Below are 431,082 nucleotides of genomic sequence, written 5' to 3'. Positions count from 1 at the left end.
TCCTTGCCGAATGGTATGAGATCATCTGCGATAGGGAAGCTGATGAGCACGGACATTTCACCCGACACGATCCGAATTGGGAAATCGGGACAACAATGGGTTTTCGTTCGATTGCCTACGATATGTTCTGTCTATTGCAGGCGATGAATCTTTCACCGAAGCTTATCGCACGATTGCGTCATCCTGAACAATTTGAAGGCGCGCGATATGAGCTCTGGGTAGCGGCAACGCTCGCCCGAGCCGGGTTCAGCATCGAATTTTTTGATGAGGATGATCGCACGTCCAAACATGGGGAGGGCATCGCAACGCACGCCGCTTCTGGTAAGAAATTCTGGATTGAGGCAAAGCGTCGACACAGGATCGGCTTCGATTATCTGCAAGCGTTTCTCGACCGTTTGCCGATTAAGACCGACGCAAAACTCGTCGCGGCGGCCATGAAAAAACCTGCGGACGACGATCGGCTGATCTTCATTGATGTCAACAGGCCGCCGTGGGAGGGTGCCCCCGGGGCTGCGCCGTGGATCAATGCCTTTCGAAAATCGCTCAACTTACTGGAACGCCAGCCAGCTTATCGGGACGATACGAACCAACAGGCATTCGTAATGGTAACAAACCATCCGTATCACTATCTCAGCAATACTCGCCCCGATCCACAGCAGCAGTTCTTCGGCACAATGTTCAACATGCCGGAACTAAATCCAGCAACGCTCGATGTGGACCATCCGGCGATTTTTGAGCTTATGCAGTCCATAAATGAGCATTTCGCAATTCCTGAAACCTTCCTAGAAGGACCATAATCAGGGGGCACATTCAAGCATCAGCGACCATCGTACGAAGTCGATCGAGATAAAGTCCATCTGCAATGCTCTTAGCACGCCTGAATTCTCGCACCTTGGCATATCGCTTGCGGCCTCGGGGACGAGCATACCGGGTATCGCCCTTTACCTGTCTGTGTAGCTTCCGCACCTTGCGGTGGGCGCGCGATAGATCGTCCTCGCTTTGACTGGCGTAGGTGAGTCCGTGCGCTTTGCGCGAAGCAAATGTGCCATCAGCGAGGAAAAGCTGCTCGCAGTGCTTGCCGGTCAGCGGGCACAGAAAGTAGCAGCGATAGCCGCCGAAAGGGCCGGACACGCACTCGACCGCTGCGCGCTGGTCGGGTACATCACCGGCAATTCGAATTGATGCGTCATCATCGTCGCTCAAATCGACGAAAATTCGAACCTCAAGCGCCTCTAGGTCCTGATTTCGCCATCGCAACGTGTCATATGTGCATTCACCGGGCTTTAGCAGCCCAGCGCGCTTCAGAACGCGCAGATCGATGACGGGAAACTGCTCGACTGCTCCGTGATGGACGCTGCGCCGCCGCCCGGAATTGATACCGCCCATGATGGCCTCTCTGTGCCGCTGATACTAGGTGATTATACGAAATTCTCTGGCGAAGATCAGGCGAAACCCCGCCCGTACAGCTCTCCATTGCTTGCGAGCCATGCCTGTCCCATACAGCTCGGCGATGCCGCCACGCACGGCATTGGGGATTAGTAACCCCGAAGTGACTGGTTGGCGCTGACCGTAATAGCGCCACATACCTTGACCCTATCCGTCGAAGCTTTCGCGTTCCGCCATCTTCTGATCAAGATACGGCCGGAGTAACTCGATCATGCGATCAACCATGTCAGGTCCTACCCGGCGCTGTGGCGGCCCATCTACATACAGCGCGTGCGGCATGACCCCGCTGTAGTTTAGCGCGCCGGCTCCGGACCTAACCAGATCGACAATGAACGGATCGTGCGAACCGCCGACGAGACCGGGTCCTGCTTTCGCGAGCAGCCCCGCGAGAATGTCGCAAAGTTGGACCGAATGAGAGTCATGCGAGCATACTGCTGTTGACGACCTTACACGCAGTGGCAGCTCTACCTCGGTTCCGTTCGCGATAGGAAAGGGCGGAGCAATAAAGTCGTCCCGAAGCATCGTATCCCAAACATCGCGCTGCTTCAGGAATGAGCTGGATTCGTCGTGAACGAGCGCGAAATCCTCGCTCCTTTGTTGGCGCCACCAAGTGATCGACGAAAACACAGATGTCACCTGAATCTCGCTCGTATCCATGAAGTGTGCGAGGTTGGTGTTGCGCTTCCGGAAATGTTCCATTCCGCGCAAGAGTAAATCGAAGAGGCTCGGCAACGGGGCTTCGGTCGTTGCCTTGCCGCGTTCAAAAAGCTCCTTGAGGGAGTCCAGCCGCTCATTGGTTGGATCGCGTGCAAACGCATCCCAAGCGCGGATCATGCCATCGTAGAGTTCGTCGGCTCTATGCGTGACCAAGTCCCGATGGATGGTGTTCAGATATCGTAGACCCCAGCCATCGGCATACCAGTCGTAACCGGCCTCGTACGCACCGGGCTCGACGAGATAGTCGACCAACTTGGTGAGTAGGCAAAATCGCTTGTCAATAATCCAGACAAATGCGTGATCGGCAAACCGAGGGATCTCTGCCGCCAGGGCACGAAGTCCTTCCCGCGACCTCTCGCGCTTCCAGATATTTGTGAATTTATATTCGTTGCCCTGATACCTGGGGAAGCAACGAGCGAGTATCTTCCTCGCCTCCTCTTCTTCGAGAATTGTGGAAGCAATCGTGAAGAACCGTTGTTCGGGATTGTAGAGATCGTCGCCCGTAAATCCGGACTCGTCGAGATAAATGGTCGTGGCCATTGTAGTAAGATGGATTGGGTAACGTCAGTTGCCAAGTATCCGCGAACGGGATGCAGACTGATGCTCCGATTTCGCGCAAAACGAGACAAAGCCGGAAAGGACTTAGGTGAGCAAGCTCAGCTATTGGGAAACATCAGGCCCATCGGTTTCGGGTGGGGCCGGCCTGCACATCGGTGTTTCTACAGCGTCGTCGATGAACTTCTGATGCGCAGAGTGTTTCGATGCAAGACGGCGGCCATCCCCCGAAAGGTCTATGGTCATCGATCCCGCGCAGCTTGCTCCATGCTCTTGGCCTTGAGCCCGATGCGGTTCAAGGTGCTCACGCTTGAAGATTACCGATTGGTTGCACGCGTGCGCCATTTGCGTGCATGCAATTCCGCATCCTGTTCGCGCGACCGGGCCCACGATTTCGGGGCGGGGGTTGTCGTGTTTGCCCCGGCCATTTGAAAAAATGACTAGCGACGGGGTCACCGCCCGCATGATTGTTTCGACGAAGGATGTCGCATCGGATGAGGCAGGCAGCCCGCCATGGTGCGGGAATACCAGGGTCCGAGCTGTTAAATCCCGGCCATTCTCGAGTGCATCATCGAGGCCGACTTCGTCGATATCACCCGCAAGTAAGAGGCCTGGGTGCTCGCCGGTAGTGACCCGGAGCACGGCCGAAATCGAATTGGACGTTATCCTGCGCCCCCTCTCGTCGGTGGATCCCGATCCGCCCGCTGCGAAGGAGTTCGAGGGGGCTTCTACGCGTACGTCAACTTCGCCCACGCTCACGATGCCGGGCATCACAGTCGTAAGAGAGAGGATTACCTCGCATTTCCCCTGGCGCTCGGCCACCTTCAATGCGGCACGTAGTTGACGCCAGATTCTGGTGTCCTTCTGAGAATCGGGGTTGAGATAAAGCTTCTTGAGTTCGATGGATTCGCTCGTAAGCAGTCCGATCACACCAGCGATGTGGTCCTTGTCGGCATGCGAAATGAACGCCACGTCAACACAGGTGATCCTCATGTCCTCGAGCGTATTTAGGAGGAGTGCCTTGCACGGCGCGTCAATAACTGCATGGGCGTTCTGCGACCGGATAAGGCAGCAATTGCCGTGCGCTACGTCGAATACGATGACTTCGCTCATAGATCGGAGATCTCGCAGGCTTTGATGACCTCGTTGACGTTTCGAAAGAATAAATCGTCCTCGTCTTCAGCTCCGACATTCACATCGCCAAGCAGGTAATCGCCAACCTCAAGCCCAGTGGTTACCCCAGGCGCCAAGCATAGTTCCGGAAGAATAATAGATTCGTCGGGTCGCCAGTTAGGAATGACGACATCAAGTTCGGTGGGGCCGTGATTGTTTCTGATGTCCCTGATCGCGATGAGCGAGCGATGTGGGCGTCGCTGGTCGATCGGATTGTCAGAGAATTCCCTTCTGCAAATCTCGGCATAGTCGCCAAGCCTCTCGACCTCGAAATCACGCCTGCTGACGACAACCGGCATGTCCGCCCGTTCCTGGCGGAGTTCAAGGCGGTTGTTGGATTGGTACATCGTCAACAGCATTGCCGGCTGTTTCGACATGCCAAGCCGCCTTACGACCTTAGAGCCGCTAAATGAGGCGAAGTTCTTCGGCTGGAGACGGTAATCACAAATAACGAACGAGCTACCGATTGCGAGGATATCGGCGACTAGCCGGTCGATGTCTTGGCCGTAGCGATCATTCACCGGCCTTGGCTCGATGCCGTGGTCGCGGAGCAAGTCCATAAGGTCTTCGCGGTCCTCGGGATCGTCGTCGATGATTGTAACCGAAGGTGGAGGTTCGACGCCCGCTAGTTCCATGGCTTCCAGCATCCTACTTCGCAAACAGCTCTCTCATAGGTCGGAGGGAGATTGTGAACCGCGCGCCGCCGAAATCGCTCAGCGCATCGGCATGAATAGTGCCGTTAAGGTCTTTGATCGAGTCCCTGACGATCGTCAGCCCGAACCCTGTGCCGTCGGCGACTGTGGTAACGCCAGGGAGCCAGATGTCCTCGATGCCGACACCATCGATACCCCCGGCATTGTCCTCGACCCTGATGACAATACTGGTGGTATCGCTCCAGGTCTCTATCTTAATCCGGCGCTTCTCTTGTTCGAAACTCTCGCGCTGGAAGGCATTGAAGGAATTAAGCACTAGGTTGAGCAAGATCCCGTCGAGAAGAGCTTCGGTGCCATTAAAGAACAGCCCGTCTTCGCTCGGTACGAACTCGATCACCGTTTCATAATAAGCCGACACCGGCTCGAGCATCGTAACCAAGCTGCCAATTGCCGCATTAATATCGACCTTGCCCGTGCGTCGTTTGCTCTTGCTCAAGAGGCGAAGCGGAATGCTCACGAAGGAACTAAGCCGGTCCCTCGAAGTCTGGATCCTTTCCACGCGCTTGCCTGCTGCGTCCTGCTGTTCGGCCGGTATGAGCCTCATCAACCCTTTGATACCGCTGTCTATCAATTTGAGTGGTCGGCCGATCTCGTGGGCAAACACTGCTGAGGTCATGCCTGCAGTTGCAAGTGACCGGTAGAGTTCGAGCTCCTCACGCAGCGAATCCGCTTCCTTTTCGGTCTGCTCAACGTAGCTGCGGATCGCGCTGTCCACCCTCCTACGCTCTGTCGGCTTGACAGTCCTATTCAGCACACGCTCGAGGTTTTTCGTCGCCTTCTCGGCCTTTTCCTTCTTGCTTTGCTTCTCTGCCTCTCGCTTTCGGTCGCGCTCCTTAAGCAAGATGCGGGCGGCCCAATTCAGAGCCTCCACGCAGGCACGCTTGAGCTCGGTAAACGCGAAATTCTCGACGTAGCCGATACGGTCGGTCTTCTGGACAAGCGAACCGCCGATGTTAGTTACCTTGACTCGCCCAACCGAGGTGTTCGTCGAAGGGCGTCCTTCCGGACTGCGTGCGCGGCGCAAATTGAGTTCTAGCCAATCGTTGTCTGCCCCGCCGTATGGGGGCACTCGGATGCCATCCTCATAGACATGTACGCCGCCCAGTTCGCTGAGCCAGTTTCTGACCTCGGACACGGTTGATGTCCGGGTCGAGAAGCTTTCGCTATTCAATATATACGCCCACAGGTCGAAGGTGAACGGTGGCGCATCGAAGGCCTCGTCGGCAGGGGCTTGGTGCAGGACATCGCCTTTCCAGTCGAGAATGCGGAAGACTGCGCTACCCTTATCGTCGACCTCGGCTTGGATGCGGTATTCAGCATCGTTGAAGTACGACTGACTGACCTTTGCCTGCAGGTCGTTGAATTCCTCAGTGAGCAGGCTAGCCGAGAAACCGGGATCGCTATCGGACTCGCTGCTATTCCGCTTTGGCTTGTTTTCTTCCAGCTGTTCCCCAAACCTTGCGAACGGGTCGGACAACAACAAGAGGCTGCGGGCGAGCTTGGACACTGTGCCGCGGGAGACCCGGTCACCGATGTTCTCGATGCGAATCTCGGTTCCTTGCGGACGGTCAGTATCGGCCTCCTTGATGGCCAGCTCCACATCCTCGACCAGTTCTGCATTTTCGTATTGTAGCCAGTCGAGTACGAGCGAATACTGCTTGCCCGGTTCCGCAGCGGGCCTGGTCGTGAGAGTCACCCGGTCTCCGAGGCGCAAGGCAGCGAGCCGCCCCAGCCCTTTGTCGCCAACAGGCACGCGATTGTACTTTGGAGTTAGTGAATTCTTATTCTTTTCGGACCGGCCTATAACCAGCCAACCCCTGCGGATTTGTTTCCCGGTCATCCCGGTGCCGTTGTCCAGTATCGAGATGCTGCCTTTGCCCGATGCCAGGCCCACGAGTGCGATCTCGCAGGTCGTCGCATCGGCATCATAGGCATTCTTGACCAGTTCGACGATGCCTTGGTCAATGGCGGGTACGAGCTCTTCACCGAGCCTGCGCAAGATATCCGGCGAGAACTTGAGATGGTCAGTCATCGGTCTCAGTCCAGGGTATACGGGCCACAATGCCTGTTGTGAGATGGCGGCACCTTATGCTTGCATTAAGATAGTCGTCGGTTGCCTTTTTACCGAGGACGCGGACTAGGTCCCTGCATCGATCGAGCGAACCGTCTTCGGGAATGAGAACAAGCAGGTGGTTTTCGACTGCTACATCGCGCGCTCCGAGGATCACGGTAGCGACAGCACGGTTCGTATCGCTGGGACTGGACGTGCGGCGTACGACTACGAATGGCGGCTTAAAAGAGGTGCCTGCAAAGCGGCGGCTGGCTTTCGGCTCGTATCCTTCGGACCACCGCGGCGTGGTCTTGGCGCAGATGTAGCGGCGCCAAGGCCCCTTACATTCATGGCGATGCGGAACCACAGCGCCGACGTGGACCCGGAAGAAATGACCGACACACTTCCCGTCGTACGGTTGCGATCCCATGTCCCAGATGCGTCGTTTCTGGGCTCGCTCGACCAACGTCGCGAATACATCGACGTCGGTCCAAACATCGAACCGGCCGAGCAAATGATAGCCACCCCCAAGACCCCAGCCTTCAAGATGGGCGCGAAAGGCCTCGTATCTTGAGCCGCTTCTCAGGACTTCCGGAAGGATCGCGGATACTGGTGCGCTCGGCTTCTTTTTCGCTACAAGCTCCGCAAGGAAAAGTGCCGCTGCATTAACCGATCCAGTAGACCAGACGCAGTCGTGCACCTCCTTCACCACCCCGAATGGTGGGTTAAACAGGAATCCGTCAGGTTCGCCGAGCGCATTACCAGATGCCATCATGTCGCCAGTGCGGATGCCTGGAAGGATGCCATCGATATCTTTGAGTTCGTCGGTGAAACCACCTCTGAGTCGCGCCTGGAGAACTAGTCGCGCTTTGGTAAGGCGCACGAGGTCAGTATCGAGGTCGAGACCTGCCAACTGCTTCGCCCATGCTTCAAGTGTGGCATTGAGGGTGTTCTCGATGGGGATTGCCTCCGCATAAGCAAGGAGCAGGTCACCCATACCGCAGGTCGGGTCCATCACGAGGCTGTTTGCGGGCAGCACAGCATGCAGCTGCCGGGCTAGAAAGCGGGCATTTGCGCTGCCGGTGAAAAAGGTTCCCAATGCCCGCCGGCGTTCGATGTCGAAACTCTGCCGGTGGACCTTGTAAGGCACTCCGTTCAAGAGTGGCTCGGTATCCAAACTGCGGCCCACGAGATCACACTCGCCGAAAATCGAACGTTCCGCCCTACCAACGAATTCCTCAAATGTCGGAGCTATTCCAACCATCGATCCCCGTTTCTGTCATCCGCAGGCAACCGGTTGTTGCATTCGGCTATCCACTCCCACTCTAAGTTGGATAGGGTCGCTCGTATATCAATCGAAACCGGACTGGCGCAATGGCCGGGGTCAGCAACTCAGGTCGTAATAAGCGCCAGCCTTTGGCGCAACGTAGCGTTTGCCCGATTGGCCGGGATTAAGGCGCAAAGCTGTCATGCATATGGTCGCGCCAATCTGTGACCCCAATGAGACCCACGCAGGACAGCGCACTCCTCGATCATCTGTAAGTCATTGAAGGAATGGTGGACGCCTAGGGCTCGAACCTAGGACCCGCTGATTAAGAGTATTCGCTGAGATTTGCTTATCAAAAAATATAGGAAGCGCACCGGCCTTCGTAACAGGAAACTGGTCGGTCGGACCTAATACTGATCCGACCGACCCCACATTGCTATGAATCTTGGTCGAATAGAGGGCTGAGGCAGTAAGGGGGTTTTATAACTGCTTTGGGCGGCGTTTGCTCAAAAAACACAGAGCCCCACTTGCTAATCCGCCAACCATCGTAACTACCATGTGGAACGTGGTCCTCGGTGGCTGCGAACATAGTCCATTCGACTTCTGTCCCTTCGTAGCGAGCGCGCAGCGAGATAAATCCATCATCTTCAACCAAGATAGTTCCAAGGTTATAGACGTTATTGGGTGCCTCGTTGAGAAATTCGATCTCACCAGATCCTAAGCCATTTCCGCTCGCAAGCTTATCGGGACCCAGCCGAAGGATCGTTAAGCTGTGCAGCCTTTGGTGACTTAGCACGATCGCTAGTCTGCCATTACACGCATGGACCACAACATAGCGATCACCTTCAAAGCTTTCAAATAACCCTGGCGGTGTCCCAGCATTAAGCGTGCCTTGGTACGAGAAGGAAAATTTCCCGACTTCAGGAGTATCTACCAAATCCATAATATTTCTCCGATTCATAGAGCCAACCTTGGCCCACAACTCGGTTTACGGAATTGGATTTCGGGATAGCCCAGAGATGCGGCGCCGATACCCTACGCGCTTTGAATAGGCATCCGAACCAACTGGATGTTGAGTCTAGTTCGATAGCGACAAGCCCGGTATCCCGTGACACTCTTGTTATTGGGCAACCGATGACCTTCGTTCGCATGAATTCACGGCAGACCGCTTTAACGTTTACGGCAGAAGCTATGGCAATTTGTAAAATTGCAAATTAAATGCCATATTTACAGTATGAATTGGCGTCCACCCGCTCCGCCAGACGATCCATTGTGATCGTCGAGCTTTATCACTGCGGCCAGACTTGTGCGCGCTTCGAATAAGGCCTTCGACTTTAGCTTGGATCGAGCGCCATTGTTGCGTGAGCCGGGTGCCTTTTGCGCATTGCGGCTCCGATGGCGCCGAAGCCGATAATCATCAGCGCCCATGTCGCCGGTTCGGGAACGGCCGGAGGCGACAGCGCGATCTGGAAGCTGTCACCGGCAAAAATTGCCGATACGTCGATGTTGATGGCTTTCGCGTCACCCGTGACTGCGATCTTAGAGCGACCGCAACCATAGACCGGAACGCAGCTGATTTGCGTGATTGCGCCGATTCCGCCGAAATACCCGCTGGCTGAACCGAAGTTCAGGGTAAAAGGCGAGGTTCCGCTTACATTGGCAAACGCCTTGGGCGAACTGAAGGCAATGATCAGCGCGTCCTCGGTGAAGTTCGCCGTGATGTCGAAAGAATTGCTGAAAGGTGTGTCGCTGATGCCGCCGGTGAACTCGGTGCCGGGGCCGACCGTGGCCGACGCGGGGAACTGCGCGGTGACGACATAGTCAGTGCTGCCTGTGATAGAGCCGGTAACGGTCGAGCCTAACAGGGCGGAAGCGTGGGCGCTTCCTCCGCTGGCAAGCGCAGCCGTGGCAGCGATTGCGACATACGTGTGGCGCGCCATAAAACCCCCTATCGATTTTGTCGGGCGCACATAAGGACGGCGCTCGACTCGCTTCGGCAATACCAGAAACCGGCATGTGCGAACAGAATTCTTAATGATTGGCGGCATAATGTATCAAAATGAGACAGTGTTGGATGGCGCTTGATTGAGCCGAAAGTGGGGTTTTGCTGGGGAAAGGATCGCTCGATCCGGCGCAGAATATTAATATCTCACTGTAAGTATTGATGCGGAACCGTGCTCGGCCTATCCCGTCCTGCCATGGGGGGTAACCGAGATTCGAGTGGCCCGCGAGGGGATCTCCGGCCTGAACTCAGGCTCAGGATCGGTGTGACGGGTCATCGGCCACCGCGGCTGAAGGTCGATCAATTTCCGCGGATCGAGCGCGAACTGGCGGCCGTCTTTGGCCAGTTGAATATATTGCTCGGCGATCTCCATCGGACGCACGGCGCGTTATATGCTTCCCAAGATCCCCGCATCGAATTGGTTTCGCCGCTCGCTTCGGGATCGGATTCGATCACGGCCCGGGTGGCGCTCCAGGTGGGTGCGCAACTGGACGCCAGCCTGCCGTTCTCGCCATCTACTTACCAGGCGGACTTCGACCCCGAGGAAAACGAACAGTTCGAATCCTTGGTCGCCCAAGCGACGCGGGTGTTGGCTTTACCCGGAGAGGATTACGAACGCAGCGAAGCCTACCGAGCTGTCGGTTTGCTCAACATGGCGCAATGCGATCTGTTGCTGGCGATATGGGACGGCAAGCCTGCCCAGGGTATCGGCGGTACGCCGGAAATTATCGCCGATGCCGTGGCCAGCGGTGTGCCGGTTCTGGTGATCGACGCCAATGGTGAGAGCGAGCCGTCACTGCTGTGGAATTCATCGGATTCCGAATCCCATGACGCGCCTACGCTTGACACTGTAGCGCGCAGCGATGCGGCAAATTCGCTGGCTGATATGGTCGCGACCTTGCTGGCCCCGCCGCCGGGCGCGCGCGAATTGATCGCGGATCTGGAAAAAGCGGTCGATGGCAAATGGGGCCGATCAATGGCCTATCCGCTATTGCTGTGGCTCACGGGAGCGCGGGGCTGGAAAGCGGCATTTCGTCGTGATGGCCTGAAGCAATCGGCCGACCAGCTGGAACCGATGCTGTCCTGCTTCGATGGGCATTCGAAAAGCGCCGAGGCGGCAAGCTCACGACTGCTGCCGCGGTTTGCTGCTGCAGATCTTGCCGCCAATCGCTTTGCGGGGCTCTATCGCGGCGGTTACGTCGCCAATTTTACGCTCGCCGCGCTCGCCGTGGCTTTCGCGCTGGCCGGAGTCTTGGCGCCGCCGTTCAAAGTGCTGTTTATCCTTGCCGAACTCATGACGATTTCACTGATCATCATGCGCACCCGCAAAGCCACGCAGTCGGCGTGGCACCGTCGCTGGATCGATTGTCGCCATCTTACCGAACTGCTCCGGGTCCAGCCATTGTCGGCAGCTCTCGGAGACCTCACGTTGCTGCGCACCCACGAGCCGCAATCGGGCGGGGTGGCAGGATGGTATGCAAGGGCGACAGCGCGCGAACTGGGGATGTTCGACGGCAAGATCGACCGCAGTCATGCCGCCAGGGTACGCGGGCACACATTGGCGTTGATTGGCGACCAGATTGGCTATCATCGCAGCAACGCCGCGCGGATGGATAAGATGGATCACCGCATCCGGCATCTCGGCGAATGGCTGTTCATCGGGACAATCGGGGCCTGTCTGGCGTGGCTGCTCGCCAAGTTCACGGTCGGCCCGCATGTCGGGATTTTTGGCGTCGATGTGACCGAATTGGTGACGTTCCTCACCGCGTTGCTGCCGGCGATTGGCGGCGCGTTGTACGGCATCAGGATGCAAGGCGATTTCGCGGGGTCGGCGGAAAGATCACGCGCCATTCACTGGCGTCTTGAGCGGCTGGCCAATGCGATCGAGCGCGACCCGCGTGACTATCGCGGACTCTCCAGGCGGCTCAAGCGACTGACCGAAATCATGCTGGCGGAAGTCGACCAGTGGCGGCAATTGTCGGAAGTGCGCCCGCTGGAATTACCCGGTTAGGCGATGGCCGAGCGCTATTCCGCCTTCATCAGCTACAGTCATGCAGATCAGAGCGTGGCGAGCTGGCTGCATCGGCGGATCGAGGGCTATCGTTTCCCACGCGTACTGCGTGGGCATGACAGCCCTTTCGGCCCAGTTCCCAAACGACTGCCGCATGTATTTCGCGACCGCGACGAGTTGCCCGCCAGCGGCGATCTGGGCGGTGAGTTGCGCGCGGCGCTGGCGGATTCGCGATTCCAGATCGTGCTGTGCAGCCCGCGTGCGGCGCAGTCGAAATGGGTGAATGAGGAAATTCTCTCCTTCAAGCGCCTGCATGGCGAAGACCGCACGCTTGCGCTCATCCTCGATGGCGAGCCTTATTCCGGTGGGGCGGAGGAATGCTTCCCCGAGGCACTGCGCTTCAGGCTCGGGCCGGACGGTGCGCTGTCTGACATTGCCGCGGAGCCGATCGCGGCGGACATCCGCAAGGGTAAGGATGGCCGTCGGCTGGCGCTGCTCAAACTGTTGGCAGGTATTGCGGGCGTCCCGCTCGATGCGCTCGCTCGCCGGGATGCCTCGCGCAGGCAGAGGCGGCTCGCAGCGGTGGCCACGGCCACCAGCATGATCGCTGTGCTGACGATGGGGTTGGCGATCTATGCCGAGAGGCAGCGGCGGATCGCGGTGCAGCAGCGCGAACTGGCCGAACGCAGCCTCGATTTCCTGACCGGCACGTTCGAAATTGCCAACCCGGCGACGGAAAATCCGCGCACGATCACCGCGCTAACGATCCTCGACCGCGCCAGTACACGCGCAGGCCAGCAGTTCAGGAATGATCCCCTGGTTGCGGCAAGCCTGCTGCGGACCACCGGCAACATCTACTTGAACCTCGGCCTGCCACAGGAATCGGAGCGCGACTTACGCAAGGCATTGGCGTTTCAGCCGGAACCCGGGCCAGGACGGACACGCACCTTGCTGAAACTCGGAGAACTGGCAGTTCAGCGAGGCGACGCTGATGGTGCAACACGGCTGGTCGACGAGGCGCAGAACGCGATCGAGGACATTGCGAGCGACCATGACGAACTTGACGCGCGGATCATGAAGCTGAGGGGCAATATTGCCTATCTTCGCGGCGACTATAGGCGCGCCGCCGATATCCTTAGCGCCGCCGCCCAGCGTTTTCGTGAAAGTGACGGCGACCATCGCGATGAGCTGATCGGGGTGATTTCGAACGAGGCTCAGGCGTGGGGGCAGACATCGCAAGTAGAGCGATCGCGGCGACTGTATCAATCTGCAACCAAGCTCACGCTGGAGAAATACGGTCTCAGCGATATTCACTCGGCCAAAGCTTTGCAGAACCAGGCGTTGGCGTTGTTCATGACCAACAATGTCGACGAAGCCGCCAAATTGATGGAGCAGGCGGTGGCGGTTTATCATCGCGTCCTTGAACCCGATCACCCGGTATTGGCGGCGGCAGACCTGCTGCTTGGCCGGATCGAGGCAGCCAAGGGTGATTTCACGGCAGCGCGGCAGTCGTTTGCTCAAGCACGCTCGATTTTCGTGAAATTGTACGGGCCAACCAACGCAGCAGTCGGCGATACTGATTTCTACACCGCTGAAGCGGAAGGGCAGGCGGGTCAAACGGCAACCGCGCTGCAGCTTACCCAGAAGGTGAAAGCCATCTACGATCGCAACTATGGGCCTGACGACCCCGACCAGGCGGAATTGTTGCTGCTGAGGGCAAGGATTCTCGAACGCGCGGGACGCAAGGGGGATGCATCAAAGCAGTGTGGCATGGCGCTGGCACTGCAACGCAAGCTTAGGCTTGATAGGGCGTCCCAAAACAGGACAAAATCCTACTGTGAAAGCCTCTCACATACTTCGCCATTGCGTGATGGTTAATAATGTGTGACATATTTCTTGCGGAATAACAGGGTTCGCGAAGGCCGCTCCATCAAAACTTGGAGGTATTATGCTTCGCCAACCCACTGCGTTCGCGCGCCATTCTTTCATTCGGCTTCTTACAGTTCCGATGCTGGGGTTTGGATTTCTTGCGGCACCTGCGAATGCTGCTGTGGTCGAATCCGCCATGATGACCAACAGTTATTCCTACGCGATTGGCGGCCAGTCGGGCAGTTCCAGCGACGCGGGCGGCGATACCGCCTTGCTTCTGGATGACAATTCTGGTGGGCAGTTGTCGGAGATGAAGCTCGATCTCACCGCTTCGCTAAACTCGGGCAGTTTCTATTTTCTGCATGATGCCTACTGCGTTGGCACATGCAGCGTCAGCATGACGACCCAGATCGTGTTTACGCTGGCCAACAATGGAACGACGGCGGAAAACCTCCGGTTCGATTCCCTTATTACACCGGGCCATCTCGCCAACGCCTATACTTTTGGCGGTGTGGGCAATGCCAACGCCAACTTTGATTTCAACGTCGCACAGACAACCGGGCAGGCTACGAGTTTGCTGTATGGCGCAGTCGGCTCGGCGATCGACCCCGCCCAGGGCGTGCTCACGACTGGCAGCGATTTCAACGGTGTCCAGATGGACGACAACCCACCCTTGTGGTCAGCCACCGACTGGAGCGCGACCGTCCTCAGCATCGATCTCAACACGATCGCACCGGGCGAAACTTCTTCCTTGGTCTACACCTCGACCTTGCAGATATCTAACTTTGCGCAATGTACCGATCTGACCAGTTGTACCGGCTTCCAGGTTGCTTTCGGAGATCCACGCAACAATGGCGGTGTCAGCCTGTTTTCGGCGTTCAGCCTTTTCAGCGCGCCGAGCTTGTTCTCGGTCGATCCGCTCCAGCCTGCGGTCGGTGCAGAGTTCGACCCGTTCCTCGTCCCCTACAGGTTCGTTCCGCAGGGATCGCCGCCGCCGCCAACTCCGCCGGTAATCTACCCCGGCGGCTATGATGTCGGATTCCTCGGTAACAATACCGCTGTCCCTGAGCCCTCGGCATGGGCGCTGATGATCGTCGGATTCCTGACGATCGGGGCCGCCATGAGGCGAACTCAGCGAAGAGCTTTGTTGCCCGCCTGAAGTGTGCCTTGATGGTGCCGCGAGTATCTCCGGATCCTGTTCCCGGGAACTGAGACCGCAATTCTGAATTCTTTCACTCGACACCGGTGGTGTCGGAGGTCGCTCCATCACTTGCGAGGGGATTTCACGTGGAAGAAGCGCGCAGGCCGCTGGTGCTCGTTTTGGACGACGAAGCGTTGATTGCCTTCGATATCGCGGCGACAGTGGAAGACCTTGGAGCGCAGGTTCTGGGGCCAGCCACCTCGCTGAAGGAAGGTTTCGCGCTGTGTGAGGAATCTTCCCCGCATTATGCGTTGCTCGATATCGACGTATCGGGCCAACTCGTATGGCCGCTGGCTCGCCATCTGGCCGAGCACGGGAGCCGCGTGATTTTTGTCAGCGCCAACGCCAACCATAACGAGCTTAAGGACGAGTTCGACAGTTCGCCCGTCGTTGATAAGCCTGCCGGGCAGGCGGACATCGCCTCAGCGTTGCAACGTGCTGGATTTAATAGTCCGCGGGCGCTGGCCTAAAGCTGAGTTCGCGCCAGTACCCACCTTCTGTCGGCCTTGCCTGCGCTTCACCCTGTAACTGACGCGCGGTTAATTCGACCAGCCTTGTCCCAAAGCCTGCGCTGCTGCTGTCCACGTCCCCACGGCCGGTTTCGACCCAGTCAACGACGATCAGGTTACCGTCTTTTTTCCAGGTGACATTGAGAGTGCCATCACGCTGGGAGAATGCGCCGTATTTGGATGAGTTCGTCGCCCATTCGTGAAAAATCAGGGCAAGCGAAGTCGTCTGTGCCTTACTGACTTCCACCTCTGGGCCGTTGAGGGTGATTGTCTGGGAGCTGTGCTGGCCCTTCAGAACAGTTTCTATAAGGGTTTCGAGCGTTGCGGGGCGATCATCCGGGCTGGCGTTGGTCAACGCATGAGAACGCCCCAGCGCGTGGATCCGATCGCGCAAGTCCTTTGCAAACTCACGCACATCGTCGGCTTCCTGGGAGCTGATGTTGATCATCGCCGAAATCACCGCAAACAGGTTTTTCACGCGATGGTTCATTTCGCGGATCATCAGCTCGCGTTGGGCCATATGCTGATGTTCGGCAGTAACGTCGTAAGTCACACCGATAAATTTCCGGGTATCACCTGATTCGACCCGGCGACCAAGCCCATGCAGCCAGCGGAAATTGTTGTTGCCGAGCGAGATACGAAAGACCTGGTCGAAATCCACGTCGCCATCCATCGCCTGACGCAACGATTGATTGACCTTGTCGCGATCTTCGGCAGGTAAGGTACTGAGAATGTCTGCGAGTGGCGGATCTTCTCCCGATTCATCTATGCCCAGCAATGCTCTTTCGGTGGGGTCGAGCGTGGTCTTGTCGGTCGCTGGCTCATATTCCCAGACGCCGATCTGGGCGACTTCGAGCGCCAACCTCAGCCGTTCGCGTTCCTGGTTGAGACTGCTTTCCAGACGCAGCAGCCTGGTGACTTCCGTGAACACCAGCGTCGCGCCGTCAACATCGCCGCTCAAGGTCCGATAGGGGATCGCCTTGACGATATATTCGGCCGTCCCGTCGGCAGACGTGCTTCGCTGCTCGAAGGGGCGACCTTGGCGCGCTGCCTTTGACGCCATGTCGATATAGTCGCGGCTATCGAGGCTGCTTCCTATATCGCCAAGGTTTCGGCCGATATCGGATTCGCCGATCTTGAAAAGTTCTTCCGCCGCGTCGGTATAGCTGCGGATCTGCAAATACGAATCGACCACGATCACCACGAGTTCGGTCGAATCGAAGAAGTTGCGCAGATCGGCATTGGCGACGGTTATCTGATCGACCTTGGTCTTGAGTTCGTCGTTTACCGTGGTCAGCTCTTCATTTGTCGATTGAAGCTCCTCGTTCATCGACATCATCTCTTCGTTGGAGCTTTTCAGCTCCTCGTTCGTCGTCTCGAGCTCCTCTACCGTGGACCGCAGGCGATAGCGGGTCGATTGCAATTCCTGCTCGAGGAATTCGATCTGGCCGTCCCCGCTTTCGAACTCATTGAAGTTGCCATCGTCATAGACTTTGAGCGCTTCGGTATCGCGGATGACCAGAAGGTAGGATTCCTCGCCCACCGGCTCGCAGACCACGGCGACGGTGAGTGTGCCGAAATCCGTCTGGACGTCGATGTCGCGCGCGATGGTGCGGCGATTGTTTTGATGCACCTCGCGCAGCATAGGGCCGATAACTTCCCTCAGGCCAGGTCTGGCAAGCGAGGGAATATGGACATTGACGTCGAGACGCTCGGGAAATTTCAGGAATTTGCTCGCATTGCCCCATCGTTCGAGCAGGATGCCGTCCTGATCGGTCAATAGCGTTACCGGAGCGTAGCTTTCCGCTATGCGCCTCAACGCCGCCAGCTCGGCTGAGTTTGTTCCGGGTTTATGACGTTCATCGTCGGCGATCGCCCGGCGCCGCATGGACGCCGATGTCGAAGATGGGATTTGCAGTGAGTAGCGACTCTTCACGTTCTTCCGTTTGAACAGGCGGGCTGATTGATCGATATAGTCGAATAAATCGTCGAACCGGCCGATCGCTTCGGAAGAACCCAGGAACAGATAACCGGTGTTGCTCCGCAGGGCGAAGTGGAACAGAGGGATTACCTGCTTTTGCAGGGTTTCACCGAAATAGATCAGCACGTTGCGGCATGACACCAGATCGATATTCGAAAACGGGGGGTCGCGCACCAGATTGTGCTGGCTGAACCGAACCATGTCGCGCAGGCGCGGCGCGATCGTAAACGTGTCGGTCCCGGCGATCAGATAATCTGCCTGGAATTGCGGCGGGATATCCGCAATGGCCGAGATGGGATAAGTGCCCGACCGCGCAATCTGCAACATCTTGTCGTCGATATCGGTCGCGAAAACCTGAGCGTAAAGCTGTGCGTTGTGACGACGCATCGCATCTGCCAGCAGCATTGCGATGGAATAGGCCTCCTCGCCGCTCGAACATCCAGAAACCCAGATCCGAACTTCCTGTCCGTCGCGCGCGTTGCGCACGAGCGGGTCGATGACCAGATCGCGCAGGCGGTCAAATTCGTCGCTGTCACGAAAGAAGCGTGTGACATTGATGAGGAGGTCGCGGAACAGCGCATCGCATTCGTCCCCGTCCTTGCGGATGCGCGCGAGGTAATGTCCGGCATCGGTCAACCCCAGAACCTGCATACGTCGGGCAATCCTGCGCGTCAGTGTCGAGCGCTTGTAGCCAGAAAAGTCGTGGCCAATGGTTTCGCGCAGGACTTCACACAGATCGTCGACATGATCGACAACTTCCGCCGCTTCGTCCTCGGGGGTGTGGTGAGGGCGCTCGGGATCGAAGAAATCGCGCAGTTTGTCGATGATCGTTTCCGGGTTGCACACCAGGTCGACCAAGCCGGTCCCGATGGCCGATACGGGCATTCCGTCATATCGTGCCGTGGACGGTTCCTGAGCGATCGCGAGACCGCCCTGTTCCTTGACCGCACGCAGGCCGCGGCTACCGTCGGCGCCTGTGCCCGACAGGATCACGCAGGCGCTCAAATGCTCACGATCCTTGGACAGACTTTCGAAGAAATCGTCGATCGGACGGCGCAAACCGCGGGGGTCGGTAAATTCAGTAAGGCGTAAAACGCCATTCTCAACCGCCAGCCCGTGGCCGGGCGGAATGACATAGATGTGGTCGCGGGTAAGCTTTTCGCCGCCTTCCGCCTGGGTGACCTCCATGCTGGTGTAGCGCTCGATCAACTGCGCCATGAGCGATTCGTGATTGGGATCGAGATGCTGGACGACGACGAAAGCCATGCCCGGCAAACCGTCGTAACCGCGGAACATTTCGCGCAGCGCTTCCAGCCCGCCCGCTGATGCGCCGACCCCTACAACCGGGACGCCCTGATCCATCGACAATGCCATTTCAGCTCGACGCCTCCGGCTCGGCCCGGTCGAGCTTGGAGGAAGCGATCAACGCGTGGCTGTTGGCAAGGGCATCAAAGCTCCCCAGCATGACCCAGCCGGTGTCGTCGGCAAGCAGATTGTAGCGGCGGATGTCCTCTTTCAGAGCGTCTTCATAAAGCGATAGTGCCGGTGTCTTCCCGCGCGTTGCATCAAACTGCGAACCGAGAATGTAGCATAGCTGATTATCGCGGAACAGCTTGGCCATATAGACAAGATTCAGAAAGCGACGCCCGTCAGCGGTCTCGTTCGGAATAACGAATTTTTCCTGTTCCTGCTTGGGATCCTTTAAAAACTGGCGCATCCGTTCACGTACCGGACCAGCTCCGCCTTCGGGCTGTAGAAAGCGGCAGTTACGATTAAGAACCGTTTCGGGGCGATATCCGGTCAGCGTGCAGAATGCTTCGTTCACTCCGACAAGGGGGAAGTCGTCTTGCTGTCCATCGGCAATTGAGAGCGCAATTCTGCTGTTTTGCAGCATGGCCTGAAGGCCGTCGGTCAGGGACGGATCACAATACGTCGGGTCCATCGTTTCGCGATACGGCTAAGCAGCCATTCTGCAAGCAAAACCTGTTTAACATTTGGTATGCCACCGGGCGTGACGGTGATGCATTTCGTCGATCAGACATGTCGTTCGCCGCGAAGATCGCTTGCAACCGATGGCCAATCTGTCATTTGCGCATCCGTGAACGACCCCCATCACTTATTGCCGCATCGAGAATCCCTCGAAAGCAGCCGTAATCCTTTGCTGATATGCCTTGTCGGATTGGCTCTGCTTACTCTGGCGGCCTGTTCTGGCGGAGACTCAAAGGGTAGGGGTGGGCCTCGTGAGGCGAACGTCGGTTACGTCGTAGTTCAGCCGCAGACCGTGCCGATTCCGGTCACGCTCGGCGGTCGCGTGGTTGCGTATCAAACCAGCGAGGTGCGTCCGCAAGTCAATGGATTGATCAAGCGCATTTATTTCGACGAAGGTGGCTATGTCCGGGCGGGTCAACCGCTGTTCCAGATCGATCCCAGCCTCTACCGCGCGTCTGTCGCGCAGGCCCAGGCCAATCTTGCCAGCGCCAGAGCCAGTTCGGCGGCTGCGAAAGCCAAGGCGGACCGTTACAAGCCGCTTGCCGCAATGGGTGCGGTCGCGCAGCAAGATTACACCGATGCCCAAGCAGCCGCCAACGAAGCCGCTGCCGCGGTGCAGCAGGCCCGGGCGGCGCTCTCGACTGCGCAGATCAACTTGCGCTTTACTACCGTCCCTGCACCTATCAGCGGCAGGATCGGGCGCTCGCTGTTTACCGTAGGGGCCTTGGTCAGCAACAGTCAGACCGACCCGCTGGCGGTTATCCAGCGCACCGACCCGACCTATGTCGATATGCAGCAGTCTGCCTCCGACCTTACCAAGCTCAGGCAGCGTCTGGCGTCTGGCGGCGTGGCTCCCGGCAGTACCACAGTTCATCTGAATCTCGACGACGGCACCCAGTATCCGCAAGCCGGTACGGTGCAGTTCTCCGAAGTCACGGTTAATCAGGATAGCGGCACGGTTACTTTGCGGGCGAAGTTCCCCAATCCGCGCAACATTCTGCTGCCGGGAATGTTCGTGACCGCCGTGTTCGATCAGGCGACCGACAAGAATGCCTTTCTGGTGCCGCAGCAGGCGGTGAAGCGCGACTTCAACGGTGCAGCATACGTGTATCTAGTGGGGCCGGGCAACAAGGTCGTACAGCGCACCGTGGTGACGGATCGCACTTCCGGTTCGAACTGGGTTGTTACCTCCGGCCTGAAGGCTGGCGACAAGGTCATTACGCAGGCGCTCGATACGTTGAAGGCGGGTGCGTCCGTCAATCCGGCTCCAGCTTCGCAGCCGCAACGGATCGGTGCACCGCGGTCAGGGGCCGCAGGTTCGAAAAAGCAGGGCGGCTAGGCCCGGCATGTCACGAATATTTATCGACCGACCGATCTTCGCCTGGGTCCTGGCGATCATCGTCATGCTCGCCGGCGTCGGCGCGGTGCTTACACTGCCGATCGAGCAATATCCCGATGTCGCCCCGACTGACGTCAACATTCGCGCAAGCTATCCCGGCGCGTCAGCCGAGACGGTCGAGAACAGCGTCACGCAGGTGATCGAGCAGCAACTGACCGGGCTCGACGGGCTGCTCTACTTCAGTTCGCAATCGACCTCGCAGGGCAATGCGACGATCACCGCGACCTTTGCCAAGGGCACCAATCCCGACATCGCGCAGGTGCAGGTCCAGAACAAGGTCCAGTCTGCGATCGCACGGCTGCCGCAGGAGGTGCAGAATCAGGGTATCCGCGTCACCAAGTCGAACCCCGACCGCCTGCTGACGATTGCGATATACGACAGCACCAACACACGCAGCAGCAATGATGTGGCGGACTATCTGACGTCCAACATCGAAGACCCGCTGTCGCGCGTTCAGGGCGTGGGCGACGTCAATGTTTACGGCGCGCCACACGCGATGCGCATCTGGCTTGATCCCAACAAGCTGGCGGCGGTCAAGCTCATGCCGAGCGACGTCATCGATGCGATCCAGTCCCAGAACACGGAAATCGCGGCAGGCGAGGTCGGAGGTTTGCCAGCGCCCAAGGACCAGATGCTGAATGCGACGGTCACTGCGCTGTCGAAGCTACAAACACCCGAGCAGTTCCGTGAGATCGTGCTGAAGACACTCCCAGATGGATCGAGCGTCAAGCTGGGCGATGTCGCACGGGTCGAGATGGGTTCGGAAAGCTACAATTCTGTCCGCCGCGTCAATGGGCATCCCGGTGCGGGCATCGCGATATCCCTGTCACCCGGCGCCGATGCTTTGCAAACGGCGGAACTGGTCAAAGCCAAGATTGCGCAGCTCAAGCCCTCCATGCCGCAAGGACTTGTCTTCAGCTACGCCAGCGATGCGACTGAATTCATCAAGCTGTCGGTCAGCGAGGTCGAGAAGACTCTGCTTGAGGCGATCATATTGGTCGTCATCGTGATGTTCGTCTTCCTGCAGAGCTGGCGCGCAACACTGATCCCCGCGATTGCCGTGCCGGTGGTCCTGCTCGGCACGTTCGCAGTGTTCTCGCTGGTCGGCTTCTCGATCAACACGCTGACTTTGTTCGGGCTGGTGCTCGCGATCGGCCTGCTGGTCGACGATGCCATCGTGGTGGTCGAGAATGTCGAGCGCCTGATGGAAGAAAATCCGGAGATGACGCCGCGCGAGGCGACTATCGAGTCGATGAAGGAAATCCAGATTGCCCTGGTTGCGATTGCGCTGGTGCTGTCCTCGGTGTTCCTTCCGATGGCGTTCTTCGGCGGGTCGACCGGCGTCATCTACAAGCAGTTTTCGCTCACCATCATCGCGGCCATGACGCTCTCGGTGCTGGTTGCGCTGATTCTCAGCCCGGCGCTGACCTCGCACCTGCTCAAACAAAAGCAGGCCGCGCGCGAGGAAGGGGAGCATCATCACGGTACTTGGCTCGAACGGCACCAGCCACGTCTCGCCCATGCTGTCACCGGCGCGCAGGATCGCTTCAACAACGGCTTCCAACGTCTTTCCGAGAAATACCGCGACGCGATCCACAAGGTGGTGGAACGCAAATGGATATTCCTTGGCATCTATGTGGTGCTGGTCGCGCTGCTGGTGTTCCTGTTCCTGCGCTTGCCTGGCGGATTCCTGCCGAACGAGGATCAGGGCGATGTGTTCATGCAGTACCAGCTGCCGCCCGGATCGACGATTGCCCAGACGACCGAGGTGGCGGACAAGGTCGAGCACTATCTCAAGACCAAGGAGGGGAAGAACATCTCCGTGCTGTTCATCCTCGCTGGGGTCGGGCCGGGCGCGACGGGACAGAATAGCGGCCTTGCCTTCATGAAACTCAAGTCGTGGGACGAGCGTCCGGGCAAGGAAAATTCTGCCCAGGCGATTGCCGATCGTGCCAATGCTGCATTCAGCGGCCTGCGCGAAGCACGCGTTTACACGCTGGTGCCGGGTGCCATTCGCGGGCTCGGTTCCTCTTCCGGTTTCACCATGGAGTTCCAGAACTCCAGCGGGCTCAGCCGCAAGCAGTTCAATGCATACCGCGATGAGCTGCTGGCTGCGGCCAATGCCGACCCCAAGCTGCAAGCTGTCCGGCTGAGCGACCTGGCCGACGTCGCAACGCTCAAGGTCGATCTGGAAAACCAGCGGCTTAGCACTTATGGCCTGACGCAAAACAATGTGAATTCGACGCTGGCAACGGCATGGGGCGGTCGCTACGTCAACGACTTCATCGACAAGGGGCGGGTGAAGCGTGTCTACGTTCAGGGTGATGCGCAGTTCCGCGCGGATCCATCGGATCTGTCCCAATGGTATGTGCGAGGATCGTCGGGCCAGATGGTCCCGTTCAGCGCCTTCGCGAAAACCGCATGGGAAACGACACCGCCCAGCAGCTCGCGCTTCAACGGCGTATCGTCCTACGAGTTCTCCGGCCAAGCCGCTCCCGGGGTAAGTTCCGGCGAGGCGATGCAGGCGATGGCCCAGCTGGCCGCGAAATATCCCGGAACCAGCGTATCGTGGTCTGGCGCATCCTATGAGGAACAGAACGCATCGAGCCAGGCACCGCTGCTTTACGGACTTTCCATATTGGTCGTGTTCCTGTGCCTCGCGGCGCTTTACGAGAGCTGGTCGATCCCGCTGGCCGCCCTGCTGGTGGTGCCGCTCGGCTTGCTGGGTGCGGTGATCGCCACCACGTTGCGGGGGCTGGAAAACGACGTCTATCTCCAGATCGGCCTGCTTACGACCATGGGCCTGACCGCCAAGAACGCAATCCTGATGATCGAATTCGCGGAGCAGGAAGAGCGCAAGGGCGCGCGGGTTATCGACGCTGCGCTGGAAGCTGCCCGCATCCGTCTGCGACCGATCCTGATGACCAGCTTCGCCTTCATCTTCGGCGTGATGCCGCTGGCGCTTGCGACTGGTGCTGGAGCGAACAGCCAGATCGCGATCGGCACATCGGTGATCGGCGGGATGATCGCGGCAACCCTGTTGGCAATTTTCTATATTCCGCTGTTCTTTGTGATCGTGCGGCGCGGCGCACGCGATTCAATGAAAGCGCTGCACGACCGGTTCGCGCACGACGAGGACACGCCGCCCGAGCCGGAGGCGAGCGCATGATGTTCCGTCGTGCAGCCGCCCTGCTTGCCAGTGTATCGCTGACGGCGTGCTCGCTCGCGCCCAAGACGGTTCTCCCGCCGCCGCCAGTACCTGCGTCCTGGCCGGTGGGGGACGCCTATCTCGCGCGAAGCGAAGCGAAATTGCCGGTCGTGTCCTATACCGAGGTATTCCGTGACCGGCGCCTGCAACAGTTGATCGGGCAAGCGCTCATCAACAATCGCGACCTGAGGGTGGCCGCCGCCAATATCGTTGCCGCAAGGGCGCAGGTACGCGCGACGCGGGCACAGCAATTTCCCCAGATCGGCGTGACCGGCTCCGTCACACGTACCGAGAATGGTTCGGGCACCACCGCACCCACAACAGGCACCGGATCGACGGCTGGCCGCTCGGGTTCTTACACGCTCTATTCCGTGCAAGGCGGGGTATCGAGCTACGCGCTCGATTTCTTCGGCCAATATGCGAACGCCACCAAGGCCCAGCGCGATCAGGCTATCGCCACAGAGGCGGCGGCGCGCACCGTTCGCCTGACGCTGGTTGCCGATATCGCCACAGCCTGGGCGACCTATGCGGCGGACAAGGATTTGCTGGCGTTGGCACAGGCGACGGCTGACAACGCGCAGCAGGCCGTCAAGCTGACCCGCGCGCGGTTCGAAGGTGGGATCGCACCGCGCACCGACCTGTCGCAGGCGGAGCAGATTCTCGCGAGCGCGCAGGACAACATCGCGCTCCAGACCACGGCGCTTGCCAAGGATGTCAACTTGCTGCGCCTGCTGGTGGGTGGCCCGGTGGAAGAAACGCTGTTGCCGGACAGCCTCTCCGGCATCGCCGACAGCTTCGTCCCGCTACCCGCCGGGCTGAGTTCCGATGTGCTGTTGCGGCGTCCCGATGTGATCGAGGCGGAATATCAGTTGCGCGCCGCGAATGCGAATATCGGTGTTGCACGCGCCAAGCTGTTTCCCTCGATCTCGCTGACTGGGCTGCTGGGCTTCGCCAGCACGGCGCTGGCCGATTTGTTTACCGGCGATGCCTTCAAGCTCACCGCTGGTGCCGATGCAAGCTATTCGATCTTCGATGCGGGCGGCAAGCGCGCCGATGTCGTCGTCAGCGAGGCACAGCGTGACGCTGCACTGGCAACTTACGAAAAGGCTATCCAGACCGCTTTCCGCGAAGTGTCCGATTCCCTCGCTACGCAAGGCACGATCGGCGAACGGCTGCGCGCCAATACGGCTAATGCCAATGCCGCGGCAACCACGGCCAAGCTCACCGATGCCCGATACAAGAACGGGATCGACAGCTTTCTCGACAGTCTTGTGGCGCAGCGCAGCCTCTATTCCGCGCGCCAGTCGCAGGTGAGTGTGGAGCTTGCCTCGATCCTTAACCGGGTCACGCTCTATCAGGTGCTGGGCGGCGACCAGCTGGCCCGGGTCAGTCAGACGACGGCACCGTCACCAGGCGAATAGTCGCGCGTCCTCGAAACTCGCTTTTACGGATTCCAAACGCAATATCGCCCGGGTCCACAGGGTGGGACCCGGGCGATACGGTGTTTGAGTCTGAACTTAGCGCAGCAGCGAGAGAACGTTCTGCTGGCTCTGGTTCGCCTGCGACAGCATCGCGGTCGAAGCTTGGCTGAGGATCTGTGCCTTGGCCATCGCGGTGGTTTCAGCCGAATAGTCGGCGTCTTCGATCCGCGAACGTGCGTCCGACAGGTTGGTGACGTTGCTGGTCAGGTTGTTGACTGCCGATTCGAGGCGGCTCTGGCCGGCACCGAAGGAAGCGCGGGTGCCAGCAACGCTGGCGAGAGCGTTGTCGACATTGCCGATCGTGGTGTCGGCGAGCGCTGCAGTCGAAACGTCGAGTGCGGTGGCCGAGATATCGGTGCCGTCGATCGCCTTGCTGGTCAGCGTCACGGTTTCGCCGCTGTTGGCACCAACCTGGATGTCGAAGGTCAGGTCCGTACCGGCAGTGGTCGAGAACATCGCGTTGCCGTTGAACTTGGTGTTGGCAAGCACGTCGCCGATCTGCGACTGGAGCTCGGCAACTTCGGAGTTCATGTAACCGCGGTCGGTGTCCTGATAGGTGGCGGAAGCCGACTGAACCGACAGCTCACGAACGCGCTGCAGCATGTTGGTAACTTCCGACAGTGCACCTTCGGCGGTCTGCGCCATGCTGATGCCGTCGTTGGCGTTACGAATGCCCTGGCTCATGCCACGGACCTGTGCGGTCATCGTGGTCGAGATGGCGAGGCCTGCGGCGTCGTCTTTGGCGCTGTTGATACGCTTGCCGGTGGAAAGGCGTTCCATTGCGGTGCCCAGCATCTTGCTGGCAACGTTCGAAGCATTCGACGCCTTGATGGCGCTGATGTTGGTGTTGATGACGGCCATTTCGGTACTCCCTTGGTAGGCTGAGAAGATCAGCATCGCCGCCGATCTGGCCGCGTTTGCTGACCCAACAGACCGGCAGGGCAGCGCAACGTTTAAGTCTGGCCCATCAGGTTTTTCGCCTTGGGATATAGGTAATACTACCAGACCTGAAATTTATACGGATTTGCACGTCCCCGGGGCATTTGCCTGCTATCGAAGTGGTTAACCGGGGGGCCCGATGGCGAAGCTATCGACCAGCAGAGAATTTGATCGGCGGCATGTATCTTTGTCTGCAAGACTGGCAGGTGTGGCAGGGTCGCTGCATATCGCCGAAGATATTTTGCTGTGTGACGCGTCCGAAATCGGAGCAGTCGCCAAAGACGTCCGTGGACCGCGGACGCTGTTCATCCGTCATGATGGGGACGCGCCGACCGTGGGGGCGCTCGGTGCGGCCTCGGCAACGCAGCGTAGCGTCATTGCCTATGATGCGGGGCAGCCCGACATGGCGCTTGCTTGCGTGCTCGCGCGGATTGGCGCGATCGATACCGGCTCCGCACCCGTCGGAGCTGATCCCGAAAGCCTGACCGTATATGCGCTGGCCGAGCGCCTTGCCTCGACCGAGGTTCCTGTGCTGATCACCGGCCCGACCGGCGCGGGCAAGGAAGTGCTCGCGCGATTCATCCATCGCAGCAGTACGCGTGCCAACGCGCCGTTTATCGGTATCAATTGCGCCGCGATTCCCGAAACAATGCTCGAAGCAATGCTGTTCGGCCACCAGAAGGGTGCGTTCACCGGTGCCAATGCGGCGAGCCAGGGCTTCTTTCGCGAAGCCGATGGCGGCACCTTGCTGCTCGACGAAATCGCCGAGATGCCGCTGGCCCTGCAAGCCAAGCTGCTGCGGGCGTTGCAGGAAGGCGAAGTAACCCCGGTCGGCTCGACCAGGCCGGTCAAGGTCGATGTGCGCATCGTCGCCTGCGCCAACCGCTGCCTCCCCGACGAGGTCGCGGCAGGGCGTTTCCGCGAAGACCTGTTTTATCGCCTCAACGTGTTCCCGATCCATCTGCCGGCACTGTGCGAGCGGCCCGGCGACATTGCGCCGCTGGCGGTATCCATGCTGCTGCGCCATCGCGGCGAGGGGCAGGCACCGGGCTGGATCGGTACGGCGGCGCTGGCAATGCTGGAACAACACAACTGGCCAGGTAATGTGCGTGAGCTGGAAAACGTCATCCGCCGCGCGCTGGTACTCGCTGGCGATGCGCGTCAGATTGAACATGCGCATATCGTGATCGACAAGCCGGTCCAAACTGCCGCGTCCGCAGCTCGCGAAGTGCTCGACAACGTCTATCCGATCGAACAGGCGGGCAACGGCAAGCTGGAAAACGCCGTGCGCGATACCGAGGCTCGCACGATCCTGACAATGCTGCGAAAGTGCAACGGCAAGCGGATCGAGGCTGCGCGCAGGCTCGGAATTAGTGAGCGGACGCTGCGCTATCGTCTAGCATCCTATCGCGAAGCCGGTGTACCGATGGAGGTCGCGCTGTGAGCCCCGTCGGCAAAGCAGGCGGCGGGATCAGCGTCCAGGACATCATGGCGATGCGCGAGCAGATTCGCGATCGCTCGCAGCATATCCGTGCGTTGCAGGAGCAACCTGCGCCCGCAGCCACCGGCACTACGGAAACCGGCGGTCCTTCGGATTTCGCCGGGGTGCTGCGCCAGTCGCTCGAAAGCGTCAACGCCAGCCAGAACGAAGCCTCACGCCTCAGCGAAGCCTATGAGCGGGGCGAGGTCACCGACGTCGCCAAGGTCATGCTAGCACGGCAGGAGGCGGGCGTAGCGTTCGAAACGACGCTTCAGGTGCGCAACAAGCTCCTCAATGCCTATCAAGAAATCATGCGGATGGGGGTCTGAGTAAATGACCGCAATCATTCCTTCGCAAGACTTTGCCGCGGCCAGCGGGCAAGGTGGCTTTGCCGACCGGCTGACCCGGATCGGCGCGCAACTGCGCGAACCGGCGATGAAGCGGCTGTTGCCGTGGTTCGTCAGTATCGGCGGGTTGGGCCTTGCTGCGCTCACCTGGGCCTTGCTCGCCCCCGCGCCACAGCGCGTGCTCTATACCTCGCTCGACGACAGCGAGCGTGCGAGTGTGGTCTCCGCACTCGATCAGGCGGGTATCGGATATAATATCAACAACGACAGCGGTGCGCTCAGCGTCGGCGAGGACGATCTCTATCGCGCGCGCATGGTGGTCGCTAGCAATGGCGCGCTCGCCGCGCCCGCCGATGGTTCGGCGCTGCTCAATTCGTTGCCGATGGGCGCGAGCCGCAATCTGGAAGGCGACCGCTTGCGTGCCGCACGCGAGCGCGATCTCGAATTGACAATCGCACAGATCGACGGCGTGCGCGCTGTGCGCGTGCATCTTGCGCAGGCCGAAAGATCGGTGTTCGTGCGCGAGGATTTGCCGCCAAGCGCGTCGGTCATGGTCACGCTCGCGCGGGGGCGGCAGCTATCCGAAAGCCAGGTTTCCGCGATTGCCAACCTCGTGGCCGCTTCGGTGCCGGGGCTTTCGCTCGATGCGGTGCGGATCGTCGATCAACATGGCAGCTTGCTGACGCAACCTTCGAGCGAGGGCGCGGACCGGCTGGCCTATCAGGCGGAAATGGAAGCCAAGCTGCGCAGCCAGCTTTCGCAGGTGCTGACGCCGATGTTCGGCGAGGGCAATTTCTCCAGCGAGGTCCAGGTCAATCTGGACATGGACGAGCTGACCTCTGCACGAGAAAGCTATGACAAGGACGGCTCGCTGCGCAGTGAGATCGCCAGTCAGTCCACTGCAGCGCAGCGTCAGCCCGCAGGAGGAATACCAGGTGCCACCACCAATCTTGCACCTGCCGCCGCGCAGGCGCAGGAGCGCGCTCCACAAGGCGGGCCGCAGGCGGGGCAAGCCGCAAACCAGCCTTCGGGCCAGTCGCAGACCAGCCGTAAATGGGATTTCGGACGCGAGGTTGCCGTTACAAACAAGCAGCCGGGCGACGTACGCCAGCTCTCGGTGGCGGTGGCGATCGATCAGGCCGCGTTGAAGGGCGCCAAGCCTGCGGATATTGCGAAGATCGAAGCGCTCGTCGGTGCGACGGTAGGTGCCAATCCGGCCCGCGGAGACAAGGTTACGGTGCTGGTGCGCCCGTTCGAGAAAGCGGACGTCGTCGCCCCCAATTTCTGGGAGGAAAGCTGGTTCGCTACGGTCCTGCGCAACGTGGTCGCCTTGCTGGGCGTGATCCTGGTGTTGTTGTTCGGCGTTCGTCCGATGGTCAAGGCGGTGCGTGATCGCAAACTCGCTAATGCCGATGGCAGCGACGGAGAAGGCGACGACAGCGAGGCCGGTGTCGGCTCCGACGCTGCCCGGACCACTGACCGGCCAAGTATCCCGCAAGGAGAGGATCTTACCGAACAGGTCGAGCTGGCGCGGCGGATCTCGCGCGAGCAGCCCGGCGACGCGTTGAACGCGCTGCGGGCATTGCTCGAAAACAACTCCGCCAAGGAGGCTGCGGAATGAGCGCCGAGGTCTTGAACCCCAGCGGCGTATCGCAAGCCGCCCTGATGGTGCTGCTGCTGGAAGAGGACGTGGCGAGCCGGCTGTTGGCCGACCTTTCTGCGCCCGAACTGCGCAAACTCGCCGCCGAAATGGCGCAGCTCGAAAACGTCGATCCAAGCCAGATCGCTTCCGCGATTGCCGCTTTTGCCGACCGCGCGGAGCCGCGCTCGGTCGAAAATCCCGGCGGTTCGGGCAAGATGCGCCAGCTCCTCGAAAGTGCGGTCGGCCCGATCAAGGCCGATGGCGTGATGCGTTCGGTCGGTGCGCGCGAGGAACCGTCGAATGAAGGCCCGCTGGCGCTGATGCGCTGGCTGTCGGCGGATGCGGTGCTGACCATCCTGGCTGATGAACATCCGCAGGTCGTAGCCGTGCTCCTGCTGCAACTTGAACCCGAGGTGGCCGCCAAGGTGCTGGCCGGTATCGAGGACGGGCTTCAGGCCGACATCGTTCATCGTATTGCCACGCTCGGCCCGCTTGCGCCCGAAGCGATGGTGATGCTGGGTGAGTTGGTCGAACACCGCATCGGATCGATATATGGCACCTTGCCACTGGCTTTGGGCGGGGTCGCCGATGCGGCCACGATCATCAATCAGGCCGCCCGCCCGGTCGAGAAGCGCGTGATGCCTGCGCTCAACAAGCGCGACAAGGTTCTGGCGCGCCAGATGGAAGAAGCGATGTTCCGCTTCGACCTGCTGTTTGCGCTCGATCCGCAGGCGATGGGCAAGCTGCTGCGCGAAGTCGAATCCGACACGCTGATCGATGCGCTCAAGGGACTGGAAGAAGGCCAGCGCGAGCTGTTCTTCGCCGCCATGTCCAGCCGTGCCGCCGACGGCGTGAAGGACGAAATCGAGCAGCGTGGCCGGATGAAGTTGGCCGATGTCGAAAAGGCCCAGCGCGACATGGTGACCGTCGCGCGCAAGCTGGCCGCCGATGGAGAAATCATCTTCGGGTCCGGAGACGACGATTATGTCTAGCTGGTCGCTGCTGGCAGAGAGCCCGCGCGGTTTCCAGCCAGATCGCCGGTTCTTCGATGTTCCGGTCGAGGTGGTCGAAGCCGCTCCGGAGCCGGACATTGCCGAACCCGATCCGCTGGAAGACGCGTTCGAGCGCGGGCTGGCCGAAGGTGAAGCGCGCGCGCAGGGGCGCTGCACAGAAGAGATTGCCCAGGTCGAGGCACGCTGCGCCAAGCTGCTTGCCGGTCTGGAATCCATGCAGAAGGTCGAGGCGGATGCGCTCGCCGAACGGCTGCGGCAGACCGTTCTCGCACTTTGCGAAGAAGCGGTCTTGCCATTGGCACTCGATCCCGTGCGGCTGGCGGACCGTGCCCGTAAGGCCGCTGCCATGCTGACCCGCGCACAGGACGAACGGCTGCTGCGCCTCAATCCTGAGGACGCGGTGCTGGTGTCGTCGCATCTGTCGTCAGATTTCACGATCCTGCCCGATCCATCGCTCGAGCGCGGCGGGCTGCGTATCGATACGCCCGATGGCGGGGTGGAGGATGGGCCTGCACTGTGGCTGCAGTCGTTACACGAGGCTTTCGGCGACGAGGGCCTCTGACGATGCTTCGAAGTTTCGATGACATGGCGGCGGGGCTGACCCAGGCCCCGATAGACTTTCAGCCCGCAAGATTCGGACTGGTGACGTCCTGCGACGGGCCGCTGATCGAGGTGTCCGGTCTCTCGATCCCGATAGGTTCGTTGTGCCGCATAGCACAGGGCCGTGCGACCTCGCATCTCGCCGAAGTGATTGGCTTTCGTAACGGGCGCACACTGATGAGCCTGCTGGGCGATGCCGTGCTGCTTCGCCCCGGCGCCCGCGTGCGCCCATCCGGTCTTGCCGGGACGGTGCCGGTCGGAGAAGGCTTTCTTGGCCGCGCGGTCGATGGGCTGGGCAAGCCGATTGATGGGGGCTGCCCGGTGCGCGCCACCTCGCGCGGGCTGGCAGGCGGCGAACGAGTTGGCGCGCTGGAACGCGGGCGCGTGCGGGAACGCTTTGCCACGGGCATTCGCGCAATCGATTCACTGACCACGCTCGGCGTTGGTCAGCGCGTCGGTATCGTTGCCGGGTCGGGCGTGGGCAAGTCCGTGATGATCGACATGATCGCTCATGGCGCGGAGGCTGACATCGTCGTGGTCGGGCTGATTGGTGAGCGTGCGCGCGAAGTATCGGATTTCGTCGGAAGGCATATGCATTCCGACGCTGCCGCGCGGACTGCGGTTGTTGCCGTTCCTGCAGACCACGCGCCCAACTTGCGGCTGCGCGGCGCAATGCTGGCGACTTCGCTGGCGGAATATTTCCGGGCACAGGGCCATAAGGTTCTGCTGATCCTCGACAGCCTGACCCGCGTTGCCCACGCCGCGCGCGAAATCGCGCTGATGCTGGGTGAACACGGCGGGGCGCGAGGCTATCCGCCATCTGCGCTGGCAACGATCACCCGACTGGTCGAGCGCGCGGGCAATTCGGTCACCCACGGCGGCTCGGTCACCGGGCTCTACACCGTGCTAGCCGATGGCGATGATCACAACGATCCGGTGGTCGACACCGCGCGTGCGATCCTCGACGGGCATATCGTGCTCTCACGCCAGATCGCCCAGCGCGGGCGCTATCCGGCGATCGACGTGCCCGCTTCGCTCAGCCGGGTCATGGCCGATATCGCCAGCCCCGATCATCTCGCCGCCGCGCGCGAAATGCGGTCGTTGATCTCCGCCTATGAGAGCAATCGCGACCTGCTGATGATGGGCGCCTATCGGCCCGGCACCGATGCGGTCCTCGACCGGGCAATTGCTGCGCATGATTCGATCGAGGCCTTCCTTGGCCAGGATATTGGGAAGCATGTCTCAGCCGACGATGCCATTGGCGCGCTGAACGCCGTAATCGCCCGTGGATGAGCGGACACGCCTGCGCCGACTTCAGCTCGTCAGCTGCCTGCGCGAAGTCGAGCACCGCGAGGCGGCGGGGCGGCTGCACGCCGAAATGGGGCGGGAAAGCCATGCCCGGCTGGTGGCCGACCGCACGACCGGGCTGCTCGAACATTACCAGGCCCGCCGCGATGCCCGCGATGCGCTGGAGCTTGGTCTCCAGCAGGTCATGGCGCAGGGCACCCGGCAGATGCACCGTAGCGCCCGCGATCACTTGAGCGAACTCTCGCGCCAGACCGAAGTCGTGATGCAGCAGGAGCAGGCCGCACGCCGCCGTCGCGACCGCACGCAGGAGATGGCGGACAAGGCCGCTCGGCAATTGGCAGACGCCGAACACACCGCGGATTCCGTGCAACAACGGACTGGCACGATTCTTGATCATGAGCGGTCATGAAAATGACACTCTCTCTCGAGACCATCTCCGGCGGTACGTCGTCGCAGACGAACGCGCCTGTCGTCGATCCGGCGCTTGCGCAACTGTTTGCAGCGCTTTTGGCCGGTGCACCCGCCTTGGACACTCCTGAGATCACGCCGGACAATGCCGACAGCGTTGAAGGTGAGGCAGACGCCCCGAAAACCGGTGAGCAAGACGTTGCCGCGCTAACCGGCAATTTCTTGCCGCTTGTCGGCAACACGATGCCGCAAGAGGCTCCCAAGCCGGTTGAGCAGACCGTATCGGTGGCCTCGAAAGCCCCGGATGTGGTTCTCACCAGAGGTACGCAGGCCCCCCCTGTTCAACCAGCCCAGGCAAGTGAGACCGATGGCCGCGCAGCGCCCCTCGCTCCCTTGCCATCCGGCTTTGCCGGGTTCGAATGGGCGAAGATGGTGGTTTCGCAGACTGCTTCAGCGGGTGAGGGTGGCGGCGCGAATGTGTCCAAGACAAATGCTCCCGGCCTCACCAACGAACTGTCGAAGGCAGATCGTTCAGCCGCTCCCGATATCGCCAGTGGCGACATCAACCGGCTGGCGCAGCTTCGCGGCGAAACGCAGCCAGCGGTGGTCCGGCATGTTGTTGGACAAACTACAGTGGCGCAGCAGGCGGTTGCCACTGCTTCTGGACCAATCGCGCCGGTTGATCCGGAACTGGGCGAGAACAGTAAGGGGGAAGCCCGCACCCATATTCGCACCGAACAACTCGCCGCGGCCGAACCGGCGCTGCGCACATTTGCGCAGGCCTCCGTCGTGCCGGTCGATCATGGTGCAAGGCCCGTTGTCGAGGCTGCTCCATCCACCCATTCGCATTTCGATCTCACCAAGCAGATCGACAAGGCGGTCGCGGCGCTCGATGCCATGCCGGGCGACACCGTCGAGCGTTCGGCAAAGCTCACCATTCCGCACGATCGCCTCGGCACCATGGCGCTGCATCTTTCGCGCGATGACGATGGCGGGATCGGACTGCGGGCCGATACCATGCCGCAGGACATCCGTATGCATCTGGCCGAGGGCGCCGCGCAGGCCGAACGCCGCTTCGCAACAGCCCCGCAGCCATCCCATCAGGGCTCGCTTGGCGGTGGCCAACTAGGTGAAAATACCCAGGGCCGTGGAAGTAATGGTGAACCACGTTCTTCGCTAGAAGACCGCTCGGGATCACAGCGGGAAAACACATCAGCACGGCGGGACGGCCAGTCCGATGCTCAGCCGCGAGGTCGCCGACAGGCACCGCGTGACGGCAGCATCTTCGCCTGAACACATGAAATTTGACGAACGAGGGATCGGACGATGAGCAAAGACAAGGACAAAGAGGATACCGGCAAGAAGAAAAAGGGCGGGTTGATGAAAATCCTCCTGCTGCTGGTGCTGGTGCTCGCCGGGGCGGGCGGCGGTGCCTTTGCGCTGGTCACTTTCGGTCTGGTCGGCGGTCATGCCGAAGCTCATGACAACACGCCCAAGCTCATCCTCAAGGGCGAGGAAGACCCCTACGCTCCGGTCAGCAAGGGCAAGGAAGAAGGCGGCGCGGAAACCGTCTATGGCGAAGGCGGCGATGAATATCGCGTTGCCTATTTCAGTTTTGGCGACGATTTTACCTCGAACCTGAAGAACTCCAGCGCGCTGGTACAGACCACGCTCGCCGCATCGACCCGGCGCGACGGGCGCGTGCTGATGTGGATGAAGCAGCACGAACTGGCGCTACGCAGCGCAATCCTGGTTGACCTGTCCGACACGCCGGAAGAAGAATTCATGTCGCCCGAAGGCAAGGACCGGATCCAGAAGCGCCTTACCGCGTCGATCAACCGCATCCTCAAGCAGAACGAGGGCTTTGGCGGCGTCGACAAAGTCTATTTCCGCTCGCTGATCATTCAGTGACGCCGGTCGCGACGCAGTGAAAGCGGATTTTCCTCTCGAGGCCGAACGTGCGGCAGCGATGCATTGCGAGGCACTCCTCGCGCATCGCCTGACCGACGAGGATCGGCTGGCCAAGCTGGGTACGGTGGTGGGCGAACTCGCACGCGCCATGGGCGAGCGCATTGCGCGCACGACCGGGCTCGAATGCAGCGCCAGCGCCGAAGCCGCGACGCTGACGGCCAGCAATGCCTTCCAGCAAGCCGTCAATCGGCCCGGCACGGCATTGCAGTTGATCGGTTTGGGTGACACCGGCGAGAAACTGACCCTCGCGGTGTTCCCGCAAGGTCTCGGCACGGCGGTCGAGCGGTTGTTCGGCGGGCGCAACGCAGAGAGCAAGGACAACGAGTCTACCGGCGGTGAAGTGGTGGTCTTGCGCCATTCCGCGGTGCTGCTGCGCCAGCGGATCGAGCAAGCGTTTCACGAAGCCTTGGCCGAACTGCTTGCGGATACGTCGCTCGCACCCAAGGCGCCGCGGCGGCAGTCTGCCAGCAACCTTGTTCTCGCAGTACGTCAGAAGGTCGCCACTTGCGTGGTGACGATCGACAATCTTGGCGGCGAGCCGGTTAAATTGCAGATCGCGCTGCGTGAAGAGGCTGTGGGTCCGATCCTTTCGGCCTGGCGCGCCAAGACGCGTGGTTCGCAAGGTGCGGGCGATTGCACTGCCGATCCGTGGGGCACGATCGCCCTGCCGGTGCATGCCGTGCTGGCCGATACGAGCATACCGCTCTCGCGTATCGGCAATCTGCGCGCGGGCGACGTGCTCGCGCTGCCGCTGCGCCGGCAGGTGCCGCTGATGTGTCAGGGCCGCGCGCTCGCCTGGGGCAGTGTCGGCGAAGTCGACGATTGCGTGGCGCTACGCATTACAAGCTTGGATAAGAAGGGGAATTTATCATGATCGCCGGGGGCAATCCGTTTGCGCGGATCAACGATATCGCAGTTCAGCTGACAGTCGAGCTCGGCTCGGCCCGGATGAGCCTGCGTGAAGTGATGGCGCTGGCTGAAGATGAAGTGGTGGTGCTCGACCGGCTGGTCGATGAGCCCGTGGATCTGCTGGTCAACGGGACGTTGGTCGCGCGCGGCGAGGTCGTGTCCGACAAGAACCGCTTCGGCATTCGGATCCTCGACCTCGTCGGTCAGGACCACGGCCAGCCAAGCGCGCCGCAAGCGGCGCTGGCGCAAGAAGGCGTGGAGTAAAATCCGATGGGGTGGTATCTCCTCAAACTGCTGATCCTGTTGCCGCTGCTCGCCGGGATGATCTGGGGATCGCTGAAGCTGACCCGCAAGATGCAGGACCGCATTCCCGGCGGTCAGGCGCGGATGCGGCGTGCGAAAGTGGTCGAGACCAGCTTCCTGTCGCCCGGCATCCGGCTGGCGGTGATCGAATTTCACGGCCGCGAGATCCTCGTATCCGCATCGCGCAACGGTCTCACCCGGCTGGCCGAGGCCGATGTGGCGACCGGCGCGGTTGCCGGAGAGATCGAGCCATGAAACGTCTCGCGCTGGCAATTGCGGCGACTGTCTTGACCTTGCCCGGCGCGGCACAGGCGCAATCGGCGGTGCCCGGCGCGCTCGACCGGGCGTTCGGCGCGATGTCGAACGACGGCGGCGGCCTGACCCTGTCGCTCCAGCTGTTGCTGGTGATGGGTCTGCTCACGATCCTGCCGGCGCTGGTGCTGATGATGACCAGTTTCACCCGCATCATCGTGGTGCTGGCGATCCTGCGGCAGGCGCTCGGCCTGCAACAATCGCCGCCCAACCAGGTGTTGATCGGTCTGTCGCTGTTCCTCTCGCTGTTCGTCATGGCACCGACCATCGACCGCGTGAACACGCGCGCTATCGCCCCCTACGCCGCCGGGCAGATGAACGCAGAAACCGCGATCTCTGCCGCGGGCGAGGAATTCCATGCCTTCATGATCCGCCAGACGCGCGAGCGCGATCTCGCCATGTTTGCCGAAATCGCCAAGGCGCCCAAATTCGCCGACGCCAAATCGGTTCCGTTTTCGATCCTGCTGCCCGCTTTCGTCACCAGCGAACTCAAGACCGCATTCCAGATCGGCTTCATGCTGTTCCTGCCCTTCCTGGTAATCGATCTCGTCGTCTCCAGCACGCTGATGAGCCTGGGTATGATGATGATGAGCCCGATGCTCGTCTCGCTGCCGTTCAAGCTGCTGCTGTTCGTACTGGTCGATGGGTGGTCGCTGCTGATGGGATCGCTCGCGGCGAGTTTCAACTGATGGATCAGGCACCCGAACTGCTGTCGCTGGCCGACCAGATGCTGTGGATCGCGGCGCTGATCGCTGCGCCGATCCTGCTCGCGAGCCTTGCGGTGGGTCTTGTCATCGGCTTGATACAGGCTGCGACCTCGGTCAGCGAACAGACGCTGACCTTCGTCCCCAAGCTGGCCGCCATCGCGCTGGTGCTGGTGCTGCTGGGCGGGGCGATGGTCGGGCTGTTGGGCGATTTCACCAAGGACATCTTCGACCAGATCGCGGCGATCGGGCGATGAATGCCATTGCGCTGGGATTGGGGCCGCTCGAGGCCCAGTTCTGGCATGTCGCCTTCCTGATGACTCGGGTTGGTGCGGCGCTGGTCGCGGCACCAATCTTCGGCGCGACCGGAGTTCCGGCGCTGGTCCGCGTGGCTGCTGCCGGTGCACTTGCGATCTTCACCGCGCTTTGGCTTCCGGTTCCCGATGTCACGCTCAGCTTTACGTTGGCGGGTTTCGTCGCAATCCTGGGTGAGGTGCTGATCGGGCTGGCGCTTGGCTTCGTGCTCCAGCTCGCCTTTGCCGCGCCTTTGGTCGCCGCCGAGCTGATCGGTGGCGGAATGGGCCTGTCGATGGCCCAATCGGCAAGCCCCGACGGGCAAGGCCAGCGCTCGGTCTTCGGCAATTTCCTGACCATCGCCCTTACGCTGATCTTCTTCGGGACCGGTGGCCATCTGGTGTGGCTGCGGCTGGTGCTGGAAAGTTATTCGAGCTTTCCGCCCGGTGCCGCGTGGCTGGGCGCGGATCGCTATCTCGCCATTGCGCAGTTCGGCGCGACGACGTTTGGCGCCGGGCTTGCGATTGCGCTGCCAATTACGGTGATCTTGCTGCTGGTGCAGCTTGCCACCGGCATCCTCAGCCGGTCCGCGCCTGCGCTCAACCTGTTCGCGCTGGGTCTGCCGCTGGGAGTGCTTGCCGGGATCGGCGGCATGATCGTCGCCGCGCCGCTGATGTTCGCCGATCTGGGCGATTTGTCGCGCCTCGCGCTGGAGACTGCCGGGGGGCTGATCGTGCGATGAGCGAGAGCGGCGAGAAGCAATTTGCACCGACCGAGAAGCGCAAGAAGGATGCCGCGCTCAAGGGCGATGTGCTGCGCAGCAAGGATTTGGCCACTGCCGCTAGCGTGCTGGTCGGTTTCGGCCTGCTTGCTATTGCAGGGCCATGGCTGGGCGGCGAGCTTATGGAGCTCGTGCGTGCTTCGCTGAGCTTCGATCATGGCGCGGTGGAGCAGGGGATCGACCCGCGCGGTACAGCGCTGCGTATTGCCGGGGTGATGGCTCCCGTGGCGGCGCTCGGGCTGGTGCTGGCACTCGTTTCGGTGGTCAGCCAGTTGGGCTTTGGCAGCGGGCGCTGGGTGCCGGAAAATCTTGCGTTCAAGGGTTCGCGGATCAACCCGCTGTCCGGATTGAAACGCGTGTTCGGCCCAACCGGCTGGATCGAGATGGGCAAGGGGCTGGCCAAGGTCGGCCTGCTCGGTACGATTGCTTACGCTTGGGCACGCAGTTGGCTGGGCGATTTGGGGCGGCTCGCCAATGCGGGGCTCGCCGATCAGCTGGGACTGGCGTGGCACGCGTTGCTCTCGCTCGCCTTTGCGTTAGGCGGGGGCCTGCTCATTATCGCGATGATCGACGTGCCGGTGCAGATTTGGCGGCGCCAGTCGCGCCTCAAGATGAGCCAGCAGGAAATGAAGGACGAAAACAAGGAAACCGACGGTTCGCCCGAGGCGCGCGCCCACCGTCGCCAGCGCCAGCGCGATATCGCCGCGGGCAGCGTGGCGCCCGCCATGCGCGAGGCGCAGTTCGTCATCACCAACCCGACCCATTTCGCAGTTGCCCTGACCTACGATCCAACCCGCGCGGCGGCTCCGATCCTGCTGGCGAAGGGACGCGGAGAGAAGGCGCTGGCGATCCGCGAACTGGCGGGTGAGCGCAATCTGCCGGTGCTCGAATTCCCGGCGCTCGCGCGTTCGATCTATTACACGACGCGTGAAAAGCAGGTTATTCGCGAGGAACTCTACGCTGCCGTTGCCGCGATCGTCGCCTATGTCATGGCGCTGGGCCGGGGCGAGACGCCGCCTTTCCCGCAGCTGAGCGTGCCGGTGCGTTTGCGTTACGATGCGGACGGCAAGGTAGAGGCTTAAGCGCGGGTCTATGCGGTCGTTCTATCCGTCATGACTGAAATGGGTTCCATCGTATCGACGCTCGGCGGCGGCAGCGGCATTGACATGAGCAAGCTCGCGACCGACCTGTCGACCGCGCAGTTCGCGTTGCGGCAGGACCGGTTGACCGCCAAGTCGGACCAGCTCGAGCGTCAGATTTCGGCTGCCAGCTCGATCCGCAATTCCATCACTACCCTTGCTAGCTCGATCGGCGACCGAGTGCGCAGCGGAGACCTGGCGGTCACCGCATCGGTAGCGAGTTCCTCGGTCGCGCAAGCCAGCCTCACCAGCGGGACGGTCGCCAGTGGCAGCTATACGCTGGAAGTCACTTCGCTCGCGAAGAGCCAGACACTGGCCAGCACCGCCTATTCTTCGGCCGACAGCCCGGTGGGCGAGGGGACGCTGACGATCCGCTTTGGCGCGGCCGATGCTGCCAGCTTCACCGAAGACACTGGCCACGCGGCGGTCGACATCGACATTCCTGCTGGTTCGACACTGGCCGATGTCGCTCGTGCGATCAACGCTTCAGGATCCGGCGTCAGCGCCTATGTCGCCAACACCTCAAGCGGTGCGCAGCTCGTGTTCAAGGGAGCAGAAGGCGCGCAGAACGGCTTTGTTATCGACGCAACCGAGGCGACCGCGGGCAATGGCCTTGCCGATCTTGCCTGGCAGCCGGGCAGCGCCACCGGACAATTGCTGTCGACCTCGGCCGACGCGCAGTTCAAGCTCGATGGCCTGGCCATGACCAGCGCATCGAACAAGACGGGAGAGGTTGCTCCCGGCCTTTCGCTCACTCTGACAGGAACCAACACGGGCAATCCCACGACGATCGGCTTCAGCGATCCGTCCGGTTCGATTCCGTCCTTCATGGCGGACCTCGTATCGGCGCTGAACACGGTCGCGGGCGACCTCAAGGATGCAATGAATCCAACCGCCGGCGATCTGTCCGGCGATCCGGGAGCACGCGCGCTGCGCAACGCCCTGTCGCATATCGCCAGCGATGTCGTGATGCCCAATGCCGCTGATGGCGCGCCGCGCACTCTGTCCGATCTTGGACTGGTGACGCAGCGCGACGGCACGTTCAGTTTCGATGCCACGCGCCTTCAAGAAACCCTGAAGCGCGATCCGGCTAGCGCGGCGGCGATGTTCACCACCGGGCTTTATGGCATTTATGCAAGCATCGACAAGATCGGTCGCGCTGCATCCAAGACCAGCGATCCCGGCTCGCTTGCCGGATCGATCGCGCGGTATCAGTCGCTGTCCAAGACAACGAGCGAACAACAATCCGAGCTCACCGAGAAGCAGGAAACGCTGCGCCAGCAGCTCGTCTCGCGCTTCGCCAAGGCCGATGCCCGCGTTGCTGCGTCGCAATCGACCCTGACTTTCCTCAAGGCGCAGATCGACGCCTGGAATTCGAGTAACAACTGATGCTGGCGCTGCATAGGGATGCTGCGTCTGCCTATCGCAACTCGGCTTTCGACGCGCGCGTGCGCGGTTCCAGCAGCGCCGAACTGGTGCTGTTGTGTATCGATCAGCTTATCGACGGGCTGGGCAATGCCCTTCGCGCGAATGAGCTGGGCGACAATGGACGGCGGGCCGATGGTATCACCCGGTCGCTCTCGGCTCTTACCGCATTGGACATGGGGGTTGATCGCAGCGCTCCGCTCGGACCCGCGCTGGCGCAGCTTTATACTGCGGCGCGGAAAGAGGTGCTGGCCTGTGTCACCGATTTCGTACCGGATCGGTTGGGTCGTGTAAGGGACGATTTTGTCGATCTCGCACGCGCTTTCCGGCAAGGGTAACCGGTTCAGTTCTATCGGGCGCCGATAGACGATCTTGCGGCTGAACCTGGTTTACAAAGCAAGGGCCTGGTTGCTTCATCGGCGACTAGGCCCTTGCTATCCGGGTAAGACTGATGTTGTCCCGCTTGCGGATCAGCTCGCCTTGCGCATTGCTGCTGCGGCTGGATTGGGCAGTCGCAGTCGTTCCTGAAGCGCCTCCAGCGAAAGCGATTCGACGGCCTCATGGCGACAGTACTCTTCCAGGAACTGCGCGATGCCGTTTTGACGCTGCGCGATCACATCGATCGACTGCAGCGCGGTGCAATGGCGCAGCATGAGCATCTCGTCGGTGCACAATGCAGCACCCAGCGCTTCGATATCGCTAGCCGTCTCGCGCAGGATCTCCGTGAGGATTTTGAGGGTCTGAGGACAGGGCATCACGATCAGGCTGCAAGCTCGAGCCGGTCGTCGAACGAGAGGCTGCGCAAATCAAGCACCATCACCATCCGCTCACTGTTCGCGACGAGCCCTTCGAGGAACGGTAGCACTTCGCTGTCGGCGCTCGGCACATGTCCACTGACCGGAGGACCGCGACGGAGCGCGATCTTGAGGTCAGGCGTGCTGGCGAGGCCGAGGTGACGGTCGTCGCCGGGGGCGAGATAGATTTCGCCGGGCTTGAGCATCACGCCCGGTTCGGCGAGCATCACGCGTGCGGGCGAAGTGCTGTCCAACGAGCGCGCGATCGCCGGGGCTAATTGGGCGTTGAAGTGCTGCACGATCAGCGTCGACGGACAATCCGTTGTGAACCTCGGCAAGAGCTTCTGCAGCGCTTCGACCCCGCCGGTAGAAGATGCGATGGCAATAAGGTCGCTCGATACGCCGCCGATGGCCGGAAACCTCGAAGGGGTAGGCGCAACAGCTTCGAAGCGGACATGCGAAGCTTCACGGATGAGCTGTGCAAGACGGCCGTAGTCGTCGAGTGGCAGGTTGCCGGAACGGTCGCATTTGGCGTAGCAATGAATCGCTCCCAATGCGAGCGCGCGTGCCGTTGCCGCCGTTCCCGCCTGGGTCGCACCAGAAATGACGATGACCGGCTTCGGCCTGAGCGCCATTATCTTTTCGAGGAAGTCGAGGCCGTTCATCCCAGGCATCTCGACATCAAGTGTAATCACGTCCGGATCGAGCGCACGGATCATCTCGCGCCCCTCGCGCGCGTCTGCGGCCATCCCGACGATGCGGACATCCGATTCGCCGGAGAGACGCGCCGCGAGAATGGCGCGTATGGTGGGGCTGTCATCGACAATGACGAGACGGATCATGCTCAGCGCTCCTCTTTGCTATAGATGGTCGGACCGATTTCCATCAGCTCCGGTAGCGCGTCCTTGGTGATCCTTTCGCTTTGACCGATATAGAGGATTCCCCCAGGTAGGAGCATTTCGGCAAGTCGTTCGACTAGGCGTTGCTTGGTCGGGCCGTCGAAATAGATCATGACGTTGCGACAGAATATCGCGTCGAAACGTTGGCGCAGCGGCCATTCGCCGATCAGGTTGAGCATCTGGAAGCAGGCGAAATTGCGCAGCCGCGGCGAGATGGAAAAGCCATCACCTTCACGCACTACCCATAATTTGGCCAATTCAGCGGGAATGCCAGCCAGCGTATCAATCGGATAATGTCCCGCACTAGCGACACGCAGAACATTGCGATCGATATCGGACGCAAGCAGTCGCAGATTTCCACGCTCGGCGCGTTCGCAATTGGCCTGCTTGGTGCCCATGATGGACTGCAGGATCGACCAGGCTTCCTCACCGCTGGAGCAGCCTGCCGACCACACCCGTACCTGCTCGCCGGCATCCAGACGATCGAGCCATGGTTGCTGCAGATGCATGCGCAGGTGATCGAGGTGATGGGACTCGCGAAAGAAATGGGTGTGATTTGTCGTAAGCGCGCACAGCGCGCTGGTCAGGCCCGCGTTGGAACGCAATGCAGCCTCATCAATGTGCAAGATCGTCGAAGCCAGCGACCGGGCGGAACTGGTTCCGGGAACGCTCCATGTCGCCTTTGACCCATCGACCCATGCGGTGATCGAGCCGGGCCACCGCCGCGCCTGCGCTTGCTCGACAAGGATCCGGTGGGTGGCTGCCGCCCCAGTGCGGACCTGTTGCTCGGTTCTGCCGCGCTTAGCGGAGCGCCGCTGGCGGGGGGCAATGCTCACCGGGATGGGTGCCGACGATGCGCAAGGACTCAAGGTTTTGCGCGCAAGCGGTTCTGCCTGCTTTGTCGAAAAGCCTACATCTGCGCGCGTCAAGGAAGCGCCCGAGACGGCGCTGGCGGTTGATCCGGGGCACAAGGTGTGCGAATTGGACGAGCTTCTCGCCTAGACACTGGACGCGTGCCGTAACTGATCGCCACGCAAACACTCCAACAGGAAAGCGGCGGCGAACCGAATGCAGGCTCGCCGCCGCTTTTCGTGTTGCTGTCGAACAGGTCGATCAGGCGTAGGTTAGTTTCACCTTCTGGCGCGTCTTGCGCTGGATACCACCGATAAACCCAAAACCGAGGATCATCAGGGCCCATGTTGCCGGCTCCGGCACCGCGCCCATCGCCCCGTCTCCGAGCTTGGCGAAAACGCTGAGCGTACGGCTGGTGTCGCTGCCGAGACCATTGATGGTCAGGTCGACGCGATAGGTATCGTCGACGCCCGGATCGAACCCGATTCCGCCCCAATTGAGACGGAAGCTGTTCTGCGTGCTGCTATCCATCAATTCGTTGTCATTGCCGGTGAAGAAGGGATCGTAACTTAAACTCGAACCCGTTCCGATATTGGTCATCGTTATGAGACCGGTGATATTCGACTGGCTATCGTTGTCGACACCCCAATCGAAGCTCATCGGATCCGTTCCAAGAGCGAAGGAATAAACCCCGCTGCCATCCGATGCGGGTGCTGGCTGATAGGTTTGATGCATCCGCAGATACATCTGGTCGCCTGCGTCGGTGGTGAGGACGAGCGTATTCGCCGGAGTATAATCGTTACCACCGCCAAAATACCAAGTGTCGTTCGGCCCTGAATTGTAAGCCACGGTATCGGCGGCGAAGGCCGGCGTCGCCACTACAGCGGCAGCCAGTGCGAGAGGTAGGTATTTCATATCAGCCCCCTGTGAGCTTGCCGAGCCAATCTCTCCCGACAGCTCCACAATAATGGAGCAAACACACCCAGCTCGGCCATAAAGGTGCGACCACGGCGCAAGGGGCGATTTCTCATTTGTTGGGATTGCGACCCCCGCTGGCATGCGGCCTAAGCTCGCTCCCGAAATGGGGCAAGTGCTTGCAGCAATTTAAGAAGAATGAATCTGGCCTGTCCCGAGCTGGGACGATTTTTATTCCAGACCCTGCTCCAGCCGATCGCGCAACTGGCGGAGTGCAGATGCCTTGAGCTGGTGGATGCGCGGTACCGACACGTCGAGCACCGCTGCGATTTCGGCAAGGTTCAGCTCTTCGAGGAAGTAGAGCTGGATCACCATTTGTAGCCGTTGCGGCAGTGCGGCGATTGCCAACGCCAGTTGCTCACGATCCTGATTGGCGATCACACTTTGCAGGGCATCGGGCCGATCACTATCGTCCGCCAGATCGAGCACTTCCTCCGCGCCGTCGATGGATTCGAGCCGCGGCTCGGGCTGGACCTCGATCGTCGCCAATTCTTCTGCGGTAATTCCGGCCAGCTGCATCACCGCCTCACGCGTGGCGGGCTTGCCCGTTTCCTGCTCGATCAGGCGGCGTGCATCCTCGACCTTCCTTGAAAGTGCGCGGCGGCGGCGTGAACCGGGGCGGGCGGCGCGGATCGCATCGACCATCGCCCCGCGTACGCGCATCTTGGCATAGGCGGCAAACCCGTCTTCGCCTGGGCGGTCGTGGCGACCTGCGCATTCGACCAGCGCGATCATGCCGATCTGGATCAGGTCTTCGACCTCCATCAGATCGGCGACCGAGCCGGAGAAATGCCATGCGAGCTTGCGCACCAACGGCGTGAACCGCTCGACGCGCCCTGCCTGGTCGGACCCATAGGCCTGCGCGGCGGCGATGGCGGAATGGTCATGAATCATCGGGAAGCGATCCTTTCGGGTTCGGCCTGTGCCGAGTGGGCTTGCGGTTCAGCAGCCGCCCCGATGACATCGATCACTTCGATCGGCTGTTCGGGCGGCAATTCGGATATCGACAGCACCGCACATTCAGGTGCGCGGGCGGCGAGGAGCGCGGCCAAAGGTCGGCGTGCGGCAGGTTGGACGATCAGGGCAAGCGGGGTCATTCCCGGCTCGCGTTCCGCGGTCAGCATGGCAATGCGCTCACCGATGGAACGGGCAAGATCGGGTTCGATCACCGCCTGCCCGCTGACCGGGTCGCGCATACCGGTGACGACCATTTCCTCCAGCTCGGCTGCGAGGGTCAGCACCGGCAGTTTCTCGTCCGGGCGGCACAATTGCCCGACCAATTGCGCACCCATGTCGGCGCGCACGAGATCGGTCATGGCGACAGGATCGGTGCTGTCGCCGAGCGCCTGCGCGATACTGGAGAGCAGCGCGACCGGATGGGCGAGATAGATACCGTCCGACACCAGCGAGCGCAGTAGGCGGGTCAATGCGGCCAGCGACAAAGGTTGCGGCGTGATCGCCTCGACCAGAGCCTCGTGCCGCTGGCGCACCGCGCCGAGCCATTCGCGCACTTCGTCGGGGCCGAGCAGGCGGGCTGCGCGGGCCATCAGCAGGCGGTTAACCTGCGTTGCGACGACGCTTTCGCAATCGACCACCAGATAGCCTTCCGCGACGGCATTCTCGCGCTGGCCCGGATCGATCCATACCGCCGGGCAGCCGAAACTTGGGTCGACCGTAAGCGTGCCCGGAATGGCGGCCGAACTGGCGACATCGCCGGTGTCGATGGCCAGCAGGCGCCCCGCCATCAGCTGCGCTCCGCCCAGTGGCGCGCCGCCGAGCATTAGGCGATATTCGTCTGGCCTGAGCGTCAGCGAATCGCGCACCCTGAACTGTTGCAGCACGAAGCCGAGCTGTTCGCACATCTGGCGGCGCAGGCCGGTGAGGCGGTTGACCAGCGGCGCGCCCTTGCGCGGATCGGCAAGGTGCACGAGGCCGTAGCCCAGTTCGATCGTGACCAGGGCGTTGTCGGCGATATCCTCGATCGCGATCTCGGCGGGGTTGGCGGGCGGTGCCTGTGCTTCGCTGACCTTGGCGGCCTCGGCAGCTTCCTCGGCCTTCTTCAGCTTGCGCCACAAGGCAAAGGCGCCACCGGCGAACGGCAGGAACACCGTCTGCGGCATCGCCGGAATGCAGCCGATCACCGCGAGAATGCAGGCGACCGGCAGCCAGTTGCGAGAATGGGCGAACTGCCCGCCGATCTGGCCCGACAGGTCGCGTGCGTCGGACACGCGGGTGACGATGCTGGCCGCTGCGATCGACAGCAGCAGCGCGGGAACCGAAGCGACCAGCGCATCGCCCACCGCCAGCGTGACATAGCGGGCTCCTGCTTCCTGCAGGCTCAGCCCGTGGCTCACCATGCCGAGCACCAGCCCGGCGATCACATTGACCGCCAAGATCAGCAGCGCGGCGATGGCATCGCCCTTCACGAACTTGCTCGCGCCGTCCATCGAACCGTAGAAGTCGGCCTCGGTGGCGATCTCACGGCGGCGGGCCTTCGCTTCATCGGCGGTGACGAGCCCTGCGGCGAGATCGGCATCGATCGCCATCTGCTTGCCGGGCAATGCGTCGAGAGTGAAACGCGCCGACACTTCCGACACGCGGCCCGCGCCTTTGGTGACGACCACCAGGTTGATGATCATCAGGATCAGAAAGACGAAGATGCCGACGGCGAAATTGCCGCCGATCAGGAAGGCCCCGAAAGCCTCGATCACCTTGCCCGCCGCGGCGTCGCCCTGGTGCCCGTTCATCAGCACCACGCGGGTCGAGGCGACGTTGAGCGCAAGGCGCAGCAGCGTCGCGAACAGCAGGACCGATGGAAAGGAGGAGAAGTCGAGCGGCTTGGCCGCGTTCATCGCCGTCATCAGCACTGCGACCGACAGCGCGATGTTGAGCACGAAGAAGACGTCGAGCAACAGCGAAGGGATCGGTACGATCATCAGCAGGATGATCACGAGGATTGCGGCAGGCAGCGCCAGCGCGCGCGAAGCGGGAAGCACGGCGTTCACAGTCCGAACTCCGCCAGTTTGCTATAGGCGGCTGCAACGTGGCGCGCGGCGCGGCTGTTACCGGTCTCGGCATGGCCAAAAGTGCTGGCGAGGATTTCGGACATGGGCTGGAGCGCCGACGCCGCCGGACGATTGGCCGAAGCGAATGATTGCGGCGATTCAAACGCGGGTTGGTCGCTTGCGGCAGCTACGGCAAACCCTTGCCGTTGCGGCAGGTCCATGCCGCCATCGGCAAGCTTGGCCTCCAGCAGCGAACGCACGCTCGAAAGCGAGCGCGCGCCATTGCCATCGTAGAAGATCGAACGGTTGGCCGCAGCAGCTTCGGGAAACAGCGCAGCGGCCGACTGGTTGGGGTCGCCCGCCAGCGCGTTGATGAACCGGCCTGCGCCCGGTGCGCCGAGGAAATGCGCGAGGTAAAGCTCGGTATTGTCAGGTGCGCGTCCGGTCGCGGATTGCAGATAGGCCGCGTTGTCGTTTGAGAGTGCGCCTGCCATGACCGCGGCGGCTTGCGGGTCGAACCGTAAGTCCATCACCTGCTGGCGAAGCGTCGGATCCGAGATATGCGCCTTGCCGCCCTTGGTCCCGATGGCCTCGCTCGCCCAGCCGAGCCCATGCTCGGCACCATGGCGACGCACGGTTTCCAGCCAGGTCTGATTGGTGAACTGGTACAGGCCGGCAGCGCTTGAGGTGCCAGCCTTCGCCTTTGGGTCAAGCGCGGATTCCACCCGCGCCTGCGCCACCATGAAGTCGAAATTTGTCCCTGTGCGACCCGAAGCGCGCGCTATCGTGGACAGGACGTTGTCGGCAGAAGAAACTGCGGCGACATTCGGCATTGGAAACTTCCTCTCGATGTTCGAGGAAAGTTACCTTCAAATATCGTGCCAAGCCGAACGTGCGGGTGAAGTGGCCATGCGAACGGGCGCTTCGTGCGTGGCATAAATGCGTGTCGTTCCCGCCAGCGCATCGAGCCGCGACTGGACGTTGGCGGCGATCAGGTTGCGCATCTTGCGGTTGACCGCGTTCATCCGTTGTGCCGCGTCGAGTAGGCCACGGCATTCGTCGTCGATCGCGTCCGGCCCGTAATCGTCGGACAGCTGGTCGCCGATTGCGCTCTTGCCTTCGGCGCATACCAGGATGCGTTCGAGGTCGAGCTTGGCCAGCGCATCGCGCTCGCCTTCGAGCAGGGCGATCATCTGCCTGAGTTTCTGGGACAGGGCCATCGCGTCAGTCCTTCGCGGCGTTGAGGAGATAAGGGGCGGCGATCATCGCATCGGCAATGCGCGCCGGAATGATGGGGTAACGCTTCTGCTGCACCGCCTGGCGGATCTCGTTGACGCGATCGGTGTCGATCGGCGGAGAGGCATCCTGCGTAACCCTTGCAGTGTCCGCACGAGCGGCAGGACGCGCCTGGGCTTCCTGAGCCGCGCCTTGCGCAACGTTCTTCGCCTTGCCCACGGCGGCGAGCCGGGAAGCGGCGGTTGGTGAGATGGCATCGATGGGCTTCATAGCCTGGGCTCCATAAGTATTACCCAGCAGAACGACCCGATGATTGCCAGTTTAAGGGCAGGCGGTCGGTTTTTGCCGGTTTACGGCAGCGCAATGCCGATCCGCCCCGGTCCGAGCACGCGCCCACTGATCGTCCGGCCCTTGCGAGTTCCGTCCTCGGTGCGCACCGAAACGACATCGCCCGGTGCACCCGCAGCCAGTGCTTCGCCGCGGCCTGCGATCATGAAACCTTGCCCGCTGACCTCGACGCTCACCAGATCTCCGCGCGAGACGACCGGCTGTGCCTGCTCGACCTGCATCAGCGGCACATAGACCGTCCATCCGCCCGGCGTCGGGCAATCGATACGGACGCTGCGACGCGTGGAACCATACCAGCTCGCAACGGGGGTCTGGACGCAGCGCGCAAGTTTCAGCCGGGCGTCGATGGCGCGTGCGGCGCCGCCCGGCTGGCCTATCAGTGCGCCGGTGAATTGCGCGACCAGCTGGTCGAGATCTGCCGGGCTCTCGGTTCCTCCGGCAAGCGCCGGGGAGGCTGCAAATGCCATTGCGGCAGCGGCAAGGGCGGACAAGCGGATGGTCATGGCGATATTCCTCGTAGCGATTGCTCGCCCCGTTTTTAGCAAAGATCGTGCCATTATGGCTGCGCACTCGCCGGTTCGTAGCTCAGCACCGCGCGGGTACGATCGGTCGAGCCTTCGCGCAGCGATACGCGGACAGTCCGCCCGCTCGCTTGCGCGATCCGTTCGAGCTGCGCTGCTTCTTTCCACGCCGCTGCGCGCGACTGCGCGGCGTATTCGACTTCCAGCACCAGTGTGGTGCGTGGATCGACATCCTGCCGCGCCAGCCACGCGCCAAGCTGGCTGCTTGCCGTATCGCCCTGCCAGATGGCGAGGGTGACTTGAGGGTTGGAAGCGGGAGCCGTGGCGGCCGAGCTTGAAGGCGGGGACGCAGGCGGAACGGGCTTTGGTACACGCGACAACGGAAGCGACAGGCTGGCCGTGGTGATGAACAGGATCAACGCCAGATCAGCGAGGATCGTGTGCACCGCATTGATCCGGCGCAGCGTCATGCTGCGAATTTTCCGACTGAAGCCTCGCTATCGCGGGGGCGCAAGGTCGGTTCGGCGCGCGCGACTTCGGTTTCGAGCCACGTAAACAGTTCCTCGCGCTTGGCGTCCTCGGCCTGCGCACGGCGTTCGACGATCTCGGCCAGCGGCGCAGCGACGAAATGCGCGGTGATGAGACCGTAGAACGTCGTCAGCACCGCCATACCCAGCGTGCTGGCCAGATCGGCGGGCGGTCCAGGCGGCCGACCGGCCAACAACCCGAGTGAGATCAGCGTTCCGGCGAGGCCAAGGACGGGGGCGAGTTCGGCCGCCCGTTCGAGGACCAGCCGCGCCTCGCCCGCTCGGGCAAGTCGCCTGCGGCGATGGTCGCGGTGGCGCTCTACCAGCTGCTGGAGCGAGCGGGTCGCAATCAGCGCGTCGGTCGCTTCGTCGAATTCGGCATCGCCGATCGGGCGAGGCTGACTGCGGATCAGTCCGTCGCGCGCGATATCCGCGATCTGGCGGGCAAGGTCCGAACGCGCACGCACCGGGTCGAAGCCCGGACGCAGCGCCTCGACCACGGCATGGATCGCCTTGCGGCACTCCTTCGGGCCGCAATGCAGCACGGTCGCAAAGATGGTGCCGCCGACGACGATGGCGAATGAGGCGGGGTCGATCAGGCTGGTGACGGACACGCTGGCAATTCTCCCATGGGTACGCGCTCAAGGACGGTCGGCGGGCGGCAGAAGTTTAGCCGGGGGCGCATATTTGCCGGTTGCGGCAACGGCTTGCCGGTTTGGGACGGCCGCCACCGCGTGAAACGCATTTGGCACGCTGCTTGCTGATGGAATGGGCGAGGGCGCGCACTGGCGTCCATTGGCAAGGAACTGGATCACATGGCCAACAGCCTTTTCGGCATACACGGCGATGCGCTCGAACTGCGCGGACGGCGGATGACGCTGATCGCCTCCAATATCGCCAATGCCGCGACACCGGGATACAAGGCCCGCGACATCGACTTCGCTGCAGCACTTGCCGCTCGCGAAGCGGGGCAGGGCGCCGATGCGAGCGAGGATGGCGCGCTGCGCTATCGCGTGCCGACCATGGATAGCCTCGACGGCAACACGGTCGAGATGTCGACCGAGCAGGCGGCGTTTTCCGAAAACGCGGTCGCCTATGCGACCACGCTCGAATTCCTCAAGGGCCGGATCGAAACCGTGACCCGCGCGATCCGGGGTGAATGAAGATGGCCGATCGCATGAGCATGTTCGACATCGCCAGCCGCGCCATGTCCGCACAGATGGTGCGTATGAACGCTTCGGCGTCCAACCTTGCCAATGCCGGCAGCGTGGCGGGCAGCGAGGCAGAAGCCTATCGCCCGCTGCGCCCGGTATTCGCCGAAGCTCTCGACGCGGCAGGCGAGGCGAGCACGGTCAGTGTCACCTCGGTCGAACGCGAGGACAAAGCACCCGTGCGACGGCACGACCCATCGCATCCGCTGGCCGATGCCAACGGCGACGTGTGGGAGGCGCCGGTCGATGAAAACGCCGAAATGATCGAGATGCTCGATGCCAGCCGACAATACCGCAACATGGTCGAAGCGCTCAGCACGGCCAAGCAACTTATGCTCGAAACCGTGAGGATGAAATGAGTTCAATCACTTCGCTTTCGCCGCTCGCCACATCCACCGCCGCACCCGTAGCCGGGCGCGACTGGACGGATCTGGGGCAGGCCGACTTTATCAAGCTGCTGACCGTGCAGATGCAGCAGCAGGATCCCTTCGATCCGGTCGATAACAAGGAGATGCTGGCGCAAATGGCGCAATTCTCCTCGCTCGCCGGGACCACTGAAATGGGTGACACGCTGAAAGCGATCGAGGCCAAGCTCGACACGCTCAGCCAGGCCCTGACCGCTTCTTCGCAGGAGAATTGACATGTCTTTCTACACTTCACTCACCGGGCTTAAGAACGCCCAGACCGACCTAGGCGTGATTTCGCACAACATTGCCAACGCCGAGACCGGCGGATTCAAGAAAAGCGACACCAGCTTTGCCGATATCGTCGCGGTTTCGGTACTGACCGATCCGTCGCTCACGATGGGGATCGGCTCGCGCGTGTCGTCGATCAAGCAGAGCTTCTCGCTCGGTCCGATCGAGCAGACCGGTTCTGCACTCGACGTCGCTATCAATGGAGAGGGCTTCTTCACTATGGCCGCGCCCGGTTCGGGCAAGGTTTCGGTGACCCGCGCGGGCAATTTCGACATGGACGAGAACGGCTATGTCGTGAACAATCAGGGCGATCGCCTGCAGGTGTTCCCGGTCGATGCCAATGGCGTGCCGACCTCCACCACCACGACCATTGACGCGCTTGCCCCGCCGACCAACACCGCCGGCGCTGCGTTTTCCGGCATTGCGGTCAAGAACACCGGCGAAGTCGCCGCTTCCTATGACGATGGCACGATCGTTCCGATCGGCGTGGTCGCGGTCGCCGGCTTCATGTCGCCGACCGGTTTGCGCCAGATCGGCTCGGCCAGCTGGGAACCCAGCGGCCAGTCGGGTGCGATTCAGTACGGCATTCCCGGCAACGGTCGGTCCGGCTTGCTTCTGTCGGGCGCGCTCGAACGCTCCAACGTCGACATCGCCGAGGAACTGGTCGGGCTGATTACCGCCCAGCGCAACTTCCAGGCGAACGCCAAGGCGATCGACACTGCGACGCAGATTTCGCAGTCGATCATCAACATCCGGACCTGATCTTAAATGGACCGGCTGATCTACACCGCCCTTTCGGGGATGCAGGCTTCGATGAACCGCCAGCGGGTCATCGCCAGCAACATGGCCAACGCCCGCACGATCGGTTTTCGGGCGGAGCTGGCCGACCAGCGTCCCGTGACAGTCGCGGGCGAGGAGCCGGAGGTGCGTGCGCAGCAGCAAGCGCTGGTGCGCGCCGCCGACATGTCTCAGGGCGAACTCATGCGCACCGACCGCCCGCTCGATATTGCGATCGAGGGGGAAGCATTGCTGGGCGTGCAGGCCGAGGATGGCAGCGAAGCCTATACGCGGCGCGGCGATCTGCAGGTCACGGGGACGGGTCTGCTCGTCAATGGCGAGGGGCTTCCCGTGCTGGGCGAGGGCGGTCCGATCACCGTGCCCCTGACCGGCAAGATCACCATCGCCGAAGACGGCTCGGTAACTGTCGCCGATCCGGCAACGCCCGAAGCCCAGCCGGTCGAGATCGCCCGACTGAAGCTTGGCAACCCGGTGGGGAGCCCTGTTTCGAAGGGTCTCGACGGGCTGTTCCGCGTCGAAGGTGGCGGAATTCTGCCATCGGACGAGGCGGCTAAGGTAAAACCCGGATATCTCGAACAATCCAACGTGAAACCGACCGAAGTACTGGTTGAAATGATCGATCAGCAGAGACTTTTCGCCATGCGCGGAAAGCTTGTGAGCACCGCACGCGAGCTCGACGAGAGCGGCGCGCAGCTCATGCGGCTCAGCTGACCGGTCCATTAGGGGGAACAGACAATGCCAACATCGGCTCTTCAGGTGGCCCGCACCGGGCTCGAGGCACAGGACGCGCGGATGCGCGTGATCTCGAACAACCTCGCCAACGTCAACACCACCGCATTCAAGCGCGACCGGGCAAATTTCGCGACGCTCGCCTATCAGGATGCACGGGTTGCGGGCGAACGCTCAAGCGCGGAAACCGCTTACGCGACCGGGCTCAACCTCGGCACAGGTGTGGCGGTCCAGTCGACCAGCCAGATCATGACGCAAGGTGCGCTCAACAACACCGGCAACGCGCTCGACCTCGCGCTTGAAGGCGACGGATATTTTCAGGTGCAGATGCCCGGCGGTCAGCTCGGCTACACCCGTGCGGGCAATTTCACTCGTTCGGCGGAAGGTCAGTTGGTGACGCAGCAAGGCTATCCGGTGCAACCGGCGATCACCGTCCCAGAGGGCGCGAGCGCGATTACCGTTGCGCCCGACGGCACCGTGTCGGCACAGCTTGCGGGTCAGTCCGATCCGGCGGAGCTGGGCCAGCTTCAAGTCGCCAGCTTCGCCAATCCATCGGGCCTGCGAGCGCTGGGAGATAACTTCCTGTCCGAAACGGCTGCATCCGGCGCGGCTCAGCTCGGGCCGGGTGGGCAGAACGGGGCGGGAAATATCCGTCAGGGAATGCTCGAAGCCTCGAACGTCAATGTCGTCGAAGAACTGGTCGACATGATCGAATGCCAGCGCGCCTATGAGGTGAACTCGAAGATGGTCTCCGCCGTCGACGAGATGCTGCGCAACGCCAACCAGACGCTGTGAGCATCGCCATGAACCAGACTTTCCGCTTTGCCGCAGTTGCGGCCTGCTCCGCCATGCTGTGCGCCTGTGGTGCGGCCCGCCCCACCGGTTTTACCGCGGCATTGCCCCCGCCGCCCGTTGCAAGCGCAGCGGTGCAACCGGCGAACGGTGCTATCTTCCAGTCGGCGAACGGCTATGCGCCGCTTCACTATGGCCAGCGCGCGCGTAGCGTGGGCGACCCGGTCACGGTGGTACTCGCCGAACGCACCACGACCGCCAAGTCGGCCAGCGGCAAGACCAGCCGCGATGGCTCGCTATCTTTGACGCCGCCCAGCGTCGGTCCGTTCTCTTTTAATCCCAATATCCTTAATTCCGGGGCGAGCGGGTCGTTCAATGGAAAGGGCGATGCTGCGCAAGCCTCTTCTCTTTCGGGTGCGATTACCGTGACGATTGCAGAGGTTCTTCCTGGCGGCATCGCGCGTATCCGAGGGGAAAAAATCATGGATCTGAGTCAGGGACAGGAATGGATACAGCTGACCGGCATCATCCGGCTGGCCGATATCTCGTCCGACAACCAGATTCTGAGCACCCGCATTGCCGACGCGCAGATTGCCTATTCGGGCAAGGGTTCGGTCCAGCGCAGTGCGCGCGAGGGCTGGCTCTCCAAGTTCTTTTCGATGGTGAGCCCGTTCTGATGTCCCGCTTCGCCATCCTCATCACGCCGTTTCTCTGGCTCGCCATGCTGGTGATGCCGGTGGCCGCCCACGCTGAGCGCGTGCGCGATCTCGGCAGCTTCCAGTCGGTTCGGTCCAACCAGTTGACCGGCTATGGCATCGTTGTGGGCCTCGATGGGACGGGAGACGACAATCTCGCCTATCTGACGCAGGCCATGCGCGGCGTTTCGGGCCGCTTCGGGCTGCAATTGCCGGCCGGAGTCAATCCGGCGCTCAAGAATGCGGCGGCGGTGATGATTACCGCCGAACTGCCCGCCTTCGCCAAGCCCGGCCAGCGGATCGACATCACCGTGTCCACCATCGGCAAGGCCAAGTCGCTGCGCGGCGGCGCGCTAATCCTCACCCCGCTCTATGGTGCGGATGGCGAGATCTACGCGATGGCCCAGGGCAACCTCGCGGTTGCTGGTCTGGGCGTGTCGGGCAAGGACGGTTCCAAGCTGACCGTCAACGTACCCACGGTCGGGCGGATTCCCGAAGGTGCCAGCGTGGAACGCGCGGTCGCGACCGGTTTCGACAGCGCCCCGGTACTGCGCTGGAACCTCTCGCAGGCCGATTTTCTCACCGCCTCGCGCGTTCGCGATGCGATCAACTCTGCCTATCCCGGCATTGCCACGATCGAGGACGGGGTCACTTTGGCCCTGACACTGCCTATGGGTGCGAACGAGCGTGCCGGGATGATGGCGCGGATCGAAATGCTCGACGTGACTCCGGCGGAAACCGCCGCCAAGGTGATCGTCAATTCGCGCTCGGGCACGGTGGTGATCTCCAAGATGGTAAGGCTGTCGCCCGCTGCGATCAGCCATGGCAGCCTGATCCTGCGCGTGGAAGAAAATCCGCAAGTCAGCCAGCCCGCGCCGTTTTCCAAGGGCAAGACGGCCGTCGTTCCCGATAGTACTATCACCGCCGAACAGCAGGGCAACCATGTCGCCCTGTTTGAACCTGGCGCATCGCTGTCCGACGTGGTTGCCGCGCTCAATGCGCTGGGGGCCAGCCCTTCCGACCTCGTCGCCATTCTTGAAGCGCTCAAACAGGCCGGTTCGCTGCGCGCCGAAATGGTGGTGATATGATTTCCGCAGGTTCCCTGGGCCTCGGCCCCGTCGCGTCTCCCGGTGTCAAGGCACCGGGGGACGGGGCGAAAGGTATGCGCGAGGCGGCGCAAGGCGTCGAGGCGATGTTCCTGCGCCAGCTGCTCTCTGCGGCGCGCGCCGGATCGCTGGCGGGCGAAGACGACATCTTCGGCAGCTCCTCGCAGGACACGTTCACCGAAATGCGCGATGCCCGCTTCGCCGAGATTGCCGCGCAAAGCGGCGCCATCGGCCTGTCGCAGATGCTCGCGAAGTCGCTGGCCAAGGAAGGATCATAAATCATGGCGAGCGACCTCCTCACTATCGGTGCCAGCGGTGCACGCGCAGCGCGCAGCGCGCTCGATGTCACCGCGCAGAATATCGCCAACGCGAATACCGAGGGCTATGTTCGCCGGTCGGTATCGCTCGAGGAAGTCGCCGGTGCCGGCTCGGCATGGCGCCAGCAGGATCTGACGCTGGCCGGGGTGCGCGTCGCCGGGGTTGATCGCAACGTCGACCTGTTCCGCCAGAGCGAGGTTCGCCGCACGTCGGGCGATGCCTCGCGCGCGAGCGCGGAATTGCAGGGGCTCGAAAACATCGAATCGGCAGTCGAGCAGGCGCGGCCCTATGAGGCGGTCGTCGGCTTCGAAGCAGCCTTGCGCCAGCTCGCCTCCGATCCATTGTCTTCCGATCTTCGGGCGGCGGCTATCGGCGCGGCGCAATCGATGGCGGGCGCGTTCAATCTTGCCTCCTCCAGCCTCGGCGCCGTAGGCGCAGGCGCGACCTTCTCGGCTAACGCTGGCGTCGAGGATATCAACAGCTTTGCGACCCAGATCGCACGCATCAACCGCAACATCGCCCGCACCGGCGCGGGCAGCAGCGAGCGGGCCACGCTGCTCGACCAGCGTGACAATTTGCTGGGCCAGATGGCCGATACGGCGGATGTCTCGATAAGTTTCAAAGGCGATGGCCAGGTCGCGGTGCGCATGGGCGGTGCAAGCGGCCCGGCACTGGTCGACGGCATCAATACCGGCACGCTGAACATGAGCGTACAGGCCGATGGTACGCTGGCCTTCGATGTCGACGGCACGGCCGTCACCATCGCTTCGGGTGAGTTGGCGGGTCACGCCTCGACGCTGACTGCGGTGAACGATGCGCGGACACAGCTGGATGCTTCGGCCAATGGCATCGCCGCGATCGTCAACAGCTCGCAGGCAGCGGGCGTGGATCGCGCGGGCAATTCCGGCCAACCGCTGTTCTCCGGCACTGGCGCAGCGGGCTTGACCGTCGCGACCACCGATGGCGCTGCTTTGGCCACCGCACCCGCGGGATCCGGGGCGCAAAGCCTCGACGGTGGCAATCTGTCGGCGCTGATCGGCGCACTCGACAGCGGCGGCGTGGCGAGCGGCCTCAGCAATTCGATCTACCAGCTGTCGCAGCGCGCTTCCGACCAGCAGATGACCTCCGATGCGCTGGGCGCGATAGCCTCGGGCGCGAAGATCGCGCTCGATCAGCAGAGCGGGGTCGACCTCGATCAGGAGGCAGCCAATCTGGTGCGCTTCCAGCAGGCGTTCCAGGCTTCGGCACGCTCCATGCAAGCCGCCAGCGACATTTTCGATACGCTTCTGGGAGTGGGCCGATGACCTCCGTTAGCACGTCTGCCTTCTATGAGCGCGCCAATCTCCAGCTCTCCACCTTGCGCCGCAAGGCCGAGAGCGCGCAGGGCCAGATCTCGTCCGGATCGCGGCTGGTGCGGTCTTCCGACGATCCGGTCGCCGCCGCTCGGTTGCGCGATCTGGCGCGGCAGGAAGCACTTTCCGGGGTGGACCAGCGCAATTCCGATACCGCTTCGAGCAAGCTCGAACAGGCCTCCAGCGCGCTCACGGAAATGAGCGACATCGCCATCCGCGCGCGCGAACTCGCGCTGCAGGCGGGAAGCGACACGCTTTCCGTGCAAGATCGCCGCTCAATCGGCGACGAACTGGCGAGTCTGCGCAACGCGCTGGTCGATCTGGCCGGAAGCAGGGACGGGTTTGGCAACGCGCTGTTCGGGGGCCAGTTGTCAGGCAAGGCCTACCAACCATCGGGCAATGGCGCGACTTACGTCGGCACGGCGCAACCCGCCTCGATCGACCTTGGCGACGGGCAGATGGTCGATGTCAGCATGACCGGCCCGGACGTGTTCAACTTCACCAGCAATGGCACACCGACCGATCTGTTTTCGACCATCGGCGATCTGGCCGCTGCCTTGCAAGGCGGTGCCAGCAATGGCGCTAGCCTTGCCAGCGGTTCGCTCGATGCGCTCGACACCGGGCTGGGCAAGCTGACCACCGCGCAAACCGTGGTGGGCACGCGCCTCACATGGATCGACACGCTCGATCAACGCCGCACGGAACATTCCGAGTCGATCGCTCAGGAAAAATCCGATGTCGGCGGTGTCGATCTCGCCAGCGCGATCACCGGCTTGCAGCAAACAATGACCGTACTCGAAGCCAGCCAGGCCAGCTTCGTCAAACTCGCCAATCTCTCGCTGTTCAGCCTGTTGCGCTGAGCTTTCGCGTCTGCTTTCGATAGGGATCAACCCACCATGTTCGCTGCAATCGGTATTGTCATCCTGCTGGTCATGGTGTTCGGTGGCTTCGCTATCACTGGAGGCGCGCTCGGTCCGGTGATGCACGCCATCCCGCACGAAATGCTGATCATCGGCGGCGCGGCCATCGGTGCGGTCGTCGCGGGTAATTCGATGCATGAATTGAAGGCGATCGGCGGATCGTTCGCCAAAATCTTCAAGGGGCCACGCCATTCCAAGCAGGACCATATCGACGCTATCGCGCTGACGACGCAGCTGATGAAGATGATGCGTACCGAAGGGCCGGTGGCGCTTGAAAGCCATCTCGAAGCACCTGAAAATTCGGCGATCTTTGCGCAATATCCGGCGTTGCTGGCGAACAAGCCGCTGATTTCGCTGATTAGCGATGCGCTCACGTTGATCGTGGTGTCTTCCGGCACGCTCGATACCCATGCGGTGGAAGAGGTGATGGACAATGCGCTCAAGACCCATTTCCACGAGATGCAGGAGCCACAGCACGCGCTCCAGAGCCTCGCCGATGCCTTGCCCGCTCTGGGCATCGTCGCCGCCGTGCTCGGCGTGGTGAAGACCATGGGCTCAATCGACGAGCCGCCCAGCGTCCTTGGCGGGATGATCGGTTCGGCGCTGGTCGGCACTTTCATGGGCGTGTTGCTGGCCTATGGCATCGTCGCCCCGCTCGCCGGACGGTTGAAGCAGGTGCTCGATGCGGACGAACAAATTTTCCATGCGGTCAAGCAGGTCATCATCGCCAGCCTTCATGGCCATCCGCAACCGCTGGTGGTGGAAAGCGCGCGTTCGGGCCTTGGCCATGCCTTCCGTCCCGGCCTGTCCGAGCTGCTCGACAGCCTGAGGAAGCGCTGAAATGGCGAGCGCAGCCAAACGCGGCAAGAACGAGCCGCCCGCCCCGATCATCGTCAAGAAAGTGACCGTCGTCGAAGGCGGCCACCACGGCGGCGCGTGGAAAGTCGCCTATGCCGACTTCGTGACCGCGATGATGGCGTTTTTCCTGCTGCTATGGCTGCTGGGCGCGACGACCGAGGACCAGCGCAAGGGTCTGGCGGATTACTTCACGCCGACGCTCGTGAAAACCAAGGAACAAAGCGCCGGTTCGTTCGGCCCCCTGGGCGGAAGTTCGCTGACCGACGTCGACAATTACCCGCACGCAATGGGGCAGACGGGCACGCGTTCCATTACAGTCCCGCGCGATACCACCGGCGGGCCGAAGGAAGGCGGCAGCGCGGCGAAGCGCGTGCGCTCTTCGCTTGAGGAGAAGGTCGCGACCAACGCCAGATTGCGTCGTCTTTTGCGGCAGGTGCGGATGGTCGATACGACCGAAGGCACGCGGATCGATCTGGTCGACGATGCCGATTTCTCGATGTTCACTTTGGGCACCACGATGATGAGCAAGGACGCGCGCGACCTGGTCAAAGCCTTGTCTGAAGTTGTCGGGGCCGAAGGCGGAGAGCTGACGATCCGTGGTCATACCGATGCCCTGCCGTGGAAGGACCGCCATAATGGCAACAATTGGTCGCTGTCCGCCGGGCGAGCAGAGGCGACGCGGCAGGAGATGGTCCGCGACGGTATAGCCCTGAGCCGGTTTCGCCGGATCGAGGGTGTCGCCGATCGTGAACCACTGATCTCTGATAATCCCGAAGACCCGCGCAATCGAAGGATCTCGATCCTGCTGTCGAACTGATCGCTCTTCACGCTCTTTTGCTTCGCGCTCCTTGCCGCTAGGACGTCATGAGTTCGACATACAGACTCGACAAGGGCGGTCGCGTGGCAAAGCAAACATTCGCGCAGCAGGCGTTGGCGGCACTGTCGTCGGGCGCCGTGATTTTCTCGGCGTTTCCGGCGGCCCCGCTTCTGGCGCAAGAGCGCACGCCGCCGATGGTTACTTCCCAGCCGCCCACGCATGACCCTGCAGTGGCGCCGATGTTTCGCGACCCGGCCAAGGGACCGAAGCTGTCGCGTGAGCAGCTCGTCAAGCTGCTGCGCAAGAAGGTCAAATATGTCTTCGTGATCTTCAACGAGAACGAATCCTTCGATCACGAATATGGCACTTTCCCCGGTGCCAACGGCCTCTACGCCAATCCCAAAGGCCCGCGCGATCCGGCGCATACCCCCGGTTTTTTTCAGTTCTACACCGACACTTCGACCGGGAAAAAGGTGATGGTCCATCCCTTCCGCCTCGGCCCGCAGCAGAACGCCAGCGTGATGGACAGCGTCGATCACAGCCACACAGCTCTGGCGAAAAAGCTCGACGTGGTGGACGGCATCCCGCGCATGGACGGTTTTGCGCAGGCCGAATTCAGCGGCAAGTCCGGCCCGGCCAAGAGTGCCAGCCAGATTGCGCGCGGGCGGCAATATGCCCATCTCGTGATGAGCTATATCGATTGCGACACGATCCCGTTCTTCTGGCGCTATGCCAACCGGTTCACCCTGTTCGACAACATCTTTGCCACTGAGGACACGCCATCCACCCCTAACGCCATCGCCATGCTCGCGGGGCAGGCGGGTGAGACGCAATGGGTGAAGCATGGCGCCGCCGGTCACTCTGGCGAAATGGCCGGTACCATCGAGGGCAAGGACTTCACCGGCACCGGCACCACGCAGGGCGTGCCGGTGGTCAACGATCCCAATCCTTATTGGGGATCGCAATTCGATCACAGCGCCGCGCCGCGCGAACCGACGTCACCAAAGGAATATTACGGCAAGAACCACGGAGGCGACACGCACAATGTTTCCACCAATCTGACCTTTGCGACCGTGCCGCTGTCTGCGATGGGGAGCGACATCAAGGAAAAGCTGGCGGGAGACCGCGATCCGGCGATGAATCAGGCGGATATCCAGCAGGACATCCCCGCCATTGCCGGAAGCGGCCACCGCGCGGTCGAATGGCGCTGGTATCAGAACGGCTACGGCCACGAACCGACCGATCCGCCGGGTGAGACGACCCACGCAAATTTCGTCGCCCACCACGAGGGACCGCAGTATTTCGGCTATCTAGCGGACAACGACACCCAGCGAACCTCGCTGCGGGGCGAGGGCGATTTCTTCGCCGATCTTGCGGCAGGCAAGCTGCCCAAGCAGGGCGGGATCATCTATATCCGCGGCGGATTCGGCAATCTCCAGCACATGGACGTGCCAATCCATAACGGCGACTTTCCCGCCCATCTGACCGAGTCCGATATCAAGGCGATCAACGACGCCAAGAGCGGGGATGACGATCACCCCGGCTATTCTGACCACCAGATTACCGAAGCGATGAACGCGCGGGTGATCAACGCCATCGCCTCGCATCCCGACATCTGGAAGCATTCCGCGATCATCATCACCTATGACGAATCCGATGGCTTCTACGATCACGTGCCGCCGCGTATTTTGTCCTACGGTCCGGATGGCCTGCCCCTGTCGCGCGGCGTGCGGGTGCCGCTGCTGGTGATCTCACCCTATTCGCGTGTTCACACCGTCAGCCATGCCGAGGGCGATCACAATGCGGTGATCGAGACGATCGAGGATGTCTTCGGCCTCCAGCCGCTGACCAGCCTGCCGGATGAGAAAGCCTCGCTGGAGAAGGGCGACAGCCCGGAATTCAATCGCTTTGGCCCGCCCGGTTTCCACCAGAAGCATCTGGGGCCGCGCGATATCAATTCGCCGATCACCGACAGCCTGCTCTCGGCCTTCGATCCGGCGCGACTGAACGGTACGGCGCCGATCCTGCCGGGCTCCTATGCGATGATCCCGGAACAGGTGGTCGACCATCTGCCGCATTACGGGGGGCAGGGCTGCAAGGCGATCGGCATGACGCCTGAAGACCTGATGCAGGGCATCGTAACCCACGTTCCAGCAGGGTTCAACACGCTGCCATCCACGCTCCCGCAATATAACCAAGGATTGAAATGATTGCAGCAGCACTGCTGTTCGCCACGGCACTGGCCCAGACACCTCCTACCGATGTTTCGCCTCCACAAGCCGTTCCACCGATTACCCTCGCGCCCAGCCTGACCTGCGGTGCGGTGAGCGCGCCGGGGCTGGCGCAATTGGGTGCAGATGGGGTGTGGCGCGGCTATCTGGTCAGCCTGTGCCGCCGCATCGCAAGTGTCACCGGACGCGATCCGAAGAACATTGCGTTTCATTCCTACGACGGGCCGGACGGGTTGGCCCACGCTGCCGATGACGATGTCGCGTTTCTCTCTCCGATGGAGATGGCGTCGGGCACGCTGAGCGACGATCTGCTGGACGGCCCGGTGGTCAGTCATGACCGGCAATTGCTGGTGCAGCGTGCCGATGTGCCCGCGCAGAGCCTGCCCAGCCTTGCAGGCAAGCTGATCTGCTTCATCGCCGGGACACGAGCGGAGGACGCGCTGGACCGCTGGGCCGAGCATTCGAAAATTGCGGTTGAATATCTGCCGTTTCAGGAACCGGTCGAGATGGCCGATGCCTTCGCGGTCGGCAAATGCGCAGCTGAGGCGATCGACATCGCCAACATTTCCTCGCCCAGGGACGTGCGCGTTCTGGCGACGCTCGAATCGCTGCCGATCCTTGTCGCGACGCCTGCAGAGCGCGGTCAGGACTGGCGTCAGCAGGTGGCCGACGCGATTGCCGGGAACGCCAACCCGCCGGACGATCCCGACCAGCCCGATTAGCGGTTCTTGCGCGTCTCGATCAGCGTTTCGACGATCGCGGGATCGGCCAGTGTCGAGGTGTCGCCCAGCGATCCGGTTTCGTTCTCCGCGATCTTGCGCAGGATCCGCCGCATGATCTTGCCCGAGCGGGTCTTGGGCAGGGCCGGGGTGAAGTGGATGTGGTCGGGCGTTGCGATCGGCCCGATTTCCTTGCGCACCCATTGCCGCAATTCCGCCTCCAACCCCTCCGAAGGCTCGTCCCCGGCGTTGAGCGTGACATAGCAATAGATGCCCTGTCCCTTGATTTCGTGGGGATAGCCGACCACCGCCGCTTCGGCGACCTTGGGATGCAGCACCAGCGCGCTCTCGACCTCGGCGGTGCCCATGCGGTGGCCCGAGACATTAATCACATCGTCTACCCGGCCGGTGATCCAGTAATAGCCGTCGTCGTCGCGGCGGCAGCCATCACCGGTGAAATATTTGCCCTTGTAAGTGCTGAAATAGGTTTGCACGAAGCGATCGTGGTCGCCGTAAACCGTGCGCGCCTGTCCTGGCCAACTGCGGGTGATACACAGATTGCCCTCGGCGCTTCCTCCGGTGGCCTCGTCCGCCAGAACCTTGCCATCCCCATCGACCAGCTGCGGCGCGATGCCGAAAAACGCACGACCCGCGCTGCCGGGTTTCATGTCATGCGCGCCGGGCAGGGTGGTGATCATGATCCCGCCGGTCTCGGTTTGCCACCAGGTATCGACTACCGGGATCTTAGCCTTGCCAACGGTTTCGTAATACCAGCGCCAGGCTTCGGGGTTGATAGGTTCGCCTACGCTACCGAGCAAGCGCAGTGTAGAAAGATCATGCCGCGTTACATAATCCTTGCCCTCACGCATGAGCGAACGGATCGCGGTGGGGGCGGTGTAGAAGATGTTGACCTTGTGCTTGTCGACCACCTGCCAGAAGCGGTCATGATCGGGATAATTGGGCACGCCTTCGAACATCAGCGCCGTCGCGCCGTTGAGCAACGGGCCATAGACGATGTAACTGTGCCCCGTGACCCAGCCGATATCGGCGGTGCACCAGAACACTTCGTCCTCGCGGTAATCGAAGACATAGCGGAAGGTGGTTTCGGTCCACACGGCATAGCCGCCGGTGGTGTGGAGCACGCCCTTGGGCTTGCCGGTCGAACCTGACGTATAGAGGATAAACAGCGGGTCTTCGGCCTGCATCGGTTCGCATGGACAGTCCCTGGATACATCGGCGCTGAGCTCGTGATACCAGTGATCGCGGCCCTCTTGCATGGCGACATCGCCGCCGGTGTGGCGATAGACCAGCACGCCCTTTACCGGCACTTTGTCGCAGGCAGTATCGACATTGGCCTTGAGCGGGATTCGCTTGGACCCGCGCAGGCCTTCGTCGGCGGTCACGATCCAGTCGCTCCGGCAATCCTCGACCCGGCCCGCGATGGCATCGGGGCTGAAGCCGCCGAAAATCACCGAATGGATCGCGCCGATTCGTGCGCAGGCGAGCATGGCGAATGCGCCTTCGGGCACCATCGGCATATAGATCGTCACCCGATCGCCCTTGGCGACGCCGAGTTTCTTCAGCGTATTGGCGAAAATGGCGACTTCGCGTTGAAGTTGTGCGTAGCTGATCTTGCGCACTTCCCCCGAAGGATCGTCCGGCTCGAAGATCAGCGCAGTGCGGTCTCCTCGACCGGCTTCAACATGGCGGTCGACGGCGTTGTGGCAGATGTTGAGCACGCCGTCTTCGAACCACCGGATATCAACCGGGTCGAAACTCCAATTGGCAATCCGCGTGGGGGCAGTGATCCAGTCGATCCGCTTGGCCTGCTCAGCCCAGAAGCCGTCGCTATCATCCAGGCTCCGGCGATAGAGCGCTGCATATTGTTCCGCATCGCACCCCGTCCCAGCCATCGCAATGGCTGGCCGGGTAACGATATCGTGATCGTGCGGATGCTGGTCGGCCATGCTCTATCCTCTGCTGTTTTCAGCGGCGATAGAGCGTGACCGAACCGATTCCTAGGGGCGACCTACGCTCACATAGGTGAAGCCGCGATTGCGCACGTCCTCGGGGCGATAGATGTTCCTGAGGTCCACCAGCACCGGCGCCTTGGCAATTTGCTTCACCCGCTCGAGATCGAGCGCACGGAAGGCGTCCCATTCGGTGACAATGGCGACAGCATCGGCACCTTCGATTGCTTCATAACTGCCTTCGCACATGGTCACATTCGGCATCAGCGGCTTGGCCAGTTCCATGCCTTCAGGATCGTAGGCGGCCACTTCCACGCCCGCATCGGTGAGCGTCTGGGCAACGGCAATGGCAGGCGAATCGCGCATGTCATCGGTGTTGGGCTTGAAGGTCAGGCCGAGCAGCGCGACCTTCTTGCCGCGCGCGCCTTCGGCACCGCCGATGGCATCGAGCACCTTGCGCCCCATCGACCGCTTGCGCGTGTCATTGGCCTTGACCACCGCTTCTACGATCCGCGTCGGGCTGTCATAGTCTTCCGATGTCTTGAGCAGCGCCAAAGTGTCCTTGGGGAAGCACGAGCCGCCATAGCCGGGGCCGGCATGGAGGAACTTCTTGCCGATCCGGCCATCCAGCCCGATTCCGCGGCTGACGTCCTGCACATCGGCTCCGACCTTTTCGCACAGGTCGGCCATCTCGTTGATGAAGGTGATCTTGGTCGCGAGGAAGGCGTTGGCGGCGTATTTGATCAGCTCGCTCGAGCGGCGGTTGACGAAGAGGATCGGCGATTCGTTGAGGAACAGTGGGCGGTAGACTTCGCGCATGGTTTCCTGGCCGAACTCGTCCTCGGCCCCGATCACGATCCGGTCGGGACGCTTGAAGTCACCAATCGCCGCGCCTTCACGCAAAAACTCGGGGTTCGAGACGACTGAGACCTTGTGGCTGCTGCCGCTTTCGCCGATAATCCGCTCGACCTCGTCGCCGGTGCCGACCGGCACGGTGGATTTGGTGACCACCACGACATCATTGGCAAGGTTTTCGCCGATCTCGCGTGCGACCGCATGGACGAAAGACAGATCTGCATGGCCATCGCCCCGGCGGCTGGGCGTGCCGACCGCGATGAAGATGGCGTTGGCGTCCTTGATCCCTTCGGCGAGGCTGGTGGTGAAGCTCAGCCGTCCCGCCTTCACATTGCTTTCGACCAGTTCTGCCAGCCCCGGTTCGTAGATCGGCATGATGCCGTCATGCAGGCGGTCGATCTTCGACTGGTCCTTGTCAATGCAGACCACGGTGTGGCCGAAATCGGCAAAGCATGCACCCGAGACGAGGCCGACATAGCCCGAGCCGACCATTGCGATCTTCATTTACTTACCCCTTGATTCAGCGATAGAAATAACGCCGTCTTCATCGACGGCCTGAATGATTCGTCGCTCGGTGCCCTCAAGTACCAACGCCGTCAACCGCCCTGTGCGATAGGCTCCCGTATCGATACCGACGCGGAAACCGGCAAAGGTAACCTCTTCGCTGATGGTGTGGCCGTGAACGATGACATGGCTGAGTGGATCGCCATGACGCAGGAAGCGATCACGTATCCAGCGCAAGTCGCTGGTGTGCTGCTCGTCCAGCGGTTGCTCGGGATTCACGCCCGCATGGACGAAAGCGTAATCGCCAACCACGATTAGGTCTTCGAGGTCTGCGAGATAGTCGCGCACGTCACCGGGGACCAGTCGCTGCATTTCTTCCTGGAGGTCCTCCAGCGTGAGCATGTTGTATTGCGCACGATCGAGTCCGAAACTGGTGATCGTCTCCCGCCCGCCGTGACGCAGGAAATGGCGCAGGACATCGACCTCGGAAAAACTCTTGAGAAACATTTCTTCGTGATTGCCGAGGATGCAGCGCACGGGTCGATCCTTTTGCCACGCGCGCACGGCTTCGATCACGCCCGCGCTGTCCGGCCCGCGATCGACCAGATCGCCCAAAAGGATGATGCTCGTCTTCGCATCAGGTGCGGCTGCGTCGTCCGCATCGATCGCATCGCGCAACGCCTCGAACAGGTCCAACCGTCCGTGGATATCGCCAACCGCATAAATTCGTTCGCCCTCCGGCACGCTCGGTTTGCGCGTTGAAGGGCGTTCTGCACGCAGGAATTGCCGAAGGGATTGCAGCATGATTGTCAGAATTCGGTTCGAAAAGAGGACGCGGCGGAGGGCAGATAGGCTTTGCGGCCTTTAGCGGCAACCGATGAAACCGGGCTTAACGACGTTCGCAGTTGCACAATAGCCACGCTTTGTCGGTGCGACATACGGACGTAGAGATTCTTTCTTGCCAAACCAGCGCATTTTACGAAAGATAGTGTCGGACTTGCAGCGAGGACCCGATTAATCCGGGCCCGGCAAGCCCGCAGGTGGGACGAAGCGACAGACATCAAGGAGATTGTCATGCTTTTGTCCTCGCGTGGCCCACTGGCCGCAACTCTCGCCTTGGCGAGCATTTTTTCTGCCGCGCCTGTCTTTGCGCAGGATGCAGCCCCTGCTGCAGATCCGCCGGTCACGATTTCCGGTAGTGCTACGTTTGTGACCGATTATCGTTTCCGCGGTATCTCCCAGACCGGAGGCGATCCTGCCATTCAGGGTGGCATCACGCTTACGCACGAAAGCGGTTTCTACGTCGGCACCTGGGGATCTTCGATCAAGGGCGGGGACGCTCTCGGTGAAATGGAGCTCGACTTGTTCGGCGGCTGGAGCGGCAAGCTCACCGAAGGTCTCAGCTTCGACGGGGGCCTGCTCTACTATGCCTATCCAACCAATGTGACGGGTTTTAACGCCGAATTCTTCGAGCCTTATGCGACCCTTTCGACCACGGTGGGGCCAGTCGAGGCCAAGCTGGGGGTCAATTATGCGTGGAAGCAGGATGCGCTCGCCAACGACGACAACCTCTACCTGCATGGTGAGCTGAGTGCGGGAATTCCGCAGACCCCGATCTCGCTGTCCGCGCATTTGGGATATACCGATGGTCCGCTGGCACCTGCCTTTCTTGCCGGGACCAGCGACATGAACGGCTGGGACTGGTCGATTGGGGCAAGTGCCACGGTTCTCGGCAAGCTCAACCTCGGCGTATCTTACATCGGTACCGACGGTCCGTCTGTCGACGGTTTGACCGACGATGCGATTGTCGGGACGCTCGGCGTCAGCTTCTAACGCATTGTTTGCTTTGGCGGGGCCGGGCATTGATCCGGCTCCGCCACTCTTCTAACGATTCGCATTGCGGTGCTCAGCGAGTGAAAAGGCTGCAGCGACTACGCGCGCACCCTTCTGAGCGGCGCATCTTTGGTACCCAACCGTCTGCATCGCCGGATCGCGCCCCAATCGAAAAGGGCTTTCGTAGCCGAGCGGGAGGCCGACGACCAATGAATCCATAGAAGCGATTGCTGCGCCATCCATAATGGGGTGGAACGGGCGGCGGTTTCATATGTATGATCGGGTATAAGCGTTCTGCCCGGCAGCATTGTTGTTGCGACAGCTGCTGTGTGGGTCGCTACGAACAGTACTTTAGCATCGATGGATGGAGCCAATAGTGGTCAAATATCTTCACAGCATGATCAGGGTGTCAGACCCCGACGCTGCGATCGATTTTTTCAAACTGATCGGCCTTGAAGAGGTACGCCGGTTCGACGTCGAAGCGGCGCGTTTCACGTTGATCTTTCTGGCCGCACCCGGGCAAGAAAATGTCGCCGAGGTCGAACTGACGTATAACTGGCCGCCCGAAGACGGCGGTGCGGCGGAAGAATATGATGGTGGACGTAATTTCGGTCACCTCGCCTATCGTGTGGACGATGTTTACGAGACGTGCCAGCGGCTGATGGACGCCGGGCACACGATCCACCGTCCGCCGCGCGACGGGCACATGGCCTTCGTCAAATCGCCCGATGGGATTTCGGTCGAGTTACTGCAGGACGGATATCTCGAACCCAAGGAACCCTGGGCAAGCATGGAAAACACCGGTAGCTGGTAAGCCAGGTCAGGCGCTGGCGGTACTGTCGCCTTCGTCCTGTTCGTCTTCTTCGGAATGCTGGGTGGTCAGCCTCAGGACGATATAACCCAGCGTCGCCGACAGGATTGAACCGCCGAGGATGCCGATCTTGGCTTCCTCGCGGTGTTCCATGGCGAGCTTGCCCGCGCCGGGGAAGGCGAGTTCGCCGATAAACAGCGACATGGTGAAACCGATCCCGCAGAGGATTGAGACCCCCCAGATTTCCGGCCAGCTGGCGTTTTTGGGGCGGGGTGCGAAGCCGATCCTGTCCGCCACTGCGATGCAACTGAAGATACCCAGTTGCTTGCCAAAGAACAGTCCTGCGCCAATCGCCAATGGGAGCGGCGCAAAGACACCTTCCCAGCCAAGACCGCCCATATGCACACCCGCATTGGCGAAACCGAATACGGGAACGATGAGATAGGCGCTCCAGGGAGCAAGCGCGTGCTCCATACGTCCCAGTATGCTCTTGCCGTCCTTGCTGTACATCGGAATCGTCAGCGCCGCGGCAACTCCAGCGATCGTGGCATGAACCCCGGAATGCAGCACGCAATACCACAGCACCAAAGACAGTGCGATATAGGCGGGCATGGATGACACCTTCATCCGGTTAAGCGCGATCATCACGCCCACCACCAGCGCGGCGAACACGAGCCACAGTCCTTGCAAATTGGCGGTATAGAACACCGCGATGATCAGCACCGCTCCGATATCGTCGACGATCGCGACTGTCAGCAGGAACAGCCTGAGCGAAGCCGGCACGCGGTTGCCCAGCAGGCCCATGACGCCCATGGCGAAAGCAATGTCGGTTGCAGCCGGGATCGCCCAGCCGTGGAGAACCTGCGATTTTCCGCCGACGATCAAGACGAAAATCACCGCAGGCATAGCCATGCCCGCAACTGCTGCCAGTCCGGGAAGACGGCGCTGTTCCGCCGTCGATAATTGTCCCTCGATCATCTCGCGCTTCACTTCCAGCCCGACGACGAAGAAGAATATCGCCATCAAACCGTCATTGATCCACAGATGCCAGGTGTTCAGCTTGAAGCTCGCCGCGGGATAAAGCGCGTCATGAAACAGCTCATAATACTGTTCGGCGAGCGGCGAATTTGCGACGATCAGCGCTGCGGCCGCCACAAGGATCAGTAACACCCCGGCCGAGGCATCGCCAACGAACAGAGCCCGTACGGGCGCAACCAGCGTCTTGATCACTTTGGCTGGTGCAGCTGGAAGGACGTTATCTGAATCTTGTGAGTTGCTCATTCACGTTTCATTTCGCAATTGCGCTGGCGTTGCAAGTTCTGTGGTCACCGTTTAGGTTTCGCTCGGGGAAAATACAGGGGGTCGCAAGACATTGCGTTGGTAGGATTTGTCGGCAGCCGATTGGTTTGCGCTGCTAAATCATGAATTGTTGCTGTTTGAGGCGGTCTTCTTTTTGATCGGGGCACTCGATGAATTGCTCGTCGATCTTGCCTATTGCTGGTTCAGGCTGACCGGACGCGCGAAAGGCAAACGGGTCGCCGAGCGCGAGCTTGCGAGTGAACCGCTGCGCGGGCTCTGTGCCGTGTTCATTCCAGCATGGCGCGAGGATCGGGTGATCGGCGATACGATTCGACAAGCACTTGATATCTGGCGCGATGAAAAATTGCGGCTCTATGTGGGATGCTATCGGTGCAACAAAGCGACCATTTCGGTGACAATGAACGCCGCGGCAGGGGATTCGCGTTTGCGGATCGTGGTTCACGATCTCCAAGGGCCGACCTGCAAGGCTGATTGCCTGAACCGGCTCTATCGCGCGCTTTGGCTCGACGAGCAGCGCTATGGCCGTCGGGTTCGCATGGTGGTGTTGCAGGACGCGGAAGACATGGTGGACCCGGCTGCCCTGCACCTGCTCGACCGCGGCATGGAGGAGGCCGAGTTCATCCAATTGCCGGTGCTTGCCTTGCCGCATCCGGAGTCGCCCTGGATATCGGGCCATTACAGCGATGAGTTCGCCGAATCCCATGGCAAGACGATGGTCGTGCGCCAGGCTATGGGTGCGGCCATACCCGGTGCAGGTGTCGGCTGTGCGATCGACCGGGTAATGATCGAGCGACTCGACCGCGTCCGAGGAGGGGACGGGCCGTTTGCTGCTGGAGCGCTGACCGAAGACTATGAACTCGGCCAATTGGTGCCCGCTCTTGGCGGAGAGACGAGGTGTCTGCGTGCGAGGACTGAACAAGGTCGCGTGATTGCCAGGCGGGCCTCTTTTCCCGCTCAGCTCAGTGCTGCAGTTCGTCAGATGACCCGCTGGGTTCACGGAATAGCGTTGCAGGGCTGGGACCGACTTGGCTGGAGCGGCGGAATCGCCGATCTGTGGAAGCAGTTGCGCGACCGCCCGTGGACCGTTCGCCGCGCTTTTGCTGGCCGTTGCCTCTGTGTTGATCGTCGTCAATTCGGTGCGGTTGCTATTGGAATCACTTGGAACTGTTACTCCGATGACAATTTCTCCTGCTCTCGCGATCCTGCTTTGGGCGAACTCCGTCTCGCTTTTATGGCGCGTGGTGTTGCGCGCCGTGTTCACCGCGCGTGAGCATGGATTGAGGCAGGGAGCACTGGCCATCCCACGTGTCGTCGTCTCGAACACGATTGCGATCATTGCCGGACGCCGAGCTTTGGTTGCCTATGCTCGCAGCCTGAATGGTGCGCCCGTAAAATGGGACAAGACCGAGCATTCCAGTCATCCGGTCCGCTCAGTGGCGCAGGGATTGTCAGCATGAAGCGCGGTTGGGGGCCGTCACCTGCCAAGATCAAGGGGCGGCCGCTGGCTGTTATCGCGATCATCCTGATCGGCTGGATCGTTTTTCGCGCTAGCGTGATCCAACTACCGGTATCCGAACGATTGCGTTACCTGCCGATTCCAAGGCCTGCTTTGGCGAGTCAGGCCGGTCGCGATGCGCCGGATGCCGCGACGATGAAGCAGGCGCAAGGAGATGGTAGCGACACTTCCAGCGATGTCGATTCACATTTCCTGCCAGAACCTGCACCTTTGCTCCAGCGTCCGATCGTTTAGGGCGAAATGTGCAAGGATAAAATGGCTGCGGGTCAAACCCTGTTGTGGATGGCTGCCATGTGCGATTTGCCAATTCCGGCTGCAGTGGCACGAGTTCTGTCGACGCAGCAAACAGGCGACGAACGATCCGTCGTCACGCAGCCCCAGGCGCGAGCGGAAGTGTCGGATTTTGCGCGCGGGCAAACCCCTTCCAAGACCGGAGGAAGCGACCGGTGGTCGGCGGATGGCTGGCTATTTCTGCGGCAAGGATCGAACGCAAATGCAGCGATCGGGGGCGTTCGGCCACCCGTCTACGGACTTAGTCAGATAGGTGCCGTCCTGCGCTATCGGCTCGCGCCAGCATCGGGTGGCCACCGCGCCGCCGCGTAACTTCGTGCGAGCCAAGGTCTCGTGCGACAGAGCGAGAGCGAACTGGCTGCTGGCTTCTCCGCGCGCCCTTTTTCAGCCTAGCCAATTTCCGCCCATATGGAAGCACGCGCAACGCGGCGAGCAGGGGGCACCGAAATCAGGCCTGCGATTTTCGTTACGACCGGGATTGATAATGCGGGCTTGCCATTGGATTTTGCCGCGCGCGGCTATGTTCAGGCGGGCTATGTCGGCGGCTCTTACGCAACCGCTTTCGCTGATGGGAGCTTGGTCGCAGAGCGTACCTTGGCGCAACGTGGCGATACGCGTCTGAATGCGGGTGCAGGAACGAGGGCTGGCATTCAGAAGGGCGCGAAGCGGCTGGATGTCGGCCCAAGTGCCAGCCTCTCCCTCTCTATCGGGCCGGTACCGGCGCGTGTGGCACTCGATTACAGACTACGGGTGTTGGGCGACGCCGAACCTGCAAGTGGTGCAGCTTTGACCCTGTCGACTGGCTTTTAAGCCGGAACGATCACCACCGCCTTCCCACTGGCCCACGCCTGCGATACGGCGTGCCATATGGACGTTTACCTCCCGATTGCGAATCTTTCGGTCAATGGGCTGGTGATCGTCGCCCTTGGCCTGGTTACGGGAATGCTGTCCGGACTATTCGGGATCGGCGGGGGATTCCTGACCACGCCACTGCTGATCTTCTACGGTGTTCCGCCGACGGTCGCTGCGGCATCTGCTACGACCCAGGTAACCGGCGCCAGCGTGTCGGGCCTGTTCGCGCATTCCAAGCGCAATGGCGTCGATTACCGGATGGGTTCGGTAATGGTCGTTGGCGGAGGCATTGGCGCTGGCATCGGTTCGTTGCTGTTCCGCTTTTTCCGCTCCATCGGCCAGATCGACGTGGTCATCAGCGCGCTCTACGTTGTGCTGCTCGGTTCGATCGGAGCGATGATGGCGCGCGAGGCGTGGCAGGCGCTCCGCAATTCGGGCAAGGGCACTGCGGCCCCACGCCGCCGACGCCACCATCCACTGGTCAGCGCCTTGCCGTGGCGTTGGCGGTTCTATCGATCAGGGCTGTATATTTCTCCGCTCGCACCGCTGATACTGGGCATGGTGGTGGGCATATTGTCGATGTTGATGGGCATCGGTGGCGGCTTCCTGCTGATTCCTGCCATGCTCTACGTGCTGGGGATGAGCGCCAATGTCGTGGTCGGGACCAGTCTGTATAATGTGGTCTTTACCACCATTCTCGCCACGATGATGCATTCGCTGACCACGCATGCGGTCGACATGGTGCTGGTTGCGCTGTTGTTGATTGGATCGGTCACCGGCGCACAGATGGGGACGCAGTTCGCCGGACGTGCCAAGCCCGAGGTACTGCGGCTGGTGCTGGCGGCAGTGGTTCTGCTGATCGCGTTCAAGATGCTCTTCGGCCTGGGTGTCAGGCCGGACGAGCTGTTTACGGTATCGGCACTGTGAGAGCGGCGCTTCTGGCCTTGTTCGCTGTGTTTGCGATAGGAGCGCGCGATCCGGTGCTGGTGCCTGAGGTTTCGCAGCACGAGGTGCAGGTGCGGCAGGGGTTCAAAGGTACCGAACTGCTACTGTTCGGAGCGATCCTCGATCCGGCAGGCCGCGTGGGCGGCCAGGACTATGACATCGTTGTGGTCTTGCAAGGGCCATCAGAGCCGATCCGTCTGCGCGAAAAGGAGCGTTTCGGCGGCATCTGGATCAACTCCGACAGCACCGATTTCCGCTCGGCGCCTTCTTTTTTTGCGGTCGCCAGCACTCGTCCGATCAAGGACATCGTCGACGAGAAAACCGCTGCGATCTACGAATTCGGGACGAAATACATTCAGCTTTCTCCTAGTGGGGTCATTGATCCCGTCCGCCAGCGGCGTTTTGCCGAGGGTTTGGTCGACCTGCGCAGCCGCGAGGGATTGTATAAGGAGAACATTGGCGGAGTTACCGTCAGCGGAAAGGTTTTGTACCAAGCTCGCATTGATTTGCCGTCGAATGTCGTGACCGGCACTTACACCGCCGAAACTTTCGCCATTGCGAACGGCAGGGTCATCGCTTCCGCTCAGACCGATGTCGATGTGAAAAAGGTCGGGTTCGAACGCTTTATCGCCAGCACTGCTCAGCACGATTCCCTCGCTTACGGCCTGATTGCAGTGGTGTTGTCGGTGGGCATGGGATGGGGTGCAGGGCGATTCTACTCGATGATCTGAGTGCGGATCGGACCGTCGCCAAAATGCCCGATTGACCGCTTTTTAACCCATCCGATCTAATGCCCGATGGCAGGGACAGCCAGGGGATCGGCTCATCGAAATGTCTGATATGAACTACGATCAATTCCGCACCTTCGATCCTGCGAAGGAGCAGGGTGCACAGCCACCACGGCGCAGTATTTTGCGTGAAAGCCCGACATCGGCGGAGGAGATCCAGTCAGGCATCGAAGAGGCGCTGAATGGTGCTCAGCAAGCTGCGCAACAGCCTGCGATCGGTGCTGCTGATCCGGCAACCGTCCCGGCCAGCGACAATGCGCTGCAGCCGATCGGCGTAGTGCTGGAAATTGCCGGGTCCAGTTCGCAGATCGCAATCGACCTGCAACGCCTCAACGAATGCATGGAAGATGCCGATCCATCGGTTGCGCTTGCCGGGCAGGTCGGCAGCCAGATCAAGATCCGCGTCGGCCAGACATGGCTGCTCGCCAGCGTGCGCAATCAGAAACAGGGCCGCAGCGAAAACTCGATCATTGCCAATATCGATTTCCTCGGCGAAGGGCAGGAAGAAAAGCTGACCGGCAAGCTGCACAGCTTCAAGCGCGGTGTGACCCGCTATCCCGTGCCCGGCGCGTTGATCTATCCGGCAACCACGCAGGATCTGCGACAGGTCTATGCCAGCGACGGGCGCAATGCGATCACTATCGGGCGTGTCTATCCGACCAAGGACATTCGTGCAGGGCTTTATATCGATGCGCTGCTCGGCCGCCACTTCGCGCTTCTGGGGTCCACCGGCACGGGAAAATCGACAAGTACCGCGTTGATTCTTCACCGCATCTGCGAAGCCGCACCCGAAGGCCATGTGATAATGATCGACCCGCACGGCGAATATTCCGCCGCGTTCCGCAACACCGGCGTGATTCTCGACGTTTCGAACCTGCAGATGCCTTATTGGCTGATGAATTTCGAGGAACATTGTGAGGTGCTGCTGACTGGATTGGGCAACGAGCGGCAGGTCGACGCCGACATCCTTGCCAAGTGCCTGCTCGCCGCGCGTTCCAAGAGCCGTCTGGCAGGAACTCTGGGCAAGATCACCGTCGATTCGCCAATCCCCTATCTGCTCTCGGACCTTTCCAACGAGATCCAGACGCAGATGGGCAAGCTCGACAAGTCGACCAATTCCGCGCCCTACATGCGCATCAAGACCAAGCTCGACGAGATCAAGAGCGATCCGCGCTACCAGTTCATGTTCTCCGGAATGCTGGTCGGCGACACGATGACTGATTTCCTGTGCCGCATTTTCCGTATGCCGGCCTCGGGCAAGCCGATCTCGATCATCGATGTGTCCGGCGTTCCATCGGACATCACCTCGACGGTTGTGGCCGTGCTCAGCCGTCTGGTGTTCGACTTCGCCATCTGGGGCCGCGAGGAAAAGACCAGCCCGATCCTGCTGGTGTGCGAAGAAGCGCATAGATACGTCCCGTCAGAGAAATATGCTGACGATAGTTCGGTTGGCCGGGTGCTTTCGCGCATCGCCAAGGAGGGCCGTAAATACGGGATCAGCCTAGGCCTTATCACGCAGCGCCCGTCCGACCTTGCCGAGGGAGTGCTGTCGCAGTGCGGCACGATCATCTCGATGCGCCTGAACAACGATCGCGACCAGGCTTTCGTGAAGGCCGCCATGCCCGAAGGCGCGCGCGGCTTCCTCGATTCGATCCCCGCCCTGCGCAACCGCGAGTGCATCATCTGCGGCGAGGGTGTGGCGATCCCCATCCGCGTCAGCTTCGACACGCTCGATGAATCCAAGCGTCCGGCGTCGGAAGACCCGAGCTTCGTCGAATTGTGGAGCAAGTCCGGCGGCGAGGAAGATGCAGTCGAGCGTATCGTCCAGCGCTGGCGGAGCCAGGGCTGATTTCCGCCAGGGCGGGCTGCGAATGGCAATCCGCTGCGCTTCCGGTGCTCACGACCTGAAAGGTCGCTGTGCGCCGGTTCTCGCGGCTCGCCATTCTCGCTACACCCTGCCGAAAATCGATCGGCAGATGGCGCAAACAAATTACGTCCCCCGCGTATCGCCGAACAGGTGGATATGCAGCCGGTCCGACAGGCGCAGGCCGTGTTCGAGGCATAGCGGCACCAGCCATTGCTCGCGCGCGTGCAGCGTGGCGCTGTCGGTCCCCTCGGCCATAAGGAAGATACGCTGGGCCGGGATGGCGTAGCTGCGCTTGAGCGCCAGCACCTCTTCGACATCCTCAGGCGAGGCCACCACGAATTTGAAGAATGCGCGCGGGTCGGCGGACCATGCGGCGAGCCGTTCGGGCAGCAGCGCCAGTTCGGCCGGATTGCCGCTGTGCGCCAGCTTGGGGCTGACGTTGAACTGGTCGATGCGAATGTCGAGCCGGGCAGGTGGCTTGACCGTGCCATTGGTTTCGACCTCAACGCTCATATCGTCGACCGCTTCGAGCAATTCGGCCAGCGGGCCTGCCTGCAACAGCGGTTCGCCCCCGGTCACGACGAGGCGCTTTTGCCCCAGCACGCGAATGCGCTCTGCCACATCGCCCACCTCCAGCGTGACCTGATTGGCCTTGCGATCATAGGTTCGGCCCGATCTGTGGGGGCGGTTATCGCCCTCGAAATGCCATGTATAGGCGGTGTCGCACCAGTGGCAGGCGAGGTTGCACCGGCTCAGCCGCAGGAACGCGACGGGCATTCCCGCGCTCGCCCCTTCGCCCTGAACCGATGCGAAAATCTCCGGCCCGCCGCTCTCGTCGGTCGCCAGCACTAACGCCATGATCGCTCTCCTGCCGGTCCTACAATCTGGAACACATGGAACACGGTCCAAGGGGTAAAAACCGCTGGCCGCATGGATGCGTCAAAACCCGCAAGAATGCTGGCGTTCAGGGCGGATGCGGGCATGGTCATTGACGTACCATCGCACAACGCCCGCGCGTAGGAAACGCCCGCGAAGCCGAGGGTGGTCAGCCCAGCCGTGCCAGCGCCGCCTCCAGCCGTGCGATCTCGGCGGTGTGATGGGCATGATCGGTGCGCGCCTTTTCGACCGCTTCGGGCTTGGCCCGCTCGACGAAATTGGCGTTATTGAGCCGCCCTTCGAGCGATTTGGCTTCCTTGCGACTGGCCTCCAAAGCCTTGGCAAGACGGGCCTTTTCGGCATCGATATCGATCACGCCTTCGAGCGGGATGACGAACAGATCGCCGCCTGCGGTGACCTGCATTGCCGCCCCTGCCGGTGCCTCGCCAAAAGTCACCGGGGTCAGCCGCGCAAGCCTCTCGATTGCGGCGCTCGACCGCTCGACCACGCGGCGGGCAAGCTCCGAGGGATTGGCGCAGAAGGCGGCCAGCTTGGCTCCCGGCGCGATCCCGACTTCGTTCTTCGCGCTGCGGACGACCGTGGTCAGCTCGATCATCCAGTCGATGGCGTCGGTCGCGTCCTTGGACACCTGCGCCTCATGCGCGGGCCATTTGGCGAGGATCAGTTCATAAGGCCGCTCGCCCTGCGCGTGCCACAGCTCTTCTGTGATGAAGGGCATGAACGGGTGCAGCATGACGAGGATCTGGTCGAGCGCCCAACCGGCCACCGCGCGGGTCTCGACCGCCGCCAGGCTGTCGGCATCGCCAGAGAACACCGGCTTGATCAGTTCCAGATACCAGTCGCAGAAGCGGTCCCACACGAAATGATAGATCGCATTGGCCGCCGCATCGAAGCGCAGCTCGGCCATCGCCTTGTCGAGTTCTGCTAGCGTTTCCACCACCTCGCCGATGATCCATTGGTTGGCGGCGAGCCTTGCTGTCGGGGCGGCGATGGTGTCGCTCGCGCCGATGCTGTTCGACTGGCAGAAGCGCGCCGCGTTCCACAGTTTGGTGGCGAAGTTGCGGTATCCCTCGACCCGCTTGTCATCCATTTTGATGTCGCGGCCTTGGCTTTCCATCGCCGCCATGAAGAAGCGCAGCGCGTCCGCGCCGTACTGGTCGATCAGGCCCAGCGGATCGACGACATTGCCCTTGGACTTGGACATCTTCGCGCCGTCCGCCGCGCGGACCAGCCCATGGAGGTAGAGCCGCGGCCAGGGGGCCTCACCCATGAACTGATACCCCTGCATCAGCATCCGTGCGTCCCAGAAGAACAGGATGTCGAAGCCTGAGATCAGTAAGTCGTTGGGGAAATGCTTGTCGAGCAGCGCGGTCTTGTCCGGCCAGCCGAGCGTGGCGAAGGGCCACAGGGCGGAGGAGAACCATGTGTCGAGGACGTCTTCGTCCTGCGTCAGCGAAACACCGGGTCCGGCGAGGCTCTGCGCGGCCTCGGCATTCTCGGCCACGATTACGCGGCCATCCTCGGCATACCAAGCCGGAATCCGGTGCCCCCACCACAGCTGGCGGCTGACGCACCATGGCTGGATGTTTTCCATCCAGTTGAAGAAGGTCTTCTCCCAGCTTTTGGGGACGATCTCGACCGCGCCCGATTTTACCGCCTCGATCGGCTTTTGGGCGAGCTTTTCGGCATCGACATACCACTGGTCGGTCAGCCACGGCTCGATCGGCACCCCGCCCCGGTCGCCGAAGGGTTGCTGGATCGTGCGCGGTTCGGCGTCATGCTCGGTGCGCTCGCCGTCCTTTTCGGTGACATGCGGGATCAGGCAGCCGCAATTCTTCATCCGCTCGACCACCAGCTTGCGTGCGTCGAACCGGTCGAGGCCGAGGAATTCATCCGGTACCAGACCGTCGGCGGTCTGCACCACGCGGGCCTCGCCATCGAGCATGTTGAGCATCTCGCCCGCCTTCATGCCCGCGCGCCTGCCCACCTCAAAGTCGTTGAAATCGTGGCCCGGCGTGATCTTGACCACACCGCTGCCCAGTTCAGGGTCGGCGTGTTCGTCCGCCACCACCTTGAAGCGCCGCCCGGTGATCGGCTGGAGGATCTCCTTACCCACCACGCTGGCATAGCGTTCATCACTCGGATGCACCGCCACTGCCATGTCGGCGAGCATGGTTTCGGGGCGGGTGGTGGCGACGACCAGATAATCCTTGCCATCTGCCGTCTTAACGCCATCGGCCAGCGGATATTTGAAATGCCAGAAATGCCCCGGCACCTCGCGCGTTTCCACTTCAAGATCGCTGATCGCGGTTTTCAGCTTGGGGTCCCAGTTGACCAGCCGCTTGTCGCGATAGATCAGCCCGTCGTTGTAAAGATCGACGAACACCTTGATCACGGCGGAGGAAAAATGCGGGTCCATCGTGAACTGTTCGCGTGACCAGTCCATCGAACAGCCCAGGCGGCGCAGCTGCCGCGTGATCGCACCGCCGCTTTCCGCTTTCCATTCCCGCACCTTGTCGACGAATTGCTCGCGGCTATAGTTGGTGCGCTTATCCTGGTGCTGCTCCAGCTGGCGTTCGACCACCATCTGCGTTGCGATGCCCGCATGGTCGGTGCCGACCACCCACAGCGCATCCTTGCCGCGCAGCCGTTCGTAGCGGATTACGATATCCTGCAACGTGTTGTCGAGCGCGTGGCCGATATGCAGGCTGCCGGTGATGTTTGGAGGTGGATTGACGATCGTGAAGGGCTCGGCGTCCGGCCGTTCGGGGCGGAACAGCCCGTTTTCTTCCCAATGCGCGTACCAGCGCTGTTCGATTTCGGCGGGATCGAAGGTCTTGGTGAGTTCGGTGGTCATGGGCGGTGCCTTTGCCAGCCGCTTTTCTTCTGCGCAACACGAAGAACAGCGTTGATGGCCTTGTGAAGCCCGGGATTTGCCCGCATAGGCTGTGCCCGATGGAACGCGCCGATTTCGCGATCGAAGAGCAAGAAGGGGGCGGCGCCGCGTTGGCGCTGACCGGCCCGTGGTTGATCGCGACGATCAGCGATGTCGAGCCACGTCTGGCAAGCGTCGAGCAGGCCATCGCTCGATTCGACCTTACCGATGTCGCGGAAATCGATACGGTGGGTGCCTGGATTGTTGCTCGTGCGGCGCGGCGGCTCGATGCCGAGATTACCGGATGCAACGATCGCGCGGAACGCCTGATCTCCGAAATGGGCGAGTTTACCACTGACGAGGCAATCCGGCCCGAGCGGGCAAGCGTGTTTGTCCGGGTGACCGAAAAGATGGGCGATATCGTCTATAGTGGTCGCTCCGGCGCCTATGGCATTCTCGGCTTTTTCGGTGCGCTGATTATGTCGAGCTTCAGTGTGATCCGCCATCCGCATCGCTTCGCCTACAAGGCGCTGGTGCGCCAGCTTGAGCTGGTCGGGGTGTCGGCGCTGCCAATTATCGGATTGATGAGCTTTCTGATCGGCATCGTGATTGCTCAGCAAGGCGCGGTGCAATTGTCGCAGTTCGGGGCGGAGACGCTCACGGTTAATTTGGTCGGACGGATCACCTTGCGCGAACTGGGCGTGCTGATGACCGCGATCATGGTCGCGGGCCGCTCGGGGTCCGCCTTTGCCGCACAGATCGGCACGATGAAGCTGACCGAGGAAATCGACGCGATGCGTACGATCGGCATTTCCCCGATGGAAGCGCTGGTGATTCCGCGAATCATGGCGGCAGTGTTCATGATGCCGTTACTGGGCTTTTACGCATCCGTCGTCGCGATCATCGGCGGCGCGACCATCTCCAATTTCGCCATCGGGATCCCGTTCCTGAACTTCCTCCAGCGTATCCAGGAAGTCGTGCCCATCACTGATGTATGGGTGGGGCTGATCAAGGCGCCGGTGTTCGGGCTGATCGTGGCGCTGGCGGGCTGCTATAACGGGATGCAGGTGGCGGGCAATTCGGAAGAAGTCGGCATGCGCACGACGATGTCGGTGGTTTCGGCGATTTTCGCCGTCATCGTGATCGATGCCTTTTTCGCCGTGTTCTTCACCAACATCGGATGGAATTGATGGGCGCGAAGGATCCCGAACAGGATGCCGTGCTGAGGCCGGATGAGCGATTCCGGGGCGACTATCCGATCGTGGTCGAGGGGTTGAAAACCAGTTTTGGCGAGCAGGTGATCCACGACGACCTCGATCTCGAGGTGCGGCGCGGCGAAATTCTGGGCGTCGTCGGTGGGTCGGGTACGGGAAAATCGGTGCTGATGCGCGCGATCATCGGCTTGCAGCCGGTGGACGCGGGCGAGGTCAGGGTGTTCGGGCGCTCGATCACCGGTGCCGAGCCCGATCAGGTGCTCGGCGTGCGGGATCGCTGGGGTGTGTTGTTCCAGGGCGGGGCGCTGTTCTCCACACTCACCGTGGGCGAGAACGTCGAAGTTCCGATCAAGCAATTCTATCCCGAATTGTCCGCCGATCTGACCCATGAGATCGCGCGCTACAAGGTGCGCCTGTCTGGCTTGCCGGAGGACGCAGTGAGCAAGTATCCTTCCGAACTCTCGGGAGGAATGCGTAAGCGCGCGGGGCTGGCGCGTGCGCTGGCGCTCGACCCGGAACTGCTGTTCCTCGACGAGCCGACCGCGGGCCTTGATCCGATTGGTGCGGCGGCCTTCGACAATCTGACCCGCGATCTGAAGGAAACGCTCGGCCTGACGGTGTTCCTGATCACCCACGATCTCGATACGCTGCACGAGATCTGCGACCGCGTCGCGGTGCTCGCCGACAAGAAGGTGATTGCGGTCGATACGGTGCCAAACCTGATGAAGCTCGACCATCCGTGGATCCAGGAATATTTCAACGGTCCGCGTGGGCGCGCGGCGCTGACCGCGCAGGCGCTCGACGAGTTGCGCAAGCATATGGATATGCCGGTTGCGGCCAATGCCGTCAAAGCGTTGGACAAGCCCCCGGCAGGCAAGGCATAGGAAAAAATGTACCGCAACATGGCCACGAACAGGGGACGATAAGCGCAAGCGATGGAAACACGGGCCAATCACGTCTGGGTCGGAGCGGTTACGCTGGTGCTGCTGGCTGCGCTGGCGATATTCATCGTCTGGATCGCGCGCCTCAACCACGGCGAGCAGAAGCAATACGATATCTTCTTCAAGCAATCGGTCTCAGGCCTCGGGAAAGGCTCGGAAGTTTCCTTTGCCGGCGTTCCGGTGGGACAGGTCGATACCATCAATCTGTGGGACAAGGATCCCGAATTCGTCTGGGTGCGGATCAAGGTAAAAGAGGACGTGCCGATCCTTGTCGGTACCACGGCCACTATCCAGAGCTCGTTCACCGGGGTGTCGACCATCCTGCTCGATGGCGCGCGCCGTGGCCGACCGCCGATCACTTGCGAGACGACTGCCTGCACCGAAGGCAAGCCGATCATTCCCCCCAAGGCCGGCGGCTTCGGTGAAATCCTTGCTAATGCTCCGCTGCTGTTGCAACGGCTGGCCACGCTGACCGAGCGTTTGACCGAATTGCTGTCGGACAAGAATCAGGCGTCGATTGCCGGCATTCTGGCCAACACCAACAAAATGACGGCGAACCTCGCCAGCGCTACACCCGAAGTCAAACGCACACTGGCCGAGCTGCAGGTGACCCTGCGCGAAGCGAGTGGAACGCTCGAGCAGTTCCAGAAGGTTGCGGATTCGACCAACAAGCTGCTGGACCAGAACGGCAACAAGCTCGCCGCGCAATTGCAGGATACACTCAAATCTGCGAGCGGGGCAGCCGATGCCTTGAAGGCGACTCTTAACGACGCGCAGCCCGCGACCAAGGAGCTGACCCAGAGCACGCTGCCCGCTGCCGAAGCGACGATGCGTGATCTGCGCGCCACCAGCAAGGCGCTGCGTCAGGTCACTGAGAAGCTCAACAATCAGGGGGCAGGATCGCTGATTGGCGGGTCCAAGCTGCCCGACTACAAGCCATGAGGAACACAGTTGTGCGATTGATCCGACTCGCCGGTCTGACGGCACCGCTCATGCTGCTCGCAGGCTGTGTCAGCTTCGGCTCAAAGCCGCCGCCAAGCCTGCTGGTGCTCACGCCTACCGCCGCAGCCCCTGCCGGGACGATGGAGCATGGCGACTCCCGTCAGGCGGTGGAGATGGGTGATTTCGACGCGCCGCAAAAGCTCGACGTGCTGCGCGTGCCAGTGCAGGTTACCGGCAGTTCGATCGCTTATCTCAAGGATGCGCAATGGGTCGACAAGCCCGCGCGGCTTATGCGCGCGCTGATCGGCGAAACGATCCGCGCAAAGAACGGTCAGCTGGTGATCGATGGCGAAAGTCCGGGCACCCCCTACTCTGTGCAGCTGACCGGAGTGTTGCGTGATTTTGGCTACGACGCGGGTAGTTCAACCGTCGTAGCGGTCCTGGATGTCACCAAATCGGGCGCGACGGCATCCGATCCGGTTACGACGCGCCGGTTCGAAGCGCGTATTCCGGGTGTCGAGGCGAAGGCGGGGCCGGTCGGCCGCGCGCTCGATGAGGCAGCAAACCAGATCGCCGGTGAAGTCGCCGACTGGGTAAAACCGGGCTGATGCTTACTACGTGTCAGGCGGCCCTGACGCTATCGGGTTCAACTTCGTCCTGCACATTCGCGCGGCCACGACGGTTCAGCATGGCAGTTGCCTGATCGGTCGATCGCCGCGTGGCATCGGCCAGTGTCTTGACCTCATTGGCGACCACTGCGAACCCGCGACCATGTTCGCCCGCCCGTGCAGCCTCGATCGCAGCATTGATGGCCAGCATCTTGGTCTGTGCCGTGATATTGGCGATGATCTTCACCACATGATCGATTTCGGCCATGGATTGTTCGAGTTCGTTGCGACGCGCGGACATTTCGTCGCGCAGAGCCTCGCTGTCCCTTAAGCGGATTTGCGCCTGACGCTCGAGATCGATCTCGCGGCTGATATCATTGGCGAACTTGATAACCCGTGTCGGTCGGCCATCGAGGTCCAGAATCGGGCTGTAGGTTGCCTGGATCCACACATCGCGGCCCTTGCTGTCAACCCGGCAATAGCGCCTCTGATCGCATTCCCCGCGGCCCAGCCGGTCCCAAAACTGCTGGTATTCGATCGAGGCGGCATAGGAGGGCTTGGCCAGAATACGGTGATGACGACCGATCAATTCCGACCGACGATACCCGAAAAGGCTTATAAACGCGTCGTTCACTTCGAGGATATGGCCCTCCAGACTGAACTGGATGATTGCGTGCGACCGGTTCATCTCTTGCGAAATGGCTTCGAAATTGGCTTCTCGCAATCTTTCGGCGGTGATGTCCGTGGCAACTTTCAGGACGCTGGTCGGGTGACCGTGTTCATCGAGAATGGGATTGTAAGTTGCGCGCAGCACTGCCGGATTGCCGTTCTTGCCGTATCGCTGATAAGTGCCATCATGCGATCGGCCGAGCGCGAGCTTGTCCCAGAACTCGCGATATTGCGGCGTCTTGCTATAGGCGATGTCGCAAAACATCCGGTGGCCGCGGCCTTCGATTTCCGCCAATTGATAGCCGGTGGCTTCGAGAAACAGCTCGTTGGCCCACGGCACGTTTCCTGCAAGATCGAATTCAGCCAGCAAATGCGTACGATTCAGTGCGTTGAGCGCCGCCTGGTATTTGCTCGAGCCGTCCATCGTAACCCCTTCCATCCGTATGGCTATCGGGGATTAATGGCTAATTATACGCAAATACCCCTAGGTGCCTGCGCGTTTTGGGGTTCTGTCTTCCAGCCACAGCGGGCAATTATCGGTCGCTCCATGATCCATCCGCAGCATCCACCAGCCTGCGAAATAGGTCGGATCATAGACGCTTTCGCAAACCGCTCCGCAGCGCGAGGTGGATTCGAACACGCGCATGGCACGTGACCTCCCAGGGGCATCTGCCACGGTGGTGAAGCCGTTGAAGATCACCACGTGTCCGTTGCGCAACAGGATGTCGCCGGGTTTCAGATCGGCGAAGTTCTGGACTGGCTCCGGGCAGCCCTGATCCGGGCCGAGCGGAACGGCATAGGCATGGCCATCCTTTCCGCGCAGCACGTTGGCGCGCACCATCCGCCCGGTCGAACGGATTTTCACGTCATAGACCATCGCGATCAGCGCCGAACAATCGATCCCCAGCGGATAATGGGTGTCCTCACCATGCCACTCCATCCCTTCGCCGATATGTCCGATCGGATCGGGCGTGGCGGTTTTCCGGTCGCTTCCATAATTGGCGGCCAGTCGCTTTGCGAAAGTATCGGCGAGGTCCACACCGCCGATTGAGTAGGGCACGGACTGGATCCATGTGCCCGGGCGAACCCCGACAAGGTCGCGCGGTTGCACCCATAGCGCGCCGCCGTGGGGATGAGCGTCGTCGCCGACCGGATAGGTGAATTGCGGTCCGGTGCCGAGCGCACCGTCTTCGTTCGCAGCGACCGTGCATTTGTCCCGCCCATCACACGGGTGCGCCTGCCCGTCCTCTGGAAATTGCCAGCGGAACGCGATCTGCTGCTGCAGCGTCTTGCGCACCTGCCCGAAAGAGGCAGGTCGGTTGTCGCGCGCGGCGAGGTTTGCATCCTCATTGGCATCGTGGCCCGGTGCAGGATCGTTGCGGTCGGCAAGCGGCTCGGGCCGGTTGGCGCTTGGGACCAGTTCGATCTCGGCGCCAGAAGATGACGCGAATTTGGCGAGGTCATAACGTCGCAACTCAAACTGGCCGCGCCCCTCGTCGGGCATGTTCGCGGCGGCGATCCAGATCGCATCGCCATGGGGACCGGTGCCACCCGAAATGAATTCGAGCCCCGGCTTTTCGAGCTTTGTCGGCTTGGGAATTACGTGGTCGGGCAGCAGGGGCGGGACATGGGCGGTAATGATTTGCACCACCGATTGCGGAGGGCCCCCGGCAGCATCGAAAACGCCGACATATTGCCGCACCATCAGGCGTCCGGCTTCGGGTGGCAACCCGTTCGCCGAGGCGGCAGGCGGCTCACCGCCCACTTCGCTCCACCATAGCAGGCTGCGGCCATGCGACAGCGAACCGGCATAGCGGACGGCATAAACCTGCGAACCTGCTTTGCCCTGCGGCGCTATCCACGCCCGCGTGCCGCTGGGGAGCGGGTAGGACGCGCTGTCCGACCTGTCATCGCTTGCGCGAATACGCGGTGGTGTGTCCGTCCGACGAACCGCGCCGATGTCGAACCGGCATGGTCCGACGATGGGCATATCCCGAACTTGGGCCGGGGTAATTGTCATCGCGCTACGTTCGCGCAAATTATATCCGCCCTTGCCATCGGGGCCGTAGGGTTCGGCAATCAGCCGCACTCCCGCCTTCGTGCGGACCACGCGACCCGGCGCGAATGTGCGCGGGAACAGGCAGATCGCGGGCCGACTGTGGATGTCGTCGGCGAGATAGCGACGGATTTGCAGGTTCCATGGATCGACCACCAGAACGTATTTGCCCATTGTGATGACCTGGCTCGGCCCTGCGCCATCGGCGACATCGCGGATGATGGCCGAGTCGGCGGGCGTGAGTGCGGAGACCGGCTCCGCATGGGACGCTGCGGCACAGCCCAGGATGGCGGCAAGGGTCAGCAGAAGGCGTGGCAGGTGAGAAAGCATCGGCGGCAACCTAGATCGTCGCGCGATCGGTTCAACCCTGAGCGGCGCGTGCGAAGGCAAGCGCTGCGGCGAAGCTGTGGCGGCGAAATTCGCAGCGATCTTCGGCTTCTGCGTCGCTGCCCCATTGTTCGGCCTGCCAGTCTTCCTCAAGATTGGCGGCATCCCATAACGTCTGGCTATCGGCATCCGGTTCCAGCGCCGACAGCCCGATGGTCAGCGATGCGGCGAGGCTGGTAAGAGTGTTCAGCGCAGCGAGAGTAAACGCGTCGAGCTGTTCGAGCCGGGCGCGCAACCTGTCCAACACATCTGCGCCTTGCGGTTTGTGCATCACTCCGCTGACCCTCTGGAAGCGCACGCCTTCGCGCGTTTCTATGGCCTCCAGCAACGGGTCCCAAACGGCGCATTGCCTGTGCCACAGCGCATCCTCCGGATCGGCGCGATAGCATAGCGTATCCGTTTCAGCGTAGCGCAGGAGCGTGGTAATGGCGGCGTCGCGGTCCGGTTCCACTACATCAAGCGCATAGTCGGCTATGTCGCGGTAGATGAAGCTTGCCGGGACGAGGTCTTCGCCCTGCGCCGCCCATTCGGCGCGCAGCAGCTCGGCCAGCGCGGTGTTGGGCACAATCTGCCGCTTCCCGCCTTGCGTCTTGACTCCGCGCCCGTCGAGGTGGACCTGCCATTCGCCCTCGACCGGCTGCACGGTGGCGTCCTTGTAAAAGCGCTTCATTCCTTCGGGCTGCGCCAGCGCCGCGCCAGCATTAGCGGCAGGAAGAAGAATTCCACCGCGCCGCAGATGAACAATGCTATTGCCAGCTCGTGCGGGCCTGGAATGGCCCCCCCCAACATGGCTGCGCCAATCACCACCATCGCCATCCCGCCGAGGCGAGCGAGCTGCATGATAGCATAGCGCCCGGCGGCGGGATCGCGCTCAGCCATGGATCAGCGCTTCCAGTTCTTCCGGTGTCTGGGCCACGGCTTCGGCTCCGGCCTCGATCAGCTCGTCCGGGTCATGATAGCCCCAGGCGACTCCGATGGCGCGGACATCGGCGGCGCGCGCCATGTCGATGTCGAAGATCGTGTCGCCAATCATCACCGCCTCGCTGGCTTGAGCCGCGCCTTCGAACAACGCGGCATTCAGCATGGCAGGATGCGGTTTCGACGGATGGCGGTCGGCGGTCTGGAGCGTCACGAATTTGTCGATAATACCATGCGCGGTCAGGCAGGCGATCAGCCCGCGATCGCTCTTGCCCGTCGCGACGCCGAGAGCGGTGCCGCGCAGTGCCAACCGGTCGAGCAACGCGCTGATCCCGTGATAAAGCGGTTCATGCAGGCGATCCTCATAGCGCGCGCTGCGATAGTGTTCCTTGTACGCCTCGACCGCGTGGTTGCGCTGTATATCGCTGGCTTGAGGTGCAAGCTGGCGTAATGCTTGCGGGAGGCTCAGCCCGACGATCCGGCGGATCTGATTGCGGTCGGGGCAGGGCAGGTCGGCGGCGGTGAACGCCAGCTCCATGCAATCGCAGATCGCCGCCTGTCCATCGACCAGCGTGCCGTCGCAATCGAACACCGCGAGCCGTACGGCGCTCATGTTACGAGGCTCCGCATCAGCGCGGCAAGCGCTGGCGAGCCCGCGCTCTCAAGGCCGGTCATGATCGTCTCGCGCTCTTCGGGACTGCGCTTTTGCGATAGCTTGACCGTCGGACGCCATGCCAGCACTTCCAGCTCGAAGCCGACGATCCCGGCGAGCTGGCTGCGCCAGAGCTTTTCGCTCGCGTCCTCGGCTTGCCATGGTTCGCCCGCGATCCGCCCCTCGTGGCGCAGGATCAAGGCGTGGAGCAGCGCTTCCAGCCCATCGGTGTCCATCCGCCGCACCCGGCCTTCCAGTTCCAGCGTGACGTAATCCCAGGTCGGGACCGTGTCGCGATTGGCGTACCAGCGCGGACTCACATAGCCGTCGGGCCCGTTGATCGTGACCAGCGTATTCGCCCCGTCGAGGTGCTTTGTCAGCGCATTCCCTCGAGCGAGATGGAATTGCACTGCACCATCTTCGGTCGAGAGCAGCGGCGTGTGTGCGACACGCGGGCCGTCCGGGGTAGTCAGGAACACCATGCCGAAACCGATCTCGTCGATCAGCGTCTCGAACAGTGCGCGATCTTCGGAACGGAACAGCGGATTGGGGTGCATCAGCGCTTGCCCCGTGGCTTGTTGGGGGCCGGTTTGCCTTTGGGAGCGGGCTTCTTGCCCTTGGTGGTGCTGGCCGAAGTCGCCCGCGTGCGCCGCTCGCCCCGGCGCGCCTTGCGATATTGTTTGGCGTGCTGGCGTGCGGCCTGCTTTTTCTCCGCGCGGCTGCGCTCGGGCGGCGAATCGCGCAGTGGCTCGGCTTCGGACTGTCCGGTGTCGAAACCCAATTGCTCCATGCTGGCGGCGAAATGCTCAGGGAGGGGTGCCGTCGCATCGATGGTGTCGCCGCCCGGCGCATCGATGATGAGACGGCGCGCGTGAAGGTGCATCTTGCGGCTGATCGTGCCGGTGAGAAACGCGTCCTGACCGCCATATTTGCCATCGCCGACGATCGGATTTCCCATCGCCGCGCAGTGGACGCGCAACTGGTGGGTGCGGCCGGTCAGAGGTTCGAGTTCCAGCCAGGCGGCTTTCTTGCCGACCTTGTCGACCACGCGATAGCGCGTCTTGGCAGGCTGTCCGCCTTCATGATCGACGTGCATCTTCTCGCCGCCCGTGCCCGGCTGCTTGGCGAGCGGCGCATCGATGGTGCCTTCGGAAACTTCGGGCACGCCAACGACCAGCGCCCAATAGATTTTCTTCGCGCTCCGTCCCGAGAAACGCTTGGAGAAGAACGCTGCACTACCGGGCGTGCGCGCGATCAGCAGTACGCCGGAGGTATCCTTGTCGAGCCGGTGGACGAGGCGTGGGCGCGGCTGGTCATCGCCTTCGACGAAGGCGTCGAGCAGCCCGTCGACGTGGCGGGTGGTCTTGGTGCCGCCCTGCGTCGCGAGGCCGGGGGGCTTGTTGAGCACCAGTGCAGATTTGCTGCTGGCGATCACTATCGCCTCGGCCAGTTCGCGTTCCTCGGCGGTCAGTTCGCGGCGCTGTTGAGCTGGTTTTCCGGTCTGCTCGCCGCCAGGCGGAACACGGATGTGCTGGCCGGTGGCCAGGCGATCTTCGGGCCGCGCGCGCTTACCATCGACCCGCACCTCCCCGGTGCGCGCCCAGCGGCTGATCGTGCCGAAGCCGATTTGCGGCAAGTGGCGCTTGAACCATCGGTCCAGCCGCACCCCGTCATCGTCGGCCTGGACGGTGAACTGGCGGACGTCGCGGGCGGCGTTATCGCTCATGCAGTAAGGCGCATTGCGATCAGGCCGATGTAAAGGCCGCTAAGGCCTGCCAGCACCGACACCGCGCCATAGGTCAGCGCGGTCGAAGCCTGTCCGCGTTCGATCAACAGCATCAGCTCGAGGCTGAAGCTGGAGAAGGTGGTGAAGCCGCCCAGCATTCCGACGCCGATCAACAGCCGCCACGGCTCCTGATGGGTGCCATGGCGTGCCAGCCATCCCGCCAGCAAACCCATGGCGAAACTGCCGAGCACATTGGCCGCCAGCGTCGCCCAGGGAAAGGCGGTGATCATATTGGGGCCAAGCCAGTGCGTCATCAGTCGGCCAAGCTGGTAACGCAAAACGGCGCCGGTTCCGCCGCCGGCGAAAACCAGCGCGGAGGCGTTGAGGGGTGAGGGCATAGGCATAGTGTCAGCGCCCTTAGCGCGCAGGCGAGGAACTGGAAACCCGCCAAACGGCTTGCAAATTGCCCTGCTCATGGCTATGCGCGCCGGGTTCGTGACCGTTTGTGGAACGCAAGCGGCTCGTTTTTCGTTGAATTATAAAGGCATCGACTCGCAAGCCCGCGGGTTGCCAACCGATTTAAGCGAGGTTTTGGAAAGTTTATGCAGATCATCGTTCGCGATAACAACGTCGACCAGGCACTCCGCGCACTCAAGAAGAAGCTGCAGCGCGAAGGTGTGTATCGCGAAATGAAGCTGCGCCGCCATTATGAAAAGCCGAGCGAGAAGCGCGCCCGTGAAAAGGCTGCTGCCGTTCGTCGCGCTCGCAAGCTCGAGCGTAAGCGGATGGAGCGTGACGGGACCAAGTGATCCCGCCCGCAAGCTGTAAAACGCGGCTTGCCTCTCAATCCAAGCTAAGCCATCAGGGCGCGGAATCATTTCCGCGCCCTTTTGCTTGGGCGCTTGCCCCGCGAATCATTCCAGTCAGGACAATTCGATGACCGAAGTCACCCGCGTACCGCTCCAGCCCATTGCCAAGGGATCGCTAACCAAGCTGTGGCTTGGCGTGATCATTGCGATCCTGATCGGTGCGGGAGTCGCATGGGCGGCGGCGCCGCATGTGCAGACCCTCGATGGCGGGACCACGGTGGAAACACTCAAGCAAGGTGAAGGGCCAAGCCCCACCAAGGCCGATATCGCGCTGGTCAATTACAAGGGCACGCTGACCGACGGCAAGGTGTTCGACCAGTCGCAGAACGCGCCCTTGCAGGTCGATGGCGTCGTTCCCGGATTCTCCGAGGCGCTTCAGGTGATGCAGAAGGGCGGCAAGTATCGCGTCCGCATTCCTGCCGCGCAGGCTTACGGTGCGGATGAGAAGACCAATCCGCAGACCGGCGAAGTGGTGATTCCCGCCAACAGCGATCTCGTGTTCGAGGTCGAACTGGTCGACTTCCGCAGCCAGCAGGAAATCATGCGCATGATGCAGCAGCAGCAGATGATGCAGCAGATGCAGCAGGGCGGTGCCGGCGGGCCGGGCGGTCCGAACCCTTCCGCACCGCAATAAATCGCTATCTGCGTTTGGCGCTTCTGCAAAAGCAGGAGCCCAGCGCTGTTCGCACGGTGCCTGATACATTGCGCTCCTGCTTCGGCAGGAGCGCGTTGATAATGGTCGGTTTATCGCTCGCTTGCCCGAATTCGCGCTGCTAATACGCGAGCGGGGAGGGCGACAATGACCGGGGCTACAATCGACAATCGTTCACAGTGGCCGCTGCGGCCATGGCTTCTTGGCATAGCGCTGGGGCTCACGGGACTGCTGATCTGGCTGGTCGGGAATGGGCAGGGCATGGAGCGGCTCGACCCATGGCGGGCGGCTGTGATCGGCTTTCTGTTCTTCGGTTCGATTGCCGCCGTGCTTTCGGTCGAGCGGATCAACTGGCCGGAACCGCTGGTATTTGCAGGAATTGCCGGACTGGTGATGGCCGGGCTGGCATGGCGCGCGGCAATGGGCGGTGACGCTTACGCCGATCCGCAATATGGCTTTTTCGCAGGCGTTGTCGCCACACTGTTGGCCCTGCCGCTCTTCCAGGCGGGCTTCCATCGGACGCGCTTTGGTGCGCCTTATCCCGCCATTCACGAAGCGGCCTGGACCGACGCACTGGCGCTGGCAGGGGCACTGGCCTTCACCGGTGCAGCGTGGCTGGTCATCGCGCTGCTTGCCGCGCTGTTCCACCTGCTCAAGCTGGACTTCCTGCGCGACCTGATGAAGCAGGACTGGTTCGGCTGGACTTGGTCGGGCGCCGCTTTCGGCGCGGCGCTGGGCGTGTTGCGAAACGAGACCGCAATCCTGGCGACACTCCAGCGGGTGGCCATGGTGGTTCTCTCGATCCTCGCCGTGCCGCTCGCAGCCGGGCTCGCACTGTTCCTCGTCGCGATGGTCGTGTCCGGGCCGGCGGTCTTGTGGCAGGCGACGCGCAGCGCCACGCCGGTGCTGCTGCTGTGCGCGGCGGGTGCGTGGCTGCTCGCCAACGCCATCATCCGCGATTCGGACGAGGCCGCCAGTGCCAGCCCGATTCTGCGGGTCGCTGCGATGGTATTGGCGTTGACCGTCCTGCCGTTGACCGTTTTCGCGGCGGTTTCCATGGGCACGCGGGTCGCTCAGCATGGCCTCAGCCCCGAGCGGATATGGGGCCTCGTCGCGATTGCGGCGGCCTGTGCCTATGGATTCGCATGGCTGGTGGCGATCTTGCGCGGGTGGAAGGGCGGTGCGTGGCACGCGAGATTGCGGCAGGCGAATCTCCATCTCACCTTGCTGGTCTGCGCCCTCGCACTGATCCTCGCGCTGCCCATTTTCGACTTCGGTGCGGTCAGCACTCGCAACCAGCTCGCGCGGCTGGAAAGCGGTAGGGTGACGCCAGCTCAATTCGACTATGCCGCGCTGCGCTGGGACTTCGGCCCAGCAGGCAAGCGCGCGCTGGCTGATCTAGCGAAATCGAAGAATGTGCTGATCGCCGGAGAGGCGAAGCGCACGCTGGCGATGAAGAGCCGGTATCCCTTTGACGATCAGAAATTTGCTGGCAGGACACAGGTCTGGCCGCAAGGTGCCACCGCGCCCGCCACCCTGCTCGCGGCGATCAGGGACGCGAGCCTGTGCACGGGCGATTCGCTATGCCGGATTTATTTGCAGCCCGATCGGGCGGCAGCGGTGGTCTTCAACGATTCCTGCGCGCGGCCCGGATGGACTGCGCAGGATGCCGCCGATCCGGCGGTCAAATGCTCGATCGCGCCTAATGTGTTGCGCCTTGCGGACGGGAAATGGGGCGCTACGGGTGAAACTGTCGAACCTTCGATGACACAGGACGAGGAACGCCGGTCGCTGGCCCGCGAGCGCGCCGCGCTCGATGCCGGCAGCGTCCGGATCGCGCCCGCGTCGCTGATGCAGGTTTACATCGGCGACGAGCCCGTGGGCCAACCGTTCGACCCGGCAAAAACCGTGAAGCCGCCGCTTGAAGGGCGGGCGACACGCCGCTAACGCGCATGTCATGTCCGTTACACGTGAAGAAGTGGCCAAGATTGCCTCGCTTGCGCGCATCGCCATGGACGATGCCGCGCTCGAGCGCATGGTGCCCGAACTCAATGGGATCCTGAACTGGGTCGAACAGCTTGGCGAGGTCGACGTGACCGGGGTCGAGCCGATGACCGCGGTGATCCCCAACCAGCTGCGCCTGCGTGACGACGTGGTCGATGCCATCCCCGAAACCGCGGGCGGTCGGCGCGACGACGTGCTCGCCAATGCGCCTGCTGCCGAGCATGGCTTTTTCGGCGTGCCCAAGGTGATCGAATAATGAGTGAGTTCACACAACTCGGCGTGAAGGCGATCCGCGACGGTGTCGCCGCTGGTGATTTTACTGCCCGCGAAGTGGCCGAGGCATTCAACGCAGCCGTGGCGGACGCCGCCGCGCTCAACGCCTTTATCGTCACGACCCCCGACCACGCACTCGCGTCCGCCGATGCGGTCGATGCGAAGCGCGCGAAGGGCGAGAATCTGGGTATCATGGGCGGCGTGCCCATCGGCATGAAGGATCTGTTCGCCACCAAGGGCGTGCAGACCACCGCCGCGAGCCACATTCTCGAAGGGTTCAAGCCCGAGTACGAAAGCACCGTTTCGCAGAATTTGTGGAATGCCGGTGCCGGGATGCTGGGCAAGCTCAACCTCGACCAGTTCGCGATGGGTTCGTCGAACGAGACCAGCTACTTCGGCAACGTCAATTCGCCCTGGCGCAAGGCGGGCAGCAATGCCGCGATGAGCCCGGGTGGCTCCTCCGGCGGCTCATCCTCCGCGGTCGCTGCAAGGATCGCGCCTGCCGCCACCGGCACCGACACTGGCGGTTCGATCCGCCAGCCTGCCGCCTTTGCCGGGATCACCGGGATCAAACCGACCTATGGCCGCTGTTCCCGCTGGGGTGTGGTCGCCTTCGCCTCCAGCCTTGACCAGGCAGGGCCGATGGCGCGCAGCGTCGAAGATTGCGCGATCATGCTCGAAGCGATGGCCGGCTTCGATCCCAAGGACGCGACCAGCCTGAAGATGGACGTCCCCGCGTGGGAGAAGGGCCTCAACGCAGACCTCAAGGGCGAGAAAATCGGCATCCCGCGCGAATATCGCATGGACGGGACCGATGCCGAGATTCTCGACTGCTGGGAGCGCGGCAAGCAATGGCTGCGCGATGCCGGTGCCGAGATCGTCGACATCAGCCTGCCGCATACCAAATACGCGCTGCCCGCCTATTACATCATTGCGCCCGCCGAAGCCTCGAGCAATCTCGCGCGCTATGACGGGGTGCGTTACGGCCTGCGCGACCTGCCCGAGGGCGCTGGTTTGCAGGACATGTATGCCGCCACCCGCGCCGCCGGTTTCGGCGACGAGGTGAAGCGCCGCGTGCTGATCGGCACCTATGTGCTCTCGGCGGGCTTTTACGACGCCTATTACACGCAGGCCCAGAAGGTGCGTGCGCTGGTGGCGCGTGATTTCGAGCAGGCTTGGACTCAGTGCGACGCGATCCTAGCGCCGACTACGCCCACCGCTAGCTTCCCGCTCGGCAGTCTGAGCGACGATCCGTTGACGATGTATCTGAACGATGTCTTCGCCGTGCCCGCAAGCCTTGCCGGGCTCCCGGCGATGAGTGTGCCCGCGATGCTTAATTCTGATGGGTTGCCGCTGGGCCTTCAACTAATCGGCAAGCCTTTCGACGAGCAAGGCGTCCTAAATGCAGGACTGGCGATCCAGCAGCGTGCCGAGTTTGAGGCGCAGCCGGAGAGATGGTGGTAATGGATTTGATCGCATCCCTTGCGGGAGTGATAATGTCGTCCTCGGCACTCCTGATGATTTACCTTGGTATGCGGTGGCAACGTAAGGCTCGTCAGCGCAGTGAGGATAAAAAGGCGCTGAAACAGTTGATGGGTACCTTCGAATGAGCATGGCGGCTCTCAACCTGATGGCAGCGGTCGGTGTACTGGCCGTTTTTCTGCTGGTGCGTTTCCTCGCCAAGCGTATCGACCATGGCGAAGCGCGCTTTGACTCCGAGACCGGAAAGCGAATTGACGATGAGTAACTACCGCATTCAGGGCGCAACGGGCGAATGGGAGGTCGTAATCGGCCTTGAGGTCCATGCGCAGGTGACCTCCAACGCGAAGCTGTTTTCAGGCGCTTCGACAGCGTTCGGGGCTGAGCCCAACAGCCAAGTATCACTGGTCGATGCGGCGATGCCCGGAATGCTGCCGGTGCCAAATCGCGAGTGCATCCGTCAGGCGGTGCGTACCGGCATGGCGATCGAGGCGCAGATCAATGCGTGGAGCCGGTTCGACCGCAAGAATTACTTCTACGCCGATCTGCCGCAGGGCTATCAGATCAGCCAGCTCTATCACCCGCTGGTGGGTGAGGGTTCTTTGACTATCGGAGCCGATGAGAAGGCTGGTCTTCCGAACGACAAGGTGATCGGCATCGAGCGAATCCATGTCGAGCAGGACGCGGGCAAGCTGATGCACGATCAGCATCCGACGATGAGCTATGTCGATCTCAATCGCTGCGGCGTTGCACTGATGGAGATCGTCTCCATGCCCGATATGCGCTCGCCAGCCGAAGCTGGGGCCTATGTCCGCAAGCTGCGCTCGATCCTGCGCTATGTCGGCTCGTGCGACGGGAATATGGAAGAAGGCTCGATGCGCGCCGACGTCAACGTCTCGGTGCGAAAGCCGGGCGATGAATTCGGCACGCGAACGGAAACTAAGAACGTCAACTCGGTACGCTTCGTGATGCAGGTCATCGAATACGAGGCCAACCGCCAGGTCGATCTGATCGAGAGCGGGGGAGCGGTAGTGCAGGAAACCCGCCTGTTCGATCCCAATACCGGCACCACGCGGACCATGCGCAGCAAGGAAGACGCGCATGATTACCGCTATTTTCCCGATCCCGACCTGCTGCCGCTGGAGCTGGACGAGGCGTTCCTGAACGAATGCCGGGCCTCGCTGCCCGAACTGCCCGACGCCAAGCGCGCGCGCTACACCGGCGAACTGGGTCTCAGCGAATATAATGCGCGCGAGCTGACCGCCGAGGTTGAGACCTTCGCGCGCTTTGAAACGCTGCTGGCGACCACCGCAAAGGCGCTGGGCAAGCCGGCAAGCGATGTGGCAACGCAGGTCGCGAACTGGTCGCTCTCGGTCGCGCCGGGCGTGATGAACGCGGTAGATGACGAGGGTAATCCCGCGCACGCCACCGCCGAAGCGCAGGCAGCCATCCTGAAAATGCAGGCCGCGGGTGAGATCAGCGGCGGGCAGGCCAAGGAAATCTACGAAATCGTGCTCAAGACCGGGCGCAACCCGGAAGAGATCGCCGAAGCCGAAGGGCTGAAGCAAGTCAGCGACACCGGCGCGATCGAAGCCGCGATCGACCAGATCATCGCCGCCAACAGCGACAAGGTCGCCGAATATCGCGGCGGCAAGGACAAGCTGTTCGGCTTCTTTGTCGGCCAGACGATGAAGGCGATGCAGGGCAAGGCCAATCCGGCGGTAGTCAACCAGCTGCTGAAGAACAAGCTCGGCTGATGACGCTCCAATGCCTCTGCGGTGCGGTCGAGGTCACAATTGCCCAAAAGCCCGAGTTTGTGAATGCATGCAATTGCGACATGTGCCGCAAGTCGGGCGCGCGCTGGGGTTATTTCGATCCGTCACAGGTCACAATCACCGGGCCGGGCAAGAGCTATCGCCGCGGTGACAAGCCCGTGCCGAGTTCCGAAATCCATTTCTGCACGACTTGCGGCGCAACAACCCACTTCCTCCTGACCGAAGCAAGCGTTGCTAAGTTCGGCGACACAATGATGGGCGTCAACATGGCGCTGGCCAGCGAAAACGAGCTCGCCGGGATCGAATTGCGCTATCCCGATGGCAAGAGCTGGTCCGGCGAAGGGACTTTCGGATACTACCGGGAAAATCGGGTTCTCGGCACCGAAGGCTGAGACTAATCATGACCTCCATCGTCCTCGTCAATCCGGAAATTCCCGGCAACACCGGTGCTGTGGGGCGCACCTGTGTCGCGCTCGACATGGAGCTGCTGCTGATCCACCCGCTCGGCTTCGATATTTCGGACAAGCGGGTGAAACGCTCGGGTCTCGATTACTGGCAGCACATCCGCCTGGCCGAATTTGCGAGCTGGGATGCATTTATCGAAGAGCGAGCACCGCGCGAAAACCAGCTTTATTTGTTCGAGGAGTTCGCAAACCGCAGCTTTTACGAGCCCGATTACCCGTGCGATGCCTATCTAGTCTTCGGACAGGAAACCAAGGGGTTGCCCAAAGCCGTGCTGGCGACACACGAACGGCATCTCGTCTGCCTGCCGATGCTGTCGGACAAGGTGCGCTCGCTCAATCTGGCCAACACCGTGGCGGCAGCGGCGTATCAGGCGATGCGCGACCATTTACCGCGCTAGGTATTCAGCTCGCTAGCCGCCTTCGACCAGCGCGTCGGGCACCACATAAGTTTCAGGACCGAAGTGGATTGTGACCTCGTCTCCCTTGCGGATGCCGGTAAATGTCCAGCCCGCAGAACTGTCCGCCTGTGAACTGTCCGCATTGAGTGGTTTGCCGTCGCGGAAGAACAGTGCGCGCTTTCGTCCATCGGGCTTGGTCACCACCACCATGGCAGTGCCGTCGATACCCCAATTGCGTTTTACGCCCGCTGGGCAGGATTCTGTCGGCTTGGCCCGGTCCATTCCGCATTTCAGTGTCGTGGTGGCATTGAAATCGGTACCCGGCACCAGCACGTCATGCGAATTGTGAGGTATGTCCGCCTCCGCCATGGGGATCGACAGGATCGTGACGCCTTGCACGGTATCGACGATTTTGCCGCCAAGCGGCTTGGCATCTTCCGCCTTGGCACAGCCTACCAGCACCGCGTCATCGTCAAGCCAATTTGATGTTGCGCTCGACTCTCCCAGCCTCCGACAAGGATCGCCGGATTCGGGATATCCCTCACCGAAAGGTGCCAGTGTGCCGGGAATACCGCCGTTACGTGCCAATGTCTGCGCAGCGTGGGCGGAATGGTCCATTTGGGCCATCGAATCCGGTGCTGCCTGGCTATGCGCAGCAGGGTCCGAAGAGTTCGAACACGCCACCAGGCACAGGCCCGGCACAATCATGGCAAGTAGCTTTACGGTTGCGGTTGAGTTCATGAACGGCACCTTGGATGTCGGGATATATCACGCAGGTCGTAGAACCTGCCATCCGCGATCGTCACCTGCAAGCATTGGCGCGACTGAGGGCGGTACTGGATCGAATAGCGGGTGTTGCCAGAGGTAAAATTATCCACCTGACGGAAGCCGCGTCGACCCAGCTCGTCCATTCCGCCCGCCGCCCGTGCGCCGCGCAGGTCGTTGAATTGCGCGGTCCGGACATAGCCGCCGTATTGCTGGTGATGGCTGAGATTGGCGCGCCTCTGGTCGACTCCGGCGGTGTAGCCCGAGGAATAGGCGTCATGGCGGTCGTAATTGTGATAGGGCGCATTGTGCAGCCCGTCGGTATAGCCGCGCTCATACTGGTTTTCGGCTTCGCGGTCGGTCAGGTGCCGGTTGTTATCGTGATGATTGGATTTGTGCGCTAGCAGCGCCCCCAGGATAGCGGCGCCCGCCACTACACCGACGACAGCCGCGGTATTGTCCTTCTTGTGTCCACAATCCTGCGCGCTGGCATCGTTTATGGTTTGGACGCGACCATCATAGACTTCGACCTGTACGCAATCCTTGTCGCGGTCGTTCCACCAGTAGCTGTAGACATATCCCATCGAATTCTTGTTGGTCGAGACATGGGCAAAGCCGCGTGATTGCAAGCTGCTCTCGGCATCGCGACCGTGCAGGCCGTTGATGTCGGTCAACTGCGACGCCTTCATTGCAGCGAGCGGTGATGCAGCCATGGAAACGCTGGCGAGCATTGCGGCGAACGATACGAATGATCTGTGCATGACGGGTCCCCCAATCGAGTGAGTTCTCGGTAGCGTCTGGTTCTGTCAACGCGAGTCGACCCGTTGAGTACATGTGAGCACCAATCGGCGGTGCAAGCAAGCGCCCGGATGATAAACAGAATTTTGTGCAGGCGCGAAAATAGGGCGCCGGAATTGCCTCCGACGCCCCTTGTTCGTTGCTGAAAAGATGGTCTGGTTCAGCTGGCCCGTTCGCCGGTCAGCGGCATGTCGCCGAATGCGCCCGCGTTGACCTTGCCGGTCAGCTGGTCGCCGTTGACGGTGGCCTCGCAATTGAGCGTCATGGGCATCGGCACGGTCATGTCCATCGCCCAGGTCAGCTTGTCGCCGTCGATCTTGCCGTCCTTGACGTCCATCGAGCCCATTCCGCCGGCCATCGAGCCGGTGAAGCTGTCGCCATCGCCGGGAACGACGGTGAAAGTGCCCTTCTGGTCACCCATCGGGCTCTTGACGACGGTGTTATAGGTTCCGGCTACGGACATAATCAGCTCTCCTCTTAGATGTGAACGATCCAGTTCAATCGCTCTGTGGCTCGCGAACTTCTACGGGTAAACCCACTGCGTCAAGCTGCGGTTCCACGGTCTTGGCATCGCCGACCACCACGAACACCAGATCATCGCCTCTCAGCGCGGCTTTGGCAGCTTCGTCCAGTTCGGTTGCGCCCAGCGTGCCGTAACGTTTGGCCAGCGTCTGATAGAAATCGTCGGGCCGGTTGTGCTCGACGATGTTGACGATCCCGCCGAGCACCGCGCGGCTGGTTTCAAACCGGCCAGGCAGTTCGCGGACATTGCCGTTGACGATGCGGGTCAGCTCTTCCGACGTCACGCCTTCACCGCCCTGGGTATAGGCGTCGAGATCCTGACGCAGTGCCTGGATCGATGCACCGGTCTTGTCCGCCTGTACGGGCGCGTAGATCATGAAGCTGGCGCGATCGAGCGGATCGGCCACGATACTGCGCACGCCATAGGACCAGCCCTTGGTTTCGCGCAGATCCATGTTGATGCGGCTGAGGAAGTCCCCGCCGAACACCTGGTTGGCACTGTCGAGCACCACCAGATCGTCTGTGCCCTTCTGATTGAGCACACGGCCCGCGAGGATCACCGACTGCGGCTTGCCCGGGCTGTCGATCAGGATGATGCGGCTTTTCTGCGGCTCGATCTTGGCGGAGAAGTTCTTCACCGGCTTGGGTGTTGCGGGGGCCTGCCAGTCGCCGAAGCTCTTGGCCAGCATCGCCTTGACCTGCTCCAGCGTGGTGTCGCCGACGACATAAACGCTGGCGTTGTCGGGGCGCAGCCACTCATCATGAAATACCTTGAGATCGGCCGGGGTCGCGGCCTTGACGACAGACGCGTTGCCGGTCCCGCTTGGCGGGATGCCATAGGGGTGGTCGCCGTAGATTGCCGGAAACAGCGTGCGTTGTGCCATGGCGCCGGGCGAATTCATCTCGTTCTTGATCCGCGTGAGCTGTTGCACACGCACCCGATCGAGGTCTTTCTCGCGGAAAGCGGGATGGCGGATGTAATCGGCAAGCAGCGCCAGCGACGGCGCGAGATTGGGCGCCATCGTGCTCATGCCGAAGCTGGTGGTGTCGACATTGGCAGTGCCGCCAATGTTCGCGCCCAGCCGTTCCTGCGCAATCGCGAGTTGCTGCGCGTCGAGGTCGCTGGTGCCCTGGTCCATCGTGCTCAGCATCAGCGACTGGATGCCCAGCTTGTCGCGCGGATCGGCGGCATAGCCCGCATCGAAGCTGACGCGGACGTTGACTGTGGGCACGGCGTCGCGCCGCGCGAAATAGATCTTCATCCCGTTCGGCAGGGTGGCGCGTTCTATCTTGGGAAAGTCGAGCGGTTTGAGCGTGCCGAGATCGGGCATTTTCGAACGGTCGGGCGTGGTTGCCGCGGTTGCCGCTGCCGCCGCACCCATCGCCGCCACCGGATCGGCGGGGTTGAGATAATAGGCCGGATGCGCGCCCTCGATACCCGGTGCGGTGTAATAGCCGCCGCGCTGCTCGCCGCCTTCCTTGCGATCGCCCGGTGCTACGATCAGCGAGAATGCTGGGCGTGTCAGCCATTTATCGGCCGCCGCCTTGACCTGGGCAGGTGTCAGCTTGGCCGCCTTCTCCAGCTCGCTCTTGTAGCCATCGGGTGAACCCATGAACAGCAGGCTTTGCGCAAGCTGCGGGGCCTTGCCGCCGAAGCCGCCAACCTGCTCCAGCCCGCCGATGCGTCCGGCAGCATAGCGCGTGACGGCGCGTTGCAGTTCGTCCTCAGTCGGACCTTGGGCCAGGAATTGCGCGATCTGGGCGTCGAGCGCCTTGCCCAGTTCTTCCGTGCTGACGCCGGGCTTGGCATCGGCATAGATCACGAACTGGCCTGCCTGCCCGAAAGTGTCCTGGCTGGTCGACACGCGCACCGCGATCTGCTGTCCGCGCACCAACTCGTTGTCGAGCCGCGAGCTGGCCAGTCCGCCGAGCACCGATCCGGCCAGTTGCAGCGGGAGATAATCGGGTTTGTCGTAACCCGGCGTTGCCCACATGCGATAGACGCGTTCGGTCGCGACCTTGTCATAAATGGTCTTGGTCTTTGGCGCGTCGAGTGTCGGGACCGGCGCTGCCACCGGCTGCACCTTGGGCCCGGCGGGAATATCGCCGAACCATTTGGTCACCTTCTGCCTGGCGGTGGCAAGGTCGATGTCGCCCGCCAGCACCAGGATCGCGTTGTTGGGGCCATAGTGATCCTTGAACCACCCGCGCACATCGTCGAGGCTGGCGCTGTCGAGATCGGCCATCGAGCCGATCGTCGAGTGGTGATAGGGATGCCCTGACGGATAGAGGTTTTCGAGCTGCTCGTATTCCACGAGGCCATAAGGCTGGTTGTCGCCCTGACGCTTCTCGTTCTGGACGACGCTGCGTTGGTTATCGAGCTTCTCTTGCGTCACCGCGCCAAGCAGATGACCCATGCGGTCGCTTTCGAGGAACAGCGCGCGGTCGAGCGCGGCGGTGGGCACGGTTTCGAAATAGTTGGTGCGGTCGAACCATGTGGTACCGTTGAAATCGGTCGCGCCGACCTGTTGCAGTGGTTCGAAGAAATCGCCCGGCGAGTTCTCCGACCCGTTGAACATCAGGTGTTCGAACAGATGCGCAAAGCCGGTCTTGCCCTTGGGTTCGTTCTTGGAGCCGACCTTGTACCACACCGATACCGCGACCACGGGCGCCTTGCGATCCTCGTTCACCAATACGGTGAGGCCGTTGGGCAGAGTGAATTGCTGGTATGGAATGTTGACCGCGTTCACCAGCTCGGCAGGTGTGGCGACCGGTGCGTAGTCCTTGTCGGCGGCAATAGCAGATGTGGCAGTGGCACAGGCGATCGCCAGAAGGCTGCCCGCAAGCATATGTCGAACCATGAAAATCCCCCTCGGATTTATTAATGATTGCTCATTTAGATGTCGCACGGTGCCATGTCGACCATGGCACCGCGATGAACAATGTTAATTTGCGTGGCGCACCACCTTCCGGCTTTGCGCATTGGCCATCACATCTTCGCGCCAGAAGCGATCCGGCTTCAAGCGGTGTTGGATGAACAGCGTAGACTGGTCTGCGAAATGCGGGCTGTCGGGACGCATATAGGCCGCGCCATAGGGCACGATCGAGGTTGAGGTGACTCGCTTGCCCGGAACCCACTGGGTCCACTGGATGAAGCTGTCGCCGTGCTTGACCGCGAGGCGGCCATCCTTGTCGACATCCCAGGTGGTCGAAGCGCGCAATGTGTCCGAACCGCCGTCGAGCGGCAGGTCGACCTTGCCCTGGCGCAGCCGGAGCATCTCGCTCATCGGCGGGTCGAGCCTCCCGAAATAACGCTGTAGATGGTCCACCGCATCGCCTAGCACCTTGCCTGCGTCGGGCCATTCGTCATGCTGGTAGGCGGCCGCCATATAGGGCTTGATCACCAGCAGCGAGAGCGCATCGCCGCGCCCGTCATTGTCTTCCTGCATGTCCCAGCCGAGCAGTAGTTGCCGGGCCTTTGCCAGTTCCGGCTTGCCGATGAGGTCGAGCGCCTTGAGCGCCTTGAACATATGCGCGATGTATCCCGCATCGACATAGCCGGTGTCCCACTTCACGCGGGCGAGGCCGGCATTGTCGAGCAGCTTGGCCTTGCTCATCAGCGTCCATGCGCGCCGCGCACGATTGGTCATGTCGAGTTCGATACCCAGCTCCGGAGCGAAGTCGGCAGGGTTCAGATCGCTGCCAGGGCCAGCCGCGATGAACGGGGTGTTGTTCGAATTGAACAGCCAGCCGCTCGCCGGATTGATGTACTTCGGCAGCTTGTCGTAGGCGACCGGCCCGGTCCAGATCAGCAACGGATCATCGCCCGGCAGCACGCCGCGCCAGTTCGGCCCAGGCTTGCGGTCGGGAATCGCGGCATTGTAGACATAGGCGATATTGCCCTTCTCATCGCCGTAGATGAAATTGGTGCTGGGAATTTCCATCCGCGCCAGCACAGCTTGCCATTGGGCCAGATTGGTCGCCTTGTTGAGCCGGTAATAGGCATCGAGCTGTCCCAGCCGGTCGATCCCGGCATAGCGGAAGGCAAACGCGCCGTTCTTGTTGATGATCACCGGCCCTTGGGCGCTGCGATAAACTGTCTTGAACACCGGCAGCACGATCGGCCCGAACCGCACCGGCAGCAGCACGCGCCGTTTTTCCAGCGGCAGCCAGCGATTGCCGAGCTTGTAATGCGTGCCATCCTTGTCGAGCACCAGCTTGTAAACATCGACCAGATCGGGGCGATTGACGGTATTGGTCCAGCCCAGATGCTCGTTATGGCCAAGGAAGGGATAGGGGCTGCCGGGGAAGGTCGCACCGGTGAAATGCCAGCCCTGATCGCTCTGGACCGTCAGTTCGTACCACGCCACCCCACCGCGCCACGGCTGGTGGCTGTTCGAAACCAGGATCGTCTCACCGCCCGATTTCTTTGGTGCGACGGCAAAGGCGTTGGAGCCGTCGAGTGCGCCTGCTTCGCCCCATGGCAGCGGCATCGGGCGGGTGCTGGCCTGCGGGCTGGTCGAGGGCGATGATATGGGGGCAGGGGTGGTCACCGTCATCGGTTGCACCACGCCTTGCGTCGGCTTGGCCGAGGGGATCGCCGGGCCGCCCTCGGGCCGCAGCGGCTTGCCCTCTACCAGCGGCTGGATGACGTTGTTGAGGCCGAAGAAGAACGGCTGGCGCAGCGCAAAGCCTGCGGCAACGTCCATCCCGTTGACCGGGAACAGCCGCACCAGCTTCACCTCGCCGGGATGCGCCTTGGCGTAATCGTTGAGCCCGGTAGCATAGGCTTCGAACAGCGCGCGCGTATCCGCCGGGAGTTTGGGATAATCGCGCTCCGCCGTGCCGCGCGCATCGAGCAGGTAGTAAACGTAATCGACTGCCGCGCCATCCTTGCCCGCAATCGCGCCATAACGCCCGCGCGCCATCGCGATCACGTCCTGCAAGGTGGTGAAATCGTCTTCCGCATGGGCGCGCGCGACACCATAGGCGACATCGGCATCGGTATGGCCATAGATATGCGGCGTACCGAATTCATCGCGCACGATTTCGGCTTTGTAGGCATGCGCCGGAGGCGGCGCACTGGTTGTTGCGGCGAACGGTTCCCACACCATCAGCGCGATGAGAATCACCACCGCAAGCACGACCAGCGCCAATGCGGCGCGACCCCATTTTGTCATTACATCCAGTCTCCCTGCCAAAGATGGTACACGGCTCGGGAGGCAAGGAAAACAGTGTCGTGCTTGCCCGTTTCGACGACCAGTCTATATCTGTCGATGAGACGCTGAAATTTTGCTCTCACACCCCTTGTGTTGCATATAGGCAACACCATATTAGCCCGGCAATCTCACGGGGACATATATGAATCTCGAAAAATTCACCGACCGGGCCAAGGGCTTCCTGCAAAGCGCGCAGACCGTTGCGATTCGCATGAATCATCAGCGGATCACGCCGGCGCACATCCTCAAGGCGCTGCTTGAGGATAGTGAAGGCATGGCCGCCGGGCTGATCCAGCGCGCTGGCGGGGATGCCCGCTTTGCGGTCGATGCGGTCGATGCCGAGCTGGCCAAGAAGCCCGCCGTGACCGGCGGCGGGGCGCAGCAGACGCCCGGGCTCGACAACGATGCGGTGCGCGTGCTCGACCAGGCGGAACAGATCGCCGAGAAGTCCGGCGACAGCTATGTCACCGTCGAACGCCTGTTACTCGCACTGGTGCTCGCCAAGACCACGGCGGCAGGCAAGGCGCTGGACGCGGCCAATGTCACCGCGCCTGCGCTTGAGGACGCGATCGTCAAGCTACGCGGCGGGCGCACCGCCGACAGTGCCGGGGCCGAAAACGCCTATGATGCGATGAAGAAATACGCCCGCGACCTGACCGAAGCGGCGCGCGCGGGCAAACTCGATCCTGTGATCGGGCGTGACGAGGAAATCCGTCGCACGGTGCAGATCCTTGCCCGGCGGACCAAGAACAACCCGGCGTTGATCGGCGAACCGGGTACCGGCAAGACCGCCATTGCAGAAGGGTTGGCGCTGCGGATCGCCAATGGCGATGTGCCCGACAGCCTCAAGGGACGCACGCTCATGTCGCTCGACATGGGCGCGCTCATCGCGGGCGCGAAATATCGCGGCGAGTTCGAGGAACGGCTCAAAGCTGTGTTGGACGAGGTGAAGGGCGCCGAAGGGCAGATCATCCTGTTCATCGACGAGATGCACACGCTGATCGGCGCGGGCGCCAGCGAAGGCAGCATGGATGCGGGCAATCTGCTGAAACCCGCGCTCAGCCGCGGCGAGCTGCACTGCATTGGCGCGACTACGCTCGACGAATATCAGAAATATGTCGAGAAGGACCCTGCGCTTCAGCGGCGTTTCCAGCCGGTCTATATCGACGAGCCCACGGTCGAGGACACGATTTCGATCCTGCGCGGGATCAAGGAAAAGTACGAGCTGCACCACGGCGTTCGGATCACCGACGGCGCGATCGTCGCCGCCGCGCAGCTGTCCAACCGCTATATCCAGAACCGTTTCCTGCCCGACAAGGCGATCGACCTGATGGATGAGGCGGCGAGCCGCATCCGTATGGAGGTGGAGTCGAAGCCCGAGGAGATCGAAGGGCTCGACCGGCGGATCATCCAGCTCAAGATCGAGGAGCAGGCGCTTCAGAAGGAAAGCGACCAGGCATCGAAAGATCGGCTTGAATCGCTGCGCAAGGAGCTGGCCGAGCTGGAGCAGCGATCGAGCGAACTGACCACCCGCTGGCAGAATGAGCGCGATAAGATCCACGCCGAAAGCCGCCTCAAGGAACAGCTCGACGCCGCGCGCATCGAGCTTGAACAGGCGCAGCGCGAGGGCAATCTCGCGCGTGCTGGCGAGCTGTCATACGGCACCATTCCCGGTCTCGAAAAACAACTGGAGGAGGCCGCCGGGCAGACCGAGAACGCGTTGCTCAAGGAAGAGGTGACCGAAGACGATATCGCCGGTGTCGTCAGCCGCTGGACTGGGATTCCGGTCGATCGCATGATGGCGGGCGAGCGCGAGAAGCTGCTCGATATGGAAAATATCATCGGCAAGCGGGTGATCGGGCAAAGCCAGGCGGTCGATGCGGTGTCCAAGGCAGTGCGGCGTGCGCGTGCAGGCCTGCAGGACCCCGACCGTCCCCTGGGCAGCTTCCTGTTCCTCGGCCCCACGGGCGTCGGCAAGACCGAGCTGACCAAGGCGCTCGCCAGCTTCCTGTTCGACGACGACAACGCGATGGTCCGCATCGACATGAGCGAGTTCATGGAGAAGCACGCGGTCGCCCGGCTGATTGGCGCGCCTCCGGGCTATGTCGGCTATGACGAGGGCGGGGTGCTGACCGAAGCGGTGCGCCGACGCCCCTATCAGGTGGTGCTGTTTGACGAGGTCGAAAAAGCGCACCCCGATGTGTTCAACGTGCTGCTGCAGGTGCTCGACGACGGGCGGCTGACCGATGGGCAGGGCAGGGTGGTGGACTTCACCAACACGCTGATCATCCTGACCAGCAATCTGGGCAGCCAGTACCTAACCCAGATCGAGGACGGCGCCGATGTCGACAGCGTCGAACCGCAGGTGATGGATGTGGTGCGCGGGCATTTCCGGCCCGAATTCCTCAACCGCCTGGACGAGATCATCCTGTTCCACCGACTGGCGGCTGAACACATGGCCCCGATCGTCGATATCCAGGTGGCGCGCGTGCAGAAGCTGCTGAAGGATCGCAAGATCACGCTCGACCTGAGCGATGCGGCGAAACGCTGGCTCGGTCGGGTGGGTTATGACCCCGTCTATGGCGCAAGGCCACTAAAGCGCTCGGTCCAGCGCTATCTGCAGGACCCGCTGGCCGACATGATCCTGAAGGGCGAAGTACCCGATGGTTCGACGGTGAAGATCGACGAGGGCGATGGAGCCTTGGAGATGGTGGTGGGGTGATTTTTGTAAGTTGCAAAAAGAAAAGGGCCCCGGTTTTCCGGGGCCCTTTTTGTATTTGCAAACGTGTTGTCCTGTCGGATTAGAACGTCACCTTGGCGTTTATGCGGAAGTAACGACCCATCAGAGCATCGAAGTACTTGTTGGAGCTATATGACGTGTAGGGGGCGGGAATGCCCTTGTCGAATATGTTGTTGACCATGAGGCGAAGTGTGAAATGCTCGTTCGCCTTGATCCCCACGGAAGTGTTGAACATCCAATACGGGCTGATCCGCGGATATTCATAGGTGCCCGCACCGGCATCCGGGTCGACCTGCGTCGGACCGTAGTAAGTGCCTTGCCACAACCAATCGAAATGCTTGGTCGCCCAATCGATATTGCCTTGGACAGCATCCTTCGGATCGGCAAGATTATTGAGCACATGCGTGACGTCGTCCGAACCGACCTTGTAGTAGTGGCGGTATGTATGCAGCCAATTGGCCGACAATTTGAGCGCACCGGCGGATTCTGGCAGGCCAAGACGCTCGAGCGGGAGAGTGTAATCGAGCGATGATTGCAGCGCCCTGAAATTCTCCAGAGCGATGTTGGCATAGGAATCTTCGAAATTGGTGATCTGGCCCGTGCTGTCACGCGTGAAGGTGCTGCACGCCGGGGCATTGGGATAATTGGTCGAATCGTAGCACGCGTTGAGCAATGAGGTCACGCCGGGCGACGCGATCTCGTTGGTGATGTTGATGCTGACATAGTCGCTGCTGATCTGTAGACCCGGGAGGAAACGCGGTGCAATAACCGCACCGGCTGTCCAGCTCTTTGCCAGTTCGTTCTGCAGCCCCGGATTGCCGCCGGATGTTCCCTTGGCTGTGTAATCGACGATGTTCGATTGGAAATCTGCCGGCAATCCTGCTGCGGCACAGTTAGCTGCACGCTGGGTGGGATTGGGGCCGCTATCGATATAGCGGGCATCGCACGGGTCATTCGCTGTTTCGAATACGCCAGAGGTCGGTGCAAAAAGCTCAGTGATCGATGGCGAACGGAACGACTGCGTGTAGTTGCCTCGGAAGGTAATGTCCCGGATCGGCGAAAAGGTCGCTCCGCCGGTGTAGGACCATGAGCCACCGGCGACGCTGTTATCCGTATAACGCGCTGCGCCATGCAGTTGCAGGCTATGAATGAAACTCACGTTCATGTCAGGCGAAACCAGCGGAATCGTTAACTCGCCGAATCCCTCGTTTGTGGTGTATGAGCCGGAAACTGGGGCGATATGAGTAGAATTGCCATACTGCTGGTATGAACCATCGGATTGAAGTTCGCCCAGGTAGAAAGCGCCCGGATCGAAGCTCTGGCTTTCCCGACGATGCTCATAGCCCAGAACGAACTGCACGTCTCCGCCAGGCAGGTGAACCACATCGCCCTTCACGTCGGCGATGATGTCCAATTGGGTGTCGACCTGCTTGGTTCGCGCCGGTGCCGTGATATAGTCGATCGCGGCCTGACTCTCGTTTTTGTATCCAAAGATATCAAGCGGCGCGCAGTTGCTGCTGAATGTCGCAATGGCGGCGTTCGTGTAGCCCGGGCGGCAGACGATGTTCCCGCTCGCATCAGTCACCGCGTCGAGCGCGTTGTAATAATTCTGGTTCACCACCTCACGAGAATCGGTGGTGGAGTCTGTGCGACCGTAGTTGACGCTCGCTTCCCACGTGAAATTATGGCTACCGACTGAGAAGTCACCATCAAGACCGGCAACACCTCGATACAGATCGGTCGTAGTGGTGAAAGCCCCGGTCGCGAGATCGGTATTCGCCCTCGCAAGGTAGAACGTATCGGTCGGCTGTCCGGCGGCTGCAAGGCTAGACTTGATCGCCTGCTGGTCCGCGGCACTGAGGAAGGGGTTGTCGGAAGAAAGGATCAAGTTCCCGTTGACATCGCCGGCGCCGGCGAAAAGCCATGTGTTGTAGAACGGCTGATCGGAAATGTTGCTTGCCTTGCTGCGACCAATCCAGAACTCACCATGAAAGCGCAGGTGATCGCTGAACTCGTAGTTGGTCAGCAGCGTCCCCTGAATGCGCTGGTTGTTGGCAAGCAAATTGCCGTAGTCGCCTATAGCAAATCCGTCGCCCCCAGCCTCGGTTATACCATTGGCGAGCGCGGTTCCGCTGTTGTATGGAATCAGATGACCGTCCTGGCTGAAGTACAGCGCCTGCCCACTGGCGTTCGTAATAGCCGACGCAGCGCTGCCGCCGGTTACCGGCAGATAATCTTCCACCATCGGCATGCCTGTATTGGTAAACACAGAGTAATGCAGCCCACCATTGAAGCGGGCATAAGTGTATGTGCCGCTTGGATCTGTTCCGTTGAATATCTTCGATCCGTCGGTAGTGGCACGAGCCGAGGTGGCGAGACCCGTTTGATGATCGTAGAACACGTTTACGGTGACGTTTCCGCGGCCACCGTCAAAATTGGTGCCAGCTAGTAGTGAGACATTGTAGTCAGGTGCGTCGCCCGCCTCCGCTAAGCCATACGAGCCGCTAACGGATAATCCCTGGTAGTCTTTTTTCAGAATAACGTTAACGGTGCCCGCAATCGCATCCGAGCCATAGATCGGCGCGCCACCGACCGAGACAACATCAATGTGATCGACAAGGTCAGGGGCGATTTGGCCGAGATCGACAGGTGAACCTTGCACCGAACCGAAGATCGAGGAACTGCCCGAGCTTACGAACCGGTTCCCGTTAACGAGCGCAAGCGTGCGCTGCGCGCCGAGATCGTACATGTTGACGAAAGTCTGGCCGGCACCGAAGCTGCCTTGAGGACCAGCGGCACTGTTGCCAGGTGCACCAAAGGTGGGGAGGTCAGTCAGCGCCTGGCCAATGTTGGTGTAGCCGCGATTGCTGAGCGTCGTGCCGGTCACCGTCTGCGTAGGCTGCGTCGTGATGTCGGCCTGCTTGAGGCGCGAGCCGGTCACGATAATCGCTTCGCCTTGCGCAGCAGTCGGAGCGGAGTTTGCCACTGTGGTGTCAGCGCAAGTACCATCGGCATTCACAGTCTGGCATTGCGTCTGATCCGGAGCCGACGAGGCAGTCTGTGCCTGACCGGGCGTGGCGCAAGCCATCGCTAGCAACCCAGTTCCCGCAAACAGCGATGCGCGGACGAAGTGATTAGATTTCCATGAATTTTGCATTGCGTTGTCCCCGAAGTGAGTGACGCTCTGTTGGCGCTTTCGGGGAGCTTTGATGCGTAGACGGAAGCAAATGCAAGCGTAGACCTCGAAACTTACGTAACTGTAATATTTTTCCTCCTTTGAGCAGGATCTTAGGCAGTTGGGCTATCAAAAGCCAACTTCAGCTACGCGAAAGACTTGGATTGCCATTCGAGCCATTCGCGCAATTTCATTTCTCTCTGTAAGGGCATTTGGTCGCGCCGCCCGAAGCATTTGGATTTGAATGCCTCCAGCCGCCAAAATAAAATATTACCGATCTGTAATGTTCAGCTTGGCATTTTCACATGGATTGCCGAGAAGACGATGTCGGTCAAAATGCTATGCAAATGGTTGGTTATTCAGCGGTTGCACAAACGACAGGCTATCAAACAAAAAAGGCGGCCCCGCCTTAAGCGGAGCCGCCGATATTTACAATCCAGCGAATGTCTTAGAAGATTTTCGCTGTGAAGTTCATGTAATAGGTCCGGCCAACAAAATCGAACCCACTATACAGAGGCGCATTGCCCAACCTGTTATAGACAAAAGCCGAGATGCTGGGCGGTGTCGAATCGGTAAAATTCTTCACGCCAGCTGTTATGGCAAAGTTGTCAAGATTCAGGCGTACTGAAGCAGTGTGTGTGAAATAATTCGGCGTACGGAACTGATAATCACTTGTCGCCGGATCTTCGTCATTCGCTTCATAACTATCCATCACGCCTACCCAGTTGAGACCGTAATAGAAACTTACCTTTCCAATCCTATATGTGGCGTCGAAGTTACCGGTCCACTTAGGATAGTAAATATCGCCATTGTTATCGACCAATGGATCTGTCGGGAAGGTACGATCAGCCTGTTCGAGATAGCGGGTTGCCGATGCGTTCAAGCGGAGAGAGCCGTTACCGATTGGAAGGACGTAGCGAGCATTGAAGTCGAGGCCACGAACCTTGTCGGTAGCGATGTTGACGTTTCCGTTTGTCACAGTTGCGCGGTACGGCGTTGTCGAGCTGGCTCCGTCGCGAGAGATAAGCCGACACAACTCGCCACCGAGATTGCCCTGGTCGAAGTTGGGGTCATTATAGCAGGAGTTGAGAATGTTGCTCGCCCCTAGCGTTGCGACACCGTTGTCGACCTGGATGTCGAAGTAATCGACAGCGAATTCAAAGTTTCCGAGAGCCTTAGGAAGAGGATTCCGGATCACCGCACCTACGGTCCAGTTCTTCGATGTCTCAGCAGCAAGGCCAGTGGCTGCGCCACCAACATTGAGAACCTGAACACTCTGCCCGAGAGGTGACCCTGCCTGCCCATCACCAAAGGTTGTGGGAATTCCCGCAGCCAGACAGTTTTTGTACAGCGATGTGGAAGGATCCTTATCGCCATACTGATAGCAGGGGTCGGTGTTGCTCGACAGGAACCCAGCCGTCGCGGCCTGGAACTGCTCGGACAAAGCCGGAGCGCGGTACGAGGTGCCATAAGTGCCGCGGAAGGCCAAGGCACGGATGGGAGACCACACGCCGCCGATCTTGTAGGTCCAATCGGAACCGTAGCTGTCATAGTCAGTGTAACGGACCGAGCCGTTCAGAGTCAGCTCATGGAAGAATGGCTGATTTGCGAGAAGCGGTACATTAATTTCTCCGAACACTTCTTTAACGGCGTCTTTGCCCTCGGTGATGCCCGCGGTGGAATAGTTGTACAACTGACCGGTTTGCTGCTCGATAGGCGGCACATCTTCGATGCGCTGCTTGCGGTACTCCGCACCCAAAGCAACGCCGACGTCGCCGCCTGGAAGAGTGAAGAGGCTACCTGTTACCTGGCCCGAGAACGTGGTCTCCCAGAATTTGGTCGTTCCCCTAACTGTGGGAGCGATGAAATTCAGGAAATCCTGCGGCACATCGCCGTTCACAAGTGCCCCGGTAAGCGCCGGGGCGGCCACGCAACCATTCGAGGGATCGCTACAAGCGAAGCCCGACCCGCTGGCAACAACGTCCATGCTTTGAATGAGACGGCTCGTTATCGGCTGAACGAGGAAGTATTCGCCAAAGTTGTACGAGGTTCCGGCATAAATATCATACCGCCAGTCCTTGAAAGGCAATGAGCCACGCAAGCCGCCACCGACTCGGAAGTAGTCAACATTTTGAGTCGAAGTGTAATTGCGGCTCGTAAACACACGGACGCCCAGATCCTGGCCATTGGTCTGATCTGTTGGCGCTTGATCCGAAAATTGCAATTCGGCAGGGATCAGTGGACTACCGTTCGGGTAGTCCAGAATCATCTGGAAGAAGTTGCGTTGAGCCGATTCGCGCCTGGTGTACAAGACGCTGCCGTAAAGCTGAGCGTCCCCCAGGGCATGCAAATCATAGCTGGTCTGCACGTAAGCATTGTAGTTGGTGGTGGGTGAAATCAGCGACTTGTCGAAGAATTTCGAATTGTAGGTGTCGCGATTATCGAGGCCGAAACCACCACCATTGACGCCTTCCCAACCGGGTACACTGCCGCCGGCAGCAGGATTATAACGAAATCGGTTGAAGGTACCGAGCGCAGGGTTACCAGGCCCACCTGCTGCACCCGCGATGACGCTGGTGCCGATGGTATTCACCGTAACGCCGCTGGTACCAGTGAAGCCGGTAGGATAACATTTTGGTTCACCAGTCCTTGGGTCGACAGGGTCGCCCGAGCCCCAAGGCTGATCCGGCGCAGAACGCAGGTAATAGGTTTGGCACTGAAGATAATCATGTGCAGCAAACGACAAATTGCTACGAGCATAGGCTTCAAACGAGCCCGAGATCCGGAAGCGGTCGCCGTTATAGCCACCGATTACAGCAAGGCGACGCGTGACGCCTTCACCAACTTCGGGAACGGAGACGCCGCCATCGAGCGTCAGACCTTCGAATTTCTGGTCGGTGATGATGTTAACAACGCCAGCGACAGCGTCAGAACCGTAAATCGAAGACGCACCGTCCTTGAGGACTTCAACCCGCTGAACGATCGCACTTGGCAGTACGTTAAGATCGGCAGAAGCCAGCCCATTGTTGGTCCCGGAAGGCGACAGACGGCGACCGTTCAAGAGGATAAGCGTACGAGCAGCACCAAGGCTGCGCAACGAAAGCGTGTTGGCGCCAGGCCCACCATCAACGATGAATCCGGTAAAGGAGTTGTCAATTTGGCGGGCGCCAGCAGTTACAGCAGTGCTCTGCAACAACTCTGTTGTTGAATCGAAGCCTGCAACCGTCGCATCGTCGCGCGTCAGAACCGTAACCGGTGATGGTGAATCGAATGTGCGATTTGGAATGCGCGAGCCAGTAACGACGATTGCGTTGTTATCAAACGCTGCCGGACCTTCCGTATCTGCATTTGCTGAAGTAGCGCAAACGCCGGCGTTGTTCGGGTCGACGCAGGAACCATCGTTGGTGGATGTTGGCGCATCCGCAGCAGTTTCGTCTTGCGCATAGGATGGCGAAGAGACTGCAACAGCAAGCAGGCCAGCGCCCGCAAGCATAAAAGCACGGCCGCGACGAGCGGCCCCGTAATGAGACTTCATGTGTATTTCCCCTCAGCTAGCGCTGTGAAAGCGCACATATTCTTTAAATGCTATCTCGTCGGGATAAGCAAGGTCGCTGAGTGTTTTTTGGGACCCTCTGTACAACATTGTCGAAATCTGTCGCTGATTTGCAACAACTGTAACTATCTATCTATCGGTATGTGATGTTGAGAATGCGTGATTGCCAAGGATTGGCTTGCGATCAATGCAGGTTAGCCGATTCTCTGCCCTTTCACACCGGGCTGACCGTTGATCCGCAGAAAATAGGAATTCAGCACGCCTTTGCGAATTTCTAGCTTTTGGCCCGCTCGGATGGATCGAAGGCGGGTGGGAGCATCAGAGATCTCCCAGACAGCGCCTTCTTGAGTGGTCAAAATAAGGCTTCCACGCGGACCATAGCGAACCTTAGCGATCGTGGTGTCGAGCTGCTTAAACTCGTTTTCTTCCTTGCGATCCTTGACGTGGCCTCCGAAAATTCCGAAGTCGGGGATGGAGAAGCCAAACAGTTTGCGCCTTGTGTCCCGCACCTTCTCGCGATCGACGATCGTCAAATCGCCACTATCTGCTGCGTTGACCAGCGCGTTTGCTGCCTTGTCGAAGCAGGCCAGCCTTTCGTCTGCTTGTGTTTCGGCCTGGCATGTGCGCAGTTCCTGGAGATAGTGATTGTCGTCCTTTTGCTTCGCCTGGAGCGGCGCCTGAGCTGTAGAGACCGTCAACCCCGTCACAAGTATTCCCAGAGATAGCAGCTTGGCCTTCTTCAGTCGCGACGTAGATATCATGAGGAAACTCCGAGAAATTGTGGGATTCATACTACCTGTCGATGTGCTGAGATTGAGCGCATTTGCCGGTCATGACAAGACTTGCGCCATTCTGTCATCGAGGTGGCGCAATGTCGAAGGCGATTGTCATTCTTTCCCCTTCGGCAAATGGCAGCGTCCCATGCCACATTGTGGAAGGAAACAGTACGAGACGACCTGAGCGTGGCTCGATTTTCCTGAGCGAAGTCAATTCGATCCCCAAACTTCTCTGAGGTTCGCCGAGCGTCAGCCACCCGGCATTATCGGGTTGGTTCGTGCGTTTTTCAGGCAATGACACATAGAGTGCCGAGCTCAGCCAGCCATGGGGATGAACATGGTTCGAGTGCCGGCCCGAGGCTCCTAGCCTGACGGACCATGATCCAGCAAAGCGCACTGCGCGGTCACGCCGCCAGCGCAGCGTTGGATGAGTTGGATCCATTTCCGCCAATCCAGCGATATGCTGCCTCACAGCTTCGCTAACGGCTTCTCGAACCTGCTGGATTTCCGGCTCGGTCCGGCGGAACAGCATACCATCAGTTTGAGTACCGCCACGAACCGACTGTTCCGGCATCTCGCCGCCCCTCTCGTGCAGGCTACGCAAGCAGGTGGCCAGCTGTTCGAGTGGTGGCAGCCTGTCCGTCAAATCGATAATCGAGACCAGACTCTCCTGACCTTCCAGCCAATCATGGCGCGAATCTTCCATCATGCGCCAGACGATCGCCGCATAAGGCCAGAACAAAGGATTCTCTGGCCTCAGCCAGCCGTCGAGCAGCTTGTGAAGAACATCGATCCTTCCGACACGGAGCAAATGCCGCGCGCGAAACAGATCGCTGTTGTTTCCATTCCCAATCGGTAAGCGTGCAAACATTGCATCCGCAAGTTCGTCCTCGCGAAGTTCGGTGAGGATGGCCGCGTGAAGATCGTCGAGGCTGTTGGCCGATACATCGAAAGGGGCGTCATTCACCATATCGCGTGCAGCAGTGTATTGTCGCATATCGATCAGGGCTGCGACCAGTGCTCGACGCAGGGCGACGTTGCGCGGGCGAAGGGTGAGTGCGGCGTTGAACGATGCTATGATCTGTTCGCTCGCTCCGGTGAGGGCGAAGATTCGTGCCAGTTGCTGATGACCGGCAATCCATTGCGGCGATTGTTTGAGCACCTGCTGCAACACGGCGATTGCTTGCGGAGCATTGCCTGCAGCCACATGCGCAGCGCAAAGCCCGATCATGATGTCCGGTTTGCCTGGCGCAAGCCGCCACGCCTGTTCGAACAATTGCTCAGCGGGCAATCCCGCTTCGAGGGCGATCTGCGCGTAGCCTTGAGTAACCGAGGCATTGGTGGGAGCTAATCGATGGGCCGATGAAATGGCCGAAACAGCGCTGGGATGCTCGTCGAGAGAGCGATGGAGCAGTGCTTTCCATTGCAAGAGCTGTGGATCGTCGCCCTTGCCGGAAATTGCGTTATCGATTTTCGCCAGAGCAACACGTTCCTCCCCGGAGGACAGAGCGGCTCTTGCAATGGCGAAAAGTTCATCCATCGGACGATTTACGCACAAGCGAGCTTGCCAAGCGATAATCAATCACTACTACGTACCCTGTTTAAGTGCTGTAGCCGAATTTCTCGATCCACGGTTGAAGGATCGGGAGAACGGGTTCCAGTTGCTCACGATAGCGTTCCCAGCGCCCCATTGCACGGCGATACAGCGGCTCGGTGACCTGGCCATAGCTCGCCGTGGTAATGACGCCGCGGCTGACTGCCGTCTGCTGGTGGTCGAGAATTTCTTCGCGCCAATCGAGTCCAAGGAATTCGAACACCGGTTGCAATTCACTGCGTGAGTTATCGAGCATCTTTTCGTAGACGATTTCATGCACATCGAGCGAGAAATGCGATCTTGCCGCTTCCCAACAGGTGAAACTGAGGTCGTAGAGTTCGGCAACGGTCTTGAGGTTGAGGAAATTGGACATTGCCTTGTTCGGGCGGAAATTTGTGATGTAACAACTCAGTACCACGTCACAGGGATGGCGTAGCGCAAGGATAAATCGGGGGTTCGGGAAAAGGGCCAGAATACTCGGCACTTTATTCATGTGTAGCGGGAATTTGTCGACGAGCAGGCTATCGGGCCGCAGATCGATCCATTTGTCTGCTTCTGTGAAATAGGCCTCGCGTGCCGCTTCGACTTCTGAGGCCGAGAAATCGCTCTTTTCGCTGCTTTGATTCAGAACCTCCTCGGCGACATTGAGGGGAGGCCTTTCCTCAAGCACCTGAACACTTGGATGGCCTAGCAGCAAGGTATCGAGAAGAGTTGTGCCGGATCGTGGAAACCCGACCAGAAATGCCGGAGTTCGGGCGGGTGCGCTTGCCTGCATGTTTAAGACAGCAGGCGCTTTCAGCTTACGAAGCTCCGCAATGCCGTCCCTGATCTCGCGACGATAGTCGCTCGCGAGCGCTTCTGTTGCGGGCTGTTCCGTTCTTACTTGCTCGTTCATTGCCGAAAAGGCTTCGAACGCAGCCTCGGCATTGCCCAGGCTATCGTGAAACTGGCCCAGTAATTGGAACCGACGGACCGGTTCGATGTCCTCAGGTACATTGCTTAGGACTTCGATACCTTCCTCCCAGGCCTTTTCGCGCCGCAGGTGAAGGGCGCGGATGAAATCGATGGTTCCTTGATCGATTCCACGACTGCGCGCCGCATCTATGAGATTGGTTAGCTGATCGTACCTGTTGGTATGTTCGAGGATCAGCGCCTTGCGGATATGCGCATCGCCATTACGCGGATCGATGCTTAGGGCCCGATCGAAACTTTCCTCTGCCTCGGTCATTTTCCACGCCTTGGCCAGTTCGATCCCCAGTCGCACGCGCAGTTCGGGATCGCTTGGTTCCAGTGCGATAGCCTCTTCGAACAGCCTTCTGGCCGTATCATCGTCGCCCTGAAGTCTGTGAATTCCAGCCAGTTCGATGCGAGGTTTTGCGTCACGCGGGAAACGGGCGGTCGCATCCTCCAGCAGGTTGCGCGCTTCGTCTATCTGACCCAATTGTAGAAGTGTCGTCGCCAGGTTCATCGTCAACGGAGCGATATCCGGGCGTGCGTCGTGCGCCTTGCGCAGGGACACAAGACTCTCTTCCATTTGCCCAGCAGCGGCATAGGAATTGCCCAGGTTGTTCAAGGCTTCGAAGTCGTCGGGGACAGCGTCGAGGATCCGGCGATAAGCCACGATAGCGCCTTCATTGTCCTCTAACGTCTGGAGCAAATAGGCTTTTGTGCGCAAAAGGCGCAGGGACTGGTCCTTGGCGATCAGCGAGTCCGTACAGATATCCAGCGCCTCGCTGTTCCTGCCCAGTTGCATAAGTGCTGTTGCCATGTTGAGCGCAATGGTCACGTCGTCAGGACGCAGCTTCAATGCCTGGCTGAGATGTTCAATGCCATCTTCGAAGCGGCCTTCCCGGCAATCGAGCATACCAAGGAAGGCATGGACATCGGGGCGTTCTCCGCTGGTTTGGAGAATGGTTTTGCAAAGCGAACGGGCCTCGGCGGTACGACCGCTTCGCGCCATGTGCAAAGCTTCGTCGAATTTCGCGGACTTGTCTGTTTGGGTGTTCATGTTGGTGCTTTAGACGGATTGGGCCGGGGCTTGAAAGGGGCGGCAGTACAAAAAAAGGGCGGCCAATTGGCCGCCCTTCGTATTTGTATCGACTTGGCTAATTAGAAGTCGAGCGTGACACCGGCAAAGATGTACCGACCGAGCGAGTCATAGACTGCCGGGTAAGTGTTACCGTTACACGGGCCGGTCGGGCACGAGCTGTCATAGCCGCTACCGCCCGAGCTGATCAGCGGCGGATCCTTGTCGAAGATGTTATTCACACCAATACGGAACGTATAGTGATCACCCATCTTGAAGGAACCCGCGAGGTCGAACCAGCTCTGACCGGCAATATGCACGCCAGGATTGCCTGGGTTGCCATTGAGGGTGGAGTTGCTCGACGACGAGTCAACGCTCACCGGTCCGAAATAACGCCACTGCAGCGACAGGCCGATACCCGAAGGCATATCCCAGGTCAGGCGAGCCTTGTGACGCCATTTTGCTGTCGGTGCCGACGGAATAGTCGTCAAGCCGCCGCAAGTGCCGCCATAGTAACCGGCACAGTCATACGGCGCGGTCAGGCCGTTATCGACGATGAACTTGTCGATATAGGTCCCAACGATACTTGCCGAAATGCTGCCGAGGCTGCCGACAGACGTCGTGTAGGACGCGTTTACGTCGATACCCTTGGTCTGGATGCTACCAACGTTGCTGTTGATGTCCGTAACAAAACCGTCAGGCGTCAGCCACAGCGACCCGCTGACCGGGTTACGATGGATGAGCGCGCAAGCGACGGGGTTGACGTCTGTCGTACAGCTCTTGAGGATTGCATCCGCGCCGAAGCCCTGGATCGCGTTCTCGATCTTGATGTCGTAATAATCGACCGATGCTGCGAAACCGGGCAGGAACGACGGTTGGAGCACAACTCCGAGCGACTTGGTTGTCGCGACTTCAGGAACGAGGTCCGGGTTACCGCCGATGAAGCCGTTATACTGCTGGGCGGGGTTTGGAGCGACCTGCTGGCCGATCGAAAGTCCCTGAGCAATACAGCCGACGTTAGCAGCAGTGATCTTGAACCCGGAGCACGGATCGGTCGACCCATCCAGAGCCACCAACTGCGGAGCGAACAGTTCCTGGATATTCGGCACACGCACTGCACGGTTGTACGAAGCGCGGAACCGGATATCGCGGATCGGCGCGAACTCGACACCGAACTTGTAAGTATCGGTAGCGTAGGTCTTGCCGTTGCTCGTGTCGTAGTTCGAGTGACGATAGCCAGCGTTGACCGACAGCAGCTTGATGAAGCTGTCCTGGACGATCGGAAGCTGCGCCTCACCGAAGAAATCGACGGTGTGATAGTTACCCGAAACAGGAAGCGTTGCAGCGCCCTGGCCGGTCAGATCGCCGGTTTCGAAAGCATGATCGACCTGAAGGTCGAGCGATTCCTTGCGGTACTCGACGCCGACGTTGACGCCCAAGCCATCCGCTGCCCAAGGGGATTGGATGCCATACTGGCCGAGCTGGCCGGTGATCGAGGCGTTCGCCACCTGCTCACTGACGATACCCTTCTGGAAGCCCGATGCTGCGACGTAGTTCAGAGCATCGGATGTGATGTTCCCACCGAAGACGTCGTAGGGAACACAGCTCGGGTCACTCTGGTCAAGCGCCGAACGGCAGACCGGATTACCAGTGCTCGGATCGGTGACGACGTCCGTCGCCTTGTTCAAGCGGGCAATCGACAGCTCATTGGTGTAAACCTGTGTGTAAACCGTCCGACCATACTGGTAATATGCGTCATAGGAGAACGCCGGATTCAGATCGCCCTTGACACCGATCACACCGCGATATTGCGTGTGCTCGAAGTCTGCGGCGCGATAACCGCCTTCCACGTTGCGCTTGAGCAGCTGGAAGAACGCACGGTTATAGGTCTGACCAGTTGTCGGATCGGTGAAGGTCAGCGGAGCCGGGCCCGGGTTCAACATACCCGTCAGCGGGAAGTTGCCGAGATAACCGTTCACGAGGTTCGGCGTTGCGCAAACCACGGATTTCTGAGTGGCCGACAGCAGCGGGTTGTCGCAGTTGACGGTCAGCGTATTGCCGAAGTCACCCGACGGAGCGATCTGAGCCACCGAGCGGTCGTCCATGAACATGAACTCAGCATAGGGACGGATCGCGTCGTTGATGTCGTAATGGGCGAAGAAGCCGGCGGTATAACGCTCGTCAGGACGTTGAAAATAGTTCGACGGTGCAAAGTTATACCGCGTCAAACCATTCTCGAAACCACCGTTCGGCCTGATCGTGTAGATCGTCGAAGAGGTCGTGTTGCCAGTGGTGGGATCGTAAAGCAGCACGTTGCCGTTGGCAGATGTAGCCGAGCCACCGCACTGGTTGGCGCCAGAACTCGTGTTCTGGATAGTACAAGCACTGTAATCACGACGGGCCTGAATGACAGGATTTGCCTTGCGATAACCGACGTAGGCGGTCACATGGCCACGGTTGTCGTCGAAGCCGGTGCCGATGGTCAGCGTAGTGTCGATAGTACCGCCGTCAGCAACGCTACCCTCGGGATAGCCGTAGCCGCTCAGCCCTTGCGCCTGGCGCGCATCAAGCAACGGACGGATGAAGTCGTTGTGGTTGTTGTGCTGATAGAAGCTGTATTGTCCATCGAGACGGATACCGCTGAAGTCGGTGTCCATGATGAAGTTGACAACACCGGCAACGGCGTCTGCACCATAGGTCGACGAGGCGCCGCCTGTCAGAACTTCAACTCGCTTGACCAGCCCAGCCGGAATGGCGTTGAGGTCGGCTGCGGAGTCGTTGGGGTCACCCGGCATCAGGCGACGACCGTTGACCAGCACCAGCGTACGCGAAGCACCAAGGCCGCGAAGGTCGACTGTCGCCGTACCCGAGGCGCCGTTCGACAGCGTGCTCGCCTGACCAGCAAACACCTGCGGCAGGCTGTTTGTAAGGTCTTCGATCCGAGTCGTACCCTGGAGTTTGATGTCCTGGCTATTCAGAACGGTGACCGGGCTTGCGCCTTCGATATTCGGCTGCGGAATGCGCGAACCGGTAACGATGATGGTCGAGCCGCTGTCTGCAGCCGGAGCAGGAGGTGCAGCGTCTGACGAGGATTGCGAGGTCGCCTGCGCGTCGGTTGTAGTGTCCTGCGCAAAGGCAGGCACACTCGCCAACGCAAGGCCGAGCGCCAACGGAGCGACACTTGCCTTGAGGAGGGTGGGATGTTTCATCTGGAGGATGTCCCCTATTAGATACGGCCGGTAATTCAGCCTTTTGGTGGGTTTGCAGACGCGACAGGATCAACAAATCCCGCCGCATGCTGCGTGCGAATTGCGGCAGGCTCGTTACCGTCGCAACAAGATTCGCCGGATTTTGGCGAGTTTCGCATCACCTGTTGCTCACGTACCACAGGTACTTTTGTGAGGAATTTGGAGCATTGTTGTATTAGGAATCACTAGAATTGTAATTTTCTTACGCACTGTGTTTGCGCTCAACTCTCCCTTGACCACCAAGCACCCCCGCTTTACGTCCACGTAAACAGTAGCAAAAGAAAACCGGAGTTACAGGATGCCCGAAGCTTATATCGTCGAAGCCGTTCGCACTGCCGGAGGGCGCCGCGGTGGGCGGCTCGCGGGGGTCCATCCGGTCGATCTCGCCGCCAAGTCGCTCGACGCGATTGTCGACCGCGCGGGGATCGATCCCCGCGCGGTCGAGGATGTGGTGATGGGTTGCGTCAGCCAGGGCGGTGAGCAGGCGATGCAGGTCGGGCGCAATGCGGTGCTTGCCACGAAGCATCTGGGCGAGGGCACGCCCGCCGTCACCATCGACCGGCAGTGTGGTTCCTCGCAGCAGGCCGTGCAGTTCGCCGCGCAAGCGGTGATGAGTGGCACGCAGGACGTCGTCATCGCCAGCGGCGTGGAAAGCATGAGCCGCGTGCCGATGGGCTCGACCGCGATGTTCCACATGAAAGAAGGGTTGGGGAACTACAAATCGCCCGGCCTCGAAGAGAAATATCCCGGCATCCAGTGGTCCCAGTTCATCGGCGCGGAGATGATCGCTAAGAAGCACGGCTTCACCAAGGATGACCTCGACCGTTTCGCCCTGCTGAGCCACCAGAATGCGATCCGCGCGACCGAAAGCGGCGTGTTCAAATCCGAGATCGTGCCGGTCGCCATCGAAACGCCCGAGGGCGAGGTGATGCACACGGTGGACGAGGGCATTCGTTTCGACGCGACGCTTGAAAGCATTGCGTCCGTAAAACTGCTCAGCCCCGAAGGGATTATCACGGCTGCCACCAGCAGCCAGATCTGCGACGGGTCGAGCGCGGTGCTGGTGTTGAGCGAGGCGGCGCTCAATCTTCATGGTCTGACCCCGATGGCGCGCATCCACAACCTTACTGTCACGGCGGGCGACCCGGTCATCATGCTGGAAGAGCCGCTGTTCGCGACCGACCGCGCGCTCGAAAAGGCGGGCATGAAAATCGGCGACATCGACCTTTACGAGGTCAATGAAGCGTTTGCGTCGGTCCCGCTTGCCTGGCTCAAGCACACTGGGGCGGATCCGGACAAGCTCAACGTCAATGGCGGCGCGATCGCGCTCGGCCACCCGCTCGGCGCATCCGGCACCAAGCTGATGACGACGCTGATCCATGCGTTGAAGGCGCGCGGGCTGAAATACGGGTTGCAGACGATGTGCGAGGGCGGCGGCGTCGCCAACGTCACCATTATCGAGGCGCTTTGAGTCAGCGAAAGGGCCCTGCGCAGGCGGGGATCTCACTTGCATTTGCAGGAGACTCCCGCTTGTTGCGGGGGATCAGGAAAAGGAACAGATCATGGAAGTCAGCAGCAAAACCCCCGCCGTCGTGACCGGCGGTGCCTCCGGCCTCGGCGCGGCAACCGCCCGCGCGCTCGCCGCCAAGGGTGCCAAGGTCGCCATCTTCGACATGAACGAGGAGAAGGGCGAAGCGATGGCCAAGGAACTGGGCGGTGTGTTCTGCAAGGTCAATGTGACCAGCGAGGAGGACGTCGATGCCGGTTTCGCCAAGGCGCGCGAAGCGCATGGGCAGGAACGCATCCTCGTCAATTGCGCCGGTATCGGCAATGCGATCAAGACCGCATCGCGCGACAAGCAGACCGGCGAGATCAAGCATTTCCCGCTGCAGGCGTTCGAATTCGTGATCCAGGTGAACCTCATCGGCACCTTCCGCTGCATCGCCAAATCGGCGGCCGGGATGATGACGCTCGACCCGATGGACGATGAAGGCGCACGCGGTGCGATCGTCAACACCGCCTCGGTCGCTGCCGAAGACGGGCAGATGGGTCAGGCCGCCTATTCCGCGTCCAAGGGCGGTGTGGTCGGCATGACCCTGCCGATCGCGCGCGATTTGATGCGCGAGGGCATCCGGGTGAACACGATCCTGCCCGGCATCTTCAACACCCCGCTGATGAACGCCGCCCCGCCGCAGGTGAAGGAAGCGCTGGCCGCCAGCGTGCCGTTCCCCAAGCGGCTCGGCAATCCGGAAGAATACGCCAAGCTGGCGATGTGCATGATCGAAACCGGATATTTCAACGGCGAGGACGTGCGCCTCGATGGCGCGATCCGGATGGCGCCGCGCTGAGTTCCATCAGCGACAGGTTCAAGGCAGGCGCCGTTGCGGCTTCGCAGCGGCGCCTGTTGTTTTGTGGGGCATGGGCGGGGTGGTCGATGTCTGCTTCTGGCGATTTTTGGATCGGTCGTGAATGGCGGATATGTTGGGATTTCAGACATTGGAGTTGTCTCGAATGCCGTGGGCTATGTAGCGTGCAGGTCGTCCCAGCCCGTTAGAGAAAGCGCGAAGGATTCCAATTTCGCCAAAGGCCGCGCCACTTCCCATCGGTGCATAACCTTGTAACCCGAAGCATCAAGAAACTCGAAGACGGTCTCCTTTCCATCGAGGCCACCCCAGCAAATAGAAGTAGGCAGATTACGCAGCTCGTTTTGAGAGACTAGCCCCTTGAGCTTTGCAAGTTCGGCAGCTGTGATCGCGCGATCGACCCTTCGAATGACCTTGCCAGGCTGGTAGCCGCCCGCGCCGCTCAAGAGTGATGCTACTAATTTCCCACCCTGCGGTCCGATATCGAAACGGACGATGATCGGATGCTCGAACGTAGGCAGCACCATGACGCGATAGTGGGCATTATATCGATCGCCTTCTTCATGCCGCTTCTGAGTGAATGACGGCTCGTACGCTGCTCGCAACATGCCGGAAAACCAGTCGTATTGGAGCGCAACCATCTGCCCCCGGCACTGCGCTTCCGCTGGGCAAGCGATTGTGGGCTTCAATAGGGTCAGTGGGAAGTATTGCGGCGAAGCATCAAGGATTCGAGGTTGGCGCACCTTCGCGCCGGGTTCACAGACCGGCTTGGGAAAATCAGCAGCCTTTCGATTATACTCGGTGACAATCTGGCTTTCGTCTGGCTCTTTGGCTTCGGGCGCAGAGCAACTCGGCAAAGACGACAGAACGAGTAGGCCACAGATGATACGTGTAAATACCCGCATGCTCCCCCCGCAGATAATGGAAGTGAAGCTGCCACGCCTGCCTTAAGATTGCTAGTAATCTAATACAGCTAAACCGCCTCTAGGGCGTTCGACGCTGAGCGGAAATTACAGCAATGTTGGGTTAGCTGACCTAAGAGCGCGTCGGAGAATGTCGCTCGCAAATCCAAATCATGATCGCAATTCCCGCAAGCATAGGCACGGCAAAGATGCCTGACATGTCGCGGTCAATGAGGAAACAAGTGACGAGTGTGAGAGCTATTCCCACGAGCGTGACTGCGAATCCTTTCCAGTGGATGGGAAAGTAACTCCACAGGATGCGACTGAACCAAATCTCCCGACCAGCGTCATTGAATCTGCGACGACGCTCAATTTGAAGCCAATGAGGCTCGTCGGGTTTGTACGGGGGAAGGTTCATCAAGGCATTCTGAATTAGCGACGCCATGACCGCAATGTTGTCGTGTCCTGACCGGCCGAAATGGCGGATTTGTTGGGGGAAGCTGACGTTGGGTTAGGTGTCGAAAGCTGACTCAAGTCGCAACAGCAAATAGCGATGCAACTGGATGAGAGCCCATTGTAATACGACCCAAATGCAAATGACCGCGGCGAGCCCGAACCATGCCGGATGCTCTGGCGGAAGACTTGAAGTGAAGCCGCCCGTTCCGCCAACTGCAATCAACGAAGCGAACCCACACACGCTTAGAAGTGCGAGGGTTGCAGCGCCAGTAAAGACATAGACAGCACCGCGCAAAGCCAACTCCAATGAAAGCTGCCAATCGTTGCTTTTGAAGTTACCCATTGTGGCAGTATCGTCAGTTAATTGAGTACTGCAACTGTGTCGTGTCCTGACAGGCCATAATGGCGGGATTGTTGGGGGAAGGAGACACAGTTTAGTTTTCCCGCTTCTCGAATTTTAATTCGCCGAACTTGCCATTCAAGTTAATCGTCTCCCTGATTTCGGCGTGTCCACAGTCCAAAGCCGAACAACGCAAGGCAAGAGATACCGAGAAAACCTGCCGAATAGCTTATCACCTCATCCAGCGGAAAATCGAACAACAAGAGTATACTGAACATGAGAACTGAGGTTAGAGAAATGTATCCCCAAAACCTTTGAAAATCGCTATCCGTCATTCTTTGCACTTTGCCCCTCCCTAGATAGCTTTGGTTTTCATGGCACCGTACTGCTATGGCCACAATTGGTCGTGTCCTGACAGGCAGGATTTCCTGCTTCAGTGGTCCAAAGCAGACGGTTGGTGCCCGGTTCAAGTCGCTGCTTCGTATGCTATCCTGTGACATCTCTCAGTTTCTCAAAATCCGACCACCGATTTCCTACGGGACTGATCGTGGGTTAGAAGCTCCGCATGACAGCACCATGCCAAATCTGCCGCTCATCATTGCCTGTTCGCAATGGGCGGTTTTCATTGTCAGGACCGTGTTCCATGTGTTCCAGATAGGCGGACTGACCGGAGAGGAATTCAATTTATGTCCTACACCCAGATCAAGCTCGATATTGCCGATGGCATAGCCACGATCACGCTGCATCGTCCGGAGAAGATGAACGCCTTTACCCGCGTGATGATGCAGGAGGTGATCGACGCGCTCGACGTGATCGATGCCGACGACAGCGTGCGCGCGGTGATCGTCACCGGGCATGGCGAGCGGGCGTTCTGCGCCGGGGCGGACCTCACTCCGGAGGGCGGGGGGCATGTGTTCTCCGACCCCAATCCGGTGGAAGACCTGTCGGACGAGCGTGTGCGCGACGGGGGCGGGCGGCTGGTCTTGCGTTTGTTCAACTCGCAAAAGCCGCTGATCGGCGCGTGCAACGGCGTGGCCGTCGGCGTGGGCGCAACCATGCAATTGCCTTTCGACATGCGGCTGTGTTCGGACAATGCGCGTTTCGGCTTCGTCTTCGCGCGGCGCGGGATCACGCCCGAGGCCGCGTCGAGCTGGTTCCTGCCGCGCCTCGTAGGGATGCAGACTGCGCTCGAATGGTGCATGACGGGCCGCATATTCGATGCTGCCGAAGCGAAGGATCGCGGGCTGGTCCGCTCGGTCCATCCACAAGACGAGCTCATGGAGGCGGCGCGCGGCCTTGCGCGCGAGATTGCCGACAACACCTCTGCCGTGTCGGTCGCGATGACCCGCGCGATGCTGTGGCGCCTGCCGTCAGAGCCGCATCCGATGATGGCCCACCGGATCGACAGCCGCTCGATCTATCGCCTGTCGCGTAGTGCCGACGCGCGCGAGGGTGTGCAGAGCTTTCTGGAGAAGCGCGCGCCGGACTATCCCGATACGGTCGGGGCGAACATGCCCGACTTCTATCCCTGGTGGGACGAGCCGGGTTACGAGTAGTTTCACTCGCAACTTGAATTCCGCAGATGCCACGGTAGGTTCGTGTGGATGAACGCTTCGACCCGCACCGCCAGACGCCTCGCCGAGTTCCTGCCCTACCAGCTTTCGCTGGCGTCGAACGCCGTCTCGACACGCATTGCCGATCAGTACCGGCGCCGGTTTGCGCTAAGGATGACGGATTGGCGCGTTATGGCAGTGCTCGGCGACGGCGGGCCGCTGACCCAGCGCCAGCTCTGTCAGCTCACGCTGATGGACAAGGTGCCGGTCAACCGCGCGTGCAAGGCGCTGGAGGAGCGCGGTCTTGCAGAACGCAAGCCGAATGAGAATGACGGGCGCTCGCATCTGCTCGAACTGACGGCCGAGGGGCGGGCGGTCCATGCGCGGATCATGCCGCTGGCGGAGAAGATTGAGGAGGAGCTGTTCAGCTCGTTGAGTTCCGAGGAGCGCGCAACCTTGCGGGCGGTGCTTGCGCGGTTGCGAGAGGCCGCCGGAGAATTCGATCCCGAGAGCCTGGCGGACTGATCGTCAGCCGGACCCCCGGTTTCGAAGACTTGGATCAATTCCCTCCGCCCAAGCCCGAGCCACCGCTGAACGCATCGGCGATCGAACAGGCCGCAGGGCCAAGAATGACGATGAACAGCGTGGGCAGGATAAACAGGATCAGCGGCACGGTCATGATCGCGGGCAGGCGGGCGGCCTTTTCCTCCGCACGCATCATGCGCTCGTTGCGGAATTCGGCCGAAAGCACACGCAGGGCGGAGGCCAGCGGGGTACCGTAGCGTTCGGTCTGGACCATGGTCGTGACCACGCCCTTCACCGCTTCGAGGTCGACGCGATAGGCGAGATTGTTGAACGCTTTGCGGCGTTCGTTGAGAAATGAAAGCTCGATCGCGGTCAGCGCGAATTCGTCACCCAGCTCGGGATAGGCCCGGCCCAATTCCTTGGCTACACGGTTGAAGGCGGCGTCGACAGTGAGGCCGGCCTCGGCGCAGATGACCAGCAGGTCGAGCGCGTCGGGCAGGCCCTTCCGGATTGCATCGGTGCGCTTCTTGGCGATGTTCGAAAGATAGAGTTCGGGGCCCTTGTAACCCAGGAACAGCACCGCGCCCATGGCCATGACACGCTTCATCTGCCAGTCGGGATAGATCTGAACGACATAGAGCATGACGAAGGCAATCGTACCCAGGACGATCGGCATGATCATGCGCGCGCCGATCAGGTAGACCGCCATTTCCTTGTTGCGGAAACCTGCCCAGGCAAGTTTCTGCGCCATCATGTCGACCTGGCTCTGTTGCAGCACTTTCATGCTGCTCAGCGCATCCTTGACCTTTTCGGTCTTTTCGGTCTTGCGCACCAGGCTTTGGCGCTTGCGGGCATTGGCGGTAACGATACCGGCCTTGAGTTCGTCGCGCCGGGCGTTGAGCGCCTTCACCCGCTTGCTCATCGGGTCCTTGATGGTCACGGCAGTATAGACCGCGAATACCATTGCGAATGCGGCGATCCCGGCAAGGATCGAACCGACCATAATGACGTCGAAGCCGAGCAGCGTGGGTCCGGTGGAGGAATTGAGCATGTCCGCTTGACCTCTTAAATTTCGAAACTGACCATCTTGGCCATGATGAAGCAGCCTATGCCCATCCAGGTGAGACCGCCGAGGCCGATCACGACCAGTCGATCATCGGTAAAAAACTTCCCAATATAGCCTGGGTTGATCCACAGGATCAGGCCGAAGACGATGAAGGGCAGGGCGCCGACGATGTAGGCCGAGGCCTTGGATTCCGAGCTCATCGCCTTGATCTTGAGCTTCATTTGCGAGCGCTTGCGCAGCACGTCGGCAAGGTTCGACAGCGTCTCGGCGAGATTGCCACCGGTCTCGCGCTGGATCGCAAGGGTGATGCAGAAGAAGTTGAATTCCGGGATGCTCAGCTTGTCAGCTGTTGCCTGAAGGGCATCCTCCATGGTGCGACCGATCTTGATGCGTTCGACCACACCCTTGAATTCCTCGCCGACAGGACCATCAACTTCGGTTGCTACGACGGAGAGCGTCTCGGTCACCGGAAGGCCCGATCTCAGTCCGCGAACCAGCAGTTCGATCGCATCGGCAAACTTGACGTTGAACTTGTTGGTGCGACGCTTGATCATCGAGTTGACCACCATATGGGGAAGGCCGGCTCCAATCAGGACACCAACTCCCAATGCGAGCAGAAAAGCGCCGCTCTTCAGGAAGATTAGCAGTGCAACGACAAGTCCCAGACCCAGAGATGTGTAGGCGTATTGGCTCAGGGTCCACTTCTTTCCGGTCCGGTCTAGGCGAATGGCCAGCGCTTCGATACGCGAACTGGACCCGGCTGCGCGGCGCGCCTTTGGACGGCGTGCGGCAATCGCTTTCTTGAGTTGCGATTCTACCTTCGCATCGGTGCTTTCGGAATGGCGATAGCGGATCTGCTGGATCCGCCGCTGGCCCGCCTTGCCCATGGAAGGGCCGGCAAACGCCATATAGCCCAGCCCGCTGACTGTCAGCAGTCCGACTACGATCACCATGAGTTGGATCATGTTCACGCCTTGTCCTCCATTCCTGTGTCCGCAGCTGCGCGCTTGGCGAGCGCGCAGCGCAGCGGCGCACCTTCGACCATACTCGGTCTATGCTGGCGCTTTGTCCTTTTTCGCCAGTAAGCTCTTGATATCGAAAGAGCCGAGCAGCGATTTCTTGCCATTCGCGGACTGCTCGGTATCCACGGTGCTGTTGTTCTCGACCGCGCCGAGGATATTCTCTGCCAGCGCCTTGATCTGTGCGCTGCTTTTGCTCTGCGGGTTGGCTTCGATTATCGGCTGGCCGAGTTTGGCCGCCTTGGCCGCGCCGGCTGCGTCGATCGGAATAACGAAGTCGAGCTTGCGTTCGATCGATGCTTCGAAATCGACCTTGCTGATTTCGAGCGCGTTCGATGCCACGCGGTTTGCGACCACCAGCGAGGTTACATGCGGTGCATTCGTCTTGAGCCAGGAAAGGATGCGGATCGTATCGCGGGCACTGGCCAAGGTGAGTTCGGTTGCTATGACCACCATATTCACTTCGCCAAGCAATTGCGGGAAGTTGATCATCATCGAGCGCGGCAGATCGAGCAGCGTAAGTTCGAAAGCATGCCGGAATTCTTCCTGCAACTGCAGAAACGCCGAACCATCGGTCATTAGTGGAGCGTTGATCGGAGCCTCGGCGGAAAGGATCGCGAGGTTATCGTGCGCACGGATCATCGCCCGCTCGATGAACAGCCCGTCGATGCGACTGGGATTGTCGATCGCATCGGTAAGGCCTCGACCCGGTTCGAGATCGAGTGCCAGCGCGCCGGTCCCGAAATGGATGTCGAGATCGAGCAATGCCGTCGGTTTGTTCTTCTTGACAGCAAAATACCATGCCAGCGACGTGGTCAGGGTCGAAGCGCCAACCCCACCACGAGTGCCGATGATCGCAGTGGAAAGGTGGTGTTTGACCCCATCGCCTTCACCCGTTTTGGGTGCGGCGAATACTGCCTGTGCGCCGTTGAGGGCATCGCGCAGGCTGTTGGCCGAAAGCGGCTTAAGCAGATAGTCGTGAATGCCGCTGGCGAGCAGGTCGCGATACAGGCGCACGTCATTGACCTGGCCGATCGCAATAACCACGGTTCCCGGTTCGCACACTTCGGCCAGCGCGTTGATGTCGTTCAGTGGATCGCCGCACTCCGACAGGTCGACCATCAGGATGTTCGGGCTGGCACTGACCGACAACGCTTGGACGGCATTGCGAAGGCCACCCTTGTTGCACTTCTCCGGCTGCCAGCCGAGTTCGATGACGACCGGACGCAGCACGTCCAGCGCGGCTTCGTCGCAGATAAACGCGGCGAACGGATCACGATTTCCTGGCATTGAGCCTGCTTTCCAAGGTGCATTCATGGTTTATTGTCCTCCGCTGGTGCCGCCACCGGAAGTTCCGGCGCCGCTCGCAGTGCTGCTAGCGGCTTTCTCCTGGTAGGCATTGATGGCCTTGGTGGAGGTGTTGACATAGGTGTCAGGCGAGCCCTCCTGGCCCTTGATGAGATCTTCGGGATTGGCGACCATCGCAGCCAGATTGCTGTTCGTGGCACAACCGAAATTGGGCGAGATACCATTGGTCAGATTGGTTTCGGTCTTGACCGACCAGTCCGGACAACCGGGTACGCTGGCGCTCGAGCGGGTAATCGTGACGCGAGCCTGACCCGGCGCAACGCCGGTCATTCCCGTTGCCGTCGAATCCGACAGCAGCAGGCCATAACGTCCGGCGACCTTGGCAACCGCCGCGCGGGTTGTCGGGCTGGCTTGCGGGTCTTCGACCGCAACCCGATCGCCATAGCGCAGGTCCATCGCCTGGAACCACGCGGCGAGCCGCTGCTGCTCCGAGATCGACAGGCCATCGGCATCGGTGTTGACATCGAGCGCTACGGTGCTGCGCTCGACCACTGGCTGCTTGACGCTGTAGAGTGAGCGGTTCTGCGGCATTCCACCGCAGGCGGCGAGGCCCAAGGACAGCGACAGCGCAAGGGCACCGGCAAGCTGACGTTTTATCTGAATGCTCATGTTACGGGTATCCCTCACTGGAAGCTGAAGCCGGGAGCCGCCGAGGCGTCACCCTTCTTGCCATTGTCGGCCTGAGCGGGCTGCGCAGCGCGACGCGGCTGGTCGGCGACCGGTTGCTGCCGCTCCGAAAGCTGCGGGGCGACGGGAGCTGTCGGCGCAGTCGTCGGCATCGGACGCTGGGCACCGGAGACGCCATCATTATCGAGGAAGCCGAGTAGGCGTTGCGCTTCGTTAGGCGAGCGATAGCCGTCGGTCGGCAGGTGGATGTCACGATCGTCGACCGGCTTGACGAGGTATGGCGTCACCACTATCACCAGCTCGGTCTGGCCGCGCTGGAAATTGGTCGAGCGGAACAGATTGCCGAGGATCGGCACGTCCCCTAGGCCCGGAGCCTTGGTGATGGAGTTCTGCGAGTTTGAGGACATCAACCCGGCGATCATGAAGCTCTGGCCGGAGCCGAGCTCGATCGTGGTCTCCGCCCGACGCGTGGTCAGCGCGGGAATTTGGAAGCCATTGATCGTCACCGCACCCTGGCTCGACAGTTCGGACACCTCGGGCTTGACGCGCAGAGAGATGCGCCCGTTGGCGAGCACGGTGGGGGTGTAGGTCAGCTTGACGCCGTAGGTTTTGTAAACGACCGAGGTCGAACCCAGCCCCTGGCTCTGCGGGATCGGGAATTCACCACCTGCGAGGAAGTCGGCCGTTTCACCCGAAAGTGCGGTCAGGTTAGGCTCGGACAGGGTTGTTACCAATCCTTCCGTTTCACCCAAATCGAGCGCACTGCCGATGTCGAGGCCGAGGAATTTGCCGAAAGCGGCAATTGTGGACCCGTTGCTCGTACCGGTGACGAGGCTGGTGCCGTCGGTCGACTTGCTGCCACCGGTAAACAGGCCGCCGCTGGGAGTATACAACGGCACTACGCCTGCACGACCATTGGTCACGCCGAACTTGAAGCCGCTGGTATTATCGAAGGTGGTAAGATTGACGCCGATCGCGCGGACGAAGGTCTTGCTGACTTCGGCAAAACGCACGCGCAGGTTCACCTGCAAGGGCGTTGCGGTCTTCAACCGGCTGATGACGTTGGTGTCCTTGCCGACGAAGGCCTCGACCAGGCGCTGCGCCTCGGCGGCATCTTCGGGCGCGGCAACGGTGCCGGTCAGAAGCACGGTATTGGTGCCCATGGTGGCGACCGAAATCTTCGCTTCGGGCATCGCCAGCGCCAGCATCTGATCGACGCTGTCGATATTCGATCCGACACGGATATTGGCCGACCAGATGATATCGCCACGCGAATTGCTGGCGTAGACGGTGGTGGTCCCGCCGGACTTGCCGAAGACATACAGCTGACGCTGCGACTTCAGTTGGACGTCAGCGATCTGGTCGTTGGCGATGAACACATCGGTCATCGTGCCGGACACATTGATCAGCTGGCCGCGCCCAATCGACAGGACGATATCCTGCGAGCTGGGTTTGACGACGGTCTGGGCGTTGGCCTGGGTGGCCGGGATCGCCGCGATCGGGGCGAGCGCCATGCCAGCAAGCAGCGCATAGGTGATGGGTCGACGGGTCATGTTGGAATGCCTCTCGAATGTCGCTTTCACGAGCGGTGTCAGTAGACGCCCATGGTCTGTTGAAGCTTGCTGCCGGTCCGACCGATTGAGGTCGAGCTGGCAATCGGCGCCTTGCCGAGACCGGAAATCGGTTCGGCTGTCGTATCCTTGCCGCGCGTCACCCGCACGACCGGCCCACGATAGACCTGCTGAACCGGGCCACCGGCAGTCGTATTTGCAGGGCCGGCGTTGCCGGTCGGGGGCAGGGTGCTGCGCGAGAACCGCGATACATCGCCGCCGGTGACGTAGGTCGTCTTGCCGTCTTCCGGCTTGCTTTCCGCCATGCGCATCAGCTTGGCTTCCTGTGCCGGGGTGGCGTTGTCGGGAATGGAGACGCTGCCATCGGCAAGCGCCTTTTCGAGATCTGCATGACCTTCGCCGAGCGGGCGCAGCGTCAGACTGATCGTGCCCATGGTCTGGGCCACGGCGACCTTTTCCGCGATGCGCGGAGTGACCTCGAGTGTAACCGTGCGGCTTTGCTTGGGTACCGTCTTGCCGTCGACCGTATCCTGGGTCGTCGCCTGGTCGGTCGCGAGAACGCGAAGGTTAGCAAGGATGGTTTCCGAGGCTTTCAGAGCCTGGCCGTCACCGTTGATCGATTGCGTCAGGACCATGTCCACCCGATCGCCCGGAAAGATGAAGCCGGCGACGCCCGATTCGGCCGACACAGGAACGGTGATCGCACGCATTCCGGGTGTCAGCGCTGCGGCGAGGAAGCCGCGATCGCCAGGAGCAACCAGCGCACCCTGCGTGACCGGCTCACCAGCGGTGATGCCAAAGCGCACGACGGTGCCGAGCAGCTTGTTCATGTCCGCCTCGCCTTCGAGGAAGTAGGCGTCCTTGACCATATTGCCGGGCCATGGCTGAAAAGCCAGCGAATCGGCGGTGATGATTGTTCCAACCGGCAGAGCGCGCTGTGCGACGAGCACACGCGGTCCCTGCGGCACCGGAGCTGCGGCTTCGGCTTGCGGAGCACCTGCTCCGGCAAACATGCTGCGAGCGACGAACGCTGTTCCGATCGCTACGACCAGCGCGCACACCAGTAGAACCAGCTTCTTCCTGTCCATGGCTTGGTAGGCCCCCTAAATCGACCCCGCGAAACTAGAACGCGGGTTCCTTTGGTTTCCCGGCATAAAGCGGGATTGGTTAAAATCGGGTTGTCAAGCAGCCGACGAAATCATTGTGACGTGCGGCAACATGTCATTTCCTATGACCCAGAGCGCGCCGACTGCGATCGCCACGCCATACGGAATGGCCAGTCGGTCGCGCTGACGCCGCGCGATGTGCCAGAAACCCATGACAACGGTCAGCACACCCCCGGCGAGTGCCATGATGATCAGCAGCTTGACGAAAATCATCGGCGCAACCCAAAGCGCCAGAGCGGTCAGGAGCTTGACGTCACCACCGCCCATCATGCCCAGCGCGAACATCGCGGCGAACACCGCAAAGGCCGCCACTGCGACGCCCAGCTGAATTGCGACATCGGGCCACAGGGCCAGCCCGCTGGCCCACCAGAACAGCGGCGCGCCCAGCGCGATCGTAATGTTCAGCCAATTGTCGATCTGACGCCGCCGGAGATCGGTAAGCGCAGCAAATAACAGGCCAATTGCCAAGAGTCCAAGCAGACCGTAGAGCGCGTAATCTTGATACATCGGTTAGCCCCTGTTTATCCCTCGGGGCGGTTGTTAAAGACTAGTGCTTACGAAATAGTAACCAAACACTTCGCGGGAGATCGACGATAGAACGGTTGGCTGTTCCACACGAAAATCCGGATTTGGTCATCGACCGTAGGGCAATTCCCGCGGATGCGATCGAGAGCGAATGGCTGGCGTGGGATGGCTGGCGGATCAGGCGCATCGACTGGCCGGTTGGCATGGTCGAAACGCGCGGCTCGATCCTGTTCATGCCCGGACGCGGCGACTTCTACGAGAAATATCTGGAGTCGCTGGAACAATGGCACCGACAGGGCTGGCGGGTCACCGCCGCCGACTGGCGCGGTCAGGCCGGATCGGGGCGGCTGGGCAAGGATGCGGTGACCGGGCACATCGACGATTTTTCGATCTGGATCGACGATCTGGCGGCGCTGTGGCGCGAATGGTGCGCCGGAACGGATGGCCCGCATATATTGATAGGGCATTCGATGGGCGGACATCTGGCTCTCAGGGCGGTAGCTGAGCGACGGCTCAGGCCCGATGCGCTGGTGCTTTCGGCGCCAATGCTGGGCATGGCGGGGCCGCCGCTTCCTCTGCCTGCGCTCCAGTTCGTCGCGAAACTGATGACTCTCCTCGGCGATCCTGCTCGTCAGGCATGGAAGTGGAGTGAAAAGCCGGGTGAAGTTCCTGCAGCGCGCGCCAATTTGCTGACGCATGACCCGGAACGCTATGCCGATGAACTGTGGTGGCGTGACGCACGTCCAGAGTTAGTGATGGGGCCGGGCAGCTGGCGGTGGGTCGAGCGCGCCTATGCTTCGTGCCGGAAGATATTTTCAGACAGCTTGCTTGAGGCGATCGATATCCCGGTGCTGGCTATCGCAACCACTAGCGACAAGCTGGTGCGCTTCAGCGCGATCGAACAGGCATGTCGCCGAATACCCAATGCCGAGCTGGCCCGGTTCGGGCCGGACGCGCATCATGAAATCCTGCGCGAGGTGGATGAACAGCGTGATCGTGCGATGGTGGCGATACGCGAGTTTCTCGATCGGGTCGCGCCGCCGGAGCAGGTGCGCGGCGACCCGTGACTCACTTCGATTTCGCTATCGTGGGTGCCGGAATGGCAGGCTCCAGTCTTGCCGCCGAACTTGCCGAACATGCCGCAGTGCTGTTGCTTGAGGCCGAGGATCGGCCCGGCTGTCATGCCACCGGTCGCTCCGCTGCGTTCTGGGAGGAGTGCTATGGTGGCCCGGAACTGGTGCCGCTGACGCTCGCTTCGGGCGGCTATCTGCGCGAGCACGGCTTTCTCACCCCGCGTGGTGCGCTTTATGTCGGCCGCGAACGGGAACACGATCTGCTCGATGACTTCATGCGGCGCTTCGGGCGGACCGGGGCGACGATCGAGCGCATCGGCCGCGACCGGGTGGCAGAAGTCATACCGGGACTGCGCGAGCCGTGGACCGATGCGATCTGGCAACCTGCCTGCGCCGATATCGACGTTGCCGGACTGCACCAGCATTATCTCTCGTTGGCGCGAAAGCGCGACGTTTCGCTTCGGACCCGGGCACGAATTGAGATCGCGGAGCGCCGCGATGGGCTGTGGACCTTACACAGCGAAACGGGCGATATCTTTCATGCACGGACGTTGGTGAACGCGGCGGGCGCCTGGGCCGATGGGCTTGCCGTGATGGCCGGCGCGCGACCGCTTGGCATCACTCCTTTACGGCGCACCGTTGTCCAGCTGCGCACCGATCCTTCGCCGCCGGAGGACCTGCCGCTGGTGCTCGACATTGCCGGACGATTCTATTTCAAGCCCGAGAGCGGCAAGCTGTGGCTCAGCCCGCACGACGAAACACCCTCTCCGCCATGCGATGCCGCGGCGGAGGAAATTGATGTCGCCGTGGCCATCGACCGCTTCCAGTCAGTTACCGACTGGCGTGTGCTGGCGGTCGAGCACCGCTGGGCGGGTCTCCGCAGTTTTTCGCCCGATCGCCTGCCGATCTACGGATATGATCCGGACTGTGAAGGATTTGCGTGGTTCGCCGGGCAGGGCGGCTATGGTATCCAGACAGCCCCCGCCGCCGCGCGGCTTTGCGGACAGATATTGCTTGGCAACGACCGCGACGCGCTCACTGTGTCACTCGATGCAAAATTGTACGATCCCGCCCGTTTCCTCTAGCCAGAGGCATATCATTTGTTAGGGTGCGGCGACTTCTGGAACCGCAAGGGAGATTGAAGAATGGCGCATCATTTCAAGATCAAGAAGAACAAGGCAGGCGAGTTCGTGGCGTACTTCATGTACAATTCCGAAGCCATCTTCTGGACCGAAGGCTATTCGTCCAAGGCCAGCGCCAAGAACGCCATCGAATCGGTGAAGAAGAACGGTCCCGGCGCGGAAACCGTCGACGAAAGCTGAGGCTAAGCGCCTTCGCGTGCGATCCGATCGGCGGCGTCGCTGGCGAGCCGATCGACGCGTTCGTTTTCGGGATGGCCCGAATGGCCACGTACCCAGTGCCAGGCAATTTCGTGTCGCGCGGTCTGCGCGATCAATTCGTGCCAAAGATCGGCATTGCGCACGGGCTTCTTGCTGGCATTGATCCAGCCGCGCTTCTGCCAACCGTGGACCCATTTGGTGATCCCGTCGATCAGATAGCGGCTGTCGGTGTGCAGATCGACCTGGCAGGGTTCGATTAGCGCCGCCAATGCGCGGATTGCTGCGGTCATTTCCATGCGATTGTTGGTCGTGTCCGGTTCTGCGCCGGACAATTCCTTCTCATGCGGACCCATCCTTAACAGAGCGCCCCAGCCGCCGGGGCCGGGATTGCCCTTGCAGGCGCCGTCGGTGAATATTTCGACCTTTTTCATTGCGCTGGCGGCCCTAGACCAGATTCACGCCTTGGCGAAAGCGTCTATTCCTATTTCGCGATAGACGGTGAGCCGACGCCAGAAATCCATCGGGTCCTTGCGCATGACTTGCACGTCCGAAGGCGTTTCGAGCCAGTCCTCGGCGCGGCTGGCAAGAAACCGCAAGCAGGCCCTTTCAGCCAGCGCGGGAAGTGCGGCGCGCTCGTCGTCCTGCAACGCTCTGACGCTTTCATAACCTGCCAGCAGCGCGTTGGAGAGCCTGCCATGGAGCACAGCGCCGTTCCGGTCGAAACACCATGCCGCATGGGTCACGGCCAGATCATAGGCCATCGCGCCGTTGCAGGCGAAATAAAAGTCGATCAGCCCAGTAACCCTGTCGCCCAGCATCAGCACATTATCCGGGAACAGGTCCGAATGAATGATCGATTCCGGCAAGCCTTCCGGCTGATGCTTGGCAGCCGCATGGGCGACTTCGATTGTCTGCGCGAGGGCAGGATCAATCTCTGCCAGCCGTTCCTTGCCGCAGCTTGCGAGCATCGCGGTGCATGCGGCGAGATCGAGGTCGTCACAGCGCGCAAGCGGGAAGTCGCGCGCCGCCAGATGGATTTGCGCCAGCGCGGCCCCAACTGCACGGGCTTGGGCCGGGGTAGGTTTTCCGGGAGAAACGCCCGGCAGGAATTCGATCAGCGCAGCAGATTTTCCTGCGATCTCGCGCCAGGCCGCGCCGTCGCGATCGTGTACCGTTGCCGGGACCGCGCATCCACGCTGGGCGAGGTGGTCGAGCAGGCCAAGAAAGAACGGTAATTCATTGGTGTCGATCCGCTTTTCGTAAAGCGTCAGGATGAACCGTTGGCGCTCGTCGCGGGTGCCGGTGGTCTCGATCAGCCAATTGCTGTTGGAGACGCCCTCGGCAATACCCTTGGCCGAAACCAGCGCGCCGACGTCATAAGCGGCGATCAGGCCCTCAAGCTGCTCGGCGCCGAGATGGGTATAGACAGCCAACTTATTCGGCGAGTTCGCGCGGCAATTTGAACACCATCTTCTCTTCCGCCGTGGTGACGGGCTGTTCGTCGATCTCGCGCCATTGGGAGATTCGGGCGATCACCTCGCGGACCAGAGTTTCAGGTGCCGAAGCTCCGGCGGTGAGCCCCAGCGTTCCCACGCCTTCGAACCATTCGCGCTGAATGTCGCTGGCGCGCTGGATCAGCCTGGCGTCGGTGCCAAGCCGCTCGGCAACTTCGACCAGACGCAGCGAATTCGACGAATTGGGCGCGCCGATAACGAGTACGAGATCGCTTGCCGGGGCAATGCGCTTAACCGCCTCCTGACGGTTGGAGGTCGCATAGCAGATGTCTTCTGCGCGCGGGGCGACGATCTGGGGGAAGCGTTCTTTCAGCGCTGCTACAATCTTGCCCGTATCATCGACCGAAAGCGTAGTCTGCGTCAGGAAGGATAGTTCGTCGTGCTCTGTGAAAGGCAGATTCGCGACGTCCTCGACCGTTTCGACCAGCGTCATCGAGCCTTCGGGAACCTGTCCCATGGTCCCGATCACTTCGGGGTGTCCGGCATGACCGATGAACAGGATGTGCTTGTCCTTTTCGATCAACCGCTCGGCCTGACGATGGACCTTGCTTACGAGCGGGCAGGTGGCATCGAGATAAAGCATCTCGCGGCGCTGCGCTTCGGCAGGGACCGATTTGGGCACGCCATGCGCGCTGAACACTACGGGAGCGTCATCAGGTACTTCATCAAGCTCCTCGACGAATACGGCGCCCTTGGCCTTCAGCGTGTTCACCACAAAGCGGTTGTGGACAATTTCATGTCGTACATACACCGGCGCGCCATATTTCGCGAGCGCGCGCTCGACGATCTCGATTGCCCGGTCGACGCCCGCGCAAAACCCGCGCGGGGCGGCAATCAGCAGGGTCAGGGCGGGGCGCGATGAATCAACCGTGGCGGTTTCGGGAAAGGGGGCATTCATATCTCGCCCTCTAGCGCTTTGGCGCGCGTCAAGCTAGGGCGCGCGAGACCTGTGCCTCTCCGCAAGGAACCGATACGCAATGCTCAACCGATTCGCCCCGTCTTCCCGCCTGCTGTCATCGCGCATGATCGCGGTCGCCGCGCTTGGCCTCGCGCTGGCCGGGTGTACGCGCAAGGGTGAAATCGTGCTCAACGAGGGCGTCGGCATTTCCGCGGTACGCAGCCCATGCCCAACGGTGGGTATCCCCGATTACACCGGCGATATCACATTGTTCCGTCCTGGCGGACAGAAGCTCGCCAGCGATATCGACGTCACCGCGACCATGACGGACGTGCGCACAACCTGCGACGATACCGGGCCAAAGGTCTATGCGCAGGCGCAATTCAATGTCTTCGGACGGCGAACCGATACGCGCGGCGCGCGGCAGGTGGAGTTGCCCTATTTCGCCGTTGTGCTTCGTGGCGGCAGTGCCGTGGTCAGCAAGCAGGTCGGCAAGGTGACGCTGAACTTCGCCGACGGACAGGCTCGCGCGCAGGCTCATGCCGAAGCAGCCGCCTATGTCGATCGCGCGGCGGCGACGCTCCCGGAAGATGTGCGCGAAAAGATCACTCGTCCGCGCAAGGCAGGCGATGCCGATGCCGCTGTCGATCCGCTGTCCGAGCCTTCGGTTCGCGCGGCGGTCCAACGCGCTACATTCGAGTTGCTGGTAGGGTTCCAGATGACCCAGGAACAGCTCGCCTACAACGCTACTCGCTGACCCGAACTTGCCAAGGCCGCCATGTGGCGGCAGTCGCTTTGGGCGGTCCTAGTGGCCGCCTTTTGCCAGTTCCGCAGAACGGATTTGTGTTGAGATGACCGAAACGCACACGCTTCATGCTACATTTGCCGCAAAGGTCGATGCAGTGCTCAATGCGCTTGAAATGGAAGGCGTGTTACCGCCCGATTGCCCTCGCAACGGCGTGACAGTCGAGCCACCGCGCGACGCTTCGCATGGCGATCTTGCCACCAATGCGGCGATGGTTCTGGCCAAGCCCGCGAAGAGCAATCCAAGTGCGCTGGCGGAAAAGATCGTCTCGCATCTCACCGCCGATCCTGACGTCACAGAGGCACAGATTGCTGGCCCCGGTTTCATCAACCTGCGGCTGACAGAGGATGCGTGGCGGCGCGAACTCAAGGCGATTGCCGCACTCGGTGCCGATTACGGTCGCTCGGCCATGGGGGGCGGCCGAAAAGTGAATGTAGAATTCGTCTCAGCCAATCCCACAGGGCCGATGCACATGGGCCATTGTCGCGGTGCGGTGGTTGGCGATGCGCTGGCCGGCTTGCTCGAGGCGGCTGGGCATGACGTTACGCGCGAATACTACATTAACGATGCCGGTGGTCAGGTCGATGTCCTCGCCTGTTCGGCGCACCTTCGCTATCGAGAGGCGCTGGGCGAGGATGTCGGTGCGATTCCTGAAGGGCTCTATCCCGGCGACTATCTAGTCCCGATCGGGAAGACCCTCGCTGCCGAATATGGCGATCGCTTCGTCATGGCACCCGAAAGCGAGTGGCTGGCGCTGTTCCGCAAGCAGGCGGTCGCCGCGATGATGGATATGATCCGCGCGGACCTCGATCTGCTGGGCATTCATCACGATGTCTTCGCATCCGAAGCCGAATTACAGGCCGCCGGTAAGCCGGAAGAGGCCGAAACATGGCTGCGCGCGCGCGATCTCGTCTATGATGGCGTGTTGGAAGCGCCCAAGGGCAAGGCCCCACCGGAGGATTGGGAGCCGGTTGAATTGCCGCTGTTTCGTTCCACCCAGTTCGGCGACGATCAGGATCGCCCGATCCGCAAGTCGGACGGCAGCTGGACCTATTTCGGGGCCGACCTCGCCTATCATTTCCAGAAAGCCGAAAGCGCAGATGCGCTGATCGACGTCTGGGGTGCCGACCACGCCGGCACAGTAAAGCGGATCAAGGCCGCAGTTTCGGCGCTGACCAAGGGCGCTGGGCGCGAGGTTCCGTTCGACGTCAAGCTGGTGCAGATGGTTCGCCTGCTTCGGGCGGGCGAGCCGGTGAAGATGAGCAAGCGCTCCGGCAAGTTCGTGACGCTGGCCGATGTGGTCGAGGAAGTGGGCAAGGATGTGGTGCGCTTCACCATGCTCACCCGCAAGCCCGACGCGCAGATGGATTTCGACTTCGCCAAGGTTGTCGAGGCGTCGCGCGACAATCCGGTGTTTTACGTCCAGTACGCTCATGCGCGGATCCGTTCGACATTGCGCAAGGCCGGTGTTGAACCGTCAGCCGATCACCTCGACCGGCTTGTCGAAGCCGATCTCGCGCTCGTCCGCGAAGCGGCGCAATTCCCTCGCGTGGTCGAAAGTGCTGCACAAGCGCGCGAACCGCACCGGATCGCCTTTTACCTCAGCGATCTTGCGGCGGCCTTTCACAGTTTCTGGAACGCGGGTAATGATGATCCCGGATTGCGGATCATTCAGTCCGATGACAACACCCTGACCGCTGCGCGCCTGTTCATGGCAGCGCAGGTCGCGCAGGTGATCCGCAACGGCCTGGCGATACTGGGCGTCGAGGCGGTCGAGGAGATGTGACGATGGCGGCATGGCCCGAAGGGTCCGGCGGCATGGGCGAGTGGGAACGCGGCGCATCTGCACGTGAGCAGGAGCTCGCGCTGGAAGATGATGACCGGCTGCCCTGGCTTGAAAGCGACGAGGAAGATGAGCCAGCTGCTTATGATACCGGCAGGCTTGTCGGGCTTGGACTGATCATGCTGGTCGTGCTTGCTCTTCTGGTCGGCGGCATCTGGTTCCTGACCCATCGCGGCTTGTCCGACGGGCCGCCTCCCGATGGATCGCTGATCGCAGCGCCCGAAGGACCGTTCAAAGTACGACCCACCGATCCGGGTGGAAAGATTTTCCCGGGCACCGGCGATACCAGCTTCGCCGTGGGCGAGGGCAAGACAGTCGAAGGGCGGATCGCCAATAACTCCGGTCCGCCTTCGCCGATCGCTTCGCTCGCCGCCAGCCCTAAGGCAACAGCTTCGCCGACGGCTACTCCGACCGTCGACGCGGGTCTTCCGGCGGGGACGGCGGTGCAGGTTGGCGCCTATTCGAGCAAGTCCGACGCCGAGGCTGGCTGGAACACCTTGTTGCGCCAGACCAGTTTGCTCAGTGGCGTGCACTATCGCATTATCGAAGGCCATGCCGATATAGGCCGTGTCTATCGTCTACAGGCTGTCGGGGGCGATCATACGGGTGCGGTCCAGCTCTGTGCCAAGCTTTCCGCCGAGGGTATTGCCTGTCAGGTGAAGTGATCCGGGCCTGGCAAGCATCGCCTGCAGGCTTTTGCACATTTCGGATGGTTTCCCGACTTGCGCGGCATCGGCAAGACTGCGAATCTCTAACGTATGACACCCGCGATCTTCGGACTTTCCGGCCCGCGCCTCACCGCTGACGAGAAGGCGTTTTTCGCTGACTGCGATCCTGTGGGATACATCTTGTTCGGGCGCAATTGCGAGGACAGGGACCAGCTTCGCGCGCTGACAGACGACTTGCGCTCCATTCATGGGCGCGACCGACTGCTCATCAGCATCGATCAGGAGGGTGGGCGCGTACGCCGGATGAGGCCGCCGGTCTGGATCGATCACCCTGCCGGTGGTGCTTACGCGGACCTTTATCGGCTGGCGCCTGCAAGCGCGATCGAGGCGGCGAGGGTCGGTGCCGAATTGATCGGACGCGAGCTGGCTGAAGTGGGGATTACGGTCGATTACCATCCGCCGCTCGACCTGCCACAGCCGGGCGCGCACGACGTTATTGGCGACCGCGCGCTTGGGACGGAACCGATGCAGGTTGCCGCCCTAGGGCGTGCGATCCTCGACGGACTCGCGCGCAGCGGCATAGTCGGTTGCATCAAACATATGCCCGGCCATGGCCGCTCGACTACCGACACGCACAAATCGATGCCAACGGTGACTGCCAGCGAGGAAGATCTCGCGCATGATCTGGCCCCTTTCAAGGCGTTGGCGTCGAAATGTCCCATGGGCATGACCGGCCATTTGCTGTTCACCGCGTGGGACAGCGAGAATCCTGCGACACTGTCGCACAAGGTCGTGCAGGATATCATTCGCACGGAGATCGGGTTCGACGGGCTGCTGCTGACCGATGACATTGACATGGAGGCGCTGTCGGGAAGTGTGCCCGAGCGTGCCGAAAGAGCGATTGCCGCTGGAGTCGATGTCGTCCTGAATTGCTGGGCGAAAATGGACGAGATGGTCGGTATCGTCGAGCGGATACCCGCGCTTTCTCCCGAAGGAGCGCGTCGTCTCGAGCGTGTGCATTCCGCAATGGGGCCTCCTGCTGATTCGCAGCCTGCGGCCGAGCTACTGGCTAAACGTGATGCGTTGCTTGCACTCGTAGGAAAAAATGCATGAGTGACGGCGCGCTGTTGCTGCCGTCCGATGACGATTCGTCGGATGATTGGAACGGCGTTGGCGTGGCGACCCAAACTGACGATTCGGCGCTTTATCTGGAGCTAGACGGCTGGGCGGGACCGCTCGACTTGCTGCTCGATCTGGCGCGCCGCCAGAAGGTCGATCTGCGCTCGATCTCGATCCTCGCTCTGGTCGACCAGTATCTGGGCTATATCGATCAGGCCGAGGCGCTGAAGCTCGAACTGGCCGCCGACTATCTGGTGATGGCCGCGTGGCTGGCTTACCTGAAATCAGCCCTGCTGTTGCCGAAGGAAGAGCAGGAGGAGCCAAGCGCAGAGGAACTCGCGCTACGCCTGCAATTGCGGCTCCAGCGGCTCGGCGCGATGCGTGAAGCGGTGGCGCGTCTCATGGCGCGCGACCGCATCGGGCGTGACGTTTTTTTGCGCGGTGCGCCTGAGGGCCTGGAAATCGCCCGTCGTACGCGCTGGCGTTGCGATCAGTTTGCTCTGATCGAGGCATATGGCAGGGTGAAGGCGCGCACGACACCAGCCGTTCATCTGGTGCGCGAGCGTCCGGTGATGACGCTGGAAAGCGCGATCTCGCGAGTGTCCGCAATGCTCGGGGTGACGCTCGAATGGCGGCGGCTGGAGGATTTTCTCCCGCCCCATGCTGATCTACGCCTCAGGCGATCGGCGCTTGCATCGAGTTTTGTGGCTGCGCTCGAACTGGCGCGTCTCGGTAAGGCGGAAATCGATCAGGAGGAGGTGTTTGGCCCGTTGCGACTACGGCGGCCGCAATGAACGTCTCGCTTGAGCGAGCTCTCGAGGCGGCGCTGTTTGCTGCTGAGGAACCGATGAATGTCGATTCGCTGTCGGGCATTCTTGGTGATGCGCCGAAAGAAGAAATTCGGGCGTCGTTGTCCGATCTGGCGAGCCATTATGAGGAGCGCGGGGTCCATCTGGTCCAGCGTGGAGGCCGATGGCATTTCGAGACTGCGCCTGATCTTGCACATCTCCTGCGCCGGGAACGAGAGCAGCAGCGCAAGCTGAGCCGCGCGGCGACCGAGGTATTGGCGATCGTCGCTTATCACGAGCCAGTGAGCCGCGCCGAGATCGAAGCGATCCGCGGCGTACAAACGTCGGGCGGGACACTCGACGTGCTCATGGAAGCAGGGTGGGTGCGGATCGCTGGGCGGCGCGAAGTGCCTGGGCGCCCGACAATCTACGCGACGACGCCCGAGTTCCTCGATCACTTCGGGCTGTCCAGCCGCAAGGATTTGCCCGGCCTGGCCGAACTGCGCGCTGCCGGCCTGCTCGATCCGGTCGACGAAGCCTTCGACGCCGTAATCGGCGATGGCGACGATAACGCCGGTTTTATGGCGGAGACTGACGACAGCGCCGATTAATCTGGTCCGTGATACTGGCAATTCCCGCTTTTCTCACCTAGGTAGGAAAGTGAAAGTAACGCAGGAAAGGCACCTGCCTTTCGGAGATTTCTTATGGGTGGTCTATCAATCTGGCACTGGCTGGTAGTTCTGGCGATCGTGCTGGTCCTGTTCGGACGCGGTCGTGTGTCGGATATCATGGGCGAATTCGGCAAGGGTATCAAAAGCTTCAAAGACGGCCTGAACGAGGACGAGCACAAGCAGAAAACCTCGCAACATATTGAAGGACCACAGCACGAGGCCAAGCCAGCCAGCGAAGCGGCAAAGGATCCGCAGCCGGCGGAGCACGCCGAACGGCGCAATTGATTTTCTTGCGCTTCTGAGGTCGCTCCTCGATGTTCGATGTCGCCCCCTCGGAGCTATTGCTGGTCGCGATTATCGCGCTGATTTTTATCGGCCCGAAGGATTTGCCTTTCGCCTTGCGGACACTGGGGCGCTGGATCGGGCAAGCACGGCGCATGTCGAACCATTTCAAGGCCGGGGTCGATGCCATGATCCGGGAGGCGGAAATGGCAGAGATCGAGCGCGAGTGGCGCGAGCGCAACGCCCGTATTATGGCGGAGCACCCGGATGCCGAAGCGCATGACGAGCAAATGCCTGCGTCTGACGATGGACCTCAAATGGAGCCGATTGGCAGGGCCGGGGATTCCGCCGCGGCGTCGCAGGCGGCAGTTGCTCACCCGCAACCCGAAACCCTTCCGACGTCTAACGCAAGTCCTGTCAGTTCCACCGACGAAACGGAAAGCGATGAGCCGCAGTTGCCCTTGAGCAAGTCAGGTGAAACGAAATCTTGAGATGGGCATGATCAAGGACATCGACGAAACTCAAGCGCCACTGCTCGACCATCTCATCGAGCTGCGTGCCCGGCTTATGCGCGCAGTGTTTGCGCTCGCCTTGGCATTTTTCGTTTGTCTCTATTTCGCGCGCGATATCCTCGCCTTTCTGGTGCATCCACTGACACAGGCTTTCCCTCCGGGCCAGGGACGCCTCGTCTATACGAAGCTCTACGAGCAGTTTTTCGTCGAGTTGAAGGTGGCGTTGTTCGCCGCCTTCTTCATCAGCTTCCCGATTATCGCAAACCAGATATGGGCGTTCATCGCACCCGGGCTATACGCCCGCGAGAAGAAAGCCTTCTTGCCTTTCCTTGTCGCAACGCCGATCCTTTTCGCGCTGGGTGGTTCGCTGGCCTATTTTGTCGTGATGCCTACGGCGTTTCACTGGATGTTGGGCTTCCAGGGCGATGTCGGCGGGCTGTCGGTCGAAGCTTTACCCGCAGCGGGCGACTATCTCAGCCTCGTGATGCAGTTCATCCTGGCATTCGGTATCAGTTTCTTGCTGCCGGTGTTGTTGCTGCTGCTCAACCGAGCTGGAATTGTACCACGCAGTCGGCTGGTCGGCGCAAGACGCTATATGATTGTGTTCGCCTTTGTCGTCGCTGCGATTGCAACGCCGCCAGACGTCATGTCGCAGCTGATGCTGGCCGTGCCGCTCATCATCCTGTTCGAAGGATCGATGATTCTAATGCTTGTTCTTGAGCGTCGCGACCGCAAGCAACAAGCCAAAAAGCCTGGGGTGCCGACTGTCATTGAGCCGGAAGATAAAGACTGAAGCTGGTTGCTTGTTCAGACGCCCACATCAGCTGTTCATCAGACTCGCCGGGCGATGGCTTGATGCCAAGCTGGCTGACAATCGATCGACTGATTTAAAAATTTGTAATCGGCATTGAGAGACTGAATGAACACTCTCTCCATAAACAAAAACGGGGCCAAATGGCCCCGTTCCCGTTTAATTGGTCAAGCCTGAAATCAGGCGCTAACCGGGTTGTTGTTGCCACTGTCTGCAGCAATCACAATGCCGGCGATAATGGCAGCAGCGGCGAGAACGCCGATAACTAAGCCCGAACCACCGATTTCCGACTGACCGTCAACCGGAGCAGCAGTCCGGTTAGCTGCGACCACCGGAGTCGCAACCAAGGCTGCGGCAGCACCGGCGGCTGCAAGAGTACGAATCTTCATCTTCAATCTCCTTCGAGAACGCTATTTCTTCGTTCGTGTGCGCTGGTACTTCAGCCTAACTTACGGCGCAACCCCAATTTTTCCCACAGAGTGCATACGTATTTGCATGTATCTGTAGGGCAACAGCTACGGGCTTACCGGGTTCTTGTTTCCTTCCGGGAGCAACACAACTGCCAGCGCAACGGCCGCGATCGTTCCCAGAAAAACGAAGGTATTCTGTCTTGAAAGGCTATTGGCTCCATGCACCGGAGCGCTGGATCGGCCTTGTGCAGCAAGCGATCCAGCCACCGGAACGCTGGCCAGGGCAAAAGCCGAGCCAATTAGTGCAAGCTTGCGAAACATCGATACTCCCTCGATTGGCCCGGACTACCAGCTAGCTGGCATTGGTTGACAGTGACTTAATTCCTTCAAACCGCACCGGGTTTGCGGTGAAGGGAGCTATATTCAAGGCGCTTGGTAGGCGCGCTCACCCCCGATCCATGTTTCGAGAACACGGAGCGATCGCAATTGCGACGGACTGGCCATCGTCGGGTCACGGTCCACTATAAGAAAGTCGGCCAACTCGCCGGAGACAAGTTTGCCAAACCGGCCTTCGGCAAATCCCGCATGTGCCCCGCCACTGGTGTAGGCGGCGAACGCCTGCTCGAACGAGACACGCTGTTGCGGTTGCCATCCGCCAAACGGCTCCCCATCGGCATTCGTCCGGGTGATTGCCGCGGCAATTCCTGCAAAGGGATCGACCGACTCCCCCGGCGCATTCGATCCGAAGGCAAGGTGGGCGCCGGTCGCGGCAATGTCATGCCATGCGTAAGCGCCGGCTATCCGCTCCGGACCCAGGCGTGCTTCGGCCAAGGCATGATCGGAGGGCTCCTGCAATGGCTGCATCGATGCGACTATGCCGTTTCGGCCGAATTTCGGTATATCTGCCGGATCGACGATCTGTGCTTGCTCAATTCGCCAGCGCAAATCACCGGAAAAGCTTTGCGCAACCTCCGCCACGGCGTCTAGAGCATCGGCATTGGCCGCGTCGCCAACGGCATTAATGGCGACCTGAAAATGACCCAGCGACGCGCGGACCATTATGTTGCGTAGTTGCGATGCGCTGAGCAGCCGCGCTCCATTGATCTTCGGGTTATCGGCATAGGGTTGCTTCAACCAGGCACTATGCAATCCTAATACGCCATCGAGTTTCAGTTCGACACCGCCCAAGCGCAGACGATCGTTGTAGAGCCACGGCGTAGGACCCGATCCAGCGATAAGGTCCATGGCATCCGGCCCATCTGCGTAGGCCATGATGCGCAATTTGAGCCGCCCCGCATCACCTGCACGGCGATAGGCCTGCCAGTCTTCTATAGTGGTTCCCATGTCGGTAACGGCAGTGACTCCGTTCGAGAGGAAGATGTCCTGCGCGTTGCCAAACGCGAGATCTTGCTCCGCGGGGCGCGGCTTTGGCACCACCCGTTCGATAAGCTTCATGGCGGAATCTACAAAGACTCCTGAAGGAATGATCGACTTTCCGATTCGAACGATCCGACCATCCTTGGGATTGGACATGCCGGGTTTGACCCCGGCAGCTTGCATGGCCACGCTGTTGGCCCAGCCAGCGTGGCCGTCTGCGCTTTCAAGCCAGATTGGACGATCGGAAACCGCTGAGTCGAGCTGGGCTGCTGTCGGGAAGCCGTTAAGCTGCCACCTGGTTTGGCTCCAGCCGCGTCCCAAGATCCACGGGCGCGCCGGATTGGCCTTGGCGAAGGCGGTAATCTTCGCAAGAGCATCATCAAGCGATTTGGTGTCGCTGAGATCGAGTGTCATGGCCGCCAGGCCAACGTCCATCACATGCGTGTGAGCATCAATGATACCGGGCATCATCACCTTACCCTTTTCATCGATAGCATAGGTCACATTGGCAGGGCGCTTGTCCCCGCGATGCAACACAGCCTTGATGCGCCCGTCGTTATCGATCCACAGACCATTGAAGCGATCGATTGCGCCATGCTCGTCAATCCGAATGCCATCGACGTTATCGATCAGTTGGTCCGCCAGAGCGGGCGTTGCCGCAAGCAGCATCGCAATAGACGCAATAATAAGGCGAAACATGCGCTAGGGTCCCGGACGTTAGAGTGGCGCCGAATGCGCCTAGGGCATAGTGAATGCTGGCGTAAAGAGCTCACTGCGGATTGCGCAGATACGTTGTGCGTCCTAGGGCGCGAGGCGATGAATGCAACCCGAACCGCTTCGCCTGCTGTGCTGGGACAGCTGACCCTCTCCGATGTGCGCAACGCTGCCGCGCGGATCGACGGCGCGATCGTGAAGACGCCCATGCTCCATTCGCAGACCCTGTCGAGCATTTCGGGCGCGGAAATCTGGCTGAAGTTCGAGAACTTGCAGTTTACCGCTGCATATAAGGAACGTGGAGCGCTCAATGCGCTGCTGCAATTGTCCGATGAGCAGCGCCGCAAGGGAGTCATCGCTGCATCGGCCGGCAACCACAGTCAGGGACTCTCTTATCATGGCACGCGGCTGGGCGTGCCGGTGACTATCGTCATGCCGCGTACCACTCCGACGGTGAAGATCATGCAGACCGAAAGTGTCGGCGGCAAGGTCGAGCTGCATGGTGAAACTTTCGACGAAGCCTATGCCTACGCCCGCGAACTCGAGAGCGAGCGTGGTCTGACCTTCGTTCATCCGTTCGATGATCCGATCGTCGCAGCGGGGCAGGGCACGGTGGCACTCGAAATGCTCGAAACCGACGTCGATCTGGATTGCCTCGTCGTGCCGATCGGCGGCGGCGGCCTTATCAGCGGTATGGCAACCGTCGCCAAGGCGATTCGGTCGGAAATTGATGTGGTTGGCGTTCAGGCGCGGCTGTTTCCCTCGATGTACGATCGTATCCACGGGGCGAGTTTACCCTGTGGCGGCGATACGATTGCCGAAGGCATTGCGGTCAAAGCACCCGGAGAGTTCACGTCTAAAATCATAGCCGAGCGGGTGAACGAGATAGTGCTGGTGGACGAGCCCGCACTCGAACATGCTGTGGCGTTGCTCCTGCAGATTGAGAAAACCGTAGTCGAAGGCGCCGGTGCGGCGGGTCTTGCCGCTGTGCTGTCCTACCCCGAGAGGTTTGCGGGCAAGCGCGTCGGCCTGGTGCTTTGCGGAGGCAATATCGACACGCGACTGCTCGCGAATGTGTTGCTGCGCGATCTGGCGCGCAGCGGACGCATGGCGCGACTGAGGATCGAACTGCAGGATCGCCCCGGCGCGCTGTTCAAAGTGATGCGCGAGTTTGACGCCCACAATGTGAATATCATCGAAATCCATCACCAGCGCATTTTTACGTCGCTTCCGGCGAAGGGACTGTTCACCGATATCGAATGCGAGGCACGCGATGCTGCTCAAATCGCGGCGCTGGTCGCAGCCCTGCGAGCGAAAGGCTACACAGTGTCGAGTTTCGAAATAGAGTGATCGTTTGCGTGACAGTTCGGCCGGTTAACCATCCCTGCGGAGGCAGTGCTGCGGCGAATTGCAAACGAACTGCAAAGAATCGTGGTTAAGGGTCTTTAACCTCTTGCCCGAAACAGGCATAAATCCTCTTCGAGCGGTGAGCTTGAATCACCGGCCAGAAACAGAGGACCCGCCAAGCCGTGACGGCACCCATTCGATTTCCGCGCTTTTTCGTGACCGCGCCCGCACCTTGCCCCTATTTGCCTGGGCGGAGCGAGCGCAAGGTCTTCACGGAACTGCGCGGTGAGAACGCGGAAGAGCTGAACGAAGCGTTGGGTCGGATCGGGTTCCGGCGGAGCCAGACCGTGGCCTATCGACCGAGCTGCACCGATTGCCACGCCTGCGTGTCGGTTCGCGTGGTCGCCAATGAGTTCAAACCATCGTCCAGTCAGAAGCGCCTGCTCAAGCGGCACGATGATTTGATCGTTACCGAATGTCGCCCGTGGGCGACGCCGGAACAGTTCGAATTGCTGCAGCGTTATCTGGCAGTACGCCATCCGGGCGGCGGCATGACACAGATGGAAGAGAGCGATTTTGCCGATATGGTGGAACACTCTCCTGTCTCAAGTTATGTCATAGAGTATCGAGAGCCTGGGGTTGGGTCGCAGCAAGGTCGGCTGGTCGGCGCATGCCTCACGGATTTTCAGGGCGACGGGCTGTCGATGATCTACAGCTTCTACGATCCTGAGTTAGAGGCACGTTCTGGACTTGGCACATATATCATCCTGGACCACATTCGCCGGGCGGCTGAGCAAGGCATTCCCTATGTCTATCTCGGCTATTGGGTGCAGGGTTCGGATCGCATGCAATACAAGGTGCGTTTTCGTCCGCTCGAGCGACTCAGCCGGGGCGGCTGGGAACGGATTGGCGAGGAAGAACAGGCCCAGCTTATCGCCGCAGCCACAGCGCCCAGTACCAAGCGCAAGCGCGAAGGGCTGCCGGGCAAGGATGGCGCTCCTAGCGAATATCGCTTCTCAGCCTGAAATCCGCTTTTCTTCGATACTGGCAAGCATTGCGGCATTGGCGTTGCCGTTGGCACCGCTGGCGGCTCAGAGCACCGAAAGCCAGCCGTCTCTCGACGACCTGATTCCCGACAATGCGGTCAAGGATCCGCAGGCATGGGCCAAGCAGGGCACCGATGCGCCACAGGTGCCGATCGCCCAATCGGAGATCGACCCAACCACACCACTTGGTCCACTACCTGGAACGCAGATCGCGTGGCCGGACGATTTGACGATCCCGCGGATTGAGCAGCCCGGTCAGCCGGAAGACATTCAATACGCCGACCTGAAGGTGTCCGGCCCGCAATTGCGCTATTCTGAAGCGCCGACCGACACGGTGGCCAAGGGACTGGTGCTTGGCTTTCCGCAAAAGGAACCACCGTTTTCGCAGCGCGACGACTTCGTCGAACGCTTCGCGTCGCTGTCGACCATCAAGAAGCTTGACGACAAATCGGATAACGTGGGCCAGTTGGCGGCAAGAGCGCGACAGGATGAGACGCTGCTGGAAAATCTGCTTCGCGTTTACGGCTATTATGACGGACAGGTGCTCCGATCGATCGGCAATCTCGAACCGGGCAAGGATCAGGCGTCCGCGCAGCCCGTCGTTCGCTTCGACATCGTCCCCGGCCCGCACTATACCTACGACACAATCGATCTCGGCAAACTGATGAGTGCGCCGGACGGGCCTGAGCTGCGCAAGTCGTTCAAGATTGAGTCCGGCGATTTCGTGCAAAGCGATACGATTGTAGAACAGCAAGCCAATCTCGACACTGCATTGGGCGAAACCGGCTATCCCTTTGCGACAATCGATGATCCGCAGCTGTTGATCGATCATGCCAGCCACGAGGCGGATCTGACCATGCTGGTCGATCCCAAGGGCAAGTATGTGTTCGGTTCGGTGGTGAGCAACCGACCGAACTTCTTGTCGAGCAAACATCTGGGTAAGATTGCGCGTTTTCATCCCGGCGACACCTACAAGCGCAGTCTCGAATTCGATCTGCGCCGCGCAATCACTGCGACCGGCCTTGTGTCGTCGGTCACGGTCACACCCAAAGCGATCAAGCAGCCGGAAGGCGACCAGCCAGGCGTGGTCGATGTGGAGGTCAGGCTGCGCAAGGCGAAGCTGCGCACGATTGCCGGATCGCTGGGCTATGGCACCGAAGAGGGGTACAAGGCTGCGGTCAGTTGGGAGAACCGCAACTTCTTCAAACCGGAGGGACTGCTGCGTGTCCGGGCCATCGCGGGCACACAGGAACAACTCGGCGGGGTAACTGTCCAGTTCAACAATTTCCACGCCCGCGATCAGGTGCTGACCTTCGACGCCTACGCACAGACGCAGGACAACATCGCCTACAAGTCGCGCACCGTGGCACTGACGGGCGACTTCGAGAAGCAATCCAATCTGCTTTTCCAGAAGCCGTTCAGCTGGGCCTTGGGCGCCGAGATAATCGGCACCGACGAAGGCAACCAGGATTTAACCGGTGTGCCCGAGCCGAGCCAGCGCTATCTCATCGCGGGCATTCATGGACGTGCTATGATCGATACTACTGATTCACTGCTCGATCCCACGAAAGGTTTTCGCGTTACCGGTTTTCTCGCGCCCGAGGCGTCCTTCACGCAAGGTACGCAATATTTCTACCTCCGGAACCAGGCCGATTTTTCCTATTACAAGTCGATTGGCGACAGGCTGGTTCTGGCCGGACGCACGCGGTTGGCAACAATCCAGGGGGCACCGCTCGATGGAATTGCGCCATCGCGGCGGCTTTATGCTGGCGGCGGAGCGTCGGTGCGCGGCTATGGCTACGAAGCAATCGGTCCGAAGGATGTAAACGGCAATCCCACCGGGGGCCGCTCGTTGGTCGAGCTCTCCGGTGAAGCGCGGATCAAGACTGGTCTGTTCGGCGGCAAGCTGTCTTTTGTGCCTTTCCTCGACGCCGGTTCGGTCTCGACTGCGACCACGCCGACTTTCAACGATATCAAGCTCGGCGCGGGCTTGGGCGTTCGATACGCAACAGGGTTTGGGCCTCTCCGGGTCGATGTGGGCTTCCCGCTTAATCCCGATCCGACCGACAGTTTCGTCGCCGTATATGTGTCGCTGGGGCAGGCCTTCTGATGGCCGAAGGCGAGGAGGGCATGGTCGAAAACGTAGCGCCGGCTCCACGCGGGCGCAGCATAGCGCGCAGGCTCGTAAAATGGATTGGCGGGTCGATCGCTGCCATACTGTTGCTGATCGTGGCGGCAGTAGTTGTGCTCAACACTCCTCTGGGTGAGCGTTTCCTTGCCAATCAGATCAGCAGCCGGACGCTGCCCAACGGGCTCAATATTCGCATCGGGAGGATTACCGGCAACCTCTATGGCCGTGCCGTTCTGGACGACGTCATCCTGTCCGACACCAAGGGCGTGTTTGCGCGCATTCCACGCGCCGAGGTCGATTGGAACCCGACCGCCTGGCTCCACAACCAGCTCAAAATTCATAATTTCGCTGCGCATCGCGCGGTGGTTCTGCGCACCCCGACTTTCAAGCCGAGCAATAGCAATAAACCGCTCCTGCCCGGGTTCGATATCTCGATCGATCGCTTGGTTATCGACAATCTGACGCTGGCGAAGGGTATAGCAGGCAACGAGGCGCAGAAAGTCAATCTCACCGCGCAGGTGCAGGTCGCCAACCGTCGCCTCATACTTGATACCAAGGGCACATTCGGTCGCAGCGATCGCTATTCGCTGGCGCTCGACGCCAAGCCCGATGCCAATATCTTCAACCTCGGATTGGATTACCAGGCTGCAGCTGACGGCCCGGTGGCACAAATGCTCGGCGCGAAGGCGGCCTATCGCGCGATTATCGGGGGCAAGGGCGACTGGCAGCAGTGGAATGGCTATCTGGTGGTGCGCCGCGATGCCGAGCAATTCGCGGCGATGCGGTTGACCAACCGCGCTGGACTCTTCCGGCTGTTGGGCGAATTGCATCCCGATAAGACTGTCAGCGGACCGCTTGCAAACCTGTTGGGGCAGACGGTTGCGCTCGACGCCTCGGCGCGGATCGACAAGCGCAAGTTCGACGGCAAATACGCCGTCTTCAGCAAAGGGCTTGCTCTCGACGCGAAGGGTCTGATCGATCTTGCGAACAACAGCTTGAGCGACTTCGCGGTCGACGCGCGACTGCGTCAGCCACTGCAGGTCTCCAAATCGCTTCGGCTTGCGGGCATGCGACTCAAGGCGACTGCCGACGGCAAGTTCAGCGATCTGGCGATTACCCACGATTTGAACATCGCAAGTCTGGTTTCGGGAAGTACGCAAATCGATGGGCTTAAACAGTCCGGCATCGCACGCTACGACGGCAAACGCTGGAGCTTGCCGCTCAACGCTAGTGTCGAGCGTGTGGCGACAGGCAACAAGCTGCTCGACCCGCGCCTTACCCGCGGCCGGATCGTCGGCGATATCCAGCTTGCCGGAACACAGCTTTCCAGCGATCGCCTGCGGTTGACGTTCCCCAATACCGCCGCGCAGATTGCGCTTCGCGGCGATTTGGCGCGCGGTGCCTACAAGGTCGACGGAAAGCTGAGCGCCAATCGGCTCGAGTTGGCGAGTGTCGGCAATGCAAGCGGCGGCGCACGTTTCAGTGCCACAATTGGCGGGCCTAGTCCGTGGTCGCTGGCAGCCGATCTCAGCGCCACAATTGCGCCGCTCACCAACGCGACGCTCGAGAACCTTGCAGGCAATTCGATCAGGGTAAGAGGCGGGCTGCGTCTCGGGGCGGGGACACCGATTGCTTTCAACCGCCTGACAATTAACGCTGCTAAGCTCCAGATGCAGCTCAACGGCCGCGTCAACGGCGGCACGACCACAATCGCAGGTAAGGGCACGCAGGCACAATATGGTGCGTTCACGGTGCAGGCGAGCGTCACCAAGGCCGGGCCGAAAGCCGTGCTGGTATTCGCCAATCCTTTGCCTGCCGCCGGTTTGCGCGACGTGCGCGTGGCACTCGCCCCCAGCGGCGATGGCTTCCAGATCGATACCCAAGGCCAGTCGACTCTCGGCCCTTTCAAGGGAACGCTTGGACTGGTGATGCCCAAGGGAGCGCCGACGAGTCTGGACATCCAGACGCTGACTGTCAGTGACACCAATGTCAGCGGCAAAGTGGTGCTCGGCAACGGCGGCGCCACCGGCAATTTGGCGCTGACGGGTGGAGGCCTCAACGGGACGATCGACCTTGCACCCGCTAAAGGCGGGCAGGGTGTCGACGTTGCGATCAAGGCGCGCAATGCCAGCTTCGGCGGCACTACGCCGATGACCATCACCACGGCGGATATTTCCGGTCACGGCCTGATCGCAAAGGGCAACACCAGGTTCACTGGCAATTTGCGTGGGGCCGGGCTTTCCTATGGCACTCTGTTTGTCGGGCGTTTTGCCGGGCAAGCGCAAATTACCAATGGCCGTGGCCACATTGACGCATCTGTCGCTGGACGACGCGGCAGCAGCATTGCAATCGACCTCAACGCCGATATCGCCCCGCAGCAGATTGCCCTTGCAGTGCGTGGCGAACTTGCCGGACGGAAGATAAACATGCCGCGCCGCGCGGTACTGACCAGCCTGCAAGGTGGCGGTTACAGGCTTGCGCCGACTTTCCTCTCTTATGGGGAAGGTGGACTGATTGCGGGCGGTACTTTCGGTGGCGGGTCCACCGCGCTGAACCTTCAGCTCAACAAGATGCCGCTGTCGCTGAGCGACCTGTTCGCAAGCGATCTGGGGTTGGGCGGTGCTATTTCGGGCATCGTGGATTATCGCGCTGCGGCAGGTGCGCTCCCGCAAGGCAGCGCCAAGGTCAAGATCGATGGCCTTACCCGATCGGGGCTGGTGCTGTCGTCCAAGCCGGTCAATCTGTCGCTGGTCGGCGACCTTACGCCGAACAGGCTGGTGGCGCGCGCGGTGTTTGCGAACTCGGAGATCAAGCAAGGGCGCTTGCAAGCGGAGATTTCCGGACTTCCAGCGAACGGTGATCTGATCAGCCGGTTGCGGGCCGGACGGCTTTACGCTCAGCTGCGCTATCAGGGCGCAGCGGAGAGCCTGTGGCGTCTGGCCGCAGTCGAAGCGTTTGACATGACTGGTCCCGTCGCGATCACTGCCGACGCTACCGGTACGCTCGCCGATCCGCAGGTACGCGGCTCGGTTTCGAGCGACGACCTCCACCTGTCCAGCGCGCTGTCGGGCACCAATCTCAACAACGTCAAGCTGCGGGGCACATTCAACGGCTCGCGCCTTGCGATCAGCAGTTTCAGCGGCAAGGCCGACAATGGCGGCACCGTGACGGGCAGCGGGATCGTCGACCTTGCCGGACTGGGCGAGCGGGTGAACGGCGATTTCGTGCAAATTCGTGGGCCGACACTCGATCTCAGGATCGCTGCGGACAATGCCCATCTGCTCGATGCCAACGGGCTGTCGGCAACCATCAGCGGGCCGCTGAGGATCGTCTCCAACGGCCTCGGAGGCACAATCGCCGGGCGGGTGACGATCGATCGGGCAAGCTGGCAACTCGGCAATGCAGCGGCGAGCGACAAGCTGCCGCAGATCGCGACGCGCGACATAAATGTACCGCCCGATGTTGCCCCGACCACCACCGCATCGAGCAGCTGGCGCTATCTCATCAACGCCAGCGGAGACAGCAGGATCGACGTGCGCGGTCTCGGGCTCGACAGCGAATGGGGCGCCAACATCCGCCTGCGCGGCACCACTGCCGATCCGCGGATCGGTGGGCAGGCACAGGTGGTACGCGGCTCCTACAGCTTTGCCGGAACGCGATTTACCCTGACAAAGGGCGTTATCTCCTTCGATGCGGGCGTGCCGGTCAACCCACGGCTGGATATCGCCGCGACCACTTCCACCACCGGGCTCAATGTCACGGTGACAGTGACCGGCTATGCCCAGCAGCCGGTTATTTCCTTCAATTCCGTGCCGTCGCTGCCCGAGGAGGAAATCCTCTCGCGCCTGTTGTTCGGCGGTTCGATCACCTCGCTTTCGGCCACCGACGCTTTGCAGCTGGGGGCAGCGGTTGCCTCGCTTCGCGGGGGCGGAGGGATGGACCCGATCAACAAGCTGCGCAGCGCCATCGGTCTCGACCGTCTGCGCATCGTGCCCGCCGATCCGGCCCTCGATCGACAGACCGGTATTGCGCTAGGCAAGAACATCGGGCGGCGCTTCTATGTTGAACTCATCACCGACGGGCGGGGCTATAGCGCTACCGACCTCGAATTCCGCATGACCAACTGGCTCTCGCTGCTGGCGACGGTGTCGACGGTCGGACGCCAGAGCGCGGTGGCCAAGATCAGCAAGGACTACTGACCCGAACGGTAGAGCGCAGCGTCTGCCGCACGCCTGCGCACCAGCCCCGGCATCACCTGCCCGCCTGTGCGGTTCCAGCGAGTGAACTCGGTTGCGGCCCCGGCATAATCGCCCGTACAATGGAGCCGGGTCAGCGTTGCCCGCGCGATCGCACCGGTGTTGTAGTGGAAACTCACCAGCGCATCGAATTGCGCTTGCGTTGTCGGAGCGGAGCCGATCGCCGCGCGGACATCATCGGCGTAGCGCACAAGGTCATCGTTCAGCCGTGCATCGCACTCGTCCTGTGACCACACGGTTCCGCGCACAATGTCCGGCCCGGTCGCTCCCCAGCCGATGGTCCATGGTGCATCGCCGGTGGCCGGATCGGGATAGGCTTCGACCCGCCCATCGGGCCGACGCCGGGCGCATCCCTCGAACCGCTTGATGAGTTGGACGCCTGCCGGACCGATCCTCAAATCTGGAACACATGGAACACGGTCCAGGGACAAATTTCCGTCCGACCCGATAGCCTCGTCGAGCGAGCGGTCGAGCTGGGCAACTTCGGACTGGCTGAATCCTCGCCCGAGAAGGTGGCGGACGGCATCGAAAACGGGCTTGCGGTTCATGGGAAACACCTCGCTTGCTGGTCAGGCAAACCGAGTAGCCACAATGGCACCGAGTAGGAAAATCCCATCGCCACGTCAGCCGGAGCGCCCGCCACCCGTCGATGAAGGTGGGTAGCGGGCGACCAGTTCAGAAACGCAGCTGCGCACGCACGAATGCCGAACGTCTCGGCGCGGGCAGCCGCGCGCCGACCGGCACATCGGAATCCATTACCCGGTTGTATCCGGCGAGATGCGGGGCATAGCGACGGTCGAACAGGTTTTCGACACCCGCCGACAGCGTCAGGCCCGGGATCGGCGTCACATGGCCGAACACATTGGCAATGACATAGCCATCGCTGGACTGCTCGCCATTGGTGACCGAGACATCGCGCTGCGCTGCGTAGCCCACGCCTTCGGCGGTCAGTGACCACATCGCGCCGGGCGACCAGGTCAGATCGAGCCGCAGATTGGGCGGCGCGATGCGATAGAGATTGTCGGATATGTCACGTCGCTTGCCGCGCACATAGGTGGCGGTGCCATCGAACTGCAGACTGGAGGTGATCGGCGTACCGAAGTCGAGATCGGCACCATAGATTTCGGCATCGACATTGGCGAAGCGCAGCGGTGACGCGTCACCATTCATCGATGCGACCATCTCGACCATGGAATCGACCACGCCCGGTGTCGCGTCATAGGGGACGCCTTGGATGTAATGGTCGATCCGTCGGTAATAGACCGAGGGGCGGGCATAGAAACCGTCTTGCGCCCAATCGACCCCGGCCTCCGCTATATATGCGATCTCCGGGCGCAGCGTGGGATCGCCGATATAGACATTGCCATCGGCGAGGCCGCCACTGGCTTCGATCGGAAGCCAGGCAAACCGCTCGATTGCGCTGGGGGCGCGGGTCTTGCGCGCCAGCGTCAGGCGCGGGGTGAAAGCGCCCTGATGGCTCCAGAACCGGGCCACCACATCGACAGTGTCGTCGCTCCAGTCGCGCGGACCAGCAATGAACTGCGCGGCGAGCATGCGCGCGCCCATCGGCAGCGCCGGTCCCACCAGCGGTATCCCTGCGCTCATTTCGTGATGGTCGATCCTCGCGCCGATCTCGCTTTTGACCGGACCAAGCCCGCCACGCCATTCGAGATAGGCACCTACCCGGTGCTTCACCACATGCGGCTGTGCATCGACATAGAACCCGGCGTTGTTGGGATTGACCACGCGCGCATCGCGGTCAGCGGCCTCGAAATCTGCTCCGAAGCCGAAATGGCGCGTGGCGCTGCCAAGGGTGAAATTGGCATGGCCAGTGAAGCTGTCGCTGTGGACGTTGATCCGCCGGAACATCATTGCAGCGGCAGGGGCGGGGCGGCTGGTGAAATTGTCCATCGCGTGCGACACATCGTTATAGCCCAGCCCGACATCGAGATGCAGCCTGTCGGTCAGATCGAAGGCGCCGTGCATATTGGCGAAGGTCGTGTGGAAGAAAACGATGTCCATCGGCAGCGCGGGCGTTCCGGCGTGGCCGGTGTCCTGCTGGCGAACTTCGAAGTCGAGTTCGCCGCTGGCGGTCTTCATCCCCGCCTCCACGCCATAGACATCGCGCGCATAGCTGGTGTCGCGGATGCGGCCGCCGGGGATGCGGGTATCGCCGCCTTCTTCGTGCGATCCGATAAAGCCGATGCGATAGCGGTCATTGGCGAGGCCGACGATGCCGCCGCCCGACCATCCCGTATCGCTGGAATCGTAACCTGCGGAAAGATCGGCATAAGGCTGCAACGCGCCGCTTGCGCCGAAAGGCACCGATTTGAGATGGGCGTCGAAACCGCCACCAAGTCCTGGCCCGTCGCGAACCGGAGAAACCCCGCGATCTACCGTGATGCTTTCGAGCAACGGCAACGGCGCATAGTGCAGCGGCGGGTCCATCTCGTTAGGGCTGCCCGATTCAAAGCGTTGCCCGTCGATCCGCACCAGCAGGCGATCGCCCGTCACGCCGCGATATTGCAGCCGACCCGAAAGCGGCCCGTTGAAGGCATCGCCGGCACCGGGTAGGCGGGCGGCGATGGCAGTGGCATCGGCCGTTGCGGTTCCGGCGGTGGTGGCAGCAATCGTCGCCTGACCGGTGTCGGCCGTGCCGGTTACGACAATGGTGTCGGTAAGGGGATCGGGCGTAGATTGGGCGTGTGCAGCAAGCGGAAGGGCGAGCGCAAGCGCGCTTGCACCGAGGGAAAAGCGGTACATGGCATTCTCCGAAAGATATCGGCCTGAAGCGCGCGCCATGGCAGCACGCGGGCCGGAAAGTCATGCGGCGCGAAGGCCGCTGTGGCTCATGCTCTTTCGATAACCGGGGGGCCGGTTTGTGGCGGGGGCAGCGCGCGCGCAACCCGCTGCGGGCTGGCCGGGGTCTGCACCAGACCGGGCGGAGGGCGGGTCAGCCATTTCGGCGCCGGGAGAGCGGGCGGCGTGCCGCCTTTGTCCAGGGCCAGTGACAGGCTGGCGAAATGACAGATCTGGCTGTGGTCGCTGGACGGTGCCGGATGATCCCGGTCGCCGTGCGAGGCCATGCCCATATTGGCCATCGCCGCTTGCGGCCCCATCCCATCGCATACCGCAAGGCTGAGCCCGTGCGGCCCGGCAACCGGCATCCATCCCGCTGGCACCAGCGCGCGTAGCAGGAATATGCTGGCGAGCAGCAGGACCGGCAGACGCAAGCCGGAACGGAATGGATGGCGAGGGCGCGTGGCCATGGGCAGCGCCTTTATAGATTGGCGCAGGCAAGGCAAGCGGGCGGCACTTGCGGCGGCAGTGTGTCGCCGCCCCAAAGCGAAAGGGGCGCCCATCGCTGGACGCCCCTCCTCGGTGAACCGGTGCCTATGACGGCAAGAGGTTAAGCTGAATAGTACAGATCGAACTCTGCCGGGCAGGGGGTGGTCTCCACGCGGAGCACTTCTTCCCATTTCAGCTCTGCATAGGCGTCGATCTGGTCCTTGGTGAACACATCGCCCTTGAGCAGGAACTCATGATCGGCCTCGAGCGCTTCGAGCGCTTCGCGCAAGCTGCCGCATACGGTCGGCACGTCGGCCAGTTCGGCTGGCGGCAGGTCGTATAGGTTCTTGTCCATCGCCTCGCCCGGATGGATCTTGTTCTGGATCCCGTCCAGCCCCGCCATCAGCAGCGCTGCATAGGCGAGGTACGGGTTGGCCATCGCATCGGGGAAGCGGAATTCCACGCGCTTGGCCTTTTCGCCCGCACCATAGGGGATGCGGCAGGAGGCAGAGCGGTTGCGCGCCGAATAGGCCAGCAGCACCGGCGCTTCGAACCCTGGAACCAGCCGCTTGTAGCTGTTGGTGGTCGGGTTGGTGAAGGCGTTCAGTGCCTTGGCGTGCTTGATAACGCCGCCGATGTAATAGAGGCAGTTGTCGCTGAGGCCGGCATAGCCATTGCCCGCGAATGTCGGCTTGCCCTTTTCCCAGATCGACATGTGGGTGTGCATCCCCGAACCGTTATCGTCCTTGATCGGCTTGGGCATGAAGGTCGCCGTCTTGCCATAGGCATGGGCGACCTGGTGTACGACATATTTGTAGATCTGCATCCGGTCCGCGGTTTGCACGAGCGTGCCGAAAGTCAGGCCAAGCTCGTGCTGGGCGGCGGCGACTTCGTGGTGATGCTTGTCGCAGGGCAGACCCATTTCGAGCATGGTCGAAACCATCTCGCCACGGATGTCGACGGCGCTGTCGACCGGCGCAACCGGGAAATAGCCACCCTTGGCGCGCGGCCGATGAGCCATGTTGCCGCCTTCATATTCCTTGCCGGTGTTGGTCGGCAGTTCAATGTCGTCGATGGCGAAGCCCGAACCGGCGTAGCCATCTTCAAACCGGACATCGTCGAACATGAAGAATTCAGCTTCCGGTCCGACGTAGACGGTATCGCCGATACCGGTCGATTTGAGGTAGTTTTCCGCGCGCTTGGCAGTGGTCCGCGGATCGCGCGCATACCAGTCGCCAGTCGAAGGTTCGACGATGTCGCAGAACACGATCATCATCGGCTCTGCGCTGAACGGATCGACATAAACCGTTTCGAGGTCAGGCTTGAGGATCATGTCGCTTTCGTTGATCGCTTTCCAACCCGCGATCGAGGAGCCGTCGAACATCAGTCCGTCTTCGAGCTCATCTTCGCCCAGCACCTTGGAGACCATGGTCAGGTGCTGCCACTTGCCCTTGGGATCGGTGAAACGCAGGTCCACCCACTCGATGCCGTCTTCCTCGATTTGCTTGAGGACCTGTTTAGCCTTGGACATTTGAATACGTCTCCGTTGTCGAATTGTTGTCAGTCTGAATGCGTTGCGAGAGTGGTTGCGCTCTGATCAGATCGCATCGTCGTCGCGTTCGCCCGTGCGGATGCGCAGCGCGGTTTCGATGTTGGTCACGAATATCTTGCCGTCGCCGATCCGCCCGGTCTGGGCCGCGGCGGCAATCGCTTCCACGGTGCGATCGGCCTGGTCGTCGGATACCACCACTTCAAGCTTCACCTTGGGCAGGAAGTCGACCACATATTCGGCCCCGCGATAAAGTTCGGTATGGCCCTTCTGGCGTCCGAAACCCTTGGCTTCGGTGACCGTGATGCCGGACACGCCGATTTCGTGCAGCGCCTCCTTCACCTCGTCGAGCTTGAAGGGTTTGATGATCGCTTCGACCTTTTTCACCTTGTACGATGCTCCCGCTGGCTATGGTCGGCCCCGAATGCCTCCCGCGCGTCTACTCACGCAAAGTTCCAAGAATCGTGCCAACCGCGTTAACCCATGGCCTAGACCATGCAACGCATCATGCAAGGGTCGGTTTGTGTAATTTTCGCAATGCCAGCGTGAATGATGGCGCAATGCAGCATTTGTGGCGAAGCATTGCGATGCCTAAACGTTAGCCGGGTGCTGCCTGTTTATTGGGCAGAACCCAGCCGCAGGCCGCTCGTTTCGGGCAGGCCGCACATCAGGTTGAGTGACTGGATCGCGGCGCCGCTGGCGCCCTTGCCGAGGTTGTCGAGCACCGCGATCAGGCGGACGTGATAACCGTCCTCACTGCCGCGAACATGCAGCGTCATGCCATCGTGCGACGGCTGGGCGGCGTGCAGCAGCACCTCGTCGAGCGGCCCGGCGTCGCGCACGGTTACGATCGGCGATGCGGCGTAGAATTTCTGCAATTCGGTGCGTAGCGCATTGGCGGTCACGTTGCCGTCCATGGCGCCCAAGTGCAGTGGCACTTCCACCACCATCCCGCGATAGGCGGGGACGACGGCAGGGGCGAAGATGACGCCGTGCTTCAGCCCGGCATGGACCTGCATTTCGGGCCGATGCTTGTGTTCGAGGCCCAGCGCATAGGCGCGAAAGGCGATGTCACCTTCGGCGTCGAACCGTTCGATCAGCGCCTTGCCGCCGCCCGAATAGCCGCTCACCGCATTGACGGTATAGGGCCAGTCGGCAGGCAGTAATCCGGCACGCACCAACGGCGCGACCAGCCCGAGAAAGCCGGTGGGATAGCAGCCCGGATTGCTCACCCGCCGCGCTTCGGCCATGCGCTCGCGCCCGACCAGCTCGGGAAATCCGTAGAGCCAGTCATCATCGGTGCGATGCGCGCTGGATGCGTCGATGACGCGGGTTCCCGCCGCCGGGTTGAGCAGCTCGACCGCTTCGCGCGCTGCATCGTCGGGCAGGCACAGGATCGCGAAATCGGCTTCGTTAAGCGCATCGCGACGGGCGGACACATCCTTGCGATGCGCCTCGTCGAGCGTAATCAGCGCAAATTCGTCGCGCGGGGCGAGCCGTTCGAGGATTTCGAGCCCGGTTGTCCCTGCGGCTCCGTCCACAAAGACCGAACGCGTCATACCCGTTCGAGCACTGCGAGCGGGAGATAGCCGACGAAGCCATCCTCCCCGACCTGTCCCCAAGCCCAATTGCCCGAGATGTCGAGCACGTTGAACAGCGTTCCGGCGGTCAGCGCGGCGCGTTCTGGTGAATGGTCTCCCTGCGCGGCATGCAAGGTTGCTGATGTGGTGAGGCGATGGGCCATCGGAACTGCGTAATGCGGGACGAAGCACAGCCCTGCCAGGCGAATGTGCGCCAGATCCCCGCGCACCGGCCAATGCGCTGCATCGAGCGTCTTGCTCGGCCCGGTCAGGGCCAGCTCTCCGGTGGGAGCGTCGGTCACGAAGAAAAGGTCCATTTCATGTGTAAACCGCGCGCTTACCGTCAGAGGCGAAAAGGGGCAAGCGCGGCGGGCAAATTGTACCGGATGGGGGCACAGTCAGGTGGCCAAACTGCCCATCTGTGCCCGCGATGACGTTAGCCAAAGCGTGCCCTCAGCATATGCCATGACGCGCGCAGGCCGAGCGCCTCGCCGCCCTTGGGCCGGCCGGGCTTGTGCGTGGGGCGCCATGCGAAAGTGTCGAAATGCGCCCAGTCGATCTCCTCGCCCACGAAGCGGTCGAGGAACAGCCCGGCGATGCTCGCCCCGGCAAAGCCGTTGGTATGGGTGTTGTTGGTATCGGCGATTTCGGAGGAGAGATAATCGCGATAGGCGTCGGGAAGCGGGAGGCGCCAGACCTCGTCATCATGCGCGAGGCCCGCTTCGATCAATGCATGCGCGGTCTCGTCGCGGCGCGTCATCAGCGCGGGCAGGTCGGGGCCGAGGGCCACGCGGGCCGCGCCGGTGAGGGTGGCGAAATCGATGATGAGTTCGGGCTTTTCCTCGCTCGCACGCGCCAGTGCATCGCCGAGGATCAGCCGCCCTTCGGCATCGGTGTTGCCGATCTCTACCGTTAACCCCTTGCGGCTCTTGAGCACATCTCCGGGGCGGAAGCTGTTGCCCGAAATCGCGTTTTCGACCGCGGGCACGAACAGGTGCAGGCGCACCGGCAGATGGCCGCCCATTACCAGCGAGGCGAGTGCCAGCGCATGTGCGCTTCCGCCCATGTCCTTTTTCATCAGCAGCATCCCGCTGGAGCTTTTGACGTCGAGCCCGCCCGAATCAAAGCACACGCCCTTGCCGACGATCGCCAGCACCGGCGCGTCCGGCTTGCCCCAGGTGAGGTGGATCAGGCGAGGTGCATGGCTGCGCGCGGCTGCGCGGCCGACCGCATGGACCATCGGATAGTCGCGCTCCAGCGCATCGCCGCGGATCACTTCGAGTTCCGCGCCATGATTCTTAGCGAGCTTTTCGGCGGTTTCCTCGAGCGCAGCAGGGCCCATGTCCTCGGCAGGCGTGTTGACCAGATCGCGGACCAAGCCGACTGCGCGCGCCTCGGCGATGGCGGGATCGATCCGCCCGACCTCCTTGGTCAGAAGGATGCGCGGTCCGGTGGCGTGTTCGTTGCGGTGGTAGCGCGTGAACGCATATTGCGCGGTCTGCCAGCCATGCAGCGCCGGTCCGGGTTCTCCGGAAGCGCGGCGATAGGTGCCTGCGGGCAGAATTTCCGCAAGTTTTGCCATGCACCAGCTAGACAGCCTGTCCGGATCGGCCACACCGCCGACCGCGAACCAGCTCTCGCCATCGGGGATGATCGCGGTCTGGTATCCGGCCCCGTCGAACTTCTGCGCGGCCAGAACGGCGCGCTGAGGGGCGGATAGCGACTTGGCCCAGCTCTCGAAACTGTCCTTGTTGACGAGGTGGAGGGCAATCGCGTCCTGCCCCCGGTCTGGCTGGATAAGTGGAGTTTCTGTCATTGCGCCTTTCCTGAGCGGCGGGTTTCATGGCATTGGGGCATCATGCTCCAACGACTGCTACGAAGTCCCCTCTTCCCGATAATGCTCGCCCTGTCGAGCGCAGGCTGTTCCTCGCCGAGAGACATGAAGAAACAGACCGCCGTAGCGCCCGACCATGGCAGGTCGGTTGCTGCGCAGGCCACAGCTTCGGCGGTGAAGCAGGCGGCGGCGGATGCAAAGCCGGTAGATTTCACCGATAATGAGACCGCACCGGGTAAGGTGGAAGGAAGCCGCAGGTTCTCCTATAGTTGGCCCGCGGCGGTCAGCGCGATCCCCAAACTCGCCGCGCTGCTGACCCGCGAACGCGACAAGGCACTGGCCAGCCAGAAAGCTCAATGGAATCAGGCGCTGGCCTCCACCCCCGACGATTGCGCGAGCTGCCGCAGTTTCGGGACCAAGAATGAGTGGCAAGTTGTCGCGGATTTGCCGCAATGGCTCAGCCTGTCCGATCTCGCCTACGTCTATTCAGGCGGCGCGCATGGAATGACCGGGTTGAGTTCCCTGGTGTGGGATAAGCGCGTGGGCCGTGCGGTGACGGGCAAGGAAATGTTCCGTTCTCCCGGAGCGCTGGAGCGGGCGCTTGGCCCCACGCTGTGCGAAAAGCTGGACAAAGCCCGGGCAAAGAAGCGGGGGGAGCCGATTCCCAAGCCCAGCGGCTCGGACGATTTTCTCAATGGCTGCCCGCATCTCGACGAAGCCACGATTTTGCCCGGATCGAGTGGAGGTGAGAAATTCGACCGCATCGGCATCTGGTTCGGCCCCTATGTCGCCGGACCCTATGCCGAAGGCAGCTATGAGCTGACCTTCCCTGTCGATTCCGCGATCATCGATGCCGTAAAGCCCGAATATGCCTCCGCTTTCACCATTAGCCGCTGACCGCTCGCAATTTGACGCGGCAATCGCTAGATAGCGCCTATGACCGAATACCAGACGATCGATAGTGACGAGGCCGTTTATCGCGACGGCACCATCAAACTCCACAATGAAGCAGGCTTCGAAGGGATGCGCCGCGCCGGACGGCTGGCGGCTGAAATCCTGGACGAGGTTGCCACCATGATCGAGCCCGGCATTGCCACCAGCGCCATCGACGACCGGGTGCGGGAAATGACATTCGACGGCGGCGCAGTGCCCGCAACGCTGGGCTATCGCGGCTACACCCATAGCTGCTGCATCTCGGTCAACCATGTGATCTGCCACGGTATTCCGAGCGAAAAGACGCTGAAGGACGGCGACATAGTCAATGTCGATGTGACCCCCCTGCTCGACGGCTGGCATGGCGATACCAGCCGGATGTATTTCGTCGGCGAGGTGCCGCTCAAGGCCAAGCGACTGGTCGATGTGACCTATGAATGCCTGATGCTGGGGATCGAGGCGGCCAGGCCCGGAGCGCGGTTGGGCGATATCGGTGCAGTCATCGAACAGCACGCGCGCCAGCACCGCTATGGTGTGGTGCGCGAATTTTGCGGGCACGGTGTCGGACGGCTGTTCCATGACGCGCCCGAGGTGATCCATGCCGGGCGTGCGGGCATCGGTCCGCTGCTCAAGCCGGGAATGTTCTTCACCATCGAACCGATGATCAACCTCGGTCGTCCGCATGCCAAGATGCTGAGTGACGGATGGACCGCGGTGACGCGAGACAAGAGCCTCTCGGCGCAATTCGAACATTCGATCGCCATTACCGAGACGGGTTGCGAGATCTTCACCGAAAGCCCCAAGGGCCTGCACCGGCCGCCTTACGCCTGACGATTTGTGCTTAGCGCCGATGTCATCGCAGGATATGCTGGCGCGCCTCTTGAGCAAGAGGAGGGCTTGTCATGGGTATTACCGGAATTGGCGGTGTGTTTTTTCGGGCGAATGATCCCGACACGCTGAAGGCATGGTATCGCACGCATCTTGGCATCGTGCCCGAGGGATGGGATCCGTGGCAGCAACAGGCAGGACCGACAGTGTTCATGCCGTTCCAGGCGAGCACCGATTATTGGTCAGCGGACAAGCAGTGGATGCTCAACCTGCGGGTTGATGATCTGATGCGATGCTGGCCATGCTAAAGCAGGCTGGCGTCGAAGCCGTCACTAATGCCGAGTGGGACAGCCCGGAAACGGGCCGGTTCGCGCGTATTCATGACCCCGAAGGCAATCCGATAGAGCTCTGGCAACCGCCTACAGACTGAAATCGGACTGGTTTTGGCTGGTTCAAGGTGCGCCCGCGTCAGGCGATCTTCCTTAATTCCGTTTCGGACGTCCCAGCGTTGCGTTTGCAAAGGCGAACGAACTCGTCAAACGGCATCGGTCGCCCGAAGTGGTATCCCTGCATGTTGTGACAGCCGATTGCCCTGAGGATTTGCGCCTGATCTTCCGTTTCCACACCTTCCACGATCACGCGCAAGTTGAGGCCGCGAGCGAGATAGATTGCGCCGGTGATCAGCGAGATCGTGTTGCTGTCGGTGGTCAGGCCAGTGATCAGTGATTTGTCGATCTTGATATGGCTGAAGCCGTAGGAGCGCAGGTAATGGATGCTGGTGAAGCCGGTGCCGAAATCGTCGAGCGCCACCGACATGCCCATCTTCTTGAATCGACTGACCGCCGCGATCGCGCGTTCGGGATTGGTCAGCAGATAGCCCTCGGTGATCTCAAGCTGCAGCCTTTGGTGGGGCAGGCCGCAATCGCGCAGGACCGCATCGACATGATGACTGAAGCCGGGATCCTGGAACTGGCTGGGCGAAACGTTGACGCTGACTTTCAGGTCTTCGATCAACGCAAAATCCCGACAGGCGCGCTCGAGAACGAACTGACCGAGTGGGTGAATCTGGCCAGTCATTTCGGCAACTTCGACGATCCGTTGAGGATTGAGCTGGCCTTCCCGGCGGCGAGGCCATCGGAGCAGCGCTTCGGCGGCGATGATTTCACCAGTTTCTGCATTGACGAGCGGTTGGTAGTGGACTTCGAATTCACCGTTCCTGAGGCCGCGCCCGATCTGCTGTTCGATCTCGAGCCTGTGCAACCGGCCTTGATCGAAGCTGGCGTCATATAGCGCGACCTTACCCTTGCCCCCGGTCTTGACGTGATACATGGCCATATCGGCACGACGGAGCAGTTCGAGGCCGGTCGATTGGCCGTCGAAATTTGACGCAATTCCGATGCTGGCGCCGACTTGCAGGACATGTCCGTCAATGGTCAGTGGCTGGCAGATTTTCGCACTTACCTTGTTCGCCAGCTCCTGTGCTGCTTGGGTCGCATGAGGCGTTTCGATCAGAATGGCGAACTCGTCACCGCCGATCCGTGTCAGTGTCGCGAAATCCGGGCACGTCGATTGAAGTCGCGAGCTGATCTCGCTGATCAGTGCGTCGCCCGCCTGATGACCATGCGCGTCGTTGATGTCCTTGAACCCGTCCAGATCGATGAACATCACTGCTTGGCTGTCGGTGGAGATGTGGGGACGTTGCTCCAGCAGATTGAGATGGCTCAGCAGTTTCCTGCGATTGGGCAAGCCGCTGAGCTGGTCGGTAAAGGCAACGCGACGGTTTTCCTCGCTCAGTCGTTCCGCTTCTGCCTTCTGGTTTTTCAGGTCGCGTTGCGAGCGGATCAGCTCAGAGAAATCTTCATTATAGCGCGACGCCACCACGATCATGCCCACAGTAACGAACAGCAGAACCAGAGATGAGGACAGCATCTCGCCGTCCTCGACCCAGGCGAAATAGCCGACGAACAGACTGCAACTGGTGGCTGCCACGCGGATCGCCACCACACGGACCGCCAGTAGGCAGAACACGGAACTGACCAGAGTGAGGCCGAGAAAGAAGGTCAGGTGGCCGCGCGTGTAGGGGGTGCCCAAAGGGTAAATCGCGAGGCACCATCCGGTAAAGATCAACGTCATAACGACCGCGAGACTGCACGTCCGCCGGATCATTTTGACCAGATTCATGTTCGCTTCCATCGGCACGCTGCGGCGTTTCCACCACCAGCAAGCGCGCAAGGCAGCGATGGAGCAGAAGCACAGGGGCATGACCAGAGTCAGGAATACGAGGTCGGCACGGTAGAACTCAATCGCAATGACGAGAGCATTGCAGATCAGGATCATGTAGATCAGCGGAATCTGTTTGGTGAGCGACTGGAATTGCGCACGAATGAGATCGTCGTCGTCAGTCTGAAACGCAAGATGGGCGAATAGCGGACGCCACATTTCGGCCCCCAATAGTTCTGGATCCTTGTGGCTGCTTATCGGGAAATCCGGATTTTGCCGTGAACGGGCCTTACCGTAAATCTACTTAGACCTCCCATCGGCGCATTATGGCTGCTCGTTTGTGCGCAGCGCGATGGAATACTCAGGCGTCGCGGACAGATCGGATTGCGGCCGCTGCTGCAAAAGGTGCTATGGCGACAAACAGAAAGCTGATTGCTGCGGCGAATGCGATCGCCGACGGATCGGGCCGAGCCAGTGATCCTGCCCCGAAAATCAGGATCGGAATGGCGAGGGGGATGAGCATCAGACCGGCCAGAGCCGCCCCGCCGCGCAGGCTGGCGGTGAGCGCAGCGATGGTGAGACCGATTGCCGCAAGACCCGGCGTTCCCGCCAGCAGGCCGAGCAGCAAGGTTGTGAGCTTGTCTCCCGGCAGGCCAAGGAGCGCTGAAGCGGGCAGAGCGGCAATCAGTAACAGGGGTGCGAACGCGAGCCAATGCGCGATCATCCGGCTGGACATCGCCGCTTCTTCCGCCACGCCGCGTAGAGCGAGCTGATCGAATACGCCGCTTTCGAGATCCGCAGCGACCAACCGTTCCAGCGGGAGGATCGCCGCGAGCAGCGCCGCGACCCAGATCACTCCACCACCGGTGCGTGCGAGCAATTGCGGCTCGGGTCCAACTGCGAAGGGATAGAGCATTGCAACGGCGAGGAAGAACAACAGCGGCAGCAGCGATCCGCCGCGCCTTCCACCGGGGAGCAGTATTGCAAGATCGCGCTTGAGGAGAGTCAGCATCACCACGGATGGTCTCTCAGGTCTATCGCCTGCGCATCGGGCAGAGCGATCGGCTGGTGCGAAGCGACGACAATCGCTCCGCCCGCCGCGCGCCGCTCTGCGATCAACTCTTCGACCAGCGCCACCCCATCGATGTCCAGACCGTTGAGCGGCTCATCGAGCAGCCAGTGATCGGCGTTCTGGATCAGGAGCCGCGCGAATCCCGCCCGTTTGCGCTGCCCGGTCGAAAGATAACGCACCGGGACATCTGTCAGTGAGGACAGTCCCATGCGCACCATTGCTGCGCTTTGATCGCTGCGTGCAGCTCCGTCGATCCGCGCCCAGAATGCAAGGGCGTTCTCGAGCGGCAAGACCTCGTCAAGCGTGCAGTGTGCATCGAGCAGGCCGAGGCGCCCTTGCCAGGCCACGCTTCCGCGTTTCACATCCGCTGCCCCCAGCCGGTCCGATGGTGACGAAGGGCGCAGTCCGGCGAGAATCTGCAACAGCGAAGACTTGCCGATCCCGTTGGGCCCGACGAGGTGCACCGCGCCGCCCGCTTCTACCCAGATGTCGAGCGAGCCAAACAGCAAACGGTCGCCCCGTCGGCAGAACAATTCCCATGCTGTGAGCGCCGAAGCTTGCATGACATTGCCGGTTAGGCAAAAGCCGCCAGACGGACAAGCGGCCTGTCCGCATGGTGAGTGGAGAATACAGTGTCGGTAGAGCAATTGACCAAAGACGAGCGCAAAAGCTGGCTTGATGCGCTCAGCGAATGGAGGCTTTGTCGCGATGACAGTGCGATAGAGCGGACCTTCGAATTCGCCAATTTCTCCGAAGCCTTCGCTTTCATGACGCGCGTTGCCATGCTGGCCGAACGCAAGGATCATCATCCCGAGTGGTTCAATGTCTACAACAAGGTCGAAATCACCCTCACCACGCATGACGCAGGCGGGTTGAGCCTGCGCGACGTCAAGCTGGCGCGCAAGATCGACAAGCTGCTGGCCTAGGGGGCGGGCGGATCACTTGCCCAGCGGGCGAGCCGATCCGCGCACCTGCTTCCGGACACGTCCGGGCATCCAGCGCGCGCCGAATGCGAGGTTCTTGGCGGTCTTGCCGACAAGTGTGTGCAGCTTGTCGCCATGAACGGCATTCCAGGCAGCTTCCGCGACTTCGCTGGCCGGTGTGATCTCCAGCCCCGCTTCAGTCACGCGGCTGCGGATATCCTCGTTTGCGCCATGGTGCGGATTCTTGTCGAGGAGCGGCGTGTCGATGAAGCCGGGCATCAGCGAGCGGACCTTGATCCCATCCTCGGCCCATTCGGCATCGAGGCTTTCGGTCAGCGCGCGCACGCCGAATTTCGTGGCCGAATAGACGCTCGCGCCGGGTGTGCCATAAATCCCTGCGGCGCTGGCAGTGTTGAGCAGGCACGATCCCGGAGCACTGCGCTTGAGCCATACATACGCCGCCTGTGCGCCGAAGAACACGCCCTTGAGGTTGATGTCCATGCAGCGATCTATTTCCTCAGGGCTATTCTCGATCAGCGCACCGCCCAGCGGGATCCCGGCGTTGTTGGCGAGCACATGGATTTTGCCGCCAGCAGCGGTGGCGAACGCGTCGAGCGCAACATCCCAGGCCGCGCGGTCGCGCACGTCGAACACATGGGCGTAGGAGAATCCGCCCGGAAGCATATCCTCGGTCGCGTGCATCCCGGCTTCATCGACATCGCCCAGACCGACGAACCAGCCCTTGTTGCCGAAATGGACGGCGATCGCGCGCCCGATGCCGGAGGCTCCGCCGGTGATGAAGATTGCCTTGCGCGTGCTCATTATCGTCTCTCTCCCAAAGCAAGACCGGCACGGGGAGGGTGTTCCCCGCGCGGGTCTGCTTGTCGGCTGTGCCGAGTGGGTTCGTCAACTGCCCTCGGTCGATCCAAGTCCTTTGACGAATTGTGAGCCAGCGATGATCTCGGCAGTCGAATCCTTGACCGCATCGCCAATCGGCTGCGCGCGGCCACCAAGGCACGGGGCGAGGAAATTCTCCGCTACCGCATTGAAGGCGATGTTGTTGTCCGGCTTGCGGAAGCCATGCCCTTCATCGGGAAACAGCACATAGGTGACCGGGATTTGTGCCTTTTCCATTGCTGCAACGATCTGGTCGCTCTCGGCCTTGTTGACGCGCGGATCGTTGGCACCCTGACCGATCAGCAGCGGCTTTTTGATCTTGTCTGCCGAATAGAGCGGGCTGTCCGCCTTGATCGCGGCGAGGCCTTCGGGGGTGGTCGGGTTGCCCATCCGGTCGTGGAACTGCTGGATGATCGGCTTCCAGTAGGGCGGGATCGTCTTGAGCAGTGTTTCGAGGTTCGACGGCCCGACGATATCGACGCCGCAGGCAAAACGCTCTGGATAAAATGCAAGGTTGGCGAGCGTCGCATAGCCGCCGTAGCTGCCGCCCATGATCGCAACACCGCCTTGGCTGGTGATGCCTTGCTTGATCGCCCACTCCTTGGCGTCCTCAAGGTCGTCCTGCATTGCGGTGCGCCATTTGAGATTGCCCGCGTTGATGAAGTTCTTCCCGAAGCCGGTAGAGCCGCGGTAGTTGACGCTCATCACCGCGTACCCGCGATTGGCGAGCCACTGGTGTGTCGTATTGTAGCCGTAAGTGTCGCGCGCCCACGGACCGCCGTGGACGAGCATCACCATCGGCACCGGCTTGTCCGGAATGCCGTTACCGTCGGGATCGCTGCCCGGCGGCAGGGTGAGATAAGACACCAGCGTCAGACCGTCGCGCGCCTTGATCGCCAGCGGATGCATGGGCTGAAGCGGAGCGCCTTCGAGTTCCGGCCTGGTGGTGTAGAAATCGGTCAGTGTGCCCGCCTTGCGATCGTAGATATAGGTCCTGCTCGGGCTGGTGACGGGATCGTTCCATACCACCCAGACGGCATCGTCGTCGGTGCTCGACTGGACGCCGAAATCGCCCTTCAGCTTGCTGCGCAAGAAGTCGAATGATGCCTTCATCTCCGGATCGAGCGCGGTCCATTCCCTCGTCAGATAATTGACCGAATAGGCCTCGACCACGCCGGTTTTCGAATCGCGCAAGGTGCCGCCGATATCCGCCTTGGGATTTTCCGCGATCAACGTGCGTTTGCCAGTGGCGACATCCTGCGCGTACAGCGCTGCGGTGTCGCGCCCGCGGCTGTCGATCCAGTAGAGCGTCTTGCCGTCGGTGGTGAAGCCGGCGGGGCTGGTTGTCAGCGCATCGTCGAGCGTGGTGCTTTCCACCGGAGTGTCGGCAATTTTCCCATCGCTGATGGAGAAGAAGTCGGTCCCGCCTTCGGCGTTGGGACGGGTCGCCATCCGCAGCTTGAGGTTGTTGTCGGCCATGAAGCCGGCATAGCCATCGTTCTGGAGCACTTCGGTGAGCTTGCCCGTGTTGAGATCGAGCAAATAGACGTCGTGGAACTGCGGGTTGCGGTTGTTGAGCCCGACCAGCACCTTGTCCTTGATTACCGTCGATGCCCCAAGCAACTGCACCCGCGTCTTGTCGAACGGGGTCAGCTTGGTTTCCTTTCCGCTCGCAAGATCGACTCCGTAAAGCAGGAAATTCTCGTCGCCGCCTTTGTCCTGGACGTACAAAATGCTCTTGCCATCGGGTGCCCAGATATAGCCTGCGGGGGGGCGATCGGTGATGCTGGTGATGCGTCTTGCGGCCGCAGGATCATCGACCGGCGCAACAAAGATATTGAGCGTGTCCTGCCACGGAGCCATCCAGCTCAGCCACTTACCGTCCGGGCTGATCTCGCCGCCCGACTTAACCGGATTGCCGAACAGGGCTTCGCGCGGGATCAGCGCAGCGTCTGCAACCGGAGTTGCAGCGGTGTTGGCGGCGGTGGCGGAAGTGGTGTTTGCTGCGGTCATCGGCTTCTCTGAATTCATCGTGGCGCATCCCGCCAGCACCAGTGAAGCGACAGCGGCAAGCAAGCCATTGCGATAGCTCGTGGTCATGCAAATTCTCCCCTCAGCGAATTGCTGGGGTGAAGGTATGGTGCGCACGAGCAGGGCGCAAGGGGCTTGGGGCGGCGCGTCTTCCAGCAGCCGGACAAATGAAAACGGCAGAGGTCATAAGAAATGACCTCTGCCGCTGTTCTTATCATGAGCTAAGCGGCAGAGTACGCCGCTTATTTCGACGGGTTGTTACTGCATCCCGTCGACGCTCTTGGAGACGAGGATGTTTACCGCTACGCGGCGGTTCTGCGCCTTGCCTTCGGGTGTGGAGTTGTCGGCCAGCGGGTCGGCCGTGGCCATACCGGTCGGGGTCAGCATCCGCCACGGCTTCCAGCCGCAAGCCTGTTGCAGATAGTTGACCACGCCAGCCGCCCGCTTCTCGCTCAGACGCTGGTTGACTTCCTGGCTGCCGGTCGAATCGGTGTAGCCGACCACCAGCAGCAGGGCGTTGTCGGTGCTCTCCGCCTGGGTTGCGGTCTGGCAAAGTTTGGCCTTGTCCTCGTTTGACAGCTTGTACTTGCCGGTGTCGAAATTGACGTTGGTGGTAGACTTGATGTTGTACTTGTCGATGTCACCCACGCGGCCGCGCAGTGCTTCGGTCGCCGCAGCATTCTGTTCGATCGCTGCGCCCTGTTCGGAAAAGCGCTGGTTGGTGCCATTATGGATCATCTCGGCAGTGCGAAGATCCTTGTTCTTCATATCGACATCAGCGGCAACGAGGTTGTTGCCCCACTGCTTCGTCTCGACGGTGACGGGCAGGCCCGCCAGCAGCGAATCGGAGGCCAGTTTGTTGCTGTTGAGGCCGAGGAAACCGCCGCTGGATTTGATCTGCGTCGCGCTGGAGATCGCAATCATCGTGGCGGTGCCATCGGATGTGGTCACCTGCATCCGATTGCCCTTGCGTGCGGTGATCACACCGTCGATCTTTGGTCCGTCGGCCATGCCGGAAAGATCGGTCGGCACATTGCCCCACACGTTGATCTGGGAGTTGTCGGCGGCTTGATTGCCCTGCATCGCCTGCTGGTCCTGCTGCGCGGCCGGCAGCTGCTCCTGAGCGGACAGGCTGCTGGTCGCCGGAGCGGCTAGCATAGCGGCGAGGGTGAGAATGGCTGTCTTGTTTGAAATTAATCGCATTTTATGGTTCCTTATACTGCAACAGACGGCTCGCGGCTTCGCGGCACTTGCCACGACCATCCCCCGAAATAGATAGCGCGTCCGGCTGTCGGTCCCCCTCTGGTTAATGGTTGAATCGAATTCGCGGCCCACCTGCCGCTTATGAACTGAGTGGATGGGCTGCCTGTTCATCTTACCCTGTCGGTTTCATGAACACATTGTTGTGCTCTCCGCCACGCCGTTTATCCGAGCGGCACGTGCGGTGAACCGTTGCGACTCGCATCGCATCATTAACCATAATTGGGTGGGCCGCCCAAGGAATCGTCAGAGCGCAGGATTGTTGTAGCAATGCCAGGTGAAGATGGCGGCTGCACCGCGATGGGGACGCCATGCTTCTGCCAGATTGCGGGTGTCCTTTTCCGATGGGCGCTCCGCCAGGCCCAGCAGTCTGGCTACGCCTTGCTGCACCGCCAGATCGCCCGCTGGCCAGATGTCTTCCCGCCCTTCCGCAAACAGCAGGTAGATTTCCGCCGACCAGCGACCGATGCCCTTGATCCGGACAAGCTGCGCAATCGCTTCCTCATCGTCCTCAGGTAATTCATGGAGCACCAGATCGCCGCTAGCCACCAGTTCGCACAGGCTGCGGGCGTAGCCTTGCTTCTGGCGCGAAAGTCCGCAGGCGCGCAATGTATCGAAATCGCGGTCAAGCAATTCGTGTGGCGCAAAGCCTTCACCCAATTCAGCTTCGAGTTTGTTCCAGACCGAAGCCGCCGCAGCGACCGAGACCTGCTGGCCGACGATGGTCCTGAGCAGCGTCATATAGCCTTTGGGTCGGATGCGCGGCTCGGGATAGCCGACACGTTCGAGAGCTGCGGCGATCGCGGGCTCGCGCGTCGCGATCGCGTCGAGTCCATGGCTTAGCTGTTCGGAGGTCAGGCCCACATCACGCATCCTTGCAAAATCACGACTGCGCCCTTAGCAGCCGCCTTCACGTCACTCTACACGCAACAGGAGCGCCTGCCCGATGCCCAAGCTGATCGTCACCACCCGCGAAGGCGAAACCTCCGAAGTCGAGGTTGGCGACGGACTGACCGTGATGGAAACCATCCGCGACAATGGCTTCGACGAACTTTTGGCACTGTGCGGTGGGTGCTGTTCTTGCGCCACCTGCCATGTTCATGTCGATCCGGCATTCGCCGATAAGCTTCCCCCGATGGGCGAGGATGAGGATGATTTGCTGGAATCGTCCGATCATCGCGTGGCAACCTCGCGATTGAGCTGCCAAATTCCCTTCACGAGCGATCTCGATGGCCTCAAGGTTACTATCGCCCCTGAAGATTGATGTTGTTTGCGGTAGGCCGGGCGCCTGCCTATCTCGAATGGCATGAAGCTATTACCTCCGCGTGAAACCACGCTCGACTTGATTGGCAACACCCCCCTCGTGAAACTGGAGGGGCCGAGCCGCGAAGCGGGCTGCGAAATCTACGGCAAGTGCGAGTTCATGAATCCGGGCGCGAGCGTCAAGGATCGCGCGGCGCTCGGCATCATCCGCGATGCCGAGGCGCGCGGCGAACTGCAACCGGGCGGCTGCGTCGTCGAAGGCACCGCGGGCAACACCGGGATCGGCATCGCGTTGGTCGCCAACGCGTTGGGCTACCGCACGATCATCGTGATGCCCGACAACCAGAGCCGCGAGAAAATGGACACGCTGCGCGCGTTGGGGGCCGAACTGGTGACTGTACCGCCGACCAAGTTCTCCGATTGCAATCACTTCGTCCATACCAGTCGTCGGCTGGCGGAAGAGACCGAAGGCGCGATCTGGGCTAACCAGTTCGACAACACTGCCAACCGCAAGGCCCATATCGACGGGACGGCGCGCGAGCTTTGGGAGCAGCTCGATGGCCGCATCGACGGCTTCACTTGCGCGGCAGGCACTGGCGGTACGCTGGCTGGCGTCGGGCTGGGCCTCAAGGAATTCGACGAGGCCATCACCATTGCGCTGACCGACCCGCACGGCGCGGCACTCTATAATTATTTCGCGAATGGCGAATTGCAGGCCGAGGGGTCTTCCGTCGCTGAAGGCATCGGGCAGGGCCGGATTACCGGCAACCTCGAAGGTGCGCCGATCGATACGCAGTTCCGCATTTCCGACGGGGAAGGGCTGAAGTGGGTTGCGCGGCTGTTACGCGAAGAGGGGCTGTGTCTGGGCCTGTCCAGTGGAATCAATGTCGCCGGTGCTATCGCCCTGGGCCGTAAACTGAAGGCCGATGGTGTCGCTGAGCCGCGCGTGGCGACGATTTTGTGCGATACCGGTTTCCGCTATCTTTCAACTCTCTACAATCCGGAATGGCTGGCGGCAAAGGATTTGCCGGTGTTCGATTGGCTGCGCGAGGATTGACGACGTGGCAAAGCGGCCTAGTTTGCCGTGGATGCGGCGACCTGCACCAATCTCCGATACGCCAAACCCCGATCCGCTCGATGCCGCGCCGCTCGGCGGGAACAAGTCGGAGGCGATGTATCGCCTGCAGATCGGCATTTCGGGCGTCGTAGGCATTCTGATGCTCGTCGGGCTTGCCAGCATTATCGAAAACCGTGCAAAGCAGGTCGAAGCGGATTCAGTGCCCGAAGCAGCCGCTACGATGACCCCGTCACCGACACCGAGCAAACCCGATCCTTTGGCTGAGGCGGGCGTTGTCCCCAATCTCCCTGCCAGCCCCACTCCTGCCGATAGCGCTGCGGTGGGGGACTCGCCTCCACCGGCTCCAGTGGCCACGGCAACTCCCACCCGACCTGCGCAATAATCGCTCGGGGTCGAGCTGAGACCCGTCGTGCTCTCTCCATGCAAAGGGAGGGCGGGATTTGTGGCGCTCGTCGGAATCGACTCGGGGATTTTACGGGACTACGTGAATCATCGAGGCTCCCGCCGGTGAAAAGACAGAAATCCAGCCGTTTGCGGTAAGGGTTTATTCATATCTCGGGAGGGCTTAATTTCGCAATTATCAATTAGTTTCAGGATATTACGGATAAATCCCCAAAAATCCCGTAATTTTCCCTTCCATCCCCGCGTAACTCGCGATATCACATCGGGACATCAGACATGGTGTTCTGGAACACGTCCTGCGCTTCGCGGCGTCGGGCGACCGCGGGCGTTTGTGCGCTTTGTGGGGCGGGGTGCCGTGTCAGCAGTTTGCGCGAGGCGGGAAGGCTTCGGGGGACAGGGACAAAGTGACCTTTGGGGGATACAGCGGACAGGCGTTTTCGCCGGCGGGCGACAAGGGTCGCTACGTCCTGCCGCCGCTGTTCCGGAAGGCGGTCAAGGAAAGCAGCGACGCGCGCATCCTCTGCCTTGCCAAGCACGACCGCTGGAACTGTCTCACCGGCTTTGGTCTGTCGCGTAAACCGGAACTCGAAGCGCAGCTCGATCGCGAAGAAGAGCTGGCCTATCGCGTGGGCCGCGAATTTGACCGCGACACACGCTCCTCGCAATTGTTCGGCTTCGTCGAGCTGCCCTTTGACGACAGCGGGCGCTTCGTGATGCCCGACCATCTGCGCGTGCTGGCCAATATCGATGACGGCTTGTTCGTGCAGGGCGGTGGACGCTTCTTCACCCTTTGGAATCCGGTTGAATTGTCGCAGATGGGTGATGACTGGGCTGCGGCAAAGGCGGCCTGCGAAGCGCTGGTGGGCGAAGCAAAGGCGAAGCGCAAATGAGCGCCGTTCAGCCTCATATCCCCGTTTTGCTCGATGAAGTGATTACGGCGCTCAACCCGCAGCCGGGCGATGTGCTGGTCGACGCGACGTTCGGAGCCGGTGGTTACACGCGTGCGCTGCTCGATCGCGGCGCAACGGTCCATGCCTTCGACAGAGATCCCGAAGCCGCCGCTTCGGGTCGCACGTGGCGCGAAGCGGGGGAAAACCCGCCGCGTCTTATTCTCCACCCGCGTCGATTCTCCGAAATGGCGGATGCCATGCGCGATTACGGAGTCGCGCGGGTGGATGGAGTCGTAATGGATATCGGTGTGAGCTCGATGCAGCTCGATCAGGCGGAGCGCGGCTTCGCCTTCTCGCTCGACGGTCCGCTCGACATGCGCATGAGCCAGGAAGGCCCGAGCGCGGCGGATTTCGTCAATGAGGCCGATGAGGGTGAGATCGCCGATGTGCTCTATACCCTGGGCGAAGAGCGTCAGTCGCGTCGTGTCGCGCGAGCGATCGTTGCGGCGCGTCCGCTGTCGACCACCGGCGAACTGGCACAGGTCGTGCGCAAGGCGGTCGGTTATCGGCCCAATTCGAACAAGGGGGGTGTCTCGAAGGATCCGGCCACCCGCAGCTTCCAGGCGATCCGCATCCATGTGAACGCCGAGCTTGACGAGCTCCGCCAGGGACTGGTCGCGGCCGAGCAATTGCTGGGCGAGGACGGCAAGCTGGCAGTGGTCAGCTTCCACAGCCTCGAAGATCGCATCGTCAAGCAATTCCTGCGCGCCGCGAGCACCGCCCCTGCTTCCTCGCGCCACCTTCCGCAGCTCGACGCCGAGAGCGCCGCGACTTTTTCCAAGGTCAGCAAGGCGATCCGTGCGGGCGAGGCGGAGACGACCAGCAATCCGCGTGCACGCTCCGCAGTGCTGCGTCACGCGATCCGTACCAACGCACCGGCAAGAAAGGCCGCCTGATGGCTTCGAAACCAGCCCCCGTACCCGGAAGTCGCCTGCGTCAGGCCGGTTGGGCGCTGACGTTGTCAGTGGCCTTTGCGCTGTTTCTCGCGCTGACCTTTCACGTCAACGCGATCCGCAATCAGGTGCGACTGACCGAACGGCAGATCGTGGCTGTGCAGCAAGACAAGCAGATGCTGGAAACCGAGTTTCAGTCGCGTGCCAGCCAGCGACAGCTGGCCGAATGGAACGCGGTCGATTTCGGTTTCAAGGCGCCGCGCGCCGACCAGTTCGTCGAGAACGAAACTCAGCTCGCCATGCTCGGTGCGCCGCGCCAGCTCGATGCGCCGCAGCCGATCCGCGTTGCGCGGGCCGAAACGCCGCAGGAATACTCGGCTGAAAGCCGCCTCGCGCAACTGATTTCGCCGTTTACGGATAAGCAGCTGGGCGACGAGGCACGCACCATCGCTGCGCACGAACTGCCGCGCGCGGCGCGAGCGGGCGCTGCTGGTCTCGCCGAACGCTTGGCACAGAGCCAAGGCTTCACCCGTTTGGCTGAGGTTCGCCAGTGAACGCCCATTCCTCGATGGGTGCGTTCCTGCCCGCCAACACTTCTCCTCCCGCCACGCTCAGCGTCAGCCGTATCCAGCTCGTGACATTGCGTCAAAAGGCGATGGAGCTGGCGCGCCAGCGCATCCTGTGGGTGACGGTTGGCTTCCTGTTCGTGGCGATCGTCGCGGTTTTGCGGATCGGTTTCCTCGGTATGTCGGACCGTTCGGTCGAAGCGACGAGCTTCGAGGAATCGCTACTCCCGCCGCGTGGTGAAATCGTCGACCGCAACGGCGTGCCGCTGGCGCGCGCCTTTCCCGCCTACGCGCTGTGGTTCGATCCCAATGCGCTCGGCAAGGGCGGTTCCCCGCTCATCAAGCCACCGGCAGAGGTGGCGCGCGAGCTGAAGGCGATCTTCCCCGACCTGGACGTGGCGAAGGTCACTCAGCTGCTTGCCTCGGGCAAGCCCGGCTATATCCGCCGCCGGGTGCTGCCCGAGCAGGCCAACAAGGTGCAGGATATCGGCGAGCTGGCACTGGAAATGCCGCGCGAGATGGACCGGCAATATCCGCAAGGTTCGCTCGCGGCGCATGTGCTCGGCTATGTCGGTGCGAACGGGCACGGCCATGTCGGCATGGAGGAAGTGCTCGACAAGCAGCTCCGCAATCCTGCGACGCGCGGAACGCCAGCGCAATTGAGCATCGATGTGCGCGTGCAGGGCGCACTTGAGGATGAGCTCATCCGTGGGATGCGGCTGGTCAACGCCAAAGGCGCTGGCGGTATCGTACTCGACGTCAACACCGGTGAAGTACTCGCACTCGCCTCACTCCCCGAATTCGATCCCAACCATATCGATGCCGAGGGCGAGAAGAACATGTTCAACCGGATGACCAATCAGGTCTATGAACTGGGATCCACCTTCAAGCCGATCACCGTTGCTGCCGCGCTCGATGCGGGGCTGATCACCGATATGGGCAAGCGTTATCCGGCTACGCCACTTCATATCGGCGGGTTCACGATCCACGACGACGAGAACTTCGGGGCGTCGCTCAACGTGCCGGAAATGCTGATCCATTCCTCCAACATCGTGGCTGCGGAAATCGCCGACGAGCTTGGGCCGGATCGCATGAAGCGCACGATGGAAAAGCTTCACATGAACGAGCGGCCCTTCATCGAGCTTCCCGCGCGCGGTTTTCCGATCTGGCCGAGCGGCAAATGGGCCCGCATTCGGGCGATGACGGTGGGCTTCGGGCATGGCGTAGCAGTCACTCCGCTTCACCTTGCCAGCGCCTACGCTGCGCTCGTCAATGGCGGAATCTGGCGCCCTGCGACGCTGCACAAGCTGCCCGCAGGCGACCAGCCGAGTGGCCAGCGCGTGTTCAAACCCAGCACCAGCGCGCGCGTTCGCCAACTCCTCCGGATGATCGCCCTCTATGGGACCGGGCGTAGCGCCAATGCTCCTGGCTTTCGCATCGGCGGCAAGACCGGAACCGCGGAAATGGCGGGCAAGGGCGGCTACCGTCGCCATTCGGTGATCGCGACCTTCGCCTCTGCCTTCCCGATGGACAATCCGCGTTACGTCGTTCTGGTGATGCTCGACGAGCCGCAGGGCACGCTTGCCAGCTCGTACCAGCGCACCGCCGCATGGAACGCGGCACCGATTGTCGGACGGCTGGTTCCGCGGATCGGTCCGATGCTGGGTGTCCAGCCGGATACCACTCACGATATCGATATCAGCGAGCTCAAACCACTTCTTCCCGAAGCCCAACAGGCTGCAAAGGACGGGCAATGAGGCTGGCGCGGTTGCTTGAACAGGCCCATCTTGCCGCTTCGGGCAATACCGATGCGCAAGTAACAGGCTTTGCCATCGATCATCGCAAGGTCGCACCCGGCACGGTTTTCGGTGCGTTCCAGGGCGCGCGTGTCGACGGTGAGGATTTCATCGCCGAGGCCGTCGCCGCCGGTGCGATTGCCGTAGTCACCAGACCCGAAGCGCAAGTGTCGGGAGCGGTCCATATCGCCGATTCGCTGCCGCGTCGTGCGTTCGCGCGTCTCGCAGCACAATTCTTCGCTCCGTTTCCGCGCCATATCGTCGCTGTGACCGGCACAAACGGCAAGACCTCGACCGTCGAGATGACCCGCCAGATCTGGCGCATGGCAGGCGAGCGCGCGGCCTCGATCGGCACGCTCGGGGTGACCACCCCGGACGAGAGCGTTTCGACCGGCTTGACCACACCCGACATCGTGACTTTCCTCGCCAATCTTTCCGGCCTCGCGCGTGAAGGCGTCACGCACATTGCCTATGAGGCGTCGAGCCACGGTCTGTCGCAATACCGGAACGAGGGTGTGCGTCCGCAGGCGGTCGCCTTCACCAACCTCAGCCGCGATCACCTCGACTACCATGCCGGCATGGACGACTATTTCGCCGCCAAGATGCGCCTGTTTGACGAGGTTGCAGCGGACGGTGGCACGGCGGTGGTGTGGTGCGGCAATGAAGCGGGTGATTGGTCCGCAAGGGCCGTCGAACATGCGAACAATCGCGGGTTGACCGTGATGACCGTGGGCGAACGGGGCGAGACGATCAGGCTCGTGGATCGCGAGGCCACCCAGCTGGGCCAACAATTGACCATCGAATATGCAGGCGAGACTCGCAAACTGTCGCTCCCACTAATCGGAGCCTATCAGGCGGCCAATGCGCTGACGGCTGTCGGACTGGCGCTGGCGAGTGGAACCGAGGCGTCTCGCGTATGGGATGCGGTCAGCCGTCTCCAGCCGGTTCGCGGCCGGCTCGAACGCGCGGTTATCACTCAAAGCGGCGCTCCGATTTACGTCGATTACGCGCACACGCCCGATGCCATCGAAGCGGCCATCGCGGCATTGCGCCCACATGTGGATGACCGTCTGATCACGGTTGTCGGCGCGGGCGGAGATCGCGATCACGGCAAGCGCGGCCCGATGGGTCGGGTCGCAGCTGAAGGGTCGGATATCGTAATCGTCACAGACGACAACCCGCGTGGGGAAGACCCTGCGACGATCCGTGCGGCGGTGATGGCGGGCGCGGGCGATGGTGCGCGCGAAATCGGGGATCGCCGTGCGGCGATCGCCGCTGCGATAGCCGAAGCCGGGCCGGGCGACATCGTCCTGATCGCGGGCAAGGGGCACGAGCTGGGCCAGATCATCGGCTCCGGGGAATCGATGACGGTGCTGCCGTTCGACGATGTAGAAATTGCGCGTGAGTGCGCTGCGGAAGGTGTAACGCTATGAGTGCTGCGATCCTGCGTCATCCTGCGGTCAAACCATGGCCGATCTTCTCCGAGGACCAGCTTCCGCTGGCGCTGTGGGACGCGCGCAGTATCGCCGAGGCCACCGGCGGCGTCGCGAGCGGCGATTTCGAAGTCTCTGGCGTGGAAATGGATTCGCGCGACGTCCGCAATGGCGATCTGTTCGTGGCCCTCAAGGGCGAAGCGATGGACGGTCATCGCTTTCTCGATGCCGCCTTCGCCAATGGCGCGACCGCAGCTTTGGTCGAGCAGCCGATCGCCCAGCCACATGTACTGGTGGCTGATACAAATGCGGCTCTGAAGGCGCTGGCGGCGGCGGCAAGGACGCGTGGCAGGAAAACGATCATTGGCGTCACCGGATCGGTCGGCAAGACGGGCGTAAAGGAAGCGATCTTTGCCGCGCTCGAACGTGCAAGTCGCGGCGCGACCCATCGCTCGATCCGCAGCTATAACAACCATGTCGGTGTGCCGCTCAGCCTCGCGCGGATGCCCGCACGCAGCAAGTTCGGCGTGTTCGAGATGGGCATGAACCACGCGGGCGAGATCGACGGGCTCGCTCGGCAGGTGCGTCCCAATGTCGCGGTCATCACGACCATCGCGCCCGCCCATATCGAGAACCTTGGCAGCGAGGAGGCGATCGCTGACGCCAAGGCGGAAATTTTCGCCGGGCTCGAACCGGGCGGCACCGCCGTCATTCCCGCCGACAGCCCGCATTATGAGCGACTGCACGCAGCGGCAGAGAAAGTCGGCGCGAAAATTGTCTCTTTCGGGACCGAGCGCCACGCAACCGTAAGGTTGCTTGATGCAATTCCTAGTGCCAACGGCGGCTCGCTCGTGACCTGCGAGCACAGCAGCGGGCGAATATGCTTCACCGTCGCCGAACCGGGCGCGCATTGGGTGATGAACGCATTGGCGGTGATGGCCGCCGTCCAGGCTGCGGGCGGCGATCTGGCTGCGGCAGGTATCGCCCTGGCAGAAATGGGTGGGCTGAAGGGGCGTGGCGCGCGTCACCAGATACCCGCACCCGGCGGCAATGCCCTCCTGATCGACGAAAGCTACAACGCCAATCCGGCGAGTATGCGCGCGACGCTTGCGCAGCTGGGAGCCACGCCCGCGACGCGGCGCATCGCGGTGCTTGGCAGCATGAAGGAGTTGGGTGACTTCGCTCCCGCCTTCCACGCGATGCTCGGTGAGCCGGTTACCGCAGCCAAAGTCGACTATGCGATACTGGTTGGCGACGAAATGACCGCTTTAGCCCGTGAACTGGGGAAATCGGGCGGATTGTCGCTTGGCTTCGACGGCAGCTTCACCCATTGCAAGTCGGCTGCCGAAGCGATCGATGCGATTGAGGATTTCGGCCTCGTCGCGGGGGACGCGATACTGGTCAAGGGATCGAATTCGGTCGGGCTCGGCAGCATTGTGGATCACCTCACGCGCACCAGACGTTAAAAGGACTGGCGCCCCATGCTTTACCTAGTGGCCCAATGGCTCGATTTTGCCGGTCCCTTCAACCTCATCCGCTACCAGACGGCGCGCGCCGGTGCGGCGCTGCTGACCGCGCTGTTCATCGGGCTGGTGATCGGTCCGCGTTTCATCGACATGCTGCGCGTGCGGCAGGGCAAGGGGCAGCCGATCCGCGAGGACGGGCCGCAAACACACCTTGCCAAGCGTGGCACGCCGACAATGGGCGGGCTGATGATCCTCGTCTCGCTGATATTGTCGATGTTCCTGTGGATGGACATGACCAACCCATTCGTCTGGGCGTGTATCGCGGTGACGGTGGGGTTCGGGCTGATCGGCTTCCTCGACGATTACGACAAGGTCCGCAAGGCAAGCCACAAGGGCGTTTCGGGCAAGGTCCGGCTGTTGATGGAATTCGTGGTGGCGGGGATCGCCAGCTGGATCATCGTCGGCCAGATCAACACCTTCCTCTACGTTCCTTTCCTCAATTACACCGGGGTGCCGCTCGGGCCGCTCTATTACGTTTTCGCCGCCTTCGTGATCGTGGGCGCGGGTAATGCGGTGAACCTGACCGACGGGCTGGACGGGTTGGCGACCATGCCGGTGATCATCGCCTCGGGTACCTTCGCTATCATCGCCTATCTGGCGGGCCGTGCGGACTTTGCCGGCTATCTCGGCATTCCGCATGTGCCGGGCGCGGGTGAGCTGGCGATCCTGTGCGCCGGGATCATGGGGGCAGGGCTCGCCTTCCTATGGTTCAACGCCCCACCTGCGGCGGTGTTCATGGGCGATACCGGTTCGCTGGCATTGGGGGGCGCGCTCGGCGCGATCGCGGTTGCGACGCATCATGAGGTGGTGCTGGCGATCGTCGGCGGCTTGTTCGTGTTCGAGGCGCTGTCGGTCATCATTCAGGTGTTCTGGTTCAAGCGCACCGGCAAGCGCGTGTTCCGGATGGCCCCAGTGCACCATCATTTCGAACAATTGGGCTGGTCCGAAAGCACGGTCGTGATCCGTTTCTGGATCATCGCCATCGTGCTCGCGCTGCTCGGCCTCGCGACGCTGAAGCTGCGGTGATTACGAGCGACGCCTGGAAAGGACAGCGCTTTGCAGTGCTGGGCCTTGCGCGTTCCGGGCGCGCGACGGTGGAGGCTCTGCTGGCAAGCGGGGCCGAGGTGCTGGCGTGGGACGCGAAGCCAGAGGCGCGCGAGCCATTTGTGGGCCGCGTCGCGCTCGCCGATCCACTTGAGGCGGACCTGACCGGCTATGCGGGCGTGGTGGTCAGCCCCGGCGTGCCGCTCAACACCCATCCGATCAAAACCTATGCCGACAAGTTCGGCGTGCCGGTAATCGGCGATATCGAGCTGTTCGCGCAGGCGCGCAGCGGTCTGCCGCCGCACAAGGTGGCGGGCATCACCGGCACCAACGGCAAGAGCACCACCACCGCGCTCACGCACCATATCCTCAAGACCGCCGGTGTGCCGACGACCATGGGCGGCAATATCGGCCTGCCGATCCTCGAGCAGGACCCTTTGCCGGAAGGCGGGGTCTATGTGCTTGAGCTGTCGAGCTACCAGATCGACCTGACCTTTTCGCTCGACTGCGATGTGGCTGTGCTGCTGAACATCACGCCGGATCACCTGGACCGCTACGAGAGTTTCGAGGCTTACGCGGCCAGCAAATTTCGTTTGCTGGCCATGCAATCGCGCGGCCATAATTCGATCGCCCGATTTGCTGATGCGCGTCTACTGGGCAAATTTGCGGACGGCTCAATTGCGAGTATTCTTGAGGATGTGCTTCAAAACCGCGGTATAGAGCCAAGCGAACAGGCAGAATGGCCCTCGCTTCAGGGACCGCATAACCTTGAGAACGCCAGTGCCGCGATCGAGACTTGCGACATACTCGGTTTGACGGGAGCGCAAATTCGTTCGGGGCTGCGCACCTATCCCGGCCTTCAGCATCGCATGGAGCGGATCGGCACCGTCGATGGCGCGCTCTACGTCAACGACAGCAAGGGCACCAACACCGCTGCCACCGCGCCCGCGCTGGCGGCGTTCGAGAACATCCACTGGATCGTCGGCGGGCTGGCCAAGGAGCCCGGGCTGGCCGAATGCGAGGCCGAGCTTCCCCACGTGAAGGCCGCCTATATTATCGGCAAGTCCGGTGCCGATTTCGCCGAGCTGCTTGAAGGTCGCGTCCCTGTCACCCGCAGCGAAACGCTCGCGCAAGCGGTCGCTGATGCGGCCGCCGCTGCCCAACCGGGCGACACGGTCCTCCTCTCCCCCGCCTGCGCCAGCTTCGACCAGTTCCGCGACTTCGAACAGCGCGGCGATGTCTTCCGCGCCGCCGTCCAGTCTCTTCCCGGTTTCGAGCCCGTATGAGCATGACCAGACCTTATGTCCCGCGCAGCGGCTATCGCGCCACACCAGTGCCGTCGCAAAAGCTGTCGCGCTGGTTGAAGCTCAAGATCTGGTGGCGCGAGGTCGATCGCGTGCTGCTGCTGATGGTGCTGGCGCTGATGGTGTTCGGTGCGGTTGCCGTTTCGGCGGCCAGCCCGGCGAGCGCCAAGCGGCTCTCTACCGCAGGCGACCAGCTCTCCCCACTCTATTTCTTCACCCGCAACCTCGCCTGGCAGGCCGTGGGCATCGCGGTGATGATCGGCACCTCCATGCTCAGTCGCCAGAACGCCCGGCGAATTTCGGTCGGGCTGACGGTATTCATGCTGTTTGCACTGTTCCTCGTCCCGATCCTTGGACACGAGGTCAACGGGGCAAGACGCTGGATCGATTTCGGGATACGCTTCCAGCCAAGCGAATTCCTCAAGCCCGTCTGCGCCGTGACAATGGCGTGGATCCTTTCGTGGCGGCTGCGCGATCCAAGCATTCCGGTGATCTCGCTGACCGGTATCCTGTTCGGCGTCATCGCGCTGCTGCTGATGATGCAGCCCAATCTCGGCGATACAATCCTGTTCGCGGGGTTCTGGTTCGTGCTGATCCTGATTGCGGGCGCGCCGGTCAAGCGGCTGGGCATATTGCTCGGCTGCGGCGCCGCGCTGCTGACTGCGACCTATTTTCTGTACGATAACGCGCGCCACCGTATCGACAGCTTTTTCGGTGGGGGCACCGCCTTCGATCAGGTCGATCTTGCCCAGCGCACCATCCTTGCGGGCGGCTGGTTCGGATCGGGATATGGTCTCGGCATTCGCAAGATGACGCTGCCCGAAGCGCACACCGACTATATCTTCTCCGTGATCGGGGAAGAGTTCGGGCTGATAGTTTGCGTGATCGTCGTGCTGGCCTATCTTGCAATCGTGGCGCGAGTGCTGATGAAACTGATCGACGAGGAAGACCTGTTCGCCCTGCTGGCGGGATCGGGCCTGACCGCTTTGTTCGGCGGGCAGGCGTTCATCAATATCCTCGTGAACCTGCAGCTGTTTCCGTCCAAGGGCATGACGCTGCCGCTGATCAGCTATGGCGGTTCGTCGACCATTGCGGTGTGCCTAACCATCGGGCTGCTGCTGGCGATCACCAAGCGCAATCCGTTCCTGACCCGCGAGACGCGCGGCCTGGCCGACCTGATCGGCTGGAACGAGCAACGCGCGAAGGGCGAGGCGCCATTCAAGCGGGACATTACACCGTGACCGGAGCCAATCGTCATTACGTGCTCGCCGCTGGCGGGACCGGGGGGCACTTGCTCCCCGCTTTCGCTTTGGCGGCAGAGCTGGACCGGCGCGGACACCATGTCGCGCTGGTGACCGATGCGCGGGGTGCGCAAATCCCCGGCAAGCCCGATTTCCTGACTGCACATGTCCTTCCCGTTGGTCGCTTCGGCAAGAATCCATTGGGCTGGATCAAGGGGCTGTCGGCGGTGATGGAAGGGCGGCGGATGGCGCGCGCGCTGTTCGACAGTTTCCAGCCCAGCGCCGTGGTCGGCTTCGGCGGCTATCCATCTTTGCCCGCGCTGCTCGCCGCGACCTCGGCGGGCATTCCCAGCGTGGTGCATGAACAGAATGCCGTACTCGGGCGCGTCAATCGCCTGCTGTCGGGCAGGGTCGATGCGATCGCCACCGCTTATCCCGATGTCGAGCGGCTGAAGCCCAAATTCCTGCGCAAGGTCCATCTGGTCGGCAATCCGGTGCGTCATGAACTGCTCGATCTGCGCGAGGAGGATTATCCCGAACTGACCGAGGACGGGCTGATCCGTGTGCTCGTGACCGGCGGGAGCCAGGGCGCTCGCGTGCTGAGCGAAGTGGTGCCCGACGGCCTTGCCATGCTGCCACCGGCCTTGCGGATGCGCTTGCAGGTTACCCAGCAATGCCGCCCGGAGGATCTGGAGGCAGTCCGCGAACGCTATCGCACGCACGACATTCCAGCCGAACTGGCGACCTATTTCGAAGATATGGCGGCAAGGCTGGCGGATGCGCATCTGTTTATCGGCCGCGCGGGCGCTTCCACGATAGCGGAACTGACCGCTGTGGGCCGCCCCGCCATTCTCGTGCCGTTGCCGATCGCGACCGATGATCATCAGGCGGCCAATACCGTTGAAATGGTCAAGGCTGGCGGTGCGCGGATGATCCGGCAGGAGCGGTTTACCGGCAAGGAGCTGGCCAAGCAGATCATGGCGCTGGCGGACAATCCCAAGGGGCTCGCCAATGCTGCCTATGCCGCGTGGAGCTGCGGGCGGCCCGATGCGGTCAAGGACTTGGCAGATCTCGTCGAAAGTTTCGGCGGGGCGGAGATGATGGACGTGATCAGGGTCGGTGCGAACACCGCGCGCGGTGCGACGCAAGGCGTGGCGACCGGATCGGCCAGCAACAGGACGAGCATGGGAGGTCGCGCGGCATGAGGGGTGTGGGCACCGATATCGGCACCATCCATTTCGTCGGCATCGGCGGCATCGGCATGTCCGGTATTGCCGAGGTGATGGATAACCTCGGCTACAGCGTGCAAGGCTCCGATATTGCCGCCAACGCCAGTGTCGAGCGGCTGCGCGCACGCGGCATTCCGGTCAGTATCGGCCATGCGGCGGAAAACGTCGAAGGCGCGGCGGTCGTCGTCACCTCGACCGCAGTCAAGCGGACCAATCCCGAAGTCGCCTTCGCGCTTGAAAATCGTATTCCCGTGGTGCGCCGCGCGGAAATGCTGGCGGAACTGATGCGGCTGAAATCCACCGTCGCGGTGGCCGGGACGCATGGCAAGACCACCACGACCAGTATGGTCGCCGCGCTGCTCGATGCGGGCAATGTCGATCCCACTGTGATCAATGGCGGGATCATCGAACAATACGGCTCGAACGCGCGTCTGGGCGACAGCGACTGGATGGTGGTCGAAGCGGATGAGAGCGACGGCAGCTTCCTGCGGCTCGACGGGACGATTGCGGTGGTCACCAATATCGACCCCGAGCATCTGGAACACTACGGCGATTTCGAAGGCGTGCGCCGCGCCTTCGTCGAATTTATCCACAACGTCCCCTTCTATGGCGCGGCGATCCTTTGCGTGGACCACCCCGAAGTGCAGGCGGTGATCGGCAAGGTTCGTGACCGCCGCGTTATAACTTACGGTTTCTCGCTCCAGGCGGACATCTGCGGGGTCAATGTGCGCGCCGAAGACGGCGGCAATCGCTTCGACGTGATGATCCGCCAGCGCGGACAGGAGGATCGCAGGATCGAAGGCGTCTTCCTGCCGATGCCCGGTCGCCACAACGTCCAGAACGCGCTTGCCGCGATTGCGGTGGCAATCGAAATGGGCTGCGGCGACGATGTGATCCGGGACGGCTTTGCCCAGTTCAGCGGCGTGCGGCGGCGCTTCACCCGCGTCGGTGAAGTCGCGCTGGATGGCGGCAAGGCGGTCATCATTGACGATTACGGCCACCACCCGGTCGAAATCCGCGCCGTGCTCGCCGCCGCGCGCGAGGCCGCCGGTAAAGGCCGCGTGCTCGCGGTCGCCCAGCCGCACCGCTATACCCGCCTGCGCGATCTGATGGACGAGTTCCAGAGCTGCTTCAACGAAGCCGATGCCGTGTTCGTCACCCCGGTCTATGCTGCGGGCGAAGACCCGATCGAAGGCGTCGACAGCGAACATCTCGTTGCCGGGCTCAAGTCGCGCGGTCATCGCTCGGCGTTGGTGGTGCATGAATTTGACGAGCTGGCGACGATATTGGCCGGCGAGATCAAGCCGGGCGATCTGGTTGTGTGCCTCGGCGCAGGCGACATCACCAAATGGGCCGCAGGCCTTGCTGAGGCCATCGAAGGACATCGGCAAGCATGAGCATGGATCAGCCCGACTGGCCCGAATATGACGATGGCAGGGCACCCGATTGCGAGGTCGAGGGCGGCGCCGAGGGTGGTGTCCCGATCGAGAGCGTGCGTGGCCGTATCACCTGCATGGCGCCTCTCGCGCCGTTGGTGTGGTTCAAGGCCGGCGGGGTGGCCGACTGGCTGTTCGAGCCTGCCGACATCGATGATCTCAAGGACTTCCTGCAGCGGCTCGACGGACGGCTGCCGGTGATGGCGCTGGGGCTGGGATCGAACCTGATCGTGCGCGATGGCGGCGTGCCGGGAGTGGTCGTGCGGCTGGGTAAGCCTTTTGCCAAGGTCGAGGTGCTTGACGATTGCGTGCTTGCCTGCGGGGCGGGGGCGCATGGCATATTGGTTGCGAGCACTGCGCGCGATGCCGGGATCGCGGGGCTTGAATTCCTGCGCGGTATCCCCGGTACGGTCGGCGGATTCGTGCGGATGAACGGCGGCGCTTATGGGCGCGAAGTCGCCGACATATTGGTTGATTGCGACGTGGTGATGCCCGATGGTCAGTTGGTGACATTGCCTGCGCGCGATCTCCAATACTCGTACCGGCATTCCGACCTGCCCGATGGTGCGGTAGTGGCCGCAGCGCGCTTCCAGGGTACGTCCGGCGATCCCAAGGCCATCGGTGCGGAGATGGACCGGATAGCGAAAGCGCGCGAGGAATCGCAGCCGTTGCGCACCAAGACCGGCGGCTCGACCTTCAAGAATCCGCCGGACAAGAAAGCATGGCAGCTGGTCGATGAGGCTGGGTGCCGCGGCATGACGCTGGGCGGGGCGCAGGTGAGCGAGAAGCACACAAATTTCCTTATCAACACTGGGAGTGCCACCGGCGCCGATATCGAGGCGCTGGGCGAAGCGGTACGCCGCAAAGTCTACCAAAACAGCGGTGTCGGCCTCGAATGGGAAATCCAGCGGGTAGGGCGGGTATGACCCTCAACAGCAAACTCCACGTCGCCGTCCTCATGGGTGGCTGGGCCAATGAGCGGCCCGTCAGCCTGATGTCGGGCGAGGGCGTTGCCAAGGCGCTCGAGTCGCGCGGGCATCGCGTGACGCGAATCGACATGGACCGCTCTGTTGCCGCGCGCATTGCCGAGGCTGCGCCTGATGTCGTCTTTAACGCGCTCCACGGCGTGCCGGGCGAGGACGGAACTGTGCAGGGGATGCTCGACCTGATGGGCGTGCCCTATACGCATTCCGGCCTTGCCACCTCGGTCATCGCGATCGACAAGCAGCTGACCAAGAACGCGCTGATCCCGCACGGCATCCCGATGCCCGGTGGACGGATCGTGAAGAGCGCGGAGCTGTATGAGCGCGATCCGCTGGCTCGGCCCTATGTGCTCAAGCCCGTCAACGAGGGTAGCTCGGTGGGCGTCGCCATCGTCACCGACGCCAGCAATTATGGCAATCCTATTCGCCGCGACGCGAAGGGGCCGTGGCAGGAATTTCCCGAGCTACTCGCCGAGCCCTACATCAAGGGCCGCGAGATGACCGCGGCGGTCGTGGATTTCGCCGACGGCTCACGCGCACTGGCAGTTACCGAGCTGAAGCCAAAGTCCGGCTTTTACGATTTCGACGCCAAATACACTGACGGCATGACCGAACATGTGTGTCCCGCGCAAATTCCTGCGGAAATCGAGAAGCTCTGTCTCGAGATCGCGCTCAGGGCGCATAGCGTGCTTGGTTGCCGTGGTTGCAGCCGGACCGATTTCCGCTGGGATGAGGATCAGGGCGAGGATGGGCTGTTCGTGCTCGAAACCAATACCCAGCCGGGCATGACCCCGCTCAGCCTCGTGCCCGAGCAGGCGAAATACATCGGGATGGAATATGGCGAGCTGGTCGAGACGATCATCGCTGCCGCGCTCCGCCACTTCGATGGGCCGAAAGGCGAGGGCGATGGCTAAGGTCAAGCGTTCGGCGCCGGGCGTGCGTCGCTCAGCCGCCGCCCGCAGCCGCAGCCAGAAAGCCCGCAAGGCGCGCTCCCACACCGTTGGCGTGGTCGGGCGGATGCTGGCGATACTGCCGTTCACCGAAGAACAGCTGCACAGGTTTTTCCTTGTCGTGATCCTTGCTGCCGTCGCGGCGGCTGGGTGGGGCATTGCTAGCCTTGCCGGATTGCCCGCCATTGCTGGCGCCGAATTCGCCCGTTCGGCGGCGGATGCGGGCTACCGTGTCCACCGGATCAAGATCACCGGGGTCAAGCGGATGAGCGAGGGCAGCGTCTATGCCCACGTGCAGGACCAGCTGGATCAGCCGATGGCACTGGTCGATCTCGACGCGCTGCGCCAGCGGCTGCTGGAACTGCCGTGGGTCAAGGACGCGCGCGTTTCCCGCCATCTGCCCGATACGCTGCTGATCGATATCGTCGAGCGCGTGCCGCGCGCGGTGCTGGTGCGGCCCGACCACCTCGAACTGATCGATGGTACCGGGCACGAACTCGAACCGATTTCGCTGGCTGCCGCCAAGGCAAAAGGCTGGTTGATGATTTCCGGCCCCGGTGCACAGCGCGAAGTGCCCGCGCTCGACCAGCTGCTCGATAATGCGCCCGCGCTCAAACCTCAGGTCGCCGCTGCCGAATGGGTCGGCAACCGCCGCTGGAACCTGACCTTCAAGACCGGGCAATTGCTCGCGCTTCCCGAAGGCGCGGATGCCGCGCCCGCGCTGGTGCAGTTTGCCAAGCTCGACGGGATGAACCGGCTGATAGGGGGCAAGGTGGTGGCGATCGATATGCGCGTGCCGGGACAGGCGGCTTTCCGTTGCTCTGGTGGACCATGCTCGAAAGACATGATCGGCTCGTCCGGAGGGACAAACTGATGGCGCCGCCACGCATCACGCGCGCCTTCGGGGCGGTCAATATCGGCTCCTTCAGGGTGTCCGCGATGATCCTGGGGCAAGACGAAGCCGGCGCGCTGCAAGTGCTGGGATCGAGCCACCGCCGCGCGGAAGGAGTCAAGCGCGGCTACGTCACCGATATGAACGCTGCGAGTAGCGCGATCCGGCAAGCAGTCGAAAAGGCGGAAAGCACCGCGCGCACGGCCGTATCCAGCGTATGGATCGGCTGCGCGGGGGCGGGCCTGTCGAGCAAGGTCGCCAGCGTCGAAATCGCGATCGGTGGCAGGCGGATCGAGGAAGACGATATCGAGCAGCTGCTGATCGCCGCGCGCGATCACATCCAGCCGGAAGGGCGGATGGTGCTGCACGCGCAGCCCGCGCATTATACGCTCGACGGCGCGCATGGCATCGCCGATCCCAAGGGGCTCCATGCCGAAACGCTGGGCGTCGATGTCCATGTTGTGCTGGCCGAAGGTCCGCCGGTGCGCAATCTCATCGAGGCGGTCCAGACCGCTCATCTGGAAGTCGAGGCGGTGGTCGCCAGTCCGCTCGCCAGCGCCTTCGCTTGCCTTTCTTCCGAAGAGCGGGAGCTGGGCGTCGCGCTGGTCGAGATCGGGGCGCAGGTGACGCATGTCTCGGTCCATGCCGGCGGGATGCTGCTCGGATTGAAATCGATCCCGGTCGGCTCGAACGACATAACCGATGCCATCGCATCCAACCTCGGCATACGCCGAAGCCAGGCCGAGCGGCTGAAATGCGTGTCAGGATCGGCCATCGCCACGCCCAGCGACCATCGCGAGATGATTCCGGTCAACGGGCCTGGTGAAGAGGACGATGCGCCGATCGCACGCGGAGCGGACGAGCAAAACCGCATTCCGCGCGCCGAACTGGTTTCGGTCGTCACCGACAGGCTGGCCGCACTGGCAGCGGAAATCAGCAAGGGGCTCAAGGCTCTGGGCTTTTCGGGTGCCAATGCCGGGCAGGTGGTGCTCACCGGCGGAGGCGCTGAACTGCACGGCATCGCGGAATTCATGCAGGGCGCACTGGGCAGGGCGGTGCGGATCGGCCGTCCGCCGCATATTTCAAGCCTGCCCGAGGCCCACGCGACGCCCGGATTCGCGACGCTTGTCGGCCTGTGTCTCTACGCCGTTGAAGATCCTGTCGATATTCGCATGATCGGCGAGGACCGGCAAACAGTTGGCAAATACGGCCCCAGCAATATGATCAGACGTGTGTTTCGTGCGATACGAGATTATTTTTGATGGCTGAATCGCCTTGCGACAGGGCATAGAACCCTTGTGGATAAGGTGAGCGCGACTATGCACTGCCGAGCGGCTTTGTGCCACTGAGGGCGCTAGCTGTAATTTTTGACCGAGACCCTTGGAAGGCAAGCCTCGATGAGCATCAATATCGGACCCATCCCGTCGGACGATCTTCGCCCACGGATTACTGTGATCGGCATCGGTGGCGCAGGCGGCAACGCCATCGCCAACATGATGGCGGCAGAGATCGAAGGCGTTGATTTCGTCGTGGCGAACACCGATGCGCAGGCGCTCAGCACGTCGCAGGCTGACAAGCGCATTCAGCTCGGGCCGGATATCACGGGCGGGCTCGGTGCAGGCGCAAGGCCCGAAGTGGGCAAGGCCGCCGCAGAAGAAACCGTGGCGGAGATCGAGGAGGCTCTCGAAGGCGTCAACATGTGCTTCATCGCGGCCGGCATGGGCGGCGGGACCGGCACCGGCGCAGCGCCGGTGATCGCAGAGGCCGCCCGTCGCAAGGGCGTGCTGACCGTTGGCGTGGTGACCAAGCCGTTCCTGTTCGAAGGCACGCGCAGGATGCGTGCGGCAGATTCGGGGATCGAGGAGCTGCAAAAGCACGTCGATACGCTGATCGTCATTCCGAACCAGAACCTGTTCCTGGTCGCCAAGGCCGACACGACCTTTAAGGAAGCCTTCGAACTGGCTGACGAGGTGCTGCAGCAAGGTGTCCGCTCGATCACCGATTTGATGGTAATGCCGGGTCTCATCAACCTCGACTTTGCCGACGTGCGCTCGGTGATGAGCGAGATGGGCAAGGCGATGATGGGGACGGGTGAAGGCGAGGGTGAAAACCGCGCGCTGGAGGCTGCCGAGCGCGCCATCGCCAACCCGCTGCTCGACGGCGTCTCGATGACCGGGGCCAAGGGCGTGATCATCTCGATCATCGGTGGCGAGGACATGAAGCTCCTCGAAGTCGACGAGGCGGCCAATCACATTCGCGGGCTCGTCGATGAAGACGCCAACATCATCTGGGGTTCGGCGTTCAATCCCGACCTTGAAGGCAAGATCCGCGTGTCGGTGGTCGCCACGGGGATCGATAATGCTGGTCAGGTGCAGGCGACTCCCATGTCGTCCAGCGCATCCTATTCGCTGGGTGGCTCGCGCCCGCCCAAGCGCCCGACGCTCGAATTGCCGCGCGGCGCAGCACAGGACGAAGAGCCGTTCGAGCTGAACGAAGGGCTTTCGGCAGAACCGGAAGAAGAATTGCCGGAACTCACCCCCCCGCATGGCCCCGATGCCGAAGCCGAGCCGATGGAACTGTCCGGTTTCGACTATGCCGAGGATGAGACCGAAAGCGTCGCTACTGCCTACTCATCCAGCAGCGTGAGTGGCGATGACGACGAATATGACGACGTCGACGATATCGTCGATCCTCTGGCAGGCTTGCGAAACGAGCACACCGAAAGGTTTGACGGCGACGGGCGCGACGACGGTGAGGGCGGCGCAGGGCATGGGCCGCTCGATTTGTCCGAGGAAGATGCGACAGACAACGGTTCGAGCGGTGGCTTGCTGCAACCCAAGCGCCGTCGGCCACTGGTGTCGGGAGAAAGCGGTTCGGGCGGGGGTACTCCGGCTGGCAACACGCTGTTCGAACGGATGGCGAATCTCTCGCGCGGATCGGCACCGGCGGCGAGCGGATCGGACGACGACGAGGAAGACGATGAGGGTGGTCCCACGCTCAATATCCCGCGTTTTCTCGGACGGCAGAACAACCAGTAAGCGAAGGTTCAGTGGCCACACCCAACTGGGTTGGCATGGCGTGTATGATTGACGAGAAATCCAGCCTGCGACAGGCGAGAATCCGGCTGCTGGTGAGCGGCGCGTTGGGCTGCACTGCGTGTCTCGCTGCACCGATAACGACGCCTGCTCTGGCGCAGGATCCGCCAGGTGCGGTGGTGCAGGCGATTCCGCCGCCGGCGGTCGACAAGCTCAATGTCGCAATGCGCAAGCTGTCGTCGAACCCGACCGATCTCGACGCGCTGATCGAAGCCGGGAACGCGGCGCTCGTGCTGCACGATCCGGGGTCGGCGGCGAGCTTTTTTGCCCGCGCTGCCAAAGTCGCGCCCAAGGATCCGCGCGTCGCACTGGGCTATGGACGGGTCGAATTCGCACGGCGCAATCCGGTCGATGCCCTGCGGCTGTTCAACGACGCGGAGCGCGGCGGCGCGGATATGAATGCAGCTGATATCGAGCGCGCTGTGGCCTATGATCTGGTGGGCGACAATTCGGCCGCCCAGGCGATCTATGCACGGCTGTTGCGCAAAAAAGACGATCCCGACACGCGCCAGAAGCTGGCGATCAGTCAGGCCATCTCGGGCAAGCGCGCCGAATTCGAGAAAACCCTGTTGCCGCTTTTGCGCCGCAACGATCGCTCCGCATTCCGGACGCGCGCATTCGGCCTCGCAATCCTCGGTCAGACGGAAGAAGCGGTGAAGATCGCCGATGCCATGATGTCGAGCGACATGGCGCTCAAAATGGCACCATACCTGCGCTACATGCCGCGCCTCACGCGGGCGCAACAGGCTGCGGCGGCAGACATGGGCATCTTTCCGGCAGAATCGCAGATTGGCCGGGATCGCCCCGAAATTGCCGCTTATGCCTCCAGGCTGACAGGCGTGCAGCGGTCCGCCGATGCCGCGCTGGAGCCAACCGGAACCCCGCTGGGGCCGCGTGCCGACCGCTCATCGAGGAAGCTCGCAGTGGCGAAGCCACAAACTGAACGCCGGTCCAATCGCTCGGCTACTACCGAGCTGCCACCGATTCCGGAAACGGGTTCGCGGACGGAGCGGGCGCTCAATTCGGCAGCGCAACGGCAAACGGATATGCGCGGAACGGTGCAATCGCGTGAACTTGCGCGCAACAGTCTGCCTTTTCCTGCGGCCCGGCCCACGCCGACAACGGCCCCAAGCGCGGCACCGACCCCGGCTTACCAAAGACCCACACCGCCACCAGCGCTGCCGCAAAAGCCACAGGAGAGCGTTGCCCAAGCGTTTGCCGATCTCGGCCCGGCGCCGAAGAAGGCGGTGCTGAAACGAAGCAATGTGGTGGACATGGCCAAGTTCAAGCCACCGCTCGAGGAATCGGCTGCCGAAAAGGCCGCGGCGAAAAAGGCCGCTGCCGAGAAGGCTGCCAAGGAAAAGGCAGAGCGCGAGAAAAAGGCCAAGGAAAAGGCGAACCCCGCCCGTTACTGGGTACAGGTCGCGACCGGCAAGAACATAAAGGCTCTGGGTTTCGACTGGCGCAGGATCGAGAAGAAATCGAACGGCATTCTCGACAACAAGGGACCCTATACGACCCCGTGGGTCGAAGCGAATCGGCTTCTGGCCGGGCCTTATCCGAGTGAGAAGGCCGCTGATCGCGTGATCAAGAAGCTGAAAGAGAAGGGAATCGACTGTTTCGCCTTCACCAGCGATCCCGGACAGGTGATCGACAAGATTAACTGATCGGAGCGCACGGGATCGATCGGCTCGCATCGTTTTGCACAGGCTTTGAACAGGCTTTCCCGCTTGCATCGGGTGCGAATCGAGGTTCTCCCCAAAAGCGTCGCTTCCCCACATTGCCAAGTATGGCGCCATGGCGTCACACACGCGAGCGATGACAGCCACGCAGATCCCATGATGAAAATCGCCAACGATCGTTTCGATGCCGATCAGGACAGCGCTCCGCTGGACATGCTCTCGGCGCTGTTCAAGGCGCACGGCTGGCCGGTGACGTCCGCTGCGGACGAGCTCGCGGGCGAGATCAAAGGCAGCTGGACGACCTATCAGGTCAAGGGTTTGTGGCGAGGGGAGGACAATGTCCTGCAGATCCTCTGCCTGCCTGAGATTCGAATCCCGGCAGAGCAGATGGCGGCGGCGCACGAGCTCGTCACCCTGATCAACGAGCAGATGTGGCTCGGCCATTTCGATATCTGGTCGAGCGGTGGTGTACTGCTCTATCGCAACGGCAATCTTCTTGGTGACGACGGGCTGCTCAGCATTGCCCAGGCGCAGGCGCTGATCGAGACCGCGGTCGAGGAATGCGATCGGTTCTATCCCGCCTTCCAGTTCGTGCTTTGGGGCGGCAAGACCCCGCGCGAAGCTCTCGCAGCGGCTATGGTGGACGCAGCCGGCGAAGCCTGAACTCCGCTACGCTCAGCATCGGTTCATCTGCGATGTCCAAAAGGTGAACGAAGCTTAACGAATATCATCCGGTTTTGCTTGAAATTCGGGCCGCTAAGGGCGATATTCCACTCACTGGCGGAGTTCCTTCCATCCCTCCGCCCAACGGGAGTTAAACAATACCATGGCCGATTGGAACGACACCAAGCAGCGTACGAACTGGAGTTCCGTGCCGCGTGCTGGAGACGCCGTTGCGCGGCGTGAAACCTACGATGCGGGCCTGCGCTCGTACATGCTTTCGATCTACAACTACATGGCTTCGGGCGTGTTGCTGACCGGTATCGTCGCATTGCTGACCGCCCAGAGCGGTCTGGCGGTGACCTTCGCGACCGGTCCGCTGATGTGGCTCGTAGCGCTGTCCCCGCTCGCGATCGTTTTCGCGATGAGCTTCGGGATGAACAAGTTCAGCAAAACCGCGCTTCAGGCGATGTACTGGGGCTTTGCGTTTCTGATGGGCCTTTCGCTGTCGACGATTTTCCTCGTTTACACCGGTGCCTCGATCGCGGCGACATTCTTCGCAACCGCTGGCGCTTTCGCGGGTCTCAGCCTGTTCGGCTACACCACCAAGAAGGATCTGTCGGCTTTCGGCACCTTCCTGATCATGGGTGTCGTTGGTCTGATCATCGCCTCGATCGTCAATATGTTCATGCAGTCTACCGGTCTTGCGCTGGCTATCAGCTTCCTCGGCGTGCTCATCTTCGCGGGCCTCACCGCTTATGACACGCAGAAGCTCAAGCGCATTTATGACCAGGTTCGCGGGACCGAGTTCATGGGTAAGGTCGTGATCATGGGGGCGCTGAACCTCTATCTCGACTTCATCAACATGTTCCTGTTCCTGCTGCGCTTCATGGGCAATTCGCGCGGCTGATCGCACACAGGAATCGTACTGTCGCGCCCGGGGGGTAAGCCACCTCCCGGGCGTTTCCATATCCGCACATGGTGGCTAAAGGTGTGCGCTTCAGGCCCGGTCAATCCGTGAGGGGGGATGGGGCACAGGGGATGCATCGAAGGGTCACGTTTTCCATGAGCCGCACAAGCTTCAATTTTATTCGCCTTGCGGTTGTCTCCGCGGGCCTCACCGTTATCGTCAGTTGCGCGGCGCCGCCACCTCCGCCGCCGCCTCCACCACCACCTCCTCCTCCGGTCGTCGAAGCGGTCCCCTATCGCCCGGTGCCCCCCAGGGGCGCGGCCTATGTCATGGATATTCCCGCGCTGCTGCCCGATGGCCAGCGCGATACTGTGCTCCATGGTATGAGCGATGATGAACGGACGTGGTATTTCCGCTCGGCCTGGAATGTCGCCGCGCTCAATTGCACGGGTGAGCAATACAAACCGATCCTCGATGGGTATGGCACGTTCCTGAAGTCCAACCGGCGCACGCTCGACAAGGTCAACGACAGCATCGATCGTGCTTATCGCGAAAAATTCGGGCGTGGACGCAATGCGATCAAGGCGCGCGAGAAGGTGATGACCAGCGTCTATAATTTCTTCACCCTGCCACCTGTGCGCCAGCCATTCTGCAAGGCTGCGATGGACGTGGCCAGCGACGCGCTGCTCAATCCCAAGATGGACGCGGCGGCGTTTGCATCTGCCGAGCTGCCCAAGATGATGGCGCCGTTCAATGCCTTTTTCGACGACTACCAGCAGTATCAGACGAATTCGGCGGCTTGGGATGCGAAATATGGCGTGCAATACGGCGCCTCGCAGCCCGGCTATGTCGCCGTCCAGCAGGCGCGTGCCGCCGCGCAGCCCACGCCTCAGGCTGGGGTAAGCGGTCCCGAAACGACCACCGCCCAGCCGCTTCAGGCGTCCGGGGCAGTCACCGACCCAACCAGCGGGGCGACCATCCCGGTGGTGCCCGTGAAACCCGAACAGCAATCCAATCCGGTGGTCCAGCCCATCCCCAAGGATCAGCCGAAGGGGTCGTCACAGAAATAGGCGTTCGCCGAGACGGCGCGGCGAGAAAGGTCTTTTCTCTGCCGCCGCGCTTCGCTAATGCGCGCCCTCGCGTTTTTCCGGTTCTGCCGGGGAGGGTGCGAAAACCTGGAACGGGGCCGTAGCTCAGATGGGAGAGCGCGTCGTTCGCAATGACGAGGTCAGGGGTTCGATCCCCCTCGGCTCCACCAGGTTTTACTTCAGGTAAAACCTGGTTTTTTGTTTCACCTCAAGCGCCGGCGGTGCCATCTGGCCCCTTGGCTATCCTCGACCCTGACGGGTCTGCGGGCGCGCAGTAGCGCTTGCGGACCCTTTCGGGTCCGAATGATTGCACTACGAATGTCTGATGCGCTGGATCGGTTCGCGACCAGCCAACCGCTAGGCCGACTGGCCGACCGCAACGCCGACAGGCGTGAGGAAATCGCGCGCACGGATGTGCGTGCGCAAACAAGAAACTCCCGCTAGAGACGTCCCATGCACTTTCTCGACCAAGCCAAGATATTCCTGAAATCCGGCGCGGGTGGTCCCGGAGCGGTCTCGTTCCGGCGGGAGAAATACGTCGAATACGGCGGGCCGGACGGCGGCAACGGGGGAAAGGGCGGGGACATCGTGTTCGAAGCGGTGCCCGGTCTGAACACTTTGATTGACTTTCGTTATGCCCAGCATTTCAAGGCAGCGCGTGGTTCGCATGGCATGGGCAAGGACCGCACCGGGGCCGGGGCGGATGACCTCGTGATCGAAGTGCCTGTAGGGACTCAGGTCCTGTCCGAGGACAAGGACGAAGTGCTCGCCGATTTCACCGAAGTTGGCCAGCGTCTGGTGTTCCTCGAAGGCGGAATGGGCGGGCGCGGCAACGCTAGCTACAAGACGAGCACGAACCGTGCTCCGCGCCAGCACCAGCCGGGGGAACCGGGGGAGGAGATGTGGGTGTGGTTGCGGCTGAAGCTGCTTGCCGATGTCGGCCTCGTCGGCCTGCCCAATGCCGGCAAATCAACCTTTATCAACCAGGTTTCCAACGCGCAGGCCAAGGTCGGCGACTATGCCTTTACGACGCTGGTGCCTAAGCTGGGCGTGGTGCGTCACAAAGGCCGTGAATTCGTGCTTGCGGATATTCCGGGGTTGATTGCGGGCGCAGCGGAAGGGGCGGGGATTGGCGATCGGTTCTTGGGCCATATCGAGCGTTGCCGCGTGCTGATCCACCTAATCGATATATCCGGGACCGATCCGGTCGAAGCGATGCAGATCGTAGAGGAGGAGCTGGCCGCTTATGGTGCCGGGCTCGACGACAAGCCGCGTCTCGTCGCGCTCAACAAGCTCGATCTCGCCGACAGCGAGTTGGGTGAAGGCTTTGCTGACGAACTCAAGGCTGCCGGTGCCGATGAGGTGTTCACTGTTTCGGGTGCAACCGGCGCTGGGGTCGATCGATTGCTCGATGCAGTGCTGGCTTATCTGCCGGAACGCACTTCGACCGAGACCAAGGGAGCCGAAGTCGAAGATACGAGCGGTGATGGTGAGGAAAGCAGCGAATGGTCGCCCCTCTGATCGCTTCGCTTGCCGAGCTGGGCGCAGCACGGCGGTTGGTAGTCAAGGTTGGATCGTCGCTGCTGGTCGAACGCGGAGAGCCGCGCAAGGCATGGCTCGCGAAGCTCGTTTCCGAATTGGCCGGTCTGCGACAGGCAGGCTGTGAGGTAATCGTAGTATCCTCCGGGGCGATCGCGCTGGGTGCTGCGCGGCTGGGCCTCAAGCGCGGCGGACGCGCAAGCCTTTCCGAAGCGCAGGCCGCCGCTTCGGTTGGGCAGGTAGAGCTGGCGCGACTGTGGTCTGAATCGCTTGGCGCACACGATCTGGTCGCGGCGCAAATGCTCGTGACTTTGGACGATCTGGAGGACCGCAGGCGTTATCTCAATGCTGCCGCGACATTCGAGAAGCTGCTTGAGGAAGGCGCAGTCCCGGTCGTGAACGAGAACGATTCGGTCGCTACCGAGGAAATCCGCTTTGGCGACAACGACCGATTGGCGGCGCGCGTTGCGCAGGCTGCGGGCGCGCAGGGCGTGTTGCTGCTGTCGGACGTCGACGGCCTTTATGATCGCGATCCGCGCGAAGCAGGGGCTACGTTGATCGAGACGGTCGATGGGGTGACGCCCGAAATTCTGGCGATGGCCAGCGCGACCTCGTCTTCGGGCCTCGGTTCAGGCGGTATGGCGGCAAAACTGGAAGCGGCGCGTATCGCCGAACGCGCGGGTATCGCGCTGGCAATCGCCAATGGCACTGTTGACGCTCCCTTATCGCGCGCCTTCGCACAGGGTATCGGGACGCTGTTCTTGCCGCAGCGTGGCGGGAGTGCGCGGCAAGCGTGGCTTGGCGGTCGGCTTGCGCCCGTGGGCGTGCTAACCGTCGACGCGGGTTGCGCCGAAGCACTGGCTAACGGGGCAAGCCTGCTCGCGGCGGGCATCACCGAGGTAAACGGCGATTTCCGCCGAGGAGACCTCGTCAGCGTACATAGCGCGAATGGAGATCGCCTCGCGCAGGGGCTGGTTGAATATTCCGCCGAGGAATGCCACGCGATCATCGGCCTCAAGCAGGATCGGCAGGGCGACAAACTCGGTTACGCACCGCGCGCCGCCGTGATACATCGCGATCATTTGGTGTATCTCTGATGGTGGCAAGCGGAACTTTGGCAATAACCGGGGCAACCGGCTTCGTCGGTCAGGCGGTGCTGGATGACGCCGCGCGGCAGGGCGTCGGCGTGCGTGCTCTGACTCGCAAGCCGCAGGCGGAACGCGAGGGGATCACCTGGGTTCACGGCACGCTCGACGATGCCGAGGCTCTCAGGCGGCTTGCTGAGGGCGCGAATGCGATGCTGCACATCGCCGCTCTAACGAACGCCGCGCATCCCACGCAGTTCGAAGCCGCCAATGTCGTAGGCACCGCCGCCGTGATCGAAGCCTGCAAGCAAGCTGGGCTGAAGCGATTGGTTTTCGTGTCGTCGCTTTCCGCTCGTGAGCCCGATCTGTCGGATTATGGTGCCTCCAAGGCGCGGGCCGAGGATCTGGTGCGGGAGAGCGGACTTGACTGGACGATCGTTCGCCCGCCGGCGGTGTATGGCCCGCGTGACAAGGATATGCTCGACCTGTTTCGGGCCGCAAGACTGCGTGTGGTGCCGTTGCCGCCCAAGGGCCGCACATCACTGATCCATGTCGCCGATCTCGCCGACGTACTACTGGCGCTGGTGCCGACGGGGAAGGACGTTTCCGGCAAGCTGTTCGAAGTCGATGATGGACAACCGCAAGGTTACCTGCACCGGGAAATGGCGCGGTTACTCGGTATCGCTGTCGGACGCAGGCGTGTGCTGCCTCTCAACCTGCCAGCACGCCTATTGCACGCGGCTGCACGCGGGGATCGACTGGTGCGGGGTATGAAAGCCAAGCTGACCCCCGATCGGGCGCGCTACATGGTTCATGCCGATTGGGTGTGTGATCCGGTGCTTGCTGCACCGGCAGACCGCTGGCAGCCGCGCATCGGCGCGCGCACGGGCTTTACGGAAACAGCCCGTTGGTATCGCGCCCATGGCTGGCTGAAATGATCAGCGCGCGCGCTTAGAAATAGGGTTGGTCGGCCCCGTCGTCATCGGCTCCCGGCTGGTGGATGCCGCATTCGACCTTGTCCCACCCCGACCAGCGGCCCGAGCGCGGATCTTCGCCTGGCGCGACGCGACTGGTGCAGGGAGAACAGCCGATCGAAGGATAGCCGGCAGCGACCAGCGGATGGCGTGGCAGGTCATGCTGGATGAAATAGCCTTCAATCCGGCTCGCATCCCAATCGATCAACGGATTTATCTTGAGCCGCCCGGCAGCATCGGAGGTGTCGAGCTCGAAGCGGGGCAGATTGGCACGGGTCTTCGACTGGAACGCCTTGCGCCCGGTGAAGCTGGCATCGAACGGTGCCATCGCCTTGGCCAGCGGCTTGACCTTGCGGATCTCGCAGCAACCATCGGGATCATAGGACCATCTGAGGCCGGTCTCGTCCTTGGCTTCAAGTTCGGCGAGTTCGGGATGGAGGATCTGGAGGTTGGTGAGGCCGAGCCGCTCGACCAGCTCGTCGCGATAGGCCAGCGTTTCGGGGAAATGCTTTCCCGTATCGAGGAACATTACCGGAAGAGCTGGGTCGACTTCGGCCAGCAAGTGCAGCAAAACCGCACTTTCCGCGCCGAAGCTCGACACCACGGCCATGTCGTCGATCAGATCGTCGGCGAACAGCGCCGCGAGCATTTCCTGCGTGTCGGAGCCGCGGAACATGCGGTTCAGGCGCACGGCATCATGTTCGGAAAAGCGCGGTGCGGTGTCGAGGCGGTCGATGGGGCGAATAGCATTCATGAGGCAGAACCATGGCGCTTGGCCAAGATCGGCACGCGCGTATCGGCAGCGGGCTGATACACATCCGGCCAACGGCTCAACGCCGCTTCGACATCGTCGGGATCGAGCGGAGCATCGGGTTCGAAGGCGTCGAAGCCGCAACGCCGCATATAGGCGATCTGATCGACCAAAACGTCCCCCACGGCACGTAATTCACCGCCATAGCCTGCCTCGCGCAGGATACGGGCCGAGGAATAGCCACGTCCATCGCCGAAAGCGGGGAAGTTGACCTCGACCAGCGCGATTTGGCCCAGATGAGGGATCAGCGCGCGGGCATCGTCGCCCGGTTCGACCCGCACTGCGCTGGCGTTGGTCTGGTCGAGAAAAGCATCGACCGTCACGGCAGGCTGATCGACCGTCTCATCGCCTCGATAGCGCAGGAAATCAGCCATATAGCGCCTCCTTGAAGGGATCCATGCCGATCCGGCGATAGGTGTCGAGGAAGCGTTCGCCGTCCTGGCGTTCGCGCAGATAGATGTCGGCGGCGGTTTCGACCGCATCGACGATCCCAGCCTCGTCGAAGCCGGGGCCGGTGATCTTGGCGAGGCTGACGTCTTCCGCTTCGCTTCCGCCGAGCAGGAGCTGGTAATTTTCCACCCCCTTCCGATCCACGCCGAGGATGCCGATATGGCCAGCATGGTGGTGCCCGCAGGCGTTGATGCAGCCGGAAATCTTCAGCTTCAGCTGCCCCAATGCCTCGGTCTTGCCCGAGGCGGCGAAGCGTTCGGAAATCTGCTGCGCGATGGGGATCGAGCGGGCGTTGGCGAGGCTGCAATAATCGAGGCCGGGGCAGGCAATGATATCTTCCACCGTGCCAAGGTTGGGGCTGCCGAGCCCCGCGGCGTCGAGCGCGGTCCACAGGTTATGGAGATCGGCTTTGCGCACATGCGGCAACACGATGTTCTGCGTGTGCATCACCCGTAGTTCGTCAAAGCTGTAGTTGCGCGCGAGATCGGCCATCAGATGCATCTGTTCCGCCGTCGCGTCGCCGGGGATGCCGCCCACCGGCTTCAGGCTGATGACGGCGGACGTGTAGCCGGGGGCCTTGTGCGCCACCGTGTTGCGATCGAGCCACAGCGCGAAATCGGAATCGCTGCGGTCGATATCGGCGCCTGCATCGCTGGCAAAGGCGGGATCGACGAAGAAGGTCTTGATCCGCTCCAGTTCGGCGAGCGGTGGCTCGACACCCTGTTCGAGCAGATGCGCGAATTCGGCGTCCACCTGCCGCGCATATTCCTCCGCGCCCATTTCATGGACCAGGATCTTGATGCGCGCCTTGTACTTGTTGTCGCGCCTGCCGTAACGATTGTAGACCCTCAGACACGCCTCGGCATAGGTGACGAGCTGGTCGAGTGGCACGAATTCGCGAATCAATGGTGCGATCATCGGTGTGCGGCCCATGCCACCACCGACATAGAAGGCCGCACCCAGTTCACCGGAGTCGTTGCGAAGGATGTTGATCCCGATGTCGTGCAGCCGCATCGCCGCGCGGTCGGTGTCGGAGGCGATTACCGCGATCTTGAATTTGCGCGGGAGATAGCTGAACTCGGGATGGAAGCTCGACCATTGCCGCAACAGTTCGGCGTAAGGTCGCGGATCGACACGCTCGTCCGCCGCGGCCCCGGCAAAATGGTCGGAGCTGATGTTGCGGATGCAATTGCCGCTCGTCTGGATGGCGTGCATTTCGACCTTGGCCAGATCGGCGAGGATATCGGCGGCATCCTCCAGCTTGATCCAGTTGTACTGGATGTTCTGGCGCGTGGTGAAATGCCCGTATCCCCGATCATACGTGTCGGCGATGTCCGCCAGCGCGTGCATCTGGCGCCCGTTGAGCGTGCCATAGGGAATGGCGACGCGCAGCATGTAGGCGTGGAGCTGGAGATAGAGCCCGTTCATCAGCCGCAAGGGCTTGAACTGGTCCTCGGTCAGCTGGCCTTCTAGACGGCGGCGGGCCTGGTCGCGGAATTCCTCCACCCGGGCATCGACCATCGCCTGATCGTAGTGGTCATATTGGTACATCAGATCACCCAGTTGCCGATTTCGGGATCGGCAGGCTTGAGGGTCAGGTCGGGGCGCACGGTTGGGCCGAGCGCGCGGACGCGGTCCTTGATATGCGCGGGACGGGGGCTGCCATCTTGCAGTTCGGCATCAATCGCATTGGGCGCGTTGACACGCCGCGCTGATTCCTCGCGGCGGGCGATTTCATCTTCGCTCCCGGACACATCGGCCGCATCCTCGACATGGAGCGACCAGTCACTGCCGGTCCACCAGGTCACCGCGCCGGTCTTGAGATCATTGCCGGTCAGCAGCCTCATCGCGCGTCCTCCCGCGCCAGAGCGGCCACCGCCGCGTCTTCTCGCGCGGTCACTTCGCCGATCACGATCAGTGCGGGGCTGATCACCTGCTTGCGCTCGACGAGTTCGGGCAAGCCCGCGAGCAGTCCGCGCAACACCCGCATTTGCGGACGCGCGGCATTCTCGATCACAGCCACCGGCATGTCCGGTGCGAGCCCGTCTTCCATCAGCTTCTCCGCGATTTGCGGGGCGGTCTTCACGCCCATGTAGATCACCAGCGTGCGCCCCTTGCCGGCAAGGCCGCGCCAGTCCTGGTCGCTCAACCCCTTGCACTGACCCGCCACGAACGTGACGATCGAGGAGGCATCGCGATGCGTCAGCGCGATTTGCGCGGCGGCCGCGGCACCATTGGCCGCGCTGATGCCGGGCACGATCTCGACCGGAACGCCAGCGGCGCGCGCGGCTTCCGCTTCCTCGCCACCGCGCCCGAAGACCAACGGATCGCCACCCTTGAGGCGCACGACGTCCTGTCCAGCGCACGCTGAGCGGATTAGCAGGGCGTTGATTTCGTCCTGCGGCAAGGTGTGATGCGCGCGGCGCTTGGCAACCGAGATCAGTTGCGCCTCTGGCGAAGCGAGAGCCAGCACCTGCGGATCGATCAGCCCGTCATGCACGATCAATTCGGCGCTTTCGATCAGCCGTGCGGCGCGCAGCGTCAGCAGGTCCGGTTCGCCCGGCCCGGCGCCAACGAGATAGAGAGTGCCTGTTCCTGTCATGGTGCCAAACTGGCGGCTGACGCGATTCAGTGCCAATCAGAATGGCTGCGCGGGCGGACAGCTTTGGTTTTGAAATTCGCCCTACTCAGCCAGAAAGCTGCGCTATTGCGAACGGTCGCGATAGATTTCGTTGAGTTTGCGACGATTATTCAGGCAATTGGCCTCAAACATGGTAGCTAGAATACCGCCAATGGCTGCTGCTGCGATATAGAGGGCTGTAGCAAGCGGGGTGAAACGTGCGCCCGTGAGTCCTACGCCGAAACCAGCCGACCATGGGGATGGAAGCAAGCCCAGTGTCAGCAGCATTGCCAGCACGCAGGCGGTCCCGTCGGCGGCCAGCGCATTGCGCCCCGCCATCGGCCATAGCCTGCGCCGCAATATCAGGGCAGTGCCCATCGCGATCCCTATGGCAAGCTTGGCCCATGGAGAAACGGCATCTGCAATGGCGAAGATTGCGCCTGCACCGCGCGCTCCGCTGACCACGCGGGCAATGCCGCCCAACCAGATGAAGGCGCAGGACAGATAGATCGCCGCCGCCCAGGCGATTACCCAGCCGAACAGGAAGCACTTGAGCGTACCGGGGCCTTTCGGCCGACTAATCCGCATCCTTGTCCTTCACGCCATCGGGCGAATTGTCCGCCGCAACACGCGCTGCCAGCGCGTCAATCAGCCGTTCAAACTGATCGTTGTTGCGCAGGTTTATGTCGCGCTGCGGGAAGGGGATTTCGACATCGGCTTCCTTGAACAGCCACCATAGCTTCTTGAGTACGGCAGACTGGACGTTGCTGACCCCCTCTTCCGGGTCCGAAATCCAGCAATTGATGCTGAAATTGACCGAGCTGTCGCCATATTCCTTGAGCCACACGATCGGCGGCGGTGACTTGAGCACGCGGTCGCAGCTTTTCGCGGCTTCCAGCATCAGCTTTTCGGCCACGTTCAAATCGGCGTTGTAGCTGACCCCCACTGGAACGTGAACGCGCACATTCTTGCTCGAATAGGACCAGTTTTCGACCTGATTGATCATCAGGTTCTCGTTCGGGATGAGATATTCCTTCTGATCGCGCGTGACGAGGCTGACCGCGCGCACCCCGATCTTGCGGATTTGTCCGAAAGTGGAATTCCCGGCCTGATCGGCGATGGCGATGACGTCACCGGGTTTGATCGACTTGTCCATCAGCAGGATAATCCCGGCGATCAGATTACCGAAGGTCTTCTGGAGGCCGAAACCGATGGCGAGGCCGAAGGCGCCCGAAAACACCGCCAGCGCGGTCAGGTCGATACCGAGCAGGTCGATCCCGAGGAAAAAAGCGGACGACCAGATGGCGATGCTGACCAGCTTTTCGGCCAGCAATTGCTGTGTGCTGTCGAGCTTGGTGATCCGCTTGAGAATCGTATTGCCGAGCCTGCTGCCGAGCCGCCCGATCATGTAGCACAGCACGATCACGCCGAGGACGATGATCACATCCCAAACCGACAGGTGGAACTTGCCGATGTTGATCGCCCAACTGTCGAGCGTGTTGACGAGATCGCCGATGGTTTCGCTCTTTTGCGAGACCGCCTGCTTGATTTCCTGTGCGGCGGCGACCTGCCCCTGATTGGCGAGAGGCTGGGCGAGGCTCCACGCCTGTTCAGCCGGTGGCCCGGAGGGGCTCGCGGTCGGACTCGCGCTCGCCGTGGGCGAAGCGCTGGCGGCCGCGGCAGCGAGAGCGGCAAACGTCATGCGCGCGCCACGGCGGCAAAACCGCGTTCGAGGTCGGCGATCAAATCGTCAGGTTCTTCGAGGCCGATCGAGAGGCGGATGGCGAAGCGATCACTTTCATCCCATTCGGGCTTCGGCCAGCGTGTCGCGGTGCGCGAACCATCGATCCCGACCGGGGTCGCAAGGCTTTCGAAACCACCCCAGCTATAACCGATTCCGAACAGCTCGAGCGCGTCGATCAGGCGGCAGCGCGCCGCATCGTCGCCGCCCTTGAGCACGAAGCTGAACAAGCCGCACCCGCCAGTGAAATCGCGCTTCCATAGCTCGTGGCCGGGTGCGCCCGGGAGCATCGGGCACAGCACATGGGCGACTTCGGGGCGCTGATCGAGCCAGTGGGCGATCTTCAGCGCGCTCGCAGTGCAGCGATCCAGCCGAACGCCCATCGTGCGCAAGCCGCGCAGGGCGAGCGCAGCGTCGTCGGGAGACACCACTTGCCCAAGTTCCTGAGAGACATGCCGCAGCTTGGCGTACAAGCCTTGCGAAGCGGCGCTGACCGATCCCATCATAAGGTCGGAATGGCCGCCGACGTGCTTGGTCAGCGCCTGGATGGAAATGTCACAGCCGTGGGCAAAGGCCGCAAAGCCGAGCGGCCCGGCCCAGGTGTTGTCGATCAGCACGCAGGCCTGATGGTCCTTGGCGATGGCCGCCAGTGCAGGCACGTCGCACACTTCCATCGTCAGGCTGCCGGGATTTTCGAGCAGCACCGCGCGGGTGCGCTCGCAGAACAATCCGGCAAAGCCATCGAGGTCGAGCGGGTCGAAGAAGCGCGCTTCCACGCCCATGCGCTTGAGCAGCCCGGTCGCGATGTGGCGGCTGGGGTCATAGGCGTTGTCGCACACCAGCAGCACGTCGCCCGGGCCGACCACCGACAGCAATGCGCCTGCGATCGCCGCAACGCCGCTGGGATACAGCACGGTCCCGTGGGCACCGGGTTCGATTTCGGTCAATGCGTCGCTCAGCGCCCACTGGGTTGGCGAACCGCGCCGGCCGTAGAAGAACTGCCCATCGCGGTTGGATTTGGGTGCTTCGCGCAGCGCGGCGCAATCGTCATACAGATGCGTGCTGGCGCGGTAGACCGGCGGGTTGACGACATGCGGATCGTTGCTGCGCCCGGACGTCACCAGCCGGGTTGCGGTAGTCTGAGATTGGTCCGTGCCGCCTGCCATTGTTTCTCCGCTGGATGCTCGTGGATGGTAGCCGGAGTATCCGACTATGTGCCTGAATGGCTGTCCTAGGGGGAAGCGGGCGGTTTCGGCAAGCGCGGGGTTGCGGTTTTGCGCGTCAGCCCGCTGTGCCGAGAGCCTTGGGCAGATCAGGATCGGCGCCCCATTCGGCCCAGCTTCCGTCATAGAGCGCGGCCTCGTTGCCGATGAGGTGCAGCGCGAAGGCGAGCACGGCGGCGGTCATGCCCGAATTGCAACTGGTGACGACTGGCGCAACTATGTCGATCCCGGCGCTGTCAAACAGCGCTTTCAGCTCGGCAGGGTTCTTGTAGGTTCCGTCGTCGTCGAACAAATCGCGGTACCACAGATGGCGGGCGCCGGGGATATGACCGCCTTCGGCCTCGATCCCGCCGAAACGCCCGGCATCGCGGGCGTCCACCACCTGTTCGATGCCACTGTCGCAATTGGCCAGCATGGCCTGCTTGTCGCGCAGTGCGCCGGTAAAATCGGATGGGGGATAGAGGCCGGGGGCAAAGTCAGCCTTTCCGGTTTCTGTCGGTTTGCTCTCTGCGAGCCATTTGCCCAGACCGCCATCAAGGATCGCAATATCGGTCAGGCCATAGCCGCGTAGCAGGAACCATGCCCGGGCGGCGCTGGCAATGGCGCTGTCATCGTACAGCACCACGCGCGCGCCGGGATTGATCCCGAGCCCGCTCAGATGGATGGCTGCCTGCATCGCGCCGGGCGCAGTGTTGACCACCGCTGCATCCGGGTCGGAAAAGCGCGGCATGTTGAAGAAACGCGCGCCGGGGATATGCGCGGTGAGGAATTCCTCGCCCGCATCGCGCCCGGCATCGGGCAAATGCTTGCTGGCATCGAGCACAACCAGATCGGCATCGCCGAGATGCGCGTTCAGCCAATCAGTGGAAACGAGCGACTCCATGGCCTTGCTTGTAGACCTGGCCCGAAGATCAGTCGAGCGCGCGCTGGATCAGCGGTTCGTAACTGCGCGGCGGCTCGTCGATCCGGAAGGGTTGCGGGCGGGTCGCTCCGGGCGCGCCTTGCCCGATGACGTAGGTTTTCGCCAGCGGAGCAGCATTGCTCGCGCTCGCCCGGGCACGAAGCAGCGGGACGAGCACTCCCACCGCGCCTTGCTGAATGATCGCTGCCTGCGCGAGCGGCAATTGCAGGCGGCCCTCGAAGCGCTGGCTCTGGCCGGGGCCTAGCCGGGCGGCGGAATGGCGCGCGGGCAGGGCAGTATCGCGCGCGGCGAGCTGGTTGGCGAGCGGACGGTCGTTGCTGGCTGAGACGAGGTCGGCCTCTACCGTTGCGTTCTCCAGCGCGCGACCCAGCCGGTTGCGCAAGGTGACACGATAATCGACAGTCACATTCATGAAGCTGCGGCTGAGGCGGATCGCCTCGACCTGCAACGCCAGCGCTTCGCTCTCAGCTTCGGCGGAAACTGCGGGGGCATCTGGCAACGCGTCCTGCGTATCGCGGTGCACGATGGGAGGTTCGATGGGTGCCGGCGCGTCCTCGCGGCGACGACGCAGGAAGACGAATGCGCCCCCTGCGACGAGCAGTGCGGCAAACCCGAGGAGCCACGGAAGCAGGCCACTCGAATTGGAGCTGTCCGCAATCGGGCTGGCTTGAGGTGTGGGCGCGACCGGCAGCGCCGAAGCGGTCGGCATCGGCGTTACGCTAGGCGTTGCAAGCGGTGCGGGCGCGGGCGATGGCGAGCTGTTCGGCGGCGGAGCTGCTTCTGACGATTCCTGCACGCGCGGACGCTGTTGCGGCCTCGCACTGGTGGCAGGCAATGGTGTCGGCCGCGCACGCGGGCTTGCGGTTGGCGACGGGCGGACGGACTTCGGGGGTACCGCCGTCAGCAGCGGGGGAACCACGGTCGGTAACGGGGTTGGCGTGGCAGTTGGAATCGCTTTTGGGCGTATCTGGATCGCGCCGTCAGTCACCACCGGTCCCTGCACGTTCGGGCTGGGGGTCGGTGTGGGCGCAGGCTGCAAGGAAAAGTCGTTCGCCGATTGCGCGAATGCCGCACCGCCGAGCGCAGCGGTGGAAACCGCAAGGGACAGGAGAGGAAGGCGAAGGCGCGCTGTCATGGTTTCCGAAGCAAAAATGGTACGCTGTGTTGCGCAAGGCGCATCGCGAGGGCGCGCTGAATAGGACCTGACCCGCCTGCTTGCCAAGCCATCGCTTGCACCCCGCGCGCAATCGCGGCAGGAGCGCGGCATGGAAGGCACAGACACCCCCAAATTCCTCGGCCAGTCGAGCCCGCTACCCGCTTCGCCGGAAGATGCCGAACTCGATTATGTACCCAATCCGCGCAAGGGCGAGCTGTATATGGTGCGCTTTGCTGCGCCCGAGTTCACCTCGCTCTGCCCGGTTACCGGCCAGCCAGATTTCGCGCATCTGGTGCTCGACTACGCGCCGGGCGAGACGATCGTCGAATCGAAAAGTCTCAAGCTGTTCCTCGGCTCTTTCCGCAACCATTGCGGCTTCCACGAGGATGTGACGGTTGGCATCGGCAAGCGGTTGTTCGACGAGATGAAACCGCGCTGGCTTCGCATCGGCGGATATTGGTATCCGCGCGGCGGCATCCCGATCGACGTGTTCTGGCAGAGCGGCGCACCGCCTGAAGGTTTGTGGCTCCCCGATCAGGGCGTCGCGTCTTATCGGGGGCGGGGATGAGCGAGATGCGCACCGAAACCGACTCGATGGGCGCCATCGAAGTGCCCGCCGATCACCTCTGGGGCGCGCAGACACAGCGCAGCTCGGAGAACTTTCGTATCGGCGGCGAACATCTGCCGATCCCGCTGATCCGCGCACTCGGTATCATCAAACGCGCCGCCGCCGAGGCCAATCGCCAGCTGGGCGAGCTGGATGGCACGCTGGCGGACGCCATCGTCACCGCCGCGCAGGAAGTTATCGACGGCAAGCTCGACAATGAATTCCCGCTGGTGGTGTGGCAGACCGGGTCCGGCACGCAATCGAACATGAATGCCAACGAAGTGATCGCCAATCGCGCAATCCAATTGCTTGGCGGTGACATCGGTTCGAAAACGCCGGTCCATCCCAACGATCACGTCAACAAGAGCCAAAGCTCGAACGACACCTTCCCCAGCGCGATCCATATTGCCGCCGCGCGCGAGATCACCGGCCATTTGCTGCCCGCGCTCGAAGCGATGCAGGCCGAACTCGCTGCCAAGGCCGAGCAGTGGTCCGATATCGTCAAGATCGGTCGCACTCATACGCAGGACGCAACTCCGCTGACGCTGGGGCAGGAGTTTTCCGGTTATGCCGCGCAACTCGCCAGCGGGATTGATCGCATTCGGTTGACACTGCCGGGCCTGTACCAGCTCGCGCAGGGCGGAACCGCTGTCGGCACCGGTCTCAACACGCCCGATGGTTTCCCCGAGGCGGTTGCCGAGCGCATCGCCGCTATTACTGGCCTGCCCTTCGTTACCGCGCCTAACAAGTTCGAAGCGCTGGCGAGCCAGGACGCGCTGGTGTTCGCGCATGGCGCGCTCAACGCGCTCGCCGCCGCGCTCTACAAGATCGCCAACGATATCCGCTTCCTCGGCTCCGGCCCGCGTTCGGGACTGGGCGAGCTGGCGCTGCCAGAGAACGAACCGGGCAGTTCGATCATGCCGGGCAAGGTCAATCCAACCCAATGCGAGGCGATGACGCAGGTCGCAATCGAGGTGTTTGGCAACCATGCTGCGCTGACCTTCGCCGACAGCCAGGGACAGTTCGAGCTCAACACCTATCGCCCGCTGATGGCGTGGAATTTCCTGCGCTCGGTGCGGTTGCTGGGCGATGTGGCATCAAGCTTTTCCGAGCACCTGCTGGTTGGCCTGGAACCGCGCCGCGACAATATCGCGAAGGGCGTCGAAAACTCGCTGATGCTGGTAACAGCGCTTGCACCCGCGATCGGTTACGACAAGGCCGCCGCCATCGCCAAGACCGCGCACAAAGAAGGTCTGACCTTGCGCGAAGCGGCGCTGAACAGCGGCGACATCAGCGCGGAAGATTTCGACAGGCTGGTGCGGCCGGAAGATATGGTGGGAAAGCGGTAGTCGCTGTTCTACTCGCGCAATGCGATGTGCGCCCGCGGATGCGGCATGTCTTCAAAACGCTGCCGTCGATCGCGTGGACGGTTGCCTTCCAAGAAGCCTTGCCCGTCCGCTCAAGCGTCATGTAGCCGAACTTGTCGATCATCGATGAGAACTGCCGAACTGCTGTATCGGGGGCTGGCGTGACACCGGGCGGACGCCGCTTGGTCTGCGGTACGATACTATCGAGCCAAAACGTGCCACGCAGGCGCGTTTCAGGTCGTGCTGAGTGGCGCGATCCGAAAACGTCCAATAAGTGTCTGTAATGTATAGATAATAATGGTGCCGGCTGGAGGATTCGAACCCCCGGCCTGATGATTACAAATCAACTGCTCTACCAACTGAGCTAAGCCGGCTTGCCCATGCGAAGGCCGGAGCCTTTGCCGCAGCGCGCGGCAAAGGTCCAGCCCTAGATTATCCCGTTTGCGATCAGAAGACCGTACGCGGGGTGTCCTCGTTCATCATCATCTCGCGTACCAGCGGCACCGGTGGGCCGCCGAAGCTCAGGAACTGGTCGTGAAATGCCTTCCACGCCTTGCGACCGCCGCGCGTGGCGGTCCAGTCGGCGCGCAGTTTCATGATCAGCAGCTTGTTGAGCGTGTAGTTGAGATATTCCGGGTCGTAAGTGCCCCGCGCCGCCTGCTGGGTGGCGTTGCCTTCGTCCTGATAGCACTGGTCCATAAACAGCTGCTTCGATTGCTCCTGCGTCATGCCGCGCGCGTGCAGGCCGATCGCGGAAATGAACCGGCAATCGCGCAGCAGGGCGTTGGACAGCTGGCCGATATGCACTTCGGGCGCGCCATTGCCGAGGCCTGCGTCCCACATCATCTGTTCGGTGTAGTGCGCCCATCCTTCGGCGAAGCCATATCCCACAAACAGCCGCCCGACGAGCGAGGGCGCGCGGTTGGAATGGAGGAACTGGACGAAATGACCCGGCATTACCTCGTGGACCGAGGTGAACAGCAGATCGTCCTTGCCCGGGATATAGGCCTCTTGCACCGCCTTGGACCAGCTGGGGTCGGGGGGTGAGATGTAATAGATCGAGGGGATGCCCTTCTCGAAGGGTCCCGGCGGATCGATGTAGGCGGAGTTCTGCCGGTTATAGGGCGGGCTTTCTTCCACCAGCGCCTTTTCCGTGCCGGGAATGGTGACGAGATCGTGGCTCTTCACGAAGGCGGTCAGCTCGGGGATCTGGCGGCGCGCTTCGGCCACCGGCCCATCGGCAGGCTTGTCGGCCGCCATCTTGGCGATGCAGTCCGGGATCGACTGGCCCGGAGCATATTGCTTACACGCATCTCTCAGCGCCGCCTGATTGCGGGCGAGATCGTCACGTGCGACCTTTTCCAGCTGGTCGAGCGGAATATCGACCAGCTCTGTGTCCTTGAGCATCTTGCTGAAGCGTGCCGGCCCGAGCGCGAAATCCTGCGTTGCGCTGGCCTGCTGGCCCTTCATCCACTCGGTAAGGCTGGCCATCGCGGCCGATGCCTTGGCCGAGGCATCCTTGAACTGCGCCTGCAGCGCCGGATCCTGCACATCGGCGAAGGCGGCGCGGGCATCGCCCTTGTAGTAATCGGCAAAGCCGCCAAACGCCGCGACGCCGTATTTGACGAAGCTTTCGGGCATCGGGGTCTTGAGGTTGGCGCGGATATTGGCGGCGGCCTGCGGTATCGCGTTGAAGAACGATATCATCGCCTTCATCCGCGTCGCCTTGTCCGCATAGTTGCGGCTGACATAGACGTTGGGATCGAGCCCGCCGCCGACATACCATGCCGGGTTGGTGTGCGGATAATCGGCATCGGTCAGGAAGAACAGCTGTCCGCGCGCGACACTGACGAGATAATCGCGTTCGAACGCTTCTTCGCGCGTGAGATCTTCAAAGGAATTGGCCCGCGCGATGGTGCCCCGCAGGAAATCGGCCTTGGCCTCAAGTCCCGCCGCGCTCCAGTCGGGCAGCTTGCCATCCTGCGCGTGATCGCCCTGATAGACCGCGAAGGCTGGGTCGATGGCGAGCCATTTGTCGATCGTGGTCTTTTCGAAATCGCTCCAGCTCTGCGCCACCCGTGCGACGGGCGCGGAGGGCGCGGTCTGGGCGGTTTCGGGGGGCAAGGTGGTTGCGGCGCAACCGCTCAGCGCGAGCGCGGCGGTAGCGGCGAGAAAGGTCGATTTCATTACTATAAATCCCTCCAGTCCGGTTTAGGCCAATCTGGCCTAGGCGGCACCGAAGGTCCACCCCTCGGTGTGCGCGATTTCTGGTGTGAGCCCGGCAGGCTGCCACAATTCGGGGCGGCTTGCAGCCCGGCGCAACCATGCCGCCGTGACCAGCGCATCGGCGCGATGATCGTCGAGCGGTCCATTCCAATCGACCGGCGGGGAATCGAGCTGAGTGAGCGCGTGATTGAGCGAGGCAGCGTCACGCATCTTGGCTCGCGCGGCGCTGCGTCCGGCCTCCATCGCTGCGAGCGTGGTGTAGATTTCCGTCACCACCGGCCCAGCGGCAGGTAGCGGGTCCACAGGCCAGACCGGGACCGTTCCGCCGAGTTGATGAAGGAGCCGCATCCCCGTCAGGCTCGACTTGCCGACCTGCGCTGCGCCGACGAGGTTGAAGTTAGAATAAGGCTTGCAACCCATCGCCGCCTGCGCCTGTTCGGCCACCCGAAAGCGCCCGCGGCCATGCGCGGCATTGTCGCAGCGGAAATGGCCCCCCTCACGCCCACCGTGTCGCCGGAAATAGGGCGCGAAATCGGGATGATCTACGAAGCTGTTGGCGCCGAGGTGCGGATCGTTTGCGCAGACCTCGTCGATCAGCGCCCAAAGCGATCGCGCATCGGGTGGGCCACCTTCCAGACCGGGGAAGAACGCACCGCAATCGACGAAAGGCAAGCTGATACCGAGGTCCATGCCGACCAATACGTCGTCCTCAAGCGTACCGAGCAGGCCGAGCACTTCAAGCCGGGACCAGCGATGCCCAGGACGGATCAGGCGAGGCGCGCCACCTGCCACGTCGGTTTCGGCCAGAGCGATCCCGCGATGGCGCTCTCCCGCTGCGCCCGACCAGTCGATTGCGATGAAGCGGGTGAAGCGTTCGGGCGTCACCCGCGCTCGCGCCTGAGCTTGTCCCAATACTCCAGCCGCTTGGCGATCTCACGCTCGAACCCACGCTCGACCGGCTGGTAATAACGCTGAGGCTCCATTTCTTCGGGCCAGTAATTGTCGCCCGAAAAACCCTCGTCGGCATTGTGGTCGTAGGTATAGCCTGCGCCATGGCCGATGTCCTTCATCAGCTTGGTTGGCGCGTTGAGGATGTTTTGCGGCGGCATCAGGCTGCCGGTTTCTTTGGCGCTGCGAAAGGCGGCTTTTTGCGCGGCATAGACCGCGTTCGATTTGGGCGCGCTGGCGAGGTAGAGACAGGCCTGCACCAGCGCCAGCTCGCCCTCGGGGCTGCCGAGGAATTCATACGCATCCTTGGCCGCCATGCACTGGATAAGCGCATGAGGGTCGGCGAGGCCGATGTCCTCCACCGCCATGCGGATCAGCCGCCGGGCAAGAAAACGCGGCTCTTCCCCCGCGACCAGCATCCGCGCGAGGTAATAGAGCGCGGCCTGCGGGTCCGAGCCGCGCACCGATTTGTGGAGCGCGGAGATGAGGTTGTAATGCCCTTCGCGATCCTTGTCGTACACCGCCACCCGCCGTTGCAGGAAGCTGCCGAGCCCCGCCGGATCGAGCGGCTCGGCGATCCCGGCGTTGTACAGCGTTTCGGCCTGGTTGAGCAGAAAGCGTCCGTCGCCATCGGCGCTGGCGATCAGCGCGTTGCGTGCCGTGTCCGTCAGGGGAAGGGAGCCTTCCAGTTCCTCCGCGCGGTCGAGAAGCTGGCCGAGCGCCGCTGCGTCGAGGCGGTGGAGGATCAGGACTTGCGCGCGGCTCAGCAGCGCGGCGTTGAGCGCAAAGCTGGGGTTCTCGGTCGTGGCGCCGACCAGCGTCACCGTGCCGCGTTCGACGAAGGGCAGGAAACCGTCCTGCTGCGCGCGATTGAAACGGTGGATCTCGTCCACGAACAGCAGCGTGCGCTGCCCTGCCTCCGCCGCACGGTCGGCCTCGGCAAAGGCCTTCTTGAGGTCCGCGACGCCGGAAAACACCGCGCTGACGCTGGCAAAGCGCATCCCCACGCTTGCGGCCAGCAGCCGGGCAATGGTGGTCTTGCCGGTGCCGGGCGGCCCCCACAGGATCATGCTCGAAAGCCTTCCCGCCGCGACCATCCGCCCGATTGCGCCTTCGGGACCAGTCAGGTGATCCTGTCCCACGACCTCGGCAAGTTCGCCCGGGCGCAGCCGGTCGGCCAGCGGCGCATCCTCGCGCGGAATATCTTGCTTGGGTGCGGGCGAAGTATCGTCGGCAAAAAGGTCAGCCATGACCGCTATCTAAACCAGTTGCGGGAAATTTGCAGAGGGGACTTGCTAGATCGATAATAAGATATATCGTAGATGCATCGTAAGACTCATTAGGAATATTTTATGTATAGACAGCACAGGCATCACGATGACGGCGGCGGTTGCGGTCGCGAGCGTCACCCCCGTGATAGGCGCGGTCGAAGATGGCGGGGTATGGGCCGTTTCGCCGCTATGAGCGGTCGTGAAGGATCTGGCGGCGGCGGATTTTTCGGCCCCGACGGCCCTTTCGGACCTTCCGGCTTCTTTGGCCCGGACGGGGTATTCGGGCCTCGCGGGCCTTTTGGTCCGGATGGCCCCTTCAGCGACGGTGGCAGGCAGCATCGCCATAATCATGGTGGGCGTAGGCGGCGCGGTCGAATGTTCGCGCAAGGCGAACTGCGGCTGTTGCTGCTCAGCCTGATCGCGGACGAACCGCGCCATGGTTACGAGCTCATCAAGGCAATCGAGGAGATGACCGGCGACGGGTATTCACCCAGTCCGGGCACGATCTACCCGACACTGTCCCTGCTCGAAGACGAAGGCCTGATTCGCGAGGTGTCCGGTTCGGATGAGCCACGCAAGGCGTTCGAGGTTACCGACAAGGGCCGTGAGGAACTGACAGAGCGTGCAGACGAGGTTGCTGAAATGCGCGAACGCTTCGCCCGCCGGGCGGAAGCAGCCGAGCAGCAGGCCGAAAAGGGTCGCGCCTATGCGACGCCCGAAATGTTCCGCGCGCTCGGCAACCTCGCCAGCGTGCTCAAGAACAAGGCCCGTTCGGGCGATCTGGGCGACGAAACCATCGAGCAGATCGTCGATCTGGTCGACGATCTCGCGCGCAAGATCGAGCGCCTTTGACAGGGGCAAACCCCGTGCTACTTTCCTCCGCGGTGTCGCAGCTGCCGGGAGGGAATGGCATGGATAGTGAGACCAAACCGTTTATCGAAACATCGGATGAACCCGCCTCGCGCTTTCGCGGGGCGCCATGGCATTTGTGGGTCGTAGGGGTGCTCGCGCTGCTGTGGAATTCGTTCGGCGCGAACGATTATCTCCAGACACAGATGGGCAACCTGGCATATTTCGAGAAGACGCTGGGCGAATCCATGGGTGTCAGCGCCGTTCAGGCGATGGAGTATTTCCGTGGCTTCCCCGGCTGGCTGGTGGCGTTCTGGGCGCTTGGCGTATGGGGCGCGGTGCTGGGATCGATCCTGTTGCTGCTGCGCTCGCGCTGGGCCGATCCGGCTTTCGTCGCCTCGCTCGTCGGCCTGGGCGTGACCACCGCGTATCAGGAATTTTCGTCAGCGCCCGCGTGGGTCAAATCGAACACCAATGTGACGATGAGCATCGTCATCTGGTCGATTGCGGTATTCCTGCTGATCTATGCCGCCAGCATGCGGCGCAAGGGTGTGCTGAAATAGGCGCAGAAAGCGCGGTTCAGGCTCCGCCGCGCCGCTCCACCAGTCGCAGATAGGTTTCCGCCATCGAGCGATTGATCGCTTCCCAGCTGAATTCCTTGCTGCGCGCTTCGCCGGCCTCGCCATGCTTTTGCCGCAGGGCCGGGTCGTCGATGTAAGCAGCAATGGCATCGGCATAGGCCGGAATGTCGCCCGGCGTGACGAGCTGCCCCGTTACGCCATCGCGCACCAGCGTGGTTGCTCCGGTCGCACGGGCGGCCACCACCGGCACGCCGCAAGCCATCGCCTCGAGCGTGACATTGCCGAAAGTCTCGGTGATCGAGGGGTTGAAGAAAATGTCCATCCCTGCAACCGCACGGCCAAGGTCGGCACCCATCAGATAGCCGCCAAATGCCGCCTCGGGCACCTTCTCCGCAAACCAGCTACGGGCCGGACCATCGCCCAGCACCAGCACCTTGTGCTTGACGCCGCGCTTGGTCAGTTCGTTCATGGTTTCAGCGAATTCGGGCAGGCCCTTTTCCATCACCACGCGGCCGAGAAAGCCGATGGCAATTTCATCATCCGCAAAGCCGAGCGAGCGCCGCCATTCCAGGTCGCGCGCGGTCGAATTGAAGATCGTGCGATCCACCCCGCGCGACCAGATGCCGATTTCGCGGTGCATTCGCTGCCTGTGAAGCACCTCAACCATGCCGTCAGAAGGCGCGACCAGCGCATCGCAGCGGCGATACAGCTTGCGCAGCCATGCTTCGACCACCGGCTCCATGAAGCCGAGGTGATAATATTGCGGATAGGTCTCGAACCTGGTGTGGACCGATGCAAGCACCGGCACCCCATGATCGCGCGCCCATTTCGCCCCTTGCCGACTCGCCCGGTCGGGGCTGGCAACGTGAACGATGTTGGGACAAAAGGCTTCGAATTCGCGCTTGGCTTCGCCGACCAGGCCGATGGGGATGCGGTATTCGCTGCGCCCGGGAATCGCGAAAGAGGGAATCGAGATCACCTCACCCACCGCTTCTACCTGCGGGTTTTCCACGGTCGGGGCGAACACGCGCACCGCCGCGCCATGATCCAGCATATAGCCGACCAGCCGATTGAGCGCCTGCGTCGGTCCATCGCGAACCATGTTGTAATTGCCGCTGATCAGCGCGAGGCGGAGGCGCGAGATATCCATGCCGGCGCGCCATAGTCCGGTAGAGTCTGTTTGGCGAGTGCGGTAACGAACCCGCAGCAGCGCCGCTTCGTCGTATAATTGCCAAGCCCCATTGACTTGCGTGGCGGCAACTTTATTTCGGCCGACGGGCCACGCGGTCCCAACGCCGCGCGTGCTCTCTGCAAGGAGAGAATACATGACTGCTGAACCGACGCTCAAGCCAGAGCGCCCCTTCTTTTCGTCTGGTCCTACGGCCAAGTTTTCAGGCTGGGACATTTCCCGAATCAAAACCGAATCGCTTGGTCGCTCGCACCGCAGCGCGCTCGGCAAGTCGCGGCTGAAATATGCCATCGACCTGTCGAAAGAGTTGCTCGGCGTGCCCGATGACTATCTCGTCGGGATCATGCCTGCCTCCGATACCGGAGCGCTGGAATGCGCGATGTGGACCATGCTACGCCCCGATCGCCCGGCGACGGTGGCCGCGTGGGAAAGCTTTGGCAATGTCTGGATCCAGGACGCGGTAAAGCAGCTCAAGCTGCCGCAACTGACGGCGCTCGATGCCGATTACGGCGAGATCCCCGATCTCGCCTCGATCCCGCAGGAAAACGATGTCGTGTTCACCTGGAACGGCACCACCTCGGGCGCGAAGATCCCCAATACCGACTGGCTCGCACCGGGCCGCCCGGGCGTCACCATCAACGATGCCACCAGCGCCATCTTCGCGATGGAGATGGACTGGGCGAAGCTCGATGCCACCACTTATAGCTGGCAGAAGGTCATGGGGTCGGAAGCCCAACACGGGATGTTGGTCCTCAGCCCCAAGGCGGTCCAGCGGATCGAGGAATACGATCCCGAATGGCCGCTGCCCAAGCTGTTCCGGCTGAAGAAGGGCGGCAAGATCAACACCGGCATCTTCGAAGGGGCGACGATCAACACGCCGTCCATGCTGGCAACCGAAGATTACATCATGGCGCTCGAATGGGCACAGGCTCTCGGCGGGCGCAAGGCGATGTTCGAACGCGCCGATGCGAATGCCAAGATCCTGACCGACTGGATCGAGGCGACGCCGTGGCTGAAGAACATGGTCCCCGACCCGGCGCAGCGCACCAACACCGGCGTGTGTTTCGTGTTTCAGGGCGAGTGGTACGAAAGCCTCTCCGCCGAGGAGCAGGCGGGCGTGCCGAAGAAAATCGTCAAGCTGCTGGAAGAGCGCGACGTCGGCTATGATTTCAATGGCTATCGCGACGCCCCGCCAAGCTTGCGCGTCTGGTGCGGCGGCACGGTCGAGCAGGAGGACATCAAGCGCCTGCTGCCGTGGATCGAGTGGGCCTACGATCAGGTCAAGAACGGCTGAGAGCCAAGGCCCCGCCAACGGACGGGGCCTCCATCGGCCCAGATGTAATCCATGCATAAGGTCCCAGCCTGCGCTGGGCCTGCACCCGAATTTTAGGAATTATCCATGACCAAACCCAAAGTCCTTATCAGCGACAAAATGGACCCTAACGCCGCACGCATTTTCGAAGAGCGCGGCTGCGATGTCGACGTAATTACCGGCGAAACGCCTGAAGAACTTGCCGCCCGCATCGGCGACTATGATGGCCTCGCGATCCGCTCCTCGACCAAGGTGACGGCCGCCATCCTCGATGCTGCAACCAATCTCAAGGTCATCGGCCGCGCTGGAATCGGTGTCGACAATGTCGATATCCCGGCTGCTTCGGCTAAGGGCGTGGTGGTGATGAACACGCCTTTCGGCAATTCGATCACCACCGCCGAACACGCCATCGCGATGATCTTTGCACTCGCGCGCCAGATCCCGGAGGCGAACACCCGCACTCAGGCGGGCGAATGGCCGAAGAACGCGTTCATGGGCGTTGAGGTGACCGGCAAGACGCTGGGGCTGATCGGAGCGGGCAACATCGGCTCGATCGTCGCGGCCCGCGCACAGGGCGTGCGGATGAAGGTGATCGCCTATGATCCCTTCCTGACGCCTGAGCGCGCGGTCGAAATCGGGGTCGAGAAGGTCAATCTCGACGATCTGCTCGCACGGGCCGATTTCATCACCCTGCATACCCCGCTGACCGACGAGACGCGCAATATCCTCAGCCGCGAAAACCTCGCCAAGACCAAGCAGGGCGTGCGCATCGTCAACTGCGCGCGCGGCGGGCTGATCGACGAAGAGGCGCTGGGCGATTTGCTCGACTCGGGCCACATCGCGGGTGCGGCGCTGGACGTGTTCAAGACCGAACCGGCCAAGGGCAGCCCGCTGTTCGGCAAGCCCAATTTCATCTGCACGCCGCATCTCGGTGCCTCGACCACCGAAGCGCAGGTCAATGTGGCGCTGCAGGTGGCCGAGCAGATGGCCGATTATCTGGTCAATGGCGGGGTCACAAATGCGCTCAACATGCCGAGCCTGAGCGCCGAGGAAGCGCCCAAGCTGAAACCCTATATGAAGCTTGCCGAAAGCCTCGGCAGCCTCGTCGGCCAGCTCGCGCACGGCAATCTCACCAGCATTGCGATCGAGCGCGAAGGCGCGGCGGCAGAGCTGTCGGGCAAGCCGATCGAAGGCGCGGTGCTTGCCGGGCTGATGCGGCAGTATTCGGACACGGTGAACATGGTCAATGCGCCGTTTCTCGCCAAGGAGCGCGGACTGGACGTGCGCTCGATCCGCCACCAGCGCGAGGGTGCTTACAACACGCTGCTGCGCGTCACCGTCGGCACCGAGAACGGCGACCGTTCGGTTGCAGGCACGCTGTTCGGTAGCGACGCGCCGCGCCTGGTCGAAATCTTCGGCGTCCGGATCGAGGCTGAACTGACCGGCCACATGCTTTACATCGTCAACGAGGACGCGCCCGGCTTCATCGGCCGGATCGGTTCGCTGTTGGGTGAGGCGGGGATCAACATCGGCACCTTCCACCTTGGTCGCCGTGAGACCGGGGGCGAGGCGGTGCTGCTGCTGAGCGTCGATCAACCGATTCCCGAAAGCGTGGTCAAGCAGGCTTGCGCATTGCAGGACGTCAAACTCGTCAAGCCACTGGCCTTCTGAGCCGCCATCGGGCAGGGGACCGGGCGCTATGACTGCAAAGCACACAGCCGACGATCTCCTGCCCGAAGGGCTGGCCGATGCCCTGCCGCAAGAAGCGGCTACCATGACCCGCATCATGCGCTCCGTGCTCGATGCAATGGACGCGCATGGGTATGACCGCGTGCGCCCACCGCTGGTCGAATTCGAGCATTCGCTGGCGAGCCGCATGGACGGGGTGACGCCGCGCCGCATGTTCCGCTTTACCGATCCAGCCAGCCTCAGGACGCTCGCCTTGCGCAGCGACATGACGGTGCAGATCGGGCGGATCGCGGCGACTGCACTGGCCGATGCGCCGCGCCCGCTGCGGCTGTGCTATGCCGGGGAAGTCGCAACCATCCGTGCCGACCAGCTCGACCCTGCGCGCCAGCGCTTGCAGATGGGCGCCGAACTGATTGGCAGCGGCAGCGTGGCGGCGGCAAGCGAGGCCGTTGCACTGGCGGTTGCCGCGCTGGAAGGCGCCGGGCTGACCGGAATTTCGGTCGATTTCACGCTGCCCGATCTGGTCGATGCGCTGGCCGACAAGGCCTTGCCGCTTGCACCTGACAAGATTGCAGCGGTGCGACGCGAATTGGACATGAAGGATGCCGGCGGATTGGCCGATGCAGGCGGCGCCGACTACCTCCCGCTACTCTATGCCGCCGGACCGCTCGATGAAGCGTTTGAGAAGCTGGCGGCGCTCGATGCAGGAGGCGTGCTGGCCAGTCGGCTCGAAGGCGTGCGCGCCATCGGTGAGCAGTTAGGCGAGGGCGTGCGAGTGACCCTCGATCCCACAGAACTGCATGGCTTCGAATACCAGAGCTGGATCGGCTTCACCCTCTATGCCGAGGGCGCGCGTGGCGCGGTGGGGCGCGGTGGGACCTATACGATTCGCGGCACGGAAGAACCGGCGGTTGGATTTTCGCTCTATATCGAGCCGCTGCTCGAAGCTCTGGGCATCGAAACACCTGTGCGTGATACGCTGTTCCTGCCGACCGGCCATGACCGAGAGGCTGCACGCCGCCTGCGCGCGCTCGGCTGGCGGACCGTGGCGGCGATCACCGGCGAGGAAGATCCGCGCGCGCTGGGCTGCACGCACCGGCTGGACGAAACCGAGGCGCAGCCGCTTTAGGCGTCCGATTTCCACGGTTCGTGCTTCGTCATGATGCTGGCGAACAGATCCGATCCGATGAGCCTGGCAAGCCATTGCTGCACAGCGGAAATGTCCTGCGCATCGAACCACCCGCGGTCGGTGTTGGCGAACTGGCGGACGAAGGGGAAGATCGCGATGTCGGCAAGGCCGCGGTGCGCTCCACACAGATAGGGTGAACTGGCGAGACGCTGTTCGAGGATGCGCAACAGCCCAAGCGCTTCCGCGCGGTGATCGTCCGGATCCACATCGTCATAGCGCGTGGCGTATTTGTAGCGGTCGAGATGATGCTTGAACGGGCCGTCATTGGCAGCGATCAGTGCTGGATCGTCCCGCTCCAGCCAGCTTTCGGGATCGTTTTCAGCCAAAGCCCAGCGCATGATGTCGAGGCTTTCGTCGATGACTACGCCGCTTTCGGTCACGAACACCGGGACGGTGGCCTTGGGCGACACATCGACCATCTCGGCGGGTTTATCCCGCAGCACGACCTCACGGTGTTCGTATCGCGCACCGCTGACGTGCAGCGCCATGCGCGCGCGCATCGCATAGGGGCAGCGGCGGAAGCTGTAGAGCACTGCCTCAGCCATCGGCCTGACGATCGAGCCTGCGCCCGATATGCTCCTCGCCCTGCCGCGCCGCCAAGCGGGCCTGCCGCTGCCGCTCGGCATAGCGCGCGCGTTGCTCGTCGGTGCGGGTTTCGTAACAATGGTGACACGAGACGCCCTCGACATAGTGCTCCGAGTGCATATCCTCTTCGCTCAGCGGCATTCGGCAGGCGCGGCAGAGCGTGTGGCTTCCCAGCGCAAGTCCGTGGCCAACGCTCACACGCTCGTCGAACACGAAGCATTCGCCCTGCCACAGGCTCTCGCGCTCGGGTACGTGTTCGAGATAGTTCAGTATCCCGCCCTTGAGGTGATAGACCTCGTCAACCCCTTCGGCCCGGGCGAAAGCGGTGGATTTTTCGCAGCGGATGCCGCCGGTGCAGAACATTGCGATCTTCGGCACCTTGCCCTCGGCTTCGATGGCGGCGCGGCGTGCGCGAAACCATTCGGGAAATTCTCGAAAGCTGGCGGTTTCCGGGTTTTCTGCTCCGGCAAAGCTGCCAATGGCGACCTCGTAATCGTTGCGCGTGTCGATCACGATAGTCTCGGGATCGCTGATCAGCGCGTTCCAGTCCCGCGGCGAGACATAGGTGCCGACGCCTTGCAGCGGATCGAGATCGGGCTGCCCCATGGTCACGATCTCTTTCTTGAGCCGCACCTTCATCCTGTGGAACGGCATAGTGGCGGCGCGCGATTCCTTAACCTCGATCGCGGCGCATCCGGGAAGTTTGCGGATGTGTTCGAGCACTGCCTCAATGCCCGCACCGCTGCCCGCGATGGTCCCGTTGATACCCTCATGCGCCAGCAGCAGGGTGCCGCGTACGTCCGCCGCATCACTAACGTAGAGCAGCGGCGCGCGCAGAGCCGCTGGATCGTCGAAACGGGTAAACTGGTATAGCGCGGCGACGCGATAGGGGAGGGGCTGGGTCACCGCGCTCCCCTAGCAGCGGCGCTCGGCATCGATCAATCGGTAAGCACTTTTTCGACATTGTCGATCACGACGTCGCTGGTCATGCCGAGATAGCGTTCGAGATAGGGCTTGTGCGATGCGCCGATGATCGACAGCACACGTCCGCCCGATCCGAGAACTTCGCGGATATTGGCGGCAATCCGCAGGTTGCGCGTTTCCCAATAGGCGAGATAGGCGCGGCCCGTGGCGGGATATTTCGTGCTGCCCGCAGCCGCGCCGAAATCGGTTTCCATCGCCAGCCGTGCGTTGGCGGGCGAATTGAGGTCGCGATACCAGTCGATAACAGAGCCACCGGCTAGCATTACCTTTTCCTTGGCATCGTCCTGTGCGATGCGCTGGTCGAGCAGCTTGCTTTTCCAGATCAACGGCAGTTCGCGGTCATAGGCTTTTTCGTCGGCCACCACGCCGGCACGATCACCGGTATGATCGTCCACCCGATAGATGCGGTCGAGCCCAAGCTTTACGCCGAGCGCGACTGCTATGGATACGTTCTCATTGCGGTAACGCGCCTCCTTCTCGAGCCTTGCCACCTGCGCTTCGGGCAGGTTTTCATCCGCGTGCTGTTCGGACTTCGGCAATTGCTCCCACTGGAGCATCGCCGACTCCGGTTCACCGATAGCCAGGAACAGCCCGGCTATCCTGCGTCGCTCGGCCGGCGTATGATCCTTGTGCTTCAAAAGCGCGAGAACCGCTTTCTCCGCCTCAGGCCCCGTCACCCTAAGCGCCTCGCGCGCAGCCAGCGTATCGGGACAATAATCCTCTGCAGTGCCGGGGTAAGCGAATTCATAGCTGCGCAGGTAATCGCATTGCTCGCCGGAAATACCTTCAACCGTGATGCTTTGCGGGTCCCATTTTGCAAGCTTGTCGAGCAGTGGCTTTAGCCGCGCTGTGTCGAACGTCTTCGGCAAATGCGACAAATGTGCCGTGCCCAGCACCAGCACATGGCTGCGGTCGCCGCGCTTTCGCGCCGCGGTATCGCCAATATCGACCGCCTGCGCGACCTGGGTCTGCGGATTGGCGGTGGCTACCGGCGAGGTGGCGGCGGCGAGTATGGCGAGAACAATGGACACGGGCGACTCCCTGTTTTGGTTCTGGAAGCCGCCCAAGTGTCATATTGTTGTAATACAGTCAACCGGTCAGTCCATGTCCGACGGATCGGGCCCCATGCGGCCACCCTTGTCGTCAAGATCGTCGATCTTGCCCATCTGCTCATCGGTCAGGGAGAAGGCCAGAGCTTCGAAGTTGGCTTCGATATGCGCCCTGCTGGATGCTTTGGGGATCGTGCTCAGACCATGCTGGAGATGCCAGCGCAGGATGACTGCGCTTGCCGGACGACCGGTTTCTTCAGCGATCTGCTTGATTGCAGGGTTGTCCATCCCGCCGCCCTGGCCCAGCGGGGACCAGCTCTGGGTAATGATGCCCAGTTCTTCGTGGAGTTTGCGCAATTCGCGCTGCTGGAAGCTGGGATGCAACTCGATCTGGTTAAGCGCGGGGGTCACGCCGGTTTCGTCGATGATCCGGCGAAGGTCCTCCGCGCGGAAGTTCGACACGCCAATCGATTTGGCTTTGCCCAAATCGCGCAGCTCGATCAGCGCCTTCCATGTTTCCACGTACAGATCCTTGCCGGGGCAGGGCCAATGGATCAGCAGCATATCGACATGGTCGCGTCCGAGCCGGTCGAGGCATTTGTCCGCTGCCTTCAACGTGCGATCGTAGCCTTGGCTTTCATTCCAGATCTTAGTCTGCAGAAACACGCTGGCATCCTTCAGTCCGTCGCCCACGCCGCGCTCGTTTTGGTAGATGGCAGCGGTGTCGACCATCTGGTATCCGACATCGAGCGCGGTGCGCACCGCATCGGCGGCTTTGTCATCGTCGATCTGCCAGGTTCCGAATCCGAGCTGGGGCAGGGCGCGATTGTCGTTCAAGGTGAGGGTGGGGTAATCGGTCACAAATTTCTCCTTTTCGGACTCAATGATCGAGCCTTTGTGCAGTTTCCCAAGCCATGGCGCTTGTGTTGGAATGCATGCGAGCCTAACGCCCGCCCCGTTTGTGCGAATGGAAGATAGGAATTTCCGTGGCCAATGTAACCGTGATCGGGGCCCAATGGGGCGACGAAGGCAAAGGCAAGATCGTCGACTGGCTCGCCGCGCGCGCCGATGCAGTGGTGCGGTTTCAGGGCGGCCATAATGCCGGACACACGCTGGTGGTGGGCAACACCACCTACAAGCTCTCGCTGCTGCCCTCTGGCATTGTCACCGGCACATTGTCGATTATCGGCAATGGCGTGGTGCTCGACCCCTGGGCGCTCAAGGCCGAGATCGAGAAGCTCGAGGGTCAGGGCGTGTCGATCACCGACGACAATTTCGCTATTGCGGACAATTGCGCGCTGATCCTGCCGCTGCATCGCGATCTCGATGGTTTGCGTGAAAGCGCAGCGGGTGCTGGCAAGATCGGCACTACCGGGCGGGGCATCGGCCCGGCTTACGAGGACAAAGTGGGGCGCCGCGCAATCCGTGTGTGCGACCTGGCCTATCTCGACGACGAGGACGGCTCTCTCGAACCCCAGCTTGACCGGCTATGTGCGCATCATGACGCGCTGCGTGCCGGGTTCGACCAGCCGCCTGTGGACCGCGAGGCTCTGCTAGCCGAACTGCGCGAAATTGCGCCCTTCGTGCTGCGCTTCGCCCAGCCGGTGTGGAAGCGCCTGAAGAAGGTGCGCAAGGCAGGCGCGCGCATCCTGTTCGAAGGCGCGCAGGGCGTGCTGCTCGATGTCGATCACGGCACCTATCCCTTCGTGACCAGCTCCAACACCGTCAGCGGCACTGCTGCCAGCGGATCGGGGCTGGGGCCTGGCGCAACCGGTTTCGTGCTGGGAATTGTCAAGGCTTACACCACCCGCGTCGGCAGCGGTCCGTTTCCGACCGAGCTCGATGATGAGATCGGACAGAAGCTGGGCGAGCGGGGTCATGAATTCGGCACCGTCACCGGGCGCAAGCGCCGCTGCGGCTGGTTCGATGCGGTGCTGGTGCGCCAGAGCTGCGCGATCAGCGGCGTCACCGGGATCGCGCTGACCAAGCTCGACGTGCTCGACGGCTTCGATATGGTGAAGATCTGCACCGGCTATCGGCTGCGCGGCAAGATTCTCGACTATTTGCCTTCCCACGCTGCCGATCAGGCCGCGGTCGAGCCGATCTACGAGGAAATGGAAGGCTGGCGCGAGACCACGGCGGGTGCGCGCAGCTGGGCCGATCTGCCCGCGCAGGCGATCAAATATATCAGCCGCGTCCAAGAATTGATCGAAACACCGGTTGCGCTGATTTCGACCAGTCCCGAACGTGAAGACACGATCCTGGTGCGCGACCCGTTCATGGATTGAGTCCTCACGGACCGCCCGAATGGCGGGAGGATTCTGCTGTACTCATTCTTGACTCATTCGACTTTTGTTCTCTGTGAAACAAGGGGGAACACGCATGGCGCAGGCTGCCTATCGATGCGATGACGCGGTGTAAGAAGAGGGCTCATGGCTCTCGCAACTCGCTGTAACGGTGTCGCTTTTTGGGGATAGTTCCGAAACTCTCGCGATCATGGCGGAGGATGCGCGCAGCGCGGGGCTCGTGCCGACTGCGGGGCTCTCGCTCCGCACGCTGGTGGACGCAGATGCGGGAGTCCTCGGCGGCGTGGTGCTGGTCGATTGACCATCCCTCGATGCTTCGAAATACGTGGCGCTGTTGCGCCTTGATGAGCGGGCCAGACGCTCCGGCGCGCAACTCGTGGTGGCCACCTCGCACGATGCGCTCGATGACGTGTTCGCCTGCCTCGAATGGTCCAGACCGATCCTGCTGGTCAGGCCGAGCCGTGCCGAACGGCTGGTCGCGCTGGGTGAGGCGCTGACACGAATGCCGGGGCGCCGTCTGCGTGAATTGGACCCGCAGGACCGTTCGACCCTGCTCAAGCTCACGCAGGAAGTCGGGCGGCTGGCGGCGCGGCTCGAGGGTATTTCGTCTGAAAGCGATATGGAGGACCAAGGCGAGAGGTTGGCGGCATCCAGTCTCTCCTATCGTGCTATGTCACACGACGCGCAGAATCAACGGCGCCATGCCCGCCCGCCGCTGCCCGATCCGCGGCTGGTCCGGCAGATCATCGCCCAGCGCCGTTTGCGCGATGAACTTCTCGGCGCTGAGCTGTTTGCCGATCCGGCATGGGATATGCTGCTCGACCTGACGGCCGCGCGCGCCGAGCACAAGCGTGTGTCCGCATCCACGCTGTGTATCGCCGCAGCGGTTCCGGCGACGATGGCTTTGCGCTGAATCGCGCAGATGGTCGAAGCCGGGCTGCTGGTGCGCGAAGAGGATGGGGAGGACCGCCGCCGCGTGTTCATTGCCTTGTCCGATCGCACCGCTGAGGCGATGGCACGCAATTTCGATCGACTGGGCTCAGGGATTGCAACGCCGGTCTGAGAGGGGACCACTCAGATGTCTTCCTGCACGCCGGCGCTGATCTCGATATGTGGTTCCCGGTCCAGCCGGAACGCCAGGTTAGCCAAGTCCTTGATCACCGGATAGACCGCCAGCGCGGCATGATCTTCGGCGATGCTCAAGGTCAGCCGGTCATCTTCGGTCGCCAGTGCGCTGGCCGATAGCGCACCGCGCGCAGTCGCTCCGAGACGCTGGGCAAGACGATAGGCCATACCCCAAGTAATCGCTTCGCCCAATTCGTCTTCATTTGCGAGCAGGCGGATCCTCTCCGGCATTGCGGTGATCCCGAGACTGCCGAGCAGCGCAGCGGCAAGCATCGCCCGGCTGCGTCCGTCGCAATCGATCCACCGCTTGTCGAGCGCCCATTCCTGCGCGTGGGCGGCACGCAGATTGGGTTCCACACGGTGCAGCGCGAGAGCGAGTTGGGCGGCGGCGAGCCGGAGTCGTTCATTCTGCGCGCTTCCATGGCGCGCGACGGCGGCGCTCCAGCCTGCGAGCAGCGCTGCATCGGTCACGCTTGCCCCACGTGTACCGGCAAATGCCGCAACGCCCGCGAGCAGTGGGTCCTTGGCTTGTTCGAGCGGTTCGAGGCGCTGGTAATGCAATCCCTCGCGCAAGCCCCAGCTCGAGAACACCAGCTGTTCCGGGCATATCTCGGCCATCAGCACTTGCAGCAATGCCGCAGCATCGGGCAGCTTTTCGGCGCGCATCGAACTGATGCCGCGGATGTTGGCGAGCTTTTCCGGCCGCAAGCGCATCAGCTTTGTCGCCAGCCGTGCGGCTTCTTCGGCAGGTAGCTCGAAGCCGTGCGGATCGGTCAGCGGATATTCGCTTGCCCGCATGGCGTAGGTGGCGAAAGCACGCCACGTCCCTCCGACCATGTAGAACGGTCCCGGCTCGTTGTGCGCCCAGCCTGCCTCGTCCAGCGCCTTGCGGACTTTCTTCGTAAAATTGCCCTTCGCGCGCATGGCCGGGAGACGCAACGTACCCAGCCGCAGACTCGCAGCTTCGCGACATTCGCCGTCACCGATCACCACCAGTTCCAGACTGCCGCCGCCAAGGTCGATCACCGTGCCGCATGCGCCGGGAAACGCGCCGATAGCACCATAGGCGCTTGCGCAGGCTTCTTCCTCACCGCTGAGCAACCTTATATCGAGCCCGTGCGATGCCGCACGATCGAGAAACAACATGCCATTGTCAGCGTCGCGCGGAGCGGCGGTCGCGACGGCCTCGACTTCGGTAATCTCCCAGTCGCGCAGGATCACCGCATAGCGGGCCAGCGCGGAAAGCGCCTCGTCCATCGCTTCGTCGGGAATGGTTCCGCTGGCTGCAAGATCGCGACCGAGCCGGGCGGCGACTTTTTCGTTCCACAGCACGGTGGGCGCACGGCTCGGTCCGCCATAGATTACCAGGCGAACGGTGTTCGAACCGATGTCGATAACCGCGCGGGCTGTTTCGTGGCTTCGCCGCTTACCATTGCGAGTGCGCGTTGCGCCGGTGATCACTTGCGGCGATCTCTGAGCGACAGGCGCGGCACATCACGGTCCTCGATCGCTGCGCCGCGGCCCGAAAGCGAAGGGTTGCTCATGAAGTAGTCGTGGCAGTTGAAGCCGCCGTCGCCAATGGCCATGCGGTGGTATTCCCCATCGGGATCGAGTCGCCAGCTGCGTTCGGTGTCGAGGATATTGGCCAGCATCACCTGATCGAGCACCTGGTCGTGCACGGTGGAATTGGTGATTGGCACCAGCACTTCGACGCGCCTGTCGAGATTGCGGCCCATCGCGTCGGCGGACGTGATATACACCTTCGCCCGGCGGCTCGGCAGCTGGTAGCCATTGCCGAAGGCCCAGATGCGGCTGTGTTCGAGGAAGCGTCCGATGATCGACTTGACCTTGATATTTTCCGACAGGCCCGGAACGCCCGCACGCAGCGAACAGATCCCGCGCACCACCAGCGTGATCTCCACGCCCGCCTGGCTTGCGGCATACAGACGGTCGATCACACCCTTTTCGGTGAGCGAATTGAACTTTGCCCAGATACCTGCCGGCCGGCCCTTTTGTGCGAATTCAATCTCTCGGTCGATCCGTGCGTAGAGTTCGTCGCGCAAATTCAGGGGCGAGATTGCCAGCTGTTCAAGGTCGTGCGGTTCGACATAGCCGGTGATGAAATTGAACAGTTTGGCGGCGTCCCGCCCGAATGACGGGTTGGCAGTGAAGAAGCTGAGGTCGGTATAAATCTTTGCCGTCACGGGATGGTAATTGCCGGTGCCGAAATGGCAGTATGTGCGATAGGAATTGTCCTCGCGACGGACCACCAGGCTGACCTTGGCGTGGGTCTTCCATTCGACGAACCCGTAAATGACCTGCACGCCTGCGCGTTCAAGCTCATTGGCCCATTTGAGGTTGCGCTCCTCGTCGAAGCGGGCCTTCAATTCGACCACCGCGGTCACGGCCTTGCCGTTCTGCGCCGCCTCGACCAGCGCGTTTATGATCGGCGACTGGTCGCCCGCGCGATAGAGCGTCTGCTTGATCGAAACGACCGAAGGATCGCGTGCCGCCTGCTGGACGAAGTCGACCACCACCTCGAAGCTCTCGTAAGGGTGGTGGATGATGATGTCCTTCTCGCGGATGGCGGCGAAGCAATCGCCGTCATGCTCCAGGACGCGCTCGGGATAGCGCGGGCTGAAGGGCGAGAATTTGAGGTCCGGGCGCGGCTCGGCACAGATCGCATCGAGATGGCGTAGACCCAGCATACCCTCGGTCTTGACCACCATCGCGCTGTCGACGTCGAATTCCTCGCGCAGGACAGCCTCGGCCTCAGCATCGCATTCCTCGTCGAGTTCCAGCAGCACCGCGCGGCCACGGCGGCGGCGCTGGATCGCGCTGCGGAACACGCGCACCAGATCCTCTGCCTCTTCCTCGACCTCGATATCGCTGTCTCGCAACACCCGGAACAGGCCATCGCCCTTGATCCGGAAGCCCGGAAACAGCAGGTCGGCAAAACGCACGATCAGCTGCTCGATCGCGATATAGATTGCCTTGTCGCCCGGAACGCGCACGAAACGCGGCGCGCCGCTGGGGATCAGCACCATCTCGACCAGATCGTTGCCACCCTTGATCCGTTCGAGCGTGAAGATCACCCCCATTCCGAGATTGGCGACGAAGGGGAAGGGGTGCGAGGGATCGATCGCCTGCGGGGTAATCAGCGGCAGGACTTCGTTTTCGAAATACTGCTGCAACCATTCCTGATTTCGCATAGAAAGCTGGTTGATCTCGGCAATCAGCATATTTTCTTCTGCGAGCATGTGCCGCAGGTCGGTCAGGATCGCCTGCTGTCGGTCTTCGATCTGCAAAACATCCTCACGAATGGCGTCGAGCTGCTGGCGCGGCGTAGTACCGTCGATCGCGGTGGTTTCGATCCCGCGCGTTGCCATGCCTTCGAGACCGGCAATGCGGATCATCGTGAATTCGTCGAGGTTGCTGGCCGAGATCGACAGGAAACGCAGCCGTTCGAGCAGCGGGTAACGCGTGTTCTCGGCCTCGGCCAGAACCCTGCGGTTGAAGGCCAGCCACGACAGTTCACGATTGACATAGCGCTGGTGGCGCTCCTGCTCCATGGCCGGGTTTGCTATCGTCTCCGGGGCATTCATACTTGGCGTTCTTTCCACATGGTTTGCCATTTGCAATAAGTCGAACATGTTACAGCGCGGCGACTGCACGCGCCAGTGATGGAAGTTTCTCCGGTTCAATCCGGACTATTCGCCGGCCAAGAGAACCCACGCGAGCGCACGCTTGTGCCGCTTGCCGCTCTGGCCTAACTCGCACCCTACCATGAAGCGCACCCATCTGCCCCTCAACGCCCTGCGCGTCTATGACGCGGCCGCCCGACACCTAAGCTTTACCCGTGCAGCGGACGAGCTCGCGGTCACTCCGGCAGCGGTTGGCCAGCAAATTCGCGCGCTTGAGGATCACCTGGGCACCGTCCTTTTTCGCCGTACGAGCAAGGGGTTGGAGCTGACCGAGGAAGGCCTTGCCGGACTTGAGCCCTTGCGCGAAGGTTTCCTCAAATTTGAGGAAAGTGTCCAGGCGATGCAGGCCGGACAGGCTTCGGACCGCTTCACCATTGCCGCCCCGCGTGAATTCTTCGCGCAATGGCTTGCGCCGAGACTTGCCCAGTTTGCACGCGAATATCCCGACGCACGCTTCACCTTCGTGGCCGACGAGGGGGCCGACTTTACAGAGGCCAATCTCGATTGCGCGATCCGGCTGGTCGATGGACCCGGCGAGCTGGAAGGGATCGAACTCGCTCCGGCAGAACGCGTCACCGTTGCTACCGAAGATGCGCCGGACAACTGGATTCACTGGGGTCCGGCCCTGCCGGACGGCGCTGAGCCGCATTATTCGGTCAACAATGCGGGGCAGGCTTTGTCGAGCGCGCTGGCGGGCTTAGGGCGAACGATGCTGCCGCAATTGCTTGTCGAAGAGGCGCTGGCAGACGGCCGACTGAAGGCGCTGGCTGGTCCTGAACCTGCAACGCGGGCCTATTGGTTGGTCGCTCCATTGCCGCAATGGCGCCAGCGCAAGGTCAAGGCGCTGGTGGATTTTCTGTCCAAGGGTGTCTGATCCGATCGGGTTGCGCTGGTGTCGAGATGGTCAGGCAGGCCGGCGTTTTTCGATCGTCGCCAGCCCCTTCATGATCTTGTCCCGCGAATTGGGGTTCCAGATCAGCGTATCTATCGCCTTCCGGATCTCCGCCTGATGGCTATTGAAATAGGCGGAATTCCCGATTGCCTTGAGGAGTGGGCTGGCCGGACCTTCCACCGGGACATGGGCGGTCTCGCTCTGGATCAGCCTTATCAGTTCTCGATCGCCTGTTCCCAGCGCCGCCAGGTTCATCAGGATCGCTAACTGCCCGTTGAGCTGGTTTGACCGAAGTGCGACGTTGCGCAGCTGGGTGATAAAGGTTGCCCGTTGCGCAGCGGGCATCGGGCAGGACGTCATATCCGCTCGGATCAAGATCCTCAGCGTGGGAAAGCCTTCGCCGCTTTTCAGCGCACGGCGAGAGAAGATCGCCGCATTGGTGCAATCGCCATCGGCGATCGAGATCTTGGCCGCCAAAGTATTGGCAAAGGCATTGTTCGGAGCGAGCGCAAAAGCCTCGTGGTAAAGCGCTTGGGCAGGTGCATTCTTGTTGAGTGGAATGCCTTTGGCGATGCCCTCCTGATAGAGTTCGTAGCTCTTGCGGGAGAGCCAGTAAGGCTTGAATTCGCTGTTCGGGAAGCGCTTGATGCATTCATCGATCTGACCGCTCGCCGGCATACCCCGGCTGCGCAGTACCTCTATCGTGACGAAGCAGCCGTAATCGGTTTGTGGCTTGCCAGACATCATATCGAGCTCGTGCTGGGCAATGATGCCATAGGGGGTGAGCAGATCATCGAGCGCGCTGCCCAGACCGTCCAGAAAGTTCGCGCTGCGCCCATCATAGGGTATCGAAGCGCGGTAGAGCGTGGTATTGCGGTCATCGGTCAGCACCAGGTCAAGCGTCTGCGGTGATTGCGCCGTGCCCTGCAAGTTCAATCCGAGGTTAAACTGCGCGTCCTGCGCCTGAAGATCGGGTGGCGCTATGCCCGCGATGAAGGATGCGCTGATACGATTGGTAACCGTTTGCCGGACGAGATTTTCGAGATCGCCCATCGCCGATGACGGTGACGCAGCCGCGCTGGCGCGGATCGCGAAGTGGACCAGCGGGACTTTCTGCATTCCTCCGCTGCGATCTCCGACAAGCATGTTCCGGCCCAGGACGATGGCGAGGATTGCTGCCAGCAGCAATGCAATCGCCATCAATATACCCGTCCTTAATGGGCTCGATTGTGCAGATGCTGGCGGTGGAGCGTCGATGGCATTTGAAGGTGGAGCTGCGCCACTGGACAATCCGATCAGTTCCGGGGGCGCGCCATTGCGGGCATGATCCTGCCGGCTCGCAGCGCCACTCCATGCGGCACCAGTGCTGTTCCCATCGTTTCCGTGTGCATCCTGCTCGGGCGTCCTGAAGTCCGAGCGGCGCGCGCGTTCGTCCGGATAGGCTGTCGTTCGCGGTGCAAGATAGAGCCGATATTCGCCCTTGCGAATGAACACGCATAATTCGTTCAGCGGGTCGATGCGCGAATAGACGTTGGCCAGCGAGCGGCGCAGCCGCGAAATCTGCACGCGCGGATAGCTGTCGCTGTTAAGATCGTAATCCTCAGGTCGACCCAGGCCATCCACCGCGACGGAGAATTGCGATGGCTTCCCCCGCCCGATGATCGTCTCGTCGCACAGGAATTTGAGGAGCTTGCTTTGCGTCGGCGAGCGCTCGAAGACGGGGTCGTCAAGGACGTGCTCGACCTCGCTCAGCAAGAGCTCATCGAAATTGGCAAGTCTTTCTGCGCTTTGGGGCATAAAGGCCTTTAAGAATTTGTTTACAATTGAGGCGACGCTTATTAATTTCTGTTAACCATGCTCAAGTAAACTTCCGCAAGGTTACACGAAAAACGGCCAAAATCTAGTGTTTTTAAGATCTAGATGCGCGTGTAACGTTACATTCTCCGTTTGAAACTGCCGTGAACACCAAAAGTGCCTGATAAGTCGGTGCATGGTTGGAGCGCGTCTCTTAGTTGCACTCGTAATCGCCCTGATCCCGGCGACTACCAGTGCTCAAGACCGTTCTGCCAGTGTCGCTCCGGCGGGCCAGTCTGATCCATTGCCCCGGCCGAACGGCACACACAGTACCGTAGCATCCCTCGCTTCGGCGCGGATCCTCCCGGCTGCCAAATTCCAATGGTCTGGTTTGGCGGCCGGGAGAGATACCGCAGGGTCTACAGGTGTGATTGCCGGAGGGCGGCTCGTCACGAAATTGGTGAAGGACAATCCATCAGGGAAGACGGAGACGATCTATTATGATCTTCAGTAGGGTTGCAGCTGCGGAAGACGGCGAACATACGCCGCGCCGCATGCAGGATTTCGGGAACGGCAACTTCCCCCCCATATCTCAAACCCCCGACAGCGACGACTACGCTGGCACGGCGTCGAGCCCGCTGCGCAACCTGCGCCCCTGCGGCATCACCGCAAGGCATGGCAGCGCGCCGGGGTTCCTCCGCCACCTGTCCTCCAACGGCGCGCAGATCGAAACGCAGATCGAGCTGACCGTGGGCGACGAGATCCATTACTTCTGGGATGGTCTCCCCCCCTTGAAGGCGCGTGTTGCGTGGACCTGCGACGGGTTGATCGGCCTGCGCAATCTCCCGCAGGAAGCGAACCAGCCCTCCGCCCGCGTCCCGCGCGCCCTGCGCGTCGCGTGCCGCCTGCCGACACGGATCGATCGCGGCCGCGAGAGCTTCAAGGGCTTCATCGGCAATATCTCGCAGCGCGGACTGCTGGTCTATGGCGTACCGGGCATGGAAGCGGGCTCGCGGCTCGACCTGACGGTGTGCGGGCATATGTTCCCCGATGCCGAGGTCCGCTGGAGCCGCTCGGGCTGTGTGGGCGTGTCGTTGAAGGAGCAGATCGACTATGAGACGATCTCCGGCCTGATGGACATGGCCGCGCTCGAGGAGACGGGCGGAGCGCAAAACCCGGCCGCACCCTCCGGAGCAGGGCTGGGCGGGGCAACCGTCCACCCGTTCGACGCGGGCACGAGAAGGGTAGGGGTGGGCGGCCTGTTCCGCTGACCGACGTGCCTGGATGATGCGAGAGAGCCGCGAAGGACCGATGTAGGGCCACGCGGGCGAGGCTCCATATGGAACACATGGAACACGGTCCTGGCGGTAAAAACCGCCAAGGGCCGTGGACGTGTTCGTGCGGGGCGTGTGGCGGTGCGGGCGGGGAGGGGAGAAGGTTGGGCGCTGGGCTGTGACAATGGACACGCACGAACCTCTCACGCTGGCGAAATAGCCGAGCCGCAGGCGAGGCAAGGCCGACCGGCCGCCCGAGCTTATGCGAGGAAAGCTAAGCCGCGCGGATGCGCGGCGCCCGGCGCTTGAGGGACGAAAACAAAAAAATGCAGAGTAGGAAAATGGTTTGCGGTTCGCACCAGCTACGCTCGGTTCTTGGCGCGGAGAGTCTTTTTTCGGCCTCAAGCGCCGGGCGCCGCGCATCCGCCCGCTTGGCTATCCTCCGGGGACCCGACCCCTGCGGGGCCACCCCTACGGGCGCGCAGTCGCGCTTGCGGGCCGCTGGTCGCGGCCCGAACTGGAGCGAAACATTCGCGACTGACAACATTGGCGACATAGCCGCACAGCTGCGGGCTCATCGATTGCAGACCTTGTGATCGGCAGCCTTCAGCGATAGCCGGACTATTCTCTATCGTCAGGAGCAAGTAGTGAGCTTGGTATTGATGGCGGTGCTTTTATCCGATTTAGGCCCCGCCAAGCAGATTGAAATGCTGAAAGTGCCTAGCGAGGTTTATTGGGCCTCCTACCGCGCCTCTGGTGCCAAATTATGCAATCACAATCTCAGAGAAAATCAGGAGCGACGATTTGACAAGCGTTTTGGAAGGAGGGTGTCCAAACTGATTTCTGCGATCGCCGCCAAGGGTGATAAAAAGTCTCAAGACGACGAACTCATTGTTCCCTCGGGTTGCATCGCCTACAGAGATCGGCAGGCCGTCAGGAAAGGCTTGTCCCGCACGTTGGATGATTTCGAGCCGATACTTGTTGAAATGAAGCGGCGATACGGGATCAGCGAACAATAGCGGCTACCGGTCTAACGATTGCGGCAACATAATGGACTTAGCGAAAGCTTTCCGACGCGCTTCAAAGCGGACAGATCATTCATAACCCGCGTCAAAGCCGCGAAGCTCCAACGTTCGCTCCCGAGTCATTCGGAGCATGCAACCTCCTCCAAGTAGAAAGTGTATCGTGCCGCCGTGGCTTTCATAGACTTCACAGTTCGCAGCGCGATATCGAAGCCAGGATTTCTGAGCCTGCCTTAGCTTTTCCCGGCTAGCCATGCCGACGCGATCTAGTGCTTTCTTATACTCGTCATTGAGACGAACATCCCAAACGGAAAGAGCGCGCTTTTGGCATTCGATCATTCCGACCGTGTCTTCCGCCATGCAAATGGTGTCAGGGGGATACGGATCGTCGCTTTGCCCAGGGATCGCCAGCGAAATAAGAAGCATCGGAAAAATCATGCACAAGTCCTGCATCGCGAGGTAAAGAAAGTCGGCCATTTCGTTTTCAAAAACGTAAACAGAATGTCCACTATCCCAACATATCGGCCATGGAAGGCGCTTTTTGGACACTCTGACAGCGAACACTCATGCGGCGAGGGAATTTGTCGGCGCGCCCTCAATTTCATTCAGCCGCAGCGTAGCGTCCCCACAAGAAGATAGGTTTTTGTTTTTCGCTGATTGGTGTCGCGAGGTCCGGAAGATTACTGACGGTGCTCCCGTGGATTGAGGACGTATTGCATATTGGCATGAATTCGGGGTGATAATGCGAGCACATTCGATCTAACCGATGAGCTCGTTGAACCTTGACCCAAACCCCAACCCCAGCTAAGCGCGCCCCTATCCGATGCAGGATTCGTCCCGCGCCGGTCAAATAGAGCTGAACATTGCCGGTCATGACCCGGGGCCTGTCGCTTATGCGTCGAGGCTCTTTTCTATTGGGGCGGTCTCTTATCGAGAGCGCTTCGGGGCAGCCGTCAAAGTAACCCGGTGGCCGTGTGGGCCCGAAGGTGGAGTGTTTCAGGCTCGTGCGAATATCCGCTCCGGCGCTTCGCTGCGCCGTGCGTGTGTCTCGCCCGACCCGAACGAACCATCCTCACCCGCTAGTCGCCATCATTAACTCTGACCCTTCCGGGCGCAAAACCGGCGTCCACTTTTGCTGAAGGGTCAGGCAACGGTGAAGAGAAGAGACTCAAATGCCGACGATCAACCAGCTGGTCCGCAAGGGCCGCGTTCCGCAGAAGGCCAAGTCCAAGGTCCCTGCGATGGAGCAGAACCCGCAGAAGCGCGGTGTCTGCACGCGCGTCTATACCACGACGCCGAAGAAGCCGAACTCCGCTCTGCGCAAGGTCGCCAAGGTGCGTCTTACCAACCAGCGCGAAGTCATCTCCTACATCCCGGGCGAGGGCCACAACCTGCAAGAGCACAGCGTTGTCCTGATCCGTGGCGGCCGTGTGCGCGACCTTCCCGGCGTGCGCTATCACGTGCTGCGCGGCGTGCTCGACACACAGGGTGTCAAGGACCGCAAGCAGTCCCGCTCGAAGTACGGCGCGAAGCGTCCGAAGTAATTTTGGCGCGGCGCTAGCCCGGCTCCGGCCCGATGCCACTCCCGGCTACCCGACACGGTAGTCTCTGGGTGGCCGGGAGGGGGAGCGGGCCGGAGCCGCAAGGCAGCACGGAGGTGCTGCCGCTCTCCGAAGGAGTTAGCAAAAATGTCACGTCGTCGTCGTCCCGAGAAGCGGGAAATCCTGCCCGATCCCAAGTTTGGTGATCTGGTGCTGTCGAAGTTCATGAACAACCTCATGTATGACGGCAAGAAGTCCACTGCAGAGCGTATCGTTTACGGCGCGCTCGAAACGGTCGAGACCAAGGCCAAGACGAGCCCGATGGAAGTGTTCCATGCCGCGCTCGACAACATCAAGCCGCAGGTCGAAGTCCGCAGCCGCCGTGTCGGCGGTGCGACCTACCAGGTGCCGGTCGAGGTTCGCCCCGAGCGTGCCCAGGCGCTCGCGCTGCGCTGGCTGATCGGTGCGGCTCGCGGTCGTCCCGAAACCACCATGGCCGCACGCCTGTCGGGCGAGCTGATGGATGCTGCCAACAACCGTGGCAACGCGGTCAAGAAGCGCGAAGACACGCACCGCATGGCGGACGCCAACCGCGCCTTCTCGCACTACCGCTGGTAATGGCGTAATGGCCGCGGGCGGCGCAGCTGGAGCACGGCGCGCCGCCCACGGTCTTTAACCGGTCACATTATTACCCATATGGGGGTCGCTATCCGTAGCCCCCCGAACCGCTGAGGAATTTTTCATGGCCCGCGAATATCCGCTGGAGCGCTATCGCAATATCGGCATCATGGCGCACATCGATGCCGGCAAGACCACCACGACCGAGCGTATCCTCTATTACACCGGCAAGTCCTACAAGATCGGCGAAGTGCACGATGGTGCCGCGACGATGGACTGGATGGAGCAGGAGCAGGAACGCGGGATCACCATTACCTCGGCGGCGACGACCACATTCTGGACGCCCGAAGATCCGAGCATGGATCCGCGGTCCGAGCCTGAAGCGCTGCGCGCGAACATGCCCAAGTACCGCATCAACATCATCGACACCCCCGGCCACGTCGACTTCACCATCGAAGTCGAGCGTTCGCTGCGCGTGCTCGACGGCGCGGTTGCCGTGTTCGACGGCGTTGCCGGCGTTGAGCCGCAGTCCGAAACCGTGTGGCGCCAGGCCGACAAGTACGGCGTGCCGCGGATGTGCTTCATCAACAAGCTCGACCGCACCGGCGCCGATTTCTATTACTGCGTGAAGTCGATCGTCGATCGCCTTGGCGCGACCCCGCTGGTCATCACCCTGCCGATCGGCGCTGAAAGCGATCTGAAGGGCGTGGTCGACCTCGTCACCAATCGCGGCATCGTGTGGCAGGCCGAAGATCTCGGCGCCAAGTACGAATTCGTCGACATTCCCGAGGACATGGCTGACAAGGTCGCCGAATATCGCGAGAAGCTGATCGAGACCGTCGTCGAACAGGACGACGATATCATGGAAGCCTATCTCGAAGGCAACGAGCCCGACGTGGCGACCATCAAGCGGCTGATCCGCAAGGGCACGATGGCGCGCGATTTCGTGCCTGTGACCTGCGGCTCGGCGTTCAAGAACAAGGGCGTTCAGCCGCTGCTTGACGCGGTGGTCGATTACATGCCGTCCCCGCTCGACGTGCCGGCCATCAAGGGCGTGCTGCCCGACAGCGAAGAGGAGGCCGAGCGCCCCTCCAGCGACGAGGCACCGTTCAGCGCGCTGGCGTTCAAGATCATGAACGACCCGTTCGTTGGCTCGCTGACCTTCACCCGCATCTATTCGGGCAAGCTCGCCAAGGGCTCGGTCCTGAACTCGGTGAAGGACAAGAAGGAAAAGATCGGCCGTATGCTGCTGATGCATTCCAACAACCGCGAAGACATCGATGAGGCGTTCGCGGGCGACATCGTGGCGCTGGCCGGTATGAAGGACACCACCACCGGCGATACGCTGTGCGATCCGGCCAAGCCGATCATCCTCGAGCGGATGGAATTCCCCGATCCGGTGATCGAGCTGTCGGTGGAGCCCAAGACCAAGGCCGACCAGGAAAAGATGGGCGTCGCGCTCAATCGCCTGGCTGCCGAGGACCCGAGCTTCCGCGTTTCGACCGATCACGAATCGGGCCAGACGATCATCAAGGGCATGGGCGAGCTTCACCTCGACATCCTCGTCGATCGCATGAAGCGCGAATTCAAGGTCGAAGCGAATGTCGGTGCGCCGCAGGTGGCGTATCGCGAATCGCTCGCCCGCGAAGTCGAGCTGGTTTACACCCACAAGAAGCAGTCGGGTGGTTCGGGCCAGTTCGGTGAGGTCAAGGTCGTGCTCACCCCCGGTGAACGCGGTCAGGGCATCAACTTCATCGACGAGATCAAGGGCGGTAACATTCCTCGCGAATATATCCCCTCGGTCGAGAAGGGTATGCGCGAGCAGGCCGAGACCGGTTACCTGATCGGCTTCCCGATCATCGACTTCGACATCCGCCTGATCGACGGTAAGTACCACGACGTCGACTCGTCGACGATCGCGTTCGAGATCGCCGGTCGCGGTGCGATGCGCGAAGCGGCGCAGAAGGCCGGGATCAAGCTGCTTGAGCCGATCATGAAGGTCGAGGTCGTGACGCCCGAGGATTATCTCGGCGACGTCATCGGCGATCTCAACAGCCGCCGTGGTCAGATCCAGGGCACCGACAGCCGTGGTATCGCCCAGGCGGTCGAGGCCAATGTGCCGCTGGCCAACATGTTCGGATACGTCAACGAGCTGCGTTCCTTCACCCAGGGGCGCGCGCAGTATTCGATGCAGTTCAGCCACTATGACGAAGTCCCGGCGAACGTCGCGGCTGAAGTTAAGGAGAAGCTTGCCTAACGGGCGAGCACGGTCTAGGGGCGGCGCCTTATTCCGCTTGGCGCCGCCTTCCACCTGCGGAAATTCTATTCTTTCAGACAGAGGTAATTCGAGAAATGGCGAAGGAAAAATTCGAGCGCAACAAGCCGCACTGCAACATCGGCACCATCGGTCACGTCGACCATGGCAAGACCACGCTGACCGCGGCAATCACCAAGGTGATGGCGGAAACCTACGGCGGTGCAGCCGTTGACTTCGCCAACATCGACAAGGCTCCGGAAGAGCGTGAGCGCGGGATCACCATCTCGACCGCACACGTCGAATACGAGACCGCTGCGCGCCACTATGCGCACGTCGACTGCCCGGGCCACGCCGACTATGTTAAGAACATGATCACCGGCGCGGCGCAGATGGACGGCGCGATCCTGGTGGTGAACGCTGCTGACGGCCCGATGCCGCAGACCCGCGAGCACATCCTGCTCGCTCGTCAGGTCGGCGTTCCGGCTCTGGTCGTGTACCTCAACAAGGTCGACCAGGTTGACGACGAGGAACTGCTTGAGCTGGTCGAGCTGGAAGTTCGCGAGCTGCTCAGCTCGTACGACTTCGACGGCGACAACATTCCCATCGTCAAGGGTTCGGCTCTGGCCGCGCTCGAAGGTCGTGACGACGAGATCGGCAAGAACTCGATCATCGCGCTGATGGAAGCTGTTGACGAGCACATCCCGCAGCCCGACCGTCCGGTCGACAAGCCGTTCCTGATGCCGATCGAAGACGTGTTCTCGATCTCGGGTCGTGGTACGGTTGTGACCGGCCGTGTCGAAACCGGCATCGTGAACGTTGGCGACGAAGTCGAAATCGTCGGCATCAAGGACACCCAGAAGACGACCGTCACCGGCGTCGAAATGTTCCGCAAGCTGCTCGATCGCGGTGAAGCTGGCGACAACATTGGTGCCCTGATCCGCGGTATCGGCCGTGAAGACGTCGAGCGTGGCCAGGTGCTGTGCAAGCCCGGTTCGGTCAGCCCGCACACCGAGTTCTCGGCCGAAGTTTACGTCCTGTCGAAGGACGAAGGCGGCCGTCACACGCCGTTCTTCGCGAACTATCGTCCGCAGTTCTACTTCCGCACCACCGACGTCACCGGTGAGGTTATCCTCCCCGAGGGCACCGAAATGGTGATGCCGGGCGACAACGTGACCATCGGCGTCAAGCTGATCGCTCCGATCGCCATGGACGAAGGCCTGCGCTTCGCGATCCGCGAAGGTGGCCGCACCGTCGGTTCGGGCGTTGTGAGCTCGATCACCAAGTAAGGCTTTCTCGCTTTCGGGCGAGACAAGAGGCCCGGTCACTCGACGGAGTGGCCGGGCCTTTCCTTATTGCACTACGCCGGTCAGCCCGGAGCGGTGATGCCATCGGAAGGGAAACTGCAAGACCCATGAATGACAAGCATGCAGGTAAACAGCCGACGGTATTGATTGTCGGCGCGTCGAGAGGTCTCGGCTACGGATTGGCGGCTGAGTTCGTTAAGCGGAACTGGCGCGTTATCGGGACGGTTCGGGGCGATAAGCGGTGTTTGCTGCACGACCTCGCCGAACATCATCCCGACAGCTTGCATATCGAACAACTCGACATGGTTTACCCCGAGCAGATCGCGATGCTGAAGCTTGCCCTGCAAGACGAGAAGCTCGATGCACTGTTCATATGTGCCGGGATAACGACCGGCGACCCACTCGCTCTGATCCGCGATGTCGATGCGGAGGAATTTGCCAGGGTGATGGTCACAAATGCCTATGCCCCGTTGCAGGTCATGGAGGCATTGCAGGATCTGGTGACCGATATTGGATTGATCGGTGCCATGTCGTCGGGTCAGGGCAGCATCGGCAATAATCTCAAGGGCCAGCGCGAGGTCTATCGCGCCAGCAAGGCCGCACTCAATATGCTGGTCAAGGCGTTTGCTGCGCATGAAGAGAATCGAAATCGTGCCATCGTCGTGCTTGCACCGGGTTGGATCAAAACCGATCTCGGCGGTCCCGATGCTCCGTTTACATTGGAAGAGACTGTTCCCAGTCTGGTGGACGTATTGCTTGCCAAGCGGAACCGGCCCGGGGCGGAATACCTCGATCGCTTCGGTGACACGGTTCCGTGGTGACCACAAAAATCCAACATCTCGGGGTTGCAACTGAAACCTCATGAACGTATAGGCGCCCCACACACACGGAGATTCGTCTCCGTCGTAACGAATTTCGGGGCCGCCCTTCGCCGGATATCCGGTTCAAGCAGGGCGGGCCTTTTGTTTTGGAAGGGGTGACCCTTCTTGGCTCTTTCGCATCGGTGTAGGACATGGAAGCTCAGAATATCCGCATTCGCCTCAAGGCGTTCGACCATCGCGTGCTCGACCAGGCAACTGGCGAAATCGCTGAAACCGCACGTCGTACGGGTGCTCTTATTCGTGGCCCCATTCCCATGCCGACGCGTATCGAGAAGTTCACCGTGAACCGCGGCCCGCACATCGACAAGAAGTCGCGCGAGCAGTTCGAGGTGCGCACCTACAAGCGGTTGCTCGACATCGTGCAGCCCAACGCCCAGACCGTCGACGCGCTGATGAAGCTCGATCTGGCTGCTGGCGTAAACGTCGAAATCAAGCTGGCTTGATCGCGACCGTCTTCGGCAGGACGTTAATCTGACCGGAAGTTCAGGGGCTCTCTATTGCCCCGCTGGCCCGAAAGGTCCGGCAAGACATAGGGATACCGCCGGATAACATCCGGGTCTGCGTCCCCCGTCTCGCCTCTCTCGCAAGGGAAAGGCACAGTGGCCCGGACGGGGCGATGCATCACAATTCGGGCCATGCAAGCACGCGGGGATGGGCCTCGTGTGCCTCTGTTGAGGAGTTTTGACGATGCGCACTGGCGTTATCGCAAGGAAAGTCGGGATGACCCGCCTCTTCCAGGAGGACGGACGGCACGTGCCTGTTACCGTTCTCGCGCTGGAAGGCTGTCAGGTCGTATCGCACCGTACCGAAGACCGTGACGGCTATTATGCTGTCCAGCTCGGCGCGGGCGAGGCCAAGCAGAAAAATGTAAACAAGCCGCAGCGCGAAGCCTTTGCGAAGGCTGAAGTGTCGCTGAAGATGAAGGTCGCGGAATTCCGTGTTGCCGATGCTGACGGGCTGGTCCCGGTTGGCTCGCACATTTCCGCTGAGCACTTCATTGCCGGGCAGAAGGTCGACGTCACCGGCCACACGCAGGGCAAGGGCTTTGCCGGCGCGATGAAGCGCTGGGGCTTCGGAGGCCTGCGCGCCACTCACGGCGTCTCGCTCTCGCACCGTTCGCACGGTTCGACGGGTAACCGCCAGGATCCGGGCCGCGTGTTCAAGGGCAAGAAGATGGCCGGTCACATGGGCGACCGTCAGCGCACCCAGCAGAACCTCGAGGTCGTGCGCACTGACGCCGATCGCGGTCTGATCTTCGTCAAGGGTTCGGTCCCCGGTGCTTCGAATGCGTGGCTGCTCGTTCGCGACGCGGTCAAGCTGCCGCAGCCTGAAGGTGCCCCATTCCCCGGTGCCGTGCTCGAGAAGAAGAGCAAGGTCGAGCACGAGGAAGCGCCCGCCGGTCTGGTCGAGCACAATGCCGAGCACGAAGTGCACGAGCAGGTCGATGCCGAGCATCAGGCCGAGCTCCTGAAGAGCCAGGAAGCCGGTGCCGAGACCGAGGGCAGCGAAAACACCCCCGAAGCCACCCCCGATGCGGGCGCGGCTGACGGCGAGAGCAAGGAGTCCTGATCGTGAAGGTCAAGGTCCAGAAACTGGGCGGCGGCGCCTCGGGCGACATCGAACTGAACGATGCCGTCTTCGGCCTCGAACCGCGTGCCGACATTCTTCACCGTGTGGTGACCTGGCAGCTTGAAAAGCGTCGCGCCACCGCGCGTCCGACGCGTGAGCGCTCGGACGTTGCCCGCACCGGCAAGAAGTTCGGTCGTCAGAAGGGCGGCGGTACCGCTCGTCACGGCGATCGCGCTGCTCCGGTGTTCATCGGTGGTGGTAAGGCCCACGGTGCCCGCAAGCGCGACTTCAACCCGTCGCTGAACAAGAAGATCCGTGCGCTGGGTCTCAAGATGGCGCTTTCGAGCAAGGCTAAGGATGGTCTGGTGATCGTCGACAGTCTCGCGCTGAAGGATGCCAAGACCAAGGCGCTCAAGGGTCACTTCGACAAGGCTGGCTGGGCTGGCAAGGTCCTGATCATCGGCGGCGAAGCGGTCGACGACGGGTTCGCCAAGGCTGCTCGCAACCTGCCGCACGTCAACGTGCTGCCGGCGATCGGTGCCAATGTCTACGACATCCTGAAGCATGACACGCTGGTCCTCACCAAGGACGCGGTCGAAAAGCTGGAGGCCCGTTTCAATGGCTAAGAAGCAGGAAATCGACGCGCGTCACTATGACGTGATCCTCGCCCCGCACATCACCGAGAAGTCCACGCTGGCCTCGGAGAGCAATGCGGTGGTTTTCAAGGTCGCCAATGATGCGACCAAGCCGCAGATCAAGGAAGCGATCGAGGCGATCTACGACAAGAAGGTCGTGGGTGTGAACACCATCGTGGTGAAGGGCAAGACCAAGCGCTGGAAGGGTAAGCCCTACAAGCGCACCGACGTGAAAAAAGCGATCATTACCCTCGCCGAGGGTGACATGATCGACATCACCAGCGGGATCTGAGGGCAGGAACATGGCACTCAAGAATTATAATCCGACGAGCCCCGCCCGGCGCGGCCTCATCCTCGTCGACAAGTCCGGCCTGTACAAGGGCAAGCCGGTCAAGTCGCTGACGGAAGGCAAGCGCAAGACGGGTGGCCGTAACAACAAGGGCCACGTTACTTCGCGCGGCATGGCCGGTGGCCACAAGCAGAAGTATCGTTACATCGACTTCAAGCGTCGCAAGTGGGACGTCGAAGGCACCGTGGAGCGGATCGAGTATGATCCCAACCGCACCGCCTTCATCGCGCTCATCAAGTACGCCGACGATGAACTTGCCTACATCATCGCACCGCAGCGCCTCGCTGTCGGGGACAAGGTGATCGCGGGTGAGAAGACCGACACCAAGCCGGGCAACGCGATGCTGCTGGGCCAGATGCCGGTCGGCACGATCTGCCACAATGTCGAGATGAAGCCGGGCAAGGGCGGCCAGATCGCCCGTTCGGCAGGCGCCTATGTCCAGCTCGTCGGTCGTGACCGCGGGATGGTGATCGTGCGTCTCAACTCGGGTGAGCAGCGTTACCTGCGTGCCGATTGCATGGGCACGGTCGGGGCGGTTTCGAACCCCGACAACCAGAACCAGAACCTGGGCAAGGCAGGCCGCAAGCGGTGGATGGGCGTCAAGCCGCTCACCCGCGGTGTCGCCAAGAACCCGGTCGACCACCCGCACGGCGGCGGCGAAGGCCGTACCTCGGGCGGCCGTCACCCGGTCACTCCGTGGGGCAAGCCGACCAAGGGTGCGCGCACGCGTCACAACAAGTCGACCGACAAGATGATCATCCGTTCGCGTCACGCGAAGAAGAAGAGGTAATCGGACATGGCACGTTCCGTCTGGAAAGGTCCGTTCGTCGAACTCAGCCTTCTGAAGAAGGCGCAGGACGCACAGGAAGCGAGCAGCAACAAGCCGATCAAGACCTGGTCGCGTCGCAGCACGATCCTGCCGGATTTCGTCGGCCTGACGTTCAACGTCTACAATGGCCACAAGTTCATCCCGGTCTCCGTCTCGGAAGAGATGGTAGGGCACAAGCTCGGTGAATTCGCGCCCACGCGCACCTTCCCGGGTCACGCCGCCGACAAGAAGGGCAAACGCTAATGGGCAAGGCAAAGGCACCCCGTCGCGTCGCCGACAACGAGGCGCTGGCTGTGGGAACCACCATTCGTGGTTCGGCGCAGAAGCTCAACCTCGTCGCCGGTCTGATCCGCGGCAAGAAGGCCGAAGAGGCCATGAACATCCTCGCCTTCTCCAAGCGGGCGATGGCCAAGGACGCCAGCAAGGTGCTCGCTTCGGCGATCGCCAATGCGGAGAACAACCACAATCTTGATGTCGACGCGCTCGTCGTGGCGGAAGCCTCGGTTGGCAAGTCGATCACCATGAAGCGCTTCCACACGCGCGGCCGTGGCAAGTCCACGCGCATTCTCAAGCCGTTCAGTCGGCTGCGCATCGTGGTCCGTGAAAGTGAGGAAGCCTGATATGGGTCACAAGAGCAATCCGATCGGCCTGCGCCTGCAGATCAACCGCACCTGGGACAGCCGCTGGTACGCCGAAGGGCGCGACTATGCCAAGCTGCTCAGCGAGGATATCGAACTGCGCAAGTTCATCGTCGACAGCCTGCCGCAGGCAGCGATTTCGAAGGTGGTCATCGAGCGTCCGGCCAAGCTGTGCCGCATCTCGATCTATGCCGCGCGTCCCGGTGTCATCATCGGCAAGAAGGGCGCGGACATCGAGAAGCTGCGCGCCAAGCTGTCGAGCATGACGGCCAGCGAAGTGAAGCTGAACATCGTCGAGATCCGCAAGCCGGAAGTCGATGCCAAGCTCGTCGCCCAGGGCATCGCCGACCAGCTGATCCGCCGCGTGGCTTTCCGCCGAGCGATGAAGCGCGCGATGCAATCCGCGATGCGTCTGGGTGCCGAAGGCATCAAGATCATGTGCGGCGGCCGTCTCGGCGGCGCCGAAATCGCCCGCGTCGAACAGTATCGCGAAGGTCGTGTGCCTCTGCATACGCTGCGCGCGAACATCGATTACGCTGAAGCCGAGGCGCTGACCGCCTATGGCATCATCGGCATCAAGGTGTGGGTCTTCAAGGGCGAGATTCTCGGCCATGATCCGACCGCGCAGGACCGCCTGATGATGGAATCGCAGACGTCCGGCGTCCGCCCGGCACGTTAAGGTAGAGCCAGAACCATGCTGCAACCGAAGAAAACCAAGTTCCGCAAGGCCTTCAAGGGCCGGATCAAGGGCGCTGCCAAGGGCGGCACCACCCTGAATTTCGGCTCCTACGGCCTCAAGGCTCTCGAACCCGAGCGTGTTACCGCACGCCAGATCGAAGCGGCCCGTCGTGCGATCACCCGCCACATCAAGCGTCAGGGACGTTTGTGGATCCGCGTGTTCCCGGACGTGCCCGTGTCCAAGAAGCCTGCCGAAGTTCGTCAGGGTAAGGGCAAGGGCTCGATCGAATACTGGGCTGCGCGCGTGAAGCCGGGCCGGATCCTGTTCGAACTCGATGGCGTTCCCGGTCCGCTGGCCGCCGAAGCGTTCGAGCGTGCAGCGATGAAGCTGCCGATCAAGACCAAGGTCGTTGCCCGTCTGGGCGATTCCAGCCATCTGGGAGGCGAATAATGGCCAAGACCACCAAGACCGCCGATCTTCGTCAGAAGACCGACGACCAGCTGGCCGAGGAGCTGGTGACGCTGAAGCGCGAGCAGTTCAACCTGCGTTTCCAGGCGGCCACCAACCAGCTCGAGGCGCCTTCGCGGATCCGCGAAGTGCGTCGCTCGATCGCCAAGATCAAGACGCTGCAGGGCCAACGCGCCCAGGCAGCGGATGCCAAGGCCTGAGGAGTAGACCATGCCCAAGCGTATCCTGATCGGGACCGTCACCTCCAACAAGACCGACAAGACCGTAACCGTGCTTGTCGAGCGTAAGGTGAAGCACCCGCTGTACGGCAAGATTATCCGCCGTTCGAAGAAGTATCACGCCCACGACGAGCAGAACGAATACCAGCTCGGCGACATCGTCCGCATCGAGGAGACCAAACCGATCTCCAAGACCAAGACCTGGGCGGTGAAGGACCGTGTGACCGAAGGCGGTGTGCAGGCGGTCGAAGCCGATCTCGAAGTCGAGGCGGCAGGGAATTAATTGAGTTGATCCCCGCTTCCGCGGGGACAGGCGTCAGGAACTGCCGGACTGGTTTCGGCAAGCCAAGTGAGAAGGAACCGGATCGATGATCCAGATGCAATCCAATCTCGACGTCGCGGACAACAGCGGCGCCAAGCGCGTCCAGTGCATCAAGGTACTGGGCGGCTCGAAGCGCCGGACCGCGAGTGTCGGTGACGTGATTGTGGTCTCCGTCAAGGAGGCCCAGCCACGCGCAAAGGTGAAGAAGGGTGACGTGCACCGTGCCGTGATCGTGCGCACCAAGAAGGACGTCCGTCGTCCTGATGGCAGCGTGATCCGTTTCGACAGCAACGCCGCCGTGCTGGTCAACAAGAACGAGGAGCCGCTCGGCACCCGTATCTTTGGCCCCGTGGTGCGCGAATTGCGCGGTCGCGGCTTCATGAAGATCATCAGCCTTGCGCCGGAGGTGCTGTAATGGCCGCTTCGAAGATCAAGAAGGGTGACAGCGTCGTGGTCCTGTCCGGCAAGGACAAGGGTCGCACCGGAACCGTTGCGAAGGTCATGCCCAAGGAAGGCAAGATCATCGTCGAGGGTGTGAACGTCGCTGCCCGTCACCGCAAGCCGACCCAGGCCAACCCGCAGGGCGGCATCGATCGCAATCCCGCGCCGATGTCGATCGCCAAGGTTGCTCTGGCCGATCCCAAGGATGGCAAGCCCACCCGCGTCCGTTTCGAAGAAAAGGACGGCAAGAAGGTGCGCGTTGCTGTCAAATCCGGGGAGACTATCGATGGCTGAAAAGAGCTATACCCCGCGTCTCAAGGCCAAGTATGAGGCCGAGATCGCCAAGGCGATGACCGAGAAGTTCGGTTACAAGAACGCGATGGAAGTGCCCAAGCTCGAGAAGATCACGCTCAATATGGGCGTGGGCGAGGCGAGCCAGGACAAGAAGAAGGTCCAGACCGCCGCCGAGGAAATGGCGCTGATCGCCGGCCAGAAGCCGGTCATCACCAAGGCCAAGAAGTCGATCGCCCAGTTCAAGCTGCGCGAAGGCATGCCGATCGGTTGCAAGGTCACCTTGCGTCGTGAACGTATGTACGAATTCATGGACCGCCTGGTCACCATCGCGATGCCGCGCATCCGCGACTTCCGTGGCCTCAATCCGCGTTCCTTCGATGGCCGTGGCAATTACGCCATGGGCATGAAGGAACAGATCGTCTTCCCCGAAATCTCCTACGACAAGATCGAGAAGGTCCGGGGCATGGACATCATCGTCACCACCACGGCGAAGACCGACGAAGAAGCGCGCGAATTGCTGCGTCTGTTCGGTTTCCCGTTCCCGGCTACTCAGTCGGGTGAAGAGAAGGAAGCGGCGTAAGCCGCTAGCGAAGGAACTTAAGTCCAATGGCGAAACTGAGTTCGATCAACAAGAACGAGCGGCGCAAGAAGCTCGTCAAGCAGTATGCCGACAAGTACGAAAAGCTTAAGGCCACTGCCAATGACAAGAGCCTCGACGAGACCGAGCGTCTCGTCGCGCGCCTCAAAATGGCGGAACTGCCGCGCAATGCGAATCCCACGCGTGTGCGCAACCGCTGCTCCACCACCGGCCGCCCGCGCGGCTATTACCGCAAGTTCGGCCTGAACCGCATCGAACTGCGCGACCTCGGCAACAAGGGCCTGATCCCAGGCCTGACCAAGTCGAGCTGGTGAGGAATCGATAGATGGCTATGACCGATCCCCTGGGTGACATGCTCACCCGTATCCGCAACGGCCAGCAGGCGAAGAAGGATTCCGTCCTTTCGCCTGCGTCCAAGCTGCGTGCGAACGTGCTCGAAGTGCTCCAGCGTGAAGGCTACATCCGTGGCTACAGCGAGGACGCGACGGGCAAGCACCCGCAACTGCGGATTGAACTGAAGTATTTCGAGGGCGAACCTGCGATCAAGCACGTTGCCCGCGTGTCCAAGCCGGGCCGCCGCGTCTATTCGGGCTCCAAGGAGCTTCCGACTGTGCGCAACGGCCTTGGCATCACCATCGTCTCGACCCCGCGCGGCGTGCTTTCGGACAACGAAGCCCGCAGCAACAACGTCGGCGGCGAAGTGCTGGCGGAGGTGTTCTGATGAGCCGCATCGGCAAAAAGCCGGTGGCGATCCCGAACGGGGTCACCGCCCAGATCGAGAACGGTCAGCTGAACGTCAAGGGGCCCAAGGGTACTCTGTCGTTGGGTCTGAGCGAATTGATCGACTACAAGCTCGAAGACGGCGCGATCGCGGTCAACCCGGCGAACGACACCAAGGCGGCGCGCAGCCACTGGGGCATGCAGCGTACGCTGGTCTCGAACCTCGTTGAAGGCGTCACCGATGGCTTCACCAAGGTGCTGATCATCAAGGGCGTCGGCTATCGTGCACAGGCGCAGGGCAAGAAGCTCAAGCTTCAGCTCGGCTATTCGCACGACGTCGATCTCGACGTGCCGGAAGGTGTCGAGGTCAAGACCCCGGATCAGACCACGGTCGAGATTTCCGGCATCGACAAGCAGAAGGTCGGCCAATTCGCGGCTGAAGTCCGCCGCTGGCGCAAGCCTGAGCCCTACAAGGGCAAGGGTATCGCCTATCGCGGCGAATACATCTTCCGCAAGGAAGGGAAGAAGAAGTAAGATGGCAAAGCTTTCCCTCTTCGAACGTCGCCGTCGTCGTGTCCGCACGGCGCTGCGCACCCGCGCCGGTGGCAAGCCGCGCCTGTCGGTCCACCGGACCGGCAAGCACATCTACGCCCAGATCATCGACGATGGCGCAGGCAAGACGCTTGCTTCCGCCTCGACCCTGGGTGGCAAGGCTTCCGGTGCCAATGTCGATGCGGCCAAGCAGGTCGGTAGCGATATCGCCGCAGCCGCCAAGAAGGCCGGCGTGACCACTGTCGTGTTCGATCGCGGCGGTTTCCTGTTCCACGGCCGCGTCAAGGCGCTGGCCGACGCCGCCCGCGAAGGCGGGCTGGAGTTCTGATGATGGCTGATGAAAACAAGACCGAAGAAACGCCGGTGACCGCCGAAACGGAAAATGCGGTGACCAACGAGCAGCCGGCGGTGGCGGATACGCCATCGGAGGCCGCCGACACGCAGTCCGCAGCAAGTGGCGATCCCGAGCAGCCGCGCGAACAGCAGGGCCGCGGTGGCCGTGGCGGTCGCGGTGGTCGTGATCGCGGCGAGGGCGGCGGTCGTGGCCGTGGTGGTCGCGGGCGTCGCGACGATCGTCGGCGTGAGGAAGAAGACGACGGCATCATCGAGAAGCTCGTCCACATCAACCGCGTTTCCAAGACGGTGAAGGGCGGTAAGCGCTTCGGTTTCGCCGCGCTGGTCGTCGTGGGTGACGGTTCGGGCCGCGTTGGCTTCGGCCACGGCAAGGCCCGCGAAGTGCCCGAGGCGATCACCAAGGCGACCGCTTCGGCCAAGAAGAAGATGATCCGCGTCCCGCTCAAGGAAGGCCGCACGCTGCACCACGACGGCAATGGCCGTTTCGGCGCAGGCAAGGTCACCGTGCGCAGCGCGCCTCCGGGAACCGGCATCATCGCCGGTGGTCCGATGCGCGCCGTGTTCGAGAGCCTGGGCGTTCACGACGTTGTGACCAAGTCGGTCGGCACGTCCAACCCCTACAACATGATCCGCGCTACTTTCGACGCGCTGACCAACCAGACTTCGCCGAAGTCGGTGGCCCAGCGTCGCGGAAAGAAAGTTGCCGACCTGCTGGGTCGTGGCGGCGCGAGCGAGGCGGAGGCTGACGCCGACGCCGCAGCGATGGCGGAGTAATCATCATGGCCAAAGCGAAAACCATCAAGATCAAGCAGATCGGCAGCCCGATCCGTCGGCCCGAGAGCCAGAAGAAGGTCCTTATCGGCCTCGGCCTCGGCAAAATGCATCGCGTCGTCGAAGTGCAGGACACCCCGGAAGTGCGCGGCGCAATCGCCAAGCTTCCGCACATGGTCGAAGTGATCGACTGACATTGCCTGCAATGGTATAGAATGAAGCCCCGGCCTGATCGCCGGGGCTTTTTCGTTTCCGATACCAGTTGATCGTCGAGGGGGTTATGCACGGGCAAGCTGCCGCACGCGCTCCGTCTCAGAGCGCACATCAGCGTGAAGGCGCGCCTTATCTGTCGCTGATCGATGGGTTGCGCGGCACGGCGGCGCTGTTCGTGCTGGTCTATCACTACGTGCATTTCTTCATGGCGGGGGCCGACCGGCAACGCATGGCACATTATCTCGATGTGGTGCCTGCAGCCGACGTGCTCGAACCGCTCTATCGCTATGGCTTCATGGCGGTGCAGGTGTTCTGGCTGATTTCGGGTTTCGTCTTCGCCCATGTCTACCGCGACCGGCGCGTCGGGGGGCGCAGCTTTTTCGTTAACCGCTTCGCCCGGCTCTACCCCTTGCATCTGTTGACGCTGCTGGTGGTCACCGCACTCGATTTCGCCGCCCTGTCGAAGCTCGGCTACACCCCGATCTATTCCAATTTCGACTGGCAGCATTTCGTGGCGCAGATGTTCATGGCGTCGGAATGGATTCGCACGGGCGAATCGTTCAATGGGCCGATCTGGTCGGTATCGGTCGAAGTGCTGGTGTACGCGGTGTTCTGGTTCGCGGTGACTGGGAGGGCGCGGCGATCGCTGGTCATCCCGGCGCTGATGTCTGCCGGCTTCTTTCTTGCCAACCAGCGTTACGGCAATTTCTCACTCGTTATCGAGTGCGGCTATTTCTTCTTCGCCGGCGTGGTCTTGTCACGCCTCTGCCAACGCGATTGGCGCGTTTCATGGCCTGTAGCCATCGCTTGTGCGCTGATTGCGGCAGGATTTGCGATCACCGCAATTCAGGGGGAGTGGGGCTTCCGTCGCTACGGAGCGGTGGGAATCGTCGGCGGAACGCTGATTCTCATGCGCTTCCTTGAAGGACGCGCACCCGACGTCCTTCGTCGCATTTGCGCGTGGCTGGGCGAAACATCGTATGGTGTGTATCTTTGGCACTTCCCGATCCAGCTGAGCGTGCTGCTGGTGCTGCTTCCCGAATGGGAACCGCGCCGACTCGCGCAACATGGCTGGTTTCTGGCGATATTCATGGTGGTGGTCGTGCTGGTCGCCCGGCTCAGCTACCGCTTCTATGAGCTGCCGATGCGCGACTCGCTGCGAAAGCGGCTGAAACGCAGAGGCGCTGCTGCAAGCTCCATTGCCAAAAGGGGTGACAAGCTTGCTGAGGCCCGCTAAGGGGCCGCCCTTCTGCAACAGCGCGAACCAAAGGGAAACCGAGTGCTATGAAACTGAATGAAATTCGCGACAACGACGGTGCCCGCAAGGGTCGGATGCGTGTGGGCCGGGGCATCGGGTCGGGCAAGGGCAAAACTTCGGGCCGCGGCCAGAAGGGTGCCAAGGCGCGTTCGGGCGTCGCCATCAATGGCTTCGAAGGCGGCCAGATGCCCCTTCACATGCGTTTGCCGAAGCGTGGCTTCAACAACATCTTCGCCAAGGATTATGCCGAGGTGAACCTGGGCATGATCCAGAAGATGGTCGATGCCAAGAAGCTCGATACGAAGGGCACGATCGACCACGACGCGCTGAAGGCCGCCGGTCTTGCCCGTGGCGGCAAGGACGGCGTGCGCCTGCTCGGCAAGGGCGAACTGACCGCCAAGCTGACCTTCAAGGTTGCCGGCGCCAGCAAGGGCGCGGTCGCTGCGGTCGAGAAGGCTGGCGGCAAGGTCGAGGTGATCGCCAAGGCTCAGCCCGAGCACGAAAAGAAGGCCGAACGCACGGCCAAGAACAAGGCAGCCAAGGCCAAGTAAGGAAAAAGGGAAAGCGGGGTTCGACATTACGGACCCCGCACCCTATCTATCCGGCCGAGCCGGGAGGGCCTGGCACCGTATCAGGATCGATTGACTGACAATGGCAACACGCGCCGATTCCCTTGCGAGCAATTTGACGCTCGCCAATTTTTCGAAGGCAACCGAACTCAAGCAGCGGATCTGGTTTACGATCGGCGCTCTGATCGTGTTCCGGTTCCTGAGCTTCGTGCCGCTGCCCGGCGTCAATCCGCTGGTGCTCTCGCGCCTGGCAGACCAGACGCGCGGCGGGGTGCTCGACATGTTCAACATGTTCACCGGCGGCAGCCTCGAACGCATGAGCCTCATCGCGCTCGGCGTCATGCCCTACATTACCGCCTCGATCGTGGTTCAGCTCGCCAGTGCGCTCCATCCCGCGCTCGAAGCGTTGAAGAAGGAAGGCTCTGTAGGGCGCCAGAAGCTCAACCAGTACACGCGCTATGGCACGGTGTTCCTGTGCGCGGTGCAGGGCTATTTCGTGGCGCAGGGGCTGGAAAGCTTCGGTGCGGCCAATGGTCTTCAGGCGGTCGTCGAACCTGGCATCATGTTCCGCGTGGGCGCGGTCATCAGCCTGATCGGCGGGACGATGTTCCTGCTGTGGCTGGGTGAGCAGATCACCAGCCGCGGTATCGGTAACGGCGTGTCGCTCATCATTATGGCGGGTATCGTTTCGCGTTTCCCCCAGTTCGCCTCGAACCTGTTCGACGGCGGACGGACCGGCGCCATCGGCCCCGGCGTGATCGTCGGCTTTTTCGTGATGATCGTGGTGCTGATCCTGTTCATCAGCTTCATGGAGCGCGCCCAGCGGCGCCTGCTGATACAGTATCCCAAGCGAGCGACGGCCAAGGGCATGATGCAGGCGGATCGCAGCCACCTGCCGCTCAAGATCAACACCGCGGGCGTGATCCCGCCGATCTTCGCCAGCTCGCTGTTGCTGCTGCCGCTCACGATCACCCAGTTCGCCGGCAATTCGGTGGACACCACCAAGCTCAGCGGCCGGATCATCGTGACGCTGAACCAGTATCTCCAGCATGGCGAGCCGTTCTATCTGCTGCTTTACGCCATCGGGATCGTGTTCTTCTGCTTCTTCTACACCGCCGTCGTCTTCAACCCTGAGGAAACGGCTGAGAACCTGAAGAAGAACGGCGGGTTCATTCCCGGCATCCGTCCGGGCAAGCGGACCGAGGAATATCTCGATTACGTCCTCACCCGCATCACCGTGGTCGGTGCGATCTATCTGACGATCGTCTGCGTGCTGCCTGAGTATGTGATCAAGCAAACCGGCGTCCCGCTCTACCTTGGCGGCACAAGCCTGCTGATTGTGGTGAACGTGACGGTTGACACGATCAGCCAGATCCAGTCCCATCTGCTGGCCCATCAATATGGCGATCTGATCAAGAAGGCGAAGCTCAAGGGGCGTCTTCGCTAAACGCGACCAAGCGGGGGAGCAGGATCATGGATATTATTCTACTCGGCCCGCCGGGAGCGGGAAAAGGGACACAGGCGCACCGGCTCGAAGCTGAGCATGACATGCGCCAGCTTTCGACCGGCGACATGCTGCGCGCCGCGGTGAAGGCGGGCACGCCGGTGGGGCAGAAGGCCAAGGCGATCATGGATCGCGGCGACCTTGTTCCCGATGAAGTCGTCTCCGAACTGATCGATGCCGAACTGACCGCTATGGGTAGCGGGACTGGTGCGATCTTCGACGGCTATCCACGGACCGTCGCGCAGGCCAGGTCGCTTGATGAAATCCTCGCCAAACATGGCCGCAAGCTCGACCATGTGATTGAGCTGGAAGTCGATGTCGAAGCCCTCGTGGAGCGCATCACCGGTCGCTACACCTGCGCCAAATGCGGTGCGGGCTATCACGACCGTTTCCAGAAACCGAAGGTCGATGGGGTTTGCGACGTTTGCGGTTCGACCGAGTTCAAGCGCCGTCCCGACGATAACGAGGAAACGGTGCGCAACCGGATGAAGATCTATCGCGAAGATACCGCGCCGATCCTGCCGCTTTATGACGAGCGCGGGATCGTGAACCGGATCGACGGGATGGCCAGCATCGAGGAAGTGACCGAGGCGATCGACGCCGTCCTTACCTGAGCGACGGGCAAAGCTTCCCATCCAAACGCCTTCTGCCTAGTCTGTGAACAGGCAGGGCAGGGGGATAGCGATGAACTTCAGGGCGATCTGGCTGGGGGCGGTTCTTGCCGGAGCCGGTCTGACAGGCGCTGCGCATGGCGAGGTGGTCAAGACCACCGCAGATGGCTTCGTGACCCGCGACACTGCGAGCGTCGCGGCCACGCCGATGGAAACATGGCTGATGCTGATCAAGCCGGGCCAGTGGTGGAATCCGGAGCATAGCTGGTCGGGCGATGCAGCCAATATGACGCTGACCCCACAGGCGGGCGGTTGCTTTTGCGAGCGCATTCCCGGCAAGGATCAGCCCGGTGCCTTCGCGCTGGAGGGCAGCGCCATGCACGCGATGGTGGTGCAGGCCTTCCCGCTTCATGTGCTGCGGATGCGCGGCGGGCTGGGGCCGTTGCAGGGTGAGCCTGCGACCGGCGTTCTGACCATCACGCTCAAGCCCGTCGACGGCGGCACGCGGATCATGTGGGAATATAATGTCGGCGGTCCCATGCGCTACACCATCGACGAGATCGCCCCTGCGGTCGACGGGGTGATGAGCGAGCAATTGCATCGCTTGCAGCAGAAGCTGGGTGCGCTGACAGAAACGCGTGAAGACAAGGAGTCGTCCGAGACAGATGGCGACGGGAACGACTAAGCCGCCTCACGCCTTTCGACAGGGAAGGACATAGGGAGCCAATCCATGGATCTGGGAATTTCAGGCCGCCAAGCGGTGGTTTGTGCATCGAGTCGCGGACTGGGCCGTGCCTGCGCCGAAGCACTGGCCGGGGCAGGCTGTTCGGTGGTGATCAACGGACGCGACCACGAGGTGCTCGAACGGACCGCTGCCGTGCTGCGCGATCGCTATGGCGTGGACGTTACCGCGATTTCTGGCGATGTGCGCGATGCCGCCGTGCGCGAGGCGCTTGTCGCGGTGAAGCCGGTCGATATCCTCGTCAACAACGCGGGCGGCCCGCCGCTCGCCGACTTCCGCGACCTGTCGGGCGAGGATATCCACGCCGGGCTCGATGCCAACATGGTGACGCCGATTGCGCTGGTGCAACTGGTCATAGATGGCATGACCGAGCGCGGTTTCGGGCGGATCGTCAACATCACCTCCGCCAGCGTGCTGACCGGGATTGCCGGCCTCGACCTGTCCTCTGGCGCGCGGGCCGGGCTGACCGCATTTCTCGCAGGGGTGGCGCGCAAGGTGGCTGGTGACAATGTCACGATCAACAACCTCTTGCCCGGCAATTTCGATACAGATCGCCAGGCCTCCATCATCGTGACCACGGCGGAGCGCACCGGCAAGGATACAGATCAGGTTCGCCGGGAGCGCGAGGCAGCGCAACCGGCCAAGCGCTTCGGGCATCCCGACGAGTTCGGCGCGGCCTGTGCCTTCCTCGCCAGCACCCACGCGGGCTTCATCACTGGTCAGAACCTGCTGATGGATGGAGGGGCTTTCCCTGCGAATTTTTGAACCTTGCGCCAGCCAGAGCTTTGACAACCTTGGGGGCTGGTGTAAAAAACCTTGCATCACGGTTCGCACCGCCCATATCGGCGGTCGCGATGGTTTGCGTGTGGTTAGCGGTTGACCTTGCGGTCGAATCGCCGTAAGCGCGCCCTTCATTCGACAGGTATTCGGGGTCAGTCCGGCAGGCGGCAGCCTTTTTGCCAGCCATCCGGGCTTTTTGTGTCAGCAAGCCCGCTGTGCCCGTCGGTGGTAACCGCGATGAGATAGGGCGAAGCGCCGTTCGGCCGGACCCTGTGGAGCATGGAGAAGTAAGTGGCTCGTATTGCCGGGGTAAATATCCCCACCAACAAGCGCGTGATTATCGCGCTCACCTACATTCACGGTATCGGTCGCAAGACCGCCGTCGAGATCGCCGACAAGCTTGGCATCGACCAGTCACGCCGCGTGCAGGACCTCACCGACGAGGAAGTGCTGCGCATCCGCGAGACGATCGATGCGGACTATACCGTCGAGGGTGATCTTCGTCGCAACACCGCGATGAACATCAAGCGGCTGATGGACCTTCGGTCCTATCGCGGCCTGCGTCACCGTGCGGGCCTGCCCGTTCGCGGTCAGCGCACCCACACCAACGCCCGTACCCGCAAGGGCAAGGCCAAGCCGATCGCCGGCAAGAAGAAGTAAGCAGCGCTAGTCTGCGCAGCTTTTACCTTCTTTCGAGAACAAGGACTGATACGAGATGGCACGCGAACCCAATCGCCTTCGTCGCCGCGAACGCAAGAACATCACCAGCGGCGTCGCCCATGTGAACGCCAGCTTCAACAACACCATGATCACCATCACCGATGCGCAGGGCAATGCGATCAGCTGGTCCAGCGCCGGGATGATGGGCTTCAAGGGCAGCCGCAAGTCGACTCCCTATGCCGCCCAGGTCGCCGCCGATGACGCGGGCAAGAAGGCCGCCGAACACGGCGTCCGCACGCTCGAGGTCGAGGTCAAGGGCCCCGGTTCGGGCCGTGAGAGCGCACTGCGCGCCCTCCAGGCCGTCGGCTTCACTATTACTTCGATCCGGGACGTAACACCGATCCCGCACAACGGCGTGAGACCGTCAAAACGTCGCCGCGTCTGATCCGTACCTGCCCGGCGGGCCGTTAGCGGTCCGCCGATCTTCCCACGGACCGGGCGCTTTTCCAAAAAGCGATCCGGTCCTGCCTGCATTCAGATCCCAAGGGGAAATCCATGTCCGTCAACACCAAGAACTGGCAGGAACTCAAGAAACCCAACACGCTCGACATCAAGGACCAGACCAAGGGCCGCAAGACGACCTTCGTCGCGGAACCGCTCGAGCGCGGCTTCGGTCTTACACTCGGCAACGCGCTGCGCCGCGTGCTGCTCTCCAGCCTCCAGGGCGCCGCGATTACCTCGATCAAGATCGAGAACGTGCTGCATGAATTCTCCTCGCTCGCCGGCGTGCGCGAGGATGTCACCGACATCGTCCTGAACGTGAAGCAGATCGCGCTCAAGATGGAAGGCGAAGGCCTCAAGCGACTGCAGCTTTCGGCCACCGGCCCGGGTGCCGTGAAGGCCGGCGACATCGCCGTTTCGGGCGACATCGAGGTGATGAACAAGGATCTCGTGATCTGCCATCTCGACGAAGGCGCGACGCTCAACATGGAGCTGACCGCGAATGTGGGCAAGGGCTATGTCCCCGCCGTGATGAACCGTCCGGTCGATGCGCCGATCGGCCTGATCCCGGTCGACAGCCTGTATTCGCCGGTTCGCCAGGTGAGCTACAAGGTCGAGAACGCCCGCGTCGGGCAGGAACTCGACTACGACAAGCTCAGCCTGACGGTCGAAACTGATGGCACTGTCAGCCCCGAGGACGCAGTGGCCTATGCCGCGCGCATCCTGCAGGACCAGCTGACGCTGTTCGTCCACTTCGAGGAAGGCATTCCGCAGCCGCAGAGCGCGATGATCGGCCAGGCCGCCGAGCCGCAGGAAAGCGATACCAACCAGCTCAACCGTTACCTGCTCAAGAAGGTCGACGAGCTGGAGCTGTCGGTGCGCAGCGCCAACTGCCTCAAGAACGACAACATCATCTACATCGGCGACCTGGTCCAGAAGACCGAGGCCGAGATGCTCCGCACGCCGAACTTCGGCCGCAAGAGCCTTAACGAGATCAAGGAAGTGCTCTCGTCGATGGGTCTGCGCCTCGGCATGGACATCCCCGGCTGGCCGCCTGAGAACATCGAGGAAATGGCCAAGAAGCTCGAACAGGAGCTGCTGGGTTAATCCACGCAACAGGGTGATGGGCGGCGACCCCAACTGCCGCCCGGACCGGGCTACCTGATACGGGCCCCTTACGAACGGAGAATATGAAATGCGTCACGGAATCAAAGGCCGCAAGCTGCAGCGCAAGACCGGGCACCGCAATGCGATGTTCCGCAACATGGCCGCCGCGCTGATCAAGCACGAGCAGATCATGACCACGCTGCCCAAGGCCAAGGAAATGCGGCCCTATATCGAAAAGCTGATCACGCTGGCGAAGCGTGGCGGGCTTTCGAACCGTCGCCTTGCGATGAGCCGCCTCCAGGACGAAACCCAGCTCAAGAAGCTGTTCGACGTTCTGGCCGAGCGTTATGCCGACCGTGAAGGCGGTTACACCCGCGTCATCAAGGCCGGCTATCGCGGCAGCGACGCGGCGCAGATGGCGGTTATCGAATTCGTCGACCGCGACGTCGATGCCAAGGGCCAGGATTCGGGCCCGGTGATGAGCGACGACGAGGACGAACTCGAAGCCGCCTGATCGCCAACGCGACAAGCAGACAAGCGGGGCCGGGAGGGAAACCTTCCGGCCCTTTTGCTATCGCGGTGCAAACAAGTGCGGGGAGGGCGCAACAGGCGGTTTGACTGGGCACCGCGCGTCGGTATGACTTGCTCCAACAACCAGTGGAGAGGGTCGAGATTCACATGAAAACGCTACTTGCCGCCGCCAGCCTGCTCGCGCTCGCCGCTCCCATGCAGGCCAGCGCGCAGACATCTGCCAACCCCGCTGCCACCACACAGGAACATGCCCAACACGTGACCTACCCCGAAACCCGCCGCGACGATGTTGTCGATACCGAATTCGGCCAGAAAGTGCCCGATCCCTATCGCTGGCTCGAACAATCGGTGCGTACCGACAAGGACGTGGAAAGCTGGGTCGAGGCGCAGAATGCGGTGACCAACGCCTATCTCGACAAGCTGCCGGGCCGCGCCTGGTTCAAGAGCGAGATTGGCAAGCTGATGGATTACCAGCGCTTCGGCATCCCGCGCAAACGGGGCAACCGCTATTTCTACACCTACAATCCGGGGCTCGCGAACCAGGCGCAATTGTTCGTGCGCGACGGGATCGACGGCAAGGGCCGGATGCTGCTGGACCCGAACACATGGGCCAAGGATGGGGCGACCGCGCTCGCGGGTTATACTCCGTCCAAGCAGGGCAAGTTCGTCGCCTATGAGATCCAGGACGGTGGCACCGACTGGCACAGCGTGCGTGTGCTCGATGTTGCCACGGGCAAGAAGCTGACCGACGATCTCAAATGGATCAAATATGGCGGGGGGATCGAATGGCTGGGCGATGAAGGCTTCTTCTATTCGCGCTTCCCCGAGGTGCCGCAGGGTGAGGATTATCACTCGCTGGCCTACAATCAGGCGGTCTATTTTCACAAGCTGGGCACCCCGCAGAGCGAGGACGTAAAAGTCTATGCCACCCCGGACCACAAGGACTGGGGCCATTACATGACCGTCTCGAGCGATGAGCACTGGGGGTTCATCTTCTCCTCGGTCGGCACCGACGCGCGCTATCAGGTGCATGTGATCGATCTGACCAAGGGTTCGCCCGCCAAGGGTTGGCAGGCAAAGCCGCTGGTCGACGGGTTCGACAACAGCTGGTCGCTCGTCGATACGGTGGGCAACACCGCTTGGTTCGTGACCAACAAGGATGCGCCGCGCTACCAGGTGGTCAAGCTCGACCTTGCCTCTGCAACGCCGGAATGGACCACCGTGGTCGCGCAGACCGACCAGCCGATCGAAGGGGCTTCGATCGTCGGCGACCGGATGATCCTGACCTATCTCAAGGATGCGACCACGCGGGCTGCGGTCTATACGCTGGCGGGCAAGGAGCTGAAGGACATCGACCTCGGCACGCTGGGCACGGCGGGCGGCTTCGGCGGCAAGCCGGGCGATCCGGAGACGTTCTATTCCTTCACCAGCTTTACCGAGCCCGGCACGATCTATCGCCTCAATGTCGATACCGGCGCGCAGAGCGTCTTCGCCAAGCCCAAGCTGACTTTCGATCCGGCACAATTCGAGACCAAGCAGGTCTTCTATTCGAGCCGCGACGGGACCAAGGTGCCGATGTTCATTGTGCGCAAGAAGGGTCAGACCGGCCCCGCGCCGACGCTGCTATATGCCTATGGCGGGTTCGACATTTCGCTCACTCCCGGCTTTTCCGCCACGCGCATGGCGTGGCTGGAGGCGGGCGGCACCTATGCGCTCGCCAATATCCGCGGCGGGGGCGAATACGGCAAGGCGTGGCACGATGGCGGACGTCTCGCCAACAAGCAGAACGTGTTCGACGATTTCGCCGCGGCGGGCGAGTATCTCAAGGGCGAGGGCTATACCACGCCGCATGGACTGGCGATCCAGGGCGGCTCCAACGGCGGGCTGCTGATCGGGGCCAGCCTCAACCAGCATCCCTATCTGTTCGATGCGGCCAATGCGGCGGTCGGCGTGATGGACATGCTGCGCTTCGACAAGTTCACCGCCGGACGCTATTGGGTCGATGATTACGGCTATCCCGAAAAGGAAGCCGACTGGAAGGTGCTGCGCGCCTATTCGCCCTATCACAATCTTGAGGCCGGGGTGGATTACCCGCCGGTGATCGTAACCACTGCCGATACCGACGATCGCGTGGTGCCGGGTCACAGCTTCAAATACACCGCAAGGCTCCAGCACCTCGATCCGAACGGCGCGCCGCATCTCATCAGGATAGAAACTCGTGCGGGCCACGGCAGCGGCAAGCCAACCGACAAGATCATTCAGGAAGGAGCGGATATACTCGGCTTCCTCGCCTACAACACCGGGCTGGAGGTTCCTCCACCCAAACCGTGATATTCATAAAAGTAGCAATTTAGCTGAACAATGGCTGTCAGGACAATTCAGCGCGTCCTCAGTGCGACTCGGGTAGAAAAGAACTCAAGCCGGGGTAATCCCACCCCGGGCAACTGAGGACGAAGCCCATGAATACCATTACCAAAGCTCTCGCCGGAACCATCGCGGCTGGTGCGATGGCTATGACTGCTGCGGCACCTGCCTCGGCACGAGATTACTACCACCGCGATCGCGACGGCATCAGCGCCGGCGAAGTGATTGCCGGTGTCGCAATCCTTGGCGGGATCGCCGCGATTGCCGCTTCGGCAGGCAACAACCGCGACCGCTACGACGCGCGCTATTATCGCGATGGCCGCTATGGCTATTACAACGGAAACCCGCGGGATGCAGTGGCGCAATGCGTCAACGCCGTGAGGATCAACGCCCAGCGTTATGGCTATCGCTATGCCAATGTCACCCAGATCCGCGACGTCGACGATACGCGTGGCGGCTGGAAGGTGAAGGGCCGGATCGAGGTCGGTGGCAACAACGGTTATTATGGCCGCCAGGGCTATTATGACCGCGGTTACTACGGCAACGGCTACGACAATCGCGGCTATTACAACCGCGCCGATACGGGCAGCTTCACCTGCTACACCGATCGCGGTCGGGTTGCGAATATCGACTATCACGGCATCCGCGGTCTTTGATGGCCTCTCACTGATACAGTGACCACCACGGGCGGTTCAGGCTTTATTTAGCCTGGACCGCCTATTTCCGTGCCGTTGCGAGTCCGTTTGGTGGGGCGGACGGAATTGGGGACTTGTGACTTATGATCCAGTTTAACCGCTTTTATGCCGCGCCTGCCGTTCTGGCCGCGCTTTCGCTGACCGCAATGCCTGCCACTGCCGCCGAGATTCCGGTGACGAGCAGCCGCAGTGTGATGGCGTCGGAGCACGCCTGGCAACCGGTCGTCGAGACCGCTCAGAATCATCGCAGGTGGAGAGGCCACCGCCATTGGCGCCATCGTGGCGGGACCGACGTGGGCGGATTGCTCGCCGGTGCGCTGCTGATCGGGGGGATCGCTGCCGTCGCCAGCGCGGCCACGCGCGATTCGCGTCGTGCGGAGTATCGTGCCCCGCCGCCACCGCCGCCCTATTACGCTGCGCCCTATGCGGCTCCATACGCAGCGCCATATACCGCGCCCAATACCAACCAGCGTGCCGATTATGCCGGTGCGGCTGCGCGCGTCTGCATTAACGCGATCGAGCATGGCGCCCGCGTCGATGGCGGTCTGACGGTCGATCCGCGTGACTTTGGCTTCACCGTGCGCGGCCGGTTGATCGACGGGCCGTCCTTTGCGTGCGATGTCGCGCGCGACGGGCGGATCGAGCGGGTCGCCTATGATGGTGCTGCGGACCGGCAAGGGTATGTCGCGCCTCCTGCGCAGGATCAGGGCATGAGCGAGGCGCAGCGCGCATATCGCGACAGCCGTCTCAACGGAACGGAGCACGAGGCCGCACCTGCCTATCCTGATGTCGGCACCGGCGACGCTGCGTCGGGGCAGGGTGTCGATACAAGGCCCGAGTATCCGGGCGACCTGCCACAGGATCAGGCGCAGGACGAGGCTGCTACCACCGATAGTGCCACAAGGCAGGGCGACGGTTCCGACGATGGCGATCTCGATCCCGGTCGGATGCAAGCCTCACCTTCGTCGATCACGACTATCTGAGCCAGTCGGTCAGCCGCTGAAGGCGGGGAGCGACCAGCGCCAGCGGATCGCCGCCGCACGCAGGAAAAACCCTGCTGAGGTAGCACCGATCCACACTATTTCGCGTGGCAGGCCGATTACCTCCCCCAGAACGCCAAGCGTGGCGGAAAGCGCGGCGGCCGTGACGTAGAGTTCGGGCCGCATGATGATCGACGGGCGACCGGCAACCACGTCACGGAAGATGCCGCCGGCACAGCCGGTGATGACACCCATCAGGATTGCCGGGATTGGCGGTACGCCATAGCTCATCGCCTTGGACGCGCCGAGCACGGCATAAGCGGTGAGACCCAGTCCGTCGGCAAAGTCGATCAGCCGCGCTTGCCACCATTTCATCGGCGTGAACCATGCTGCAAAGGCGACGCCGAGGCAGATGGCGGCAACCCAAGGGTCGTGGATCCAGAACACGGGTGCACCGATCAGCATGTCGCGCAAGGTGCCGCCGCCGACGCCGGTCAGCAGCGCGAAGAACGCCATGGTGACGATCGTCTGCCGCTCGCGCGCAGCAACCAGCGCGCCCGACAGTGCGAACACCGCCACACCGGCCAGATCGAGCCAGTCGAGTACGGGAGTAAGAACTTCGGAATTCATTGGTCAGCTACGGTATTTTGGGGTGTGCCTTGCGACGGCGGAACAGGAGTACACAACCAATCCCTGCAAAGACAATGGCCAGTCCGGCAAAGGCGATGATGATCGGGTTATGCGCGTCTTCACGGGTCTGGAGGTCCATGATATGCAGCCCCCAGAAGAAATCATACACCCGCCACCAGCGCGTGCGAACCGCTTCGATCCGCCCGCTGTCCTGCCCGACATAGACATGTGTTCCGTCATGCAGCACCACCTGCCACACATCGACCGGCTTGCGAAAGTCCAGTGGCACGTCGGCAGCGTCGAACCCCTTGACTGAGGCGATACGATCACCGCCCTTGATCTGCCGCGCAACGAGTTGCCGTGCCTCGACATTGGTGAACGGCCCCAATTTGCGGCCCTGCTCATCGAAACGCACCACGCTACCGTCGGCGTGGGTGAGACGGGTAATGACGCGTCCGCTCTCCATCGAAGTCGACACGGCGGTGACCGGCTTCTCACCCGCTTCGGGCAGCTTGATGGCGATGTTGGCACCGGCGGGCAGGGCCGCTTCGGGCGCCTCCAGTCTGAGATCGGTCCCGCGCACCTCCTCGATCGGTTTGGCGACCATCACCAGACCGGACACCGTCCACAGCAGCAGGGGTATGCCGGCCAGCCAGCCGAGCCAGATATGCCAGCGCACGAAATTCCCCATCAGACGCCCGTCACTCGCCATGGAGCATGCCGTTGATGGTCGCAGCGGCTGCGATACAATTATAGTCGGCCCACTTTGGCCCGATCACCTGCATCCCGCTGGGTAGCCCATCGGCAGAGCCAACCGGGACGACGGTGGAAGGCAGGTTGGGAAAGGTCGCGAGGCCAGCCCAGGCAAGGCTATCACCGAAAGCATGGTCCGCGCCATTGATGGTGATGCGGCGCTCTGCAATCGGCGTCGGATCATGTGCGAAGGCGACAAATGGCAATGGCGGAGCGAGGATGAAATCGAATTCCTCGAACAGTGCTGCGAAAGCGTATTCGGCGCGCGCCTGCCGGTCGAGCAGCTGGTAATAATCCCACAGCGACAACTCCTTGCCACCGGGTGCCGGGCGTCCGCGCGCCATAGCCACATTGAGCAGCTTGATATAATCTGCGTGCATCGCCGCAAGATCCGGAAGCAGGTCGCTGGTGTGCGCGACCGTAGCTCCGGCTTTCGTCAATTCGGTAGCGGCTGCCTCGATCGGCGCGCGCACGCCATCATCGACTTCGCTGGCCGGGTGATCGAGCAGCACGAGAAAGCGCAATTCGGTAGGTGGCTTGGGCTTGCGCTTGATTGGCAGTTCGGCGGTGACTTCGAGCAGAAGGGCCAAATCCTGCGGGTCGCGCGCCAGAGGACCGACGACCGAAAGCGGGCCATCGTGCATATCGCGGCCGGCGGCCATGGGGTGCGTGTGCCCCCTGCGGCTGACGAGGCCGAATGTGGTCTTGTGGCCAAATATGCCGTTGAAATGCGCAGGGTTGCGGATCGAGGAGCCGATGTCGCTGCCGTATTCGCACGGCACCATGCCGCTGGCGACCGCTGCCGCGCTGCCGCCCGAAGATCCGCCCGCAACCCGATCGTGATTGTGCGGGTTGTTGGTCTGGCCATAGAGCGGGTTCGTGCTCTGCAGGTCGGCAAGGTCCGGCGGGACGTTCGTCTTGCCCAGGATAATCGCGCCCGCATCCTTCAGGCGCTGCACGACCACGCTGTCATGCCGGGCGATATTGTCCTTGAACCGCTCATGCCCGAAAGTGGTGGGTAGCCCGGCAACGTCGAAGCTTTCCTTGACCGTCATTGGCACGCCAAACAGCGGCCTCTCGGGATCGGGATCATCGCCCAGCGCCTTTGCTGCATCGCGCGCCCGGTCGAAATCGCGCACGACAACGGCGTTGATTGGTCCGTCGAGCGACTCGATCCGCTCAATCGCGGCATCGACCGCCTCGAGTGGCGACAATTGCCTCGCGGAAATTTGCGCAGCCAGCGCAATCGCGCCCGGCTCCTCAGTCAATTTGGGATAAGCCACGCGCCACTCTCCTTTGCTGCTGCTTTAAGCAGCCAATCGGGAGCGATCAAACGCGAATTGCTGTGCGTGGTGCCGTTCCCGCCAGCAGGCCTAGCGCAAGTCCATAGCCAAGGATCGGGGCGGCGCCGTAACCTATCAGAACGCTGGGATAATTCGAGAATACAGCCGCAACTGCGAAGCCGAAAAACGATCCGGCAAGCGCGCGGCGGCCTTGCTCGGCTGCTGGTAGCGCATAGAGGATGATCAGGAAGCACGCCAGCTGGGCGGCGAACAGCCCCAGCGCGGCGAACGGGCTTTCCATGACAAGCGACGTCAAAACGTGCTCGACGAAGGGTTGTGCGGGCAATTCCCCATGCACCGCCATCACGAGGCTGGTGACGAAGGCGACAATGGCGAAGACCACCAGCTTCCAGTCCTGCGTGCCGACACAAAGACCGACCGCCGCCAGCATCAGCGCCGCCCCGGTTGCCATGTCCGGCTGGAGCGAGACCGCGAACAGGGCAACTGCGAGGATAAAGGGGGCGTCTCTCTCCTCCATGGACGCAAGCACCACCAGCGACGGAACGACCAGTGCGCCCACATGCAGGGCAAACGGACCGAGCGGCAGCCATCGCGCGACGTGATTGATCTGTGGACCGGTGAAAAGCGGCACGAACAGCAGCGCAAGCAGGACAGCGAAAACAATGCGTCGCGCGTTTCCAGCAGGTGGCGCAGGTGTCAGCGCAATGGCTAACCCCCCGATGACCAAAGCCCCTGCATTGACCGCCAGATATGTCGATGGCGCGTTGAAATGCCAGAGATAAGCGAGGCCGGAAAGAACCGGCACGGCAAGTGCTGCCGAGGCGTAGATGGTCACGAGTTTGCGTTGTGCGATCGGATTTCCCATGCTGACACAACATACCGTGTCACAGGGTTTGGAAAAGAGCATCCTCGGCGGCATAGTCGAACATATCCCACGGATAGCGGGCCAGCTGGGGAAAGGTCGCTTGCCAAGCGTATCGATCGGTCTCGAATAGCCAATCAACTGCCGGAGCTATGCTTTCGGCGTATGTTTGCGCTTCGATTTTGCCTGCGGTGACTGCCTTGTCGCCAGCAATGACAAAGGGACGGGTCACCGACCATGGTGTTCGTCCGACAGCGCCTTGCAAGTGCTCAAGTTCGACGAGTTCAACTGTCGCGCCGCAACGAGCGGCGAGCGTTCGACCGATTTCGCCAACATCCGGTGCGTCGCGATCGGCAAGATTGAATATTCCGCTCAGATCTCGGTCGGCAGCGCTGGCGGCAAATCGACCGATCAGATCGACCGATGTGGTCTGGAACCGGCTGGCGCGGGGATGCACCAGCGGGATGCGATGGCGATCATCCATGAAACGCTTGACGAACCACCATTCGCGCGGGTGGCGCGACCAAGGGCCGTGGATCGCGCAGGGGCGCAGGATGGTCGCACGCTCGCCGAAATTCTCCTTGGCGGCTTGCTCCATCGCGATCTTGCGGGTGGAGTAGGTCGCAGGCCCGGCAGCGACGGTGGGATCGGTTTCGAGTCTGGGCGCAGCAAATTCGGGAAAGCCGTTCCCGGCGGCTTCATCGAGCGTGCGTCCCTTCTCGTCGCAGTAAACGCTGGCCGAGGAAACGGTAATCAACCGGCCAACGCGGTCTGGGTCGTAGCGTGCGATGTCCTCGGCATCGAAAGCGATCGTGTCGACAATTACATCGGCGACGGGCACTGGATCGCTGCCGAGTCGATAGGAATGGAAATACGCCTGATCTACCGTCCAAACAGGCTGACTACGGGCGTGAACGAACACCTGCCACCCAGCATCGACGAATGCGCGTGCAGCAGCAATCCCGATCTGCCCGGCACCGACTATAGCGACGGTGCCGGGCATCGGATCAGATGTGGATCGGCTTGCCGGTCACTGCCATCGCTGCTTCCTTGATCGCTTCCGAATGCGTCGGGTGGGCGTGGCAGGTGTAGGCGATGTCTTCGCTGGTGGCGCCGAATTCCATTGCCAGTGCGGCTTCGGCGATCATCGTGCCTGCGGGGACCGCGATGATCCACGTGCCCAGCACGCGGTCGGTCTTGGCGTCGGAGATGATCTTCACGAAGCCGTCGGGCTCGTGATTGGTCTTGGCGCGGCTGTTGGCCATCATCGGGAACTTGCCGACCTTGATCTCGCCCTTTTCCTTCGCTTGTTCCTCGGTCAGGCCGACACCGGCGATTTCTGGCCAGGTGTAGACGACGCTGGGGATGACATCGTGGTTCACGATGCCGGTCTGCCCGGCGATGTTCTCTGCCACGGCAATGCCTTCATCCTCGGCCTTGTGGGCCAGCATCGGGCCGGGGATCACGTCGCCAATGGCCCAGACGCCATCCACCTTGGTGCGGAAGTCGTGATCGGTTTCGATCTGGCCGCGCTGGTTGGTTTCGAGGCCAATGGCGTCGAGGCCGAGCTTGTCGGTGTTGGGCCTGCGACCGATGGACACCAGCACGCAATCGGCCTCCAGCGTTTCGGCATCGCCACCCGCCGCCGGTTCCAGCGTCAGTGTGGCCTTCTTGCCCTTGACGGTGCAGCCGGTGACCTTGGTCGACAGCTTGAATTCGATCCCCTGCTTCTTGAAGATCTTGTTCGCTTCCTTGCGAATGTCGCCGTCCATGCCGGGCAGGATCTGGTCGAGGAATTCGACGCAGGTGACTTCGGCGCCCAGACGCCGCCAGACCGAGCCAAGCTCCAGCCCGATCACGCCGCCGCCGATGACGACCATCTTCTTTGGCACTGCGGGTAGTTCCAGAGCGCCGGTGGAATCGACCACGATGTGCTTGGAATTGTCGACTTCGACACCGGGGAGCGGCGTCACCGAAGACCCGGTGGCGATCACGATGTTCTTCGCGGTGACCGTCTCGTCACCCACCTTGACGGTGTGCGCATCGACGAAGCTCGCATGGCCGTTCTTCCAGTCGACCTTGTTCTTCTTGAACAGGAACGCGACGCCCTTGGTCAAGCCTTCGACAGCGTCCTTGCGCTGGGCGTGCATGGCGTCGAGATTGAGCTTGGGCGTGACTTCGACACCCATCTTGCTCATCGTGCCATTGGCCGCCGCGTCGAAATATTCGCTGGCGTGCAGCATCGCCTTGGACGGGATGCAGCCGACGTTGAGGCAGGTGCCGCCGAGTGTCTCCCGGCTTTCCGCACAGGCGGTCTTCAGCCCCAGCTGCGCCGCGCGGATCGCGGCAACATACCCGCCGGGTCCGGCACCGATGACAAGGACGTCGTAATCGTAATCAGCCATGTGTCTTTCCTCAAAGGTCGATCAGCATCCGCGCGGGATCTTCGATCGCTTCCTTGATAATCTTCAATGCGGTCACGGCCTCGCGGCCATCGATCAGGCGGTGGTCGTAGGACAGCGCGATATACATCATCGGACGGATGACGATCTCACCATCCACCACCACCGGGCGATCCTCGATCCGGTGGAGGCCCAGAACCGCGCTCTGCGGCGGGTTGATGATCGGGGTCGACATCAGCGATCCGAACACACCACCGTTGGAGATGGTGAAGGTGCCGCCCTTCATGTCGTCCATCGTCAGCGTGCCGTCCTTGGCGCGCGCGCCGAAATCGGCGATGTCCTTTTCGATCTGGGCAAAGCCCTTCTGGTCGACGTCGCGGACGACCGGCACGACGAGGCCGTTGGGCGCGCTGACCGCGACCGAGATATCGACATAGTCGTGGTAGACGATCTCATCGCCTTCGATATAGGCGTTGACGCTGGGCACGTCCCGCAGCGCAAGACAGGCGGCCTTGGAGAAGAAGCCCATGAAGCCGAGGCGGATGTCGTGCTTCTTGGCGAACAGATCCTTGTAGCGGTTGCGCGTTTCGATCACCGCCGACATGTCGACATCGTTGAACGTCGTCAGCAGCGCGGCATTTTCCTGCGCGCCCTTCAGCCGCTTGGCGATGGTCTGGCGCATCCGGGTCATCTTGACCCGTTCCTCGCGCCGTTCGCCGGTCGCAGCCGGTGCGGGGGAGGCAGAGGCAGCAGGCGCCGCTTGCGCCGCACCGCCGCTTTTCTTTGCTTCAGCGGCTGCGAGCACGTCTTCCTTGGTCAACCGGCCATCCTTGCCAGTGCCCTTGATCTGCGTGGGATCGACGCCGGCTTCGAGCACTGCACGGCGCACGGCCGGCGACATGGCGATCGATTCGTCGCCGGAAGCCGCCTTCGCCTGTGCTGGCGCGGGGGCAGGCGAGGGCGCGGGTGCGTCCTTGCTCTCGACCTTGGGCGCGGCGGGCTTGGCCGCTCCGGCGCTGCCTTCCTCGACGGTGGCGATAACCGTGCCGACTTCGACGGTGTCGCCGACGCCGACCTTGAGTTCGCCCATCACGCCCGCGATCGGGCTGGGCACCTCGACGGCGACCTTGTCGGTCTCGAGACTGGCGATGGGTTCATCGCGCTGGACCGGGTCGCCGGGCTGCTTGAGCCATTCGCCGACAGTAGCTTCGGTGACCGATTCACCGAGCGTTGGTACCTTGATCTCCTGGGCCATCTTACCTCGTTGCCTTATCTAGGCGATTGAATTTACTTGCTGTCGCCGCGTGCGGCAGCTCCGCCATCGGCAAGGCCGAGAGCGATGCTGACCAGCGATTCCTGCTGTACCTGGTGACGTTTGGCGAGACCGGTGGCCGGGCTCGCGGACACTTCGCGTCCGGCATAGCAGGGCCGCATACCGGACTTGCCTGCCTTTTCGGCCGCTTCCTCGATCAGGCGATCGACGAAGAACCATGCACCGTTGTTCTTCGGCTCTTCCTGACACCACACGATCGATTCCAGATTGGTCATCCGTTCGATCCGCAGCGCCAGTGGATCGCCGGGGAAGGGATAAAGCTGTTCGATCCGCACGATCGACACATCGTCCAATCCCGCCTCGTCACGCTTCTGGATCAGGTCATAGGCGACCTTGCCGCTGCACAGCACCAGCCGCTTGACCTTCTCGTCGGCAATCTCGGTCGTGTCGCTGACGATCCGGCGGAAGTGGCTCTCGCCGGTGAACTCGCTCGCCGCGCTCTTCGCCATCGGATGGCGCAGCAGGCTCTTGGGCGTCATGATCACCAGCGGCTTGCGGAACGGGCGCAGCATCTGGCGGCGCAGCACGTGGAAGTAGTTCGACGGCACGGTGATGTTGCACACGCACATATTGTCGTTCGCGCTGAGCTGAAGGAAGCGTTCGAGGCGTGCGGAGGAATGCTCCGGCCCCTGTCCCTCGTAGCCATGCGGCAACAGCATCACGAGGCCGTTGGCGCGCAGCCATTTGGCCTCGCCCGCGGCAACGAACTGGTCGATCATGATCTGCGCGCCATTGGCGAAATCGCCGAACTGCGCTTCCCACAGCACCAGAGTCTTGGGATCGGCCATGGCGAACCCGTATTCGAAGCCCAGCACGCCATATTCGGATAGCGGGCTGTCATAGACCTCGAACTTGCCGTGGGGCAGGGTGGCCAGCGGGATGTATTTGTGCTCGTCCTTCTGGTCGATCCACACCGCGTGGCGCTGGCTGAAAGTGCCGCGACCAGAATCCTGGCCCGACAATCGCACGCCGAAGCCTTCGGTGACGAGGCTGCCGAAAGCCAGCGCTTCGGCGGTTGCCCAGTCGAAACCTTCGCCGCTTTCGAACATCTCGGCCTTGGCCTTGAGGATGCGGCCCAGCGTCTTGTGGACGTTCACGTCATCCGGGACGGTGGTGAGCGTGCGCCCGAGGCTGCCCATCAGCTTGTCGCCCAGCGCGCTTTCGACATTGCGGCGCGCATTTTCCGGATCGGCCGGCTTGTTGAGGCCCGACCAGCGCCCGCCGAACCAGTCGGCTGCGTTGGGCTTGTAGCTGGTCGCCGCCTCGAATTCCTTTTCGAGGTGGTCGGTGAATTCCGCGGTCAGCCCGTCGGCATAGCCGGATTCGATCACGCCTTCCTTCTCGAGGCGTTCGGTATAGATCACGCTGACCTTGGGATGCCGTTTGATCCGGTCGTACATCAACGGCTGGGTAAAGCTGGGCTCGTCACCCTCGTTGTGGCCGAAGCGGCGATAGCACCACATGTCGATCACGATATCGCGACCGAACACCTGTCGGTATTCCACCGCCAGCTTGCAGGCGAAGGTGACGGCTTCAGGATCGTCGCCGTTGACGTGCAGGATCGGCGCCTGAACGCCCTTGGCGACATCGCTGGGATAGGGCGATGAACGCGCAAATTGCGGGCTGGTGGTGAAACCGATCTGGTTGTTGATCACGAAGTGGATGCAACCGCCGGTGTTGTACCCGCGGATGCCTGAAAAGCCGAGGCATTCCCACACGATGCCTTGCCCGGCGAAGGCGGCATCGCCGTGGATCAATACGGGCAGGACCTGTTCGTGCTTCTTCAGATCGTCACGGATCGCCTGCTGCGCGCGGGCCTTGCCCAGCACCACCGGGTTCACCGCTTCGAGGTGGCTGGGGTTGGGCACCAGGCTCATATGGACGTTGATATCGTCGAAGCTGCGGTCGGTGCTGGTGCCGAGGTGATATTTCACATCGCCCGAACCGCCGACATCGTCGGGGTTGGCGCTGCCGCCCTGAAATTCGTGGAAGATGACCTTGTAAGGCTTGGCCATCACATTGGCGAGCACGTTCAGGCGGCCACGGTGGGCCATGCCATAGATGATCTCGCGCACGCCCATCTGGCCGCCGTATTTGATCACCGCTTCGAGTGCGGGGATCATCGATTCGCCCCCGTCGAGGCCGAACCGCTTGGTCCCGACGTATTTCTTGCCGAGGAAATTCTCGTATTGTTCGCCGCGGATCACCGCCGCCAGAATGGCGCGCTTGCCCTCGTCGGTGAACTGGATCGTCTCGCCCGGGCTTTCGAACTTCTCCTGGAGGAAGCGGCGTTCCTCCGTGTCGGAGATGTGCATGTATTCGAGGCCGACATTGCCGCAATAGGTGTCTTTGAGTGCCTGATACAGCGTGCCGATGGCGACCCAGTCGTAACCGAAAGCGCCGCCGACGAAGACTTCGCGATCTTCCTTGCCCGCAAAGCCGTGCCATTCGAGCGTCAGCTCTTCGGGCACGTCGCGATGGCTGAGGCCCAGCGGATCGAGATCGGCGGCCAGATGCCCGCGCACGCGGAACAGCCGGATCAGCAGCATCGCCTGGATCGAATCCTCGGCCGCGCGCTCGATCGCCTTGGGATCGGTGGGTTTGCCCGCCTTGTCCGCCGCCTTGGCGACCGCAATCTTCATTGCGATCGGGTCGAGGCTCTGGGTAAGATCGTCCTCCGCCGCAACGCCCGACAGCGGCCAGCCCTTGCGGGCCCAGCTCGGGCCGGGTTGCGGACCTTCCTGATCGGTCAGCTCGGGGATGAAGTCTTGCGGTTCTTTACCCATGACGGGGTTTCCTTAACGCCGACCGGATTGTCGGCTCACTATGCCAATGCCTCACAAACGCGGACGGTCCCACCAGCGGGACCATCCGCAATTCTGCTTAGGCCAGCTCTTTCAGCAGCGCGTCGAGCGTGGTGCCGAGTTCGCTGGGCGAGGGGCTGACGCGAATGCCAGCGCTTTCCATCGCAGCGATCTTGTCTTCCGCGCCGCCCTGACCGCCGGAGACGATCGCACCGGCGTGGCCCATGCGGCGGCCCGGAGGCGCCGTGCGGCCCGCGATGAAGCCGACCATCGGTTTCTTGCGGCCCTTCTTCGCCTGATGCTTGATGAATTCTGCGGCTTCTTCCTCGGCGCTGCCGCCGATTTCGCCGATCATGATCATCGACTTGGTCTCGTCATCGTCGAGGAACAGGTCGAGCACGTCGATAAAATTGGTGCCATTGACCGGATCGCCGCCGATGCCGACCGCGGTGGTCTGGCCCAGGCCGACCATTGTCGTCTGGTGCACGGCTTCATAGGTCAGCGTTCCCGAGCGAGAGACGACGCCAACCGAACCCTTCTTGAAGATTGAGCCGGGCATGATGCCGATCTTGCATTCGCCGGGGGTCAGTACGCCGGGGCAGTTGGGCCCGATAAGGCGGCTCTTACTGCCGTCGAGCGCACGCTTCACCCTCACCATGTCGAGGACCGGAATGCCCTCGGTGATGCAAACGATCAGTTCGACCTCGGCGTCGATCGCTTCGAGGATAGAATCCGCTGCGAACGGCGGCGGGACATAGATGCACGATGCGGTCGCGCCGGTTGCCTGTTTGGCTTCCTTGACCGTGTTGAAAACGGGCAGGCCGATATGCTCGGTGCCGCCCTTACCGGGGGTCACACCCGCAACCATCTGCGTCCCGTAATCGAGCGCCTGCTGCGTGTGGAAAGTGCCGGTGTCGCCGGTCATCCCTTGCGTGATGACCTTGGTGTTCTTGTCTACGAGGATGCTCATGTCTCTGGTCCTTTGTGAGTCCCTGCGAAGGCAGGGACCTCTCTCGGTCTGGCGCTGGGCCGATGGAGGCCCCAGCCTGCGCTGGGGCTCGGGAAATTATTTCAGGCTTTCATCCAGCCCCTTGCAGGCGACCAGCAGTTCCTCGACCGCGTCGGTCGAAACCTTGAGGTTGCTCTTTTCTTCGTCCGACAGGTCGATCTCGACCACGTCCTCGATGCCGTCCGCACCGATCACCGCCGGCACGCCGACATAGAGGCCGTCGACGCCATACTTGCCTTCGACATAGGCGGCGCAGGGGATGACGCGCTTCTGGTCGCCCAGATAGGCTTCTGCCATGCTGATCGCGCTGGTCGCGGGGGCATAGAAGGCGGAGCCGGTCTTGAGCAGGCCGACGATCTCACCGCCGCCGCCGCGCGTGCGCTTCACGATCTCGTCGATGCGATCCTCGGACACGCCCTTGATCTGGGCGAAATCCTTGACCGGAATGCCGTTGATCGTGGTGTAGCTGGTGACGGGGACCATGGTGTCGCCGTGGCCGCCGAGCACGAATGCGTTCACGTCCTTGACGCTGACGTCGAATTCCCATGCGAGGAAGGTTGCGAAGCGCGCGCTGTCGAGCACGCCTGCCATGCCGACCACTTTGTTGTGCGGCAGGCCGGAAAATTCGCGCAGTGCCCAAACCATCGCGTCCAATGGGTTGGTGATGCAGATCACGAATGCGTCGGGGCAGTTGTTCTTGATGCCTTCGCCGACCGACTTCATCACTTTCAGGTTGATGCCGAGCAGATCGTCACGGCTCATGCCGGGCTTGCGCGGCACGCCGGCGGTGACGATCACCACGTCTGCCCCGGCGATGTCGGCATAATCATTGGTGCCGGTGATCCTGGCGTCGAAGCCTTCGACCGGGCCGCACTGGCTGAGATCGAGTGCCTTGCCCTGGGGCATGCCTTCGGCGATGTCGAAAAGGACGATGTCGCCCATTTCCTTCTTCGCTGCGAGGTGGGCGAGGGTGCCGCCGATCATTCCGGCGCCGATGAGGGCGATTTTTTTGCGGGCCATGGCTACTGCTCTGTTGTCCTTTGCGTCCTGCGGGACATGAAGGCCTGGCCGAGAATAATGCGCCCAACGTCCCGCGACAGAGGCTGCATCCGGCAACTTGCCGGGGGACGTAGGCCTGCACCGCGGGGATTGCAACCGCCAAAAACCATGGGGCGGCAACTATCTTTGCGAATAGTTTGCAGTAGCAATAATGCGCCCGTCAGCAGGCTTCCTGCGGCGCGAGGTCGTTTGCCAGCCGATCGTCGAGCACCCGGCAGATCGAGACCCAATGGCGGAAACCCGCTGGATCGCCGCTCGCGCGCGCGTCGAGTGCGGCACGCCGTGCTTCGCTTGCGGCGCGCATCCCGTGGATTGCAAAATGCGCCAGCGCCTCGCGCACCGCGCGGGAGGACAGCGGATCATGCTGGCCGGGATTGTCGTTCGCTGCGGCCTGTGGTCCGTTCCATGACAGCACCCGCGCAACGTGAGAATGGCGAAGCTGGGGGGCGGCGGCGAAGCGAATGGTCATGTGTCGGCGAACCTTTTTGTTATGGCGCTCTGCGGCGTTAGCGGCCCTATGGCGACCGACCGACTAAGGGTAAGTTCGTGGTCACGGTTATCGATCCGTAAATCTTGCCAGCCGGATCAGCCGCGCCTAAGGGCCGCGCACGTCATGGGTTGATCCATCCTTCGCAAGAGGGCCGGATCCTAAGAGGGAAGGGAGTGCGAAGCTCCCGCTGCCCCCGCAACTGTGACCGGGGAGGGCCGCCTCCAATATGCCACTGATACCGCTTTCGGGCGCGTCGGGAAGGCGGGGGCGGGCCGATGATCCGGGAGCCAGGAGACCTGCCGATGACGGTCGTTCGGCCACGGGCGGGGTGCACCGATGGCAAACGGGTGAGCGCGTCTCTTTGCGCTCCCTCCGTCATGAGCGGCACAACCGTTCACGATGGAGGTTTTGTGTCCAAATATCTGTTTCTTTTCTCCGTTTCGCTGATTGCATCGGCGGCCCATGCGCAGGATGCGCAGCAACAGCGGCAGGATGCCGGTGACGCAGCGGTCGCCGAAATCCTTGCCCGGCAGGGGGAGCCTGCACCCGCCCCGGCTCCGACACCGACACCCGTTCCGGCGGCGCGGCATGATCGCGCTGCGACAGCAACCGACGATGCCCCGACGATCACCGTCACCGCCAATGGCCTGTCGACCTCGATCGAGAACACCGGTCAACCGGTCACGCTGATCGACCGGCAAGAGATCGACGCCGTGCAGGGCGCCGACATTGCCCGCGTGCTGGAGCGGGTTCCCTCGGTCAGTCTGACCCGCAACGGCCCGCTCGGCTCCTACACCGGGGTCAGCGTACGCGGAGCCGATGCCGATCAGCTGCTGGTGCTGATCGACGGGGTGCGCGTGGCCGATCCGTCCTCACCCGCGGGCGGCTTCGATTTCGGCACGCTGCTCGCCAGCAACATCAGCCGGATCGATTTCCTGCGCGGATCGAACAGCACCATCTGGGGCGCGGACGCGATGGGCGGGGTGGTCGACATCACCACGCGCGCGACGCCCGGCCTTGGCGCGAGCGTCGAATATGGCGCGCGCAACACGCTGACGACGCAGGCTTCGGCGGGGATCAAGGGCGATGGCTACAGCATTGGGCTGGGCGGTGCGGCGATCCGGTCCGACGGCTTTTCCGCCGCCGCCGACGGGACCGAGCCCGACGGGCTGAGGCAGTGGGGCGTGGGCGGCACGGCGCATGTCGACCTGACCCCGCAGATCGAAGCTTTCGCCAATGGCCGCTATTCGCACGCCCATCTCGACATCGACGGCTTCCCGCCGCCCAATTACGTGCTGGCCGATACCGACGAAACGCAGACGACTAAGCAATATTCGGGCGCGCTGGGTCTGGCTTATTACGGCATGGATCTGACCCTGCGCGGCGCATGGTCGTTTGCCGATACCGCGCGCGACAATTTCGATCCCGCGACCGGACCCGCGCCGACGTTCACCGGAGACGGGCATTCGGACATGGTCAGCCTGCGCGGCGAATATCGCCTGATCGGCGGGCTGACGCTGGCGTTCGGTGGCGAGCATGAACGCACCAGCTACCAGACGAGCTATGACGCCCATGCCGCCACCAGTATCACCGGCGGCTATCTGCAGGCGGGCTGGGTTCTCGGCAATCTGGCGGCCCATGCCGGGGCGCGGGTCGACGATCATGAACGCTTCGGCAGCAAGGTGAGCCTTGGCGGCGATATCAGCTATGGCCTCGGACACGGCTGGCGTTTGCGCACCAGCTATGGCGAGGGGTTCAAGCCACCGACGCTGTATCAACTCTATTCCGATTACGGCAACCAGCAGCTGCGGCCCGAGACCAGCACCAGCGTCGATTTCGGGATCGAGCATGGCACGCGCGGGGAAGGCACGCATTTCGCGCTGACCGCGTTCCGGCGCGATTCTTCGCAGCTGATTACCTTCGTCTCTTGCTTCGGCGTGACCGGCGGAATCTGCACCAACCGGCCCTTTGGCACCTATGACAACACCGACCGCGCGCGCGCGCATGGGATCGAGCTGGAGGCGGGCACGCAGCTTGCGCCGGGCCTGCGTCTGGCGGGATACTACACCCATCTGACCGCGCAGGATCGCGGCACCGGCCTCGATCTGGCGCGCAGGCCGCGCGACATGGCGACGGTCCATGCCGATTACACCGCACCGTTCGGGGTGACATTGGGCGGGCAGCTGCGGCTGGTCGGCCCAAGTTACGACAAGGCCGGTGAAGTTGACCGGCTGGCGGGCTACACGCTGGCCGACATCACCGCCTCTGTACCACTGACGCATGATATCGATCTGTTCGGGCGGGTCGAAAACATCTTCGACGAAAGCTACCAGACGGCGGCGGGGTATGGTTCGCCCGGACGCGGGGCGTTTATCGGGGTGAGGGGCCGGATGTGAAATCCGGCGTGCTCCTTGCGGCGCTGATGCTGGCGGGATGCGCGGCCAGCGCCACGCCTGCCGCCGCGCCGCGGGAGCACCCCACCATCGTCAGCCTCAATCCCTGCACCGATGCGATCGTCGCGGATGTGGCCGATCGCGCGCAGATCCTCGCCATCTCACATTATAGCCAGGACCCGCGCTCGACCTCGATGGACCTTGCCACCGCGCGCAGCCTCCATGCGACCGGCGGCAGCGCGGAGGAGGTGCTGGAGCTGCACCCCGACCTCGTGCTGGCGAGCAGCTTCACCGCACCGTCGACGCTCGCGGCTTATCGGCGGCTGGGGCTGAGGGTGGAGACGTTCGGTATCGCGAGCACCGTCGAGGAGAGCGAGGCGCAGGTCCGCCGCATCGCCGCGCTGACGGGGCATCCTGCACGGGGAAGCGCGCTGGCCCAGCGGATTGCGAAGGCAGCGAAGCTCGTTGGCGGCAAGCCGATCACCGCCGCGCTGTGGCAACCGGGCGGGATCGTGCCGGGTGCGGGAACGCTGATCAGCGACCTGCTCGGCCGTGCAGGTTTCACCAGCTATTCGGCGGAGCGCGGCATGGGGCAGGGGGCCTATCTCTCGCTCGAACAGGTGGTGGCGCATCCGCCGCAAGTGCTGCTGGTCGCTGGCAGCGCGCGTGGGCAGCATCACCCGGTGCTGCGCCAATTGAACCACACGACCATCGCGCCGTTTGCGCCGAACCTGCTCTATTGCGGCGGGCCGACGATCATTCGCGCGATGACCCGCCTGCGCGCCCTACGCAGCCAGGCCGCCGCATCATGACCCGCGCTTCTGCCATCTTTGCCGGACTGCTGGTGATCGCCTTCCCGCTGTCGCTGCTGGCGGGCCGCGTGTGGCTGGACCCGGCAACAACCCCCAACGCCGTGCTGATCCTCGCCGAACTGCGCCTGCCGAGGAGCGTGCTCGCGCTGATCGTGGGTGGCGGTCTGGGCGCGGCCGGGGCAGCGATGCAGGGCTATCTGCGCAATCCACTGGCCGATCCGGGGCTGTTCGGGATCGCGCCCGGTGCGGCGCTGGGCGCGGTGGTGGCGCTGTTCTTCGGTTTTGCGGCGAGTGCGTGGCTGCTGCCGATCTTCGCGCTGATCGGGGCGGGCGGGGCGATGGCGCTGCTGGCGCTGATCGCCGGGCGCACCGGCGGGATTGCGCTTTTCACGCTCGCCGGCTTGATGATCGCCAGCCTCACCGGCGCATTGATGGCGCTGGCGATCAGTCTCGCGCCCAATGCCTTCGCGATGGAAACCATCGTGATGTGGCTCAACGGCGCGCTGACGGACCGGAGCTGGAGCGATGTCGAGCTGGCCGCGCCGCTGGTGCTGGCGGGTATCGCGCTGTTGTGGCGTGCCGGGCGCGCGCTCGACGCGCTGACCCTGGGCGAAGCCGTGGCGCGTTCGCTGGGCGTTCAGCCGCGCCGACTGTTGTGGCTGCTGGTGGCGGGGATCGGGCTGACTGTCGGCGCGATCACCGCGGTTGCCGGGATCATCGGTTTCGTCGGACTGATCGTGCCGCATCTGGTGCGCCCGCTGACCGACCGCCGCCCCTCGCAATTGATCCTGCCAAGCGCACTTGCCGGGGCGCTGCTGGTGCTGGTGGCGGACAGCGCGATCCGGCTGATCCCGACCATGACCGAAATCCGCCTTGGCATCGCCCTCAGCCTGCTGGGTGCGCCCTTCTTCCTGTGGCTGCTGCTGCGGATGCGGCGGGGGCTGGCATGAGGCTGGCGGCGCAGGCCATCTCGGTCGCCAAGCGGCTGAGCGATGTGTCGCTCATGCTCGAACCCGGCACGATCACAGCGATCTGCGGGCCGAACGGAGCGGGCAAATCGACCCTTCTCGAAACGCTCGCTGGCTTGCTGGAACCCGATAGCGGCGCGGCGCTGCTCGATGGAGAGCCGCTTGCCGCCATGACGCCGCGTACGCGCGGGCAGAAGATCGGCTATCTCCCGCAAGCGCATGAGATTGCTTGGGACGTGCCGGTGCGCAGCCTCGTCGCGCTCGGGCGGATGCCGCATGGCGATAGCGATCCGGCGCCGGTTGCGGCCTCGCTTGCGGCGCTCGACCTCCAGAGCTTTGCCGAGCGCCGGGCGCAGTCGCTATCGGGTGGGGAGACCGCTCGCGTGCTGTTGGCGCGGGTGCTGGCGGGCGAACCTGCATGGATCCTCGCCGACGAGCCTCTCGCTGCACTCGATCTTGCGCACCAGCTCGCATTGCTCAGGCATTTGCGCAGCGCGGCGAAAGCGGGCGCGGGCGTGGTGCTGGTGCTGCACGATCTGGCGCTGGCGATGAACCATGCGGACCGGGTGGTGGTGCTCGACAAAGGCCGCGTGGCCGCCGACGGCGGATGCGAAAACGCGCTCGCCACCGAGGTGGTCGAGCGCGTCTGGGGCGTTACCGCCCGCTGGATCGGCGAACCGGGCCAGCGGGCATTGGTGACGTTCTAGCTACAACGTCGATTACTTCGACGGCGTTTTCATCAGCCCGCGATCCTCAAGCAGCGGCTTGGGGCTGGGCGCATGGCCGGTGAAGTTTTCGAACATTTTGTAGTAGTCTTGCGTCGAACCGCGGCTGAGCACGGTATCGCGGAAATGCTGGCCATTTTCGCGCGTCAGCCCGCCGTGGGCCAGGAACCAGTGACGGCTGTCATGGTCCAGCATCTGGGTCCACAGATAGCTGTAATAGCCCGCCGAATAGCCCACCGGACTTGAGAAGATGTGGTTGAAATAGGTCGAGCGGTAGCGCGGCGGCACCAGCCCGATTTCCAGCCCCGTCTGCTCCAGCGAGTTCTTCTCGTAAGCGTCAACCTTGGCCGGCGTGTCGATCGCCTTGGCCTGATCCGGCGAGAGCGAATGCCACTTCATGTCGAGCAAGGCGGCCTCGACCGTCTCGCCGAACTCATAGCCCTGGTTGAATTTGGACGATGCCTCGATCTTGTCGACCAGCGATTTGGGGATCGGTGCGCCGGTCTTGTAGTTCTTGGCATAATGTTCGAGCACCTTGGGGTAGCTCGCCCACATCTCGTTGACCTGGCTGGGGAATTCCACGAAATCGCGCGCCACATTGGTGCCCGAAAGGCTGGGGTATTTCTCGTTGCCGAAAAACCCGTGCAGCGCGTGGCCGAATTCGTGGAACATCGTTTCGGCCCAGTCGAAACTGATCAGCTGCGGCTCGCCCGCGGGCGCCTTGGGGATGTTGAGGACGTTGTAGATGACCGGCTTGTCGCCAAACAGATGGCTCTGTTCGACGAAATTGCTCATCCATGCCCCGCCGCTCTTGCTGGCGCGCTGGTATGGGTCGAAATAGAACAGGCCCAGCTCGCTACCGTCCTTGTCATAGACGGTGTAGACCCACACGTCCTTGTTGTAGACCGGGATATCGGTGCGGCGCTTGAAGGTCAGGCCGTAAAGCTGGTTGGCGGCGTAGAACACGCCATCTTCCAGCACGCGGTGAATTTCGAAATACTGCTTCACCTCGTCCGGATCGATGTCGAACTTGGCCTTCTTGAGCTGGTCGGAATATTTGAACCAGTCCCACGGCTTGACTGTGAAATCGCCGCCGTCCTGCTTGATCACCTTGTCGAGCTCGGCAGCTTCGCTGCGCTGCGTCGCGGCGAGGGGCGGCACCATCTGGTCCATGAAGGCGAGCGCGGTCTTGGGGTTCTTGGCCATGCGATCCCACATGACATAGGTCGCCCAGTCGGGATCGCCGAACAACGCAGCCTTTTCGGCGCGCAGTTGGACGATCTTGGAGATCAGATCGCGCGTATCGTACTGGTTGCCCTTGTCATCGCGGTAGTAGCTGGCATCGAACAGCTTCTTGCGCACATCACGGTTGTTGAGTTCCGCCAGGGCAGGCTGTTGCGTCGTGTTCTGCAAGGTGATCAGGTATTTGCCCGCCATGCCCTTTTCAGCGGCAGCCTTGGCGGCGGCCTGGATTTCGGCGTCCGACATGCCAGCGAGGTCGGCCTTGTTGTCAACCACCAGCGCACTGGCGACGGTGCCGTCGCGCACCATCTGGCCGAATTGGGTGGTGAGCTTGGACAGGTCGGAATTGATCGCAACAACCCGCTCGCGCTGGGCCGGGGTCAGCTTGGCCCCGGCATGGACCATCGCCTTGTAGGTGTGTTCGAGCAGCTTCATGTCCTCATTGTCGAGGCCCAGCTGCGCGCGCTGGTCATAAACCGCCGAAACGCGGGCGAAAAGCTTGGGATTGAGCATGATCGAGTCCGAATGCGCCGACAGTTTCGGCCCCATCTCTTCGTCGATCTTGTCGAGGCCCGGCGTGGTATCGGCGCTGGTCAGCGCGCTGAACACGGCGCTCACCCGGCCCAGCATCCGGCCCGATTTCTCGAGCGCGACGATGGTGTTGTCGAACGTCGGTGCGGCGGGATTGTCGGTGATCGCCTTCACTTCGGCGGTCTGGATCGCCATGCCCTGCTCGAAGCCTGGGACATAATCCGATTCCTTGATCTTGGTGAAATCGGGCGCGTGGAAGGGCAAATTGCTTTCCTGCGCGAACGGGCCGGTGCCCTGCGGAATCGCGTCATTCGAAGCGGTGGTGGGGGCGGGGGCGGCAGGTGCTTCGGCCATCGCGCTATCTCCAGAGGTCGTCATGCATCCGGCAAGGAGCGTGGCGGCGAGGGCAGTGGTGGCCAGAATGGGGGCCTTCATTCATCTCTCCATATCAACTGACGGGCAGCGGCGCGGTTTCCATGACGATGCAAGGACAGCCGCCGGGCCCGGGGAAGAAGTAACAGTTTTAACAATTCCGCTTGAACAGGGGATGAGCATGGATTGCAAGGGTGGACGTGGCCGTTCGTCGATCAGTGACGGTGCTTTATCAACTGGCGGAGAGGCGGTAGCGACATATGGTTTCGTACCTTGCGCCTGCGCTTTCCAGATGGCTTTCGACGAGATCGAAGTTATCGAGCGTCCAAGGCTCGCTGGTCAGCGCAGCGTGCGCGGCAATGAAGCCGGCGGGCGATGCACTGGCGGAATTGAGCCGGGCGAGGGTGATATGCGTCGCAAATCGGCGCGTTTCCGGTGCCAGCCCGGCCTTGCGACAGGCCCGCTCGATCCGGCCCTGTAGCACCGCGAGCGGCTGCGAGGCGGTCACGCCCGCCCACAGTGTATGGGGTTTGCGCTTCTTTTCGAAATGGCCAACGCTTTCGATCGCCAAAGGAAAAGGCGCGGCGCGCACCCGATCCAGTTCGGCGGCAAGACCCTCGGCCTGTCCTGCATCGATTTCGCCGATAAAGCGCAAGGTGAGGTGGAGTTGCGCATCGTCCTGCCAACGCGCCCCCGGCAGCGAATGCATGGTCGCGATCAAAGCTTCACGGATTGCCGGGGGTGGACGGTGGGCGACGAACAAGCGATGCGACATCACACGAACTTAACGTGTCGACCGGCTCGCGTCATCCGTACCGATTGCGTGAACTCAGGTGGACAGGATCTGCTTGGCTTGCCGGCGCTTGAGGAAGGAAGGGCGCACATTGAACGCCTTGCGCGCAGCCTCCCGTGCGCGGCGCAAATCTTCGCGGGCTCGTTCCTCACGCTTTGCGGCGCGTTCCTGCGCAGTGGCAGGCGCGCGCGCCGGGGTATCCAGCGGGGTGTAGAGATCGACGATCAACTGACGAATCTCGTCATCGACCGGACTGTCTCCGGTCGGTTTCTGATCGAGATAAGCGTCATCGAACACGGCGCGAAAATGCTCCATTGCCAGGCTTCATTCAGAGGGAAGCGGGTGGCCGGGAGGTTTGCCTCCACAGCCGCTGGACTTCCCCTTATTCATCCCAAACAATGCCGAAAACCGGAAAAAGGTCCGCGATTGATCGCAAATGAGCCAGCGATGACCAAGTTTTAACCTCAGGCCTAACGGTCGCAATAGTCGTAATGACCACTCTGGCACAGGCGCACTGCACGCCGCCATTCGGCCATGCGACGCTCGTATTCGGCTTGCTGGCGCGGATAGTCGCGATAGGCTTTCCAGCCTTCCGCCTGCCGCGCATCGCGCTCGCGAACATGGTCGAGCTGGCGCAGATTGAGCTCGCGGATCGCCGCGCGGTCGCGCTCGCGCGCCGCCTTGCTTTTCATCGACGGATCGTTGGGATCGTCGGCCCGCGCAACGGTGCCAGCGGTCAAAAGGCCGAGAGCCAAGGCTCCGCCAAGCAGTTTCATTCCACGCATTGATTGTGACCCTCCCGGATAATCGATGGGTCCACCACACCCGGGAGGGTTACTATCGGGTAAATTCCTAAGCGGACCTTAACAAGCTGGAGCCTACGGCATTTCCGGTTGCCCGAATTTGCGCGCAGGCTCCGGCCTGAATCACCAGATATGCACACGCTTGTCGGGCGGGATATACATCGCATCGCCGGGCTTCACGTCGAACGCCTTGTACCAGTCGTCGATGTTCCGCATCGCGGTGAGCGTGCGATAGCGCGCCGGACTGTGCGGATCGGTGGCGACCTGGTTCTTCATGGCGTCTTCGCGCTGCTTGCTTCGCCACACCTGCGCCCACGACAGGAAGAAACGCTGGTCGCCGGTCAGCCCGTCGATCACCGGTGCGGGTTTGCCGTCCAGCGAGCGATGATAGGCATCGAGCGCCACGGTCAGGCCTGCAAGATCGGCGATGTTCTCACCCATGGTCAGCTCGGGATTGATCTTCACCCCGGGATTGTCGTCATAGGCTGCGAATTCGGCACCGTATTCCTTGGCTTTGGCATCGAAGCGCTTGGCATCTTCCGGCGTCCACCAGTCGTGCACCGCGCCATTGGCGTCGATCTTGCGGCCCTGATCGTCGAAGCCGTGGCTGATTTCGTGCCCGATCACCGCGCCGACCGCACCGTAGTTGACCGCCGGGTCCGCCGCCGGATCGAAGAACGGCGGTTGCAGGATACCCGCCGGGAACACGATCTTGTTTTCCAGTCCGCCGTTATACGCGTTCACGGTCTGCGGGTTCATACCCCACAGCTTGCGGTCGACCGGCTTGCCGAGGAAGCTCATCTGGTAGGCAGCGTTGAACTTGCCCGCGGCCTCGGCATCGGCATAGAGGTTGTCGGTGATGGTGAGGCCCGAATAATCGCGCCACTTGTCGGGATAGCCGACCATCACGCTCATCTTGGACAGCTTGTCGAGCGCCGCTTCCTTGGTCGAGGGGCTCATCCAGCTGTTGCCCTTGATCCGGTCTGCCATTGCCAGCTTGAGATTGGCAACCAGATCCTGCATCTTGGCCTTGGCCGAGGGCGGGAAGTATTTCGCCACATAGGCCTCGCCGACCAGCTCGCCGAGCGAACCGTCGACCATCGACACGGCGCGCTTCCAGCGTGGGCGTTCTTGCGTCACGCCCGACAGCGTGCTGGTGAACTTGAAGCGGCTGTCGACCATCTTCTTGGTAAGATAGGGCGATGCCTGGCTGGCGATATGGAATTCCTGCCACAGCTTGAGAGTTTCGAGCGGGGTGGAATTATACAGCTCGGCCAGCGCCTTGATCGCCGTGTTCTCTCCCGCGATCAGGCGTTTTTGCGGCGGGATGCCGGCACCGGCGAAATACTGGTTCCAGTCGACGCCAGGGGCATAGGCTTCGAACTGCTCGGTCGAATAGGGATTATTCAGCAGCTCGATCTGGCGCTGCTGGTCGGGCTCCCAGCTCAATTGCGCGACATAGGTTTCGAACGCCATGATCTTTTCGGCGGCTGCCTTCGGATCGGGGGTGCCGATCGCTTTCATGGTCCGGACGATATAGGCGTTGTAGGCCGCGCGCTGCTTGGCGAATTCGGCCTTGAGGTAATAATCGCGATTGGGCAGGCCCAGCCCGCTCTGGCCCATGTAGAGCACGTTGAGGTTGGGGTTCTCGGTGTCGGAGCCGACGCTGTAATCGAACAGGTCGATGCCGAACTTGCCATTGGTTTCGGCCATGTATTTGGCAAAAGCGCCCTTGTCCTGGATCGCTTTCACCTGGTCGATATCTGTCATCAACGGCTTGAGGCCTGCGCGCTCGACCGCCTTTTCATCCATGAAAGCGCGATAGAGCTTGCCATATTTGCTGTCTGCAGGCGCGGTGGTGATGAGGTTCTGAAGCTCCTTCTGCACACCTTCGTAAAGCTCGTAAAATGTGCCGGTGGAGGCGCGGTCGGCGGGGATCTTGGTCTTCGCGAGCCATGTGCCGGAAGCATATTTCTCGAAATCGTCGCCCGGTTTCACATTCAGGTCGCGAGCCGTGAGATCGAGCCCGAATTCGCCGATCTTGGGATGACCGATAACGACGATCTGATTGTTGGCTGCTGCTGCGGCCGGAGTTGTGGCGTCCTGCGCATAGGCGGCAGGAGCAGCCGCGAGCAAGGCACCGGCCAAGGCAGCGCTGCCCAGTGCGCGGGCGCGCAAGAACGTGGTGAATGTGGTCATGAAGAGTGATCCCCGATTAACAATTGCGCGCCTGTCTAGCGGAAAACGTCAAGAATGGCAGGGTTTTCCACGAACGACAGACTGTGCTCTGCGGACGGTTAGGCGGCGTGGACATTCGGACTGACACTCAGGACAGCTGAAAGGCAGTCACAGAATCTATGCCGGCAACGATTAGCAAGTTGTTCGGTGTGATCGCTAGCATGCCGCTTACTGGCGCTGACCAAACCATCTTTCGCTCGGAAGATTTGAGATCAAAAGCATATGTGTCGGTTTCAGTGGATACGAACAGCAGGTTTTCTGTTACAACGACGTTGTTCCGTAGATTTCCGGACCCAGGAATTGGAATTGACCAAGCTACGCTGCCATCTTTTGTGTTGATCGCGTCAATTGCTCGGGAATCACTCCGTAGTGCATAGATGAACCCATTTGATAACGCAGGATGTGCTATATATTGCTTAGCTGTTTTCCAAACTGCCTGTGTTGAAAGCGTGGAATAGCCGATTATAGCATTTGCAGAATAGGGCCACGCGCGTGTTCCATTCATTCCGTAAATGCCGCCTGATCCGTCGAGCATGAGCGCACTCTCCCAGCCGTATTCGCCTCCAGTGAAATATTGATTTTCCAAGGTACGCTTAAGGACACCGGTTGTTGGATCGAATAAATCGACGCCTCTTCCTGCATAGTAATAAACAGAATCGCTATCTACCGCGACTGACTCTCCATCGGTTATGCCGAAGCTGCCGTAACTCTCCCAAAGTTTTGAACCGGTGAGCGCATCGTATCCGAAAACTTGATCGCCATAAAATCCGGCCGCCACGTACATTTTGCCAGCGTGAATGGTGGGTTGCATATACTCACCATATTGTGAAGAAAATTGGTTTTTATATTTAATCGATCCGTCCGATTTATTTATGAAGTATATTGGATTGGTGTTGGTAGATAGATCGATGCCGTTAATGTAAAGCATACCCCCGTTTAGCGATGCGCCCGAAATACTGTTGTGGATTTTAAGCTCATTGTCCCACACGGGCTGGCCATTCGATGCGTCGAGCCGAACAACTCGATCGGCCACATCTGCGGTGGCTGGAATGTCATCCTTCCCTTCCACGACGTAGACAGAGTCCACGTCTGCTGAAACCGGACGAGCGTCGAGCCCAGGTGCAACCTTCCAAGTCCAAGCTTGTGCAATTTTCTGGGCATCATAACGGGCGGCAACATATCCCGTGTGTCCGCTGTTCCGTTGAAACATCGCCCAATCCTTGAGTTGGACGTCCAGGTTGACTGTAAAAGTCTGTGTCGACCCTGGATAAACTGTCGCACAGGCAGATGATTTGCACAGGCGGAACGTGACAGTGCTGGTCGACTTGCCGCCCGGTGCGAAATCTGATGTCTTTAAAGCGACGTCGAATTTCTGGCCTGAGGCGGTCGGTGTGCCGTCGAGCGCATAGCGCTTGCCATTTATGGCCACGTCCGGAACGACAGGGTCGGAACTGCTGCCGGTATAGGTTGCCATAAAACCAAAGCTTGCGGTTTCGCCCTCCGCAACAGTCACATCGGTCGATGATTTTGACAAGGTTACCGCCAAGGTTGGAGGTGGGGCTGGCGCATTGGTCGATGGGGTGCTTCCGCTTTCACCCCCGCATGACGACGTGAGAAATGCGGCGGTGCTCACCGCCGTCAAAAGTGCGACCCTCATGAATAATACCCCTCGTTTGCCAGCTATTCTGCCAACCAATTGAAACTCTGCTTCAAAATATTGTGGGTCACAATGGCATAAGCGACGATTGTCCCACTTTTCTACGGTCTGTTGCAATCCGGCAGGACGCTAACCACTTCGTCGATGTCTGCCAGATGGTGTGCATGCCATCGCCAGTCGCCCTTGACCTACACGAACATTTGCGGAACATCGCTCTTCATGGCACTCACCACAATCTCGGTTCGCGGCGCGCGCGAGCATAATCTCAAGGGCGTCGATATCGACCTGCCGCGCGATGCGCTGATCGTCATCACCGGCCTGTCTGGCTCGGGCAAGTCCTCGCTCGCCTTCGACACCATCTATGCCGAAGGGCAGCGGCGCTATGTCGAGAGCCTCAGCGCCTATGCGCGCCAGTTCCTCGAGATGATGCAGAAGCCCGATGTCGAGCATATCGACGGGCTCAGCCCCGCAATCAGCATCGAACAGAAGACGACCAGCCGCAATCCGCGCTCGACCGTGGCGACCGTCACCGAGATTTACGACTACATGCGCCTGTTGTGGGCGCGGGTGGGCATTCCCTATTCGCCTGCCACGGGTCGCCCGATCGAGGCGCAGACCGTCTCCAACATGGTCGACCGGGTGATGGCGCTTCCGGAAGGGACGCGGGCTTACCTGCTCGCCCCGGTGGTGCGCGGACGCAAGGGCGAATACCGCCGCGAGCTGGCCGAATGGCAGAAGGCGGGTTTCACCCGCGTGCGCATCGACGGCGAGATGTATCCGATCGAGGAAGCCCCCGCGCTCGACAAGAAATACAAGCACGACATCGAAGTGGTGGTGGACCGGATCGCGGTGAAGGAGGGGATCGAAACCCGCCTGGCCGACAGTTTCGAAACCGCGCTCAAGCTGGCCGAAGGGTTGGCCTATATCGACCTCGCCGACGGTGTGGTGCCGGGGCGCGAGGGCGAAGAGGAAGCGGGCGGCGCGATGAAGGGCGCCGGCATTCCCGCCAACCGCATCGTCTTCTCGGAGAAATTCGCCTGCCCGGTCAGCGGCTTTACCATCGAGGAGATCGAGCCGCGGCTGTTCTCCTTCAACGCCCCGCAAGGCGCATGCCCGACGTGTGACGGGCTGGGCGAGAAGCAGCTGTTCGATCCGCAGCTGGTGGTCCCGAACGAGGCGTTGACCCTCAAGAAGGGCGCTGTGGTGCCCTGGGCCAAGTCCAACCCGCCGTCCCCCTATTACATGCAGGTGCTCGCCAGCCTCGCGAAGGAATTCGGCTTTAATCTGGACACGCCCTGGCAGGATCTCGCGCCCGATCATCGCGATGTGATCCTCCACGGCACCAAGGGCAAGCGCGTGCCGCTCACCTTCAAAGACGGGCGCAAGGAATACACCGTCCAGAAACCGTTCGAGGGCGTCATCGGCAACCTCAACCGCCGCCTGCTCCAGACCGAGAGTGCGTGGATGCGCGAGGAGCTGAGCAAGTTCCAGACCGCGCAGCCGTGCGAGACCTGCGGCGGCAAGCGCCTGAACGAGAAAGCGCTGGCGGTGAAGGTGCCCGGCCCGGACGGCCCGACCGATATCGCCACGCCCACCAAGATGAGCGTGTCCGATGCCAAGCACTGGTTCCTCGCGCTGCCCGATCAGCTGTCCGAGACGCAGGGGCAGATCGCCCGCGCGATCCTCAAGGAGATCAACGAGCGGCTGGGCTTCCTCGACAATGTCGGGCTCGATTACCTCAACCTCGACCGGACCAGCGGCACGCTATCCGGGGGGGAGAGCCAGCGCATCCGCCTCGCCTCGCAGATCGGCAGCGGGCTGTCGGGCGTGCTCTACGTGCTCGACGAGCCCAGCATCGGCCTCCACCAGCGCGACAACGACCGGCTGCTGGAAACATTGAAACGCCTGCGCGATCTCGGCAACACGGTGATCGTGGTCGAGCATGACGAGGACGCGATCCGCGCCGCCGATTACGTGGTCGACCTCGGCCCCGGCGCGGGCGTCCACGGGGGCGAGGTGGTCGCCGAAGGCACGCTGAAACAGGTGCTCAAGTCGAAGAAATCGCTCACCGCCGATTACCTCACCGGACGGCGGCAGATCGAGGTGCCGGCCAGGCGCCGCAAGGGCAACGGCCACAAGCTCACCGTCCACGGCGCGCGGGCGAACAATCTGCAGGACGTCACCGCCTCCATCCCGCTCGGCACCTTTACCTGCATCACCGGCGTCTCCGGCTCGGGCAAGTCGTCCTTCACCATCGACACGCTCTATGCCGCCGCCGCGCGCACGTTGAACGGCGCGCGCGTGATCGCGGGGCCGCACGACAAGGTGACGGGACTCGAATATTGCGACAAGGTGATCGAAATCGACCAGTCGCCCATCGGCCGCACCCCGCGATCGAACCCGGCGACCTACACCGGCGCCTTCACCCAGATCCGCGACTGGTTCGCGGGCCTCCCCGAAGCGCAGGCGCGCGGCTACAAGCCGGGGCGTTTCAGCTTCAACGTCAAGGGCGGCCGGTGCGAGGCGTGCCAGGGCGACGGGCTGATCAAGATCGAGATGCACTTCCTGCCCGACGTCTATGTCACCTGCGAGGAATGCCACGGCAAACGCTACAACCGTGAAACGCTGGAGGTGAAGTTCAAGGGCCACTCGATCGCCGACGTGCTCGACATGACGATCGAGGATGCGGAGGAATTCTTCAAGGCCGTCCCCCCGATCCGCGACAAGATGCACATGCTGAACGAGGTGGGGCTGGGCTACGTCAAGGTGGGCCAGCAGGCGACGACGCTTTCGGGCGGGGAGGCGCAGCGGGTGAAGCTCGCCAAGGAACTCGCCCGCCGCTCCACCGGGCAGACGCTCTATATCCTCGACGAGCCGACGACGGGCCTCCATTTCGAGGACGTGCGCAAGCTGCTGGAAGTGCTGCACCGGCTGGTGGACCAAGGCAACAGCGTGGTGGTGATCGAGCACAATCTCGACGTGATCAAGACGGCGGACTGGCTGCTCGACCTCGGCCCCGATGGCGGTGTGCGGGGTGGCGAGGTGGTGGCGGAAGGGACGCCCGAGGAGGTGGTGGGGAGTGAGCGAAGCTACACCGGCCAGTATCTCAAACCGTTGCTGGGGCGGGCGACCCGGAACGAGCCTGCCCCGGCGTAGGCCGGAGGCAGTTGCTGGGGCTGAGGCAAGGTATGCGGCGGGCGAGTCGCGCATGTAAGTGCAGGTTGCCTAGCTAAGGGGCTCAATTCAAAAGCAGAAGATTAGGGTCCGGACTCATTAGAGCCACCATGTGACGAATGCGGCGATGGCGATGGATGCCATGAAAGTCTTGATGTTGCGGTCGAAGCGAGTGGCGACGCGGCGCCAATCCTTGAAGCGACAGAACATGCGCTCGACGACATTGCGCTGTCGGTAGATTTGCCGATCGTGCTCGATGTGCACCTTGCGGTTGGACTTAGCCGGGATGACCGGCGTGGTGCCGCGCTCGATCAGCCAGGAGCGCAAGGCATTGCTGTCGTAGCCCTTGTCGGCGACCAGATACTCTGATGGCGGCATGGCATTGATCGCCAGTATGGCGACCTTGGCGTCATGTGTATTGCCAGGCGTCAGCAGGAGGACGTGTGGGCGACCTTTCTCGTCGCAGACGGCATGGAGCTTGGTGTTACGCCCGCCTTTGGTGATGCCGATACCATGAGCCAAGGCCCCCCTTTTGCGCCTCCGGCGGTGGGGTGGACCTTGATGCAGGAACTGTCGATGAAGAGCCTGTCCGGGACGCCATCGACCCCGGCGAGCTGGGCGAAGATCCGTTCCCACACGCTGCGTTCGGCCCAGCGCCGGAAGCGGTTGTAGAGCGTCTTCTTCGGCCCGTAGACATGCTCGGGGCAATCGCCCCAGCGGCCACCGCTCTTCAGAGCGTGGACAATCCCGGAAAGCACGCGCCGGTCATCAACCCTTGGCATCCCGCGCGTATCGTTCGGCAAGAGCGGCTCGATCCGCGCCCACTGCTCATCCGAAAACCAGAAGAAATCCGCCATCCACCGTGCCTCCTCGCTGGAGACACCTGAATCACATTGCAGCGCCGGTGTGAATCCCGTTTATGGGTCCCGACCCTAGTCACGCCCATGGCGCGGCAAGTCTCGCTCCGCTGGCGCAAGCGGGAGAGGTTGGAGGTGGGCAGGAGGGGCACCACACCATCTTCGCGCCGCGTCGCCAGGCCGATTTCCTCGCCAGCCTTGCGCTCAATGGCAATGTCCGGCTCGCCTGTTGCGCGGCCAGTGTCTCCGCGCAGACGGCTTACCGAGCGCGGCGGGCTTCCCCGGCGTTTGCGCGGGCGTGGGATGCTGCGCTGCTTTCCACGCGCGACCATGCCGAGCAGGTGCTGGCCGATCGCGCGATCAACGGGGTGGAGGAGGAGGTGTTCTATCATGGGGAGGAGGTGGCGCGGCGCAGGCGCAATTCCGACCGGCTGCTGCTCGCCCATCTCGCGCGGCCGGACCGGATGGCCGAGCGGCCCGAACTCGGGCAGGCGCTCCCGCAGCTCGACGCCCAGATCGAGGCGCTGCGGCGCGGGGAGGCGCTGGTGGAGGCTCCGCGCGCAAATTTACCCCAGGACCGTGTTCCATGTGTTTCAGATTCTTGGGATTCCCCCCGCTGCTCCAACAGCCTGCTCGACGGGCTGCCCGATGTCGAGGTGCGGCTGGCGGCGATGAATGCGGCGCGGCCCATGGGTGAGCCTTTGCCCGAGGATATGGCGGAGGCGCAGGACTGGGACGAGGTCGAGGCGATCGAAGCCAGCCAGCTCGCCGCCTATGAGGCCGAGGTGGAGCAGTGGTGGACCGTCACCAGCGAAGACCAGATGCTCGCGATGATGGACGCGCAATGGGCGCGCGAGGACGGGGAAGGGCGAGGGGAAGGGGAATGGGAAGTGGTGGGGGACTGAGGGTATTTGCTGGCGACTGAGCGGCGCGAGGCATATCAGCTTCCGAGCAATTCCAGGTCCACCTTGCCGCTACCGCGTCCAACCAGGCCGATCTCGGTTGCGGCGGCGCGGGAGAGGTCGATCACGCGGTTGCCGTGGTACGGCCCGCGGTCGTTGATGCGGACCACCACGCTCTCGCCATTGGCCACGTTGGTGACGCGCACCCGGCTGCCGAAGGGGAGCGAGCGATGCGCGGCGGTCAGCTCGGTCATGTCGAAGCGTTCGCCGCTGGCGGTCATCCGGCCGTTGAACTTGCGGCCATAGAATGACGCGGTGCCGGTGCCGAGGTCCGTGCCGGATACGTCGTCACCATCGTCGGTGGCGCTAGCGGTGGCAACGGGAACCGCCTGGTCAGGGAGCTGTTGAGTCCCCGTAATCCCCTGCGCGGCAACGGCTTGGGGAGCGTCGACGGCTGGCGTTTCGGTGTGACCGGGCACGGACGGCAGGATGATTGCGAGCACCACCGCAAGGCGGCGCAATTGTTTGGTGGACATCGAAGCTATTCCTCCCTTGCGGTGCCAAGGGTGATAGCCGCCGAAAATGGACGAGTCCCTAGTCCGGGGGGCGCTGGCCCCATTACTGCCACAGTTCGTCGTGGAGTCCCGGAACGCGACAGGTGGGGAGTGAACGGGCCTTTTCCTACCATCGCTGGGATGGCTCAACTCGTCGCAGCGACCCTCCGCGACTCGATTCGCAAGCGGGGAAATGGCGGAATTGGAGGCTTTTAGAGGGGGCGTCGGCGCGATGAACGGCGGCGCTCAAACAGAAAATGGGGCCGACATCGCTGCCGACCCCACTCTCACCGATGCGTGGTCATGTGCCCGAGGGCGCGTGAACTTGGCATCCGGCGTTTCCCCGTTCCATCGCGAGCAAGTCGCGTCGGATCGGCTATATCACCGGCGCTCGCACCGGCATCCGGACCCACCCTCCTTCGGGCTTTTCCTTCCAGCTCGCGTGATCCGAAGATCCGCGCCACTGTCCGGCAAGCACCCGTTCTCGACAGGCGGCTCCGCGGTCAGACTGGCCTTGGTGGCCGGGCTTCCGTCAGGTTTGTGCCGCTCCGATCCGAGGACCGATACGGACGCCCCTTCCTTCCATCCAACCGGACAATCCGGCCCGTTTCGAAAACTTTTGGCGCATCCTTTTCAACGGCATTTCCGCATTGGACCGAAGTCCGCTGGCAGACATGCCTCCAAGGCTGCGTGGACAGGTTTTCTCCACGTCTTTCCGGTTTGAAATCTATTGAAACATCAGGTTGTTAAACCCTCAATCCCGATACAATCTCATTCCGTTCCGATGATTTGAAGCTGCGCCTTCAGTGGCGAATTGGCAAGCGACGCAAGCCGCGCTTATCCACCGCTCGCCGTTTTTGCTGTGGAGGAGAGTGGATAAGTTCACCACTCGTCGCAAAATTGAAATGAAGTTATCCGAGATCGCGCTTGGCCAGCAATTTAAGCCGCAATGCGTTCAGCTTGATGAAGCCTTCGGCATCCTTCTGGTCGTAAGCGCCGGCGTCGTCTTCGAAGGTCACATGCGCTTCGGAATAGAGCGAGTGCGGGGATTTGCGGCCGACGACGCTCGCCAGCCCCTTGTAGAGCTTCAGCCGCACCGTGCCCGAGACCTTGTCCTGGCTATGGTCGCAGGCCGCCTGCAGCATCTCGCGCTCGGGGCTGAACCACAGGCCGTTGTAAACCAGCTCGGCGTAGCGCGGCATCAGCTCGTCCTTGAGATGCGCGGCGCCACGATCGAGCGTGATCTGTTCGATCCCGCGGTGTGCGCGGGCGTAGATCTCGCCGCCGGGTGTTTCATACATGCCGCGGCTCTTCATGCCGACAAAGCGGTTCTCGACCAGATCGAGCCGCCCGATGCCATGCTTGCGGCCAAGCTCGTTAAGCGCGGCGAGCAGGGTGGCGGGGCTCATCGCTTCGCCATTGACCGCGACGCCATCGCCGCGTTCGAAATCGACCGTGATATATTCGGGCGCGTCGGGCGCATCCTCTGGGTTGACGGTGCGCGAATAGACATAGTCGGGCGTCTCTTCCCACGGATCTTCGAGCACTTTGCCCTCGGACGAGGTGTGGAGCATGTTCGCATCGGTCGAGAAGGGGCTTTCGCCGCGCTTGTCCTTCGGTACCTGGATCTGGTGCGCTTCGGCCCATGCGATCAGCGCGGTGCGGCTGGTAAGGTCCCATTCGCGCCACGGAGCGATGACGGTAATGTCAGGGTCGAGAGCGTAGGCGCTGAGCTCGAAGCGTACCTGATCGTTGCCCTTGCCGGTCGCGCCATGGGCGATGGCATCGGCATTGGTTTCATGCGCGATCTCGACCAGCCGTTTGGAGATCAGCGGACGCGCGATCGAAGTGCCGAGCAGGTAATCACCTTCGTAGCGCGCGTTCATGCGCATCATCGGAAAGACGAAATCGCGCACGAATTCCTCGCGCAGATCCTCAATGAAAATGTGTTTCTCGGGGATGCCCATTGCGCGCGCCTTCTCGCGCGCTGGGCCAAGTTCCTCACCCTGTCCGAGATCGGCGGTGAAGGTCACCACCTCGAGCCCGCGCTCCACTTCGAGCCATTTGGCGATCACCGACGTATCGAGGCCGCCGGAATAGGCAAGGACGACGCGTTTGATATCGGACATGGTGCAGGCTCCGGCAGGAATGGGGCGGATGGGATTTCGGCGAGCGCCCTAGGACGCAGGTGCACGCGGCGCAATGGTTCTCAACCGCGCGGGCAGCAATATGCCCAATGCGAAGGCGCGATAGATATAGCTCAAAAGCATGGCTGCCCACAGGCCGGTCGCACCCCAAGGCCTGAGCGCGAGATCGGTGGCAACATAGAGTGCAGTGGCAGCCAGCGCGGCGTTGCGGAAGGCGCGCGACCATGTGGCGCCGATATAGATCCCGTCGAGCAGCCATGCGGGCATTCCTGCCAGCGGTATCAATGCGACGAAGGCGAGATAGGGATAGGCCGCCTGACGCACGGCCTCATTAGTGGTGATCACATCGATGATCGCCCCGCCGAACAACACTATGGCAAGCGCGAAGATTGCCCCAGCCGCCAGCGAAAATTCCCCTGTCAGCCGGATTGCGCGCAGCACCTCTGGCCGGTCGCTGCGACCCACTGCCGCGCCCACGCGCGCCTCGGCAGTGAAGGCGAAGGCGTCGAGCACATAGGCGCTGACCGCGACGAACTGATCGAGCACGGCATTGGCCGCCAGTTGCTCCGTGTCCAACCGCGCTCCGCCATTGGCGAACCATGCGAACAGGAACAGCAGTGCCAGCGTGCGGACCATGATGTCGAAATTGACGGTGAACAGCCGCTTCAGCTTCGCGCGGTCGAACAGCAGCGCATAATGGCGCAGGCGCGCGAAATTCACCCATCCCCCGACATGCAAGGCAATCGCGATCCCGCAAAAGAGGGCGAACCATTCGGCAATCGCAGTCCCGGCAGCGACCCCGCGCGCACCCCAGCCGAGACCCCAGACGAACCAGATATCGAGCGCGATATTGGCCGCATTCATCGCTATCTGGAGCGCCAGCGCGGCGCGCGTCCGCCCCAGGCCGAACAGCCAGCCGAGAAGCGCGAAAAAGCCCAGAGCGGCAGGCGCACCGAAGAAACGCACCGAGACATAGCCATGCGCGGCGTCGGTCAGCTTCTCCCCACCGGCGAGAAGGGCGAAGGCGCTTTGCGCCAGTGGATATTGCAGGAAGACAAGGGCGAGGCCTACAACATGGCCGATCGCAAGTCCGCGCACCAGCATTGCGTTGGTTTCATCCCGATTGTCGCTGCCATAGGCCTGGGCGGTCATCCCGGTCATGCCCATGCGCAGGAAACCGAACGCCCAGAACACGAAGGTGATGACAACCGAGCCGAGCGCCACTCCGGCCAGCGCCACTGCATCACCCGTGCGGCCGATCACGAAAATATCGACCATTCCGACCAGCGGGATGGATGCCTGACCCAGAATGATCGGCCATGCCTGTGCGAAAATCGCTCGGCGGGTGAGGGCGGGGCGGGTCATGTGGACGCCTTAATCAACGCGCTTGAGTCATACCACCAAGCGTGGCACGAAATCGCCATTGCCGATGCTGCGCGACAATCGCGCTCGGCCGATATTTTGGAGAGGACCACCATGAAACCAACCCTTTTGCTTGCCGGTGCGGCTGCGCTGGCCATGACTTCCGCCGCGCAGGCCGACGAAGGTATGTGGACATTCGACAATTTCCCGACAGCGAAGGTGCAGGCCGCCTATGGCTGGGCCCCGGACAAGGCGTGGCTTGATCGCGTGCAGGCCGCAGCGGTCCGGCTGACGGGTGGATGTTCGGCGAGCTTCGTGTCCTCAAGCGGTTTGATCCTTACCAACCACCATTGCGTCGCCAGCTGCCTGTATGACAATTCGACTGGCGAGAACGATCTGCTCAAGAACGGCTTTCTGGCAGATCGCCGGACGCTCGAAAAGAAATGCCCGGGCCAGCAGGCCGAAGTCGTCACCAAGATCAGCGACGTCACCAGTCAGGTGAAGGCGGCTTACGCTGGGCTCGACGGAGAGGCCCTGACCAAGGCGCGCGATGCCAAGTTTGCCGAGATCGAAAAGGCGGGCTGTCCCGACACGGCCATGACCCGGTGCGAGGTGGTGACGCTGTTCGGCGGCGGGGAATACAAGCTCTACACCTATCGCAAATACTCCGATGTCCGGCTGGTGTGGGCGCCGGAAGACCGGGCTGCGACTTTCGGCGGCGATCCGGATAACTTCAATTTCCCGCGCTATTCGCTCGATGCCAGCTTCCTGCGCGCCTACGAAAATGGCAAGCCAGTCGCGACCCCGCAGCATCTCAAGTGGGAACCGCGCGAACCGAAGCTGGGCGAGCTGACTTTCGTTGTCGGCAATCCGGGGTCGACCAGCCGGCTGTTCACCGGCAGCCAGCTCGCCTTCGAGCACGAGGTGCGCTTGCCGATTACCGTGGCGGTGCTGTCCGAACTGCGTGGACGCCTGATCCGTGCGATGGAGGAAAGCCCCGAGAACGAGCGCGAAGGGCTCGACATGCTGAACGGCGTCGAGAACAGCCTCAAGGTTTACATCGGCCGGATGAAGGCGCTCAACGATCCGGCCTTCACGCAAAAGCTGGCCGATGCCGAAACCGAACTGAAGCAAAAGAGCAAGGGCAATGCCGAGATCGGCGACCCCTGGGCCACCGTCCAGAAGGCGGTGAATGCCTATCGGTCCCTGTATCTGCCCTATCGCTTCACCAATCCCAGCGGCGAGCTTTACGGCTATGCAGAATCGCTGGTGATGGCGGCGCAGGAACGCGCCAAGCCCAATGCCGAGCGGTTGCCTGGATATACCGACAGTGCTCTGCCGTTGCTGGAAAAGCGTGTGCTCGATGAAAAGCCGGTCTATCCCTGGTTGGACGAGCTGATGATGGAATGGAGTCTCAGCAAGGCGCGCGAATATCTCGGCGTGGACGATCCGGACAGCAAGCTTTTGCTGGGTAAGGAAAGCCCTGAGGAACTGGCCAGCAGGCTGGTCAACAACACCAAGCTGGCCGATCCGGCCTATCGCAAGCAGCTGTGGGAAGGCGGGCTGGACGCGATCAAGGCATCGGACGATCCGATGATCCAGTATGCGCTCAAGCTAATCCCGCGCCAGCGCGAGTTGCAACAGGAAGTCAACGCGCAATATGCCGGGCCGCTGGCGATTGCCGGGGGCAAGCTCGCCGATGCGCGCTTTGCCGCCTATGGCACTGATCTCTACCCCGACGCGACCTTCACCCTGCGCATCAGCTACGGCAAGGTTGCGGGCTGGATCGAGCGCGGCAAGGAAGTGCCGTTCCAGACCACACTGGGCGGCACGTTCGACCGCGCCACCGGATCGCCGCCCTTCGACCTTGCCCCGGCATTCGCCAAGCATGAGAAGGATATCGATCCCAACGTGACCTATGATTTCGTCACCACCAACGACATCATCGGTGGCAATTCGGGATCGCCGGTGATCGACCGTGCGGGCGGCGTGATCGGCGCGGCCTTTGATGGCAACATCAACTCGCTGGGCGGTAATTATGGCTACGACGGCAGCGTCAACCGCACTGTCGTGGTCTCTACCGCCGCGGTGCAGGAAGCGCTCGAGAAGATCTACCCGGCGCCGAATCTGGTCAAGGAACTGGCGGCGAAATAACCGCAACTCGGGGGCGTGCTGCGGCGCGCCCCCGCTTGTTTAGCGCAGCTGGCTGTCCTTGCTGCCACGCCGGTTGATCGAGGAATGCGCAATCGCGCGGTCACGGCCCGATTGGCAGGCGATGCAGGTCTTGACGCCGGGTAGCGCATTGCGACGGCGTTCGGGGATTTCTTCGCCGCATTCGACGCAATATCGCTCGCTTTCGCCCTGCGGCATCCGCGCTCTCGCGGCGCTCACAGCGTCCGAAACAGTATCGTCGATCTGGTCCTGAACCGCGCCATCACGCGCCCATCCACCTGCCATGAGGCCATCCTCCTTGTGTCACCCAAGATGGCGACGAGGATGGATTCTTCAAGCGCCGCGGTGGCTTAGACCACGCGGCCGCCGCTCATCTTGGCTTCGGCTTCGGCCATGTACCCACGGCTCAGCGGCAGGGTGCGGCGATTGCGGCTGAACTGGAGCTGGTAATTGCCCATGCCGCCATTCTCGAACGCGCCGGTCGCCCCGGCGAGGTAGAATGTCCACATGCGGAAGAACCGCTCGTCGTACATGGCGACGATCTTGTCCTTGTTGGCCAGACAATTGTCGTACCATGCGCGCAGGGTAAAGGCGTAATGCAGCCGCAACGTCTCGATATCGGTCGCGATCAGGCGGCTCTTCTCGCTCGCTTCGACAGTCTCCGATAGCGCAGGGATATAGCCGCCGGGGAAGATGTACTTGCGGGTGAAGGCATCGGTCGTGCCCGGAGTGCCGAAGCGTCCGATCGTGTGGATCAGGGCCACGCCATCGTCGGTCATCAGGTTGGCGCAACAGCGGAAATAGGTCTCGAACTGGCGCTGTCCGACATGCTCGAACATGCCGACCGAAACGATCCGGTCGAACTTTTCGCCACGTTCGGCAAGGTCGCGGTAATCGACCAGCTCGAACTTGACCCGGTCGGCGACGCCTGCCTTCTCGGCGCGTTTCTGTGCGAGGGCGAACTGCTCCTCGCTCAGCGTGATGCCGAGCACGGTGACATCGGCATTCTGCGCGAGATAGATTGCCATGCCGCCCCAGCCGCATCCTATGTCCAGCACGCGCTGTCCCGGCTTGAGGTCAAGTTTCGCCGCGATATGCGCCAGCTTGGCCTGCTGCGCCTCCGACAACGTTTTTACGCCTTCGGGCCAGTAACCGCAGCTATACTGCATATATTCGGGGTCGAGCATCAGCTCGTAGAGTTCGTTGCCGATGTCGTAGTGATGGCCGACGTTCTTCTTGGAGCTGATCCGGTTGTTGACCTGCTCGAACGCGAAAGCGGCGGAATTGGCAAGCTTGCGGCCGAACGAGGGCAGGCCGACGTCGCCACCTTTGTCCCACGGCGAATTGGCCTGCAGCAGCTCGACCAGCTGCATCACGTCGCCGTGCTCGAAATTCAGGCGACCATCCATGAAAGCTTCGGCTGCGCCCAGTGCGGGATCGAGCACGATGTCGCGTGGCACCTTCTTGTCGGTGAAGCGGATCGCGACGTCGGGATAGCCATCGACGACCGAGCCGTAGATGCGCTCATCCCCGTCGGCGAAAAACACTTCGAGTGTGCCAAGTTTGACGGCGTGGCGCAGGAAGCGGTGAATCAGTGTCTTGCTCATAAGCGGACCTCTAGGAGGGGATGGCGATGATTACCAATGGGAGTTACGAAGAAACGCCGTCAGATGCCCGCGTACCACTGGTAACCGGCAACATCCTCCCAATAACCGCCCTTGCCGCCGCCGATGTTCGCAAGGCTTTCCACCGCCTCAATTCCCGTCAGATATTTGGCGTGCTTATAGCCTAGCTGGCGCTCGACCCTGAGACGCAGCGGCGCTCCGTTGCGGACCGGCAGCGGAGCGCCATTGAGCATATGGGCGATGATCGTCTGCGGGTGATGGGCATCGTTGAGGTCGATGCTCTCGTAATAAGGCGTACCGCGCAGTTCGTCGGCGCAGCGCAGCACGATGTAGCGCGCACGCGGATCAAGCCCCGCCATGTCGAGGATCGTTTTTAATTGCGGCCCGGTCCACTGGCCGATGGCGCTCCAGCCTTCGACGCAGTCGTGGCGCGTGATCTGGGTGCGTTGGGGCAAGGCGCGGATTTGATCGAGCGAAAGGCTCATCGGCTTTGCGACAAGGCCGCGTATGTCGAGCTGCCAGTTGGCAAAGCCCGCCGCCGCGTGGGCCGGGTAATCGCCGTTGGTTGGATCGGTCGAACCATTGCCGCGGAAGAACGGCGAGATATCCTTCGGGCTGAATTCGGGCACCAGTTCCTGCGACGGATTGAGCAGCCGCTGGGCTTTCATCTGCAAGCTGTCGGCAGCGCCCAGCACGCTCGACCCGGCCTTCGTATTGGCGATCTTGTCGCAGCCCGCCAGCAGAGTTGCGCCGAGCCCGACCAGCAAGTTCCTACGCTTCATCGCGGTGCCCTCCATCGATCATCGCGCTGATCTGTCGTCTCGGGCCGGACAGCAGGACGAGCAGGATATGGATCACGAAAAAGCCGACTATCGACCATGCGAAGATAAAGTGCAGCGAACGGGCCGACTGGCGACCACCCAGCAATTGCACCAGCCATCCGAAACTCGGCTCCATTCCCGGGCTGATCGCGATGCCGGTGGCGATCATCATCGGCAGGAAAATGCCCAGCACCACGCCATAGGCGAGCTTCTGGAGGAAATTGTATTTGCTCCCGACATCGTCGAAATTGAGTTTGAGATGTTCGACCACATCGTGCCAGATGTTGGCAGGGCGCCATTCGCGCTTGCTGGTGGCGATATCGCGGCGAAAATGGCGGTTGGCGAGCATCGCCACCCACATGAACAGGAGCATCAGAGCAAAGCCCCATGCCGCGAGAATGTGCCAGGCGCGTGCCTGCGCGAGATTGTAATAGCCGGGGATCACCATCCAGTCGGGAAAGCGCGGGACCGAGAGCCATTGCTGTCCCTCGGCAAAGCCCCATTGCCCCCAATAGAGACGCGGGTGTGCGTTCGAAATCGTGAGGCCTGACATGAACAGTACCGTCACGAAAACGAGGTTCAGCCAGTGCCAGATACGGGTCGAAAGCGCGTGACGTTTCATCCGTCGTTCCCCTACAAAGCGCGGGCAAGATAAATCACGTCGCGGTCCTGGTCGAGCAGATGCTGGCCGCTGTCCACGTACAGCGTCTGTCCGCTGGCGAGCCAGCCCTGCGCGAGGAACAGCGCCGCTTCGGCAACTTCGTCCGGGCCGGTCTTGCGGTGGAGCAGGTTCAGGCGATGGGAAATCTCGGTTTCTTCCTCGCTTTGGTCGTGGCTGCGAAGGATTGCGCCCGGCGCCAGGCCATAGACACGGTCGCGCGGGTCGTCCTGTGCCTTGGCCAGCATCGCGATGGTCGATCCGAGCGCGTGCTTGCTCATCGTATAGCTGAAGAAATCGGGGTTAGGGTTGGCCAGCTTCTGGTCGGTGATCTGGATCACCCGCCTGCCACCTTTCGCCCGTGCGGATACAAGGAAACGCTGCGCCATCAAGGTTGGCACCCGAGCGTTGACAGCTATCGCCTTTCGATGGACCTCGGGATCGAGCGCCTCGGCAGTGTCCGAGGTGAAAATGCCCGCCGAATTGATCAGCACCCGCCAGTCTGTCAGCCGTGAAGCGCAATCCTCGATCATTGCGGTGGCCGCCGTGTCGTCGGACAGCTCGCAAGAGACTGTTTCCGCACTATCAAGCTCATGCGCCAGAGTTTCAGCCTCATTACGCGAATGGCCATAATGGATGACCACGTGCCATCCCGCTTTCCCAAAGCTGCGGGCGATCCTTGCGCCCACGCGCTTGGCGGCCCCCGTTATCAATACAGAAGGTCTGTCGCTCATCGCTTGCGATTGAGCACATTGCGCGCGCAAGGGGAAGCGTCAGTGCATATAGAAACGCGCCGCCACCCTTCGAAAAGAATGACGACGCGTCCTGCGACCCGAAAGGATCGGATGCTTCGTTTAAATCAGCGGCAGACTGTCCGACCGCGATCGATCGAGCGGCCCAGAAGCGCACCACCGGCGGCACCAAGAATGGTCCCGGTTGCTCGATCGCCGTGGGTGTCGATAGCGCGGCCGACCAATGCACCGGCTGCGAGGCCTACCAGCAGCCCGGTCGTGCCATCCGAACGGTGGCAGTAATAGCGACCGTCATTCCCGCGCCAGTAACGCACACCGCTGTGCGTGGTGTGATATTCGTGGTGGTGACGGTCATAACGCTCACGGTCATGCGCATGCTTCCCGTGGGCCGGAGCCCAAGGCGGCGGATCGGCGAGTGCCGGAGTGGCGGTGGTCGCCAGCATGGCGGCGGAGGCTAGTGCCAGAGAAAGTTTTTTCATTGTTTTCAACCTCTGTGATGCAACATTTGATACTACAACGGCAAAGGTCGGGCTCAGGTCCACAACGTCCGATGAACGGATATCGCTAATGCGTATTTCGCGGTGAGGCGGTGTGCAGGAGCGCCGAATTGTCTGGTCGGGGCGTCGATCTTCAGAGGCGCTCGGCGCGTTTTACAGCGCGTTTGCGCCAATCCGCCCCAAGAATCGCAGAATCCGCCAATACGGTTATTAACGCGCGATCGGGCGTACCTGCAGGATCGGCCAGAGCGGTGAAGATTGCAGCTATGGATATATCCGTTGCCGCCTCTTCGAGCGGCTCAAGCATATCGCCCGCTTTTGCCTCGCCCTCTTCCAAGACCCTGAAATACCAGCCGCAACGCCCGCTTTCGAGAATCGCCTTTACCATGCCGGAATAACCGAACCGGCGTTCGATGGTGGCGCAGGGCATTCGCGGTTGGCTCACTTCCAGCACCGACGAGCCGAGCCGGAAGCGTTGACCGAGCCTTACTTCGCTCTCGACAATCGCGTCGACAGCAAGGTTGCTGCCGAACGCGCCGGGTTCCTCTAGGGCCGGATGATCGCCGATCGTTTGCCGCCAGAATTCGCGATGGGCGAGGGGGTAGAGATGCACAGCCATGTCGGGGCCGCCATGGTACTTTGTGTTCACCTGCGTGTCGCCTGCAAGACCGAGGTAGGTCATGTTGACGGAGCCGTGACGCGGCACCTTGGCGATCGCGCTGGTCTGACCACCGGGTAACTTGGCGGGCTTGCCCGCGCAAAGGGCCGAAACGATATAGCCGCTCATTGCTCTTTCCTTACCGCCAACGCCAACCAGTCGCGCAAGGTCCCGTCCGCACCTTCACCGCGAAACTGCTCGCTCTCCACTATGGTGAAGCTTGCCTTGCGATAGGCATCCTCTAGCCAAGGCCGGTCGGGAAAATTATTGAGCCGTCCCAGCAAGTCGCGCCCTTCGCCATCGCCCAGCTTGTAGCTGGCAAAGTGCCAGGCGCCCGGCTTGAGGGCGCGATGGATGGCGCCCAACACAGCCGGAAGATCAATCCGAGCGACGTGGAGCAGGCAGGCGTTGGCCCAGACGGCGTCATAGTCTGCCTCGGCGTCGAGTTCGTCGAAACGCATGCGACGTACGGCGATGCCGAAACGCTCGCGAGCCTTCGCGGCCATTGCGGCGCTCCCGTCTGTCGCATCGACAACAAACCCTCGTTCTATCATCCGCGTGGTATCGCGACCGCCGCCGCAGCCCAGTTCAAGGATCGTGCAGCCGGGTGCGAGTCGGTCTAGAAAACCATCGAGATGGCGGCTGGGGCGTTGCCCGAAGCTGGTCGTGTAGTGCTGCGCCTGCTCCTCGTAGAAAGCGAGGGTGGCGGGATCGCTCACGCTTCTGCGCGCCCCACCTCGGCTGCCTCGCGATCGAGTTGCGCGCGGCTTTTCTTTTCCGCGGCGGTCTTGAGCTGGCCGCAGGCTGCATCGATGTCGCGCCCGCGAGGAGTACGCACCGGCGCCGAGATGCCGTGTTCGAACACGATGTCTGAGAAGCGCTTCACCCGTTCCGGCGTCGAGCACTCGTAAGGCGCACCCGGCCACGGGTTGAAGGGGATCAGATTGACCTTGGCTGGCAGTTTGTAGTGCTTGATAAGCCGCACCAGCTCGCGCGCGTGCTCGTCGCTGTCGTTCTTGTCCTTCAGCATCACATATTCGAATGTGATGCGCCGCGCGTTGGATGCGCCGGGATAGGCCGCGCAGGCCGCGAGCAATTCCTCGATACCGTATTTGCGATTGATCGGCACGATCTCGTCGCGAATTTCCTTGTTGGTCGCGTGGAGCGAGACCGCAAGGTTGACGCCGATCTCCTCGCCGCAGCGCGCCATCATCGGGACAACACCGCTGGTCGAAAGGGTAATGCGGCGCTTCGACAGGGCCAGCCCATCGCCGTCCATCACGAGCTTGAGCGCGTCGCGGACATTGTCGAAATTGTACAGCGGCTCGCCCATGCCCATCATCACGATATTGGTTAGCAGGCGCCCGTCGGCAGTATATTCCGCCTCATCCGCATCCTCGGCGAAGTCCATCTTCCCCTTGGGCCATTCGCCCAGCGAATCGCGCGCGAGCATGACCTGCCCGACAATTTCGCCCGGGGTTAGATTGCGCACTAGTCGCATCGTGCCAGTGTGGCAAAAGCGGCAATTGAGCGTGCAGCCGACCTGGCTGGAGACGCACAGTGTCCCGCGATCGGCATCGGGAATGAACACCATTTCGAACTCGTGGCCATCCGCCGTGCTGAGCAGCCACTTGCGCGTCCCGTCATTCGAATGCTGGGCTTCGACCACATCGGGCCGACCGATCACGAACCGTTCGGTGAGCCACGGGCGCATCTGCTTGGCGATGTCGGTCATCGCTTCGAATTCGGTCACGCCGCGATGATACAGCCAGTGGAACACCTGCTTGGCGCGTAGCTTGGCCTGCTTGGCATCGAGACCGGCAGCCTCGAAAAGTTCGCGGATGCGCGCCTTGGGCAGTCCGATCAGGTCTACGCGACCATCGGCACGCGGCGTGATGTCGCGCGCGACGGGGACCGGATCGATCTGTCCGGGAATGCTCATCAACTGTGTGTCTGCCATGGGAGCGGCGCATATAGAGCCTCTCGGCGCAATTATCCAGCACGCTGGGCGGGCAACGGTTGGTCGCAGGATTTGGGAACCTGCATTTCGCCGCTGGATCGCCACCGTTTGGCGCAAGAATGTTACTGGTTTGCAACACAAACCTGTTGTGGGAGGTTAATGAAACTATCCCCGCTGCGATCCATTCTCCATCTCACCGGCGCCTGAAAACGCCGCGATTTATGGAAATGGAGTACCAGAAAATGAAGACATCAGTCGCACTTATCGCCCTCGCTACCGTGGCCGCAACGGCTACGCCCGCCATGGCGCAGGCCAACCGCGAACCCTTCACCGGCGCGCGGATCGGCGTGGAGGCTGGTTACGATCACCTGCGTTCGGGCAGCAGCGTCGACAATGACACTTCGCGCGATCTCAAGCAGTCGATCGATGGCGTCGAATATGGCGCGACCATCGGTTACGATGCGGCAGTGACACCGAAAGTCCGTATCGGCGCCGAGGCCTCGCTCGCCGACAGTTCCGCCAGCTGGGACAACAACAATGGTGTGCCCAACACGTTCAACCTGGGTCACGTCCAAGCCGACCGGGATATTTATGTCGGTGGCCGTGTGGGCTATGTGACTTCGCCCAAGACCATGCTGTATGTGAAGGGCGGTTACACGAACACCCGGTTCGGCCTCGAAGGCACTGACGGCACCGTCAGCGCCACGCAACATCTCGATGCCGACGGCTATCGCCTAGGTGCAGGCGTTGAATACGCCATTACGCCGAACGCCTATATCGGCGCGGAATATCGTTATTCGCACTACACCAACGCGAACTTCGACTTCGAAGGTAACACTCCGGATTCGAGCAGCTTCAACATCGACACCGACCGTCATCAGGTCGTGGCGACTGCGGGCTTCCGCTTCTAAGCTAGAATTCGAAAATCAGGGCGGGGGCGGGATCTTCGGATCTCGCCCCCTTCTTTTTGCTCAGCCTATTGAGAATGATTGGAACAACCAACGCTGGCTGCGTCCATCGCACTGGCTGCGCCCGTCAGAGCGTAATTGTCCCAATAGCGCTTTCCGGCGCTGTCCGTAGCGAAGACCGTCATCACCGGCTGGCTGCGCATTGCGGCGAGGATCGCTGCATTGGAGCGTTGATCCTGTGACCATGCATCGACACCGCTTCCGACAAGGGCAAAATAGCGGCCTCCGAGTTTCAGCGTAATGCTCCGGCCGGATTGCACCTTGCGTGCGAGGCGGAAATGCACTTGCCCCCGAACATTCTTTTTCGGCCAGGTACCGATTGTGACGAACGGCTGGGTTTCGCTCGCGTGCTTTGCGGGAGACGGCATCGAAATCGCATAACAGCGCGGAACAGCGGGATCGCGAAACGCAGCCCACGTCTCGAACACGCCAAGGCTGTCGCGTGCGAACGCCGGGGCTGCCATGCAGGCGATGGCGACTGCGCCCCAAAAGGCAGCCGACTTAGCCATAGGCAATCGACAGCACTTCCCATTCCTTGATCCCGCCGGGCAGGCGTACACTTCTCAGATCGCCAACCGATGCCCCCCTGAGCGCGCGCGCCAGCGGACTCGACCAACCGATCCGTCCGGCGCTGGCATCCTGTTCATCGTCACCGACGATCGTCACGGATTTCTCGGTATCATCCTCGTCGACCAGCGTCACACGGGCGCCGAAGAACACGCGGCTCTTGTCCGGCTGCGCCGCCGGATCGAGCACCCGGGCAGCTTTCATCCGTTTGGCGAGGAATGCCAGCTCGCGATCGATCTCGCGCATCTTCTTGCGCCCGTAGAGATAGTCGCCGTTTTCGCTGCGATCGCCATTGCCCGCAGCCCAGCTGACGATCTCCACGATCAGCGGCCGCTCGGTGCCGAGCAGGTGATCGTAACGCGACTTGAGCGCTGCATACCCCGCCGCAGTGATCGGATGCGATGGTGGCTGGCCGGACGCCAAGCTCACTTGCCCCGCGTTGCTAGCCATTCCTCGAGCCATTTGATCGAATAATCGCCCGATTGCACATCGGGTTGCTCGATCAGTTCCTCGTGCAAGGGAATGTTGGTCTTCACCCCTTCGACGACCATCTCGCCCAGCGCACGCCTCAACCGCATCAGGCAGCGCTCGCGGTTGCGACCATAGACAATCAGCTTGGCGATCATGCTGTCGTAATAGGGAGGGATGCGATAGCCTGCGTAAAGCCCGCTATCGACGCGCACATGCATTCCGCCTGCCGCGTGATAATACGTTACGGTGCCGGGGCTGGGCGCAAAGGTCCAGGGATCTTCGGCGTTGATGCGGCACTCGATCGCGTGGCCGGTGAAGGTGATCTCGTCCTGCGTGACCGACAGGTCCCTGCCTTCCGCAATGCGGATCTGTTCGCGCACCAGATCGATCCCGGTGATCATCTCGGTCACGGGATGTTCGACCTGCAGGCGGGTGTTCATTTCAATGAAATAGAACTCGCCGTTCTCCCACAGGAACTCGATCGTGCCCGCACCGCGATAGCCCATGTCGCTCATCGCCTTCGAGACGATGCCGCCCATGCGGTCGCGCTCTTCGGGTGTAATAACCGGGGAGGGGGCTTCCTCCAGCACCTTCTGATGGCGCCGCTGTAGCGAACAGTCGCGTTCGCCCAGATGCACGGCATTGCCGCGCCCGTCGCCGAACACCTGGAATTCGATATGACGCGGATTGCCGAGATACTTCTCGATATAGACGGTCGCATCGCCGAAAGCTGCCTTGGCCTCGCTCCCGGCCTGCTTCATCAACGTTTCGATCTGGTCTTCGCTGTTGCAGACCTTCATGCCGCGGCCGCCGCCGCCGCTCGCCGCCTTGATGATGACCGGATAACCGATCTCGGCGGCAATGCGCTTGGCCTCGTCGTAATCGGATACCGCGCCGTCCGAGCCGGGCACCAGCGGCAGGCCGAGCTTGCCGGCCGTGCGCTTGGCCTCGACCTTGTCGCCCATGGTGCGGATATGTTCGGGCTTGGGGCCGATCCAGGCGATGTCATGCGCCTCGACGATCTCCGCAAACTTCGCGTTTTCAGAGAGGAAACCGTAACCTGGATGGATCGCGTCGGCGTGGCTCACTTCGGCTGCCGAAATGATGTTGGCGATGTTGAGATAGCTTTCGCCCGCGGGCGGCGGGCCAATACACACCGCATGGTCGGCCATGCGCACATGCATGGCATCGGCATCGGCGGTGGAGTGCACCGCGACCGTCTCGATCCCCATTTCCTGCGCAGCGCGATGGATGCGCAGTGCGATTTCGCCGCGGTTGGCGATCAATATCCGTTGAATACCCATTGATCGTTCCGTCTTCAGCCGATGACGACCAGCGGCTGGCCGAATTCGACCGGCTGGGCATTTTCGATCAGGATCGCCTTGATCGTCCCGGCCTTGTCGGCGGCGATCGGGTTCATGACTTTCATGGCCTCGATGATCGCGACGGTATCGCCTTCCTTCACGCTGTCGCCGACCGACACGAAGTTGCGCGCGCCGGGGTCAGGAGCGAGGTAGGCGGTGCCAACCATGGGCGAGGTGAGCGCGCCAGCGACGTCGGCAGTGGCCGAGCTGTCCGCTCCAGGTGCTGCTTCCGGTGCTGCCGGAGCCGGTGCCGTGGGTGCTGCAACCGGCATCGGTGCGGGCATCGGCATGGTGGCCACACCACCACGGGCGACGCGGATCTTGCGATCGCCGTCTTCTACTTCGATTTCGCTCAAGCCCGTTTCGGCGAGCATTTCGGCGAGTTCGCGCACGAGGCCGGTGTCGACCTCCATGCCGCCCTTGCCGTTTGCGTTCTTGCTGGTCCCAGCCATGATGATCCCTGTATTGAGTTTGTGCCGCGCCTATGCGCGTGTGCGCTCGGGCTGGCAAGGGGGCGGGGCGCCCTTCAAAGTGCGGCGACCTTATCCAATGCTACGCGATAGCTGTCCGGACCGAGGCCTTGAACGCAATCGGCGGCAGCCATTCCCACGTAGGAAATATGGCGGAATTCCTCGCGTTTGGAGGGGTCGGACAGGTGCACTTCGATCACCGGCAGCTCTATGGCGCGGATCGCATCGAGCAGGGCAACGGAGGTGTGGGTATAGGCGCCCGCGTTGAGCAGTACCGCTTTCGCACCGCGCTCGCGCGCCTCGTGCAGCCAGTCGACCAGTGTGCCTTCATGGTTGGTCTGGCGCATTTCCACGCTCAGGCCGAGAGCGGCACCCTGTTGTTCGAGCATTGCACCGATCTCGTCGAGGGTGGTGCTGCCGTAAATTTCCGGCTCGCGCAGGCCGAGCAGATTGAGGTTGGGGCCGTTGAGGACGAGGACGAGCGGTTTCATGCCGCTCGTCTAACGCCAGATGGCCCTAGCTGTCGACGCCTTTGATCTTTCCGATCTGGCGTGCGGCGGTGTAGCCGAGATATCCGGTGCCAAAGAGCGCGTAGAGCGAGTCCGGTAGCGCGGACAAATACGCTGTCATCCCGGCACCTATGGCGCTGGCCTTGGTGGGATCGAAAGCAGCGATCACGCCCATCGGTACCGACAGCAGGATCAGTACATAGATGACGTAAAGAAAGGAGGGGCGGGCGCGGCTGGTCCACGGATCGGTCGATTTTGCCTCGGCCACGATGGCCGACAGGCGTGCTTCGATCAGCTGCATTTCCTGCGACCCCTGAAGCTGGAGCAATTCAAGTTTCGCTTTTTCCCGAGCGGCCTTGTCGGGGATGATTTTGTCGATGATCGAGGCGATTGGACCGATAAGCGATTCGAGGACGGGCATAGCTGGTTCCTTTCGGATTGATCAGCTAACCAAAACGGTTCCTGTAGGAAATGGGCCGTGCGGAGGCGTTTAGGCCGCGCGAACGCGCTTCTTCGCCAGTATCCGCTCGTAAAGTGCGAAAAGCTCTTCGAAATGATCTTCCATGTTCCGCACATGATCGCGCGGCGGCACTGGCGCAAAATGCGGAGGCAGGCTGAGGATAGCGCGCACTGCATCGTCGGCATCGATTGCGCGGTATTGATAAGGCCCGGTAGCGAAATCCGACGCTCCGCCGCGATCCGGGGCGATCACCGGTATGCCCGAAGCGCGCGCTTCGGCGGTCGTCATGCCAAAGGTTTCTGCCTCGCAGCCGTGCAGCAGGGCATCCGCACTGGCGAGTATGGCAGCAAATCTTTCGCGGTCGCGAACGGGCTTGAACAGGCGGATATGCGGATTGCCTGCAATGGCGCGGACGATCTTGGCATGGGCCCGCCCCTCGCCGAAGATAACCAGGCCCAACGGCCGGTCGCGTCCGGCGATCGTGGCCGCCTCGACCAGCATCGGGACGCGTTTCTCGGTCGCCAACCGTCCGGCCACCACCAGCAAGGTTGCTTCCGGCCCGAGTGCGCATTGCTCAAGCAGTTCGGCGCGCAAGCCTTCGTCGCGCCGGTCGGGAGAGAATGCACCCGATTGCACGCCCATGGGGATATTCACGACATGCCCGACGCCGCCTTCCGTCATGCGGGTGGCAAGGTGAGAATTGGCGCAGACGACCGCTTCGAACGTGCGCCCGAATTCGCGCAGGCGCTGCCAGAACCAGTCAAACTGACGATCGACCGTGTCGGGTTTGGCGAGGCGTTCAAACCAGCGATAGGCGTGGGCGGAGAGCGGCTCGGAATGCATGATCATCGCCTTGGGCACGTCCGGTCGCCACTCCTTGGCGATCATTGCGCTGCGCCACGGCGACGACACTTCCACCAGGTCCGGTTGCAGGCGGTCGAGCGCTTCGTGCACAGGGGCTGCATCGGTGAAGGCGAAGTACTTGCGGTCGAGCGGAAAGCGCGCCGCAGGAACGGTCACTATCCGGGCATGAGGGCCGCGCTCCTCGACGCCAGCTTCCTCATCCGGCGCGAGAATGGTGATATCCTGGCCAAATTGTTCGGCGAGCGCGAGTTTCTGGTCCACATAGGTGCGGATTCCGCCCCCATGTGGAGTGTAGAAACCGCAGACATCGACAATCTTCATGCCGGTTAGTCTGCCTTGCGAAGTGGCCTCATGCCAAGCCCGCGCTGGTAGTTCATCACAACTTCGAGGCGAGTCAGCCCGGAACCGGCGGCGGCGCTGGCCTTGTCGGCGCTCGGCTTGCTCCATCCAAGCTTGGGATTCCCGGCAAAACCGATGCCATCGACACGCCAGCCGAACTTGCGGTTCGAATCGCGATCATGGAGCACCATCACCGAATAGCGGCCCGGTGCAGGCACGCGGATACACAATTCGGGCGTACCCGTGGCAGGCAGGGCCTTTTCCACCCGACGGAAGGTCTTGCCCTGTTCGATCAGCTTGTTGTCATCGGCCAGAAAGTCGTGATTGTTGTCGGGATAAACCTCGACCTTGATAAGGCCGCGCCGGTCCTTGAGCCCTTCGACATCGATGAGGAAGGCGGGGCCGGTTTCGCCCGGACGACAGGCACCTTCGGCCTTGCCCAGGTCGGGGGTCGAGGGGATATGCGTTGCCGCTGCGAGAAGGGGCAGCATGGCGACAACCATGAGGTTGCGGGTCATGTTCTGTCTCCTTTAACGAGATCGTAAAGTCCGAAAATCAGCGCCAGGATCAGATGGGTGCTGAGGATCAGCGCTGCCATCATCGCCATAAGCGCGGCGATTTGTACGTCCTGTCCAAGTGCCAGCACGGCAATCCCTGCAAACACCACGTCCTTGTTCGGCACGAACGGCAGACGCGAAACCAGCAGGCGAATTGCGGCCAGCACCAGCCACCATGCCAATTGGACGTCGGGAAGCACCAGATGCCAGAGCACCGCCGAGAGCACGGTCGTGGCGATGATGCGCAGATTGTGCATCCCGAAGACCATCCACAACTCGCCCCGCTGGAGCGAAAAGATGGTCCGACGCCAGAGCATAAGCGCCAGCGATGAACCCACGACGAACGCCAGCGACCAAGCGATAGCCGAAGCATGGTCGTGCAGCGGAAGCAGCGCGAGATAGGGATATGCCAGCGCGATGAACAACAGCGTCATGATGTTGCCGGCCATGGCCGACATGATCGCCACGTCCTTCACTGCACCGAAAGGTGTCGCTTCGATCGGCAGATTGCGCCGCGCCCAGGTGTAGAAATAGACCTCGCCCAGATAGCCGAGCAGAAGTTCGTTATAGATGAGCTTGCGCAACAGGGCCCAGAATGCCCCCAGCCCTGCGTGCCATAGGCGCTGGAAGATCACCATGTCGATGAGTGGCTGCGCGAGATAGCTGATTGCGAACACGATCCAGAACAGCGGCGAGCTGGGGATCAGTGCGGTGATATCGTGCAGGTCGAGGGTGCGCGCCTGCCAGACCGCGGCTGCGAGTACCGAAACCGACAGTGCCATGGTCAGCAGCCGACCCCAGTTGATGCCCCTTACCTTGTCGTTCGCTTCGAGCGCGAAGCCGTCGCGTGGCGGCACGGTGGCAAGCTGTTCGGTCATGGCGATTTCGGATTTGTCCTCGTTCAACACGGGCACTCCCGTGGAACTGACAGGAGAGGATCGCAACTGGCGATGGATGAAATGAAGCGCAAGCTGTTCCCGTCCGACCGCGCTTGTTGCCCGGCTGGATAAAATCGTCTGGCTTGATGGCCAGTGAATGAACCATGCACGCTCATGCGCGCAAACTTCGCCGGGGTGGCGATGAAATCAGTCTTAGCGATCCGCATGAACCTGGCGTGGCGAAATGAAGCCGCGCTCCCTCCTAAAATTCCCCACGACCTAGCTTGTCAGCAGGTCGCGATAGCGTCCGATCCTGCGCCCCTTGGTAAACGACGCGAGCGTTTTGTCGATGCTTTCGAGTATCGATTGCTTGGTAATATCTCCCGGATGCACGGCAACACGCACGGTTTCCAGCGGTCCGAGCGCAAGCCTTCCGGCGGCAGCGGCAAACAGTGAGGATGCTGTGCGCATTCGCGAGCGGCTCGCCCAGGTGATGACCGGCCCGCGGGCCACAACTTCGTCGGTTTCCGGGCGCCACACCTTCATGTGATCCTCTGCCAACGCGAAACCGTTTTCTGCCAGCGCCTCCATTGCCCCTGCGCCGTAAAGCCAAGCCGGGGCGATGAAACCCGCCACCGGCTTGCCGATGATATCCTCGATCAGTTTGCGCCCCTCGCTCATGCGAAAGCTCGCATCGCCTTTGGTCAGGCCGAGGAATTCGCCTTCGCTCGCGGTCATATGCTTGGCCTTGAGCGCGGCGATCCCGCTGTGTTCGGAGGTGTCACGATGGAACCAGCCGTGCAGGAAAATCTCGATCCCGCTGTCCGACCATTCGCGCAACCGACGCGCAAAACCGGTGTTGCCGACGATCGGGTACTTTCCCCAATGATCGGGTACCACCAGCATTGCGTAGTGCGGCCCGCCGAGATGGCGCTCGAACATACCGGCCAGCTTTTCGACCGCCGGGACGGAGCCGGGATGGACGTCGTGGATCGATGCCAGCAGCCGCCGTGTCGATTGTCGGGATTGGTCAGTTGCGGTCATGCACTCCAGACCGATGTGATGGTCGATGAGCAATGATTTAGGGAATGGCAGCGGTCAAAGCAATTGCAGTGCCGCAATCGGCCTTGAGGGATGCGGGCAATTGGCGCAGGTCTCCGGTATGAAAAACGGATATGATGCGCTCATTATCGGCGGCGGACACAATGGGCTGGTCTGCGCCTTTTATCTCGCGCGCGCCGGTCTTCGGGTACGAGTGCTCGAACGGCGCGATGTGGTCGGCGGAGCGGCGGTGACAGAGGAATTCTATCCCGGGTTCCGCAATTCCACCGCCAGCTATACCGTCAGCTTGCTGCGTCCCAAGGTGATTGCCGACATGAAGCTGCATGATCGCGGCCTCAGGATTGTCGAGCGCCCGATCAGCAATTTCCTCCCCTTCGACAACGATTATTTGAAGCTTGGTGGTGGCACGGCGCGCACGCAGGCTGAATTTGCTCGGTTCAATCCGGGCGATGCTGCGGCCTATCCCGCCTATGACGCTGCGCTCGATCGCATGGCGCAGGTGATGCGTGACCTTGCGCTGGAAACACCGCCCAACGCCGGCGGCGGTTTGCGCGCCTTGCTGAGCGGGGCGAAGCAGGGATGGCCGCTGGCGAAGCTGCCGATTGCCGCGCAACGGGACCTGCTTGCGATCTTCACGAAATCAGCGCGCGATTTCCTCGATGGCTGGTTCGAGGATGACCGGATCAAATCGGCTTTCGCCTTCGATGCGGTGGTGGGCAATTATGCCGGGGTCTCAACGCCGGGATCGGCCTATGTCCTGTTGCATCACGTGTTCGGGGAGGTGAACGGAAAGCCCGGCGCATGGGGCCACGCCATCGGTGGCATGGGGGCGATCACGCAGGCGATGGCGCACGCTTGCGCAGATGCCGGTGTCGAGATCAGTCTCGAAGCGCCCGTTGATCGCGTGCTGGTCGATGGTGGCAACGCTGTGGGCGTGCGGCTCGACAGCGGCGAGGAGATCGCCGCGGGCATTGTCGCTGCAAATGTCGGCCCGGCAATGCTCTATAATCGCATGGTCGACGCGAGCGAGCTGCCCGCAGATTTTCGCTGGCGGATGACGCAGTACAAGGCGGGCAGCGGCACATTGCGGATGAATGTGGCCTTGTCCGAGCTGCCCGATTTCAACGTCTTGCCGGGCAAGGTTCAGGCCGAACATCACGCGGCCGGAATCGTGATCGCGCCCGGCCTCGACTATATGGACCGCGCATACGACGATGCGCGCGCGCATGGCTGGTCGAAAAATCCGATTGTGGAAATCTGCATTCCCTCGACGCTGGATGACAGCCTTGCACCGCCGGGCGCGCATGTCGCCAGCCTGTTCTGCCAGCAATTCGCGCCCGAGCTGCAAGGTGGGTGTTCATGGGACGATTGCCGCGAGGAAGCCGCCGATTGCGTGATCGACACGGTTACGCGCCACGCGCCCAATTTCAGATCGGCGATCATCGCGCGCCAGATTCACACACCGCTCGACCTGGAACGCAAGTTCGGTCTCGTCGGGGGCGATATCTTCCACGGCTGCATGGGGCTCGATCAGCTGTGGGCGGCGCGGCCAGTGCTGGGACATGGCGATTACCGCGCACCGGTTTCAGGGCTTTATATGTGCGGATCGGGCACGCATCCTGGCGGCGGTGTTACCGGTGCGCCGGGCCACAACGCCGCGCAAGAGATCCTGCGTGACAACGCGCGGCCACGCTGGCTGCGGCGCAAAAGGGCGGATTGAGGGGGTAAAACCACTGGTCGGGACGAGAGGATTCGAACCTCCGACCCCCACACCCCCAGTGTGATGCGCTACCAGGCTGCGCTACGTCCCGAGACCAGTGGAGGGCGGGCCTATAGGCGGGGCTTTTGCGCATGGCAAGCACAGAGCGGCGAGCCACATTGCCCTGCCGCCACATTGCTGCTAGGCGCGCTCGCCAATGCGATCCCAACGGTTGCTCCATCGCGACGAACGGTGGATTTCCCGCGGGATTTGCGTGTTATCCGAAACAACTCGACAGGCCTTTTTCACAGATGCTCGACATATTAGCCGCCGCTGCCGGTGCCGCCACTCCGCCCGCATGGGTAACCTGGGCGCCGATCGCGGGCATGGTCGTTATTTTCTGGTTCCTGATCATCCGCCCGCAAATGCGCCAGCAGAAGGAGCATCGCGAACGGGTCGGCGGCCTCAAGCGCGGTGACGAAATCGTGACTGCCGGTGGCATCGTCGGCAAGGTGACCAAGGTCGACGAGGTCTATGTCGAGGTCGAGATTTCCAAGGGCGTCAAGGTGAGGGCGGTCAAGCACACCATCACCGAGGTCCTGCAGCCCGGCGGCAGCCCGGCGGCGAACGACTGAGCGCGCGGAAGAGGCTGGCACAATGCTCGATTTCCCCACCTGGAAGAAGGCGTGGCTGTGGTTTTTGGTGGCGATCGCCGCACTGGCTGCGGTCCCCTCGCTGGTCAGTATAGCCGGTGTCGGCTGGCCCGCCCATCTGCCTGATCCCGAGGTCAATCTCGGCCTCGATCTGGCGGGCGGCAGTCACATCCTGCTGGAAGCCGACCCTAACCAGGTCGCCACCCAGCGGATCGATTCGATGGCCGAATCGGTGCGCAATGCGATGCGCGAGGCGAGCCCGCGTATCCAGATCGGCGATATCTCGACCCGTGGCGGCCAGTTGAGCTTTATGGTCGCCAATCCGGTCGACCTTGATCGCGCGCGCGAACTGTTGCTCCCGCTGGTCAATGGCACCGGGATGACCCGCGAATGGTCGCTGTCGGTGGTCGATGAAACGCGCTTTGTGCTCAAGCCGACGCAGGCCGCGCTCGACAAGGCGGTATCCGATGCGATGGACACTGCGGTCGAGGTGGTGCGCAAGCGCATCGACGCTCTCGGTACGCGCGAGCCGACGATCATCCGCGAAGGCGATACCCGCATCGTGGTGCAGGTGCCGGGCCTGCAGGATCCGACGCAGCTCAAGAAGCTGCTCGGACAGACTGCGAAACTCGAATTCAAACTGGTCGACACGACGGCGCTACCGAGCGACATCGCCAAGGGCATCGCCCCTCCGGGGGATGAGATCGTGCCCTTCGTTGAGGGTGCACAAGGTCAGGGCAGCGCGATCGCGGTCAAGCGGCTGGGCGGAATTCGCGGTGACAACCTCACCAACGCGCAAGCCGGGGTCAATCCGCAGACCAATGAGAATATCGTCAACATCCAGTTCAACCAGCAGGGCGGCAAACGCTTCGCCGATCTGACCACGCAAAACGTCAACAAGCCTTTCGCCATTATCCTCGACGGCAAGGTGCTGTCGGCTCCGAACATCAACGAGCCCATTCTTGGTGGCTCGGCGCAGATTTCCGGATCGTTTACCGCAGAAAGCGCCAACAGCCTCGCTATCGCCTTGCGCTCGGGCGCTTTGCCCGTCGATCTGAAGGTGATCGAGGAACGCACTGTCGGTGCAACGCTCGGTGCGGATTCGATCCATCGCGGCCTCGTCGCCATGGGGATCGGCACCGGCCTGGTTCTGCTGTTCATGGTGGCGACCTATGGCCGGTTCGGAGTCTACGCGGATTGCGCGCTGGTGCTCAACGCGCTGATGATTCTTGGCATCATGGCGATTATGAACACCACTCTGACTTTGCCCGGTATCGCCGGCTTCGTGCTGACCATCGGTGCCGCGGTCGATGCCAACGTGCTGATCAACGAACGCATCCGCGAGGAGCGCAAGCGTGGTCGCCGCGTCATGCAGGCGGTCGAGTTCGGCTACAAGGAAGCGAGCCGCGCGATTTACGACGCCAACATCACCAACGTGATTGCCGCTTTGCTGCTGTTCCTGTTCGGTCAGGGGCCGGTCAAGGGCTTTGCCGTCGTGCTCGTCATCGGGGTGATCACCTCGATGTTCACTGCCGTTACCATCACCCGCATGTGGGTCGCCGGATGGCTGCGCAAGACGCGCCCGAGCGATCTGCGTATCTAGGGGCGGGGAGGAAATATCATGCGCTTGCTAAAAATGGTCCCCGACGACACCAACATCCACTTCCTGAAGTGGCGGCTGCCGTTCTTCATCGTCAGCGCGCTGCTGATCGCGGCGAGCTGGGCACTGGTGCTGACCCAGGGCTTCAATTTCGGCGTCGATTTTGCCGGTGGCGTGGAAATCCAGGCGACTTTCACCCAGAGCAAACAGGCCCCGGTGGCCGAATTGCGCAAGGAAGTCCGCAGCCTTGGCTTTGGCGATCCGGTGATCCAGCGTTTCGGCGCGGATAACCAGGTCTCGATCCGCATGAGCTTGCCCAAGAATATCAAGGGCGACGATGCGGCGGACAAGATGGCAGATCAGGTGGTGAACAGCCTGCGCGCCAAATTCCCCGATTTCCACCGCGACTACAAGGGATCGGTTTCGGGCAAGGTGTCCAGCGAGCTGTTCTCCAAGGGGCTTTACTCGCTGCTCTTCGCCATGATCGCGATTTCGATCTACATCTGGGTGCGGTTTGAATGGCAGTTCGGTGTGGGCGCTTTGCTGGCGCTGTTCCACGACGTCTCATTGACGTTGGGAATGTTCGCGCTGACGCAGATGGAATTCGACCTCAACATCGTCGCCGCGATCCTGACGATCATCGGCTATTCGCTCAACGATACCATCGTCGTGTACGACCGCATCCGCGAGAATTTGAAGAAATATCGCAAGATGCCGCTGCCCGAGCTGCTCGACCTGTCGGTCAACGAGACGCTGGCCCGCACGGTGATGACGTCCGCCACCATGCTGATCGCGCTGATCCCGCTGCTGCTGTTCGGCCCGCCGAGCCTGTTCGGTCTGACGGCTGCCATCACGTTGGGCATTTTCGTCGGTACCTACAGCTCGATCTACATGGCGGCGCCGCTGCTGGTGTGGTTCGGTGTGACCTCGCACAGCTTTGTCCCTACCGAGACCGCGGCAGAGCGGCAGGACCGGATCGCTCGCGGGGAGGCTTGAAGGTAACGGCGGGGAAGTATTGTCGTGACTGGCCAGACGGGGACAGGTGGCAAATGCCAAACCGACCCCGCTCTGCGCTGAAGCCTTTCAGAGACGCGAGCTCTTGATGCAATTTGCGCACAGCGCATATGGCCTTTCATGACCAGCTATCATTCGTACCAGCCAGCCGACGGGCATCGCCTCGCGCATGACCCGCTCAACGCCATTGTCGCACCTCGACCGATCGGATGGATATCGACCACCGCGACGGACGGTTCGCGCAATCTGGCGCCCTATAGTTTCTTCAACCTGATCAACTACAGCCCGCCTCTGGTCGCCTTCTCGTCGACCGGGTGGAAGGATTCGGTCGCCAATGTGGAGGCCACAGGGGAATTCGTCTGGAATCTTGCCACCATGCCTCAGGCCGAGGCGATGAACGTTACCTCGGCGAGCGTCGATTCCTCTGTCGACGAATTCGAGCTTGCCGGTCTCGGCAGCGTGCCATCGTCACTTGTGAAGCCCGACCGCGTTGCAGGGAGCCCGGTCCAATTCGAGTGCCGCCTGACGCAGCTTATCAGGCTCACCACTAAGGAAGGGCGCGAGCTGGACCAATGGTTGGTGATCGGCGAAGCCGTTGCGATCCATATCGATACCGGCATGATCGAAGCCGGGGTCTACCAGACGGCACTGGCACATCCGATAATGCGCGGCGGCGGGCCGGCAGACTACTTCGAAATCACCCCGGATCGCCTGTTCAAGATGAAACGGCCCGGCTGAAACCTTGCATCAGTCCGCCATCACGACGCGCTAGAGCCGCTGAACCAGCATTTCCGCGACTGCGATCCATAATCATTGACCTGAATCGCCAATGGCGACAGGAACAGTTTCTCTGCATTGTTTGCAGAGGATTGAATTGTAGGGGGAATAATGAAGAAGATACTTGTGGTCGCCGCTGCTTTTGCGGCCCTTTCCGGCTGCGCGTCGACTGGGAAGGTGCTCTCGAAAGAGCCGACGGAGGTCTACCATTCGGACCATTCTGTCTCGGCTGTTGCATTCTGCTTGGCGAATAGGAACAACGTTCCGGTTCTTGATCGTCCGGATGGCTCTAAGGTTGTCCTGCTCAAAAATGGATACGGCGGTGTTTCGCTGGCGTTTTCCATCTATCCCGAAGGAGAGGGAAGCCGCATTGAATACCGCAGGCAGTTCGGGACCATTGGAGGCCAATGGAAGAAATGCGTTGGTCTTGAACCTTGGAAAGATGATTTCTGATCTGATCCATCGCATCAATCAATTATATGCAACAAGCCATTTTTAACCGGCTTTCCGAGCAATGATGCGACTTAACAACTACTTTTGGGCGAGCTGGATTGCAGATGAATGGCTCCCCATTTTCTGGATTTCTGGCTGGTAGCAATAGTCAGGATCGGCAGCATCAAAGCCGCCGCACCAGCATTTCTGCGACTGCGATCCATGGCGGATTGTCGATCACTTGCTGCTTTTCGCCATGGCCGGGAGGGAGGATGCCGACGAGGTTTTCGCGGCGATCGATAAGGCGACCGAAGGCGAAGCGACCGGCTTTGCGCGGGACCAGCACGTCGCGATTGATGGCACGGGCGGTGTCTTCCGGGGGCAGCTGACGTAGCCACAACTGGTCGCCGGGGCGGTATTCGCCGTGGGGATAATCCACTTGCAACACCACCAGCGCACCTTCGCCGCCAAGCGCAGTAGGAGGCAAGGCGTCGCGCGGGCTGGCCAGCGCTTCGGGGCCGGTTGCCTGCAATGCGGCGACGATCTGCGGATGTTCGCGGTCCTCGCCGCGCACCAGCATTTCGGGATCAACCCCAAGCGCCGCGCCGATCCGCTCCATCCATTTGAGCGAGAGATTGCGCATCCCGGTCTCGAGCCGCCCGACGGTTTGTGCGGTGGTTGGTGGGACGCAGGCTTCGGCAAGCTCGGCAAGGGTCATGCCCTTGTCCTTACGAATTGTCCGGATACGGTTGATCATTCGCGCCCTCACTAACCGATTTGGTTTATCCGCTTTCCTACATCGACCACGCTTTTGCAAGAGTGCGGGGAAGGAGAAACGCCATGAAACAGCATCTGGTCGAACGCGAACTGACGGTGGAGGGGCCACGACGGGGCGGTAGCGTGACAGGCAAGCGACGCACGGTGACGATCAACCTTGGCGAATCGCCGCTGAGCTGGCTCAACGCGCGCGGGCATCTGAACGACCGCCTCTACCATGCGGGCGAAAGGCTGCGGGCGGATTACGAACGCGCGCAGCTGGCACCTTCGGTCACGATGCGGTGGGACCCGGTGCGCATCAACGGCGGGCCGGATGCCGGACTATCGCCCAGCGAGCGGCAGATTGCGGCCAAGGCGCGCTTCGATGGCGCCATGACGTCAGCAGGCAGTGGGTTGTCCGATATATTGTGGCGGGTTGCCTGCGCGGGCGAGGGTCTTCCGGACGCCGAAAAGGCGCTCGAATGGCCCGCGCGCTCAAGCAAGCTGGTGCTGCGCCTTGCGCTCGAACGGGTGGCCGATTTCTACCGCATCGTCTGAGAGCACATTTTTGCTTCAGGACCGTGTTCCATGTGTTCCAGATTTTTGGAGATGGCGAAGGGAGGTGCCTACATCCGCTCCGCAACGCGCTGGCGCAGTTCGGGCAGCACTTCGGCTTCGAACCAGGGGTTTTTGCGCATCCAGCCCACGCTGCGCCAGGCGGGGTGGGGCAGGGGAAAGACGCTTGGCAGGAAGTCGCGGTAGTGGCGTATTCTTTCGGTCATCGACAGCTTGGCGGCGTCGGGCAGGTAATGCGCCTGCGCGTAGCTGCCGACCAGCAGAGTCAGCCGGTCTTGCGGCAGCAGCTCGAAAATCCGCTGGTGCCACAGGGCTGCGCATTCACGGCGAGGCGGTTTGTCCCCGCCGCTGGCTTTGCCGGGATAGCAGAACCCCATCGGTACCAGCGCGACCTTGGCCGGGTCGTACATCTGATCGCGGCTCAGCCCGGTCCACTCGCGCAGCCGGTCCCCGCTGGCATCGTCCCACGGGATGCCGCTGGCGTGGACTTTCGATCCGGGAGCCTGTCCGACGATCAGCAGCCGCGCCGTAGAAGAGAAGCTGACCACCGGGCGCACGCCATGCGGCAGGTGCTCGGCGCAAACGCGGCAGGCAGAAATCTCTTCAGCGAGCCGTTCGCTCACCCCTCGACCATCTCGGCCAGCTCCAGCCAGCGCTCCTCCGCCGCGTCCTTCTCGGCCCGCGCATTTACGAGTCCCTTGGTGAGATTGGTGAATTTCTGCGGGTCGCGGGTGAACAGTTCGGGGTCGGACAGCATCTGCTCGCCGCGCGCAATCGCTGCGTCCAGTTCCTCGATCCGGGAGGGGAGGAGGTCGTAATCGCGCTGGTCCCTGAAGCTGAGCTTGGTTGCCTTGGGCGCGGAAGGCGGCGGGGTGGGCGCGGGGGCGGCGGCCTTCTCGCTGCGCTGCTTGCGTTCGACCGGGGCGCGACGCTTGGCCACCCAATCCTCATAACCGCCCGCGACCACATCGACCCGGCCCGATCCGTCGAGTCCCAGCGTCAGCGTGACCGTGCGGTCAAGGAAGTCGCGGTCATGGCTGACGATCAGCACCGTGCCCTCGTAATCGGCGATGACCTCCTGCAGCAGGTCGAGCGTTTCGAGGTCGAGGTCGTTGGTCGGCTCGTCGAGCACCAGCAGGTTCGAAGCCTTGGCGAATTCGCGTGCCAGCAGCAGGCGGCTCTTTTCGCCGCCCGACAGGATGCCAACCTTGGTATCGACGAAACCCGGATCGAACAGGAACTCCTTGAGATACCCTTGCACATGCTTGCGTACCCCGCGCACGTCGATCCAGTCGCCGCCTTCCGCAAGCACCTGCCGCACGGTCTTGTCGGGGGCCATCAGGCGGCGCTGCTGATCGATCATCACGCCGGTCAGCGTCTTTGCGATCTCCACCGTGCCGCTGTCGGGCGCAAGCTCGCCGGTGAGCATCTTGAGCAGCGTGGTCTTGCCCGCGCCATTGGCACCGACGATGCCGATTCGGTCGCCGCGCTGGATGCGCAGGGAGAACGGCTTGATGATCGTCCGGTCGCCGTAAGCCTTGGTGACGTTCTCCGCGACGATCACCGACTTGGACTTGAAATCCTCCTCGGTTGCGAGCTTCAGCTTCGCCGTGCCTGCGCCTGCAATCATGGACGCGCGCTGAGCACGCATTTGCCACAGCTTTTCGAGCCGACCCTGATTGCGCTTGCGCCGCGCGGTGACGCCGCGTTCGAGCCAATGTGCCTCGATCTTGAGCTTGGCGTCGAGCTTTTCGGCGGCGCGTGCCTCCTCGGCATAGACCTGCTCTTCCCAGGCTTCATAGCCACCAAAGCCGACTTCCTTGCGCCTCAGCGCGCCGCGGTCGAGCCACAAGGTTGCGCGCGTCAGCCGCTTGAGGAAAGTCCGGTCGTGGCTGATGACGATGAACGCGCCCTTGTAGCGTTCGAGCCAGCCTTCCAGCCATTCGATCGCAGCCAGATCGAGGTGGTTGGTCGGCTCATCCATCAACAGCAGGTCGGGCTCTTGCGCCATCGCGCGGGCGATTGCTGCGCGGCGGCGCTCGCCGCCGCTCGCGCCTTCGACACCGCGGGACATATCGATGCCAAGCTGTCCGGCGATCGCCTCGACCGCGTGCTGTTCGGGCGCGTGCTCGCCTGCCAGCGCCCAGTTCATCAGCGTGTCGAAGCCGGAGAGATCAGGGTCCTGCTCGAGCACGACGATACGCGTACCCGGCTTGACCTTGCGCAAGCCGCGATCGGCCTCGATCCGATTGTCGATCAATCTGAACAGCGTCGTCTTGCCTGCACCGTTGCGGCCGATCAGCGCCAATCGGTCGCGCGGGGCGATATGCAGGTCGAGGCCGCCAGTCTCCGGTGCGCCGAACAGCCAGCGACCGCCTTGCTGAAGGCCGAGCCCTTCCCAGGAAAGAATTGGAGGTTGTGCCATGGGCCGCGCGAGTTAGGCTTTCCTGAAGCCCGGAACAAGCGGGTTCATGCTTGCGTAAAGCTGCTGCGTAGACAAGCACGTATCTTTGAGGAGGATTTTTCGATGAAGACAGCTCTCTTGCCCGCAGTTGCCACGATGGCACTCGCAATCCCGGCAGTCTCACCCGCAATGGCAGGCGATATCCAATTGCAGGCGCAGGGACCGCTGGTAGAGCTTTCGGTGACCGAGACGGTCAAGGCCAAGCCCGATATCGTGGATGTCAGCGCCGGTGTAACATCGCAGGCTCCCACCGCGGTTGCCGCGATGCAGAAGAATGCACAGGCCATGGATGCGGTGATCAAGAAGATCAAGGCGCTGGGCATCGCCAGCGACGATATCCAGACCAGCGGCATCAATCTCAATGCCCAATACGATTATGACCGCACGAACCAGCGTCAGGTCTTCAAGGGCTATCAGGCATCCAACCGCGTCAGCGTAACGCTGCGCAAGGTGCCGGAGACGGGCAAGGTCCTCGATGCTCTGGTTGCCGCCGGGGCGACCGATATCAATGGTCCGAATTTCTCGATCGACGATGACACCGCACCACGCAATCAGGCGCGCAAGGCAGCCTTTGCGAAGGCCAAGGCTCAGGCTGAGGAATATGCGAGCTGGGCGGGTTATACCGGCGTTCGCCTGATGCAGGTGAGCGAATCGGTGAGTGGCGCGCGTCCCATGCCCATGATGCGGATGAAGATGGTCGCAGCGGAAGCGGCCCCCGCACCGCCAACTCCGGTCGAACCGGGGCTTGTAGGAACTTCGGTGACGGTCAATGTGACGTACGAAATGACGAGATGACGACGCTTGTTTGCCTGAACCGGTGTCGCGAGCAATATTCAGTCGGTGTTCAATGGTTTGCTGGCAAGAGACCGATATGACCCGCTCGCGAGCCTTTTACCGCCTTCTTGCAGTGCCCATTTTGATCGGCGCGACCATTGCCGTGCCATCCGCTGCGCAGCAGCAGCGCAGCGATCAGGGGCAGGCTCGCAAGGAATTGCGCGCAGGCAACATCCTGAATTCGCGAGAAATCGAGGCGCGGATCCTGCCGATGATGGGCAATGCCGAATATCTCGGTTTCGCCTATGATCCTACCGCCATGGCCTATCGCCTGAAATTCATCCGCAACGGCCATGTGCTGTTCGTGGATGTCGATGCGCGGACTGGTAGAATTATCCAGCGGAGCTGGTGAGGGAAACCAGCCAGTGCATTGACGCGTTGTGGTGATAGGCCCAATTCAACGGTCTGCAATTTTTGAGGGATAGAACCTTTCATGCGCATTTTGATCGTCGAGGATGAACCGACACTCGGCAAGCAGCTCAAAACCACACTGGAGCAGAGCGGCTACGCGGTCGATCTGTCGGTCGATGGCGAGGATGGGCATTTTCTCGGCAGCACGGAAGATTACGACGCCGTGATCCTCGATCTTGGTCTCCCTGAGATCGACGGTCTGAGCGTGCTGGGTATGTGGCGGCGGGAAGGGCGGACCTTCCCGGTGCTGGTACTGACAGCGCGTGACAGCTGGTCGGACAAGGTGGCCGGGCTCGATGCGGGTGCCGACGACTACCTTGCCAAGCCGTTCCAGACCGAAGAGCTGATCGCGCGTTTGCGCGCACTGATCCGTCGCGCTTCGGGCAATACGAGCAGTGAACTGACCGCAGGCGACGTGCGCCTCGACACGCGATCCGGTCGCGTCACCCTGGCCGGCGAACCAGTCAAGCTGACGGCCCAGGAATACAAGCTGTTGAGCTATCTGATGCACCACAAGGGCAAGGTCGTCAGCCGTACCGAACTGATCGAGCACATTTACGATCAGGATTTCGATCGCGATTCGAACACGATCGAGGTTTTTGTAACGCGTATCCGCAAGAAGCTGGGTGCGGAAATCATCACGACGATCCGTGGACTTGGCTACAGTCTCGACGACCCCGCCGACGCTCCGCGCGCCTGATCGCAGCGTTCCGGACGCTGGCGATGCGCCGAACGGCGCTTTGCTAGGCGAGGGCGCTGTGCCAGAGCAGGCAGGGTCCGCACCTGTGCGAGAACGGCGCAAGAGCAGCCTCGCAGGACGGATGATGGCGATTGCCGCTGGCTGGATCCTGATCCTGTTGCTGGCAGGCGGCTTTGCGCTGGATCGGACCCTGACGCGGCTGGTCGAGGAGAATTTCGACAACCAGTTGAATTACATGCTGACCGCCATGATCGCCTCGGCGGAAGTCGATGACAATGGCGATGTCTATTTCAACCGGCCACTGGGCGACCAGCGCTTTCTTGAGCCGAATTCGGGACTATACTGGCAGATCAGCGGCAAAGGCCATGATGACTGGCCAAGCCGGAGCCTGTGGGACCGCTCGCTGAAATTGCGCACCGACCATCTCGACGACAAGACGCATATCTACAACTCGAACCAGTTTGCCGATGAGCCGCTGAGGATAGCGGAACGGTCGGTCTATTTACCCGGCAGCAAGACCAAATGGTGGTTCGTCGTTGCTTCCAGTCGAGAGGAGGTCGATCTCCAGATCCGGCGGATCAGGTCGATTTTGGCCTGGAGTTTCGCGGTCCTCGGTCTGGGGCTGTTTGCAATGGCCTTTGTCCAGAACTGGATTGGCCTTGGACCTTTGCGTCGCGTTCGCGCGGCCATTCAGGATTTGCGAACGACGGGAGCAAACCGGATTAACGAACCCCTGCCGCTCGAGGTCCAACCGCTGGTGGACGAGGTCAACGCGCTGCTCGCCCATTCGCAATTGCAGGCGGAAGAGGCGCGCACCCATGCTGGCAATCTCGCCCATGCACTCAAGACTCCGCTGACCGTGTTGACCAACGCGGCGACTGCCCAGGCTCCCGACCTCGCCGATACGGTCATACGCGAATCGCGTACGATGAAGCGCCACGTCGATCACCATCTAGCGCGCGCTCGTGCAGTGGGGCGTCGTGCGGTTGGGCACGCGCACACGTCGGTGTGCGAGAGTGCTCGCGCGGTTCGGCGTGCGGTTGAGCGGCTATATCCCGACACGCGGTTTGACATCGCAGGGAGCGACACAGCGCGCGTTTCGATCGAGCGTCAGGACCTTGACGAATTGCTTGGCAATCTGATCGAGAACGCCGCCAAATATGGCGGCGGAAGCGTATTCGTGACGATCGATGCGGAAGCCGGTTCGAAAAACTGCGTGATCTGGGTTGAAGACGACGGGCACGGCATCCCCGAGACCGAGCGCGAACGCATTTTTGATCGCGGTGCGCGACTGGATACCGGCAAGCCCGGAACGGGACTCGGCCTTGCGATCGTGCGCGACGTTATAGAAATCTACGGCGGATCCGTCAGTCTGGGCGAAAGCGAGGATCTTGGTGGTCTCTTGGTAAAGCTTATCCTGCCTAGGAGTGATTAACTCAGACAAAAGAAAAGGGCCGAAAATCGGCCCTTTTCAAATGCAGGATTAAGATAATCAGGCGCTTACTGGATTGTTGTTGTTGCTACCGCTTGAAACCGCAATGCCAATCGTGAGGGCTGCGAGGGCAAACAAAACGCCCACAGTCGCTCCCGAACCAATCGAGTTTTCACCTGAAATCGGCGCAGCGGCCCGGTCGGCAGCAATTGCCTGACCGGCTACTGGCATGGTTGCGAGGGCCAATGCAGTCCCGGCAAGTGCAATCTTTCCAATTTTCATAATATGCGTCCCTTTTCCCTGACAGAGTAATCTACATGAGCGAGAATTCGACGAACCTCAAGCTATGCAAGGATCTTTTTGGTAGAAATCGCCTGATACCTTAATTCCGCAATTCTTATTCGGACTGTCTTGCGGTTTCATGATGGCGAATGACTTCATCGATGACGAAGCGCAGGAATTTCTCGCCGAATTCCGGATCAAGGTCGGATTCGGCCGCCAATTGTCGCAGGCGGGTGATCTGCTCTTCCTCACGCTTTGGATCGGCCGGAGGCAGGTCGGTCCTGGCCTTGTATTCACCCACTGCCTTGGTGATGCGGAAGCGCTCCGCGAGGATATGGATCAGCGCTGCGTCGATATTGTCGATGCTGCGTCTGAAGCCAAGCAGAGTTTTATCCTGAACACGGATTGTCGGTTCGGAATCGGGCGAAGCGAATGGGGCGTCAGAGATCATTGCAACAGGCTAGCAATGTTTGCGGCCTTGCCAAGTATCAGCGCGGAGGCCATTTGAGGCGCACAATGACCGCCGAAATTATTCCTCTGCCGCGCAAGGACGCACCCGAACCGTCGCTCGATGCCATGCTCGCTCTTACGGCGACCGGCATGAATGCTGTCAACACGGTGATCCTCGATCGGATGCAAAGCCAGATCCCGCTGATTCCTGCGCTTGCCGGGCATCTGATTTCGGGTGGCGGAAAACGCCTGCGGCCTATGCTTACTCTCGCCGGTGCCGAACTGGTCGGGTACAATGGCGCGCGCCACTACAAGCTGGCTGCCGCTGTCGAGTTCATTCACACCGCCACCTTGCTGCACGACGATGTCGTCGATGGCAGCGATTTACGGCGCGGAAAGGCAGCTGCGAACATCATTTTCGGTAATCCCGCGACTGTGCTGGTAGGCGATTTCCTGTTCAGCCGGGCGTTCGAGCTGATGGTCGAGGATGGCAGCCTCAAGGTTCTCAAGATACTCAGCAACGCCAGCGCCGTAATTGCCGAGGGCGAGGTCGATCAGCTTACCGCGCAGCGCAAGCTGGAAACGAGCGAGGAGCGTTATCTCCAGATCATTCGCGCGAAGACTGCGGCGTTGTTTGCCGCGGCGACGCGCATCGCGGCGGTGGTGGCGGAATGCGACGATGCCCAGGAGCAGGCGCTCGACGAATATGGCCGTAATCTTGGTGTCGCTTTCCAGTTGGTCGACGATGCGATCGATTACGATTCGGAAGCCGCGGCGATGGGCAAGACGCGCGGAGACGATTTCCGTGAAGGCAAGATGACCTTGCCGGTGATCCTCGCCTATTCGCGCGGCGACGATATGGAGCGCGTCTTTTGGCGCGAGGCTATCGGCGGATTCCGGACGGAAGATTCCGACCTGGAGGAAGCTATCGCCCTCATTCACCGCCACGACGCGGTGAACGACACGCGCGAACGGGCGCGGCACTTTGCGCAACGAGCGATAGATGCGATCTCGATTTTTCCCGATGGCCGCGCAAGACAGGCGATGACCGAGGCGGCGATGTTTGCCGTTTCGCGAGGCTATTGATACTCCATTCGGGCAATCACGCGTCTGGTGCTGATGGCATAACCAGGACCGATCGATGACGGATCTGCCGGTTCTTGCCGTACTGGACGATGTGCTCGCAGCATTGCGAGGTACGGGCGCTGGCGTGCTGATCGCGCCGCCAGGGGCGGGCAAGACCACGGCTGTCGCTCCGGCACTTCTCGATCAGGAATGGTGTTCTGGCACGATACTCCTGACCAGCCCGCGCCGCGTCGCTGCCCGCGCGGCAGCAGAACGGATGGCCGAATTGATCGGGGAAAAGCCGGGTCAGACCGTGGGTTACATGACCCGGCTCGACAGCAAGCTGTCCGCACAGACACGGATCGTGGTGATGACGGAGGCAATCCTCGTCAATCGCCTGCTGGATGATCCCGAACTTTCGGGTATTTCGGCGATCCTCTTCGACGAAGCGCATGAGCGCCATCTCGATAGCGATCTGGCGCTCGCGCTCGCGCTAGAGACCCGAATGGTGCTGCGCGAAGATCTTCGCGTTCTGGTGATGTCGGCCACCATCGATGGCGGGCGGTTCGGGCGCTTGCTGGGCGAAGATGCACCGGTGGTCGAGAGCGTAGGCAAAGCCTATCCGCTTGAGATGCGCTGGCTGGGTTCCTCGCCAGCGGCGCGAACCGAAGACGCAATGTGCCAGGCAATCATGACTGCCTGGCGCGAAACAGATCGCGATATCCTCGCCTTTCTCCCCGGTGTTCGCGAAATCGAGCGCACACGCGAAAGGCTGGTCGACCGCCTGTCTGACGTGCCTATCCTGCCGCTGCATGGGCAAGTCGACCCGGCAGCGCAGCGTGAGGCGATCCGGCTTGACCGGGATGGACGGCGTCGGATCGTGCTTGCCACCTCCATCGCCGAAAGTTCGATCACCCTCGACGGTGTCGGCGTGGTCGTCGACAGCGGCCTCTCGCGCCATGCGGAGTTCGACAAGGCAGCTGGTACGACCCACCTGGTGACGCGTAGGGCAAGCCAGGCATCCGCTGCCCAGCGTGCCGGGCGTGCTGCGCGACAGGGACCGGGGATCGCCTATCGTTTGTGGGAGGAACACGGCCACGCCGGTCGTCCGGCATTTGACGAGCCGGAAATCGTCACTGCCGATCTTGCCGGTCTATCGCTTGCGCTCGCATCTCGTGGGACGGGCGATCCCACCCAGCTCCCGTGGCTCGACTTGCCGCCAGCATCTTCGCTGGATGCAGCGCGTCGCCAGCTGACCAGTCTCGAAGCGCTCGACAGCGCTGGGAAGATTACGGCCTTCGGGAAAGCGATGGCTGCGATGCCTATGGATCCGGCGCAGGCTGCGATGGTGCTGCATGGGTCACGGGCAGGGCAATCGGATCGAGCCGCGCAAATCGCCTTACTGGTTCAGGAGCGCCGACTGGGTGGGGCCGAAGAAGATTTGATCGCACGCTTGCACCGCTGGGATGCCGACCGTGGGTCGCGTGCTGCGGCATCGCGCAAGTTGGCTGCGGGCTGGGCACGGCGTGCAGACAAACTGGTTGCCGAGCAAGCTGCCGAAGTTCGAGGAGATGCGATTTCACCCGCACTCTTCCTGGCACTGGCACGCCCGGATTTCATTGCTCGGCGGCGGCCCAACAGCCAGTCCGAGTGGATTTCTGCGGGCGGCCGAGGGTTTGTAATCGATCCGACTAGCCCGTTGGCGCGAAATGAATGGATCGTGATAGCCGATGCGCAGGGAAGGGCCAGCGGCAGCGTGGTAACATCCGGTGCGGCCTTGGAACGCGACGACATCGAGCGACATCTGGCGCACCGAATCCAGAGCCAGTCTATTCTGCGCTGGAATGCACGCGAAGAGCGTGTCGAGGCGCGGGTTGAACGGCGGCTGGGCGAGATTGTTATTGCCAGCGGGCCTGACCCTTCTCCGAATACGGGCGATATTGTGGATATTCTCGTGGATAAAGCTGTAGAGAAGATGTCCATTGTTTTGCCAGACAATCTTCTGGCGCGTGCTCGATATGCGGAAATCGATGCGCTGACCCCAGAGAAGCTACGCGATACGGCCCGTTTTTGGCTTGCGCCATTTCTGGAAGGAAGGCGCGATATTGGCTTGCCTCAGGGACAAATAGCCGACGCACTCCTTAATTCGCTCGATTGGGAGCAGCGCAAGCGAATGGATAATGCTGCGCCGAAAGAGTTCGTGTCCCCAGCAGGCACTCACCACGCCATCGATTACACCGGCGAAGACGCACCCTGTGTCGAAGTGCGCGTGCAGGCGCTGTTCGGTCTCGATCGCCATCCGAAGGTCGGGTCCACACCGCTGCTGATCAAGCTGACTAGCCCGGCTGGGCGTCCGGTGCAGGCTACGCGCGATCTGCCCGGTTTCTGGCGCGGCAGCTGGGCCGATGTGCGCAAGGAGATGAAGGGGCGCTATCCCAAGCACCGCTGGCCAGAGGAGCCATGGACCGAGCGACCCAGCCTGAAAACAAAGAACGCCTTTTCACGCGAGGCGAGCTGAATTAGGGGGATCGGCCATGGCAGCACGAATCTATCAAAAGCCCAAGAACGCGATGCAGTCGGGCAAGGCCGGGACTGGTGACTGGGTTCTGGAGTTCGAACAGTCCGAAGCGCGTCGGGCCGATCCGCTCATGGGCTGGACCGGAAGTGGCGATACGCAGGCGCAGGTGAGGCTCACCTTCCCCACGAAGGACGAAGCAAAAGCCTATGCGGATAAATACGGCATCGCCGCCCGAATCCATGCAACGCCGCCCAAGTCGCTCAAATTACAGGCTTACGCGGATAATTTTCGCTGAGTTGATTTTTTAGCCCGAGACCGCCATATGCCCTTCCGGGAGTCGGTCGGGCGCTTGCGTCCGCCAACCTGGTCAGGTCCGGAAGGAAGCAGCCACAACGGGTTGCGGCGGGTCGGCCGGCTCCTTTTTCATGTTTTTCGGATATCAGCTGCCAGCGGTTGCGCCTCGCATTCGCTGGCGAGCTTCATTGCGAGAGCCGGTGGCGGGAATAACGCCAGCAACTTTGCCCAAGCCCCAGTCCGGCATATTCCCATAGATCGTCTCGTAGCCATTCGCGGGAACGAGATAAGTCTCGTGGAAGATTCCCACCGAACCATCCGATCCGATCGCTTTGTTGAATGCCAGCCATGCGGGCCAGTGCTTCTGCTCGCGGTCGCGGGCGTAGGTTTCGAGGCTGTCGAAATCGCGCCAATATTGCACCAGTAGTACGGTGCGAAAGCCCTGCCGGAGAGTTTCCGCGCCCAGAAAGCCGCTGTCCGGGCGGCTCGCCAATTCCTCGATCATAGGTCCCATTGCGCGCGCAACCGGCACCCATTTACCGAATTGGAACAGGCGATTGACTCGCATTCCGATGATGAAGACCACCAGCGGGTCGGTGAAATCGGCGGTGAACCTTCCGTCGCGAACTTGCATCTTCGATATCCCTCCCGAGCATCAGACTCCCGCGCCCAGCGCCAAGTTTATCACATCTTCGCCGTCCGGCACGCATGACAATCGGGCTTGCTTCACCTACCTAATGCCCATGGGCGATTCACCGGACAACCCTGAAGGTCTGCCATGGGCGGATGACGACAAGGATCAGGCTGTCGAGCCTCGCCCGACCTCTGCCGAACTGGAGGCGGAAGGGCAGTCCAGTATGTTTGGCGGGCCTGCCGAGACGCCCACGCCCGAGGTGACGGAAACACCTATCGAAAGGCTCGGCACGCCCTCGCAATCGCCGGCGGCTTCTGGCGCTCTGCCACCCGATACCGGGCAGCCTTATCGCGTACTGGCACGCAAATATCGCCCGCAGACCTTTGCAGAACTGATCGGTCAGGAACCGATGGTGCGCACGCTCGCCAACGCAATCAAGCGCGATCGGCTGGCCCACGCCTTCCTGATGACCGGGGTGCGCGGGGTTGGAAAGACATCGACGGCGCGGCTGATCGCCAAGGCGCTCAATTGTATCGGTCCCGATGGCAATGGCGGGCCGACGATCGATCCTTGCGGCGTGTGCGAACCGTGCCGGGCGATCGCCGAGGGCCGCCATATCGACGTGATCGAGATGGATGCCGCCAGCCATACCGGCGTCGATGATGTGCGTGAGATCATCGAGGCGGTGCGCTATGCCGCTGTGTCGGCGCGCTACAAGATTTATATCATCGACGAAGTGCACATGTTGTCGCGCAACGCGTTCAACGCCTTGCTCAAGACGCTGGAAGAACCGCCCGCGCATGTAAAGTTCCTGTTCGCCACGACCGAGGTCGACAAGCTGCCGGTGACGGTTCTGAGCCGCACGCAGCGTTTCGACCTGCGGCGTATTCCTGCCGAACAACTCGCCAGCCACTTTGCGGAAATTTGCGAAAAAGAAGGGGTCGAAGTCGAGGACGAGGCGCTCGCCATAGTTGCATCGGCCGCGGAAGGATCGGTGCGCGACGGGTTGTCGATCCTCGACCAGGCGATTGCACATGCGGATCTCGATGCGGAAGGCGAGGGCGGCCACCCGCTTGTGACCGCCTCCCGGTTGCGCGACATGCTCGGGCTGGCCGACAAGGGTGCGCAGCGGCGGCTGCTCGAGCAATTGCTCGACGGCGATTCTGCCGCCTTGCTCAAGGCGATTGACGATCAATATGCGCTAGGCGTCGAACCTTTGGCCCTGATGCGTAGTGTAATGGATCTCGTCCATCGCGTAACGGTTGCACAGGTTAGTGGAGGCGATGCCGACGCTCCGTCCACGGAAGAACGCGATGCGCTGACGAATTTGGCGCAGCGGCTGTCGGCTGGACAATTGCATCGTCTGTGGCAGTTGCTGCTCAAGGGCCATGACGAGGTGCGTTTGGCGCCCGACCCGCTGGCGGCATTGCAAATGGCGCTGCTTCGTGCCTTGCACGCTGCCGATATGCCCGATCCGGGAAAATTGGCGAAACGGATCGAAGAGCTGGCAACAGTCATCCCTGCTACTGGCACTGTGCCGGGTTCTTCGGGATCACCGGAAACGGCTCTGGCTGGCCCTGTCGCAAACAAGCCTGCGGTGGCGTGGGAAGCGCTTGTGGAGCAGGTCGAGGAGGCTGGGCAGCATCTTGCGGCGAGCATCATGCGGTTGCAGGTTCGCCCGGTGACGGTCGAGCCGGAACTGCTGCGCTTCAGTCGCTCGGCGGAGTATACCGATGCCATCGAACCCGTGCTGCGCGATGCCCTGTTCTCTGTGACTGGCAAGCGCTGGATCATCGAGCAGGTTACCGACGCGCAAGAACGCTATTCGCTGGCAGAGCGCGAGGAAATCGCCCAGCGCAATGCCGAAGAGGAAAGCCGTAGCCATCCGTTGGCGATGGCCGCGCTGGCGGCATTCCCCGATGCCGAGTGGGTTGAACCAGGCGGCGGCCCCGGTGCCGCGGCGACGAAACAATGGAGACGAAACGCATGAAGTCGATGGAAGAAATGATCGCCGCTGCCCAGCAGGCTGCCGAAACGATCCAGAAGCAGATGGGTGAAACGCAGGCCAAGCTCGATACGATCGAGGTTGAGGGCAGTGCCGGGGGTGGGCTGGTCAAGGTCCGGGCAACGGCACGCGGGCGTATTCTCGGTGTTTCGATCGAAGAAAGCATGATGAAACCGGAAGAAAAACAGATCGTTGAAGATCTCGTTGCCGCCGCATTCAACGACGCGCGCGACAAAGCTGACCGCAAATCTGCAGAAGAGATGGAAAAAGTTCAGGGGGGACTAGGGTTACCCCCGGGTCTTGACTTGCCGGGGTTTGGATGATCGAAGCTTTTTTGATATAAAAAACACGGGTCCGTTTAGGATTATTATGGCTTCGAAATATTCTTTACATGATTCTGAACGTCGCCAGGAAGAGCGACGCAATCTACTCTTTGCGACCACCGGTGCAGCTGAGAATGGCGAAGAAGGGCCTGTTCTGGTGCGGGATATCTCCTCGCAGGGGATATTGGTCGAAACCGATGAAGCACTGCCGCTGGGTACGGCGCTCGAACTCGAATTGCCCGGCGCGGGGCGGGTAAGTGCTAGGGTCATCTGGCAGGGTGAGAAGCTTGCCGGGTGCCGACTCGAAGGCACCGTTTCGCAGGACACTATCGATGCCGTGCGGGAAAGTGGCGCGGCTGCCCATGCGCGGAGCGAAGAAACGCCCAGCGAACCGAGGGCAAGCGCGGCTTCGAGTCTCGCCCGCAGGTTGAAGCAATTGCGTCTCGATCGCGATCTCACGCGTGCGGAGCTGGCGGAGAAATCGGGCATCAGCACACCCAGTATCTGGGCATGGGAAACGGGCCGCACAGTTCCGCGCCTGCAAAGTCTCGAGATATTGGCCAAGGGGCTGGGTGTTCCTGTCACCGAACTGCAGATCGGCGGCTCGCCCGGGATGCTCGAATCGATTGGTGGAATGGTCGAGAGTAACGAGGACGGTATGGATTTGCGTTCCATCCGGCTTGCGGAGCTGGTTGAGGCAAGCAAGATTCAGATCGCCATGCTGGCCGGTACCACGCCGGATCGCGTCGCGATTTCCATTACCTTGTGAACGATTCGCAGCTGCCTGGGCGCGAGTGGTCAGCGACCGGGAAAGCTGCCCTGCCGTTCAGGCAATGAGTTCCGACGAAGAGTGGGAGCCTTCCACAGGCTAGGGCCTTTGCGGCATTGCGGCATAGCCGGGCAGTTCCCATATCTGTGTCCACACAAGACGTGGCGCTTCACCGCGCAATGATCGGACGGAATACACATGGACAACAGCTTTCCCCTTCTCCCCCTGCGCGACATCGTGGTTTACCCCGGAATGGTGGTCCCACTCTTCGTGGGCAGGGCGCCTTCGGTTGCTGCACTCGAGGCGGCGATGGAAGGCGGCAAGGAAATCTTCCTGCTGACCCAACTCGATCCGTCGTGCGATCGTCCGGGTGAAGAGGACCTCTACGATTTAGGCGTCGTGGCGCAAATCCTGCAAATGCTGAAGCTGCCCGATGGCACGGTGCGGGTGATGGTGGAGGGGACCAAGCGGGCCAAGCTGGAAGAATTGGTCGAGGCGAGCGGTCATGTGATCGCACGCGTCACCTATCCGCAGGAGCAAACTGCCGCCGGCAGCGAGGTTACCGCCATGATGCGGCAGGTGGTCGAGCATTTCACGGAATATACCAAGCTCAAGAAGAGCGGCAGCGAAGAAAACGATGAAGCGCTCAAGCAGATCGATGACGCCGCAGAACTGGCCGATACGATCGCTGCGGCAATCACCATCGGCGTTGCCGACAAGCAGGCCGTGCTGGCCGAGCCCAACCCGCTGCGGCGGCTCGAAATGGTGCTGTCCTTCATGGAAGGCGAGCTTTCCGTGCTTCAGGTCGAGCGCAAGATTCGCGGGCGGGTCAAGCGCCAGATGGAGAAGAACCAGCGCGAATATTATCTCAACGAACAGATGAAGGCGATCCAGAGCGAACTCGGCGGTGACGACGAAGATGGCAATGAAATCGCCGAACTGACCGAGAAGATCGGGAAGACCAAGCTCAGCAAGGAAGCGCGCGCCAAGGCGGAAACCGAGCTCAAGAAGCTCAAGGCGATGCAACCGATGAGCGCCGAAGCGACGGTGATCCGCAATTATCTCGACGTATTGCTCGGCTTGCCATGGGGCAAGAAGAGCAAGCTCAAGAAGGATCTGGGCAAGGCTCAGGACGTGCTCGACGCCGATCACTTCGCGCTCGAGAAGGTCAAGGATCGGATCGTCGAATATCTTGCCGTTCAGGCGCGCACCAACAAGCTCAAAGGGCCGATCCTCTGCCTCGTCGGACCTCCGGGTGTGGGCAAGACCAGCCTCGGCAAGTCGATAGCTCGTGCAACGGGTCGTGAATTCGTGCGCCAAAGCCTTGGCGGGGTGCGAGACGAAGCGGAAATCCGCGGTCACCGGCGGACCTATATCGGCTCGCTGCCGGGCAAGATCGTCACCAATCTGCGCAAGGCGGGCAAATCGAACCCGCTGTTCCTGCTCGACGAGATCGACAAGCTGGGGCAGGATTTTCGCGGCGATCCCGCATCGGCGCTGCTCGAAGTGCTCGACCCCGAACAGAACGCGCGCTTCCAGGATCATTATCTGGAGATCGACATCGATCTTTCGGATGTGATGTTCGTGTGCACCGCGAACAGCCTCAACCTGCCGCAACCTTTGCTGGATCGGATGGAGATCATCCGCCTCGAAGGCTACACAGAGGACGAGAAGGTCGAGATTGCGACCCGCCACCTGCTGCCCAAGCAGATCGAACAGCATGGCCTGAAGGACAGCGAATTCGAGCTGACCGAACCGGGACTGCGCGACCTCATCCGCTATTTCACGCGCGAGGCCGGCGTGCGCACATTGGAGCGTGAGATCGCGCGACTTGCGCGCAAGTCGCTGCGGCGTATCCTCGAAGGCGAGGCTGAAAGCGTGACGATCACGCCTGAGAACCTCGCTGACTTCGCCGGAGTGCGCAAATTCAAGCATGGCATGGGCGAAGACGAAGCCCAGATCGGCGCAGTTACCGGTCTTGCATGGACCGAAGTCGGCGGCGAGCTGCTGACGATCGAAAGCGTGACCACGCTGGGCAAGGGTGAAATCAAGACCACTGGCAAGCTCGGCGAAGTGATGAACGAAAGCGTTGCCGCCGCCTTCAGCTTCGTGAAGGCGCGTGCACCTGCTTACGGGATCAAGCCGTCGATCTTCCGGGCGCGCAACATTCATATTCACTTGCCTGAGGGCGCGGTTCCCAAGGATGGGCCGAGCGCGGGCGTGGGCATGGTGACGTCCATCGTATCGACGCTGACCGGCATTCCGGTTCGTCCCGATGTTGCGATGACCGGTGAAGTGACCCTGCGTGGCCGGGTGCTGCCGATCGGCGGGCTCAAGGAAAAGCTGCTTGCGGCCCTGCGCGGTGGAATCACCACCGTGCTGATCCCGGATGACAATGTGAAAGATCTGGCCGAGATACCTGCCAATGTGAAAGAGGCGCTGATGATTATCCCGGTCAACCATGTCGATGAAGTGCTCGAACAGGCGCTGACCTCGCTGCCCGAACCGATCGAATGGAATGAGGCGGACGATTTGTCGAGCCAGCCGGGAGCGGCGCAGGGGTCGTCCTCGACGGGAATCGTAGCGCACTGAGAATCGGCTACGGATGATTGCCGTAGGGCGGGTCCAAACCGCAATTTCGCTACGGAATTAGGCTCTGAGAGTCACCCATTTCTGTGCGTGGGCTGGATTTGCGTCCGATTGTGCGGCTTTTTGGGCCGGAATTCGCAAATCCCGCCCATTTGGCTTTGACATGGCGTGGAAAAGTCGGTCAATTCGCGCGCTTGAACGCCGTGAGTCACGCGCAGTTGAAACCAAACAGACTATAAGGGGGCTTCCCAGATGAACAAGAATGACCTGATCGGTGCCGTTGCAGACGCTAGCGGCCTTTCGAAGAACGATGCCGCGAATGCCGTCGAAGGCGTTTTCGACTCGATCTCGAATGCGCTGAAGCGTGGCGATGAAGTGCGCCTGGTCGGTTTCGGTACGTTTTCGGTCGCCAAGCGCAAGGCTTCCACCGGTCGCAATCCGCGTACCGGCGAGCCTATGCAGATCAAGGCTTCGAACCAGCCGAAGTTCAAGGCCGGCAAGGGCCTGAAGGACGCCGTCAACTAATTGACAATTCCGGGCGCTTGGCCGCCCAACCGGTCGATTGCGAACGCCGCGCCGCCAGCAGGTAGCGCGGCGTTCGTCGCATCCGGGCGTTTTTGTCAGTCTTGGCTTATGCGTTGTTACGCGCGCGCACCGCATAGAGCGCGATTGCGGCGGCATTGGAGACATTGAGGCTCTCGATCGCCTCGCCTATCGGCAGCCGAGCGAGGGCATCGCAATGGCCCCCGATATTGTGCCGCATTCCCGGCCCCTCGGCGCCCAGCACCAGTGCGACCGGACCGGCGGGTAGCGCGTCGGCGAGCGTATCCTGCGCTTCGCCAGCCAGCCCGATCCGCCAGTAACCGGCCTCAGCTATCTCTTCCAGCGCGCGGGCTAGGTTGACCACCTTGACCCATGGCAGGACTTCCAGCGCGCCACTCGCCGCCTTGGCAAGCACACCGCCTTCGGTCGGCGAATGGCGATCCTGCGTGACCAGCGCCGCAGCACCAAATGCCGCGGCCGACCGCATGATCGCTCCGACGTTATGCGGATCGGTCACCTGGTCGAGCACGACCAGCGGCCCGTCGGCGCGAGCATCCATAACCTCGTCCAAGAACAGGTCGTCGAGCGGTGCGCATTCGAGCACCAGCCCCTGATGCGGGGCATCGCGCGATACCAGTCGGTCGAGATCTGGATTGTCTGCGTATTCGACCGGAAAATCAGGCGGCAGTTCCCCATCGAGCCCGGCGATCGCCTCGCGCGTGGCCCACAACTTGCGATGGCTGCGGTCGGGGTTCTTGAGTGCCGCTTCGACCGCGTGGCGACCCCACAGGCGGACCTGCCCGGTACTGGCGCGACCGCTGCCGCGCCCGCCCTGCATCCGCCCGGCGCGGCCACGAAGGGCGCGTTTGCGGCCCGATTTTGCCATCCTTGTTCTCCAGAATTACTATTGGTGGCGGCTCCTGCCAGTCCGGCCATTGACAGGCAAGCGCTGCTTCGCCAAAGGGGCGCCTCTCGGCGGGTGGCCACGACTTCGATGGGCCACATTTCAGCACCGTTGGCAAGCCAAGTGGACAGGTGGCCGAGTGGTTAAAGGCAGCAGACTGTAAATCTGCCCGCGCAAGCGTACGCTGGTTCGAATCCAGCCCTGTCCACCACGGCCTCCCCAGCTTCTAAGCTGCCTTCAAGGCAGGGCCACTCTCTTTGTCCTGTTAAACGGCGCGGCCTCAGGGCGGCGCAAACTGGCTCGATGGCAAGTAACGGCGCTTTGCCTTTGGTTCTGGTCCAGCGGAGGTAGAGGCAGTCAGAAGCGGAATGCCCGGCTTTGCAGCGTGCGATCGGTGATATGGCGTGCGGTGCTCTTTAGCGCTGTTGAAACGCCCAGGCATGCGGACGTCAGTGTGGTGGAGGAATTGCCCGTATCGAGTGGCAACGGGGTGGGTGCGTCATCGATATCGGGTGACAGTTCGTCGTGGCCAGGTTTTCGTAGGCGCCCGATGACGTCTTGCAGCGAGGCTGCAGCCGCAACTGCATGATTTGTGGCGTGTTCGCCGCCCGCGCTGTCCATATGGCGTACCGCGAGCGCGATTTCGTGCACCCAATAGCTGGTCAGAACGAGCTGGCGGCTGATATTATCCCTTTGTCCGCTGGCGCGACCCAGCGGAATGAAACGCAAAGGTTCGAGCGCGTCGCGCAAACTCGCAAGCTTGGCTTCGAAATCGTGCACGGCAGCGGTTAGTTGCAAACGATCGAGCGGGCCATCGGGCATGGCCGCCTTCAGCACCGAAGCGGTCGCTTCAAGCAGGGCGTTGAACTGCTCGCGGGCGTGTGCGGCGGTGCTCTTGGGCAGTACCAACGCCGCAACCAGAATACCCGCCAGCGCGCCGATGGCAGTTTCCTCCAGCCTCAGTAGCATCAAGGTGTCGGAGAACCGCCCCATTACGGAGAACAGCAAGGCTACAGTCACGGTGATCCAGAATGCCATCCAGGTATAGGATTGAACAAAAGCGTAAAAGATGAAGAAGATAGCGACCGGCATGAGGGCCAGAGCGAGCTGGATATTACCGCCGAGTAACCAGACCAGTGCCATCGCGACCAGAATGCCGGCCAGCGTGCCCAAGGTCCGCTTTAGCGATTTGGCCAGCGCTTGCCCTCGCGAATAAGTCCCGGTGAACATCACGAAGACCGTGATCACAGCCCAGTACCAGCGATCGGGAGAAAGCATGACGCCGCCGACGATCGCGAGCGCGGCGGCAGCGGCTGGCTGAATGCCGAATCTTAGCTGTGCTTCGACACGAGCTTTCGACGGTGCCGCATGTCCCTTTGCGGCGGCGAGGTCAGGGGACAGGCGAAGAGTGCGCTCGAGCTCGGCGATGGCTGAGGCTATCGACGTAACATCGGCATCGTCGGGAAGCGGCGTGTAATGCGTCAGCGCGCTTGCCATTTCGGTGAGGTCGTGCCGCATCTTGTTCGAGCTGATTGTCGTCGAATCGCGTTGCAATTGCAGCGCAAGGCGTTCGGCCAGGACCAGCGTTGCAATGAGCGCTTCTGCCAGCGGTCGATGCGCAAGGCGCCCCCCGGGGAGGTTTTCGAGTTCGGTTTCGGCGATAGTGACTGCGCTTGCGACACGTGCAAGGTCTCGCCGCAGGCGAGGCAAGTCCCGAGTCCCACGGAAATCCGCAGCCGTTACCAGAAGATCGCTCATGCGCATCCTGATCGAGCCGACCGACCATCGCATGCGTCGCCACGGCCTATGCGGCACGACAAGTTGATGGACGATCAAGGCCGATGCTGCGCCAATCGCGACGCCCGCCCATTGCCAGTGCAAGGTGGCCATATCGGGTTTGAGGAAGGACCCGAAGAAATAACTCACATTGCCCGCCAGCCCGGCAGGAATCCACGCTCCGCCATATTGCCGCATGTAAGCCGCCAGGCCTATCACCGCGACAAAGACCAGGTGATTGATCACGGCACCGTGGAGCAGCGCCGAAAGCGTAAACATAGCGCCTGCCGATGCCGAGAGCGCAACGATATTACCGATACGGGCGCGCACTTCGTCATCGCTGATCGTTGCACAGCAGAAAACGGTGACCGGGAAGGCTATAAGAAATGCCGCAATCGGGACGCCGAGGGCCTGACCCATGAGGAATACGCAAGCCAGCGTCAGCACGAAGGCGAACATAGCCCGAGCGCCGCGAGCCGTTCGCAGCATACCAGGGTCGGTTCGAACCAGTCTGCGCCGCGCGTGCGGTGGCAGGGCATTCACGACAAGAGTCAGGAGCGTCGGCATTGCCGGACCGATAAGCCTGCGATGCCAGTTCCGCTACTCTCTAACTGGCGAGAACAGGTGTTTGCAGTGGCTTAAAAAGAGCCCGTTCGGCGAGGGACTACGCGGGCAGGGATTCCGGTGTCTTGCTGAAAGAAGGCGAGGGCTGCGGCATTTGCGGCGTGACTGGTGATGGAAGTAAGTCCATCAAGATCTTTTCTATCGCGTGTTCTTCATTCGTCGCGTGAATTTGGCGCGCGTTCGGCGTTACGGACAGCACTTTGATGAGCGGCTTGGCGACAGGGCCATCGGCGATCAACCGCCAAGGCGTGGGCAATTGTTCTGTTGCGCCTGGGCGCCAGCCGGCGAGCGGATTGGTGACGCGAGCCGCTCGATAGCCGTTGACCTCGCACCATGGCTTGTCGCCGGGAATGAATCCGCTGTAGTCGTAGGAAATGCCAGCATTGAATATCCCGGGCACAGCCTGCGCGAGCGTTGCATAGACAACCGTTCCGCCAAGACCGTGACCAGCCAGCGTTGGCTCGATGTAATCCGACCAGCCGAAATCGCGTTGCGTCTTGCGGGCCACCGCCATCAAGGGCTGCACCGGATGGATGCAAGCCGATCTGCCTTGGCTGAGTTGCGCAAGGAAGACACTGGTGTCGATTCCGGCGACAGCATATCCCGATTTCGCCAGATTATGCACGATACGGTCTGCGGCGTCGGTCCAACCACCCTGGTCCGAAAAATAGATGACAAAGCCCTTGGGCGGACCGATCGGTTTGAGAATGCGCGCCGGTATAATGGTCACATTGCGATCATGGCGAACGGAGGTTGCCACCGACGCGTCCTTGTCGCCATACACCTTGAAAATCCCAAAGCCCGCAAGCGCGCAAACCAAAACAGCAAGAGCAAGGTGGGTAAGCTTCATTCGGTGATGGTTCCAATCCAATCGGAACGTATAGGGAGCAAGTGCTTGCAAAGCGCTGGAGCAGGCATGACAAAGTGGTAATTATGGACCGGCGAACCAGTCAGCTACGGATAACGAGCCTTATATGAGTCAGAAAATTCTTGTCGTTGAGGATGATGAGGCCACCGCCGCGTTCATTACGCGCGGGTTGGACGAACATGGATTTACCGTCGATAGGGCTGACAATGGCCGCGACGGACTGTTTCTGGCGACGGGCGGCGATTATGATGCGCTGGTGCTCGACCGGATGTTGCCGCAAATGGACGGAATGGCCTTGCTCGCAGCCCTGAGGGCAGCCGATATCCAGACTCCGGTGATCATCCTGTCGGCTTTGGGAACGCCGGACGACCGGGTGGATGGCCTTGAAGCCGGCTCGGACGATTATCTCGTCAAGCCCTTCGCCTTCGCGGAATTGTTGGCGAGGCTGAAGCTGGCCATCCGCAAGGCAGGGAGCAATGGATCGAAAGCGGTCACCCAATTGAGCTGCGGCGATCTGGAGATGGATCTGTTGTCGCGCAAGGTGAAGCGTGGCGGCGAGAGCGTGGAACTGCAACCGCGCGAGTTTCGCTTGCTGGAATTCCTGCTGCGGCATTCGGGTCAGGTGGTCACGCGCACTATGCTGCTGGAAGGTGTGTGGGATTTCCACTTCGACCCCGGCACCAATGTAATCGATGTCCATATCAGCCGGCTGCGCAAGAAAATCGACGAAGGGCACGATCAGGCGCTGCTGCATACGGTGCGTGGGGCAGGCTACCGCCTCGGCCTGCCCGACTAAATGCCGCGCTTCAACCTGTCGAGTTCGACCAAGCTCGCTGCATTGCTGTTTGCGGCGGTGTTCCTGCCGACGCTTGTCATGCTCGGTTTCATGAACGTAGCGAGTGCGCGTGCCTTGGCGGTGCAGCAAGTGGAACTGGTCAACGAGCTGCGCAACGATCTCGTCGCCCAATACCAGAGCGCCGGGCCGCAGGGGCTGACCGAAGCGGTGCAGGATCGGCTGGCCCTCGACCCGCATGGCAATGAGGTCATCGCATACGCCGATCCGACAGGGCATGTGCTGGTTGGCAATCTCACCAACTGGCCGTCGATCCCGGCAGGCACGATGACGATTGCGGAAATGCGCCGCGCGGATGATCCGACGCGTAAGCCCGCGTTGCTCAGCGTCACGATCCTGCCTGACGGTTCGCGGCTGGTCACCGGGCATGTAACAGGTGCGACCGCTCAGCTCGATTCAGCCAATCGGGCCGGACTGCTGCTTGCCGCATTGATTGCCGGGCCTTTGTCGCTGGCGCTTGCTTTCATCCTCGTGCGGATCATCGAACGTCGTGCGGAACGGATTGCGCGTGTGACGGAGGCGTTTGGCAATGGCGATTTTACCCGTCGACTTCCGGTAGGGTCGAGCGGGGATACATTCGACCGTCTGGCGCGAACGCTCAACGCCATGCTCGACCGGATCGAAACGCTGGTCGGAGAATTGCGCCTTGTGACCGACAGTCTGGCCCATGATCTGCGTTCTCCGGTTACGCGGTTACAGGCAGCAGTCGAACAGGCGGCGAGCAAGGCGCGCGATCCTGACGCGATCGACGCGCTGCAACGGGCCGGTCTGGAAGCCAATGCGTTGCAGGGCATGTTGTCGACTGCCTTGCAGATCAGCCGGGCCGAGGCGGGGATCGGGCGTGATCGCTTCGTTCCCGTGGCGTTGGATGAACTGCTCGGCGAGCTTGAGGAAATTTATGGACCAGTGGCGGAGGATGCCGGGTTCAGGCTTCACGTTGAGGCCGATGGCAACCAGCGTATGATGATTCACCGGGAGCTGATGGCGCAGGCGCTCAGCAATCTGGTGGATAATGCACTCAATTATGCACATGGTGGGCAGGAAATCCGCCTGGCCGCGCATCGCGAGGCGGATCAGCTGGTTATTTCGGTGCGCGACGACGGACCCGGTATTCCGGAAAATCGGCGCGCCGAAGCCTTGCGTCGTTTCGGTCGTCTCGACCCGTCACGCCATGAAGCCGGATCGGGTCTCGGGCTCGCCTTGGCTGAGGCGGCCGCGCGTCTGCATGGAGGTAGGATCGAACTGGGAGATGCGGAGCCGGGCCTGATCGTCAGGATCATCCTGCCGAAAAGCCTTCTGAAAAGCGCGGCTTAGTATACTTCTTTCAGGTCGGTTCCCCTTGGTGCGCCAAGGAGGGGGACTGCGTCAGCCGAGGGGAACCGCCAGGAAGTGCCGCTGACCACCGCGATCGATGAGCAGCAGCGCGGTATCGTTCTGGGTCTTTCCGAGCGCGCTCGCCAAAGAGCGCCCGTTGGTCACCGGCGTATTGCCTACCTGTTCGATCACGTCGCCTGCTGAGATACCGGCATGGGCCGCCGCGCCATTGGGATCGATGTCGGTTATGAGCGCGCCCTGCGTATTATTGGCCAGGCCCAGTTGTTGCCGGGCCTCACCGTCGAGGGGGGACACGGTGACACCCAGCTTGGGCGCTGTTTCGCTTCCGCCGTTGCCCGAAACTTGCGTTTGCGCGTTTTGCTGCGATGGAAGCCGCGCCATCTTTACGGATATATCCTGCTGGCGTCCCTGACGGATGATAGTCAGTCTGGCGTTGGAGCCGATTTTCGCCTGCGATGCATCCATGCTGAGATCCCGCGCTTGGTGGATCGTCTGGCCATCGAAGCCGGTCACGATATCGCCGGTCTTTAGCCTGCCCGCGGAAGGACCATTGGGATCGACTTGCGCGATGATAGCGCCTTCGGCCTTGGTCAGACCGGCGGCTGCGGCGATTTGCGGTGTAACATCCTGAACCGCTGCGCCGAGCCACGCCCGCGTCACCTTGCCGTCGCGCAGGATGTCGTTGACCACTTGGATGGCGGTGTTGGATGGGATTGCGAACCCGATGCCTACGTTGCCGCCGCTGGGCGAGAAGATCGCGCTGTTTATGCCGACGACTTGACCCGAATAATCGAGCAAGGGTCCGCCGGAATTGCCTTCGTTGATGGGGGCGTCGGTCTGGATATAATCGACATAACTGGAGGTGCCCAGCGAACGACCGCGTGCAGAGATGACCCCTGATGTGACGGTTTCGCCGACGCCATAAGGATCGCCGATCGCGATCACCGGATCGCCGACGCGGATCTTGCTGGAATTGGCAAAAGTCAGGGGAGCTGTTGCCGGAGTCTTATCCACATGGATGACGGCCAGATCGGTGGCCGGATCGGTGCCGACCAGCTTCGCTTCGGCGATCGTCTTGTCGGAAAATTCAACGGTAAAGCGCGTGCCTCCATCGACCACGTGGTTGTTGGTCAGGATGTCGCCCTTGGAATCTATCAGGAAGCCCGAGCCCAGAGCTTCAGTATGCTCGGTCTGCCCCTGCTGCACCTGCGGGCCCATGAACTGACGGAAGAATTCCCCCATCGGGCTGTTGCCGAAGGGATTGCCTCGCATACTGACCTGTTGGGGCGCTTCGTCGACGGTAATGGTGACGACCGAAGGTTCAGCCTTCTGCACTATATCGGCGACACTCTCCCCGCCCGCCCATGCCGCCGGATGTGCGGCGATCGGAGCGTCGGCCGCATGGGGCAGCAGCGGCGAGTTGGGAAGTATGGGCGCAACGGCCCATGCCGCTCCGGCTGCCACAACCGCTGCAGCGGCTACAGAGACGACGAGAGTTGTCTTGCGATTAGTCATTGCGACCTGACCCGCTGATATATCGTTGAGTATCCAGTTATCTCGTCGGCGCGGGCCACTCATGGAGGGGGGGATGATGGCGCCGCGCCGACGGACCCCGCTTTTATGCGGGATTTGTAATTTTTGCCTTCAGTGCGACCGAAGGGCTTTGGCGACTGGACCGGTCAGCAAATCATTTTGCACGGCCCGTCCGGTGGAGGAGGGGGACTGCCACCGATGTGGAAGCGCTGTGTGGAGCAACTTCCCGGACCGTGCAAAATGCATTGGTGCATAAAGCTATTGCCGTATTTCCAATCTTGCGACCGTGTCGGCCACGAGGAGTTAAGTAGGCGCGTCAGGTTTGAATCGCGATTTCCGCCACATTACAACTTGGACAGGATTGCAATTTTCCTGCCCTCCCAAACTTGCGGCAGCACGTCGGTGCCAACGCTTGCCCGGAATCGGGGTTGGGCGTAACCACCTTCGATGGAATACACTAATCACCCCGTCATCTCGGCGACCGGCCTGTTTACGCCGCGCGAAACGATCACCAACGCTGAACTGGTCGAAAGCTACAACAACTATGTTGAGCGTTATAACGACCGACATAGCGACGCTATCTCGCAAGGCGAGGCCGAGCCGCTACAGCCCAGTTCAGTCGAGTTCATAGAAAAGGCGAGCGGTATCAAAGCGCGCCATGTCATCTCCAAGGCGAGCGTTCTTGATACAGAGACAATGGCGCCGCGTTGGCCCGAGCGCGGCGATGACGAATTATCGATCATGGCCGAAATCGGTGTCGCCGCTGCGCGCGATGCACTCGCCGCTGTTGGGCGCGATCCCGCCGATGTCGATGCAGTACTGTGCGCAGCGTCCAATATGCAGCGGCCCTATCCCGCCATGGCGATCGAGATCCAGCAGGCGCTGGGTATCGACGGCTTCGGCTTCGATATGAATGTCGCCTGTTCCTCAGCCACTTTTGGTATCCAGACCGCCGCCGATTATATCCGCGCTGGCAATGCGCGCAGTGTGCTGGTGGTCAGCCCGGAGATCACCAGCGGCCATCTCAACTGGCGCGATCGAGACAGCCACTTCATCTTCGGCGATGTCGCCACCGCAGTGCTGGTCGAGGACTCAGCCATGGCTCCGCGCGAGCATTGGGAAATCCTCGGCACCAAGCTGAAGACGGTGTTCTCGAACAATATCCGCAATAATTTCGGCTTTCTCAATCGCGCTCATCCTGAAACGAGCGACGCGCCTGACAAGCTTTTCGTCCAGGAAGGCCGAAAGGTGTTCAAGGAAGTGGTGCCGATGGTTTCGGCCATGATCTTGGAGGAAGCGGAAAAATTGTTGATCGATCCGCAATCGCTCGACCGGCTGTGGCTGCATCAGGCCAATGCGGGGATGAATCGGCTGATTGCGCAGCGTGTGCTGGGTCACGAGGCGAGTGCGACGGAAAGCCCGACCGTGCTCGATACCTATGGCAATACCTCGAGCGCGGGTTCGATTATCGCCTTCCACCTCCATCGGTCCGACCTGCTGGCAGGCGACGCGGGACTGATTTGCAGCTTCGGAGCGGGCTATTCGGTCGGTGCGGTTTTCGTCCGCAAGGTGGCATGAAGCGAGTGCCGCGCTTGCTCCCTCGAGCGGCTGACCCTAAGTGATGCCGATGGCAGGTGATTTACTCGATAACCGTGGCCGGGGCGACGCGCACTGGAACTGGCCCTCTATCCACCCTGAAGGGCGCAAATTCGGCCTGATCGCGGTTGCGATCAGCCTGCTGGTGCTGCTGGTGTTCGGCTGGGGGCCGATCGGTTGGCCGCTGCTGTTCCTGTCGCTGGGCGTATTCGCCTTTTTCCGCGATCCCGAACGCGTCGTCCCACAAGGCGATGATCTGATCGTCGCGCCGGCAGACGGCATGGTTTCGCTGATCATGCAAGTCGATCCGCCGGAGGAGCTGCGGGTGGACGATGGCAGCGGGATGGGCGGACTTCCTGAAGGCCAGGTGACGCGCATCTCGATTTTCATGAGTGTGTTCGACGTTCACATCAACCGGTCCCCGATTGCGGGAGTTGTGCGTCGGGTGGTCTATATTCCGGGCAAGTTCCTCAATGCCGATCTCGACAAGGCGAGCGAGGACAATGAGCGTCAGCATTTTCTTGTTGAGCGTGCCGATGGGCTGCGGATCGGCTTTACCCAAATCGCAGGTCTGGTCGCGCGGCGGATCGTGCCGTTCGTCAAGCCGGGCGACATGGTCGGCGCGGGCCAGCGGGTAGGCTTGATCCGATTCGGCAGTCGGGTCGATGTGTATTTGCCTGCCGGTACAGATGCGAAAGTCTTGCTGGGCCAGCGTGTCGTTGCGGGTGAGACGATCCTTGCCGAGGCGGGGGCGCAGAAGCTGATCGAGGGAATCAAACAATAGTGGCAGATTCGTTCGATCGAGCACGGCTCGGCCCGAAAGCCGCCGAGGATGAGGAACCTAGTTCACGTCCTCCACAGGCACGCGGACTGCCGCTTCGGGGTTTGCTACCCAATGCAATTACCGCTGCAGCGCTGTGTTCCGGGCTTACCGGGATCCGATTTGCGATTTCGGGCGACTGGCATGAGGCAGTCTTCGCCATCATTCTGGCCGGATTGCTCGACGGCATCGATGGGCGCATCGCGCGGCTGTTGAAGGCGCAATCGCGGTTCGGTGCCGAGCTCGACAGTCTGGCCGATTCGCTGTCTTTCGGCACTGCTCCGGCCATCGTGATCTATCTGTGGAGCCTGAGTGAAGCCCCCCGGATCGGATGGTTTGCCGCGCTTGCCTTCGCCGTGTGCTGCGCCCTCCGTCTTGCTCGTTTCAATGCGCAGATCGATGTCGACGAGCAGCCCCACAAATCGGCCGGCTTCCTGACCGGCATTCCTGCCCCGGTCGGGGCAGGTCTGGCTTTCTTGCCATTTTATCTGTGGCAGGCGACAGGTGAGGACTTGTTCCGTAACCCCCTGCTGGTCGGAATATGGATCGCGATGATCGCACTGTTGATGATTTCGAACGTCGCGACATTGAGCTGGGCATCGCTACGGCCCAAGCGCAACATCCGCCTTTGGCTGATTGCCTTCGTCGGAATGATGTTCGCAGCGCTTTTACAGGAGCCTTGGTGGACACTGGCAGTGATCTGCTGTGGTTACCTGGCACTTATTCCCTACAGCTTCATCCGGTATGCAAAGGTCAGGCGGCAGCGCGCGTCAGCTGCTGCGATTTAGCGATCGGGCGCGCAATGGAAACTGTAGCCTGACGGATCGGGCGAGGGCGACAAGACGTCGGCTGTTCTGCTTCACAAGCCTTGGAAGTCGGCGGATATAGCCGACGATATGCCGAAACCCAGCGCAGCCCCGAATCGGCCAGCGCGATTGCGCTGAAGAATGCAATACCGGTCAAAATCATCGGAAGCAGAAAAGCGATCATGGTTTTACTCCCTTGAACTGTCAGAAATTGGAACGCCAACGTTCGGTGTATGTTCCATGTTCCGTTTGTGTTCCGTGATGTCAAGGCAAATGTTCGTGCAATGTTCCTTTTGCGCATGAAATAAGGAATGGATATTTGGATGCGATGGTATTAAGGGCCGTCGCCGTTCGCCGAGTCTATCGCGGTCATGCGAAGCGAGGCGGGCAAAATTCACATGGAAGGCGCACATAACCGGTGCCCTGGGCGCAAGCCGCCACGGGTTCCCTGCTTTCCAGAGGTCGAACCGGAAAGGAATTTACCTATGGCGGCTCCTACCGTCACGATGCAGCAATTGATCGAGGCCGGCGCTCACTTCGGCCACCAGACTCACCGCTGGAACCCGCGCATGAAGCCCTATATCTTCGGGGCGCGTAACGGCATCCATATTATCGACCTGTCGCAGACCGTGCCACTCATGGCGCGCGCGCTCGACTTCGTGGCCGACACGGCCCGCGCGGGCGGCAAGGTGCTGTTCGTTGGCACCAAGCGTCAGGCGCAGGAGCCGATCGCAGAGGCCGCACGCGCTGCTGGCCAGCACTTCGTCAACCATCGCTGGTTGGGCGGAATGCTCACCAACTGGAAGACGATCAGCCAGTCGATCAAGCGCCTCAAGACGCTTGAAGAGCAACTTTCGGGCGACACCTCGGGTCTGACCAAGAAGGAAGTGCTCCAGCTCACCCGCGAGCGCGACAAGCTCGAATTGTCGCTCGGCGGTATCCGCGACATGGGCGGCATTCCCGACGTCATGTTCGTGATCGACGCCAACAAGGAAGATCTCGCGATCAAGGAAGCCGGCGTGCTCGGCATTCCCGTTGTTGCGGTGCTCGATACCAATGTCGATCCGAACGGTATCGCTTTCCCGATCCCCGGCAACGATGACGCAGCGCGCGCAGTGCGCCTTTATTGCGACGCCATCAGCCAGGCAGCCCGTTCGGGCCGAGGCGAAGGTGTGCAGGATTCGGGGCGTGACGTCGGTGCGATGGAGCAGCCGCCGGTCGAGGAAGCCGCTGCCTGATCGCATTCCGGGCGCGTCATGCGCTTGTAATGCCAGCTATCTACGCGCCGGGCAGCTTTTCGCCGCCCGGCGTCGCAACCGATCAGAATTTGAAGGAAATCAATCATGGCGAATTTTACCACCGCCGACATCAAGGCTCTGCGCGACCGGACCGGCGCAGGCATGATGGATGCCAAGAAGGCACTCACTGAGGCCGATGGCGATATCGAAGCTGCGGTCGACGCTCTGCGTGCAAAGGGCCTCGCTACGGCGCAGAAGAAGTCCAGCCGCACCGCTGCTGAGGGCCTCGTCGGCCTGGCTGTCGAAGGCACCAAGGGCGTTGCTGTCGAGGTCAACTCGGAAACTGACTTCGTTGCTAAGAACGACCAGTTCCAGGATTTCGTCCGTAACGTGACGGAAACTGCACTGAAAACCGGTACGGACGATGTCGAAGCGCTCAAGGCGGCTACCTATCCGGGTGGCGGCACTGTCGCGGAAAAGCTGACCGATTCGATCGCCACGATTGGTGAGAACCAGCAGATCCGCCGGATCAAGAACGTTGCTGTCGATCAGGGCGTTGTGGTCGCTTACGCGCACAACGCCGCGGCGGCCAACCTCGGCAAGATCGGCGTCCTCGTCGCGCTCGAAAGCGCAGCGAGCGCCGACGTTCTCGAAGCACTGGGCAAGCAGCTTGCGATGCACATCGCCGCCGCATTCCCGCTGGCGCTCAACGCCGATGGCCTCGACGCCGAGCTGATCGAGCGTGAGCGTTCGATCGCGCGCGACAAGGCTTCCGAGAGCGGCAAGCCTGAAAACGTGCAGGAAAAGATGGTCGAGGGTGCGGTGGCGAAGTTCGCCAAGGAAAACGCGTTGCTCAGCCAGCTGTTCGTGATCGACAACAAGACCCCGATCGCCGATGTTGTTACCAAGGCTGGCAAGGACGCCGGCTCGCCGATCGTGCTGAAGGATTACGTCCGCTTCCAGCTCGGTGAAGGCATCGAGAAGGAAGAGAGCGATTTCGCAGCGGAGGTCGCCGCCGCAGTCGCTGGCTGATGCTTCCTGCAATTTTCAAACCCCGCGTCGTGAGAACGGCGCGGGGTTTTTCGTGTCTGCCGCCCTTGGCAGTATCGCGCACAAGCTTTAAGGCCGCGCAATCCAATTCAAGTCCCCGTGAGAAAATCGCAATGCCCATGCCCCCGATGAAGCGCGTCCTGCTCAAGCTCTCGGGAGAGGTGTTGATGGGCGATCAGCAATTCGGGATCGATCCGTCCTTCGTCATGGAACTGGCCAAGGAAGTGAAGGCGGCCAAGGATAACGGCCTGCAGATTTGCCTCGTGATCGGCGGCGGCAACATCTTTCGCGGTATGGCAGGCGCGGCGCAGGGCATGGACCGGGCGCAGGCAGACTATATGGGGATGCTGGCGACGGTCATGAACGCGCTGGCGATGCAGAATGCGCTCGAACAGATCGGCGTACAAACCCGGGTTCAGTCTGCCGTGCAGATGGATCAGGTATGCGAGCCGGTGATCCGTCGCCGGGCCGAACGCCATCTGGAAAAGGGCCGGGTGGTGATTTTTGCGGCCGGTGTCGGAGCGCCGTATTTCACCACAGATAGCGGCGCTGCGTTGCGAGCGGCGGAAATGCGGTGCGATGCGTTGCTGAAGGGTACCAGCGTCGATGGGGTTTATGATTCAGACCCCAAGAAGAATAGCGACGCAAAACGTTTTGATACAGTAACCTATGATAAGGTTCTGGCAGACAATTTGAAGGTTATGGACGCATCTGCCGTCGCATTGTGCCGTGATAACGGCATTCCGATTGTGGTCTTTTCGATCCGCGAAAAAGGCAATCTGGAACGCGTGCTGGCGGGCAAGGGCGTTCAGACCATCGTTCAGAGCAATTAGAATAGCAGAGGAAGCCGGTCATGGCGAAATACGACAAGAGCGATATCGAGCGCAGGATGCAGGGCGCGGTCGAAAGCCTCAAGGGTGATCTGTCCGGTCTCAGGACCGGTCGCGCCAATACCAGCCTGCTCGATCCCGTCGTGGTCGAAGTCTACGGCTCGATGATGCCGCTCAACCAGGTGGCCACCGTCTCGGCGCCCGAGCCGCGGATGCTGAGCGTGCAGGTGTGGGACAAGGCCAATGTAACGGCCGTGGAAAAGGGCATCGCCAAGGCCAATCTTGGACTCAATCCGATGATCGACGGACAGAATGTTCGCCTGCCTTTGCCCGACCTGACCGAGGAGCGCCGCAAGGAGCTGGCCAAGCTCGCCGGTCAGTATTCGGAACAGGCCAAGATCGCTATCCGCAACGTCCGGCGTGACGGTATGGAAGCGCTCAAGGAAGACGAGAAGAAAAAGGAAATCTCCGAGGACGACCGCAAGCGGATGGAAGACGAAGTCCAGAAGCTGACCGATAAGTATGTCGCCGATGCTGAGAGTGCTGCGCAGGCCAAGGAAAAGGAAATCCTCACCCAATAACCGGGTGATCGACCGCTATGTCAGGTAAAGTCGCCCGCGCGCGTCACGTCGCCATCATCATGGATGGCAATGGCCGTTGGGCGCGCAAGCGGCATTTGCCGCGCATCGTCGGCCATCAGCGCGGGGTCGAGGCGGTGCGGCGGCTGGTACGCGCTGTTGCGGGCATGGATCTGGAATGCCTGACGCTTTATGCGTTCTCGAGCGAAAACTGGAAACGGCCCGAGGACGAGGTCGATCATTTGATGAACCTGCTGCGCAAGTTCATCAAATCAGACTTACCGGAATTTCTCGAAAACGGTGTCAAACTCAAGATAATCGGCGATTATCATAGCCTCGCATCGGATATCGTCGATATGATCGAGGATGCGATGGAGCAAACCGCTCAGGGTGTGCGCACGCTGGCGGTTGCGCTCAACTATGGCTCGCAGCAAGAGATCGTCCGCGCTGCCACGCTGGCCGCGCAACAGGGTTCGATCACGCCGGAATCGCTTGAGCAGAACCTCTACACGGTCGATCTACCACCGCTCGACCTGTTGATCCGCACCAGTGGCGAGGTGCGCCTGTCGAACTTCCTCTTGTGGCAGGCTGCCTATGCCGAAATGATATTTACCGATGTCCTGTGGCCCGACTTCACGCCGGAGCATCTGCAGACTTCGCTCGACGAATTCGCATCAAGGGAGCGCCGTTATGGAGGCCGGTGAGAGCGTTCCTGTCCCAGCATCGGTTGCGCGCAGCGATCTGCCGGTCCGGGCAGCGTCGGCATTGGTCATGCTCGCCATTGCGGCCTTCGTGCTGTGGGCGGGGGGAATGACGCTTGTCACCTTTATCATCTTGGTGACGATTGCCTGCTTTGTGGAATTCGTAAGCCTCGTGGTACGCGCCACAACCAGTTCACCCGAGCGCGCGCTCGGCATTGGCTTCGGCGCAATTTACATCGGGCTGGCGGCCCTTGGATTGATGAATTTCGCGCCGCTTGAGATTTGTGCGATTCTCGGCATCGTCGTTTTCACCGACACCTGCGCTTATTTCTCCGGCCGGACGATCGGCGGGCCCAAGATTGCTCCGTCGATCAGCCCGTCGAAGACATGGGCTGGCCTTGTCGGCGGGATGATCGGTGCGGCTGGCTGGGCGGCGCTGGTCGGATACGGGTTGCCGAAAATCGCCTTTGAGCCGCGCATTCACGGGCATGTCGCCATCTGGGCAATCATTGGCTCGGGGCTCGCGGTACTTGCCCAGATGGGCGATTTTTTCGAGAGCTGGCTCAAGCGCAAGGCGGGGGTCAAGGATTCATCCCGCCTGATACCGGGACATGGCGGCGTGTTCGACCGCGTCGACGGCCTTTTGCCAGTTGCGATTGCGGTTGCACTGATTGCGCAGGCGGCATGAGCAAGCGCTCGCTATCCATCCTGGGTGCGACCGGTTCGATCGGCAAGTCGACGCTCGACCTGATCCGCCGCAATCGCGACGCATGGGATGTCGTCGCGCTGACTGCCAATTGTCAGGCGGCAGAATTGGCTGCGCTGGCCCGTGAATTCGATGCAAAGGTAGCCGTGGTCGCCGACGAAAGCTGTCTGGCGGACCTGCGCGATGCGCTTGCCGGAAGTGGTATCGAGGCACAGTGCGGACCGGCAAGCTTGATCGAGGCAGCCTCGCGCCCTGTCGATCTGACCGTTGCGGCGATCGTCGGCTGTGCGGGATTGGCGCCCACTATGGCTGCGATAGAGCAGGGGCGCAGCGTCGCTTTGGCGAACAAGGAATCGCTGGTGTCGGCGGGTGACATTCTGACTGCGGCTGTGAAACGCAGTGGCGCCACCTTGCTGCCAACTGATTCAGAGCACAACGCGATCTTCCAATGCCTTGCCGGAAATGAGCTGGCGGACGTTCGCTGGATCACGCTTACCGCCAGCGGCGGTCCATTCCGGTGCTGGAGCACGGACCAACTGGCATCGGCGACACGCGAGCAGGCGCTCAAGCATCCCAATTGGGACATGGGCGCCAAGATCACGGTCGATTCGGCCACGATGATGAACAAGGGGCTGGAGTTCATCGAAGCGCATTACCTGTTCCCGGTCGGTCTCGACCGGCTGCGCATCGTGGTCCACCCGCAAAGCATCATCCATTCGATGGTTGAATATCGCGATGGTTCGACGCTCGCCCAACTCGGTCCTTCGGACATGCGAGTGCCGATTGCCTCTTGCCTCTCATGGCCGGAGCGCATGGATACGCCGTGCGCGCCCCTCGATTTGCCCGCAGTCGGCCAACTGACATTCGAAGCACCCGACGAATCGCGTTTCCCGGCGACTCGGCTGGCGCGCGAGGCGATTCAAGCGGGCGGAGCTGCGCCGGCTATCCTCAATGCTGCCAATGAGGTTGCTGTTGCCGCATTCCTCGCAGGTCAGATCACATTCACCAACGTGGCATTAACTGTGGCCAGGGTATTGGACGCGGGAAATTTACCGCCCGGGCCGCGTTGCGTTGAAGAGGTGCTGGAAATCGACAGCGAAGGCCGCCGTCGCGCAAGCGCAATTCTGGAGATGAGCTGACTTGGACGCCTCTATTCCTTTTTGGATGTATATCGTCGGGTTCCCGCTATTGCTGGGGCCGTTGGTGACGGTGCACGAACTGGGGCATTATCTGGTCGGGCGCTGGTTCGGGGTTCAGGCACAGGCATTCTCGATCGGTTTCGGCAAGGAAATCCTCGGCTGGACCGACAGCCGCGGAACGCGCTGGAAGCTGTCGGTGCTGCCGCTGGGCGGCTACGTTCAGTTCAAGGGGGACATGAACCCTTCGAGCATGCCTGAGCGTGCCCCTGAAAAGCAGGATTTCGATGGCACGTTCCACAATGCCTCGCTGTGGAAACGGGCGCTGATCGTGTTGGCAGGACCGATGACGAACCTGGTGGTCACGATCCTGATAATTGCCGGTTTTTTCACTTTGATCGGTAGGCCGGTGCCGGTTTCTCCCGAGCGCCAGCTGACTATCGCCAGCTTCACCGACACATCGCCGGCGCGCAAAGCCGGGCTGAAGTTAGGCGACCGCATCGTCGCGATCGACGGCAAGACGATGACCGATTTTCGCGACGTCCAGGACGCAGTGATGCTCTACCCGGACAGGACGCTGGGCATCACTGTCGAGCGCGACGGAACGGCGCGTACAATCGATGTCACGACCGAGAGTTTCGAACAGAAGGATCGGTTCGGCAATCTTTCAAAAATCGGCCTGATCGGGGTCGTGCCCGAGGGCGTAAAATTCGATTATCGTCCGGAAGGTCCGATCCAGAGCGTGATATCGGCTACCGAATACAGTGCAGATATGGTGCGCATGATGGTAACCGGAATCGGTCAGATTTTCACCGGAGAGCGTTCGGTCCGCGAGTTGGGAGGCCCGGTAAAGATCGCCAAGTTCTCGGGCGAGTTCCTGAGTCTTGGCCCACTGGCCTTCCTCAATTTTGTCGCACTGATCTCAATTAACTTGGCATTCATTAACCTCCTGCCAATTCCCGGCCTCGACGGCGGGCACCTGGCATTCTACGCGGCTGAGGCAGTCCGTCGGAAGCCGGTTGGGCCACGTGGTCAGGAGATGGCGTATCGCACCGGCATGGCTCTCGTGCTCATGTTGATGATATTCGTCACCATAAACGACCTGGTGAGTTTGCCCGTCTTCGGGAATTAACCGGGGAAATGGCGCGGAGGGTCCGCAGAAAGGTCTGCCACTAAGCTTGATTGCGCGGCCCGGTTGGGGCACAGGGCGGCCTTCGCCGCCTGAGCTGGCCGACCATGAACGTGCTTGACGGTGGCCGACCTTCCGGGATCAAATTTGTGAGGGACGGGATTTCCTTGTCGACACCCAATAATGTGATGGCCTCTGTTGCAGCGGCAAAGCCGGTTGCCAGGCTTGTTGGCGCACTCCTCGCCGGGACTGTACTGGCTGGCGCTCCCGCTCTGGCTCAGGCGCAGGACAACGCTACTCCTGCGGCTCAATCAGCAGCTTCCGCGCCCGCATCCAGTCAGGCTGCGCCTGCACCGGCTCCTGCGGCGATCGAGACGGTAAAGACGATTTCCGTTGCTGGGGCCGAACGGCTCGAGCCGCAAACAGTGCTATCCTATATTCGCCTGCGCCCGGGCGATGTCTGGACCGAAGCGGCCGGTGACCAGGTCCTGAAGGACCTTTACGCCACCGAGTTGTTCTCCAACGTCAGCGTGGCTTACAAGGACGGCAACGTCACGATCACGATCACCGAGAACCCGGTGGTCAACCGCATCATTCTTGAGGGCAACAAACGCATCAAGAACGACAAGATCATGCCGGAGATCAAGCTTTCACCGCGGCAGATTTTCACCCGGTCGAAAGTGCGTGCCGACGTTGATCGCATCATCGAGCTTTACAAGCGCCAGGGGCGTTTCGCGGCCACGGTTGAGCCGCAGATGGTCAAGCTCCCCCAGAACCGCGTGGACGTGGTGTTCGAGATCAGCGAAGGTCCCAAGTCCAAGGTTCGCCAGATCAATATTATCGGCAACCACGCTTTCTCCGACAGCAAGCTGCGCGGCGAGATGGTCACCAAGCAGGCGCGGTTGACGACCATCTTCAGCTCGAACACCAGCTATGATCCGGATCGCCTCGCATTCGACCAGCAGAAACTGCGCCAGTTCTACCTGACGCAGGGATATGCCGATTTCCGTGTGGTTTCGGCCGTAGCGGAACTAACGCCCGACAAGCGTGACTTCATCATCACCTATGTGGTGGAAGAAGGTAAGCGCTACAAGTTCGGCAAGGTCAATGTGAAGAGCGAGCTGCGCGATTTTGACGGCGAACGGTTGGCCAAGACGCTGCCGATGAAGACCGGCGATTGGTACAACGCCAAGGAAGTTGAGGATACGGTTGATCGCCTGACCGATCTGGCCGGAACCTTTGGCTATGCCTTCGCCGATATCGAACCGCAATTCCATCGCAATCCCAAAGACTTGACGATGGATGTCACGTTCGACCTCAAGCAGGCGCCGAGGGTCTATGTCGAGCGGGTTGACGTTAACGGCAATACGCTGACGCAGGACAAGGTGATCCGCCGGGAATTCCGCCTGGCCGAAGGTGACGCCTTCAACACCTTGCAGGTCAAGCGTACCACGGCGCGCATCAAGTCGCTGGGTTATTTCCAGGAAAACTTCGAGGTCAGCCAGAAGCAGGGTTCGTCACCCGACAAGATCATTCTCGAAGCCAACGTCGAGGAAAAGCCCACTGGCGAATTGCAGTTGTCGGCGGGATTCTCCTCGCTGGAAAGCTTCATCCTTCAGGCTTCGATCAAGCAGCGCAACTTCCGTGGTCGAGGCCAGACTGTCGGCCTCAGCGTCAATTACTCGCAATACGGCAAATCGGCGCAAGCCAGCTTTGTTGAACCCTATCTGTTCGATCGTAGCATATCGCTGGGCGTGGATGTCTATCGTAAGGATTACAGTAACTTCAACTTCCTCAACAGCAGTCGTAATACGACTTTCCAGCAGACCACGACCGGTGCTTCGGTCAGGCTGGGCACGGCGCTGACCGAATATGTTTCGCTGATCGGCAGCTATACGCTGAATTACGATCAGGTGACGCTCGATCCGTTCACCTATTTCACCGATCGCCAGAACCCACCTCTGCAACAGTGCGATCCCTTGCTTGCGGGTCGTTATCTCTGCGATGCGCTCGGTAATCGCCTGAGTTCGATCCTCGGCCTCACCCTTGCCATGGATACGACGGACAGTCGCCTGCGTCCGACGCGCGGTCGCAACGCGTCATTGACGGCGCAATTCGCAGGTCTGGGTGGCGATGTTAGCTATCTGCGTATCCGCGGTAGTGCATCGCAGTTCTGGTCGATTGGCAGCGGTTTCGTGTTCTCGCTGCATGGCGAGGGTGGTGCAATTCGCAGCTTCAAGCATCGCAACGAGCCGGGCGTCGACGACGTTCTGCTGACCGATCGCTTCTTCCTTGGCGAAGGGCAGTTCCCCGGCTTCGATATTCGCGGCCTCGGACCTCGCGTCCTGCGCTATCCGATTACCGGGATCGACAGCAACGGCGATCCGATCCTGAACACGGACAGAAACAGTGTCGGTGACGATGCCTTGGGTGGCGATGCCTATTACCTCGGCAAGGCAGAACTTGAGATTCCGCTGGGAAGCGGCGCGAAGAACCTCGGGATTCGTCCCTCGCTTTTCCTTGCGGTGGGATCGGTCTTCAATGTTACCAGGCCAATTCTGCAGCAAAGTCCGTATCCAAACGGCACCAGCATTCCGATCTATGATACAAATGGTAATCAGCTCTATCAGCAGGTTGACGCGGCCAGCCTCGACGCGAGTGGAGCCTGTGTTCCGTCCGCCACCTCCCAAGTCACGAATGCTATAAACCCGAACCCGCCCTCCTGTCTTTCGAGCAACCAAAACACTGCTTTGTCCAGGACGCTCGCAGGGCCGTTCCAAGAACAGTTCCTCGGCGATAGTCCGTCGCCGAGAATTTCTGTCGGCATCGGCATCAACTGGAATTCGCCTTTCGGTCCCCTGCGGATCGATATCGCCAAGGTTCTTCGGAGCCAGCCGGGCGACGACACCAAGACTGTTTCGTTCAATGTAGGAACCCAATTCTGATGAAACTTCTCCCAAAAACCACCGCGCTCGCCACCGTCGCAGTCGCAGCTGCCGCAATCGCGATGCCTGCAACTGCGCAGGTCAACGGCATCGCCACCAGCAGCCCCGAAGTTGCAATCGCCAAGTCGCAAGCACGGACGACTGCTTACGAGCAGATCGGCAAGACCTACGACGCGCAGATCAAGCAGATCGGCCAGCTTCGCCAGAAGATGGCGCAGGATCAGAAGGCCCTCGACACGAACAACGACGGGCAGATCTCGAACGAAGAGGCGAAAGCCAAGCCCTCGATAGTCCAGCAGCTCCAGACGACGGAACAGCAGGCCCAGACCCTGTCGCAGCCGATCGCCATGGCGCAGACCTATGCCCTCGAGCAGATCATCCAGCAATATGCGGCGGCGCGCCAGCAGGTCATCAGCCAGAAGAACATCCAGATCATGCTCAACCCCGATGCGGTCGAATATGGCCCGCCGACCATCGACGTGACCGATGACATCGTCGCAGCGCTTAACCAGCGCGTGCCGTCCGTGACCACCACCCCACCGGCCAACTGGCGTCCGTCGCGTCAGGCCGCACAGCTTCGCGATTCGGTCCAGAACCTGCTGATCGCTGCGGCGCAGCAGCAGGCCGCGCAGCAGGCGGCGACGCCCACGACGGGTTCGACTTCGGCCAAGCCGACCGGTCGCTGAGCGAGGAACAGGCAATGAGCGATAGCGAAAGCGGTTTCGACGTTCGGCGCGTGCTGGAAGCGTTGCCGCATCGCTATCCCTTGCTGCTGGTCGACCGCGTGGTGAAGCTGGAGCGCGATGAGCGTATCCATGCGATCAAGGCGGTCAGCTTTAACGAGCAGTTCTTCCAGGGTCATTTCCCCGGCTCACCGATCATGCCCGGAGTACTCCAGGTGGAGGCGCTGGCACAGGCCGCCGGTGTCCTGGCGGTCGAGACGCTGGAACTGGCCGGGTCTGGCAAGCTGGTCTATTTCATGGCCATAGAGAACGCCAAGTTCCGCGCGCCCGTGACGCCGGGGTGCCTGCTCGATCTGGAAGTCGAATTCGTCCAGAAGCGTGCGCGCGTGTGCAAATTTGCGGGCAAGGCCAGCGTTGAAGGCAAGGTGACGTGCGAAGTGCAGTTCACCGCGATGATCGCCGACGCGCCTGACCAATAGCGCGGATTTTCTCGTTACGCTTGCAATTCGGATTTACGGGCGCTAAGCGGCGCGCCTTCCCACACACAGCTGGACCGGTCGGAACCGTTCCGAGCTTAGGAGACTTGAGCCATGAAGGCTGACGGACATCCCGATTATCACACCATCACGGTCAAGATGACCGATGGCACCGAATTTCAGACCCGTTCGACCTGGGGCAGCGAAGGCGACACGCTGACGCTCGACATCGACCCCACCAGCCATCCGGCGTGGACCGGCGGTAACCAGCGTCTGCTCAACGAAGGTGGCCGCGTGGCCGCGTTCAACAAGCGTTTCGGCGGGCTCTCACTCAAAAAGAAGTAAGCGCCGCTTTCTTCACGAAATTCACGAAGGGCGGTCCATCGGGCCGCCCTTTTGCTGTTAGCCCCAAGGCTTTTCGCGATACCATTTGGTGATCACGTATTTCACGCCCTTGCGCACTTTCATGCCGTGATGGAGCGTGTTGGGGTTGATGCTGCGGTCGGGTCTGCGGTTGTTCCAGCACAGCAGTTTTCCGGCCTCGGGCTGGAAAGTCTTGCCGATGCATTTGAAGCGTGTCGCGCCTCCGGCCTCGACTGCATTTAGATAAATCATGAAGGTCCAGCTACGCTGCCCGGCAACCGAGCAATAGCGGTCCCAGTCATTGCCGCCGGGAGTGAAATAGTCGCAGTGCGGCTTGAATTCCTGCCCCACGATATAGCGTTGCCCTTGAACCGGCTCGCCATAGGCAGGATCGATTCCCGAAAGATTTTCCAGGCGATGTTCGAGTTCGCGAACTTCGGGCAAGTCGGGCGAAAGATCGCAAGTTTCGCTCGTCCGGAAATATTCATCCCCATTCGCGTCCGCGAGTGTCGAGGGGCGTCGCTCCGCCTCGATCTTCTGGATCAGCGAAGCGCACAAATCGTCATCGAGGAAGTTCCGTAGTTGAAAAAGCTCCAGCCTATCGCTTGGGACGCGTTGCACCCCGCCGTGGGAGAGCAATCGGTCAGCAGAAGATTCGCCCGGTTCCAGCATCGTGCAAAAGATAGGCACACCGGCGCGCTGGACAAGCGTGGAAAGAATCTTGCGCAAAGACCGCGTTATGCGAGTTTTCACTTTCCTTGTGAGCGCTGTTGTGTAACAGGCTCGCCCCGCTCGATGTGGCGCTTGACGGCGCGCAAGCGGGCATTATCAGCCCCTCACACGTCGCGGCGTCAGCCGTGCCGGGGCATGTGGCGATCGTAGCTCAGTTGGTTAGAGCGCCGGTTTGTGGTACCGGAGGTCGCGGGTTCGGATCCCGTCGATCGCCCCACTTTCTCCGGGAAAATTTACGCTGGCCTTGCGTGGGCCGCGCAGTGCTGGAGCACCAAATGACGGCCTTCTGGACCGAACCCGATTTCGACGATCACGAAATGGTGGAGCTGGTGCGCGATCCGCGTTCCGGGTTGACCGCGATTATTGCTCTGCATTCGACCCATCTCGGCCCTGGCGCGGGTGGAACGCGGTTCTGGCATTATGCCGACCCCAAGGACGCGATGCGCGATGCTCTGCGGCTGTCGCGTGGCATGAGCTACAAGAATGCCATGGCTGGCTTGCCGATGGGTGGGGGCAAGGCGGTAATCCTCGCTGACAAGGCTCGTACCAAGACACCGGAACTGCTTGCTGCGTTTGCCGATGCGGTCCAGGCTCTGGGTGGCCGTTACGTAACGGCCGAAGACGTCGGCATCAGCGAAGCCGATATGGCGAAGGTTGCCGAGCGGACCCAGTTCGTCTCTGGCCTTCCGGTAAAGGGCGAGCATGCCGCCGGCGGCGATCCGGGGCCGTTTACGGCGATGGGCATCTATCACGGGATCAAGGCCGCAGTTCGCCACAAGCTCGGTCGTGAGGATCTCGACGGCGTGCACATTGCGATCCAGGGGACCGGGAGCGTTGGCGGTGGCGTCGCGCGGTTGCTGGCCAAAGACGGCGCGCGGCTCACTATGTCTGACATCAACGAGGAACGAAATGCCGCTCTAGCCAGCGAACTCGACGCCGATGTGGCGTCGCCCGATGCGATCATGAGTGTGCATTGCGACGTGTTCAGCCCCAATGCGCTGGGCGCGATCCTTGACGATGCCGGGATCGCCCGGCTCGATTGCCAGATCGTGGCGGGTGCGGCGAACAACCAGCTGGCCCGTCAGGGGCATGGCGACAAGCTCTTCGAACGCGGCATTCTGTATGCGCCCGATTACGTCATCAACGCCGGTGGCATTATTTCGGTGACGCTCGAATATCTCTGCCGTGAAAAGGGCCAGCCTTGCGATATCAACGAGGTGCGCAAGCGCATCGCGCAGATTCCGGGGCGTCTGGAGGAAATCTGGCAGGAAAGCGCCTCTACCGGCGTATCGCCCGACCGCGTCGCCGATCGGATGGCGCAAAACCTGATTGGGCGCTAAGTCACTGCGCCTTTAGCGCTACTCAACAACCGGCGGATTAGCCGCGCGAATCCCTTGCTCCGGCAGGCATGGCCTGCCATTGCGAGGCCGGACGGTCCCATGCACGGTTTTGCCAATCCCAAGCGGTTTCTCGCACTCGCGCGCTGGCTGACACCCTTGTGTCTGGCGAGTGGCCTGTTGATTTGCGCCGGTGCATTGGGTTGGGGCCTGTTCGAAGTTCCGCCAGACCAACTGATGGGCCAGACGGTGCGGATACTGTTCCTGCACGTACCCTTTGCCTGGCTGGGCATGGCGGGATGGAGCACACTCGCGCTGTGCAGTATGATTTTTCTTGTCTGGCGTCATCCTCTCGCAGCATTGGGAGCACGGGCAGCAGCCGCACCTGGAGCCGTGTTCACTGCGCTGTGCCTCATCACCGGTTCGATATGGGGCCGACCGACCTGGGGTACGTGGTGGGTGTGGGACGGACGCCTGACCAGCATGCTGGTGCTGTTCTTCCTTTTTTGCGCCTATATCGCCTTGGCCGGTGCGGCGGAGCGTGAAGGAGTTTCGCCGCGCATACCCGCCATTTTCGGACTGGTGGGTGCGGTCAATCTGCCGATCATCAACCGCTCGGTGGTGTGGTGGAATTCGCTGCACCAGCCGCCCAGCATCACCATGGGCAAAAGCGCGATCGATCCGGTTTTTCTGGTGCCATTGCTGATTTCGACCCTTGGTTTCACGCTGATCTTTGCCGGTGTCGTGCTGGCCCGAATGCGGGCCTTGCTGGCCCATACTCAGGCCGAAGCGCGTTTGCGGCGCAAGGCGATGGAGGCGGCTTGATGCGCGAGCTGATGGACCAGTGGCATTTCGTGGCGGCCGCCTACGCCGTTGGCATTATCGGTACGCTTGCCATGGTGGGGTGGAGCTGGCTGTCCATGATCAGGGCCGAAGCGCGGCGTGACCGGATACGTCGCAAATGAGCGCGCTCAAGCCAAAGCACCAGCGGCTCGTGCTGCTCGGGTTTGCCTTGGTGGCTCTGCTGGCTGCGGGGCTTCTGGCCGCATGGGCGCTGCGCAATCAGGCGAGCTATTTCTACCTGCCCGATCAGATGAAAGCGAACCCCCCAGCCGTAGGGCAAGCGGTGCGGCTTGGCGGAATGGTGGAGAAAGGTTCGCTCAAGACCTTGCCAGATGGCGTCACCATCGACTTCACCGTCACCGGGCGCGGCAATGCGCAAATTCCGGTGCGCTTTACCGGGATCGTGCCGGACCTGTTCGAAGAAGGATCGGGTGTGGTCGCGGAGGGTCATCTCGCGCCCGATGGCGTGTTCATCGCCAGCACCATCCTTGCCAAGCATGACGAGAACTATGTCCCGCGCGAGATGCAGGGCATGACCGACACGAAGGCTGCGAAGATGGCTGAAAAGACCACGGTCGGCCTGCAATGATCGCCGAACTAGGGCTTGCTGCATTGTGGATGGCAGCCGCGCTTGCCATTCTGCAAGTGGTCACCGGACTGCTCACCGTTTATGCCGGACGGGGCGGATCAGATGATAGCGTGCTGCCCGAGATCGCCCGGCTGACGCGACCCTCTGCGGTGATGCAGGGGCTGCTGACGATCTTCTCATTCGCCATGCTGCTGTGGGTCTTTGCGATCACCGATCTCTCGGTCCGGCTGGTGGCGGAGAATTCCCATTCGATGAAGCCGCTGGTGTTCAAGATTGCCGCAGCCTGGGGCAATCACGAAGGCTCGATGCTGCTGTGGGTGACGATCATGTCGTTGGCCGGGGCGCTGATCGCGCTGGTCGAGCGCCGTCTTCCCGAACGCACGATGCAGGCTACCATTGCCGCGCAAGGGCTGGTTGCGCTAGGTTTCTACGCCTTCCTGCTGCTGAGTTCCAATCCCTTCGACCGACTGACGTTTCCGGCGCTTGAAGGGGCAGGGCTCAATCCGCTACTGCAAGACCTCGGGCTCGCCTTCCATCCGCCGACGCTTTACGTTGGGTACGTCGGGCTTTCGATTGCGTTCAGCTTTGCGGTGGGTGCCCTTTTGACGCGCGAGGTTACCCCGGCGTTCGCACGTGCGATGCGGCCCTGGATCCTGGCTGCGTGGATTTTCCTGACGCTGGGGATTACTGCCGGGTCGTACTGGGCCTATTACGAACTGGGCTGGGGCGGCTGGTGGTTCTGGGATCCGGTCGAAAACGCCTCGCTGATGCCGTGGCTCGCGGCGACTGCCCTATTGCATTCGGTTTCGGTGCTGGCTGCACGCGATGCCTTGCGCACCTGGACGATCATGCTTGGCGTGGTTGCCTTTTCGATGAGTATGCTGGGGACGTTCCTCGTTAGATCGGGTATTTTGACCAGCGTCCATGCCTTTGCGGTCGATCCCCAACGCGGCACTTTCATCCTTATATTGCTGGCGCTGTATATCGGCGGGGCGCTGCTGCTGTTCGCGCTGCGCGCAGGCTCGATCGTCGAGGGCAAACGCTTTGCCGTGGCCAGTCGTGAAGGTGCGCTGGTGTTCAACAACGTCATGTTGAGCGCAATTCTCGCGATCGTCCTGCTGGGGACGCTTTATCCGCTGGTCACCGAAGCATTTGGCGTGCGCGTCTCGGTCGGACCACCCTATTTCGATCCGGTGTCTGCGATCTTCGTCATCCCGATGTTGCTGGTGATGATGGTTGGGCCGCTGCTGCGTTGGCGGCAGGATTCGGCTTCGCGGATCAAGGGCCAACTCCTGGCGATTCTCGCTGCGTTGGCGGTGGGCATAATTGTGGTCGTGCTGATTGGCGGGGTCCATGTCCTGCCGTTTCTTGGCCTGGTTCTGGCATTGGCTCTGGCTGTTGCCAGCCTGTCGCCACTCAAGGGTCGCAAGCTGCGCCGCGTGCCCCTGTTCACCTGGGGGATGGTGCTCGCGCATTTCGGGATCGCAATGGCACTGTTTGGTATGGCCTCGGACAGCGCGTTTACGAAGGAAAAGCTGACTGCCGTCGGCGTCGGCGAAACCGCGATGGTCGGGCCATGGTCGGTCAAGCTTGATGGCGTGGAGCCGGTCGCCGGGCCCAACTGGACGGCGATGCAGGGCAATCTAACGGCGAGCTATCGTGGAGAGCAGCCCATCACGCTGACCCCGCAATCGCGCAGCTTCTGGGCACCGCCGCAGCAGACCAAAGAAAGTGCGCTGTCAACGCGCTGGAACGGCCAGCTTTATGCGGTCATCGGAGAGCAATCGGCACAGGGACGTTGGCAGTTGCGGCTGTGGTGGAAGCCCTTCGTGATCTACATCTGGCTGGGCGGCGGTCTGGTCGCGCTGGGCGGTTTGCTATCCTTGATCGGACGCATGATGGCAGATTTGCGCCTGCGGATGGCCAAGCGCAACCGTGCCCTGCGCGCCGGGGAGGCCGCAGCATGACGCGCTGGCGGCTCTGGATCCCGCTGCTGCTGTTTGCAGGTTTTATCGGGCTGGCGGCCTATCTCCTGCCGCAGCCGAAGGACGATTTCGTCCACAGCAGGATGATCGGCAAAGCCATGCCGTTCTTCCAGCTTCCTCAAGCCTTGCCGGACAAGCCGACTGTTACCAGTGCGATCTTTGCCGATGGCAAGCCGCGGCTGCTGAACATCTTTGCCAGCTGGTGTGTGCCCTGCGCCGCCGAAGCTCCGCAGCTCCAGCAATTGCGACAGGCAGGCGCGACAATTGTCGGGGTCGATATACGCGACCGATCTGAAGACCTCACCCGGTTCCTTGCGCAAAATGGCGATCCCTATCAGGCGATCGGGGCAGACGATGTCTCGCGGGTCCAGTTCCTGCTCGGCTCGTCCGGTGTGCCGGAAACCTTCGTGATCGATGGTCACGGCGTCATCACTTACCAGCACATCGGCGATATTCGCGCGGACGATGTGCCGATGCTGCTTGCCAAGTTGCGCGAGGCGGGAGCGTGAAGTTCGCAGGCTTCTTGCTGTTCGGCGCGGCGATGACGTCTTCGCCACTCATGGCGCAGGACCAGTTACCCCCTGCGCCCTATGCCTATCGCCAGCTATCCGATCCGAAGCTGGAAGCGAAAGCTGAGGCGTTGATGGGAACGCTGCGCTGCCTGCAGTGCCAGAGCCAGTCGATTGCCGACAGCGATGCACCGATTGCCGGCGACATGCGCAGCGAGGTGCGGCTGCGCATTGCGGCAGGCGAAGATCCCGAGGTCATCCGCCGCTGGCTGATGGAGCGCTATGGCGATTACGTCAGCTACAAGCCCGAAATCAGCCGCACGACATGGCCGCTGTTCGCGGTGCCCTTGGTCCTGATCCTGCTGGCTGTCGCAATCGTCTGGCGTAGAGTGGGGAGGCCTTCATGATCTGGTGGCCGTTCCTGTTGCTGGTCGCAGCGGCATTCCTGATCGCGGCGTTGGTGTTTCGGTTGCCGCGTTCGGGATATCCGCTGTTCGGCGCGGCGTTGCTGTTCGGATTGTCCGGCTACGCGCTTCAGGGAAGCCCAAGCGAGCCATCCTCGCCCCGCGTCGCGCAAGAGCGCGATGCATCGACCGGTGGTTTGTTCGTCGACGCGCGTCGGCGCTTTTTCGATCCTCAGTCGCTGCCGTCGCCCTATATCGTGACCGCCGATGCCTTCGCTCGCAAAGGCGATTTTCAGGATGCAGCCAATTTCGCCGAGATCGCGGTCTCGGAAAATCCGGGGGATGCGGAAGGCTGGGTCGCGTTGGGTAATGCGTTGACCGAACATGCTGAAGGCCATCTCACTCCAGCTGCCCTGTATGCCTATGGCAGGGCGCAGACTCTGATGCCCGGTAATGGTGCTGCCCACTATTTCCTGGGCCTTACCATGTTACGCGCCGGTCAGCCTGAGGAAACGCGCAAGTTGTGGACGGAAGCTTTGGCGGCCGCGCCCAAGGATGCGTTATGGCGCGAGGAGCTTGCGGCGCGGATCGTGCAACTCCAAATCATGCTCAAACAACAGCCCGGTTCATAATCATTGCGAGCATCCGCGCGGAACCGTCAACAAGATCCGGGCATTGCGGCATGGTGGAGGGGCTGCTATCCGCGCGCCTCGCAGCGAACATGGCATCGCAAGCGACAGGGAAAGCCAATGAAACAGGGTTTGCGCGCATAATGACGGATTTGCCTGCGTCTCAAGGCGAACTGCCCGGTGACCCCGTGGCTGTTTCCGGCACTCCCGAGCAATCCGATCATGGCTCTGACCATGGTGGCAGCTCGCAGGCCGCGCTCACTGTTGCAGCGGTCGGTGTCGTCTTTGGCGATATCGGCACCAGCCCGCTCTATGCTTTCCGCGAGACCTTTCTCGGTTCGCACTCGCTGGCGATCGACAAGCTGCATATCTATGGCGTCGTTAGCCTGATCTTCTGGTCGATCCTGATCATCGTGTCGCTGCAATATGTCACCATATTGATGCGCGCGGATAACAAGGGGCAGGGCGGGACGCTCGCGCTGATCGCGTTCCTGTCGCGTCACATCAAATCGCCGAAATACGGCTATCTGGTCGTGATCTTGGGCGTTTTCGCGACCGCGCTGTTCTACGGCGACAGCATGATTACGCCCGCAATTTCAGTGCTTTCGGCGGTCGAAGGCTTAACCGTCGTGAACGATGGATTGGAACCGCTGGTTATTCCCATCGCGCTTGTCCTGCTGATCTTCCTGTTCCTGATCCAACGGCGCGGCACAGCGACGGTCGGCAGGCTGTTTTCGCCGGTCATGATCTTTTATTTCGCCACGATTGCGGTGCTGGGTGTCATCCAGATCTACCACAACCCCTATATCCTGCAGGCATTGAACCCGTGGTATGCGGTGCAGTTCTTCCTGTCTGACGGGTATATCGCCTTCCTCGCACTCGGCTCGGTCGTGCTCGCCGTGACTGGCGCAGAGGCGCTCTATGCCGACATGGGCCATTTCGGAAAAGGCCCGCTGCGCATGTCGTGGTTCGGCTTTGTCATGCCGTGCCTCCTGCTCAATTATTTCGGGCAGGGCGCGATGATTGCAGCGATGGACCCGGCGCAGACCGCAACCGCGATGGAAAGCCCCTTCTTCACCATGGCACCCGACAGCTTGCGCTTGCCGCTGGTGATTCTCGCCACCTGTGCGACCTTCATCGCCAGCCAGGCGGTAATCTCGGGCGCGTTCTCGATCACCCATCAGGCAATCCAGCTCGGCTTCATTCCCCGCCTCTCGACCGAGCACACAAGTGCGGCGGAGCGCGGCCAGATCTATATTCCCTTCGTCAACAACGCGCTGATGATCGCGGTCATCATCCTCGTGCTGATGTTCGGCAGCTCGACCGCGCTCGCGTCGGCCTATGGTATCGCGGTGACTGGCGCGATGTTCATCGACACCTTCCTGATGGGCGTGCTGCTGATGGCTGTGTGGAAGTGGAAATGGTATGTCGCCATACCGGTGTTCCTGGTGTTCTTCTTCGTCGACGGGGCTTACTTCTTTGCAAACCTGCCCAAGGTTCCAGATGGCGGCTGGTTCCCGCTGCTGATCGGCGCCATTGCCTTCACCTTGTTGACCACATGGGCGAAGGGCCGCCGCCTGATGCGCGAACGCATGAGCGAGGTTGCACTGCCAATCGGCATTTTTGCCAAGTCCGCCAAGAACAGCGCCACGCGCGTTCCCGGAACGGCGATCTTCATGGCCAGCCAAACGGGCGGCGTTCCGTCGGCTTTGCTGCACAATATCAAGCACAACAAGGTGCTGCACGAGCGTGTGGTGATCCTGACCGTGCTGATCGAGGATGTGCCTTACATCAACTCGCAAAATCGCTGCGAGGTGCAGGAGCTGGGTGATGGGTTCTATCGCACCGTACTGCACTATGGCTTCATGGAAGAAACCGATGTGCCTGAAGGCCTCAAGCTGATGGAACAGTGCGGCGGCGAGTTCGACATGATGAACACCAGCTTCTTCCTGTCGCGACAGACGCTGATCCCGGCGGAGCACCCTGGTATGCCGATCTGGCGCGAGAAGCTGTTCGCATGGATGCTGCGCAATGCGGCGACCGCGATGGAATTCTTCCGCCTGCCGACCAATCGCGTGGTCGAACTCGGAAGCCAGCTCGAAATCTAGCTCATTCGCCGGTTGGCGGCTGGTCCTTCATCACCTCGTCCTTGTCCTCGATGGCAAGGCCATGGCGCAGCAGCATCGGCAGCTGGGTGAAAGTGAACAGGAAGCTCAGCGGCATGAACACCCACAGCTTCGCCCATAGCCAGTCCTCGAAACTGAGCTGAGCGCGCAGGACTTCGTTGAGTGCAGCAAGGAAGAAGAAGAAGAACCCCCAATTGCGCGACAGCTTGAGCCAGCCGGCCTGATCGACGCCTTCGAAGGCGGCTTCGAGCAAGGTTTGCAGCAAGGCTTTCCCGCGCAGCCATCCGCCGACGAGCAACACGCCGAACAGCAGATAGATCGCGGTCGGCTTGAACTGGATGAAGCGTTCGTCACGCAGCCAGATGGTCAACGCGCCGAAGCCGACGATCAGCGCCGTCGAGAGCAGCAGCATTGGCGAAACCTTGCCGAACTTCCACTTGGAAAAGGCCAGCGCTGCAACGGCTGCAACCATGAACGCAATCGTGCCCTTGATGACGGCGGCGATCTGTTCGAGCGGGGCATGTGCTGAGGGCGAAGAAAACTTGTAGACCGCCAGAAAGACGATCAGCGGTCCATAATCGACCGCGATATTGAGCCAGCCGGTCTTGGGTTTCGTGCTCGTCGTTTCGTTCGATGCTTCGGACATCAGGCAACCCCTGCAATAACGCGCGCGACGAGATCGGGATCGAAGGGCCGCAGATCGTCGATTTTTTCGCCGACCCCGATGGCATGGATCGGCAGTCCGTATTGCTCGGCCGCGGCCACCAGCACGCCGCCGCGCGCGGTTCCGTCGAGCTTGGTCATGACAAGGCCGGTCACTCCCGCGACCTCTTTGAATACGTCAATCTGGCTCAAGGCGTTCTGTCCGTTCGTGGCATCGAGCACCAGCACGACATCGTGCGGGGCTTCGGGATTGAGGCGGCCCAGGACGCGGCGGATCTTCGCCAGCTCGTCCATCAGCTCGCGCTTGTTCTGCAATCGCCCAGCTGTATCCACGATGAGTGCATCAGTTCCGCGGTCGGTCGCGGCTTTGACCGCGTCGAACACGATACTGGCCGGATCGCCGCCTTCCGGGCCGCGCACGATGGGAACGGAGATACGGTCGGCCCAGGTGGCGAGCTGTCCGATGGCTGCGGCGCGGAAAGTATCGCCGGCGGCCAGCATAACCGAGTAATCGTCTTCCTGGAACAGATGCGCCAGCTTGGCGATGGTCGTGGTCTTACCGCTGCCATTGACGCCGATCACGAGGATCACCTGCGGACGCGGGAAGGCGGTAATCTCGAGCGGCTTGGCGACCGGGCGCAGGATCGTGGCGATTTCCTCGGCCACCGCTTCCTTGAGCTCGTTCGCGCTGATTTGCAGGCCAAACCGCTTCTCGGCCAGCTTCGCACGAATGCGCGCGGCAGCGGACGGCCCGAGGTCGGACATGATGAGCGCATCCTCGACATCGTCGAGCGTCGCATCGTCGAGCTTGGCGGTGCCGACGACCCCGGTAAGGTTGGTGGCGAGGCGTTCCGACGTCTTGCGAAAGCCGCCAAACACGCGTTCGGACCAGCTGGGTTCGCTCATGTCAGCAGATCATCCTCGATACGAGTTGGGGTGAGGGTCATGATGGTTCCCGGGGCTATCCCCGGCGTCGCGACCCTGGCGAAGTTTTCGGCATAGCCGGTGCCGTCCCTTTCGGCGAGCACGGTGCAGGGCTTTTCGACGAGCGACGCCATCCAGTCTGCGCGCAACTTCGCCACGGTCTCGCGCAGTTGCGCTGCACGCTGGCGAATGAGGCGCCTGTCATGCTGCGGCATTCGCGCTGCAGCAGTGCCGGGACGCGGCGAATAAGGGAAAATGTGCCCGTGGACGATCTTGAGCTCTTCAATAATCGAAATGTTCTGGCGATGGTGGTCGTCACTTTCGGTCGGGAAACCGGCAATAAGATCGGCACCGATGGCGAATTCGGGCCGGTGTTGTTTCAGCCTCGCCACCAGATCGATTGCATCGCGGCGCAGGTGGCGCCGCTTCATGCGTTTCAGGATCAGGTCCGCACCATGCTGTAGCGACAGGTGCAGGTGGGGCATGATGCGTCCTTCGGTCGCGAGCAGATCGAACAGTAGCGGATCGATCTCGATCCCGTCGACCGATGAAAGGCGCAGTCGCGGTAACTCTGGAAAACGCTCGAGGATCGCCGCGACGAGCGCGCCGAGCCCGGGCTGGCCCGGCAGGTCATGTCCCCAGCTGGTCAGATCGACGCCGGTGAGGACGATTTCGGCTGTGCCGATCTCAAGATGACCTTCGATAGCGCGCAAGGCTTGGGCGATGGTCAGGGATCGACTCGTTCCTCGGCCTTGCGGGATCACGCAGAAGGCACAGGCATGATCGCAGCCGTTCTGCACCGCTACGAAGGCGCGTGTGCGGCGCTGGGGAGCCGGCTCCTGAGCCTCTGCTGCATTCCATGCGCGGGGATCGAGTTTGGCTGTGTTGGGCACCAGCCCGTCCACTTCCGGCATGGCAGCCAGCTGGTCGCGCTCGATTTCCGCTGCACACCCCGTGACGATTAGCCGCGCATCGGGCCGCGCCCGTCGCGCGCGCCGGATTGCCTGCCGGGTCTGGCGCATAGCTTCGCTCGTCACCGCGCAACTGTTGATGACGATCAGATCGCTCTCCGAAGCGAGGATCTGGCGCATTCGTTCGCTTTCGGAAAGGTTGAGGCGACAGCCCAGCGTGACGATTTCAGTCGCCGTCACGAATACTCATCCCACTCGAATGACCCGCGAAAGCTTTCGGCGGCGGCACCCGTCATGACGATCGGGCCGCCGTCATGCCATGCGATTTCCAGCTCACCACCGGGCAGGGCGACGGTGACGGAGCGGTCGACAAGCCCGCACCGCATGAGTGCCACAGCGGTTGCGCAAGCTCCCGTGCCGCAAGCCTGCGTTAGGCCCGTACCGCGCTCCCACACGCGCAGGCGGATGCGCTCACGGCTTTCCACGGCGGCAACATTGACGTTCACCCGCTCGGGAAAAAGCGGATCGTTCTCGATCAACGGACCCAGACGGTCGAGTTGAACCGCGTCGCAGTCTGACACCGCGAACACGACATGCGGATTGCCGACATTCACCGCACCGGGGTTTTCCAGTTCTTCCCAGGCCACGGGCATGGAGAGCGTGTCCATGGCATAGGCGAGCGGCACGTCCTGCCATTCGAAACGCGGTGCGCCCATATCGACGCTGGCCACGCCATCGCCGGGCGTCACCCTGATCAAGCCGCCATCTGTCTGGACGGCAGCGGGTTCTCCAATCAGCATCGCGATAGCACGGCTGGCGTTACCGCAGGCGCTTGCCCCGCTGCCATCGGCATTCCAGATGCTCATCCGTGTATCGGCTGCGTCGTCTTCTGAAGGGTCGAGGCGGATCACCTGATCGCAGCCTATTCCCAGCCTGCGATCGGCCAGATGACGCGCAACGTCAGCGGTGAGCGCCGGGATTTCACACTCGCGCGCATCCAGCACGACGAAGTCGTTCCCTAGGCCCTGCATCTTGATGAACGGAACGCGCATAGCGGCGCGGCTCTATGCGTGCGGGCTTGCCGCGTCCAGCCTCGTCAAACCTATCCGGCTTTTTGCGAGCTGTCTGTGACCTTGCCCGGACCGAAATCAGCGTCGTCCTGATCGTCGCGATGGTCGGCCAACATGTTGAGATCCGCCAGCCGTTTCGTCACCTGCTCCGCTGGCTCGGGCCTACCGTAATGATAACCCTGGCCCTTGAGCCTGCCCAGCTTGCGCAATGAAGCGAGGATAAAGTCGTTCTCAATACCTTCTGCGGTGACCGGCAATTCAAGGTCCGCACCCATCGAGATGATCGCGCTCACCAGCTTGCCGCCTGCACCGGAATGCTTGAGCTCGCGGACGAAGCTGCGGTCGATCTTGAGCCGGTCGAACGGCAGCGAACGTAGCTGTGCGAGGCTCGAATAGCCGGTGCCAAAATCGTCGAGGCTGACGCGGATGCCCTGATTGCGCAGGCTTGTGATCGTGCTGCGAACCATGCCGATGTTTTCGTGCAGAGAACTTTCGGTAATTTCGATTTCCAACCGCGAGGCGGGAAAGTTGTGCTCGACCAGCAGTTTCAGCAGCTTTTGCGCGAACCACGGGTCGCGTAGCTGGATCGGCGAGACATTGACTGAAAGCGTGATCCGAGGATGCCACATCTTGGCGTGTTCGAGCGCCTGAATCATCAGCTTGCGGGACAGTTCCTCGATCGCGCCGATCTCTTCAGAAATCGGGATGAAGATATCCGGTCCGACAAGACCCAACTCGGGCGATTGCCAGCGAGCGAGCATTTCAAAGCCGACCAGTTCCCCCGTATCGAGGTCGATCTGCTGTTCGTAATAGGGAATGAACTCACCGTTCTTGAGACCGCGACGGATGCCGGCTTCCAACTCTCCGCGAAATTTCAGTTCAAATTCCATGGAAGGTTCGAACCAGAACAGACGGTTTTTCCCCTGTTTCTTGGCCTGATACATGGCGATGTCAGCCTTGTGCATCAGTTCGTCACAGGCGATCGCTGGATCGTCCGACAGCTCCAGTCGTGCAGAACTGGCGATCCCCATTGAAAGTGTCATTTCGATCGCGCCGCCCAGAATCTCGATCGGTTGACTGACGACCTCGACCAGCCTTTCCGCAAGTTGATCGATCCGCAATTGTTCGTGACGGCCATAAGTGATCACGCAGGCAAATTCGTCTCCGCCCAGACGTGCGAGAACGGCATCGCGCGGAAGTTCGTCAGCCAGCCGCTGACTGGCGGTGAGCAGAACAGTGTCGCCCAGTTTGTGCCCATGCAGGTCGTTGATCTGTTTGAAATTGTCGAGATCGATCTGGAACAACGCCAGCACTCTTGCGGAATCACGCGCCTGTTCGAGCAAGGCACTGGTCGCCGGAATGAAGCTGCGCCGGTTAAGGCAGCCGGTCAAAGGATCGGTGTTCGCTTGGCGCTTGGCTTCTTCTTCCGAAGCGCAGCGCTCGGCCAGCTCGAGCATCAGAGCCTTGTAGCGGCTCCAGCCAAGCAGGATCAGCGCGATATTGAGAAGCAAAGCGTTGGCGAGGACCAGGTCTGGCTTGGTCGCCCCGCCATGCCAAGCCTTGATGATCTGAGGGAAAATCGTTCCTGCAGCCGCTACGAACAGCAACAGAGACGTGATCGCGATACCCAGAACGATAACGTCATTCTTAGGATCGCGGACCGCAAGAAAGTGGCCGCGAAATCTTTCCAGCACAGATTTCCGATTTGCGGACAATAGTCCCCCCAAGGCTTGTCAGAGCATCCTTGCTACGACCATGTTGGCTAAGAAGGCGTTAATCCGGGGTACGATTTAGCTTGCACAAGGATACGGAAACGCGGCTTCGCCCCGTCGCGCCCACGAAACCAAGGAAACGAGCAAAGAGTTATGTCACGACACTGGCTGATGAAATCCGAACCTGACGCTTACAGCTGGGATGATCTGGTGGAGCAGGGCGAGGGCATCTGGGATGGGGTGCGCAACCACCGTGCGAAGAACAATCTTGCAGCGATGCAAGAGGGCGATACTGCATTCTTCTACCATTCCAATATCGGCCTCGAGATTGTCGGCGTGGTAGAGATCAGCGAGGGAGGGCTGACCGATCCGACCGATCCCACAGGCAAATGGGCGGCGGTGAAAGTCAAGCCAAAGCAGAAATTGCGGCATCCGGTGACGCTCAAGCAAATCAAGGCGGAACCGCGTTTGGCCGATTGTGAACTGGTTCGTCAATCGCGCCTGTCAGTTGCGGAAATCACGCCTGCGGAATGGGAGGTCATATTAGAGATGTCAAAAGGTTGATGCCGCAGCGCGGAATGGCTCAAACGGAGCACATTTTGTCGGCTTAGTGACAATATTTGGGATCGATCGAGGGTTGTTTCCGTTGTTCTTCCAAAGGCCTGACATTGTGAAAGGCTATTGGAGAATTGCAATGGGTGAACTTGTAGACAAGATCAAAGGCAACGCCAACGAAGCCGCCGGAAAGATCAAGCAACAGTCCAACAATCCTGAAACCCGCGCGGAAGGGCAGGCTCAGGAAGCAAAAGGCAAGGGTCAACAGCTCAAGGGCAAGGTAAAAGGCGCTCTTGGCGACGATATCTGAGCCGTAGCAACCGAACAACAAAGGGGGCCGTCCAAGTGGGCGGCCCCTTTCGTATGGAGCTTACGGTTTCACCTGTCGCAGGCCGCTGATGCTCGCTCCGCTGGCCGCAAGCTGTTCTACGTCGATCAGGCAGTGAAGCACGCGCAGGCCTGTGCGGCCCTTTGCCTCGACCAGAGCGTCCGTGAATTCGGCTGTCGTCCGGATCTTTCGCGACCATGCACCGTAGGCCGCGGCCAAAGCGGTGAAATCCGGGTTCTTGAGCTGGGTTGCGGAAATACGCGTGGGGAATTCGCGTTCCTGATGCATTCGGATGGTGCCATAGGCGCCATTGTCGATGATCACGACAATCATGTCGCAATCATGCTGGACTGCGGTCGCCAGCTCCTGCCCGTTCATCAGGAAATCGCCGTCGCCCGCCAACGCCACGACGGTACGGTCGGGTAATCTGCGCGCCGCAGCTACAGCAGCGGGCACTCCATAGCCCATTGCACCGGCAGTTGGTGCGAGCTGGCTCGGAAATCCCTCGTACTTCCAGAAGCGGTGCCACCAACCGGAGAAGTTACCCGCTCCGTTGCAAATGACCGTATCGGCAGGAAGCGTATCGCGCATCGCCTGGACGCACATGCCAAGATCGAGCGCATGATCGTTGGGCTTGGGCGTCGTCCATTCCAACCATTCGGTGTGGGCTTGCGCGCCGGCGTCGAACGAGATGACATCGTTTTCGTCCCAAAGTGCGGCGCTTTCTGCAAACTCGTCCATGCCCGCACAGATCGCCAGATCGGCGGGGTAGACACGATTCAGCTCGTCCGGATCCGGATGAACATGGATCAGCTTGCGATCCGAACCGAGGATCGGCGGAATGGCATACCCATCGGTCGTCGCTTCCCCGAGCCGCGCGCCGACCGCGAGGATCAGATCGGCCGATTTCACCCGCTCGACCAACTGCGGATTGGGCCCGTACCCAAGATTGCCTGCGTAGACCCGAGCCGAGGGCGAAATTGCGTCCTGCCTTCGGAATGCGGTCGCAACCGGAATGCCTATCCGTTCTGCGAACAGCTGGAAATACTCACGCGCCTTGGGATTCCAACCTGCACCGCCGATGATCGCAACCGGCGATGCTGCATCGCCGATCAGCGCCATCATGGCCTGCATCGCGTCGGGACATGGTGCCTGAGCGGGGCGGGTTACGAAAGGGCGAGGAGTTCCGGGAACGTCTGCCTCTCCGAGCATATCTTCCGGCAGAGCCAGCACGACCGGGCCGGGACGACCGGAAATGGCCGTGGCATAGGCTCGTGCGATATATTCGGGGATCCGCTCAGCACTGTCGATCCGAGCCGCCCATTTGGAGGTCGGGCCGAAGAATGCTGCGAAGTCCAGCTCCTGAAACCCTTCACGATCGCGCATCGAGGAATCGACGTCTCCGACGAACAGGATCATCGGCTGCGAATCCTGGAACGCGACGTGCACACCGATGCTGGCGTTGGTCGCCCCCGGACCGCGGGTGACGAAGCACACGCCCGGCCGTCCGGTCATCGTCCCGTCCGCACAGGCCATGAACGCCGCGCCGCCTTCCTGACGGCATGTGACCACGTCGATCCGATCTTCCCCGTGCAATGCGTCGAGCACGGGCAGGAAGCTTTCGCCCGGAACTGTGAAGATACGGTCGCATCCCTGTTCGATCAGGCAGTCGACCAGCAGGCGCGCGGCACCGGGCGTAGGGCGGGGAGATCGGATTTCGCTCATCGCGGGCAAGTAGCGGGCGCTTTGCGACATGACAATCACCACCAATGCTATGGAGGTTATAGGCGGACCAAGGCGATTACTGTCCCGCCGTGGGGCAGCTCCGAAATTGGCCGGAGCGGATTGGTTACCAGCGGGTTAACGCGCCATTGACCGATAATAATTGGAGGGCGCAAACATGAGACGATCACTGGTTCTAACTGACGAGGCGGCGCGGCATCCTTTCCGTGCGCGATTGCCGCAGCACGTGCGCACCGGACCGCTCGTCAGTATCGCAATGCCAAGCAATTGGCGCCTGACAGCTGGTGATGTGCGCGGGTTTGCAACCGCGTATTTCGCGACTTTCGCCGCAGTTCTCGCGTTTATTGCCTGATTGCGCTTTTGGCTTCGTCTTCGGCCTGTTCGACACGGTAGAGCCGCAAGGCGAGCCAGGCCGAAACGAGGCACATCGCTGCGCTGAGCAGGAGATGTTCCGTGATCGGCACGCCCGCTGCGGTGAGCCCTACGGCGAGCAGTGATCCTCCCACCATCGCACCCGAATTGACGATATTGTTGGCCGCGATGGTGCGGGCGGCGGTGTCGGAGGCGACTTTGGTGGTGAGAAAGGCGTAGAGCGGCACCACGAACATTCCGCCCGATACGGAAATGCCCAGCAGCATTAGCATTAGCAATGGTGCGTGCGGGTGGGTGATGAAGGCACTCACATCGAGCAGTCCTTCGCCCGGATAGTGCTGCCAACTGCGGGCCACGAAATAAAACCCGACAACGAACACTCCCATTATGATGACTGCCAGAGGCGAATAACGTGCGGAGACTACGCCTTTGAGCAGCGCGTTGACGGCCACCGATCCGATCGCGACCCCGACTGAGAAGATCACAAGAAACAGGCTGGCGACTTCCTTGCTCGCCATCAGCGTGTTTTTGGCGAGCGGGGGGAACTGGATGAACAGCACCGCACCGATGGTCCAGAAGAAGCTGATGGCAAGGATGGCGTAATAGACTTCCTTGTTGTGCATGGTCGCCCGGATCAGCCGAACGGAGACGATCATCTGATCGACCAAGCCAACCGGAATGAAAGCAACGATCCTTATCAGCCAGTTGCGGTGCTTTTTGAAGAATGGTTCGAGCAGCGGCAGGTGCATTTCCTCATCACCCTGCGGCGGAGCAGAAGGCACCTGTCGCGAAACAAGATAACCGATCACCGACGTGCCCAGTATGCCCAGCGCCGCGACTTCTACCGGAATCCAGCCTGCCAGAATCGTGCCGACCAGTATCGCCATGTAGGTGCCTGCTTCGACCAGTCCGGTGCCCGAAAGAACCTCTTTCTTTTCCAGATGCTGCGGCAGGATGGCGTATTTGATCGGACCAAAGAAGGTCGAATGCACCCCCATCGCGAACAAAGCGGTGAGCAGCAAGGGAATCGCCATATCCGCCAGCAACGGATGCGGGGCGACATAGCACTGCGGTAAGCCGCGAGCGCATTGCACCGACTGCCAAGAAATCAGCAACCCCGCCGCACCCACGCTCATGATGGCGATCTCGCAAGCCTTGATGATGCGGATGATCTTCGCTTTGTCGCGCAGATCGGCCAATTGTCCGGCGATGGCGGAAAGCAGGAAGAAGGGCAGGATGAAGATGCCCGACGCGATTGCACTGAACTGCGCCTCGCTCGCTTCGGAATTATAGACCGAATACACCACGAACAGGACCATTGCGGTCTTGTAAAGGTTGTCGTTGAAAGCATTGAGCAGCTGCGTCACGAACAGCGGCAGGAACCGCCGTCGGGCGAGCAGGCTGGTAGCGGTCGTCATCAGCTGGCAACCCGTGTGTCGCTTAGCGGCATGAGATTTGCCCTAGCACCGTGCCCGCCACGAACAAGAGCATAGCTTGGACTTTTGCTCTGGCGATGCGGGCGCTAGGGAAGGGTTGATGTTGACTCTACCGAATATTCTCACGCTTTCGCGAATTTTCGCGGTGCCGATCCTGGGCTTCTTCCTGTGGTGGCCGGAATGGCACCTCGGCTATGGCATCGCTTTCGTGCTCTATTGTATCATCGGCTTCACCGATTACCTCGACGGATATCTCGCGCGAGCACAGGGGACGGTGTCCAAGCTGGGCCAGTTCCTCGACCCTATTGCCGACAAGATCATGGTCGCCGCGGTGATCCTGATCCTCACCGCTCAGGGCTATCTGCGCGGGCCTTATGTCGGCGACGCCCATGTCATCGCCGGGCTCATCATTCTGATTCGCGAAATGGCGGTTTCGGGCCTGCGCGAGTTTCTCGGTGGCCTTCAGGTGTCGGTGCCGGTTTCGAAGCTCGCCAAGTGGAAGACGACGTTTCAGCTTATGAGCTTGGGGGCGCTCATCCTTGGCGGCGCCGTAGAAGGTGTCCCGTGCCATTCGGCGCTGGAATATTGCGGCACCTTAGGCGATCAGTGGATCCATCTCGTCGGACTCACAAGCCTTTGGGCAGCCGCGGTCCTGACCTGCATTACCGGGTGGGATTATCTGCGTGTCGGCCTGAAGCACATGGATTGAAGCGGCGGACTCCGCTCGTCCAATCCTAGCCCCCGTTAGACGCATTCGGAACCGACGAAGCCAGCATTTGTTCATGCTGCACTGGCGAAGGGGCGCCACAGGGGCGTTGCCGCAATTGGACGAACAGGAAGGGCGCTGGTCTTGCGCAAATTGGGAATCATCGGGGGTTTGAGCTGGATCGCCACCCGTGCTTATTACGAGTTGATCAATCGCGGGATCCAGAAGCGGTCAGGCCCAACGGCGAGCGCCCCGCTGTTCATCGAAAGTCTCGAGTATTCGCAGCTTTACGCCCTCAAGGACGAAGAAGGCTGGGATCGCGCCGCCGCACTCTTGATCGAGAGCGCCCAGCGCCTCGAGCAGGCTGGCGTCGGCGCGTTGATTATTGCGGCCAATTCGATGCATCGCGTCTTTGACCAAGTGAGCGACGCCGTCGGCATCCCCATTCTCCACATCGCCGACGCCGTTGGAGAGGATCTTGTACGCGCCGGACAGACCGATGGCGTGGTATTGCTCGGCACGCGTGCTGTCATGACCGAAGGTTTCTTTCGTCAACGCATCGTCGCGAAGGGAATCGACTTGCTGGCACCGGACCCGGACGATGCGGAGATGGTCGATTCGATCATCTACAAGGAACTGATGCTGGGCAAGGTGACCCGTGGCGCCGAAAGGGCGCTCAAGACGATCATCACTCGCAAGGAACAGCAAGGCGCACATTCGGTCGTTCTCGCCTGTGCCGAGCTCGATCAGGTCGTGACCACCAACGCCAATGTCATGCCGGTGTTCGACACCACAGCGAGTCACTGTCGGGCGGCAGTCGAATGGATTTGCGCCGACGCCGTTTAGGATATGTGCGGAGTCAGCCCATGCAGGCCTGCGAACGGCAGTCTTTCGCGCTTCCGGTGCTCACACACCAAAAGTATGCTGCGCTCCGGGTCGCGTAAGCCCACCATTCTCCGCTCCGCCTGAACTGAATCCCCACAGACCCTAGCGCGAACAGGGGTTTTTCGTTAGCCGGTGCGGCAATGACGCTCGCTCGCTACGCCTCCATTGCCGCCGCCACCCGCGGGCGCGAATTCGCTGAAGCTGGGGCGCAGAGCCGCGGACCCCGCAGCGCATTTCAACGCGATCGCGACCGGGTGCTCCATTCGATCGCCTTCCGTCGGCTGAAATCCAAGACACAGGTGTTTATCGCGCCCGACGGAGATCACTATCGTACGCGACTGACGCATAGTCTCGAGGTAGCGCAGATTGGGCGGGTGATCGCGCGTGCGCTGGGACTCGACGAGGATCTGACCGAGGCGCTGTGCCTTGTTCACGACATCGGCCATCCACCTTTCGGCCATGCCGGTGAAAAAGCTTTGAGCGATGCCATGGTTCATGCTGGTGGTTACGATCACAATGCCCATGCGGTTCGGGTCGTTGCTCGTCTGGAGAGCCCTTATTGCGATCACGAGGGCCTCAATCTGAGCTGGGAAATGCTTGAAGGGATGGCGAAGCACAACGGCCCGGTGGCGGCGGCCAATTGGGCGCTGGCCGATGTTGACCGGGCTTTCCCCTTGTCGCTTGGCCAGTGGCCCTCGTTGGAGGCGCAGGTCGCCAATCTCGCTGACGACATTGCCTACGACAATCACGACATCGACGATGGCCTGCGCGCGGGATTTCTCGATCTGGACGAGCTGCTGTCCCTGGACATGGTGGCGGACCTCTGGCGTGCGGTAGAGCGGCGTCATCCGCATGCGCCGCGCGATCGCCAGTTGCGCGAACTCGTGCGTGACCAGATCGGTGTAATGGTCAATGATGTGATCGCGCAGACCGCCCAAGCGGTGGAAGGCTATTCGAGCGTGGAGGAGGTGCGCGACGCCGGCAAGGCACTTGCTGCCTTTTCGCCTGACATGGGACAGGCGGAGCGCGCTCTGAAAGCATTCATGTACGACAGGCTCTATTATCATTCCGAGCAGATCGCCACGGCGGAGCGTGCACGCGATGTAGTCGCAAGGCTGTTCGTCGCCTATCGGCAGGATCCGACGACTCTGCCCGACGAATGGCTGGCAACTCTGCCGTCCGGCGATCCTGAGCGAAGCCGCCATATCTGCGATTTCATTGCCGGGATGACCGACCGCTACGCAATCGACCAATGCGCGCGGATCTATGGCCGGGTGCCGGATGGCCTCAGCAATGTCTGAGCCGATGAGAGTCGCGCTCGTCGGCGCGACGGGCCTCGTCGGCAGAAGCATCGTCAACGAATGTGTCGGACGAGAGGACTTGCGTCTCGGCGCGATCGCCCGGCGGGAGATGGCATTGCCACGCGGTGCACGCATGGAGATGTTCGTCGCAGACCCGGCGCGATGGGGCGAAGTGGTTGAATCGCTGAAACCGCAGGCGGTGATCTGCGCAATTGGCACCACCTGGGCGAAAGCAGGTCGCGACGAGGGTGCTTTCCGCAGCGTCGATCATGACCTCGTGCTTGATTTTGCCGGTGCCTGCCGCAAGCTGGGTGTCAGGCGGTTTGTTGCGGTGAGTTCGGTTGGGGCCGACGCGCACTCGAAAGGCTTCTATTTGAGAGTGAAGGGCGAGACCGAAAGAGATCTCGCAAAACTCGGCTTTGAACGGCTCGACATCCTTCGACCGGGTTTGCTGCGTGGCAGAAGGGATGGAGATCGTCGATTCGCGGAGCGAGCCGGAATAGTGCTCAGCCCGCTCATCAATCCGTTTCTGGGTGGGCGTCTGCGACGTTATCGCGCGATCGATTCCCAAACCGTGGCGCGGGCGGCTCTTTATCTCGCCATGCGTCCCGTACGCGGACGTTTTGTCCATGAAAACGCAGAAATCCTTCGGGCTGCACGTCACCTGCCGGAACCGGTTGCGATTCCGAACTAGCGCTGGACATGCACAGCACTCGCGCCATGATGGATCAGGCGATTGCGCCGGTAAACGAGCGCAACGGCGGAGAGAGCAATGTCCAACGAGCAACCCATGTTGAGTTTCGATGCGTTCATTCGTCACTGGGCGAAAGAGAAGCCCGACGAGCCCGCGCTCGAACAGGGCGACGACCGAAGCAGTTTTGCCGATCTTGAGGGACGAACGGCAGCAATCGTCACATTTCTGCAGTCGCGAGGCTTACGCAGGGGCGACCGGATCGCGTGGCTGGGCAAGAACTCGAAGCTCTATTTTGAACTGTTCTATGGAGCTGCGCGGCTTGGCGTTGTCATGGCTCCGATCGGCTGGCGGCTGGCAGCGCCGGAAATCGCCCATATCCTCGGCGATACCGGGGCGAAAATCCTGCTTTTGGGCGAGGGATTCGAGGACGTGGCCGGCAAAGCCTGTGCGGGGCTGGCCACTCAGCCCGCGGTCATCACTTCCGCTCAGGCAGCACAGCACATCGCACAGGCACAGCCTGCCGATTTCGATCCCGCGGGTCCGGATGACGCGGTCCTGCAACTTTATACCAGCGGGACGACCGGCCACCCCAAGGGGGCCGTCCTGTCCAACCGAAACCTGTTCTCGCTGCGTGTCCCGGCCGAAGATGCGGGCCAGCCATGGTCGCATTGGGATGAAGGCGAGGCAATCCTGATCGCCATGCCCTGCGCGCATATCGGTGGGACCGGCCTTGGTATCATGGCATTGGGAGGCGGCGTGCGCGCCATTGTGCAGGAGGAGTTCACGCCTGTCGGTGTCCTCGAAGCTTTCGAGCAAGGGGTCACACGGATGTTTATCGTTCCAGCCGCCTTGCAGATGGTGGTGCAGCATCCGCGGGCGAAGAACACCGATTTCTCGCACGTCAAATACGTTCTCTACGGTGCAGCACCGATCCCGCCCGACCTGTTGCGCGAAGCTGTCGAGACGATTCCAAACGCCGGTTTCCTGCAATGCTATGGCATGACCGAAACCACCGGCACCATCGCCGTGCTACCGCCCGAGGATCACGACCTTGCTGGAAACGACCGGATGCGTTCGGCGGGAAGGGCAGTGCCTGGAGCCACGATAAAGATCGTCGACGAGGAAGGCAGGGAAGTTCCGCGGGGCGAGGTGGGCGAGGTGATCGTGCGTTCTCCCTCTAATATGATCGAATACTGGAACCTTCCCGAGGCAACCGCAGCATCCCTCAACGACGGATGGATGCGCACCGGCGATGCGGCTTACATGGATGAGGACGGGTATGTTTTCATCCAGGACCGCATCAAGGACATGATCATCTCCGGTGGCGAAAACGTCTATCCCGCGCAGGTCGAAAGCGTGATCTACGGGCATCCCGCGATTGCGGAAGTGGCTGTGATCGGTGTGCCGGACGATACATGGGGTGAAGCGGTCAAGGCTTGCGTGGTCCCGCGCGAAGGGCATGACATTGATGCAGAGGAGATCATCGCCTGGGCGCGAGAGCGGTTGGCGGCGTTCAAAGTGCCCAAGACGATTGACATCATCCCGGCGATGCCCCGCAATCCATCGGGTAAAATCCTGCGCCGCGAACTGCGTGCACCCTATTGGGAAGGGCACGAGCGGCAGGTCAATTGATTACATACCCAAACGGCCTCGTCCCAGTGGGGCGAGGCCGTCGTACAACACCGTTAAGTCGGATCAGTTGATGGCGTCTTCGCCGGCCTGTCCGACGGATTGGATATCTTTACCCGCCCCTTTGACGGTGGCGCAGGCGGTGGTGGTCAGCGTTATGGCAGCCAAACTCAGCGCTACGAGAAGTCGACGCATGACTATATCCCTTCCTCTTAGGCACACGAAAATGTGCAATCACGCAGATTAACTCGACTCCGGCGGGAGGGTTCCCGCCAGCGCCTTGGTCTTGTGTAGCACATGTTCGCGCCAGGTAATCACCAAACCCGCAGCGATGATCAACGGCGCTCCCAGTGCAAGCATGGCGGGAGGCAGTTGATCGAACACCAGCCAGCCATAAATCGTCGCCCATATCAGCGCGGTGTAATCCATCACGATGATCGTCGCCGCGGAGCCAAACCGCAGCGAACTTGTAATCAGCATCTGTGCAGTTGCTCCGGAAACAGCCATTCCCACGATGATGAGCCAGGTCGTCTGGTCATGTTGCGAAGCCACGAACGGTAGCGCCAACGCAAGCAGCGGAGCTGTAAGCCCTGTGAACCAGCTCACGATGGCAAAGGGATGCTCGGTGCGATTGAGATCCTGAATCTGGAAGCTGACCACTGCCACCAGCAGGGCGGCGATCAGGCCGACAGCGACGCCAAACGGGTCGACATGGCCGATGTTGCCCGTCGGTTGGAGCACTACCACGACGCCTAGGAACCCCAGCGCTACCGCGCTCCAGCGATAGACGCCCACCTTTTCGCGAAACATGAGCACGGACAGCAGCACTGCAAACAGAGGCGTCGTAAAGCTCAGTGTCGTCGCCTCGGCCAGAGGCAGGAGGGTAAGCGCGCCATAGACGAAACCCATGCTCACGATGCCGACCACTGCACGCCTGACATGTGCCGCCACCCGATTGGTGCGCATCCGATGAATGCGCCCGAGCGTGGCCAGCACGCCGATGACGATCGGAAACGTCAGTGCCTGCCGCCAGAACAGCAATTCTATCAACTGTACGCCATGCAACGAAGCGAGCTTGACCATCATCGCCATGGTCGACAGAGCCAATGCGGTCGCCAGCCTCAGGCCGAGCGCCAGGAAAGGGCGCGGTTGGGCGATCGATCCATCCATTACCCTGCGCCTTAAATCGCCGTACCTCGCGCGCAAGCATTGTCGCTTGCCACAAGCGCACCATATGGCCCGCGATGAGCGATTACCTGCCCGCCGGATTGCGTTTCGCAAGCGACACCGAATGGCTCGCGCTGTGGGGTGCAGGGTTTATCTTGCTCGCATTGCTGGCGCTGCTGATGGAGCGCCGCAGGCATCGCCGCAACCGGGTCCGGCGACCGGACAATGTCGGCTGGGTGCCGTGGACCGGCATGTTCCTGTCCTGCGCAATTGTCGGCGGCGGCATGCTAGCCGTCACCTTGCCTAAATTACTTGGGCACTAGGGTTCAGAGACAGGCTTCGAGGTAGGCCTGATCAAAACCGAACTGGCGCGCTTTTTCCAGCGTGTATGGGCGCAGGCCGGAGCTGCGGAACTCGCCCAAGATCTTGCCGTCCTCGCTCTCGTCGAGATATTCGAACTTGAACAGCTCCTGGGTGACGATCACGTCGCCTTCCATCCCGATCACCTCGGTAACGTTGGTGGTGCGGCGCGAACCATCGCGCAGGCGCTTGACCTGAACGATCAAGTCGACCGATTCCGCGATCTGGCGGCTGATGGCTTCCTTGGGGATCTTGATGTCGCCCATCAGGATCATGTTTTCCATACGACCGAGACATTCGCGAGGGGAGTTGGCGTGCAGCGTGCACATCGACCCGTCGTGGCCGGTGTTCATCGCGGCGAGCAGGTCGAAACACTCCGCGCCGCGAATTTCGCCCAGGATGATACGGTCGGGGCGCATACGCAGGGCGTTCTTCACAAGGTCGCCGATGGTGATCGCACCCTGACCTTCGAGGTTCGGTGGGCGGGTTTCGAGCGGCAGCCAGTGCGGCTGTTGCAAACGAAGTTCGGCCGCGTCCTCGATCGTCAACACGCGTTCGCCTGGGTCGATCATCTTCGACAGGGCGTTTAGCATAGTCGTCTTACCCGAACCCGTACCGCCCGAGATGACGATGTTCATCCGGCAGGCACCGGCGATCTTGAGCGCGGTCGCCATCTTTTCGCTCATGGAACCGAATTCCTTGAGCATGTCGATGGTGATCGGTTTCTCTGAGAATTTACGAATCGAGATCGCGGTACCGCGCAAGGATAGCGGCGGTACGATCACGTTGACGCGGCTGCCGTCCTTGAGGCGCGCGTCTGCAAGCGGCGTGGTCTGGTCGACGCGGCGACCGACCTGATTGACGATGCGCTGGGCGATCTGGAACAGGTGCTGTTCGTCGCGGAAGCGGATCGGGGCAATCGTCAGCTTGCCCTTCTTTTCGATGTAGGTCTGGTCCGGGCCGTTGACCATGATGTCGGACACGTCAGGGTCGCTCAGCAATTCCTCAAGCGGACCGAAGCCAAGCAATTCGTCGACAAGCACTTTCTCGAGCGCGAACTGCTCGCGCCGGTTGAGCGTTACCTTGAGCTCGGCCAACACTTCGAGGATGATCGGGCGAAATTCTTCGGACAATTCATCCTTGGTCAACGTAGCAGCGGCTTCGGGATCGACGCGCTCGAGCAGGCGCGGAAGCACCTGTTCCTTGATCTTGTGTACGCTCGCTTCGAATCCACCAACTTCGGAATTGGTCGCGTGGACCGCATTCATGCGGTCGGTGAGTCGCGACATCGCGTCTTCGTGACGACCTGCCCCGACGGATCCCTGATTGTCATCGGGCAGTGGCGGGAACTGTTCCCCGCCATCGTCGCCCTCGGTTTGAGGAGATCGCTTCGCAGTGCCGCCTTGCATTGGACGCGCGACGCCGAACTGCGGACGCGCACCGGGCGCCATGCCGGCAGGCCCGTTCTTTCGTCCGAATGCGCTCATGCCAGTTGAACCCCCGCAAGTAAGATCATGTTCGGCAACCACCCGTAAACTACGGCAGTTGCTCGGTCTGTGACGTGGTGAATAAAATCGAAACCTTGATTTTTTCCTAAGCCCGAAGGCGTCGGCGTCCCGGATCGATCGGCGCGGGCGTGGGCGCTGGCCTATGCTACCATCGTGACCTGCTCGATTTTTCTGCTAAACGGCGGCCAATTCGAACATCAGGATCAGATTGAATGTGTGGAATCATCGGTATCGTCGGCGAGCAACCTGTCGCCGAGCGGTTGGTCGACGGGCTGCGCCGCATGGAGTATCGCGGCTATGACAGCGCCGGCGTATGTACCATACACGAAGGGAAGTTGATCCGGCGTCGTGCGTCCGGCAAGCTCAACAATCTCGTTGCCGAACTGGCGGAGCGTCCTGCGCCGGGATCAATCGGCATTGCCCATACCAGGTGGGCGACGCATGGCGCGCCAACCGCTGCCAACGCGCATCCACATGCCACGGAAGAAGTGGCTCTCGTTCACAACGGCATCATCGAGAATTACAAGCCGTTGCGGGAGGAATTGCTGGCTGAGGGACGCAAGCTCGAAAGCGAGACAGACAGCGAAGTGGTGGCGCATCTGATCAGCCGTGAGGTCGAAAACGGCGCATCGCCGCAAGCAGCCGTGGCCGCTGTGTTGCCACGCCTGCGTGGCGCGTTCGCTTTGGCAATAGCATTCCGCTCACATCCTGATCTGCTGATCGGGGCACGACTCGGGTCACCGCTGGTCGTTGGCTATGGCGAGGGCGAGATGTACCTCGGTTCCGACGCACTTGCGCTGGCTCCGCTGACGCAGAAGATCAGCTATCTGGAAGAGGGCGATTGGGTCGTTCTGACTCGCGATGCAGCCGAGATTCACGATCTCGATGGCGCTATTGTCGAGCGCGTGGTTACGACTTCGGGCGCATCGGCGGCTGCGGTGGAGAAAGGCAATTACCGCCACTTCATGCAAAAGGAGATCTTCGAGCAGCCGACCGTCGTCGCGCAGACGCTGCGCTCCTATGTCCACCAGGTGGACAACACCGTCGCGCTGCCGCAGTTCGATTTCGATATTTCCAGCGTGCGGCGGGTGACGATCGTCGCCTGCGGCACGTCCTATTACGCCGGCATGGTCGCCAAATACTGGTTCGAACAGTTCGCGCGTGTTCCCGTCGACATCGATGTCGCGAGCGAGTTCCGCTATCGCGAGCCGGTGCTGGAAGAGGGCGGGCTCGCGCTGTTCATCAGCCAGAGCGGCGAAACCGCCGATACGCTAGCGGCGCTGCGCCACTGCAAGGAGCATGGCCAGACCATCGCGGTGGTGGTCAATGTCCCGACCAGTTCGATGGCGCGCGAGGCGGACCTGCTGCTGCCGACCCATGCCGGGCCGGAGATCGGTGTCGCCAGCACCAAGGCTTTCACCTGTCAGCTGGCGGTGCTGGCCGCTTTCGCCGCCCATCTCGCGGTCAAGAAGGGGCGGCTGACTCGCGAAGAGGAAGCCGAGATCGTGCGCCATTTGTTGCAGGCCCCGGCCTCGCTCAATGCCGCGCTCGACCATGACGATGATATTGCTGCAATGGCGCCGCTAATCGCGCCGGCGCGCGACGTGCTTTATCTTGGGCGCGGGCCGGACTTTCCGCTGGCGCTGGAAGGCGCGCTCAAGCTTAAGGAAATCAGTTATATACACGCCGAAGGTTATGCGTCGGGTGAGATGAAGCATGGTCCGATCGCGCTGATCGACGAGAACGTGCCAGTGATCGTGTTGGCCCCGTCCGGACCATTGTTCGAAAAGACCGTTTCGAACATGGAAGAAGTTCGCGCTCGCGGCGGCAAAGTTGTGCTGATTTCGGACGAGCAGGGTCTGGCGGAGGCGGGTGAGGGCTGCCTTGCAACGATCCAGATGCCGCAGGTGCACCCGCTTATTGCGCCGCTGGTCTATGCAATTCCAGTGCAGTTGCTGGCCTATCATGTCGCCTGCGCCAAGGGTACTGATGTCGATCAGCCCCGCAATCTCGCCAAATCGGTGACGGTCGAATAACCGGCTGAAGGGAAGCGAAAACTATACCGACAAGACGGTGAAAGGAATGTCACGGTCGCGCGAAAGCTTTACCGGCAAATAACCTTTGTTGCCTATAGCCTGCGTGTGAACGCAAAACGCCATTCCCTTTTCGCCGCCGACGAGAGGCTGCCGATCCTGTCGCTGCTTGGCTTGCAGAAGCCAGGCGACGCGGCAGATTGGTCGCGTCTCAATTCGCTGCAATATGCGATGCTGTCCGATCGTAGGTTCGTCCGCTTTGGGCTGCATCTGCTGGGAATCGTCTTCTACGCCCTGTTCTATTATGGACATGCCCCCACGCCTCTTCTGGCGATATGGGCGGCTGGCGTTCTGGCTATCTCGATCCATAGCATGCATATCGACGGTAAGCTGGCCGAGGTGCAGGCGCGTTCCCTGTCTCGGACGGAGTTTGTGCATCATACCGCCAATGCGCTGGTCAAGGGACTGATCTGGGCTGCACCGGCAGCGTTATTGGTTCCGTACGCTGACAGCGCAACAAATGCCTGGGCATGGTCGTATGTCGCCATGCTGGCACTTGCAGCGGCGGTCAGCCGTCACAGCGCTCCGCTTGCTTCAGTAATATTCTGTGCCGTAGTTACTTGCGGCTGGGGGGCGGGCATCGTCGCCAGCGGCCATGCCAGCTTCGCAGCGGTGATCGTCCTGACGGGACTATTTTGCGTTATGGGAACGCTTGAGGGCGCGCTGGCCACCTATCAGGCGCGCCTCGCCGAAATGGGCATGGACGAGAAAAGCCAAGTCGTCTCGCTCCTGCTCCGTGAATACGAAGACAGCGATGCCGACTGGCTGTTCCAGCTCGACAAGAACCGGCGACTGCGATCGGTCTCGCCAAGGCTGGCTTTCGCTCTCCGGCGCGATCTCACGGAGCTCGAAGGGGTCAGCTTCATCAAACTGATTTCCGGAACAGCGTGGGAAACCGGCAAATTCTCAAGCAGCGTGCACCTTCTGGCGGAAAAGCTGAAGGATAGAGAGAGCTTTTCCAATCTCGTCGTCGAGGTGCAGATTGGCGGTGAAAGACGCTGGTGGGAATTGTCGGGCACGCCGATGCTTGACGAAAACGGTGTCTATGCAGGGTTTCGCGGTGTGGGCTCGGACGTGACTGCCCAACAGGAATCGTCGGAAAAAATCGCCTATCTCGCGCGTTATGACACGCTCACCGAGCTTCCGAACCGGCTTATGCTGCACGAGGCACTTGGCGATGCGCTCCGCTATGCGGAAAAATGGCGCTCGCGCTGCGCCTTCCTCATGATCGATCTCGATCGCTTCAAGGCGGTCAATGATTCACTCGGCCATCAGGTTGGAGACAGGATGCTGGCCGAAGTGGCCAAGCGCCTGAAGGCGCTTATGGGCGAAGGTCAGCTTTGCGGCCGACTCGGCGGCGATGAATTCGGCGTGGTCATCAAGGACGCCGCCGAAAAATCGCAGATCGAGAAGCTGGCGCAATCGATCATCGTCCGCCTGTCCGAGCCCTACAAGATCAACGATCATCTGCTTTACGTCGGTGCCAGCGTCGGGTCTGCCATCGGGCCGCGAGATGGGCATTCGGTCGAGGAACTGATGCGCAATGCCGACCTTGCGCTCTACCGCTCCAAGGATGCGGGTGGCGGGGAGTACTGCGAGTATGAACCGACGCTCCACGCATCGGCGGAAGAGCGGCGCAAGCTCGAGCTTTCGCTTCGCAATGCTTTAGTGAACAACGAATTCCTGCTCCACTATCAGCCAGTAGTCGATGCGGTGACCGAGGAGGTCGTCAGTTTCGAGGCGCTGGCTCGATGGCACAGCGCCGACCACGGATTCGTCAGCCCAGGCAAGTTTATTCCGTTGGCTGAAGAGACGCGTCTGATCGTTCCGATTGGCCAATGGGTCCTGCGTGAGGCGTGCGAGGAGGCGGCGCGCTGGCCGGGCCATGTGAAGGTGAATATCAACGTTTCGCCCGAACAATTGATCGAACCCGATTTTGCTGCTTCGGTCGTGCGTGCACTGGCCCAGACAGGCCTGGCGCCCGAGCGGGTCGAAATCGAAGTTACCGAAAGCGTTTTCCTGCGCGATGCAGGTATCGCGCGCCGGGCGCTGGAGCAGGTGATGGCGCTCGGCTGCCAAGTGGCGCTCGACGATTTCGGCACCGGCTATTCCTCGCTCGGCTATCTCCGCAAGCTGCAATTCTCCACCATCAAGGTCGATCGCAGTTTCGTACAGGGCGCGTCACAGCAAAGTGCGGAAAGCCTTGCGATCATCCGTGCGGTCGTTGCCATGGCGGATAGCCTCAAGATGACCACTACAGCCGAAGGTGTGGAAACGATTGAGGAAGCCGAAATGATCCGCAGCATGGGCTGCACCAAGATCCAGGGGTATTATTTCGGTCGACCGATGACCGCCGAAGAAGCACGCAATTTGATCCGGCGTGAAGATTTGCGCAAAAGCGCCTGATAAAAAATGAAATTCAGTTCTGACGAGTAAGTTCAGGCAGAGACCAGTTCGCCGATCAGGCTTTCAAACAGCGCGCGGCCATCAGTGCCGCCATGTGCCTGCTCGATCGCCCTTTCGGGGTGCGGCATCATCCCCAGCACATTTCCCGCTGCATTGAGCACTCCGGCGATCTGCCGCTGCGAACCGTTGTAATCTTCGGAATATCGGAACGCGACACGCCCTTCGCCTTCGAGCTTGTCCAGCGTTTCGTCATCGGCGAAATAATTGCCATCGTGATGGGCGACGGGAATGGAAATCAACTGCTCGGCATCATAACGAGCGGTGAACAAAGACTGGTTGTTCGTGACCGTCAGCTCGACATCGCGACAAATGAAGTTCTGACGCGCGTTGCGCATCAGCGCGCCCGGTAGCAGACCCGCTTCTGTCAGCACCTGGAAGCCATTACACACGCCGAACACCGGAACGCCGCGGTCTGCTGCGCTTACAATGGCGCGCATGATCGGGCTATTGGCCGCCATCGCGCCCGAGCGCAGGTAGTCGCCGTAGGAAAACCCGCCGGGAAGCGCGATGAAGTCCAGCCCGTCAGGCAGGTCGGCGTCACCGTGCCAGATTCGCAGCGGTTCCTGACCCGATACGATCCGTAGCGCCTCTGCCATGTCGCGGTCGCAATTAGAGCCGGGAAAGGTGATGACAGCGGCGCGGAAGGTCATGATTGCACCCTTTCGATGCGGTAACTTTCGATCACCGTATTGGCGAGCAACCTTTCGCACATCTGCTTGATCGTATCGTCATCGGTGTCGTCGTCGACATCGAGTTCGATCATCCGTCCGATCCTGACATTGCGCACGCCGGAATAGCCGAGACCCTCCAGCGCGTGGTGCACCGCGCGTCCCTGTGGATCGAGGACACCGGGTTTGAGACTGACGAGAATTCGAACGAGCATTGCGGGCGCGCCTTTCGCTTTGCGGGTGGGGCCTTTGCGCGCGCCTATGCCGCCACTGCTGTCCGAGGGCAAGCGGTGGCGGCATGGCGCTGTTCAAAATAATGTCGGCAGCCCAACCGTGCGAATGCTCAGGAGGATGGATCAGCCTTTGCGCCGGGCTTTGGGAGGATTGAAACTTTCAGCTCTTTCTTGCCGGTCAGATACTCTTTCGCGGCCGCCTGAAGCATTACCGGCGTAACCGCCTTCACCCGCTCCGTGATCGTGCGATACCGGTTCAGTCTGTCGGCACGCAGCTGCGCCTGGCTCAACACCTGCAGCCACCAGCCATTCTCGCGATGATTGAGCGCGATTTTCTCAAGCAACGGCCGCCTTGCGCGGTTGAGCGTGTCTGCGTCGATGGGCTTGTCGCGCAATCCCGCGGCAATCTTGTCGACCGCGGCGAACACCTCCTTCGCATCCTTCGGGGCCACGACGATCGAGGCCGCCATAGTCCCGAAGCCCTTGTATGTGTCGGAGGTGTTGGAGCTTGCATTGGGCGAATAGGTTGCCCCCAGACGCTCGCGTACCTCGTCGAGCAATTGCAGCTCCATGACCTGCGCCAACAGCGAGAGCGTGGCATCGCGCTGCGGGTTGCTGTCGTCGGTCGTCGGCCAGTAGACCTGCACCAGCGCCTGATCTGCCGCACCTTGATGGTGCAGGGTCACGGGAGCGGTGTCGCTGGTGTAGCTGGCCTGACGTGCAGCGGCGAAAGTCCCGAGCTGTGCTTCGCGAGCGGGCAGGGCGCCAAAGCTCTTCGCTACGGCGTCGATTACTTGCTGCTCGTCGATAGCACCTACGACAGAAATCTCGATCGGGGCATGGCCGAGTTGTTCGGAGAGCGCCTGCTTGACCTCGGGAATGGTCACCGCCTCGAGCGCAGCCTTGTCCGGCATCCCGAAACGCGGATCGCCATTGGCAACGATCTTCGGCACTTCGAACTGGGCGACCCCCTGCGGCGTGGCGCGAACCTGCGCGAGGAACGGTGGAACCAGCGCCTGCCAGCGGCTGAGCGCTTCGGGACGATAGCCGGGATCGGTAACGTAAGCGGTGCTGACGTCGAGCTGCAACGGCAGATCGGTCATCGTGGTGGTGCCGGCGATCTGGAACGCGTCGTCACCAACGCCGATGCCATATTTGATCTGCCGCCCGGCGAGGATCTGCTGGAGATCGTCGTAGCTGTGCTTTCCGGTTCCTTCGGCAGCGGACATCGCCCCGGTAAAGATCGCGACTGCGCTCTTGTCCTTGGGAATGGTCAGTTGCCCGGAACCCAGCCGGATCAGGTAACGCACCTTGCCCTGCTCGAAATCGGTCTTCTTGAGATTGAGCCGGACATTGTTGGCAAAGCGGATTTCGCGAAAACCGAGATCGGCGACCTGCTTGTCGCTCACAATCTTTCCGGGCGTGCCGAAATTGGTGTAGCCGAAGCTGGTTTCGACCGCCTCCTTCGGAGCACTGACCGGGGCTTGCGCGTCGGCCTCATAGGTCGCCAGAATTGCTGCATCGCCGCCTTCGACCGGGGTCTTGGTGGAAACATGCACCAGCGGGCCGGATCCGGCGAATTGCTTGCGCATCGCTGCATCGACTGCATCCGGGGTGATTGTTGGCAGCAGCTTTTGAAACAACTCATATTCGGTCTTCGGCGCGACGAAGATATCCTGATCCTGCACGGTATCGAGAATGCCGTCAGCGAGAGCCTGATTGCGTCGGGTGTCCTGCTGTTCCGCTCCGTTGCGAAACTTGGTCGCGAAATTGGCCAGCTGTTCCTTCAGCTCGCCCTTGGTCACGCCATATTGCAGCATTCGGTGCATCTCTTCGGCACCGGTTTTCAACGCATCCTTCCAGCTATCCGCGCCATCCTTGGCCTGAATCTTGATCGAGGCCTGCTTGGCGACGTCGAAGAAGTCGCTTGCGCTGGCGCCGCCGCCGATGATTGCCGAACCGGGTGCATTGGCGATCCTCTGGATGCGACGGTTGAAGATCGCAGTCCCGAGTTGGAGCAACAGGTCGTGCTGGAACTGGGCGATCGTCGCAGGCTCCTTCACATAGGGCTGGAATCGATCGATGCTCACAATCACTGGCACGCCGGGATCGACAAAATTGCGGGCTGCCGGCCCACGACTGAAATCGATGCTGCCCTTATCGGGCTTGACCAGCGCAGCAGCAGGCTCTTTCCAGCTTGCAAACTGTTCCTTGATCTTCGCTTCGACCGTGGCCGGGTCGATATCGCCGACGATCACCAGCGTCGCGTTATCGGGGCGGTAATATTCGCGATAAAGCTTCTTGATGACATCGGGCTTGAAGGTGTCGATGTTTTCGTCGGTGTTGGGCGCGAGCAGTTTTTGCGAATAGTTGGAATGCGGGACGATGAAGTCGAAGTAATCCTTGATCCGCCGCCGCGCAAAAGTGTTGCGGGTGCGGTTTTCGGACTGGATAACCCCGCGTTCGCGATTGATCGCATCGGGTGCGAGCGTCAGTTCGGAGGCGGTTTCGCGCATGATCATCAGCGCGGTACCAAGCAGCTTGGCATCGTTGCGCGGCAGGTCGAGCTGGTAAATGGTCTGCTCGAAACCGGTCGAGGCATTCGTGTCAGCACCGAAAGCCAGCCCGTCGCGCTCGAGCAATTTGACCAGCTCGCCTTCCGGAATATGCGCCGAGCCGTTGAACGCCATGTGTTCAAGGAAATGCGCGAGTCCCGCTTGCGCCGGAGTTTCGTCGATGAACCCGACATCAAAGCCCATCCGCACCGCCACCGTCCCCTTCGGGGTGGCGTTGTGCATGATCGCGTATTTCATCCCGTCAGGCAGGACGCCATAGCGAACATTCGCTTCGGCGGGGATATCGTAGACCGGAAACCCCCAGCCAGTCTTGCCGGTGGGCTGGGCAACACGACTTTGGTCATCCGATGTCGCTTGCGTGGGCGTTGCGGGCGCGTCTGCATGGGCAGTTGCTGCCGTCAGTCCAAGAGCAAAAAGGGAGGCTGCGCCAAAGAGGCGATATGAGTGTCTGGCGTTCATGTCCGACCTATTGATGTTGTGGGAAGAATTGCAAGGCGATGGTACCATGCATCGCCCACCGCACCAGCACAACCCTACAATGTCGGAAACGGGTCGGCGATCAGCTCTTTTTCGGTTTGGTGCCGCGCAGACGTCCGCGATGATGCGCCAAGTCGAGCACTTCGCCGGGACCGCTGTCGTTTTCGCTCAGCAAGCCGAGGCGGCGTGCGACTTCGCGATAGGCATCTTCCTCTCCGCCGAGGTCGCGGCGGAAGCGATCCTTGTCGAGCTTTTCGCCAGTGGTCATGTCCCACAGACGGCAGCCGTCTGGGCTGATTTCGTCGGCCAGGATCAGGCGCGAATAATCGCCATCCCACAGCCGCCCGAATTCGAGCTTGAAATCGACAAGGCGGATATTGATCGCCGAAAACATCCCGCACAGGAAATCATTGATGCGGATCGCCATGGAAGAAATGTCCTGCATTTCCTCGTGGCTGGCCCAGTTGAAGCAGGCGATTTCCTCTTCCGACACGAGCGGATCGCCGAGACCATCGTCCTTGTAGCAATATTCAAGCAGCGTATGCGGGAGCGTCTCGCCTTCGTCGATTCCAAGCCGCTTTGTGAGCGAACCGGCGGCGACATTGCGCACGATCACTTCCAGCGGCACGATCTCGACCTGCCGGATGAGCTGCTCGCGCATGTTCAGGCGGCGGATGAAATGTGTCGGAACGCCGATGTGCGAAAGGCGCGTGAAGACGAATTCGCTGATCCGGTTGTTGATCACGCCCTTGCCGTTAATCGTGCCGCGCTTCTGCGCGTTGAAGGCTGTGGCATCGTCCTTGAAATACTGGATCAGCGTGCCCGGTTCGGGGCCTTCGTAAAGGATCTTGGCCTTGCCTTCGTATATCTGGCGGCGACGCGACATTGGCGGCTTTCCTCGGATCGAATTCGGCTGCGCGGGCGCAGGCGTTTGAGAGTTTGCTCGCAGACGTCTGCGAAGGTGGCGCCTTTAGCTCGATCCGGCGGGCAAGGCAACGAATCCGGAATGGCTGGTCAGGAAGGGGTAGAAGGGGCAACGCATTCGGCATCGCTGCTTTTCAACCTTGCGATCAGCCGTCCGATGGTTGCACGCTGGATCAATACTGAAAACATAACGGCAGCGAAGGTCGCAGCGAGCAGCAGGTTGCGCGTATCGCCAACCGGCAACGACAGTGCCAGCGCGATCGAAATGCCGCCGCGCAAACCGCCCCACCACAGGATTCGACCGCTGCCCTGATCCGACAGGCGCGTGTGTGGTACAAGCTTGGTCGTGATAGTGACGGAAATTCCCCGCGCGACCAGCGTGGCTGGAATGGCGAGGAGGCCGATCAGCACTTGCGGCGCGCCGGGTGTCAACGCGATCAGTTCTAGGCCGATCAGAAGGAACAGCACCGAATTGAGTAACTCGTCGACCAGCTCCCAGAACTTGATGACATAGTCGCGGGTCAAGTCGCTCATCGCATGGGCGACGCCCTGGTTGCCGACGATGAGCCCGGCCACCGCCATCGCCAGCGGACCGGAGAAATGCAGCTGTGCAGCCAGCGCGTAACCGCCCATGACCACCGCCAGCGTGATCAGCACTTCCAGTGCATATTCGTCCATGCTTTTGAGCGCATAATAGCCGGTCCAGCCGATCGCGGCGCCCAGCAGTAATCCTCCGCCCGCCTCGAACGCAAACAGCCTTGCTCCTGATGCGAGAGAAAAGTCCGTGCCCGTCACCGCCGCGTCGAGCAGGATAACGAAAACGACGATCCCGACCCCGTCATTGAACAGGCTTTCGCCAGCGACTGCAGCCTGGAGGCCTTCGGGTACTTTTTCCTGCTTCAGCACACCAAGAACCGACACCGGATCGGTTGGGGAGATCAGTGCGCCGAACACGAAATACCATACCGGAGGTAAAGTGATTCCGATCAGTACCGCGCCGCCCCAGATGATGAAGCCGACTATCAGCGTAGAGATGATCACCCCGGCAGTCGACAGCAGGAGCACCGGAAGCCAATTGCGCTTGAGCGGGACCAGATCGACATGGAGTGCGCCTGCAAACAGCAGGAAGCTAAGCATGCCTTGCAACAGGGTGTCGGTGAAGTTCAACCGCTCGAGCAGCCCGGCGACCCAATAGCCCAGAGACACGCCGGGAATGAGCTTATCGGCAAGAACCAGCCCGATCGCCAACGCGGCGCCCATGACCGTCAGGCCGATGACATGCGGCAGGCGAAACAGCTTGTGGTTGATGGTGCCCAGCAGAGCGGAGGCAACGACCAGCAGCGCAGCCAGATCGAATGGCGATAGGGCATAGGGAGAGGCGGATGCGGCGTGCATGGCACAAGGCCATCGCATGTCCGTTGTAGCAGGGGAATAGCTAAACGCCCCTTTGCCAAGGCCAATTCGCCGGACACTTGGCCCGGTCGGACGCGTCCGATCAGTTTTTTTGGGAAACCTTGCGCGCTCAACCGTTAATCGTCGTATAATGGCTGCGCGTTGCGGAGTCGATATTTGATCCGCAACCGAAAGGCTTGAGGTGGGAAGGCAGAAATCATGGATGATCGGGATCTCGCAGTATCGCGAAGAGGTGTTCTTGCAGCTGGCGCGGCATCGGTCGCAGTGAGTCAGGTTCCCCTTTCCAGAGCGGGCGCGGCGGATTCGACGGCAAAGCCCGCGCAACAGGCGGTCAGGCTGTCGGTCAATGGCAAGGCCCATGATCTGACGCTGGATACGCGGACAACGTTGCTGGACACGCTGCGCGAACACCTCCAGCTGACCGGGACCAAGAAGGGTTGCGATCATGGTCAGTGCGGTGCCTGCACCGTCCTTGTGAATGGTCAGCGCATCAATTCATGCCTCAGCCTGGCAGTGATGCATCAGGGCGACGAGGTGACGACGGTCGAGGGCTTGGGAACGCCGGACAAACTGCATCCGATGCAGCACGCGTTTGTCGAGCATGATGCCTATCAATGCGGCTATTGCACGCCCGGGCAGATATGTTCGGCGGTGGCCGTGCTGGACGAAATTCGTAAAGGCGTTCCGAGCCATGTGACGAGCGATCTCACGGGCACGATGCAACCCACGAATATCGAAATGCGCGAGCGGATGAGCGGCAATATCTGTCGCTGCGGCGCCTATTCGAACATCGCCGAGGCGATGGCGCAAGTGGCGGAGGGCTGAGGACATGCGCAGTTTCACATACCAACGCGCCGAAAGTGCCTCGCAAGCCGCGGCAGCCGTGGCGGCGACCCCGGGCGCAAAATTCATCGCGGGCGGCACGAATTTGCTCGACCTGATGAAGCTTGAAATCGAGACGCCTACGCATCTTGTCGATGTGCAGGACACCGGCCTCGACCGAATCGAAGACACGCCGGAGGGCGGTCTGCGCATCGGCACGCTTGTGTCCAACACCGCGCTTTCCGCAGATCAGCGCGTCAGGCGCGATTATGCGGTGCTGACCCGTGCAATTCAGGCAGGTGCCAGCGGGCAATTGCGCAACAAGGCGACGACCGGGGGCAATCTGCTCCAGCGCACGCGTTGCCCCTATTTCTACGATCCCAACATGCCATGTAATAAGCGCAAGCCCGGCGATGGCTGCGCGGCGATGAAAGGCTATTCGCGCCAGCTTGGCGTTATTGGCACATCGGAGTCCTGCATCGCGACCTATCCCGGCGATATGGCGGTCGCGTTGCGATTGCTCGATGCGGTGGTCGAGACGGTCAAGGGCGACGGCACTGCGCGGAGTATCCCGATTGCCGATTTCCATCGGCTTTGGGGCGACCATCCCGAGCGCGAAACAGCGCTCGAACCGGGCGAGATGATCACCCATGTCGTGCTGCCCAAGCCGCTCGGCGGAAAGCACGTCTATCACAAGGTGCGCGACCGCGCGTCTTATGCCTTTGCGCTGGTTTCGGTCGCTGCGGTGATCCAGCCCGATGGCACCGGAAGGGTGGCTTTTGGCGGCATGGCGCCAAAACCGTGGCGTGTTGAGGAGGCCGAGGCTCTGTTGCCGCAAGGCGCATCTGCCGTGGTAAAGCGCGCCTTCGCCAATGCGAAGCCGCGTTCCGACAATCGTTTCAAGCTGGCCTTGGCCGAGCGCACGCTTGCGGGAATTCTGGCCGAGGCAAGGAGCTGAGCGATGGAATTCAACGGACCTTCTCAGGACGCAATTCTCACTGATCCGAAAGTGATCGGCAAATCGACCCGCCGGATCGATGGACCGCTCAAGACGACCGGAACCGCGCCTTACGCTTACGAGCGGCATGATGTCGTCCCGAACCAGGCCTACGGCTATGTCTTGGGTGCGGGCATCGCCAAGGGACGGATCACGGCGATGAACCTTGAGGACGCGCGTAAGGCACCGGGCGTGATCGCGATCGTTGCGGCGACCGAGCACGAGCCGGTTGGCTCCAGCGATTTCAACCATGCGCCATTGTTTGGTGGGCGGAAGATAGCGCATTATCATCAGGCGATTGCTTGCGTCGTGGCGGAGACCTTCGAAGAGGCAAGGGCTGCAGCGGCCATGATCCGGACCAGCTACGAGCCGGAAGATGGCACCTACGATCTGGCCAAGGTCGCGCCCAGTGCCGAGCTGGAAAAGGGCGGTTGGGGTGATGCGCGGAGCGATCGCGGCGACTTCGAAGCCACTTTCGGTGCTGCAGCGGAAAAACTGGACCAGCATTATACCACGCCTGACGAGAGCCACGCGATGATGGAGCCTATGGCGACCATTGCTGCTTGGGATGGTGACAGGCTGACGGTCTGGACTTCGAACCAGATGATCAACTGGGGCAAGGAATCGCTGGCCAGCATTCTGTCGATTCCCGAGGATAAAATACGCGTCGATTCGCCCTACATCGGGGGCGGTTTTGGCGGAAAACTGTTCGTTCGGGCCGACGCGGTGATGGCTGCACTTGCGGCGAAGGCCGCTAAACGCCCAGTGAAGGTCATGCTGCAGCGTCCGTTGATCTTCAACAATACGACACACCGTCCGGCGACGATCCAGCGGGTCCGCATCGGCACCGACAAACAAGGCCGCATTCAGGCCATTGCGCATGAATGCTGGTCTGGAAATATCACCGGGCAGGACGGTGAGAACGCCACTGCACAGACCAACCATATGTATGCCGGTGACGATCGGATGACGGCATCCTACGTCACGCAGCTCGACCTTCCCGAAGGCAATGCAATGCGGGCACCAGGCGAGGCACCGGGTCACATGGGTCTCGAAGTGGCGATCGACGAAATGGCGGAAAAGCTCGGGATGGACCCGATTGAATTCCGTATCCTCAACGAACCCAAGACAATGCCCGCGCATCCAGATCGTAAGTTCTCCGAACGTCATCTCGTGCGCTGTCTGCGCGAAGGCGGGGAACGGTTCGGCTGGTCCAAGCGACAGGCAAAACCGGCCAGCGTATCCGATGGGCGATGGCTGGTTGGGATGGGCGTTTCGGCAGGCTTTCGCGGGGCACCGACAACCAAATCTGCCGCACGCGTGGCGCTTGACGGGAATGGCGGGGCAAAAGTCACGACCGACATGACCGATATCGGCACAGGCAGTTACACGATCATTGCTCAGACAGCCGCCGAATGTCTTGGATTGCCGCTCGAGAAAGTTTCGGTGGTGCTGGGCGATTCCGCATTTCCCGTATCATCCGGCTCCGGCGGCCAATGGGGCGCGGCAAGTTCTACAGCAGGGGTCTATGCGGCCTGCATCGAACTGCACCGTTCCATAGCGCAAAAACTCGGCATCGACCCGCAGACCATCCGTTTCGAGGATGGTCGTGTAATCGGTGCAGGTAAGACTGTACCCCTGTCCGATCTCGGCCAGCTTGCCGCGACGGGCGAGATCGACTTTGGCGATTACAAGAAGGGTTATGACATCGGCACGTATGCCGGCCACTTCTGCGAGGTCGGAGTGGATCGCTATACTGGCGAGATTCGCATTCGTCGGATGTTGGCGGTGTGCGATGCAGGCCGGATTCTCAATCCACTGTCGGCGCGCAGTCAGGTTATCGGCGCGATGACGATGGCGGCAGGTGCAACACTGATGGAGGAGCTCGCTGTCGACAAGCGTTTCGGTTACTTCGTCAATCACGATCTGGCCAGTTACGAAGTGCCGGTTCATGCCGACATCCCGCACCAGGAGGTTGTATTCCTCGATACGCCCGACCCTTACAGCACGCCTTTGCAGGCAAAGGGCGTGGGCGAGTTGGGAATTTGCGGCCCCACGGCAGCCATCGCCAACGCGGTGTACAATGCCACGGGGATTCGTGTGCGCGAATATCCGATCACGCTCGACAAGATGATTGACCAACTTCCACAGGTTTGACGTCGCTATTTTGGTACAACTTTCCTGTTTTTCGGCAGGAGTCGTCGTTGCTTTCGGCTAGCGTCATAAAAGAGTCACGGAACACCTGTTGAGCCGGGGGCTACCCCGGGTCTAAGGAGCGCTTGGTCGTTCCAGGGAGAACACGTGTGAACAAGTTGATGATGGGCGCCTTGATGGGCGCGTTCCTGCTGGCGGGTTGCGGAGCGAAGACGACCGATAATGGCGCGGTTTCGGGAGCCAATGGCTCGTCGAGTGCGATCACGGGTGCAGGCTCGACCTTCGTTTATCCGGTGCTGTCGGCGTGGTCCGCCGATTATCTCAAGGCCAATGGGGTCAAGGTCAACTATCAGTCAATCGGCTCCGGGGGCGGCATCAGCCAGGTAAAGGCCGGGACGGTCAACTTCGGGGCGAGCGATAAGCCGCTTTCGCCAGATGAACTTGCCAGCGCGGGACTCGCGCAGTTTCCGATCATCATTGGCGGGGTGGTGCCCGTGGTACATATTCAGGGCATCAGCAAGGGGCAGCTCAAGCTGACCGGATCGTTGCTCGCGGATATTTATCTCGGCAAGCTTTTGAAGTGGAATGACCCGGCGATCGTGGCGCTCAATCCGGGCGTAAAGCTACCCGATGCAGCGATCACTGCGGTCCATCGCTCCGATGGATCGGGCACGACCTTCAATTTCACCCATTACCTCAGCCAGGTCAGTCCTGCATGGAAGGCCGGCCCTTCGGAAGGTACTTCGGTCAACTGGACGGGTGGCGTCGGCGGGAAGGGCAACGAGGGCGTTGCGGCTTACGTGGACCAGATTCCCAATTCGATCGGTTATGTCGAATACGCCTATGTGGTTCAGAACAATATGGCCTGGGCTTACCTTCGGAACGCAGCGGGTAATTTCGTTGCCCCCAGCGCAGCGAGTTTTCAGGCTGCCGCGGCGAGTGCCGATTGGACAAACGCAAAGGAATTCGACCTGGTGATGACCAATGCGCCGGGCGCGCAGGCATTCCCTATCACCGCCTCCACTTTCATCCTGATGCCGAAGAATCCGTCGAACAAGGCGGCTAGCGACGCTGCGCTGAAATTCTTCGACTGGGCGCTGGAGAATGGGAAGCCGCAGGCGGCCAAGCTCGATTACGTTCCGCTGCCCGATGCGCTGGTGAAGCAGATCGAGGACTACACCAAGGCCAATATCAAGTAATGGACACGACCGATCCCTCGAAGCCGCAAGCCGGGCCGAGCGGGGATCCCGATGTGACGGATCGGCGCGCCGACACCGAATTGGGAATCGCAGGCACGACCATGAGAACGCGGGGCGTTTGGCCCGAGCGCCTGTTCCACGCCTTCACGGGCGGTGCAGCGTGGTTCGTTCTGTTGATCCTGTTGGCGGTCACCTACTCCATGGCGTCGGGTGGGTGGCTGGCCTTCAAGACATTCGGCTTCGCATTCGTGACCAGCGACAAATGGGACGTGGTCAATGGCCAGTTCGGTGCGCTGGTGCCGATCTACGGAACACTGGTCACCTCGGCGATCGCGCTGATCATCGCGGTTCCGATCAGCATCGGTATCGCCTTGTTTCTCACTGAGATCGCTCCGGCATGGACCCGCCAGCCAATCGCGATGGCGATCGAGCTGCTCGCCGCCGTGCCCAGCATCATATACGGCATGTGGGGCCTGTTCATGTTCGCGCCGTTCATGGCGACGCATATCGAGCCATGGCTGAACGATCATCTGGGCAGCGTACCGATTATCGGCCCGCTGTTCACCGGTCCCCCGATTGGTATCGGGATGCTGACCGCAGGGATCGTGCTTGGGATCATGGTCATCCCGTTTATCGCTTCGGTTGCGCGAGATGTGTTCAACGCGGTTCCTGCATCGCTACGCGAATCGGCGGTTGCGCTCGGAGCAACGCGTTGGGAGCGTCTGTGCCACGTAACTCTCCCGCATACGCGCTCGGCCATCGTTGGTGCGATCTTCCTTGGGCTGGGTCGAGCACTGGGCGAAACGATGGCGGTGACATTCGTGCTCGGCAATGCGCATGATCTATCTGTATCCCTGCTGATGCCGAGCAATTCGATCGCCGCTGCAATCGCGAACGAATTCACAGAGGCCGACACTGCGCTTTATCGCAGCTCGCTCATCGCGCTGGCATTCATGCTGTTCGTGGTGACCTTCATCGTGCTCAGCATCGCGAAGCTGATGCTGGCCCGGGTGGAGCGTAACATGGGGCGGACTCACTAACATGAACTGGATCTATTTTCGCCGCCAGTTTATCGACCGCACCGCCTATGTTTGCGCCGCGCTGGCGACGCTGTTGGGCCTCGTGTTCCTGTTCTGGATTTTGTGGACCACCATTTCGAATGGCGTATCTGCAATTAGCCCCAAGCTGTTTACCGAGATGACGCCACCTCCGGGCGCGGAGGGAGGGCTGCTGAATGCCCTGTTCGGTAGTGGCGTGATGATTCTGATAGCGATAGTGGTAGGCACGCCGATTGGCCTGTGCGCGGGCGTTTATCTGGCCGAGCATGGCCGCCATACGCGACTGGCGAGCGCGGTGCGGTTCGTCAACGACATCCTGCTCAGCGCGCCCTCGATCGTGCTCGGCCTGTTCGTCTACGAGTTGGTAGTCGTTCCGATGAAGCATTTTTCAGGCCTTTCCGGCGGTCTGGCGCTGGGCCTCATTCTTATCCCGGTGGTCGTGCGGACTAGCGACGAGTCCTTGCGACTGGTGCCGGACCGGATGCGTGAAGCCGCCTTCGCTTTGGGCCTGCCCCGCTGGAAAGTCAGTATGCAAGTTCTGTTCAAAGCGGCCATGAGCGGTATTGTCACAGGTGCCCTGCTGGGCGTAGCACGCATCAGCGGAGAAACTGCGCCGCTGCTGTTCACGGCGCTCAACAATCAATTCTGGAGTTCGGACCTCAACGGACCGCTCGCGAACTTGCCTGTCGTTATCTTCCAATACGCCATGAGCCCCTATGACACCTGGCAATCGCTCGCCTGGGCGGGTGCTCTCATCCTCACCACATTCGTGCTCGTGCTCAATCTGGTGGTCCGTCTGTTTGCCAATCGCAGGGTATTCAAATGAAACCCCAGGACACGCCGATCAAAAATTCTCTTATCAGCACACCTGAACCGTCTGAGTCCAAGGTGCCGGCCGGGAAAAGCGTGAAGATCGATATTCGCGATCTGAACTTCTACTATGGCAAGAGCCAGGCACTGCATTCGGTCACGCTGCCGATCCCCGATTACGCGGTGACAGCGATTATCGGGCCGTCGGGGTGCGGCAAGTCGACGCTGCTGCGTACGATCAACCGCATCTATTCGCTCTATCCCGAACAGCGGGCCGAGGGCGAGATCCTGATCGACGGCAAGAATATCCTGCGCAAGGCGGACCTTGCCGATCTTCGCCGCCGGGTAGGGATGGTATTCCAGAAGCCCACGCCCTTCGCCAGTTCCATCCGTGCCAACGTGGCCTTCGCGCTGTCCTATTACGAAAAGCTCGCCAAGTGGGAGCAGGACGAACGGATCGAGCAAGCGCTGCGTCAGGCGGCCTTGTGGGACGAGGTGAAGGACAAGCTCAACCAGAGCGCCCTGTCGCTCTCTGGTGGCCAGCAGCAGCGACTGTGCATCGCGCGCACCATTGCGGTACGGCCAGAAGTGGTGCTGTTCGACGAACCGACCTCCGCGCTCGACCCGATCTCGACTGCGAGGATCGAGGAATTGCTGCATGAGCTGCGCGGCCAGTTCACCATCGTCATCGTGACGCACAACATGCAGCAGGCAGCGCGCGTCTCCGACAAGACCGCGTTCTTCCACATGGGCGAACTGATCGAATTCGACGATACCTCGCGGATATTCACCAATCCGTCGGTTGCGCGCACGCAGGACTACATCACCGGTCGTTACGGCTGAGTTTGTGAGAACTGCGCGCTAGCATCGCGACCAGACTTTGCACCATTCCAACACTGTGAAAAAATGGTGCCCAGGGGCGGGATCGAACCACCGACACTGCGATTTTCAGTCGCATGCTCTACCAACTGAGCTACCTGGGCCCTTGCACTCTGGCGGCGACCGAAGGCCGGCGAGCGACGGGAGGGCCGCCCTATGGCGAAGGCTCCGGCCTTTGGCAAGGGCCAATTCGGCCCGAGTGTCAGTCTTCCCCGCGATCGATCACTTCGCGAGCAATCTCCTCTGGATTTGCGGGCCGTCCCGGCACTGCATAGCCATCGCCGAACCAGCGCGAGAGATCGCGGTCGCGGCAGCGCGACGAGCAGAAGGGGGCGAATTCGTCCGAGCGCGAGCGCTTGCAGATCGGGCAGGGTTTGGAGGTGTCAGCCATCGACAACGAGCTGGGCATGGGGTGCGGTGAATGCAAGCCCGGTGTCCTCGCGCAGTCGGATTCGAAGGCCGCTGCGCCGTGCCAGTGCCTCGATGTCGTCAGGTCTCGCGAAAGACTTCAGCGCAGGCGCAATTGCCAGCTCGATAATTCCCGCACCGTTCAATCCCTCGGCACGACGCAGCAGCCTGTGCCACACCATTCGCCCACGTTGCCAAGATGCAAGCTGGAGCAGGGATGGGCGCTCGAGCCGGGCAACGATCTGGACGAGTCCGAAACCATTGATCGCAGTCCGCTCGTGCGGCCAGCCCACCAGTACTTGATCGAGAGCCTCGTCGAGCGCCTTGCGATCCGCCTTGTCCGCCAAAGTGGGGAAATCTACCGCGATGGACCCGCCGACGTCGAACCGATGAAGGGCATCGGCGAGAGCCGGGATGCCGACTGGCGTCATCATTCGAGGTGACAGCGCTCCGTCGATATCAATTGCGGTGAGCGCAGGGGTAGGGGCGAACAGCAAGCAGCCGCCTGCAAATTCGGTTCTCAGGTCAAGTGCCTCACCGATCAATTCATCCCAATCGCAAGCAGGAAAGCGCCGCACGATCCTGACATGATTGCCCCCGGATGCCAGCGTGTCAGCCAGCGAGGGCTGGTAAGGTTCGGCGTCCGTTGGGCGACCCTGCGCCAGTTTCAGCCGCCCGCGTTCGGCAATCGGTGCGCGGTGGATGACAATTCGCAATTGCGCACCTTCGGAGGCGGCTTTTGGCAGGCGGTCCACAAGGATCTCTTCCCCGGTTGAGGTTTGTGCCAAACCGCGCGGTCCCCCCGCGGTGCGTGATATCAGCTTGGCATCTATCACCGTGCCTGCACTCAGCGTGCCAAGCAGATGGATACGCGCATGGGTAATCCGCTCGCCAGCCAGCCGGATCGCGCGGTGTTCGCCGATCCCCTGCTCGACCAGCCACTCAGCCAAGCCGGAAGCCTGACGATTGCAACAGAATGCGGGTATCGTAGAGCGGAAGGCCGACGACGCCCGAATGGCTTCCCTGCATCCATTCGATCAAGCTCTCGGCCAGGCCCTGGATGGCATAACCACCGGCCTTGCCATGCCACTCGCCGCTGGCAATGTAATGCTCGATCTCTTCGGTGCTGAGCCGTTTGAAGCGCACGACACTTTCGCTCAGACGCTCGCGGAGCGTGCCGTCCGGCGCGCGCAGGGCGATGGCTGACAAGACGCGGTGCCGGCGCCCTGAAAGCAGCGTGAGGCATTTGCGTGCTGTGGCTTCGTCTTCGCCCTTGGGCATAATCCGGCGGCCAACGGCGACCACCGTGTCACCGGCCAGCACATAGCCGGTTTCGTCGACCGCGCAGGCCTTCTCGTGCGCCATCCGCCGGGCATACGCGCGCGGTAGTTCGTCCTTTTGGGGGGTCTCGTCGATCTCTGCCGGGACGATCGCTTTCGGTTCGATCCCGAGTCGCACAAGAAGATCGCGCCTGCGCGGGCTGGCCGAAGCGAGGATCAGAGCGGGCGCGTCCATCCGCGCGCCACCTTATTGCGGGCCGGGGCCGCCGCGCCCGGGCATGAAGCGATAGGTGATGCGCGCCTTGGTCAGATCGTAAGGCGTCAGCTCGCAGAGAACCTCGTCCCCCACCAGCACGCGAATGCGATTCTTGCGCATTTTGCCCGCCGTGTGGCCCAGCACCTCATGGCCATTTTCCAGCTCGACCCGGAACATAGCGTTCGGCAGCAATTCGACCACGCGCCCACGCATTTCGAGGAGCTCTTCCTTGGCCATATAATCCTTTTTTGCTTGCAACCGTGAATCTCAGGCGCGGCGCATAGCGGCAGTGAGGGCAAAAGGGAAGCCTGCGCGCCCGCAACGCGCGAATTCCGATCAAGCAGCCACGCCAGTCGACCAGCGACATTTTGTTACACGACCAAACCTTGTTCTTATGCGTTACATTGCGCAATGGATGCCGAACACCGGGTGGTGGGGCCTGAAATCATCTGGAGTTGCCGTTTTGCGTTTTGCCCCCGCCGTGTCCCTGATCGCTCTGATCATCGCCTCGCCATCGCTGGCCCAGACCGCTGAGCCAGCCGGAGCGGCTGCGCAGGCCGCTCCCGCTCCGACACCGACTGGCAACGATACGGTTGGGTCCGAAATTATCGTCACCGCGCCGAGGGCAATTCAGGGCGCGGTTCAAACATCCAGCGCTCCGGTTGTCGAGCTCGATGAGCAGCAGGTTCAGTCCTACGGCGCAAGTTCGATCCAGGATCTCATCAGCCAGCTTGCGCCGGAAATCGGATCGGGCCGTGGGCGGGGCGGGCGTCCCGTGTTCCTCGTCAACGGTCAGCGGATTTCCAATTTCCGCGAGATTTTTCGCTATCCTCCCGAAGCGATCAAACGACTGGAGATCCTGCCGGAGGAAGTGGCGCTGAAATACGGCTTCCCGCCGGACCAGCGGGTCATCAATTTCATCCTGAAGGATAATTTCCGCAGCTTGTCTGCCGAGGTTGATTATGGTCGCGCCACGCAGGGTGGAGGGGCCAAGAGCGAGTTGCAGGCGTCGCAACTCGCGATCAATGGCAAGTCGCGACTGAATGCCAGCATCGACTATAAGCACACCAGCCCGATCACCGAGGCCGAGCGCGATGTCGTTCAGACACCGGGCAGCGTCCCGACCCTCGCCAGCGATCCCAACCCAGCCGATTTCCGCTCACTGGCTGCGAAGGACTCCACGCTGGAAGTCGATTTCACCAGCACCAACGGGCTCGGCAAGGATGGTGCGGACGGGCAGTTCACGATCAACACGCAGGTGATCCACGAGGATACACTGAACCTGTCGGGACTCGACCTCGTGACCCTGACGTCACCTGATAGTAGCAGCGCGAGGCGGGCGATCGATGCGAAACCGCTGACCCGGCAAACGCTGACCGATACATATTCGCTTGGCAGCACCTTCAACAAGAATCTTGGTGGATATCAGTTCACCACGACGCTCGATTCCAGCTACACATCGACCGATAGCCGAATTGACCGGTCACGCACGCTGGACGATCCGGCGGTCCAGGCATTGGTCGACGCTGCACAGGCCGGAACCTTGGCAATCAACGGCGATCTGCCAAATGTGCCGCGTCTCGGCTTCGACCGTGCGCAGAACCGTGCCTATGACGTTGCGCTCAAGTCGACGCTCATTGGCAACCCTTTTGAGCTTCCCGCCGGAGAGGCCGATGTCACGCTCAATGCGGGCTATGACTGGAGTCGCAACGAAAGCACCGACACGCGGCGTCTGGCTGGCGACAACGCATTGATCCGCGGCGACCTGAGCGCGGGCGCGAATATCGGCATCCCCATCGCCAGTCGCAGGAACGACGTCCTGTCGGCAATCGGCGATCTGACCTTCAACCTGTCGGGCGGATTCGATTACTTGTCGGACTTTGGCACGCTCGGCAACTGGACCGGTGGGCTGGTATGGAAGCCGTCGAAAAGCCTTACCCTTCAGGGAGCGTATATCGAGCGCGAAACCGCGCCGGGCCTGTCGCAACTGGGCGGCCCAAGTCTCATAAGTTACAATGTCCCCGTCTATGATTTCCGTACCGGGCAGACGGTGTTGGTGACCCAGACCAGTGGCGGCAATCCCAATCTCCTTCCCGAGCACCAGCGCGATTTCAAGCTGTCGGCGAATTACGATCTGCCGTTCCTCGACCGGGCCAATATTCTCGTCGAGTACTACCACAACCGTTCGAACAACGTGACGGCATCCTTCCCGCTGTTGACCCCGGCGATCGAGGCGGCATTCCCCGACCGGGTGACGCGCGATACCAACGGGCAATTGCTGGCAATCGATGCGCGCCCCGTCACCTTTGCCGAAACACGCAGTGACCGAATCCGCTATGGCTTCAACCTCTTCGGCAAGGTCGGCAAGCCTTCGCCAGAAGAGCAATCGGGCGGCGGACGGGGCAGGTTCGGGCGGTTGATGTCTGCCGCGCGGCCCGCTGGCGAAAGCAATGGACAGCAACAATCGGGAAGTCGCCCCGGTTTCGATCCACAGCGCTTTGCGCAGTTGCGTGAGCAATTCTGTGCTACTCCGACAGGGCAGGTTCCAGACCTGTCCGCGCTCCCGCAGCAGATGCAGGACCGGTTGAAGGGCGCCGACGGCAAACCCGATCCAGCCAAGATCGCCGCGATGCGCACGCGGTTCTGCAGCGCGGATGCCGCACAGCGGTTTGATCCCGAGAGATTTGCGGCATTGCGCAAAGTGCTGTGTCAGGATCCGGGCAAGAAACCTGACCTGTCCACCCTCCCGCCAGGCCTTCAGGCGCGGTTGAAAGGGCCGGATGGCAAGGTCGATCCGGCAAAGCTCAAGCAGCTGGAAAGCAGGATTTGTGCTGCCCCCGGCCAAGGCAACTCCGGTTCCGGAGAGCAGCAACAAGCTGCCCGTGGTTCGGATAATGGCAGCCGGTCGTCGGGTGGGCGCGGCAACCGGGGTTTCAGTCGGGGCAATGGACAGGGGCGGTGGAGCCTGTCGTTCTACCACACCATCAATCTCGACAATTCGATCCTCGTCGCGCCCGGCGGTCCTACGCTCGACCTGATGAATGGTGACGCCACCGGATCGTCCGGAGGCGTCGCGCGGCAGCAGTTCGAACTCGATGCGGGGCTATTCTACAAAGGCATCGGGACGAGGATCAGTGGTAACTACTCAACCGGCACGACAGTTCAGGCATCAGGTGTTCCGGGTTCAAGCGATCTCCACTTCGGAGGTCTGGCGACATTCAATCTTCGGTTGTTCGTCGCGCTCGACCAGCAGAAATGGTTGGTCGGGGACAATCCCGGGTTCCTCAACCATGCTCGGCTATCCTTGCACGTTAACAACATCTTCGATGCCTACCAGAAGGTGACCGATGCCAATGGCGTGGTGCCGATCAGCTACCAGCCCGCACTGCTCGACCCATATGGCCGCTTCGTGAAGATCGAATTCCGCAAGCTGTTCTGAGCGGGGGTCATTCCTGTTCGACCAGAACCGGTTCCGGCTCCTGCCTGGCTGCAAAGAAGTAGAGCAGCGTGCCACAGGCAAAAATCGCGGCGAATGCTTTCCACGCCTCAGCCTCAGCGAAACTCGAAACCCATAGCGATCCGGCAAATGCCGCGATCGCCATGGCCGAATGGAACGGGCGGAGCGTACCGTCACGCAGTTCCAGCACCGGCAGAGCGGCGGAGCAGATAAGGTAGGTCACAAGCCGGACCAGCGTGCCGGCAACGGCCAGCACGGCGAAGCCTTCCCAAAGACCGAAAGCGATGGCAGCCAGCCCTGTGAACAGGATTGCATAATCGGGTGTCCCGAAGCGTGGCGAGACGTGGGTGAACCAGCGTGGCAGCATCCGTCTTTCGCCCATGCCGAAGGCAAGGCGTGGCAGGGTGGTGTTGCCCGAGAACGTATTGGCCGCCGTGCTGAACACGGCCGCGATTACCAGAGCGATTCCGCCGATATGGCCCATTGCCGCGCGCCCCGCGTCCACCAAGGCATTGTCCGACGCGCCGCCAGTCAGCTGCGGCATCATCGCGACGTAGGCCCATATCACCGCCATGTAGAGCAGGGTCACTGCGCTGACCATCGTCACCAGTGCGAGCGGGATAACGCGCTTGGGATTGCGTACCTCTCCTGCCGCTTCGGCAACGCTCTCGAAGCCGATAAATGCATAATAGGTGAGCAGGATGACGTTCTCGCCAAGGTTGAATTTCGGCACCGCAAAGGCCGCTTCCGGGTTGCCCGCAAACAGGGCAGCCACCACCAGCGCGCCGAGGGGCAGCAACTTGATCGCGGTCATCACGCCCAGCGTACCGGCGGCAAAGCGTAGGCCCACCAGATTGATCACCATAAACAGGATAAGCGAGAGGATGGTGGCGATTTCCTGCGCAGCGGGATTGTTGAGCGCAGGCATCAGCGCGGTGGCATAGGCGACCATGACTTGTGTATTGGCCGCTGCCGTGACGATGTTGGACGCATAGCGACCCCATCCCGCCTGGAACCCGACGAAACGCCCGAACGCCGCCTCCCCATAGAGAACCGGCCCGCCACTGTGGGAGAATCGCGTGGCAAGCCAGGCGTAGACCAGCGCGATCGGCATGAAGAGAATTCCGCCCAGCAGCATCAGCCACGGTGCAAATCCGCCCACCGCTGCGGCGAGCAAGGCCGGAACGGCAAAGATGCCCGCACCGACCATCCCGTTAACCGGGTAGAGCGCCGCTCCCCAGAAGCCGATCGTTCGGGCAGGTGCCGCTGGCTTATCCATTGCTGCTTGATCGATTGTTCGCGCTCCCCAGACAAGCCTCTGGGAAAGTCTTATCAACTTGTCTGGAAATTGAAGAATGTTTTCCGCAGCGGTGAATCCTGTGGCGTGAATAGGAAATCAACCTGAACCAGATGTCCCTGAATCCGCGTATGTCCGGAAATATCGAGGGGAACGAAGCCGTTGTCCTGCATAAAGGCCAGCACCTCCAGCATGGTCGGCGCACCTTGGTTGTATGCCATAACCGCAGTCTCTAGCTGGACGAGACCAGAGCGTTGCAGCGTTTTGCGGCCACCCTTGAGAATTTCTATTTCGGCTCCCTGGGAATCGATTTTGAGAAACAGATTCTCGCCTGGAAAATCATCCGCGACATCGTCGAGCATCGAGAGGGTAAAATGCTTTGCTTGCCGGGGGGCATCGCTGTTTTCTTCCAGATACGAAGAGCCTGTGCCCATTTCGTAAAACGTAACCGCTTTGCCTGATTCAGCGCCGAGCAAGCACGGCGCGAGCCGGGTGCGGGGAAGCTCGCGGCATACTGCCTGGAGCTTCTCCTGCCGGATTTCTTGCGGTTCGACCATCAGGCTGGCAGCGGCAGGAAAAACCTCTCGCGTCGAACGGGTCCATCCCCCTTCATAGGCACCGATGTCGATAATGCCGTCGGGTCGAAAGCCGCGCTCGGCGAGCCTATGGTAGGCCGTCGCTTCTTCGTCGTGCTGTGAAGGCTTTTCCAGCAACCTTTTGAGCAATCCCGTTAAATGCATCTCACCCCCAGCTCAAAAATCAACTCAATCAAGGTATACCGCCATTTGTCCTGGAGGAAAATCCTGTCCCGCGATCCCGACCGAAACAGGACATTTGCAATCCTCCTCGACTGCCCTAGCTATCTCGGCATGTCCGATACCAAGGCAGGCACTCCTCACGACCCCCGCGGTCAGGAACGTTTCCTCGAAGAACGCGCAACCTATACCGTCGCCAGCGCCCAGCCTGACCTCGAAGCGGGAGTGGCGGCAATCCGCGACACGGTGAAGACACTCAAGCCCAAGCCGGGCGTTTACCGGATGCTCGATGCGCGTGGCGATGTGCTCTATGTCGGCAAGGCGCGCAGCCTGAAGGCGCGGGTGGCGAATTACACGCAGGTCAACGCGCTCTCCAACCGGCTTCAGCGGATGGTCAGCCAGACCAGGCGGATGGAGATCATCACCACCAATTCCGAAGCTGAGGCGTTGCTGCTCGAAGCGCAGCTGATCAAGCGCTATCGCCCGCCGTTCAACGTGTTGCTGCGCGACGACAAGAGCTTTCCCTTCATCCTTCTGCGTTCGGACCACGCGTTCCCACGGATCATGAAGCATCGCGGCGCGCGGCGGGCCAAGGGCGATTACTATGGTCCCTTCGCCAGTGCGGGCAGCGTCAACACCACGATCAACGCTTTGCAGAAACTGTTTCTGCTGCGCAGCTGCACCGACAGTTTTTTCTCGCGTCGCGACCGGCCCTGTCTGCTCTATCAGATCAAGCGCTGTTCGGCTCCGTGCGTCGGGCGTATCGACGAGGCTGGCTATCGCGAACTGGTTGGCGAGGCGAAAGATTTCCTCTCGGGCAAGTCATCCGCGGTTCAGGCCAAGATAGAGCAGCAGATGGCCGAGGCTGCGGGAAACCTCGATTTCGAGACTGCGGCGATATTGCGCGACCGGCTACGCGCGGCGACTTTCATTCAAGGGAGCCAGGCCATCAACGCCAGCGGCGTGGGCGATGCCGATGTCTTCGCGCTGGCGTCGAAGGGCGGGCAGGTGGGCATCCAGGCGTTCTTCGTTCGCGGCGGGCAGAACTGGGGCCACCGCGCCTTCTTTCCCAGTCACACGCAGGATGTCGAAGAGCCGCAGGTGCTCGCCGATGTGCTGCTGCAATTCTACGAGGAAGTCCCGCCGCCGCGCCTGATCCTCGTCGATCGCGAGCTGGAGGAACAGGCGCTGGTGCAGGAAGCCTTGTGTGAAGCCTCGGGCCATCGGGTGGAAATCTCGGTCCCGCAGCGCGGCGACCGGCGGCGGTTGATGGAGCAGGCGAGCCGAAACGCGGTCGAGGCGCTCGAGCGGCGGCTGGCAGAGAGCGGCACCAAGGCAAAAATCCTGCGCGAACTGGCCGACTTCTTCGAGCTGGGCGAGGTGCCGCAGCGGATCGAGGTGTACGACAACTCGCATATCCAGGGCGCCAAGGCGGTTGGCGCAATGGTCGTGGCCAGCCCCGAGGGGTTCGAGAAGGGTCAGTATCGCAAGTTCAACATCCGCGAGGCGCAGACCAACGACGATTTCGCGATGATGCGCGAGGTGATGAAACGGCGGTTTGCGCGCGCGCTGGAGGAAGATCCGGAGCACGAGAAACAGGGCGTGTGGCCCGATCTCGTGCTGATCGACGGGGGCAAGGGGCAGATGTCGTCGGTGCGGGACACGCTAGAGGAGCTCGGCATCGAGGATGTGCCGCTGATCGCCATCGCCAAGGGGCCGCATCACGGGCGCGAGGGGCGCGAAGTGTTTCACTTTGCAGATGGACGCGAGAAAACGCTGCCGGTCAATTCACCGCTGCTGTTCTACCTCCAGACGCTGCGCGACGAGGTTCACCGCTTCGCGATCGGTGCGCACCGCGCCAAGCGTAGTCGCGCCATCACCGCCTCTCCGCTCGACGAGATACCCGGCATCGGCCCGGCGAGGAAGCGCGCCCTGCTGCTGCATTTCGGCACAGCGGGCAAGGTGCGCGCGGCCGCGCTCGACGATCTGAAACGTGTGCCCGGCATCAGCGATGCAGTGGCCCAGCAGATCTACGATTTCTACCACGCAGGCGGGTGAGGGCGCTGCCTATTCCCGCTTCAGATCGAGGTCGTGGAAGTCGTAGCTGAAATCGGTGATGTCGCTGATCGCTTTCATCTTGATGCCGACTGCCTTGCCGTCCTTGACCTCGAAAGTGACGAAGGCGTCGGCCTTGATCGTCCGGTTGGGCCAGATCGCCGCAAAGGTATCGCCATTGAACGGCGTCAACGGCCCATCAAGCAGCTGCGACCGGCTCATGTCGATGTACAGACCCTTGCCCCGCTTGCTGATAGTCACCGTGCCATACCAGGGATCGCGATAGGTGCCGGTATATGCGTCGATCGGGAGACTGGGCTTGGTCGCATCCTTGGGCGGACTGATCGCCTTGTCTACCGCCGCGCGGGCCTCAGTATTCTCCTTGTCATAGGCGGCGATGGCCTTGCCGATGAGGTCGGGCGCGTTGCTGCCCTCGACGAGGTCGGCGGCGATCTGGCGGGTCCATGCGCTGGGCGTGCTGAGATAATCGTTCGACGAGGCGAAGATGACGATCTTTTTCTGCGGCAGGATGATGAAATTGCTCGTCACCCCCGGCGCACCGCCAGAATGGCTGACGACGGGCGTACCGTCGAGCTGCGAGAGCTGCCAGCCCAGCGCATACATCTGCAAATTCGTCGCCCCGCCGCTTGCCGGGATGATCCCGCTGCCGGTCGGCGTAACGCCGCGCCACAGCATGTTCTTCTGCTTTTCGGAAATCAGCCGCTTGCCGTCGGCGGTCACACCGTCATCGAGCCAGAACTGGCCCCATTTCATCATGTCGTCGGCAGTGCACCAGATGCCGCCAGCCGAATTCCACGTCTTGGAAAAGGCCATGCGTGGATCGATCGGCGTGCCATGCGTGTCGCCCGCCGCACGCTCGTGCCCGCTGACATAGGATTGGCCCGGACGGATCAGTGACTTGTCGGCGGCGCAATCGTTCATCCCCACCGGCTTCAGGATCCGATTGGTGATGAAATCGGTCCAGCTTTGGCCCGATGCGCGTTCCAGGATTTGCCCTGCGACAATGTAGAGGAGATTGTCATACGCGTATCCATCGCGAAAGCCGGTGGTGGGACGCAGATATTTGAGCGCGTGGATCACGTCTTCGGGTGTGGCATTGCCATCCGGCCAGATGGTGAGATCGCCCGCGCCGAGCGGCAGGCCGGAGCGGTGCGTCAGTGCGTCCTTCACGGTGAAATGCTCGCTGACCCACGGATCGTACATCGCGAATTCGGGGATGTATTTGCGGACCGGATCGTCCCACGACAGCTTGCCTTCGTCGACCAGCATGGCCAGCGCGGTTGTTGTGAACGCCTTGGTGATGCTGGCGATCGGGAACAGCGTTTTCTGCGTTACCTTGCCCGGCTTGCCGTATTCGAGCAGACCGTGCGCGCCGGAATAGACGATTTTCCCGTCGATCGCGACTGCGCCGGTAAAGCCGGTTGCGTCCACACCCTTCATGATCCGCAGCGCTTCGGCATCATAATCGGGAGTTGCCACCTGCGTCTGAGCGGCGGCGGGAACCGGTTGGGCCTGTGCGGAAAGGGGACCCGGCATGGCAAGCGCCAGAGCCAGCGTTGAGATAGTAAGCAGGCGTATACGCAAGATATTGCCCCGGACAGTTTTCGGTGTCCGGGGGCTTAGGGCATGTGTTTGCGCACGCCAAGCATCAGAAGCGGGTTCGTAGCCGAACCGGTGGCTCGCCCGCAGCCGGTGTCAGCGGCTTTTGTGAGGAGCCTTGGATTTGTGCTTGCCACCGGGACGCTTTGCCGCGCCACCGTCTTTCTTGAAGGGTCCACCGTTTTTCGAGCCGTCACGC

413 protein-coding genes, 6 tRNA genes, 1 other RNA gene, 2 pseudogenes and 1 riboswitch (1 of these 423 running past the window's edge) are annotated in these 431,082 nt (G+C 61.5%); of the genes and pseudogenes, 245 read left to right on the top strand and 177 right to left on the bottom strand.

Features of this window, described 5'->3' with window-relative positions:
* Positions 1–797, top strand: a pseudogene (locus tag GRI58_RS02415) (hypothetical protein); the annotation flags it as partial.
* A 13-nt stretch (positions 798–810) separates the two neighbouring features.
* On the opposite strand, the gene GRI58_RS02410 reads toward GRI58_RS02415, so the two are convergent.
* The 8 genes from GRI58_RS02410 to GRI58_RS02375 all read right to left on the bottom strand — a co-directional run bounded on the left by GRI58_RS02410 (position 811) and on the right by GRI58_RS02375 (position 9,861).
* Positions 811–1,386, bottom strand: coding sequence for a hypothetical protein (locus tag GRI58_RS02410; RefSeq protein ID WP_160751942.1), 576 nt, complete (start codon positions 1,384–1,386; stop codon positions 811–813).
* A gap of 207 nt (positions 1,387–1,593) precedes the next feature.
* The gene (locus tag GRI58_RS02405; protein WP_160751941.1) at positions 1,594–2,703 is read right to left on the bottom strand and encodes a DUF3800 domain-containing protein; all 1,110 of its coding nucleotides are present in this window, start codon (positions 2,701–2,703) and stop codon (positions 1,594–1,596) included.
* 120 nt (positions 2,704–2,823) lie between these two features.
* Positions 2,824–3,831 carry a ComEC/Rec2 family competence protein gene (locus GRI58_RS02400; protein ID WP_160751940.1) on the bottom strand — a complete coding sequence of 336 codons (1,008 nt, stop codon included), beginning with the start codon at positions 3,829–3,831 and terminating at the stop codon, positions 2,824–2,826.
* The gene (locus GRI58_RS02395; RefSeq protein ID WP_160751939.1) at positions 3,828–4,538 is read right to left on the bottom strand and encodes a hypothetical protein; all 711 of its coding nucleotides are present in this window, start codon (positions 4,536–4,538) and stop codon (positions 3,828–3,830) included. The genes GRI58_RS02400 and GRI58_RS02395 overlap by 4 nt, the downstream gene beginning before the upstream one ends.
* A 1-nt stretch (position 4,539) precedes the next feature.
* A complete protein-coding gene (locus tag GRI58_RS02390) occupies positions 4,540–6,636 on the bottom strand; it encodes a sensor histidine kinase (protein ID WP_160751938.1) in 2,097 nt (698 codons plus the stop codon).
* Positions 6,629–7,831 (bottom strand): DNA methyltransferase family protein, encoded by a 1,203-nt coding sequence (locus tag GRI58_RS02385; RefSeq protein WP_160751937.1) that lies wholly within the window; start codon positions 7,829–7,831, stop codon positions 6,629–6,631. The genes GRI58_RS02390 and GRI58_RS02385 overlap by 8 nt, the downstream gene beginning before the upstream one ends.
* Before the next feature lie 526 nt (positions 7,832–8,357).
* Complete coding sequence (locus GRI58_RS02380) at positions 8,358–8,864, bottom strand: hypothetical protein (protein WP_160751936.1); 507 nt, start codon at positions 8,862–8,864, stop codon at positions 8,358–8,360.
* Positions 8,865–9,255: 391 nt separating this feature from the next.
* Entirely contained in the window at positions 9,256–9,861 is a 606-nt protein-coding gene (locus GRI58_RS02375; protein WP_160751935.1) for a PEPxxWA-CTERM sorting domain-containing protein, read from the bottom strand.
* A gap of 327 nt (positions 9,862–10,188) precedes the next feature.
* On the opposite strand from GRI58_RS02375, the gene GRI58_RS02370 reads away from it, so the two are divergent.
* From GRI58_RS02370 to GRI58_RS02355, 4 genes are all read left to right on the top strand, one after another.
* On the top strand, positions 10,189–11,934 hold the full coding sequence (locus GRI58_RS02370; protein WP_160751934.1) for a hypothetical protein: 1,746 nt from the start codon (positions 10,189–10,191) through the stop codon (positions 11,932–11,934).
* Between the two features lie 3 nt (positions 11,935–11,937).
* Entirely contained in the window at positions 11,938–13,812 is a 1,875-nt protein-coding gene (locus tag GRI58_RS02365) for a tetratricopeptide repeat protein (protein ID WP_160751933.1), read from the top strand.
* A gap of 187 nt (positions 13,813–13,999) precedes the next feature.
* Complete coding sequence (locus tag GRI58_RS15540; RefSeq protein WP_237452021.1) at positions 14,000–14,962, top strand: PEPxxWA-CTERM sorting domain-containing protein; 963 nt, start codon at positions 14,000–14,002, stop codon at positions 14,960–14,962.
* Between the two features lie 128 nt (positions 14,963–15,090).
* Positions 15,091–15,474, top strand: coding sequence for a response regulator (locus GRI58_RS02355; RefSeq protein WP_160751932.1), 384 nt, complete (start codon positions 15,091–15,093; stop codon positions 15,472–15,474).
* On the opposite strand, the gene GRI58_RS02350 is transcribed toward GRI58_RS02355, so the two are convergent.
* Positions 15,449–18,868, bottom strand: a complete 3,420-nt coding sequence (locus tag GRI58_RS02350) for a CheR family methyltransferase (protein ID WP_160751931.1) — start codon at positions 18,866–18,868, stop codon at positions 15,449–15,451. The two genes, GRI58_RS02355 and GRI58_RS02350, sit on opposite strands and share 26 nt — an antisense overlap.
* A 1-nt stretch (position 18,869) precedes the next feature.
* Complete coding sequence (locus GRI58_RS02345; RefSeq protein ID WP_160751930.1) at positions 18,870–19,436, bottom strand: PAS domain-containing protein; 567 nt, start codon at positions 19,434–19,436, stop codon at positions 18,870–18,872.
* A 156-nt stretch (positions 19,437–19,592) separates the two neighbouring features.
* On the opposite strand from GRI58_RS02345, the gene GRI58_RS02340 reads away from it, so the two are divergent.
* The 3 genes from GRI58_RS02340 to GRI58_RS02330 are packed head-to-tail and all read left to right on the top strand — an operon-like array spanning position 19,593 to position 25,511.
* Positions 19,593–20,822 (top strand): efflux RND transporter periplasmic adaptor subunit, encoded by a 1,230-nt coding sequence (locus GRI58_RS02340; RefSeq protein ID WP_419957011.1) that lies wholly within the window; start codon positions 19,593–19,595, stop codon positions 20,820–20,822.
* Between the two features lie 7 nt (positions 20,823–20,829).
* Complete coding sequence (locus GRI58_RS02335; protein WP_160751928.1) at positions 20,830–24,051, top strand: efflux RND transporter permease subunit; 3,222 nt, start codon at positions 20,830–20,832, stop codon at positions 24,049–24,051.
* The gene (locus GRI58_RS02330; RefSeq protein WP_160751927.1) at positions 24,048–25,511 is read left to right on the top strand and encodes an efflux transporter outer membrane subunit; all 1,464 of its coding nucleotides are present in this window, start codon (positions 24,048–24,050) and stop codon (positions 25,509–25,511) included. The genes GRI58_RS02335 and GRI58_RS02330 overlap by 4 nt, the downstream gene beginning before the upstream one ends.
* A 96-nt stretch (positions 25,512–25,607) precedes the next feature.
* Here the strand turns inward: GRI58_RS02330 and GRI58_RS02325 are convergent, their stop codons facing one another.
* Positions 25,608–26,432 (bottom strand): flagellin N-terminal helical domain-containing protein, encoded by an 825-nt coding sequence (locus GRI58_RS02325; protein WP_160751926.1) that lies wholly within the window; start codon positions 26,430–26,432, stop codon positions 25,608–25,610.
* Between the two features lie 265 nt (positions 26,433–26,697).
* Between GRI58_RS02325 and GRI58_RS02320 the strand changes: the two genes are divergently transcribed.
* The 18 genes from GRI58_RS02320 to GRI58_RS02235 are packed head-to-tail and all read left to right on the top strand — an operon-like array spanning position 26,698 to position 41,484.
* Positions 26,698–27,954, top strand: coding sequence for a sigma-54 interaction domain-containing protein (locus GRI58_RS02320; RefSeq protein WP_237452020.1), 1,257 nt, complete (start codon positions 26,698–26,700; stop codon positions 27,952–27,954).
* Positions 27,951–28,319, top strand: a complete 369-nt coding sequence (fliE, locus tag GRI58_RS02315; protein ID WP_337190860.1) for a flagellar hook-basal body complex protein FliE — start codon at positions 27,951–27,953, stop codon at positions 28,317–28,319. The genes GRI58_RS02320 and fliE overlap by 4 nt, the downstream gene beginning before the upstream one ends.
* A gap of 4 nt (positions 28,320–28,323) precedes the next feature.
* Positions 28,324–29,958, top strand: a complete 1,635-nt coding sequence (fliF, locus tag GRI58_RS02310; RefSeq protein WP_160751924.1) for a flagellar basal-body MS-ring/collar protein FliF — start codon at positions 28,324–28,326, stop codon at positions 29,956–29,958.
* The gene (locus GRI58_RS02305; RefSeq protein WP_160751923.1) at positions 29,955–30,971 is read left to right on the top strand and encodes a flagellar motor switch protein FliG; all 1,017 of its coding nucleotides are present in this window, start codon (positions 29,955–29,957) and stop codon (positions 30,969–30,971) included. The genes fliF and GRI58_RS02305 overlap by 4 nt, the downstream gene beginning before the upstream one ends.
* Positions 30,964–31,554 (top strand): FliH/SctL family protein, encoded by a 591-nt coding sequence (locus tag GRI58_RS02300; protein WP_160751922.1) that lies wholly within the window; start codon positions 30,964–30,966, stop codon positions 31,552–31,554. The genes GRI58_RS02305 and GRI58_RS02300 overlap by 8 nt, the downstream gene beginning before the upstream one ends.
* Before the next feature lie 2 nt (positions 31,555–31,556).
* Positions 31,557–32,885 (top strand): FliI/YscN family ATPase, encoded by a 1,329-nt coding sequence (locus GRI58_RS02295; RefSeq protein WP_160751921.1) that lies wholly within the window; start codon positions 31,557–31,559, stop codon positions 32,883–32,885.
* Positions 32,878–33,309, top strand: a complete 432-nt coding sequence (locus GRI58_RS02290) for a hypothetical protein (protein ID WP_160751920.1) — start codon at positions 32,878–32,880, stop codon at positions 33,307–33,309. Before GRI58_RS02295 ends, GRI58_RS02290 begins: the two co-directional genes overlap by 8 nt.
* A 2-nt stretch (positions 33,310–33,311) precedes the next feature.
* Entirely contained in the window at positions 33,312–34,601 is a 1,290-nt protein-coding gene (locus GRI58_RS02285) for a hypothetical protein (protein ID WP_160751919.1), read from the top strand.
* A 33-nt stretch (positions 34,602–34,634) separates the two neighbouring features.
* Positions 34,635–35,219 carry a flagellar basal body-associated FliL family protein gene (locus GRI58_RS02280; protein ID WP_160751918.1) on the top strand — a complete coding sequence of 195 codons (585 nt, stop codon included), beginning with the start codon at positions 34,635–34,637 and terminating at the stop codon, positions 35,217–35,219.
* Positions 35,220–35,235: 16 nt separating this feature from the next.
* Positions 35,236–36,153, top strand: a complete 918-nt coding sequence (locus tag GRI58_RS02275; RefSeq protein WP_160751917.1) for a FliM/FliN family flagellar motor switch protein — start codon at positions 35,236–35,238, stop codon at positions 36,151–36,153.
* Complete coding sequence (gene fliN, locus GRI58_RS02270; RefSeq protein WP_160751916.1) at positions 36,150–36,452, top strand: flagellar motor switch protein FliN; 303 nt, start codon at positions 36,150–36,152, stop codon at positions 36,450–36,452. The genes GRI58_RS02275 and fliN overlap by 4 nt, the downstream gene beginning before the upstream one ends.
* 6 nt (positions 36,453–36,458) lie before the next feature.
* Positions 36,459–36,746 (top strand): flagellar biogenesis protein, encoded by a 288-nt coding sequence (locus tag GRI58_RS02265; protein WP_160751915.1) that lies wholly within the window; start codon positions 36,459–36,461, stop codon positions 36,744–36,746.
* On the top strand, positions 36,743–37,492 hold the full coding sequence (fliP, locus tag GRI58_RS02260; RefSeq protein ID WP_160751914.1) for a flagellar type III secretion system pore protein FliP: 750 nt from the start codon (positions 36,743–36,745) through the stop codon (positions 37,490–37,492). The genes GRI58_RS02265 and fliP overlap by 4 nt, the downstream gene beginning before the upstream one ends.
* Positions 37,492–37,764: a flagellar biosynthetic protein FliQ gene (locus GRI58_RS02255; protein WP_160751913.1), complete on the top strand. Its 273-nt coding sequence runs from the start codon at positions 37,492–37,494 to the stop codon at positions 37,762–37,764. The genes fliP and GRI58_RS02255 overlap by 1 nt, the downstream gene beginning before the upstream one ends.
* Entirely contained in the window at positions 37,761–38,543 is a 783-nt protein-coding gene (gene fliR / locus GRI58_RS02250; protein ID WP_160751912.1) for a flagellar biosynthetic protein FliR, read from the top strand. Before GRI58_RS02255 ends, fliR begins: the two co-directional genes overlap by 4 nt.
* The gene (locus GRI58_RS02245; RefSeq protein WP_160751911.1) at positions 38,540–39,664 is read left to right on the top strand and encodes an EscU/YscU/HrcU family type III secretion system export apparatus switch protein; all 1,125 of its coding nucleotides are present in this window, start codon (positions 38,540–38,542) and stop codon (positions 39,662–39,664) included. Before fliR ends, GRI58_RS02245 begins: the two co-directional genes overlap by 4 nt.
* Before the next feature lie 30 nt (positions 39,665–39,694).
* Positions 39,695–41,110 carry a flagellar filament capping protein FliD gene (fliD, locus tag GRI58_RS02240; protein ID WP_160751910.1) on the top strand — a complete coding sequence of 472 codons (1,416 nt, stop codon included), beginning with the start codon at positions 39,695–39,697 and terminating at the stop codon, positions 41,108–41,110.
* A complete protein-coding gene (locus GRI58_RS02235; RefSeq protein WP_237452019.1) occupies positions 41,110–41,484 on the top strand; it encodes a flagellar protein FliS in 375 nt (124 codons plus the stop codon). The genes fliD and GRI58_RS02235 overlap by 1 nt, the downstream gene beginning before the upstream one ends.
* A gap of 132 nt (positions 41,485–41,616) precedes the next feature.
* Here the strand turns inward: GRI58_RS02235 and GRI58_RS02230 are convergent, their stop codons facing one another.
* From GRI58_RS02230 to GRI58_RS02220, 3 genes are read right to left on the bottom strand one after another with little or no spacing between them, the layout of a single operon-like run.
* Positions 41,617–41,901 carry a hypothetical protein gene (locus GRI58_RS02230; RefSeq protein ID WP_160751909.1) on the bottom strand — a complete coding sequence of 95 codons (285 nt, stop codon included), beginning with the start codon at positions 41,899–41,901 and terminating at the stop codon, positions 41,617–41,619.
* Between the two features lie 5 nt (positions 41,902–41,906).
* On the bottom strand, positions 41,907–42,782 hold the full coding sequence (locus GRI58_RS02225) for a chemotaxis protein CheB (protein ID WP_160751908.1): 876 nt from the start codon (positions 42,780–42,782) through the stop codon (positions 41,907–41,909).
* Positions 42,783–42,784: 2 nt separating this feature from the next.
* Positions 42,785–43,444: a CheR family methyltransferase gene (locus GRI58_RS02220; RefSeq protein WP_160751907.1), complete on the bottom strand. Its 660-nt coding sequence runs from the start codon at positions 43,442–43,444 to the stop codon at positions 42,785–42,787.
* Positions 43,445–43,457: 13 nt separating this feature from the next.
* Here GRI58_RS02220 and GRI58_RS02215 point away from each other — a divergent pair, with 13 nt between their 5' ends.
* Complete coding sequence (locus tag GRI58_RS02215) at positions 43,458–43,841, top strand: chemotaxis protein CheB (RefSeq protein WP_237452045.1); 384 nt, start codon at positions 43,458–43,460, stop codon at positions 43,839–43,841.
* Between the two features lie 111 nt (positions 43,842–43,952).
* On the opposite strand, the gene GRI58_RS02210 is transcribed toward GRI58_RS02215, so the two are convergent.
* The 9 genes from GRI58_RS02210 to GRI58_RS15830 all read right to left on the bottom strand — a co-directional run bounded on the left by GRI58_RS02210 (position 43,953) and on the right by GRI58_RS15830 (position 50,917).
* Complete coding sequence (locus tag GRI58_RS02210) at positions 43,953–44,606, bottom strand: PEPxxWA-CTERM sorting domain-containing protein (RefSeq protein ID WP_237452017.1); 654 nt, start codon at positions 44,604–44,606, stop codon at positions 43,953–43,955.
* Between the two features lie 231 nt (positions 44,607–44,837).
* Positions 44,838–45,560 (bottom strand): sigma-70 family RNA polymerase sigma factor, encoded by a 723-nt coding sequence (locus GRI58_RS02205; protein WP_160751905.1) that lies wholly within the window; start codon positions 45,558–45,560, stop codon positions 44,838–44,840.
* Entirely contained in the window at positions 45,557–47,671 is a 2,115-nt protein-coding gene (locus GRI58_RS02200) for an FHIPEP family type III secretion protein (protein WP_160751904.1), read from the bottom strand. Before GRI58_RS02200 ends, GRI58_RS02205 begins: the two co-directional genes overlap by 4 nt.
* Entirely contained in the window at positions 47,668–48,504 is an 837-nt protein-coding gene (locus tag GRI58_RS02195; RefSeq protein ID WP_160751903.1) for a lytic transglycosylase domain-containing protein, read from the bottom strand. Before GRI58_RS02195 ends, GRI58_RS02200 begins: the two co-directional genes overlap by 4 nt.
* A gap of 36 nt (positions 48,505–48,540) precedes the next feature.
* Positions 48,541–48,891, bottom strand: a complete 351-nt coding sequence (locus GRI58_RS02190) for a hypothetical protein (protein WP_202386731.1) — start codon at positions 48,889–48,891, stop codon at positions 48,541–48,543.
* A 4-nt stretch (positions 48,892–48,895) separates the two neighbouring features.
* Entirely contained in the window at positions 48,896–49,177 is a 282-nt protein-coding gene (locus GRI58_RS02185; protein WP_160751902.1) for a flagellar biosynthesis anti-sigma factor FlgM, read from the bottom strand.
* An 80-nt stretch (positions 49,178–49,257) separates the two neighbouring features.
* A complete protein-coding gene (locus tag GRI58_RS02180) occupies positions 49,258–49,758 on the bottom strand; it encodes a flagella basal body P-ring formation protein FlgA (RefSeq protein ID WP_160751901.1) in 501 nt (166 codons plus the stop codon).
* Positions 49,759–49,811: 53 nt separating this feature from the next.
* Positions 49,812–50,246 carry a hypothetical protein gene (locus GRI58_RS02175; protein ID WP_160751900.1) on the bottom strand — a complete coding sequence of 145 codons (435 nt, stop codon included), beginning with the start codon at positions 50,244–50,246 and terminating at the stop codon, positions 49,812–49,814.
* Positions 50,243–50,917, bottom strand: a complete 675-nt coding sequence (locus GRI58_RS15830) for a MotA/TolQ/ExbB proton channel family protein (protein WP_160751899.1) — start codon at positions 50,915–50,917, stop codon at positions 50,243–50,245. Before GRI58_RS15830 ends, GRI58_RS02175 begins: the two co-directional genes overlap by 4 nt.
* Before the next feature lie 201 nt (positions 50,918–51,118).
* Between GRI58_RS15830 and flgB the strand changes: the two genes are divergently transcribed.
* The 15 genes from flgB to GRI58_RS02095 all read left to right on the top strand — a co-directional run bounded on the left by flgB (position 51,119) and on the right by GRI58_RS02095 (position 63,547).
* On the top strand, positions 51,119–51,466 hold the full coding sequence (flgB, locus tag GRI58_RS02165; protein WP_160751898.1) for a flagellar basal body rod protein FlgB: 348 nt from the start codon (positions 51,119–51,121) through the stop codon (positions 51,464–51,466).
* Positions 51,467–51,480: 14 nt separating this feature from the next.
* Complete coding sequence (flgC, locus tag GRI58_RS02160; protein WP_202386756.1) at positions 51,481–51,873, top strand: flagellar basal body rod protein FlgC; 393 nt, start codon at positions 51,481–51,483, stop codon at positions 51,871–51,873.
* Positions 51,870–52,154, top strand: a complete 285-nt coding sequence (locus tag GRI58_RS02155) for a flagellar hook assembly protein FlgD (RefSeq protein ID WP_160751896.1) — start codon at positions 51,870–51,872, stop codon at positions 52,152–52,154. Before flgC ends, GRI58_RS02155 begins: the two co-directional genes overlap by 4 nt.
* Position 52,155: 1 nt before the next feature.
* Complete coding sequence (locus tag GRI58_RS02150; protein ID WP_160751895.1) at positions 52,156–52,971, top strand: flagellar hook-basal body complex protein; 816 nt, start codon at positions 52,156–52,158, stop codon at positions 52,969–52,971.
* A 6-nt stretch (positions 52,972–52,977) separates the two neighbouring features.
* On the top strand, positions 52,978–53,718 hold the full coding sequence (locus GRI58_RS02145; RefSeq protein ID WP_160751894.1) for a flagellar basal body rod protein FlgF: 741 nt from the start codon (positions 52,978–52,980) through the stop codon (positions 53,716–53,718).
* Positions 53,719–53,742: 24 nt separating this feature from the next.
* The gene (gene flgG, locus GRI58_RS02140; protein ID WP_160751893.1) at positions 53,743–54,531 is read left to right on the top strand and encodes a flagellar basal-body rod protein FlgG; all 789 of its coding nucleotides are present in this window, start codon (positions 53,743–53,745) and stop codon (positions 54,529–54,531) included.
* 8 nt (positions 54,532–54,539) lie between these two features.
* Entirely contained in the window at positions 54,540–55,205 is a 666-nt protein-coding gene (locus GRI58_RS02135; RefSeq protein ID WP_160751892.1) for a flagellar basal body L-ring protein FlgH, read from the top strand.
* Complete coding sequence (locus GRI58_RS02130) at positions 55,205–56,311, top strand: flagellar basal body P-ring protein FlgI (protein ID WP_160751891.1); 1,107 nt, start codon at positions 55,205–55,207, stop codon at positions 56,309–56,311. The genes GRI58_RS02135 and GRI58_RS02130 overlap by 1 nt, the downstream gene beginning before the upstream one ends.
* A gap of 74 nt (positions 56,312–56,385) precedes the next feature.
* Positions 56,386–56,607, top strand: a complete 222-nt coding sequence (locus GRI58_RS02125; protein WP_160751890.1) for a rod-binding protein — start codon at positions 56,386–56,388, stop codon at positions 56,605–56,607.
* 3 nt (positions 56,608–56,610) lie between these two features.
* Complete coding sequence (gene flgK / locus GRI58_RS02120) at positions 56,611–57,951, top strand: flagellar hook-associated protein FlgK (protein WP_160751889.1); 1,341 nt, start codon at positions 56,611–56,613, stop codon at positions 57,949–57,951.
* Positions 57,948–58,859 carry a flagellin N-terminal helical domain-containing protein gene (locus GRI58_RS02115; protein ID WP_160751888.1) on the top strand — a complete coding sequence of 304 codons (912 nt, stop codon included), beginning with the start codon at positions 57,948–57,950 and terminating at the stop codon, positions 58,857–58,859. Before flgK ends, GRI58_RS02115 begins: the two co-directional genes overlap by 4 nt.
* Positions 58,860–58,895: 36 nt before the next feature.
* Complete coding sequence (gene motA / locus GRI58_RS02110) at positions 58,896–59,759, top strand: flagellar motor stator protein MotA (protein ID WP_160751887.1); 864 nt, start codon at positions 58,896–58,898, stop codon at positions 59,757–59,759.
* A 1-nt stretch (position 59,760) separates the two neighbouring features.
* Positions 59,761–60,594: a flagellar motor protein MotB gene (locus GRI58_RS02105; RefSeq protein ID WP_160751886.1), complete on the top strand. Its 834-nt coding sequence runs from the start codon at positions 59,761–59,763 to the stop codon at positions 60,592–60,594.
* A 47-nt stretch (positions 60,595–60,641) separates the two neighbouring features.
* A complete protein-coding gene (locus tag GRI58_RS02100; RefSeq protein ID WP_160751885.1) occupies positions 60,642–62,804 on the top strand; it encodes a phospholipase C in 2,163 nt (720 codons plus the stop codon).
* Entirely contained in the window at positions 62,801–63,547 is a 747-nt protein-coding gene (locus GRI58_RS02095) for a type 2 periplasmic-binding domain-containing protein (RefSeq protein ID WP_160751884.1), read from the top strand. Before GRI58_RS02100 ends, GRI58_RS02095 begins: the two co-directional genes overlap by 4 nt.
* Here the strand turns inward: GRI58_RS02095 and acs are convergent.
* The 3 genes from acs to GRI58_RS02080 form a co-directional block, all read right to left on the bottom strand.
* The gene (gene acs, locus GRI58_RS02090; protein ID WP_237452043.1) at positions 63,544–65,457 is read right to left on the bottom strand and encodes an acetate--CoA ligase; all 1,914 of its coding nucleotides are present in this window, start codon (positions 65,455–65,457) and stop codon (positions 63,544–63,546) included. The two genes, GRI58_RS02095 and acs, sit on opposite strands and share 4 nt — an antisense overlap.
* Positions 65,458–65,562: 105 nt before the next feature.
* Positions 65,563–66,873 carry a UDP-glucose dehydrogenase family protein gene (locus tag GRI58_RS02085; protein WP_160751882.1) on the bottom strand — a complete coding sequence of 437 codons (1,311 nt, stop codon included), beginning with the start codon at positions 66,871–66,873 and terminating at the stop codon, positions 65,563–65,565.
* Positions 66,874–67,677, bottom strand: a complete 804-nt coding sequence (locus GRI58_RS02080) for a metallophosphoesterase (protein WP_160751881.1) — start codon at positions 67,675–67,677, stop codon at positions 66,874–66,876.
* A gap of 270 nt (positions 67,678–67,947) precedes the next feature.
* On the opposite strand from GRI58_RS02080, the gene GRI58_RS02075 reads away from it, so the two are divergent.
* Together GRI58_RS02075 and GRI58_RS02070 are read left to right on the top strand one after the other, a co-directional pair.
* Positions 67,948–68,706, top strand: coding sequence for a TorF family putative porin (locus tag GRI58_RS02075; RefSeq protein ID WP_160751880.1), 759 nt, complete (start codon positions 67,948–67,950; stop codon positions 68,704–68,706).
* Positions 68,707–69,082: 376 nt separating this feature from the next.
* Positions 69,083–69,520, top strand: coding sequence for a VOC family protein (locus GRI58_RS02070; protein WP_160751879.1), 438 nt, complete (start codon positions 69,083–69,085; stop codon positions 69,518–69,520).
* A 6-nt stretch (positions 69,521–69,526) separates the two neighbouring features.
* On the opposite strand, the gene nhaA is transcribed toward GRI58_RS02070, so the two are convergent.
* Positions 69,527–70,798: a Na+/H+ antiporter NhaA gene (nhaA, locus tag GRI58_RS02065; RefSeq protein WP_160751878.1), complete on the bottom strand. Its 1,272-nt coding sequence runs from the start codon at positions 70,796–70,798 to the stop codon at positions 69,527–69,529.
* 172 nt (positions 70,799–70,970) lie between these two features.
* On the opposite strand from nhaA, the gene GRI58_RS02060 reads away from it, so the two are divergent.
* The 7 genes from GRI58_RS02060 (at position 70,971) to GRI58_RS02035 (ending at position 77,078) form a co-directional block, all read left to right on the top strand.
* Positions 70,971–72,107 carry a glycosyltransferase gene (locus GRI58_RS02060; RefSeq protein ID WP_237452016.1) on the top strand — a complete coding sequence of 379 codons (1,137 nt, stop codon included), beginning with the start codon at positions 70,971–70,973 and terminating at the stop codon, positions 72,105–72,107.
* Positions 72,076–72,294 carry a hypothetical protein gene (locus tag GRI58_RS15530; RefSeq protein WP_237452015.1) on the top strand — a complete coding sequence of 73 codons (219 nt, stop codon included), beginning with the start codon at positions 72,076–72,078 and terminating at the stop codon, positions 72,292–72,294. The genes GRI58_RS02060 and GRI58_RS15530 overlap by 32 nt, the downstream gene beginning before the upstream one ends.
* Complete coding sequence (locus GRI58_RS02055) at positions 72,291–72,587, top strand: hypothetical protein (RefSeq protein WP_160751877.1); 297 nt, start codon at positions 72,291–72,293, stop codon at positions 72,585–72,587. Before GRI58_RS15530 ends, GRI58_RS02055 begins: the two co-directional genes overlap by 4 nt.
* A 549-nt stretch (positions 72,588–73,136) precedes the next feature.
* A complete protein-coding gene (locus GRI58_RS02050; protein WP_237452014.1) occupies positions 73,137–73,454 on the top strand; it encodes a hypothetical protein in 318 nt (105 codons plus the stop codon).
* A 57-nt stretch (positions 73,455–73,511) separates the two neighbouring features.
* On the top strand, positions 73,512–74,423 hold the full coding sequence (locus tag GRI58_RS02045; protein ID WP_160751875.1) for a sulfite exporter TauE/SafE family protein: 912 nt from the start codon (positions 73,512–73,514) through the stop codon (positions 74,421–74,423).
* Positions 74,411–75,172 (top strand): TIGR02186 family protein, encoded by a 762-nt coding sequence (locus GRI58_RS02040; RefSeq protein ID WP_160751986.1) that lies wholly within the window; start codon positions 74,411–74,413, stop codon positions 75,170–75,172. Before GRI58_RS02045 ends, GRI58_RS02040 begins: the two co-directional genes overlap by 13 nt.
* Before the next feature lie 100 nt (positions 75,173–75,272).
* A complete protein-coding gene (locus tag GRI58_RS02035) occupies positions 75,273–77,078 on the top strand; it encodes an ATP-binding protein (protein WP_419957010.1) in 1,806 nt (601 codons plus the stop codon).
* A gap of 141 nt (positions 77,079–77,219) precedes the next feature.
* On the opposite strand, the gene GRI58_RS02030 is transcribed toward GRI58_RS02035, so the two are convergent.
* Together GRI58_RS02030 and GRI58_RS02025 are read right to left on the bottom strand one after the other, a co-directional pair.
* Positions 77,220–77,954 (bottom strand): 7-carboxy-7-deazaguanine synthase QueE, encoded by a 735-nt coding sequence (locus GRI58_RS02030; RefSeq protein ID WP_160751874.1) that lies wholly within the window; start codon positions 77,952–77,954, stop codon positions 77,220–77,222.
* A gap of 187 nt (positions 77,955–78,141) precedes the next feature.
* Entirely contained in the window at positions 78,142–80,850 is a 2,709-nt protein-coding gene (locus GRI58_RS02025) for a valine--tRNA ligase (protein ID WP_160751873.1), read from the bottom strand.
* Positions 80,851–80,948: 98 nt separating this feature from the next.
* On the opposite strand from GRI58_RS02025, the gene GRI58_RS02020 reads away from it, so the two are divergent.
* Genes GRI58_RS02020 through GRI58_RS02005 form a run of 4 tightly spaced genes read left to right on the top strand, consistent with a single transcriptional unit; the run spans position 80,949 to position 84,573 of the window.
* Positions 80,949–82,058 carry an ABC transporter permease gene (locus GRI58_RS02020; protein WP_160751872.1) on the top strand — a complete coding sequence of 370 codons (1,110 nt, stop codon included), beginning with the start codon at positions 80,949–80,951 and terminating at the stop codon, positions 82,056–82,058.
* Positions 82,058–82,966 (top strand): ABC transporter ATP-binding protein, encoded by a 909-nt coding sequence (locus GRI58_RS02015; protein WP_160751871.1) that lies wholly within the window; start codon positions 82,058–82,060, stop codon positions 82,964–82,966. The genes GRI58_RS02020 and GRI58_RS02015 overlap by 1 nt, the downstream gene beginning before the upstream one ends.
* 51 nt (positions 82,967–83,017) lie before the next feature.
* Positions 83,018–83,965, top strand: a complete 948-nt coding sequence (locus GRI58_RS02010; protein ID WP_160751870.1) for an MlaD family protein — start codon at positions 83,018–83,020, stop codon at positions 83,963–83,965.
* Positions 83,962–84,573, top strand: a complete 612-nt coding sequence (locus GRI58_RS02005; protein WP_160751869.1) for an ABC-type transport auxiliary lipoprotein family protein — start codon at positions 83,962–83,964, stop codon at positions 84,571–84,573. Before GRI58_RS02010 ends, GRI58_RS02005 begins: the two co-directional genes overlap by 4 nt.
* A 13-nt stretch (positions 84,574–84,586) precedes the next feature.
* On the opposite strand, the gene GRI58_RS15765 is transcribed toward GRI58_RS02005, so the two are convergent.
* The 8 genes from GRI58_RS15765 to crcB are packed head-to-tail and all read right to left on the bottom strand — an operon-like array spanning position 84,587 to position 91,385.
* Entirely contained in the window at positions 84,587–85,666 is a 1,080-nt protein-coding gene (locus GRI58_RS15765) for a methyl-accepting chemotaxis protein (protein ID WP_272916319.1), read from the bottom strand.
* 60 nt (positions 85,667–85,726) lie between these two features.
* On the bottom strand, positions 85,727–87,628 hold the full coding sequence (locus GRI58_RS01995) for a hypothetical protein (protein ID WP_160751867.1): 1,902 nt from the start codon (positions 87,626–87,628) through the stop codon (positions 85,727–85,729).
* A 31-nt stretch (positions 87,629–87,659) separates the two neighbouring features.
* The gene (locus tag GRI58_RS01990) at positions 87,660–88,355 is read right to left on the bottom strand and encodes an ATP12 family chaperone protein (RefSeq protein ID WP_160751866.1); all 696 of its coding nucleotides are present in this window, start codon (positions 88,353–88,355) and stop codon (positions 87,660–87,662) included.
* Positions 88,352–88,564 (bottom strand): hypothetical protein, encoded by a 213-nt coding sequence (locus GRI58_RS01985; RefSeq protein WP_160751865.1) that lies wholly within the window; start codon positions 88,562–88,564, stop codon positions 88,352–88,354. Before GRI58_RS01985 ends, GRI58_RS01990 begins: the two co-directional genes overlap by 4 nt.
* Positions 88,557–89,216 carry an HAD-IA family hydrolase gene (locus tag GRI58_RS01980; protein WP_160751864.1) on the bottom strand — a complete coding sequence of 220 codons (660 nt, stop codon included), beginning with the start codon at positions 89,214–89,216 and terminating at the stop codon, positions 88,557–88,559. Before GRI58_RS01980 ends, GRI58_RS01985 begins: the two co-directional genes overlap by 8 nt.
* Entirely contained in the window at positions 89,213–89,812 is a 600-nt protein-coding gene (locus tag GRI58_RS01975) for an FMN-binding negative transcriptional regulator (protein ID WP_160751863.1), read from the bottom strand. The genes GRI58_RS01980 and GRI58_RS01975 overlap by 4 nt, the downstream gene beginning before the upstream one ends.
* Positions 89,812–90,981, bottom strand: a complete 1,170-nt coding sequence (locus tag GRI58_RS01970; RefSeq protein ID WP_160751862.1) for an RluA family pseudouridine synthase — start codon at positions 90,979–90,981, stop codon at positions 89,812–89,814. The genes GRI58_RS01975 and GRI58_RS01970 overlap by 1 nt, the downstream gene beginning before the upstream one ends.
* Positions 90,978–91,385, bottom strand: coding sequence for a fluoride efflux transporter CrcB (gene crcB, locus GRI58_RS01965; RefSeq protein ID WP_160751861.1), 408 nt, complete (start codon positions 91,383–91,385; stop codon positions 90,978–90,980). The genes GRI58_RS01970 and crcB overlap by 4 nt, the downstream gene beginning before the upstream one ends.
* Before the next feature lie 198 nt (positions 91,386–91,583).
* Between crcB and rpsU the strand changes: the two genes are divergently transcribed.
* The 9 genes from rpsU to GRI58_RS01920 all read left to right on the top strand — a co-directional run bounded on the left by rpsU (position 91,584) and on the right by GRI58_RS01920 (position 98,895).
* Complete coding sequence (gene rpsU, locus GRI58_RS01960) at positions 91,584–91,790, top strand: 30S ribosomal protein S21 (protein WP_160751860.1); 207 nt, start codon at positions 91,584–91,586, stop codon at positions 91,788–91,790.
* A 127-nt stretch (positions 91,791–91,917) separates the two neighbouring features.
* Positions 91,918–92,484, top strand: coding sequence for an FKBP-type peptidyl-prolyl cis-trans isomerase (locus GRI58_RS01955; protein ID WP_160751859.1), 567 nt, complete (start codon positions 91,918–91,920; stop codon positions 92,482–92,484).
* A 165-nt stretch (positions 92,485–92,649) separates the two neighbouring features.
* Complete coding sequence (locus GRI58_RS01950) at positions 92,650–94,449, top strand: DUF4153 domain-containing protein (RefSeq protein ID WP_160751858.1); 1,800 nt, start codon at positions 92,650–92,652, stop codon at positions 94,447–94,449.
* A gap of 10 nt (positions 94,450–94,459) precedes the next feature.
* Positions 94,460–94,762 (top strand): Asp-tRNA(Asn)/Glu-tRNA(Gln) amidotransferase subunit GatC, encoded by a 303-nt coding sequence (gene gatC / locus GRI58_RS01945; RefSeq protein WP_160751857.1) that lies wholly within the window; start codon positions 94,460–94,462, stop codon positions 94,760–94,762.
* Positions 94,762–96,243 (top strand): Asp-tRNA(Asn)/Glu-tRNA(Gln) amidotransferase subunit GatA, encoded by a 1,482-nt coding sequence (gene gatA / locus GRI58_RS01940; RefSeq protein WP_160751856.1) that lies wholly within the window; start codon positions 94,762–94,764, stop codon positions 96,241–96,243. The genes gatC and gatA overlap by 1 nt, the downstream gene beginning before the upstream one ends.
* Positions 96,244–96,385: 142 nt before the next feature.
* Positions 96,386–96,526 carry a hypothetical protein gene (locus GRI58_RS01935; protein WP_160751855.1) on the top strand — a complete coding sequence of 47 codons (141 nt, stop codon included), beginning with the start codon at positions 96,386–96,388 and terminating at the stop codon, positions 96,524–96,526.
* On the top strand, positions 96,519–98,015 hold the full coding sequence (gene gatB / locus GRI58_RS01930; protein ID WP_160751854.1) for an Asp-tRNA(Asn)/Glu-tRNA(Gln) amidotransferase subunit GatB: 1,497 nt from the start codon (positions 96,519–96,521) through the stop codon (positions 98,013–98,015). Before GRI58_RS01935 ends, gatB begins: the two co-directional genes overlap by 8 nt.
* Positions 98,015–98,425, top strand: a complete 411-nt coding sequence (locus tag GRI58_RS01925; RefSeq protein ID WP_237452013.1) for a GFA family protein — start codon at positions 98,015–98,017, stop codon at positions 98,423–98,425. Before gatB ends, GRI58_RS01925 begins: the two co-directional genes overlap by 1 nt.
* Positions 98,426–98,433: 8 nt before the next feature.
* Entirely contained in the window at positions 98,434–98,895 is a 462-nt protein-coding gene (locus GRI58_RS01920) for a tRNA (cytidine(34)-2'-O)-methyltransferase (protein ID WP_160751853.1), read from the top strand.
* 12 nt (positions 98,896–98,907) lie between these two features.
* On the opposite strand, the gene GRI58_RS01915 is transcribed toward GRI58_RS01920, so the two are convergent.
* The 5 genes from GRI58_RS01915 to GRI58_RS01895 all read right to left on the bottom strand — a co-directional run bounded on the left by GRI58_RS01915 (position 98,908) and on the right by GRI58_RS01895 (position 106,160).
* Entirely contained in the window at positions 98,908–99,636 is a 729-nt protein-coding gene (locus GRI58_RS01915; RefSeq protein WP_237452012.1) for a hypothetical protein, read from the bottom strand.
* A complete protein-coding gene (locus GRI58_RS01910) occupies positions 99,633–100,421 on the bottom strand; it encodes a hypothetical protein (protein ID WP_160751852.1) in 789 nt (262 codons plus the stop codon). The genes GRI58_RS01915 and GRI58_RS01910 overlap by 4 nt, the downstream gene beginning before the upstream one ends.
* Positions 100,422–100,618: 197 nt before the next feature.
* Positions 100,619–100,921 (bottom strand): hypothetical protein, encoded by a 303-nt coding sequence (locus tag GRI58_RS01905; RefSeq protein ID WP_160751851.1) that lies wholly within the window; start codon positions 100,919–100,921, stop codon positions 100,619–100,621.
* 34 nt (positions 100,922–100,955) lie between these two features.
* Complete coding sequence (locus GRI58_RS01900; protein WP_160751850.1) at positions 100,956–103,841, bottom strand: M16 family metallopeptidase; 2,886 nt, start codon at positions 103,839–103,841, stop codon at positions 100,956–100,958.
* An 84-nt stretch (positions 103,842–103,925) separates the two neighbouring features.
* Positions 103,926–106,160 (bottom strand): penicillin acylase family protein, encoded by a 2,235-nt coding sequence (locus GRI58_RS01895; protein WP_160751849.1) that lies wholly within the window; start codon positions 106,158–106,160, stop codon positions 103,926–103,928.
* 181 nt (positions 106,161–106,341) lie between these two features.
* Between GRI58_RS01895 and clpB the strand changes: the two genes are divergently transcribed.
* On the top strand, positions 106,342–108,921 hold the full coding sequence (gene clpB, locus GRI58_RS01890) for an ATP-dependent chaperone ClpB (protein ID WP_160751848.1): 2,580 nt from the start codon (positions 106,342–106,344) through the stop codon (positions 108,919–108,921).
* Between the two features lie 79 nt (positions 108,922–109,000).
* Here clpB and GRI58_RS01885 read toward each other — a convergent pair whose 3' ends face one another.
* The 5 genes from GRI58_RS01885 to GRI58_RS01865 form a co-directional block, all read right to left on the bottom strand.
* Positions 109,001–112,027 carry a TonB-dependent receptor domain-containing protein gene (locus tag GRI58_RS01885; protein WP_237452011.1) on the bottom strand — a complete coding sequence of 1,009 codons (3,027 nt, stop codon included), beginning with the start codon at positions 112,025–112,027 and terminating at the stop codon, positions 109,001–109,003.
* 535 nt (positions 112,028–112,562) lie between these two features.
* Complete coding sequence (locus GRI58_RS01880; RefSeq protein WP_160751846.1) at positions 112,563–115,649, bottom strand: TonB-dependent receptor domain-containing protein; 3,087 nt, start codon at positions 115,647–115,649, stop codon at positions 112,563–112,565.
* Positions 115,650–115,861: 212 nt separating this feature from the next.
* Positions 115,862–116,428 (bottom strand): hypothetical protein, encoded by a 567-nt coding sequence (locus tag GRI58_RS01875; protein ID WP_160751845.1) that lies wholly within the window; start codon positions 116,426–116,428, stop codon positions 115,862–115,864.
* Positions 116,429–116,522: 94 nt separating this feature from the next.
* Positions 116,523–117,983, bottom strand: a complete 1,461-nt coding sequence (locus tag GRI58_RS01870; protein ID WP_160751844.1) for a 2OG-Fe(II) oxygenase family protein — start codon at positions 117,981–117,983, stop codon at positions 116,523–116,525.
* A 61-nt stretch (positions 117,984–118,044) separates the two neighbouring features.
* A complete protein-coding gene (locus GRI58_RS01865) occupies positions 118,045–119,844 on the bottom strand; it encodes a tetratricopeptide repeat-containing sulfotransferase family protein (protein WP_237452010.1) in 1,800 nt (599 codons plus the stop codon).
* Positions 119,845–119,856: 12 nt separating this feature from the next.
* Here GRI58_RS01865 and GRI58_RS15515 point away from each other — a divergent pair, with 12 nt between their 5' ends.
* On the top strand, positions 119,857–120,150 hold the full coding sequence (locus GRI58_RS15515; protein WP_237452009.1) for a hypothetical protein: 294 nt from the start codon (positions 119,857–119,859) through the stop codon (positions 120,148–120,150).
* Here GRI58_RS15515 and GRI58_RS01860 read toward each other — a convergent pair.
* Entirely contained in the window at positions 120,147–123,272 is a 3,126-nt protein-coding gene (locus tag GRI58_RS01860; protein WP_160751842.1) for a TonB-dependent receptor domain-containing protein, read from the bottom strand. The two genes, GRI58_RS15515 and GRI58_RS01860, sit on opposite strands and share 4 nt — an antisense overlap.
* Before the next feature lie 337 nt (positions 123,273–123,609).
* Here GRI58_RS01860 and GRI58_RS01855 point away from each other — a divergent pair, with 337 nt between their 5' ends.
* Both GRI58_RS01855 and GRI58_RS01850 read left to right on the top strand, forming a co-directional pair.
* Positions 123,610–124,782 carry an acetyl-CoA C-acetyltransferase gene (locus tag GRI58_RS01855; protein ID WP_160751841.1) on the top strand — a complete coding sequence of 391 codons (1,173 nt, stop codon included), beginning with the start codon at positions 123,610–123,612 and terminating at the stop codon, positions 124,780–124,782.
* A 91-nt stretch (positions 124,783–124,873) separates the two neighbouring features.
* Positions 124,874–125,659 (top strand): SDR family NAD(P)-dependent oxidoreductase, encoded by a 786-nt coding sequence (locus tag GRI58_RS01850; protein WP_160751840.1) that lies wholly within the window; start codon positions 124,874–124,876, stop codon positions 125,657–125,659.
* 173 nt (positions 125,660–125,832) lie between these two features.
* Here the strand turns inward: GRI58_RS01850 and GRI58_RS01845 are convergent, their stop codons facing one another.
* On the bottom strand, positions 125,833–126,579 hold the full coding sequence (locus GRI58_RS01845; protein ID WP_160751839.1) for a hypothetical protein: 747 nt from the start codon (positions 126,577–126,579) through the stop codon (positions 125,833–125,835).
* 508 nt (positions 126,580–127,087) lie between these two features.
* A complete protein-coding gene (locus GRI58_RS01840; protein WP_160751838.1) occupies positions 127,088–127,375 on the bottom strand; it encodes a hypothetical protein in 288 nt (95 codons plus the stop codon).
* A gap of 683 nt (positions 127,376–128,058) precedes the next feature.
* Between GRI58_RS01840 and GRI58_RS01835 the strand changes: the two genes are divergently transcribed.
* Together GRI58_RS01835 and GRI58_RS01830 are read left to right on the top strand one after the other, a co-directional pair.
* Complete coding sequence (locus GRI58_RS01835) at positions 128,059–128,928, top strand: crotonase/enoyl-CoA hydratase family protein (RefSeq protein ID WP_160751837.1); 870 nt, start codon at positions 128,059–128,061, stop codon at positions 128,926–128,928.
* 48 nt (positions 128,929–128,976) lie between these two features.
* The gene (locus GRI58_RS01830) at positions 128,977–129,450 is read left to right on the top strand and encodes a MarR family winged helix-turn-helix transcriptional regulator (RefSeq protein WP_160751836.1); all 474 of its coding nucleotides are present in this window, start codon (positions 128,977–128,979) and stop codon (positions 129,448–129,450) included.
* 34 nt (positions 129,451–129,484) lie between these two features.
* On the opposite strand, the gene GRI58_RS01825 is transcribed toward GRI58_RS01830, so the two are convergent.
* The 7 genes from GRI58_RS01825 to GRI58_RS01795 all read right to left on the bottom strand — a co-directional run bounded on the left by GRI58_RS01825 (position 129,485) and on the right by GRI58_RS01795 (position 136,774).
* Complete coding sequence (locus GRI58_RS01825; RefSeq protein WP_160751835.1) at positions 129,485–130,501, bottom strand: type II secretion system F family protein; 1,017 nt, start codon at positions 130,499–130,501, stop codon at positions 129,485–129,487.
* A 14-nt stretch (positions 130,502–130,515) separates the two neighbouring features.
* Positions 130,516–131,487, bottom strand: a complete 972-nt coding sequence (locus GRI58_RS01820) for a type II secretion system F family protein (RefSeq protein WP_160751834.1) — start codon at positions 131,485–131,487, stop codon at positions 130,516–130,518.
* Positions 131,488–131,568: 81 nt separating this feature from the next.
* Positions 131,569–132,852 carry a pilus assembly protein CpaE gene (locus tag GRI58_RS01815; RefSeq protein ID WP_160751833.1) on the bottom strand — a complete coding sequence of 428 codons (1,284 nt, stop codon included), beginning with the start codon at positions 132,850–132,852 and terminating at the stop codon, positions 131,569–131,571.
* Between the two features lie 3 nt (positions 132,853–132,855).
* A complete protein-coding gene (locus tag GRI58_RS01810) occupies positions 132,856–133,512 on the bottom strand; it encodes a CpaD family pilus assembly protein (RefSeq protein WP_160751832.1) in 657 nt (218 codons plus the stop codon).
* Between the two features lie 14 nt (positions 133,513–133,526).
* On the bottom strand, positions 133,527–135,083 hold the full coding sequence (locus GRI58_RS01805; protein WP_160751831.1) for a type II and III secretion system protein family protein: 1,557 nt from the start codon (positions 135,081–135,083) through the stop codon (positions 133,527–133,529).
* A gap of 38 nt (positions 135,084–135,121) precedes the next feature.
* Complete coding sequence (cpaB, locus tag GRI58_RS01800) at positions 135,122–136,189, bottom strand: Flp pilus assembly protein CpaB (RefSeq protein WP_160751830.1); 1,068 nt, start codon at positions 136,187–136,189, stop codon at positions 135,122–135,124.
* Positions 136,190–136,282: 93 nt separating this feature from the next.
* Positions 136,283–136,774: an A24 family peptidase gene (locus GRI58_RS01795; protein ID WP_160751829.1), complete on the bottom strand. Its 492-nt coding sequence runs from the start codon at positions 136,772–136,774 to the stop codon at positions 136,283–136,285.
* An 86-nt stretch (positions 136,775–136,860) separates the two neighbouring features.
* Between GRI58_RS01795 and GRI58_RS01790 the strand changes: the two genes are divergently transcribed.
* The 3 genes from GRI58_RS01790 to GRI58_RS01780 are packed head-to-tail and all read left to right on the top strand — an operon-like array spanning position 136,861 to position 139,187.
* Positions 136,861–137,859, top strand: coding sequence for an alpha/beta hydrolase (locus tag GRI58_RS01790; RefSeq protein ID WP_419957016.1), 999 nt, complete (start codon positions 136,861–136,863; stop codon positions 137,857–137,859).
* On the top strand, positions 137,856–138,950 hold the full coding sequence (locus GRI58_RS01785; RefSeq protein ID WP_160751828.1) for an FAD-dependent oxidoreductase: 1,095 nt from the start codon (positions 137,856–137,858) through the stop codon (positions 138,948–138,950). Before GRI58_RS01790 ends, GRI58_RS01785 begins: the two co-directional genes overlap by 4 nt.
* A 60-nt stretch (positions 138,951–139,010) precedes the next feature.
* A complete protein-coding gene (locus GRI58_RS01780; RefSeq protein ID WP_160751827.1) occupies positions 139,011–139,187 on the top strand; it encodes a YegP family protein in 177 nt (58 codons plus the stop codon).
* 2 nt (positions 139,188–139,189) lie between these two features.
* On the opposite strand, the gene rnhA is transcribed toward GRI58_RS01780, so the two are convergent.
* From rnhA to ispH, 3 genes are read right to left on the bottom strand one after another with little or no spacing between them, the layout of a single operon-like run.
* Positions 139,190–139,636 carry a ribonuclease HI gene (gene rnhA, locus GRI58_RS01775; RefSeq protein ID WP_160751826.1) on the bottom strand — a complete coding sequence of 149 codons (447 nt, stop codon included), beginning with the start codon at positions 139,634–139,636 and terminating at the stop codon, positions 139,190–139,192.
* Positions 139,637–139,660: 24 nt separating this feature from the next.
* Positions 139,661–140,638, bottom strand: coding sequence for a homoserine kinase (locus GRI58_RS01770; RefSeq protein WP_160751825.1), 978 nt, complete (start codon positions 140,636–140,638; stop codon positions 139,661–139,663).
* Between the two features lies 1 nt (position 140,639).
* Positions 140,640–141,617, bottom strand: coding sequence for a 4-hydroxy-3-methylbut-2-enyl diphosphate reductase (gene ispH, locus GRI58_RS01765; protein WP_160751824.1), 978 nt, complete (start codon positions 141,615–141,617; stop codon positions 140,640–140,642).
* 79 nt (positions 141,618–141,696) lie between these two features.
* On the opposite strand from ispH, the gene GRI58_RS01760 reads away from it, so the two are divergent.
* From GRI58_RS01760 to tatC, 9 genes are all read left to right on the top strand, one after another.
* Entirely contained in the window at positions 141,697–142,374 is a 678-nt protein-coding gene (locus tag GRI58_RS01760) for a hypothetical protein (RefSeq protein ID WP_160751823.1), read from the top strand.
* A 94-nt stretch (positions 142,375–142,468) separates the two neighbouring features.
* Positions 142,469–144,208 (top strand): arginine--tRNA ligase, encoded by a 1,740-nt coding sequence (argS, locus tag GRI58_RS01755; protein WP_160751822.1) that lies wholly within the window; start codon positions 142,469–142,471, stop codon positions 144,206–144,208.
* Positions 144,209–144,210: 2 nt separating this feature from the next.
* A complete protein-coding gene (locus GRI58_RS01750) occupies positions 144,211–144,930 on the top strand; it encodes an SPOR domain-containing protein (protein ID WP_237452007.1) in 720 nt (239 codons plus the stop codon).
* Between the two features lie 93 nt (positions 144,931–145,023).
* Complete coding sequence (nagZ, locus tag GRI58_RS01745) at positions 145,024–146,046, top strand: beta-N-acetylhexosaminidase (protein WP_160751821.1); 1,023 nt, start codon at positions 145,024–145,026, stop codon at positions 146,044–146,046.
* A complete protein-coding gene (locus tag GRI58_RS01740) occupies positions 146,043–146,846 on the top strand; it encodes a segregation and condensation protein A (RefSeq protein WP_160751820.1) in 804 nt (267 codons plus the stop codon). Before nagZ ends, GRI58_RS01740 begins: the two co-directional genes overlap by 4 nt.
* Positions 146,843–147,451, top strand: a complete 609-nt coding sequence (scpB, locus tag GRI58_RS01735) for an SMC-Scp complex subunit ScpB (protein WP_160751819.1) — start codon at positions 146,843–146,845, stop codon at positions 147,449–147,451. Before GRI58_RS01740 ends, scpB begins: the two co-directional genes overlap by 4 nt.
* Positions 147,452–147,544: 93 nt before the next feature.
* A complete protein-coding gene (locus tag GRI58_RS01730; protein WP_160751818.1) occupies positions 147,545–147,796 on the top strand; it encodes a twin-arginine translocase TatA/TatE family subunit in 252 nt (83 codons plus the stop codon).
* A gap of 29 nt (positions 147,797–147,825) precedes the next feature.
* Positions 147,826–148,284: a Sec-independent protein translocase protein TatB gene (tatB, locus tag GRI58_RS15825; protein WP_160751817.1), complete on the top strand. Its 459-nt coding sequence runs from the start codon at positions 147,826–147,828 to the stop codon at positions 148,282–148,284.
* Positions 148,285–148,291: 7 nt separating this feature from the next.
* Positions 148,292–149,098, top strand: a complete 807-nt coding sequence (gene tatC / locus GRI58_RS01720; protein ID WP_160751816.1) for a twin-arginine translocase subunit TatC — start codon at positions 148,292–148,294, stop codon at positions 149,096–149,098.
* A gap of 197 nt (positions 149,099–149,295) precedes the next feature.
* On the opposite strand, the gene GRI58_RS01715 is transcribed toward tatC, so the two are convergent.
* From GRI58_RS01715 to GRI58_RS01705, 3 genes are all read right to left on the bottom strand, one after another.
* Positions 149,296–149,505: a hypothetical protein gene (locus tag GRI58_RS01715; protein ID WP_160751815.1), complete on the bottom strand. Its 210-nt coding sequence runs from the start codon at positions 149,503–149,505 to the stop codon at positions 149,296–149,298.
* Positions 149,506–149,631: 126 nt separating this feature from the next.
* Positions 149,632–149,847 carry a hypothetical protein gene (locus GRI58_RS01710; RefSeq protein ID WP_160751814.1) on the bottom strand — a complete coding sequence of 72 codons (216 nt, stop codon included), beginning with the start codon at positions 149,845–149,847 and terminating at the stop codon, positions 149,632–149,634.
* Positions 149,848–149,949: 102 nt separating this feature from the next.
* Entirely contained in the window at positions 149,950–151,602 is a 1,653-nt protein-coding gene (locus tag GRI58_RS01705; protein WP_160751813.1) for an amidohydrolase, read from the bottom strand.
* Positions 151,603–151,719: 117 nt separating this feature from the next.
* Here GRI58_RS01705 and GRI58_RS01700 point away from each other — a divergent pair, with 117 nt between their 5' ends.
* From GRI58_RS01700 to GRI58_RS01685, 4 genes are all read left to right on the top strand, one after another.
* On the top strand, positions 151,720–152,967 hold the full coding sequence (locus GRI58_RS01700; protein ID WP_160751812.1) for a threonine ammonia-lyase: 1,248 nt from the start codon (positions 151,720–151,722) through the stop codon (positions 152,965–152,967).
* A gap of 179 nt (positions 152,968–153,146) precedes the next feature.
* Positions 153,147–153,989, top strand: a complete 843-nt coding sequence (locus tag GRI58_RS01695) for an arginyltransferase (protein WP_160751811.1) — start codon at positions 153,147–153,149, stop codon at positions 153,987–153,989.
* Positions 153,955–156,120: an autotransporter assembly complex protein TamA gene (locus GRI58_RS01690; RefSeq protein WP_237452006.1), complete on the top strand. Its 2,166-nt coding sequence runs from the start codon at positions 153,955–153,957 to the stop codon at positions 156,118–156,120. The genes GRI58_RS01695 and GRI58_RS01690 overlap by 35 nt, the downstream gene beginning before the upstream one ends.
* Entirely contained in the window at positions 156,120–160,340 is a 4,221-nt protein-coding gene (locus GRI58_RS01685) for a translocation/assembly module TamB domain-containing protein (RefSeq protein ID WP_237452005.1), read from the top strand. The genes GRI58_RS01690 and GRI58_RS01685 overlap by 1 nt, the downstream gene beginning before the upstream one ends.
* Here the strand turns inward: GRI58_RS01685 and GRI58_RS01680 are convergent.
* The 8 genes from GRI58_RS01680 to GRI58_RS01645 form a co-directional block, all read right to left on the bottom strand.
* Positions 160,334–160,945: a lysozyme gene (locus GRI58_RS01680; RefSeq protein WP_160751810.1), complete on the bottom strand. Its 612-nt coding sequence runs from the start codon at positions 160,943–160,945 to the stop codon at positions 160,334–160,336. The genes GRI58_RS01685 and GRI58_RS01680 overlap by 7 nt on opposite strands.
* A gap of 127 nt (positions 160,946–161,072) precedes the next feature.
* Positions 161,073–163,160, bottom strand: a complete 2,088-nt coding sequence (locus tag GRI58_RS01675) for a TonB-dependent receptor (RefSeq protein ID WP_160751809.1) — start codon at positions 163,158–163,160, stop codon at positions 161,073–161,075.
* An 86-nt stretch (positions 163,161–163,246) separates the two neighbouring features.
* Positions 163,247–163,666 (bottom strand): hypothetical protein, encoded by a 420-nt coding sequence (locus tag GRI58_RS01670; protein WP_160751808.1) that lies wholly within the window; start codon positions 163,664–163,666, stop codon positions 163,247–163,249.
* Between the two features lie 140 nt (positions 163,667–163,806).
* The gene (gene glnA / locus GRI58_RS01665; protein ID WP_160751807.1) at positions 163,807–165,216 is read right to left on the bottom strand and encodes a type I glutamate--ammonia ligase; all 1,410 of its coding nucleotides are present in this window, start codon (positions 165,214–165,216) and stop codon (positions 163,807–163,809) included.
* Between the two features lie 66 nt (positions 165,217–165,282).
* A complete protein-coding gene (locus GRI58_RS01660) occupies positions 165,283–165,621 on the bottom strand; it encodes a P-II family nitrogen regulator (RefSeq protein WP_160751806.1) in 339 nt (112 codons plus the stop codon).
* Positions 165,622–165,851: 230 nt separating this feature from the next.
* A complete protein-coding gene (gene argC, locus GRI58_RS01655) occupies positions 165,852–166,793 on the bottom strand; it encodes an N-acetyl-gamma-glutamyl-phosphate reductase (RefSeq protein WP_160751805.1) in 942 nt (313 codons plus the stop codon).
* Positions 166,790–167,131 carry an SH3 domain-containing protein gene (locus tag GRI58_RS01650; protein WP_160751804.1) on the bottom strand — a complete coding sequence of 114 codons (342 nt, stop codon included), beginning with the start codon at positions 167,129–167,131 and terminating at the stop codon, positions 166,790–166,792. The genes argC and GRI58_RS01650 overlap by 4 nt, the downstream gene beginning before the upstream one ends.
* 119 nt (positions 167,132–167,250) lie before the next feature.
* Positions 167,251–168,630 (bottom strand): leucyl aminopeptidase family protein, encoded by a 1,380-nt coding sequence (locus GRI58_RS01645; protein WP_160751803.1) that lies wholly within the window; start codon positions 168,628–168,630, stop codon positions 167,251–167,253.
* Between the two features lie 123 nt (positions 168,631–168,753).
* Between GRI58_RS01645 and GRI58_RS01640 the strand changes: the two genes are divergently transcribed.
* From GRI58_RS01640 to GRI58_RS01630, 3 genes and pseudogenes are all read left to right on the top strand, one after another.
* Positions 168,754–169,545 (top strand): PdaC/SigV domain-containing protein, encoded by a 792-nt coding sequence (locus GRI58_RS01640; protein WP_160751802.1) that lies wholly within the window; start codon positions 168,754–168,756, stop codon positions 169,543–169,545.
* A gap of 39 nt (positions 169,546–169,584) precedes the next feature.
* Positions 169,585–170,412, top strand: coding sequence for a type I methionyl aminopeptidase (gene map, locus GRI58_RS01635; RefSeq protein WP_160751801.1), 828 nt, complete (start codon positions 169,585–169,587; stop codon positions 170,410–170,412).
* A 71-nt stretch (positions 170,413–170,483) separates the two neighbouring features.
* Positions 170,484–170,839, top strand: a pseudogene (locus GRI58_RS01630) (VOC family protein).
* Positions 170,840–170,877: 38 nt separating this feature from the next.
* Here GRI58_RS01630 and GRI58_RS01625 read toward each other — a convergent pair.
* The 3 genes from GRI58_RS01625 to ccmA form a co-directional block, all read right to left on the bottom strand.
* Positions 170,878–172,848: a putative bifunctional diguanylate cyclase/phosphodiesterase gene (locus GRI58_RS01625; RefSeq protein WP_160751800.1), complete on the bottom strand. Its 1,971-nt coding sequence runs from the start codon at positions 172,846–172,848 to the stop codon at positions 170,878–170,880.
* A gap of 142 nt (positions 172,849–172,990) precedes the next feature.
* Complete coding sequence (locus GRI58_RS01620) at positions 172,991–173,641, bottom strand: heme exporter protein CcmB (RefSeq protein WP_160751799.1); 651 nt, start codon at positions 173,639–173,641, stop codon at positions 172,991–172,993.
* Positions 173,641–174,264 (bottom strand): heme ABC exporter ATP-binding protein CcmA, encoded by a 624-nt coding sequence (gene ccmA / locus GRI58_RS01615; RefSeq protein WP_160751798.1) that lies wholly within the window; start codon positions 174,262–174,264, stop codon positions 173,641–173,643. The genes GRI58_RS01620 and ccmA overlap by 1 nt, the downstream gene beginning before the upstream one ends.
* Positions 174,265–174,333: 69 nt before the next feature.
* Here ccmA and GRI58_RS01610 point away from each other — a divergent pair, with 69 nt between their 5' ends.
* Positions 174,334–174,627 (top strand): 4a-hydroxytetrahydrobiopterin dehydratase, encoded by a 294-nt coding sequence (locus GRI58_RS01610; protein ID WP_160751797.1) that lies wholly within the window; start codon positions 174,334–174,336, stop codon positions 174,625–174,627.
* A 12-nt stretch (positions 174,628–174,639) separates the two neighbouring features.
* Here GRI58_RS01610 and GRI58_RS01605 read toward each other — a convergent pair whose 3' ends face one another.
* The 4 genes from GRI58_RS01605 to GRI58_RS01590 all read right to left on the bottom strand — a co-directional run bounded on the left by GRI58_RS01605 (position 174,640) and on the right by GRI58_RS01590 (position 179,685).
* The gene (locus tag GRI58_RS01605) at positions 174,640–175,446 is read right to left on the bottom strand and encodes an SDR family oxidoreductase (protein ID WP_160751796.1); all 807 of its coding nucleotides are present in this window, start codon (positions 175,444–175,446) and stop codon (positions 174,640–174,642) included.
* 84 nt (positions 175,447–175,530) lie between these two features.
* A complete protein-coding gene (locus GRI58_RS01600) occupies positions 175,531–177,621 on the bottom strand; it encodes an alpha/beta hydrolase family protein (protein WP_237452004.1) in 2,091 nt (696 codons plus the stop codon).
* 189 nt (positions 177,622–177,810) lie between these two features.
* Positions 177,811–178,755, bottom strand: a complete 945-nt coding sequence (locus GRI58_RS01595; protein ID WP_160751795.1) for an OmpA family protein — start codon at positions 178,753–178,755, stop codon at positions 177,811–177,813.
* Positions 178,756–179,058: 303 nt separating this feature from the next.
* Positions 179,059–179,685 carry a DNA-3-methyladenine glycosylase family protein gene (locus GRI58_RS01590; protein WP_202386728.1) on the bottom strand — a complete coding sequence of 209 codons (627 nt, stop codon included), beginning with the start codon at positions 179,683–179,685 and terminating at the stop codon, positions 179,059–179,061.
* A gap of 73 nt (positions 179,686–179,758) precedes the next feature.
* On the opposite strand from GRI58_RS01590, the gene GRI58_RS01585 reads away from it, so the two are divergent.
* The 27 genes from GRI58_RS01585 to GRI58_RS01455 all read left to right on the top strand — a co-directional run bounded on the left by GRI58_RS01585 (position 179,759) and on the right by GRI58_RS01455 (position 208,795).
* Positions 179,759–180,076 (top strand): 2Fe-2S iron-sulfur cluster-binding protein, encoded by a 318-nt coding sequence (locus tag GRI58_RS01585; RefSeq protein WP_160751793.1) that lies wholly within the window; start codon positions 179,759–179,761, stop codon positions 180,074–180,076.
* A gap of 42 nt (positions 180,077–180,118) precedes the next feature.
* Positions 180,119–181,132, top strand: coding sequence for a cysteine synthase A (locus GRI58_RS01580; protein ID WP_160751792.1), 1,014 nt, complete (start codon positions 180,119–180,121; stop codon positions 181,130–181,132).
* A 31-nt stretch (positions 181,133–181,163) separates the two neighbouring features.
* Entirely contained in the window at positions 181,164–181,535 is a 372-nt protein-coding gene (locus GRI58_RS01575; protein ID WP_160751791.1) for a hypothetical protein, read from the top strand.
* Between the two features lie 424 nt (positions 181,536–181,959).
* Positions 181,960–182,445, top strand: a complete 486-nt coding sequence (locus GRI58_RS01570; RefSeq protein ID WP_160751790.1) for a division/cell wall cluster transcriptional repressor MraZ — start codon at positions 181,960–181,962, stop codon at positions 182,443–182,445.
* Positions 182,442–183,401 (top strand): 16S rRNA (cytosine(1402)-N(4))-methyltransferase RsmH, encoded by a 960-nt coding sequence (gene rsmH, locus GRI58_RS01565; RefSeq protein ID WP_160751789.1) that lies wholly within the window; start codon positions 182,442–182,444, stop codon positions 183,399–183,401. Before GRI58_RS01570 ends, rsmH begins: the two co-directional genes overlap by 4 nt.
* Positions 183,401–183,952, top strand: a complete 552-nt coding sequence (locus tag GRI58_RS01560; protein ID WP_160751788.1) for a hypothetical protein — start codon at positions 183,401–183,403, stop codon at positions 183,950–183,952. The genes rsmH and GRI58_RS01560 overlap by 1 nt, the downstream gene beginning before the upstream one ends.
* Positions 183,953–183,966: 14 nt before the next feature.
* On the top strand, positions 183,967–185,721 hold the full coding sequence (locus GRI58_RS01555) for a peptidoglycan D,D-transpeptidase FtsI family protein (protein ID WP_160751977.1): 1,755 nt from the start codon (positions 183,967–183,969) through the stop codon (positions 185,719–185,721).
* The gene (locus GRI58_RS01550) at positions 185,718–187,193 is read left to right on the top strand and encodes a UDP-N-acetylmuramoyl-L-alanyl-D-glutamate--2,6-diaminopimelate ligase (protein ID WP_160751787.1); all 1,476 of its coding nucleotides are present in this window, start codon (positions 185,718–185,720) and stop codon (positions 187,191–187,193) included. The genes GRI58_RS01555 and GRI58_RS01550 overlap by 4 nt, the downstream gene beginning before the upstream one ends.
* Complete coding sequence (locus GRI58_RS01545; RefSeq protein ID WP_160751786.1) at positions 187,190–188,659, top strand: UDP-N-acetylmuramoyl-tripeptide--D-alanyl-D-alanine ligase; 1,470 nt, start codon at positions 187,190–187,192, stop codon at positions 188,657–188,659. Before GRI58_RS01550 ends, GRI58_RS01545 begins: the two co-directional genes overlap by 4 nt.
* Before the next feature lie 15 nt (positions 188,660–188,674).
* On the top strand, positions 188,675–189,745 hold the full coding sequence (gene mraY / locus GRI58_RS01540) for a phospho-N-acetylmuramoyl-pentapeptide-transferase (protein WP_160751785.1): 1,071 nt from the start codon (positions 188,675–188,677) through the stop codon (positions 189,743–189,745).
* On the top strand, positions 189,742–191,049 hold the full coding sequence (gene murD, locus GRI58_RS01535) for a UDP-N-acetylmuramoyl-L-alanine--D-glutamate ligase (protein ID WP_160751784.1): 1,308 nt from the start codon (positions 189,742–189,744) through the stop codon (positions 191,047–191,049). Before mraY ends, murD begins: the two co-directional genes overlap by 4 nt.
* Positions 191,050–191,051: 2 nt before the next feature.
* Positions 191,052–192,308, top strand: coding sequence for an FtsW/RodA/SpoVE family cell cycle protein (locus GRI58_RS01530; protein ID WP_419957009.1), 1,257 nt, complete (start codon positions 191,052–191,054; stop codon positions 192,306–192,308).
* Positions 192,305–193,513, top strand: coding sequence for an undecaprenyldiphospho-muramoylpentapeptide beta-N-acetylglucosaminyltransferase (gene murG / locus GRI58_RS01525; protein WP_160751782.1), 1,209 nt, complete (start codon positions 192,305–192,307; stop codon positions 193,511–193,513). The genes GRI58_RS01530 and murG overlap by 4 nt, the downstream gene beginning before the upstream one ends.
* The gene (gene murC, locus GRI58_RS01520) at positions 193,510–194,934 is read left to right on the top strand and encodes a UDP-N-acetylmuramate--L-alanine ligase (protein ID WP_160751781.1); all 1,425 of its coding nucleotides are present in this window, start codon (positions 193,510–193,512) and stop codon (positions 194,932–194,934) included. The genes murG and murC overlap by 4 nt, the downstream gene beginning before the upstream one ends.
* 116 nt (positions 194,935–195,050) lie before the next feature.
* Complete coding sequence (murB, locus tag GRI58_RS01515) at positions 195,051–195,899, top strand: UDP-N-acetylmuramate dehydrogenase (protein ID WP_419957015.1); 849 nt, start codon at positions 195,051–195,053, stop codon at positions 195,897–195,899.
* Positions 195,896–196,870: a D-alanine--D-alanine ligase gene (locus tag GRI58_RS01510; RefSeq protein ID WP_160751779.1), complete on the top strand. Its 975-nt coding sequence runs from the start codon at positions 195,896–195,898 to the stop codon at positions 196,868–196,870. The genes murB and GRI58_RS01510 overlap by 4 nt, the downstream gene beginning before the upstream one ends.
* Complete coding sequence (locus GRI58_RS01505) at positions 196,863–197,780, top strand: cell division protein FtsQ/DivIB (protein WP_160751778.1); 918 nt, start codon at positions 196,863–196,865, stop codon at positions 197,778–197,780. The genes GRI58_RS01510 and GRI58_RS01505 overlap by 8 nt, the downstream gene beginning before the upstream one ends.
* Positions 197,780–199,060 carry a cell division protein FtsA gene (gene ftsA, locus GRI58_RS01500; protein ID WP_160751777.1) on the top strand — a complete coding sequence of 427 codons (1,281 nt, stop codon included), beginning with the start codon at positions 197,780–197,782 and terminating at the stop codon, positions 199,058–199,060. Before GRI58_RS01505 ends, ftsA begins: the two co-directional genes overlap by 1 nt.
* A 135-nt stretch (positions 199,061–199,195) precedes the next feature.
* Positions 199,196–200,836, top strand: a complete 1,641-nt coding sequence (gene ftsZ / locus GRI58_RS01495) for a cell division protein FtsZ (protein WP_160751776.1) — start codon at positions 199,196–199,198, stop codon at positions 200,834–200,836.
* 11 nt (positions 200,837–200,847) lie between these two features.
* Positions 200,848–202,560, top strand: a complete 1,713-nt coding sequence (locus GRI58_RS15820) for an SPOR domain-containing protein (protein ID WP_160751775.1) — start codon at positions 200,848–200,850, stop codon at positions 202,558–202,560.
* A gap of 171 nt (positions 202,561–202,731) precedes the next feature.
* Positions 202,732–203,238 (top strand): type III secretion system chaperone family protein, encoded by a 507-nt coding sequence (locus GRI58_RS01485; RefSeq protein ID WP_237452003.1) that lies wholly within the window; start codon positions 202,732–202,734, stop codon positions 203,236–203,238.
* A gap of 163 nt (positions 203,239–203,401) precedes the next feature.
* A complete protein-coding gene (locus GRI58_RS01480) occupies positions 203,402–204,145 on the top strand; it encodes a Bax inhibitor-1/YccA family protein (protein WP_160751774.1) in 744 nt (247 codons plus the stop codon).
* Between the two features lie 155 nt (positions 204,146–204,300).
* On the top strand, positions 204,301–205,215 hold the full coding sequence (locus GRI58_RS01475) for a hypothetical protein (protein ID WP_237452002.1): 915 nt from the start codon (positions 204,301–204,303) through the stop codon (positions 205,213–205,215).
* 112 nt (positions 205,216–205,327) lie between these two features.
* A tRNA-Ala gene (locus GRI58_RS01470) sits at positions 205,328–205,403 on the top strand.
* Between the two features lie 283 nt (positions 205,404–205,686).
* The gene (cgtA, locus tag GRI58_RS01465; protein ID WP_160751773.1) at positions 205,687–206,754 is read left to right on the top strand and encodes an Obg family GTPase CgtA; all 1,068 of its coding nucleotides are present in this window, start codon (positions 205,687–205,689) and stop codon (positions 206,752–206,754) included.
* A complete protein-coding gene (gene proB / locus GRI58_RS01460; protein WP_160751772.1) occupies positions 206,739–207,869 on the top strand; it encodes a glutamate 5-kinase in 1,131 nt (376 codons plus the stop codon). Before cgtA ends, proB begins: the two co-directional genes overlap by 16 nt.
* On the top strand, positions 207,869–208,795 hold the full coding sequence (locus GRI58_RS01455) for an NAD-dependent epimerase/dehydratase family protein (RefSeq protein ID WP_160751771.1): 927 nt from the start codon (positions 207,869–207,871) through the stop codon (positions 208,793–208,795). Before proB ends, GRI58_RS01455 begins: the two co-directional genes overlap by 1 nt.
* Positions 208,796–208,808: 13 nt before the next feature.
* Here GRI58_RS01455 and GRI58_RS01450 read toward each other — a convergent pair whose 3' ends face one another.
* The 10 genes from GRI58_RS01450 to GRI58_RS01405 all read right to left on the bottom strand — a co-directional run bounded on the left by GRI58_RS01450 (position 208,809) and on the right by GRI58_RS01405 (position 217,307).
* Positions 208,809–209,585 (bottom strand): phosphoadenylyl-sulfate reductase, encoded by a 777-nt coding sequence (locus GRI58_RS01450; RefSeq protein WP_160751770.1) that lies wholly within the window; start codon positions 209,583–209,585, stop codon positions 208,809–208,811.
* Positions 209,582–210,016: a DUF934 domain-containing protein gene (locus GRI58_RS01445; protein WP_160751769.1), complete on the bottom strand. Its 435-nt coding sequence runs from the start codon at positions 210,014–210,016 to the stop codon at positions 209,582–209,584. Before GRI58_RS01445 ends, GRI58_RS01450 begins: the two co-directional genes overlap by 4 nt.
* The gene (locus GRI58_RS01440) at positions 210,009–211,643 is read right to left on the bottom strand and encodes a nitrite/sulfite reductase (protein WP_160751768.1); all 1,635 of its coding nucleotides are present in this window, start codon (positions 211,641–211,643) and stop codon (positions 210,009–210,011) included. Before GRI58_RS01440 ends, GRI58_RS01445 begins: the two co-directional genes overlap by 8 nt.
* Positions 211,643–211,939 (bottom strand): DUF2849 domain-containing protein, encoded by a 297-nt coding sequence (locus tag GRI58_RS01435; RefSeq protein WP_160751767.1) that lies wholly within the window; start codon positions 211,937–211,939, stop codon positions 211,643–211,645. The genes GRI58_RS01440 and GRI58_RS01435 overlap by 1 nt, the downstream gene beginning before the upstream one ends.
* Complete coding sequence (cobA, locus tag GRI58_RS01430) at positions 211,936–212,694, bottom strand: uroporphyrinogen-III C-methyltransferase (RefSeq protein WP_160751974.1); 759 nt, start codon at positions 212,692–212,694, stop codon at positions 211,936–211,938. Before cobA ends, GRI58_RS01435 begins: the two co-directional genes overlap by 4 nt.
* Before the next feature lie 102 nt (positions 212,695–212,796).
* Positions 212,797–213,300, bottom strand: coding sequence for a hypothetical protein (locus GRI58_RS01425; RefSeq protein ID WP_160751766.1), 504 nt, complete (start codon positions 213,298–213,300; stop codon positions 212,797–212,799).
* Complete coding sequence (locus tag GRI58_RS01420) at positions 213,290–214,414, bottom strand: mechanosensitive ion channel family protein (protein ID WP_160751765.1); 1,125 nt, start codon at positions 214,412–214,414, stop codon at positions 213,290–213,292. Before GRI58_RS01420 ends, GRI58_RS01425 begins: the two co-directional genes overlap by 11 nt.
* Positions 214,411–215,619, bottom strand: coding sequence for a cystathionine beta-lyase (gene metC / locus GRI58_RS01415; RefSeq protein WP_160751764.1), 1,209 nt, complete (start codon positions 215,617–215,619; stop codon positions 214,411–214,413). Before metC ends, GRI58_RS01420 begins: the two co-directional genes overlap by 4 nt.
* A gap of 115 nt (positions 215,620–215,734) precedes the next feature.
* The gene (locus GRI58_RS01410) at positions 215,735–216,559 is read right to left on the bottom strand and encodes a sulfurtransferase (protein ID WP_160751763.1); all 825 of its coding nucleotides are present in this window, start codon (positions 216,557–216,559) and stop codon (positions 215,735–215,737) included.
* Positions 216,560–216,587: 28 nt separating this feature from the next.
* Positions 216,588–217,307: a hypothetical protein gene (locus GRI58_RS01405; protein ID WP_160751762.1), complete on the bottom strand. Its 720-nt coding sequence runs from the start codon at positions 217,305–217,307 to the stop codon at positions 216,588–216,590.
* Between GRI58_RS01405 and GRI58_RS01400 the strand changes: the two genes are divergently transcribed.
* The 3 genes from GRI58_RS01400 to fumC all read left to right on the top strand — a co-directional run bounded on the left by GRI58_RS01400 (position 217,273) and on the right by fumC (position 219,710).
* Positions 217,273–217,797: a hypothetical protein gene (locus tag GRI58_RS01400; protein ID WP_160751761.1), complete on the top strand. Its 525-nt coding sequence runs from the start codon at positions 217,273–217,275 to the stop codon at positions 217,795–217,797. The genes GRI58_RS01405 and GRI58_RS01400 overlap by 35 nt on opposite strands.
* 66 nt (positions 217,798–217,863) lie before the next feature.
* Positions 217,864–218,322: a preQ(1) synthase gene (queF, locus tag GRI58_RS01395; protein ID WP_160751760.1), complete on the top strand. Its 459-nt coding sequence runs from the start codon at positions 217,864–217,866 to the stop codon at positions 218,320–218,322.
* Positions 218,319–219,710 carry a class II fumarate hydratase gene (fumC, locus tag GRI58_RS01390; RefSeq protein ID WP_160751759.1) on the top strand — a complete coding sequence of 464 codons (1,392 nt, stop codon included), beginning with the start codon at positions 218,319–218,321 and terminating at the stop codon, positions 219,708–219,710. Before queF ends, fumC begins: the two co-directional genes overlap by 4 nt.
* Positions 219,711–220,026: 316 nt before the next feature.
* Here the strand turns inward: fumC and GRI58_RS01385 are convergent.
* From GRI58_RS01385 to GRI58_RS01370, 4 genes are all read right to left on the bottom strand, one after another.
* Positions 220,027–220,102, bottom strand: a tRNA-Thr gene (locus GRI58_RS01385).
* A gap of 73 nt (positions 220,103–220,175) precedes the next feature.
* Complete coding sequence (locus GRI58_RS01380; protein ID WP_160751758.1) at positions 220,176–221,915, bottom strand: DUF885 domain-containing protein; 1,740 nt, start codon at positions 221,913–221,915, stop codon at positions 220,176–220,178.
* 39 nt (positions 221,916–221,954) lie between these two features.
* Positions 221,955–222,839, bottom strand: coding sequence for a hypothetical protein (locus GRI58_RS01375; RefSeq protein WP_160751757.1), 885 nt, complete (start codon positions 222,837–222,839; stop codon positions 221,955–221,957).
* On the bottom strand, positions 222,836–224,152 hold the full coding sequence (locus GRI58_RS01370; protein WP_160751756.1) for a replication-associated recombination protein A: 1,317 nt from the start codon (positions 224,150–224,152) through the stop codon (positions 222,836–222,838). The genes GRI58_RS01375 and GRI58_RS01370 overlap by 4 nt, the downstream gene beginning before the upstream one ends.
* A gap of 396 nt (positions 224,153–224,548) precedes the next feature.
* On the opposite strand from GRI58_RS01370, the gene GRI58_RS01365 reads away from it, so the two are divergent.
* On the top strand, positions 224,549–225,025 hold the full coding sequence (locus tag GRI58_RS01365; protein WP_237452001.1) for a PadR family transcriptional regulator: 477 nt from the start codon (positions 224,549–224,551) through the stop codon (positions 225,023–225,025).
* Positions 225,026–225,084: 59 nt separating this feature from the next.
* Complete coding sequence (locus GRI58_RS01360; protein WP_237452000.1) at positions 225,085–225,585, top strand: hypothetical protein; 501 nt, start codon at positions 225,085–225,087, stop codon at positions 225,583–225,585.
* 16 nt (positions 225,586–225,601) lie between these two features.
* Here GRI58_RS01360 and GRI58_RS01355 read toward each other — a convergent pair whose 3' ends face one another.
* Complete coding sequence (locus GRI58_RS01355) at positions 225,602–226,753, bottom strand: glycosyltransferase family 4 protein (protein ID WP_160751754.1); 1,152 nt, start codon at positions 226,751–226,753, stop codon at positions 225,602–225,604.
* Positions 226,754–226,928: 175 nt separating this feature from the next.
* Between GRI58_RS01355 and GRI58_RS01350 the strand changes: the two genes are divergently transcribed.
* The 3 genes from GRI58_RS01350 to GRI58_RS01340 all read left to right on the top strand — a co-directional run bounded on the left by GRI58_RS01350 (position 226,929) and on the right by GRI58_RS01340 (position 230,922).
* Positions 226,929–228,086, top strand: coding sequence for a phosphoserine transaminase (locus GRI58_RS01350; RefSeq protein WP_160751753.1), 1,158 nt, complete (start codon positions 226,929–226,931; stop codon positions 228,084–228,086).
* 105 nt (positions 228,087–228,191) lie between these two features.
* Positions 228,192–229,775 carry a phosphoglycerate dehydrogenase gene (gene serA, locus GRI58_RS01345; protein WP_160751752.1) on the top strand — a complete coding sequence of 528 codons (1,584 nt, stop codon included), beginning with the start codon at positions 228,192–228,194 and terminating at the stop codon, positions 229,773–229,775.
* Between the two features lie 28 nt (positions 229,776–229,803).
* Entirely contained in the window at positions 229,804–230,922 is a 1,119-nt protein-coding gene (locus GRI58_RS01340) for an ATP phosphoribosyltransferase regulatory subunit (RefSeq protein ID WP_160751751.1), read from the top strand.
* On the opposite strand, the gene GRI58_RS01335 is transcribed toward GRI58_RS01340, so the two are convergent.
* From GRI58_RS01335 to GRI58_RS01320, 4 genes are all read right to left on the bottom strand, one after another.
* Complete coding sequence (locus GRI58_RS01335) at positions 230,919–231,527, bottom strand: glutathione S-transferase (protein ID WP_160751750.1); 609 nt, start codon at positions 231,525–231,527, stop codon at positions 230,919–230,921. The two genes, GRI58_RS01340 and GRI58_RS01335, sit on opposite strands and share 4 nt — an antisense overlap.
* A complete protein-coding gene (gene trhO, locus GRI58_RS01330) occupies positions 231,520–232,473 on the bottom strand; it encodes an oxygen-dependent tRNA uridine(34) hydroxylase TrhO (protein ID WP_160751749.1) in 954 nt (317 codons plus the stop codon). The genes GRI58_RS01335 and trhO overlap by 8 nt, the downstream gene beginning before the upstream one ends.
* Before the next feature lie 32 nt (positions 232,474–232,505).
* On the bottom strand, positions 232,506–233,582 hold the full coding sequence (locus GRI58_RS15815) for a DUF5694 domain-containing protein (protein WP_160751748.1): 1,077 nt from the start codon (positions 233,580–233,582) through the stop codon (positions 232,506–232,508).
* 66 nt (positions 233,583–233,648) lie between these two features.
* Positions 233,649–234,461: an aldo/keto reductase gene (locus tag GRI58_RS01320; RefSeq protein ID WP_160751747.1), complete on the bottom strand. Its 813-nt coding sequence runs from the start codon at positions 234,459–234,461 to the stop codon at positions 233,649–233,651.
* 125 nt (positions 234,462–234,586) lie between these two features.
* Here GRI58_RS01320 and GRI58_RS01315 point away from each other — a divergent pair, with 125 nt between their 5' ends.
* The 4 genes from GRI58_RS01315 to GRI58_RS01300 all read left to right on the top strand — a co-directional run bounded on the left by GRI58_RS01315 (position 234,587) and on the right by GRI58_RS01300 (position 236,969).
* The gene (locus tag GRI58_RS01315) at positions 234,587–235,888 is read left to right on the top strand and encodes an adenylosuccinate synthase (protein ID WP_160751746.1); all 1,302 of its coding nucleotides are present in this window, start codon (positions 234,587–234,589) and stop codon (positions 235,886–235,888) included.
* Between the two features lie 169 nt (positions 235,889–236,057).
* Positions 236,058–236,207, top strand: a complete 150-nt coding sequence (locus GRI58_RS01310) for a hypothetical protein (protein WP_160751745.1) — start codon at positions 236,058–236,060, stop codon at positions 236,205–236,207.
* Positions 236,208–236,285: 78 nt separating this feature from the next.
* A complete protein-coding gene (locus GRI58_RS01305; RefSeq protein ID WP_160751744.1) occupies positions 236,286–236,819 on the top strand; it encodes a hypothetical protein in 534 nt (177 codons plus the stop codon).
* Positions 236,820–236,828: 9 nt separating this feature from the next.
* Positions 236,829–236,969 carry a hypothetical protein gene (locus GRI58_RS01300; RefSeq protein WP_160751743.1) on the top strand — a complete coding sequence of 47 codons (141 nt, stop codon included), beginning with the start codon at positions 236,829–236,831 and terminating at the stop codon, positions 236,967–236,969.
* A gap of 11 nt (positions 236,970–236,980) precedes the next feature.
* Here the strand turns inward: GRI58_RS01300 and GRI58_RS01295 are convergent, their stop codons facing one another.
* Together GRI58_RS01295 and GRI58_RS01290 are read right to left on the bottom strand one after the other, a co-directional pair.
* Positions 236,981–238,492 (bottom strand): Ppx/GppA phosphatase family protein, encoded by a 1,512-nt coding sequence (locus GRI58_RS01295; RefSeq protein WP_160751742.1) that lies wholly within the window; start codon positions 238,490–238,492, stop codon positions 236,981–236,983.
* The gene (locus GRI58_RS01290) at positions 238,489–240,636 is read right to left on the bottom strand and encodes an RNA degradosome polyphosphate kinase (RefSeq protein ID WP_202386725.1); all 2,148 of its coding nucleotides are present in this window, start codon (positions 240,634–240,636) and stop codon (positions 238,489–238,491) included. Before GRI58_RS01290 ends, GRI58_RS01295 begins: the two co-directional genes overlap by 4 nt.
* Before the next feature lie 181 nt (positions 240,637–240,817).
* Here GRI58_RS01290 and GRI58_RS01285 point away from each other — a divergent pair, with 181 nt between their 5' ends.
* A complete protein-coding gene (locus GRI58_RS01285) occupies positions 240,818–241,609 on the top strand; it encodes a LysR substrate-binding domain-containing protein (protein ID WP_160751740.1) in 792 nt (263 codons plus the stop codon).
* A 30-nt stretch (positions 241,610–241,639) separates the two neighbouring features.
* Here the strand turns inward: GRI58_RS01285 and GRI58_RS01280 are convergent, their stop codons facing one another.
* A complete protein-coding gene (locus GRI58_RS01280) occupies positions 241,640–243,424 on the bottom strand; it encodes a hypothetical protein (RefSeq protein ID WP_160751739.1) in 1,785 nt (594 codons plus the stop codon).
* A gap of 497 nt (positions 243,425–243,921) precedes the next feature.
* Here GRI58_RS01280 and GRI58_RS01275 point away from each other — a divergent pair, with 497 nt between their 5' ends.
* Both GRI58_RS01275 and GRI58_RS01270 read left to right on the top strand, forming a co-directional pair.
* Positions 243,922–244,692, top strand: coding sequence for a PilZ domain-containing protein (locus GRI58_RS01275; RefSeq protein ID WP_160751738.1), 771 nt, complete (start codon positions 243,922–243,924; stop codon positions 244,690–244,692).
* 650 nt (positions 244,693–245,342) lie between these two features.
* On the top strand, positions 245,343–245,714 hold the full coding sequence (locus tag GRI58_RS01270) for a hypothetical protein (RefSeq protein ID WP_160751737.1): 372 nt from the start codon (positions 245,343–245,345) through the stop codon (positions 245,712–245,714).
* 75 nt (positions 245,715–245,789) lie between these two features.
* On the opposite strand, the gene GRI58_RS01265 is transcribed toward GRI58_RS01270, so the two are convergent.
* Positions 245,790–246,194 carry a lysozyme inhibitor LprI family protein gene (locus tag GRI58_RS01265; protein WP_160751736.1) on the bottom strand — a complete coding sequence of 135 codons (405 nt, stop codon included), beginning with the start codon at positions 246,192–246,194 and terminating at the stop codon, positions 245,790–245,792.
* 695 nt (positions 246,195–246,889) lie between these two features.
* Here GRI58_RS01265 and rpsL point away from each other — a divergent pair.
* The 38 genes from rpsL (at position 246,890) to GRI58_RS01075 (ending at position 274,273) form a co-directional block, all read left to right on the top strand.
* Positions 246,890–247,261, top strand: coding sequence for a 30S ribosomal protein S12 (gene rpsL / locus GRI58_RS01260; RefSeq protein ID WP_006831873.1), 372 nt, complete (start codon positions 246,890–246,892; stop codon positions 247,259–247,261).
* 144 nt (positions 247,262–247,405) lie between these two features.
* Complete coding sequence (gene rpsG, locus GRI58_RS01255) at positions 247,406–247,876, top strand: 30S ribosomal protein S7 (protein ID WP_160751735.1); 471 nt, start codon at positions 247,406–247,408, stop codon at positions 247,874–247,876.
* 124 nt (positions 247,877–248,000) lie between these two features.
* On the top strand, positions 248,001–250,133 hold the full coding sequence (gene fusA, locus GRI58_RS01250) for an elongation factor G (RefSeq protein WP_160751734.1): 2,133 nt from the start codon (positions 248,001–248,003) through the stop codon (positions 250,131–250,133).
* Between the two features lie 95 nt (positions 250,134–250,228).
* A complete protein-coding gene (tuf, locus tag GRI58_RS01245) occupies positions 250,229–251,419 on the top strand; it encodes an elongation factor Tu (protein WP_160751733.1) in 1,191 nt (396 codons plus the stop codon).
* A 125-nt stretch (positions 251,420–251,544) separates the two neighbouring features.
* Entirely contained in the window at positions 251,545–252,258 is a 714-nt protein-coding gene (locus tag GRI58_RS01240) for an SDR family NAD(P)-dependent oxidoreductase (RefSeq protein WP_160751732.1), read from the top strand.
* Positions 252,259–252,449: 191 nt separating this feature from the next.
* A complete protein-coding gene (gene rpsJ / locus GRI58_RS01235) occupies positions 252,450–252,761 on the top strand; it encodes a 30S ribosomal protein S10 (protein ID WP_061924928.1) in 312 nt (103 codons plus the stop codon).
* A gap of 244 nt (positions 252,762–253,005) precedes the next feature.
* Positions 253,006–253,887 (top strand): 50S ribosomal protein L3, encoded by an 882-nt coding sequence (gene rplC / locus GRI58_RS01230; RefSeq protein WP_160751731.1) that lies wholly within the window; start codon positions 253,006–253,008, stop codon positions 253,885–253,887.
* A gap of 2 nt (positions 253,888–253,889) precedes the next feature.
* Entirely contained in the window at positions 253,890–254,513 is a 624-nt protein-coding gene (gene rplD / locus GRI58_RS01225) for a 50S ribosomal protein L4 (protein ID WP_160751730.1), read from the top strand.
* Positions 254,506–254,814, top strand: a complete 309-nt coding sequence (locus tag GRI58_RS01220) for a 50S ribosomal protein L23 (RefSeq protein ID WP_160751729.1) — start codon at positions 254,506–254,508, stop codon at positions 254,812–254,814. The genes rplD and GRI58_RS01220 overlap by 8 nt, the downstream gene beginning before the upstream one ends.
* Positions 254,815–254,824: 10 nt before the next feature.
* Entirely contained in the window at positions 254,825–255,661 is an 837-nt protein-coding gene (gene rplB, locus GRI58_RS01215; RefSeq protein WP_160751728.1) for a 50S ribosomal protein L2, read from the top strand.
* Between the two features lie 6 nt (positions 255,662–255,667).
* A complete protein-coding gene (rpsS, locus tag GRI58_RS01210) occupies positions 255,668–255,943 on the top strand; it encodes a 30S ribosomal protein S19 (protein ID WP_160751727.1) in 276 nt (91 codons plus the stop codon).
* Positions 255,943–256,320: a 50S ribosomal protein L22 gene (gene rplV, locus GRI58_RS01205; RefSeq protein ID WP_160751726.1), complete on the top strand. Its 378-nt coding sequence runs from the start codon at positions 255,943–255,945 to the stop codon at positions 256,318–256,320. Before rpsS ends, rplV begins: the two co-directional genes overlap by 1 nt.
* A 1-nt stretch (position 256,321) precedes the next feature.
* Complete coding sequence (rpsC, locus tag GRI58_RS01200) at positions 256,322–257,017, top strand: 30S ribosomal protein S3 (RefSeq protein ID WP_160751725.1); 696 nt, start codon at positions 256,322–256,324, stop codon at positions 257,015–257,017.
* Positions 257,018–257,032: 15 nt separating this feature from the next.
* Complete coding sequence (rplP, locus tag GRI58_RS01195) at positions 257,033–257,467, top strand: 50S ribosomal protein L16 (protein WP_160751724.1); 435 nt, start codon at positions 257,033–257,035, stop codon at positions 257,465–257,467.
* The gene (gene rpmC, locus GRI58_RS01190) at positions 257,467–257,685 is read left to right on the top strand and encodes a 50S ribosomal protein L29 (protein WP_160751723.1); all 219 of its coding nucleotides are present in this window, start codon (positions 257,467–257,469) and stop codon (positions 257,683–257,685) included. The genes rplP and rpmC overlap by 1 nt, the downstream gene beginning before the upstream one ends.
* 10 nt (positions 257,686–257,695) lie before the next feature.
* The gene (gene rpsQ, locus GRI58_RS01185; RefSeq protein ID WP_160751722.1) at positions 257,696–257,986 is read left to right on the top strand and encodes a 30S ribosomal protein S17; all 291 of its coding nucleotides are present in this window, start codon (positions 257,696–257,698) and stop codon (positions 257,984–257,986) included.
* 85 nt (positions 257,987–258,071) lie between these two features.
* Complete coding sequence (gene rplN / locus GRI58_RS01180) at positions 258,072–258,440, top strand: 50S ribosomal protein L14 (protein WP_160751721.1); 369 nt, start codon at positions 258,072–258,074, stop codon at positions 258,438–258,440.
* Positions 258,440–258,760 carry a 50S ribosomal protein L24 gene (gene rplX, locus GRI58_RS01175; protein WP_160751720.1) on the top strand — a complete coding sequence of 107 codons (321 nt, stop codon included), beginning with the start codon at positions 258,440–258,442 and terminating at the stop codon, positions 258,758–258,760. The genes rplN and rplX overlap by 1 nt, the downstream gene beginning before the upstream one ends.
* Entirely contained in the window at positions 258,753–259,340 is a 588-nt protein-coding gene (gene rplE, locus GRI58_RS01170) for a 50S ribosomal protein L5 (RefSeq protein ID WP_160751719.1), read from the top strand. The genes rplX and rplE overlap by 8 nt, the downstream gene beginning before the upstream one ends.
* A 26-nt stretch (positions 259,341–259,366) precedes the next feature.
* Positions 259,367–259,672: a 30S ribosomal protein S14 gene (gene rpsN / locus GRI58_RS01165; RefSeq protein ID WP_160751718.1), complete on the top strand. Its 306-nt coding sequence runs from the start codon at positions 259,367–259,369 to the stop codon at positions 259,670–259,672.
* Positions 259,673–259,683: 11 nt separating this feature from the next.
* Positions 259,684–260,079, top strand: a complete 396-nt coding sequence (gene rpsH, locus GRI58_RS01160) for a 30S ribosomal protein S8 (RefSeq protein WP_160751717.1) — start codon at positions 259,684–259,686, stop codon at positions 260,077–260,079.
* The gene (gene rplF / locus GRI58_RS01155; protein ID WP_160751716.1) at positions 260,079–260,612 is read left to right on the top strand and encodes a 50S ribosomal protein L6; all 534 of its coding nucleotides are present in this window, start codon (positions 260,079–260,081) and stop codon (positions 260,610–260,612) included. The genes rpsH and rplF overlap by 1 nt, the downstream gene beginning before the upstream one ends.
* A 1-nt stretch (position 260,613) precedes the next feature.
* Complete coding sequence (gene rplR, locus GRI58_RS01150) at positions 260,614–260,958, top strand: 50S ribosomal protein L18 (RefSeq protein ID WP_160751715.1); 345 nt, start codon at positions 260,614–260,616, stop codon at positions 260,956–260,958.
* Positions 260,958–261,758: a 30S ribosomal protein S5 gene (rpsE, locus tag GRI58_RS01145; RefSeq protein ID WP_202386724.1), complete on the top strand. Its 801-nt coding sequence runs from the start codon at positions 260,958–260,960 to the stop codon at positions 261,756–261,758. The genes rplR and rpsE overlap by 1 nt, the downstream gene beginning before the upstream one ends.
* A 5-nt stretch (positions 261,759–261,763) precedes the next feature.
* Positions 261,764–261,949, top strand: a complete 186-nt coding sequence (rpmD, locus tag GRI58_RS01140; protein ID WP_160751714.1) for a 50S ribosomal protein L30 — start codon at positions 261,764–261,766, stop codon at positions 261,947–261,949.
* Between the two features lie 86 nt (positions 261,950–262,035).
* A complete protein-coding gene (locus GRI58_RS01135; RefSeq protein ID WP_160751713.1) occupies positions 262,036–263,205 on the top strand; it encodes an acyltransferase family protein in 1,170 nt (389 codons plus the stop codon).
* A 47-nt stretch (positions 263,206–263,252) separates the two neighbouring features.
* Complete coding sequence (gene rplO, locus GRI58_RS01130; RefSeq protein WP_160751712.1) at positions 263,253–263,777, top strand: 50S ribosomal protein L15; 525 nt, start codon at positions 263,253–263,255, stop codon at positions 263,775–263,777.
* 100 nt (positions 263,778–263,877) lie between these two features.
* Positions 263,878–265,242 (top strand): preprotein translocase subunit SecY, encoded by a 1,365-nt coding sequence (gene secY, locus GRI58_RS01125; protein WP_160751711.1) that lies wholly within the window; start codon positions 263,878–263,880, stop codon positions 265,240–265,242.
* Positions 265,243–265,268: 26 nt separating this feature from the next.
* Positions 265,269–265,913 (top strand): adenylate kinase, encoded by a 645-nt coding sequence (locus GRI58_RS01120; RefSeq protein ID WP_160751710.1) that lies wholly within the window; start codon positions 265,269–265,271, stop codon positions 265,911–265,913.
* Between the two features lie 70 nt (positions 265,914–265,983).
* A complete protein-coding gene (locus GRI58_RS01115) occupies positions 265,984–266,595 on the top strand; it encodes an SRPBCC family protein (protein ID WP_160751709.1) in 612 nt (203 codons plus the stop codon).
* Between the two features lie 45 nt (positions 266,596–266,640).
* On the top strand, positions 266,641–267,417 hold the full coding sequence (locus GRI58_RS01110; RefSeq protein ID WP_160751708.1) for an SDR family oxidoreductase: 777 nt from the start codon (positions 266,641–266,643) through the stop codon (positions 267,415–267,417).
* 306 nt (positions 267,418–267,723) lie between these two features.
* Positions 267,724–268,092: a 30S ribosomal protein S13 gene (rpsM, locus tag GRI58_RS01105; protein ID WP_160751707.1), complete on the top strand. Its 369-nt coding sequence runs from the start codon at positions 267,724–267,726 to the stop codon at positions 268,090–268,092.
* A 55-nt stretch (positions 268,093–268,147) separates the two neighbouring features.
* The gene (gene rpsK, locus GRI58_RS01100) at positions 268,148–268,537 is read left to right on the top strand and encodes a 30S ribosomal protein S11 (protein ID WP_160751706.1); all 390 of its coding nucleotides are present in this window, start codon (positions 268,148–268,150) and stop codon (positions 268,535–268,537) included.
* Positions 268,538–268,647: 110 nt separating this feature from the next.
* On the top strand, positions 268,648–269,700 hold the full coding sequence (locus GRI58_RS01095; protein WP_160751705.1) for a DNA-directed RNA polymerase subunit alpha: 1,053 nt from the start codon (positions 268,648–268,650) through the stop codon (positions 269,698–269,700).
* A gap of 88 nt (positions 269,701–269,788) precedes the next feature.
* Positions 269,789–270,214 (top strand): 50S ribosomal protein L17, encoded by a 426-nt coding sequence (rplQ, locus tag GRI58_RS01090; RefSeq protein WP_160751704.1) that lies wholly within the window; start codon positions 269,789–269,791, stop codon positions 270,212–270,214.
* 164 nt (positions 270,215–270,378) lie between these two features.
* A complete protein-coding gene (locus tag GRI58_RS01085) occupies positions 270,379–272,562 on the top strand; it encodes a prolyl oligopeptidase family serine peptidase (protein WP_237451999.1) in 2,184 nt (727 codons plus the stop codon).
* 128 nt (positions 272,563–272,690) lie between these two features.
* Positions 272,691–273,251 carry a hypothetical protein gene (locus tag GRI58_RS01080; RefSeq protein ID WP_160751703.1) on the top strand — a complete coding sequence of 187 codons (561 nt, stop codon included), beginning with the start codon at positions 272,691–272,693 and terminating at the stop codon, positions 273,249–273,251.
* Between the two features lie 122 nt (positions 273,252–273,373).
* Positions 273,374–274,273, top strand: coding sequence for a hypothetical protein (locus GRI58_RS01075; RefSeq protein WP_160751702.1), 900 nt, complete (start codon positions 273,374–273,376; stop codon positions 274,271–274,273).
* Positions 274,274–274,282: 9 nt separating this feature from the next.
* On the opposite strand, the gene GRI58_RS01070 is transcribed toward GRI58_RS01075, so the two are convergent.
* The 11 genes from GRI58_RS01070 to GRI58_RS01020 form a co-directional block, all read right to left on the bottom strand.
* Complete coding sequence (locus tag GRI58_RS01070; RefSeq protein WP_160751701.1) at positions 274,283–274,900, bottom strand: trimeric intracellular cation channel family protein; 618 nt, start codon at positions 274,898–274,900, stop codon at positions 274,283–274,285.
* A 7-nt stretch (positions 274,901–274,907) separates the two neighbouring features.
* Positions 274,908–275,612 (bottom strand): PepSY domain-containing protein, encoded by a 705-nt coding sequence (locus GRI58_RS01065; protein WP_160751700.1) that lies wholly within the window; start codon positions 275,610–275,612, stop codon positions 274,908–274,910.
* A complete protein-coding gene (locus tag GRI58_RS01060) occupies positions 275,602–276,936 on the bottom strand; it encodes an amidase family protein (protein ID WP_160751699.1) in 1,335 nt (444 codons plus the stop codon). The genes GRI58_RS01065 and GRI58_RS01060 overlap by 11 nt, the downstream gene beginning before the upstream one ends.
* Before the next feature lie 46 nt (positions 276,937–276,982).
* The gene (locus GRI58_RS01055; RefSeq protein ID WP_160751698.1) at positions 276,983–277,822 is read right to left on the bottom strand and encodes a hypothetical protein; all 840 of its coding nucleotides are present in this window, start codon (positions 277,820–277,822) and stop codon (positions 276,983–276,985) included.
* 19 nt (positions 277,823–277,841) lie between these two features.
* Complete coding sequence (locus GRI58_RS01050) at positions 277,842–278,822, bottom strand: Rossmann-fold NAD(P)-binding domain-containing protein (protein ID WP_202386723.1); 981 nt, start codon at positions 278,820–278,822, stop codon at positions 277,842–277,844.
* 4 nt (positions 278,823–278,826) lie between these two features.
* On the bottom strand, positions 278,827–280,224 hold the full coding sequence (gene lpdA, locus GRI58_RS01045) for a dihydrolipoyl dehydrogenase (RefSeq protein WP_160751697.1): 1,398 nt from the start codon (positions 280,222–280,224) through the stop codon (positions 278,827–278,829).
* Between the two features lie 10 nt (positions 280,225–280,234).
* On the bottom strand, positions 280,235–281,476 hold the full coding sequence (gene odhB, locus GRI58_RS01040; protein WP_160751696.1) for a 2-oxoglutarate dehydrogenase complex dihydrolipoyllysine-residue succinyltransferase: 1,242 nt from the start codon (positions 281,474–281,476) through the stop codon (positions 280,235–280,237).
* Positions 281,477–281,508: 32 nt separating this feature from the next.
* Positions 281,509–284,340 carry a 2-oxoglutarate dehydrogenase E1 component gene (locus GRI58_RS01035; protein WP_160751695.1) on the bottom strand — a complete coding sequence of 944 codons (2,832 nt, stop codon included), beginning with the start codon at positions 284,338–284,340 and terminating at the stop codon, positions 281,509–281,511.
* Between the two features lie 97 nt (positions 284,341–284,437).
* Positions 284,438–285,328 (bottom strand): succinate--CoA ligase subunit alpha, encoded by an 891-nt coding sequence (gene sucD, locus GRI58_RS01030; RefSeq protein WP_160751694.1) that lies wholly within the window; start codon positions 285,326–285,328, stop codon positions 284,438–284,440.
* Between the two features lie 96 nt (positions 285,329–285,424).
* Positions 285,425–286,387, bottom strand: coding sequence for a malate dehydrogenase (gene mdh, locus GRI58_RS01025; protein WP_160751693.1), 963 nt, complete (start codon positions 286,385–286,387; stop codon positions 285,425–285,427).
* A gap of 199 nt (positions 286,388–286,586) precedes the next feature.
* On the bottom strand, positions 286,587–286,895 hold the full coding sequence (locus GRI58_RS01020) for a hypothetical protein (RefSeq protein ID WP_237451998.1): 309 nt from the start codon (positions 286,893–286,895) through the stop codon (positions 286,587–286,589).
* 129 nt (positions 286,896–287,024) lie between these two features.
* Positions 287,025–287,234: riboswitch (cobalamin riboswitch) on the top strand.
* A gap of 59 nt (positions 287,235–287,293) precedes the next feature.
* Here GRI58_RS01020 and GRI58_RS01015 point away from each other — a divergent pair.
* From GRI58_RS01015 to GRI58_RS01000, 4 genes are read left to right on the top strand one after another with little or no spacing between them, the layout of a single operon-like run.
* Positions 287,294–289,312 carry a TonB-dependent receptor plug domain-containing protein gene (locus tag GRI58_RS01015; protein WP_160751692.1) on the top strand — a complete coding sequence of 673 codons (2,019 nt, stop codon included), beginning with the start codon at positions 287,294–287,296 and terminating at the stop codon, positions 289,310–289,312.
* Positions 289,309–290,121, top strand: a complete 813-nt coding sequence (locus tag GRI58_RS01010; RefSeq protein WP_337190857.1) for an ABC transporter substrate-binding protein — start codon at positions 289,309–289,311, stop codon at positions 290,119–290,121. Before GRI58_RS01015 ends, GRI58_RS01010 begins: the two co-directional genes overlap by 4 nt.
* The gene (locus tag GRI58_RS01005; protein WP_160751691.1) at positions 290,118–291,071 is read left to right on the top strand and encodes a FecCD family ABC transporter permease; all 954 of its coding nucleotides are present in this window, start codon (positions 290,118–290,120) and stop codon (positions 291,069–291,071) included. The genes GRI58_RS01010 and GRI58_RS01005 overlap by 4 nt, the downstream gene beginning before the upstream one ends.
* Positions 291,068–291,796 carry an ABC transporter ATP-binding protein gene (locus GRI58_RS01000; protein WP_160751967.1) on the top strand — a complete coding sequence of 243 codons (729 nt, stop codon included), beginning with the start codon at positions 291,068–291,070 and terminating at the stop codon, positions 291,794–291,796. The genes GRI58_RS01005 and GRI58_RS01000 overlap by 4 nt, the downstream gene beginning before the upstream one ends.
* A gap of 12 nt (positions 291,797–291,808) precedes the next feature.
* Here GRI58_RS01000 and GRI58_RS00995 read toward each other — a convergent pair whose 3' ends face one another.
* The 6 genes from GRI58_RS00995 to GRI58_RS00970 all read right to left on the bottom strand — a co-directional run bounded on the left by GRI58_RS00995 (position 291,809) and on the right by GRI58_RS00970 (position 299,450).
* The gene (locus tag GRI58_RS00995; protein ID WP_160751690.1) at positions 291,809–294,022 is read right to left on the bottom strand and encodes a M3 family metallopeptidase; all 2,214 of its coding nucleotides are present in this window, start codon (positions 294,020–294,022) and stop codon (positions 291,809–291,811) included.
* Between the two features lie 169 nt (positions 294,023–294,191).
* Positions 294,192–294,734, bottom strand: a complete 543-nt coding sequence (thpR, locus tag GRI58_RS00990) for an RNA 2',3'-cyclic phosphodiesterase (RefSeq protein ID WP_160751689.1) — start codon at positions 294,732–294,734, stop codon at positions 294,192–294,194.
* 54 nt (positions 294,735–294,788) lie between these two features.
* Positions 294,789–295,067, bottom strand: coding sequence for a hypothetical protein (locus GRI58_RS00985; RefSeq protein WP_160751688.1), 279 nt, complete (start codon positions 295,065–295,067; stop codon positions 294,789–294,791).
* Positions 295,068–295,222: 155 nt separating this feature from the next.
* Positions 295,223–295,537 (bottom strand): hypothetical protein, encoded by a 315-nt coding sequence (locus GRI58_RS00980; protein WP_237451997.1) that lies wholly within the window; start codon positions 295,535–295,537, stop codon positions 295,223–295,225.
* A 141-nt stretch (positions 295,538–295,678) separates the two neighbouring features.
* Entirely contained in the window at positions 295,679–297,754 is a 2,076-nt protein-coding gene (locus GRI58_RS00975) for a M13 family metallopeptidase (protein ID WP_160751687.1), read from the bottom strand.
* 127 nt (positions 297,755–297,881) lie between these two features.
* On the bottom strand, positions 297,882–299,450 hold the full coding sequence (locus GRI58_RS00970; RefSeq protein ID WP_160751686.1) for an outer membrane protein assembly factor BamB family protein: 1,569 nt from the start codon (positions 299,448–299,450) through the stop codon (positions 297,882–297,884).
* A gap of 219 nt (positions 299,451–299,669) precedes the next feature.
* Between GRI58_RS00970 and uvrA the strand changes: the two genes are divergently transcribed.
* Complete coding sequence (gene uvrA, locus GRI58_RS00965; RefSeq protein WP_160751685.1) at positions 299,670–302,606, top strand: excinuclease ABC subunit UvrA; 2,937 nt, start codon at positions 299,670–299,672, stop codon at positions 302,604–302,606.
* Positions 302,607–302,723: 117 nt separating this feature from the next.
* On the opposite strand, the gene GRI58_RS00960 is transcribed toward uvrA, so the two are convergent.
* Positions 302,724–303,481 (bottom strand): IS5 family transposase gene (locus GRI58_RS00960; protein WP_419957008.1). Its coding sequence is split into 2 segments (ribosomal slippage): positions 302,724–303,152 and positions 303,155–303,481, totalling 756 coding nucleotides; the frame shifts between segments, so codons are not numbered across the junction.
* A gap of 62 nt (positions 303,482–303,543) precedes the next feature.
* Here GRI58_RS00960 and GRI58_RS00955 point away from each other — a divergent pair.
* Positions 303,544–304,386, top strand: coding sequence for a hypothetical protein (locus GRI58_RS00955; protein ID WP_160751683.1), 843 nt, complete (start codon positions 303,544–303,546; stop codon positions 304,384–304,386).
* A gap of 35 nt (positions 304,387–304,421) precedes the next feature.
* Here the strand turns inward: GRI58_RS00955 and GRI58_RS00950 are convergent, their stop codons facing one another.
* The 3 genes from GRI58_RS00950 to GRI58_RS00940 form a co-directional block, all read right to left on the bottom strand.
* Positions 304,422–304,919 (bottom strand): septal ring lytic transglycosylase RlpA family protein, encoded by a 498-nt coding sequence (locus GRI58_RS00950; protein WP_160751682.1) that lies wholly within the window; start codon positions 304,917–304,919, stop codon positions 304,422–304,424.
* A gap of 929 nt (positions 304,920–305,848) precedes the next feature.
* Positions 305,849–307,066 (bottom strand): argininosuccinate synthase, encoded by a 1,218-nt coding sequence (locus GRI58_RS00945; RefSeq protein WP_160751681.1) that lies wholly within the window; start codon positions 307,064–307,066, stop codon positions 305,849–305,851.
* A 48-nt stretch (positions 307,067–307,114) separates the two neighbouring features.
* Positions 307,115–308,449, bottom strand: a complete 1,335-nt coding sequence (locus tag GRI58_RS00940) for an MATE family efflux transporter (protein WP_160751680.1) — start codon at positions 308,447–308,449, stop codon at positions 307,115–307,117.
* Between the two features lie 111 nt (positions 308,450–308,560).
* On the opposite strand from GRI58_RS00940, the gene GRI58_RS00935 reads away from it, so the two are divergent.
* Positions 308,561–310,600 (top strand): S46 family peptidase, encoded by a 2,040-nt coding sequence (locus tag GRI58_RS00935; protein WP_160751679.1) that lies wholly within the window; start codon positions 308,561–308,563, stop codon positions 310,598–310,600.
* Between the two features lie 39 nt (positions 310,601–310,639).
* Here GRI58_RS00935 and GRI58_RS00930 read toward each other — a convergent pair whose 3' ends face one another.
* From GRI58_RS00930 to rlmN, 9 genes are all read right to left on the bottom strand, one after another.
* Complete coding sequence (locus GRI58_RS00930; protein WP_160751678.1) at positions 310,640–310,903, bottom strand: DksA/TraR family C4-type zinc finger protein; 264 nt, start codon at positions 310,901–310,903, stop codon at positions 310,640–310,642.
* Between the two features lie 65 nt (positions 310,904–310,968).
* A complete protein-coding gene (locus GRI58_RS00925) occupies positions 310,969–312,225 on the bottom strand; it encodes an SAM-dependent methyltransferase (RefSeq protein ID WP_160751677.1) in 1,257 nt (418 codons plus the stop codon).
* A 59-nt stretch (positions 312,226–312,284) separates the two neighbouring features.
* Positions 312,285–313,025 carry a molybdopterin-binding protein gene (locus tag GRI58_RS00920; RefSeq protein ID WP_160751676.1) on the bottom strand — a complete coding sequence of 247 codons (741 nt, stop codon included), beginning with the start codon at positions 313,023–313,025 and terminating at the stop codon, positions 312,285–312,287.
* Positions 313,015–313,686 carry a cytochrome b/b6 domain-containing protein gene (locus GRI58_RS00915; protein ID WP_160751675.1) on the bottom strand — a complete coding sequence of 224 codons (672 nt, stop codon included), beginning with the start codon at positions 313,684–313,686 and terminating at the stop codon, positions 313,015–313,017. The genes GRI58_RS00920 and GRI58_RS00915 overlap by 11 nt, the downstream gene beginning before the upstream one ends.
* Before the next feature lie 11 nt (positions 313,687–313,697).
* Positions 313,698–314,456: an SDR family oxidoreductase gene (locus tag GRI58_RS00910; protein ID WP_160751674.1), complete on the bottom strand. Its 759-nt coding sequence runs from the start codon at positions 314,454–314,456 to the stop codon at positions 313,698–313,700.
* A gap of 125 nt (positions 314,457–314,581) precedes the next feature.
* Positions 314,582–314,953 (bottom strand): glycine zipper 2TM domain-containing protein, encoded by a 372-nt coding sequence (locus GRI58_RS00905; RefSeq protein WP_160751673.1) that lies wholly within the window; start codon positions 314,951–314,953, stop codon positions 314,582–314,584.
* Between the two features lie 151 nt (positions 314,954–315,104).
* On the bottom strand, positions 315,105–315,758 hold the full coding sequence (locus tag GRI58_RS00900; RefSeq protein WP_160751672.1) for an MOSC domain-containing protein: 654 nt from the start codon (positions 315,756–315,758) through the stop codon (positions 315,105–315,107).
* A complete protein-coding gene (locus GRI58_RS00895) occupies positions 315,755–316,348 on the bottom strand; it encodes a methyltransferase domain-containing protein (protein ID WP_160751671.1) in 594 nt (197 codons plus the stop codon). Before GRI58_RS00895 ends, GRI58_RS00900 begins: the two co-directional genes overlap by 4 nt.
* Positions 316,345–317,571, bottom strand: a complete 1,227-nt coding sequence (gene rlmN / locus GRI58_RS00890; RefSeq protein WP_419957014.1) for a dual-specificity RNA methyltransferase RlmN — start codon at positions 317,569–317,571, stop codon at positions 316,345–316,347. The genes GRI58_RS00895 and rlmN overlap by 4 nt, the downstream gene beginning before the upstream one ends.
* Positions 317,572–317,831: 260 nt before the next feature.
* Between rlmN and GRI58_RS00885 the strand changes: the two genes are divergently transcribed.
* A complete protein-coding gene (locus GRI58_RS00885) occupies positions 317,832–318,500 on the top strand; it encodes an outer membrane protein (RefSeq protein ID WP_160751669.1) in 669 nt (222 codons plus the stop codon).
* Positions 318,501–318,565: 65 nt separating this feature from the next.
* Here GRI58_RS00885 and GRI58_RS00880 read toward each other — a convergent pair whose 3' ends face one another.
* From GRI58_RS00880 to GRI58_RS00835, 10 genes are all read right to left on the bottom strand, one after another.
* Positions 318,566–319,066 (bottom strand): hypothetical protein, encoded by a 501-nt coding sequence (locus GRI58_RS00880; protein WP_160751668.1) that lies wholly within the window; start codon positions 319,064–319,066, stop codon positions 318,566–318,568.
* Positions 319,059–319,553, bottom strand: a complete 495-nt coding sequence (locus GRI58_RS00875) for a GreA/GreB family elongation factor (protein ID WP_337190856.1) — start codon at positions 319,551–319,553, stop codon at positions 319,059–319,061. The genes GRI58_RS00880 and GRI58_RS00875 overlap by 8 nt, the downstream gene beginning before the upstream one ends.
* Entirely contained in the window at positions 319,550–320,899 is a 1,350-nt protein-coding gene (gene accC, locus GRI58_RS00870; RefSeq protein WP_160751666.1) for an acetyl-CoA carboxylase biotin carboxylase subunit, read from the bottom strand. The genes GRI58_RS00875 and accC overlap by 4 nt, the downstream gene beginning before the upstream one ends.
* 14 nt (positions 320,900–320,913) lie before the next feature.
* A complete protein-coding gene (accB, locus tag GRI58_RS00865; protein WP_237451996.1) occupies positions 320,914–321,411 on the bottom strand; it encodes an acetyl-CoA carboxylase biotin carboxyl carrier protein in 498 nt (165 codons plus the stop codon).
* Positions 321,412–321,485: 74 nt separating this feature from the next.
* On the bottom strand, positions 321,486–321,920 hold the full coding sequence (aroQ, locus tag GRI58_RS00860; RefSeq protein ID WP_160751665.1) for a type II 3-dehydroquinate dehydratase: 435 nt from the start codon (positions 321,918–321,920) through the stop codon (positions 321,486–321,488).
* Between the two features lie 25 nt (positions 321,921–321,945).
* Entirely contained in the window at positions 321,946–322,359 is a 414-nt protein-coding gene (locus tag GRI58_RS00855) for a holin family protein (RefSeq protein ID WP_160751664.1), read from the bottom strand.
* A 69-nt stretch (positions 322,360–322,428) separates the two neighbouring features.
* The gene (locus tag GRI58_RS00850; protein WP_160751663.1) at positions 322,429–323,583 is read right to left on the bottom strand and encodes a glycosyltransferase; all 1,155 of its coding nucleotides are present in this window, start codon (positions 323,581–323,583) and stop codon (positions 322,429–322,431) included.
* A gap of 5 nt (positions 323,584–323,588) precedes the next feature.
* Entirely contained in the window at positions 323,589–324,119 is a 531-nt protein-coding gene (locus GRI58_RS00845; protein ID WP_160751662.1) for a DUF2141 domain-containing protein, read from the bottom strand.
* Positions 324,116–325,063, bottom strand: coding sequence for a hypothetical protein (locus tag GRI58_RS00840; protein ID WP_160751661.1), 948 nt, complete (start codon positions 325,061–325,063; stop codon positions 324,116–324,118). The genes GRI58_RS00845 and GRI58_RS00840 overlap by 4 nt, the downstream gene beginning before the upstream one ends.
* 252 nt (positions 325,064–325,315) lie before the next feature.
* Complete coding sequence (locus GRI58_RS00835; RefSeq protein WP_160751660.1) at positions 325,316–326,080, bottom strand: DUF2334 domain-containing protein; 765 nt, start codon at positions 326,078–326,080, stop codon at positions 325,316–325,318.
* Between the two features lie 118 nt (positions 326,081–326,198).
* Here GRI58_RS00835 and GRI58_RS00830 point away from each other — a divergent pair, with 118 nt between their 5' ends.
* Positions 326,199–327,818, top strand: coding sequence for a phytoene desaturase family protein (locus GRI58_RS00830; protein ID WP_160751964.1), 1,620 nt, complete (start codon positions 326,199–326,201; stop codon positions 327,816–327,818).
* 14 nt (positions 327,819–327,832) lie between these two features.
* Here GRI58_RS00830 and GRI58_RS00825 read toward each other — a convergent pair.
* Positions 327,833–327,909: transfer RNA gene (locus tag GRI58_RS00825), tRNA-Pro, on the bottom strand.
* Between the two features lie 199 nt (positions 327,910–328,108).
* Between GRI58_RS00825 and yajC the strand changes: the two genes are divergently transcribed.
* The 5 genes from yajC to GRI58_RS15495 all read left to right on the top strand — a co-directional run bounded on the left by yajC (position 328,109) and on the right by GRI58_RS15495 (position 332,294).
* On the top strand, positions 328,109–328,432 hold the full coding sequence (gene yajC / locus GRI58_RS00820) for a preprotein translocase subunit YajC (RefSeq protein ID WP_160751659.1): 324 nt from the start codon (positions 328,109–328,111) through the stop codon (positions 328,430–328,432).
* Between the two features lie 22 nt (positions 328,433–328,454).
* On the top strand, positions 328,455–330,053 hold the full coding sequence (gene secD / locus GRI58_RS00815) for a protein translocase subunit SecD (RefSeq protein WP_160751658.1): 1,599 nt from the start codon (positions 328,455–328,457) through the stop codon (positions 330,051–330,053).
* Positions 330,054–330,071: 18 nt separating this feature from the next.
* Entirely contained in the window at positions 330,072–331,046 is a 975-nt protein-coding gene (gene secF, locus GRI58_RS00810; RefSeq protein ID WP_160751657.1) for a protein translocase subunit SecF, read from the top strand.
* 138 nt (positions 331,047–331,184) lie between these two features.
* On the top strand, positions 331,185–331,802 hold the full coding sequence (locus GRI58_RS00805) for a flavin reductase family protein (protein WP_160751656.1): 618 nt from the start codon (positions 331,185–331,187) through the stop codon (positions 331,800–331,802).
* Positions 331,803–331,952: 150 nt separating this feature from the next.
* A complete protein-coding gene (locus GRI58_RS15495; protein WP_237451995.1) occupies positions 331,953–332,294 on the top strand; it encodes a hypothetical protein in 342 nt (113 codons plus the stop codon).
* Positions 332,295–332,457: 163 nt separating this feature from the next.
* On the opposite strand, the gene GRI58_RS00795 is transcribed toward GRI58_RS15495, so the two are convergent.
* Positions 332,458–333,030: a helix-turn-helix domain-containing protein gene (locus GRI58_RS00795; RefSeq protein WP_160751655.1), complete on the bottom strand. Its 573-nt coding sequence runs from the start codon at positions 333,028–333,030 to the stop codon at positions 332,458–332,460.
* Between the two features lie 83 nt (positions 333,031–333,113).
* On the opposite strand from GRI58_RS00795, the gene GRI58_RS00790 reads away from it, so the two are divergent.
* Positions 333,114–333,587 (top strand): DUF6456 domain-containing protein, encoded by a 474-nt coding sequence (locus GRI58_RS00790; protein ID WP_160751654.1) that lies wholly within the window; start codon positions 333,114–333,116, stop codon positions 333,585–333,587.
* 68 nt (positions 333,588–333,655) lie between these two features.
* Here the strand turns inward: GRI58_RS00790 and GRI58_RS00785 are convergent, their stop codons facing one another.
* A complete protein-coding gene (locus GRI58_RS00785) occupies positions 333,656–334,228 on the bottom strand; it encodes a uracil-DNA glycosylase family protein (protein WP_337190855.1) in 573 nt (190 codons plus the stop codon).
* The gene (locus tag GRI58_RS00780; protein WP_160751653.1) at positions 334,225–336,030 is read right to left on the bottom strand and encodes an ABC-F family ATP-binding cassette domain-containing protein; all 1,806 of its coding nucleotides are present in this window, start codon (positions 336,028–336,030) and stop codon (positions 334,225–334,227) included. The genes GRI58_RS00785 and GRI58_RS00780 overlap by 4 nt, the downstream gene beginning before the upstream one ends.
* A 102-nt stretch (positions 336,031–336,132) precedes the next feature.
* Between GRI58_RS00780 and GRI58_RS00775 the strand changes: the two genes are divergently transcribed.
* The 4 genes from GRI58_RS00775 to GRI58_RS00760 all read left to right on the top strand — a co-directional run bounded on the left by GRI58_RS00775 (position 336,133) and on the right by GRI58_RS00760 (position 339,449).
* Positions 336,133–336,864 (top strand): SIMPL domain-containing protein, encoded by a 732-nt coding sequence (locus GRI58_RS00775; RefSeq protein WP_160751652.1) that lies wholly within the window; start codon positions 336,133–336,135, stop codon positions 336,862–336,864.
* Between the two features lie 76 nt (positions 336,865–336,940).
* Positions 336,941–337,255, top strand: a complete 315-nt coding sequence (locus GRI58_RS00770; RefSeq protein ID WP_160751651.1) for a PepSY domain-containing protein — start codon at positions 336,941–336,943, stop codon at positions 337,253–337,255.
* An 81-nt stretch (positions 337,256–337,336) separates the two neighbouring features.
* The gene (locus tag GRI58_RS00765) at positions 337,337–338,014 is read left to right on the top strand and encodes a response regulator transcription factor (RefSeq protein ID WP_160751650.1); all 678 of its coding nucleotides are present in this window, start codon (positions 337,337–337,339) and stop codon (positions 338,012–338,014) included.
* Positions 337,965–339,449, top strand: a complete 1,485-nt coding sequence (locus GRI58_RS00760; RefSeq protein ID WP_419957007.1) for a sensor histidine kinase — start codon at positions 337,965–337,967, stop codon at positions 339,447–339,449. The genes GRI58_RS00765 and GRI58_RS00760 overlap by 50 nt, the downstream gene beginning before the upstream one ends.
* 57 nt (positions 339,450–339,506) lie before the next feature.
* Here the strand turns inward: GRI58_RS00760 and GRI58_RS00755 are convergent, their stop codons facing one another.
* Positions 339,507–339,728 (bottom strand): hypothetical protein, encoded by a 222-nt coding sequence (locus GRI58_RS00755; protein WP_160751649.1) that lies wholly within the window; start codon positions 339,726–339,728, stop codon positions 339,507–339,509.
* A gap of 115 nt (positions 339,729–339,843) precedes the next feature.
* Entirely contained in the window at positions 339,844–340,179 is a 336-nt protein-coding gene (locus tag GRI58_RS00750; RefSeq protein WP_160751648.1) for a chorismate mutase, read from the bottom strand.
* Positions 340,180–340,244: 65 nt separating this feature from the next.
* Here GRI58_RS00750 and GRI58_RS00745 point away from each other — a divergent pair, with 65 nt between their 5' ends.
* From GRI58_RS00745 to ffs, 4 genes are all read left to right on the top strand, one after another.
* Positions 340,245–341,264 carry a polyprenyl synthetase family protein gene (locus GRI58_RS00745; RefSeq protein ID WP_160751647.1) on the top strand — a complete coding sequence of 340 codons (1,020 nt, stop codon included), beginning with the start codon at positions 340,245–340,247 and terminating at the stop codon, positions 341,262–341,264.
* Between the two features lie 55 nt (positions 341,265–341,319).
* Positions 341,320–343,761, top strand: coding sequence for an ATP-dependent helicase HrpB (gene hrpB / locus GRI58_RS00740; RefSeq protein WP_160751646.1), 2,442 nt, complete (start codon positions 341,320–341,322; stop codon positions 343,759–343,761).
* A 16-nt stretch (positions 343,762–343,777) separates the two neighbouring features.
* A complete protein-coding gene (locus GRI58_RS00735) occupies positions 343,778–344,056 on the top strand; it encodes an ETC complex I subunit (RefSeq protein ID WP_160751645.1) in 279 nt (92 codons plus the stop codon).
* Positions 344,057–344,090: 34 nt separating this feature from the next.
* An RNA gene (gene ffs, locus GRI58_RS00730) (signal recognition particle sRNA small type) lies at positions 344,091–344,187 on the top strand.
* A 13-nt stretch (positions 344,188–344,200) separates the two neighbouring features.
* On the opposite strand, the gene GRI58_RS00725 is transcribed toward ffs, so the two are convergent.
* Entirely contained in the window at positions 344,201–344,689 is a 489-nt protein-coding gene (locus tag GRI58_RS00725) for a DUF4188 domain-containing protein (protein ID WP_160751644.1), read from the bottom strand.
* A gap of 109 nt (positions 344,690–344,798) precedes the next feature.
* Here GRI58_RS00725 and GRI58_RS00720 point away from each other — a divergent pair, with 109 nt between their 5' ends.
* The 5 genes from GRI58_RS00720 (at position 344,799) to GRI58_RS00700 (ending at position 350,900) form a co-directional block, all read left to right on the top strand.
* Entirely contained in the window at positions 344,799–346,679 is a 1,881-nt protein-coding gene (locus GRI58_RS00720; protein ID WP_160751643.1) for a DNA polymerase III subunit gamma/tau, read from the top strand.
* Positions 346,676–347,017, top strand: coding sequence for a YbaB/EbfC family nucleoid-associated protein (locus tag GRI58_RS00715; RefSeq protein WP_160751960.1), 342 nt, complete (start codon positions 346,676–346,678; stop codon positions 347,015–347,017). The genes GRI58_RS00720 and GRI58_RS00715 overlap by 4 nt, the downstream gene beginning before the upstream one ends.
* 46 nt (positions 347,018–347,063) lie before the next feature.
* Positions 347,064–347,786, top strand: a complete 723-nt coding sequence (locus tag GRI58_RS00710) for a helix-turn-helix domain-containing protein (protein WP_160751642.1) — start codon at positions 347,064–347,066, stop codon at positions 347,784–347,786.
* A gap of 198 nt (positions 347,787–347,984) precedes the next feature.
* Complete coding sequence (gene lon, locus GRI58_RS00705) at positions 347,985–350,378, top strand: endopeptidase La (protein ID WP_160751641.1); 2,394 nt, start codon at positions 347,985–347,987, stop codon at positions 350,376–350,378.
* Between the two features lie 249 nt (positions 350,379–350,627).
* Positions 350,628–350,900 (top strand): HU family DNA-binding protein, encoded by a 273-nt coding sequence (locus GRI58_RS00700; protein WP_160751640.1) that lies wholly within the window; start codon positions 350,628–350,630, stop codon positions 350,898–350,900.
* Between the two features lie 106 nt (positions 350,901–351,006).
* Here GRI58_RS00700 and rlmB read toward each other — a convergent pair whose 3' ends face one another.
* Entirely contained in the window at positions 351,007–351,804 is a 798-nt protein-coding gene (gene rlmB, locus GRI58_RS00695) for a 23S rRNA (guanosine(2251)-2'-O)-methyltransferase RlmB (RefSeq protein ID WP_160751639.1), read from the bottom strand.
* A 143-nt stretch (positions 351,805–351,947) separates the two neighbouring features.
* Between rlmB and GRI58_RS00690 the strand changes: the two genes are divergently transcribed.
* Positions 351,948–352,033 (top strand) — tRNA-Tyr (locus GRI58_RS00690).
* Between the two features lie 146 nt (positions 352,034–352,179).
* On the opposite strand, the gene GRI58_RS00685 is transcribed toward GRI58_RS00690, so the two are convergent.
* Both GRI58_RS00685 and GRI58_RS00680 read right to left on the bottom strand, forming a co-directional pair.
* Positions 352,180–354,087, bottom strand: coding sequence for an FUSC family protein (locus GRI58_RS00685; protein WP_237451994.1), 1,908 nt, complete (start codon positions 354,085–354,087; stop codon positions 352,180–352,182).
* 175 nt (positions 354,088–354,262) lie between these two features.
* Entirely contained in the window at positions 354,263–354,982 is a 720-nt protein-coding gene (locus GRI58_RS00680; RefSeq protein WP_160751637.1) for an alpha/beta fold hydrolase, read from the bottom strand.
* A 214-nt stretch (positions 354,983–355,196) separates the two neighbouring features.
* On the opposite strand from GRI58_RS00680, the gene GRI58_RS00675 reads away from it, so the two are divergent.
* Positions 355,197–355,886 (top strand): winged helix-turn-helix domain-containing protein, encoded by a 690-nt coding sequence (locus tag GRI58_RS00675; protein WP_160751636.1) that lies wholly within the window; start codon positions 355,197–355,199, stop codon positions 355,884–355,886.
* On the top strand, positions 355,887–357,257 hold the full coding sequence (locus tag GRI58_RS00670; protein WP_160751635.1) for a sensor histidine kinase: 1,371 nt from the start codon (positions 355,887–355,889) through the stop codon (positions 357,255–357,257). It begins immediately after the preceding gene.
* A 51-nt stretch (positions 357,258–357,308) separates the two neighbouring features.
* On the opposite strand, the gene GRI58_RS00665 is transcribed toward GRI58_RS00670, so the two are convergent.
* Positions 357,309–358,793, bottom strand: coding sequence for a Do family serine endopeptidase (locus GRI58_RS00665; protein ID WP_160751634.1), 1,485 nt, complete (start codon positions 358,791–358,793; stop codon positions 357,309–357,311).
* A gap of 465 nt (positions 358,794–359,258) precedes the next feature.
* On the opposite strand from GRI58_RS00665, the gene GRI58_RS00660 reads away from it, so the two are divergent.
* The 15 genes from GRI58_RS00660 (at position 359,259) to rpmE (ending at position 373,850) form a co-directional block, all read left to right on the top strand.
* Positions 359,259–360,389, top strand: a complete 1,131-nt coding sequence (locus GRI58_RS00660) for a beta-ketoacyl-ACP synthase III (protein WP_160751633.1) — start codon at positions 359,259–359,261, stop codon at positions 360,387–360,389.
* A gap of 49 nt (positions 360,390–360,438) precedes the next feature.
* Entirely contained in the window at positions 360,439–361,191 is a 753-nt protein-coding gene (locus GRI58_RS00655) for a phosphatidylserine decarboxylase (RefSeq protein ID WP_160751632.1), read from the top strand.
* The gene (locus tag GRI58_RS00650; RefSeq protein ID WP_160751631.1) at positions 361,191–362,015 is read left to right on the top strand and encodes a CDP-alcohol phosphatidyltransferase family protein; all 825 of its coding nucleotides are present in this window, start codon (positions 361,191–361,193) and stop codon (positions 362,013–362,015) included. The genes GRI58_RS00655 and GRI58_RS00650 overlap by 1 nt, the downstream gene beginning before the upstream one ends.
* Positions 362,016–362,518: 503 nt before the next feature.
* Complete coding sequence (gene rpsB / locus GRI58_RS00645) at positions 362,519–363,271, top strand: 30S ribosomal protein S2 (protein ID WP_160751630.1); 753 nt, start codon at positions 362,519–362,521, stop codon at positions 363,269–363,271.
* A 105-nt stretch (positions 363,272–363,376) separates the two neighbouring features.
* A complete protein-coding gene (tsf, locus tag GRI58_RS00640) occupies positions 363,377–364,303 on the top strand; it encodes a translation elongation factor Ts (protein ID WP_160751629.1) in 927 nt (308 codons plus the stop codon).
* A gap of 131 nt (positions 364,304–364,434) precedes the next feature.
* Positions 364,435–365,154 (top strand): UMP kinase, encoded by a 720-nt coding sequence (gene pyrH / locus GRI58_RS00635; protein ID WP_160751628.1) that lies wholly within the window; start codon positions 364,435–364,437, stop codon positions 365,152–365,154.
* Between the two features lie 20 nt (positions 365,155–365,174).
* Positions 365,175–365,732, top strand: coding sequence for a ribosome recycling factor (gene frr / locus GRI58_RS00630; RefSeq protein WP_160751627.1), 558 nt, complete (start codon positions 365,175–365,177; stop codon positions 365,730–365,732).
* A 17-nt stretch (positions 365,733–365,749) separates the two neighbouring features.
* On the top strand, positions 365,750–366,433 hold the full coding sequence (gene uppS / locus GRI58_RS00625; RefSeq protein WP_160751626.1) for a polyprenyl diphosphate synthase: 684 nt from the start codon (positions 365,750–365,752) through the stop codon (positions 366,431–366,433).
* Positions 366,420–367,118, top strand: a complete 699-nt coding sequence (locus tag GRI58_RS00620; RefSeq protein WP_160751625.1) for a phosphatidate cytidylyltransferase — start codon at positions 366,420–366,422, stop codon at positions 367,116–367,118. The genes uppS and GRI58_RS00620 overlap by 14 nt, the downstream gene beginning before the upstream one ends.
* On the top strand, positions 367,115–368,275 hold the full coding sequence (locus GRI58_RS00615) for a 1-deoxy-D-xylulose-5-phosphate reductoisomerase (RefSeq protein WP_160751624.1): 1,161 nt from the start codon (positions 367,115–367,117) through the stop codon (positions 368,273–368,275). The genes GRI58_RS00620 and GRI58_RS00615 overlap by 4 nt, the downstream gene beginning before the upstream one ends.
* Positions 368,276–368,300: 25 nt before the next feature.
* On the top strand, positions 368,301–369,404 hold the full coding sequence (gene rseP, locus GRI58_RS00610; protein WP_160751623.1) for an RIP metalloprotease RseP: 1,104 nt from the start codon (positions 368,301–368,303) through the stop codon (positions 369,402–369,404).
* 185 nt (positions 369,405–369,589) lie between these two features.
* Positions 369,590–372,346 carry an outer membrane protein assembly factor BamA gene (bamA, locus tag GRI58_RS00605; protein ID WP_160751959.1) on the top strand — a complete coding sequence of 919 codons (2,757 nt, stop codon included), beginning with the start codon at positions 369,590–369,592 and terminating at the stop codon, positions 372,344–372,346.
* A complete protein-coding gene (locus GRI58_RS00600) occupies positions 372,346–373,032 on the top strand; it encodes an OmpH family outer membrane protein (RefSeq protein WP_160751622.1) in 687 nt (228 codons plus the stop codon). The genes bamA and GRI58_RS00600 overlap by 1 nt, the downstream gene beginning before the upstream one ends.
* Positions 373,033–373,046: 14 nt before the next feature.
* Entirely contained in the window at positions 373,047–373,508 is a 462-nt protein-coding gene (gene fabZ / locus GRI58_RS00595) for a 3-hydroxyacyl-ACP dehydratase FabZ (protein ID WP_160751621.1), read from the top strand.
* Positions 373,509–373,619: 111 nt separating this feature from the next.
* Positions 373,620–373,850, top strand: coding sequence for a 50S ribosomal protein L31 (gene rpmE / locus GRI58_RS00590; RefSeq protein ID WP_160751620.1), 231 nt, complete (start codon positions 373,620–373,622; stop codon positions 373,848–373,850).
* Positions 373,851–373,907: 57 nt separating this feature from the next.
* Here the strand turns inward: rpmE and GRI58_RS00585 are convergent, their stop codons facing one another.
* Entirely contained in the window at positions 373,908–374,540 is a 633-nt protein-coding gene (locus GRI58_RS00585) for a prolyl hydroxylase family protein (protein WP_160751619.1), read from the bottom strand.
* 200 nt (positions 374,541–374,740) lie between these two features.
* On the opposite strand from GRI58_RS00585, the gene GRI58_RS00580 reads away from it, so the two are divergent.
* The 10 genes from GRI58_RS00580 to GRI58_RS00540 all read left to right on the top strand — a co-directional run bounded on the left by GRI58_RS00580 (position 374,741) and on the right by GRI58_RS00540 (position 383,004).
* Positions 374,741–374,817, top strand: a tRNA-His gene (locus GRI58_RS00580).
* A gap of 58 nt (positions 374,818–374,875) precedes the next feature.
* A complete protein-coding gene (locus tag GRI58_RS00575; protein WP_160751618.1) occupies positions 374,876–375,940 on the top strand; it encodes a Leu/Phe/Val dehydrogenase in 1,065 nt (354 codons plus the stop codon).
* Positions 375,941–376,039: 99 nt separating this feature from the next.
* Positions 376,040–376,762, top strand: coding sequence for a heme ABC transporter permease CcmC (gene ccmC, locus GRI58_RS00570; protein ID WP_160751617.1), 723 nt, complete (start codon positions 376,040–376,042; stop codon positions 376,760–376,762).
* On the top strand, positions 376,762–376,902 hold the full coding sequence (locus GRI58_RS15375) for a hypothetical protein (RefSeq protein ID WP_202386722.1): 141 nt from the start codon (positions 376,762–376,764) through the stop codon (positions 376,900–376,902). The genes ccmC and GRI58_RS15375 overlap by 1 nt, the downstream gene beginning before the upstream one ends.
* A complete protein-coding gene (gene ccmE, locus GRI58_RS00565; protein WP_160751616.1) occupies positions 376,899–377,369 on the top strand; it encodes a cytochrome c maturation protein CcmE in 471 nt (156 codons plus the stop codon). The genes GRI58_RS15375 and ccmE overlap by 4 nt, the downstream gene beginning before the upstream one ends.
* Positions 377,366–379,336, top strand: coding sequence for a heme lyase CcmF/NrfE family subunit (locus GRI58_RS00560; protein WP_160751615.1), 1,971 nt, complete (start codon positions 377,366–377,368; stop codon positions 379,334–379,336). Before ccmE ends, GRI58_RS00560 begins: the two co-directional genes overlap by 4 nt.
* A complete protein-coding gene (locus tag GRI58_RS00555; RefSeq protein WP_160751614.1) occupies positions 379,333–379,863 on the top strand; it encodes a DsbE family thiol:disulfide interchange protein in 531 nt (176 codons plus the stop codon). Before GRI58_RS00560 ends, GRI58_RS00555 begins: the two co-directional genes overlap by 4 nt.
* 32 nt (positions 379,864–379,895) lie before the next feature.
* Positions 379,896–380,270, top strand: coding sequence for a cytochrome c-type biogenesis protein (locus GRI58_RS00550; protein WP_160751958.1), 375 nt, complete (start codon positions 379,896–379,898; stop codon positions 380,268–380,270).
* Positions 380,267–380,899 carry a tetratricopeptide repeat protein gene (locus GRI58_RS00545; protein WP_160751613.1) on the top strand — a complete coding sequence of 211 codons (633 nt, stop codon included), beginning with the start codon at positions 380,267–380,269 and terminating at the stop codon, positions 380,897–380,899. The genes GRI58_RS00550 and GRI58_RS00545 overlap by 4 nt, the downstream gene beginning before the upstream one ends.
* Positions 380,900–381,039: 140 nt before the next feature.
* Complete coding sequence (locus tag GRI58_RS00540) at positions 381,040–383,004, top strand: potassium transporter Kup (RefSeq protein WP_160751612.1); 1,965 nt, start codon at positions 381,040–381,042, stop codon at positions 383,002–383,004.
* Position 383,005: 1 nt separating this feature from the next.
* On the opposite strand, the gene GRI58_RS00535 is transcribed toward GRI58_RS00540, so the two are convergent.
* The 5 genes from GRI58_RS00535 to GRI58_RS00515 are packed head-to-tail and all read right to left on the bottom strand — an operon-like array spanning position 383,006 to position 388,284.
* Positions 383,006–383,668, bottom strand: coding sequence for an inner membrane-spanning protein YciB (locus GRI58_RS00535; protein WP_160751611.1), 663 nt, complete (start codon positions 383,666–383,668; stop codon positions 383,006–383,008).
* On the bottom strand, positions 383,668–384,591 hold the full coding sequence (gene ftsY / locus GRI58_RS00530) for a signal recognition particle-docking protein FtsY (RefSeq protein ID WP_160751610.1): 924 nt from the start codon (positions 384,589–384,591) through the stop codon (positions 383,668–383,670). The genes GRI58_RS00535 and ftsY overlap by 1 nt, the downstream gene beginning before the upstream one ends.
* On the bottom strand, positions 384,588–385,760 hold the full coding sequence (locus GRI58_RS00525; RefSeq protein WP_160751609.1) for a MiaB/RimO family radical SAM methylthiotransferase: 1,173 nt from the start codon (positions 385,758–385,760) through the stop codon (positions 384,588–384,590). Before GRI58_RS00525 ends, ftsY begins: the two co-directional genes overlap by 4 nt.
* Entirely contained in the window at positions 385,757–386,572 is an 816-nt protein-coding gene (dapF, locus tag GRI58_RS00520; RefSeq protein ID WP_160751608.1) for a diaminopimelate epimerase, read from the bottom strand. The genes GRI58_RS00525 and dapF overlap by 4 nt, the downstream gene beginning before the upstream one ends.
* A gap of 50 nt (positions 386,573–386,622) precedes the next feature.
* Positions 386,623–388,284: an EAL domain-containing protein gene (locus tag GRI58_RS00515; RefSeq protein ID WP_160751607.1), complete on the bottom strand. Its 1,662-nt coding sequence runs from the start codon at positions 388,282–388,284 to the stop codon at positions 386,623–386,625.
* 171 nt (positions 388,285–388,455) lie between these two features.
* Between GRI58_RS00515 and GRI58_RS00510 the strand changes: the two genes are divergently transcribed.
* Both GRI58_RS00510 and GRI58_RS00505 read left to right on the top strand, forming a co-directional pair.
* Positions 388,456–388,866 carry an EVE domain-containing protein gene (locus GRI58_RS00510; RefSeq protein WP_160751606.1) on the top strand — a complete coding sequence of 137 codons (411 nt, stop codon included), beginning with the start codon at positions 388,456–388,458 and terminating at the stop codon, positions 388,864–388,866.
* 130 nt (positions 388,867–388,996) lie between these two features.
* The gene (locus tag GRI58_RS00505) at positions 388,997–389,167 is read left to right on the top strand and encodes a CsbD family protein (RefSeq protein WP_160751605.1); all 171 of its coding nucleotides are present in this window, start codon (positions 388,997–388,999) and stop codon (positions 389,165–389,167) included.
* 60 nt (positions 389,168–389,227) lie between these two features.
* Here the strand turns inward: GRI58_RS00505 and GRI58_RS00500 are convergent, their stop codons facing one another.
* Both GRI58_RS00500 and GRI58_RS00495 read right to left on the bottom strand, forming a co-directional pair.
* Positions 389,228–390,910: a thiamine pyrophosphate-binding protein gene (locus GRI58_RS00500; protein ID WP_160751604.1), complete on the bottom strand. Its 1,683-nt coding sequence runs from the start codon at positions 390,908–390,910 to the stop codon at positions 389,228–389,230.
* Positions 390,911–391,269: 359 nt separating this feature from the next.
* Positions 391,270–392,718: an MFS transporter gene (locus tag GRI58_RS00495; protein WP_160751603.1), complete on the bottom strand. Its 1,449-nt coding sequence runs from the start codon at positions 392,716–392,718 to the stop codon at positions 391,270–391,272.
* A 118-nt stretch (positions 392,719–392,836) separates the two neighbouring features.
* On the opposite strand from GRI58_RS00495, the gene pgsA reads away from it, so the two are divergent.
* The 5 genes from pgsA to GRI58_RS00470 all read left to right on the top strand — a co-directional run bounded on the left by pgsA (position 392,837) and on the right by GRI58_RS00470 (position 397,954).
* On the top strand, positions 392,837–393,445 hold the full coding sequence (gene pgsA / locus GRI58_RS00490) for a CDP-diacylglycerol--glycerol-3-phosphate 3-phosphatidyltransferase (protein WP_160751602.1): 609 nt from the start codon (positions 392,837–392,839) through the stop codon (positions 393,443–393,445).
* Positions 393,446–393,586: 141 nt separating this feature from the next.
* Positions 393,587–394,288 carry an aspartate/glutamate racemase family protein gene (locus tag GRI58_RS00485; protein ID WP_160751601.1) on the top strand — a complete coding sequence of 234 codons (702 nt, stop codon included), beginning with the start codon at positions 393,587–393,589 and terminating at the stop codon, positions 394,286–394,288.
* A 179-nt stretch (positions 394,289–394,467) separates the two neighbouring features.
* Positions 394,468–395,628 (top strand): deoxyguanosinetriphosphate triphosphohydrolase, encoded by a 1,161-nt coding sequence (locus GRI58_RS00480; RefSeq protein WP_160751600.1) that lies wholly within the window; start codon positions 394,468–394,470, stop codon positions 395,626–395,628.
* 4 nt (positions 395,629–395,632) lie between these two features.
* Positions 395,633–396,322, top strand: coding sequence for an NAD(P)H-binding protein (locus tag GRI58_RS00475; RefSeq protein WP_237451992.1), 690 nt, complete (start codon positions 395,633–395,635; stop codon positions 396,320–396,322).
* 78 nt (positions 396,323–396,400) lie between these two features.
* Positions 396,401–397,954, top strand: a complete 1,554-nt coding sequence (locus GRI58_RS00470; RefSeq protein ID WP_160751598.1) for a fatty acid--CoA ligase — start codon at positions 396,401–396,403, stop codon at positions 397,952–397,954.
* 63 nt (positions 397,955–398,017) lie between these two features.
* Here GRI58_RS00470 and GRI58_RS00465 read toward each other — a convergent pair whose 3' ends face one another.
* Both GRI58_RS00465 and GRI58_RS00460 read right to left on the bottom strand, forming a co-directional pair.
* Positions 398,018–398,146 (bottom strand): entericidin A/B family lipoprotein, encoded by a 129-nt coding sequence (locus GRI58_RS00465; protein ID WP_160751597.1) that lies wholly within the window; start codon positions 398,144–398,146, stop codon positions 398,018–398,020.
* Positions 398,147–398,194: 48 nt separating this feature from the next.
* Entirely contained in the window at positions 398,195–399,121 is a 927-nt protein-coding gene (locus tag GRI58_RS00460; RefSeq protein WP_160751596.1) for a DMT family transporter, read from the bottom strand.
* A 74-nt stretch (positions 399,122–399,195) separates the two neighbouring features.
* Between GRI58_RS00460 and GRI58_RS00455 the strand changes: the two genes are divergently transcribed.
* Positions 399,196–399,441, top strand: coding sequence for a hypothetical protein (locus GRI58_RS00455; protein WP_160751595.1), 246 nt, complete (start codon positions 399,196–399,198; stop codon positions 399,439–399,441).
* Between the two features lie 3 nt (positions 399,442–399,444).
* On the opposite strand, the gene GRI58_RS00450 is transcribed toward GRI58_RS00455, so the two are convergent.
* Complete coding sequence (locus tag GRI58_RS00450; RefSeq protein ID WP_160751594.1) at positions 399,445–400,965, bottom strand: TadA family conjugal transfer-associated ATPase; 1,521 nt, start codon at positions 400,963–400,965, stop codon at positions 399,445–399,447.
* Positions 400,966–401,198: 233 nt separating this feature from the next.
* Here GRI58_RS00450 and glmS point away from each other — a divergent pair, with 233 nt between their 5' ends.
* Positions 401,199–403,022: a glutamine--fructose-6-phosphate transaminase (isomerizing) gene (gene glmS / locus GRI58_RS00445; protein WP_160751593.1), complete on the top strand. Its 1,824-nt coding sequence runs from the start codon at positions 401,199–401,201 to the stop codon at positions 403,020–403,022.
* 105 nt (positions 403,023–403,127) lie between these two features.
* Positions 403,128–405,485: a putative bifunctional diguanylate cyclase/phosphodiesterase gene (locus tag GRI58_RS00440; RefSeq protein ID WP_337190854.1), complete on the top strand. Its 2,358-nt coding sequence runs from the start codon at positions 403,128–403,130 to the stop codon at positions 405,483–405,485.
* Between the two features lie 32 nt (positions 405,486–405,517).
* Here GRI58_RS00440 and purQ read toward each other — a convergent pair whose 3' ends face one another.
* From purQ to GRI58_RS00415, 5 genes are all read right to left on the bottom strand, one after another.
* A complete protein-coding gene (gene purQ / locus GRI58_RS00435; RefSeq protein ID WP_160751592.1) occupies positions 405,518–406,195 on the bottom strand; it encodes a phosphoribosylformylglycinamidine synthase subunit PurQ in 678 nt (225 codons plus the stop codon).
* Positions 406,192–406,428, bottom strand: coding sequence for a phosphoribosylformylglycinamidine synthase subunit PurS (gene purS / locus GRI58_RS00430; protein WP_160751591.1), 237 nt, complete (start codon positions 406,426–406,428; stop codon positions 406,192–406,194). Before purS ends, purQ begins: the two co-directional genes overlap by 4 nt.
* A 128-nt stretch (positions 406,429–406,556) precedes the next feature.
* The gene (locus GRI58_RS00425) at positions 406,557–409,481 is read right to left on the bottom strand and encodes a M16 family metallopeptidase (RefSeq protein WP_160751590.1); all 2,925 of its coding nucleotides are present in this window, start codon (positions 409,479–409,481) and stop codon (positions 406,557–406,559) included.
* A gap of 100 nt (positions 409,482–409,581) precedes the next feature.
* Complete coding sequence (gene purC, locus GRI58_RS00420) at positions 409,582–410,385, bottom strand: phosphoribosylaminoimidazolesuccinocarboxamide synthase (protein ID WP_160751589.1); 804 nt, start codon at positions 410,383–410,385, stop codon at positions 409,582–409,584.
* 128 nt (positions 410,386–410,513) lie between these two features.
* A complete protein-coding gene (locus GRI58_RS00415; RefSeq protein WP_160751588.1) occupies positions 410,514–411,818 on the bottom strand; it encodes a cation:proton antiporter in 1,305 nt (434 codons plus the stop codon).
* A 213-nt stretch (positions 411,819–412,031) separates the two neighbouring features.
* Here GRI58_RS00415 and paoA point away from each other — a divergent pair, with 213 nt between their 5' ends.
* The 7 genes from paoA (at position 412,032) to pstB (ending at position 419,719) form a co-directional block, all read left to right on the top strand.
* Entirely contained in the window at positions 412,032–412,661 is a 630-nt protein-coding gene (gene paoA, locus GRI58_RS00410) for an aldehyde dehydrogenase iron-sulfur subunit PaoA (RefSeq protein WP_419957013.1), read from the top strand.
* 4 nt (positions 412,662–412,665) lie between these two features.
* On the top strand, positions 412,666–413,616 hold the full coding sequence (locus GRI58_RS00405; RefSeq protein ID WP_160751586.1) for an FAD binding domain-containing protein: 951 nt from the start codon (positions 412,666–412,668) through the stop codon (positions 413,614–413,616).
* Between the two features lie 3 nt (positions 413,617–413,619).
* Positions 413,620–415,812, top strand: coding sequence for an aldehyde oxidoreductase molybdenum-binding subunit PaoC (gene paoC, locus GRI58_RS00400; protein WP_160751585.1), 2,193 nt, complete (start codon positions 413,620–413,622; stop codon positions 415,810–415,812).
* 146 nt (positions 415,813–415,958) lie between these two features.
* Complete coding sequence (gene pstS / locus GRI58_RS00395) at positions 415,959–417,008, top strand: phosphate ABC transporter substrate-binding protein PstS (protein WP_202386721.1); 1,050 nt, start codon at positions 415,959–415,961, stop codon at positions 417,006–417,008.
* Complete coding sequence (gene pstC, locus GRI58_RS00390) at positions 417,008–418,048, top strand: phosphate ABC transporter permease subunit PstC (protein WP_202386720.1); 1,041 nt, start codon at positions 417,008–417,010, stop codon at positions 418,046–418,048. The genes pstS and pstC overlap by 1 nt, the downstream gene beginning before the upstream one ends.
* 1 nt (position 418,049) lies before the next feature.
* Positions 418,050–418,892: a phosphate ABC transporter permease PstA gene (gene pstA / locus GRI58_RS00385; protein ID WP_160751584.1), complete on the top strand. Its 843-nt coding sequence runs from the start codon at positions 418,050–418,052 to the stop codon at positions 418,890–418,892.
* Between the two features lie 80 nt (positions 418,893–418,972).
* A complete protein-coding gene (gene pstB / locus GRI58_RS00380; RefSeq protein WP_419957006.1) occupies positions 418,973–419,719 on the top strand; it encodes a phosphate ABC transporter ATP-binding protein PstB in 747 nt (248 codons plus the stop codon).
* A 64-nt stretch (positions 419,720–419,783) separates the two neighbouring features.
* Here pstB and GRI58_RS00375 read toward each other — a convergent pair.
* The 5 genes from GRI58_RS00375 to infA form a co-directional block, all read right to left on the bottom strand.
* Positions 419,784–419,859: transfer RNA gene (locus tag GRI58_RS00375), tRNA-Phe, on the bottom strand.
* Between the two features lie 98 nt (positions 419,860–419,957).
* Positions 419,958–420,146: a DNA gyrase inhibitor YacG gene (gene yacG, locus GRI58_RS00370; RefSeq protein WP_160751582.1), complete on the bottom strand. Its 189-nt coding sequence runs from the start codon at positions 420,144–420,146 to the stop codon at positions 419,958–419,960.
* Positions 420,139–421,113 carry a ribonuclease gene (locus GRI58_RS00365; RefSeq protein WP_160751581.1) on the bottom strand — a complete coding sequence of 325 codons (975 nt, stop codon included), beginning with the start codon at positions 421,111–421,113 and terminating at the stop codon, positions 420,139–420,141. Before GRI58_RS00365 ends, yacG begins: the two co-directional genes overlap by 8 nt.
* The gene (locus GRI58_RS00360; protein ID WP_160751580.1) at positions 421,106–421,678 is read right to left on the bottom strand and encodes a Maf family protein; all 573 of its coding nucleotides are present in this window, start codon (positions 421,676–421,678) and stop codon (positions 421,106–421,108) included. The genes GRI58_RS00365 and GRI58_RS00360 overlap by 8 nt, the downstream gene beginning before the upstream one ends.
* A 12-nt stretch (positions 421,679–421,690) precedes the next feature.
* Positions 421,691–421,936 (bottom strand): translation initiation factor IF-1, encoded by a 246-nt coding sequence (infA, locus tag GRI58_RS00355; RefSeq protein ID WP_007163491.1) that lies wholly within the window; start codon positions 421,934–421,936, stop codon positions 421,691–421,693.
* 244 nt (positions 421,937–422,180) lie between these two features.
* Here infA and GRI58_RS00350 point away from each other — a divergent pair, with 244 nt between their 5' ends.
* The gene (locus GRI58_RS00350; RefSeq protein WP_337190853.1) at positions 422,181–425,138 is read left to right on the top strand and encodes a TonB-dependent receptor; all 2,958 of its coding nucleotides are present in this window, start codon (positions 422,181–422,183) and stop codon (positions 425,136–425,138) included.
* Positions 425,139–425,145: 7 nt separating this feature from the next.
* On the opposite strand, the gene GRI58_RS00345 is transcribed toward GRI58_RS00350, so the two are convergent.
* Together GRI58_RS00345 and GRI58_RS00340 are read right to left on the bottom strand one after the other, a co-directional pair.
* Positions 425,146–426,435: an APC family permease gene (locus GRI58_RS00345; protein ID WP_160751579.1), complete on the bottom strand. Its 1,290-nt coding sequence runs from the start codon at positions 426,433–426,435 to the stop codon at positions 425,146–425,148.
* 53 nt (positions 426,436–426,488) lie between these two features.
* Positions 426,489–427,193, bottom strand: coding sequence for an FkbM family methyltransferase (locus GRI58_RS00340; RefSeq protein WP_160751578.1), 705 nt, complete (start codon positions 427,191–427,193; stop codon positions 426,489–426,491).
* 129 nt (positions 427,194–427,322) lie between these two features.
* On the opposite strand from GRI58_RS00340, the gene uvrC reads away from it, so the two are divergent.
* Positions 427,323–429,266 carry an excinuclease ABC subunit UvrC gene (uvrC, locus tag GRI58_RS00335; RefSeq protein WP_160751577.1) on the top strand — a complete coding sequence of 648 codons (1,944 nt, stop codon included), beginning with the start codon at positions 427,323–427,325 and terminating at the stop codon, positions 429,264–429,266.
* Positions 429,267–429,275: 9 nt separating this feature from the next.
* On the opposite strand, the gene GRI58_RS00330 is transcribed toward uvrC, so the two are convergent.
* Entirely contained in the window at positions 429,276–430,868 is a 1,593-nt protein-coding gene (locus GRI58_RS00330) for a serine hydrolase (RefSeq protein ID WP_160751576.1), read from the bottom strand.
* 111 nt (positions 430,869–430,979) lie between these two features.
* On the bottom strand, positions 430,980–431,082 hold the 3' end of the coding sequence (locus tag GRI58_RS00325) for a DEAD/DEAH box helicase (protein ID WP_160751953.1). The gene runs 1,712 nt beyond the window's last position; 103 of the gene's 1,815 nt are visible here — the last part of the coding sequence; its start codon lies off the right edge, out of view; it ends in the stop codon at positions 430,980–430,982.

It is taken from the genome of Qipengyuania algicida, assembly GCF_009828025.1.
GTDB lineage: Bacteria > Pseudomonadota > Alphaproteobacteria > Sphingomonadales > Sphingomonadaceae > Qipengyuania > Qipengyuania algicida.
This window is presented reverse-complemented; position numbering and strand designations above follow the sequence as displayed.

What these genes read in the sequence shown, in the direction of transcription:
- rnhA (WP_160751826.1), bottom strand. Translation starts at nt 139,636, where the DNA reads ATGAAAAAGGTCGAAATATTCACCGACGGCGCCTGCAAGGGCAATCCC.
- GRI58_RS01405 (WP_160751762.1), bottom strand. Translation starts at nt 217,307, where the DNA reads ATGCCGACCGCTTCGGCGCTGCCGGTCGCGCCCACACCTCAAGCCAGC.
- GRI58_RS00555 (WP_160751614.1), top strand. Translation starts at nt 379,333, where the DNA reads ATGACGCGCTGGCGGCTCTGGATCCCGCTGCTGCTGTTTGCAGGTTTT.
- GRI58_RS00360 (WP_160751580.1), bottom strand. Translation starts at nt 421,678, where the DNA reads ATGGACGCGCCCGCTCTGATCCTCGCTTCGGCCAGCCCGCGCAGGCGC.
- GRI58_RS02100 (WP_160751885.1), top strand. Translation starts at nt 60,642, where the DNA reads ATGAGTTCGACATACAGACTCGACAAGGGCGGTCGCGTGGCAAAGCAA.
- GRI58_RS02365 (WP_160751933.1), top strand. Translation starts at nt 11,938, where the DNA reads ATGGCCGAGCGCTATTCCGCCTTCATCAGCTACAGTCATGCAGATCAG.
- GRI58_RS01350 (WP_160751753.1), top strand. Translation starts at nt 226,929, where the DNA reads ATGACTGCTGAACCGACGCTCAAGCCAGAGCGCCCCTTCTTTTCGTCT.
- GRI58_RS01475 (WP_237452002.1), top strand. Translation starts at nt 204,301, where the DNA reads ATGAGCCGCACAAGCTTCAATTTTATTCGCCTTGCGGTTGTCTCCGCG.
- GRI58_RS00405 (WP_160751586.1), top strand. Translation starts at nt 412,666, where the DNA reads ATGCGCAGTTTCACATACCAACGCGCCGAAAGTGCCTCGCAAGCCGCG.
- yajC (WP_160751659.1), top strand. Translation starts at nt 328,109, where the DNA reads ATGCTCGACATATTAGCCGCCGCTGCCGGTGCCGCCACTCCGCCCGCA.
- GRI58_RS01360 (WP_237452000.1), top strand. Translation starts at nt 225,085, where the DNA reads ATGGATAGTGAGACCAAACCGTTTATCGAAACATCGGATGAACCCGCC.
- rpsH (WP_160751717.1), top strand. Translation starts at nt 259,684, where the DNA reads ATGGCTATGACCGATCCCCTGGGTGACATGCTCACCCGTATCCGCAAC.
- fliD (WP_160751910.1), top strand. Translation starts at nt 39,695, where the DNA reads ATGACTGAAATGGGTTCCATCGTATCGACGCTCGGCGGCGGCAGCGGC.
- GRI58_RS02335 (WP_160751928.1), top strand. Translation starts at nt 20,830, where the DNA reads ATGTCACGAATATTTATCGACCGACCGATCTTCGCCTGGGTCCTGGCG.
- GRI58_RS00930 (WP_160751678.1), bottom strand. Translation starts at nt 310,903, where the DNA reads ATGGCAGGTGGATGGGCGCGTGATGGCGCGGTTCAGGACCAGATCGAC.
- GRI58_RS01640 (WP_160751802.1), top strand. Translation starts at nt 168,754, where the DNA reads ATGAAGAAACAGACCGCCGTAGCGCCCGACCATGGCAGGTCGGTTGCT.
- proB (WP_160751772.1), top strand. Translation starts at nt 206,739, where the DNA reads ATGGTCGCCCCTCTGATCGCTTCGCTTGCCGAGCTGGGCGCAGCACGG.
- flgG (WP_160751893.1), top strand. Translation starts at nt 53,743, where the DNA reads ATGCCAACATCGGCTCTTCAGGTGGCCCGCACCGGGCTCGAGGCACAG.
- ftsY (WP_160751610.1), bottom strand. Translation starts at nt 384,591, where the DNA reads ATGAGCGAACCCAGCTGGTCCGAACGCGTGTTTGGCGGCTTTCGCAAG.
- GRI58_RS01875 (WP_160751845.1), bottom strand. Translation starts at nt 116,428, where the DNA reads ATGATATCTACGTCGCGACTGAAGAAGGCCAAGCTGCTATCTCTGGGA.
- GRI58_RS02215 (WP_237452045.1), top strand. Translation starts at nt 43,458, where the DNA reads ATGTGCAAGATCGTCGAAGCCAGCGACCGGGCGGAACTGGTTCCGGGA.
- GRI58_RS01005 (WP_160751691.1), top strand. Translation starts at nt 290,118, where the DNA reads ATGACCCGCGCTTCTGCCATCTTTGCCGGACTGCTGGTGATCGCCTTC.
- GRI58_RS02075 (WP_160751880.1), top strand. Translation starts at nt 67,948, where the DNA reads ATGCTTTTGTCCTCGCGTGGCCCACTGGCCGCAACTCTCGCCTTGGCG.
- GRI58_RS02080 (WP_160751881.1), bottom strand. Translation starts at nt 67,677, where the DNA reads ATGCTGCAATCCCTTCGGCAATTCCTGCGTGCAGAACGCCCTTCAACG.
- GRI58_RS00985 (WP_160751688.1), bottom strand. Translation starts at nt 295,067, where the DNA reads ATGGAGCATTTTCGCGCCGTGTTCGATGACGCTTATCTCGATCAGAAA.
- rpsE (WP_202386724.1), top strand. Translation starts at nt 260,958, where the DNA reads ATGATGGCTGATGAAAACAAGACCGAAGAAACGCCGGTGACCGCCGAA.
- GRI58_RS01995 (WP_160751867.1), bottom strand. Translation starts at nt 87,628, where the DNA reads ATGCTTTCTCACCTGCCACGCCTTCTGCTGACCCTTGCCGCCATCCTG.
- GRI58_RS02245 (WP_160751911.1), top strand. Translation starts at nt 38,540, where the DNA reads ATGAGCGAGAGCGGCGAGAAGCAATTTGCACCGACCGAGAAGCGCAAG.
- crcB (WP_160751861.1), bottom strand. Translation starts at nt 91,385, where the DNA reads ATGCCTATGCCCTCACCCCTCAACGCCTCCGCGCTGGTTTTCGCCGGC.
- paoC (WP_160751585.1), top strand. Translation starts at nt 413,620, where the DNA reads ATGGAATTCAACGGACCTTCTCAGGACGCAATTCTCACTGATCCGAAA.
- GRI58_RS01870 (WP_160751844.1), bottom strand. Translation starts at nt 117,983, where the DNA reads ATGGATGAACTTTTCGCCATTGCAAGAGCCGCTCTGTCCTCCGGGGAG.
- GRI58_RS00585 (WP_160751619.1), bottom strand. Translation starts at nt 374,540, where the DNA reads ATGCTGGAACCGGGCGAATCTTCTGCTGACCGATTGCTCTCCCACGGC.
- tuf (WP_160751733.1), top strand. Translation starts at nt 250,229, where the DNA reads ATGGCGAAGGAAAAATTCGAGCGCAACAAGCCGCACTGCAACATCGGC.
- secD (WP_160751658.1), top strand. Translation starts at nt 328,455, where the DNA reads ATGCTCGATTTCCCCACCTGGAAGAAGGCGTGGCTGTGGTTTTTGGTG.
- GRI58_RS01645 (WP_160751803.1), bottom strand. Translation starts at nt 168,630, where the DNA reads ATGACAGAAACTCCACTTATCCAGCCAGACCGGGGGCAGGACGCGATT.
- flgC (WP_202386756.1), top strand. Translation starts at nt 51,481, where the DNA reads ATGAGCATGTTCGACATCGCCAGCCGCGCCATGTCCGCACAGATGGTG.
- argS (WP_160751822.1), top strand. Translation starts at nt 142,469, where the DNA reads ATGACCGAAACGCACACGCTTCATGCTACATTTGCCGCAAAGGTCGAT.
- GRI58_RS01480 (WP_160751774.1), top strand. Translation starts at nt 203,402, where the DNA reads ATGGCCGATTGGAACGACACCAAGCAGCGTACGAACTGGAGTTCCGTG.
- GRI58_RS00415 (WP_160751588.1), bottom strand. Translation starts at nt 411,818, where the DNA reads ATGCACGCCGCATCCGCCTCTCCCTATGCCCTATCGCCATTCGATCTG.
- GRI58_RS01555 (WP_160751977.1), top strand. Translation starts at nt 183,967, where the DNA reads ATGGGTGCGTTCCTGCCCGCCAACACTTCTCCTCCCGCCACGCTCAGC.
- thpR (WP_160751689.1), bottom strand. Translation starts at nt 294,734, where the DNA reads ATGTCGCATCGCTTGTTCGTCGCCCACCGTCCACCCCCGGCAATCCGT.
- cobA (WP_160751974.1), bottom strand. Translation starts at nt 212,694, where the DNA reads ATGACAGGAACAGGCACTCTCTATCTCGTTGGCGCCGGGCCGGGCGAA.
- GRI58_RS00975 (WP_160751687.1), bottom strand. Translation starts at nt 297,754, where the DNA reads ATGACCACATTCACCACGTTCTTGCGCGCCCGCGCACTGGGCAGCGCT.
- GRI58_RS02325 (WP_160751926.1), bottom strand. Translation starts at nt 26,432, where the DNA reads ATGGCCGTCATCAACACCAACATCAGCGCCATCAAGGCGTCGAATGCT.
- GRI58_RS01020 (WP_237451998.1), bottom strand. Translation starts at nt 286,895, where the DNA reads ATGACCATTCGCTTCGCCGCCGCCCCCCAGCTTCGCCATTCTCACGTT.
- GRI58_RS01380 (WP_160751758.1), bottom strand. Translation starts at nt 221,915, where the DNA reads ATGAAATCGACCTTTCTCGCCGCTACCGCCGCGCTCGCGCTGAGCGGT.
- GRI58_RS00540 (WP_160751612.1), top strand. Translation starts at nt 381,040, where the DNA reads ATGACGGATTTGCCTGCGTCTCAAGGCGAACTGCCCGGTGACCCCGTG.
- GRI58_RS01935 (WP_160751855.1), top strand. Translation starts at nt 96,386, where the DNA reads ATGAGCATGGCGGCTCTCAACCTGATGGCAGCGGTCGGTGTACTGGCC.
- GRI58_RS15765 (WP_272916319.1), bottom strand. Translation starts at nt 85,666, where the DNA reads ATGGACGGCTCGAGCAAATACCAGGCGGCGCTCAACGCACTGAATCGT.
- uppS (WP_160751626.1), top strand. Translation starts at nt 365,750, where the DNA reads ATGTCAGGTAAAGTCGCCCGCGCGCGTCACGTCGCCATCATCATGGAT.
- GRI58_RS00755 (WP_160751649.1), bottom strand. Translation starts at nt 339,728, where the DNA reads ATGAAAATTGGAAAGATTGCACTTGCCGGGACTGCATTGGCCCTCGCA.
- GRI58_RS02255 (WP_160751913.1), top strand. Translation starts at nt 37,492, where the DNA reads ATGGATCAGGCACCCGAACTGCTGTCGCTGGCCGACCAGATGCTGTGG.
- GRI58_RS01895 (WP_160751849.1), bottom strand. Translation starts at nt 106,160, where the DNA reads ATGACAAAATGGGGTCGCGCCGCATTGGCGCTGGTCGTGCTTGCGGTG.
- GRI58_RS00795 (WP_160751655.1), bottom strand. Translation starts at nt 333,030, where the DNA reads ATGATCAACCGTATCCGGACAATTCGTAAGGACAAGGGCATGACCCTT.
- GRI58_RS02020 (WP_160751872.1), top strand. Translation starts at nt 80,949, where the DNA reads ATGGAACGCGCCGATTTCGCGATCGAAGAGCAAGAAGGGGGCGGCGCC.
- GRI58_RS02130 (WP_160751891.1), top strand. Translation starts at nt 55,205, where the DNA reads ATGTCCCGCTTCGCCATCCTCATCACGCCGTTTCTCTGGCTCGCCATG.
- pstA (WP_160751584.1), top strand. Translation starts at nt 418,050, where the DNA reads ATGAACTGGATCTATTTTCGCCGCCAGTTTATCGACCGCACCGCCTAT.
- GRI58_RS01815 (WP_160751833.1), bottom strand. Translation starts at nt 132,852, where the DNA reads ATGAATGCACCTTGGAAAGCAGGCTCAATGCCAGGAAATCGTGATCCG.
- glmS (WP_160751593.1), top strand. Translation starts at nt 401,199, where the DNA reads ATGTGTGGAATCATCGGTATCGTCGGCGAGCAACCTGTCGCCGAGCGG.
- GRI58_RS01585 (WP_160751793.1), top strand. Translation starts at nt 179,759, where the DNA reads ATGCCCAAGCTGATCGTCACCACCCGCGAAGGCGAAACCTCCGAAGTC.
- GRI58_RS02085 (WP_160751882.1), bottom strand. Translation starts at nt 66,873, where the DNA reads ATGAAGATCGCAATGGTCGGCTCGGGCTATGTCGGCCTCGTCTCGGGT.
- GRI58_RS01425 (WP_160751766.1), bottom strand. Translation starts at nt 213,300, where the DNA reads ATGCGGATTAGTCGGCCGAAAGGCCCCGGTACGCTCAAGTGCTTCCTG.
- GRI58_RS00545 (WP_160751613.1), top strand. Translation starts at nt 380,267, where the DNA reads ATGATCTGGTGGCCGTTCCTGTTGCTGGTCGCAGCGGCATTCCTGATC.
- GRI58_RS00340 (WP_160751578.1), bottom strand. Translation starts at nt 427,193, where the DNA reads ATGCATTTAACGGGATTGCTCAAAAGGTTGCTGGAAAAGCCTTCACAG.
- GRI58_RS01710 (WP_160751814.1), bottom strand. Translation starts at nt 149,847, where the DNA reads ATGTTTCGCAAGCTTGCACTAATTGGCTCGGCTTTTGCCCTGGCCAGC.
- GRI58_RS02030 (WP_160751874.1), bottom strand. Translation starts at nt 77,954, where the DNA reads ATGGCGTTAGTGCTGGCGACCGACGAGAGCGGCGGGCCGGAGATTTTC.
- GRI58_RS02145 (WP_160751894.1), top strand. Translation starts at nt 52,978, where the DNA reads ATGGACCGGCTGATCTACACCGCCCTTTCGGGGATGCAGGCTTCGATG.
- GRI58_RS00670 (WP_160751635.1), top strand. Translation starts at nt 355,887, where the DNA reads ATGCCGCGCTTCAACCTGTCGAGTTCGACCAAGCTCGCTGCATTGCTG.
- GRI58_RS00535 (WP_160751611.1), bottom strand. Translation starts at nt 383,668, where the DNA reads ATGTCCGAAGCATCGAACGAAACGACGAGCACGAAACCCAAGACCGGC.
- GRI58_RS01285 (WP_160751740.1), top strand. Translation starts at nt 240,818, where the DNA reads ATGAAGCGCACCCATCTGCCCCTCAACGCCCTGCGCGTCTATGACGCG.
- GRI58_RS15540 (WP_237452021.1), top strand. Translation starts at nt 14,000, where the DNA reads ATGATGACCAACAGTTATTCCTACGCGATTGGCGGCCAGTCGGGCAGT.
- lpdA (WP_160751697.1), bottom strand. Translation starts at nt 280,224, where the DNA reads ATGGCTGATTACGATTACGACGTCCTTGTCATCGGTGCCGGACCCGGC.
- GRI58_RS01780 (WP_160751827.1), top strand. Translation starts at nt 139,011, where the DNA reads ATGGCGCATCATTTCAAGATCAAGAAGAACAAGGCAGGCGAGTTCGTG.
- GRI58_RS00505 (WP_160751605.1), top strand. Translation starts at nt 388,997, where the DNA reads ATGGGTGAACTTGTAGACAAGATCAAAGGCAACGCCAACGAAGCCGCC.
- fumC (WP_160751759.1), top strand. Translation starts at nt 218,319, where the DNA reads ATGAGCGAGATGCGCACCGAAACCGACTCGATGGGCGCCATCGAAGTG.
- GRI58_RS01605 (WP_160751796.1), bottom strand. Translation starts at nt 175,446, where the DNA reads ATGAGCACGCGCAAGGCAATCTTCATCACCGGCGGAGCCTCCGGCATC.
- queF (WP_160751760.1), top strand. Translation starts at nt 217,864, where the DNA reads ATGGAAGGCACAGACACCCCCAAATTCCTCGGCCAGTCGAGCCCGCTA.
- GRI58_RS02375 (WP_160751935.1), bottom strand. Translation starts at nt 9,861, where the DNA reads ATGGCGCGCCACACGTATGTCGCAATCGCTGCCACGGCTGCGCTTGCC.
- GRI58_RS02345 (WP_160751930.1), bottom strand. Translation starts at nt 19,436, where the DNA reads ATGGACCCGACGTATTGTGATCCGTCCCTGACCGACGGCCTTCAGGCC.
- GRI58_RS01985 (WP_160751865.1), bottom strand. Translation starts at nt 88,564, where the DNA reads ATGGCTGAGCGCGATCCCGCCGCCGGGCGCTATGCTATCATGCAGCTC.
- GRI58_RS01970 (WP_160751862.1), bottom strand. Translation starts at nt 90,981, where the DNA reads ATGAGCGATAACGCCGCCCGCGACGTCCGCCAGTTCACCGTCCAGGCC.
- GRI58_RS02045 (WP_160751875.1), top strand. Translation starts at nt 73,512, where the DNA reads ATGGACGTTTACCTCCCGATTGCGAATCTTTCGGTCAATGGGCTGGTG.
- GRI58_RS01290 (WP_202386725.1), bottom strand. Translation starts at nt 240,636, where the DNA reads ATGAATGCCCCGGAGACGATAGCAAACCCGGCCATGGAGCAGGAGCGC.
- GRI58_RS01370 (WP_160751756.1), bottom strand. Translation starts at nt 224,152, where the DNA reads ATGGCTGACCTTTTTGCCGACGATACTTCGCCCGCACCCAAGCAAGAT.
- tatB (WP_160751817.1), top strand. Translation starts at nt 147,826, where the DNA reads ATGTTCGATGTCGCCCCCTCGGAGCTATTGCTGGTCGCGATTATCGCG.
- GRI58_RS00950 (WP_160751682.1), bottom strand. Translation starts at nt 304,919, where the DNA reads ATGTCCACCAAACAATTGCGCCGCCTTGCGGTGGTGCTCGCAATCATC.
- GRI58_RS02285 (WP_160751919.1), top strand. Translation starts at nt 33,312, where the DNA reads ATGACACTCTCTCTCGAGACCATCTCCGGCGGTACGTCGTCGCAGACG.
- GRI58_RS02180 (WP_160751901.1), bottom strand. Translation starts at nt 49,758, where the DNA reads ATGACCATCCGCTTGTCCGCCCTTGCCGCTGCCGCAATGGCATTTGCA.
- rplN (WP_160751721.1), top strand. Translation starts at nt 258,072, where the DNA reads ATGATCCAGATGCAATCCAATCTCGACGTCGCGGACAACAGCGGCGCC.
- GRI58_RS00805 (WP_160751656.1), top strand. Translation starts at nt 331,185, where the DNA reads ATGACCAGCTATCATTCGTACCAGCCAGCCGACGGGCATCGCCTCGCG.
- GRI58_RS01860 (WP_160751842.1), bottom strand. Translation starts at nt 123,272, where the DNA reads ATGAAACATCCCACCCTCCTCAAGGCAAGTGTCGCTCCGTTGGCGCTC.
- GRI58_RS01915 (WP_237452012.1), bottom strand. Translation starts at nt 99,636, where the DNA reads ATGAACTCAACCGCAACCGTAAAGCTACTTGCCATGATTGTGCCGGGC.
- metC (WP_160751764.1), bottom strand. Translation starts at nt 215,619, where the DNA reads ATGGCAGGCGGCACGGACCAATCTCAGACTACCGCAACCCGGCTGGTG.
- GRI58_RS02035 (WP_419957010.1), top strand. Translation starts at nt 75,273, where the DNA reads ATGTCTGATATGAACTACGATCAATTCCGCACCTTCGATCCTGCGAAG.
- GRI58_RS01690 (WP_237452006.1), top strand. Translation starts at nt 153,955, where the DNA reads ATGGCGCTCCTAGCGAATATCGCTTCTCAGCCTGAAATCCGCTTTTCT.
- ccmA (WP_160751798.1), bottom strand. Translation starts at nt 174,264, where the DNA reads ATGCAAGCTTCGGCGCTCACAGCATGGGAATTGTTCTGCCGACGGGGC.
- ccmC (WP_160751617.1), top strand. Translation starts at nt 376,040, where the DNA reads ATGCACGGTTTTGCCAATCCCAAGCGGTTTCTCGCACTCGCGCGCTGG.
- GRI58_RS02400 (WP_160751940.1), bottom strand. Translation starts at nt 3,831, where the DNA reads ATGAGCGAAGTCATCGTATTCGACGTAGCGCACGGCAATTGCTGCCTT.
- GRI58_RS02210 (WP_237452017.1), bottom strand. Translation starts at nt 44,606, where the DNA reads ATGAAATACCTACCTCTCGCACTGGCTGCCGCTGTAGTGGCGACGCCG.
- GRI58_RS00550 (WP_160751958.1), top strand. Translation starts at nt 379,896, where the DNA reads ATGACGTCTTCGCCACTCATGGCGCAGGACCAGTTACCCCCTGCGCCC.
- GRI58_RS00500 (WP_160751604.1), bottom strand. Translation starts at nt 390,910, where the DNA reads ATGAGCGAAATCCGATCTCCCCGCCCTACGCCCGGTGCCGCGCGCCTG.
- GRI58_RS02095 (WP_160751884.1), top strand. Translation starts at nt 62,801, where the DNA reads ATGATTGCAGCAGCACTGCTGTTCGCCACGGCACTGGCCCAGACACCT.
- GRI58_RS02010 (WP_160751870.1), top strand. Translation starts at nt 83,018, where the DNA reads ATGGAAACACGGGCCAATCACGTCTGGGTCGGAGCGGTTACGCTGGTG.
- rpsQ (WP_160751722.1), top strand. Translation starts at nt 257,696, where the DNA reads ATGCCCAAGCGTATCCTGATCGGGACCGTCACCTCCAACAAGACCGAC.
- fusA (WP_160751734.1), top strand. Translation starts at nt 248,001, where the DNA reads ATGGCCCGCGAATATCCGCTGGAGCGCTATCGCAATATCGGCATCATG.
- GRI58_RS00855 (WP_160751664.1), bottom strand. Translation starts at nt 322,359, where the DNA reads ATGCCCGTCCTCGAATCGCTTATCGGTCCAATCGCCTCGATCATCGAC.
- ftsA (WP_160751777.1), top strand. Translation starts at nt 197,780, where the DNA reads ATGGCGCCGCCACGCATCACGCGCGCCTTCGGGGCGGTCAATATCGGC.
- uvrC (WP_160751577.1), top strand. Translation starts at nt 427,323, where the DNA reads ATGTCCGATACCAAGGCAGGCACTCCTCACGACCCCCGCGGTCAGGAA.
- rpmC (WP_160751723.1), top strand. Translation starts at nt 257,467, where the DNA reads ATGGCCAAGACCACCAAGACCGCCGATCTTCGTCAGAAGACCGACGAC.
- GRI58_RS00830 (WP_160751964.1), top strand. Translation starts at nt 326,199, where the DNA reads ATGAAAAACGGATATGATGCGCTCATTATCGGCGGCGGACACAATGGG.
- rpsG (WP_160751735.1), top strand. Translation starts at nt 247,406, where the DNA reads ATGTCACGTCGTCGTCGTCCCGAGAAGCGGGAAATCCTGCCCGATCCC.
- GRI58_RS00600 (WP_160751622.1), top strand. Translation starts at nt 372,346, where the DNA reads ATGAAACTTCTCCCAAAAACCACCGCGCTCGCCACCGTCGCAGTCGCA.
- GRI58_RS01855 (WP_160751841.1), top strand. Translation starts at nt 123,610, where the DNA reads ATGCCCGAAGCTTATATCGTCGAAGCCGTTCGCACTGCCGGAGGGCGC.
- GRI58_RS01925 (WP_237452013.1), top strand. Translation starts at nt 98,015, where the DNA reads ATGACGCTCCAATGCCTCTGCGGTGCGGTCGAGGTCACAATTGCCCAA.
- rplE (WP_160751719.1), top strand. Translation starts at nt 258,753, where the DNA reads ATGGCTGAAAAGAGCTATACCCCGCGTCTCAAGGCCAAGTATGAGGCC.
- rpmE (WP_160751620.1), top strand. Translation starts at nt 373,620, where the DNA reads ATGAAGGCTGACGGACATCCCGATTATCACACCATCACGGTCAAGATG.
- GRI58_RS00425 (WP_160751590.1), bottom strand. Translation starts at nt 409,481, where the DNA reads ATGAACGCCAGACACTCATATCGCCTCTTTGGCGCAGCCTCCCTTTTT.
- GRI58_RS01825 (WP_160751835.1), bottom strand. Translation starts at nt 130,501, where the DNA reads ATGCTCAATTCCTCCACCGGACCCACGCTGCTCGGCTTCGACGTCATT.
- GRI58_RS02390 (WP_160751938.1), bottom strand. Translation starts at nt 6,636, where the DNA reads ATGACTGACCATCTCAAGTTCTCGCCGGATATCTTGCGCAGGCTCGGT.
- GRI58_RS00880 (WP_160751668.1), bottom strand. Translation starts at nt 319,066, where the DNA reads ATGGCTAAGTCGGCTGCCTTTTGGGGCGCAGTCGCCATCGCCTGCATG.
- mraY (WP_160751785.1), top strand. Translation starts at nt 188,675, where the DNA reads ATGCTTTACCTAGTGGCCCAATGGCTCGATTTTGCCGGTCCCTTCAAC.
- GRI58_RS02115 (WP_160751888.1), top strand. Translation starts at nt 57,948, where the DNA reads ATGACCTCCGTTAGCACGTCTGCCTTCTATGAGCGCGCCAATCTCCAG.
- GRI58_RS01920 (WP_160751853.1), top strand. Translation starts at nt 98,434, where the DNA reads ATGACCTCCATCGTCCTCGTCAATCCGGAAATTCCCGGCAACACCGGT.
- GRI58_RS01110 (WP_160751708.1), top strand. Translation starts at nt 266,641, where the DNA reads ATGGATCTGGGAATTTCAGGCCGCCAAGCGGTGGTTTGTGCATCGAGT.
- hrpB (WP_160751646.1), top strand. Translation starts at nt 341,320, where the DNA reads ATGACGGATCTGCCGGTTCTTGCCGTACTGGACGATGTGCTCGCAGCA.
- rplR (WP_160751715.1), top strand. Translation starts at nt 260,614, where the DNA reads ATGGCAAAGCTTTCCCTCTTCGAACGTCGCCGTCGTCGTGTCCGCACG.
- GRI58_RS00655 (WP_160751632.1), top strand. Translation starts at nt 360,439, where the DNA reads ATGGCAGGTGATTTACTCGATAACCGTGGCCGGGGCGACGCGCACTGG.
- rpsU (WP_160751860.1), top strand. Translation starts at nt 91,584, where the DNA reads ATGCAGATCATCGTTCGCGATAACAACGTCGACCAGGCACTCCGCGCA.
- GRI58_RS01910 (WP_160751852.1), bottom strand. Translation starts at nt 100,421, where the DNA reads ATGCACAGATCATTCGTATCGTTCGCCGCAATGCTCGCCAGCGTTTCC.
- GRI58_RS01450 (WP_160751770.1), bottom strand. Translation starts at nt 209,585, where the DNA reads ATGAATGCTATTCGCCCCATCGACCGCCTCGACACCGCACCGCGCTTT.
- secF (WP_160751657.1), top strand. Translation starts at nt 330,072, where the DNA reads ATGCGCTTGCTAAAAATGGTCCCCGACGACACCAACATCCACTTCCTG.
- GRI58_RS01830 (WP_160751836.1), top strand. Translation starts at nt 128,977, where the DNA reads ATGAACGCTTCGACCCGCACCGCCAGACGCCTCGCCGAGTTCCTGCCC.
- GRI58_RS01625 (WP_160751800.1), bottom strand. Translation starts at nt 172,848, where the DNA reads ATGTGGCGTCCGCTATTCGCCCATCTTGCGTTTCAGACTGACGACGAC.
- serA (WP_160751752.1), top strand. Translation starts at nt 228,192, where the DNA reads ATGACCAAACCCAAAGTCCTTATCAGCGACAAAATGGACCCTAACGCC.
- GRI58_RS02280 (WP_160751918.1), top strand. Translation starts at nt 34,635, where the DNA reads ATGAGCAAAGACAAGGACAAAGAGGATACCGGCAAGAAGAAAAAGGGC.
- GRI58_RS02350 (WP_160751931.1), bottom strand. Translation starts at nt 18,868, where the DNA reads ATGGCATTGTCGATGGATCAGGGCGTCCCGGTTGTAGGGGTCGGCGCA.
- GRI58_RS00345 (WP_160751579.1), bottom strand. Translation starts at nt 426,435, where the DNA reads ATGGATAAGCCAGCGGCACCTGCCCGAACGATCGGCTTCTGGGGAGCG.
- GRI58_RS01365 (WP_237452001.1), top strand. Translation starts at nt 224,549, where the DNA reads ATGTTCGCGCAAGGCGAACTGCGGCTGTTGCTGCTCAGCCTGATCGCG.
- GRI58_RS00720 (WP_160751643.1), top strand. Translation starts at nt 344,799, where the DNA reads ATGGGCGATTCACCGGACAACCCTGAAGGTCTGCCATGGGCGGATGAC.
- GRI58_RS02225 (WP_160751908.1), bottom strand. Translation starts at nt 42,782, where the DNA reads ATGATCCGTCTCGTCATTGTCGATGACAGCCCCACCATACGCGCCATT.
- GRI58_RS01240 (WP_160751732.1), top strand. Translation starts at nt 251,545, where the DNA reads ATGAATGACAAGCATGCAGGTAAACAGCCGACGGTATTGATTGTCGGC.
- GRI58_RS01590 (WP_202386728.1), bottom strand. Translation starts at nt 179,685, where the DNA reads ATGCGTGATGTGGGCCTGACCTCCGAACAGCTAAGCCATGGACTCGAC.
- rplV (WP_160751726.1), top strand. Translation starts at nt 255,943, where the DNA reads ATGGGCAAGGCAAAGGCACCCCGTCGCGTCGCCGACAACGAGGCGCTG.
- scpB (WP_160751819.1), top strand. Translation starts at nt 146,843, where the DNA reads ATGAACGTCTCGCTTGAGCGAGCTCTCGAGGCGGCGCTGTTTGCTGCT.
- bamA (WP_160751959.1), top strand. Translation starts at nt 369,590, where the DNA reads ATGGCCTCTGTTGCAGCGGCAAAGCCGGTTGCCAGGCTTGTTGGCGCA.
- rplQ (WP_160751704.1), top strand. Translation starts at nt 269,789, where the DNA reads ATGCGTCACGGAATCAAAGGCCGCAAGCTGCAGCGCAAGACCGGGCAC.
- GRI58_RS00710 (WP_160751642.1), top strand. Translation starts at nt 347,064, where the DNA reads ATGGCTTCGAAATATTCTTTACATGATTCTGAACGTCGCCAGGAAGAG.
- mdh (WP_160751693.1), bottom strand. Translation starts at nt 286,387, where the DNA reads ATGGCCCGCAAAAAAATCGCCCTCATCGGCGCCGGAATGATCGGCGGC.
- GRI58_RS00480 (WP_160751600.1), top strand. Translation starts at nt 394,468, where the DNA reads ATGACGCTCGCTCGCTACGCCTCCATTGCCGCCGCCACCCGCGGGCGC.
- clpB (WP_160751848.1), top strand. Translation starts at nt 106,342, where the DNA reads ATGAATCTCGAAAAATTCACCGACCGGGCCAAGGGCTTCCTGCAAAGC.
- GRI58_RS01950 (WP_160751858.1), top strand. Translation starts at nt 92,650, where the DNA reads ATGACCGGGGCTACAATCGACAATCGTTCACAGTGGCCGCTGCGGCCA.
- rpsJ (WP_061924928.1), top strand. Translation starts at nt 252,450, where the DNA reads ATGGAAGCTCAGAATATCCGCATTCGCCTCAAGGCGTTCGACCATCGC.
- GRI58_RS02125 (WP_160751890.1), top strand. Translation starts at nt 56,386, where the DNA reads ATGCGCGAGGCGGCGCAAGGCGTCGAGGCGATGTTCCTGCGCCAGCTG.
- GRI58_RS02230 (WP_160751909.1), bottom strand. Translation starts at nt 41,901, where the DNA reads ATGCCCTGTCCTCAGACCCTCAAAATCCTCACGGAGATCCTGCGCGAG.
- GRI58_RS01560 (WP_160751788.1), top strand. Translation starts at nt 183,401, where the DNA reads ATGGCTTCGAAACCAGCCCCCGTACCCGGAAGTCGCCTGCGTCAGGCC.
- GRI58_RS02410 (WP_160751942.1), bottom strand. Translation starts at nt 1,386, where the DNA reads ATGGGCGGTATCAATTCCGGGCGGCGGCGCAGCGTCCATCACGGAGCA.
- GRI58_RS01905 (WP_160751851.1), bottom strand. Translation starts at nt 100,921, where the DNA reads ATGTCCGTAGCCGGAACCTATAACACCGTCGTCAAGAGCCCGATGGGT.
- GRI58_RS00920 (WP_160751676.1), bottom strand. Translation starts at nt 313,025, where the DNA reads ATGAAGCGTAGGAACTTGCTGGTCGGGCTCGGCGCAACTCTGCTGGCG.
- GRI58_RS01675 (WP_160751809.1), bottom strand. Translation starts at nt 163,160, where the DNA reads ATGTACCGCTTTTCCCTCGGTGCAAGCGCGCTTGCGCTCGCCCTTCCG.
- sucD (WP_160751694.1), bottom strand. Translation starts at nt 285,328, where the DNA reads ATGAGCATCCTCGTAGACAAGAACACCAAGGTCATCACGCAAGGGATG.
- GRI58_RS00700 (WP_160751640.1), top strand. Translation starts at nt 350,628, where the DNA reads ATGAACAAGAATGACCTGATCGGTGCCGTTGCAGACGCTAGCGGCCTT.
- GRI58_RS00725 (WP_160751644.1), bottom strand. Translation starts at nt 344,689, where the DNA reads ATGCAAGTTCGCGACGGAAGGTTCACCGCCGATTTCACCGACCCGCTG.
- motA (WP_160751887.1), top strand. Translation starts at nt 58,896, where the DNA reads ATGTTCGCTGCAATCGGTATTGTCATCCTGCTGGTCATGGTGTTCGGT.
- secY (WP_160751711.1), top strand. Translation starts at nt 263,878, where the DNA reads ATGGCAACACGCGCCGATTCCCTTGCGAGCAATTTGACGCTCGCCAAT.
- GRI58_RS01715 (WP_160751815.1), bottom strand. Translation starts at nt 149,505, where the DNA reads ATGAAGATTCGTACTCTTGCAGCCGCCGGTGCTGCCGCAGCCTTGGTT.
- GRI58_RS00995 (WP_160751690.1), bottom strand. Translation starts at nt 294,022, where the DNA reads ATGAAGGCCCCCATTCTGGCCACCACTGCCCTCGCCGCCACGCTCCTT.
- GRI58_RS01650 (WP_160751804.1), bottom strand. Translation starts at nt 167,131, where the DNA reads ATGGACCTTTTCTTCGTGACCGACGCTCCCACCGGAGAGCTGGCCCTG.
- map (WP_160751801.1), top strand. Translation starts at nt 169,585, where the DNA reads ATGACCGAATACCAGACGATCGATAGTGACGAGGCCGTTTATCGCGAC.
- GRI58_RS01975 (WP_160751863.1), bottom strand. Translation starts at nt 89,812, where the DNA reads ATGCACCCCAATCCGCTGTTCCGTTCCGAAGATCGCGCACTGTTCGAG.
- GRI58_RS00715 (WP_160751960.1), top strand. Translation starts at nt 346,676, where the DNA reads ATGAAGTCGATGGAAGAAATGATCGCCGCTGCCCAGCAGGCTGCCGAA.
- uvrA (WP_160751685.1), top strand. Translation starts at nt 299,670, where the DNA reads ATGGCACTCACCACAATCTCGGTTCGCGGCGCGCGCGAGCATAATCTC.
- GRI58_RS01670 (WP_160751808.1), bottom strand. Translation starts at nt 163,666, where the DNA reads ATGGCCACGCGCCCTCGCCATCCATTCCGTTCCGGCTTGCGTCTGCCG.
- GRI58_RS02155 (WP_160751896.1), top strand. Translation starts at nt 51,870, where the DNA reads ATGAGTTCAATCACTTCGCTTTCGCCGCTCGCCACATCCACCGCCGCA.
- GRI58_RS01900 (WP_160751850.1), bottom strand. Translation starts at nt 103,841, where the DNA reads ATGGTTCGACATATGCTTGCGGGCAGCCTTCTGGCGATCGCCTGTGCC.
- accB (WP_237451996.1), bottom strand. Translation starts at nt 321,411, where the DNA reads ATGGCTGGGACCAGCAAGAACGCAAACGGCAAGGGCGGCATGGAGGTC.
- rlmB (WP_160751639.1), bottom strand. Translation starts at nt 351,804, where the DNA reads ATGGCAAAATCGGGCCGCAAACGCGCCCTTCGTGGCCGCGCCGGGCGG.
- murC (WP_160751781.1), top strand. Translation starts at nt 193,510, where the DNA reads ATGAGGGGTGTGGGCACCGATATCGGCACCATCCATTTCGTCGGCATC.
- cpaB (WP_160751830.1), bottom strand. Translation starts at nt 136,189, where the DNA reads ATGGACAGGAAGAAGCTGGTTCTACTGGTGTGCGCGCTGGTCGTAGCG.
- GRI58_RS01750 (WP_237452007.1), top strand. Translation starts at nt 144,211, where the DNA reads ATGGCGGCATGGCCCGAAGGGTCCGGCGGCATGGGCGAGTGGGAACGC.
- tatC (WP_160751816.1), top strand. Translation starts at nt 148,292, where the DNA reads ATGATCAAGGACATCGACGAAACTCAAGCGCCACTGCTCGACCATCTC.
- GRI58_RS01135 (WP_160751713.1), top strand. Translation starts at nt 262,036, where the DNA reads ATGCACGGGCAAGCTGCCGCACGCGCTCCGTCTCAGAGCGCACATCAG.
- GRI58_RS02185 (WP_160751902.1), bottom strand. Translation starts at nt 49,177, where the DNA reads ATGAAGCCCATCGATGCCATCTCACCAACCGCCGCTTCCCGGCTCGCC.
- GRI58_RS01050 (WP_202386723.1), bottom strand. Translation starts at nt 278,822, where the DNA reads ATGCCCGGCACCGTCGCTATAGTCGGTGCCGGGCAGATCGGGATTGCT.
- acs (WP_237452043.1), bottom strand. Translation starts at nt 65,457, where the DNA reads ATGGCTGGGACGGGGTGCGATGCGGAACAATATGCAGCGCTCTATCGC.
- GRI58_RS15375 (WP_202386722.1), top strand. Translation starts at nt 376,762, where the DNA reads ATGCGCGAGCTGATGGACCAGTGGCATTTCGTGGCGGCCGCCTACGCC.
- GRI58_RS00850 (WP_160751663.1), bottom strand. Translation starts at nt 323,583, where the DNA reads ATGAAGATTGTCGATGTCTGCGGTTTCTACACTCCACATGGGGGCGGA.
- GRI58_RS01355 (WP_160751754.1), bottom strand. Translation starts at nt 226,753, where the DNA reads ATGGATATCTCGCGCCTCCGCCTCGCGCTGATCAGCGGCAATTACAAC.
- GRI58_RS00560 (WP_160751615.1), top strand. Translation starts at nt 377,366, where the DNA reads ATGATCGCCGAACTAGGGCTTGCTGCATTGTGGATGGCAGCCGCGCTT.
- rplC (WP_160751731.1), top strand. Translation starts at nt 253,006, where the DNA reads ATGCGCACTGGCGTTATCGCAAGGAAAGTCGGGATGACCCGCCTCTTC.
- GRI58_RS01550 (WP_160751787.1), top strand. Translation starts at nt 185,718, where the DNA reads ATGAGGCTGGCGCGGTTGCTTGAACAGGCCCATCTTGCCGCTTCGGGC.
- purC (WP_160751589.1), bottom strand. Translation starts at nt 410,385, where the DNA reads ATGTCGCGTCGCCGCCAGATATACGAAGGCAAGGCCAAGATCCTTTAC.
- GRI58_RS01680 (WP_160751810.1), bottom strand. Translation starts at nt 160,945, where the DNA reads ATGAACCGCAAGCCCGTTTTCGATGCCGTCCGCCACCTTCTCGGGCGA.
- murB (WP_419957015.1), top strand. Translation starts at nt 195,051, where the DNA reads ATGGCGCCTCTCGCGCCGTTGGTGTGGTTCAAGGCCGGCGGGGTGGCC.
- GRI58_RS01845 (WP_160751839.1), bottom strand. Translation starts at nt 126,579, where the DNA reads ATGCGGGTATTTACACGTATCATCTGTGGCCTACTCGTTCTGTCGTCT.
- GRI58_RS00465 (WP_160751597.1), bottom strand. Translation starts at nt 398,146, where the DNA reads ATGCGTCGACTTCTCGTAGCGCTGAGTTTGGCTGCCATAACGCTGACC.
- rplB (WP_160751728.1), top strand. Translation starts at nt 254,825, where the DNA reads ATGGCACTCAAGAATTATAATCCGACGAGCCCCGCCCGGCGCGGCCTC.
- GRI58_RS02295 (WP_160751921.1), top strand. Translation starts at nt 31,557, where the DNA reads ATGCTTCGAAGTTTCGATGACATGGCGGCGGGGCTGACCCAGGCCCCG.
- nagZ (WP_160751821.1), top strand. Translation starts at nt 145,024, where the DNA reads ATGACACCCGCGATCTTCGGACTTTCCGGCCCGCGCCTCACCGCTGAC.
- rseP (WP_160751623.1), top strand. Translation starts at nt 368,301, where the DNA reads ATGTATATCGTCGGGTTCCCGCTATTGCTGGGGCCGTTGGTGACGGTG.
- GRI58_RS01620 (WP_160751799.1), bottom strand. Translation starts at nt 173,641, where the DNA reads ATGCTGACTCTCCTCAAGCGCGATCTTGCAATACTGCTCCCCGGTGGA.
- GRI58_RS02395 (WP_160751939.1), bottom strand. Translation starts at nt 4,538, where the DNA reads ATGCTGGAAGCCATGGAACTAGCGGGCGTCGAACCTCCACCTTCGGTT.
- GRI58_RS01600 (WP_237452004.1), bottom strand. Translation starts at nt 177,621, where the DNA reads ATGACCACGAGCTATCGCAATGGCTTGCTTGCCGCTGTCGCTTCACTG.
- GRI58_RS02105 (WP_160751886.1), top strand. Translation starts at nt 59,761, where the DNA reads ATGGCGAGCGCAGCCAAACGCGGCAAGAACGAGCCGCCCGCCCCGATC.
- fliP (WP_160751914.1), top strand. Translation starts at nt 36,743, where the DNA reads ATGAAACGTCTCGCGCTGGCAATTGCGGCGACTGTCTTGACCTTGCCC.
- GRI58_RS00765 (WP_160751650.1), top strand. Translation starts at nt 337,337, where the DNA reads ATGCGCATTTTGATCGTCGAGGATGAACCGACACTCGGCAAGCAGCTC.
- GRI58_RS02330 (WP_160751927.1), top strand. Translation starts at nt 24,048, where the DNA reads ATGATGTTCCGTCGTGCAGCCGCCCTGCTTGCCAGTGTATCGCTGACG.
- GRI58_RS00750 (WP_160751648.1), bottom strand. Translation starts at nt 340,179, where the DNA reads ATGATCTCTGACGCCCCATTCGCTTCGCCCGATTCCGAACCGACAATC.
- GRI58_RS00945 (WP_160751681.1), bottom strand. Translation starts at nt 307,066, where the DNA reads ATGTCCGATATCAAACGCGTCGTCCTTGCCTATTCCGGCGGCCTCGAT.
- GRI58_RS01000 (WP_160751967.1), top strand. Translation starts at nt 291,068, where the DNA reads ATGAGGCTGGCGGCGCAGGCCATCTCGGTCGCCAAGCGGCTGAGCGAT.
- GRI58_RS00775 (WP_160751652.1), top strand. Translation starts at nt 336,133, where the DNA reads ATGAAGACAGCTCTCTTGCCCGCAGTTGCCACGATGGCACTCGCAATC.
- GRI58_RS02190 (WP_202386731.1), bottom strand. Translation starts at nt 48,891, where the DNA reads ATGGCCCTGTCCCAGAAACTCAGGCAGATGATCGCCCTGCTCGAAGGC.
- GRI58_RS00620 (WP_160751625.1), top strand. Translation starts at nt 366,420, where the DNA reads ATGGAGGCCGGTGAGAGCGTTCCTGTCCCAGCATCGGTTGCGCGCAGC.
- tsf (WP_160751629.1), top strand. Translation starts at nt 363,377, where the DNA reads ATGGCGAATTTTACCACCGCCGACATCAAGGCTCTGCGCGACCGGACC.
- pyrH (WP_160751628.1), top strand. Translation starts at nt 364,435, where the DNA reads ATGCCCATGCCCCCGATGAAGCGCGTCCTGCTCAAGCTCTCGGGAGAG.
- rplX (WP_160751720.1), top strand. Translation starts at nt 258,440, where the DNA reads ATGGCCGCTTCGAAGATCAAGAAGGGTGACAGCGTCGTGGTCCTGTCC.
- GRI58_RS00915 (WP_160751675.1), bottom strand. Translation starts at nt 313,686, where the DNA reads ATGAAACGTCACGCGCTTTCGACCCGTATCTGGCACTGGCTGAACCTC.
- ftsZ (WP_160751776.1), top strand. Translation starts at nt 199,196, where the DNA reads ATGAGCATCAATATCGGACCCATCCCGTCGGACGATCTTCGCCCACGG.
- GRI58_RS01095 (WP_160751705.1), top strand. Translation starts at nt 268,648, where the DNA reads ATGTCCGTCAACACCAAGAACTGGCAGGAACTCAAGAAACCCAACACG.
- GRI58_RS00615 (WP_160751624.1), top strand. Translation starts at nt 367,115, where the DNA reads ATGAGCAAGCGCTCGCTATCCATCCTGGGTGCGACCGGTTCGATCGGC.
- infA (WP_007163491.1), bottom strand. Translation starts at nt 421,936, where the DNA reads ATGGCCAAGGAAGAGCTCCTCGAAATGCGTGGGCGCGTGGTCGAATTG.
- accC (WP_160751666.1), bottom strand. Translation starts at nt 320,899, where the DNA reads ATGGGTATTCAACGGATATTGATCGCCAACCGCGGCGAAATCGCACTG.
- GRI58_RS01275 (WP_160751738.1), top strand. Translation starts at nt 243,922, where the DNA reads ATGATCTTCAGTAGGGTTGCAGCTGCGGAAGACGGCGAACATACGCCG.
- GRI58_RS01065 (WP_160751700.1), bottom strand. Translation starts at nt 275,612, where the DNA reads ATGGCGAGTGACGGGCGTCTGATGGGGAATTTCGTGCGCTGGCATATC.
- GRI58_RS00780 (WP_160751653.1), bottom strand. Translation starts at nt 336,030, where the DNA reads ATGGCACAACCTCCAATTCTTTCCTGGGAAGGGCTCGGCCTTCAGCAA.
- GRI58_RS02195 (WP_160751903.1), bottom strand. Translation starts at nt 48,504, where the DNA reads ATGCCGAATGTCGCCGCAGTTTCTTCTGCCGACAACGTCCTGTCCACG.
- GRI58_RS00900 (WP_160751672.1), bottom strand. Translation starts at nt 315,758, where the DNA reads ATGAGCGGCTATATCGTTTCGGCCCTTTGCGCGGGCAAGCCCGCCAAG.
- purS (WP_160751591.1), bottom strand. Translation starts at nt 406,428, where the DNA reads ATGCTCGTTCGAATTCTCGTCAGTCTCAAACCCGGTGTCCTCGATCCA.
- GRI58_RS02175 (WP_160751900.1), bottom strand. Translation starts at nt 50,246, where the DNA reads ATGACGCTGCGCCGGATCAATGCGGTGCACACGATCCTCGCTGATCTG.
- argC (WP_160751805.1), bottom strand. Translation starts at nt 166,793, where the DNA reads ATGACGCGTTCGGTCTTTGTGGACGGAGCCGCAGGGACAACCGGGCTC.
- GRI58_RS01015 (WP_160751692.1), top strand. Translation starts at nt 287,294, where the DNA reads ATGAGCGGCACAACCGTTCACGATGGAGGTTTTGTGTCCAAATATCTG.
- GRI58_RS01280 (WP_160751739.1), bottom strand. Translation starts at nt 243,424, where the DNA reads ATGCCCCAAAGCGCAGAAAGACTTGCCAATTTCGATGAGCTCTTGCTG.
- fliN (WP_160751916.1), top strand. Translation starts at nt 36,150, where the DNA reads ATGATCGCCGGGGGCAATCCGTTTGCGCGGATCAACGATATCGCAGTT.
- GRI58_RS01115 (WP_160751709.1), top strand. Translation starts at nt 265,984, where the DNA reads ATGAACTTCAGGGCGATCTGGCTGGGGGCGGTTCTTGCCGGAGCCGGT.
- GRI58_RS01805 (WP_160751831.1), bottom strand. Translation starts at nt 135,083, where the DNA reads ATGACCCGTCGACCCATCACCTATGCGCTGCTTGCTGGCATGGCGCTC.
- rpsB (WP_160751630.1), top strand. Translation starts at nt 362,519, where the DNA reads ATGGCGGCTCCTACCGTCACGATGCAGCAATTGATCGAGGCCGGCGCT.
- GRI58_RS01445 (WP_160751769.1), bottom strand. Translation starts at nt 210,016, where the DNA reads ATGGCTGATTTCCTGCGCTATCGAGGCGATGAGACGGTCGATCAGCCT.
- GRI58_RS00495 (WP_160751603.1), bottom strand. Translation starts at nt 392,718, where the DNA reads ATGACGACCGCTACCAGCCTGCTCGCCCGACGGCGGTTCCTGCCGCTG.
- purQ (WP_160751592.1), bottom strand. Translation starts at nt 406,195, where the DNA reads ATGACCTTCCGCGCCGCTGTCATCACCTTTCCCGGCTCTAATTGCGAC.
- GRI58_RS00940 (WP_160751680.1), bottom strand. Translation starts at nt 308,449, where the DNA reads ATGACCCGCCCCGCCCTCACCCGCCGAGCGATTTTCGCACAGGCATGG.
- GRI58_RS01075 (WP_160751702.1), top strand. Translation starts at nt 273,374, where the DNA reads ATGATCCAGTTTAACCGCTTTTATGCCGCGCCTGCCGTTCTGGCCGCG.
- GRI58_RS01545 (WP_160751786.1), top strand. Translation starts at nt 187,190, where the DNA reads ATGAGTGCTGCGATCCTGCGTCATCCTGCGGTCAAACCATGGCCGATC.
- rplF (WP_160751716.1), top strand. Translation starts at nt 260,079, where the DNA reads ATGAGCCGCATCGGCAAAAAGCCGGTGGCGATCCCGAACGGGGTCACC.
- GRI58_RS01080 (WP_160751703.1), top strand. Translation starts at nt 272,691, where the DNA reads ATGAATACCATTACCAAAGCTCTCGCCGGAACCATCGCGGCTGGTGCG.
- GRI58_RS02405 (WP_160751941.1), bottom strand. Translation starts at nt 2,703, where the DNA reads ATGGCCACGACCATTTATCTCGACGAGTCCGGATTTACGGGCGACGAT.
- flgB (WP_160751898.1), top strand. Translation starts at nt 51,119, where the DNA reads ATGGCCAACAGCCTTTTCGGCATACACGGCGATGCGCTCGAACTGCGC.
- GRI58_RS00660 (WP_160751633.1), top strand. Translation starts at nt 359,259, where the DNA reads ATGGAATACACTAATCACCCCGTCATCTCGGCGACCGGCCTGTTTACG.
- GRI58_RS01335 (WP_160751750.1), bottom strand. Translation starts at nt 231,527, where the DNA reads ATGGCTGAGGCAGTGCTCTACAGCTTCCGCCGCTGCCCCTATGCGATG.
- GRI58_RS00885 (WP_160751669.1), top strand. Translation starts at nt 317,832, where the DNA reads ATGAAGACATCAGTCGCACTTATCGCCCTCGCTACCGTGGCCGCAACG.
- GRI58_RS02005 (WP_160751869.1), top strand. Translation starts at nt 83,962, where the DNA reads ATGAGGAACACAGTTGTGCGATTGATCCGACTCGCCGGTCTGACGGCA.
- GRI58_RS00455 (WP_160751595.1), top strand. Translation starts at nt 399,196, where the DNA reads ATGAGCGATTACCTGCCCGCCGGATTGCGTTTCGCAAGCGACACCGAA.
- GRI58_RS00935 (WP_160751679.1), top strand. Translation starts at nt 308,561, where the DNA reads ATGAAACCAACCCTTTTGCTTGCCGGTGCGGCTGCGCTGGCCATGACT.
- GRI58_RS01980 (WP_160751864.1), bottom strand. Translation starts at nt 89,216, where the DNA reads ATGAGCGCCGTACGGCTCGCGGTGTTCGATTGCGACGGCACGCTGGTC.
- GRI58_RS01595 (WP_160751795.1), bottom strand. Translation starts at nt 178,755, where the DNA reads ATGCGATTAATTTCAAACAAGACAGCCATTCTCACCCTCGCCGCTATG.
- GRI58_RS01220 (WP_160751729.1), top strand. Translation starts at nt 254,506, where the DNA reads ATGGCTAAGAAGCAGGAAATCGACGCGCGTCACTATGACGTGATCCTC.
- GRI58_RS01580 (WP_160751792.1), top strand. Translation starts at nt 180,119, where the DNA reads ATGAAGCTATTACCTCCGCGTGAAACCACGCTCGACTTGATTGGCAAC.
- GRI58_RS00510 (WP_160751606.1), top strand. Translation starts at nt 388,456, where the DNA reads ATGTCACGACACTGGCTGATGAAATCCGAACCTGACGCTTACAGCTGG.
- GRI58_RS01510 (WP_160751779.1), top strand. Translation starts at nt 195,896, where the DNA reads ATGACCCTCAACAGCAAACTCCACGTCGCCGTCCTCATGGGTGGCTGG.
- GRI58_RS00970 (WP_160751686.1), bottom strand. Translation starts at nt 299,450, where the DNA reads ATGAGGGTCGCACTTTTGACGGCGGTGAGCACCGCCGCATTTCTCACG.
- odhB (WP_160751696.1), bottom strand. Translation starts at nt 281,476, where the DNA reads ATGGCCCAGGAGATCAAGGTACCAACGCTCGGTGAATCGGTCACCGAA.
- GRI58_RS01700 (WP_160751812.1), top strand. Translation starts at nt 151,720, where the DNA reads ATGAATGCAACCCGAACCGCTTCGCCTGCTGTGCTGGGACAGCTGACC.
- rsmH (WP_160751789.1), top strand. Translation starts at nt 182,442, where the DNA reads ATGAGCGCCGTTCAGCCTCATATCCCCGTTTTGCTCGATGAAGTGATT.
- flgK (WP_160751889.1), top strand. Translation starts at nt 56,611, where the DNA reads ATGGCGAGCGACCTCCTCACTATCGGTGCCAGCGGTGCACGCGCAGCG.
- GRI58_RS00905 (WP_160751673.1), bottom strand. Translation starts at nt 314,953, where the DNA reads ATGAAAAAACTTTCTCTGGCACTAGCCTCCGCCGCCATGCTGGCGACC.
- pstC (WP_202386720.1), top strand. Translation starts at nt 417,008, where the DNA reads ATGGACACGACCGATCCCTCGAAGCCGCAAGCCGGGCCGAGCGGGGAT.
- GRI58_RS00575 (WP_160751618.1), top strand. Translation starts at nt 374,876, where the DNA reads ATGACGGCCTTCTGGACCGAACCCGATTTCGACGATCACGAAATGGTG.
- fliR (WP_160751912.1), top strand. Translation starts at nt 37,761, where the DNA reads ATGAATGCCATTGCGCTGGGATTGGGGCCGCTCGAGGCCCAGTTCTGG.
- GRI58_RS00745 (WP_160751647.1), top strand. Translation starts at nt 340,245, where the DNA reads ATGACCGCCGAAATTATTCCTCTGCCGCGCAAGGACGCACCCGAACCG.
- glnA (WP_160751807.1), bottom strand. Translation starts at nt 165,216, where the DNA reads ATGTCCAAGGCTAAACAGGTCCTCAAGCAAATCGAGGAAGACGGCATC.
- GRI58_RS00790 (WP_160751654.1), top strand. Translation starts at nt 333,114, where the DNA reads ATGAAACAGCATCTGGTCGAACGCGAACTGACGGTGGAGGGGCCACGA.
- GRI58_RS01340 (WP_160751751.1), top strand. Translation starts at nt 229,804, where the DNA reads ATGACTGCAAAGCACACAGCCGACGATCTCCTGCCCGAAGGGCTGGCC.
- GRI58_RS02025 (WP_160751873.1), bottom strand. Translation starts at nt 80,850, where the DNA reads ATGACCACCGAACTCACCAAGACCTTCGATCCCGCCGAAATCGAACAG.
- dapF (WP_160751608.1), bottom strand. Translation starts at nt 386,572, where the DNA reads ATGCGCGTTCCGTTCATCAAGATGCAGGGCCTAGGGAACGACTTCGTC.
- rpsK (WP_160751706.1), top strand. Translation starts at nt 268,148, where the DNA reads ATGGCACGCGAACCCAATCGCCTTCGTCGCCGCGAACGCAAGAACATC.
- GRI58_RS00685 (WP_237451994.1), bottom strand. Translation starts at nt 354,087, where the DNA reads ATGCTGCGAACGGCTCGCGGCGCTCGGGCTATGTTCGCCTTCGTGCTG.
- cgtA (WP_160751773.1), top strand. Translation starts at nt 205,687, where the DNA reads ATGCACTTTCTCGACCAAGCCAAGATATTCCTGAAATCCGGCGCGGGT.
- rpsS (WP_160751727.1), top strand. Translation starts at nt 255,668, where the DNA reads ATGGCACGTTCCGTCTGGAAAGGTCCGTTCGTCGAACTCAGCCTTCTG.
- nhaA (WP_160751878.1), bottom strand. Translation starts at nt 70,798, where the DNA reads ATGAGCAACTCACAAGATTCAGATAACGTCCTTCCAGCTGCACCAGCC.
- GRI58_RS01505 (WP_160751778.1), top strand. Translation starts at nt 196,863, where the DNA reads ATGGCTAAGGTCAAGCGTTCGGCGCCGGGCGTGCGTCGCTCAGCCGCC.
- GRI58_RS02055 (WP_160751877.1), top strand. Translation starts at nt 72,291, where the DNA reads ATGAAGCGCGGTTGGGGGCCGTCACCTGCCAAGATCAAGGGGCGGCCG.
- GRI58_RS00910 (WP_160751674.1), bottom strand. Translation starts at nt 314,456, where the DNA reads ATGAGCGACAGACCTTCTGTATTGATAACGGGGGCCGCCAAGCGCGTG.
- GRI58_RS00665 (WP_160751634.1), bottom strand. Translation starts at nt 358,793, where the DNA reads ATGACTAATCGCAAGACAACTCTCGTCGTCTCTGTAGCCGCTGCAGCG.
- rplP (WP_160751724.1), top strand. Translation starts at nt 257,033, where the DNA reads ATGCTGCAACCGAAGAAAACCAAGTTCCGCAAGGCCTTCAAGGGCCGG.
- GRI58_RS01760 (WP_160751823.1), top strand. Translation starts at nt 141,697, where the DNA reads ATGCTCAACCGATTCGCCCCGTCTTCCCGCCTGCTGTCATCGCGCATG.
- GRI58_RS01840 (WP_160751838.1), bottom strand. Translation starts at nt 127,375, where the DNA reads ATGGGTAACTTCAAAAGCAACGATTGGCAGCTTTCATTGGAGTTGGCT.
- GRI58_RS01035 (WP_160751695.1), bottom strand. Translation starts at nt 284,340, where the DNA reads ATGGGTAAAGAACCGCAAGACTTCATCCCCGAGCTGACCGATCAGGAA.
- GRI58_RS00470 (WP_160751598.1), top strand. Translation starts at nt 396,401, where the DNA reads ATGTCCAACGAGCAACCCATGTTGAGTTTCGATGCGTTCATTCGTCAC.
- GRI58_RS01485 (WP_237452003.1), top strand. Translation starts at nt 202,732, where the DNA reads ATGATGAAAATCGCCAACGATCGTTTCGATGCCGATCAGGACAGCGCT.
- GRI58_RS01070 (WP_160751701.1), bottom strand. Translation starts at nt 274,900, where the DNA reads ATGAATTCCGAAGTTCTTACTCCCGTACTCGACTGGCTCGATCTGGCC.
- gatB (WP_160751854.1), top strand. Translation starts at nt 96,519, where the DNA reads ATGAGTAACTACCGCATTCAGGGCGCAACGGGCGAATGGGAGGTCGTA.
- GRI58_RS02150 (WP_160751895.1), top strand. Translation starts at nt 52,156, where the DNA reads ATGTCTTTCTACACTTCACTCACCGGGCTTAAGAACGCCCAGACCGAC.
- yacG (WP_160751582.1), bottom strand. Translation starts at nt 420,146, where the DNA reads ATGGCTGACACCTCCAAACCCTGCCCGATCTGCAAGCGCTCGCGCTCG.
- GRI58_RS01440 (WP_160751768.1), bottom strand. Translation starts at nt 211,643, where the DNA reads ATGTACCAATATGACCACTACGATCAGGCGATGGTCGATGCCCGGGTG.
- gatC (WP_160751857.1), top strand. Translation starts at nt 94,460, where the DNA reads ATGTCCGTTACACGTGAAGAAGTGGCCAAGATTGCCTCGCTTGCGCGC.
- GRI58_RS01850 (WP_160751840.1), top strand. Translation starts at nt 124,874, where the DNA reads ATGGAAGTCAGCAGCAAAACCCCCGCCGTCGTGACCGGCGGTGCCTCC.
- GRI58_RS01885 (WP_237452011.1), bottom strand. Translation starts at nt 112,027, where the DNA reads ATGGCTTGCGCCACGCCCGGTCAGGCACAGACTGCCTCGTCGGCTCCG.
- GRI58_RS01265 (WP_160751736.1), bottom strand. Translation starts at nt 246,194, where the DNA reads ATGGCCGACTTTCTTTACCTCGCGATGCAGGACTTGTGCATGATTTTT.
- GRI58_RS01810 (WP_160751832.1), bottom strand. Translation starts at nt 133,512, where the DNA reads ATGAGCATTCAGATAAAACGTCAGCTTGCCGGTGCCCTTGCGCTGTCG.
- rpsL (WP_006831873.1), top strand. Translation starts at nt 246,890, where the DNA reads ATGCCGACGATCAACCAGCTGGTCCGCAAGGGCCGCGTTCCGCAGAAG.
- GRI58_RS00675 (WP_160751636.1), top strand. Translation starts at nt 355,197, where the DNA reads ATGAGTCAGAAAATTCTTGTCGTTGAGGATGATGAGGCCACCGCCGCG.
- GRI58_RS01420 (WP_160751765.1), bottom strand. Translation starts at nt 214,414, where the DNA reads ATGACGTTTGCCGCTCTCGCTGCCGCGGCCGCCAGCGCTTCGCCCACG.
- gatA (WP_160751856.1), top strand. Translation starts at nt 94,762, where the DNA reads ATGAGTGAGTTCACACAACTCGGCGTGAAGGCGATCCGCGACGGTGTC.
- GRI58_RS00835 (WP_160751660.1), bottom strand. Translation starts at nt 326,080, where the DNA reads ATGACCGCAACTGACCAATCCCGACAATCGACACGGCGGCTGCTGGCA.
- GRI58_RS00450 (WP_160751594.1), bottom strand. Translation starts at nt 400,965, where the DNA reads ATGAGCGCATTCGGACGAAAGAACGGGCCTGCCGGCATGGCGCCCGGT.
- GRI58_RS02235 (WP_237452019.1), top strand. Translation starts at nt 41,110, where the DNA reads ATGCTGGCGCTGCATAGGGATGCTGCGTCTGCCTATCGCAACTCGGCT.
- GRI58_RS00980 (WP_237451997.1), bottom strand. Translation starts at nt 295,537, where the DNA reads ATGCGTGGAATGAAACTGCTTGGCGGAGCCTTGGCTCTCGGCCTTTTG.
- GRI58_RS01705 (WP_160751813.1), bottom strand. Translation starts at nt 151,602, where the DNA reads ATGTTTCGCCTTATTATTGCGTCTATTGCGATGCTGCTTGCGGCAACG.
- GRI58_RS01740 (WP_160751820.1), top strand. Translation starts at nt 146,043, where the DNA reads ATGAGTGACGGCGCGCTGTTGCTGCCGTCCGATGACGATTCGTCGGAT.
- GRI58_RS00460 (WP_160751596.1), bottom strand. Translation starts at nt 399,121, where the DNA reads ATGGATGGATCGATCGCCCAACCGCGCCCTTTCCTGGCGCTCGGCCTG.
- GRI58_RS00735 (WP_160751645.1), top strand. Translation starts at nt 343,778, where the DNA reads ATGGCAGCACGAATCTATCAAAAGCCCAAGAACGCGATGCAGTCGGGC.
- GRI58_RS01300 (WP_160751743.1), top strand. Translation starts at nt 236,829, where the DNA reads ATGGTCGAAGCCGGGCTGCTGGTGCGCGAAGAGGATGGGGAGGACCGC.
- GRI58_RS01955 (WP_160751859.1), top strand. Translation starts at nt 91,918, where the DNA reads ATGACCGAAGTCACCCGCGTACCGCTCCAGCCCATTGCCAAGGGATCG.
- GRI58_RS02015 (WP_160751871.1), top strand. Translation starts at nt 82,058, where the DNA reads ATGGGCGCGAAGGATCCCGAACAGGATGCCGTGCTGAGGCCGGATGAG.
- lon (WP_160751641.1), top strand. Translation starts at nt 347,985, where the DNA reads ATGGACAACAGCTTTCCCCTTCTCCCCCTGCGCGACATCGTGGTTTAC.
- GRI58_RS01880 (WP_160751846.1), bottom strand. Translation starts at nt 115,649, where the DNA reads ATGAAGTCTCATTACGGGGCCGCTCGTCGCGGCCGTGCTTTTATGCTT.
- rpsC (WP_160751725.1), top strand. Translation starts at nt 256,322, where the DNA reads ATGGGTCACAAGAGCAATCCGATCGGCCTGCGCCTGCAGATCAACCGC.
- GRI58_RS02380 (WP_160751936.1), bottom strand. Translation starts at nt 8,864, where the DNA reads ATGGATTTGGTAGATACTCCTGAAGTCGGGAAATTTTCCTTCTCGTAC.
- GRI58_RS15515 (WP_237452009.1), top strand. Translation starts at nt 119,857, where the DNA reads ATGTTCAATGCCATCTTCGAAGCGGCCTTCCCGGCAATCGAGCATACC.
- GRI58_RS01685 (WP_237452005.1), top strand. Translation starts at nt 156,120, where the DNA reads ATGGCCGAAGGCGAGGAGGGCATGGTCGAAAACGTAGCGCCGGCTCCA.
- fliF (WP_160751924.1), top strand. Translation starts at nt 28,324, where the DNA reads ATGACCGCAATCATTCCTTCGCAAGACTTTGCCGCGGCCAGCGGGCAA.
- GRI58_RS02265 (WP_160751915.1), top strand. Translation starts at nt 36,459, where the DNA reads ATGGGGTGGTATCTCCTCAAACTGCTGATCCTGTTGCCGCTGCTCGCC.
- frr (WP_160751627.1), top strand. Translation starts at nt 365,175, where the DNA reads ATGGCGAAATACGACAAGAGCGATATCGAGCGCAGGATGCAGGGCGCG.
- GRI58_RS02205 (WP_160751905.1), bottom strand. Translation starts at nt 45,560, where the DNA reads ATGATTCATGACCATTCCGCCATCGCCGCCGCGCAGGCCTATGGGTCC.
- fabZ (WP_160751621.1), top strand. Translation starts at nt 373,047, where the DNA reads ATGAGCGATAGCGAAAGCGGTTTCGACGTTCGGCGCGTGCTGGAAGCG.
- GRI58_RS01410 (WP_160751763.1), bottom strand. Translation starts at nt 216,559, where the DNA reads ATGGAGTCGCTCGTTTCCACTGATTGGCTGAACGCGCATCTCGGCGAT.
- rplO (WP_160751712.1), top strand. Translation starts at nt 263,253, where the DNA reads ATGAAACTGAATGAAATTCGCGACAACGACGGTGCCCGCAAGGGTCGG.
- ispH (WP_160751824.1), bottom strand. Translation starts at nt 141,617, where the DNA reads ATGAATGCCCCCTTTCCCGAAACCGCCACGGTTGATTCATCGCGCCCC.
- GRI58_RS15495 (WP_237451995.1), top strand. Translation starts at nt 331,953, where the DNA reads ATGAAGAAGATACTTGTGGTCGCCGCTGCTTTTGCGGCCCTTTCCGGC.
- rlmN (WP_419957014.1), bottom strand. Translation starts at nt 317,571, where the DNA reads ATGAGCATTCCCGGACAGATCGATCCGGTCCCCGTCGCGCGCGACATC.
- GRI58_RS00845 (WP_160751662.1), bottom strand. Translation starts at nt 324,119, where the DNA reads ATGACCCGCAACCTCATGGTTGTCGCCATGCTGCCCCTTCTCGCAGCG.
- GRI58_RS01085 (WP_237451999.1), top strand. Translation starts at nt 270,379, where the DNA reads ATGAAAACGCTACTTGCCGCCGCCAGCCTGCTCGCGCTCGCCGCTCCC.
- GRI58_RS01455 (WP_160751771.1), top strand. Translation starts at nt 207,869, where the DNA reads ATGGTGGCAAGCGGAACTTTGGCAATAACCGGGGCAACCGGCTTCGTC.
- GRI58_RS01795 (WP_160751829.1), bottom strand. Translation starts at nt 136,774, where the DNA reads ATGTATCAAGATTACGCGCTCTACGGTCTGCTTGGACTCTTGGCAATT.
- GRI58_RS01120 (WP_160751710.1), top strand. Translation starts at nt 265,269, where the DNA reads ATGGATATTATTCTACTCGGCCCGCCGGGAGCGGGAAAAGGGACACAG.
- rpmD (WP_160751714.1), top strand. Translation starts at nt 261,764, where the DNA reads ATGGCCAAAGCGAAAACCATCAAGATCAAGCAGATCGGCAGCCCGATC.
- GRI58_RS01435 (WP_160751767.1), bottom strand. Translation starts at nt 211,939, where the DNA reads ATGAGGCTGCTGACCGGCAATGATCTCAAGACCGGCGCGGTGACCTGG.
- GRI58_RS02305 (WP_160751923.1), top strand. Translation starts at nt 29,955, where the DNA reads ATGAGCGCCGAGGTCTTGAACCCCAGCGGCGTATCGCAAGCCGCCCTG.
- aroQ (WP_160751665.1), bottom strand. Translation starts at nt 321,920, where the DNA reads ATGAAACCGCTCGTCCTCGTCCTCAACGGCCCCAACCTCAATCTGCTC.
- GRI58_RS00770 (WP_160751651.1), top strand. Translation starts at nt 336,941, where the DNA reads ATGACCCGCTCGCGAGCCTTTTACCGCCTTCTTGCAGTGCCCATTTTG.
- GRI58_RS00475 (WP_237451992.1), top strand. Translation starts at nt 395,633, where the DNA reads ATGAGAGTCGCGCTCGTCGGCGCGACGGGCCTCGTCGGCAGAAGCATC.
- GRI58_RS02300 (WP_160751922.1), top strand. Translation starts at nt 30,964, where the DNA reads ATGTCTAGCTGGTCGCTGCTGGCAGAGAGCCCGCGCGGTTTCCAGCCA.
- rpsN (WP_160751718.1), top strand. Translation starts at nt 259,367, where the DNA reads ATGGCGAAACTGAGTTCGATCAACAAGAACGAGCGGCGCAAGAAGCTC.
- GRI58_RS02135 (WP_160751892.1), top strand. Translation starts at nt 54,540, where the DNA reads ATGAACCAGACTTTCCGCTTTGCCGCAGTTGCGGCCTGCTCCGCCATG.
- GRI58_RS01575 (WP_160751791.1), top strand. Translation starts at nt 181,164, where the DNA reads ATGCGGCGACCTGCACCAATCTCCGATACGCCAAACCCCGATCCGCTC.
- GRI58_RS01835 (WP_160751837.1), top strand. Translation starts at nt 128,059, where the DNA reads ATGTCCTACACCCAGATCAAGCTCGATATTGCCGATGGCATAGCCACG.
- GRI58_RS00925 (WP_160751677.1), bottom strand. Translation starts at nt 312,225, where the DNA reads ATGAGCAAGACACTGATTCACCGCTTCCTGCGCCACGCCGTCAAACTT.
- GRI58_RS01055 (WP_160751698.1), bottom strand. Translation starts at nt 277,822, where the DNA reads ATGGGAAATCCGATCGCACAACGCAAACTCGTGACCATCTACGCCTCG.
- GRI58_RS00955 (WP_160751683.1), top strand. Translation starts at nt 303,544, where the DNA reads ATGGGTCCCGACCCTAGTCACGCCCATGGCGCGGCAAGTCTCGCTCCG.
- GRI58_RS01530 (WP_419957009.1), top strand. Translation starts at nt 191,052, where the DNA reads ATGACCAGACCTTATGTCCCGCGCAGCGGCTATCGCGCCACACCAGTG.
- GRI58_RS01730 (WP_160751818.1), top strand. Translation starts at nt 147,545, where the DNA reads ATGGGTGGTCTATCAATCTGGCACTGGCTGGTAGTTCTGGCGATCGTG.
- ccmE (WP_160751616.1), top strand. Translation starts at nt 376,899, where the DNA reads ATGAGCGCGCTCAAGCCAAAGCACCAGCGGCTCGTGCTGCTCGGGTTT.
- pgsA (WP_160751602.1), top strand. Translation starts at nt 392,837, where the DNA reads ATGTTGACTCTACCGAATATTCTCACGCTTTCGCGAATTTTCGCGGTG.
- GRI58_RS01990 (WP_160751866.1), bottom strand. Translation starts at nt 88,355, where the DNA reads ATGAAGCGCTTTTACAAGGACGCCACCGTGCAGCCGGTCGAGGGCGAA.